The sequence below is a fragment of the Enterococcus sp. DIV0086 genome, assembly GCF_050498705.1.
GTDB lineage: Bacteria > Bacillota > Bacilli > Lactobacillales > Enterococcaceae > Enterococcus > Enterococcus faecalis.
In genome coordinates, this window is the sequence record NZ_JBNIDN010000001.1 from 749,727 (window position 1) to 1,211,099 (window position 461,373).

At 36.3% G+C, this 461,373-nt stretch carries 447 protein-coding genes, 4 tRNA genes, 2 other RNA genes, 7 pseudogenes, 2 riboswitches and 4 other annotated features (2 of these 466 running past the window's edge); of the genes and pseudogenes, 101 read left to right on the forward strand and 359 right to left on the reverse strand.

Annotated features, from left to right (window positions below; translation table 11 throughout):
* A protein-coding gene (locus IGI63_RS03560; protein WP_002357183.1) for a PTS galactitol transporter subunit IIC crosses the window boundary here: on the forward strand, nt 1-581 show its 3' end. 823 nt of this gene lie to the left of the window's left edge; only the last 581 of its 1,404 coding nucleotides appear in the window; its start codon lies off the left edge, out of view; the stop codon is at nt 579-581.
* Nucleotides 582-621: 40 nt separating this feature from the next.
* On the opposite strand, the gene IGI63_RS03565 is transcribed toward IGI63_RS03560, so the two are convergent.
* The 3 genes from IGI63_RS03565 to yqeK all read right to left on the reverse strand — a co-directional run bounded on the left by IGI63_RS03565 (nt 622) and on the right by yqeK (nt 3,380).
* Nucleotides 622-1,374 (reverse strand): DeoR/GlpR family DNA-binding transcription regulator, encoded by a 753-nt coding sequence (locus IGI63_RS03565; protein WP_429975330.1) that lies wholly within the window; start codon nt 1,372-1,374, stop codon nt 622-624.
* Between the two features lie 335 nt (nt 1,375-1,709).
* Complete coding sequence (locus IGI63_RS03570) at nt 1,710-2,711, reverse strand: DUF4767 domain-containing protein (protein ID WP_429975331.1); 1,002 nt, start codon at nt 2,709-2,711, stop codon at nt 1,710-1,712.
* Nucleotides 2,712-2,801: 90 nt separating this feature from the next.
* Entirely contained in the window at nt 2,802-3,380 is a 579-nt protein-coding gene (gene yqeK / locus IGI63_RS03575) for a bis(5'-nucleosyl)-tetraphosphatase (symmetrical) YqeK (RefSeq protein ID WP_010777729.1), read from the reverse strand.
* A 230-nt stretch (nt 3,381-3,610) separates the two neighbouring features.
* Here yqeK and IGI63_RS03580 point away from each other — a divergent pair, with 230 nt between their 5' ends.
* Nucleotides 3,611-4,516 (forward strand): polysaccharide deacetylase family protein, encoded by a 906-nt coding sequence (locus tag IGI63_RS03580; RefSeq protein ID WP_425136452.1) that lies wholly within the window; start codon nt 3,611-3,613, stop codon nt 4,514-4,516.
* Nucleotides 4,517-4,689: 173 nt separating this feature from the next.
* Here the strand turns inward: IGI63_RS03580 and IGI63_RS03585 are convergent, their stop codons facing one another.
* From IGI63_RS03585 to IGI63_RS03605, 5 genes are all read right to left on the reverse strand, one after another.
* A complete protein-coding gene (locus IGI63_RS03585; RefSeq protein WP_010821690.1) occupies nt 4,690-5,106 on the reverse strand; it encodes a hypothetical protein in 417 nt (138 codons plus the stop codon).
* A 1,011-nt stretch (nt 5,107-6,117) separates the two neighbouring features.
* Entirely contained in the window at nt 6,118-6,465 is a 348-nt protein-coding gene (rplS, locus tag IGI63_RS03590; RefSeq protein ID WP_002357176.1) for a 50S ribosomal protein L19, read from the reverse strand.
* A 143-nt stretch (nt 6,466-6,608) separates the two neighbouring features.
* Nucleotides 6,609-7,349 carry a tRNA (guanosine(37)-N1)-methyltransferase TrmD gene (gene trmD / locus IGI63_RS03595; protein WP_002381776.1) on the reverse strand — a complete coding sequence of 247 codons (741 nt, stop codon included), beginning with the start codon at nt 7,347-7,349 and terminating at the stop codon, nt 6,609-6,611.
* A complete protein-coding gene (gene rimM / locus IGI63_RS03600) occupies nt 7,339-7,863 on the reverse strand; it encodes a ribosome maturation factor RimM (RefSeq protein WP_002360070.1) in 525 nt (174 codons plus the stop codon). The genes trmD and rimM overlap by 11 nt, the downstream gene beginning before the upstream one ends.
* Nucleotides 7,864-7,970: 107 nt before the next feature.
* Nucleotides 7,971-9,332, reverse strand: a complete 1,362-nt coding sequence (locus IGI63_RS03605) for an Nramp family divalent metal transporter (protein ID WP_002360069.1) — start codon at nt 9,330-9,332, stop codon at nt 7,971-7,973.
* A gap of 196 nt (nt 9,333-9,528) precedes the next feature.
* Between IGI63_RS03605 and IGI63_RS03610 the strand changes: the two genes are divergently transcribed.
* The 3 genes from IGI63_RS03610 (at nt 9,529) to IGI63_RS03620 (ending at nt 12,636) form a co-directional block, all read left to right on the forward strand.
* The gene (locus tag IGI63_RS03610) at nt 9,529-9,903 is read left to right on the forward strand and encodes a VOC family protein (RefSeq protein WP_002381774.1); all 375 of its coding nucleotides are present in this window, start codon (nt 9,529-9,531) and stop codon (nt 9,901-9,903) included.
* Nucleotides 9,904-10,124: 221 nt separating this feature from the next.
* The gene (locus tag IGI63_RS03615; protein ID WP_002383106.1) at nt 10,125-10,733 is read left to right on the forward strand and encodes a TVP38/TMEM64 family protein; all 609 of its coding nucleotides are present in this window, start codon (nt 10,125-10,127) and stop codon (nt 10,731-10,733) included.
* Between the two features lie 100 nt (nt 10,734-10,833).
* A complete protein-coding gene (locus IGI63_RS03620) occupies nt 10,834-12,636 on the forward strand; it encodes a glycerophosphoryl diester phosphodiesterase membrane domain-containing protein (RefSeq protein ID WP_429975332.1) in 1,803 nt (600 codons plus the stop codon).
* Between the two features lie 298 nt (nt 12,637-12,934).
* Here the strand turns inward: IGI63_RS03620 and IGI63_RS03625 are convergent, their stop codons facing one another.
* From IGI63_RS03625 to IGI63_RS03650, 6 genes are all read right to left on the reverse strand, one after another.
* Nucleotides 12,935-14,155, reverse strand: coding sequence for an IS110 family transposase (locus IGI63_RS03625; RefSeq protein ID WP_033598982.1), 1,221 nt, complete (start codon nt 14,153-14,155; stop codon nt 12,935-12,937).
* Between the two features lie 257 nt (nt 14,156-14,412).
* Complete coding sequence (locus IGI63_RS03630) at nt 14,413-15,099, reverse strand: Bax inhibitor-1/YccA family protein (protein ID WP_002357165.1); 687 nt, start codon at nt 15,097-15,099, stop codon at nt 14,413-14,415.
* Nucleotides 15,092-15,577, reverse strand: a complete 486-nt coding sequence (locus tag IGI63_RS03635) for a MaoC/PaaZ C-terminal domain-containing protein (RefSeq protein WP_002357164.1) — start codon at nt 15,575-15,577, stop codon at nt 15,092-15,094. The genes IGI63_RS03630 and IGI63_RS03635 overlap by 8 nt, the downstream gene beginning before the upstream one ends.
* 197 nt (nt 15,578-15,774) lie before the next feature.
* Nucleotides 15,775-17,112 (reverse strand): UDP-N-acetylmuramate--L-alanine ligase, encoded by a 1,338-nt coding sequence (gene murC, locus IGI63_RS03640; RefSeq protein WP_002357163.1) that lies wholly within the window; start codon nt 17,110-17,112, stop codon nt 15,775-15,777.
* Between the two features lie 154 nt (nt 17,113-17,266).
* The gene (locus tag IGI63_RS03645; RefSeq protein WP_002378420.1) at nt 17,267-18,220 is read right to left on the reverse strand and encodes a hypothetical protein; all 954 of its coding nucleotides are present in this window, start codon (nt 18,218-18,220) and stop codon (nt 17,267-17,269) included.
* A 117-nt stretch (nt 18,221-18,337) separates the two neighbouring features.
* The gene (locus tag IGI63_RS03650; protein ID WP_002360063.1) at nt 18,338-19,297 is read right to left on the reverse strand and encodes an aromatic acid exporter family protein; all 960 of its coding nucleotides are present in this window, start codon (nt 19,295-19,297) and stop codon (nt 18,338-18,340) included.
* A gap of 102 nt (nt 19,298-19,399) precedes the next feature.
* Here IGI63_RS03650 and IGI63_RS03655 point away from each other — a divergent pair, with 102 nt between their 5' ends.
* The gene (locus IGI63_RS03655) at nt 19,400-20,011 is read left to right on the forward strand and encodes an FUSC family protein (RefSeq protein WP_002365791.1); all 612 of its coding nucleotides are present in this window, start codon (nt 19,400-19,402) and stop codon (nt 20,009-20,011) included.
* Nucleotides 20,012-20,051: 40 nt separating this feature from the next.
* On the opposite strand, the gene IGI63_RS03660 is transcribed toward IGI63_RS03655, so the two are convergent.
* Nucleotides 20,052-20,933 carry an ROK family protein gene (locus IGI63_RS03660; protein ID WP_002360061.1) on the reverse strand — a complete coding sequence of 294 codons (882 nt, stop codon included), beginning with the start codon at nt 20,931-20,933 and terminating at the stop codon, nt 20,052-20,054.
* Nucleotides 20,934-20,935: 2 nt separating this feature from the next.
* Nucleotides 20,936-21,238 (reverse strand): membrane protein insertion efficiency factor YidD, encoded by a 303-nt coding sequence (gene yidD, locus IGI63_RS03665; RefSeq protein WP_002357157.1) that lies wholly within the window; start codon nt 21,236-21,238, stop codon nt 20,936-20,938.
* 178 nt (nt 21,239-21,416) lie between these two features.
* Between yidD and IGI63_RS03670 the strand changes: the two genes are divergently transcribed.
* Nucleotides 21,417-21,569: an SPJ_0845 family protein gene (locus IGI63_RS03670; RefSeq protein WP_002357156.1), complete on the forward strand. Its 153-nt coding sequence runs from the start codon at nt 21,417-21,419 to the stop codon at nt 21,567-21,569.
* A gap of 16 nt (nt 21,570-21,585) precedes the next feature.
* Here the strand turns inward: IGI63_RS03670 and yihA are convergent, their stop codons facing one another.
* Nucleotides 21,586-22,167 carry a ribosome biogenesis GTP-binding protein YihA/YsxC gene (gene yihA / locus IGI63_RS03675; RefSeq protein ID WP_002357155.1) on the reverse strand — a complete coding sequence of 194 codons (582 nt, stop codon included), beginning with the start codon at nt 22,165-22,167 and terminating at the stop codon, nt 21,586-21,588.
* 97 nt (nt 22,168-22,264) lie between these two features.
* Nucleotides 22,265-23,518, reverse strand: a complete 1,254-nt coding sequence (clpX, locus tag IGI63_RS03680; RefSeq protein WP_002357154.1) for an ATP-dependent Clp protease ATP-binding subunit ClpX — start codon at nt 23,516-23,518, stop codon at nt 22,265-22,267.
* Nucleotides 23,519-23,709: 191 nt separating this feature from the next.
* On the opposite strand from clpX, the gene IGI63_RS03685 reads away from it, so the two are divergent.
* Complete coding sequence (locus IGI63_RS03685) at nt 23,710-24,738, forward strand: lactonase family protein (RefSeq protein ID WP_429975333.1); 1,029 nt, start codon at nt 23,710-23,712, stop codon at nt 24,736-24,738.
* 90 nt (nt 24,739-24,828) lie between these two features.
* On the opposite strand, the gene IGI63_RS03690 is transcribed toward IGI63_RS03685, so the two are convergent.
* From IGI63_RS03690 to rihC, 3 genes are read right to left on the reverse strand one after another with little or no spacing between them, the layout of a single operon-like run.
* On the reverse strand, nt 24,829-25,305 hold the full coding sequence (locus IGI63_RS03690; RefSeq protein ID WP_002360059.1) for a GNAT family N-acetyltransferase: 477 nt from the start codon (nt 25,303-25,305) through the stop codon (nt 24,829-24,831).
* Nucleotides 25,306-25,316: 11 nt separating this feature from the next.
* The gene (gene dcuC / locus IGI63_RS03695; RefSeq protein WP_002360057.1) at nt 25,317-26,690 is read right to left on the reverse strand and encodes a C4-dicarboxylate transporter DcuC; all 1,374 of its coding nucleotides are present in this window, start codon (nt 26,688-26,690) and stop codon (nt 25,317-25,319) included.
* Between the two features lie 16 nt (nt 26,691-26,706).
* On the reverse strand, nt 26,707-27,660 hold the full coding sequence (rihC, locus tag IGI63_RS03700; RefSeq protein ID WP_429975334.1) for a ribonucleoside hydrolase RihC: 954 nt from the start codon (nt 27,658-27,660) through the stop codon (nt 26,707-26,709).
* Between the two features lie 146 nt (nt 27,661-27,806).
* On the opposite strand from rihC, the gene IGI63_RS03705 reads away from it, so the two are divergent.
* Together IGI63_RS03705 and IGI63_RS03710 are read left to right on the forward strand one after the other, a co-directional pair.
* Nucleotides 27,807-29,720 (forward strand): PfkB family carbohydrate kinase, encoded by a 1,914-nt coding sequence (locus IGI63_RS03705; RefSeq protein ID WP_429975335.1) that lies wholly within the window; start codon nt 27,807-27,809, stop codon nt 29,718-29,720.
* A gap of 118 nt (nt 29,721-29,838) precedes the next feature.
* Nucleotides 29,839-31,347: a helix-turn-helix domain-containing protein gene (locus IGI63_RS03710; protein ID WP_002394554.1), complete on the forward strand. Its 1,509-nt coding sequence runs from the start codon at nt 29,839-29,841 to the stop codon at nt 31,345-31,347.
* A gap of 314 nt (nt 31,348-31,661) precedes the next feature.
* On the opposite strand, the gene IGI63_RS03715 is transcribed toward IGI63_RS03710, so the two are convergent.
* The 7 genes from IGI63_RS03715 to IGI63_RS03745 form a co-directional block, all read right to left on the reverse strand.
* Nucleotides 31,662-32,507: a hypothetical protein gene (locus IGI63_RS03715; RefSeq protein WP_429975336.1), complete on the reverse strand. Its 846-nt coding sequence runs from the start codon at nt 32,505-32,507 to the stop codon at nt 31,662-31,664.
* Nucleotides 32,500-33,027: a 5-bromo-4-chloroindolyl phosphate hydrolysis family protein gene (locus IGI63_RS03720; protein ID WP_048737323.1), complete on the reverse strand. Its 528-nt coding sequence runs from the start codon at nt 33,025-33,027 to the stop codon at nt 32,500-32,502. Before IGI63_RS03720 ends, IGI63_RS03715 begins: the two co-directional genes overlap by 8 nt.
* 283 nt (nt 33,028-33,310) lie before the next feature.
* Nucleotides 33,311-34,030, reverse strand: a complete 720-nt coding sequence (locus tag IGI63_RS03725; protein ID WP_002357140.1) for an MIP/aquaporin family protein — start codon at nt 34,028-34,030, stop codon at nt 33,311-33,313.
* A 7-nt stretch (nt 34,031-34,037) separates the two neighbouring features.
* Complete coding sequence (gene glpO / locus IGI63_RS03730; RefSeq protein WP_192190072.1) at nt 34,038-35,867, reverse strand: type 1 glycerol-3-phosphate oxidase; 1,830 nt, start codon at nt 35,865-35,867, stop codon at nt 34,038-34,040.
* 20 nt (nt 35,868-35,887) lie between these two features.
* Nucleotides 35,888-37,393, reverse strand: a complete 1,506-nt coding sequence (gene glpK / locus IGI63_RS03735; RefSeq protein WP_071646736.1) for a glycerol kinase GlpK — start codon at nt 37,391-37,393, stop codon at nt 35,888-35,890.
* Nucleotides 37,394-37,670: 277 nt separating this feature from the next.
* Nucleotides 37,671-39,137: a helix-turn-helix domain-containing protein gene (locus IGI63_RS03740; protein WP_429975337.1), complete on the reverse strand. Its 1,467-nt coding sequence runs from the start codon at nt 39,135-39,137 to the stop codon at nt 37,671-37,673.
* On the reverse strand, nt 39,127-40,461 hold the full coding sequence (locus IGI63_RS03745) for an FAD-dependent oxidoreductase (RefSeq protein WP_429975338.1): 1,335 nt from the start codon (nt 40,459-40,461) through the stop codon (nt 39,127-39,129). Before IGI63_RS03745 ends, IGI63_RS03740 begins: the two co-directional genes overlap by 11 nt.
* A gap of 179 nt (nt 40,462-40,640) precedes the next feature.
* Here IGI63_RS03745 and IGI63_RS03750 point away from each other — a divergent pair, with 179 nt between their 5' ends.
* Nucleotides 40,641-40,997 carry a hypothetical protein gene (locus IGI63_RS03750; protein WP_002365807.1) on the forward strand — a complete coding sequence of 119 codons (357 nt, stop codon included), beginning with the start codon at nt 40,641-40,643 and terminating at the stop codon, nt 40,995-40,997.
* 33 nt (nt 40,998-41,030) lie between these two features.
* A complete protein-coding gene (locus IGI63_RS03755) occupies nt 41,031-41,192 on the forward strand; it encodes a hypothetical protein (RefSeq protein ID WP_002357133.1) in 162 nt (53 codons plus the stop codon).
* A 240-nt stretch (nt 41,193-41,432) separates the two neighbouring features.
* On the opposite strand, the gene IGI63_RS03760 is transcribed toward IGI63_RS03755, so the two are convergent.
* The 4 genes from IGI63_RS03760 to IGI63_RS03775 form a co-directional block, all read right to left on the reverse strand.
* Nucleotides 41,433-41,882, reverse strand: a complete 450-nt coding sequence (locus IGI63_RS03760; protein ID WP_429975339.1) for a hypothetical protein — start codon at nt 41,880-41,882, stop codon at nt 41,433-41,435.
* A 69-nt stretch (nt 41,883-41,951) separates the two neighbouring features.
* A complete protein-coding gene (locus tag IGI63_RS03765) occupies nt 41,952-42,488 on the reverse strand; it encodes a GNAT family N-acetyltransferase (protein WP_002381760.1) in 537 nt (178 codons plus the stop codon).
* Nucleotides 42,489-42,557: 69 nt separating this feature from the next.
* A complete protein-coding gene (locus tag IGI63_RS03770) occupies nt 42,558-45,263 on the reverse strand; it encodes a cation-translocating P-type ATPase (RefSeq protein WP_429975340.1) in 2,706 nt (901 codons plus the stop codon).
* A 317-nt stretch (nt 45,264-45,580) separates the two neighbouring features.
* Nucleotides 45,581-46,231 (reverse strand): YczE/YyaS/YitT family protein, encoded by a 651-nt coding sequence (locus IGI63_RS03775; protein WP_429975341.1) that lies wholly within the window; start codon nt 46,229-46,231, stop codon nt 45,581-45,583.
* 88 nt (nt 46,232-46,319) lie between these two features.
* Between IGI63_RS03775 and IGI63_RS03780 the strand changes: the two are divergent.
* The 3 genes and pseudogenes from IGI63_RS03780 to IGI63_RS03790 all read left to right on the forward strand — a co-directional run bounded on the left by IGI63_RS03780 (nt 46,320) and on the right by IGI63_RS03790 (nt 48,738).
* Nucleotides 46,320-46,980: pseudogene (locus IGI63_RS03780) on the forward strand (cyclic nucleotide-binding domain-containing protein).
* Between the two features lie 71 nt (nt 46,981-47,051).
* Complete coding sequence (locus IGI63_RS03785; protein WP_002362038.1) at nt 47,052-47,447, forward strand: DUF3224 domain-containing protein; 396 nt, start codon at nt 47,052-47,054, stop codon at nt 47,445-47,447.
* 109 nt (nt 47,448-47,556) lie between these two features.
* Nucleotides 47,557-48,738 (forward strand): multidrug effflux MFS transporter, encoded by a 1,182-nt coding sequence (locus IGI63_RS03790; protein ID WP_429975343.1) that lies wholly within the window; start codon nt 47,557-47,559, stop codon nt 48,736-48,738.
* 36 nt (nt 48,739-48,774) lie between these two features.
* On the opposite strand, the gene IGI63_RS03795 is transcribed toward IGI63_RS03790, so the two are convergent.
* On the reverse strand, nt 48,775-50,610 hold the full coding sequence (locus IGI63_RS03795; protein ID WP_429975345.1) for an LTA synthase family protein: 1,836 nt from the start codon (nt 50,608-50,610) through the stop codon (nt 48,775-48,777).
* Between the two features lie 208 nt (nt 50,611-50,818).
* On the opposite strand from IGI63_RS03795, the gene IGI63_RS03800 reads away from it, so the two are divergent.
* Both IGI63_RS03800 and IGI63_RS03805 read left to right on the forward strand, forming a co-directional pair.
* The gene (locus IGI63_RS03800) at nt 50,819-50,968 is read left to right on the forward strand and encodes a hypothetical protein (protein ID WP_002357118.1); all 150 of its coding nucleotides are present in this window, start codon (nt 50,819-50,821) and stop codon (nt 50,966-50,968) included.
* A 150-nt stretch (nt 50,969-51,118) separates the two neighbouring features.
* On the forward strand, nt 51,119-51,478 hold the full coding sequence (locus IGI63_RS03805; protein WP_002364154.1) for an iron chaperone: 360 nt from the start codon (nt 51,119-51,121) through the stop codon (nt 51,476-51,478).
* 146 nt (nt 51,479-51,624) lie between these two features.
* On the opposite strand, the gene IGI63_RS03810 is transcribed toward IGI63_RS03805, so the two are convergent.
* The 29 genes from IGI63_RS03810 to IGI63_RS03950 all read right to left on the reverse strand — a co-directional run bounded on the left by IGI63_RS03810 (nt 51,625) and on the right by IGI63_RS03950 (nt 80,926).
* Nucleotides 51,625-51,975, reverse strand: coding sequence for a DUF2200 domain-containing protein (locus tag IGI63_RS03810; RefSeq protein ID WP_231432769.1), 351 nt, complete (start codon nt 51,973-51,975; stop codon nt 51,625-51,627).
* A gap of 73 nt (nt 51,976-52,048) precedes the next feature.
* Nucleotides 52,049-53,053, reverse strand: coding sequence for an SIS domain-containing protein (locus IGI63_RS03815; RefSeq protein ID WP_429975346.1), 1,005 nt, complete (start codon nt 53,051-53,053; stop codon nt 52,049-52,051).
* The gene (locus tag IGI63_RS03820) at nt 53,047-54,123 is read right to left on the reverse strand and encodes an SIS domain-containing protein (RefSeq protein WP_016618453.1); all 1,077 of its coding nucleotides are present in this window, start codon (nt 54,121-54,123) and stop codon (nt 53,047-53,049) included. The genes IGI63_RS03815 and IGI63_RS03820 overlap by 7 nt, the downstream gene beginning before the upstream one ends.
* A gap of 10 nt (nt 54,124-54,133) precedes the next feature.
* Nucleotides 54,134-54,967 (reverse strand): PTS system mannose/fructose/sorbose family transporter subunit IID, encoded by an 834-nt coding sequence (locus IGI63_RS03825; protein WP_016626583.1) that lies wholly within the window; start codon nt 54,965-54,967, stop codon nt 54,134-54,136.
* Nucleotides 54,948-55,739 carry a PTS mannose/fructose/sorbose/N-acetylgalactosamine transporter subunit IIC gene (locus IGI63_RS03830; protein WP_002357107.1) on the reverse strand — a complete coding sequence of 264 codons (792 nt, stop codon included), beginning with the start codon at nt 55,737-55,739 and terminating at the stop codon, nt 54,948-54,950. The genes IGI63_RS03825 and IGI63_RS03830 overlap by 20 nt, the downstream gene beginning before the upstream one ends.
* Before the next feature lie 15 nt (nt 55,740-55,754).
* On the reverse strand, nt 55,755-56,225 hold the full coding sequence (locus IGI63_RS03835) for a PTS sugar transporter subunit IIB (protein WP_429975347.1): 471 nt from the start codon (nt 56,223-56,225) through the stop codon (nt 55,755-55,757).
* Between the two features lie 11 nt (nt 56,226-56,236).
* Complete coding sequence (locus tag IGI63_RS03840; protein WP_002389037.1) at nt 56,237-56,656, reverse strand: PTS sugar transporter subunit IIA; 420 nt, start codon at nt 56,654-56,656, stop codon at nt 56,237-56,239.
* Between the two features lie 71 nt (nt 56,657-56,727).
* Nucleotides 56,728-59,499: a sigma 54-interacting transcriptional regulator gene (locus IGI63_RS03845; protein ID WP_429975348.1), complete on the reverse strand. Its 2,772-nt coding sequence runs from the start codon at nt 59,497-59,499 to the stop codon at nt 56,728-56,730.
* 143 nt (nt 59,500-59,642) lie between these two features.
* Nucleotides 59,643-59,858: a hypothetical protein gene (locus tag IGI63_RS03850; protein WP_002357102.1), complete on the reverse strand. Its 216-nt coding sequence runs from the start codon at nt 59,856-59,858 to the stop codon at nt 59,643-59,645.
* Nucleotides 59,859-60,069: 211 nt separating this feature from the next.
* Nucleotides 60,070-61,431, reverse strand: coding sequence for a deoxyguanosinetriphosphate triphosphohydrolase (locus IGI63_RS03855; protein WP_002371997.1), 1,362 nt, complete (start codon nt 61,429-61,431; stop codon nt 60,070-60,072).
* A 16-nt stretch (nt 61,432-61,447) separates the two neighbouring features.
* A complete protein-coding gene (locus tag IGI63_RS03860; RefSeq protein WP_429975350.1) occupies nt 61,448-62,272 on the reverse strand; it encodes a toll/interleukin-1 receptor domain-containing protein in 825 nt (274 codons plus the stop codon).
* A gap of 353 nt (nt 62,273-62,625) precedes the next feature.
* The gene (gene eno, locus IGI63_RS03865; protein ID WP_002357098.1) at nt 62,626-63,924 is read right to left on the reverse strand and encodes a phosphopyruvate hydratase; all 1,299 of its coding nucleotides are present in this window, start codon (nt 63,922-63,924) and stop codon (nt 62,626-62,628) included.
* 131 nt (nt 63,925-64,055) lie between these two features.
* Nucleotides 64,056-64,811, reverse strand: coding sequence for a triose-phosphate isomerase (gene tpiA / locus IGI63_RS03870; RefSeq protein WP_002362045.1), 756 nt, complete (start codon nt 64,809-64,811; stop codon nt 64,056-64,058).
* Between the two features lie 48 nt (nt 64,812-64,859).
* Nucleotides 64,860-66,053, reverse strand: coding sequence for a phosphoglycerate kinase (locus IGI63_RS03875; protein WP_429975351.1), 1,194 nt, complete (start codon nt 66,051-66,053; stop codon nt 64,860-64,862).
* A gap of 126 nt (nt 66,054-66,179) precedes the next feature.
* The gene (gene gap, locus IGI63_RS03880) at nt 66,180-67,181 is read right to left on the reverse strand and encodes a type I glyceraldehyde-3-phosphate dehydrogenase (RefSeq protein WP_002357093.1); all 1,002 of its coding nucleotides are present in this window, start codon (nt 67,179-67,181) and stop codon (nt 66,180-66,182) included.
* 39 nt (nt 67,182-67,220) lie between these two features.
* Nucleotides 67,221-68,258, reverse strand: a complete 1,038-nt coding sequence (locus tag IGI63_RS03885) for a sugar-binding transcriptional regulator (RefSeq protein WP_002357092.1) — start codon at nt 68,256-68,258, stop codon at nt 67,221-67,223.
* Nucleotides 68,259-68,678: 420 nt separating this feature from the next.
* Nucleotides 68,679-69,557: a YitT family protein gene (locus tag IGI63_RS03890; protein WP_002357090.1), complete on the reverse strand. Its 879-nt coding sequence runs from the start codon at nt 69,555-69,557 to the stop codon at nt 68,679-68,681.
* A 142-nt stretch (nt 69,558-69,699) separates the two neighbouring features.
* A complete protein-coding gene (locus IGI63_RS03895) occupies nt 69,700-70,269 on the reverse strand; it encodes a TIGR01440 family protein (protein WP_002365825.1) in 570 nt (189 codons plus the stop codon).
* Nucleotides 70,266-70,772: an ECF transporter S component gene (locus IGI63_RS03900; RefSeq protein ID WP_002357086.1), complete on the reverse strand. Its 507-nt coding sequence runs from the start codon at nt 70,770-70,772 to the stop codon at nt 70,266-70,268. The genes IGI63_RS03895 and IGI63_RS03900 overlap by 4 nt, the downstream gene beginning before the upstream one ends.
* Entirely contained in the window at nt 70,756-71,592 is an 837-nt protein-coding gene (locus IGI63_RS03905; protein ID WP_002426119.1) for a bifunctional hydroxymethylpyrimidine kinase/phosphomethylpyrimidine kinase, read from the reverse strand. Before IGI63_RS03905 ends, IGI63_RS03900 begins: the two co-directional genes overlap by 17 nt.
* 153 nt (nt 71,593-71,745) lie before the next feature.
* Entirely contained in the window at nt 71,746-73,515 is a 1,770-nt protein-coding gene (gene aspS, locus IGI63_RS03910; protein WP_002377079.1) for an aspartate--tRNA ligase, read from the reverse strand.
* 17 nt (nt 73,516-73,532) lie between these two features.
* Nucleotides 73,533-74,834, reverse strand: coding sequence for a histidine--tRNA ligase (hisS, locus tag IGI63_RS03915; RefSeq protein WP_002362049.1), 1,302 nt, complete (start codon nt 74,832-74,834; stop codon nt 73,533-73,535).
* Nucleotides 74,831-75,052 carry a hypothetical protein gene (locus IGI63_RS03920; protein ID WP_002383130.1) on the reverse strand — a complete coding sequence of 74 codons (222 nt, stop codon included), beginning with the start codon at nt 75,050-75,052 and terminating at the stop codon, nt 74,831-74,833. Before IGI63_RS03920 ends, hisS begins: the two co-directional genes overlap by 4 nt.
* A 139-nt stretch (nt 75,053-75,191) precedes the next feature.
* On the reverse strand, nt 75,192-75,638 hold the full coding sequence (dtd, locus tag IGI63_RS03925; protein WP_002357080.1) for a D-aminoacyl-tRNA deacylase: 447 nt from the start codon (nt 75,636-75,638) through the stop codon (nt 75,192-75,194).
* A gap of 23 nt (nt 75,639-75,661) precedes the next feature.
* Nucleotides 75,662-77,875, reverse strand: coding sequence for a RelA/SpoT family protein (locus IGI63_RS03930; protein WP_429975353.1), 2,214 nt, complete (start codon nt 77,873-77,875; stop codon nt 75,662-75,664).
* 214 nt (nt 77,876-78,089) lie between these two features.
* Nucleotides 78,090-78,842 (reverse strand): 16S rRNA (uracil(1498)-N(3))-methyltransferase, encoded by a 753-nt coding sequence (locus tag IGI63_RS03935; RefSeq protein ID WP_002357078.1) that lies wholly within the window; start codon nt 78,840-78,842, stop codon nt 78,090-78,092.
* Nucleotide 78,843: 1 nt separating this feature from the next.
* The gene (prmA, locus tag IGI63_RS03940) at nt 78,844-79,791 is read right to left on the reverse strand and encodes a 50S ribosomal protein L11 methyltransferase (protein WP_016622347.1); all 948 of its coding nucleotides are present in this window, start codon (nt 79,789-79,791) and stop codon (nt 78,844-78,846) included.
* A 15-nt stretch (nt 79,792-79,806) separates the two neighbouring features.
* Nucleotides 79,807-80,292 carry a DUF3013 family protein gene (locus IGI63_RS03945; protein WP_002388170.1) on the reverse strand — a complete coding sequence of 162 codons (486 nt, stop codon included), beginning with the start codon at nt 80,290-80,292 and terminating at the stop codon, nt 79,807-79,809.
* Complete coding sequence (locus IGI63_RS03950) at nt 80,249-80,926, reverse strand: DNA-3-methyladenine glycosylase (protein WP_429975354.1); 678 nt, start codon at nt 80,924-80,926, stop codon at nt 80,249-80,251. The genes IGI63_RS03945 and IGI63_RS03950 overlap by 44 nt, the downstream gene beginning before the upstream one ends.
* A 128-nt stretch (nt 80,927-81,054) precedes the next feature.
* On the opposite strand from IGI63_RS03950, the gene IGI63_RS03955 reads away from it, so the two are divergent.
* From IGI63_RS03955 to IGI63_RS03970, 4 genes are all read left to right on the forward strand, one after another.
* A complete protein-coding gene (locus IGI63_RS03955) occupies nt 81,055-82,332 on the forward strand; it encodes a replication-associated recombination protein A (RefSeq protein WP_142665384.1) in 1,278 nt (425 codons plus the stop codon).
* Between the two features lie 72 nt (nt 82,333-82,404).
* A non-coding RNA gene (ssrS, locus tag IGI63_RS03960) (6S RNA) lies at nt 82,405-82,598 on the forward strand.
* Nucleotides 82,599-82,605: 7 nt separating this feature from the next.
* Complete coding sequence (locus IGI63_RS03965) at nt 82,606-82,938, forward strand: hypothetical protein (protein WP_429975356.1); 333 nt, start codon at nt 82,606-82,608, stop codon at nt 82,936-82,938.
* 313 nt (nt 82,939-83,251) lie between these two features.
* Nucleotides 83,252-83,725 (forward strand): universal stress protein, encoded by a 474-nt coding sequence (locus tag IGI63_RS03970; RefSeq protein WP_002357065.1) that lies wholly within the window; start codon nt 83,252-83,254, stop codon nt 83,723-83,725.
* A 111-nt stretch (nt 83,726-83,836) separates the two neighbouring features.
* Here IGI63_RS03970 and IGI63_RS03975 read toward each other — a convergent pair whose 3' ends face one another.
* From IGI63_RS03975 to IGI63_RS04055, 17 genes are all read right to left on the reverse strand, one after another.
* On the reverse strand, nt 83,837-85,024 hold the full coding sequence (locus tag IGI63_RS03975) for an acetate/propionate family kinase (protein WP_002357064.1): 1,188 nt from the start codon (nt 85,022-85,024) through the stop codon (nt 83,837-83,839).
* Nucleotides 85,025-85,048: 24 nt separating this feature from the next.
* A complete protein-coding gene (locus IGI63_RS03980) occupies nt 85,049-86,056 on the reverse strand; it encodes a class I SAM-dependent methyltransferase (RefSeq protein ID WP_002357063.1) in 1,008 nt (335 codons plus the stop codon).
* 128 nt (nt 86,057-86,184) lie between these two features.
* Nucleotides 86,185-86,538: a competence type IV pilus minor pilin ComGG gene (comGG, locus tag IGI63_RS03985; RefSeq protein ID WP_429975358.1), complete on the reverse strand. Its 354-nt coding sequence runs from the start codon at nt 86,536-86,538 to the stop codon at nt 86,185-86,187.
* Nucleotides 86,538-86,972: a competence type IV pilus minor pilin ComGF gene (gene comGF / locus IGI63_RS03990; protein WP_002357060.1), complete on the reverse strand. Its 435-nt coding sequence runs from the start codon at nt 86,970-86,972 to the stop codon at nt 86,538-86,540. Before comGF ends, comGG begins: the two co-directional genes overlap by 1 nt.
* A complete protein-coding gene (locus IGI63_RS03995) occupies nt 86,962-87,288 on the reverse strand; it encodes a type II secretion system protein (RefSeq protein ID WP_429975359.1) in 327 nt (108 codons plus the stop codon). Before IGI63_RS03995 ends, comGF begins: the two co-directional genes overlap by 11 nt.
* On the reverse strand, nt 87,254-87,700 hold the full coding sequence (gene comGD, locus IGI63_RS04000) for a competence type IV pilus minor pilin ComGD (RefSeq protein ID WP_002366895.1): 447 nt from the start codon (nt 87,698-87,700) through the stop codon (nt 87,254-87,256). Before comGD ends, IGI63_RS03995 begins: the two co-directional genes overlap by 35 nt.
* Nucleotides 87,697-87,972 (reverse strand): competence type IV pilus major pilin ComGC, encoded by a 276-nt coding sequence (gene comGC, locus IGI63_RS04005; RefSeq protein WP_002356991.1) that lies wholly within the window; start codon nt 87,970-87,972, stop codon nt 87,697-87,699. The genes comGD and comGC overlap by 4 nt, the downstream gene beginning before the upstream one ends.
* A complete protein-coding gene (gene comGB, locus IGI63_RS04010; RefSeq protein ID WP_429975361.1) occupies nt 87,972-89,018 on the reverse strand; it encodes a competence type IV pilus assembly protein ComGB in 1,047 nt (348 codons plus the stop codon). The genes comGC and comGB overlap by 1 nt, the downstream gene beginning before the upstream one ends.
* A complete protein-coding gene (gene comGA, locus IGI63_RS04015; RefSeq protein WP_002364362.1) occupies nt 88,975-89,943 on the reverse strand; it encodes a competence type IV pilus ATPase ComGA in 969 nt (322 codons plus the stop codon). Before comGA ends, comGB begins: the two co-directional genes overlap by 44 nt.
* Nucleotides 89,944-90,183: 240 nt before the next feature.
* Complete coding sequence (locus tag IGI63_RS04020) at nt 90,184-91,512, reverse strand: APC family permease (protein ID WP_002362058.1); 1,329 nt, start codon at nt 91,510-91,512, stop codon at nt 90,184-90,186.
* Nucleotides 91,513-91,801: 289 nt separating this feature from the next.
* On the reverse strand, nt 91,802-92,875 hold the full coding sequence (gene rlmN, locus IGI63_RS04025) for a 23S rRNA (adenine(2503)-C(2))-methyltransferase RlmN (RefSeq protein WP_002356987.1): 1,074 nt from the start codon (nt 92,873-92,875) through the stop codon (nt 91,802-91,804).
* 124 nt (nt 92,876-92,999) lie between these two features.
* Entirely contained in the window at nt 93,000-94,829 is a 1,830-nt protein-coding gene (locus IGI63_RS04030) for an ABC transporter permease (protein WP_002398606.1), read from the reverse strand.
* Entirely contained in the window at nt 94,819-95,568 is a 750-nt protein-coding gene (locus IGI63_RS04035) for an ABC transporter ATP-binding protein (protein ID WP_002409789.1), read from the reverse strand. Before IGI63_RS04035 ends, IGI63_RS04030 begins: the two co-directional genes overlap by 11 nt.
* Before the next feature lie 117 nt (nt 95,569-95,685).
* The gene (locus IGI63_RS04040) at nt 95,686-96,387 is read right to left on the reverse strand and encodes a GntR family transcriptional regulator (protein ID WP_002356983.1); all 702 of its coding nucleotides are present in this window, start codon (nt 96,385-96,387) and stop codon (nt 95,686-95,688) included.
* A gap of 130 nt (nt 96,388-96,517) precedes the next feature.
* Nucleotides 96,518-98,941, reverse strand: a complete 2,424-nt coding sequence (locus tag IGI63_RS04045) for a DNA translocase FtsK (RefSeq protein WP_429975362.1) — start codon at nt 98,939-98,941, stop codon at nt 96,518-96,520.
* A 313-nt stretch (nt 98,942-99,254) separates the two neighbouring features.
* Nucleotides 99,255-100,466: an NAD(P)/FAD-dependent oxidoreductase gene (locus tag IGI63_RS04050; RefSeq protein WP_429975363.1), complete on the reverse strand. Its 1,212-nt coding sequence runs from the start codon at nt 100,464-100,466 to the stop codon at nt 99,255-99,257.
* Between the two features lie 28 nt (nt 100,467-100,494).
* Nucleotides 100,495-101,400, reverse strand: coding sequence for a prenyltransferase (locus IGI63_RS04055; RefSeq protein WP_002360016.1), 906 nt, complete (start codon nt 101,398-101,400; stop codon nt 100,495-100,497).
* 121 nt (nt 101,401-101,521) lie between these two features.
* On the opposite strand from IGI63_RS04055, the gene IGI63_RS04060 reads away from it, so the two are divergent.
* Nucleotides 101,522-102,502, forward strand: a complete 981-nt coding sequence (locus IGI63_RS04060) for a polyprenyl synthetase family protein (RefSeq protein WP_002360015.1) — start codon at nt 101,522-101,524, stop codon at nt 102,500-102,502.
* Nucleotides 102,503-102,582: 80 nt separating this feature from the next.
* Here IGI63_RS04060 and cydC read toward each other — a convergent pair whose 3' ends face one another.
* The 8 genes from cydC to IGI63_RS04100 form a co-directional block, all read right to left on the reverse strand.
* Entirely contained in the window at nt 102,583-104,349 is a 1,767-nt protein-coding gene (gene cydC / locus IGI63_RS04065; RefSeq protein WP_002364246.1) for a thiol reductant ABC exporter subunit CydC, read from the reverse strand.
* Nucleotides 104,346-106,079 carry a thiol reductant ABC exporter subunit CydD gene (cydD, locus tag IGI63_RS04070; protein ID WP_002364369.1) on the reverse strand — a complete coding sequence of 578 codons (1,734 nt, stop codon included), beginning with the start codon at nt 106,077-106,079 and terminating at the stop codon, nt 104,346-104,348. The genes cydC and cydD overlap by 4 nt, the downstream gene beginning before the upstream one ends.
* Nucleotides 106,080-106,083: 4 nt before the next feature.
* Complete coding sequence (gene cydB, locus IGI63_RS04075) at nt 106,084-107,097, reverse strand: cytochrome d ubiquinol oxidase subunit II (protein WP_429975364.1); 1,014 nt, start codon at nt 107,095-107,097, stop codon at nt 106,084-106,086.
* Nucleotides 107,094-108,512, reverse strand: coding sequence for a cytochrome ubiquinol oxidase subunit I (locus IGI63_RS04080; RefSeq protein ID WP_002356974.1), 1,419 nt, complete (start codon nt 108,510-108,512; stop codon nt 107,094-107,096). The genes cydB and IGI63_RS04080 overlap by 4 nt, the downstream gene beginning before the upstream one ends.
* 797 nt (nt 108,513-109,309) lie before the next feature.
* Nucleotides 109,310-110,173 carry an AraC family transcriptional regulator gene (locus tag IGI63_RS04085; protein ID WP_429975365.1) on the reverse strand — a complete coding sequence of 288 codons (864 nt, stop codon included), beginning with the start codon at nt 110,171-110,173 and terminating at the stop codon, nt 109,310-109,312.
* An 84-nt stretch (nt 110,174-110,257) separates the two neighbouring features.
* Nucleotides 110,258-112,339 (reverse strand): DNA topoisomerase III, encoded by a 2,082-nt coding sequence (locus IGI63_RS04090; RefSeq protein ID WP_010708822.1) that lies wholly within the window; start codon nt 112,337-112,339, stop codon nt 110,258-110,260.
* 130 nt (nt 112,340-112,469) lie between these two features.
* Nucleotides 112,470-112,835 (reverse strand): DUF1033 family protein, encoded by a 366-nt coding sequence (locus tag IGI63_RS04095; protein ID WP_002356966.1) that lies wholly within the window; start codon nt 112,833-112,835, stop codon nt 112,470-112,472.
* 97 nt (nt 112,836-112,932) lie between these two features.
* Nucleotides 112,933-113,502: a TetR/AcrR family transcriptional regulator gene (locus IGI63_RS04100; protein ID WP_002356965.1), complete on the reverse strand. Its 570-nt coding sequence runs from the start codon at nt 113,500-113,502 to the stop codon at nt 112,933-112,935.
* Between the two features lie 132 nt (nt 113,503-113,634).
* Here IGI63_RS04100 and IGI63_RS04105 point away from each other — a divergent pair, with 132 nt between their 5' ends.
* Both IGI63_RS04105 and IGI63_RS04110 read left to right on the forward strand, forming a co-directional pair.
* Nucleotides 113,635-114,150, forward strand: coding sequence for a YbhB/YbcL family Raf kinase inhibitor-like protein (locus IGI63_RS04105; protein WP_429975366.1), 516 nt, complete (start codon nt 113,635-113,637; stop codon nt 114,148-114,150).
* Between the two features lie 16 nt (nt 114,151-114,166).
* Nucleotides 114,167-115,405 (forward strand): multidrug efflux MFS transporter, encoded by a 1,239-nt coding sequence (locus IGI63_RS04110; protein WP_002362074.1) that lies wholly within the window; start codon nt 114,167-114,169, stop codon nt 115,403-115,405.
* Between the two features lie 179 nt (nt 115,406-115,584).
* Here the strand turns inward: IGI63_RS04110 and mnmA are convergent, their stop codons facing one another.
* The 4 genes from mnmA to IGI63_RS04130 form a co-directional block, all read right to left on the reverse strand.
* On the reverse strand, nt 115,585-116,709 hold the full coding sequence (mnmA, locus tag IGI63_RS04115) for a tRNA 2-thiouridine(34) synthase MnmA (RefSeq protein ID WP_429975367.1): 1,125 nt from the start codon (nt 116,707-116,709) through the stop codon (nt 115,585-115,587).
* A 225-nt stretch (nt 116,710-116,934) separates the two neighbouring features.
* Nucleotides 116,935-117,279, reverse strand: coding sequence for a DUF1831 domain-containing protein (locus tag IGI63_RS04120; protein ID WP_429975369.1), 345 nt, complete (start codon nt 117,277-117,279; stop codon nt 116,935-116,937).
* 67 nt (nt 117,280-117,346) lie between these two features.
* Nucleotides 117,347-118,492 (reverse strand): cysteine desulfurase family protein, encoded by a 1,146-nt coding sequence (locus IGI63_RS04125; protein WP_429975370.1) that lies wholly within the window; start codon nt 118,490-118,492, stop codon nt 117,347-117,349.
* A gap of 156 nt (nt 118,493-118,648) precedes the next feature.
* Nucleotides 118,649-119,623 (reverse strand): ribose-phosphate diphosphokinase, encoded by a 975-nt coding sequence (locus IGI63_RS04130; RefSeq protein WP_002362076.1) that lies wholly within the window; start codon nt 119,621-119,623, stop codon nt 118,649-118,651.
* Between the two features lie 212 nt (nt 119,624-119,835).
* Here IGI63_RS04130 and IGI63_RS04135 point away from each other — a divergent pair, with 212 nt between their 5' ends.
* From IGI63_RS04135 to IGI63_RS04145, 3 genes are read left to right on the forward strand one after another with little or no spacing between them, the layout of a single operon-like run.
* Entirely contained in the window at nt 119,836-120,585 is a 750-nt protein-coding gene (locus IGI63_RS04135; RefSeq protein ID WP_002356956.1) for a metal ABC transporter ATP-binding protein, read from the forward strand.
* Nucleotides 120,582-121,451 carry a metal ABC transporter permease gene (locus IGI63_RS04140; RefSeq protein ID WP_002369145.1) on the forward strand — a complete coding sequence of 290 codons (870 nt, stop codon included), beginning with the start codon at nt 120,582-120,584 and terminating at the stop codon, nt 121,449-121,451. Before IGI63_RS04135 ends, IGI63_RS04140 begins: the two co-directional genes overlap by 4 nt.
* Entirely contained in the window at nt 121,438-122,364 is a 927-nt protein-coding gene (locus tag IGI63_RS04145; protein ID WP_002356954.1) for a metal ABC transporter substrate-binding protein, read from the forward strand. The genes IGI63_RS04140 and IGI63_RS04145 overlap by 14 nt, the downstream gene beginning before the upstream one ends.
* A gap of 54 nt (nt 122,365-122,418) precedes the next feature.
* Here IGI63_RS04145 and IGI63_RS04150 read toward each other — a convergent pair whose 3' ends face one another.
* From IGI63_RS04150 to IGI63_RS04170, 5 genes are all read right to left on the reverse strand, one after another.
* A complete protein-coding gene (locus IGI63_RS04150) occupies nt 122,419-123,957 on the reverse strand; it encodes an ABC-F family ATP-binding cassette domain-containing protein (RefSeq protein ID WP_002401305.1) in 1,539 nt (512 codons plus the stop codon).
* Nucleotides 123,958-124,326: 369 nt separating this feature from the next.
* Nucleotides 124,327-125,520, reverse strand: coding sequence for an amidohydrolase (locus IGI63_RS04155; protein WP_429975371.1), 1,194 nt, complete (start codon nt 125,518-125,520; stop codon nt 124,327-124,329).
* Between the two features lie 14 nt (nt 125,521-125,534).
* Nucleotides 125,535-126,368, reverse strand: coding sequence for a MetQ/NlpA family ABC transporter substrate-binding protein (locus IGI63_RS04160; protein WP_002366917.1), 834 nt, complete (start codon nt 126,366-126,368; stop codon nt 125,535-125,537).
* Between the two features lie 20 nt (nt 126,369-126,388).
* The gene (locus IGI63_RS04165) at nt 126,389-127,069 is read right to left on the reverse strand and encodes a methionine ABC transporter permease (protein WP_002359998.1); all 681 of its coding nucleotides are present in this window, start codon (nt 127,067-127,069) and stop codon (nt 126,389-126,391) included.
* An 18-nt stretch (nt 127,070-127,087) separates the two neighbouring features.
* The gene (locus IGI63_RS04170) at nt 127,088-128,158 is read right to left on the reverse strand and encodes a methionine ABC transporter ATP-binding protein (protein ID WP_002374501.1); all 1,071 of its coding nucleotides are present in this window, start codon (nt 128,156-128,158) and stop codon (nt 127,088-127,090) included.
* An 85-nt stretch (nt 128,159-128,243) separates the two neighbouring features.
* Nucleotides 128,244-128,494, reverse strand: a binding site (T-box leader).
* A gap of 281 nt (nt 128,495-128,775) precedes the next feature.
* Nucleotides 128,776-129,021: a binding site (T-box leader), on the reverse strand.
* A gap of 263 nt (nt 129,022-129,284) precedes the next feature.
* On the opposite strand from IGI63_RS04170, the gene IGI63_RS04175 reads away from it, so the two are divergent.
* The 3 genes from IGI63_RS04175 (at nt 129,285) to IGI63_RS04185 (ending at nt 131,398) form a co-directional block, all read left to right on the forward strand.
* Nucleotides 129,285-129,357 (forward strand) — tRNA-Thr (locus IGI63_RS04175).
* A gap of 157 nt (nt 129,358-129,514) precedes the next feature.
* The gene (locus IGI63_RS04180; RefSeq protein WP_429975373.1) at nt 129,515-131,005 is read left to right on the forward strand and encodes a glucosyltransferase domain-containing protein; all 1,491 of its coding nucleotides are present in this window, start codon (nt 129,515-129,517) and stop codon (nt 131,003-131,005) included.
* A gap of 213 nt (nt 131,006-131,218) precedes the next feature.
* Complete coding sequence (locus tag IGI63_RS04185; RefSeq protein WP_002383739.1) at nt 131,219-131,398, forward strand: hypothetical protein; 180 nt, start codon at nt 131,219-131,221, stop codon at nt 131,396-131,398.
* Between the two features lie 87 nt (nt 131,399-131,485).
* On the opposite strand, the gene IGI63_RS04190 is transcribed toward IGI63_RS04185, so the two are convergent.
* The 16 genes from IGI63_RS04190 to IGI63_RS04265 form a co-directional block, all read right to left on the reverse strand.
* Nucleotides 131,486-132,451: a hypothetical protein gene (locus tag IGI63_RS04190; protein WP_174090055.1), complete on the reverse strand. Its 966-nt coding sequence runs from the start codon at nt 132,449-132,451 to the stop codon at nt 131,486-131,488.
* 175 nt (nt 132,452-132,626) lie between these two features.
* Complete coding sequence (locus IGI63_RS04195) at nt 132,627-132,917, reverse strand: hypothetical protein (RefSeq protein WP_002356942.1); 291 nt, start codon at nt 132,915-132,917, stop codon at nt 132,627-132,629.
* A 48-nt stretch (nt 132,918-132,965) separates the two neighbouring features.
* The gene (locus tag IGI63_RS04200; protein ID WP_002359935.1) at nt 132,966-134,204 is read right to left on the reverse strand and encodes an aminoacyltransferase; all 1,239 of its coding nucleotides are present in this window, start codon (nt 134,202-134,204) and stop codon (nt 132,966-132,968) included.
* 309 nt (nt 134,205-134,513) lie between these two features.
* The gene (gene glmS / locus IGI63_RS04205; protein ID WP_429975375.1) at nt 134,514-136,322 is read right to left on the reverse strand and encodes a glutamine--fructose-6-phosphate transaminase (isomerizing); all 1,809 of its coding nucleotides are present in this window, start codon (nt 136,320-136,322) and stop codon (nt 134,514-134,516) included.
* Nucleotides 136,323-136,763: 441 nt separating this feature from the next.
* Nucleotides 136,764-137,597 (reverse strand): energy-coupling factor transporter transmembrane component T family protein, encoded by an 834-nt coding sequence (locus tag IGI63_RS04210; protein WP_002359933.1) that lies wholly within the window; start codon nt 137,595-137,597, stop codon nt 136,764-136,766.
* Nucleotides 137,594-139,300, reverse strand: coding sequence for an ABC transporter ATP-binding protein (locus tag IGI63_RS04215; RefSeq protein WP_429975377.1), 1,707 nt, complete (start codon nt 139,298-139,300; stop codon nt 137,594-137,596). Before IGI63_RS04215 ends, IGI63_RS04210 begins: the two co-directional genes overlap by 4 nt.
* Before the next feature lie 100 nt (nt 139,301-139,400).
* A complete protein-coding gene (locus IGI63_RS04220; RefSeq protein WP_002356937.1) occupies nt 139,401-139,952 on the reverse strand; it encodes an ECF-type riboflavin transporter substrate-binding protein in 552 nt (183 codons plus the stop codon).
* Between the two features lie 229 nt (nt 139,953-140,181).
* Nucleotides 140,182-141,537, reverse strand: a complete 1,356-nt coding sequence (glmM, locus tag IGI63_RS04225) for a phosphoglucosamine mutase (RefSeq protein WP_002356936.1) — start codon at nt 141,535-141,537, stop codon at nt 140,182-140,184.
* Entirely contained in the window at nt 141,530-142,693 is a 1,164-nt protein-coding gene (locus IGI63_RS04230; RefSeq protein WP_002356934.1) for a CdaR family protein, read from the reverse strand. Before IGI63_RS04230 ends, glmM begins: the two co-directional genes overlap by 8 nt.
* Nucleotides 142,690-143,574, reverse strand: coding sequence for a diadenylate cyclase CdaA (gene cdaA, locus IGI63_RS04235; protein ID WP_010708823.1), 885 nt, complete (start codon nt 143,572-143,574; stop codon nt 142,690-142,692). Before cdaA ends, IGI63_RS04230 begins: the two co-directional genes overlap by 4 nt.
* Nucleotides 143,575-143,770: 196 nt before the next feature.
* Entirely contained in the window at nt 143,771-147,502 is a 3,732-nt protein-coding gene (nifJ, locus tag IGI63_RS04240; RefSeq protein ID WP_429975379.1) for a pyruvate:ferredoxin (flavodoxin) oxidoreductase, read from the reverse strand.
* Between the two features lie 257 nt (nt 147,503-147,759).
* The gene (gene glnA / locus IGI63_RS04245) at nt 147,760-149,100 is read right to left on the reverse strand and encodes a type I glutamate--ammonia ligase (RefSeq protein ID WP_002356929.1); all 1,341 of its coding nucleotides are present in this window, start codon (nt 149,098-149,100) and stop codon (nt 147,760-147,762) included.
* A 42-nt stretch (nt 149,101-149,142) separates the two neighbouring features.
* Nucleotides 149,143-149,526, reverse strand: coding sequence for a MerR family transcriptional regulator (locus tag IGI63_RS04250; RefSeq protein WP_002388239.1), 384 nt, complete (start codon nt 149,524-149,526; stop codon nt 149,143-149,145).
* Between the two features lie 202 nt (nt 149,527-149,728).
* A complete protein-coding gene (gene hflX / locus IGI63_RS04255; RefSeq protein ID WP_002396594.1) occupies nt 149,729-150,970 on the reverse strand; it encodes a GTPase HflX in 1,242 nt (413 codons plus the stop codon).
* Between the two features lie 3 nt (nt 150,971-150,973).
* Nucleotides 150,974-151,903 carry a tRNA (adenosine(37)-N6)-dimethylallyltransferase MiaA gene (gene miaA / locus IGI63_RS04260; protein WP_010820137.1) on the reverse strand — a complete coding sequence of 310 codons (930 nt, stop codon included), beginning with the start codon at nt 151,901-151,903 and terminating at the stop codon, nt 150,974-150,976.
* On the reverse strand, nt 151,904-152,650 hold the full coding sequence (locus tag IGI63_RS04265) for a glycerophosphodiester phosphodiesterase (RefSeq protein WP_002364267.1): 747 nt from the start codon (nt 152,648-152,650) through the stop codon (nt 151,904-151,906).
* A gap of 84 nt (nt 152,651-152,734) precedes the next feature.
* Between IGI63_RS04265 and IGI63_RS04270 the strand changes: the two genes are divergently transcribed.
* Together IGI63_RS04270 and IGI63_RS04275 are read left to right on the forward strand one after the other, a co-directional pair.
* Nucleotides 152,735-152,854 carry a transposase gene (locus IGI63_RS04270; protein WP_225582386.1) on the forward strand — a complete coding sequence of 40 codons (120 nt, stop codon included), beginning with the start codon at nt 152,735-152,737 and terminating at the stop codon, nt 152,852-152,854.
* A 380-nt stretch (nt 152,855-153,234) separates the two neighbouring features.
* On the forward strand, nt 153,235-153,330 hold the full coding sequence (locus IGI63_RS04275) for a transposase (protein WP_350028761.1): 96 nt from the start codon (nt 153,235-153,237) through the stop codon (nt 153,328-153,330).
* Nucleotides 153,331-153,481: 151 nt separating this feature from the next.
* Here the strand turns inward: IGI63_RS04275 and IGI63_RS04280 are convergent, their stop codons facing one another.
* From IGI63_RS04280 to IGI63_RS04390, 23 genes are all read right to left on the reverse strand, one after another.
* Nucleotides 153,482-154,786, reverse strand: a complete 1,305-nt coding sequence (locus tag IGI63_RS04280) for a DUF3329 domain-containing protein (protein WP_141441677.1) — start codon at nt 154,784-154,786, stop codon at nt 153,482-153,484.
* 58 nt (nt 154,787-154,844) lie between these two features.
* A complete protein-coding gene (locus tag IGI63_RS04285) occupies nt 154,845-155,810 on the reverse strand; it encodes a glycosyltransferase family 2 protein (RefSeq protein WP_002364269.1) in 966 nt (321 codons plus the stop codon).
* A 132-nt stretch (nt 155,811-155,942) separates the two neighbouring features.
* The gene (locus tag IGI63_RS04290; protein ID WP_002364270.1) at nt 155,943-156,893 is read right to left on the reverse strand and encodes a GDP-mannose 4,6-dehydratase; all 951 of its coding nucleotides are present in this window, start codon (nt 156,891-156,893) and stop codon (nt 155,943-155,945) included.
* Between the two features lie 617 nt (nt 156,894-157,510).
* Complete coding sequence (locus tag IGI63_RS04295; protein WP_429975382.1) at nt 157,511-158,620, reverse strand: O-antigen ligase family protein; 1,110 nt, start codon at nt 158,618-158,620, stop codon at nt 157,511-157,513.
* Nucleotides 158,621-158,958: 338 nt separating this feature from the next.
* Entirely contained in the window at nt 158,959-159,363 is a 405-nt protein-coding gene (gene tagD / locus IGI63_RS04300; RefSeq protein WP_002364272.1) for a glycerol-3-phosphate cytidylyltransferase, read from the reverse strand.
* Nucleotides 159,360-159,713: a beta-1,6-N-acetylglucosaminyltransferase gene (locus IGI63_RS04305; RefSeq protein WP_002403904.1), complete on the reverse strand. Its 354-nt coding sequence runs from the start codon at nt 159,711-159,713 to the stop codon at nt 159,360-159,362. The genes tagD and IGI63_RS04305 overlap by 4 nt, the downstream gene beginning before the upstream one ends.
* Nucleotides 159,714-159,784: 71 nt before the next feature.
* Nucleotides 159,785-160,051, reverse strand: coding sequence for a beta-1,6-N-acetylglucosaminyltransferase (locus IGI63_RS04310; protein WP_342835350.1), 267 nt, complete (start codon nt 160,049-160,051; stop codon nt 159,785-159,787).
* Nucleotides 160,052-160,277: 226 nt separating this feature from the next.
* A complete protein-coding gene (locus IGI63_RS04315) occupies nt 160,278-161,564 on the reverse strand; it encodes an oligosaccharide flippase family protein (protein ID WP_429975978.1) in 1,287 nt (428 codons plus the stop codon).
* The gene (locus IGI63_RS04320) at nt 161,474-161,674 is read right to left on the reverse strand and encodes an oligosaccharide flippase family protein (protein WP_429975383.1); all 201 of its coding nucleotides are present in this window, start codon (nt 161,672-161,674) and stop codon (nt 161,474-161,476) included. The genes IGI63_RS04315 and IGI63_RS04320 overlap by 91 nt, the downstream gene beginning before the upstream one ends.
* Before the next feature lie 9 nt (nt 161,675-161,683).
* Nucleotides 161,684-163,057, reverse strand: coding sequence for a CDP-glycerol glycerophosphotransferase family protein (locus IGI63_RS04325; protein WP_429975384.1), 1,374 nt, complete (start codon nt 163,055-163,057; stop codon nt 161,684-161,686).
* Between the two features lie 71 nt (nt 163,058-163,128).
* The gene (locus IGI63_RS04330; RefSeq protein WP_429975385.1) at nt 163,129-163,677 is read right to left on the reverse strand and encodes a glycosyltransferase family 2 protein; all 549 of its coding nucleotides are present in this window, start codon (nt 163,675-163,677) and stop codon (nt 163,129-163,131) included.
* Complete coding sequence (locus IGI63_RS04335; protein ID WP_429975386.1) at nt 163,640-163,816, reverse strand: glycosyltransferase family 2 protein; 177 nt, start codon at nt 163,814-163,816, stop codon at nt 163,640-163,642. The genes IGI63_RS04330 and IGI63_RS04335 overlap by 38 nt, the downstream gene beginning before the upstream one ends.
* 126 nt (nt 163,817-163,942) lie before the next feature.
* Complete coding sequence (locus IGI63_RS04340; RefSeq protein WP_429975387.1) at nt 163,943-164,284, reverse strand: SH3-like domain-containing protein; 342 nt, start codon at nt 164,282-164,284, stop codon at nt 163,943-163,945.
* Nucleotides 164,285-164,298: 14 nt separating this feature from the next.
* On the reverse strand, nt 164,299-164,994 hold the full coding sequence (locus IGI63_RS04345; protein ID WP_429975388.1) for a glycosyltransferase family 2 protein: 696 nt from the start codon (nt 164,992-164,994) through the stop codon (nt 164,299-164,301).
* 126 nt (nt 164,995-165,120) lie between these two features.
* A complete protein-coding gene (locus IGI63_RS04350; protein WP_429975389.1) occupies nt 165,121-166,944 on the reverse strand; it encodes a GH25 family lysozyme in 1,824 nt (607 codons plus the stop codon).
* A gap of 17 nt (nt 166,945-166,961) precedes the next feature.
* The gene (locus IGI63_RS04355; RefSeq protein WP_429975390.1) at nt 166,962-167,789 is read right to left on the reverse strand and encodes a glycosyltransferase; all 828 of its coding nucleotides are present in this window, start codon (nt 167,787-167,789) and stop codon (nt 166,962-166,964) included.
* A 10-nt stretch (nt 167,790-167,799) separates the two neighbouring features.
* Nucleotides 167,800-169,197 carry a sugar transferase gene (locus tag IGI63_RS04360; RefSeq protein WP_002362924.1) on the reverse strand — a complete coding sequence of 466 codons (1,398 nt, stop codon included), beginning with the start codon at nt 169,195-169,197 and terminating at the stop codon, nt 167,800-167,802.
* A 105-nt stretch (nt 169,198-169,302) separates the two neighbouring features.
* Nucleotides 169,303-170,604, reverse strand: a complete 1,302-nt coding sequence (locus tag IGI63_RS04365; protein ID WP_002362923.1) for an EpaQ family protein — start codon at nt 170,602-170,604, stop codon at nt 169,303-169,305.
* A 28-nt stretch (nt 170,605-170,632) separates the two neighbouring features.
* Nucleotides 170,633-172,636 carry a DUF7657 domain-containing protein gene (locus IGI63_RS04370; RefSeq protein WP_002383759.1) on the reverse strand — a complete coding sequence of 668 codons (2,004 nt, stop codon included), beginning with the start codon at nt 172,634-172,636 and terminating at the stop codon, nt 170,633-170,635.
* Entirely contained in the window at nt 172,637-174,778 is a 2,142-nt protein-coding gene (locus tag IGI63_RS04375; protein WP_002370373.1) for a glycosyltransferase family 2 protein, read from the reverse strand.
* Nucleotides 174,779-174,789: 11 nt separating this feature from the next.
* Nucleotides 174,790-177,933: a glycosyltransferase gene (locus tag IGI63_RS04380; RefSeq protein WP_429975391.1), complete on the reverse strand. Its 3,144-nt coding sequence runs from the start codon at nt 177,931-177,933 to the stop codon at nt 174,790-174,792.
* The gene (locus IGI63_RS04385) at nt 177,923-179,140 is read right to left on the reverse strand and encodes an ABC transporter ATP-binding protein (RefSeq protein WP_002356901.1); all 1,218 of its coding nucleotides are present in this window, start codon (nt 179,138-179,140) and stop codon (nt 177,923-177,925) included. The genes IGI63_RS04380 and IGI63_RS04385 overlap by 11 nt, the downstream gene beginning before the upstream one ends.
* Before the next feature lie 12 nt (nt 179,141-179,152).
* Nucleotides 179,153-179,947: an ABC transporter permease gene (locus IGI63_RS04390; protein WP_002356900.1), complete on the reverse strand. Its 795-nt coding sequence runs from the start codon at nt 179,945-179,947 to the stop codon at nt 179,153-179,155.
* A 247-nt stretch (nt 179,948-180,194) separates the two neighbouring features.
* Between IGI63_RS04390 and IGI63_RS04395 the strand changes: the two genes are divergently transcribed.
* Nucleotides 180,195-180,536, forward strand: coding sequence for an EamA family transporter (locus tag IGI63_RS04395; RefSeq protein WP_002356899.1), 342 nt, complete (start codon nt 180,195-180,197; stop codon nt 180,534-180,536).
* A 73-nt stretch (nt 180,537-180,609) separates the two neighbouring features.
* On the opposite strand, the gene IGI63_RS04400 is transcribed toward IGI63_RS04395, so the two are convergent.
* The 12 genes from IGI63_RS04400 to map all read right to left on the reverse strand — a co-directional run bounded on the left by IGI63_RS04400 (nt 180,610) and on the right by map (nt 190,695).
* Nucleotides 180,610-180,960, reverse strand: coding sequence for a DUF2304 domain-containing protein (locus IGI63_RS04400; protein WP_429975392.1), 351 nt, complete (start codon nt 180,958-180,960; stop codon nt 180,610-180,612).
* Entirely contained in the window at nt 180,960-181,685 is a 726-nt protein-coding gene (locus IGI63_RS04405) for a glycosyltransferase family 2 protein (RefSeq protein ID WP_002359897.1), read from the reverse strand. Before IGI63_RS04405 ends, IGI63_RS04400 begins: the two co-directional genes overlap by 1 nt.
* A gap of 58 nt (nt 181,686-181,743) precedes the next feature.
* Nucleotides 181,744-182,586 (reverse strand): dTDP-4-dehydrorhamnose reductase, encoded by an 843-nt coding sequence (rfbD, locus tag IGI63_RS04410; RefSeq protein ID WP_002356895.1) that lies wholly within the window; start codon nt 182,584-182,586, stop codon nt 181,744-181,746.
* A 93-nt stretch (nt 182,587-182,679) separates the two neighbouring features.
* Nucleotides 182,680-183,708: a dTDP-glucose 4,6-dehydratase gene (rfbB, locus tag IGI63_RS04415; protein WP_002359895.1), complete on the reverse strand. Its 1,029-nt coding sequence runs from the start codon at nt 183,706-183,708 to the stop codon at nt 182,680-182,682.
* Between the two features lie 24 nt (nt 183,709-183,732).
* Nucleotides 183,733-184,305, reverse strand: a complete 573-nt coding sequence (rfbC, locus tag IGI63_RS04420) for a dTDP-4-dehydrorhamnose 3,5-epimerase (protein WP_002356893.1) — start codon at nt 184,303-184,305, stop codon at nt 183,733-183,735.
* Nucleotides 184,306-184,317: 12 nt separating this feature from the next.
* Entirely contained in the window at nt 184,318-185,184 is an 867-nt protein-coding gene (gene rfbA / locus IGI63_RS04425; RefSeq protein WP_002364387.1) for a glucose-1-phosphate thymidylyltransferase RfbA, read from the reverse strand.
* Nucleotides 185,185-185,305: 121 nt separating this feature from the next.
* Complete coding sequence (locus IGI63_RS04430; protein ID WP_002362119.1) at nt 185,306-186,019, reverse strand: glycosyltransferase family 2 protein; 714 nt, start codon at nt 186,017-186,019, stop codon at nt 185,306-185,308.
* Between the two features lie 3 nt (nt 186,020-186,022).
* Nucleotides 186,023-186,850 (reverse strand): glycosyltransferase, encoded by an 828-nt coding sequence (locus IGI63_RS04435; RefSeq protein WP_002370382.1) that lies wholly within the window; start codon nt 186,848-186,850, stop codon nt 186,023-186,025.
* Nucleotides 186,850-187,638 carry a glycosyltransferase family 2 protein gene (locus IGI63_RS04440; RefSeq protein WP_104875327.1) on the reverse strand — a complete coding sequence of 263 codons (789 nt, stop codon included), beginning with the start codon at nt 187,636-187,638 and terminating at the stop codon, nt 186,850-186,852. The genes IGI63_RS04435 and IGI63_RS04440 overlap by 1 nt, the downstream gene beginning before the upstream one ends.
* A 121-nt stretch (nt 187,639-187,759) precedes the next feature.
* Entirely contained in the window at nt 187,760-188,896 is a 1,137-nt protein-coding gene (locus IGI63_RS04445) for an MraY family glycosyltransferase (protein ID WP_002366956.1), read from the reverse strand.
* Nucleotides 188,897-189,006: 110 nt separating this feature from the next.
* On the reverse strand, nt 189,007-189,915 hold the full coding sequence (locus tag IGI63_RS04450; RefSeq protein ID WP_002383768.1) for a YihY/virulence factor BrkB family protein: 909 nt from the start codon (nt 189,913-189,915) through the stop codon (nt 189,007-189,009).
* Nucleotides 189,916-189,930: 15 nt separating this feature from the next.
* Nucleotides 189,931-190,695: a type I methionyl aminopeptidase gene (gene map, locus IGI63_RS04455; RefSeq protein ID WP_429975393.1), complete on the reverse strand. Its 765-nt coding sequence runs from the start codon at nt 190,693-190,695 to the stop codon at nt 189,931-189,933.
* Nucleotides 190,696-190,869: 174 nt separating this feature from the next.
* Between map and IGI63_RS04460 the strand changes: the two genes are divergently transcribed.
* Complete coding sequence (locus IGI63_RS04460; RefSeq protein WP_002356885.1) at nt 190,870-191,313, forward strand: flavodoxin; 444 nt, start codon at nt 190,870-190,872, stop codon at nt 191,311-191,313.
* A gap of 73 nt (nt 191,314-191,386) precedes the next feature.
* Here IGI63_RS04460 and IGI63_RS04465 read toward each other — a convergent pair whose 3' ends face one another.
* Together IGI63_RS04465 and IGI63_RS04470 are read right to left on the reverse strand one after the other, a co-directional pair.
* The gene (locus IGI63_RS04465; RefSeq protein WP_002356884.1) at nt 191,387-191,860 is read right to left on the reverse strand and encodes a TspO/MBR family protein; all 474 of its coding nucleotides are present in this window, start codon (nt 191,858-191,860) and stop codon (nt 191,387-191,389) included.
* Between the two features lie 157 nt (nt 191,861-192,017).
* Nucleotides 192,018-192,590, reverse strand: a complete 573-nt coding sequence (locus IGI63_RS04470) for a TetR/AcrR family transcriptional regulator (protein WP_002356883.1) — start codon at nt 192,588-192,590, stop codon at nt 192,018-192,020.
* Nucleotides 192,591-192,840: 250 nt separating this feature from the next.
* Here IGI63_RS04470 and IGI63_RS04475 point away from each other — a divergent pair, with 250 nt between their 5' ends.
* Nucleotides 192,841-194,079, forward strand: coding sequence for an aminopeptidase (locus tag IGI63_RS04475; RefSeq protein ID WP_002362125.1), 1,239 nt, complete (start codon nt 192,841-192,843; stop codon nt 194,077-194,079).
* A gap of 259 nt (nt 194,080-194,338) precedes the next feature.
* The gene (locus IGI63_RS04480; RefSeq protein WP_002356881.1) at nt 194,339-194,719 is read left to right on the forward strand and encodes a PH domain-containing protein; all 381 of its coding nucleotides are present in this window, start codon (nt 194,339-194,341) and stop codon (nt 194,717-194,719) included.
* A 91-nt stretch (nt 194,720-194,810) separates the two neighbouring features.
* On the opposite strand, the gene ffs is transcribed toward IGI63_RS04480, so the two are convergent.
* Nucleotides 194,811-194,897: signal recognition particle sRNA small type (gene ffs / locus IGI63_RS04485), an RNA gene on the reverse strand.
* A gap of 39 nt (nt 194,898-194,936) precedes the next feature.
* Nucleotides 194,937-195,458, reverse strand: a complete 522-nt coding sequence (tadA, locus tag IGI63_RS04490; RefSeq protein ID WP_002362126.1) for a tRNA adenosine(34) deaminase TadA — start codon at nt 195,456-195,458, stop codon at nt 194,937-194,939.
* A gap of 77 nt (nt 195,459-195,535) precedes the next feature.
* Here tadA and IGI63_RS04495 point away from each other — a divergent pair, with 77 nt between their 5' ends.
* Complete coding sequence (locus IGI63_RS04495) at nt 195,536-196,387, forward strand: PucR family transcriptional regulator (RefSeq protein WP_002383772.1); 852 nt, start codon at nt 195,536-195,538, stop codon at nt 196,385-196,387.
* 56 nt (nt 196,388-196,443) lie between these two features.
* Nucleotides 196,444-197,289 (forward strand): PhzF family phenazine biosynthesis protein, encoded by an 846-nt coding sequence (locus IGI63_RS04500; RefSeq protein ID WP_429975394.1) that lies wholly within the window; start codon nt 196,444-196,446, stop codon nt 197,287-197,289.
* 26 nt (nt 197,290-197,315) lie between these two features.
* Here the strand turns inward: IGI63_RS04500 and IGI63_RS04505 are convergent, their stop codons facing one another.
* Both IGI63_RS04505 and IGI63_RS04510 read right to left on the reverse strand, forming a co-directional pair.
* Nucleotides 197,316-197,654 (reverse strand): hypothetical protein, encoded by a 339-nt coding sequence (locus IGI63_RS04505; RefSeq protein WP_002356871.1) that lies wholly within the window; start codon nt 197,652-197,654, stop codon nt 197,316-197,318.
* 83 nt (nt 197,655-197,737) lie between these two features.
* Nucleotides 197,738-198,442, reverse strand: coding sequence for a zinc metallopeptidase (locus IGI63_RS04510; RefSeq protein ID WP_002384290.1), 705 nt, complete (start codon nt 198,440-198,442; stop codon nt 197,738-197,740).
* A gap of 198 nt (nt 198,443-198,640) precedes the next feature.
* Here IGI63_RS04510 and IGI63_RS04515 point away from each other — a divergent pair, with 198 nt between their 5' ends.
* On the forward strand, nt 198,641-198,994 hold the full coding sequence (locus IGI63_RS04515) for a YxeA family protein (RefSeq protein ID WP_002387247.1): 354 nt from the start codon (nt 198,641-198,643) through the stop codon (nt 198,992-198,994).
* 37 nt (nt 198,995-199,031) lie between these two features.
* Here IGI63_RS04515 and IGI63_RS04520 read toward each other — a convergent pair whose 3' ends face one another.
* Together IGI63_RS04520 and treP are read right to left on the reverse strand one after the other, a co-directional pair.
* The gene (locus IGI63_RS04520) at nt 199,032-200,036 is read right to left on the reverse strand and encodes a nucleoid-associated protein (RefSeq protein WP_142666644.1); all 1,005 of its coding nucleotides are present in this window, start codon (nt 200,034-200,036) and stop codon (nt 199,032-199,034) included.
* A 127-nt stretch (nt 200,037-200,163) separates the two neighbouring features.
* Nucleotides 200,164-201,630 carry a PTS system trehalose-specific EIIBC component gene (gene treP, locus IGI63_RS04525; RefSeq protein ID WP_002383776.1) on the reverse strand — a complete coding sequence of 489 codons (1,467 nt, stop codon included), beginning with the start codon at nt 201,628-201,630 and terminating at the stop codon, nt 200,164-200,166.
* Nucleotides 201,631-201,841: 211 nt separating this feature from the next.
* On the opposite strand from treP, the gene gloA2 reads away from it, so the two are divergent.
* Complete coding sequence (gloA2, locus tag IGI63_RS04530) at nt 201,842-202,222, forward strand: SMU1112c/YaeR family gloxylase I-like metalloprotein (RefSeq protein ID WP_153853999.1); 381 nt, start codon at nt 201,842-201,844, stop codon at nt 202,220-202,222.
* Between the two features lie 21 nt (nt 202,223-202,243).
* Entirely contained in the window at nt 202,244-202,726 is a 483-nt protein-coding gene (locus IGI63_RS04535) for an SRPBCC family protein (RefSeq protein ID WP_002356863.1), read from the forward strand.
* 43 nt (nt 202,727-202,769) lie between these two features.
* On the opposite strand, the gene IGI63_RS04540 is transcribed toward IGI63_RS04535, so the two are convergent.
* The gene (locus IGI63_RS04540) at nt 202,770-203,864 is read right to left on the reverse strand and encodes an FUSC family protein (protein WP_002410815.1); all 1,095 of its coding nucleotides are present in this window, start codon (nt 203,862-203,864) and stop codon (nt 202,770-202,772) included.
* 172 nt (nt 203,865-204,036) lie between these two features.
* On the opposite strand from IGI63_RS04540, the gene IGI63_RS04545 reads away from it, so the two are divergent.
* Nucleotides 204,037-206,178: a GH92 family glycosyl hydrolase gene (locus tag IGI63_RS04545; RefSeq protein WP_002374433.1), complete on the forward strand. Its 2,142-nt coding sequence runs from the start codon at nt 204,037-204,039 to the stop codon at nt 206,176-206,178.
* A 40-nt stretch (nt 206,179-206,218) separates the two neighbouring features.
* Here IGI63_RS04545 and IGI63_RS04550 read toward each other — a convergent pair whose 3' ends face one another.
* The 8 genes from IGI63_RS04550 to IGI63_RS04585 form a co-directional block, all read right to left on the reverse strand.
* Nucleotides 206,219-207,700 (reverse strand): response regulator transcription factor, encoded by a 1,482-nt coding sequence (locus tag IGI63_RS04550; protein WP_429975395.1) that lies wholly within the window; start codon nt 207,698-207,700, stop codon nt 206,219-206,221.
* Between the two features lie 11 nt (nt 207,701-207,711).
* Nucleotides 207,712-209,442 carry a sensor histidine kinase gene (locus IGI63_RS04555; RefSeq protein ID WP_429975979.1) on the reverse strand — a complete coding sequence of 577 codons (1,731 nt, stop codon included), beginning with the start codon at nt 209,440-209,442 and terminating at the stop codon, nt 207,712-207,714.
* A complete protein-coding gene (locus tag IGI63_RS04560; RefSeq protein ID WP_002362905.1) occupies nt 209,396-210,031 on the reverse strand; it encodes a YesL family protein in 636 nt (211 codons plus the stop codon). Before IGI63_RS04560 ends, IGI63_RS04555 begins: the two co-directional genes overlap by 47 nt.
* A gap of 70 nt (nt 210,032-210,101) precedes the next feature.
* The gene (locus IGI63_RS04565) at nt 210,102-211,568 is read right to left on the reverse strand and encodes an ABC transporter substrate-binding protein (RefSeq protein ID WP_002362904.1); all 1,467 of its coding nucleotides are present in this window, start codon (nt 211,566-211,568) and stop codon (nt 210,102-210,104) included.
* Nucleotides 211,569-211,591: 23 nt separating this feature from the next.
* Complete coding sequence (locus tag IGI63_RS04570; RefSeq protein WP_002359877.1) at nt 211,592-212,515, reverse strand: carbohydrate ABC transporter permease; 924 nt, start codon at nt 212,513-212,515, stop codon at nt 211,592-211,594.
* Between the two features lie 11 nt (nt 212,516-212,526).
* Nucleotides 212,527-213,483: an ABC transporter permease gene (locus tag IGI63_RS04575; protein ID WP_002356852.1), complete on the reverse strand. Its 957-nt coding sequence runs from the start codon at nt 213,481-213,483 to the stop codon at nt 212,527-212,529.
* Between the two features lie 538 nt (nt 213,484-214,021).
* Nucleotides 214,022-217,753, reverse strand: coding sequence for an isopeptide-forming domain-containing fimbrial protein (locus IGI63_RS04580; protein WP_429975396.1), 3,732 nt, complete (start codon nt 217,751-217,753; stop codon nt 214,022-214,024).
* 473 nt (nt 217,754-218,226) lie between these two features.
* Entirely contained in the window at nt 218,227-219,042 is an 816-nt protein-coding gene (locus tag IGI63_RS04585) for a MerR family transcriptional regulator (RefSeq protein ID WP_002383586.1), read from the reverse strand.
* Nucleotides 219,043-219,108: 66 nt separating this feature from the next.
* On the opposite strand from IGI63_RS04585, the gene IGI63_RS04590 reads away from it, so the two are divergent.
* The gene (locus tag IGI63_RS04590) at nt 219,109-220,836 is read left to right on the forward strand and encodes an ABC transporter ATP-binding protein (RefSeq protein WP_002362898.1); all 1,728 of its coding nucleotides are present in this window, start codon (nt 219,109-219,111) and stop codon (nt 220,834-220,836) included.
* A 52-nt stretch (nt 220,837-220,888) separates the two neighbouring features.
* Nucleotides 220,889-222,667, forward strand: a pseudogene (locus IGI63_RS04595) (ABC transporter ATP-binding protein).
* 53 nt (nt 222,668-222,720) lie between these two features.
* Here IGI63_RS04595 and trpS read toward each other — a convergent pair.
* The 10 genes from trpS to IGI63_RS04645 form a co-directional block, all read right to left on the reverse strand.
* Nucleotides 222,721-223,725: a tryptophan--tRNA ligase gene (gene trpS / locus IGI63_RS04600; protein WP_002362895.1), complete on the reverse strand. Its 1,005-nt coding sequence runs from the start codon at nt 223,723-223,725 to the stop codon at nt 222,721-222,723.
* A gap of 161 nt (nt 223,726-223,886) precedes the next feature.
* On the reverse strand, nt 223,887-227,666 hold the full coding sequence (locus tag IGI63_RS04605; RefSeq protein ID WP_429975397.1) for an Ig-like domain-containing protein: 3,780 nt from the start codon (nt 227,664-227,666) through the stop codon (nt 223,887-223,889).
* Nucleotides 227,667-227,676: 10 nt separating this feature from the next.
* The gene (locus tag IGI63_RS04610) at nt 227,677-228,645 is read right to left on the reverse strand and encodes a hypothetical protein (protein WP_429975398.1); all 969 of its coding nucleotides are present in this window, start codon (nt 228,643-228,645) and stop codon (nt 227,677-227,679) included.
* Between the two features lie 100 nt (nt 228,646-228,745).
* The gene (locus tag IGI63_RS04615) at nt 228,746-229,417 is read right to left on the reverse strand and encodes a hypothetical protein (protein WP_010818443.1); all 672 of its coding nucleotides are present in this window, start codon (nt 229,415-229,417) and stop codon (nt 228,746-228,748) included.
* Nucleotides 229,418-229,429: 12 nt separating this feature from the next.
* Nucleotides 229,430-230,347, reverse strand: a complete 918-nt coding sequence (locus IGI63_RS04620; protein ID WP_002383582.1) for a carbohydrate ABC transporter permease — start codon at nt 230,345-230,347, stop codon at nt 229,430-229,432.
* Complete coding sequence (locus IGI63_RS04625) at nt 230,320-231,222, reverse strand: carbohydrate ABC transporter permease (RefSeq protein WP_429975399.1); 903 nt, start codon at nt 231,220-231,222, stop codon at nt 230,320-230,322. The genes IGI63_RS04620 and IGI63_RS04625 overlap by 28 nt, the downstream gene beginning before the upstream one ends.
* Before the next feature lie 150 nt (nt 231,223-231,372).
* Nucleotides 231,373-232,650 carry an ABC transporter substrate-binding protein gene (locus IGI63_RS04630; RefSeq protein ID WP_429975400.1) on the reverse strand — a complete coding sequence of 426 codons (1,278 nt, stop codon included), beginning with the start codon at nt 232,648-232,650 and terminating at the stop codon, nt 231,373-231,375.
* A gap of 49 nt (nt 232,651-232,699) precedes the next feature.
* A complete protein-coding gene (locus IGI63_RS04635; RefSeq protein ID WP_429975401.1) occupies nt 232,700-233,842 on the reverse strand; it encodes a glycoside hydrolase family 88 protein in 1,143 nt (380 codons plus the stop codon).
* 15 nt (nt 233,843-233,857) lie between these two features.
* Complete coding sequence (locus tag IGI63_RS04640) at nt 233,858-235,657, reverse strand: DUF2264 domain-containing protein (protein ID WP_002398050.1); 1,800 nt, start codon at nt 235,655-235,657, stop codon at nt 233,858-233,860.
* On the reverse strand, nt 235,638-236,024 hold the full coding sequence (locus tag IGI63_RS04645) for a hypothetical protein (RefSeq protein ID WP_002356835.1): 387 nt from the start codon (nt 236,022-236,024) through the stop codon (nt 235,638-235,640). The genes IGI63_RS04640 and IGI63_RS04645 overlap by 20 nt, the downstream gene beginning before the upstream one ends.
* A 173-nt stretch (nt 236,025-236,197) precedes the next feature.
* Here IGI63_RS04645 and IGI63_RS04650 point away from each other — a divergent pair, with 173 nt between their 5' ends.
* Nucleotides 236,198-237,259, forward strand: a complete 1,062-nt coding sequence (locus IGI63_RS04650; protein ID WP_010817492.1) for a LacI family DNA-binding transcriptional regulator — start codon at nt 236,198-236,200, stop codon at nt 237,257-237,259.
* A 40-nt stretch (nt 237,260-237,299) separates the two neighbouring features.
* Here IGI63_RS04650 and IGI63_RS04655 read toward each other — a convergent pair whose 3' ends face one another.
* Nucleotides 237,300-238,133: a hypothetical protein gene (locus IGI63_RS04655; RefSeq protein WP_002369000.1), complete on the reverse strand. Its 834-nt coding sequence runs from the start codon at nt 238,131-238,133 to the stop codon at nt 237,300-237,302.
* Nucleotides 238,134-238,412: 279 nt separating this feature from the next.
* Nucleotides 238,413-240,251 carry a translation elongation factor 4 gene (lepA, locus tag IGI63_RS04660; RefSeq protein WP_002362887.1) on the reverse strand — a complete coding sequence of 613 codons (1,839 nt, stop codon included), beginning with the start codon at nt 240,249-240,251 and terminating at the stop codon, nt 238,413-238,415.
* 246 nt (nt 240,252-240,497) lie between these two features.
* On the opposite strand from lepA, the gene IGI63_RS04665 reads away from it, so the two are divergent.
* Nucleotides 240,498-241,718 (forward strand): GNAT family N-acetyltransferase, encoded by a 1,221-nt coding sequence (locus IGI63_RS04665; protein WP_429975402.1) that lies wholly within the window; start codon nt 240,498-240,500, stop codon nt 241,716-241,718.
* Between the two features lie 23 nt (nt 241,719-241,741).
* Nucleotides 241,742-242,221 (forward strand): nucleoside 2-deoxyribosyltransferase, encoded by a 480-nt coding sequence (locus IGI63_RS04670; protein ID WP_002362157.1) that lies wholly within the window; start codon nt 241,742-241,744, stop codon nt 242,219-242,221.
* A gap of 35 nt (nt 242,222-242,256) precedes the next feature.
* Here the strand turns inward: IGI63_RS04670 and clpB are convergent, their stop codons facing one another.
* The 11 genes from clpB to IGI63_RS04725 all read right to left on the reverse strand — a co-directional run bounded on the left by clpB (nt 242,257) and on the right by IGI63_RS04725 (nt 254,528).
* The gene (gene clpB, locus IGI63_RS04675) at nt 242,257-244,863 is read right to left on the reverse strand and encodes an ATP-dependent chaperone ClpB (protein ID WP_002362158.1); all 2,607 of its coding nucleotides are present in this window, start codon (nt 244,861-244,863) and stop codon (nt 242,257-242,259) included.
* A 270-nt stretch (nt 244,864-245,133) separates the two neighbouring features.
* A complete protein-coding gene (locus IGI63_RS04680) occupies nt 245,134-245,505 on the reverse strand; it encodes a DoxX family protein (protein ID WP_002359784.1) in 372 nt (123 codons plus the stop codon).
* A gap of 113 nt (nt 245,506-245,618) precedes the next feature.
* Nucleotides 245,619-247,046: an IS1182 family transposase gene (locus IGI63_RS04685; protein ID WP_429975403.1), complete on the reverse strand. Its 1,428-nt coding sequence runs from the start codon at nt 247,044-247,046 to the stop codon at nt 245,619-245,621.
* Nucleotides 247,047-247,233: 187 nt separating this feature from the next.
* Entirely contained in the window at nt 247,234-248,529 is a 1,296-nt protein-coding gene (gene purB / locus IGI63_RS04690) for an adenylosuccinate lyase (RefSeq protein WP_002356808.1), read from the reverse strand.
* Nucleotides 248,530-248,571: 42 nt separating this feature from the next.
* On the reverse strand, nt 248,572-249,687 hold the full coding sequence (purK, locus tag IGI63_RS04695) for a 5-(carboxyamino)imidazole ribonucleotide synthase (RefSeq protein ID WP_002382795.1): 1,116 nt from the start codon (nt 249,685-249,687) through the stop codon (nt 248,572-248,574).
* A gap of 328 nt (nt 249,688-250,015) precedes the next feature.
* A complete protein-coding gene (locus IGI63_RS04700; protein ID WP_002382793.1) occupies nt 250,016-251,335 on the reverse strand; it encodes a nucleobase:cation symporter-2 family protein in 1,320 nt (439 codons plus the stop codon).
* A 2-nt stretch (nt 251,336-251,337) separates the two neighbouring features.
* The gene (locus IGI63_RS04705) at nt 251,338-251,919 is read right to left on the reverse strand and encodes a xanthine phosphoribosyltransferase (protein WP_002356804.1); all 582 of its coding nucleotides are present in this window, start codon (nt 251,917-251,919) and stop codon (nt 251,338-251,340) included.
* 154 nt (nt 251,920-252,073) lie between these two features.
* Nucleotides 252,074-252,171, reverse strand: a riboswitch (purine riboswitch).
* A 146-nt stretch (nt 252,172-252,317) separates the two neighbouring features.
* Nucleotides 252,318-253,004 carry a hydrolase gene (locus IGI63_RS04710; protein ID WP_429975404.1) on the reverse strand — a complete coding sequence of 229 codons (687 nt, stop codon included), beginning with the start codon at nt 253,002-253,004 and terminating at the stop codon, nt 252,318-252,320.
* A gap of 19 nt (nt 253,005-253,023) precedes the next feature.
* Nucleotides 253,024-253,665 carry a glycoside hydrolase family 73 protein gene (locus tag IGI63_RS04715; RefSeq protein WP_002366997.1) on the reverse strand — a complete coding sequence of 214 codons (642 nt, stop codon included), beginning with the start codon at nt 253,663-253,665 and terminating at the stop codon, nt 253,024-253,026.
* Between the two features lie 99 nt (nt 253,666-253,764).
* A complete protein-coding gene (locus tag IGI63_RS04720; RefSeq protein WP_002384259.1) occupies nt 253,765-253,944 on the reverse strand; it encodes a hypothetical protein in 180 nt (59 codons plus the stop codon).
* Nucleotides 253,945-254,003: 59 nt separating this feature from the next.
* Nucleotides 254,004-254,528, reverse strand: a complete 525-nt coding sequence (locus tag IGI63_RS04725; RefSeq protein ID WP_002382789.1) for a hypothetical protein — start codon at nt 254,526-254,528, stop codon at nt 254,004-254,006.
* Nucleotides 254,529-254,694: 166 nt separating this feature from the next.
* Between IGI63_RS04725 and IGI63_RS04730 the strand changes: the two genes are divergently transcribed.
* Complete coding sequence (locus tag IGI63_RS04730) at nt 254,695-255,654, forward strand: Gfo/Idh/MocA family protein (protein WP_002382786.1); 960 nt, start codon at nt 254,695-254,697, stop codon at nt 255,652-255,654.
* Nucleotides 255,655-255,700: 46 nt separating this feature from the next.
* Here the strand turns inward: IGI63_RS04730 and asnS are convergent, their stop codons facing one another.
* The 9 genes and pseudogenes from asnS to rseP all read right to left on the reverse strand — a co-directional run bounded on the left by asnS (nt 255,701) and on the right by rseP (nt 272,799).
* Complete coding sequence (gene asnS, locus IGI63_RS04735; protein WP_002385776.1) at nt 255,701-257,053, reverse strand: asparagine--tRNA ligase; 1,353 nt, start codon at nt 257,051-257,053, stop codon at nt 255,701-255,703.
* 16 nt (nt 257,054-257,069) lie between these two features.
* Entirely contained in the window at nt 257,070-258,269 is a 1,200-nt protein-coding gene (locus IGI63_RS04740; RefSeq protein ID WP_002359774.1) for a pyridoxal phosphate-dependent aminotransferase, read from the reverse strand.
* A gap of 38 nt (nt 258,270-258,307) precedes the next feature.
* A complete protein-coding gene (locus tag IGI63_RS04745; RefSeq protein WP_002382785.1) occupies nt 258,308-258,826 on the reverse strand; it encodes a DUF5590 domain-containing protein in 519 nt (172 codons plus the stop codon).
* Between the two features lie 75 nt (nt 258,827-258,901).
* Nucleotides 258,902-261,691 carry an ATP-dependent DNA helicase DinG gene (locus tag IGI63_RS04750; protein WP_429975405.1) on the reverse strand — a complete coding sequence of 930 codons (2,790 nt, stop codon included), beginning with the start codon at nt 261,689-261,691 and terminating at the stop codon, nt 258,902-258,904.
* Nucleotides 261,692-261,871: 180 nt separating this feature from the next.
* Nucleotides 261,872-263,247: pseudogene (locus IGI63_RS04755) on the reverse strand (hypothetical protein).
* 218 nt (nt 263,248-263,465) lie between these two features.
* A complete protein-coding gene (locus IGI63_RS04760; protein ID WP_429975406.1) occupies nt 263,466-264,923 on the reverse strand; it encodes an amino acid permease in 1,458 nt (485 codons plus the stop codon).
* A gap of 211 nt (nt 264,924-265,134) precedes the next feature.
* Nucleotides 265,135-269,490, reverse strand: a complete 4,356-nt coding sequence (locus IGI63_RS04765) for a PolC-type DNA polymerase III (RefSeq protein ID WP_002381593.1) — start codon at nt 269,488-269,490, stop codon at nt 265,135-265,137.
* Between the two features lie 250 nt (nt 269,491-269,740).
* Nucleotides 269,741-271,459 (reverse strand): proline--tRNA ligase, encoded by a 1,719-nt coding sequence (locus tag IGI63_RS04770; RefSeq protein WP_002359769.1) that lies wholly within the window; start codon nt 271,457-271,459, stop codon nt 269,741-269,743.
* Between the two features lie 71 nt (nt 271,460-271,530).
* Complete coding sequence (gene rseP / locus IGI63_RS04775; protein ID WP_002362168.1) at nt 271,531-272,799, reverse strand: RIP metalloprotease RseP; 1,269 nt, start codon at nt 272,797-272,799, stop codon at nt 271,531-271,533.
* A 415-nt stretch (nt 272,800-273,214) separates the two neighbouring features.
* On the opposite strand from rseP, the gene IGI63_RS04780 reads away from it, so the two are divergent.
* From IGI63_RS04780 to IGI63_RS04875, 20 genes and pseudogenes are all read left to right on the forward strand, one after another.
* Nucleotides 273,215-273,994, forward strand: a complete 780-nt coding sequence (locus tag IGI63_RS04780) for an SDR family oxidoreductase (protein WP_002359767.1) — start codon at nt 273,215-273,217, stop codon at nt 273,992-273,994.
* Nucleotides 273,995-274,079: 85 nt separating this feature from the next.
* Entirely contained in the window at nt 274,080-274,682 is a 603-nt protein-coding gene (locus IGI63_RS04785; protein ID WP_002382778.1) for a YczE/YyaS/YitT family protein, read from the forward strand.
* Nucleotides 274,683-275,216: 534 nt separating this feature from the next.
* A complete protein-coding gene (locus IGI63_RS04790) occupies nt 275,217-275,480 on the forward strand; it encodes an SMEK domain-containing protein (RefSeq protein WP_429975407.1) in 264 nt (87 codons plus the stop codon).
* Between the two features lie 427 nt (nt 275,481-275,907).
* Nucleotides 275,908-276,201: pseudogene (locus IGI63_RS04795) on the forward strand (ABC-three component system protein); the annotation flags it as partial.
* Nucleotides 276,188-276,417: pseudogene (locus IGI63_RS04800) on the forward strand (ABC-three component system middle component 6). The pseudogenes IGI63_RS04795 and IGI63_RS04800, both read left to right, overlap by 14 nt.
* Entirely contained in the window at nt 276,408-277,610 is a 1,203-nt protein-coding gene (locus tag IGI63_RS04805) for a hypothetical protein (RefSeq protein ID WP_429975408.1), read from the forward strand. Before IGI63_RS04800 ends, IGI63_RS04805 begins: the two are co-directional and overlap by 10 nt.
* A 179-nt stretch (nt 277,611-277,789) precedes the next feature.
* Nucleotides 277,790-278,134, forward strand: coding sequence for a DUF2326 domain-containing protein (locus IGI63_RS04810; protein WP_429975980.1), 345 nt, complete (start codon nt 277,790-277,792; stop codon nt 278,132-278,134).
* A 133-nt stretch (nt 278,135-278,267) separates the two neighbouring features.
* Complete coding sequence (locus IGI63_RS04815; RefSeq protein WP_429975409.1) at nt 278,268-280,961, forward strand: SpaA isopeptide-forming pilin-related protein; 2,694 nt, start codon at nt 278,268-278,270, stop codon at nt 280,959-280,961.
* A gap of 59 nt (nt 280,962-281,020) precedes the next feature.
* Nucleotides 281,021-281,341: a hypothetical protein gene (locus IGI63_RS04820; protein ID WP_429975410.1), complete on the forward strand. Its 321-nt coding sequence runs from the start codon at nt 281,021-281,023 to the stop codon at nt 281,339-281,341.
* 15 nt (nt 281,342-281,356) lie between these two features.
* Nucleotides 281,357-281,755 carry a DUF961 family protein gene (locus IGI63_RS04825; protein WP_429975981.1) on the forward strand — a complete coding sequence of 133 codons (399 nt, stop codon included), beginning with the start codon at nt 281,357-281,359 and terminating at the stop codon, nt 281,753-281,755.
* Between the two features lie 16 nt (nt 281,756-281,771).
* Entirely contained in the window at nt 281,772-283,202 is a 1,431-nt protein-coding gene (locus tag IGI63_RS04830) for an FtsK/SpoIIIE domain-containing protein (protein ID WP_429975411.1), read from the forward strand.
* Nucleotides 283,203-283,583: 381 nt separating this feature from the next.
* On the forward strand, nt 283,584-284,885 hold the full coding sequence (locus IGI63_RS04835; protein ID WP_429975412.1) for a replication initiation factor domain-containing protein: 1,302 nt from the start codon (nt 283,584-283,586) through the stop codon (nt 284,883-284,885).
* 13 nt (nt 284,886-284,898) lie between these two features.
* The gene (locus IGI63_RS04840; protein ID WP_429975413.1) at nt 284,899-285,384 is read left to right on the forward strand and encodes an antirestriction protein ArdA; all 486 of its coding nucleotides are present in this window, start codon (nt 284,899-284,901) and stop codon (nt 285,382-285,384) included.
* Entirely contained in the window at nt 285,381-285,755 is a 375-nt protein-coding gene (locus IGI63_RS04845; RefSeq protein WP_429975414.1) for a hypothetical protein, read from the forward strand. Before IGI63_RS04840 ends, IGI63_RS04845 begins: the two co-directional genes overlap by 4 nt.
* A gap of 4 nt (nt 285,756-285,759) precedes the next feature.
* Nucleotides 285,760-286,779, forward strand: coding sequence for a conjugal transfer protein (locus tag IGI63_RS04850; RefSeq protein WP_429975415.1), 1,020 nt, complete (start codon nt 285,760-285,762; stop codon nt 286,777-286,779).
* A complete protein-coding gene (locus tag IGI63_RS04855) occupies nt 286,780-287,118 on the forward strand; it encodes a TcpD family membrane protein (protein ID WP_142667489.1) in 339 nt (112 codons plus the stop codon).
* A 2-nt stretch (nt 287,119-287,120) separates the two neighbouring features.
* Nucleotides 287,121-287,810, forward strand: coding sequence for a TcpE family conjugal transfer membrane protein (locus IGI63_RS04860; protein ID WP_429975416.1), 690 nt, complete (start codon nt 287,121-287,123; stop codon nt 287,808-287,810).
* A 14-nt stretch (nt 287,811-287,824) separates the two neighbouring features.
* Nucleotides 287,825-290,347 carry an ATP-binding protein gene (locus IGI63_RS04865; protein ID WP_429975417.1) on the forward strand — a complete coding sequence of 841 codons (2,523 nt, stop codon included), beginning with the start codon at nt 287,825-287,827 and terminating at the stop codon, nt 290,345-290,347.
* Between the two features lie 12 nt (nt 290,348-290,359).
* Entirely contained in the window at nt 290,360-292,129 is a 1,770-nt protein-coding gene (locus tag IGI63_RS04870; RefSeq protein WP_429975418.1) for a CD3337/EF1877 family mobilome membrane protein, read from the forward strand.
* On the forward strand, nt 292,116-293,141 hold the full coding sequence (locus tag IGI63_RS04875; RefSeq protein WP_429975419.1) for a lysozyme family protein: 1,026 nt from the start codon (nt 292,116-292,118) through the stop codon (nt 293,139-293,141). Before IGI63_RS04870 ends, IGI63_RS04875 begins: the two co-directional genes overlap by 14 nt.
* A 58-nt stretch (nt 293,142-293,199) precedes the next feature.
* On the opposite strand, the gene IGI63_RS04880 is transcribed toward IGI63_RS04875, so the two are convergent.
* The 11 genes from IGI63_RS04880 to IGI63_RS04930 form a co-directional block, all read right to left on the reverse strand.
* Nucleotides 293,200-296,412, reverse strand: a complete 3,213-nt coding sequence (locus IGI63_RS04880) for a hypothetical protein (RefSeq protein ID WP_429975420.1) — start codon at nt 296,410-296,412, stop codon at nt 293,200-293,202.
* A 43-nt stretch (nt 296,413-296,455) separates the two neighbouring features.
* Complete coding sequence (locus tag IGI63_RS04885) at nt 296,456-296,860, reverse strand: hypothetical protein (protein ID WP_429975421.1); 405 nt, start codon at nt 296,858-296,860, stop codon at nt 296,456-296,458.
* Between the two features lie 60 nt (nt 296,861-296,920).
* Nucleotides 296,921-298,471: a hypothetical protein gene (locus IGI63_RS04890; protein ID WP_429975422.1), complete on the reverse strand. Its 1,551-nt coding sequence runs from the start codon at nt 298,469-298,471 to the stop codon at nt 296,921-296,923.
* Between the two features lie 420 nt (nt 298,472-298,891).
* Entirely contained in the window at nt 298,892-299,656 is a 765-nt protein-coding gene (locus IGI63_RS04895; protein ID WP_429975423.1) for an MBL fold metallo-hydrolase, read from the reverse strand.
* A gap of 76 nt (nt 299,657-299,732) precedes the next feature.
* The gene (locus tag IGI63_RS04900) at nt 299,733-300,317 is read right to left on the reverse strand and encodes a GNAT family N-acetyltransferase (protein ID WP_429975424.1); all 585 of its coding nucleotides are present in this window, start codon (nt 300,315-300,317) and stop codon (nt 299,733-299,735) included.
* A gap of 49 nt (nt 300,318-300,366) precedes the next feature.
* A complete protein-coding gene (locus IGI63_RS04905) occupies nt 300,367-301,242 on the reverse strand; it encodes an aminoglycoside 6-adenylyltransferase (RefSeq protein WP_429975425.1) in 876 nt (291 codons plus the stop codon).
* 6 nt (nt 301,243-301,248) lie between these two features.
* Nucleotides 301,249-301,725: a GNAT family N-acetyltransferase gene (locus IGI63_RS04910; protein WP_185327433.1), complete on the reverse strand. Its 477-nt coding sequence runs from the start codon at nt 301,723-301,725 to the stop codon at nt 301,249-301,251.
* A 68-nt stretch (nt 301,726-301,793) separates the two neighbouring features.
* A complete protein-coding gene (locus IGI63_RS04915) occupies nt 301,794-302,237 on the reverse strand; it encodes a GrpB family protein (RefSeq protein ID WP_429975426.1) in 444 nt (147 codons plus the stop codon).
* A gap of 25 nt (nt 302,238-302,262) precedes the next feature.
* Nucleotides 302,263-302,865: a pentapeptide repeat-containing protein gene (locus IGI63_RS04920; protein ID WP_429975427.1), complete on the reverse strand. Its 603-nt coding sequence runs from the start codon at nt 302,863-302,865 to the stop codon at nt 302,263-302,265.
* Between the two features lie 99 nt (nt 302,866-302,964).
* Complete coding sequence (locus IGI63_RS04925; RefSeq protein WP_429975428.1) at nt 302,965-304,524, reverse strand: PucR family transcriptional regulator ligand-binding domain-containing protein; 1,560 nt, start codon at nt 304,522-304,524, stop codon at nt 302,965-302,967.
* A gap of 5 nt (nt 304,525-304,529) precedes the next feature.
* The gene (locus tag IGI63_RS04930) at nt 304,530-305,579 is read right to left on the reverse strand and encodes a CdaR family transcriptional regulator (protein WP_429975429.1); all 1,050 of its coding nucleotides are present in this window, start codon (nt 305,577-305,579) and stop codon (nt 304,530-304,532) included.
* A gap of 198 nt (nt 305,580-305,777) precedes the next feature.
* Between IGI63_RS04930 and IGI63_RS04935 the strand changes: the two genes are divergently transcribed.
* The 7 genes from IGI63_RS04935 (at nt 305,778) to IGI63_RS04965 (ending at nt 311,817) form a co-directional block, all read left to right on the forward strand.
* Complete coding sequence (locus IGI63_RS04935; RefSeq protein ID WP_429975430.1) at nt 305,778-306,884, forward strand: DUF917 domain-containing protein; 1,107 nt, start codon at nt 305,778-305,780, stop codon at nt 306,882-306,884.
* Between the two features lie 33 nt (nt 306,885-306,917).
* A complete protein-coding gene (locus tag IGI63_RS04940; RefSeq protein WP_429975431.1) occupies nt 306,918-308,138 on the forward strand; it encodes a hypothetical protein in 1,221 nt (406 codons plus the stop codon).
* A 22-nt stretch (nt 308,139-308,160) separates the two neighbouring features.
* Nucleotides 308,161-309,327: a M20 metallopeptidase family protein gene (locus IGI63_RS04945; protein ID WP_429975432.1), complete on the forward strand. Its 1,167-nt coding sequence runs from the start codon at nt 308,161-308,163 to the stop codon at nt 309,325-309,327.
* A 99-nt stretch (nt 309,328-309,426) separates the two neighbouring features.
* On the forward strand, nt 309,427-310,563 hold the full coding sequence (locus tag IGI63_RS04950) for a glycerate kinase (protein WP_429975433.1): 1,137 nt from the start codon (nt 309,427-309,429) through the stop codon (nt 310,561-310,563).
* Between the two features lie 113 nt (nt 310,564-310,676).
* Nucleotides 310,677-311,138 (forward strand): hypothetical protein, encoded by a 462-nt coding sequence (locus IGI63_RS04955; protein ID WP_429975434.1) that lies wholly within the window; start codon nt 310,677-310,679, stop codon nt 311,136-311,138.
* Nucleotides 311,139-311,153: 15 nt separating this feature from the next.
* Complete coding sequence (locus IGI63_RS04960; RefSeq protein ID WP_194331138.1) at nt 311,154-311,555, forward strand: hypothetical protein; 402 nt, start codon at nt 311,154-311,156, stop codon at nt 311,553-311,555.
* A gap of 70 nt (nt 311,556-311,625) precedes the next feature.
* A complete protein-coding gene (locus IGI63_RS04965) occupies nt 311,626-311,817 on the forward strand; it encodes a helix-turn-helix domain-containing protein (RefSeq protein ID WP_429975435.1) in 192 nt (63 codons plus the stop codon).
* 181 nt (nt 311,818-311,998) lie between these two features.
* On the opposite strand, the gene IGI63_RS04970 is transcribed toward IGI63_RS04965, so the two are convergent.
* Nucleotides 311,999-312,427: a YjdF family protein gene (locus IGI63_RS04970; RefSeq protein WP_429975436.1), complete on the reverse strand. Its 429-nt coding sequence runs from the start codon at nt 312,425-312,427 to the stop codon at nt 311,999-312,001.
* A gap of 709 nt (nt 312,428-313,136) precedes the next feature.
* On the opposite strand from IGI63_RS04970, the gene IGI63_RS04975 reads away from it, so the two are divergent.
* Both IGI63_RS04975 and IGI63_RS04980 read left to right on the forward strand, forming a co-directional pair.
* Nucleotides 313,137-313,343 (forward strand): hypothetical protein, encoded by a 207-nt coding sequence (locus tag IGI63_RS04975; RefSeq protein ID WP_429975437.1) that lies wholly within the window; start codon nt 313,137-313,139, stop codon nt 313,341-313,343.
* A 75-nt stretch (nt 313,344-313,418) separates the two neighbouring features.
* A complete protein-coding gene (locus IGI63_RS04980; RefSeq protein ID WP_429975438.1) occupies nt 313,419-314,609 on the forward strand; it encodes a tyrosine-type recombinase/integrase in 1,191 nt (396 codons plus the stop codon).
* A gap of 97 nt (nt 314,610-314,706) precedes the next feature.
* Here IGI63_RS04980 and sufB read toward each other — a convergent pair whose 3' ends face one another.
* The 11 genes from sufB to IGI63_RS05035 all read right to left on the reverse strand — a co-directional run bounded on the left by sufB (nt 314,707) and on the right by IGI63_RS05035 (nt 324,980).
* Nucleotides 314,707-316,101 (reverse strand): Fe-S cluster assembly protein SufB, encoded by a 1,395-nt coding sequence (sufB, locus tag IGI63_RS04985; protein WP_002356769.1) that lies wholly within the window; start codon nt 316,099-316,101, stop codon nt 314,707-314,709.
* An 18-nt stretch (nt 316,102-316,119) separates the two neighbouring features.
* Nucleotides 316,120-316,587 (reverse strand): Fe-S cluster assembly sulfur transfer protein SufU, encoded by a 468-nt coding sequence (gene sufU, locus IGI63_RS04990; RefSeq protein ID WP_002364431.1) that lies wholly within the window; start codon nt 316,585-316,587, stop codon nt 316,120-316,122.
* Entirely contained in the window at nt 316,574-317,809 is a 1,236-nt protein-coding gene (locus tag IGI63_RS04995) for a cysteine desulfurase (RefSeq protein WP_002372178.1), read from the reverse strand. Before IGI63_RS04995 ends, sufU begins: the two co-directional genes overlap by 14 nt.
* Entirely contained in the window at nt 317,806-319,092 is a 1,287-nt protein-coding gene (sufD, locus tag IGI63_RS05000) for a Fe-S cluster assembly protein SufD (RefSeq protein WP_429975439.1), read from the reverse strand. Before sufD ends, IGI63_RS04995 begins: the two co-directional genes overlap by 4 nt.
* A gap of 14 nt (nt 319,093-319,106) precedes the next feature.
* On the reverse strand, nt 319,107-319,877 hold the full coding sequence (sufC, locus tag IGI63_RS05005) for a Fe-S cluster assembly ATPase SufC (protein ID WP_002356763.1): 771 nt from the start codon (nt 319,875-319,877) through the stop codon (nt 319,107-319,109).
* Nucleotides 319,878-320,246: 369 nt separating this feature from the next.
* Nucleotides 320,247-320,804 (reverse strand): ribosome recycling factor, encoded by a 558-nt coding sequence (frr, locus tag IGI63_RS05010; RefSeq protein WP_002356762.1) that lies wholly within the window; start codon nt 320,802-320,804, stop codon nt 320,247-320,249.
* A gap of 3 nt (nt 320,805-320,807) precedes the next feature.
* Entirely contained in the window at nt 320,808-321,530 is a 723-nt protein-coding gene (pyrH, locus tag IGI63_RS05015) for a UMP kinase (protein WP_002356761.1), read from the reverse strand.
* A gap of 260 nt (nt 321,531-321,790) precedes the next feature.
* Nucleotides 321,791-322,672 (reverse strand): translation elongation factor Ts, encoded by an 882-nt coding sequence (gene tsf, locus IGI63_RS05020; RefSeq protein ID WP_002356760.1) that lies wholly within the window; start codon nt 322,670-322,672, stop codon nt 321,791-321,793.
* Nucleotides 322,673-322,777: 105 nt separating this feature from the next.
* Nucleotides 322,778-323,563 (reverse strand): 30S ribosomal protein S2, encoded by a 786-nt coding sequence (rpsB, locus tag IGI63_RS05025; RefSeq protein ID WP_002356759.1) that lies wholly within the window; start codon nt 323,561-323,563, stop codon nt 322,778-322,780.
* A gap of 183 nt (nt 323,564-323,746) precedes the next feature.
* Complete coding sequence (locus tag IGI63_RS05030; RefSeq protein ID WP_002367049.1) at nt 323,747-324,184, reverse strand: GNAT family N-acetyltransferase; 438 nt, start codon at nt 324,182-324,184, stop codon at nt 323,747-323,749.
* Between the two features lie 19 nt (nt 324,185-324,203).
* Nucleotides 324,204-324,980 (reverse strand): TrmH family RNA methyltransferase, encoded by a 777-nt coding sequence (locus IGI63_RS05035; protein ID WP_429975440.1) that lies wholly within the window; start codon nt 324,978-324,980, stop codon nt 324,204-324,206.
* A gap of 106 nt (nt 324,981-325,086) precedes the next feature.
* On the opposite strand from IGI63_RS05035, the gene IGI63_RS05040 reads away from it, so the two are divergent.
* Both IGI63_RS05040 and yidC read left to right on the forward strand, forming a co-directional pair.
* Nucleotides 325,087-325,362 (forward strand): acylphosphatase, encoded by a 276-nt coding sequence (locus IGI63_RS05040; protein WP_010706543.1) that lies wholly within the window; start codon nt 325,087-325,089, stop codon nt 325,360-325,362.
* Between the two features lie 166 nt (nt 325,363-325,528).
* Entirely contained in the window at nt 325,529-326,461 is a 933-nt protein-coding gene (gene yidC, locus IGI63_RS05045; RefSeq protein WP_002356755.1) for a membrane protein insertase YidC, read from the forward strand.
* Nucleotides 326,462-326,495: 34 nt separating this feature from the next.
* On the opposite strand, the gene IGI63_RS05050 is transcribed toward yidC, so the two are convergent.
* The 13 genes from IGI63_RS05050 to IGI63_RS05110 all read right to left on the reverse strand — a co-directional run bounded on the left by IGI63_RS05050 (nt 326,496) and on the right by IGI63_RS05110 (nt 338,697).
* Nucleotides 326,496-326,687, reverse strand: coding sequence for a DNA-directed RNA polymerase subunit alpha C-terminal domain-containing protein (locus IGI63_RS05050; protein ID WP_002356753.1), 192 nt, complete (start codon nt 326,685-326,687; stop codon nt 326,496-326,498).
* Between the two features lie 39 nt (nt 326,688-326,726).
* Entirely contained in the window at nt 326,727-328,811 is a 2,085-nt protein-coding gene (gene glyS / locus IGI63_RS05055) for a glycine--tRNA ligase subunit beta (RefSeq protein ID WP_429975441.1), read from the reverse strand.
* 1 nt (nt 328,812) lies between these two features.
* A complete protein-coding gene (glyQ, locus tag IGI63_RS05060) occupies nt 328,813-329,721 on the reverse strand; it encodes a glycine--tRNA ligase subunit alpha (protein ID WP_010706545.1) in 909 nt (302 codons plus the stop codon).
* Nucleotides 329,722-330,280: 559 nt separating this feature from the next.
* Nucleotides 330,281-331,366 carry a DUF6688 domain-containing protein gene (locus IGI63_RS05065; protein ID WP_002362694.1) on the reverse strand — a complete coding sequence of 362 codons (1,086 nt, stop codon included), beginning with the start codon at nt 331,364-331,366 and terminating at the stop codon, nt 330,281-330,283.
* Nucleotides 331,367-331,407: 41 nt separating this feature from the next.
* Nucleotides 331,408-332,193, reverse strand: coding sequence for a DNA repair protein RecO (gene recO, locus IGI63_RS05070; protein ID WP_002362690.1), 786 nt, complete (start codon nt 332,191-332,193; stop codon nt 331,408-331,410).
* Between the two features lie 82 nt (nt 332,194-332,275).
* Nucleotides 332,276-333,178, reverse strand: coding sequence for a GTPase Era (era, locus tag IGI63_RS05075; protein ID WP_002359745.1), 903 nt, complete (start codon nt 333,176-333,178; stop codon nt 332,276-332,278).
* A 13-nt stretch (nt 333,179-333,191) separates the two neighbouring features.
* Complete coding sequence (locus tag IGI63_RS05080) at nt 333,192-333,593, reverse strand: diacylglycerol kinase family protein (protein ID WP_429975982.1); 402 nt, start codon at nt 333,591-333,593, stop codon at nt 333,192-333,194.
* On the reverse strand, nt 333,577-334,056 hold the full coding sequence (ybeY, locus tag IGI63_RS05085; RefSeq protein WP_002387079.1) for an rRNA maturation RNase YbeY: 480 nt from the start codon (nt 334,054-334,056) through the stop codon (nt 333,577-333,579). Before ybeY ends, IGI63_RS05080 begins: the two co-directional genes overlap by 17 nt.
* The gene (locus IGI63_RS05090; RefSeq protein ID WP_002356744.1) at nt 334,056-336,254 is read right to left on the reverse strand and encodes an HD family phosphohydrolase; all 2,199 of its coding nucleotides are present in this window, start codon (nt 336,252-336,254) and stop codon (nt 334,056-334,058) included. Before IGI63_RS05090 ends, ybeY begins: the two co-directional genes overlap by 1 nt.
* A 28-nt stretch (nt 336,255-336,282) precedes the next feature.
* The gene (locus tag IGI63_RS05095) at nt 336,283-337,197 is read right to left on the reverse strand and encodes a PhoH family protein (protein ID WP_369810298.1); all 915 of its coding nucleotides are present in this window, start codon (nt 337,195-337,197) and stop codon (nt 336,283-336,285) included.
* Between the two features lie 242 nt (nt 337,198-337,439).
* Complete coding sequence (locus IGI63_RS05100) at nt 337,440-337,889, reverse strand: GatB/YqeY domain-containing protein (protein WP_002356741.1); 450 nt, start codon at nt 337,887-337,889, stop codon at nt 337,440-337,442.
* A 25-nt stretch (nt 337,890-337,914) separates the two neighbouring features.
* The gene (rpsU, locus tag IGI63_RS05105) at nt 337,915-338,091 is read right to left on the reverse strand and encodes a 30S ribosomal protein S21 (protein WP_002356740.1); all 177 of its coding nucleotides are present in this window, start codon (nt 338,089-338,091) and stop codon (nt 337,915-337,917) included.
* A gap of 165 nt (nt 338,092-338,256) precedes the next feature.
* Nucleotides 338,257-338,697 (reverse strand): Fur family transcriptional regulator, encoded by a 441-nt coding sequence (locus tag IGI63_RS05110; protein ID WP_002387080.1) that lies wholly within the window; start codon nt 338,695-338,697, stop codon nt 338,257-338,259.
* A 98-nt stretch (nt 338,698-338,795) separates the two neighbouring features.
* Between IGI63_RS05110 and IGI63_RS05115 the strand changes: the two genes are divergently transcribed.
* Nucleotides 338,796-339,653 (forward strand): pyruvate, water dikinase regulatory protein, encoded by an 858-nt coding sequence (locus IGI63_RS05115; protein ID WP_429975442.1) that lies wholly within the window; start codon nt 338,796-338,798, stop codon nt 339,651-339,653.
* A 42-nt stretch (nt 339,654-339,695) separates the two neighbouring features.
* On the opposite strand, the gene thrB is transcribed toward IGI63_RS05115, so the two are convergent.
* From thrB to guaD, 12 genes are all read right to left on the reverse strand, one after another.
* Nucleotides 339,696-340,559, reverse strand: a complete 864-nt coding sequence (gene thrB / locus IGI63_RS05120) for a homoserine kinase (protein ID WP_002359743.1) — start codon at nt 340,557-340,559, stop codon at nt 339,696-339,698.
* Nucleotides 340,556-341,611, reverse strand: coding sequence for a threonine synthase (gene thrC, locus IGI63_RS05125; protein WP_002356733.1), 1,056 nt, complete (start codon nt 341,609-341,611; stop codon nt 340,556-340,558). The genes thrB and thrC overlap by 4 nt, the downstream gene beginning before the upstream one ends.
* A 2-nt stretch (nt 341,612-341,613) precedes the next feature.
* Nucleotides 341,614-342,906: a homoserine dehydrogenase gene (locus IGI63_RS05130; protein WP_002356731.1), complete on the reverse strand. Its 1,293-nt coding sequence runs from the start codon at nt 342,904-342,906 to the stop codon at nt 341,614-341,616.
* Nucleotides 342,907-342,957: 51 nt separating this feature from the next.
* Nucleotides 342,958-343,266 (reverse strand): ArsR/SmtB family transcription factor, encoded by a 309-nt coding sequence (locus tag IGI63_RS05135; protein WP_002356730.1) that lies wholly within the window; start codon nt 343,264-343,266, stop codon nt 342,958-342,960.
* A 116-nt stretch (nt 343,267-343,382) separates the two neighbouring features.
* Entirely contained in the window at nt 343,383-344,165 is a 783-nt protein-coding gene (gene proC / locus IGI63_RS05140) for a pyrroline-5-carboxylate reductase (RefSeq protein WP_429975443.1), read from the reverse strand.
* 106 nt (nt 344,166-344,271) lie between these two features.
* The gene (locus IGI63_RS05145; RefSeq protein ID WP_002356727.1) at nt 344,272-345,996 is read right to left on the reverse strand and encodes a phospho-sugar mutase; all 1,725 of its coding nucleotides are present in this window, start codon (nt 345,994-345,996) and stop codon (nt 344,272-344,274) included.
* Nucleotides 345,997-346,116: 120 nt separating this feature from the next.
* Nucleotides 346,117-347,568, reverse strand: coding sequence for a PLP-dependent aminotransferase family protein (locus tag IGI63_RS05150; RefSeq protein WP_129194654.1), 1,452 nt, complete (start codon nt 347,566-347,568; stop codon nt 346,117-346,119).
* 134 nt (nt 347,569-347,702) lie between these two features.
* Complete coding sequence (locus tag IGI63_RS05155) at nt 347,703-348,731, reverse strand: permease prefix domain 1-containing protein (RefSeq protein ID WP_429975444.1); 1,029 nt, start codon at nt 348,729-348,731, stop codon at nt 347,703-347,705.
* Nucleotides 348,728-349,060, reverse strand: coding sequence for a PadR family transcriptional regulator (locus IGI63_RS05160; RefSeq protein ID WP_002362678.1), 333 nt, complete (start codon nt 349,058-349,060; stop codon nt 348,728-348,730). Before IGI63_RS05160 ends, IGI63_RS05155 begins: the two co-directional genes overlap by 4 nt.
* Before the next feature lie 160 nt (nt 349,061-349,220).
* Nucleotides 349,221-350,198, reverse strand: coding sequence for a GMP reductase (gene guaC, locus IGI63_RS05165; protein WP_002356720.1), 978 nt, complete (start codon nt 350,196-350,198; stop codon nt 349,221-349,223).
* Between the two features lie 141 nt (nt 350,199-350,339).
* A complete protein-coding gene (locus IGI63_RS05170) occupies nt 350,340-351,671 on the reverse strand; it encodes a nucleobase:cation symporter-2 family protein (protein ID WP_002359736.1) in 1,332 nt (443 codons plus the stop codon).
* Between the two features lie 3 nt (nt 351,672-351,674).
* A complete protein-coding gene (guaD, locus tag IGI63_RS05175; protein ID WP_002388316.1) occupies nt 351,675-353,060 on the reverse strand; it encodes a guanine deaminase in 1,386 nt (461 codons plus the stop codon).
* Between the two features lie 219 nt (nt 353,061-353,279).
* On the opposite strand from guaD, the gene IGI63_RS05180 reads away from it, so the two are divergent.
* The gene (locus IGI63_RS05180) at nt 353,280-353,906 is read left to right on the forward strand and encodes an MBL fold metallo-hydrolase (RefSeq protein WP_002356716.1); all 627 of its coding nucleotides are present in this window, start codon (nt 353,280-353,282) and stop codon (nt 353,904-353,906) included.
* A 40-nt stretch (nt 353,907-353,946) separates the two neighbouring features.
* Nucleotides 353,947-354,657, forward strand: coding sequence for a histidine phosphatase family protein (locus IGI63_RS05185; protein WP_002359733.1), 711 nt, complete (start codon nt 353,947-353,949; stop codon nt 354,655-354,657).
* Nucleotides 354,658-354,707: 50 nt separating this feature from the next.
* Here the strand turns inward: IGI63_RS05185 and IGI63_RS05190 are convergent, their stop codons facing one another.
* The 47 genes and pseudogenes from IGI63_RS05190 to IGI63_RS05420 form a co-directional block, all read right to left on the reverse strand.
* Nucleotides 354,708-355,556, reverse strand: a complete 849-nt coding sequence (locus tag IGI63_RS05190) for a MurR/RpiR family transcriptional regulator (protein ID WP_002385762.1) — start codon at nt 355,554-355,556, stop codon at nt 354,708-354,710.
* A gap of 87 nt (nt 355,557-355,643) precedes the next feature.
* The gene (locus IGI63_RS05195; protein ID WP_429975445.1) at nt 355,644-357,098 is read right to left on the reverse strand and encodes a PTS transporter subunit EIIC; all 1,455 of its coding nucleotides are present in this window, start codon (nt 357,096-357,098) and stop codon (nt 355,644-355,646) included.
* A gap of 22 nt (nt 357,099-357,120) precedes the next feature.
* Complete coding sequence (gene murQ / locus IGI63_RS05200) at nt 357,121-358,011, reverse strand: N-acetylmuramic acid 6-phosphate etherase (protein ID WP_002362196.1); 891 nt, start codon at nt 358,009-358,011, stop codon at nt 357,121-357,123.
* A complete protein-coding gene (locus tag IGI63_RS05205) occupies nt 357,986-359,095 on the reverse strand; it encodes a DUF871 domain-containing protein (RefSeq protein ID WP_002364446.1) in 1,110 nt (369 codons plus the stop codon). The genes murQ and IGI63_RS05205 overlap by 26 nt, the downstream gene beginning before the upstream one ends.
* Before the next feature lie 149 nt (nt 359,096-359,244).
* Nucleotides 359,245-359,805: a PTS sugar transporter subunit IIA gene (locus IGI63_RS05210; protein ID WP_025189410.1), complete on the reverse strand. Its 561-nt coding sequence runs from the start codon at nt 359,803-359,805 to the stop codon at nt 359,245-359,247.
* A 792-nt stretch (nt 359,806-360,597) separates the two neighbouring features.
* A tRNA-Met gene (locus tag IGI63_RS05215) sits at nt 360,598-360,704 on the reverse strand.
* A gap of 55 nt (nt 360,705-360,759) precedes the next feature.
* Nucleotides 360,760-361,548 carry a DUF3825 domain-containing protein gene (locus tag IGI63_RS05220; RefSeq protein WP_429975446.1) on the reverse strand — a complete coding sequence of 263 codons (789 nt, stop codon included), beginning with the start codon at nt 361,546-361,548 and terminating at the stop codon, nt 360,760-360,762.
* Nucleotides 361,549-362,133: 585 nt separating this feature from the next.
* Nucleotides 362,134-362,961 carry a peptidoglycan recognition protein family protein gene (locus IGI63_RS05225; RefSeq protein ID WP_429975447.1) on the reverse strand — a complete coding sequence of 276 codons (828 nt, stop codon included), beginning with the start codon at nt 362,959-362,961 and terminating at the stop codon, nt 362,134-362,136.
* Nucleotides 362,945-363,175 (reverse strand): phage holin, encoded by a 231-nt coding sequence (locus tag IGI63_RS05230; RefSeq protein WP_429975448.1) that lies wholly within the window; start codon nt 363,173-363,175, stop codon nt 362,945-362,947. Before IGI63_RS05230 ends, IGI63_RS05225 begins: the two co-directional genes overlap by 17 nt.
* A 13-nt stretch (nt 363,176-363,188) precedes the next feature.
* Nucleotides 363,189-363,395: a BhlA/UviB family holin-like peptide gene (locus IGI63_RS05235; RefSeq protein WP_429975449.1), complete on the reverse strand. Its 207-nt coding sequence runs from the start codon at nt 363,393-363,395 to the stop codon at nt 363,189-363,191.
* A gap of 24 nt (nt 363,396-363,419) precedes the next feature.
* On the reverse strand, nt 363,420-363,569 hold the full coding sequence (locus IGI63_RS05240) for an XkdX family protein (RefSeq protein WP_429975450.1): 150 nt from the start codon (nt 363,567-363,569) through the stop codon (nt 363,420-363,422).
* Complete coding sequence (locus IGI63_RS05245; protein ID WP_429975451.1) at nt 363,562-363,876, reverse strand: hypothetical protein; 315 nt, start codon at nt 363,874-363,876, stop codon at nt 363,562-363,564. Before IGI63_RS05245 ends, IGI63_RS05240 begins: the two co-directional genes overlap by 8 nt.
* A gap of 25 nt (nt 363,877-363,901) precedes the next feature.
* Entirely contained in the window at nt 363,902-364,357 is a 456-nt protein-coding gene (locus IGI63_RS05250; protein ID WP_429975452.1) for a hypothetical protein, read from the reverse strand.
* 17 nt (nt 364,358-364,374) lie between these two features.
* Nucleotides 364,375-365,406 (reverse strand): BppU family phage baseplate upper protein, encoded by a 1,032-nt coding sequence (locus IGI63_RS05255; RefSeq protein ID WP_429975453.1) that lies wholly within the window; start codon nt 365,404-365,406, stop codon nt 364,375-364,377.
* An 18-nt stretch (nt 365,407-365,424) separates the two neighbouring features.
* Nucleotides 365,425-368,224, reverse strand: a pseudogene (locus IGI63_RS05260) (phage tail spike protein).
* Entirely contained in the window at nt 368,206-368,940 is a 735-nt protein-coding gene (locus IGI63_RS05265) for a phage tail protein (RefSeq protein WP_429975454.1), read from the reverse strand. The pseudogene IGI63_RS05260 and the gene IGI63_RS05265 overlap by 19 nt, the downstream one beginning before the upstream one ends.
* Nucleotides 368,930-371,827, reverse strand: a complete 2,898-nt coding sequence (locus tag IGI63_RS05270) for a tape measure protein (protein ID WP_429975983.1) — start codon at nt 371,825-371,827, stop codon at nt 368,930-368,932. The genes IGI63_RS05265 and IGI63_RS05270 overlap by 11 nt, the downstream gene beginning before the upstream one ends.
* Before the next feature lie 248 nt (nt 371,828-372,075).
* Complete coding sequence (gene gpG / locus IGI63_RS05275) at nt 372,076-372,429, reverse strand: phage tail assembly chaperone G (protein ID WP_002364485.1); 354 nt, start codon at nt 372,427-372,429, stop codon at nt 372,076-372,078.
* Nucleotides 372,430-372,481: 52 nt separating this feature from the next.
* Complete coding sequence (locus IGI63_RS05280) at nt 372,482-373,324, reverse strand: major tail protein (protein WP_429975455.1); 843 nt, start codon at nt 373,322-373,324, stop codon at nt 372,482-372,484.
* Nucleotides 373,325-373,699: a phage tail terminator family protein gene (locus IGI63_RS05285; RefSeq protein ID WP_429975456.1), complete on the reverse strand. Its 375-nt coding sequence runs from the start codon at nt 373,697-373,699 to the stop codon at nt 373,325-373,327.
* Between the two features lie 3 nt (nt 373,700-373,702).
* Nucleotides 373,703-374,101 carry an HK97 gp10 family phage protein gene (locus tag IGI63_RS05290; protein WP_429975457.1) on the reverse strand — a complete coding sequence of 133 codons (399 nt, stop codon included), beginning with the start codon at nt 374,099-374,101 and terminating at the stop codon, nt 373,703-373,705.
* Nucleotides 374,094-374,471 (reverse strand): hypothetical protein, encoded by a 378-nt coding sequence (locus IGI63_RS05295; RefSeq protein WP_429975458.1) that lies wholly within the window; start codon nt 374,469-374,471, stop codon nt 374,094-374,096. Before IGI63_RS05295 ends, IGI63_RS05290 begins: the two co-directional genes overlap by 8 nt.
* A complete protein-coding gene (locus IGI63_RS05300; protein WP_429975459.1) occupies nt 374,468-374,812 on the reverse strand; it encodes a hypothetical protein in 345 nt (114 codons plus the stop codon). The genes IGI63_RS05295 and IGI63_RS05300 overlap by 4 nt, the downstream gene beginning before the upstream one ends.
* An 8-nt stretch (nt 374,813-374,820) precedes the next feature.
* Nucleotides 374,821-375,057, reverse strand: a complete 237-nt coding sequence (locus IGI63_RS05305; protein WP_429975460.1) for a hypothetical protein — start codon at nt 375,055-375,057, stop codon at nt 374,821-374,823.
* Nucleotides 375,058-375,080: 23 nt separating this feature from the next.
* The gene (locus IGI63_RS05310) at nt 375,081-375,983 is read right to left on the reverse strand and encodes an SU10 major capsid protein (RefSeq protein WP_429975461.1); all 903 of its coding nucleotides are present in this window, start codon (nt 375,981-375,983) and stop codon (nt 375,081-375,083) included.
* 13 nt (nt 375,984-375,996) lie between these two features.
* Complete coding sequence (locus tag IGI63_RS05315; protein WP_429975462.1) at nt 375,997-376,626, reverse strand: capsid assembly scaffolding protein Gp46 family protein; 630 nt, start codon at nt 376,624-376,626, stop codon at nt 375,997-375,999.
* Between the two features lie 139 nt (nt 376,627-376,765).
* Complete coding sequence (locus IGI63_RS05320; RefSeq protein ID WP_048947168.1) at nt 376,766-376,996, reverse strand: hypothetical protein; 231 nt, start codon at nt 376,994-376,996, stop codon at nt 376,766-376,768.
* A gap of 66 nt (nt 376,997-377,062) precedes the next feature.
* The gene (locus tag IGI63_RS05325; RefSeq protein WP_002395890.1) at nt 377,063-377,287 is read right to left on the reverse strand and encodes a hypothetical protein; all 225 of its coding nucleotides are present in this window, start codon (nt 377,285-377,287) and stop codon (nt 377,063-377,065) included.
* Nucleotides 377,288-377,291: 4 nt separating this feature from the next.
* Entirely contained in the window at nt 377,292-377,612 is a 321-nt protein-coding gene (locus tag IGI63_RS05330) for a hypothetical protein (protein WP_429975463.1), read from the reverse strand.
* 2 nt (nt 377,613-377,614) lie between these two features.
* Complete coding sequence (locus IGI63_RS05335; protein WP_429975464.1) at nt 377,615-378,661, reverse strand: phage head morphogenesis protein; 1,047 nt, start codon at nt 378,659-378,661, stop codon at nt 377,615-377,617.
* Nucleotides 378,636-380,111, reverse strand: coding sequence for a phage portal protein (locus tag IGI63_RS05340; protein ID WP_429975465.1), 1,476 nt, complete (start codon nt 380,109-380,111; stop codon nt 378,636-378,638). Before IGI63_RS05340 ends, IGI63_RS05335 begins: the two co-directional genes overlap by 26 nt.
* Before the next feature lie 12 nt (nt 380,112-380,123).
* Nucleotides 380,124-381,512: a phage terminase large subunit gene (terL, locus tag IGI63_RS05345; RefSeq protein WP_429975466.1), complete on the reverse strand. Its 1,389-nt coding sequence runs from the start codon at nt 381,510-381,512 to the stop codon at nt 380,124-380,126.
* A complete protein-coding gene (locus tag IGI63_RS05350; protein WP_429975467.1) occupies nt 381,505-382,071 on the reverse strand; it encodes a helix-turn-helix domain-containing protein in 567 nt (188 codons plus the stop codon). Before IGI63_RS05350 ends, terL begins: the two co-directional genes overlap by 8 nt.
* A gap of 17 nt (nt 382,072-382,088) precedes the next feature.
* Nucleotides 382,089-382,316: a hypothetical protein gene (locus IGI63_RS05355; protein ID WP_429975468.1), complete on the reverse strand. Its 228-nt coding sequence runs from the start codon at nt 382,314-382,316 to the stop codon at nt 382,089-382,091.
* Between the two features lie 253 nt (nt 382,317-382,569).
* Nucleotides 382,570-382,640: transfer RNA gene (locus IGI63_RS05360), tRNA-OTHER, on the reverse strand.
* Nucleotides 382,641-382,927: 287 nt separating this feature from the next.
* Entirely contained in the window at nt 382,928-383,353 is a 426-nt protein-coding gene (locus IGI63_RS05365) for an ArpU family phage packaging/lysis transcriptional regulator (RefSeq protein ID WP_429975469.1), read from the reverse strand.
* Between the two features lie 374 nt (nt 383,354-383,727).
* Nucleotides 383,728-383,943, reverse strand: a complete 216-nt coding sequence (locus IGI63_RS05370; RefSeq protein ID WP_429975470.1) for a hypothetical protein — start codon at nt 383,941-383,943, stop codon at nt 383,728-383,730.
* Between the two features lie 3 nt (nt 383,944-383,946).
* A complete protein-coding gene (locus IGI63_RS05375; RefSeq protein WP_429975471.1) occupies nt 383,947-384,147 on the reverse strand; it encodes a hypothetical protein in 201 nt (66 codons plus the stop codon).
* Entirely contained in the window at nt 384,148-384,327 is a 180-nt protein-coding gene (locus tag IGI63_RS05380; protein WP_010828489.1) for a hypothetical protein, read from the reverse strand.
* Nucleotides 384,328-384,549 carry a DUF1642 domain-containing protein gene (locus IGI63_RS05385; protein ID WP_429975472.1) on the reverse strand — a complete coding sequence of 74 codons (222 nt, stop codon included), beginning with the start codon at nt 384,547-384,549 and terminating at the stop codon, nt 384,328-384,330. It abuts the gene before it with no gap.
* A complete protein-coding gene (locus tag IGI63_RS05390; RefSeq protein WP_429975473.1) occupies nt 384,550-385,059 on the reverse strand; it encodes a DUF1642 domain-containing protein in 510 nt (169 codons plus the stop codon).
* Nucleotides 385,060-385,070: 11 nt separating this feature from the next.
* Nucleotides 385,071-385,277 carry a hypothetical protein gene (locus IGI63_RS05395; RefSeq protein WP_429975474.1) on the reverse strand — a complete coding sequence of 69 codons (207 nt, stop codon included), beginning with the start codon at nt 385,275-385,277 and terminating at the stop codon, nt 385,071-385,073.
* Between the two features lie 130 nt (nt 385,278-385,407).
* On the reverse strand, nt 385,408-385,728 hold the full coding sequence (locus tag IGI63_RS05400; protein ID WP_033628305.1) for a hypothetical protein: 321 nt from the start codon (nt 385,726-385,728) through the stop codon (nt 385,408-385,410).
* A gap of 22 nt (nt 385,729-385,750) precedes the next feature.
* Nucleotides 385,751-385,975 carry a hypothetical protein gene (locus tag IGI63_RS05405; protein ID WP_105208524.1) on the reverse strand — a complete coding sequence of 75 codons (225 nt, stop codon included), beginning with the start codon at nt 385,973-385,975 and terminating at the stop codon, nt 385,751-385,753.
* Complete coding sequence (locus IGI63_RS05410; RefSeq protein ID WP_429975475.1) at nt 385,975-386,325, reverse strand: hypothetical protein; 351 nt, start codon at nt 386,323-386,325, stop codon at nt 385,975-385,977. The genes IGI63_RS05405 and IGI63_RS05410 overlap by 1 nt, the downstream gene beginning before the upstream one ends.
* Entirely contained in the window at nt 386,322-386,630 is a 309-nt protein-coding gene (locus IGI63_RS05415) for a hypothetical protein (RefSeq protein ID WP_429975476.1), read from the reverse strand. Before IGI63_RS05415 ends, IGI63_RS05410 begins: the two co-directional genes overlap by 4 nt.
* Nucleotides 386,631-387,044 carry a YopX family protein gene (locus IGI63_RS05420; protein ID WP_429975477.1) on the reverse strand — a complete coding sequence of 138 codons (414 nt, stop codon included), beginning with the start codon at nt 387,042-387,044 and terminating at the stop codon, nt 386,631-386,633.
* Nucleotides 387,045-387,165: 121 nt separating this feature from the next.
* Here IGI63_RS05420 and IGI63_RS05425 point away from each other — a divergent pair, with 121 nt between their 5' ends.
* On the forward strand, nt 387,166-387,552 hold the full coding sequence (locus IGI63_RS05425; protein WP_429975478.1) for a YxeA family protein: 387 nt from the start codon (nt 387,166-387,168) through the stop codon (nt 387,550-387,552).
* 218 nt (nt 387,553-387,770) lie between these two features.
* Nucleotides 387,771-387,926, forward strand: coding sequence for a hypothetical protein (locus tag IGI63_RS05430; protein ID WP_429975479.1), 156 nt, complete (start codon nt 387,771-387,773; stop codon nt 387,924-387,926).
* Between the two features lie 225 nt (nt 387,927-388,151).
* Here IGI63_RS05430 and IGI63_RS05435 read toward each other — a convergent pair whose 3' ends face one another.
* From IGI63_RS05435 to IGI63_RS05475, 9 genes are all read right to left on the reverse strand, one after another.
* The gene (locus IGI63_RS05435; RefSeq protein ID WP_429975480.1) at nt 388,152-388,355 is read right to left on the reverse strand and encodes a hypothetical protein; all 204 of its coding nucleotides are present in this window, start codon (nt 388,353-388,355) and stop codon (nt 388,152-388,154) included.
* Nucleotides 388,356-388,374: 19 nt separating this feature from the next.
* On the reverse strand, nt 388,375-389,301 hold the full coding sequence (locus IGI63_RS05440) for a DnaD domain protein (protein WP_429975481.1): 927 nt from the start codon (nt 389,299-389,301) through the stop codon (nt 388,375-388,377).
* A 15-nt stretch (nt 389,302-389,316) separates the two neighbouring features.
* Nucleotides 389,317-390,120 carry a PD-(D/E)XK nuclease-like domain-containing protein gene (locus IGI63_RS05445; RefSeq protein ID WP_429975482.1) on the reverse strand — a complete coding sequence of 268 codons (804 nt, stop codon included), beginning with the start codon at nt 390,118-390,120 and terminating at the stop codon, nt 389,317-389,319.
* Nucleotides 390,083-390,997, reverse strand: coding sequence for a hypothetical protein (locus tag IGI63_RS05450; protein WP_429975483.1), 915 nt, complete (start codon nt 390,995-390,997; stop codon nt 390,083-390,085). The genes IGI63_RS05445 and IGI63_RS05450 overlap by 38 nt, the downstream gene beginning before the upstream one ends.
* The gene (locus tag IGI63_RS05455) at nt 390,987-391,313 is read right to left on the reverse strand and encodes a hypothetical protein (RefSeq protein WP_429975484.1); all 327 of its coding nucleotides are present in this window, start codon (nt 391,311-391,313) and stop codon (nt 390,987-390,989) included. Before IGI63_RS05455 ends, IGI63_RS05450 begins: the two co-directional genes overlap by 11 nt.
* A gap of 1 nt (nt 391,314) precedes the next feature.
* On the reverse strand, nt 391,315-391,542 hold the full coding sequence (locus IGI63_RS05460) for a hypothetical protein (protein ID WP_429975485.1): 228 nt from the start codon (nt 391,540-391,542) through the stop codon (nt 391,315-391,317).
* Nucleotides 391,539-391,829, reverse strand: a complete 291-nt coding sequence (locus IGI63_RS05465; RefSeq protein WP_429975486.1) for a hypothetical protein — start codon at nt 391,827-391,829, stop codon at nt 391,539-391,541. The genes IGI63_RS05460 and IGI63_RS05465 overlap by 4 nt, the downstream gene beginning before the upstream one ends.
* 71 nt (nt 391,830-391,900) lie before the next feature.
* Entirely contained in the window at nt 391,901-392,647 is a 747-nt protein-coding gene (locus IGI63_RS05470) for a hypothetical protein (RefSeq protein WP_429975487.1), read from the reverse strand.
* 12 nt (nt 392,648-392,659) lie between these two features.
* Entirely contained in the window at nt 392,660-393,067 is a 408-nt protein-coding gene (locus tag IGI63_RS05475; RefSeq protein ID WP_429975488.1) for a hypothetical protein, read from the reverse strand.
* Between the two features lie 199 nt (nt 393,068-393,266).
* Between IGI63_RS05475 and IGI63_RS05480 the strand changes: the two genes are divergently transcribed.
* Nucleotides 393,267-393,431 (forward strand): hypothetical protein, encoded by a 165-nt coding sequence (locus IGI63_RS05480; RefSeq protein WP_429975489.1) that lies wholly within the window; start codon nt 393,267-393,269, stop codon nt 393,429-393,431.
* Nucleotides 393,432-393,451: 20 nt separating this feature from the next.
* The gene (locus IGI63_RS05485) at nt 393,452-393,712 is read left to right on the forward strand and encodes a hypothetical protein (RefSeq protein ID WP_429975490.1); all 261 of its coding nucleotides are present in this window, start codon (nt 393,452-393,454) and stop codon (nt 393,710-393,712) included.
* Here IGI63_RS05485 and IGI63_RS05490 read toward each other — a convergent pair.
* From IGI63_RS05490 to IGI63_RS05500, 3 genes are read right to left on the reverse strand one after another with little or no spacing between them, the layout of a single operon-like run.
* On the reverse strand, nt 393,693-393,896 hold the full coding sequence (locus IGI63_RS05490) for a hypothetical protein (protein ID WP_142427688.1): 204 nt from the start codon (nt 393,894-393,896) through the stop codon (nt 393,693-393,695). The two genes, IGI63_RS05485 and IGI63_RS05490, sit on opposite strands and share 20 nt — an antisense overlap.
* Complete coding sequence (locus IGI63_RS05495) at nt 393,889-394,080, reverse strand: hypothetical protein (RefSeq protein ID WP_429975491.1); 192 nt, start codon at nt 394,078-394,080, stop codon at nt 393,889-393,891. Before IGI63_RS05495 ends, IGI63_RS05490 begins: the two co-directional genes overlap by 8 nt.
* A gap of 13 nt (nt 394,081-394,093) precedes the next feature.
* Nucleotides 394,094-394,804 carry a Rha family transcriptional regulator gene (locus IGI63_RS05500; protein WP_429975492.1) on the reverse strand — a complete coding sequence of 237 codons (711 nt, stop codon included), beginning with the start codon at nt 394,802-394,804 and terminating at the stop codon, nt 394,094-394,096.
* A gap of 50 nt (nt 394,805-394,854) precedes the next feature.
* On the opposite strand from IGI63_RS05500, the gene IGI63_RS05505 reads away from it, so the two are divergent.
* On the forward strand, nt 394,855-395,250 hold the full coding sequence (locus IGI63_RS05505; RefSeq protein ID WP_429975493.1) for a hypothetical protein: 396 nt from the start codon (nt 394,855-394,857) through the stop codon (nt 395,248-395,250).
* A gap of 164 nt (nt 395,251-395,414) precedes the next feature.
* On the opposite strand, the gene IGI63_RS05510 is transcribed toward IGI63_RS05505, so the two are convergent.
* Together IGI63_RS05510 and IGI63_RS05515 are read right to left on the reverse strand one after the other, a co-directional pair.
* Nucleotides 395,415-395,768 carry a hypothetical protein gene (locus IGI63_RS05510; protein ID WP_429975494.1) on the reverse strand — a complete coding sequence of 118 codons (354 nt, stop codon included), beginning with the start codon at nt 395,766-395,768 and terminating at the stop codon, nt 395,415-395,417.
* A gap of 26 nt (nt 395,769-395,794) precedes the next feature.
* A complete protein-coding gene (locus IGI63_RS05515; protein ID WP_429975495.1) occupies nt 395,795-395,950 on the reverse strand; it encodes a hypothetical protein in 156 nt (51 codons plus the stop codon).
* A gap of 57 nt (nt 395,951-396,007) precedes the next feature.
* Between IGI63_RS05515 and IGI63_RS05520 the strand changes: the two genes are divergently transcribed.
* Complete coding sequence (locus tag IGI63_RS05520; RefSeq protein ID WP_429975496.1) at nt 396,008-396,169, forward strand: hypothetical protein; 162 nt, start codon at nt 396,008-396,010, stop codon at nt 396,167-396,169.
* Here IGI63_RS05520 and IGI63_RS05525 read toward each other — a convergent pair.
* On the reverse strand, nt 396,166-396,363 hold the full coding sequence (locus IGI63_RS05525) for a hypothetical protein (RefSeq protein ID WP_429975497.1): 198 nt from the start codon (nt 396,361-396,363) through the stop codon (nt 396,166-396,168). The genes IGI63_RS05520 and IGI63_RS05525 overlap by 4 nt on opposite strands.
* Before the next feature lie 12 nt (nt 396,364-396,375).
* Nucleotides 396,376-396,606 (reverse strand): helix-turn-helix transcriptional regulator, encoded by a 231-nt coding sequence (locus tag IGI63_RS05530; protein WP_429975498.1) that lies wholly within the window; start codon nt 396,604-396,606, stop codon nt 396,376-396,378.
* A gap of 194 nt (nt 396,607-396,800) precedes the next feature.
* Here IGI63_RS05530 and IGI63_RS05535 point away from each other — a divergent pair, with 194 nt between their 5' ends.
* From IGI63_RS05535 to IGI63_RS05545, 3 genes are all read left to right on the forward strand, one after another.
* Complete coding sequence (locus IGI63_RS05535) at nt 396,801-397,289, forward strand: helix-turn-helix domain-containing protein (RefSeq protein WP_429975499.1); 489 nt, start codon at nt 396,801-396,803, stop codon at nt 397,287-397,289.
* 163 nt (nt 397,290-397,452) lie between these two features.
* Nucleotides 397,453-398,589 (forward strand): tyrosine-type recombinase/integrase, encoded by a 1,137-nt coding sequence (locus IGI63_RS05540; RefSeq protein ID WP_429975500.1) that lies wholly within the window; start codon nt 397,453-397,455, stop codon nt 398,587-398,589.
* Nucleotides 398,590-398,685: 96 nt separating this feature from the next.
* A complete protein-coding gene (locus IGI63_RS05545) occupies nt 398,686-399,516 on the forward strand; it encodes an undecaprenyl-diphosphate phosphatase (protein ID WP_002356708.1) in 831 nt (276 codons plus the stop codon).
* A 38-nt stretch (nt 399,517-399,554) separates the two neighbouring features.
* Here the strand turns inward: IGI63_RS05545 and IGI63_RS05550 are convergent, their stop codons facing one another.
* Genes IGI63_RS05550 through IGI63_RS05560 form a run of 3 tightly spaced genes read right to left on the reverse strand, consistent with a single transcriptional unit; the run spans nt 399,555 to nt 402,029 of the window.
* The gene (locus tag IGI63_RS05550; protein ID WP_010820181.1) at nt 399,555-400,340 is read right to left on the reverse strand and encodes a ChbG/HpnK family deacetylase; all 786 of its coding nucleotides are present in this window, start codon (nt 400,338-400,340) and stop codon (nt 399,555-399,557) included.
* Nucleotides 400,341-400,358: 18 nt separating this feature from the next.
* A complete protein-coding gene (locus IGI63_RS05555) occupies nt 400,359-400,982 on the reverse strand; it encodes a DUF47 domain-containing protein (protein ID WP_002400859.1) in 624 nt (207 codons plus the stop codon).
* A 12-nt stretch (nt 400,983-400,994) separates the two neighbouring features.
* Nucleotides 400,995-402,029, reverse strand: a complete 1,035-nt coding sequence (locus IGI63_RS05560; protein ID WP_429975501.1) for an inorganic phosphate transporter — start codon at nt 402,027-402,029, stop codon at nt 400,995-400,997.
* Between the two features lie 210 nt (nt 402,030-402,239).
* Here IGI63_RS05560 and rpsT point away from each other — a divergent pair, with 210 nt between their 5' ends.
* Nucleotides 402,240-402,491, forward strand: a complete 252-nt coding sequence (gene rpsT, locus IGI63_RS05565; protein WP_002356703.1) for a 30S ribosomal protein S20 — start codon at nt 402,240-402,242, stop codon at nt 402,489-402,491.
* An 86-nt stretch (nt 402,492-402,577) separates the two neighbouring features.
* On the opposite strand, the gene IGI63_RS05570 is transcribed toward rpsT, so the two are convergent.
* Nucleotides 402,578-403,135: an acyl-CoA thioesterase gene (locus IGI63_RS05570; RefSeq protein ID WP_002382741.1), complete on the reverse strand. Its 558-nt coding sequence runs from the start codon at nt 403,133-403,135 to the stop codon at nt 402,578-402,580.
* 168 nt (nt 403,136-403,303) lie between these two features.
* Here IGI63_RS05570 and IGI63_RS05575 point away from each other — a divergent pair, with 168 nt between their 5' ends.
* Nucleotides 403,304-404,245, forward strand: coding sequence for a ketopantoate reductase family protein (locus IGI63_RS05575; RefSeq protein ID WP_002397139.1), 942 nt, complete (start codon nt 403,304-403,306; stop codon nt 404,243-404,245).
* A gap of 51 nt (nt 404,246-404,296) precedes the next feature.
* Here the strand turns inward: IGI63_RS05575 and holA are convergent, their stop codons facing one another.
* From holA to IGI63_RS05670, 19 genes and pseudogenes are all read right to left on the reverse strand, one after another.
* Nucleotides 404,297-405,325 (reverse strand): DNA polymerase III subunit delta, encoded by a 1,029-nt coding sequence (gene holA / locus IGI63_RS05580; RefSeq protein WP_002362655.1) that lies wholly within the window; start codon nt 405,323-405,325, stop codon nt 404,297-404,299.
* Nucleotides 405,326-405,382: 57 nt separating this feature from the next.
* Complete coding sequence (locus IGI63_RS05585; protein WP_429975984.1) at nt 405,383-407,647, reverse strand: DNA internalization-related competence protein ComEC/Rec2; 2,265 nt, start codon at nt 407,645-407,647, stop codon at nt 405,383-405,385.
* Between the two features lie 34 nt (nt 407,648-407,681).
* On the reverse strand, nt 407,682-408,185 hold the full coding sequence (locus IGI63_RS05590) for a ComE operon protein 2 (protein WP_002356697.1): 504 nt from the start codon (nt 408,183-408,185) through the stop codon (nt 407,682-407,684).
* Nucleotides 408,186-408,307: 122 nt separating this feature from the next.
* Nucleotides 408,308-408,985, reverse strand: a complete 678-nt coding sequence (locus IGI63_RS05595; protein WP_031324145.1) for a helix-hairpin-helix domain-containing protein — start codon at nt 408,983-408,985, stop codon at nt 408,308-408,310.
* A 62-nt stretch (nt 408,986-409,047) separates the two neighbouring features.
* Nucleotides 409,048-410,118 (reverse strand): SepM family pheromone-processing serine protease, encoded by a 1,071-nt coding sequence (locus IGI63_RS05600; RefSeq protein ID WP_002382735.1) that lies wholly within the window; start codon nt 410,116-410,118, stop codon nt 409,048-409,050.
* Nucleotides 410,105-410,596 carry a pantetheine-phosphate adenylyltransferase gene (gene coaD, locus IGI63_RS05605; protein WP_002356693.1) on the reverse strand — a complete coding sequence of 164 codons (492 nt, stop codon included), beginning with the start codon at nt 410,594-410,596 and terminating at the stop codon, nt 410,105-410,107. Before coaD ends, IGI63_RS05600 begins: the two co-directional genes overlap by 14 nt.
* 1 nt (nt 410,597) lies before the next feature.
* Nucleotides 410,598-411,191: a 16S rRNA (guanine(966)-N(2))-methyltransferase RsmD gene (gene rsmD, locus IGI63_RS05610; RefSeq protein WP_073339922.1), complete on the reverse strand. Its 594-nt coding sequence runs from the start codon at nt 411,189-411,191 to the stop codon at nt 410,598-410,600.
* Nucleotides 411,192-411,250: 59 nt separating this feature from the next.
* A complete protein-coding gene (locus IGI63_RS05615; RefSeq protein WP_002359714.1) occupies nt 411,251-411,601 on the reverse strand; it encodes a YlbG family protein in 351 nt (116 codons plus the stop codon).
* Nucleotides 411,591-412,025, reverse strand: coding sequence for a YlbF family regulator (locus IGI63_RS05620; RefSeq protein WP_002356689.1), 435 nt, complete (start codon nt 412,023-412,025; stop codon nt 411,591-411,593). The genes IGI63_RS05615 and IGI63_RS05620 overlap by 11 nt, the downstream gene beginning before the upstream one ends.
* Entirely contained in the window at nt 412,022-413,146 is a 1,125-nt protein-coding gene (locus IGI63_RS05625; RefSeq protein WP_002379682.1) for a CAP-associated domain-containing protein, read from the reverse strand. Before IGI63_RS05625 ends, IGI63_RS05620 begins: the two co-directional genes overlap by 4 nt.
* A 16-nt stretch (nt 413,147-413,162) precedes the next feature.
* Nucleotides 413,163-416,591, reverse strand: coding sequence for a pyruvate carboxylase (locus IGI63_RS05630; RefSeq protein WP_002372200.1), 3,429 nt, complete (start codon nt 416,589-416,591; stop codon nt 413,163-413,165).
* A 32-nt stretch (nt 416,592-416,623) separates the two neighbouring features.
* Nucleotides 416,624-417,832, reverse strand: a complete 1,209-nt coding sequence (locus IGI63_RS05635; RefSeq protein WP_002356686.1) for an FtsW/RodA/SpoVE family cell cycle protein — start codon at nt 417,830-417,832, stop codon at nt 416,624-416,626.
* Nucleotides 417,833-417,835: 3 nt separating this feature from the next.
* The gene (locus IGI63_RS05640) at nt 417,836-418,141 is read right to left on the reverse strand and encodes a YlaN family protein (RefSeq protein WP_429975502.1); all 306 of its coding nucleotides are present in this window, start codon (nt 418,139-418,141) and stop codon (nt 417,836-417,838) included.
* Nucleotides 418,142-418,367: 226 nt separating this feature from the next.
* A complete protein-coding gene (gene recQ / locus IGI63_RS05645; protein ID WP_002381558.1) occupies nt 418,368-420,137 on the reverse strand; it encodes a DNA helicase RecQ in 1,770 nt (589 codons plus the stop codon).
* Nucleotides 420,138-420,454: 317 nt separating this feature from the next.
* Nucleotides 420,455-422,290 (reverse strand): translational GTPase TypA, encoded by a 1,836-nt coding sequence (gene typA, locus IGI63_RS05650; protein WP_033626119.1) that lies wholly within the window; start codon nt 422,288-422,290, stop codon nt 420,455-420,457.
* Nucleotides 422,291-422,510: 220 nt separating this feature from the next.
* Entirely contained in the window at nt 422,511-423,293 is a 783-nt protein-coding gene (locus tag IGI63_RS05655; protein ID WP_002372201.1) for an inositol monophosphatase family protein, read from the reverse strand.
* Nucleotides 423,294-423,572 (reverse strand): UPF0223 family protein, encoded by a 279-nt coding sequence (locus IGI63_RS05660; RefSeq protein WP_002356679.1) that lies wholly within the window; start codon nt 423,570-423,572, stop codon nt 423,294-423,296. It lies immediately after the preceding gene.
* A 49-nt stretch (nt 423,573-423,621) separates the two neighbouring features.
* Nucleotides 423,622-424,887 (reverse strand): voltage-gated chloride channel family protein, encoded by a 1,266-nt coding sequence (locus tag IGI63_RS05665; protein ID WP_002362212.1) that lies wholly within the window; start codon nt 424,885-424,887, stop codon nt 423,622-423,624.
* Between the two features lie 76 nt (nt 424,888-424,963).
* A riboswitch (Fluoride riboswitch) is annotated at nt 424,964-425,033 on the reverse strand.
* 64 nt (nt 425,034-425,097) lie between these two features.
* A pseudogene (locus IGI63_RS05670) lies at nt 425,098-425,422 on the reverse strand (hypothetical protein).
* A 93-nt stretch (nt 425,423-425,515) separates the two neighbouring features.
* On the opposite strand from IGI63_RS05670, the gene IGI63_RS05675 reads away from it, so the two are divergent.
* On the forward strand, nt 425,516-425,848 hold the full coding sequence (locus tag IGI63_RS05675; protein WP_002408770.1) for a helix-turn-helix domain-containing protein: 333 nt from the start codon (nt 425,516-425,518) through the stop codon (nt 425,846-425,848).
* An 80-nt stretch (nt 425,849-425,928) separates the two neighbouring features.
* Here IGI63_RS05675 and IGI63_RS05680 read toward each other — a convergent pair whose 3' ends face one another.
* The 7 genes from IGI63_RS05680 to IGI63_RS05710 form a co-directional block, all read right to left on the reverse strand.
* Complete coding sequence (locus IGI63_RS05680) at nt 425,929-426,429, reverse strand: HD domain-containing protein (protein WP_002356666.1); 501 nt, start codon at nt 426,427-426,429, stop codon at nt 425,929-425,931.
* Nucleotides 426,430-426,584: 155 nt separating this feature from the next.
* Entirely contained in the window at nt 426,585-428,276 is a 1,692-nt protein-coding gene (argS, locus tag IGI63_RS05685; protein WP_002372206.1) for an arginine--tRNA ligase, read from the reverse strand.
* A gap of 72 nt (nt 428,277-428,348) precedes the next feature.
* Nucleotides 428,349-428,552 (reverse strand) — a binding site (T-box leader).
* Nucleotides 428,553-428,594: 42 nt separating this feature from the next.
* The gene (gene tsaD / locus IGI63_RS05690; protein WP_002370457.1) at nt 428,595-429,641 is read right to left on the reverse strand and encodes a tRNA (adenosine(37)-N6)-threonylcarbamoyltransferase complex transferase subunit TsaD; all 1,047 of its coding nucleotides are present in this window, start codon (nt 429,639-429,641) and stop codon (nt 428,595-428,597) included.
* Nucleotides 429,638-430,102, reverse strand: a complete 465-nt coding sequence (rimI, locus tag IGI63_RS05695) for a ribosomal protein S18-alanine N-acetyltransferase (protein ID WP_002359702.1) — start codon at nt 430,100-430,102, stop codon at nt 429,638-429,640. The genes tsaD and rimI (IGI63_RS05695) overlap by 4 nt, the downstream gene beginning before the upstream one ends.
* 7 nt (nt 430,103-430,109) lie before the next feature.
* Nucleotides 430,110-430,664, reverse strand: coding sequence for a ribosomal protein S18-alanine N-acetyltransferase (gene rimI, locus IGI63_RS05700; RefSeq protein ID WP_429975503.1), 555 nt, complete (start codon nt 430,662-430,664; stop codon nt 430,110-430,112).
* Nucleotides 430,636-431,355 carry a tRNA (adenosine(37)-N6)-threonylcarbamoyltransferase complex dimerization subunit type 1 TsaB gene (gene tsaB, locus IGI63_RS05705; RefSeq protein WP_002388335.1) on the reverse strand — a complete coding sequence of 240 codons (720 nt, stop codon included), beginning with the start codon at nt 431,353-431,355 and terminating at the stop codon, nt 430,636-430,638. The genes rimI (IGI63_RS05700) and tsaB overlap by 29 nt, the downstream gene beginning before the upstream one ends.
* 115 nt (nt 431,356-431,470) lie before the next feature.
* On the reverse strand, nt 431,471-433,513 hold the full coding sequence (locus IGI63_RS05710) for a penicillin-binding transpeptidase domain-containing protein (protein ID WP_429975504.1): 2,043 nt from the start codon (nt 433,511-433,513) through the stop codon (nt 431,471-431,473).
* A 207-nt stretch (nt 433,514-433,720) separates the two neighbouring features.
* On the opposite strand from IGI63_RS05710, the gene IGI63_RS05715 reads away from it, so the two are divergent.
* The 4 genes from IGI63_RS05715 to IGI63_RS05730 all read left to right on the forward strand — a co-directional run bounded on the left by IGI63_RS05715 (nt 433,721) and on the right by IGI63_RS05730 (nt 437,213).
* Complete coding sequence (locus IGI63_RS05715) at nt 433,721-434,953, forward strand: SPFH domain-containing protein (RefSeq protein WP_002356656.1); 1,233 nt, start codon at nt 433,721-433,723, stop codon at nt 434,951-434,953.
* 103 nt (nt 434,954-435,056) lie between these two features.
* Complete coding sequence (locus IGI63_RS05720) at nt 435,057-436,202, forward strand: hypothetical protein (RefSeq protein WP_002359695.1); 1,146 nt, start codon at nt 435,057-435,059, stop codon at nt 436,200-436,202.
* Nucleotides 436,199-437,008, forward strand: coding sequence for a TPM domain-containing protein (locus IGI63_RS05725; RefSeq protein WP_429975505.1), 810 nt, complete (start codon nt 436,199-436,201; stop codon nt 437,006-437,008). The genes IGI63_RS05720 and IGI63_RS05725 overlap by 4 nt, the downstream gene beginning before the upstream one ends.
* Nucleotides 436,986-437,213, forward strand: coding sequence for an SHOCT domain-containing protein (locus tag IGI63_RS05730; protein WP_202565010.1), 228 nt, complete (start codon nt 436,986-436,988; stop codon nt 437,211-437,213). Before IGI63_RS05725 ends, IGI63_RS05730 begins: the two co-directional genes overlap by 23 nt.
* 23 nt (nt 437,214-437,236) lie before the next feature.
* On the opposite strand, the gene IGI63_RS05735 is transcribed toward IGI63_RS05730, so the two are convergent.
* The 16 genes from IGI63_RS05735 to IGI63_RS05810 form a co-directional block, all read right to left on the reverse strand.
* The gene (locus tag IGI63_RS05735; RefSeq protein WP_429975506.1) at nt 437,237-437,968 is read right to left on the reverse strand and encodes an HAD family hydrolase; all 732 of its coding nucleotides are present in this window, start codon (nt 437,966-437,968) and stop codon (nt 437,237-437,239) included.
* Between the two features lie 147 nt (nt 437,969-438,115).
* Nucleotides 438,116-438,343 carry a hypothetical protein gene (locus IGI63_RS05740; protein ID WP_002356649.1) on the reverse strand — a complete coding sequence of 76 codons (228 nt, stop codon included), beginning with the start codon at nt 438,341-438,343 and terminating at the stop codon, nt 438,116-438,118.
* Between the two features lie 87 nt (nt 438,344-438,430).
* Nucleotides 438,431-439,081, reverse strand: coding sequence for a diphthine--ammonia ligase (locus tag IGI63_RS05745; protein ID WP_002372215.1), 651 nt, complete (start codon nt 439,079-439,081; stop codon nt 438,431-438,433).
* Between the two features lie 763 nt (nt 439,082-439,844).
* Complete coding sequence (locus IGI63_RS05750) at nt 439,845-440,645, reverse strand: phosphatidate cytidylyltransferase (protein ID WP_002359680.1); 801 nt, start codon at nt 440,643-440,645, stop codon at nt 439,845-439,847.
* Nucleotides 440,642-441,457 (reverse strand): isoprenyl transferase, encoded by an 816-nt coding sequence (locus IGI63_RS05755; protein ID WP_002356646.1) that lies wholly within the window; start codon nt 441,455-441,457, stop codon nt 440,642-440,644. The genes IGI63_RS05750 and IGI63_RS05755 overlap by 4 nt, the downstream gene beginning before the upstream one ends.
* Before the next feature lie 347 nt (nt 441,458-441,804).
* Nucleotides 441,805-442,623, reverse strand: a complete 819-nt coding sequence (locus tag IGI63_RS05760; RefSeq protein WP_002364463.1) for a MetQ/NlpA family ABC transporter substrate-binding protein — start codon at nt 442,621-442,623, stop codon at nt 441,805-441,807.
* 14 nt (nt 442,624-442,637) lie between these two features.
* Complete coding sequence (locus IGI63_RS05765; RefSeq protein WP_002356640.1) at nt 442,638-443,324, reverse strand: methionine ABC transporter permease; 687 nt, start codon at nt 443,322-443,324, stop codon at nt 442,638-442,640.
* Nucleotides 443,317-444,354 carry a methionine ABC transporter ATP-binding protein gene (locus IGI63_RS05770; protein WP_002356639.1) on the reverse strand — a complete coding sequence of 346 codons (1,038 nt, stop codon included), beginning with the start codon at nt 444,352-444,354 and terminating at the stop codon, nt 443,317-443,319. Before IGI63_RS05770 ends, IGI63_RS05765 begins: the two co-directional genes overlap by 8 nt.
* Before the next feature lie 113 nt (nt 444,355-444,467).
* Nucleotides 444,468-444,715, reverse strand: a binding site (T-box leader).
* Nucleotides 444,716-444,768: 53 nt separating this feature from the next.
* Nucleotides 444,769-445,083: a glycine cleavage system protein H gene (locus tag IGI63_RS05775; RefSeq protein ID WP_429975985.1), complete on the reverse strand. Its 315-nt coding sequence runs from the start codon at nt 445,081-445,083 to the stop codon at nt 444,769-444,771.
* Between the two features lie 5 nt (nt 445,084-445,088).
* Nucleotides 445,089-445,448, reverse strand: a complete 360-nt coding sequence (locus tag IGI63_RS05780) for an arsenate reductase family protein (protein WP_429975507.1) — start codon at nt 445,446-445,448, stop codon at nt 445,089-445,091.
* 24 nt (nt 445,449-445,472) lie between these two features.
* Nucleotides 445,473-446,660: an FtsW/RodA/SpoVE family cell cycle protein gene (locus tag IGI63_RS05785; RefSeq protein WP_002356636.1), complete on the reverse strand. Its 1,188-nt coding sequence runs from the start codon at nt 446,658-446,660 to the stop codon at nt 445,473-445,475.
* A 243-nt stretch (nt 446,661-446,903) separates the two neighbouring features.
* Nucleotides 446,904-448,340, reverse strand: a complete 1,437-nt coding sequence (locus tag IGI63_RS05790) for a helix-turn-helix domain-containing protein (RefSeq protein WP_002356635.1) — start codon at nt 448,338-448,340, stop codon at nt 446,904-446,906.
* Nucleotides 448,341-449,042 carry a bacterial Ig-like domain-containing protein gene (locus IGI63_RS05795; protein ID WP_002356634.1) on the reverse strand — a complete coding sequence of 234 codons (702 nt, stop codon included), beginning with the start codon at nt 449,040-449,042 and terminating at the stop codon, nt 448,341-448,343. It lies immediately after the preceding gene.
* Nucleotides 449,043-449,240: 198 nt separating this feature from the next.
* Nucleotides 449,241-453,545: a bacterial Ig-like domain-containing protein gene (locus tag IGI63_RS05800; protein WP_429975508.1), complete on the reverse strand. Its 4,305-nt coding sequence runs from the start codon at nt 453,543-453,545 to the stop codon at nt 449,241-449,243.
* A 179-nt stretch (nt 453,546-453,724) separates the two neighbouring features.
* On the reverse strand, nt 453,725-455,056 hold the full coding sequence (locus IGI63_RS05805) for a hypothetical protein (RefSeq protein WP_002384185.1): 1,332 nt from the start codon (nt 455,054-455,056) through the stop codon (nt 453,725-453,727).
* Between the two features lie 112 nt (nt 455,057-455,168).
* Nucleotides 455,169-455,720, reverse strand: a complete 552-nt coding sequence (locus tag IGI63_RS05810; RefSeq protein ID WP_002362234.1) for a helix-turn-helix domain-containing protein — start codon at nt 455,718-455,720, stop codon at nt 455,169-455,171.
* Nucleotides 455,721-455,933: 213 nt separating this feature from the next.
* On the opposite strand from IGI63_RS05810, the gene IGI63_RS05815 reads away from it, so the two are divergent.
* Both IGI63_RS05815 and IGI63_RS05820 read left to right on the forward strand, forming a co-directional pair.
* Nucleotides 455,934-456,641, forward strand: coding sequence for an AzlC family ABC transporter permease (locus tag IGI63_RS05815; protein WP_002381529.1), 708 nt, complete (start codon nt 455,934-455,936; stop codon nt 456,639-456,641).
* A complete protein-coding gene (locus IGI63_RS05820; protein ID WP_002356627.1) occupies nt 456,628-456,954 on the forward strand; it encodes an AzlD domain-containing protein in 327 nt (108 codons plus the stop codon). The genes IGI63_RS05815 and IGI63_RS05820 overlap by 14 nt, the downstream gene beginning before the upstream one ends.
* 49 nt (nt 456,955-457,003) lie before the next feature.
* Here the strand turns inward: IGI63_RS05820 and IGI63_RS05825 are convergent.
* Nucleotides 457,004-457,076 (reverse strand) — tRNA-Thr (locus IGI63_RS05825).
* A 158-nt stretch (nt 457,077-457,234) separates the two neighbouring features.
* On the opposite strand from IGI63_RS05825, the gene IGI63_RS05830 reads away from it, so the two are divergent.
* Nucleotides 457,235-457,471, forward strand: coding sequence for a hypothetical protein (locus IGI63_RS05830; protein ID WP_002381528.1), 237 nt, complete (start codon nt 457,235-457,237; stop codon nt 457,469-457,471).
* A gap of 73 nt (nt 457,472-457,544) precedes the next feature.
* Here the strand turns inward: IGI63_RS05830 and IGI63_RS05835 are convergent, their stop codons facing one another.
* The 5 genes from IGI63_RS05835 to prmC all read right to left on the reverse strand — a co-directional run.
* Nucleotides 457,545-457,817 (reverse strand): membrane protein, encoded by a 273-nt coding sequence (locus IGI63_RS05835; RefSeq protein ID WP_002356625.1) that lies wholly within the window; start codon nt 457,815-457,817, stop codon nt 457,545-457,547.
* A gap of 105 nt (nt 457,818-457,922) precedes the next feature.
* Nucleotides 457,923-458,552: a uracil phosphoribosyltransferase gene (gene upp / locus IGI63_RS05840; RefSeq protein ID WP_002356624.1), complete on the reverse strand. Its 630-nt coding sequence runs from the start codon at nt 458,550-458,552 to the stop codon at nt 457,923-457,925.
* Between the two features lie 131 nt (nt 458,553-458,683).
* Complete coding sequence (gene glyA, locus IGI63_RS05845) at nt 458,684-459,922, reverse strand: serine hydroxymethyltransferase (protein ID WP_002356623.1); 1,239 nt, start codon at nt 459,920-459,922, stop codon at nt 458,684-458,686.
* A 75-nt stretch (nt 459,923-459,997) separates the two neighbouring features.
* Nucleotides 459,998-461,020: an L-threonylcarbamoyladenylate synthase gene (locus IGI63_RS05850; RefSeq protein WP_002362608.1), complete on the reverse strand. Its 1,023-nt coding sequence runs from the start codon at nt 461,018-461,020 to the stop codon at nt 459,998-460,000.
* A gap of 43 nt (nt 461,021-461,063) precedes the next feature.
* On the reverse strand, nt 461,064-461,373 hold the 3' end of the coding sequence (gene prmC, locus IGI63_RS05855) for a peptide chain release factor N(5)-glutamine methyltransferase (RefSeq protein ID WP_429975509.1). The gene runs 524 nt beyond the window's last position; 310 of the gene's 834 nt are visible here — the last part of the coding sequence; the start codon falls outside the window, past its right edge; the stop codon is at nt 461,064-461,066.

Here is a 461,373-nt window from a genome sequence, read left to right on the forward strand (position 1 = left end):
GGTTTATCGCTGCAGTTGAGCCTTTATCACAAGGTATCACTGATTTTGCTTCGAATAAATTAAAAGGGCGTACACTTAATATTGGTTTAGATTGGCCTTTCTTAGCTGGTCGTGCTGAAATCTGGGCAGCAGCTAACGTATTGGCTCCAATTATGCTATTAGAAGCCATTGTCCTACCTGGCAATAAACTTTTACCACTTGGCGGAATTATTGCAATGGGTGTAACCCCTGCTCTACTAGTAGTTACAAGAGGTAAACTCATCCGAATGATTATAATTGGAGCAATCGAATTACCTTTGTTCTTATGGTCTGGTACCCTAATTGCACCGTTCGTTACCGAAACCGCAAAAAAAGTTGGCGCTTTCCCAGCGGGTCTAAATAATAATACTTTAATTTCACATACTACCATGGAAGGACCAATGGAAAAATTCTTAGGATACTTAGTCGGCAATGCATCACAAGGTCAACTCGAATTTATTTTATACGCATGTCTGGCGCTAGTCGCCTATCTACTGATTTTCATTTGGTATGCAAAACAAATGAAGAAGCGAAATATTATTTATGCTCAAAAAGCTCAATAAGGGGAACTAAAAAGAAGAGGTGCATCTGCACCTCTTCTTTTTAGTAGATCACCCTGACAACTTTTTCCAATACTTTAGATATGTCAAATTTATCTTTATTTGTAACTACCGCTGTCACTTCTTCTAATTGATAAAAAGAATAAAAATCCTGTTTCTCTACTTTAGAAGTATCCATTAATAAATATTTTTCTATTGAGTTATCTAATGCAATTGCTTGTGTTTGTCCTTCTTCAATAGTCGCTGTCATAATTTTATTATCTTTTAACGCATTACAACTAAAAAATGCTTTATGAAAATGCATTTCTTCTAATGCTTTATTAGCTATTTCACCAAAAAAAGATTTAGTTAAAAGTCGCATTTCTCCACCAACCAAATAAATGGTCAACGCATTCTTTTTTTTACTTAACGTTTCAAACACAGGCAAACAGTTTGTTACTACTCTTAAATGTTTAAATTCCATTGCCTCGGCCAAAAGTTCAATAGTTGTTCCTGGTCCTAGGAAGATAGTTTCTTCTTCGTGAATTAAACTTAATGCTTTTTGGACAATTTCTTTTTTTTCAACACTATTAATAATTTGTTTATCAGCATGAGACAATTCATGTGGACGATATGTATTTAAACTGCTAGCTCCTCCATGTACTCGTTTTAAACGCCCCGCTGCTTCTAATTCTGTCAAATCTCTACGAACAGTCATATCCGAAACATTTAATCGTTCCATAATTTCAGTAACTTTGATTGCCCCTTTTTGATCTACTAGAGAGACTATCGCATTTAATCTTTCTTCTTTTAGCATTTTCATCGCTCCATTGTTAGTATATCTTTTATTCTACGATAAAATACTTACTATGAATACTAAAACATTTCTCCATTTATTTTAACATGAACGACGATTCGTAAAAAAATGACAATTTAGCCTATCTTTATATAAACAGATATCACTTCAACGATTGATTCAGATCTATTTGAGCCTAGTCAAATAGAGATCTAGCATAAAAACTTCCCAGAAAAACATCCCCTACTCTGAGCACCTCTATCCAAAAAAATAGCACATAGGCAAAGACAGGTTACTTATAAAAAGGTAAGCAACCCGCCTTTGCCTATGTTTAAGTAAACGATGTATTTCCCCTATTACTGATTCAAAGTCCTTAAAACTTTATAATCACTGTTTTGCACGAGTAAAACGCTACTTGGGTTATCGGGATAAGAAGCATTGCCATCAAACGATACAACAACAGTATTCGTACCAACTTTCGTGAATTGTGTATATGAGCCCCCAGCACCGCCCACGTTGGCAAAATGTAATGTCAAAGTGTCGCCTTTTGTTTCTACCTCGCGCCAATTTGCCCGCTGATAGTTATGCCAGTCAATTTGAGTTGAAATTTCGTTTGCCGTGTTTTTATACATTCCTTCATAAAAATCAATCGCTTCCTCTTTTGAAGACCACGGATTGACTGAAATATTTGGGATTTGTTCTTTAGTAATTGACGGGGCACCTACAATTTTTTCAAACCCAGCCCTCAACTCTGCATTATCTGTTGCTCCAAAATACAGATAGCCATAAGGATCTCCTTGATTTTGCATCGTCACTAAAACTAAGGGCTGATTGTTAACGATGGTGAATAAATACAAATGCTTTTGCATTTCTGGTTGCGTTTCTGCATCAGAGTAAACAGCAACTAACGCATATCCATCCTTCACTTGTCCATTTTCAGACCATTCTAAATAAATGGGATGCTGACCAATCGCTGGTTGCATAGTAACATTTCCTACTAGACCATCAGGCGCTTGGACGCCATTAAAATTGATTGAATTTCCTGGTGTATATTCTTTATACGTTTGGTTCATCCGTTGCCCCCAATCAGCCATAAATTGTTGTAGTTGTGCCTTTTTTTGCGCAGACCACAACTGATTTTCAGCTTTACTAGAAGCAGAAGAATTACTTTGAGTCGTACTAGATTTTGACTCCGTGCTCATTTGACTCGCTTGGCTACTGTTAACGGTAGCAGGTGCTTTCATTTCTGATGTTGCTGTCGGCTTGCTTGATTTGCTTGCAGTGCTATCACCACTTTTGTTGGAAGAACATCCTGATAAAATACTCAATAAAAGACCTATCAAGATTATTTTTTTCATTGGGAATCCCTTCTTTCTGACAAGAATACTGTACAACTTTTCCCCTTTTCTCACCAGCAAAACTCGACTAAAAACGGCTATATTTATTTGTTATTTAATTGTCAAATTAAGTTGATTGTAAGCATCCCATAACCAAGGATGCACAACTTTAATATCGTGTTTCAAAATATAATCGATATAGAAATATGCGGCATTTTCTAAAGAACAATTTAAAGCTTGTAATAAACCATCTAAGTATGGTGGCTTCCCTTCTTGATCCCACTTTATTTTATCAGCGACAAACAAAACTAAATCTATGTCCGAATAGTTTTTCTTCAATGTTGTATGGCATTCAATAGCTGATAAAATTTCATTGTCTTCAATACCAAAATCCATTTTCGCAATAGACTTAGAAATTTTTTGATGAATTATCATTGGAAAGGCCATTTCTGCTTCGTTTAATTCAATCCCATATTTTTGTGCGACACTAATTCTCTGATTATTTGGATAAATCGCAGAGATATCGTGTAAATATCCTGCAATACTTACTTTTTCTGGACTAGTTAAATATTTTTCACCAAGTTGATAGGCATACTCTCCAACTTCCATACAATGATAATACGTCTTCTCACAGTTTTTACTCACTAAATATTGTTTAATTTCATTTTTCAACACCTGTTGATGATCCATTTCCACAGCCCTTTCTCATTTCTCATTACGATTACTCTTCTAGATAAATAAAGTATACTCCTTTCATCCTCTAGCAACCTTTTATTTTTTATTAAATAAACAACTAACTAAATTGAAAAAATTGAAACTTTTTGGTCCTCAAATTCGTCTATAACTAATAGGACGTTCAATTTTGTATAACGTGGAGGTGTATTTTTTAACTTTTTCATTAACCAAAGAGGAGTGAAAGTATGCGACATAAGAAAAGAAAATTCAAAATAAACGGGTATGTATTATTTAGTGCGTTAATCCTTATTGTTCTTGTTTTCATTCAAACGTTCCTATTAACTCAACCCAAGATAACAAGTAAAAATGATGATACTACGCAGACATCGACTAAAAATTCAACTGCAAAAAAAGATTCCCCAACCAAGTTAGAAAAGGAATCAACACACATGACTATTTCATCAAAAAAATATGCTTACTCAGCAGACAAAATCAGAAAATATATAACTGGAGAAGAACCTTACAAAGGTGAAAAATTAGTATTCTTAACCTTTGATGATGGCGTTAATAATCAAATAACCCCACAAGTCCTAGATGCATTAAAAAAGTATAACGTCCACGCAACTTTTTTTCTTGTAGGAAATACCCTAACTTCCGAAAATCAAAAGATAGTGAAACGCGAAGTTGCAGAAGGACATTCAATAGGCTTTCATAGTTCAACTCATGATTATGCAACGTTATATCCAAACGGGATTGTCAACACTGAAGAAATACAAGTGGAAATAGCAACCATGGAGAACTCTCTAAAAAAAATACTGGGCGAAACATTTCAAACAACTCTCTGGCGATACCCAGGAGGTCATATGTCATGGGGAGGTACAGAAAAATCTGATGAATTATTCAAACAACTTGGCATCCATTGGATTGACTGGAATGCGATGGTTGGAGATGCGGAACCGTTAGACAGACAGCCTACTACAGTCGCAGAAATGCTCGCTTTCCATCAACATTCACTTGAGGTTTATCCGGATTATAATATTAGAGTAGTCTTAATGCATGATTCAGTAGATAAGGAATTAACAAAACAAGCATTGCCACAATTAATAGAGTTTTATCAAGCAAATGGTTATCAATTTGGTGTCTTATATTAGAGCAACTCGGAGCACTAAAGGAAGTATTTCTGGTCTTAGTCAATGTTGATTTTTTGTTTAATTACACAAAAACGTCTCTATACTTTCTGATGTTGGTAAAAAAACTAACATCAGAAAGTATAGAGACGAAAAAAATAAAAATTTTTAGCCTTCTTTTTTATGACTTAACTATCCTATTTACCACCAAAATCACCATACACATTACCTTCTGCATCAGATATACGTTTACCTTCATCAACTTTTTTAAACTCTATTTTTTTCGTTTTTTTGTCCAATTGACCTGTAATTTCATAGCTCTCTTTATTTTCTTGTATTTTAATATTTTTATATACCTTTTTTTCTGTTCTACTTGTTTTTTTTGTGTCTTCATTATTGGGATTAACTAAATATTCTTTTTCAAGCGTCATGCTTTTATCCTTGTTGAAAAAAATTGAACCTTTCGTTAGGTCTTCTTCCTTTTCAATAATCGTGGTGAGTATTAAAGGAAACGAACTGGCATTCAAAAGATTGCCGTTTTCTTTTTTGTTATTACTACAACCTACCAAAAACATGAAAAAAATAATACAACTAAAATACCCGATTTTTTTCATGATTACTCCCTCCTATTACATAAAGTTAGAATAGCTATTGTTCATTAATATCGACAATTCTTTGCGCCGGGCTTGAACCATTGGTAACGTAGCCTCCATAAGTACAGATATATCCTCTTATGTTTGGATCTTCTCCGTAGTCTTGCCAACGTTGAAGTTTTAGATTTCCTCTAAATTGACCATCATCATACCAATAGTAATTAGGTATACTTGCACCTTTTCTTATTGTAATGGTTTGGTAAATAAACTTAGTCGTTGTATTACTTAAAGAATAATTTGTATCAGAAATGAATTATCTCTTGGATCATAAGGTGGCACTTTTTCAAACTCAGGAAGTTTTCTCTGTATTTGTACTTCAGGAGTATTCGCAAAGTAATCTACTATCTTGACAGTTATTAAAAGAATCACTACCCTCAAAACTATAGCAAACATAAAAATTATTCTATTCTAATTCTTCCATAATTATCATGTCCTTTTACAATTAATATACTTATTTTATCGTATATATTTTAAAAGGAAAAGAACACTATTTAAATAGCAAACGATTCTTAATTAAGTTTACTACTATTTTCTTGTATTCTTATAGCACCAACAGTCCTGCTATTTATTGGTTACTTGCTAAAATACTTATCTGTGTTCTTTGTATTTATTTCTTTTTGATTGAATATAAAAAACAAAAATCCTGTAACGATGACCTTAAATAATTAATTTGCCAATACTATCACCCCATTCTGCTTCTTCTCCAATTTCAACTGATATTGACAAACTAACGTAGTTTTTGTTTCTTGATCCAAGCACTTAACTGAAATTTCGGTTTTCAGTACTCCCTCTTTTTATCTTTCTAAATTTCCTCACACCTTCAATTTTCAAAAGATTTCTGAATCATTGTCCAAAAACCTAATTTTCACACTTATGTGACTTCAAAAAAAGTCAAAGTGATTTTCCACTTAATTACACACAAAAACACCCTCTTGCTGAGCAAGAGGGTGTTCGTTTGTCGAATAGTAAAGATTAACGACGGATTTCTTTGATACGAGCTGCTTTTCCGTGTAATGCGCGTAAGTAGTAAAGTTTTGCACGACGTACTTTACCGTAGCGAACCACTTCAATTTGAGCAACACGTGGTGTGTGTAATGGGAATGTACGTTCCACACCAACACCATTTGAAACTTTACGTACTGTGTAAGTTTCGCTGATTCCAGCACCACGGCGTTTAATTACAACACCTTCGAATAACTGGATACGTTCACGAGTACCTTCGACTACTTTCGCATGAACGCGAACAGTGTCACCAGGGCGGAACGCAGGAATATCCGTACGTAATTGTTCTTGTGTTAATTCTTGAATTAATGGATTCATTTTATCCTTCTCCTTATTCCCAAATATTCTTATGGTCACTTCTGCCACAGCGGAATATTGTAATAGTTAGAGCGCATTGCACTCACCAAATTAGTTTACCACAGACAAAATAAGCTGTAAAGAGAATTTTCTTGAAAGTTCCCTTATTTTTGTTCTTCTTGTTTAATTTCTTCTAATAACTTCAACATTTCAGGCGTCATTTCTACTGATTCCAACATGTCAGGTCGACGCAAAAAGGTCCGTCGTAATGATTCTTTTAGTTGCCATTCTGCAATTAATTTATGGTTACCATTCGTTAGCACGGCAGGGACTTCCATATCGTTGAAAATAGCAGGTCTGGTATATTGTGGGTGCTCTAATAGGCCAGTGGAATGTGAATCCGTTTGTGCAGAAAGATTGTTACCTAAGACATCAGGTAATAAACGGACTGTCGCATCAATCATGACCATTGCGCCTAATTCGCCCCCTGTTAAAACGTAATCCCCCAATGAAACTTCATCTGTAACCATCGTGCGAATTCGCTCATCATAGCCTTCATAATGTCCACAAATAAAAACTAAATGTTCTTCTTGTGAAAATTCCTCGGCCATTTTTTGATTAAACGGTTTTCCTGCTGGATCTAATAAGATGACCCGTTTTGGTTGCTGGTTTGTCTCTTCTTCAATTGCCTTTAGGTTATCATAGATCGGTTGTACTTTTAAAAGCATCCCTGCGCCACCGCCATACGGATAATCATCGACCGTTTGGTGTTTGTTATCTGAAAAATCGCGAAAATTAGAGACATTCAATTCTAATAACTGCTTTTCCCGAGCTTTCCCAATAATTGATTCCCCCATTGGTCCTTCAAACATTCTAGGAAAAAGAGTTAATACATCAATTCTCATCGTCAATCAATCCTTCTGGAATGTCCACATCAATCCGTTGATTTTCGACATCGACTTTTGTAACAACGCCTTCAATATACGGTAAAAGTAAATCTTTTTTCTTTGGTCGTTGGACGACCCACACATCATTCGCACCAGGAGATAAAATTTCTTTAATTTTTCCCAGTTCACTACCAGTTTCATCATAAACAGTGGCACCAATGATTTGGTGATAATAAAATTCGTCCTCTGCCAATTCAGCGAGATTGTCTTTTGCAACTTTTAAAATACCGTCACGATATTTTTCAACATCATTGATATTTGGATGTCCTTCAAAGCTTAAAATGTCAAAATTCTTATGCTTGCGGTGGGACTTCACGACCAATTCAATTGGTGCTTTTTTCTCTTGAAATAGCAGTAACGTTGCCCCTTTTTGATAACGTTCTTCTGGAAAATCCGTTTTCGAAATGACCCGAACTTCTCCTTTGATTCCTTGTGTGTTCACAATTTTTCCTACATTTAAATAATCTGTCACGTGAAAGCCTCTCTTCCTTGTATTTCATCTTTCCTATTCTACCATTTCTTACGCGCAAATTCTATGAAAAAACAAAGGCCAACTTTTCCAGTTAGCCTTTGTTTTTATTAATTCGTTAAACCAGTTAATGTGCCATAAATTAAAAATAAATTCAATAACGTCAAGGCAATAGCAATAATCCAAGCTAAAAATTTCACCCACGCTGGATTCGCAAATTGGCCCATTAATTTTTTATCACTTGTATACATCGTTAAAGGAATAATCGACACTGGCAAAGCAATACTTAGGAAAACTTGCGTATAAAGTAACAAGTCTTCAACAGCCGTTTCGCTACCGCCATAAATAATGACACAGATAATGACTGGCACAATTGCTAACAAACGAGTTAACACTCGTCGTGCCCACAACGGCATTTTTAAATGGATAAAGCCTTCCATTACAATTTGTCCTGACAGCGTACCTGTAATCGTTGAATTTTGACCCGAAGCCAGTAAAGCAATTGCAAAAAGAATACTTAACACTGGGCTAGCAATATTACCAACAATATCTGGATTTTTCAGAGCATCAAATAAATCAACAAATTTACCTAATTCACTGTTGGTTCCATAAAATAATGCTCCCCCTAGGATTAGCAGCAAACAATTTACGACGAAAGCGACAGTTAATTGAATATTTGAATCCCAAGTAGTGAAACGAATTGCTTTGGCTTTCTCAGCATCATCGTTACGATCAAATTTCCGAGCTTGCGCAATGGAAGAATGCAAATATAAGTTATGAGGCATGACTGTCGCTCCAACGATTCCCAAGGCTAAAAATAACATGGATTTATCTGTCGCTATTTTTGTGTCTGGAATAAAACCTCGTAATACTTCACCAACATTTGGATCTGCTAATGCCACTTCATAAGCAAAAACAAAAAAGATGACTGCAATTAAACAAGAAACAATTGCTTCGATTTTGCGAAAGCCTAACTTTGTCAGTAGCAAAAGTAATAAAACATCAAACGTTGTTATCAACACACCAATTAATAATGGAAAACCAAATAATAATTGCAAAGCAACGGCACCACCAATTACCTCAGCGATATCTGTTGCCATTATGGCTAACTCCGTCACCACCCACAAGGCAACGCCCGTTCGTTTACTTGTATGCTCTCTAGTCGCTTGGGCTAAATCCATTCCTGTCACGATTCCTAAGCGCGCAGCCATACTTTGTAGTAACATGGCAACTAAACTAGAAAGCAAAATCACACTAAGTAACGTGTACTTATATTCCGCTCCGCCAGCAATTGACGTAATCCAATTTCCTGGATCCATATAACCAACAGCCACTAAAGCGCCAGGTCCGCTATAGGCTAACAAAGTTCGCCAAAAGCTTGCGTTTTTAGGTACCTCGACGGTATTATTTATCTCTTCTAAACTAGGTCCATTTGCATAATTAAGCATTTTTTCCGTTTTCTTTTCTTTCATCCAACATCCCTCAATCTATCTTGTTCAAACACTTCACTTTTAGGTACACCTAAAACTAGTTAACATAATTATAGTCTTCTTATTCTTCGTTGTAAACTGTTACATTTTAATTTTTTAAGCACTTTCGCTATAAATCGTTTGGTTTTTACCAAAAAATCCCTTACACTTATTTTATCATAGATCGGAGGTTATGAGGATGAAGTTAGATATGGTCGGTATTATCGTCAACGATATGACACAAGCACTCTCTTTTTACCAAACGCTAGGTTTTAACGTGCTGGGAGAAGCTTCGCCCGATTACACAGAATTACAAAACAATGGCGTCAGGATTTCTTTAAATTCACTACAAATGATTACTGGTGTCTATGGGTTTGCGCCTAGTCAGCAAGGCGATAAAATCGAACTTGCTTTTCTTTGTGAAACGGCCGCAGAAGTTGATAACACCGTGAAAAAAATGAGCCAAGCTGGTTACATTGTTTTTAAAGAACCTTGGAATGCACCTTGGGGCCAACGATACGCAATCATTAAAGACGTGGATGCAAATTTAATTTCACTCTTTGCCCCTCTATAATATTACTAAAAGATGCGCCACTTTCGTTTCTTTTACTCTCTTTCGAAAGATCAGTGCAGAATGGGTCTTAAGTAGGATGTCTTTTCTGTCTCTTTTTTTGTATAATAAACTTATCAAATGATGCGTATCTTACAACTTTGTTCGTTTGCAGAAAGAACAAACGATGTTTTTTATTGATGAAAAGTTATATACTAAAAGTACGATGAGTATAACTAAAGGAGATGAGAAATGTGAGTGTTACCCTATCTAGAAAAATTGTTAATATTATTTCCATTTTGGGCATTGTTGCAACCATAATTGCAACCATCTATTTTATCCGATTAGGTGTCTTCAAGGACATCAATGCACTAAGAGGACTAGTAGGGCAATCTGTCATTCTCGGTCCGATTATTTTCATGTTAATTCAGATTATTCAAGTGGTTATTCCGATTATTCCTGGTGGTGTTAGCTGTGCTGCAGGGGTCTTGATTTTCGGGCCAACAATGGGCTTCGTCTATAATTACGTTGGTATTGCACTTGGCTCTATTATCATTTTCTTATTAGGTCGTAATTATGGGAAACCATTCATTATGAGCCTTGTCAGTGATAAAACATATAACAAGTATATCGGTTGGTTAGACAATGAAAAACGTTTTGAACGATTGTTTGCTTTAGCAATTTTCTTCCCGATTGCACCGGATGATGCGCTTTGTTTAATGGCCGGTTTAACAAAAATGTCTGTGAAAAAATTTACTCTGATTATTCTATTAGCAAAACCTGCTTCTATCTATTTATATAGTCTTGCGTTAATTTATGGCGGTACATTTTTAACTAGCTTACTGGGAATGTAAAATAAATAAAAAAGCGAACGGACTAAATCAAAACTCTGCCTGTGTCAGTTTGATTTAGTCCTTTTATTATGGAATTTTGGTAGAAACTGGGGGACTTTTGATGTTTAGTTATTTTAAAAATAGTATTGTGAATACGCTAGATTTTCTTAAAGGGACAACGGCGTATTTTCGCGATGTGCTCTTGATGCACGGATTTATGTTATTCGTTCTATTGCCTTTATTGACAAGTTTGTCCAAATTGGTACTCAAAGAAGGTGGGATTGATTATATTTCCTACGATAACTTAGGGGCAATTGCTACGCAACATCCCTATGTCCTTTTGACTTTTCTACTAATTGGGCTGTTAATTTTACTGGCGCTCTTTTTTGAATTTACCTTTTTATTGCTTAGTGTCTATTTTATTAAGAAAAAGCAACCAATTACTCTAACGCAATTATTGCACGGCACCTTGCTTCAGATCAAAAAAGTTCGAGGAATTACCTTTCTGTTTTTCCTGGCATATTTCTTTTTGATTTTACCATTAAGTGGGTTAACCTTCCGCTCTTATTTATTAACAAGAGTTAAGATTCCAGCCTTTATCTTAGATTTTATTTTTGCAAATCGCGTCATTATTATTATTGGTTTCGTACTGTTAGAGCTGATTATCTTATATTTAGCGATTCGACTTGCTTTTGCCCTCCCAGAGTTGATTTTACGTGATGTTGGTTTTCGTGAGTCTTTAAAACGTAGTTGGCAAATTACAAAGCGGCGCTTTTTCCAGATTTTAGGGCAATTTATTATCATTGGAGGAACTGTTTTAGGGATTTTTACGGCTGGCTATTTCTTGATATTTTTAGATCAAACCGCAGTCGAAACGTTTAAACCTGAGTGGTCTTTACCTAGCGCTGTCATCGCTATGACACTCCTTCAGGTTATGATGCTCTTAAACTTGGTGTTGTCTAGTGTTGCTATTTTTTACATTATTGTTGATGATATGGAAGATGAAGGGATTTTGCCTGACACGCCAGAATGGTTCACCCCGAAATCAGAGGTTCGGGTAGAATGGACCACCTTCAGAGTCGTTCTTTTTTGTTTGATTGCAATCATCTTCGGAATTGGTGTAGGCACCTATAATACGAATTACTTAAGTCATACACCTGACCGAAAACCGGTTACCATCTCCCATCGTGGTGTTAATGGTAACAATGGCGTTCAAAACACCTTAGACTCTTTAATCGAGACCAATAAGGCAAAACCTGATTATGTTGAAATGGATATTCAAGAAACCAAAGACCATCAATTTATTGTCATGCACGATTTTAATTTACGGGCGTTAACGGGTGTTAATAAACGACCAAATCAATTAACACTTAAAGAATTAACGAACATGAATGTCACAGAAAATGGTCAAACTGCTAAAATGGTTTCTTTCGATGATTATTTAGCCAAAGCCAATCAATTAAAACAACGTTTATTAATTGAAATCAAAACCACGCCTCAAGATAGCCCTGATTTAGTACAGCGCTTTGTCAAACAATACCGTGAAAATATTTTAGAAAACGGCCATATCCTTCATACCTTAACCTATGATACGGCGATGGCCTTAAAGAAAGAAGAACCACGCTTTTATGTAGGCTACGTTATTCCTTTCAACATTGTGGGACCGCCTAAAATGCCAGTTGACTTTTTTACTATGGAATACAGTACAATGAATCGTAACTTTGTAAATGCCGCTCATCATGATGGGAAAAAGGTTTATGCTTGGACAGCAAATGATGAAGATGTTATGACACGAATGATTTTTTATGGCGTCGATGGCATCATTACCGATCAGCTCAGTCTACTGAACGAAACAATGAAAACCGATTTAGAAAACCCAACATACTCCGATAAACTGTTGAATTTCGCTATTGGAATGGGTTAAAAAAAGAGCGTGGGACAAAAATCACTTTGGATTTTTGCTCCACGCTCAAAAACTGATAAACGGCGGGAACAGAAGCAACTCCTTCGGAAATAAGCCGGAATTATCCAAAAATTAAAGAACAATTTTCGGAAATTCCTTCTTATTTCTCGGAGTTAAACGCTTCTGTCCCGACCTCTTTCCTACGTTTAGTCAAGTACTTTTTTCTATATATTTATCAGGAAAAAAGTATACGAAATAAACCTAATAAATGAGAAAATTTTTTATTAGGTATGCTATAATTTTGGTAAGGATATATTCCTTATTGGTCGTTAGAGGCCGTGTATGAGTAATCATACGTACTTGAATGTCGTACCATTGAGTGGAGACATTTCAAGAGCTTGTTGATGCAAGCGACTAGCGCAACCTTATGCTTTTTGGGCGAAGGTTGCGTTTTTAATTTGTAATAATAATCGACAATGTGATTGGGTGCAGCTGCTTGCTGCCGAATCATGTTCATCATAATAAAATACAAATTCTTTCGTGCCTTTGGATTCCCATGTTTATTCATATGTTCTTGGGCAATATATTTTCCAGATTGATACCTTCTGGTATCGACACCGACAAAAGCGTTCAATTGTTTGTGAGAAGAAAACCGGCGAATGTCTCCTAATTCACCAATAATGAGTCCTGCAGAAAGTTCACCAATTCCTGGAATGCTTTGATACAAATCAAATTCTTCTGTTTGTTTGGCTGCTTCAATTAACTGTGCAGCTAATTGTTCTTTCGTTGTCAGTAATTGTTTCAATTGTTGGGCATAGTACACCACTTTTTGAACAGAAATACTTTGTCCAGATTCTGCTGGATAGGAATTTTGTGCCAAGTAAAGTAAGGTTTGTGCTTTTGCCAAGGCTTTTTGATCGGAGATTTTTTTATCGGTATTTTTCTTCAAAAGATTTTTTACTTTTGTTTGACTCAATCCTACTAAATAAGCTGGATGCGGAAATAGCTCGACAAGATTTAAAGCGAGTTTTGATAAGCGGTTGGTAAAAATGGTTTCTAGTTCTGGGAAAGTTAGTTGTAAAGCGGTATGGAGGTGCATTCTCATGTGTTTAATGTCACTTTCAATTTGTTGATAAAAGCGAGCTAAGTCCCGTGTTTGTTCATAAATTTCTGACGATTGTTGTTTTTGTTTTCGTAAAAATTGACTGTGTGTTTGAGCCAGACGATGGGCATCCCGTTTATCTGTTTTGACTGAACGTAAGTCACTATTCAGTTGTCTTTTGGCTTCTAAAGGGTTTAATAAACAATAGGCGAAATGATTCTTTTGGCAAAACGTTTCAATGACTCTTGAATAAACTCCCGTTGCTTCAAAAACGATTTGTGGTCGTTCTGGAAGAGCATAAATTTCTTGAAGAAGCTGGCAAAAATACGGTTTATCATGAAGAATTTCTTGTTCAAAAAGACAAGTAGTTTCATGATAAATAACGGCGTAACTTTTTCCCATTGAGACATCTAAAGCAAGTACATACATGATTTTCATCTCCTAAAAAGTGTTGAAAGGTTCTTCACTGCTTCATTTCGTTCCTAATTTCCTACACACGGGCTCGAAGCCCCAACATACTTAAACCAGATTTTAAAATGACAGTGAAGGAGACCATTTTTTGTTTGGGACTCGAAGTCCAAGAGATCATGGTCGGTCTTCCTTTCACTTACGACTATACGCTTAAAAGAGCAATAGAGGGTAAATTCATCCGTCGATGAATTTACCCTCTAATCTTAGTATGTTTTACGTTCATGTTAGTTGTTTTTACCAAAAATTCTTAAGAAAGCTAAGAATAAGTTGATGAAGTCAAGGTATAATTGTAATGCGAAGAAAACGGCCATCCCAGTACCTGCTTGATCACCTGTTTGCGCATAGACTTGGCGTATACGTTGGTTATCATAAGCAGTAATCCCTGAGAAAATTAGGACCATTAAAATGGAAATAAAGAATTCTACAGCATTACTGTGTAAAAGGAACATATTTAGCAACATCGCAATGATAATTCCGATTAAGGCACTATAAGCGGCATGACCAACTGCTGATAGGTCTTTCTTCGTAAAGACACCTACTAATGACATCGCGCCAAAGGTAGCTGCTGCACTTAAAAATGCGCCGGCCACTGTTCCACCAGTATACATTAATAACGTCACGGATAAAGTGACACCATTTAATAATGCATACGCAACAAATCCTGCAATCGCAATGGTTGGATTCTTCTGTGCTTTTGCGCCTAGATATAAAACTAAGCCAATTTCAACAAGCCAAATCATCCAAAAAGCTAAGCTTGATTGGAATAAAGTAGCTAGAACAGGTAAAAAGACAGTTGTCATTGCATAAGCCATGATTGCGCTAATACCAATTCCTAACGCTAAAAATCCGTAAATTTTGGCATAAAATTTATTCAAACCTGTGCCAGTTTGGATATACTCTTGATTATTCATAAGTTAAAGTCCCTTCTTTCTCTGTTAGTTCATCAATCGTCACTTGGGGTGGTTGAACCATCACCACTGCATCTAACACGCGATTTTCTTGCTCATTAACAGCCTCAACTGAAATGGTAATCACATCTTTCATTTTGTCGACTTTGATTACTTCTAATTGGAAAGTCAATGTTTCGTAATGAAAAACGGGTTCCACAAAGTTCACAGAGAAATTCACAACATGTGAACCTGGTCCTGGTAAATGTTTTGAAATCGCACTAGTGATAATTCCCATCAGCATAATTGATGGTACGATTGGTTTTTCATATTCTGTTTTTTGGGCATAATCATGTTGGATATATAAAGGATTCGCATCATTGGTCAAGCCCAAGTAAAGTAATAAGTCCTTGTCTTCAATTGACTCTGTCAAGGACAACGAATCTCCCTCTTCGATATCTTCGATGGTTTTGCCTAATTTTCTCGGTTTTCCGATATTCAAATTAGTACACCTCCGTTATTGATAAGATAATTGTACCAAAATGTACTTAAAAGGCAAGCTAAAAAGTAGTCCTTAAAGGATGTTTAAACAAAACCAACTTATCTGCCATGCTAGATTTTAAAAACAAACAACGGAACAGGAGCAGCTTCTTATTTTTTGAAGCCAGATACCCCTGTCCCGATTTTGTTTATGTTCTCTTATAAAACGTTTCTAGTTGTGTTACTTAGTAATGTTTCGTAGGCTTGTTCAAATTTCTGAACGTCGCCAGCACCCATAAAGACCACCACTGCATTTTCAAAATCTAGTAAAGGCGACACATTATCTTCGGTAATTACTTGTCCACCTTTTTGAATTTTTTCGCCTAAATCTTCAATGCGTACCTCGCCTTGTGTTTCACGCGCAGAGCCAAAAATATTACATAAGAATACTTCATCTGCCAAATCCAGTGCTTCAGCAAATTCATCCATTAAGGCAATTGTTCGTGTAAATGTATGTGGCTGGAAGACAGCAATAATTTCTTTGTCAGGATATTTTTGGCGGGCGCCATCAATCGTTGCTTTAATTTCAGCTGGATGGTGCGCATAATCATCAACAATAATCATGTCACTGACTTTTTTCTCGCTAAAACGACGTTTTACACCTTTAAAACTTAGCATTTCTTCTGCGACTTTTTGCATATCAAGTTTTTCAAAATAAGCCACAGCAATCACACCTAGCGCATTCATGATATTGTGATGGCCAAATGCTGGTAAGACAAAATGACCTACAAAATCATCCTTGTGATAAACATCAAAAGATGAGCCTTCCGTTGTTCGTTGAATATTTCGTGCTTGGATATCATCCTCTTCACTGACGCCATAATAATAAACTGGCACTTCTGATTCTAACTGGCGAAGATACTTATCATCACCATAAGCAAAAATTCCTTTTTTGACTTGATGAGCCATTGTTTGGAACGCTGAAAAAACGTCCTCAATGCTCTTGTAGTAATCTGGATGATCAAAATCGATATTCGTCATAATCGCATAATCTGGTGAATAGGCCAAGAAATGACGGCGATATTCACACGCTTCAAATGCAAAGAAATCAGCATCTGGTTCGCCGTGGCCAGTGCCATCCCCTATTAAATAACTAGTTGGATTGATACCACTTAATACATGTGCTAGCAAACCAGTCGTACTTGTTTTCCCATGTGACCCTGTTACAGCAATGCTTGTGTACGGTTCGATAAAACGAGCAATGAAATCGTGGTAACGAATTACTTCTGCGCCTAATTCGATGGCGCGGGCGATTTCCTCATGGGTATCTGGAAAAGCATTTCCAGCAATAACAATCATGTCTTTATCAATATTATCTGCATTAAATGGTAAAATAGGGACACCTGATTTTTCAAGATCCCGTTGTGTAAAGAAATACTCTTCTACATCTGATCCTTGAACGTTGTAGCCTTTTTGGTGTAAGACCAACGCTAATGAGCTCATGCCAGAACCTTTAATTCCGACAAAATGGTATAATTTGTTCTCTTGATTTCCCATTATAATCCTCTTCTCTGTCACTATATAAAACATACCTTTTTTAAAAAATTTTCAATCATACGAGATTCATTATCGTATAAAACAAAAAAATAATCAACTATTAAAACAGAATAAAAAACTTACATGTTTCAAATCCACATGCAAGTTTCATCTCTTAACTAAAATATTTACTGTTTTCTAATACAGAACTTGAATCTTCTAGCATCCCACTTAATGGTTTATCCAAGATGCCCTTTTTCTTCTCTTCTGTCACAGGTGCTTCAGGCTCCACTTGAGCATTCGCTTTAGCTAATTTTTTCCCATAAGCAGTTTGACTTTTAGCATTTTTCTTTGCGGCATTCAAACGGGAACGCGAACGTAAATCCAACGCATCTTCGCCAAAACGTTCTAAGTCTGGTTTGATTTGTTGATATTGTCGTCTAGTTAAAGGAATCTCAGGTTCTGAGGTTGGAATATTAAACTTCCGCACCGTTGGATCTTCTTCCGTATCTTTCACTTGAAAAGCCGTTGGTTCATCATCAAGAATGACATATGAACGCCGATCTTTTTTCATTGCTTTTAGCAACTCTTCTTCAGTAAAACTAGGTTCCTGTTCCTCAGGAATCACAGAAGCCGGGATATATTTAGGAACAAAATAAGAAGGTGTCGTTTTCTGCACTAATGGTGATGCGGCAGGTCTACTTGGTTTCGCTACGACTTCTTTTTTTTTATACGTTTGTGTCCAGCCATTTCCTTTTGGCGTCCCAAAAAGGCTATTATTTTTTTTCGTTGCTTGTTTATTTTTCGTTGCTTTACTAGCATGTTTTGTGTAGTCTGGCAAATTAGAACGATGACGTGCTAATTGCTCTTGTTGTGCTGCCGTTAATTGTTGTGTTTGTTTATTTGTAGTTGATTGATTCGTTGTTGGTTGTTGGACGGATGGTGTGCTTTGTCTAGTATCTTCGGCAGATGTTGCAGTTCTTCTGCTACCAGACATTGTTTTACCAATCAGATCATCTTGAAATAAGTTACGTTCATTATCTGTTGGTAATTTTACGCCCTGTTCATCATCATACGCTGGAAAACGGAAATGTTTTCTCTTCACTTGAGCATTATCCATTGCGGTCATTCCTTTTATTTTTCTTTCTCATTAGTTTAACACATTCTCAATGAATACTAAAGAACTTGACTGAATTTTTAAGAGAACAAAAAAAGAAACCTCCGTTTAAAAAGGTTTCTTTTTTGTTTATTTATCTAGTTGTAATTTGGCAAAGTCCGCTTTGACTTGAATGAATGACTGAAACAATTGTAAAAACTGAAAGAGTCGCGCCCGATTTTCAAATTCACTTCTTGTTTGCGGCAATGGTTTTGTGCGATAGGTTTCATAAACGGTCTTAATTCGATTCATAATTTCTTGTCCATCATTATTCTCTGCAAATGTTTCTGCCGTATATTCCAATAATTGTTGAATATAGCGAACTTGTTGCGCATCAACAGTAATATCTTCTAATAATTCCAACATGTTTTTTAGAATATTACTTTGCATTTTTCTCATCGCAAAGTACTCTAAATAGTACGTATTGGTAGACAGCAATTGATTCTCGGCATGATTTTTGGCCCACGTCTCGCCTGTGCGAATAAAGGTTTTTAAATCTGCACAATGCATGACCAAATTTCGCTCTCCTGCAGCGTTGTTTAAATGTAGCGCCATTTCCCTTAAAATTTTACGAAACATTGTTTCAATGACTTCTTGGTCTTCTCTTAAACGTTTTTCTGTATCAGGCATATAAGAATTAGCTAATAACGCTAGTCCCACACCAATACTCATTAATAAAAATTCATTTCCAATAATCGCCCAAGAAAGATTTTTTTCGACTAAATAATGAGTTACCAAAACGGAACTCACAACAATCCCATCAGATAATTGAAAATACACAGCTGCTGGAATAAATAATAACAAAAAAATACCAAAAGCAATCGCTGTAAAACCTAAAAAAGTAAAACAAATATACGCTAAAATAGTTGCCAAAGCTAAGGATAACAAACGATAAATTCCTGTCATGACAGATGTTTTTTTCGTGCTAGTAACACTTAAAACCGAAATAATCCCTGCCGAAGGGGCATAAAGTAATCCCAGTTTTTCCGCAATAATCATTGCTAATGCAGCGCTAATGGCTGTCTTGACTGTTCGTAAACCAATTTTCATGCATACTCCCCTTAAAAAATAATAATTCTTCACTTTTCTCTAGTAATTTTACCTCTATTTCGGTTATCATTAAAGAGAAAAGTTATTTAGGAGCGAATATTTATGATAGTGGGTCGATTTCGTTTAGGCATGCGAACGTTAAAAACAGCAATTGCTGTCATGCTGTGTATTCTTTTATTTCAATTTTTCCATCGTGGCTCACCTATGATTGCCTGTTTAGCAGCTGTTTTTTCGCTAAGACAAGATTTAAATACCAGTTTGTCTTTTGGAAAATCGCGCATTATTGGAAACACATTGGGTGGCTTTTTAGCTTTGCTTTATGTATTAGCACAAGATTATTTTCCTAATCAACACTTAGTAGAATTACTGCTACTACCACTTTTAGTCATTATCGTCATCGTTGTTTCTGATGGGATTAATAACAATGCTGGAATCATTTCTGCAACTGCGACACTTTTAATGATTTCTTTAAGTATTCCGCAAAGCGATTCCTTTCAATATGCAATGGAACGTGTGTTGGATACATTCATTGGGACCTTTATAGCGATTGGTTTAAACGTCTTTTTACAACCTAAGCCAGCAGAAGAAGCCCATGAAATTTCTGAAGATTTAGCTGAATTAGAAAAGAAAGAAAAAGAACTAGAAGCTTTACGCCAACAAGTTCAAGCGCGGATTGCTGCAGAAGAAAACACTGACGACAAGGCAAATAAATAAAGAAACAGCCGATTGAAGAGAATAACAATCGGCTGTTTCTTTATAGTTCCCAATTCGTTTTTGCTTGAAAGTTGGCGGCTGCGCCAATCAAGTTGGCATCATTTTGATAATGGCAGGTCACGATTTCTGGAACAAAATCTTTTAATTCAAAGGTTTGTAAATGCGTTAGCATCCGGCGATTAATCTCTGCTAATAAGCCTTCTTTAGCAGAAACACCGCCTCCGAGTACAATCATTTCAGGATCATAAGAAAACTGTAAGCCGAATAATCCTTGTGTTAAATAATCATAAAAATTATTGACTTCTTCGCGAGCAATCTCATCCCCTCGTTGTGCCAGTTCAAAAACTTCTTCTCCTGTCACCGCCTGTTTTTCGACTCCAATTCGTTCACAATAGCGCTGAGCCATTTTGACAGCTGTGCCAATTTCACTGAATGTTTGGCCATTACTTAAAAAGTTCAGTCCAAACTCGCCTCCATATAAATGAGCGCCTTTGTACAATTCACCATTGCGAAAAATCGCTCCGCCAATTCCTGTCCCAATAACGACAAAAAGCACTTCTTTTTTCCCTTTCGCCGCGCCTTCATATATCTCAGCTAAACCAGCACAATTCGCATCATTTTCGATAGTCACTGGTAAGCCAAACAACGCTTCTAATTCTTCATAAATGTTAAAATGATGAATATATGGAATGGCGGAAATCCCTAAAATCTGTTGACTTTTTTCGTCAACTACTCCAGGTGAACTAAAAGCAACACCACTAATCGACTCATTTCTTTTGTCTGCATAAACCGAATATAAATGCGCTTTCATTTCTTCCCAAGAGCCAGGTGTTGGAAAGCTCCCTTGATTTGTTAATTCTTTGCCTGTCCAAACGCCGTATTTCACGGAAGAACCGCCAAGATCAAATGCTAAAATTGCCATATTTATCCATCCTTTTCTACTTCTGTTTTCTTATTTCTTCGATACGTATACGGTCCATGATAGGTCTCATCAGGATTTTTCGTCAAGCGAAATTTCAACGGAACATAGTCAATGCCGCCTTTAACAAAAGGATGACATCGTAAAATCCGTGCTACCCCCATCGTTGTTCCTTTGACACTTCCATGTGTATGAATTGCATCAATCATATATTGTGAACACGTTGGGTAATAGCGACAACGTGCAGGCAATCCTGGAGAAATAAATCGTTGATAAAAACGAACACCGCCGATTAACGGATTTTTCATAAAGTGCCTTCTTTCTAACTAATTCTTACTAAAGAATAGCTTGTTTTTTCATGTTTGGCAAGTCTTAGTTACGAGAAATTACACCAGGTGCACCTATGACGAATTCTTACATTTCTGTTGCTATCCAAATGAAAAAAAACGTGCTACACTATAAAAAAAAGGAATGGAGGCTTAGTAAATGGGATTAAAATTTGAACGTTCCAATGACTTAGATAAACTCTTCGATTCTTTCGCCGTTGATCCATTAAAGAAAGAAGTACCTCTTGAAGAACTGGCAAAACAACGACAAGAAGTAAAAAAAGAAGAAGCAAAAAAACAAGCAAAAGAGTAATTTTGCTTGTTTTTTTCTATAGAAATTTTTCAATTGCTGTCCAAGCTGCTTCTTTTCCTTCTTTTGTTTCAGAAGAGAAAATAATAAAGTCATCTTGTTTATCAAAATTCAAGGCTTTTTTGATGACACTCTCGTGTTTGTTCCATTTGCCCCGCGGAATTTTGTCTGCCTTAGTTGCCACAATAATAACTGGCAAATCATAGTATTTCAAAAATTCATACATTTGGATATCATCTTGGGTCGGCGGATGACGTAAATCAATTAAAGAAACGACTGCACGTAATTGCTCACGTTGCGTGATATACGTTTCAATCATTTTTCCCCACTTCGCACGTTCTGTTTTAGAAACTTTGGCATAACCATAGCCAGGAACATCCACAAAGTGTAAGGCATCCTCAATTAAATAAAAGTTTAGCGTTTGCGTTTTACCAGGTTTACCTGAAGTTCTTGCTAAATTTTTACGATTAATCAAGGTATTAATAAAAGATGATTTCCCAACGTTCGAACGTCCAGCTAAAGCAATCTCCGGCAACTGAGATTCAGGATATTGTTTAGGGGATACCGCACTAATCACGATTTCTGCATTATGTACGTTCATTGTTTTCCTCCGTTCTTCTGTTCAGTCTTTCATTCAAAAGCTTAACAAAAACAGCTCTTTCGGAGATCCGCCGAAAGAGCTGTTTTCAGCTTCAATCTTATACAGCTTCTTTATCTTTTTTGTTATAAATAATTGTTGGTTTACCGGTACCTTCAGCGGCCATTTTAGTAATGATAACTTTTTCAATGCTTTCATCTGAAGGAACATCAAACATTACGTCCATCATAATTTCTTCAATGATTGAACGAAGTCCCCGTGCGCCAGTATTACGTTCAATGGCTTTGGCTGCGATGGCTTTTAATGCTTCTGGTTCAAATTCTAATTTAGTGTCATCAAGAGACAATAATTTTTGATATTGTTTCACCAAGGCATTCTTCGGTTCTGTTAAAATTCGAACCAAATCATCATTCGTTAATTTATCAAGCGCAGCCATTACAGGTAAGCGTCCAATAAATTCTGGAATTAAACCAAATTTCAATAAATCTTCTGGAATAATATGTTGCATGATGCTTTCTTCTTCATTTAAAGCAGAATTAGTTTTACCAAAACCAATAGTTTTTTCGCCTAAGCGGTTTTTAACAATGGTTTCAATTCCATCAAATGCTCCACCAACGATGAAGAGAACATTCGTTGTGTCAATTTGGATAAATTCTTGATGTGGATGTTTGCGGCCCCCTTGTGGTGGTACACTTGCAACTGTTCCTTCAAGAATTTTTAGTAAGGCTTGTTGAACACCCTCACCTGAAACATCTCGAGTAATCGAAACATTTTCACTCTTACGGGCAATTTTATCAATCTCATCAATATAGATAATGCCCTTTTCCGCACGTTCAACATTATAGTCAGCAGATTGTAGTAATTTTAAAAGGATGTTTTCAACATCTTCCCCTACATAACCTGCTTCTGTTAAACTGGTCGCATCAGCGATTGCAAAAGGTACATTTAATGTTTTTGCTAACGTTTGAGCCAAGAAAGTTTTACCTGAACCTGTTGGTCCAATTAAACAAATGTTACTTTTTTGCAATTCAACGTCATCTTGAGTTGCAGCTGTTTCTGATTGATTTACACGTTTATAGTGATTGTAAACAGCAACAGAAAGTGTGCGTTTTGCACGTTCTTGTCCAATAACATATTCATTTAAAACATTTAAAATTTCTTGGGGTTTTGGCACATCCGTTAATTCTCGGACTGCTTCATCATAAAATTCTTCATCAATAATCTCTTTACATAGATCAATACATTCATTACAAATATAGACACCCGGACCAGCAACAATTTTTTTTACTTCTTCTTGTGTTTTCCCACAAAATGAACAACGAACGGTCCCGTTATTATCCGTATTGTCGTACATGTTCGTCACCCCTCTAAAAATCAAAAAATGACTGTCATCACAGTCTCTCATCATAATAGCACAAACCACTTTAAAATGCGAACATCTCAGATAGAAAGTTTTATTGTTCTTAGACTTCTTATGGTATACTACATTATATAAAAGCACTTTCATAAAAAGTGATTGTGTTGAAACAAATTGGAGGAATTGTGATGTTAGAACAAATTTTACTAGGTACCTATACTCGAAGAGCCAGCCAAGGCATTTATAAAATTGCATTAGATACGACACAAGGTCGTTTAACAGAAGCGACACTTTTGTTAGAAGAAACGAGTCCTACCTATCTTGCTCTGAGTCAAAGGGGCGAACTTTTTAGCGTCACTAGTGTTGACGGTGAAGGTGGCACTGCCGCTTATCAACCAGAAATGGACCATTTTAACTTATTGAATAAAGTAACTGAGGAAGGTGCGCCGCCATGTTATGTAGCTGTTGACGAAAACCGACAACTTGTCTATGCAGCAAATTATCACCAAGGTATCGTTCACGTGTATCGTATCTTAGAAGATGGTTCTTTGGAAGATGCTGACAAAGTGATTCATACAGAGCCAACTGGTCCTCATGAAAACCAAAACAATGCCCATGTTCATTACACAGATTTGACGCCTGATCAACGCTTAGTCGTCTGTGATCTAGGAACCGATCGTGTGTATACGTATAATGTTAGCTTAGATGGAAAGCTTTCTGAGATTGCTCAATTCGTGACTGAGCCAGGGACTGGTCCACGTCATTTAGTGTTCCACCCAACAAAATCATTGGCTTATTTATTTGGTGAATTAGATAGCACTGTTTCAGTTCTTTCATATGATGAAACAGATGGTTCTTTCACTGAATTACAAAAAGTTTCTACTTTACCTGCTGATTATGATGCGTTTAATGGTGGTGCTGCAATTCGTATTTCTTCTGATGGCCGTTTCCTTTATGCTTCAAACCGTGGCCATAACTCAATTGCTGTCTATGCTGTTTCAGAAAATGGCGAAGCGATTGAACGAATTCAATTAATTTCAACAGAAGGCGATATTCCGAGAGATTTTGATTTAGATCCTTCTGAAGATTTCATCGTTGTCGCTAATCAAGACTCTGATAACTTAACACTTTATCGTCGGAACCAAGAAACAGGCTTATTAGAAATGATTCAAAAAGATGTTGCTGTTCCCGAATGTGTTTGTGTTTTATTTGTATAATTAAGTTGACTATTTCCTTGGAAAATAACAGGAGTCAGATGCTAATTAATGTTTGCATCTGACTCCTGTTTTCTTATTTTAAACGATGGATTAGTTCTCCAATTCTTTAACGTATAAATAAAAAGAGCCAAAGTCTAAGCGATTCATTTGTAAAGATTCATGAATTTTTGTGAACCCTTTACTTTCGAAAAATCGAATCATTCTATGGTTTGTATGATTAGTTTGAGCATACATTTTACGTCTTCCTTCCCAGACTGCTCGTTTCTCCAATTCATGGAACAACAAACTGCCATAACCCTTGGCAATATAATTAGGCGAAGTTGCAAAGCGCTTTAACCAAACAAAGTCTTGTTCCTGCTCCATACATAACGTTGCCATTGAAAAAATCATTTCTTCGTGCACTAGCAAATATAATCGTTTTTTTGTAATGTCTTCTTGGATATCTCCTTGAGAAGGATAGTCCTTTGTCCACTGTGTAATGCCCACAACATCCATATATGCCTTTACTTCTGTTAAAAATTGAAGAATCATCGGTAACTCTTTCTCATCAGCCACTCTAATTTTCATTGTTTATTCTCTTAATAAGGTAACAATAGAATCGACAAGACAATCACACTAATAATGCCAATGATGGTCGGTACACTCGTCCGTTTTAAAATTCTGATGGGACTAACTCCTACTGTTGATGCGACAATCATGACAACTGCTGCTACAGGAGAAATCGTTCTAGTTAAATTCGCGATCATCTGCATTGGCAAGGAAATTAAGATGCCATCAATCCCAGCTTTTTCGGCAATTCCAGGGATTAGTTCGATAACCGCATAAAACATTGCCAGTCCACCACCGCTTAAAATTCCAAAAAGGGTCGTTGCACCGCTGAAAATTAAGGTCGTGACAATTCCTGCTGAACTTGATGCTTCGACAGATGCCATAATACTATCAATAATTCCTAACGTTTGAATCGCAGACGTGAACAATGAACCGCCTACGACAAGCATCACAACTTGACTAAACCCTTGCCCCATTCCTTTAAACATCTCGACAGCCGTATCTTGAACCTTTTTAAAAGATTTCAAGCGAAGCGTCTCAACCAATACAGCAATGAAGAAAGAAATAAATGTAAGAACAAAAATATCCATCGTTATTCCTTTAATAAACATTCCTGCGATTCCTACTCCAACAATTAATAATAGCGGTAATATTGGCAATATTGCATAAAATTTAGGAACATCAAATTCTTTTTGTTTGCTTAAGCCTTCTTCATTTAATGAGACATAGGCAGCCTCACCTTCTTTTTTATCGCAGTATTTTTGCCAGAAGTACTGTGCAACCGCAATGATTAATAACGATGGCAGCGAAATTTTGGCATTCCATACAACATAATTTAACACATCATAACCAAGGGTATTTGCGGCGATTACGTTATCCGCGCCTAAAGGTGTTGGCATGATAGTTGCCGTCATTGCAATCACACCTGCAGCAGTTAATGACGAAATCCCCATGCTGGCTAGCATCGGATATAATATAGACATTAAAATAATCGCTAAGCTTGATGCACTAGGAACTACTAGTGACATTAAATTTCCAATTAAAAAGACCACAGGGACAAATAACGATTTACGTTTAATCTTCATTAATGGTTTCACCAAAAAGTTGACAGCCATCTGATTGGCCCCGATTGCATTCATATAGCCTGAATAACCAAAAAGAATCATAATTACAATTCCTGCTGAACTCACTTGTGCAATAATTGTATCTTTAAACTTCAAGAAAATATCAAATAATCCAAAACCGGTTCCTTCCCCTGCAGGATAAATGGGATGTCCTAACATCCATGCACATGCAAGTAGAACAAGCGCACCAATAATTAAGCTGAGTGCGGGATGATAATTTTTTACAATCAAATAGGCTACAACAACTAAAACGACCAATACCAATAAACTTTCAATCATACTTATCCTCCTTCAGTTAATTAACCGCTTTCATTTTTTCGACAACCCATTTTTGAAAAGCTTCAACATTTACATCTATACAGGCAACGGCATTCGTGTTTTTATGATACTTCATTTTTAAATCCGCAACAGTAGCTCCCGCAGCTGGACCTTCCAAAGCAACTTCAATGAACGTTTCAGTTGTCTCAAATAATTCTGGTGAAGTTAAATAGGCAATCGCACAGACATCATGCATTTTCAAACCTGTAGTTAGACTGCCGCCTCTATAATGACGGAAAAGACCATAAAACATTTCCCCAACTCTACCAAGCGCTCTGATGGCTGTTACTTCATGATTCGTTAACACAGCTTGACTTGTAACATCTAATCCTACCATTGTTAGCGGGACACCTGATTGGAAAACAATTTGTGCAGCGTGTGGATCGACATACGTATTAAATTCAGCACTTGTATTTGTATTTCCCCTTGCTAATGAGCCACCCATCATGACGATTTCTTCAATATTTTCTTTGACTTCTGGATAGAGGGTCAGTAACAAAGCAATATTCGTTAATGCAGCAATTGGAACAATGGTCAAAGGAACATCACTAGACAGAATTTCTTTTCGCATAGCTTCCACTGCATGAATATCTAAACACGTAGAGATAGGTTGCGGAAACTCAAAGCCATCCATGCCAGTCTCCCCATGAATCTCAGCAGAATCTTCCAATTGAATAAGTAACGGACAATTACACCCCTTGGCTACAGGAACCTTTTTCCCAAAAAAATCGACAAGTTTCAAGGCATTATTTGTTGTTTTTTCTACATCTACATTCCCTGCAACCGTCGTTATTAAGCGAACTTCTAGGTTAGGATGATTCAGTGCAATCGCTAAAGCTACAGCATCATCAATTCCTGGGTCCGTATCAATAATGATCGGTCTTTTCTTTGTATCCATTTTTCTTCCTCCATTCACATTTAGGAAAAACATTTCCGGAAACGTTTTCTTAATTTGAGATTAACAGCGCTTTCATTAAAAGTCAAGCAGAATTTCTAAATAATAAATAATTAGGCTTTTTCTTGACTTTCTGCTTTTAGAATGCTTACTATAAAAAAGAGTTCAGTGAAAGGACGAAAATGATGAATATTAAAGATATTGCAAAATTAGCTGGCGTTTCCGCTTCAACTGTATCCAAAATTATAAATAATAAAGATCAAACTATTAGTAAAGAAACCCGTGAGCGTGTCTTAAAAATCGTTCGAGATTACAACTACACACCTTACTCAGCAAATCTAGTCACAAATAGTACTACAAAAACCTTCGTGTTATTATTAAATAGCCATGAAACTTTTGAGGCTTGGGTTACGAGCTTTATTGATAAAGCTCAAGAAAATGGCTATAGCTGCTTGATTTTAAATAGTCACGGTAGTTTAGAACAAGAACTGAAAAATATTACCTCGCCAACTTTAAAACAAGCCAGTGGCATTATTTGGGACCCAATCAATGAAAACAGTAAACAATACGCGAAATTTATAGAAGAATTAACGATTCCTTACTATTTCGTCAATCACTCAACTAACGAATTGCCTTCTCTAGCGAGGCTTTATGAAGAAGCTAGTTATGTTTTAACCCGAGAATTATTACAGAATAACCATAAAAAAATTAGTTATTTCGTCACTAACCAAAAATATAAAGAAGCAATTATTGCAGGCTATAAAAAAGCCTTATTTGATGTCAATTTACCCTTCAGTAAAGAAAATATTTTAACTACTATCCCTGCTGATTTCAGTAATCAGCTTATCACAGATGGGATTACGGGTATCCTTACTGATGACTATACCCAGGCTGTTTTTTTGGAACAGCTTTTAAAGCAGAGCGGTTTGCGAACCCCCGATAATTACTCTTTACTCGCAATTAAGCGAAAAATTGATCGTTCATTTTTACCTGATCATATTTCTTCCGTCTTATTAGATACAGAGACGTTTGGTAGCCAGTTAGCCTTATTATTGCTTAACAAACGCAAAGAAAAAACAGCCTTGATTAATGAGGCTGAAAAATTGGTGCTAGATCACAAAAATACATTAGGCATGTCTAGTGTTAATCCACATAGCAAAATGATTGTAGTGGGTAGTTTAAACGTTGATAATTATCTGTATTCAACAAATTTACCACATAACGGCAAAACAAATTTTTTGTCTAGCTATGCTAAATTCCCCGGCGGAAAAGGATTAAATCAAGCTGTTGGCTTAACCAAACTGGGCCATCAGGCCACCTTAATTGGTTGTTTAGGCTCAGACACAGATGCGAATTACTTATATAAAGAATTAGAAAAATACCACGTTACGACAGATGGTATCACACGTATTCAAGATACTGAGACTGGTCAAGCTTATATTTATGTTGAGACAAGCGGCGACTCCATGATTTCAATCTTACCTGGTGCAAACACAGCGCTTACACCTAAAAAAATCGCACAGCAAAAACACCTATTTATGGATGCCAGTTTTTGTCTCATTCAAACAGAAATTCCTTTGTCTGCTGTAGAGAAAGCTTGTGAAATTGCCCAACATTCAGGCGTACCGATTATTTTAAAACCAGCTGCTATTCATCATATTCCAGTGAATATACTAGAAAAGGTTGATTTTTTCATTCCCAATGAAGATGAATTATTGGAACTTCAACCAGATACTGGTACATTAGAAGATAAAGCGGCGTACTTCTTAGAAATGGGCGTAAAAAATGTCATTGTTACTTTAGGAAAAAAAGGCGTGTTATTAAAAACACCCCAAGTGTGCCACTATTTCCCTGCAACAGAAAATATAGCTGTGGATAGTACTGGTGCCAGTGACAGCTTTATCAGCGCGCTTGCCTCCTATCTTTCGAAAGGTTATCCGACTGAAGCAGCCATTCAAATAGCAATTCAGGCTGCAGGATTTTCAGTTTCTAAAGAAGGGGTGATTGATTCTTTAGTTGATCACGTCACTTTGGAAAATTATTTGATAAAAAAAGAACCCGCTCTTTTTGCTCATCGTAACACCTGTGTCGACTGACACAGGTGTTTTCCTGCTGAATATCTTGTTATTTTCTCATAAACCAATGAGAATTGTTCTTTTTTATTACAATTTATTAGGCGAACTATTATAATAAAAGAGAAGTTATTACTAAGGAGTGAGTCTCATCAAAACACAAGATGCCATAAAAACATTTTTACTTTCAAAGAAAACACAAAAAAAATTGGCTGTCTTTTTATACTTAGCAAAACAAACAAACCTTGATTTATCTAGTGTTGCCCGAAAATTCGATCTTTCTACTAAAAATTTATCAATTTATCTTCGTGAAATTCAAGAAGACTTAGCAACCCTTCCTGAAAATACCTTAGAGATTCAGATCCATCACGGAAAAATTTCATTACATACGACTTCCAATGATTTTCTTTCCCACTATTTTTTATTATTTAATTATTACTGTGTCCATTCTACTGACTTCATTCTTTTTCAAGCAATTATCAAAAAAGAAAACAATTCTGTCTGGAAAGTGAGTCAAGAAACTAATTTTAGCTCATCTTACATTTACAAACGGTTAAATAACATTAATAAACTATTTGGTTTGTATGGAATTTCCGTCCATTTTTCCCCCTCCGCGAGTAAAGTGATTACAGGTTCTGAATTTCAAGTCCTATATGCTTTTCTTGATGTCTACTGGACCATCTTTTTAAATACCTTAGCCTTACCACGTTATACCTCTACTTATTTTGAAGATATACTGACGCAACATATTAAACCAGAAATTCTTGAACGCTTGGAACACGCTTCTCTACTAAAATTAAATTTACTTTTACACATCGCAAAATATCGCTTTCCATATACTTGTGAAGATGATCTCCAAAAAGAATTTGAAGAACATCCTTATTTAAGGCTTTTCTCAGACTCAAAACAAACTATTTTTTGTTCCCAATCAAATTTTTCAGAAGATCAACAGCGGGTTGTAGATATCATTGCACCCATTGCCATTGATAATTTTGATTCAGCAAAACGAGCCAAAGATTTACTGACTGCTCTAAATGAAATTTCTTGCCCAGAATATTTCTACGTTGATTCTTTATTAACCAATTTTTGCGAAGTTTTTCAAATTCCAAAAATGCGTGAATTTGATCGTCATTACTTCTTACTTATTTTATTTAAAAATATTATCTATAACCAATTATTTATTTCACAGCAACCAAATACCGCGATTCTAGATTTTTTAGTCAATAAAAATAGTACTTATCAAAAAGATTTACAGAAAAAAATTTATGCTTTTTATCAAAACTTTTCAGCGCATTCCCCTTATCAGTTAAGATTTAAGGATCAGGAGAACCCAATTTGGACATGTGAATTGTTGTTACGAATTTATAAGCACTATAGTCCCCGCAAAAAAATTAAAATTGGTGTTGCATATTCTCGCGATTTTTACATTGCTAGCTTTATTATGATGAAAATCAAGCAAGCATTTAGTGAGGATATTATTTTTGAACGAACCGATTTTTCTAGTTGTGATATTGTGATTACTGACTATCCCTTATTTGATTTACCAAAAGAAATAGACCGAATTTACATTTTAGAAGAAGAATTAACCCGAGAAGATTGGGAACTAATTTTCAGTAAAATAAGTATCGCCATTTTTGATTTGCAATATTAAAACAAACATCAAGCGCCAACCTGTCTCACCAGCCATAATGAAAACAAGCAACCTACAAACCACTTCTGCCAGTTTTAGTCTGACAGAAAATAGTTTGTAGGTCGCTTGTATATTGCTGTTCTTTTCTACGTTACCTTCAAAGACAATCTAGTAAGTGGGTACACGTCGTACTTCAGTCCTTAAAGTGCTACGCTTCCACCGCTGATCAGTTTTTAAGCCTGAGACAAAAATCCAAAGTGTTTTTTGTCTCAGGCTCTTACATTTTTTCAACAAAGGTATTGCTAGGCGCTACTTGAAGATGAAAACTATTTTCTCTATCGAGATTCCTCATCAGTAGACTCAAATTTAAAACTTTTTTCTATAAAAGCGACTTCTTTTGCGTATGTTTTTACAAAAGAAGAATAGTCTTTGGGATCTTTGACCTTTTCCAATTGGTCAACAGAGACTTCTAATTCAAATCCTGTCCCATCTTTAAAGAGATAATATTTTGAGATGTCTGTATATCCTTGATTCCGTTTTAAAATATAGCCGGTTTGTACATCAGCAATTTTATCAATTGGATATGCTTTGATAAACTCTTTACTTGTATCTAAATAATCAGAAAGACTGTTGATAAGATTGCCAGAAAGGTACATACCTGCCGATGTATAATAGTCTCTTTTTTCATAAAAACTGATATTGCCTAGATATTTTGTATCTGGATACTCCTCTGTAGAAGGTAAAATTAAAAAGTTCTTTCCGCCACTGGTTTCAATATCGGCATCGCCGATAATTTCTATTTGGTAGCCTTGATTAAATAAAAGTTTATTTTGTTCTATTGTGACTTTTAGTGGTTTTTCTAAATCAACAGGTCCAGTTGTGGTAAGTCCAGCTTCTTTTAAAGGATAAACATCTTCTGATGAAGCGGAGTAATCCCAATAATCATCTTTCTCCGCAAGATCAATATATACTATAAAGCCAATTGCTACAGCAATGCCTATCCAAATAATTTTTTTGTTCTTTTTTTGTTTTTTCTTTTTTTTCGTCTGTGGTTTTACCACTTTTTTATTGGGGTTAGGAAGTTGCTTTACTGTGTCTGTTCTTGTGACAGGAAAAAACGACCATTTTGGCTTTTGAAAAAGCGCATCATATGTATCATAAAAATTCTTTTGTTTAGCCATTTTTTCTCTCCACTAATTTTTTTGATAAGGCAATTTCCTCAGATGCTTCGGAGACTAATCTTTCATAATCATCTGTGATACTTTCCGACAACACTCGTATGGTACTTAAGATACCATTGGTTGCAAGTGTTATTTCTTCTGTTGACAATTTATCTTCTTTAATGCTTAAAAACCGTTCTGATGCTCGTAAAATCTCTGGTACCTTATGATATAAAAAATCACTAAAATGAGTAATTGCTTCTGGATACTTCACTAAGTGTTTAAAGATGCCCTTAGCGGAAGCAACACCCAGTTCTACTTGTTCAATTTTTTTTAAATTTCGTGACTTATTCGTTAGTTCGTTTAAATAAATAATTTGTTTTTTTAATTCGTCCATAATTCTTTGGTACATCTCTAGGTCACTGTCCGTTAGATGGTGCGTCGTTTGATATTTTTTTAGATTTTTTTTATAACGGAAATACGTACGACCATTTCTATAAATAACCCAACCGATGTACCCAGCGCCCACTAACAAAACCATTATCCCATTCAAATCATGTACTCCTTTTTAAATTAGTATATATTACTGAACACATTGTCCAGATTAAAATTGACAAATAAGTATGAAATGTTACTCCCCCACTTACTTGTGCACTTTTATTGTATCATATAGGAAAATTGTTCTGTTCCGCATTTAGACAAATTGTCTAAATGTCTAAGGAAATCTTTTTTTGTTTAATATGTAGCAAAAAACACTTGCAAGAATTGATTACTTCTCACAAGCGTTTTTTATTGTCTAAAACAACTATTTACATTTCATTTTATTAAATAGTGAATAAATAAATTACTGCAGCTAATGAAGCCCCTAAGATAGGTCCCACAATTGGCACCCAAGAATAAGCCCAATCAGAATCACCTTTTGTTTTCACAGGAATAATTTGGTGCGCTAAACGAGGTCCTAAATCACGTGCAGGGTTAATTGCATAACCTGTAGGTCCGCCTAATGATAGACCTAGTCCTAAGACCAAAATCCCAACAAGCATTGGGTTAATGCCAGCCGCTAAGTCGTTTTGAGAAAAGGCTAGTAAGCCAAAAACCAAGACAAATGTGCCGATAATTTCTGTTAAAACATTGGCTGGATAGTTACGGACAGCTGGACCAGTGGCGAAGGTTCCTAAAATAGCACCTTTGTCTTCTGTAATGTTCCAATGGGGTAAATAAGCTAACCAGACAACTAAACCACCAATAAAACCGCCTAGGACTTGAGCTACGATATAAGGTAAAACCATGCCCCATTCAAAGTTTCCAGTAATTGCCATCGCAACTGTTACAGCAGGATTTAAATGCGCTGGACTCATATACCCAGACATGTAAACAGCTAATGTAACAGCAGCGCCCCAACCTAAAGCAATAACGACCCAACCAGAAGCAAAGGCTTTGCTTTTCTTCAAGTTAACTGCGGCACAGACGCCATCCCCTAGTAAAACTAAAATCATCGTTCCGAAAAATTCACCGAATAATTGTGTCATCATCGAAGTTCCCATTTTTTCTTCACCCTACTTTCAAATTTTTTAAATCTGATTCTTCAATTACTTTTTCTAATGTTTCAATGTGTCGTGCTCTTTCTTCCGCTGTCCACTGATAATGCTGTGCCATTTCTTCAATGACTCCCGCTTTCACTTGGTCCAAACGATCACGCATAAATAATAAGTGGTTGGTCCGTCGCAATAAAAAGTCGACGGGTGTTAAAGCCATTTCTTCTTCCATCGCATAGTTTAAAGAGACAGTTTCTGTTAAGGTTAAACCAGGAATTACTTTGGCATCATCAATCATTTCAAAAACAGTTGGTACGTTGGAGCCATATAAATGAGCTAAGTATAGTGCATCCTTTTCACTTAACCCTTTAGACACGCCATGTTTTGCCAACGCTTCCAATTCTTCGTCTACCGTTGCAGGGTTCAATTTTCCGCCTGAAACTGGATAGTTTTTAGAATCAATTAAGGTGAATTCTTTCTGGTATTCTTCTGCTAAGATGGTTTGAATCATTTTCATCGCACCTTCTGCCATTTTACGATAATCTGTTAATTTCCCACCAGCCAAAGTGAGCAAGCCATCCGCTGATCTTTCCAATGAGCTGCCTCGAGAGACAGCTGAAGGATTGACTTTATTTTCCACCAAACTGTCTTCCAGATGGTTTAGGACTTCTTCAATTTCTCGTTTATCTGTTTGGTTTTTTTGGTATCTGTCAACGACATCAATGACTTCATCAATACTTTTATCTGAAAGTTTTCCATTGTTTCCCCCATTATAATCTGAGCCACCGTTAGCAGAAATTAAAGGTCGTAAGCCAGCCCAGCTGGCTTCGATATCATCAATTGTTAATTGCACCTCTGGATAACGATTATTGACTACTTCCAATAGGTAATCCACATCACTTTGTTCTACTGTTGGATTTTGAAAGTCTCCATGGTAATCTGTATCCGTCGTCCCAAAATATGTTTTTTCTTCTCTTGGAACAACGAAGACCATGCGGCCATCTTGTTTACCTGTATCAAAATACGTTGGTTGAGGAACATTTAAACGGCTTTTGTCGACAACTAAATGAACCCCTTTGGTTGGACGCATTTGTGGTGTAAATGAATCATTTTTGTCTAAGCCTCTTAATTTATCTGACCAAGGACCAGTAGTATTAATCACAACATCTGCGTGAATCTCAAACTGTTCGTCAGTTAGTAGGTCCTTTGCTTGAATGCCAGTAATTTTCCCTTCATCATTGTATAAAAAGCCCACCGCTTGAACCCGACTCACAGCATGCGCCCCGTCAGCTACTGCTTGTTTAATATTTTCAATAACTAAACGAGCATCATTATTTCGATAATCTAAATAAACACCGCCACCTTGTAGACCTTCACTTTTTAGTTGTGGCTCACGTGCCAAAACCTCTTCTTTTGTTAACAAATAGTTGGCGTACTTGGTACCTGTTACATCAGCTAACTGATCATATAAATCCATTGCTATTTTGACAGAAAATAGATTAAATGTTGCATTTGGCTCATCATAAATTGGCAATAACATGGGATCCGCTTTAGGGATGTGTGGCGCAATGGATTGAACGACGGCTCGTTCTTTCACTGTATCTGCTACCACCTCCACGTCAAACGTTTTCAAATAGCGGATACCACCATGAACTAATTTGGTTGATCGTGAAGAGGTGCCCTCTGCGAAATCCTGCATTTCAATTAACCCTGTCTTCATTTTAGCGGCACTGGCTTGCAGGGCAACGCCTGCGCCAGTAATACCACCACCAATAATTAAGACATCTAAGTGTTGTGTTTTTAAAGCGTCGATTGATTGTCGGCGTGTTTCTATTGAGAAAGTCATAGAAAATTCCCCTTTTCCATTTACTTATTTTTACGTTTGAATTGTTGGGTAGCTGCTACTGCTTGTTGCCAACCTTCATATAAATCTTCTCGTTCTTCTTCCGCCATAATTGGTTCAAATTGTTGTCCTTCTTCTTGGAATGCTTTGATTTCTTCTAAGTCTTTCCAGAAGCCAACCGCTAAGCCCGCCAAGAAAGCTGCGCCTAAGGCCGTTGTTTCTAAGTTATGGGCTCTTTGAACAGCAGTGTTTAAAATATCTGCTTGGAATTGCATCAAGAAATCATTGTTTGCTGCTCCACCGTCTACTTTTAAGACAGGAATGTCTATGCCTGTATCTTCTTTCATCGTGTCAATAATGTCACGAACTTGATACGCAACTGCTTGAAGTGTCGCTTTGACAAAATCCTCTCTCGTGGTACCGCGTGTTAATCCAAAGACAGCCCCACGCGCTTGTGAATCCCAATATGGTGCGCCCAAACCAGTGAATGCCGGAACCACATAAACTTCATTGTGCCCTGTTGACGCTTTGGCTACTGCTTCAGATTCAGCAGCCGTTTGCAACATTTTTAAGCCATCTCGTAACCATTGAATCGCTGAACCAGCCACGAAGATACTTCCTTCCAAGGCATAATATACTTTGCCGTTAATGCCATAGCCAATAGTGGTAAGCAGATTATTTTTAGAAAGTTGAGGTTTTTCGCCAGTGTTCATGACAATAAATGAGCCTGTTCCATAGGTATTTTTAACCATCCCAGGTTCAAAGGCCATTTGACCAAATAAAGCGGCTTGTTGGTCACCAGCCATCCCAGCGATAGGTACTTCACTTCCGTAAAAATGGTAATTTTTTGTTAATCCATACACTTCAGAGTTCGAAACGACTTTCGGTAACATCACTCGTGGGATATTTAAAAGATCCAAAATTTCTTGATCCCAATCTAAATCATGGATATTAAACAACATCGTCCGACTTGCATTTGAATAATCAGTGACATGAGTATCTCCCGTTAATTTCCAAACGAGCCAAGTGTCAATTGTTCCAAACATCAATTCTCCATTTTCTGCACGTTCTTGCGCACCTTCTACGTGATCTAAGATCCAACGAACCTTCGTTGCTGAGAAATAAGCATCAATGATTAACCCAGTTTTTTCATGAATCATTTCGCTGTAGCCATCTTCTTTTAGTTGATCAGCAATAGGTGTCGTTTGGCGTGATTGCCAAACAATTGCGTTATAAATTGGTAACCCAGTTGCTTTGTCCCAAACAACGGTTGTTTCCCGTTGGTTTGTTATCCCAATTCCGGCAATATCTGTAGGTTTCACTCCTGACTCAATTAAAGAACCTGCAATAACGGATTGAACAGAATTCCAAATTTCATTGGCATTATGTTCCACCCAACCTGCATTAGGGAAATATTGAGTAAATTCCTTTTGTGAACTACCAATTTTGTTTCCTTTTTTATCAAAAATAATTGCACGAGAACTAGTCGTTCCTTGATCAATCGCCATAATGTATTTTTCTTCTGCCATGATAATTCCTCCTAAACGTTTTTGAAATCGTTTTTCTTTATGTCCCTATCTTACAAACAAAAGAATAACTAAACATGTCAAAAACTTTTTTTATTTTAAAAAAATTGAAAGGATTTCTACTAAAACCAACAAAGATAACGCTTTCAATAATACTTTTATTATCTCTAATTTTTCAATAAAAAGAAACATTTTTGTTTAAAAAAGCCTAATTTTCGACTTTTAATTGTAAAAAGGCTGGTGCGAGGATCAGATAATTTCCGTCACACCAACCTTTTGTTTATTTCTCCCGCAAGGTACGTATTTTCTTTTTTAATTGTTGCACATCATAGGTCGAACTTAATTCTGACAAAACATAGACTTCCGGTGTTCCTTGATAGCTCGTTTGCTGATAATTGGTCACAATTAAATCATATGTTTGTTCAGGCTGATACCTCTCCACCAGCGTGCCATTCATATTTTTAAGACTAAGCATTAATACTTGTGTTAACGCCGCTTGATAAAGAGCATCCATTGCTAAATGAATTCCAATTTTTATTTCGCCAATCATTTTAAATTCAATTAATGCCAACACGCTTAAATATTTGACCAGAGAAAGTTCATGCAAACTATCTCCTGGTTGATACGTTTCATCAAAACAAGCTAAAGCTTTTTCTAATAACGTTGTTGAAAAAGAAGCTAATTCCCGACTAGATAATTGCTGTTCTTTTTCCCAGATATGGGCCCGATCAAAAACTTCCAATTCTCCTTTAAAAAAATACAGTTTTCCATGAATTTGTGAAAAATAGTAAGCCATGGTTTTCTCAAGAGTAGGTTCAAATTTATGGGGCCGATAATACAAGACCACATTTTCCAAGATAAACGTATCAGCTAAAGAAACAGCGGAACGACGTCCCCGAATTAAGGAATATTCATCAAAAGCTGATTCTGGTAAGACCGACATTGTGATTAGAAAAACAAAATGAATCATGCTTTCTCCTTCGTCTAATTCTAATGAATAGCGACTAGAAAAACGGAAAAACAATTGTCGAACTTGCTTAAATAACGGATCTTCTTTAAAATCAATCATTTTCTTTCTCAATTGTTGATATTTTTTTGAAGTGACCGCTAGGCGCTTTTTCGTAATACTCAACCAAAGGCTAACTTTTAACGCATTATATTCATTAAAAGTAAAACCTAAGCCAGTCTCAATCCCTTCAATTATCCGTTTATTTAACGGCGACATCATTTTTTTCTGGTGTATTTCATAGGGAGTAATATACCAATACAACTGAAAGTAAAAGTAACGAATCTGCAATTCTTCTCCCTGTAGTTGTCCATTTTTTATTTGCAAATCAAAGGCGGCTAACAATTGATTGAGTTCTTTAATCTTTCGAAATAAAGAAGACTCACTAATCATAAATTTAGTCGTTAATTGAACAATAGAAAACTCTTTATTACGATATAAATAATCTAAAAGTTGAAATTTAAGAGACTCTTTTACAAATGCTTCAATTAAATGATTCAACGAAAAAAAATCCGATAAGGTGATTGATAGCTGTTGGCCATCATAAGTAAGCTGACAATCCTGTCCAAAAGGTTTCAAAAAATAATGTAAATCCTCTAAGTCTTTTTCAAAGGAGGCTTTTGTGACCGCTAAAAATGCTGTTAAATCAGAGACTGAGCAGGTGCCGCCTGCTAAGATGGTTTGTTGCACCGTTAATAATTGTCGCATCGCTTTCTTTTCCAATAACGTCTCAACTTTCATCGTTCTCTCTCCAATAAGCCGAAGCACCCATCAAATTTGTAATATCATAAATATTGGTTAAGGAAGGTTGATAAAAATAATCTTTTTGTAATAGGTCTGTCAGTGTCTGACCTGTTTGGATACTTAATGCTAACGTATTTATTTTTTCTAAACAATTGTTTTTTGAACAAAGCTGTGCACCAAGGACCCGTTGCGTCACTTTATCATAGATTAATTTGCCTAAAATTTCTGTCCCATGTTGTAGAGGCGGCGCTGGCTGTCTAACAATTACGGAAGCAAGTGTTTGCGGAAAAAATAAACCTTCCGTTTCGGTTAGACCTGTACTAGCAAGATAATAGTCCCCCACTTTTGTTCCCATTGTTCGCAAAGAGCCAATGAATCGGTGTGTTTTTTCTTCTAAATTGTTGGCGACTACTAAGCCAGTTCGTACCGCATTGTTCACTAACGGAGCATAAAAAGTTTCCGCGACTGGTTCATTCATAACTGAAATGCAATCTCCGATGGCAAAAACATTCGGCACTGAAGTTTGTAAATAAGAATCCACCGCGATTGTCTGATCCAGATTCCGTTGAATTTTTTTATCTAAATAGGCTAATTGAGGATGTAAGTTTAAAGCAAAAATCCCACTGTCACAAGAAATTTTCTGTTCGCTTGTTTCAAGAACAATACCATTTGCCGTTTCTTCAATTCCTAGGACCGTTTCTTCAAAATGGAAAATTACTGCTTGTTTTTCCAAAGATTTTTGAACATCTGCAACCATTTCTTTATCAAAATATTTAGGCAATAGATTTTCTAAACTTTCAAAGACATGGACAGTTTTCTTCATTTTCACAAGAAAATCAATAGCTTCCATTCCAATGGGTCCTGCACCAATGACGGCTACTGTCTGGCTCTTTTCCAGTAATGGAACAGCCGCTAAAGCACCTGATAAAAATTTATATTTGAGTAGTTTTTCTGTTTGACTACCACGAATTTGCGTGGAAAACTGGCTCGCGCCTGTCGCTAAAATCAATTTATCATAAGAATACCACTGTTGCTCTTCCTTTCGTGTCCAAGCAATCAATTGGTTCTCAACATCCATTGCCACAACTTCTCTATTTAAAAGCAACTGAATCTTTTGACGACGTAATTCCTCTTCCGTTATGTAACGTGCTTCGTGTAATTCATTGATGGTATGATTAAAATACGCACTTAAGCCACCAGATAAATACCCCACTGTTGCTTGTTTATCAATTAAAGAAATTTCTGCTTGGGGATATTTTTTCCTTGAAGCAATTGCTGCGGAAATACCTGCGAATGATGCACCAATAATCACAATTTTCATTTGTTTCCTCCTCTGTCAGGACCTACTATACTTCTCTCAGTTTATCATGATTAAAAAGAATGCTAAAGCAACAACTATAGTTTTCCTTTAAAATAATTATTTTTGCTGAGCGCATTGCTTTTCAAGCACTTTCATTTTCATTTATAATAAATGTTACTACTGTTTGAGGAGGAGTTTTCATGTCTGCAACAAAAGAGCAATTGGAACTATTTTTATTTTATTTATCTGAAACCCATACAAAAAGTTTATCTTTACATGACTTAGTTACAAGTCGACCACGCCCAGAAGAAGCGCGTATTTTATTAAATATTAACGAGGTTTTCACTTACTACCATAGCGCTCGTGTTCTCTACACAAGTGTTCCTGCTCTTGAAAACAACAAGTCTGAGCCTTTTTTCCAAGCCTTCGAAAATTTTTATTTTGAATTAAAACAACATTTTTTCAATGAAGAAGATGAAACCCATCAATTGAATGAACGTCTAGAGGAAATGAAAATTGCCTTTGAACAATTGACGGATGACTACAATGTTCTATAATAGAAGAGAACAATTCGTTGAGAAGGGGTCCTTATGAAGCAAGAAGAAGTGATTGAACGTTTAAAAGAAGAACTAAATTTGCCATTTTTTAATGGTACGCTAGAAGAAAAGAACTATTCTGAAGCAGATTATCAACAAATCAAGAAAGAGTTAATTCAATACTTTGATGATTATGTGCGAAATGTTGAAAATTAACAAGCTAAAACAACCTTTGATTTTAATAAAAATCAAAGGTTGTTTTATTATTAAATAAAAAAAAAAAAATAACAAAAAAACCACCGGCAGTTTTGCCGATGGAAAAGGAGTATTTACTCAATAAGAGTAAAATGAAAATAAAAAGGTTGTTGTTGGTATGAATTAATAATACAATACACTTTCTCTTTTGTCCATAAAAAAGACATGAAAAAAAAATATTAAATTCGTTAGTTATTTTTATTAGTTTTTTATTTTTTTCAAAAGAATGTTGCTCATCCGCGTAATGGCAAAGGTTAATTCATCCGTTGCTTGATCCTGCTTTTCCTCTGAAGCATTAAATAAATCTGCATCAATACCTGTTTCTGGATCTGTTGCTAAAATCATTTCATTGCATCCTGCTACATATTCTGTATAAGCATGTTGAAATTTTTTGTGAATGCCAAGTACTTGTGGCGTCGGTTTTAATGTTCCGACTTTTTTGAGCATTAATTCATATTTTTCAGTACCTTCTTTAAATTTTGCTTGAATTTCTGCAATTCGTTCGGCTGTTAAATCATTCACTTTATTCTTATCGATCGCTTGACGAACTTCTTCGTAATATGGATTCATGACTTCGCCAATGTCTTCTGTTGTTTTAACGATATCATTAATTGTTTGAACGTAAAATCCTAAATTTGGTCTCATAACCATCCCTCTTTTCCCTTTTCTCTTTCACTCCATTTTACACTTTTTCTATTCCATCTGACAAGTGGCACTTTTTCAGTCTTCATTCTTTTGATTTTTAACAGAGAAAACATAGTGAGGCATCGTTTTGCCACGGTATGTTTTAATGTATCGATCCCTAACAAGCATCTGGTTTCGAATAGCGACATTCATAGAGGCTAAGTTCGTATCACGAATCGTTGAAATAACTTCTGGAAAATTTAATACATCGAATGCGTATTGCTTTGTCGCTGCGGCAGCTTCAATCGCATACCCTTTGTGCCATTCTTTCACACATAAATGATAACCAATTTCTGGATAGCTCTTACCTTTTACTAATTGATTGGTGAGACCACACTCGCCGATGACTTCGCCTGTTCGTTTCTTCTCTAACGCCCATAAGCCGTAGCCGTATTCTTGATAGGACTGTAAGTTCCACTTTAGCCAGTTTGCAACCTCTTCATCAGAAAAAGCGTGTTCATAGGCATACATCACATTTTCATCTTGCAAAAATTTTTTCAATTCCGCTTCATCTTCCGACTGCCATTCTCTGACAATAAGTCGTTGTGTTTCGAAAATAATTTTCCGTTTCAAGCCCTTTCACTCCTTACATAAAGAAAAATTGACTGGTTTAAGTACCAGCCAATTTTCTTTTCTTATTTATTAAGCACCTTTACCTGCTTTACGTTGGAAGAACTTCACAATTTCCACAATTGGGATGATAGCAAAAGAAGTACCTGCTACAATTGCCCATTGATATGCATCTAAATGTGTAACGCTGAATAAATCATTAAATCCTGGAATAACAATCGTTGCAGCTAATAGCAAGAACGAAACAAGAATCCCATAGTTAAATGATTTGTTGCGGAATAAGCCAACTTTGAAAATTGATTGATAAATCGACTTCACATTAAAGGCATGGAACAATTGAATTAATCCCAAAGTAGCAAAGGCCATGGTTAAAGCATCGCCGTGTTGTAAATCATACAACGCTTGCGCCGATAAGTTTGTGTTAGCTGCGGTATGTGCTGGGAACATAATTGACATTTTATACACAATCAAAGTCAATGCCCCTTGCGTAATCCCTTGATAAACAACACTGCTTAAAACGCCGCCAGAGAAGAAGTTCGATTTTTTACCACGAGGTTCATGGCTCATCACATCACGTTCTGCTGGTTCCACACCTAACGCAATCGCTGGGAAAGTATCCGTTACTAAGTTAATCCACAATAAGTGAACAGGTAACAAGGTATCCCAATTGAGCATTGTTGCAATAAACAAGGTTAATACTTCCCCTAAGTTAGCTGAAAGTAAATATTGAATCGTTTTTTGGATATTTGAGAAGACTTTACGTCCTTCTTCTACCGCTACAATAATTGTTGAAAAGTTATCATCGGCAAGTACCATATCTGAAGCACCTTTTGATACTTCTGTTCCGGTAATTCCCATACCAATCCCGATGTCAGCAGCTTTTAAGGCTGGGGCATCATTTACGCCATCACCAGTCATAGCAACCACTTTTCCTTCTTGTTGCCACGCTTTAACAATCCGAACCTTGTGTTCTGGTGAAACACGAGCATAGACAGAGTAGTGTCCCACGACTTGTGCGAATTTTTCATCTGACAATTCATTTAATTCAGCGCCTGTGATGACTGCATCGTCGTCGCCTTCTTTGATGATGCCTAAACGTGCCGCAATTGCTTCTGCTGTATCACGGTGGTCACCCGTAATCATAATTGGACGAATACCCGCTTCTTTCGCGACTTTTACAGCATCTGCAGCTTCTTTTCTTTCTGGGTCAATCATACCGACTAAACCAGCAAATGTTAAATCTTTTTCCACAAGTTCAGAACTCATTTCGGCTGGAATCGTCTCAACATATTTATAAGCCATTCCTAAAACACGTAAGGCTTGTTTCGCTAATGAGGTGTTTGTTTTCAAAATTTCTTGACGTTTTGTTTCATCTAATGGACTTGTTTCTCCATTTGATAAGATTTCCGTACAACGTTTCAATAATTCATCTGGTGCACCTTTGACAGAAACTAGGAAGCCACCTGTTTTTAATTCATGAACTGTAGTCATTAATTTACGATCAGAGTCAAAAGGAATCTCTGCCACACGAGGTTCAGCTGCTACTTTTTCGGTTACGTTAAACGCATGATCTAAACCAAATTGTACTAAGGCAGTTTCTGTTGGGTCACCAATTAATGAACCACCTTGAGCGATTTTTGTATCATTCGTAAAGTTCATGATTTTTAAAGCCATATTATCAGCAGGGATTTCTGTGGAAGCAGATAAAACTTGACCATCTGTATACAACGCTTCAACGGTCATTTGATTTAAGGTTAACGTACCTGTTTTATCTGAACAGATAATGTCTGTACTTCCTAATGTTTCAACGGCTGGTAACTTACGGACAATCGCATTTTTCTTGGCCATTTTTTGGGTACCTAAAGCCAAAATAATTGTGACAATCGCTGGTAATCCTTCTGGAATTGCCGCTACAGCTAACGAAATTGACGTTAATAACATGTCAATCCATGAACGACCATTCATCATTCCTACCACAAACATCACCGCTGCAATGACTAAAATGGCAATTGTTAACATTTTACCCAATTGGTTTAAGTTTTGTTTTAAAGGCGTTTCCGTTTCTTGTTCGCTTGCTAGCATGCCAGCAATTTTACCGACTTCTGTATTCATTCCTGTGCCAACCACAACGCCAAGACCACGTCCATACGTCACATTACTATTGGAATAAGCCATATTGATTCGGTCACCGATACCAATATCGGTTCCCTCTAAGATGGTTACTTCTTTTTCAACTGGAACAGATTCACCGGTTAACGCTGCTTCTTCAATTTTTAAGCTATTCGCTTCCAATAAACGTAAATCGGCTGGAACGACATCCCCTGCTTCTAATAAAACAATGTCACCTGGCACTAATTCATCGCTTTTAACAGTAATGACGTGTCCATCACGGCGAACATTAGCATTTGGTGAAGACATTTCTTTTAATGCTTCAATGGCTTGTTCCGCTTTGGCTTCTTGGATGACCCCAAAGATGGCATTCAAGATAACAACCACTAAGATGATAATCGAGTCTACCACATCATGGGAAAAGACGGCTGAAATGACCGCTGCCGCTAATAAAACAATAATCATAAAATCTTTGAATTGCTCAAAGAATTTCACGGCAAGTGATTTTTTCTTCCCTTCATCTAGCACATTTTCCCCGTACGTTTCTAAACGCTTTTGAGCCTCCTGTGCACTTAATCCATCAGTTGTTGTGTTCATTTTCTCCAAAACAACTGTGTCGTCTTGTGCGTAAAACGCTTCAGACAATTGTGTTTTCTTTTCTTCTGACATGTTCTTCCTCCTCTATTTTTTGCAGCATCCTTCAAGTACTATTTTACATTTCATCAAAAATAAATGAAAAAAAATAGACTTGTGTATGCTACTTCGTCGAACATACATAAGTCTCACCGTTTAAGACAACACCAGAAATTGCTTTCGGAGTTGGTGATGTTGTCACAGCATAAATACTGTCAGTTACTCCCTCATGAAAAAACTATTTAACATTGATTGGAGAACCAATGTTATGAATAATTACTTAATTAGTATACCGTTTTCCACTCTTTTTTTCAAATAAAAGTTCTGCTCATTTGAAAAAAACTGAAATCCTTTCATTCGGATTTCAGTTTCTTGATTTGTATTCGTAAAATACGTTGTTGCCCCCGCTTTCGCGACCAACTAATAACCCAAGAAAGTAAGAAAAGACTAATCACGGTTCCCTCACGAACAAAAATCGGCAAATGATAACTAATGGACAATCCTAGTGCTAAACTGACACAAAAAATATCAACTAAATAACGATAAAACTGAAAACTATAGCGCGTTCTTTCAGAAATAAGTGTACAAAATTTTTCAATGGGAAATTGCAAAACACCTAGCGCAACTACCTGTCCTGTCCCCATTCCTGCTATGATTGTCCCTAAAATAAATAGAACAATTTTAACCAAATAATTTTGAAAAACAAGCGAACCAAATAATTGATATAAGAAAAAATTAATGACAAAACCAAAGCCAATTAACGCCACCAAAATAATCAAATAGTCCTGAATTTTACGCTGCTGATCTAACAACCAACACGTGCCTAAAAAAGCGAAATTGATAGCTGTGGTAACAGTTCCGACTTTTAAATGAGTAAGTGTTGCAAAGGTCACATTAAATGCATTAAAACTACTAACTCCAATGCCTGCTTGAATTGTCAAACTGATGCCCAATGCACTAATTAAATAAAAAAGAAACGATAGCACAATTTTTTTCTTCCACATTATAAAAACTCCTCTACTCTTGATACGTCTATTATGTGCTACAATAGAAGAAACAAATAGGAGATATCTCCTATTATAAGGAGAAAAAATGCTTAAAACAGCCTACCAACGATCACCGAAACAAGAATTAGCTAAAAATACGCCTTTTTTTAATGAAACTGATTTAAAACACAGTTTTATTATCGATTTTGAAAATCAAGAATTCATTCATCACCAAGCAGAGCCATTAAATTATCTTTTTTATTTAATCAAAGGAAAAGCGAAAATTTTAAAAACAGAACGCAATGGCCGCCAATCCATTGTTCAGTTTTTAACGACAGGTGATTTAATTGGCGATTTAACATTAGTTCAAGCGGAAACGATAGCCAAGGATCGCCTTAGGTGAAACCTGTTGTTTGGCTGTACCTTTAGCTTACGCAGAAACTGTTTTAAAAAACAAGGTACTTTTTATGCAGCAACTCAGCCATTATCTAGGGAAAAAAATGCTCCAACGGGTGGACCACTTTACAACGAATCAGACCTATGAACTAAGTTATCGGCTAGCGGAATTGCTATTGGTTGCCGCTAATCACGAAGATGTTTATAAAGAAAAACATACTGAGATTGCCGAATACTTAGGGGTTAGTTATCGCCATCTTATTTATACCTTCAAACAATTTCGAGAGCGCGGCTTTATTCAAAAACAAGGAACTGCTTATCACATCAACCGCTTAGCGTTACATTCTTTTGTGCAAAAAATGAAGAGTTAAAGTGGTGGATTGTTGACAAATAGTGCGCTTCCCGCTACCCTATTCTTATTAATAAGAAAGAAGGGACAGCAATGGAGCAAGCATCATTTACTGTATCTAGTTGGCAAGAACAACCGATTGACAATCTTAATGAAAATTTCCCAGTGAATCAAGCGAGCGCTACTTATCAACTGTCAGGCGCCTTATCTGGGACAGCTTCTGTGGAATACTTAATGACTTATCAAGGCTCTTCAATGGCTGATGGGCTTGAAGCTGTGGCTCAAGTGGTCGGTTTCCTACATTTCGAAGGAACTTATTTAGGAAAAAAAGGCACCTTTACTGCTTGCGAAAAAGGGACGTTTACACAGGGTCTTTTAGACTGCCCAGGTGAACTATTTCAAGCATCAGGTGAGCTTGCCGGTTTATCTGGTCGCTACACTTATGAATTTAGTCAAGAAGAAGCGCTTCTTCATTTAGACTTTGTATAATAAAAAATTTCAAGGAAAGTTGGTGACATTATTTTACTTATTTTAAATTTGGCGGTTGTAAAAGACAATGGGTGTTTTTGATTAGATTAAACTTTTAAGGAGAAAAATCATGAAAAACACCCGAAACACCGTCCCATCATTACTAATTATTATTTTGCTTGTGGGATTTCCACAAATCAGCGAGTCGATTTTCACACCTATTTTGCCCGCGCTGAGTTCTGCTTTTAACATTCACGATAGCGTGGCACAATTAACCATGAGTATTTATTTTGTTGCCTTTGCCGTTGGCGTTTTATTCTGGGGAATTTTATCCGATACGATTGGACGTCGCCCAACTATGTTATTAGGAATTTTATGCTATTTAATTGGAAATATTGGCCTTTTTTTGAGTCCGACATTTCCTTGGCTGTTATTCTTCCGTTTAATTCAAGCATTTGGTGCAAGCGTTGGTTCTGTCATTACCCAATCGATGATGCGGGAAAGCTTTAACGATCTTCAAAGAGGGAAAATTTTTGCTCAAACAAGCGCTGCCCTATCGCTATCTCCTGCCATCGGACCCTTAGTCGGCGGACTTGTTCAAACCTATTTTGGCTATCAGCATGTCTTTAGCACCTTAATTGTCATGGCTGTTCTATTACTTTTCTATAGTTTTTATCGTTTACCAGAAACCTTTCACTTAGGAAATGCCTTAACGAAAGCGCCTTTTTGGTCCGTGGCGAAACGCCTTTCCTTCGACTCGAAAGTTTGGTGCTACGGCTTATTGATTGGGGGCATTAATGGTTTATTGTTTAGCTACTATGCAGAAGCTCCGTTTATTTTCATCAATCACTTTGGCTTTAGCAGTGTCCAATATGGCTTTCTTGGTTTAGTTTTAGCTGTGTCTAGTATTCTTGCTGCGGTTCTTATCAATTGGTTGCTAGGATATTGGTCAGCGGAAAAAATTGCCTTTGCTGGTTTGCTGCTAAGTATCTTTGCGGCTTGCTGTTTATTAATAATGACACAATTTGAAACAATCATTGGTCTTATTTTGTTTATTTTTCTCTTTTTCTTAGGGATTAATATTACTTTGCCCAATGCCTTAAGTATGGCCTTAAAAGGCTATGAATCTGTAATTGGTACTGCCAGTGGAATTTTTAGTTTTGTCTATTACTTGTTTGTTAGTTTCTTTACCTATTTGATTAGTTACTTTCACAATGGTACCATTTGGGTCTTGCCGCTTTACTTTTTAAGTTTTGCTTGTCTGTTAGCTTTCAGCTATTATGTCATTGTTTATCGTAAAACTTTAAAATAAAAATCAAAAAACACACGAATATTTCGTGTGTTTTTTTTAGCTAAAAAATTGATTTTCTAAACTATATTGCTTCCCTGAAACAATGTCATATTGAATCAGTCGGTATTCCTCATATAGTTGTTCTTGCTTTTTATTCATTTCTACTGTTTTTTTCCATTCCCCACCGAGATAGTAATTCCCCTTTTCAAAAGCAGGCAATTGTTCTTGTACCTCATTTAGCATAGCGTAAAATCCCGATTGCGGTAAGCCGCTTTGTTGGAAAAGTGAGGGAGCAAAATAAAATGGACTAATAGTTGCTTGATGCTGATTTTTTTCTGTTAACTGGTTCGCCGTATCATACATTAGAAATTCTGTCTGGTGAAGGGCTGCCCCTTCATTCAACGCTTGAATGTTTTCATCATAAATACTTGGTAAGTGATCTCCCCAAAAAACGACTAATGTGCGTTTGGGCATTTTTTCGATTTCTTGTAGGAAATTTTTCAAAGCTTCGCTACTGTAGGCAATATCTTGCAAGTAATTATTGAGCGCGACTTGATTGCCGTTTCCTTGAGAAAAATAATTGGACGTTGTGTATTTATTTTCATAGGGCATATGTGTTTGCATAGTAACTAAATGAATGAATTGCGGTTGCTCTTTTTCTTTAAGCAGTGTCGTCACTTCCTGATACGCTGCTTGATCTGAAATGTAAGGATTATTTTCTAGTTTATCCGTATAGTTCATTGTTTTTTCATTGATAAATTGATCAAAACCTAAAATTTTATACACATCTTTTCGTTTATACATAGATGTATTGTACGGATGAATAGCCGTTGTTTGGTACTTTTGTTCCTTAAGTAATGAAACAATGGAAGGCAATTCCGTCATCTTAGGAATCATTATTGTATAAGGTGTAGTCATTTGGGCATTCATTAATTCCATCGAAAAACTTGTTAGGGCTTCAAATTCAATATTCGCAGTTCCGCCCCCGTAGTTTTGTGAAAGCATCTGGCCACTGTAAGTTTTATCAGCGATTTGCTGATAATCAGCTAAAGGGTTACCAATAATGGACAAACCTTTCAGATGATCTGGATTTGAAAAACTTTCACTCATGACAAACACAATATTTGGTTGCTCATTGTTCGGCACTGGTTTCGCCTCGGCCAACTTTTGATATTTCTGAGTAATTTCTGAAATAGCTTCTTTTGAATAACCCTTTGGTTGGTCCATAGCCTCTACTTTTAAATTATATAGAAAACCACCAATAAATCCTGTATTGTAGTAATTCATTTTTTGGCTGTAAGGAATCCATAACGCGGTTTTATTATAGGCTTTACGTAACAAATTTTGCGGATTGTTAAAATCACCAATATATGAAAATAGACCAATCGAAAGAACAAGACTTAACACACGAATCGTTTGTTTTTTCTTCGATAAAAAGAAACTTTTATAAAAGGCTTTTCCTAAGAAAAAAAGTGCTACACAACCTAACGCTACCACAAAAATAAACGGCCATAAACCAACCATTTCTTTTAATAAACTAACTTCTGTGATCATTTTTAAGTCGTCTGGATAAATAGGTTCGACACGATAAAACATCTTTTGATAGTCAGCAAATCCTAAAACACCTATTATGACACTATATAAAAGAGCGCCAACTCCTAATGAACCTGCCAAACTACATAAAAAAAGTAAAAAAACGCTTAGCACAAAACAACCTAAGAAAAACTTTTCCGTATGCCACGAAAAAGCAAACTTGAAGGCTAAATCAACAGACAAGTTATTCTGACACCATTGCAAATATAAATTACTAAAAATAATTAATAAGATGAACCCGATTCCATACAAAAGGTAGCGGTAGGGCCATCGTCTAAATTTCTCAACTCTCTTTTTCACATCGATCTCCTATTCAAAAACTAGTAATGTATTTATTTTATGCTTCTTGAAAAAGAATGTAAAGAAGTAGCTAGCAAAGAAGTCTAAGGAATGGTAAAGAAAAAATGTTATTTGTTGCAAAAATAATTTTCCAGTGGTATAGTAACAATGGAATTTCGTTATCAGTTATCGTCGCCTTTTTAGAGTACTTTATGAAAGGAGAATAACTATGACTTACAAAGTAAAAAACATTCAATACCGTATTCAATTAGACACAGACAAAAATATTTTCATTGTTTTTGATGCAAAAAATGAAAGTAAAACAGCAACTGGTCACACAATTGAAGAAGCAATTGCACACTTAAAACAATTAAACTAAGGAGTGACAAACATTTCCATGCAAGACCCTTTAGGTAGTTATTTAAGCTAAAAGCCGTTTAGTAAAGAAAAAATACTAGACGGTTTTTTTGTATCTTCTTCGCCTTTTATTTTTTACATAGTATACTGAAACAAACGGAGGTGTCTTTATATGACCATCATTGCAAACTATATTCGCCAGCAACCCCAACATCAAACACAGTTAACAGAAATCTACCAAGCAATTTTAGCGGTTGTTCCTCAGGAGACTACTGAAAAAATCGCTTATGGAATGCCGACCTTTTACTTAAATGGCAATTTAGTGCATTTTGCGGCGGCCAAGCAACATTTAGGTTTCTATCCTACGCCATCAGCCATCCAACGTTTCAGCAAAGAATTACGCCCTTTTAAAACCTCGAAAGGTGCCATTCAATTTCCCTACACGCAAGAGTTACCTCTTTCATTAATACAGGAAATAGTTAAATTCCGTGTACAAGAAAACATGAAGAGCGTGGGACAAAAATCACTTTGAATTTTTGTCCCACGCTCAAAAACTGATAAACGGCGGGAACAGAAGCAACTCCTTCGGAAATAAGCCGAAATTCTCCAAAAATTAAAGAACAATTTTCGGAAATTCCTTCTTATTTCTCGGAGTTAAACACTTCTGTCCCGACCTCTTCATGTTCTTAAAATTTTTTCCATCGCTTTTCCCTTGGCCAATTCGTCGATTAATTTATCTAGGTAACGGATTTTTTGCATTAAAGGATCTTCAATTTCTTCCACGCGATAGCCACAAATTACGCCTTTGATCAATTGGGCGTTTTCATTAAAATTGGGTGCTTCTTCAAAAAATGTTTCCATCGTTACTTTTTGAGCCAATTGTTGTTGCAAGCCTTTTTCATCATAACCAGTTAACCAATAAATAATTTCGTCAACCTCCACTTGCGTTCGATTTTTACGTTCTGCTTTTTGGATGTATAGCGGGTAAACACTGGCAAAGGTCATTGTATAGATTTTCGGTTTTGTCATTGGTTTTCCTACTTTCTGAAGTATTCTCTCTTCAGTCTACCACAGGCTTGCTGGAAAAAGAGGCTATTTTGTCTTAGTAATCAAATTGACGATAATAACGACGAATCTCTAATGGGTGACAATTTAATTTTTCTACATGCGCATCAATGCGTTGTGTTACCGCATGCATTAGGAGAAATGAAACAACTCGGCCACGATATTTTTCACTAATTCCTGGAAGTTCATACGCTTTCGAATCAATAATTGTATAATTGGCACAGATTTTCGGCAATAATTTTGCTACTCGTTCTGCCAACGGTCGCTGCTCGTCTTCTCCAATAAACAACGTTACTGGCGTAATTTCATCTACAATTTCTAGCGTTCCATGTAAGAACTCTGCTGCATGAATTGATTTTGAACGAAGCCAACTTTGCTCTTCCCAATAGCACATTGCATAAGAATAGACCGCTCCCCATTGGTTCCCTGCGCCAATAAAATAGTGAATGCTATCATGACGATGTTTTTCCGCAAAAGCTAAGCCAAACGCATCGGCACTTTTTTCGGCTTCAGCTAAACCTGTAGGCAAATATTCTTCCAATTCTTGGTAATAATTTTCGTAATCTGTAAATTCGTTGTTTTTTTGCATTAAACGATCAGCTACCATAAAGAACTTGATTTGCTCAGTTCCTGGAGCTGGATAAGTCACCACATAATCACATAAATCTGCTAAAAGACTGTCTTTTGCATCGATAAAACCAAATAACGTTGCGCCGACCTTTTTGATTTCTTGAACGGCTTGCACCACTTCTTGTGTTGTCCCAGTAACGGAAGACAAGATGACGAATGATTTTTCTGTTAAACGTTTATTGCCTGTTGTGTAATACTCAGCAGCATGTTGAACATAGATTGGTAAATTACTTTTTCCATTCGCATAAGTAACTGCTTGCATGGCTGAAGCATAAGTACCGCCGATTCCTAAATAATAGACCGCATCAAATCCTTTCGTCCAAACTTGATCAACAACTTTTTCAACATCTGAACGCAAGGCTAAGGCACCTCGTATGTCTTTGATTTGTTGTTCTTCATTAAATTTTAACATGGCTGATTTCCCTCTTTCTTGGCTATTTTACTTTTTAGGACACAATCAAAATCATCAAAAATCCGTTGAGATAAATCAATTCCTTTACTTGTAGCTACTTGATACGCCAAATATTGAAATGGAATAACTAACAATAAAGGACTAATTTTTTCTTCGACATCACTTGCTAAACCTAACGTATTTGATGCTCTCGTTGAACCCGTTGTAATTGTGTAACATTGGCCAACATAACTGGCTAGATAATTTTTCAAGGCTTGGCTACGTGCTTGAATAGGACTTTGATTCTCAATAAAAAACAAAAGATGTGTAGTATCCGCTTCAAGATAAGGCCCATGCATATAGGCTTCGACTTCAAATCCTTGGGAAGGTAAGCGAACTGTTTCTGTAAACTTCGTCTCAAACTCTTTCGCCGTACCAATATTGGGCCCATAACCAATTGCGATAAATCGTGTCCCCTCTGTTAATTCTTTTTTCGTTTTTTGCCAAAATTGTTCGGTTTTATAAATCACCGAATCGATTTCCTGAATTGCTTTGGCAAGTTTTGCTAATTCTTCTTCAACCTCTACTTTTGTTAATTGATGCTTTTGATAGCCCAGTTTCAAACCAAATAGAAATAAATTTAAAAGTGTTGCCGTATAGCCTTTTGTGACAAAACCAACTGTTTCAAGCCCCATTTTTAAATCCAGGACTTCATCCACAACCTCCGTAATCGGGCTGGTGACATCACTTGTCAAGGCCACTGTTTTTACAGACGTTTGGTTTTTAATTTTTGCAATGGCATCAATTGTTGAAGCACTTTTACCACTTTGCGAAACCGCTACGACCAGATCAAACCGATCATCCACTTTGCCATAATGAGCAAAATTGAACGGCTCTTGGATTTCTACATAAATAGGCGCCACTTCTTCAAGGTAAACTTTAGCCGCCTGACAAGCGTTATGTGACGAGCCAGTTGCTAAAATTAGACAGTGCGTGACCTTTGAAACGTCTGTATCAGTTAATTGAAATTGGTTAAGAATCTGAGTTAGGGCTGCTTGCTCCTCATTTATATAATCCAGCATCGTTTTCATATTTTGCCTCCTAAAATAGACCAATTAATGAGCCAAGAATTCCGACAATTGCCATGCCACCTAAAATCGCTAAAGGTTTTACTTCTTTTTTCAATAAATAAAAAACAAAACCAAAAGATACAAGCGGTAATAATTTAGGCATGATATCGTCAAAGATACTTTGAACCGTGACTGCATTTTTGCCACTTCCGCTGATTGTAATCGGGATAGTTAAATCAATCATGGAGGCGGTCATAGCACCTACCACCATCAAGCCAATTATTGAAGCGCCTAATGTGAGACTTTCCATCATGCCATTTGCTTGAATTTTTTTGAGAAAACCAGTTCCTAATTTGTAGCCCCAACGATTCAGTAAATAACGAACAATCACATGAGGAACGTTAAAAATGAGTAAAAATAGAATTGGCCCTAACACATTCCCTTGTAAAGCTAACGAAGTTCCAACACCTGTTGCAATCAAGCGTAAGGTTCCCCAGAAAAAGGAATCACCTAAACCAGCTAAAGGTCCCATTAACGAGGTTTTAATACTATCGATTGTTCCAACTTCAAAATTTTCGTCCAGAACATTTTCTTCTTCCATTGCAGCATTAATTCCTAAAATAAACGTCACGATATGCGGCGTGGTATTAAAGAAAGCAAGATGCCGTTTTAAAGCTGCCGCCATCTCTTCTTTTTGAGGATATAATTTCTTTAAAATAGGGATCATGGCATAGACATAAGCCATATTCATCTGACGTTCATAATTCCATGAAAATTCCATTTGAAATGAACGCCAAAAGACTTGATTAAGTTCTTTTTTTGTAATTAAGTTTTCTGTCTTAGTTTTAGAAGTCTTCGTCATCATCAATTACCTCCCCACTTGTTGTTTGTATTGTTTCATTCTTTCCTTTGGCATAATTCATGATATTCACAACAATTACTGCTGTAATGGCACCCAAAATTGCTACTCCTGTTACAGGTAACTTAAAGTAGGCCATTAAGACGAAGCCTAAAAAGAAATATGGCGCCACTTGTTTGTTAATCAGTAAGCGTGCAAGCATCGCAAATCCTAGCGCTGGAATAATCCCCGTTGCAACAGACAACCCATGTTGAATAAATTCAGGGATCAGATCAAGTAAGCCTTTAATGGTGTTGCTGCCCACGGCAAATGAAATAGTTACAATGAGCGCTAGCATGAACGATAAGCCAAAGCCTGCAAGTAAATGCATGCGCTCCACCCCTTTATATGCTCCTTCTTCAGCATACTGATCAGCTTTTTGACTCATGATTGGGATGAGCAAACCCAAATAAATATTTTTAAGAATCAACGTTAACGTTGCGATTGGCAAGCCTAAGACTAAGGCTGTTTCTGTTCCTGCGCCAGCAGTAATAGCAAACGCTGTACCAAGAATCCCACCAGTCACTACATCAGGTGGGATTGATGCGCCCACTGAAAAAGAACCGATGAAAGCTAACTCTAAGGTCGCGCCCATGATTACGCCCGTTTTGACATCACCTAATACAATTCCGACAAATAAACCGGTTACAATTGGTCTTGAAAGCAACGAGGTACCTAAAGCATATTCCGACTGCGCAATAAAAGCGATGCAACCTAAAAGAATCGCTTGTCCTATCATTTGTATTTCTCCTTTCTACAAGACATTTAATGCTGCTACTTTTTTGTCATTTGGGACTTGTCGAATTTCAACTTCACAACCATTTGCGACCAATTCTTTAACCATTTTTTCTTCATCCGGTGTGATATTAATTGCTTTAGAAATGTTTCGAGTATTTTCCCTTACTTTCATCCCTCCTAAGTTAATTTCTTTTATTTCTGGACAAGCAGTAGCCAATCGATAAGCATCCTCCACACTCTCAACTACAATAAAAAGTTTGTATTTTTCTGTAACACCACTTTTTAGTGCGGCAATCGCATCTTCAATCGTTTTAATGACCAGTTTTACTCCTGATGGTTTAGCTAGCTTAATGGTTGTTTTTCGAATATCATTTTTAGGTACGTCATCATTTGCGATTAAAATACAATCGGCGCCTAAGCCTTGGGTCCATGAAAAAGCCACTTGACCATGTAACAAGCGATGATCGACTCTTAACAATTTAATCATTTCATTTCCTCCTAAAATTCTTCTTCTAAAATTTCTTTACTAGATAACTCATTACAATAACAAAGACTTTCTTGTCCGTTTTCAACGGCACGTTTTACTAAATCAACTAATGAATCAACAGTATTTATTTGGGTATATATTTCAATTAACGTTGCTAAATTTAATCCTGAAATTAAATGCATTGCTTGTTTCCCCACATAATTAAAGAATTCGTTATTCACGCTTCCGCCAAATAGGTCTGTAATCACAATTAATTCATTTTGTTGATTGTTCTTTAAAATGTCTTTGACCGTCTTGGCTAAATCATAAGGTTGTTCCATATAAGCGCAAAGACATTCCACATTCTTTGTTTCACCACAAATTAAAGCTAATGATGTCTGAATCCCTGCAGCGAAATTACCATGTGTTGCCAGAATAATTTTACGTTCCATTTTCTTCACCTCACTTACTTCTTTATATAGCAAAAAGAGTGCCAAAAAAGTGGCACTCCCTCCTTTTTATTTTAAAAATCGCTTTCTGCGTTGTTAAACTCCGTTTTTCCAAACAACACATCATAGACATAAAAAAGCTCCGATTCAGGTATATTGACACTATAAACTTTTTCAATGACACTAAACGCCTCTTTTAACTCTTGCAAGACCGTTCTTTGACACTGCTTTAATTGTTCGGCGCCATTATAATTTTCAATAGGTTCATTCCGGATTAATCGTTCAATTAAACAACTGACATGGACATATACCGCCAATTTACGATCATTTTGAATCGTTTGTTGCCACCGCTCTTCTAATTGAATTAAAAAGACTTCTACTTGTCGAATAATTTTTTCTGTATCTAAAATCGTCACTGATTGAATGACCCGATCTAATGAAAAGTTACGAATCAACTCATGATTTACATAGGACAGCATATCTTTAGTTAATTCTCTCTTTGTCCATTCTAAAAGGCTCGTAATTCCTTTTCCTGCAATCAACTCTTCTAAAGAGATATACGGGAGGTCATTTGAAGACGGGTTGTTTGTACCGATGATGCCGACAATCTCATATTCTGGGAAACTTTCTTTGATCGACTCTGCATTACGTAATTGATTATATTCACAAGGAATAATCTTTAATTGTGCTTCCGCAGGTAAACTTTTTTCAAGTAAATCTCTAATTTTAACGGCTGTGCCAATTCCGGTACTACACGTTGTTAAAATGACACGTTCCGTTTTATTTTCAGGTAATATGATTTCCCATTCATTTGGATGAACCGTTAACGCTTTTTGGGGCAATTCTTCAAAAGAAACTTCGTCTTTAATGGCTTCTCCTATAGACAGAGCCAAGCTTGTTGTCACATTATTCATTAATAAAAAAGGACCTTCTTCTTCTGCCGGAAAATACTGATAAATTTCTTTCAATGAACCCATATCAAAAAGAATTACTAAACCATTCCTCGTTTCTTGACGTTCCATATAGTGAATTAAGTGTTCGGAAATTTTTTTGGGAGTAACATCTAACGGCATGTCAAACGATTGAAAAATTGGCACATTTAACAGCCGATTTGCAACATTCGCAATACTACTTGCTGTGGCATATCCGTGGGCAACAATCACTGCTTTCGGATAGTGACTTTCCTTTACTGAACCCGAATAGTGAAGATAAATGGTGACAATAATTCGATCCATCTGGGATAGTTCAATATCTAATGAACGTTTCACTAAAGTTAACAGTTGTTCAGCGTAGCCATAACTAGTTGCTAATTTAGTTTGAACTTCTGTTAAAAGTTCGTCAATGACTGTTGTAGGTTCTTTTTCTGGAAACCAATCAATACATCTTCGTTGAAACAGATAGGTGCTTAATGCATAGACTAAACTGCCATTAAACCGAATTTGATAAGACGATTCAATCGTTTCCAATAATTGACGGATATTTTGCGTAATAAACAATAACATTTCGTGATTTTTCTCTCGCTTCTTTTCAAATAATAAATCATCGAATAAGCGTTCAATTTCTTTCGAGATGTCGTTATTGGCAGTGGAAAGATGATGATGGTGAGAGACATAAAGACGAAGGATTCGTTCATAACTCTGGATAATTCTTCTTTGCGCAAGCTCTGTTTCCTCTAACAAACTAACCAGATTTGTTTGCCCATCTAAACGAATAGGCAATTCATTTTCATCAGGAGCTAGTCTGATCGATTGATCCAGAAATTCTTTCGGTAGATCGTGCAAAGTGATTGGAATAACATGTTTGTCAAGATTGACGGCAAAGCTGCGTGCAGTAATAATTTTTATATTATTTCTTAATTCACCTACATTGCCTACATAATGGTGGTTTTCTAAAAGTTGGATAACTTGTGGCGTGATAGTAACTGCTTTTTGAATAGCTTGCTGTTCCTCATAAAATGCTCGCATAATTAATTGTTTTCTTTCCGCTTGAGTGCGTTCAGCAAGACTTGGGATTTTAATTTGAATAGGAATTCGTCTTAAAAATGTCGTTAAAAAGGTGCTAGAAATTTCTTCAGTTGTGGCAAAGCACAACCGACACGTAACAGGAATGGGCCGATTGGTTTCACCCATCCGATAAATAATACCCTGATCTAAAAATGTAAACAACTTTTCCTGCCCTTCAGGACTCAAACGATGAACTTCATCTAAAAATAAAACGCCCCCTTCTGCACTTTGAAAGGCTCCAATTTTATCGGAATCTGCTCCCGTAAAAGCGCCTTTAAGATGCCCAAATAATTGACTAGTTAAAAGCTCTGGATTGTTGGCATATTGCGCACAATTAACTGTCACAAAAGGTGCTGAATCGTCAAGTAGTTCTTTTGAAAGACAAAACTGATAATATAAGGATGCTAAAAAACTTTTACCCGTACCACTTTCACCTGTAATTAAGACAGGCAAGCCACCGCCAGGATAAAGCGCTGCCATTTTTAATTGTTCGATGGTCTGGGCTAAACTACCGCGATAACCAATGACCGACTGAAAAAAATCACTTTTGCGATCAAAAACAGGCTGTTCATCGATCATTTCTTGGAAACTTTGATAAACAGTTCTTTTTAAAAGATAGTTTTGTTGTTGAAACGCTTCTTTATGAAAAAAGTAAACTGGTCGTGTATTGATCTTAACTAGAATCCCTTCTTCGTTTAACTGATTTAAATAGTGACTAGCTGTATTTCGTTTGATAGAAAATGTCGTTGCAATATTGCTTGCTGTGAAAATTTCACTGACTAAAGATGGTTCAAAAAAAGCTGTTTGATTGCGTAAATAATCAACAATTTGCATTTTTAACATAAAATCACCTCTCATTTATCATAACGTACCTAAAAAAAACGTCAATATTCAAAATTTCTTTTGTTATTTTTCTTTATATAAGGAGCCCATTTTTTATGTTATTTAATCACAGGAACCTGATTCTATCATTGCAGAATAGGCTTTCATTCAGTATACTGTAAATAGAGGAACAAGAAACGAATTGGATAATTAGGCACTGAAAGAACGCACCACCGTTCTGAATGTTTCGAAACACACAACAGGTTATCGAAATGGCCATTGGAGAAAAATTCCTTTTTCTCCGAGGTTAGCGATTGTGACATGTTGCAATCGTTTTTTGTCCTTAAAATGTTGAGAAAAAGAAAAAAGGCACTTTGCATGTCAGCACCACCTGACAAACAAAGCCCTTCATAGACAGCACAACCTATCTATTCCAGTTGCCTTTTTTGCTAGTTACACTAGCTAATTTTAGTGTACCCGATTTTCAGTGAAATTACTAGCATCTTTAAAATTTTTACTGAAACGATCAGCCTGTGCAATGAACTAGTTTTCTTCAGCGGCGGCAACCGCTGAGAAGCTTTTTCTCAAATTTTAAGTGAATAATGTATCATAAACTTTTTTGGCATATCCATCCGTCATATTACATACAAAGTCCACCGCCATTTTCAAACGATAATAGTCTTTTTCTGCTTCTGTAGCGTTCTTTGCTTCTCTTCTATACAACGCTTTCGCGCTTTCCGAAATATTATTAAAGATTCGCTCCTCATACTTATTCATGGAAACTTTTTCGTATTTTAGTACGACTGGAACAAATTCATCTAGTAAACGATTGATGATATTGAAGCCCAATACCTCTTGATCCAAAATTGTTTTTGTTTGAAAAACATAGGCTCTAGAAAAGTTTTTTAATGCCTGAAAGCATTTCACTTCATCACAATCTTCAATGATAATTTCATTATGATAGATACCTCTCATAATTAAGTCATAATGATTAGCAAAATTTTTCGCTACGCTTTGACAAACAGCTCTTTGTGTCTTTCTCAAAAATTCTTGTAAGGTAGCTTCTTCTGTTTTATCTTTTTCTAACATTAAAAATTTTTTTGTTCCTGTTTGCCCATCAACAAACTGCTTTAAATCTTGATAGCTGTATAAACCATAATTATAGGCATCTTCGATATCTGAAAAAGTATAGGCGATATCATCTGAGGCTTCTAGCAAAAAGACTAATGGGTGTCGCTTATTTTGTGTTCCTGTCGCAAATTTAATGGCGTTAAAGACTTGTTTTTCCGAGTAAAAATAGCCAACTTTTTTAGACAAAAGCTGTTGCTTATTTAATTGATCTGAAGATGCCGTATATTTGATAACTGTATCTAATGTCGTGGCGGTTAGTTTCATTCCTGCTTTAGAAGTCCCATTATCATGATGCAGTTTTGTTAAAAGTCGGATGGTTTGAGCGTTTCCTTCAAAGTTAAGAAAATCATTTTGTTGTTGCTCCGAAAAATCAGACCAACAAGCATACAAAGGACCATTTTTTTCAAACCAAATACGAATGGCTTCTTCCCCAAAATGTCCAAAAGGGGGATTGCCGATATCATGGATTAATGCAGCTGTTTCTAACAACCGATAGCATTCTGATAATTCCATAACCTCAATGTTTCGTTCGTTCAACTGTGAAATAACTAATCTAAGTATATCCCTGCTATGCATTGCCACTTCTAAGCTATGTGTTAAACGTGTTCTTACAAAATCATTACGTTCTAAAGGAAAAACTTGTGTTTTATCTTGTAAGCGTCTAAATGCATCACTTTTAATTACTCTACGATAGTCACTATCAAAAGATTTACGAAGTTCTGTGGCTAAATCAACTTGCTTATTTAACCAGTCATTTTGATATTGTTTGCCATTATCAGAAATGCGATATGTACCAACCAACTGACGCCAATTCATTTTCATTTATTACCTCCTCCAATTACTCTACCTTCTCTAAATAAGAGACGTAAATATTTTTACATTTACCAATATCACTGAATTCCCGATTGTTATACGCCTTATCCTTTTTCAATTTAAACCGCACTTTTTCGCCTTCTTGAAAAGTTCCCCACGTAAGAAAAAAGAATAGCCAATGGCTTTCATCCTCTGATAGCGTGTCTAACCCTAAGCTTTTAGGCTCAATTAAGCTAGGTAATTTGAAACAGTCATACACCCCTTTTGCTGTGCCATACACAGGACGATGAGTGCTAAGAGTCGTTTCAAAATATCCCTTTTCATCAGGTTTTAAATAACTTGCTTGCTGAATCAGTTGTGTCAGTTTATTTTGGAATGGCTGAATATTTTTCTCAACGTTTAGTTCAAAATCTGGCTCAGCTTGTACATCTGTGTCATGAGATAACTTTTTTAATAAGCAGTTGATTTCATTAGTACTTGTCTTGTCATTAAACGCAATCGCCAAACGCTCACTACTGATAACACCTTTCATATCTTTCATAGAAAAATTATTTAATGCAATTGGATAGTGTTTATCTGATAGCATCCAAGAAGCACCCATTTCGTTTAAACATGGAATACTCTTATAATAATGATCAGATAAAAAATACAGCATGACAGGTTGATTGGTTAGCTCCCTTTTAATCGTGTCAAAAATTAATTCTCCTGGCTGTACACCTGTTTCAATAGTGGAACTATAAAAAATATCCTGTGTTCGAAACCCAAACTTTTTCAATAATTGGATAAACGCATCCACATATTCTTGATCCTTTGAACTATGACTAATAAAAATCTTTTTCCCGTTGCTCAATACTCAACATCCTCCAAGTTAAATTTGTGTTTTCATTTTTTTGTGAAATTCTATACTATTTCTTTAAGCGTACAGCGTTATCTGAAATCAGTCAATACTAAAATTATAAAATAACAATTATTTTGTTTTATTAAATTTTTATATAATGTTGTTTTGTTAATGTTTTGTTATTTTTAAACAAGTGATTATAGAGCGATGTACGACTGAAGTTATTTCTAATCTATTTTTTTCAATATTTTTATAAATATAAAAAAACACGCCTTTCTTTGCAGAAAGGCGTGTTTTTACGTCCGAGTATAAGGAGAATTGGTTCATTAACCAATTGTCCCTTTAAGCGTTATTCATTAAATGAATTATTTGTTTTTTAAGTTGTAGAAAGATTTTAAGCCTTTGTATTCAGCTACATCGCCTAATTGATCTTCAATACGTAATAATTGGTTGTATTTAGCAATACGGTCAGTACGGCTTAATGAACCAGTTTTGATTTGGCCAGCGTTTGTTGCAACAGCGATATCAGAGATTGTTGAATCTTCTGTTTCACCAGAACGGTGAGATACAACTGCAGTGTAGCCAGCTTCTTTAGCCATTTCGATTGCTTCAAATGTTTCAGTTAAAGTACCGATTTGGTTAACTTTGATTAGGATTGAGTTAGCGATACCTTTTTCGATACCTTCAGCTAATTTAGTTGTGTTTGTTACGAATAAATCGTCACCAACTAATTGAACTTTGTCGCCTAATACTTCAGTTAATTTTTTGAATCCGTCCCAGTCGTTTTCGTCTAAGCCGTCTTCGATTGAAATGATTGGGTATTTAGAAACTAATTCTTCGTAGAACGCGATCATTTCTTCAGTTGTTTTTTCGCCTTCGCCTGAGTCAGCTAAAACGTAAACGCCTTTTTCTTTGTCGTAGAATTCTGAAGAAGCAGCATCCATAGCAAGAACAACGTCTTTACCAGGAACATAGCCAGCTTTTTCGATAGCTTCGATGATTACTTCGAAACCTTCTTCGTTTGAACCTAAGTTAGGAGCGAAACCACCTTCGTCACCTACTGAAGTAGCTAAGCCGCGGCCTTTTAAGATTGAAGCTAATGCGTGGAATACTTCTGCACCCATACGTAAAGCTTCTTTGAATGTAGGCGCACCTACAGGCATAATCATGAATTCTTGGAAGTCAATACTGTTGTCAGCATGTGATCCACCATTGATGATGTTCATCATTGGAGTTGGTAATACTTTTGTATTGAATCCGCCTAAGTAATGATATAAAGGCACTTCTAGGTAATCAGCAGCAGCACGAGCTACGGCGATAGACACACCAAGAATAGCGTTAGCACCTAATTTACCTTTGTTAGGAGTTCCATCTAAATCGATCATTGCTTTATCGATAGCCATTTGATCGCGTACATCGTAACCGATGATTGCTTCAGCAATGATGTTGTTTACGTTATCTACAGCTTTAGTAACACCTTTACCTAAGTAACGAGCTTTGTCGCCATCACGTAATTCAACTGCTTCGTATTCACCAGTTGAAGCTCCTGAAGGAACCATTCCACGGCCGAAAGCTCCGCTTTCAGTGTAAACTTCTACTTCGATTGTTGGGTTACCGCGTGAGTCTAAGACTTCGCGTGCGTAAATATCAGTAATAATTGACATGTTTTGTCTCTCCTTTGAGTTTGTATTTATACTAAGGGGATTCCCTCATGTATGATTGTAGTTAATTCTCGCAAACTATGCAAACATTTTTTTGCAAAAGTCATTGAGAAAACGTTACCGTTAGTGATTTCTTATTTTACAGCATCTAATAAAGCTAGGAATGAGTCTGCTTCTAAGCTTGCGCCGCCGACTAAAGCACCGTCAACGTTTTCTTTTGCCATATATTCAGCGATGTTTTCTGGTTTAACAGAACCACCGTATTGAATACGAACAGCTTCAGAAACTTCTTTGCCGTATAATTTTTCAACTGTTGAACGAACAACACCACAGATTTCATCTGCAATATTAGCATCTGCAGATTTACCAGTTCCGATTGCCCAGATTGGTTCGTAAGCGATAACCATTGAAGCAACTTGTTCGTTTGATAAACCAACTAAGCCGTTAGTGATTTGACCTTCGATCCATTCCGCTGTTTTACCAGCTTCATACGTTTCTAAAGTTTCACCACAACAGAAGATTGGTGTCATACCATTTGCAAAGATTGCTTTGGCTTTTTTATTGATATCTTCATCTGTTTCGTGGAAATATTCGCGACGTTCAGAGTGTCCGATAATCACATAGTTTACACCTAAATCTGCAATTGCAGCTGGTGAGTTTTCACCAGTGAAGGCACCAGCGTTTTCCCAGTAGCAGTTTTGTGCAGCTAATTTCACTTCAGAATCTTTTAGGTTCCAAGCTAAAGGAGCTAAGAATAATGCTGGAGATCCAATCACAGCGTCAACAACGTCGTTTGATGGAACAGCATTTTTTACTGCTTCTGCAAAGCTTTGTGCTTCGCTTAAAGTTTTGTTCATTTTCCAGTTACCAGCGATAATTGGTTTGCGCATGAAAAGCACATCCTTTTCTTTTTTTAAAAATATTGTCTTTTAAACTGATTATTTATCGTTAATAGAAGCTAAACCTGGTAAAGTTTTGCCTTCTAATAATTCTAAACTTGCTCCGCCACCTGTTGAGATGTGAGAGAATTTGTTTTCGTAGCCTAATTGAATTGCTGCAGCAGCAGAGTCCCCGCCACCGATAATTGTTGTTGCGTCTTCTAAATTAGCAATCGCTTCACAAACACCAATTGTTCCTTTGGCAAAGTTACTCATTTCAAATACGCCCATTGGTCCATTCCAAACAACTGTTTTCGCACCTTGTAATTCGTTAGCAAATAATTCAATTGTTTTTTCACCAATATCCAAGCCTTCTTCATCATCTGGGATTTCAGTTGAAGGAACCGTGTGGAAAGGAGCGTCATTGCTGAACTCTTTAGAGACAACTGTATCAACCGGTAAAACTAATTTGTCGCCAGCTTTTTCCATTAAGCTTTTCGCTAAGTCCACTTTATCTTCTTCAAGTAAAGATAAACCAACACTATAGCCTTGTGCTTTCATGAATGTGTAAGCCATACCGCCACCGATTAAAATTTTGTCGGCTTTTTCAATTAGGTTTTCAATGACAGCGATTTTGTCAGAAACTTTTGCGCCACCCAAGATTGCTACGAATGGACGTTTTGGATTTTCAACAGCTTCGCCGATGAATTTAATTTCTTTTTCCATTAAGAAACCAGCAACTGTTGGGATACCAGTTGAAGCAATTCCAACGTTTGAGGCATGTGCACGGTGTGCAGTACCAAAAGCATCATTGACAAATACATCGCCTAAAGAAGCCCAGTATTTACCCAATTCAGCGTCATTGCCGCTTTCTTTTTTGCCGTCAACATCTTCAAAACGAGTGTTTTCAAATACTAAAACGTCGCCATCTTTCATATTGTTAACAGCGTCTTCTAATTCTTTACCACGTGTTTCTGGAACAAAAGTAACTGTTTGACCTAGTAATTCGCTTAAACGTTCAGCCACTGGTTTTAATGATTTGCCAGCTTTGTCTTCTTCTTTTTTTACACGACCTAAATGAGAGAAAAGAATTGCTTTTCCGCCATTTTCAATCACGTATTTGATTGTTGGTAAAGCCGCTACGATACGATTATCGTTTGTGATCACGCCATCTTTTAACGGAACGTTAAAGTCAACACGGACAAGGACTTTTTTGTCTTTTAAATCTACATCTTTAATTGTCTTTTTAGCCATGAGTAGACCTCCTGTATTGTCAATTTTAGGATTTTTCTTTTTTAAAAAAAGAAAGCGGAGAAGCGCGTTGCTTCCCCGCTTATTATTTCACAATTGTTCAAATTTCACTAATGATAAGAATGAATCTTATAAGTTAGCGAAGTATTCTAAAGTACGAACTAATTGAGCAGTGTATGACATTTCGTTGTCATACCAAGCAACAGTTTTAACTAATTGTTTGTCGCCAACTGTCATAACTTTTGTTTGAGTTGCATCGAATAATGAACCGTAAGTCATACCTACGATATCAGAAGAAACGATTTCGTCTGTGTTATAACCATAAGATTCGTTAGCAGCTTTTTCCATTACTGCATTCACTTCATCAACAGTAACTTCTTTGTCTAATACAGTAACTAATTCAGTTAATGAACCAGTAGCTACAGGAACACGTTGAGCAGCGCCATCTAATTTACCGTTCAATTCTGGGATTACTAAGCCGATTGCTTTAGCAGCACCAGTTGAGTTAGGTACGATGTTTGCAGCAGCAGCGCGCGCACGACGGAAGTCGCCTTTAGGATGTGGTCCGTCTAATGTCATTTGGTCACCTGTGTAAGCGTGGATAGTTGTCATTAAACCTTCAACAACACCAAAGTTGTCATGTAAAGCTTTAGCCATTGGAGCTAAGCAGTTTGTAGTACAAGAAGCGCCTGAAATTACAGTTTCTTCTCCAGTTAATGTTTCATGGTTTGTGTTGTAAACGATTGTTGGTACATCGTTACCACCAGGAGCTGAAATAACTACACGTTTTGCACCAGCAGTTAAATGTTTTTCAGCAGCTTCTTTAGAAGTAAAGAAACCAGTACATTCTAAAACGATGTCTACGCCTAATTCGCCCCATGGTAATTCTTCAGGGTTACGGTTAGCTAAAACTTTGATTTCTTTGCCGTTAACGTTGAATGAACCTTCGTGAACTTCAACTGTACCGTTGAAACGGCCTTGAGTTGTGTCATATTTTAACAAGTGTGCTAACATTTTAGCATCTGTTAAGTCGTTGATTGCAACTACTTCGATTCCTTCTACATCTTGGATACGACGGAAAGCTAAGCGTCCGATACGTCCAAATCCATTAATACCTACTTTAACTGTCATTAAAGATTTCCTCCTTATGAAAATCAAAAATTTTTTATTTTAAAGGGTTACCCCTTTTAAAATCTCGTTTGCGGCAGCTTCATCTGTGATGAGCCACGTTTGTTTTGGTGCATTTTTCATATATGCGCGAATGGCTTTGGCTTTCGTTTTGCCGCCCGCAATTGCGACGACATAGGGAATTTCTTGTAAGTTTTTTAATTGAAGGCCAATTCGTGGAATTTTATAGACCACTTTTCCTTCTTCATCAAAGAAATAACCAAACGATTCTGCCACGGCATTTTTTTGTTTGAGCATAACCATTTCGTCGTCAGACATTTTTCGGCGTGCCGCCATGTGCAACGCTCGACCAATACTGTGCACCACACAGTTGGCATGACTAATTAACGTAAGAACTTCTTGAATCGAGGGTTCTTGTAATAAACTATTATACGTTTCACGACTCAATTGTTCTGGGACATATAACGCCCGGTAGTTACCACCCGTTTTGTTGGCCATTACAGCACTAATTGAATTGGCTTGGACAGAAACTGCTTCACCAATCCCTCCTCTGGCTGGAACAAACAAATTATGACGTTTTTCAGTTTCTAGTGATCCCATATTTTCGGCCACCATGGCCATTGTTGTCCCACCCATAACCGCAATTGTATTCTCACCATTTGGTAAGAGTAAATTCAGCGTATTGGTTAAGACATCTCCAAAGTCCGAAAGAACTTTCTTTTGGATATCACTATCTCCTGCAACAACGATACAACGTTGAATGCCAAAGTACTGTGTCATTTCTTTTTCGATTTGGTGCATACCAAGCAATTGATTCATGACTAATTCTAAGCCTTGGTAGACTTCCAAACCGCGTTCTGTTAATGTCATCCCGCTTTTTGAAGGTTCAATCAGGTTGAGTTGCTTTAAAACATCTGTTTCTGTACGCAAGACTCGCTCTGTAATTCCCATCGTTTCTGATAAACTTCTACGTCCAATAGGTTGCATCCAATAAATATTGCGAAGAATTTGGAATCTTTCTTGTAATACATCGAGCATATCTGGAGCAACTGCTTCAATCATTTTAAATTCTTTTAACATGATGCGCTCCTTTTGTGGGTCGAAATATGTCCAAGTAAGACTGAAAACGACCTATGAACTTTAAAAAAATAGAATTGATGTTCGTTTTTCCTACTATTTATTCATAACAGTATTAAAAGTACTTATCAATTACACACTTAGTGTACCAGTTTTTTTAGGTCTTTTCAATAAAAATGATTCTTTTTTCATCGTTTTCTTTCAAATCCAAACAAAGCATTCGTTTGTGAGAAACAATAGCGACTTATTTCCGAATAATCAGATCTAATTAAACCAAAAGCAAAGGAATTCACGAACGTCTTTCAATTAACTTCTTGTTTAAATGGGAATTTCAGGTCCTCACACAAAGCATTTTTTTACTTATTTTTCAAAAAAAGCAACGAAAGAATAGACACAGCCATTCTCTCGTTGCTTCATATCCTTTTATTTGTAATCTTCTTCGTAAAAACGTCCTAAAATTTTAACATTATCTGAGATGCTGACAAAGGCATTCGGATCACTTTCTTTCATGGCTGCTTCTAAACTTGGCAACTCAAAGCGTGTCACAATAGTTAGCAAAACAGTTTGGCGGTCGTGGCGATATGCCCCTTCCGCTTCATGAATAATTGTAATACCGCGGCGCATTTTCTTTTGAATCTCATCCACGACTCGATCTGGGTTTTTGGTGACAATCATAACTTGCATTTTCTTTTGCTTAGTATAAACGGCATCTGTGACCTTCCCACTTACAAAAATTGATAACGCACTGTAGAACATGTACTGCCAGCCAAATAAATAACCTGCAACGAAGACAATTAGTGCGTTAAAATAAATTGAAATCGAGCCAACGGAACGCCCCGTTTTTTTCCGAATGGTAATGCTTAGAATATCTAAGCCCCCAGAAGAAACCCCGTTTTTTAAGACAAAACCAATTCCTGATCCAGAAATCGCCCCACCAAAAATAGCACAGATAATTGGATCTTGGGTCATCACCGTTTGCGGAACAATATGCATAAATAATGAAGTTAAAGTCACGGTAATGAAAGTAAAAATTGTAAACTTCTTACCTATTTTTTTCCACGCAATAAAGAATAACGGCACATTTAAAAGATACAATGTAATGGAGACAGGCACATTAAAACCCACAATTTTTGTTGAGAGGGTTGTTAAAATTTGTGCCAAGCCTGTTAAGCCACTGGAATAAATATTTCCTGGTTGATAGAAAAAGTTCATGGCAATTGATGCAAGAATAGCATAGACAATCGACACGGAAAATTTTGTTGTATAGTCATGAACTGGCAGTCCGTCATAAATTTTTTTCATAAATAATAGCCTCGTTTCAGGTTTTCAATAAATTACATTTCTTTTCATATTATACGTGGTTTACCGAGAGAAAAAAAGAGATTCCTATAATAATTACGGAAGATTCATCAAATGTTTATAGAAATGAAAAAAGAACGAAATCTTAACGATTTCGTTCTTGGGTTGTTTCATAATGGGCTCTTGGTCCACCAATATATTTAGGACGAGAATATAATGCTGTAACATGGGCCGCACCTAACGTTCGAATGCTCAAGCGAAGAGGAACTTGCACATGTTTTACATGCATACCGATAGATGTATCGCCAATGTCAATCCCTGCTTGAGCAACAATATGTTCAACTTCCACAGGTTCATCAAATTTTTCAAAGGCAGCCACTGAACAAGAACCGCCAGCATGTAATTGTGGTACTACCGAGACAATTTCAAAGCCTTTTTCTTCAGCCACACGACGTTCCATCGCTAAAGCACGATTAATATGTTCGCATCCTTGGACAGCCAAAGAGATGCCTTTTTTATCTAATTGTTCAATTAAGGTTGAGACAATCCATTGTCCTACTTCGGCACTGGAATTTTTACCAATGACGCCACCTACTACCTCGCTGGTGGTACAACCTAAAACAAATAGGTCCCCTTTTTGTAAATTTCCTGCTGTAATGACTTCTTCTGTAATTGTCACTAACTGTTCTTTTAACATTTTTTCATCGATAGTCATTTGTTCATCCTTCTTTCTTCTAAACGACCATTTTTTGGTAACACACGTTTTAATGTTTGACTAAGAGGTAATGCTACAATCACCCCAAATAAGGATTGAATGATATTCCCTGGTAATGAGGCAATCCCCGCACCCACGCCGTAAAGCCAGCTAGTCGCTAAAGCATACCCGCTAATCATGAGGAGACTGGCTAAAAGTAATCCTAGCGTTTGCATCTTTTTATTTTTATTAAAGAAGTGCCCTGCTAACCAACCTTGTCCGCCATGAATCAATAACGAAAAAACGAACCATTGTGGATAGCCTGACAATAAATCAATTAAGCCACCGCTTAAAGCTCCGACTGTCAAGCCACCGATCGGACCAAAAAGTAAACTAGCAATGTAAATCCCTGCATCCGCCAATGTAACAAAGCCATTTGTTGCTGGGACGGGGATAATAAAGACCATTGACACAGCCACTGTTAAAGCGGTAATTACTGCATATAGACTAATTTTTCTTGTCATTATCCGCCACACCTCCTGCTAGTAATCCTTCATGCCACACACTTCCAAAAGCTGCATTTAGCTGGACCCCAGAAACAATGGCTTCATGAACGTATGTTTTTGCTAAATCAACTGCTTCAATTAACGGATATCCTTTAACTAAATTCGCACCAATTGCAGAGGCAAAGGAACAACCAGCGCCATCAATGGTGTGGGCCATTACTTTTTCTTTGACCAATTGAATATGTTGTTGTCCATCATAAAAAAAGTCACGTGCTTCTTGGCCAAGCCAACGATTACCACCTTTAATCACCACCGTTGCCGCTCCTAAAGAGTTTAACTCTTCCGCCGCTTGTTGGACTTCTTCGACGGTTGTTAATTTTCTGCCAATGAGTAATTCTGCTTCTTTTAAATTAGGCGTTATAATCGTTGCGAATGGAAAAAGTTTTTCAATCAATAACTGCATGTATCTTTTTTCATAAACTGAAGTCGTTTCTTTAAAAGCCAAGACAGGATCCAACACCACCGGCAGACCTGCGTGCTTTTTCAAAAAGGTTGCAATTTGTAACATACTTTCTTCACTGTGAATCAAGCCAATCTTGATGCCGTCTAAACTCCCGACAGGTATGGAAGCGAGTTGCTCTTTCACCAAAGAAGTCTCCAGGTCATGAATCTGAAAATGATTCTTGGGGGCTGTAGCAAGGCAAGTTAAAGTTGATAAGCCAAAGACTTGATGATTTTCAAACGTTTTTAAATCTGTTTGAATCCCGCCACCTGAAAAAGGATCGGAACCGCCAATTGTTAAAATTATTTTTGTCATTTGTTTCGCTCCTTTATACACTCAGTTATCATACAAAGTTTTCTAAAAAGAAAAAACAGCCAATTGGCAGATTTTTAGCTCAGCCACTTTTTAAATCTTTCGTTATCTTTTTCCTTCCCAAAGAAAGAGTGACCTCATCTGTCAATGAAGTCACTCTTTCTTTGGATTTAACACTTATTCGTCAATGGCTGTTACATCAATGTTTAATTCAAACAATTGTAATGGAGAAACTAAACTTGGTGCGTTGTTCATTGGGTCAATTGCTTTCCCGTTTTTAGGAAAGGCAATCACTTCACGAATATTTTCTTCCCCAGCCAATAGCATTGCTAAGCGGTCTAGCCCTAAAGCAATCCCTCCATGTGGCGGGAAGCCGTAATCTAATGCGTCTAGCAAGAAACCAAATTGGTCTTGTGCTTCTTCTTTTGTAAAACCTAACGTTTCAAACATTTTTTCTTGTAATTCTCGTGTATGGATCCGTAATGAGCCGCCGCCTAATTCGTAGCCGTTTAAGACAACATCGTAAGCTTCAGCATACACAGAGGCTGGGTCTGTTGCTAAGCGGTCCACATCCTCTGCTTTTGGTTGTGTAAATGGATGATGAGCAGAAACATAGCGGCCAGCTTCTTCATCATATTCAAACAACGGCCAATCCACAATCCACAAGAAATTGAATTTCGATTCATCAATTAAACCTAATTCTTTACCTAAACGTGTACGTACCGCACCTAAAGCAGCGGCTACGATTTCAGGTTTATCGGCACCAAACATTAAAATATCACCGACTTCTGCATTGGTAGCAGCAATTAATTCATCACTAACTTCTGTTAAGAATTTAGCAATCGGTCCTTTTAAGCCATCTTCTTCAACTTTTAACCAAGCTAAGCCTTTTGCACCAAATTGACTCACATACTTACCTAAGTTATCCATATCTTTACGAGAATACTTATCTGCGGCGCCTTTTGCATTCAAAGCCTTCACATGTCCACCATTTTCCAACGCTGCTTGGAAAACTTTGAAGTCTACGTCTTTCACTACATCTGCAACATCAATTAATTCCATAGCAAAACGAGTGTCGGGTTTATCGCTACCATAGCGTGCCATTGCTTCGTCATAGCTCATTCGTGGAAACGGAACAGAAATCTCAATTCCTTTTGTCTCTTTCATCACTTCAGCCAACATATTTTCTGTATATGTTTGAATTTCTTCTGGTGTTAAAAAGGTCGTTTCGATATCGATTTGTGTAAATTCTGGCTGACGGTCGCCTCGTAAATCTTCATCACGGAAACAACGAACGATTTGGTAATAGCGATCGAAGCCTGCCCCCATTAATAATTGTTTAAAGAGTTGTGGTGATTGTGGTAAAGCATAAAAATGACCGGCATGGACACGAGAAGGAACCAAATAATCGCGAGCGCCTTCTGGTGTTGATTTGCCTAAATAAGGAGTTTCAATGTCTAAAAAGTCATGATTATCTAAATAGTGACGGATTGTTTTCGTTACTTGGTGACGTAATTTAATGTTGTTTGTCATTGATGGACGACGCAAATCTAAATAACGATATTTCATGCGCAATTCGTCATTAACGTTATTGTCATCTTCAATGGTAAATGGCGTTGTTTTCGCAGTATTTAAAATCGTAATGTCAGTCGCCATCACTTCAAACTCGCCAGTTTTCATTTTGGGATTAATCGCTTCTTTATCACGATAAACGACTTGACCTTTAACTTCGATGACGTATTCACTACGACATTTATCAGCAATTTCCCATGCTTCTTTTGACTTTTCTGGGTTAAAGACCACTTGGACGATTCCTTCACGGTCACGTAAATCAATAAAGATAACGCCTCCTAAGTCACGACGTTTTTGAACCCATCCTTTTAATACAACTTCTTTTTCAATAAATTCGGCAGATACATTGCCGCAATAGGTTGTGCGTTTTGCCATTTCTCAATCTCTCCTTTTTATTCTTCAATCATTTTTGTCATCATTTCGTCATACACTTCATCAAATGAATCATGAATAGCACTTAACGGGAAGGCTTTTTCTTCGCGTGTTGCCATTGATTTTACGTTGACAATGCCTTCATTCAATTCATTTTCACCGATTGTTAAAACTAATTTTGCTTGTAATTTATCGGCCGTTTTAAATTGCGCCTTTGGTTTGCGATTCATGTAATCACGATCAGCTGAGAAACCAAAGTTACGAATGCTTTGAACAAGTTGCAAAGCTGCGACGTTGGTTTCTGAACCAATCCCAACCACATATGCGTCTAATTCAGATAACGCTGGAATCACAACTTCTTCAGCTTCCATTGTTAACAACACTCGTTCAATGCCCATACCAAAACCAAAACCTGGTGTGTCTGGGCCGCCTAATTCTTCAACTAAACCATTGTATCGGCCCCCTGCACAAATTGTTGATTGCGCACCCATTTTAGGCGCTTCACTCATAATTTCAAAAATTGTGTGTGTATAATAATCCAGGCCACGAACCATATTACTATCAATTTCATAAGGAATTTCTAGTAAATCTAACATATCAGTTACTGCTTCAAAATGTGCTTTAGATGGTTCATTTAAATAATCTAAAATGGAGGGCGCTTCTGCGACAATCACCTTGTCTTTTTTATCTTTGCTGTCTAACACCCGCAATGGGTTTTCGTGTAAGCGACGTTGTGAATCCTCGCTTAATTCTGCCATATGGGGCTCTAAATAATCGATTAATGCTTGACGGTACGTAGCACGTGTTTCTTTATCCCCCAAGGAATTAATAACTAATTTGATTTGTTGGATGCCTAATTGTTTGAAGAAGTCCAAAGCCATAGCCATGATTTCAACATCCAATGCTGGGTTTTCACTACCAAATGCTTCCACACCAATTTGATGGAATTGACGCAAACGACCAGCTTGTGGGCGTTCATAGCGGAACATCGGCCCCATGTAATAGGTTTTATATGGTTTCGTATATTCCGGACCATATAATTTATTTTCAACGAAGGCCCGAACAATTGGCGCTGTCCCCTCAGGACGTAGCGTCACGTGACGGTCTCCTTTATCATAAAAATCATACATTTCTTTTGAAACAATATCTGTAGTATCGCCAACACTGCGAGATATTACTTCATAATGTTCAAAAATCGGGGTTCTGATTTCTTGGTATTGATAATCTTTAAAAATCAAACGAGCTGTTTCTTCCACAAATTGCCATTTTTCAGAAGTTCCTGGCAAAATATCGTTTGTTCCTTTTGGTTTTTGATAACTCATTGTCTTTCTCTCCTTCTATCATTCCACAAAAATGTGTGCGCCATTTTCTTTTTTCTAAAAATGAAAAAAGCCCTTGTATGTTGAACATACAAGGGCGTAAAAGTCTCTTTTACACGGTACCACCTAGTTTTGAAAGATTTTACTCTTTCCTCAACGATTAACGCTCGTAACGGGACGGCTTTTCTTCCGTCCATCTCCAGAATGTCTTTCACTTTCACTGTTGAAGTTGCTCTCAGCCACGGCAACTCTCTCTTCGCAGACAGATGAAACTTACTCGTTCCTTCGTAGATTTTTAATATTATCTATAAACTACTAAAGTTCTCTTAGAAAGTCAAGGGGTTCCGACAGGAAAATCAATTATTTTTCTCGTGTATCAATCACAATGGTCACTGGACCATCATTGGTCAACGACACTTGCATATCCGCGCCAAATTCTCCTGTGGCTACCGCTATTCCTTCTGCTTCTAATTGTTGATTAAATAATTCATACAAAGGAATCGCCACATCTGGACGAGCCGCTTCAATAAAACTGGGACGATTGCCTTTTTTAGTTTTTGCATAGAGGGTAAATTGAGAGATACTCAAAATTGATCCTTCAATCTCTTGAATACTGCGATTCATTTTTCCTTCGTCATCTTCAAAAACACGTAATTTACTGATTTTGCCAACAACATAAGCCACATCTTCTGGCGTGTCTTCTTGATGGATGCCCACCAGCACCATGAAGCCTTGTTTGATTTGTCCCACTATCTGCTCTTCTATCGCAACTTGTGCTTGACTGACTCTTTGAATAACTACTTTCATCTTTTTTGCCTCACTTTTAACACTTACCCATTGGTTCGACGAACACTATAAACATCTGGTACACTTTTAATTTTGTCAACGATGGTTTTTAAATGAGAAAGGTTTTGAATTTTCACAGTAACATGAATCTGGGCCATCTTATCTTTGGATGGACGAGCTTCAACGCCGACTAAATTTTTTGTCATCGAACTAATGACTTGTAAAACATCACTTAGTAAGCCACTACGATCATAGCCGTAAATCTCCAAATCGGCAGCGTATTCTTTGCGACTGTGCTCGGTATCTTCCCATTCAACTTCAATTAGACGTTGTGCTAATTCTTCTTGATGCTGTACGTTAGGACAGTCCGCACGATGAATTGAAACGCCCCGTCCTTTGGTAATGTAACCAACGATTTCATCACCAGGCACTGGATTACAACAGCGGCTTAAACGAATCAATAGGTTGTCCACCCCTTGAATCACGATGCCGCCTTCATGACGAACTTTCATTTTTTCTGATTCTTTTTTAGCTGGCTGATTTAGCAACTCTTCTGCTTCTTGACGTTGGCGTTCCAACTCTTGTTCGCGGCGTTCTTTTTCTGTTAAACGATTGCACACTACTTGCGCACTTACTTCGCCATAACCTACTGCCGCAAATAAATCATCTTCCGTTTGAAATTTAAATTTATCTAGCACTTCCGCCATTTTATTCTTCGTTAAAAATTCTTTCGGTGTAAAGCCGATTTCTGCCATGTATTTAATGACAGCATCATGCCCTTTAATAATGTTATCTTCACGGTCTTGTTCTTTAAAGAAACGTTTGATTTTATTTTTGGCTTTACTTGTTTTAACCATTTTCAGCCAGTCGCGACTAGGCCCGAAAGAATTCGGTGATGTTAAGACTTCAATAATATCCCCATTTTTTAGGACATAGTCTAACTGTACCATTTTGCCGTTGACCTTCGCACCGGTTGTTTTATTCCCAATTTCAGTATGGATACTGTAAGCAAAATCTAGTGGTCCGGAGCCTTTTGGCAGTTCGGTTACATCTCCACTTGGCGTAAAGACATAGACTTTGTCACTAAAAATGTCTTCTTTCACACCTTGCATAAATTCAGAAGCATCATAGCTTTCATCTTGTAATTCAATAATTTCATGGAACCAATCGACTTGCTTCGTCAGTTCATCTGTTTCAATTTTTTCCGCTTTGCCTTCTTTATAGGCCCAGTGAGCCGCCACCCCAAATTCGGCGATTTGGTGCATCTCATGGGTCCGAATTTGGATCTCTACTGGATTCCCTTTTGGTCCAATAACTGTCGTATGGATAGATTGATACATATTCGCTTTTGGCATAGCAATATAATCTTTAAAGCGACCTGGCATTGGTGTCCAACGTGTATGAATCGCCCCTAACACGGCATAGCAATCTTTAATGGAATCGACAATAACACGAATGGCTAATAAGTCATAGATTTCATTAAACTGTTTCTTTTGGTCCTTCATTTTACGATAGATTGAATAAATATGTTTTGGTCGACCATATATTTCTGCGTAAATTTCTAAATCTTCCGTAGCTAAACGAATATCTTCGACTGCTTCTGCCACATAAGCTTCACGTTCATCGCGTTTGCTTTGCATCAAATTAACAATTCGATAGTATTGGTTGGGGTTAATATAACGTAAGGCAGTATCTTCTAATTCCCATTTAATTCGACTAATCCCTAAGCGATGTGCTAAAGGCGCATAAATTTCTAAAGTTTCTTGTGCAATCCGTCGTTGCTTATCTTCACGTAAATGTTTTAATGTGCGCATATTGTGCAAACGATCGGCTAGTTTCACCATAATGACCCGTAAATCTTGCGCCATTGCCAATAACATTTTCCGATGGTTTTCGGCTAATTGTTCTTCATGAGATTTATATTTAATTTTTCCTAGTTTCGTCACGCCATCGACTAACATTGCGATGTCTTCGCCAAATTCTTCTTTTAAATCGTCCAGTGTTACGTCCGTATCTTCGACAACATCATGTAAAAATCCTGTTGCTACAGTATGGGGATCCATATGTAATTCAGCCAGAATGCCTGCCACTTGAATCGGATGGATGATGTAAGGTTCACCTGATTGTCGGACTTGACCTTCGTGTGCTTTTTCAGCATAAGTTAATGCTTTTTGAACCAACTCAACATGTTCTGGTCCCATATAGGTACTTACAATTTTGATGACCGCTGGGCCTGTCAGTATTTCTTCTTTTGGCATGGTATTCACTCCTCTATGAAGGTGACCTTTGGATAAAGAACACTTCGTTCACGTTTTATCTATTTTAATAAAAAAGAAAAGTACCACTTGAAACAGTAGCACTTTCAACAACTCTATTATACTAAATTTCCCTTAAATTTCAATCACTGTCGCTTTTTTACTCTCTGTTTATTCAAAGAGAATGCCTACAAGAATTTTACAGGCGGGCTTTCGTTTAATTTAAAAGTTCCATTTGGTAGCTAACCGCACTTAAAAGATATAACGGTGCTGTTTCTGCTCGTAAAATTCTCGGACCCAACCCGCAAAGTTTCGCCCCAGCCTGCAGAAATTGTTCAATTTCTTGCGGTGCAAAGCCACCTTCAGGTCCAAAGAGCACACACAAACGTGCGCCTGGCTGGCAAGTGGATAATACTTGTGCTAATTGACTTTTTTCTCCTTGTTTTGCTGATTCTTCATACGCAACCAAGACTGTGTCATATGAGTCAAATTGCGCAATGATTTCTTGTGTTTTTTCCACCAAAGAAACACTTGGTGTCTGCTGCCGATGCGATTGTTCCGCCGCTTCTGTGGCAATTTTTTGTAATCTTTTTTCTTTGGCTGCTCTTTTTTTGTGGTCCCATTTGACAACGGAAGTTTTCGCAGGAAAGCCGATAAACTGATTGCCACCTAGCTCCGTGCCTTTTTGAACAATCCATTCTAACTTGTCCCCTTTTGGTAACCCACACGCAATCGTCACTTCAATTGGCAATTCTTTGTCCATTTCTTCTTTACTAATTTCTTTAAAGTAAACAGATGTTGAATCAATTTCCACAATCTCAGCTAAAATGGCAGTTTTATTTTGAAATACTAAATAACAACGATCATTCGGCGTCATTCGCATAACTCGCACAATATGATGATAGTTTTCATCTGCGACTTTATACAAATCTTTTTCTTGATAATCTTCTTTCATGAAATACCGTTGCATTTTACTCTTCCTCTGGTTTCTTCAAGATAATCGCATACCAATCGCCTTGATTAAAGAGTTGGTCCACCACAAACCCAACTTTCGTTAGTGCTTCTAAAACCATTGCTTTTTTATCTTCAATAATTCCAGAAATAATGAAGGTACCGTCTTGTTTTAGCAAACGCCAAGCATCTTCAATCATTAACACAATAATATCTGCCAAAATATTTGCGACGATTACATCAGCAGAATGGTCAATCCCTTTTAGTAAATCATTGGCTGACACATGAACATCGGCCGCAATGGGATTTAAATCCATATTTTCTTTTGCCGCTGCAACTGCTACTTCATCTAAATCATATGCGTAGACGTCTTTAGCCCCTAAATAGCGACTTGCAATACTCAAAACACCAGAACCCGTTCCTACATCTAGAACTGTTTCGCCACCACGTAAAACAGTTTCTAAAGCTTGCAAGGTTAAACGAGTCGTTGGATGCGTGCCTGTACCGAAAGCCATGCCCGGATCCAATGTGATAATTTTTTCTGCTTCATCTTGTGCATGATAAGCTTCCCAACTTGGCACAATCGTTAAGAATCGTGTGACACGGACAGGATGATAATATTTTTTCCAAGCAGTTGCCCAGTCGCTTTCTGCTACTTCACTAATTGTCATTTCGTTTTTACCAATGGATAAGCCGTACTCAGGCAAGCGTAAAATATTTTCTTTCATAAATGGTAAAATTTCTGGTAAGAAGGTTGTTTCAGGAAAATAAGCCATCACAATCGCCCCTTCTTTAATGTGGGTGAATTGCTCTTTATCTAAAATTTCCCCATACAGATCACCTTCAAAATTTTCAATGTCCAACGCATCTTCAATGGCCACACCACTTGCGCCAGCTTCCATCATAATGTTTGAAATTGCTTCAACTGCTTCGCTAGCCGTTTCGACTTTTACTTCTGTCCACTTCATGTTCTCACCTCTAAATTAATAACTTGGATACGCAATCCATTGTTCTTTTTCTGTTTCTGCCACTTTTTTAATCATCGCTTCAAAATCTGCTGGCTCCCAATGCAATTCAAAAACTTCCGCTGTTTCATCTGATAAAAAGTCTAACAAATCACTTTGCCCTTCATCTAAAACCACTTTTAAATAGTGAATGAATCCGTCTAAAACTGCTTTGCGTAGCCCTTTTTTTCCTTCATAAGGAATTGTGACTAAATACTCTTCGTCATCAACGACAGACTTTTGCGGATTGTAAAATAACAAACCATCTTCAAATTCAATGAATTCTTCTTCTGAAAGCGTACCATCAACATCATCAATCGCCACTTGCTCATTGTTTTCTGCATATAAACGAACAATGACTTCGATGGTATGGTTTTTGCGATCCCAATCAAGGCCTACTTCGTAATCTCCTAAGTGTTTTTCAAGTTGTTCCTCTAAGTATGTGAGCATTGTTGCTTTTTTCATTTTCTTCATCCTTCCAGCCAAAATCTATTTGGTCTACTGCTGTTCTTTTTTGTTTAGAAATATATGGATTGCCAGCCACGACGTATCTTAAAGGCAACTCTGTCCAACGACCTTTATTGGGAATCCCAATTCGTGGTAGTGCCTCAATTTTTTTCGGAAATTTTCGTTTTTCTGGCACGAGCCGTAACGAACTAGAAAAAATCGACTGCCCATATAATTGCTTATCAATTCCTAAGGCTGCAACTAATTTACCTGGTCCATTGGTCAATTCCACGCCTTGATGTCCTTGGCGATTTTCAATCATTTTGTCGACACCTTCAACAGGTTCAATCGCGCGGATCATCACCCCTTGTGGTTTGCCTTGTTCTTGTGTCACCATATTTAAAATTAAATGCGTGTGCATAGTATATAAATAAATCGTGCCTGGTTTGTCATACATGGCTTGTAAGCGTGGCGTTTTTCTCAAGCCAAAGCTATGGGCCGCCTCATCATCAGGACCTAAATAAGCTTCTGCATCCACAATGTACCCACCTAAAACGCCTGTTGCTGTTTCGTGCTCTAAATACATCCCTAACAAGTATTGTGCCACTTCTTCAGTTGTTTTTGTGTTAAAGATATTTATCGTTTCTTTCATTTCTTTCACCACTCCCTATCATACACGAAACCTTCCGCTATATCCATCTAAAACCCAAAAAACCACCAAAAAGCGAATGTACGTTCTTTATGTTATAATAAGATGATTATGAAAAAGGAGGTCCTTTTATGCAACAACCTTTAGCCTATCGAATGCGACCTCGTCACTTAGACGAAGTAGTTGGTCAACAACATTTAGTCGGCCCTGGTAAAATTATTCGTCGGATGGTCGAAGCCAAAATGCTTTCATCGATGATTCTTTATGGGCCGCCTGGCACTGGAAAAACCAGTATTGCCAGCGCAATCGCTGGTTCAACAAATTATGCCTTTCGCATGTTGAACGCGGCCACAGACACCAAAAAAGATTTACAAATCGTTGCTGAAGAAGCCAAAATGAGTGGCACAGTGATTTTACTGCTTGATGAAATTCACCGATTAGATAAAACAAAACAAGATTTTTTGCTCCCTCATTTAGAAAACGGACGAATTATTATGATTGGAGCAACTACCGAAAATCCATATATTACAATTAACCCTGCGATTCGTAGTCGCACGCAAATTTTTGAAGTAAAGCCCTTAACAGAAACAGACATTCAGCAAGCGATTCAAGAAGCCTTAACCGATAGCACACGTGGCTTAGGCGATTATCCCGTCCACTTAGAAGAAAAAGCATTACAACATTTGACACGCGCAACGAACGGTGACTTACGTAGTGCGCTAAATGGACTAGAATTAGCTGTTAAATCAACACCCAAAAATGAACAAGGCGAAATTAAGATCACCTTACCGATTATTGAAGAGTGCGTGCAACGAAAATCCTTAACCCATGATAAAGATGGCGATGCCCATTATGATGTAATTTCCGCTTTCCAAAAGTCGATTCGAGGAAGCGATGTAGATGCTGCACTTCATTATTTGGGTCGCTTAGTTGAAGCAGGTGATTTACCGATTATTTGTCGTCGTTTAATGGTCATTGCTTACGAGGATATCGGTCTTGGGAATCCTGCGGCCGCCGCTCGGACAGTCACCGCTGTTCAAGCCGCCGAAAAGCTAGGGTTTCCAGAAGCTAGAATTCCTCTAGCCAGTGTCGTCATTGATTTATGTTTATCGCCAAAATCAAATTCTGCAGTCACAGCGATTGATGCTGCTTTGGCAGATATTCGACAAGGCTCTGTGGGAGATGTTCCTGATCATTTACGTGATGCCCACTATGCTGGAGCCAAAGAATTAAACCGTGGCATTGGTTATCAATACCCACATAATTTTGAAAACGGTTGGGTCAATCAGCAATACTTACCTGACAAATTAAAAGAGGCACGTTATTACGAACCGATTGATATTGGTAAATATGAACAAGCCTTACATCAGCAACTCAAGCGTATCCAAGAATGGAAACAGAAAAAATAACAAAATAATACGCTTTCAAAAAAAGAAACAATCTCGTTGCCGATTTTGAGAGAGTATGCTATTATAAAGATGGTAAATCTGTGATGTACGCGTTGTCCTTTCACTGTGTTGACCGAACATTTTTATTGATATCTAGGGATCCTGCTTGTATCAAAGTTGGTAACATGCCTTTTCTTTTGGTAGTTCAATACTGCGATCGAGGAACCCACCTGCTTATCTTGCGGGTTCAATACTCTAGGACGATTACCGGCATCGACGGATTTTACCATTTTTATGAAGATTTCTAAACAATTTGCTCTGGCAAGTTGTTTTTTTTTGGAGGACAAGATGATTCGTATACTCGTACTATTACTCGCCGTTGTCACAGGCGCAGCCAGTTATTATTTGATGAAGAAAAGTGCAGCTTTTTTACCACTCTTAAAAAAAGAAACTGCAACAGAAAGTCAACAGTTTATCGAACGTTTTGGGCGTTATTACTTGATTATCGCCATTCTAGGTGTTCTAGCGGCTATTTTTAATCGCCCGTTATTGTCAATTGGTTTTATCTTTTTTGTTTTATTACTTTCAACGTTGTTTAGTTTAACTTTTGCAAAAAAAATGTCATAAAAGACGATGAATTTAAAGAGGTCGGGACAGAAGTGTTTAACTCCGAGAAATAAGAAGGAATTTCCGAAAATTGTTCTTTAATTTTTGGAGAATTTCGGCTTATTTCCGAAGGAGTTGCTTCTGTTTCCGCCGTTTATCAATTTTTAAGCCTGGGACAAAAATCCAAAGTGATTTTTGTCCCAGGTTCTTTTTTACAAAAAAATGCCAATATTCAGAAAAAAGAAGCGGTTTCAGTTTCTTTTTTTCTTTGTTTGTTTTACAATTATTATAGAAACAATTAATGATTTTTTTTACGCTGAAAGGAGCGGTTATTATGTTACAACAATATCAAAAAATTATGATAGCAATCGATGGTTCTGACGAAGCAGACTTAGCCTTTAAAAAAGCGGTCAACGTCGCTAAACGAAACGATGCTGAATTACTATTAGCACATGTTGTTGATACGCGCTCTTTCCAATCAGTGTCCTCTTTTGATGGTGCGCTAGCAGAAGAAGCAATGTCAATGGCAAAAGAAACCTTAGACACCTACCAACAACAAGCGGTGGATATGGGACAAACAAAAGTCTCTAGCGTTCTAGCCTATGGTTCTCCTAAGAACATTATTGCCAAAGAATTACCAAAAGAATACAACATTGATTTAATTATGTTAGGAGCAACTGGATTAAATGCCGTTGAGCGTTTATTTATTGGCTCTGTCTCTGAATCAGTTATCCGTAACGCTAGTTGCGATGTTCTCGTTGTACGGACGGATTTAGACAACAAATTACCAAAAAATGAAGAAAAATAAAAAATAAAAAGAAACTGAGCCAACTATCACTTTTGATAGTTGGCTCAGTTTTTTCTTATTTACCTATTAAGCACACCTTGTGAGAGCATCTCACAAGGTGTGTTCGTTTAATTATTTTAGACGTTCTACGTCACGGGCAATCATTAACTCTTCATCAGTTGGTACTAATAGAAGCTTGATTTTTGAATCATCAGTTGAGATAACTGCTTCTTCACCGTGTACATTATTTTTGTCATCATCGATTTCACAACCAAACCAAGTCATGCCATCAATAATATCTTTACGAACGCCAACTGCATTTTCACCGATTCCAGCAGTAAAGACAATCGCATCAACGCCATTCATAACAGTGACATAGCTACCAATGTATTTACGAATACGATCGATAAAAATGTTGTATGCTGTTTGAACTTCAGGTTTATCTAAGTTTGATTGAATATCGCGCATGTCGCTTGATAAACCATTTGTTAAACCTAATAAACCAGATTTTTTGTTTAAAATATCAACCATGTCTTGTACATCAGTCAAGCCAAGTTTTGTCATTAAATAAGGTAATAGTGACGCATCAACATCCCCTGAACGAGTCCCCATTGTAACGCCAGCAAGAGGAGTGAAGCCCATTGATGTATCGACTGATTTACCACCATCAACTGCAGTGATTGAAGCACCATTTCCTAAGTGACAAGTGATAATTTTCAAGTCTTCAATTGGACGACCTAACATTTCTGCAGCACGTTGAGAGACATAACGATGACTTGTTCCATGTGCCCCATATTTACGTGCAGCAAATTTTTCATAGTATTCACGCGGTACACTATATAAATAGTTGTGTTCTGGCATTGTTGTGTGGAACGACGTATCAAAGACTGCCACGCTAATGATTTCTGGTAAGATATGTTTAAATGCTTTAATCCCCATCGCATTCGCTGGGTTGTGTAAAGGTGCTAATTCAGATAAAGCTTCAATTTTTTCTAATACTTCGTCTGTAATAACAACAGAATCTTTAAATTCTTCTCCACCAGCAACTACACGGTGACCAACACCAGTAATTTCATCATAAGAACCTAAAATGTTTAAATCGATTAATTGGTCTAATAACATTTTTACTGCCACTTCATGGTTATCAATATCAACAATTACTTCATATTTTTGTCCTTCACCATATTTAATTGTGAAGATAGAATCTTTTAAGCCAATACGTTCAACGATTCCTTTAGCGATCACTTCTTCATTTGGCATTTGGTATAATTGCCATTTTAAACTTGAACTACCTGCATTAATTGCAATTGTTTTAGACATAATTTTCTCCTCTTCGTTACTATTTTATTTTAAATTTGAAGCTTTCCAAGCTTCAAATTGTTTAAAGAACTCCGTTACTTTATTGATATCTTTCAAAGAGGCAAGTTTTGCTAACAAAACTTCCTTCACTTGCTCAGCATCTGCACCCTTGTTTTGAACAAGCAAGATACTTTTACGTGATTGTTCTGACTTAAACAATTCATCAGGTAACTGTATCATTCCTTGTAAATAGACATTTTTTGTCAACCAATTTTTAAAGAATTCACTTTGCTCAGTCTCTAAAATATTGGTCGGGATTAAGAATAAGCCAAACCCTGCTGGCTTCACGTATTTCATGGCTTGTTCCATTAATAAATGATGCGCATAACTATGGCCTTCCTCCGCAGCAGCAGCAAATCCCTTTGCTCGCTCATCATTTGGATAATAGCCAATCGGCAAGTCACTTAATGCTAAATCAACTGGATCCAATAACAAATCTTGCAATCCGTCTTGATGGAACAACTGAATATTGGCTTGTGACCAAGCATTGTTCACAGAAGATACTGCCAAAAGTGTTTCATCGATATCCACACCATAACCAGAAACTTTGTAACCAGCTGTTTCAAGGTTCAGCAGAACCGTTAACAGTAAATTTCCCATTCCTGAAGCAGGATCTAAAATTTTTAATGGCTCTGATTTATTTGTTAATTGTTCTACTAAATAAACAAACAAAAAGCCAATACCGTCTGGCGTCAATTGATGATTTGCTTGAAGCTGCTCTTTTCTCGTTCCTTTTAACAAAAGTAATTGGGACAAGCGTCGCACATCTTCAGGAGCTAAATCAATTTTTTTAATCGTATGATACAGCGTTTCTAATTGTTTCACTGTCTCTGGATTAGGTACTCCGTCAAGTACTCGTACTTGAAAATCATCTAAAATATTTTCACCATTTTCAATATACGCATCTAAAAAAGAAGTATCCAATGACTGTTGCAATAACTGGATTGCTTGTTCCATTGGCTCGAAAGCCTCTTCAATTTTTTCTGGGAACAAATTAGCACCTCTATTCTATTCAAAATGTAACAACTTCCATACCTGTTTTATTTTAACGAAAAAAGAAAGAATAATCAATGCCTTTACTGTCTTTCTTCTAAAATCTAATAATTTGTAGAAAAACAACGCTATTCCAGTATTGTTTCCGCTTTTTTTTGATGAGAAACTCTCTCTTGATATTGGTATTTCCGACCAGATTTGTTTAATAAAACAGTTATTCTTAATTGTTCATTTTTGTATGTATAATCGAGGGTTACTTGCTCGTACATGAGCTTTTCTTCTGTTTTTAACTTTCGTCTATTTTGTTTAACATCTGCAAGAAATAAATGAAGGATACTTTTCCCTGCATAGTATTCCTGGGTAGCTTGCGTAAATTTTTGTGTTAACTGACGTTCTTCTAGTAACTGAAGGGTGAGAAAACTCATCAAATAAACAAAGGCCATGGCCGTGAACAATAAGTTTCCTGAATATTTTTGCCTCATTAAAATTCTCCCTTTATCGGAAAAAAACTATCAAATGTTTTTCCAGAAGTAAAAGTAACTTCCAAAGTAAACGATTGTCCTTCATTTTTAAACTGTCCATTTTTGATACCAATTAACAGCGGTTGATAGCCTTTACCATTGACTCGCTTAATAATTTTATCTTCTTTGATTTGAATTGAAATAGTCTTGTTTGTTTCTGAGTCGAGGAAAGAAATCTCTTGAGCAGAGCCTGTTTGGAAAACGAGCTTTTGACATTCTTTTTCTAATTGAATTAAAAAAATATGCCAGGATTTCGAATCATTGTTTTTCAAATATTGATTTCCGATAAAACTTTGTTGAATCATCAACTGAAACAATTGACACATACAACTTAAAACGACTAGTGCTACTAAACACTCTAACATCGTAAAACCCGCATATTTTTTATTGACCAATCAAAATCGCTCCTCTTGAATCTGTGACTTTTAGTATCCTTCTTCCATCGTTCTCCATCAAAGAAAATCGGTAAGTTTCTCCTTGATATATCCGCTCTTTGAAACGTAAATCACCCGTCTGCTCTAAAAATAAAATTGCTTCGTATCCTAGACGAGTGCACGTTAATTCTTGCTCCCGTTGATAATTTTGCTGAATTAATTGTGTAATAGTCAGGGAGAATATCCCTGCTATCACACATACCATACTAAAACTAACGAGACTCTCTAATAAAATAAAACCGCTATAAATAGTTAATTTTCTTCGTATATTTGCCACTCCCCATCTGAAATTGTAAAATAAGTTGCTGTTTCTTTTCAGTCCAAGTAAAAATATATTTCACTAAACGGCCATTGTTCCCTGACGAATGAAGAAAACTGAGTTTGCTTGGGCCACTCACTGTCATTTTTTCAGGTACAGCTAGCGAAGTCCTTCGAGCTGATTGGTTCAATTTATCAGGAAATGAAAAGCTTTGTTGTTCTTCAAAAAACCAAACTTCTTGTGTTTCCTCTAAAACAATTGCTTGCTGTTGCGCAAAACGAAGTTGTTTTTCTACCGTAGCAAGAAACTGTTCAATTTTTAATGTTTCTTGCCAGCGGTGAATAGCGAGTGTTGGGAGCATAGTCATAAAGCAAACAATCGTCAAACTAGCAAGTGTTTCCATTAATGTGAATCCTGCTGACTTGTTCATTGCTTTTCTGCTGTATATTTATCTAACTGCTCTTTAGTAATGTAGCCTTCATTGACTAATTCATTTAAAGAAGGCGTCTTATTTTTTTCTAGTGTGTAGAGCTCGATTTGTGATTCTACAATTTTTACGATTGCTTCATTGCCTTTTTTATCAACTGTTTCTTTATGTTTCGCTAAGTTAGGAACAAAAAGTAAAATCAATACGGAAATAATCAATAAGACAATCAACATTTCTAATAATGTAAACCCTGCGTATTTTTGTTTCTTTTTCATTATAAAACTCCTTCCATATTGCCATAAATAGGCAGCAACATTGCCCCATAGACACCGATAATTAAACAAGCAATTATGATAAAAATAAATGGTTGAACAAGGGTAATGACTCGTTCAATTTTTTTGAAAAAACCTTGGAAACAGACATTACTATAAACCATCAACTCCTTGCCTAATTTTCCTTTTACTTCCCCTTGTTGAATCATTAAACCCAATGCTTTCGTAAAAAAAGGATAAGCAGCTAATTGTCTATGTAAGGTTTCACCAACTAGCAGTCCTTCACTAATTGCTCCAGCTAATTCTTTCATTAAGGGGTAATTGGTTGTATGGCGCATCAAATCGATGACCTCTTTCATTTCTAATCCTTGCGCAAGCAACTTCCCCCATTCTAGTGCAAAAAAAGCACTGACGTATTCCCGATAAAGGCCACGGATAATTGGCAGTTTCAGATATACGAAGGCCCGCTGAATAGCAGACTGATGCTTCAAATAACGGTTTAAAATGAAGAAACTAAATGAGAGGAGAAAAACTAAGGTAACCAGAATGTATGGACTGTAAACAATCAGAAGAATCCCAATATTTTTAGAATAACTATTGGCATCATTTTCCATTAATTGGGGCAATAAAAATTGCCGGATACCAACAATGACGAGAATCAAAAAAACAATCAGGAGCAGCGGGTAACTAATTATTTTATAGAACTGTTGCCGATATTTTTCCGTTTGAAAAAAATGTTCGGAAATCGCTTGTAGTGTCCCTACCAAATCCCCGTGTGCAGTAGCAAACGACAATTGTGCCGAGACCATTGTTGAAAACCCTAATTCTTCGACTAAAGCTTGTAAGGCAATGCCTGAGGAAAAGCCTTCAACTAAAAAAGTTATACTGTGCTGAGGTAAGGCGTTTGATTTTTTCATGAAGGAAAAACTTTCTTGTATATTAAAACCATTTGCAAGCAAATCCGCTAATAGTTTCAGAAAAAGCTGCTGTTGTTTTTTCGTTAATTTATTCGATGGCTTGAAAATACGTTTTTTCTGTAATAAACCCATACGCCCACGCCTTTCTTAGATTCTTTTGCCAACTACTCTTTATAACAGCTTCCTTAAAGAAGAAATAATCATAAAGAATTCCCGCTACTTGTTCCTTATTAATCGTGGTTGTCAAAATCTGTTGATAAATGATACCTTGCAAGCATTCAGCCAATTCATGCTCTGGGCCACCTAATTCTATCAAACGCCGTTGCACCCCCAATAAGTTACGGGCGTGAATTGTCGCAAAAATAGTATGACCCGTTAAGGCGGCTCGAATAACTGCTTGAGCCGTCTCGCCATCACGAATTTCACCAATAATCAAAATATCAGGATGATGGCGCAAGCAAACTTTTATCAAGGCTTCGTACGTTAACTGAATTTTTTCATTTGTTTGCAACTGTAAAAACTGCTTTTCCTCAATTTCAACAGGATCCTCAATCGCTATCACTTGTTGTTCGCCACTTCTTTGTTTAGCCACACGATACATGGTTGTTGTTTTCCCAGAACCAACTGGCCCACTGAATAAATAAAGTCCTCGTTTCTGACAAGATGCTTCAATTTCATTCAGCTGGTGGGGAAAGAAAAAATGTTCAGCTTGTTCACCAAATCGGTGCAAAAAACGAATTACCAAGCTCTCTCGATTCTGAAAATCTCCCACAGATGATAAACGCAAGCGTTGCTTCGTCTCGCCAATTAGATAAGTTGTCGCACCTAATTGTGCTTTTCGTCTTTCTCCGACATCCATGCCGCCTATAAATTTAAAGTGGAAAATTAACTTTTCGCCTATTTCTGCGGAAACTTGTGTGTAAAGTGTCCGTTGCATCCCTGTCCGAAAAGAGATGGCTATTTCGGTATCATTGGGTAAAAAATAAACGTCTTGCGCCCCATGAAGGACGCCCCATTCAATTAATTGATGAGCCAATTTTTTTACATTTTCAGTCATTCATTTCCTCCTCTCACTAATAAACTACGCATTTATTTTATGATTTCAGCAAAAAAAAGAACCTTCACTAGTAAGATGAAGGTTCTTTTTTTGAAGTTTGCGCTGTCCATCTATCTTCCCCAAAATAGTGGAACTCCTAGACACTTAGTATTATACTAAAAAAATCTTGCGTTTAGTTTTCAAAAATTTCTCTGAATCACAAAATTTTTGAGAAAAACTATGATAATCCGATTGGATCGTTTACGTTTTTGGCTTCGTTTTTTGTTTATTAACTAAATAAACTGGAATTCCTAGAAGCGTAATCCCTATACCAATCAATGCTAGAATAGGCTGTGTAATACTCGTTGTAACCAAGATGAAGATACCACCTAGACTTGCGATAATTGGAATAATTGGATAGCCAGGAACTTTATACGGTCGTTTTAATTCAGGTTCTCGTTTTCTTAAAATAAAAACGGCTAAGAAAATTAATAGATTAAACAGCCACATAACAAAAACTAACATATCCGTCAATAAATCGAAGGTCCCGAAAAACATCATGATAATGGCTACAGCTAACTGGAAAATTCCAGCAACGTAAGGAACAACAAAGCGTTTAGACAACTTTTGAAACTGACGACTAAAAGGCATCAGATTATCTAAGGCTAAGGCATAAGGAATCCGAATCCCTGTCATTGTGTAGCCGTTTAACGCACCATATACAGAGATTAAAATCCCAATAGTTACGATTTTGCCGCCAATTGGTCCAAAAATAGCCACAGAAGCATCCGAAGCTGCATTCAAATTCCCAGCGATTTGCTCAATTGGTAATGTTTTTAGAAATACAAAATTAATTAAAGCATAAATTAAAGTAATCAATAACAAACCAAAAATAATGGCTTTAGGCAAGTCTCTTTCTGGTCGCTTCATTTCACCAGCCACGTTACCCACACCTAGCCAGCCATCATAAGCAAACATGGTGGCGACTAAGGCGCCACTAAAAGCAACTAAAAAGCCAGTATTCGCTGTTGTTTCAACAGGAAAAAGTGAAACAGCTACCTGTCCGGGAGTAAATAATCCTACTAAAGAAATCAAGGCAATTGGAATCAGTTTTACCACCAATGTCGTTGATTGGACCAAAGAAGCAATTTTTGTTCCTAATAAATTAATTATCGTGATACTGGTTCCCGCAAGAATGGCAATTGGAATCAATAAATTTGCCGATAAATGAAACAAATTGATTAGTTGTGTACTAAAAATAATGGATAACGCCGAAATGTTGGCAGGATAATAAATGATACTTTGTGCCCACCCTAAAAGAAAACCAGCTAATTTACCATATGTATATTCAATATACTTCACTGCGCCACCTGTTTCAGGGATTGCTGTAGCAAGTTCGGCGCTGGTTAATCCTGCACAAATTGTTAAGGCACCACCTAACACCCAAGCAAAGATAGCTAAACTAGCTGACTGTGCGTGTCCAACGACACTCGCAGCTTTAAAGAAAACACCAGCGCCAATCACCGTACCCATTACCGTGGATAACGCACCAAACGTTGTTATCTCTCTTTTTAATTGCTTTTTCTCCATAGACTCCCTCATTTCATTTAAACTAAAAAAGCGTAACAAAATTTCACTTTCTTGAAAAGATAACGAAAATAATAGCTGTTTTCATGAAAAATTCTGTGACGATCTCTTTTCAGTATAGCTATTTCTTTTAGAATTTCAAGTTTGAAAACCACAAAAAGAAAATTTGTCATAAAAGTTTTAGAGCATTCATCTTTTGTTTATAAACAAGAATTGAAAAACCGACGATTTTTTATTAAATAAACGAAAAATCGAATCAAAAAGAAACCTTTCTGATCCGATTTTAACTACGTTATTGGTTTTTGACTTTTTCTTTTTTCATTTGTTTGCTGCGTAATTGTCCGCAAGCCGCATCAATATCTGTTCCGTGCTCTTTACGAATAACACAATTGATGCCATTCTTTTTGAGTACATCATAAAATTTTAATACCGCTTCTTTAGAGCTTCGGCTATATTGATCGTGTTCACTCACTGGGTTATACGGAATCAGATTAACATAAGAAAGTTTTTTCTTATTCCGTAGTAAATCTGCTAATTGTTGAGCATGTTCTGGTCGGTCGTTCACTTGACTCAACATAATATATTCAAATGTAACACGTCGGTTGGTTTTTTCAATGTATTCATCAATTGCTGCCATTAATTTTTCAATTGGAAAACTACGATTAATCCGCATAATTGATGTACGAACTTCGTTGTTAGGAGCATGTAATGAGATTGCTAAGTTTACTTGTAGTCCACTGTCTGCAAATTCACGAATTTTTGGCACTAAACCACTTGTTGAAACTGTAATATGACGGGCACCAATAGCCAAGCCTTTATCATCATTAATCGTTCGTAAAAAGTTCATGACATTGGCATAATTATCAAATGGTTCACCAATTCCCATCACAACGACATGGCTAACACGTTCATCCAACCCACGTTCATCGAAATAATGTTGCACCCACATAATTTGGGCAACAATCTCGCCAGCAGTTAAATCTCTTTGTTTTTTTAATAGCCCACTAGCACAAAATGTACACCCAATATTGCAGCCAACTTGAGTGGTCACACAAACAGATAATCCATATTCTTGACGCATCAAGACTGTTTCAATCATATTTTTATCTGGTAATTCAAATAAATATTTCACGGTACCATCTTGCGCTTCTTGCACAATGACTTGTTTTAATGGATTTAATGAAAAATTTTCTTCTAATAAAGTCATCAACGATTTAGAAATGTTCGACATTTCACTAAATGAAGCAACACGTTTTGTATACAACCATTCCCACACTTGTGTTGCGCGAAATTTCTTCTCGCCATGGGCTAAAAACCAGTCCACAAGCTGTTCTCTCGTCAGTCCATAAATGGATTCTTTCTGCATTTCTTTTCCTCATTTCTGCTATTACATTCGCTTCATAACTATAACGTATTCTCACTTTGAATGCAATATCACGAAGAACATCAAAAAAAATCGTTAAGCGTGCATGCTTAACGATTTTTTATAATTAATCTTTCACTAAGTGATAAACTTTTTTGAAGTAGAACGTTCTAGCAATTAAATAGTAAACGACCTGAATCAATAAGAAAACGCCTAAAACTTGCCAGCCAGCTAATTGCATTGGCTGATCTAACACGGCATACATTGCTTTCAAAGCAACAGCTCCATGAATAAATGAAACAACAATCGGTGTAAAGAATAAAATACCTACTTGTTGGTAAATCATTTTCTTCAATTCTTTTTTCGTCAAGCCAAGTTTGTAAATCATCTTGAATTTTTCAACGTCCGTATTCATATCACTATATAAACGGAAGTATAAGAAACTACCCGCCGAAACAAAGAACACGATACCGATAAATAGTCCGACAAAAAGAACTGGCGTATAAAATTGCGTAATGCCTGCAACTGTAGCCGCGGTTCCTAGTAACATTGGGTATTTTTCACCAATAATATTTTCAGCATCAATTAAGGTTTCTTTATCTGTGCCTTCTTTTGGTTGCCAAATTGTTTCTGTTTCCTCTTTGATTCCATCTGTTGAGGTACTATCTGGGATAACAACCACACCGCCAAAAGTCGGTAATACATTGGTTTCTTCTGTTTTATCAATGTTTAAAACTTGATCATTTCCCAATTGAACAGATTTGACATCTACTGATGCAGCAGAAGGAGCATCTTTTTGTGATAAATTAACTACTTTCTCACCTGTTAAAGTTGGTTCATCTATAAATTTTGCGAGTTTATTATATTCAGATGTTTTGATCAATTGGATACCAGCACTTGTTTTGTACATTGTGTAATCAACCTGATCAAACTGAATATTTTTTTCTTGGAATGTTTTTGTCGCAAATTGTTTCATTTCTTGATTTTCTGGGTTGGTCGAATCAGACAATGTCAGTTCGTACGGTACAGAACTTATTCCTTTAAAAATCATCTCGTTCACGCCGTATAACGTCCCAATGGCAGCAAAAGCGACCGTTGAAATCACCGAAACCAAGAAGAACGAACGTGCATTATCTTTCATGCGGAATGCTAAATCTGATAAAACGACCATATTGGTTTTTTTCCAAAAGATTTTTGGTTTCCGTTTTAAACGTTCAATGACAGAAACACTCAATTGGTCAAATAAGAATTTTGTCCCTAAAATAACTAAGAAAATTACTGGGAACATCACCATTAAAACTAACTGTCCCTTAGCAACTAAAGCAATTCCGTAACCGACAACTAAAAGCAACACGGCTAAGAAAGATTTAACTTTAGAGCTTTTGATTTCACCTTTACCCATTTCCCCTGCTTTTAATAGCTCTTGAAGTGTCGCTTTTGGCAAGCGAAATTGAATAAAGAAAGAAATTACTAAGAACAAGACCGCAAATGAAATGACAGTAATGATAAACGGCATCACTGGCAAATAAAAACCTAAACCTAGATGCATCAATAAATTGCTAATCCATAAAATAAACTGTGAAAATCCAACACCTAAAATGCTACCAAAAATTGTAGCAAAGAAACCAATCACTAAGTTTTCAATAAAAATCATTTTCTTTAACTGTTTTGGACTCATCCCTTGAATCATCAAGGTTCCAAATTCTTTTTTCCGAGATTGGATAAAGACATCCATCGAGTATAAAACGAATAAAAAAGAGAAACCATAGATTATAATTGCCGCAGCCGTCATTCCCATTTGTGCTTTAGGATTTAAACCATTAGCTAAGGCTGGGTGAAAGACAAAACCAGTGAACGTAAAAAAGATCATCACAGAAAACATTGTACTTAGGAAATAAGCCAAGTATAAATGCTTATTTCGAATCGTGTTTCTTATAACAAACTGATTAAAATTCATTATCGACACCTTCAATCTCAGCCAGTTTCACCATGATTAAATCGTAGAACTCTTTTTGATTGCCATTTTGGACAATTTCATCAATTAATTCACCATCTTTAATAAAGACGATGCGCTTGCAATAACTTGCGGCTAGCGGATCATGGGTTACCATTAAAATAGTCGCCTCTTCTTCTTCGTTTAATTGTTGTAACAAGCCCATCACATCCTTAGATGATTTCGTATCTAAGTTTCCTGTTGGTTCATCAGCCAATAATAATTGTGGATGATGAATCATTGCCCGAGCAACGGCGACCCGTTGTGCTTGTCCACCAGAAATTTCTGCAATTCGTTTTTTCAACAGATGATTGATACCTAAACGCTCACTTAATTCTGCTAATTGTCGTTTCATTACAGAGACTTTTTCTCCATCAAGTGTCAATGGCAAAATAATATTTTCTTCAACAGTTAATGTTGGCATTAAATTAAAGCTTTGAAAAACAAATCCTAATTCTGTACGACGGAATTTAGCAATTTGTTCTTGATTCAAATTGTTTGGATTTTTTCCATTTAAAAGTATTTCACCGTCTGTTGGACTATCGATTGTTGCCAATAAATTTAAAAGTGTACTTTTCCCACTTCCAGAAGGTCCCATAATACCAATAAATTCACCATCTTGGACAGTTAAATTAATCCCTTTTAAAGCTTCATATTTAATTTCGTTTCCGTAAACTTTTTTCAAATTTTGTACTTCTAACATATTTTCCACTCCTATTCTTCTCACTCATTTAGTGTATCGAAAACGAAAAAAAACGACAATAGAAAAGAATAACAATGAACTTACATTACTGTAAGTGCACTGTTATTCTTTTAAAAGTTATGCTTCATATTCAATCACATAAGGATGAATCTTCGTATTATAAATAGCTTCTGAATATTCTACGCAACGACCTGTTGGGCTTAACGAACGCCGAATTCTTTTTAAGCCCGTTGTTTCAGTTGTTTGCAACATCTTTTGCTCTGCTTCTGTCAAAGTTGCAACTTCAAAACGGTCTTCAAATTTATAAATTTCAATGGCATGTCGATCCATCAAACGATACAAGGATTCTTCTTTGTATTCAGTCAATGATACGTCTTTCATGGCAGCTGGCAAATAGTAATTAAAATAAATATAGGGTTGTTCATCGATTAGATATAACCGTGAAAGGTGAACCACTTCTTCTCCTAAAAATTGATAAGCCGGCATCTCTTTTGACAACGTCAAGTTTTCAACTTGTAAAACTTTTTTAGTTACTTTCTGACCTGATTCATTCAAAAATTCAGTGAATGTCCCTGCTTTTGATAGTTTATTATAGGGACGATTGCTTAACACAGTTGTGCCTCGGCCACTTTTTTTCTCAACAAATTCTTCCGTTGCTAACATTTCGATTGCCCGCCGAATCGTAATTTTACTAACGTTAAACATCTCTTCCAATTCTGTTTCTGTTGGTAAAAACGTTCCTACTGGATACTTGCCACTCAAAATATCTTCTTTAATCTGATCTGCTACTTCTAAATAAAGCACGCTCTTTCTTCTCATGATACGCTCCCTCCCAACCGCACTATTCCTTTCTATTTTACCAGAAAATGATGATTATAACATGATGCTTTGCTGAAATTATAAAAAAAGAACAAAAATAGATAAATTTATCTATTTTTGTTCTTTTTGTTTATTGTTCTGGCGTCTCAGGTGATGCCTCTTCTGATTCCGCTTGTAGAAAGACTTTTCTTGGTTTGCTACCTTCTGATGGTCCAATAACTCCGTGTGCTTCCAATTCATCTACTAAGCGAGCCGCACGATTATAGCCAATTCTAAAACGTCTTTGTAGCAATGAAATACTAGCTGTTTGCATTTCAACCACCAAGTTTTTCGCTTCTTCAAACAACTCATCTTGAGGAGCTTCGCCACCGCCTGAAGTGGTCGGTTCATCTGTTGGCATCATGCTTTCTTGATATTCAGCTTCTTGTTGGTCCGTTACAAACGCAACCACTCGTTCGACTTCTTGATCAGAGATAAAGGCCCCTTGGATACGAATTGGTTTATTTTCTCCCATTGGTAAGAAGAGCATATCGCCTCGACCTAATAGTTTCTCCGCCCCGTTGGTATCAATAATGGTACGCGAGTCTGTCCCACTTGAGACTGCAAAAGCCATTCGAGAAGGGACATTTGCTTTGATGATTCCTGTAATGACATCCACACTTGGCCGTTGTGTCGCTAAAATCATATGAATGCCCGCTGCCCGTGCCATTTGGGCTAAGCGGATAATCGCATCTTCTACTTCGTTACTTGCCACCATCATTAAATCAGCTAACTCATCAACAATGACAACAATAAATGGCAGAATCGGACGATTTTCGCCATCTTCCGCATTTTTCTGTTGAATTAGTTGATTGTAACCAGTGATATTTCGGACGCCTGTTGCTGCAAATTTTTCATAACGAAATTCCATTTCTTGAACTACTTTTTGCAGGGCTTGTGCCGCTTTTCTCGGATTAGTAACCACTGGCGTTAATAAATGAGGAATCCCGTTATACACATTCAATTCCACCATTTTCGGGTCAATCATCATTAATTTTACTTCATGGGGTTTCGCTTGCATCAAAATACCTGTGATAATGCCATTGATAGCAACCGATTTCCCACTCCCTGTCGATCCTGCAATTAATAAATGCGGCATTTTTGATAGATCCGCAGTTTGAACCATCCCTGAAATATCTCGACCTAAAGGTACTTCTAGTAGTTTATCTGGATGACTTGGTTGTGCCTCAACAATATCTCTAAAGGATACTGTACTAATTGCACTATTAGGAACTTCAATCCCGATTAGTGATTTCCCAGGAATCGGGGCCTCCATACGAACATCTTTGGCCGCAAGCGCTAAAGCAATGTCATCCGTCAAGTTAACAATTTTGCTAACTTTTACCCCCACAGCGGGTTGAACTTCAAATTTTGTGACAGATGGTCCTAAACTAGCTTTGACTACTTTAGCATCAACACCAAAACTCTTGAAGGTTTGTTCTAAGACGCCAATATTTTTTTCGATTTTTTCATATTCACCACTTTGATCCGTTGCTTGAATTGTATCTAACAAATCAGTTGGTGGTAGTTGATAATCACGATCTTCCGCTTCTTCAGAAATTTCAAATTCGAGAACACCAGCTTCATCTGCCGCCTCTTCTTCCTGCTCTCGTTGCGGTTTTGTTGCTGCAATTGGTGGTACAGGCATCGCCTGATTTTGCTGTTGAAATGAATCAATTTGAACAGGCGTTGGTGCGGCCGGTTCTTCCACCATTGGTTGGTGGGTTTCAACTGGTGTTTTTGTTAAGCGCTCGGCTGCCGCTTGTTCCATGCGTTCCCGCTCTTGTAATTTTTGTTGGGCAGCGGCTTCAATTTTTGCTTGGCGTTCTGCAGCTTTGGCTTCTTTCTTCGCTGCTCGCTTCGCCTCTTTTTCTTCTTGTCGCGCCTGTGATTTTGCCGAAACATGACTTAGGCGATCTTGAATACTTTGGAAATGATCAACGATTTGCTGAAAATCCCACATACTCATCAAGAAAATACCCGCTAACAGTAGCAATGTGGCAATTAAATAGCTGCCAAATTGTGCCACCAAAAAGTACGTTCCTTGATAAAGCAGCGCGCCAATCATACCGCCCCCTACGTTTTGCGTCACTTGGTTGGCTTTTAAATCGCTTTGCAAAAATTCCCAAGTGTTACCTAAAATATCTGGTTGACTGCCACTAACATTTCGAAACATAAAGGCATGGAAAAATAACAAAACACTAATATAAATCAGAACAGCCCCAAAAATAGGGCGCCCTCTTTTTAACGGAAAATCTTTCCCATAAATCATGACTAATAAGCCATACAGGATTAGTAAAATCGCTGCAAATGGAAAGGTATTACCTACAACTAAGCGTAAACAATTTGCTAATAACGTGCCTAAAAACCCTAAGCGAAAGAGTCCAAAGACACCGAATAAAATAAAAATCAGGCCAAGAAACATATAATTTAAACGTTCTTGTTGTTGCTGTTGTTTTTTGGTCTTTTTCTTTGTCGTACTTTTTTTCTTATTTGTTGCTCTTTTTTGTGCCATTTAACTTCCCTCTTTCCATCACTTCTCATTATACATAAAAATGGAATCGAACAAAAGTGCCCACCTCATTTTACTTGAAAAATCATGGAAATTTTTTTAAAACTTTCATTTAAGAAAAATGAGCGTTGGACAAAAATCACTTTGGATTTTTGCTCCACGCTCAAAAACTGATAAACGGCGGGAACAGAACCAACTCCTTCGGAAATAAGCCGAAATTCTCCAAAAATTAAAGAGCAATTTTCGGAAATTTCTTCTTATTTCTCGGAGCTAAACGGTTCTGTACCGACCTCATTATTTCTTATTTTGCTGATTCTTAATGGTATAAGTCGAAACGACCTTTAGCCATCATTTCTTTGGTACCACCTGTTTCAAAGAGCGCTTTGTTCATGATAATTTTTTTCATGAATGAAGCTGGGTATCCTTTAATGTCTGTTTTACCAACAATTCCTAAAGCACGTGTATTTCCGACAGAACAAACAGAACCTTGTGATTTAAAGCTGAAAGGTTTAGTTGCTTCCCCTTTCAATTGTGCTTGAATATTTTTAGCAGCATGAGCGCCCATCTTCAAGGCGATTTGTGCTGTTGTTGGGTAAGGTCTATTGGTTTCTGTATCCATAACTGCTGAGCAGTCACCAATAATATAGACGTTGCTATGGTTCGCATCTGTTAAATCTGGTTGAACCATGACACGACCACGACGAGCTTCAAAGCCAGAATCGCCTACAACGTGGCTTCCACTAACACCCGTTGTCCAAATAATTGTTTTAGCAGAAAGTTCTGCCAAGTCGCCTGCTTCGTTATCTTGATAAACAACTGCGCCTGGTTTGATTTCTTTAATCGGTTTACCTAATAATAAATGAATAGCTGAATCTTTTAATAATTGCACACCATAGTTCGCAAGTTTTTCGTTAAACATCGGCAATAGACGAGTAACTGCTTCGACACAATAAATTTGGATTTGATCTGCTGAGACACCTGCGATTTCAGCAAATTTTGGTTTGTTTTCAACAAGAGAACCTAATAATTCAATCCCTGTAAAGCCTGCTCCGCAGACAACAATTTTTAAGAATTCTTCGTTTTGAGTTGCTTTGTATTGACGCATTTGTTCTTGGATATGTTCATACACGTTTAAAGCCGTTTTCACATCTACCATTTGTAGAGCATGTTCTTGCACACCAGGGATACCAAATGATTCTGATTCAAACCCAAGAGAAACAACTAAGTAATCATAATTGATTGTTTGGCCATCTTCTAAAGCAACTGTTTGTGTTGCAGCATCAATTGTTTTAACTGTTCCTTGGATAAAGGTTGTCATTTTTTCATCGACAACATCCATAATATTGTATGTGATTTTTTCAGCTGGTTGTGTTCCAGCAGCAACTTCATGCAAGTCCGTTGCTTCGTAGTGATAGTTGTTACGATCCACTAAAGTAATTTCGACGTCTTTGGCGCCTTTTTGTAATTTGCGTAATGTTTTTAGGCCTGCATAACCAGCACCTAAAATAACAACATGTTTCTTATTCATTTTGATTCCCTTCCACTCTATAAAAAATTTACAGCCACCACAAACCTATGGCAAAAAATAGCACTTGTGCAGTTGCTCCCACAGCTAAGATCTTCACAGCACAAACAAATGTTTTACTCTTCACTTGTTCCTTCAGTAAGGCTTGGGTTTGTTTCCGTACAAAAGGTAAAGTTAAAAGCATGAGTAACATTGTTGGCGGGGTTAATCCTAAACCGACAGCTAACAAAATGGCTAACATTGCTATTGTATTTAATCCGACGAATAATTTCAAAGAACTTGCTTTGCCAAGGTAATGAACTAATGTATATCTCTTGTTATTTTCATCTTCCTCTAAGTCACAGATATTATTTGCTAACATTAAGTTAGCAATGTAACAAGTATTAGGTAAAGCGACTAAGAAAATCCCCCATAAATTAGCTGCTGACCAATTGAAAACTTCAAACGTATTAATGTAGACACAAATAAGGGTAATCATGAACCCCATTGTAAATCCTGAGAAAACTTCCCCTAATGGTAGACTGGACAAAGGTTTCGGTCCTGATGAATAAAAAATACCAATTAAGTAACAATAAAGACCCATAATTAATAACGGCCAGCCAACAATAAATGACAACCCAATCCCCATTAAAGCAGAAACGAGAATCATCCAAAAAATCATTTTGCGTATTAATGGCAAAGATAAATTTTCTCGACCGATAATATTCGTTTTTTCCTTATAATCATGAACTTCTGTGGCATGATGGTAATCATTATAATTATCTAAAATATCGACCGCCATATTAAAAATAAACATCGCAATGAAAAAAATTAAAACATAACCAACATGGAGCCGCCCATATTGGTACCAACTAAAACAAATTCCTAACAAAAATGGCAAAACACTAGCTGTTTTTGCTTTTAATTCTACTAATTCAAAAAATATTTCTCGATTCAAACTATCCCTCCGCTACTTTTTTACAAACTTTGTTACTTTTAAAACTTAATTACTGTATTTCTGTCGCCAATTCGTATACAATCAAATAGTATTGAACCACTGAAAGGATCGTAGTATATTTATGAACACATTTTGGAAGTCGTTTCCTGACGTTGAACGTTCTTTAACGGAAACATGTGAATTAATTGAACAAACGTTGCATACACGCAACGAAGACATTGAAGAAGCCTTAGTAACTTTGGCTCGTTCTGGCGGCAAATTATTACGCCCCGCTTTTTTCTTTCTTTTTGCTCAACTGGGTGATGAAGAAAAACAAGAGAAACAACAACTATTAAAAATAGCTGCATCTTTGGAAATCCTACATATGGCTACGTTGATTCACGATGACATTATTGACGATTCTCCATTGCGCCGAGGCGCTGTGACTATTCAATCACAATATGGTAAGGACGTGGCTGTTTACACAGGTGATTTACTATTCACTGAATTCTTTACTTTGATTGCAGATGCCATGAATGGCTCTGAATTTATGAAAATCAATGCACAAGGAATGAAACGGTTATTACTTGGTGAACTCGATCAAATGAGTCATCGATTTGACCGCCGCATGTCGATTCCTGCTTATTTAAGAAGTGTCAACGGTAAAACAGCCGAACTTTTTTCACTAAGCTGTCTTGAAGGGGCCTATTTCGGTCATAGTTCAAAAGAAGTCCAACGTTTGGCTAAACGAATTGGCCGTCATATTGGCATTGCTTTTCAAGTCTATGACGATATTTTAGATTATACTGCTGACACGGAAACCTTGAAAAAGCCCGCTTTAGAAGACTTGTCACAAGGTGTTTATACGTTACCCCTTCTCTTCGCTTATCAAGCAGCACCTGACGTATTCAGCCCTTATTTGGATAAAGGACGCGCCATTACCTTAGAAGAGGCAGCTGAAGTTGCGGCGCTAGTCAATGACTATCATGGCGTTACAGAAGCACAAGCTTTTGCTAAAAAAGTAACCAACAAAGCAATCACTGATATTCAACAATTGCCTGATGGCACAGCAAAAGAAACCTTACTTTCCTTAACTGAGCTCTTATTACATCGTTCATTTTAAACGTTTTATGGAAGAATTGCCATTAATTGAAATAGAAAAACGACTGATTGTTTGCTTTAATCAACAACCAGTCGTTTTTTTTATTCCTCGAAAGAACTAATGCCACGATCAATTCGGTAAAGTTTCTGATAATGCGCATTGGTTGCAAGTAATTCTTCTGGCGTACCACTCATCTCTAATTGGCCATCTTCAATAAAGATCACTTGATCCATCAAAGTTACGCCTTGCAAATGGTGGGTAATCCAGATGACGGTTTTATCTTTTAATGCCTCAAAAAAGGTTTCCAGCAATTGCTGTTCTGTAATTGGATCTAAACCAGTAGTTGGTTCGTCTAATAACACAATCGGTGTATCTTGCAAAAGAATCCGTGCTAGCGCCAAGCGATGTCGTTCGCCACCAGAAAAACGCAAACCTGCTTCATCCACCATTGTTTGTAAACCTTCTGGTAATTGGGCAACCATTTCTTTTAAGCCAACTTTTTCTAAAACCGCCCAAACTTCTGCTTCGCTTGCTTCTTCTCTACCAATCCGAATATTATTTAAAATGGTTGTTCGAAATAGGTACGGTGCTTGATGCATAACCCCAATATATTCAGTCATCGTCTCACCAAATGCCTCAGTTGGGATATTTCCTAAAAGGATTTCTCCCGAAGTAGGCCGTAAATCACCACGAATGAGCGAAGCCAACGTACTCTTTCCGGAACCACTGCGCCCTAAAATCGCTAATTTTTGTTTTTCAGGAATTGTTAACGATAAGTCATTTAATACCTTTTTCTCTTGATTTTCATATGCAAAAGACAAATGTTCTATCGATAAACTGGTGCCATTTGGCTGAACAGGCGCTTCTGTTGAGTCATCTTCCCCTTCAGGAAGCTCATTAAAACGACGAATGGAATCCTTATAAATCGTTGTTTCCTGTGCTGCAGCAGGTAGCGGAGCAAAAGCATCAATTAACGGAAAAACGGTTAAAACAAAGGCACCAATCCAATTGGCTGCGCCCCCATGATTACCTGGAAACCGCACACTAGTCCAAGCTAAGACAGCAATCGCAATCACACCAAACAGAAGTTGTAAAACAAAGTCTCGGCCACGGTTAAATTGCTTCATTTTTTCATCTAATGCACGAACGTTTGCTTCATCTGTTTCATAACGAGCAACGAATTCAGAGCCTCGTTGACTAAATACCCAATCAGACACACCTAGAATATTGTCGGTTAGTGTTTGATATAACTCATTTTTGGCATATTTATGTTTTTCTTGACGCGCACCATTCACTAGAACTGAAACAAGTGGTAATAGAAAAACAACCACTCCTAACATCAGTAACATGCATAAAGCAAACCACCAAGAAAAGAAACCTAATGCAATCACTAAAAAGATATACAAAATCCAAGCAATAACGGTTGGGAAAATCGTTCGTAAATACAAGTTTTGGATATGATTAATATCCTCTGAAAGCAAACCTAAGATATCCCCAGTGCGATATTTTGTCTTAAAGAAAATCGCATCTTTTTCTAGCACATTATAAAGTTTCAAGCGCAGATCAGAGGTCATTTTTAACACCCAGTTATGACTCGTTAGACGCTCCACATAACGAAAAACAGGACGGCCAATCCCGAATGCTCTTGTTAAAACAATGGGAATATAAATTAATAAAATATTCTCTGGTAAGGAAGCCGCACGACTGATTAAGTAACCAGACGTAAACATTAATGCCCCTGCGCTAAAGAACGTCAAGAAGCCTAAAAGTAAGGCAAAATACAAGGTTTTTTTATAGCGTTTTAAGAAAGGACGAACCCATTGATCGTTTTTCCAAACGTCTTTCGTTGTCGGCTGTTTTTCCATCATTGGCGTCCTCCTCTCATTTGCTTCATTAATTGAACATAGTAGCCATCTTTTTCAATCAACTCTGCTAGCGTTCCTTGTTCCACTAATTGACCTTTTTCCATCACTAAAATGTAATCCATTTCTTCCATCCAATGCAGACGATGTGTCGCAAAGAAGACAAGATGATTGTTCATTAATGGCAACATGCGCTCTTTCATTTCAACTTCTGTTTCAATATCCAAATGCGCTGTCGGCTCATCAAACAGCAAGACGTGGCGTTTTTGATCGACAAAGGCGCGGGCCAACGCTACTCGTTGCGCTTGTCCCCCACTTAACATTCGACCACTTTCCCCAATCAAGGTATGAATTCCTTCGGGAAGATCTTTAACCAGCTCGTCTAAGCCAACTAACTGAATCGCTTGCTGAATCGCCTCATCTGTTGCTTCAGGTGTATAAAAGCGAATATTGTTTGCCAAAGTATCTTGGAAAATATATGGCGCTTGCGGAATATAAAGGATTTGCTTTTGCCAGTCTTTTTGTAAAAAATGTGGAATCGTCTGACCATTTATCGCCAATTGACTCGTTTCTTCTGTTGGCAATAAAAAGCCACTTAATAAATTAATTAACGTTGACTTACCAGAACCACTCGCCCCGATAATTCCAATCTTTTTGCGACCATCAACAGAGAATTGCAACGATTGAATCGCTTCTTGCGTTGCATCTTCATAGGAAAAATTTAACGCTGTGACTGACAACTGACTTTCTTGATGCCAATCATCTAACGTGAGCACATCGGTCTGTTCTGCTTCTGGCAATGCTAATACCGCTTGGATCGCTTGAAAAGAGTTTTTTCCATCTAAGGTTGCGTGATAATCACTTGAAAAATCACGAATCGGTAAAAAGAACTCAGGTGCTAAAATTAAAGTAACCAAGGCAGGAAATAATAAAATCGTGCCGTTTAATAAACTTAATCCAAGGAAAACTGCCACAACAGCTACCGATAATGTCGTAAAAAAGTCTAACGCAAAGGTTGATAAAATAGCAATTTTCAGCGTACTCATGGTCGCTTTTCTGAATCGTTCACTTGTATGATAAATACTCCCAGCATATTTTTTGCTCAACCCAAACAGTTTCAGTGTGTCAATTCCTCGCAAGGAATCAATAAAATGATTGGAAAGCATTTGAAACGCCGCATATTGCTTGTCCGCTTTACTTTGTGCTGCATAACCTAACACAATCATAAAAATAATAATAATCGGAAAAACAATCAGCAATGTTACGCCTGAACGAATATCTTGTGTAAAAACAAAGGCCAAAATAATCCAAGGAATAATCATCATATTCATCATTTTCGTCAAAATCAATTGTAAATAATTTTCGGTTTGACTGATGCCTTCTAAAGCCATGGTAACCATATTTCCAGTTCCATTTTTTTGAACAACATTTGGCCCCAAACGGAAAATTTTGGTTAATAATTGTTCGCGTAATTCTTTCGAGCGTTCATAACTAAATGTATCGAGCATTCTCTCACGAAAATACGTAATAACATGTCGACCAAGATAAAAAATAAAAAAGAGTAAAATACTCTGTAGTTGTTGGTTAAGATGCCCGCCACTCCAAAGGCCGACAATGGCTTTTGAAAGAAAAAAAGCTTGCCCAATTATAAAGACTGCTTGCAGGAAAGAAAAACCTGCAAGCAAGACAAGAATTTTTTTGATTTTAGGCATCTGTAAGATGTCTTTATCAATCATAGATTTAATACCCCTCTGGTCCGGCTGTCTGTGAAATACGTTTTCTGAAAATATAATAGGACCAAGCAGTATAAGCTAACACGAATGGTAAAATGCTTAAAGAAATCCACGTCATAATTTTTAGTGTATATGGTGTGCTTGTTGCATCTTTAATCAACAAATCAAAACCTTCACTACCAATCATAACACGTGGGAACAAGCCACTGAACAAGAGAGCAACTAGTACAACTAATGTTAAACCACTCGCTAGAAAAGCTAACATCTCTTTGCGTTTAAACACCCCAACATTAGCAATGACCGTTAAGACCACAATTGCTAACGTTAAAATTAAAGTGACCGCAAAGTTCTTTTCATAAAAGTCCGTTTTGAAGTACATCAACACTGCAAAAACAACTAAACCGACATATAAAACGCCGTATAAGATTTCTGCATAATTTCGAGCACGTTCGCGAATTGGGCCTTCTGTTTTTAAAGCAATATAGTTCATACCGTGTAAGTAGCAAAGTAATGTTAAGGCTACTCCACCAACAATTGAAAACAGATTAAAATAATCCGTAAATTGCGCATGCATATTGCCGTTTGCATCTAAAGGCATCCCTTGGACTAAGCTGATAAACAAAATACCAAAGAAGAACGGTACAAGGAAACTACCAATTGATAGTGTCCAGTTCCACATCCGACGACGTTTACCTTCCGGCATGTTATGGCGGAATTCAAAGGAAACTCCGCGAATAATTAAGCCAAATAAAATCGTAAATAGAATTAAATAGTAGCCACTAAATAATGAAGCATACCAATATGGGAAAGAGGCAAACATTGCGCCGCCCGCTGTTAATAGCCAAACTTCGTTTCCGTCCCAAACAGGTCCAATTGTTGCAACGACTTGATCTTTTTCGTCGTCATTGTGTGCCAACGTTTGAACGGCCATTCCAACACCAAAGTCAAATCCTTCTAAGAAGAAGAAACCTGAGAACAAGACGCCGATAAGGACAAACCATAATAATTGTAGTGTACTCATTCGCCAAATACCCCCTTATCAAATGGATCCAACGCTGGTTCATTTTCTTTCGCTAATTTTTTCGCTTCATAGTCTGGTCCTTTACGTAATTCTAAAATAACCAAGTAAACCATGACACTACCTAAACCAGCAAATAATAAGAAATAAATGACATTTGACGTAATTAATGAAGCAACCGATACATTTGGTGAAACACTTTGTTCAATCGTAAATAATCCATAGACAGTCCACGGATAACGACCTAATTCAGTGACTAACCAACCTGTTGTATTGGCAAGGAATGGTGCGAATGTACATAAAGCAACAATCCACAGCATCCATTTCTTCTCGTACAGCGATGGTTTTTTCTTCCTTGTAAAGAATAGTCCTAAGGCAGCAACCAATAACATTAAGGCACCAAAACCAGCCATGATACGGAAGCTCCAGAATAAAGTGTTAACTGGTGGATAATAATTTTTATCATCCCCATATTTTTCTACCAAGCGCTTGTTGACTGTATCCATCCCATCAACCGAACCTGATAATTTGTTATACGATAAAATACTTAGCATATACGGAATATCGATACCAAAAACTTGTTTATGTTCCCGTTCATCTGCCCAAGCAATCAATGTCCAAGCAGCAGGATCATCAGAGTCTTCATAGGCCCCCTCCATCGCCGCAAATTTCATTGGTTGTCCTTCAATTAGAGCTTTCATTTGCAAGTCACCAGCTAATAAAACGCCGATTGAACCGAACAAAGTAACCCATAAGCCAATGCGCATAGATGCTTTGTGGAATGAAATATCCCGTTTTTTCAACAATTGGAAAGCAGCCATACCAGCTACTGCCATGCCGCCCAATGTAAAGGCGCCCATGATAACGTGTGAAAATTCATACCAAACTTTTGGATTGCTGATGACAGCTACAAAATCCACCATTTCAGCACGGCCATTATTGATGACATAACCTACTGGATGTTGCATAAAACTATTCGCAACTAAAATCCAGAAAGCAGACATCATTGAACCGAATACGACTAACCAGATAAAGGTTACGTGAACTTTCGGATTCATTTTATCCCAAGTAAAGATCCATAAACCTAAGAATGTTGACTCTAAGAAGAAAGCTAAGAGCGCTTCTACCGCCAACGGTGCCCCAAAAATATCTCCGACGAATCGAGAATAATCAGACCAGTTCATCCCAAACTGAAATTCTTGAATAATCCCGGTTACAACCCCAACAGCGAAGCTTAATAGGAATATATTTCCCCAAAACTTGGCCATTTTACGATAACGTTCCTCTTTTTTCACAACGTACATTGTTTCCATAATTGCTACAACAAGTGCTAATCCTATTGAAAACGGTACGAAGAAAAAGTGGAAAACTGTTGTCATCGCAAATTGGATTCTCGCCAATGTTACAATATCAAACATATTATTTCCTCCCTGATTTGCCTCCACACAAAGAAACAAGCTTACCTGAATTGTTCATTTCCATTAGCGATGACTCCTTTTATCTACGAAACTAAAAGAAAATTCAAGTGAACTTTTCCAAAAAGTGTGAAAATGCATGTAATATAGAATAATTCCAATCTAAGTATACAACTTTCTGAGGCAGAAACCAAACAATACAGAAGCATTTCTCACAATTTTTTTAGGTGCTCCCAAGATTTCTTCCCTTTCTTCTATCAATAAAAAAAGCCCTTCCTAAAAAAAGGAAGAACTAATCTCAATCTATCAACATTTTGACTTATCACTTGATTAGTTTCCAAAAATTGAAGCAGCTCGTCTTTGATGATAAAAATTCTAATCTTGTGATGAAAATTACGGATTGCTTGAGGTGATAGTTTGTTTTTTAACAACATGACTCTAAAACTTCTCATATATCCTAATTGTTCCCAATATGGTTTTGGTACCATTCTAAACAACATGACTCTAAAACTCGGCAGACGCTGCTTCAAACGCTTCTCGCGTTTTGGTACCATTCCAAACAACATGACTCTAAAACAGCTTCTTGACTTAAATCAATACAAAGCTGGTTTTGGTACCATTCTAAACAACATGACTCTAAAACCTCGGAGAATTATTTTTTCTCCATGATTCCGTATTCGCATCACTTATCCATAGCTAGATTTCAGTTTAGAAGGTCTGAATTTTTTCTTCACGTTTATTATACCAAACTTTCTCCTTCTTGGCCGAAAAACCCACCATTTTTCAATGGTGGGTTTTCTTTATTTAGTAGCTGTAACAGCGAGCCAGATTTCACTATACTTAGCTTCTGCTGGTCCTTGATATTGCGTAAACGAAATTTCTGGTGCTGCAACGACTTGGTAACCAGATGAAGGCAACCATTCAGAGAATATCCTTGCCCAGGTTTCTTGTAAAGTTTGAGGGAAAGGACCTTCATTTGGAAAAACCGCCCATGTATGAGCAGGTACGCTTAGTTGCTCCAAATCTTCATAGGTATTTTCTTGCGAAGTGGCAAAGCCAATCATGTGTGTCATTTCTCCACCTTCTGTTGTTCGTCCCTCTTGAAAGTCAAAAGAAGCATTTACTACTTGATGAGGATATACATCATCAAATGTATGCATTTCCGCTCGTTGTTGTGGTGTAATGCGCTGTGCTAATTCCATGATTGCTTGATTTTCCCCTTGATACTGCAAGGGAACCTTCTGACTAATTCCGACTATTTGAAACGCTGGTTTTTCAATCAATTTAACATCCATTGATTGTCCTCCTTTAATATCAATATAGAAAGAGAATTTAGGGAACGTTTTTTGGATTTGTGTTTTCATTACTTCAGAAGGGGCTTGTCCTGACCAATCGCGAAAGGCTCTTGAGAATCCTTCAATACTTTGATAACCATATTTAAAAGCTACATCTGTCACTTTTTCACCAGCAAGTAATGCTAAATTTGCTTCCGCCAAACGTCTCTTTTTAATATACTCAGCCAGACTCATCCCCGCAATAAACGAAAAAGTTCGTTTAAAATGGTAAACAGAAATCCCTGTCTTTTTCGCCAATTCATCGAAGGATACTTCTTCCGTTAAATGTTCTTCAATATAATCCATTGCTTGATTCAAATTTGCGAGCATCCGTGTCCCTCTCTTTCTATTTGAAAGTTTACTAAAGACCAACAAGGATGACTTGATTATTTAGAGCCAACATTCGTCAAGTCGCTACTCTTGATTCATAGCGGCTTTTAAGGCCTGTGCTAAAGCACTTTCTTCTGGTTCGTCTGGTTGTGAATATTTTTTCATCAAACGACGTTCTTCATGTTTAGTCATTTTTTGTTTTCGTTCTTTTTTATCGGGAATTTTTTCAGTAATCGAACAGAATTTACATTTGAAAGAACGACCATTTTTTCCTTCTATGATGACCATTTTTTTATGGCATTGTGGGCAACGGTGATTGGATACTTTAGGATCTTTTCGCCGACGATAAGAACATTCTTGGTTTGTACAAACGTAAATCTTCCCATCTTTCGTATTTTTTTCCCGTAAGTTTGAGCCACAATCTGGACATTTTTTTTGCGTAATGGAAAAATCTTGATATTTTTTCTCGCTTTGTTTAATTTCACGGACTAATTTTTTCGTATCCTCTTCAATATCCTTTAAGAAAAGTTGACTCTTTTGTTGACCCGAAGCGATTGCTTCGAGCGACTTTTCCCATTTTTCCGTTAGTTCAGGTGTCACAAGTGATGGATTCACCAAGTCTAATAGTTGCTTTCCTTTGGCAGAGATGCTTAAACCGCTATTGGTTCGTTCCATCAATTCTGATTTAATCAGTTTTTCAATGATTTCAGCTCGCGTTGCCGGTGTGCCTAAACTGTGTTTCTCCATTTTTCCTAACAACGTTCCTTCGGTTAATGGTTTTGGCGGCGACGTTAATTCTTTGTTAATGGTAAAGTTTGGCGCAACGGTCATGCCTTTTTGCCATTGGACAGTGGATAGCGGCTGTTCGGCTGTTGTTTTCCAGCCAGCAACAACTACTTTATTTTGATGAAAGACAAATGTTTCTTTTCCAAAAGCGACTGTAACTTTTGTTTGTTTGGTTTGGTTTGGCTCAGCAAACAAACCTAAGAATCGTTGAACAATCATTTGATAGATTTTTTGTTCATCATTGCTTAGCTTTTCATAACGAGGACGTTGTTCAGTTGGAATCAACCCATGGTGATCCGTGACTTTTGCATTTTGGAAAACTTTTTGTTGTTTAACAACAGCCCCATTTTTAAGGTAGCCTTTCACTTCAGGTGAAAAATCAGCAATGGCTTGAAGTCGTTCTTTCATCGTTCCTTTCATATCCGTTGTTAGATATTTGCTGTCAGTTCGAGGATAGGAAACAATTTTATGGGTTTCGTATAAACTTTGTACAAGAGACAACGTTTTCTTTGCAGAAAATTGGAATCGCTGGTTGGCTTCACGCTGGATTTCGGTTAAATCATATGGTAACGGCGCATTTTCTGTTTTAACTTTTTCTTGGATATCGGTAACTAAGCCCTTTTGTTTTGAGAGTTCTTTGACTAATTGTTCTGCTTCCTGCCGTTCTTTTAAAGCGTATGGATTTTTTTGGGTCATCTTTGCTTTTTCTGATTCAACAGATAACGAGATAGTAAAATAAGTTTGAGGCTTAAATTGTTCAATCGTTTTTTCTTGTTGGCGTACCATTGCTAAAGTGGGTGTTTGAACACGACCTGCGGATAAGTTATCTTGATATTTCACTGTCAAGGCCCGTGTGACGTTTAGCCCAACTAACCAGTCAGCTTTTGCGCGCGCCAAGGCAGAGTAATACAAATTATCGTAGTCTTTCGCTGGGCGAATTTTCTTAAACCCGTCTTTAATGGCTTTGTCTGTTTGAGATGAAATCCATAAGCGTTTGACTGGTTTGTTAAAACGGACATATTCTAAAATCCAGCGGGCTACTAATTCACCTTCACGACCAGCATCGGTGGCAATCACGGCTTCAGAAACATCTTTACGATTGGCTAATTGTTTAATCGCTTTTAATTGATGTCCCGTTTTCGGTAACGGTTTAATCCCTAAATTCTTAGGAATCATCGGTAAAGTTTCCATTTGCCACGTTTGCCATTCTTTGTTTAAATCTTCTGGCATTTTTAGTCCTAAGAGATGGCCTAAAGCCCAGGTGACAATCACGTTGGGTCCTTCATAATAATTCTTATTTTTTTGATTTGCTCCTAAAACGCGGCTTAAATCTTTTGCTACGCTAGGTTTTTCAGCAATAATTAATTGTTTTGCAACCACTAGTTTCGCTCCTTTTTGAGTGCTATCTTTTCGTATTATACCAAATATTAGCTCGATTTTCTCTAAATTCCGAGAATAGAAAAAGAGTTTAAAGAAAATTCCCTGAGGTTTTTCTTTAAACTCATGCGTTTCAAATAACTTTCCGTTTGCAGAATTTTGTTTTGCCAAAATGATTGGATATTGTGGTAAACTCAGCTTTATTTTCAAAAGTAACCGCATGATGATTTTCTAGTAATGCTAAACCGAAGTATTGTTGTAAATCTTCATCGCATTCTTCACACCAGCGTTCTTCCCCATCATTCCAGAAAGCCGTTAAATAGTTAGGCTTTGTGTTGACGTATGTATAATTCTGAGAAAGTTTTTGCCAAACTTCCACATAATATGTCTCTGCATCGGTCAAGTTATCGAAGGTTTTTTCTTGAACAATGTCCTCTTGCCAATCATCAAAAAACCACCAAGGTTCATTGTCGCCATACATTGTAATTACTTGATACATTGAACCGCTCCTTTTTTTGCTACTGTAGGTATCATAGTCACTTTCTGAAAAAGTTGCAAGGATTTGGTTTCGGACTGAGAAATTTTTGAAATTTATTTTATCCTGCCACTTCTAAAGAAGCAATAAAATCTTCAATCATGCGACGATAACTTTCTTCCGGCGTGGCTTCTTCGCGTTGAAAATAACCTAAAAAACGTAAGGTAATATAACCATGGATTAAGCTACGTAATTCTCGGCTTTTGTGCAGTCGTTCTTCATTATTAAATGGATAAAAAGCTAAAAGTTGTAAGATAATTTGATTGGTTTCATGGATGCCTTCAATTAATTGTTGGTTTTGCGTTTTCGGCACACTGATAAGTAATTCATAGACTGCAGAATTTTCAAAAGCAAATTGTTGGTACGTTTCAGCATATATCCGAATTGCTTCTGCGCCACTCTTACCCACTAAGGCTCTTCGCAATGCATCATTTAATTCTTGAATTAACAAGTCCACTAGAGCATTTTTTACTTCAGCAATATTTTTAAAGTGATTATAGAGTGAAGGATACTTGATGCCTAAATCAACGGCTAAATTTTGAAAGGTTAATTGTTGAACGCCCAATTCTTCCGCTAGGTTGCGGGCACTTTCAAGGATTTTGGCTTTCGTTAAATTCCGTTTTTTTGCCATCTTTCTGACGCCTCCAATTCTTAAATTTTGGACAAGTATTAGTTTATCATATCTATTGACTCTTTTTAAACTATAAATTATAGTTTATAATAATAATTTGTAAACATCATTTTTGAAAGAAGGCTGTTTGGCATGCATATTACCAACCGTTCTCATTTGGCCGATCGTTATGGCAAACGAACCAGTGCAGAATTTTTATTACACGAACGTCCTATTTTATCTTTTCCTATTTCTTTAGCGGCCATTCCTAAAGAAGCCCGTTATTTATCCTGGGAATTAATTGATTATGACACGATTCCTCTAATCGGTTTCCCTTTTATTCATTGGTTAGCTGCCAATGTTCCTGTAACCAATGAGATTCCTGAAGACTTTAGTCGAACAGCACTCAAGCCTACCATTCAAGGAAAAAATAGTCTTGCTTTTCCTTTGGGGAAACAGATGATTCCTGCGCTTGCCACTGAAACGTTACCTGAGTTAACCGAACGTTATCTGGGGTTAAGCCCTCGCTCTGGTGTGCACACCTATACGTTATATGTGTATGCTACAAAAAATCCACTAAATTTAAAAGAAGGCTTTTTTGCGAATGAATTGCATCAAGCATTGAATGATCAACTACTCGCCAAAGCCAAATTTGAATTTCTTTACTAGAAAGTGAGGAAATAGAATGTATGAATTAATTAAAAGTAAAATTTTCCGTCCAAGACAACCTTGGGAAAAAAATCTGCTTGTTTTATGGTTTGGCACATTTATGGCTGGTATTGGCTTTAGCTTAGTGATGCCATTCATGCCTCTTTATATCAACACATTAGGTACTTTTACCCACCAACAATTGAATTTTTGGAGCGGAATCACGTTCTCCTCCACTTTTTTAGTCACGACCATTGTTTCTCCTTGGTGGGGCCGTTTAGCCGACCGAAAAGGACGCAAGTTAATGTTATTACGTGCTTCATTAGGGATGGCTATCGTCATTAGTTTAATGGGCGCAGTCACAAGTGTTTATCAATTGATTGGCTTGCGCTTATTACAAGGTGTTTTTTCTGGTTATATCAGTAATGCGACTGCGTTAGTTGCTACAGGCACACCTAAGGAAAAAAGCGGTCAAGTGCTTGGTACTTTAGCCACTGGTTCTGTTACCGGCACGTTGCTTGGTCCTCTTTTGGGCGGTGTCACTGCGTCTATTTTCGGTTATCGGCCAACCTTTTTCATTACTGGTACGATTTTATTACTCGTTTTTGTTTTGAGTCTCGTCTTTGTCCATGAAGAGTTTGTGCCAATTGAAAAAAATCAAGCCGCATCTGGGAAACAAATTTTAAAAAAACTAGAACATCCCCACGTGATTCTTGGAATGTTTATTACGACATTAATCATTCAAGCTTCCAATAATTCAATTAGTCCCATCATCAGTTTATATATTCAACAATTGTTGGGTGGTCACGGAAATGTCACCTTAATTAGCGGAGTCATTGCTTCTATTCCAGGGATTGCAACGTTAATAGCCGCCCCTCGTTTCGGCCGGTTAGGCGATCGTATTGGCAGTGAACGCATCTTGACAATTGGCTTAATTTTAGCCATTTTCGTTTACCTACCAATGGCCTTTGTTCAAAATGTCTGGCAGCTTGCCATGCTTCGTTTCTTAGTTGGGATTTCCGATGCCTGTTTACTACCAGCTGTTCAAACGTTGATCACTCGTTATTCCCCAAGTGACGCTGCAGGTCGTATTTTCAGTTACAATCAATCTTTCCAAGCGACAGGAAATGTGATTGGTCCTATGATTGGTTCAAGCGTATCTGCCGCTTTCGGTTATCGTGGGGTCTTTATTTCCACTTCTTGTCTGGTTCTCCTTAACCTTCTATGGGTTCGTCGAAGCACCGCCGAATTAAAAAAAGAGAAAAATGATGACTAAGTTATACACAGAAAAGTTATCCACAATTTGAATTTTTAATTTTTCTCTTTTTCTTATTTTAAAAAAAATAGGCATATAAAACAAAAAAGAAAAGCGGATATTTACTGGTTTTATGACCAGCATATCCGCTTTTCTTTTGGTTAACTATACGCTTTTTGTTTCACAACTCGTGAAACTTTTTAGACGTATTGTAGTTCTTTTTCATCTTGGTAGGCGCGATCAATTAAGCCGCCCCCTAAGCATTCCATTCCATCATAAAAAACAACAGCTTGGCCTGGAGTGACTGCGCGCGCTGGTTCCTTAAACGTAACGGTTGCTTTTGTGCCATCTTCAGATAAGGAAACATGCACTGGAATATCTGCTTGACGATAACGGAATTTAGCCGTACAGTCAAACTCTTTTGGCATTGGTGTATCAACAGTAAAATGAACCTCACTAGCTTCTAAATGTGTTGCATATAGTTTTTCATGGTGAAATCCTTGTCCCACATATAATGTATTGGTAGTTAAATCTTTCCCAATCACAAACCATGGTTCTTGTGTTTTACCGCCGCCACCAATTCCTAAGCCTTGGCGTTGACCGATAGTATAATACATCAGACCATCATGTTGTCCTTTGATTTCGCCATCTTCTGTCACCATGTTGCCTTTTTTAGCTGGTAAATAATTACTCAAAAATTCTTTGAAATTCTTTTCACCAATAAAACAAACGCCCGTTGAGTCTTTTTTCTTGGCTGTGGCTAATCCAGCACGGGCAGCAATTGCACGAACTTCTGATTTTTCCATGCCACCCAATGGAAACATTGTTTTTGCCAATTGGGCTTGTGATAATTGGCTTAAAAAATAGGTTTGGTCTTTATTATTGTCAATTCCACGTAACATATGCACTACGCCATTTTCATCCGTTTCTACTTGCGCATAGTGGCCAGTTGCAACATAGTCAGCGCCTAGTTGCATAGCATAATCTAGGAATGCTTTAAATTTAATTTCTTTATTACACATGACATCTGGATTTGGTGTCCGTCCTAACCGATATTCTGCTAAAAAATATTCAAACACACGGTCCCAATATTCTTTTTCAAAATTGACCGAATAATACGGAATCCCAATTTGATCCGCTACTTTTGCGACATCTTTATAATCCTCAGTTGCGGTACAGACACCATTTTCGTCTGTATCGTCCCAATTTTTCATAAAGATCCCAATTACATCATAGCCTTGCTCTTTTAAAAGCAACGCTGTGACAGATGAATCGACACCGCCACTCATGCCTACCACGACACGCGTTTTGCTGTTATCTGCCATTTTATCACCATCATTTCAATTAGATTCTGAAATCATCCACGATTTGAAGGTCGTAACTTTTCAGTGCTTTTCATTATACTATTTTTTTGAAATAAGTAAAGCAAGCCGGGCGTATAATGAGAAAATACTTGGAACAAAGACACATCCAACAAGCTGTTGCTTTCAAATAAACAGAAAACCTGAAGGAACAAGCTACTTTCACTTGTTTCTTCAGGTTTCTCTAAATTATTCTACTTTCTCTAATACACCACGGCTAATTAAGCCATCCATTAAGAAAAAGTATTTTTCTTTACTCATTTCATGTTGTTCATTCTTGAAAATATTCATTGGTTTTAAACCATTTGCCGTTGTAATGGACATTTTCAACTCTTTTAGATTAGCAGTGATCGTAATTTTTAATTTGAAGCCTTCATTTCTCTGAGGCGTTGGATCTAAGGAACGAATCAATTGAAAGTTCCCTGATTTTGTTTCAGTAAAGCCGTTATCTTTTAATGTATAGCGTTTTGCACTAGGATGTACTTTGTAAAAAACTGTTGAGCCTTCAACAGCAGCCGTTGTTGTAAATGCCATGGGTTCCACCTCGTTATTTTCATTGTTATCTTCATTATAGCGAAAACCTGTAGCTGCCGCAATCAGATTATTTTTTCAATTGTTGAATCACTGCAACTAGTACTTCAGAAAAAGTCGCAATTTCTTCTGGTGTGTTCCCGTAGCCAAAACTAATCCGGATTGATTCTTTAATAGCTAAGGAATTTTCTCCATACATCGCTGTCAACACGTGCGAAGGATCCACAGTTCCCGCTGTACAAGCCGAGCCTGTTGAAATCGCAATACCTCTTAAGTCCAAATGCATTAAGAGCAAATCACTGGGAATTCCTTTTAAATGAAGATTTAAGACATGCGCTAAACGATTCGTTGGTTCACCATTAATTGAAAAATCAATATTGGCTTCTTCTAACGCTTTTAAAATAATCGTTTGAAAACTTTGATAGGCTGTTTTTCTTGCTTGCTTTTCTGCAGAAGTTAGTAATGAAACGGCAGTACCCATGCCAATAATTCCAGCTAAGTTTTCCGTGCCCGCACGTCGTTTTTCTTCTTGTTCCCCACCATGTAAAAGAGGTGGTAATTGGATTGCATCGCTTTTAAATAAAAAACCTACGCCTTTTGGACCATTGATTTTATGAGCAGAAATACTTAATAAGTCGATCCCTAATTCATGAGGTAAAATGACTTCACTTCCATAAGCTTGGACGGCATCTGTATGAAAAATCGCCGAATGATTTTTAAGAATTGCACCAACTTCAGCAATCGGTAATCGATTTCCAATTTCATTATTGCCATACATCATTGAAACCAAGATCGTTTCTTCGCGTAAAGACTTTTTGAATTGATCCATTGAAATCTGACCATTTTCATTCACAGGCAAGTAAGTCACTTCAAAGCCTAACGTTTCTAAGTATTCCATCGCTCGTAACACAGCGGGATGTTCAATTGCCGTAGTAATAATATGTTTTCCTTCCTTTTGACGAGAAAAAGCAACTGCCAAGATGGCTGTGTTATCCCCTTCTGTGCCACCACTATTAAAAATAATCTCGTGGGGTTTGGCTTGTAAGCTCTCGGCAATCGTTTGACGCACTTCTTCCAGAAGACCGTGTGCCTTTCGTCCAAACTGATGAATACTTGATGGATTGCCAAAAGTCGTTTGCATATTTTCAGTCATCGCTTGAATGACCGTTGGATGAAGCGGCGTTGTTGCCGCATGATCTAAATAAATGGGTTCCAAATGACTCGTCCCTTTCCTTATGTTCTGGCGTTATTCTAGCATAAAAAGCTTAAAACACAAAATCAGAATACTTTCTCTTCTATTTATAAAAGAGATAAGAAAAATAGGCCCAACACTATTAAAGTTGTTAGACCTATTTTTAGTTTAAGGAACCACTTATTCTCCTTTTGGTTCTAAACGGAATAATGGACTCATTGGTTTATTTTCATGAATACGAAGTAACGCTTCCCCCATTAACTCAGCGCAAGAAATTATATTCAAGGTTGCTGGTTGGCGGTCTGCTGTCGTATAAACAGAGTCGGTAATACTAATTTCCTTAATTGGCGCATTTTCTAAGGTTGCTTTTGCGCCTTCTGATAACAAACCATGCGAGGCGCAAGCATACACTTCTTGCGCACCGTTTTTCATTAAAACTTCCGCCGCTGTGGCTAACGTTTGACCAGTATTCAAAATGTCATCAACAAGAATACATTTTTTCCCAGCGACATTCCCAATAACGTAACCTTCTTGACGCACCCCATCAATCTCTTCATGGTCGACAATTGCTAAGGTCGCATCTAAGTACTCCGATAAACTACGTGCGCGTTGAACGCCACTGTTTTTAGGCGAAACAATCACAATTTCTTCCCCTACTAATGCTTGTTGACGATAATAATGAGCAAACAAAGGCATTGTAAATAAATTATCTACTGGGATATCAAAAAATCCTTGGACTTGAACAGTATGCAAGTCTAATGTTAACAAACGTGTTGCGCCTGCCTCTACCAACATATTAGCAACTAATTTCGCAGTAATGGGCTCTCTTGGTTTCGCTGTGCGATCTTGGCGAGCATAACCATAGTAAGGCAAAATAACATTAATTGTTTTTGCGCTAGCACGTTTTAATGCATCAATTAAAATAAGCAATTCCATCAAATGATCATTTACAGGAGCATTCGTTGCTTGGATGATGTAGACATGATCGCCACGAATACTTTCTTCAATATTAATTTGAATTTCGCCATCACTAAATTGGCGCACGGTGCTTTTTCCTAATTCTGTTCCTACTGATGCTGCGATTTTTTCAGCAAGTGGTCGATTTGCATTTAAACTGAAGATGCGTAAGGTGTCATCTTGATAGTTTTCGGTCATGATATCCTCCGTCAATATAAAATAATAGTCGTTTTCATTCATATTCTACCATTTTTTGTCATAAAAATCATGGAATCCTCCTTAATTTATTGAAAGAAACGGTTTTCTTTGTGAAAAAAGCGCTTGTATTTAGGCGTGCCTAAAAATTATTTGCATTTTCTTAAACTATCCCTTATACTGATTTTAAGGCAAACCTAAAAAGGAGGAATTTCATGAGAAAAAGCTTTAACTTAGCTGTTCAAGCGTTAACCGTTCAATATCAAGGACGGACCGCTTTAAATAATATCCACGTTACTATTCCCTCCGGTAAAATTACTGGAATTATCGGACCAAATGGTGCTGGAAAGTCAACATTTATTAAAGGGTTATTAGGCTTGATTAAAACAAAGGAACGTAATGTTTTGTTAAATAATCAAGCGATTGACCAACAAAAAACAACCATTGCCTATGTAGAACAACGTAGCGCCTTGGATCTTAGTTTCCCAATTAGCGTTTTTGAAACGGTCTTGCTAGGAACCTATCCAAACTTGGGACTATTAAAACGCCCAGGAAAGAAAGAAAAGCAAGCAGCCATGGCTGCATTAAAAATGGTGCAATTAGAAGACTATGCGCAACGCCAGATTGGCGAACTTTCTGGTGGCCAATTACAACGTGTGTTTATTGCCCGTGTTTTGGCCCAAGGTGCTGAGGTGATTTTTTTAGATGAACCTTTCGTCGGCATTGATATGTCTAGTGAAAAAGTGATTATGGATATTCTTAAATCATTAAAAAATCAAGGTAAAATGATTATCATTGTTCACCATGATTTGCACAAAGTGTCCCACTATTTTGATGAATTAATCGTTTTGAAAAACCGGCTAATTGCTGCGGGTCCTGTTGAACAAACGTTTACTGCAGAAACGCTCCAAGAAGCATACGGTGATTTGTTAGGTGATTTATTAATACAGGGGGTTGCAAAATGATTGCTGCATTTATTGATGGTTTATTCCGTTATCAATTTTTACAAAATGCCCTTTTGACGTCTGTAATTGTCGGACTCATTTCAGGGGTAATTGGTTCATTCATTATTTTACGTGGGATGTCTTTGATGGGTGATGCGATTTCACATGCTGTTTTACCAGGGGTCGCTGTTTCTTATATGTTTGGTTTCAATTATATTTTTGGCGCTTCTATTTTTGGCTTACTAGCTGCATTATCGATCGGCTTTATTACCCAAAAAAGTCCACTAAAAAATGATACTGCCATTGGTGTTGTCTTTAGTTCTTTTTTTGCTTTAGGGATTATTTTTATCTCTTTTGCAAAAAGTTCCACCGATTTATATCATATTCTGTTTGGAAATGTATTAGCGGTCGCAGATACCGATATTTTAATTACTTGTGTCGTCGGCGTGATTGTTTTGATTTTTGTGGCATTGTTTTATAAAGAGTTGCAACTCACTTCTTTTGATCCCACAATGGCTCAGGCTTATGGTTTAAATATTCAATTTTTCCACTATGCATTGATGTTTTTACTAACATTAGTCGCTGTTTCTTCTTTGCAAACCGTCGGAACTATTTTAGTCATTGCCATGCTGATTACACCAGCGGCAACAGCTTATCTATTAACAAATCACTTACCAACAATGATTGGCTTAGCCTCTACTTTTGGGATTTTAAGTTCAGTGATTGGCCTATTCTTCAGTTATTCTTATAACTTAGCTTCTGGTGCGACGATTGTTTTAACCGCCGCCTTATTCTTTTTATTGGCTTTCTTTTTCTCACCAAAGAAAGGCCTAGTATTTGTAAACCGTGAGAAAGAAATGGAGGAATCAACGAATGAAAAAATTTAGTTTATTTTTTTTAACACTTTTAGCAGGGTTAACGTTAGCTGCTTGCGGGAATCAAGCCGCTGAAAAGAAAGAAAAATTAGCAATTGTGACAACGAACTCGATCTTATCCGATTTAGTGAAAAATGTTGGGCAAGACAAAATTGAGCTGCATAGTATTGTGCCAATTGGGACAGACCCTCACGAATATGAACCGTTACCAGAAGACATTGCGAAAGCTTCTGAAGCGGACATTTTATTCTTTAACGGCTTGAACTTAGAAACAGGCGGAAATGGCTGGTTTAACAAATTAATGAAAACGGCCAAAAAAGTTGAGAATAAAGATTACTTTTCTACAAGCAAAAATGTTACGCCACAATATTTAACAAGTGCCGGTCAAGAACAAACAGAAGATCCGCATGCTTGGTTAGACATTGAAAATGGCATTAAATATGTAGAAAACATTCGTGACGTGTTAGTAGAAAAAGATCCAAAAAATAAAGATTTCTATACAGAAAACGCGAAAAATTATACCGAAAAACTTAGCAAACTACATGAGGAAGCCAAAGCTAAATTTGCTGATATTCCTGATGATAAAAAATTATTAGTTACAAGTGAAGGTGCCTTTAAATATTTCTCCAAAGCTTATGATTTAAATGCCGCTTATATTTGGGAAATTAACACAGAAAGTCAAGGAACACCTGAACAAATGACCACGATTATTGATACCATTAAGAAATCAAAAGCACCTGTGTTATTTGTTGAAACCAGTGTCGATAAACGTAGTATGGAACGGGTCTCAAAAGAAGTGAAACGACCAATTTACGATACACTTTTCACAGACTCTCTTGCCAAAGAAGGAACAGAAGGCGATACGTACTACAGCATGATGAACTGGAATTTAACAAAAATCCATGATGGCTTAATGAGTAAATAAATAATAAAGAAGAAAGAACCAAGTTGACTCCCCCTCAACTTGGTTCTTTCTTCTTTATTTAACTAATTCCTCAATATCTATTACTCGATCCACAATTTCTTCATAAAAATCTGCTTCATGGGAAACCAGAAAAACCGTTCCTGGGTAAACGTGAATTGCTTCTTGTAAACTTTTTTTGGCCGCTTCATCAATATGATTGGTTGGCTCATCTAAAAATAACAAATTACTTGTTTGCATCATTAGTTCCGCTAGTTTTACTTTTGTTTGCTCACCACCACTTAACAGGGCTAACGACTGCATTGCTAACTTATCTGGTAAACCTGCCCTAGCCAAATGACTTCTTCGCTCTTTAATCGTTGTATCTGGAAAACGATCTGATAAATAATCTAGCGGCGTTAACTGCTCATTAGGCCACGCTAAGTCTTGGGTAAAATAAGCAATTTTTGTATTCAGCGGATAATGAAATTCTCCATCTAATGAAGGAATCACTTTCGTCAACGTTTTAATTAATGTTGATTTGCCAATCCCATTAAAGCCTTTCAATGCGACTTTTTCACCGACATGAACCATTAAATCTAACGGTTCTAACAAAGGTTCCCGATAGCCGACAACTAACTTCTGGGTCGTTAGTGCTTGCGTTGCAACTAACCCTTGATAAGGAAATTCAATCGCTGGCTTAGTCAAGGAACCTGGCGGAGTCAATCGTTCCAACCGGTCCAATTGTTTTTGTCGACTTTTAGCCATCGTTGCTCGATTTCCAGCTTTGTATTTACGAATATAGGCTTCCATTTTTTCAATTTTTTCTTGTTGGGCCTGATACTGTTTCAAATAGGTTTGTTTATTCTGCTCTTTTTGTGCAAAAGATTTTTCTACATTTCCAGTATATTTGGTTAACTTGCCAAACTCAATGTCTGCGATGCAATTCGTCACTTCATTTAAAAATTGATAATCATGGGAGACTAATAGAAAGCTTCCTTCAAAATTATTCAGATAGCGAACAAGCCATTGAATATGTGTATCATCTAAATAGTTGGTGGGTTCATCTAAAAGTAACACATCAGGGGCCTCTAACAATAATTTTGCTAAAATCACTTTTGAACGTTGACCACCGCTTAGCTCCCCTAACTTTTTATCCAAACCAATTGCTTGTAGTCCTAACCCATTGGCTAAATCCTGAATAATCGTGTCGATTTGGTAAAAATTACTTTCATCTAAATCTGTTTGTAACTTGCCTGCTTGTTCTAAAAGTTTTTCCGAAGCCGTTTGACTGTATTCTTCATAAAGTTTTGTCAGTTTCGCTTCTTTATCAAAAAGTTCTTGAAAGGCTTGTTTCAAAAAATCAACCATCGTTAGTGATTGTTCTACAGAAACGTGCTGATCCAAGTACCCAATCTTACAATTTTTTTGCCACTGAATCGTTCCTTCGTCTGGCAATACTTCCCCCGTTAAAATTTTAATTAAGGTGGATTTGCCGACACCATTTTGGCCAGTTAAGCCTAAATGATCTCCTTTATTCACTTGCAATGAAGTCTCTTCATACAAGACCTTTTCGCCAAATCGATGCGTTAAATGTTCAATAGTTAAAATACTCATTTTCGTCACTTCTTTCTTGTTAACTGATTATTTTGGGACAACAAAAAAAGAACCACGTCTGCACGTCGTCCATCCTGACAGAAATCCCGACAACCGCTTGTACGTACACTCAAATAAGACTAGCTTTTCTAGTCAAAAAATGTCCTATCAAGCGATGAAGAAATTAATTGCTCGGCTCCACAACAGTGCTTCATCTGTTCTTAAACTATCGGGAGCTACTTTTCTTGTTAATTTATCAGTTAAAACAAAAAACATGTGAATCACCTTTCTTATGCTTGTATTCTACCATAGAATGACAAGAAAGCAAGCCACGTTGGTTTATAACGAAAGGAGCCCACAAACAATCATTTTGTCGGCTCCCTATCCCTATTATTCTGACAAATAGTCTAATGCATAGCCTACGTGGTACTCTGCTGCTAAAAGTAAGGCACGTTCATCAATATCAAATTGTTCATGATGGTGTCCAAAATGAGTAGCAGGATTTTCAGGGTTTCGTGAACCGACCCGTCCATAGATACCAGGAATTACCGCTAAGTAATCAGCAAAATCATCCGCCCCTAAACTTTTAGGATGATCGGTCACAACATTTTCAAAACCAACAATTTCACTGGCTACCTGCTGTGCACGGTTGGTTGCTTGTTCTTCATTAATTAATGGATTCGCTGCCGCATAAACAGAAAAATCAGCAATTTCTGTGCGATGAGACTGGGCAATTTCATGGGCAATTTCTTCGACTCGTTGTAAAACAAATTGGCGCGTTTCCTGACTAAATGTTCGAACAGTGCCTTCAATGGTTGCCTGGTTTGCTACAATATTATAGCGTGTTCCTGCTTGTAAAACGCCAATTCCTACTACGACAGAATCTAAAGGATCAATCTCGCGAGCTACAATTTTTTGTAATTCCACAACGATACTGGCTGCTGCTAAAACAGCATCTCGGCCATTCTGTGGTTGAGCGACGTGACTACTTTGACCACTGACTTCAATTTTAAAAATATCACAAGAGGCGTTGGTGGCGCCTTTGGTAGCGACTAATTTCCCGACCGGCACACTAGAATCTAAATGAATCCCAAACACTTGGTCGATTGCTTCTAAATAATTTCCTTCCACAAATTGTCGAGCGCCTGCACCAATTTCTTCAGCTGGCTGGAAGGCCAGTTTAACCGTTCCTGAAAAGGTATCCTGATGTTTTTTGAGCACTTTAGCTGCACCTAGCAATGCTGCAGCATGACCATCGTGTCCACAAGCATGATTGAGTCCTGGATTTTTAGAAGCATAGGCAGCGCCTGTTGCATCTGGCAATTCCAACGCATCAATATCTGCACGTAACAAAATCGTTTTGCCAGCGCCAAGACCTCCTTCAATGGTTGCTAAAACACCCGTTTCCCCTACTTCTACAAAAGGAATAGCTAAGGCTAGTAGTTCTTCTTTAATTCGCTTAATCGTTTCATATTCTTTTAAACTTGCTTCAGGATATTGATGAAAATGACGTCTTAAATGGATTATCCATTCCTTTTCTGTAGCAATAGCTTCTTGGATTGTTTGAATCGTTGTTGTACTCATTATAAATGCCTCCTTTATTTTTTACCAAATGTTTCCCAGGCTGGAACATTGGCGCCTTTTGATGTTTCTGCAATGACCTTTTTCGTTTCTTCTTGTTGATATTCTTCTACAACTTTTTGATAAAGTTTATTCTCTTGATCTTCTTCTCGGGCCACGACAATGTTCACATAAGGTTTCGCTTTTTCGTTTACAGGTTCTAAGAAAATAGCATCTTTATCTGGTGTATACCCAGCATCGACAGCCATGCCGCTATTAATCACTGAAGCATCGACATCTTGTAAAGCGCGCGCTGTTTGCGTAGCATCTAATTCAGTTATTTTCAATTGGCGTTTATTTTCAGTAATATCACTGACAGTCGGTAGTTGCTGTTTCGCAGGATCTACTTTTATCAGTCCTGCAGTTTGTAATAAAATTAACGCCCGCCCGCCATTCGTTGGGTCATTAGGAATAGCAATTTCTCCGCCGTCTTTAATTTTCGTGATATCTTTCAATTTATTAGCGTAAATCCCCAATGGTGCATTGACTGTATTGCCAATTGATACTAATTTCGTCCCATGTTCTTTATTGTAATTGTCTAAAAAGATTTGATGCTGAAAGGCATTTAAATCAATTTCTTTTTCTGCTAATGCTGCATTTGGTTGCGTATAGTCTGTAAATTCTACCAATTGTAGATCAATATTTTTCTTTTTCAAACGGTCTTTGACCGATTCCCATTCATCATTTTTTGTTCCTACAACCCCTAGTTTAACGGTTTCTGTCTTAGTATCCTTCGCAGACCCCGATGCACAACCTGCAATCGTAAAAGCTAATACCCCAATAAGTCCAATTAATTTACTAAATTTTTTCATTTGTCATTTCTCCTTTTTTTCTAATGTGATGTTTTTTTGATTAATTGATTACTAATGGCTTGACTGATAAATACCATAATTAAAATAATTAACGTGGCCATAAATGTCACATCGGTTTGAAACCGATTGTATCCTCGAGTAATCGCTAAGTTGCCCAGACCACCGGCTCCAATCGCTCCTGCCATGGCTGTTAATCCAATCAAATTAATAATTGTCACCGCTGAAACACGAATAATACTTGGTAACCCTTCAATTAGATAAACCCGAAAAATAATCCCTAAGGGACTCGTCCCCATGGCTTCTGCCGCTTCAATAACGCCAGGATCCACTTCTAATAACGCATTTTCAATTTGGCGCGCGAAGAACGGAATTACGCCAATAACTAATGGGACTAACGCTGCGGTTGTACCAATTGTCGTTCCTGCCAAAATTCGTGTTAATGGTTGAATCAGTGCAAGCATAATAATGAAAGGAATAGAGCGGCAAACATTAATAATTTTTTCTAAGACACTATACAGGGGCGGATTTTTCAAAACACCACTGGGGCCAGTACTGACAAGCACGACACCCAACAAGACTCCTAACACACCAGCAATCAATGCTGTCCAAAAAACCATGTATAATGTTTCCCATGTACTTTGAAGAAACTCTTGTTTTAATTGGACAACATTCGGAAAATATTTCTCAAATAATTGATACATTCTCAGTTCACTCCTTTTTTAAATCACCTGTAAATTCTGCTTTCTCTTCGTTTGCTGATAGGTTTTCAAAACATTGGTTCGCACGCCTTGTTTCGCTAAATAAGCAAGGGCTTGTTGACGCTGGGCCTCATCACCAGAAAGCACCACAATTAAATGGCCAATAGGAACATTTTGAACAATTTCGACATTGCCATAAAGGATATTCGTATACACCTGATATTGGCTATACAATTGTGCAATTAATGGCTCGTTCGTTTGATCTCCCACATAAGAAAACTCAATTAATTCTTGATTTTTATCTAAATCAGCTAATTTAGGATGTTCAAGAATCGTGGTTAATGCTTGATCAATATGAGTTGCTGTCCGAATAAAATCTTTGGTTAAAGGTTGTTGGGGTTGACTAAAAATCGAAACAATATCGTTTGATTCGACAACGCAGCCATTTTCCATCACCGCGACTTTATTACAAATTTCTTTAACCACTTGCATTTCATGGGTGATTAAGACAATCGTCAAGTTCAGTTCTTGATTTAACTTTTTTAACAAGGCTAAAATCTGTCCCGTTGTTTTTGGATCTAACGCACTCGTCGCTTCATCACAAAGTAAAATTTCAGGATCATTTGCTAAAGCGCGGGCAATCGCAACCCGCTGTTTTTGCCCTCCTGATAGTTGACTGGGGTAAGCGTCCCGTTTTTCACTTAGTCCAACTAGCTCTAATAAATGGCTGATTTTTTGACGCCGTTCACTTTTACTTAGCCCAGAATATTTTAATGAAAAATCGATATTACTAAATATGGTCCGCTCTTTCATCAAATTAAAATGTTGAAAAATCATTCCAATCTTTTTTCGTTGTTGTCGTAATTCCTTTTTAGAAAAAGTTAAAATATTTTCTTTGTTAATAATAACGGTGCCCGCTGTTGGTCGTTGCAATAAATTAATTACCCGTACTAGCGTACTTTTTCCAGCACCGGAATAACCAACAATTCCGTAGATATCCCCTTTATCAATTGTCAAAGAAACATCTTGGACAGCCTGAATTTCTTGTTTTTTTTGTTGAAATGTCACACTGATATTTTTTAGTTCAATCATTCTTTATCCCCCTTCATTCTTACCAACCTGCATTTTTTCATAAAAAAGAAAAAAGCGTCCTCAACGACACAACTCAAGTTGTATCGTTGAGGACGCTTTTTTGCGTGTTACCACCTCATGTTCAGAATTTGCTCACACAAATTCCCTTTTCAAGTACGGAACAACATGTTCGATACCCTAGCTCGATAACGGGAGCCCCCGTCGCCGCCTTGTGTTTAACACTCGGAGCGCTTGCTCAATAGCCATTTTCCAAAACGTCTTTGTCACCTATTCTCAGCTACCTAGGCTCTCTGTTAGACAAATCAAGTCTTGTACTTACTATATCACTGCTTTTTTATTTCTATTCATTTTAAACTGATTTTCGTTTATTTTCAAAATCAAACAGACTAGAGTTAATGTTCTCTTCGAACAGCTTGTACTGTTCATCACTTACAAAGGCCATCCTGCGTCGAGTAACCGCAGACAGCATCTACTCTGTCGCTTCGCGCCAGTCGTAGTGATTCGTGCAAATGACACAACTTGCCCTTCGGTCATCTTGTACTGTTCATCATCTACTCTGTCGCTTCGCGCCAGTCGTAGTGATTCACAGCAAAAAGCCCTTCACTAGCGTTTTGCTAGTAAAGGGCGAATGATTCGCGGTACCACCTTTTTTCGAAATATAACTGATTCTTTATATCTCATCTCTTATCCAAGTCTTTATTAACTTGGTGCACATGGTAACGGGTGCTTAGCCGAAATTGCTTACTTATCAGCAATTTATTCTCAGAGGCCATCTTCAACTTTTCTGAACCTTGTCCCTTTTCACCAATCAGGACTCTCTTTTGAAGGTCATCAAAATTTACTCTTCTCTTCAACGAATGAATAGTTATCTGTGATGTTGATTTACACTTTACTAGAGAAAAAAGAGATTGTCAACAGTTTTTCTTAGAAAAAAATCATTTTTCTTTTTTTACGAAAGAGCAATTGACAAACTTTCGTCTATACGTTATTCTATTTCTTGTGCACGAGATTTGTACGATTTTTCAAAAGGAACTTTGACGATTACTCGTCGCAGTGTAGCCTTTGAAAATGAACTCTATGGGTTTCACTTCGTTGCAATCCTCGAGTTAGTTTAGCCTTTGAAAGTGCCGCCTTAGCTCAGTTGGTAGAGCACCACCATGGTAAGGTGGGGGTCGCCGGTTCAAGCCCGGCAGGTGGCTTTTTGGTAAAATCCCAACTCTTTAATAAAGAGTTGGGATTTTTTTGTTTTGCCTACCCTTAGTGTTCTGTCAAGATGAGAAAATAACAAAAGTAATTTCTTCATTCCACTCGTTATGGTATATTTTAATTGTTAAATAATTATTGGAGTGGAGTACAATGATGAAACAATTACCTACAGAATCAAAAAAATTTGATTTAAAGAATTGGTGTATTGAAAATAAAGCCTATCTTCTATTGATCATTTTAATTTATCAAGTGGCAGTTTTATCCATCGGCATTATCAATTTCCCTTACTTAGATGATAATGCTCGCCAAGTCGCTGGAATGACAGATTTTGGTACGACTTACGCACGTTGGGGCAGTGAATTTCTCTCATGGTTTGTTCAAGGAAGTCGTCATTTGACAGATCTGGGCTTGACCACACCGATTCTAACAGGTCTTATCTTATCTCTCACAAGCATACTGGCTATTTATATCATCAATGACCAAAAAATTAGCTGGGGTTCCTCTTTAGTAGCTACTTTAATTGGCCTCAATCCTTGGTTCCTTCAATGTCTTAGTTTCAGGTTTGATAGTCCCTATATGGCATTGAGTATTTTTTGTTCGTTTCTTCCTTTTTATTGGTGGCAGCGTAATTCTTTTACGTTTTTCTTGGTTTCTGTTTTTTCACTGTTTGTTATGTTTAATACTTACCAAGCCTCGTCAGGAATTTATATAGTTATCGTCTTATTCCTTACTTTCAAGCAGTTACTTGCTGGAGAAAATTTCATTGCTCTTTGTAAAAAAGTCGCACTTGCTGCTATCGCTTATCTACTTTCTATAGTCAGCTACCTTATCGAGTTAAAATTTGTACCTTCCGCAACAAACAACATTGGGGGCAGTCAGGCCTTACCAAGTTTGCACGATATTCCCAGTGTGGCTTATCAAAATAGTTACCATTATTTTTCAGAGCTATTGAACCAGAGTAATCGTTTATGGCTTTTATTACTGCTCCTACTGCTTGTTTTATTTTTTATTAGTCATCTATCAAATAGCAAAATCAACTTATGCTTAAGTTTCCTTTATTGTATCTTGTATTTAGGACTTGCTTCTCTCTTAAGTTTTGGTATTTTTATTGTCTATTCAAGGAATATCGCAGGTGATGCGCCTCGCTATATTTACGGATTTGCTGTTTTCGTTACAATCAGCATGTTAAGTTTATTTAACAATCGACAAGTGAAAGCAATTTATCTAACTTCGTTACTTGTGGCCAGCTTGTTATCTTATTATATTTTATCGTTTGTTTTGGTGTATTCTTCCACATTAAACTATCAAAAAGAAGCATTCAATCGCCAAGCAGCTGTTTTAACAGATGATTTAAAAAATGTTGTAACAAACGAACGAAAAAAAGTTTATTTAAATACGTTTTTCAAAAATTCAACTGTTTATACTAATACAAGTCGAAACTACCCAATTCTTTCAAAAATTGTGCCACCAAATGACGGTCTATACTTCCCTAATTACGTTTGGTTCAATACTTCATCGAATTTAGGAGTAGAGATGGCACCACTGACCGATACGGATATGTCTAAAAATCAAAAAGTAGTAAGTAATCACTTTTATGACATTTATACAAACAACAAAGAAATATTTGTGTTTATGAAATAATTTGTTCCATCCAAAAACACTTCTTTTGCAATAAACGTGACTGTATGGTTTGATTAAGATGGATTAAGTATTCTTTTCGGGTACATTTATTACTTCCTGAAACTTGTTTCTTTCCCATTTTTCTTATGAAGTAACAAAATTTTTGAGAAAAAACAGCTCGTTTTCTATGTTATGATAGAGAAGTGAAAATCACCAGAAAGGTTGTTGCGGACTATGAGAACTCGTCAGAAAAAATTATTTTTATTTTCAATGATTTTATGGTTAGTTGAATTTTTAATTACACGGATTTCTGATTCTTTTCCAGGAGCAACGCCATTGTTCGTTGTGATTTGCTTGATTCAAGGAATTCTTTTTACTTATTTCTGTCTTGCTTTTTTCTATTATCCGCAATAATCAGTCAAGAAAAGCAATTAGAGCAGATTCAGCAAATTTCTGAAACCGAAAAAATGGCACGTCCTCGCTTTTAGGACGTGCCATTTTTTAAAGCATTATTTGTGTAAATGCCGTTCGTATCGCCTGTTGAACATTTTGAACAGCATCGATTTGATGACCTTTTGCTTCAGTCAATTCTTTTTCAATATATTTAGGATAGTAGGTTGCCAAATAACCCAAGACCCAGATAGTTGGATCTGAAATAACCGTCTCTGCTAATGGATACAAATAGGCAAGATGCAACCGAATTTCTTCTTCCAAATGCTGCAGCATAATTGGATCATCATTTTCTAAACGATTCCTAAGTTCAGTACAAATTTCGGAATAGATCGGCGTATTTAACGGTCCAGTTTTTCCTTCTAGTAAGACTGTCTGAGGCTGATTGTTATACCAAAGAAAAGTCAGTGGTTCTGAAAATTTCAACAGTGCTAATTCTTCAATAAACCATTCCCGAGCAAAATAACTAAGTGCTTGGTTCATAACTAAATCTTTTGCGACTTCCACAAATACTGGTTTAGGCAAATATAAACTGGTTTTAATGTTCGCTAATTGTTGATAAACGGGCAATTGATCGCTTACTAACAAGTTCCTTTTAATTGCTTGAATTTGCTGCGTTTCTAATTGTTGATACGCCTCTTCCACTTGCATTAATTGCTGTTCTAACGTTTTTTGTTGTGCTAGCGTTATTTTTTTAGTTTGAAGTAATTGCTTCAATAAAATATACCCTTCAATAAAGCGACGACTTTGACTATAAATTTGCATATAAATTGCCGCTGTTTCAAGGTTCTCAAAATAAGTCTCTTGGAACGCTTCTGCCAATGCTAGTGCTTCGTCAGCTTCACCCATTTCCAACAATAATTGGACAATTTTTTGGTTTACTGGCGGCGTTTGTTGTAGCTGATAGGCTTGTTGAAAATTTTCTAAAGCGGCGATCTGATTATGTTCTACAAGTGCTTCTTCTCCTTGTGCAATAAAACGTTCATAGTTTTTTGGAAATTCATGAATGGTACTCATATCTAACCTCCTTTATTTCTTATTTAAAGCAGATGAGCCTGGGACAAAAATCACTTTGGATTTTTGCTCCAGGCTCAAAACCTGATAACCGGCGGGAACAGAACCAACACTACGCGTTGCTCGGAGCTAAACGGTTCTGTCCCGACCTCGATTTTAACTATTCAAACGGACTTTTTTAGTAAAGATTACGAATAATAATTGCCGTTTCTAGGTCGCCCTCAGCGTTCATCTTCTCCGCCTTTTCCTCTAAACTATACCCAGCAAAACTTTCGTTTGTTAAAACATCTGCTACTGTGAATTTAGCAACTTTTTCAATACTGACTGCATCTGGTGCTACTTCTTGCACGCTATCCCAGCCTGTATCAATAAAGACTTTTGTATCTTCTGTAATCGCTTCGTTTGCTTCTAACACCTGCATAATTTCTTTTAACTGTGCATACGTCATAACCTCGACTTGATTTTCCATTTAAACGCCTCACTTTTTCCATTCCTTTTTAAGGATTAGGTTTTAATTTTAGACTTTTTCTTTAATTGTTTTTAATGCGTGGTATAAGGCATATTTCATTGGTTTGGCTTTCCATTGGAAATTGCCCATTAATTCTTCGACATGACCGCCAAAGGATTGTTTGAATTTAAGAACCCCATCACTTCCATCAAAGACACCGTCAACGCCATAAAAATTATATTTGGGAATGTTATTTTCTACTGTGTAAGTTAACATTTTATGTTGAATTAAATACGGTGCATAGTATTGTTTATATTTTTCATACGTACCACTAAACAAGTAAACCACTTCTTGTGGATGAACAATGAATAAGGCGCCTGCTAAAATTTCAGGTTCATCTGATGTTTTCATTTCTTTAGCCTCGTCAATCCGTTTGCGCACGGTACGAACTTCATCTTCAAATTCACGTTTCTGGTTATTTTTTTTACGGCTTTTAGGATTGGCAATTAACGCTTCATTGACTTCGTTGAGCGTCTCTTGTAATTTGCGTAATTTCTCATGAAGATTTTCTAAATAAGTAGCAAAGTTTAGTTCCGCCACCATAAATTTTGCTCGTTCGCCAAACTCTTCATAAACAGCTTGGTAATAAGCTAAATCCTTATCTTCAAAATTACGTCGTGCACTTGTTTCTTCCGTTAATTTCTTAAAGAGAGGTAACTCTTCGTAACGAAGTTCTCGGGTTGTTACTCCATATTCCCATGTTTTCTTGATGTCATATTTAGCATCTTTTCCATAAGATTTCCAAAGATCTTCTTCTGTTAATCCAGCCATATCTTTGACAAACAGCCAACGTGGCGCGCCATCAAAATTGTGCACATCAAACCCTTGGTGTTCAAAACCAATTGATGTGAAATAGTCAAATGTTTCTTGATTGACCTTTTCAACTTCACCGCCATTAAAATCACGTAAACAAATTTGTTTATTGGGAGTAAAGGTTAAATAAAGGCCATCATTTTTTTTCACATATTTTTTTAAGCCTGTGAAAAAGGCTTCTACACATTTTTTATCTGTATAATCCATCAAAATTCCGCCGTCAATGTCGAAAGCATAACCAATTTTGACTTTTTTCTTGCTTAGGATACACGCAGCAATTAGTTGGCCTTCTCGTTTGACGCCAACGTATTCACAATGCCAGCCACGTCGTTCCAATAAATGTTTCATTTCGGGTGTTTCTAAAAAGTTACCTGCAGGATGTGTCATTGCAAAGGTAGTAAATTCTTGTTCAGTTAATGTACTAAACTGATCCATATCAAACAACTCACAATCTTTTTTTGTTAAATAAATTAGCACTTTTCAGCTTAACCTACTTTTTGCTTTCTTTCAAACAAAGTTACCTCACTGGCTAATTCTTATTTTTCGGTTCTTATTAATTATATCTAATTTTGCTAAAATGCAAACAGTTTTCAACGGAAAAAAGAATTTCTTTGGAATCTTTCATTTTTGACTGAATATCTTTCTTTTATAAAAAATATCTGAGACAAAAATCTAAAGTGATTTTTGTCTCAGATATTAAAACTCATGAAAACCCGTTGAACATCTTTCTCTCAGGTTCTTGATTTACTCAACAGTTACACTTTTGGCTAAGTTCCTTGGTTTATCAACATCGTAGCCTCTTTGTAAGGTTGCATAGTACGCTAATAATTGGCCTGGAACAATGCTAACTAAGGCAGAAAGTAACGGATGAACATCTGGAATAATCAGTTGGTCCTGTGGTTTTGCCAAGGATTCCAAAGCAATCACAATATTTCTTGCTCCACGACTTTCGACTTCCTTCAAATTGCCTCTTGTATGGGCTGCGACTTTGGCATCTGTCACAATCCCAATCACAGGTGTTCCTTCTTCAATTAAGGCAATCGTTCCATGCTTCAATTCACCTGCCGCAAAGCCTTCTGCTTGAATGTAGGAAATTTCTTTCAACTTCAAGGCCGCTTCCATCGACACATAATAGTCGACTCCTCGCCCGATATAGAAGGCATTTCGAGTATACGTCAGATAATCTTCCACCAAGGCTTTCATTTGTTGTTTTTCATCAATCAAGGTTTCCATGACAGATGCTACCACGCTCAATTCGTGAGCCACATCAAATGAGACGGCTGCTAATGTTTGGCGTTCTTCACCAATTGCTTTTGCTAAAATAGCTAAGACAGCGATTTGAGCAGTATAAGCTTTGGTGGAAGCGACAGCAATTTCTGGTCCTGCGTGTAATAACAAGGTATCGTCCGCTTCACGTGATAATGTTGAGCCAGCAACATTTGTTAATGTAAGTGATGGATGCCCTAATTCATTAACCTGTACCAGTACTTGGCGGCTATCTGCCGTTTCACCACTTTGACTTAAGAAAATGAAGAACGGTTTTTCAGATAAAATAGGCATGTTGTAGCCAAATTCGCTTGATAAATGAACTTCCACAGGAATACTGGCAATCGTTTCAATTAAAGATTTTCCGACCCAACCTGCATTATAACTTGTCCCACAAGCAATAATGTAAATTCGGTCACATTGATTAATTTTTTCAAGTAACGCCTCATCTAAAGTCACTTTTTCACCTTGAGTATACGCTTGAACAATTTTGCGCATCACTGCAGGTTGTTCATCAATTTCTTTGAGCATATAAAACGGATATGTTCCTTTTTCAATGTCATTTAAATCTAATTGCGCTTCAAAAGGTTCTCGGTTGATTACTTGTCCTTCTGGCGTTTCGATTACTACTTTGTCCGCTGTAACAGTTACAATTTCACCATCAACAATCTCAACAAATTGATTGGTTTCTTTAATCATCGCCATCGCATCACTACAAATAACATTAAAGCCTTCACCTAGACCGATAAGTAACGGGCTTTTATTTTTCGCTACGTAGATAGTATTGGGGTCCATTTTATCCATTAATGCAAAAGCGTATGAACCTTTAATTTCGGCTAAAGCCGCTTTAAAAGCATCTTTTGTTGAAAAACCATTTTCAGCAAAATGAGCAATTAATTGAACGACGATTTCAGTATCTGTATCACCAATTAAGTGAGCACCACTTAAAAATTGTTCTTTTAATTCTTCAAAGTTTTCAATGACACCATTATGCACTAATGCAAAGCGTTGATCGCTTGAAACATGGGGATGTGCATTGGCGACAGTTGGTTCGCCATGAGTGGCCCAACGAGTATGACCAATACCAACTGTTCCATCGATTTCTGGCGTTAATTTTGCTGCTAAATCGGCAATGCCCCCAACTGCCTTAACTACATGGGGCTGTTGGCTTTGATCATTCACACAAATCCCAGCAGAATCATAACCTCTATATTCCAATTTTGTTAATCCTTGAATCAAACTTTCCGTGACATTTTCTTTTCCAATCATTCCGACAATTCCACACATAATGCTAATTCCTACTTTCCAATTGAAATTCTGTATTTACTAGGTCCTGTTTAACTAGCAAATACCATTATATGTTTCTACCTGCGTGATAACCGCTTTGTTCTAACTTCACAATTAGTTTTTCTTTGTTATCTGTAGAGTGCAGTCCCTAGAGCCACCCGCCGAATCTTCGATAAGCTCTCTCCTCGTCACCTGAACGTTCAGGTCTGGCGCTATCCGATATTGGTCTATATACCTCCTTTGTAAATATATTCCGTAGAAACATAACAATCATACAATTAAAAGTAGGTACTTGTCAACAAAAATCTAAAAACCGAAAATTGGTCTAGTTCTTTAAAGTTGCAAAAAAAGAATCTAGTACACTCATAGTAAGAGAAAGTACTAGATTCTTAATAATAAAAAAATATCCGTTCTATTTATAGAACCTTATCAATTTGTTATTTATTGGAATGGATTATAAAACCGGCCACCATTCACATGGAACAACCAGAAACTGATTCCTAATAAGCATAAGGCAAGTAACATTACCGAAAAATCACGCAGATGAAAAGGTTGTTGCGCATACCACGTTCGATTTTTCTTTTGACCAAAACGCCTTAATTCCATAGCGGTACTCACAGTTTCAATTCGATCTAAACTAGATAGGATTAAGGGTAAAACGATTTGTGCTACGCCTTTGATTCGTTGGCCTAACCGTCCCTTTTTAGACATCTCATAACCTCGCGCTTGTTGTGCTAAAGAAATATTAAAAAAATCTTCTTGGATATCGGGAATATAACGAATAGCCAGCGCTACTGCATAACTAATCCGATAACTCACACCAATTCGATTCAAGCTGGAGGCAAATTCACTAGGATTTGTTGTTAATAAAAAGATTAATGCCAACGGAATCGTACAGAAATATTTTAAAACTAAATTAAATTCATAAAATAATTCTTCTTGTGTCAAAGTAAACCGTCCGATTCCTTCCCAAATAACGGTACGTGATTGATATAAATCAACCCCATATTCAGGTGCAAAAAGGTAAACCGTTAAGATATTTAACAAAGAAAAAATAGCAATAAATTTAATAACAAAAGATATTTGATGCCATTTAATATTTGATAATTTTAACAAAACAAGCGAAACCACAGACATTCCTAACAGATAACGAGTATCATACGTGGTCATACAAGCCACAGAGACAACGATTAAAAAGACTAATTTGCTTGTGCCATTTAAGCGATGAATCCAGGTTGAATCAGGATGATAGCCTAACATTTGTCGTTCACTCATCCAAAACGCACCTCACGATCGTAAGCAACAAATTTTTCCGTAAATAGCAAGGGATTTTCCAAGCCTAACGCTTTAGCAAAGGTAAACAAGCTTGTTTCTTTTAAAGAAGCTGCTTGAATTAATTTTTCATCTGTTAAAACAGCAACTGGAGTCGCATCTGCTAGTAAACGTCCATCACAAACTACTAACGCACGTGTTGTATATTCCAACATTAAGTGCATATCGTGAGTGATCATTAAAATAGTCACACCTAAGCGGTTCAATTCTTCTAAAAATGTCATCATTTCTGTATAATGTTTAAAATCTTGTCCAGCTGTTGGTTCATCTAAAATTAATAATTCAGGTTCTAAAACTAAGATTGATGCAATAGTTACCCGTTTTTTCTGCCCAAAACTCAACGCAGAAATCGGCCAGTTCCGGAAGGGATACAGCCCACAAATATGTAAAATATTCGTCACACGTTCCTCAATTTCTGCTTGTGGCACATCTCGTAAAACTAATCCTAAAGCTACTTCTTCAAAAATCATTTTTTTAGAAATCATTTGATTGGGATTTTGCATCACATAACCAATTTTATCTGCACGTTCTTTGATTGAATAATTGGAAAAATCCTGTCCTTCCCATAAAATCTTGCCCGATTGAGGCGTGATGAACCCGCAAATTATTTTAGAAAGCGTAGACTTCCCGGCACCATTTTTTCCTACAATGCTGATCATTTCTCCATGATGAATAGTTACTGAGAAGTCATCTAACACTTTTTCACCGTGACGATCATATTGATAGGACACTTGTTCCAAACGTAATAGTTCAGCTCCTTTGACTGCACTAACTGAACTAGGTTGGACAGACCACTGTGTCATTTTAGGCAAAACCGTTTCGCCTGATACTTCGGCTAATTTGTCTAAATGACTAACTTGTGTTAAATCAATCCCAGCATATTTCATGGCTGTAACGTACAGAGGTTCACGAATCCCTTGTTGGGTCAACGTATCTTGACGTAACAATTCATCTGGCGTTGTATCAGAAATAATTGCGCCCTCATTCATGACAATAATTCGATCAACTGATTCGCAAAGAACGTCCTCTAAGCGATGTTCTATTATTAAAACAGTCGCTTTTGTTTCTTGTTGAATGGTGTCAATCAAAGTCATTGTTTCTTGTCCCGCTCGTGGGTCAAGATTAGCCAAAGGTTCATCAAAAAGTAAAATTTTTGATTGGTTAATTAGAACGCCCGCCATAGATACACGTTGTTTTTGACCACCTGACAAATCTTGTGGACGGTGTTGCAATAACTGATTCAGCTCAACAATCTCGGACCATTTGTGGACCGCTTTTTTCATTTCTGCTTGTTCAACTGCATCGTTTTCTAAAGCAAAAGCAATATCCTCAGCAACCGTTAAACCGATAAACTGCCCATCGGTATCTTGCAAAACAGTTCCTACATCAAAAGACAAATCAAATAGACTTGTTTCTTGGATATTTTTACCAGCAACCGTAGCTGTTCCTTGAATCTCACCTTCATAAATATTGGGAATTAACCCGTTGATACATTGCGCCAATGTTGATTTACCACTACCACTAGGCCCAACGATTAAAACCTTTTCTCCTTCATAGATGGTTAATTGAATCCCCTTTAATGTCGATTCAGATTGGCTATGATATTGAAAGGAAAAATTATTAAAAGTAATGATTGGTTTTTTCATTCGGCCTCACCTCAGTTTCTCCATAAAAGAAAGGGTCTGAGCATTAGCAAAGTAATTACTAGGGCAGACCCTTAACCATTTAAATTATTTCGACAGTTTCTTAATCTTTCGATAAACTGCCTTTCTTTGTTCTTGTTGATGCATAAGCTTTCATCAACAATGTTCCAATAATCCCCACAGCGACAATATTTGAAACAGTCGCGAATACGCCTTGTGTAAATACTTTACTTGCGGGTTCACTATAAATCAAAATATCCAAGCTAGGCGCGATTAAGCCCCAAACGACGATATTACCAAACGCTTGGAAAATATTGAAACGCACCATGTCATTTGTTGTAAATTCACCATGTTGAAGATCCATTTTACGACCAGCGAAGCCAAAAATAATACCAATAATTCCTGAACAAATAATCCAGCTCCACCAAGCGCTACCATACGTGGTAAAATCTTTTAACGTGTGACCGATCAAACCAATTAGCCCTCCAGCTACTGGTCCAAAAACAACTGACATTAAAGCAAGAAATGGATACGACGTTTCTAAGTTCGTATTAGGAATCCCAGTTGGAATTACAACGAATCGACCTAAAATAACAAAAACTGCAGAGCCAATTCCAATTGCTACAATTGTCTTGACGGACATTTTTTCTTTCATTTCGCTCCTCCATTCTATAACTCCATTGATTTACAGCCGCTCCCTTCTTGATTTTATCAAATAAAAAAAGAAGATACGCGGTGCATCTTACTTCTAAAATAGTACCCTTTTAACCGCTCTATGTCAATGATAGACGGAGCTTATTAGCTATTTTCTTTTTTTGATTTCCAACAAAGAAACCAGACACTTAACGCAAGCTAGCATTAAGTGTCTGGTTTCTAATTTGTTCTTATTCAACGCCGATTTCTGCACGTACTACTTCAGCAATTTTATCAACGTAATAATCAACTTTTTCTTGTGTTGGCGCTTCGGCCATCACACGTAACAATGGTTCTGTTCCAGAAGGACGAACTAAAATACGACCTTCGCCATTCATTTCTGCTTCTGCTTGTTCGACAACTGCTTTGATTGCCGGAACTTCCATTGCACCATTTTTATCTGTGACACGAATATTGACTAATTTTTGTGGATAAATCGTCACTTCATCCGCTAATTCAGATAATTTTTTGCCCGTTTGCTTCATAACATTCAACAATTGAATCCCTGAAAGCATGCCATCACCTGTTGTGTTGTAATCTAAAAAGATCATGTGACCAGATTGTTCGCCACCAAAATTGTAATCATTTTTACGCATTTCTTCTACAACATAACGATCACCCACTTGCGTTACCACATCTTTTAAGCCAATTTCTTCTACAGCTTTATGGAAACCTAGATTACTCATCACCGTTGTAACGATTGTATCTTTTTTCAAACGTTTTTTCTCAGCTAAATATTTGGCACAAATATACATGATTTTATCACCATCGATAATTCGTCCTAATTCATCGACTGCAATAATTCTATCACCGTCGCCATCGAAAGCCAAACCAGCATCTGCGCCTTTTTCAACAACCATTTCTGCCAAAGCTTCAGGATGAGTGGAACCCACACCATCATTGATATTCAATCCATTAGGACTTGTTCCCATTGTATAGAAATCTGTCTCTAAATCCGCGAAGACACGATTGACTGCTGTTGCAGTTGCTCCGTTGGCAGCATCTAAACAAACAGTCATATCTGCTAAATCGCCAGGAATACTTTGAACTAAAAATTGCGAATATTTTAGTAAGCCTTCTGGAAATTCATCTAATGAGCCTAAGCCTTCTGCAGAAGGTCTTGGTAAGGTGTCTTCTTCTGCGTCTAACAATGCTTCAATTTCTGCTTCTTGATCGTCTACTAATTTGAAGCCATCTGCCCCAAAAAACTTAATCCCATTGTCTTCCGCAGGATTATGTGAAGCTGAAATCATTACGCCAGCGGATGCTTTTTGTAAACGAGTAAGATATGCTACACCAGGTGTTGAAATCACCCCTAATTGGAAAACTTCAATTCCGACTGATAATAATCCAGCAATCAATGCTTGTTCCAACATCTCACCTGAAATACGTGTATCGCGGCCTACGAGAACACGAGGTTTTCTTGAACTATCTTCATGTTGACTCAACACATAACCACCGTAACGCCCTAATTTAAAAGCTAATTCAGGTGTTAACTCCTTATTTGCAATTCCTCTTACACCATCTGTTCCAAAATATTTACCCATTTTGATTCTCCTTAGTCACTTGATTCTCTGTATTTTCAGTTGAACCAGCAGTTGTACTTTCTACTGTTGATCCCTCACTTGTTGTTTCAGAAGTATTTGATTCTACTTGACTGGATGTACTTGGTTGTACTGCTTGGCTACCTGAGCCAACCGTTGTTGAACTTGCAGGTTCCTCTGAAGTTTCATTTGTATTTGATGACTGTTGTTGATTGTACACGGGGCTCAAAGAAACGTCAACCTCATCTGGTGTAACTACGTATTCTCCATTAACGGGAATAGTCACTGATTGTTTTGTTTCTTTGCGAATATCAGAAATATCTACCGGTACCTCAATTGATTCTAGCGTATCTAAAATTGATTGCGGGCCACTGACCCTAACTTGGTACGTTGATAAACTATAATTGTAATGAGCGATCCCAGCAGGTGGCGTACCTGTCATACTAACATTCAGTGGTACATCTTTCGTTGGCGCGGTTAAGCCTACTGTTACTTTGACTTGTGGTGCTGGATTTTCGATACTTAGGACTTGACCTTTGGCATCTAGCGCTTGGACATTTACCGTTTGTTTAATCGTATCAATTGTTTGTTTGGCACTTGAGACTGGCGCAATCACTTTGTCAATTGCTTTCGCTGTTTCTTCTCCAGTTGTTACTTCTACAGTTTTTGGATCTACAGAAATATTTTTTACTTTGTAGCCTTCTTTTTCAATGTTATCAGAAAGTTGTGCTTCTACATCGAATTTTTTTGTTACTCTCTTTTCAATCGTTACAGTCACTGTTTTCGGTTCAATTTCAGCTGTAACAGCTGAACTTAGTCCCCGAACTGTCAAGGGTACTTCCGAAGTCCCTAATGGCAATTTGGTTAAGTCTGCGACCACTTGGAAATTTCGTGTGTCAGCATTTGATTCCATGTTTAATTGAATGCGGTTCGCACTACGTAAATGAACATTTACACTCTCTTCAAATCCAGAGACATAATATTTGTCTTTATCGTATTGGACTTGGACAGGAATATTATTCAGTGTCTCACTATACGTTTGGCTTGAACCTGAATTGGAGGGATTATTGCCTGTTGCATTGGCATTAAAAAATAACAACAATGCAAACAGCAATGAAAGCAAACCATTAAACCAGCTTTTTTGGGAGGCTTTTCTCATTTGCGTTTACCCCCCTTTGTTACATCATCGATAAAATGCTGCAAAGCACTTTTTTTATCTTCCGATGATTCCGAAATTAACTCCTTACGCAAAATTGTTAAATACTCTTCTTGCGTTAGTCCAGGAATTAATTCATTGTTCAACGTCAAACTAACGTCACCAGTTTCTTCAGAAACAACAATCGTAATGGCGTCACTGACTTCACTGATACCGACTGCGGCTCTATGGCGCGTTCCAAATTCTTTTGGAATTAAATTGCTCTCTGATAGCGGTAAATACGCACTAGCAACAGCAATTTTTTCATTTTTGATAATCACTGCACCATCATGTAGTGGTGTATTTGGAATGAAAATATTAATCAGTAATTCACCAGTAATATCGGCATCCAAATCAATACCTGTCTCAATGTATTCATCTAAACCGGTATTGCGTTCAATGGTTATCAAAGCACCAATTTTCCGTTTTGACATGTACTGAATGGCTTTGTCAAAGGCCTGAATAATACGCTCATCTTCTTGTTGCGCACCTTTATTCGGGCGGAAAAACGAACTTCTCCCTAGATGTTCCAGCCCTCTTCGCACTTCTGGTTGAAAAATAACAACCGCGGCGATTACACCATACATGATGACTTGATTCATTAACCAAGATAATGTATGTAGACCAATTATCTCACTTAGAATGCGGATAATGATAAAAACAGCGACACCTTTTAATAGTTGGACTGCTTTTGTTCCACGAACAAGCATGATTAATTTGTAAACGAGGTACCATACGACTAGGATATCTATGATATTGATAACAAAATCCTTAGATAAGAAATCCGTTGAGATGACTTGCTGCCAATAATTCAAATCTAATAGTTGATTCAATTGAAACGACATCATACCCCTCACTTCTCTCTCAAGATTTCCTAACAAGTATACCACATTATTTTCTTTCATCACAGAACGCAAGCGGAAACATCAAAAAAATTTAGGAACTTTTTCAAATAACTTGAAATTTTTCATCAAAAAATCGCATTTCTAACTAAAAAACGTGTCCAAGCAAAAAGCTCAGACACGTTTTTTTGATTTCTATTTAATCTTGCTCACGTTGTTTTCTCTTGGCTGCTCGTTCTGCGCGGCGGGCAGCCCTTCTTGCTTCCACTTCCGGATCAACTACGCGTTCTTTTTTCACTCGTGGCTTCTCGTTCTCTGGCGCAGTTATTTCTGGTTCACTTTGTTTTTCAAGTTTTGCTCGAATTTTTTCTTCTTGACCAGCTAAACGAGCATAATTATAGAACCGTCTCTTAGCATCATTAATTGTTTTATTAAATAACAATTCCGCTGTATCTGGTTGACTAGATTCTAAGGACGCAAAGCGAACTTGTTGGCGCATAAACTCTTTCATTAATGAAAAATCTGGTTTTTTGAAATCCAGTGTCATTGGTTCTTTGCCTTTTTCTCGCAATAATGGATTATAGCGATATAAAGACCAGTAACCTGAATGAACTGCGTCTTTCGCTTCTTTCAACGTTTGACTCATCCCACCTGCTAAACCATGTGTAATACATGGTGTATAAGCAATAATAATCGATGGTCCAGGGAATTTTTCTGCTTCTTCAAAAGCTTTAATCGTCTGCATTTGGTTTGCACCTGAGGCAATTTGAGCGACATAGACATTTTCATAAGTCATTGCCATCATCCCTAAATCCTTTTTAGAGGCATATTTCCCACTGGCAGCAAATTTCGCAATCGCTGATGCCGGAGTTGCTTTGGAAGTTTGGCCACCTGTATTGGAATAGACTTCATTATCTAGAACTAACATATTCACATCAGCGCCACTAGCTAACACGTGGTCAATACCGCCGTAGCCAATATCGTAAGCCCAGCCGTCTCCACCAATCATCCACTGACTTGGTTTAACAAAAAGATCTTGATCGTCATAAATTGCTTCCAATAAAGGTTGATTCGTTTTTTCTTCAAGCAAAGCTGCACGTAATTTAGCTGCACGTTGTTGCGTACCTTCACTTTCGGACAGATGTGCTATCCAATCTTCCATCAATAAACGTAAAGAATCACTGGCTACAGAAAAAGCTTTGGTCATTTTACTAGCTAAACGTTCGCGACGCGCTTGCGTTGCTAACAACATGCCGTAACCAAACTCGGCATTATCCTCTAAAAGAGAATTTGACCAAGCTGGACCTTGTCCTTGTTCATTAGTAGTGTAAGGTGTCACACCCGCTGCAGCACCCCAAATCGATGAGCAACCTGTTGCATTAGCAATCAGCATTCGGTCACCAAACATTTGCGTCAATAATTTAACATAAGGCGTTTCGCCGCAACCAGAACAAGCACCAGAAAACTCTAATAAAGGTTTATTAAATTGCGAACCTAAAACAGTATTCGGTTTTGCTGGGTTTTCCTTTTGACGTAATGTCATAGCAAACGCCCAGTTCATAGCCTGCTCTTTTTCTTCTTCATAAGGTCTCATTACTAAAGCTTTGCCTTTAGCTGGACAGGCTTCAACACAAAGTCCACAGCCAGTACAATCTTTGACTGAGACTTGGATACGATATTTCAAGCCGTCGGCACCACGTAGATCACGCACAATGAATCCTTCTGGCGCTTCAGTCATTTCTTCTTCATCGGCTAAGAATGGTCGTATCGCCGCATGAGGACATACAAAGGCACACTCATTACACATAGTACATCGATCGCTAATCCACTCAGGTACTTCTAATGCAACTCCACGTTTTTCAACTGCCGCAGTTCCCAAAGGCATTCGCCCATCTGTCATCCCATTTTTCGCTAGTGTCGCAACAGATAACGCATTCCCTTCTTGACGATTAATCGGTTCAACAATTTCATGAACAAAATCACTAACATTTTCTGAACGTTTTCGCGGTTGAACTTCAAGCGTTCTCCACTCTGCTGGAACAGTTACCTGATGCAACAATTCAACGGTCTTATCGATTGCTTGAATATTTTTTTCGACAACTTTCATAGACTTATGACCATAACTTTTCAGTGCTTCTTCTTTTAAAATTGGCAACACTTGCTCAAAAGGCATAATTTGCGCTAATTTGAAGAAAGCTGTTTCCATCGCGGTATTAATTCGCCCGCCTAGTCCGACTTCACTAGCTAATTTCACTGCATTGATTGTATAAAACTGAATCTCATTTTCAGCTAGATACCGTTTTAATTGATTGGGTAAAAATCGTGCTAGTTGTTCATCATTCCAAATGGTATTTAAGAGGAAAGTACCGCCTTTTTTTAACCCTTTTACTAAATCATAGGTATGCAAATAAGCAGCTGTATGACAGGCCACAAAATCAGAATGTTCAATGAGGTACGTTGAACGAATGGGTGTCTCGCCAAAACGTAAATGAGAAACGGTCAACCCGCCTGATTTTTTTGAATCATAATAGAAAAAGCCTTGTGCATACTTGTCTGTATGATCACCGATAATCTTAATTGCTGACTTGTTCGCCCCTACTGTCCCATCAGAACCAAAGCCCCAAAATTTAGCTTGATAGGTTTTCGGATTCGTCAAATCAAGTGGTTTGCCAACTTCTAATGAAGTATAAGTTAAATCATCATCAATCCCAATTGTAAAACGCTTCTTCATGGCAGAACGTTCTTTCATTAATTCATCAAAAACCGCAACAATTTGATTTGGCAGCACATCTTTAGAACCTAAACCATAGCGTCCACCAATAATTGTTGGGCGAATGTCCGCTTCATACATCGCACTTTGGACATCCAATAATAACGGTTCGCCACCAGCACCGGGCTCTTTCGTCCGATCCAAGACAGCAATTGCTTTAACTGATTGTGGTATTTTTTCAAGAAATGTTTCAACTGGAAATGGTCGATAAAGATGGACATTAAGGAAGCCAACTTTTCTTCCTTGTTCTTGTAAATAATCAACCGTCTGTTCAATTGTTTGCGCAACTGAACCCATTGTGACAATCACTTCTTCCGCATCTTCTGCGCCATAATACGTCACCAAATCATAATTGGTGCCCCGTAATCGATTAATTTCTTTCATATATTTTTGAACAATACCAGGTAATTTTTCATAATAAGGATTTATTGTTTCTCGTTGTTGAAAGTGAATATCTGGATTTTGGTTCATTCCACTAACGGAAGGGTGATTCGGGTTCATGCTCCGACGACGAAATTCGGCTAATTTCTCTTGATTTACTAAGGGTGCTAATTCTTCATAGTCAAGAACTGCCACTTTTTGAATTTCATGACTTGTTCTAAAGCCATCAAAAAAGTTCATAAATGGAACACTCGCTTCAATCGAAGCCAAGTGAGCCACTGGTGCCAAATCCATTACTTCTTGCACACTGCTTTCTGACAACATAGCAAAGCCTGTTTGGCGCGCGGCCATTACGTCTCCTTGATCACCAAAAATATTTAAAGCATTTGTGGTTAAAGCTCGGCTCGCCACATGAAAAACAGATGGTAATAGTTCTCCAGCTATTTTGTACATATTAGGAATCATTAAAAGTAACCCTTGTGAAGCCGTATAGGTCGTGGTAAGCGCGCCTGTTTTTAAAGAGCCATGGACCACGCCGGCAGCACCAGCTTCCGATTGCATTTCGACTACTTTCACAGGTTGACCAAAGATATTTTTCTTACCTTCGGCCGACCACTGATCAACAAGTTCAGCCATCGTTGAACTTGGTGTTATTGGATAAATGGCTACTAATTCTGTAAAAGCATAGGAAATATAAGCTGCTGCAGCATTCCCGTCCATTGTTTTCATTTTTCGCATGTTTTTCTCATCCTTTATATCTAAAAAATAGAATAGTTGCACGCATATTCTTGTTTATTATAGCGGAATTTCACAAATTATGAAAGATTTTGTCAATTTTTTTGCTTAAAAATAAAAGAGAAATTGAGAAAAGCCCCCTTTTTCCCCTATAAACAAACTATTTCACTGAATTAAAATTACTTTATTTTGTGAAATAGAAATTATCTATTCATTCACAAACTAAAGAACGAAAGAGGAAGATAAGCGTTTCGACTTATCTTCCTCTTTCTAAACATTAAGATTATTAAAAGTAACGGCTTTTAGTACAACTCCAAATATTGTTCTCTTTCCCATTCAGAAACGGTTTGACGGAAGGCTGCCCATTCCATTCGTTTCGCTTCTACAAAATTGGCAAAAATATGACGACCTAATGCATCAATCATTACTTGATCTTTACGTAATTCTTTGATGGCATTGTGTAAGGTTGATGGCAAATCTTCAATTTGTGCATGTTGACGTTCTTCCTCATTCATCACATAAATATTACGATCAACTGCTGGCGGTGGCGTAAGTTCATTACGAATACCATCCAAACCAGCTTGTAATAAGACTGCCATTGTTAAATACGGATTCGCTGAAGGATCGACAGAACGTAATTCTAAACGAGTCGATAAACCACGAGATTCAGGAACTCGAATGAGTGGTGAACGATTTCTGCCGCTCCAAGCTACATAAACAGGTGCTTCATAACCTGGTACCAAGCGTTTATAAGAGTTCACTGTTGGGTTACATACCGCAGTATAGGCACGGGCATGTTTTAATAAACCACCTAAGAAATGATAAGCAGTTTGGCTTAAGCCCATCTCTCCTGACTCGTCATAAAAAACATTACCTTCTTCATTAAATAATGACATATTGCAGTGCATACCAGAACCATTAATTCCAAACAAAGGTTTTGGCATAAATGTTGCATGCAAACCATGTTTGCGTGCAATAGTTTTCACAACTAACTTAAACGTTTGAATATTGTCACAAGCATCAACTACATCAGCATATTTAAAGTCAATTTCATGTTGACCAGGTGCTACTTCATGATGCGAAGCTTCCACTTCAAAGCCTAAACTTTCTAACTCTAAAACAATATCACGGCGACAATTTTCACCTAAATCGGTTGGCGCAAAATCAAAATAGCCACCTTTATCATTCAAATCAGTGGTAATTTCACCATTCTCATCTAATTTAAATAGGAAAAATTCTGGTTCTGGTCCTAAGTTAAAAGAAGTAAAGCCTAATTCTTTCATATCTGCTAAGGCACGTTTTAAATTACCGCGGGGATCTCCGGCAAAAGGGGTACCATCAGGATTGTAAATATCACAAATTAAGCGCGCAACTTTTCCATGGTCGCTTTCCCACGGAAAAATCATCCATGTAGATAGATCAGGGTATAAATACATGTCACTTTCTTCGATACGAACGAATCCTTCAATGGATGACCCATCAAACATCATTTTATTATCTAATACTTTATCTAGCTGACTCACAGGAACTTCAACATTTTTAATTGTTCCCATAATGTCGGTAAACATTAGTCGTAAAAAACGTACGTTTTCTTCTTCTGCAATATGTTTAATCTCTTCTGCCGTTTTGGCTTTTCTTGTCATCGGTCTGATCCCCATCCTTCATTTTTATTGGCTGCTGAAACGTTAAAGCCTTGGTACATTCGATTGGAACGGATTTTGCTGAGTAAGTCCTCCTTGCGAAAGGATTTCGTCGTATAAAATCTGACGAACATCTGCATCGGTTAATGGACGAGTTGCCTCGGCGGTGTTTTTTTGTTCTTCTAATTTCATTTCATACACACGCTTAATCCCTGCCATGTTCAATCCATCAGATAAATAATCTTTAATTTCTAACAAAACATCAATATCATTTAAAGAATACATGCGTCGGTTGCCCTCACTACGTTCTGGATGAATCAATCCCTGTTCTTCATAGTAGCGAATTTGTCGAGCGGTCAAATCCGTTAGTTTCATAACTGTACCAATTGGAAAAACCGACATGGAACGGCGTAACTCTTTTTCTCTCATCTCCATCCTCCTCTCTTAGTTATTTCTTAGAATAACAATAGAATGACAAATTGTCAAGAACTTATGTTAGATTTTCTAACATAAAACAAAAAACCTGATAAATATGGACTTTTCCATCTTTTCACGGCTGATTTTCTCCTGCTAACCAAAAAAATAGAAATGATTTGTTTTTACAAATCATTTCTAATCAACTTACCATTTTTTATTCTTTTTCGGATTCAGCCAACCATTTAGACTCTTTTTTCGCAAAGCCTTTCACGATATACCGATTTTCATTTTCAGCATATTCTTCTGAAATCATTAGTGTCATCCGGCGAAGTTCACTTAATAGTTGTCCATCAGTTGGGCTAATTTCTAATTGATAAGGCTCGAGTAATTCCATCATTTGGGCACGGATAGCTTGAACCAGTCGTTCTTTATCTTCAGAAATTTTAGTTGAGATCAATACATTGGGAAATAAGGTTGGGACAAATTCTTTGCTGTCCACTTGATCTCTTTTATTATAAACCGTCAAGCACGGAATATTTTCCAACGCTAATTCTTTAATCAATGTTTGAACTGTGCGTTCATGTTGTAACCGATCTGGCGCACTTGCATCCACCACATGGAGCAGTAAATCCATCGTCCGGCTTTCTTCCAATGTCGACTGAAAGGCTTCAATCAGTTGTGTTGGTAAATCTTGAATGAAGCCAACCGTATCGGTCAGAGTAACTTCCATGCCTTGAGGCAATTGCCATTTTTTGGTTAAAGGATCTAACGTTGCAAACAATTGATCCTCTGAATAAGTTCCTGCTGTTGTCAATATGTTGAGAATGGTTGATTTGCCAGCATTGGTATAACCAATCAAGCCAATTTGAAATAGTTCTGAATTTTGTCTTTTCTGGCGGCTTCGTTCACGATGAGCAGTGACTTCTTTTAACTCACGACGGATGCCTAAGATTTTATTCCGAATGTGTCGGCGGTCCGACTCTAATTTCGTTTCACCAGGCCCGCGTGTCCCAATACCTCCTCCAAGTCGGGACAACTGTTTTCCTTGCCCAGCCAAGCGAGGCAATAAATAATCCAATTGTGCTAATTCAACTTGTAACTTTCCTTCTTTGGAGCGCGCACGCAAAGCAAAGATATCCAAAATTAATTGTACACGATCAATTACTCGCACAGCTAACGCTTCAGATAACAGTTGATTTTGACGCGGTGTGAGCTCGTGATTAAAAATCACAAGATCCGCTTCATAGGCATCTGTTAATTGAATTAATTCTTCCAATTTCCCCTTACCGATTACGGTTTGTCGATCAACTTGTGGTCGTTTTTGCGTTAAAACAAACACCACTTCTCCATTAGCGGTTTCCGTTAAATTCGCCAGTTCTTCCATTGATGCAGAAAATGTCTGATAATTTTTTTCCGTCTCAACTCCTACTAGAATCACTTTTTCATGAGTGGTCATCGCCTACTCACTCTCCTTCTGTTGTAGCCATTCCGCTACTTCTTTTTCCAACTTGGGCAAATCTGTTGGCTGCTGAACCAAATCCCACCAATGCGCAGCCATTCGATTTCTAAACCAAGTCAATTGACGTTTGGCATATCGCCGCGATTGCTGTTTGACTGTTTCAACCGCCATCTCTAATGATTGTTCACCGGAAAAATACGGGAAAAATTCTTTATAGCCAATACCTTGAGCTGCTTGTGCATGTGGTTGCTGAAACATCTGTTTTGCTTCTTCCAACAGTCCTTCTGTCATCATTTGATCCACCCGCTGATTAATACGCTCATACAATAAAGCGCGATCTGTTTCCAAACCTAATAAATAATAATCATAGAGACGAGCTGGTTTTTCCTTCGGGGTCAAAATACTATAACCGGTTTTATCAAAGACCTCTAACGCACGAATGACTTTTTTGCGATTATTAAAATGGATGCTGTTAGCCGCTAGAGGATCCTTTTGTTTTAATAACTGCCATAAGGCTTGATTCCCTTTTTCTTCCGCAAATAAATTGTACGTTTCTCTAATTTCAGGCGAGTCATCTATCTCACGACTTCCTAGTTGAAAATCATAAAGAAGTGATTGAATATACAACCCTGTTCCTCCAACGATAATTGGCAGTTTCCCTTTTTCAGTAATTTCTTTGATTTTTTGACGACCCTCTTTCTGAAAATCAGCGGCAGAATATGTTTCGCTGACTTCACGGCAATCAATTAAATAGTGAGGAATTCCTTCTTTTTCTGTTTCTGTGACTTTAGCGGTGCCAATGTCTAACGAGCGATAAACTTGCATGGAGTCACCGCTAATAATTTCACCATTAAATTTTTTTGCTAAAGCAATACTTAATGCTGTTTTCCCCACCGCGGTGGGTCCTACAATAACTAATACTTTCTCCAATTATGTTTCTCCTTCTTCTTGCCAATTTTGACGAGCAAATTTTGCTTCCTCAAGAAAATCTGTATGAACGCCTGCCAATTTTAGCTGAAAACAATTTTCCATTTCTTCCATCCGATTAACAGTCCACGGCCGCAGCGGTTTGCCAATTGCGATAAGTTCTTTTTCATGAGCCAACACCCAAGACATTTTTGGATGTAAACTATCGACAAGCGCGAATGCCGGTCCCGCTTGACTTAAATCCTCTGCAGATTCATAAATAAAGGCAATTTCTGTCTTAGGATCAGCTTTTTTTAATTTAACTAAACTCGGAAAATAAAAACTAGAATATAAATAACGAAACGGCCAGTTTTTTTGCTTCATTTGTTGGACGACTTTTTTCTCAATTCCTTCATAATGGATAATATCCGTTTTAAGTTCAATATTCAAAAAACCATTGAATTGTTCTTCTACAAGACAATTTAAAACATCTTCCAATGTTGGAACACATTGAACAGAAGGATTTTTCTGAAACCAGCTTCCAGCATCTAGTTGTTTTAATTCGTTTAATGTTAACTGTTGGATTTCACCATGACCATCTGTCGTACGATCAACCGTTTCATCGTGCATAACGATTAAATAACCATCTTTAGATAAGTGAACGTCTAATTCAATTCCTTCAGCACCAACACGAACAGCCTCTCTGAAAGCAATACACGTATTTTCAGGATGGGTGCCTTTACTTCCTCGATGTGCAATAATATCTGTCATGCTCTCACTCCAATCTTGTTTATTGTACCATTGGAGTGAGGTGGGTTCAAATATAGGAAAAACGTCCAATTTATTGTCATTGATATGTACGCACCTTTTGTTTCTCTAGTGAATAAATACTTTCCTAACGCGAAGCTCATCATTGTTTGCTTCTATATCGTTCAACACATCAGCTGGACCTTTCGAAACCATAGAATCACTTAGGCAAACCGCCTATTAAAAAGTTCAAGTTTGGCTGAAAAACGCCAAGGAAAACAACTCAAAAAACACTGGAAGTTATTAAAAAAAATCAAGAAAAGTTGGATAGTTTAAACCACTGTTGGCACCCTTCGTTTAAAACTTATTTGGCTGAAATAGAGCTTGTGGACAGCCTGCTTTTTCTATAGCGTTGAATTAGCATAAGGCTACACGTTGTACCAAGATTTCTTGTATGCTGTTCATAAACGAAATCAAACGTATTTTGATGCTTGCTTACGCAAAGTGTTTTTCACTTGCCAAGTACTTTATCAAACCACTTTACGAACCTTTAAAAAAATCAAAAACAGTTTCATCATGCCTTGAGTTATTATTATTCAAATAGACAATTGGAATGTCTAAATAATCATATCAAAGTGTTAAAGCGGAATGCCTATGGTTTTCGTAACTTTTATAATTTCAAATTGCGGATTTTCGTCCAATAAGAACAAGCCGTACAGACCAAATAAAAAAATCCAGAGGATTTTCTCCTCCGGACGTGTGGACGTGATGCAATTCTATAGTTTCTCTTTACCAACATTATTTGATAAAGGGGCTAGATTCCCTCTTTATTTTTAATATATTTTTAGAAACCACTTACCATCTACCATATTTTTCTTCCCATTCTTTCATGGGAATAGCTTTTACTGTATTTACATCAAAATAATCTGCCGTATAAATATTATATTTATAATTAATATCTTCATTGATATGCGATAATTTATTTGAATAAGCTGGATAACCAGTATTCGGCTGAAAATTAAAATCTGGGACAACTGGATTCAAATTACCGTTTTGTTTTTCTTTCTCAATAACTTTATAACGTTTAGTTACCTCACTGTAGGAATAATAAGTATCATATAATGCGTTTGTACTTGTAAAAAAAGCAGAAAATATTAACATTATATAAAGTGTTGTAAATATAGGGTTAATTATATGTCCAATTTTATGAACTTCGAATGTTGGAAAGCACATCATTATTGCTATAATAATAAACATTACTCCGCCAAAAAATGAACGACCCCAAGTATAACCAGAAGGCGATAATGCCAAAGAATAGCATACAGCCCCACCTACAAATAAATAAATTATTCCAAATAAATAATTATATTTTGTTTTGTATAAAAATATACAAAATATTATTGATATAACAGCTATAAAAATCATTACATATGCATGTTCAGACATAGTATTTGATACATCTCTTAAGCCATATAAAAGTTTCTTAGGCAATGACCATGAACTTCTTTCAAACCATGAACTTCTAATTTTATTACCAGGGGAACTCATCATAATAATAAAACCTATAGTTAATCCTAAAACTCCTGTTTTCATCCACTTTTCTATTTTCGCTCTGTTTACAAATTTATATACCAACATATAACCACTAGCTATGAGAATGATTCCCGCTGAGGTATTTTCGTTACACCATCCTGCAACAATTCCTAAAAAAAACATATATATTATTTGCCAGCTACTCTTCATTTTATCATTATTTATCACAGCAAAATGGAATTTAGATACAAACAATAACATAATTCCAAAAGTCCATAGATAATTAAAAGAACCAGTCTCCCAAAGAATTGTCTCGCCAAATTGAGGAATAAACAAAAATATCAATATTATAATCAACAAGAATCTAACGGTGTTCCATTTTTGGTTAGAAAAGTTAGTCATTATATATATAAGATATGAAATAATTAAAAATACCAGTGGATTCAAAAAGTTAAAGATAAATTTCGGAAGTAGTAAAAAAAATCTTACTAGAATATGGGCTACTGAACGACCATTTTGTGTGATATATTGTAAATACTCATCATGAAATATGGTATGAAATCCCTCTGTTTTATAAATATATGCAAAATCATCTGCAATCAACGGTGTTAAAAAATTTAAAACCAATAGTACTACATATATTAAAAAAAATACACTAAAAAAAACTTCTTTGAGTTAATAACCTTCATTTACTTTTTTCTCCTTTAATTTTACTTTTAGGCTTATATTTATTACCAATAAAGTATAATGGACGGTCTTTTGTTTCCAAAAAAATACGTCCTACATACTCTCCTAAAATACCTACAGAAATCAATTGACATCCACCCAAAAACAACATCATAATCATCAGCGATGGGAAGCCTGAAGTATCCGCTCCAAATATCAATGTTTTAATTAATACATATATCATGTAAATAAACGCAACAAAAGAAACTAAAAAGCCAAAATACATTGAAATCTTTAAAGGAGCCGTTGTATAAGAAGTAATTCCTTCAATTGCCAATTTCAATAATGCGCCAAAACTCCATTTTGTTTCACCATGTAATCTTTCATCCGCATCAAATTCAATCGCAACCTTTTTGAAGCCTACCCAATTATATAACCCCTTCGTATAACGTTGAGATTCTCTCATTTGCTTCAGCGCCTCTACTACCTTACGATCAAGTAACCGGTAATCTCCTGCATCTGGTAAAACAGGCGTATTGGCTAGTTTTCCTAATACTTTATAAAACCATTTAGAGGATGTTTTTTTGAACCATGACTCCCCTTTGCGTTGATTTCTTTTAGCATAGACATCTTCATAGCCTTGCTGCCAAAGATCAATCATATCAATAATTGTAGCTGGTGGATGTTGTAAATCAGCATCCATTGTAATAACAGCATCATGTGTAGAATAATCAAATCCCGCACTCATTGCTATCTCTTTTCCATAATTTCTGGACAAATCAATTAAAGAAACATTATCCGTTTGTTCAATTAATGATAAAACTTCGCTTACTGTGTTATCTTTGCTTCCATCATTAATGAATAGTATTTCAAAATCAACTTCATCTCTTTTTTCTTCTAAAGTTTCATTTAATTTTTTATATAGAGGACGTATATTATTTGCTTCATTATACGCGGGTATTGAAATTAAAATTTTCTTTTTCACAGGTTAAATCCCCCAAATTTAATACTTACATACAAGTTTTAGCATACCATATTAAACTTTTTTTATCTATGACGACTTCGTATAAATTACCTGAAAACTTCTTGAGAACTATCAGCTCTCAAGAAGTTTTATTTATTCTTTTAATTCATACTTAACATATTTATCCAAACCGGATTGAATACTATATTTCGGTTCATAACCAATGGCACGTAATTTAGATATATCCGCTAAGGAATCTTTGATGTCACCTGCTCGCGCTTCTTTGTATTCAACTGGCAAAGTGACTTGCATAATATCATTTAAAGAAGAAATTAACTTATTTAAATCGGTTGCTTTCCCAGTCCCAACATTATACACTTCCCCAAGTGATTGGTCAGAATGAGCCACAAGATTCAATGCTTGAACCACGTCCTCAACAAAGACAAAATCACGAGATTGTTTTCCATCACCAAAGATATTGAATGTCACTTCTTGATTGGCTAATAAGCGTTTGTAAGAGTCCATCACAATCGAAATAACGCCAGAATAAGGCGAATTAGGATTTTGGTTTGGCCCATAAACGTTAAAGAAGCGAACAGCACTTGTTGGAACATCATATAAATGACAATAGTTTAACACATATTTTTCAGAAGCAAATTTATCCACTGCATAAGGCGTTAATGGACGAATTACTGATTCTTCCTGTTTTGGTAAAGTTGGCTCATCGCCATAAACAGCTGCAGAAGAAGCAAATACCAAACGTTTTAAATCTTTCTGGTATTTCCGAATTAATTCCAGTAATTGTAACACACTCTCAAAATTCACTTGGTGTGTTTCCACTGGACGCGCTACTGAATCTGCTACACTAGCAATCGCTGCTAAGTGAAAAATGTAATCGAACTGATACTCTTGTAGTACTTTTTCCATTAATTGTTGATCAATCACGCTACCTTCAATGAACGTGATATTTTCAGATGTGTTTAAATTTTCAGTTTGGCCCATTGATAAATCATCAATGACCACAACTTGATTGTCTTTACTATAATAATTTGCTAAGGTTGAGCCGATAAAGCCGGCGCCGCCTGTGATTAGAAATGATTTCATTTATTTAACCCCTTAAATAGTTATTAACTCTATATTAACATAACAAATGATAACCTAAACACTTATTGTTTGCAATACAAGATTATCATGAAATATCAAGTTTTAAAACTTGATATATTTCCATTAATAAATAGAAGATTTATATTAATAAGTTAAAATTTAATATCCTGGTACTTTCTAGTAATTATTGTTCGCAAAGGAAATTCATAAATAACTGGGCATATCTACTTTTTAATAGTTTTGTTGAAAAATTAGTATAACTAAATGTTTATTTTTTACTTGTAAACTAAATGCACCATTTATATAGGAAAATCAACATACTCCACTTACTTTAACATTGCACAAATCATTTAATTATCATTCGCTATGGGATTACAAACACTCGATTGTTTCTTAATGAAGTCACAAAATTCAAAACATATCTGCAATTGAGGAATCAACAGTTTAAATGAAATTCCTATGTTTTGTAACTTTTATAATTTCAAATTGCCAATTGTCGTCTATCAAGTATACACACGCAATACGAACCAAATGAAAAAAGCCCAGAAAAATTTCTCCTCTGGGCTTGACTCTATTCTATAATTTCTCTTTGTCAACATTATTTTGACAAAGAATCTTTATTTTTTATTTTCTAAAGATGTAATTTTACCTAAAAAGAGCCAAATCACAACAGCACCAATTGTACTCACTAACACTAGCTCGGTAATAAACAATGCTGATATTGTAATAGCTAAAACACTAAGTATTACGTAAAAATTCATATCTTGAATCAAACTACTGTTACCAAATAAATATTTTAAAGAAATGTATATTCTATTTATAAAGAATATAAAGAAAACTAATAATCCAGAAGCTCCTGTAGAAGCCATGATTAAGAACACAAAATTATGTGTTGTTAATGTATTTTGCCCTATAAATGAATCAGGTAAAACATCATGTGCGTATGGGATATAGTTAGCAGCTGAAGCTCCTACTAACCAACTTGATTTAAATATCTCAACAGCACTACTCCAAAGAGAAAATCGTAAATTAGATATATCACCGCCATTAGAAACATCTGGTCTGTCTAAGTTTACTTTATTCAAATTATTCTTAGTATCAATCGTAGGAAGCGAAGCTTCTTTCATTTGCAAAAGGCTTGGAATATATGATAAACCTGTTTTAAGAGCATCAATTATCAAGTACAAGACCGCAATAGTGAGGAGCGAACTAATTATAGATAGAATCCAACGTAAAAATAATTTCTGAGAATCTATCTTTTTGCTATGATAGCTAACAAAAAACATACCTACAGCAGTTACTGTTAATAACACAATTAATGCAGTTCTAGACCCTGATAGCGATATAAACATTAACTGTAACAAAATATTAAGGCTATTAAATAAAGTAAACGTTCTATTAGAATTTGTTTTAATATAATAAACAGAAAGTAAAATTACAACAACGGATATAGTAGCTCCAAAATTTGGGTCTGGAAACACTCCGAAAAGTCTATTTCCTAGAAATCCCATACGTAATGGATAATAACGGTTATCCATAGGAATTTTAACGCCAAATTGCGTAAAAAACATCCATAAAGAAATAATAGCAGAAAAGAACCAGAAGATTATTAATATAACAAAAAAATAATCAAAAATCTTATCTTTTTTACCATAATCTTTGCCATATTGAAATATTACAAAAAAGTATATAGCTTGCCACATAATTAATTTTAAATTACCAGCCAATCCATACTTTATATTGACTAAACTAGATATCAACATAATAGCAATAAATAATATGAGCCATATGTCAAATTTTTTTGATTACTCTTTTTAATAGAATCAATTGCATCAATAAAAATAATTGTTAATCCTATAAGACCAGATGATACAAAGAATAGTTTATCCAACAAGTTGGGCATTAATATTAATGGACCGATTGTACGAAAAATTAATATCAGCTCAAAATATAAGATATATATTCCTTTTATATTCTTTAGTGTGCTATTTGGTTTTAGCATCTAGTTATCCACTTCCTCATACAAATTTACGCTTTAAATACAAATATTATGATACCTAAAAACTTAAAATGTTTTATTTTCTAAATCTTTTTTTATCTGAGTTGTTGATATTTCAGGTGTTCTTGGTAAATAAATAACCTCCGCATTAGTTTCATTAGCGATAAAGTCAAATTTCCCTGACCAATCATCACCTATCACAAATTCAGCGACATGAAATTCTTTAATATCTTGAATCTTTTGTTGCCAGCTATTTTCCGGAATAACTAAATCTACATATCTGATAGCTTCTAATAATTTTTTCCTCTTATCAAAAGAAAAATAGGTTTTCTTTCCTTTTTCATCCCAATTGAATTCATCTGTAGATAGTCCAACGATTAAATAGTCTCCTCTTTCTTTCGCTCTTCTTAAAAGATTAATATGTCCATAATGTAACAAATCGAAGGTACCATATGTTATTATCTTTCTCATTTATATCTCCTCTCTTTCGCATTTTTTAATTTATTTACTAACTGACCAGAATATGATACATTAAATTTTCTAGCAAATAATTCTTCTCTGTTAATCAGCATATCATAATCGCTGTCACAAAAATATTTTGGTGTATCATTTTCCCATACTACATAACGCATATTTGAATGACAAGAATTATCAAAATTGGGTGTATTTACTTTTTCTAAAAATTTAGAGTTATAAACAATCGTTTGTAGAAATAATTCATCTCCGTTAATCGTATCTTTAAAATAATCATTAATAAACTTTTCCTGCTCTAACACATATTTTGCCAAATCGTTAGTTATGCTAAACCAATTTGCCCCCATTTGAAATGTATATTTATCTGATTTTATTCTATTACTATTTAAAAATTTTTGAATAATTTTATACAGTTTACCTAAAAACCATAAAAAATTTTTTTCTTACCAACTTTTTCTTGAAATGGGTAGTAATACATAACACGCTCTAAATTTCTTTGTTTAATTTTTGGCTGCTGAAATTGTATATATTCTTTTCCATCATTTTTATCAAAAAATTCATGAATATAATCTTGACTTTTAAGAGGAAAATCAAGCCCAGAAATCAAATGATAATAATTATAATTTCTTTTCACAGCAGCTTTAAGTAATGCCAGTTCACATTCAATTTGTGAATAAGCCCCCATGTTACAGAAATACTTTCAATAAAAGAAACTTCCGAATACTGACAATGTGTTTTTAAATCAGCTATATTAACATTACTAGATTTTTTATCAATATGAATTACAATATCATTTCTAATATCATCTAACTCTTTTAACAATAAGCTTAACATATCGAAATTGTCATGCGCCATGATTAAGTAAACATGTTTTTTCATTAATTTTTAGTTCCTTTTAGTATTTTTTACATCTAACACAACTTCACTTTTAGTCGTAAATAATATGATACCAAACAATAATAACATGACCATTGATTTATATGCAATGTTAAAAAAGAATTAGCAAAAATTGAAGGTAATAGAAGCCCAGTAATTGTAATTGCTATTGTTAAGCCCAATTCAATAAGTATCTGTTTGGTAATTAAAAATTGTAAATTAATAAAATCTTTAATCAATACTATTCTTAATATGCAAACGATGAGTTCTACAAAAACTAGTACAATAGTCGCACCTAATGCATTATAAATTGGAACAAGAATATAATTGCCAAGTAAACTAACAATTGAACCAATTATTAATGGGATTCCATATTCTTTGTCTTTTTCCATAGCCAAAGCAAACTGATTAGAGAAAATCCCTCCAATCGGATTTAATATAATAATAAATGAGACAATCATCATATTTGCGGTCATAGGAACAAATTTAGGTCCAAAAAACCATACAACAAACTCTTTCGTATTAGCAAAAATAATAGAAAACAAAATTAATGAAAAAGTCAACGTATAATTAAATGCCTTTTTAGTATACATATATACCTTATCATTATCCCCATTTTTGATAGCTCCAGTCATTTTAGGTAACATAACAATAGTTAAAGATGAGAGTAATGTTAGTAGAATTCTTGCAATTTTTTGAGACTGATCATAGTAAGAAAGCTCTGTATTGGTAGTTAAAGATCCCACTACCGTTTTATCCAAAGTCGTATAAACTTGCATAAACACTTGTGGCAAAAGGATAATCAAACTAGGTTTCCATAAAGATTTAAAAATAGGCATAGAAAAGTTAGGTTTAGAAATTTTATTTTTTAGACTCAGCCAAAAAATTAAACTTCCAACTACAGTAGATGCAGATGTAATTAAAACATACAAAGGTAAATCTTTATCGTTTTTCACTAACAAGATAATCAACAATACTGATAACAATTTTATGATCACATTTCTAATAACTACCTGAGCAAATTGTTCAATACCTTGAAAAAACCAAGCAATATCAAAGGTTGTACCTATTAAAAAAATTAATTGTATATAATATAATTCTTTATACTCAATTTTAAATAAAAAAATTGCGAAAAAATATATAGTTGTGATCACTAATCCAATTAATGCTTGCATGATAAAAAGATTCCAAAATTCTTTATTTAATTCATCTTTATTAAATTTATTTTGTGCTATTCTTCTAATTCTAAGGGATTCATCCCAACTGATATCAAGATCATTAAAAACTGAGCGATAGAGAATACATAACTGTATATCCCTAATCCTTCTGTTCCCAGCCGACGACTAAGTATAGGCATTGTTATAATTGGCAGTATAATTAATAATACTTGGTAAGTTGCATTAAACAAAACATCACTAATGAATTTTTTCATATTTCTCTATCATCTCTCAATATTTTCTAATATTTTTTCAGTGACAAAATTTGTTGCTTTTCCGGTTTCAAAATTACCTATTTTTTTCAGTAACATTTTAGGACCTTCTATCAACGTTTCTCTATCATGTTCGAAAATAGCCAAAATTTCTTGGTAACTTTTTGCTTTCGGCAAAGGTAAATAATCTAAATCAATATAAAATCCTCTTTCCTTCTTATACTCATCTTCATCATAGTTTAAAAGAATAATCGGCTTATTTAATAATGCAAAATCAAAGAAAATAGACGAGTAGTCGGTAATCAGTAAATCCATATCAAGAAACGTATCTTCTGAACTTACATTATTATCGATTAAGTGAACTGAATATTTTTTTATCAAATCTCGTATTTCTACCTGCTTAATTAGGCTTTGATTTACATTAGGATGAAATTTCAAATAAATTTCTACTTTTTTATTGAGTGATTCAAAATATTTAACTAGGTACGGAATACCTAAAATATCTAGTTGCTTTTGACCATTATCAGCTTTATTATTTCTAAAAGTTGGTGCAAATAGCAACTTAAAAGTTTCTTTTTCAAACAACGAAACTTCTTTATCAATTTTTAGGCATAATTGATCATTTCTCGGCGTTCCAACATTAGCAATTTTATTTTCATCTATTCTAAAAGCAGAAGCATAGATATCACTACTATACTTATTACCAGAAAGTAGATAGTCTAAGCTTTCTGAATCTTTTAGAGCATAGTTTAAATAACTATTTGGGAGTTTATCCACGGCATCAAACTCTATTTTTTTCAAGGGAGTTCCATGCCATGTTTGAAAGTAAATCTGATTTTTACGTTTTTTAAAAAAAATTGTTTTTCTTGAGTCATCAATCCAAACTTTACTTGTATATAGATGAAAAGTAGCCAAAAGCGAATTATTGTCAACACGTTTTATATATGGTGGCAGGTTTTTAACAGAAACATCTTTATTAATGCACCATATATACTTTAGTTTAGGATTCAATTTATAAAGCTCTTCAGATATTCTTCGCGGATTACCTGAATAGTTTCTCCCACCAAAACTAGAAAAAAATATTTTTTTATTTTGAATAGGCAACAGTAAAAAAACACAGGATAAATATAGCGTGAAAGAAATTTTTTTATCTTTATTATCATCGGTTAATCCCTTCCATTTTTTAAATATTTTAGCGATTAATTTATTCTTAGAGATGCGACTTGGTAAACTAGGAAACTTAACTAATAGTTTTGTGATTAATTTAAGCTTAACAGATATCTTATTATCATTTAGTACTTCACTTTGATATTTTTCTACAATATCCATACATTTAGTATAATCTAATTTTGAGGTATAATTACTTTCAATCATTCTCATCATCATTCTAATTGCTTCATAGACATATCTAGACTTTACTTTAGGACTTATACTCGGATAATGTTCATCCATAAAATTTAAAATTTCTTCATGGATAATAAAAGAATCAAAATTTTTTGATTAAAATCTGTTCTTAAAATACTATTATCTCGTAAATAGTAGTGATACTTAGTAGAACCATTAACAGCAACTTTGGTTGAACTATCAATTAAACGATACGTAGTTCCTTTATCTTCCATTAACATCCCTTCTGGGTATCTTATGCTTTTAAACAAACTAATTCTATATAACTTATTATTTGCCGAATAACCAATTAAATTACTCGAGAATAGTTCTCTCATTGCAGTTTCTCGTTCGAATATGTCCCACTTAGTTTGGCTTTCACTTTGAAAGGCAATTTTATTAAAATCCTTTACTTTAATCATCTGAATAACCGATATATCCACATTCGTATTTTCCATTCCGTTCAATAACACTTCAATATAATCCAGCTCGATCCAGTCATCACTATCGATAAAACAGATAAATTCACCTTGTGCACATTCAATCCCAGCATTTCTAGCAGAAGAGAGTCCTCCATTCTCCTTGTTAATTAATTTTATTCTGGAATCTGATAGGACAAACACTTAAAGAATTATCGGTGGATCCATCATTAACAATGATAATTTCTAAATTTTGATAGGTTTGATTAATAACTGAGTCTAAACATTTTTCTACATATTTTTCTACATTATATACGGGTATGACTACACTGACTAATTTCATCTTATCTCCTAACTCATTTCTTTTAAACTAATTCATTCTATGATACACTTTTCTATGCTGGAAAGTCAAAAAAATTACGATTTTACTTAAAAAGGTGTACATAAACTTTTACGTACACCTTTTTTACTATTGTTTCAACTCAAAGTTACGGATATCCCCATAATACTTCTGTTCATTCAGCTCAAATTCATAGTACGTATTGTTCCCTGAGGTTGTCACTTCTTTAGTTATTTCTACTGTTTTTCCGATAGAATTTTTCAATACGCCTAATGATTGGTACCCTCTTGTTCCCCACGGAACACTTCCATACTCTGAATACTCAAAATATTGAATGGTGCCATCTGCATCTAGTGGTTTTTCTGAAACGATTTGATCGTATTGTTTCAACTTAAAGTTCCGGACATCCCCATAATACTTCTGTTCATTCAGCTCAAATTCATAGTACGTATTGTTCCCTGAGGTTGTCACTTCTTTAGTTATTTCTACTGTTTTTCCATAATAAAAGAATCAAAATTTTTTTGATTAAAATCTGTTCTTAAAATACTATTATCTCGTAAATAGTAGTGATACTTAGTAGAACCATTAACAGCAACTTTGGTTGAACTATCAATTAAACGATACGTAGTTCCTTTATCTTCCATTAACATCCCTTCTGGGTATCTTATGCTTTTAAACAAACTAATTCTATATAACTTATTATTTGCCGAATAACCAATTAAATTACTCGAGAATAGTTCTCTCATTGCAGTTTCTCGTTCGAATATGTCCCACTTAGTTTGGCTTTCACTTTGAAAGGCAATTTTATTAAAATCCTTTACTTTAATCATCTGAATAACCGATATATCCACATTCGTATTTTCCATTCCGTTCAATAACACTTCAATATAATCCAGCTCGATCCAGTCATCACTATCGATAAAACAGATAAATTCACCTTGTGCACATTCAATCCCAGCATTTCTAGCAGAAGAGAGTCCTCCATTCTCCTTGTTAATTAATTTTATTCTGGAATCTGATAGTTTCTTTTTTTGACAAACACTTAAAGAATTATCGGTGGATCCATCATTAACAATGATAATTTCTAAATTTTGATAGGTTTGATTAATAACTGAGTCTAAACATTTTTCTACATATTTTTCTACATTATATACGGGTATGACTACACTGACTAATTTCATCTTATCTCCTAACTCATTTCTTTTAAACTAATTCATTCTATGATACACTTTTCTATGCTGGAAAGTCAAAAAAATTACGATTTTACTTAAAAAGGTGTACATAAACTTTTACGTACACCTTTTTTACTATTGTTTTAACTTAAAGTTCCGGACATCCCCATAATACTTCTGTCCATTCAGCTCAAATTCATAGTACATATTGTTCCCTGAGGTTGTCACTTCTTTAGTTATTTCTACTGTTTTTCCAATAGAATTTTTCAATACGCCTAATGATTGATACCCTCTTGTTCCCCACGGAACACTTCCATACTCTGAATACTCAAAATATTGAATGGTACCATCTGCGTCTAGCGGTTTTTCTGAAACGATTTGATCGTATTGTTTTAACTTAAAGTTCCGGACATCCCCATAATACTTCTGTCCATTCAGCTCAAATTCATAGTACGTATTGTTCCCTGAGGTTGTCACTTCTTTAGTTATTTCTACTGTTTTTCCGATAGAATTCTTCAATACGCCTAATGATTGGTACCCTCTTGTTCCCCATGGAACACTTCCATACTCTGAATACTCAAAATATTGAATGGTGCCATCTACGTCTAGTGGTTTTTCTGAAACGATTTGATCGTATTGTTTCAACTTAAAGTTCCGGACATCTCCATAATACTTCTGTCCATTCAGCTCAAATTCATAGTACGTATTGTTCCCTGAGGTTGTCACTTCTTTAGTTATTTCTACTGTTTTTCCAATAGAATTCTTCAATACGCCTAATGATTGGTACCCTCTTGTTCCCCACGGAACACTTCCATACTCTGAATACTCAAAATATTGGATAGTCCCATCTGCATCTATTGGCTTTTCTGAAACGATTTGGTCAAATAGTTTGATATTTCTGTAGTCAGTCCAATAATTATTTCCATCAGATTCAAACTGATAATACTTATTGTTAGATGTCGTTACCGCTTCTTTTTTAACTTTTATGTCTTTGTTTAAAAACTGAGTTACAGATCCTAATTTTTGATAACCTTCTGTCCCCCATGGTCTATTACCATATTCATCAAAAGGAGTAGATAAAATATTTCCGTCCTTAATTAATGATTTCTCTTCTGTAATGATATCATAACCGCTAAGCGATTTCACAAAATAGTCAGTAAAGCTCATAGAAATATCAAAAGGATGAGCAATACCTGGAAAATAAAACTGCGAGCTCCATTGCCAAGCCCCATATTCTTGATTCCAAATTGAATCTGCAGCGGGATAGAAGGGATACTGAGCAACCCAAATATTTTTATATCCAAATTGGTTAGGATCAATATAACCACTATTTAACCAATTTTTCCCTGTATATAAAAGTGAATAATTGTATCCATGTGCTTTAACTTGATTTATAAAAGATTTACTATTTTCAGTTACATCCCCCTGCAATAATTCCGTTGCTTCAGCATCGTTAACTGCAATAGTACTTGAGTTCAGTTTCAATTTTTTCATATAATTTACGAAATAATTTGCTTCTTGAATTGCTTCCTCAGAAGTCGTATATCTACTAAAATGATACACAGAAACTACTAGGCCTGCACTTTGGGCATTTCTAATTTGACTTTCTGCGTATGGATTTATATAGGATGTACCATCCGTTAATTTTACTACCACACCTTTAATTCCATATTTATTTTTCATTAATGAATATTGTTCAATAGATATATACTCATTCCATGAAGAAACATCAATAAAATCTTGTCTAGGGGTATTCTTATCACCAGCATTAACATTTACTGGTGATAAATTTTGTAAAGATCTCATTGCAACTAGATTAATTGTTTCTTCTGATGCTTTAATGTAATCCCCCATTTTATTGTTTTCTGTAAAATATGATTCCTGAAGCTTATCTGAAGCAAAAACCGTTTGGCTCCAAAAACAAATAGGAAGTAACAACAGTAATAAAATTTTTTTCATTATTCTCTCCTTGAATATTATTTATTTCTCAACCTTTTTTGATAAATCACTCCACGTATACCATTAGGAAGTAAACTAATAATTGAATGTACTGCAGAAACAAATATAAAATCAGAAAAAGATCCTAAACCTTCCCGATATATTACTTTACGCGCTTTTAATCCTGGTACTAGGTATTTAATCCCGCCACGCCTAGAATACATATCTTTTCCGCCTCTAGCATAAACCAAAATCTTATTTATATTTGCCGCTTTTTTATCTTGTTTCAACAGCCTTATCCAAAGATAATAATCTTCAAACCCCTTCAAAGGTTTATAGTTACCAACCTGAATAATATCCTCTTTTTTATACATAACTGTCATATGATTAAATGGATTTCTTCTTTTCGAAAAGCGGCGAATTTCCTCGTTACTTTCTGGTACTATACGTCTTCCCAAAATATTGGTAACATTCTCCTCAAATTCTATAATATTACCACCAACAATCGCTAAACTTGAGTTTTCTTTAAATAATTTATACTGAACTTCCAATCTGTCCTCTACCATAATATCGTCTGTGTCCATTCTTGCAATTAACTCATTTCGGCAATTTAAAACTCCCTCTGCCAACGCTATACCTAATCCTTTATTTTCTGATAACGAGTAAAGACTTAGTTGATTGCCTAATTTTCGTTTATATTCATCAATAACTTCATCTAGTTCTAACGTTAAAGGGCCATCTTTTACTAAAAAAATTTCTTCAGGTTGAATAGTTTGTCTTAAAATACTCTCCATTGTGTCAATTAAATACTCTGGTTTTTCATTTTTGTAAATTGACATTAGAATACTTATAGGCACAGTCTCCACAATAAAATCCTCATTTCAATAACTTTATATTTCGTTCTTTTAAATAAGAACAAGTAATCGTTTCACGTTCTTCAGACTCATCCAATCCTCTTGATGATACTTTATCAAAGAGAATTTTGATGGTTTGAAGCAGGATTTTCATATCCAATAGCAATGAATAATTCTTGATGTACAGTAAATCAAAGTTCAATTTACTATTGTAGTCAGAAGCATACTTCCCATAAACTTGGGCATAGCCAGTAATCCCCGCACGTACATTGTGACGTAAATAGTAATTCGGGTTTTCCTGATTAAATTGATCAACAAAGAATGGTCGTTCAGGACGTGGTCCGACAATGGACATATCCCCGCGAATAACATTGATTAGTTGTGGCAACTCATCAATACGTAAAGCGCGCAAGTATTTACCAACTGTAGTGACGCGACTGTCGTTACTTGTAGATAAGACTGGACCTGATTTTGCTTCCGCTGTTGCCGACATCGTTCTAAATTTTAAAATCGAGAACTCGCGTTGATCTAATGTAATCCGAGTTTGTTTGTAAATCACTGGTCCCGGTGAGGTTGCTTTGACTAAAATCGCTGCAATAAGCATTAAGGGTGAGGTAATCACAAATAGGCAAACAGAGACTAAAATATCGAATAAACGTTTAATAAAATTCTCTTCTGGTTGGATTTCAAAATTTGAGACTTCGATAATACTTTCATCTTCAAAGTTCATCATGTTTGGTTTTAACATAATTAGATTTTCAAAACTTGTATCTAAAAAGATTTTTTTCTTGTGTTTGACAATTAATTGATACAATTTTACTTTTTCGTTCTCATCAACATTACTTGAAATATAAACAATATCGATCTCATCGATAATTTTTTTTAAGTTTTCATAGTAATTGCTGACAACAACGCTCGTTACTTTATGCTTGTTATTTTTATCAGACATAAAGTTTTGAATTGACCGCATAACTTGATTTTCTTTACCTAGTAAAACAACTTTTCGCTCATTGCTGACCTTTAAGTAAAGATAATAAACAAGAATTCGCCAAAGACTTAGAACAATAATTCCGATTATAAAGGAATATCCTAAAACAGAACGCGGGAACGTAAACCAACGTCCGGCAAATGTCACAATCATAATCGTTAAAGTCATTAAAATTTGACCAATCACCGTGACAAAAATGATGTCACTAATTTTGCGATTATAAAAAATATACGCACCTAACAACAAATTCAAAAAGATAAAAAAGATTGAAATGTAAATTGCAGATTTTTCATAAGCCACAAAGTTAAATGAAGGAATTTCTCGGCCAAATTTCACCATAAACCCTAAGATGATTGATAAATTATAGAGCAAAACGTCTGCTAAAATAATTACAATTCGTCTTGCATTACTCCATTCACTTTTTGATGTCATTAAAAACTTCCTCTCTTCACTTCCAGTAATTACATTATTTGTAATAACATGCAACCCCTATATTACCATAATGTCAGCGGACAAGAAAGTTCTATAGGATGAAAATTATCTGCGATGTCTTTGGACACGACTTAATTCTTCAGGTTGGTCCCAGCCCTCTTCGTCAACAGGTGCTATCGGGCGCTCTTCATTGCTAACAGGACTTGTTTGTTTCACTCGTTTTCTTCTTTTAGGTGTCGTTGGTCTTTCATGTCTTCCTCGTTTTTTCTCTGGCCGGAAGTAGAAGGCTAGCCCAAGGAAACTATAAACAATTGGCATCCAATGAGGCGCTAATAAAATATCTTCCATAAATGAATGAATCCAGATTAAAAGGAAGCCTAAAAGTAAACTAACTTGCAAACGATCCAATGTTTTTTTGCGGAAACCAATCAATAAAATCAAACTGACTAAAAAAACAAATAAAATCAGATAGCCAATGACACCAAAATTACTTAACGTAAATAGAAAAGCATTATGTGTCCCCAGCGGTTTCCATGAGGCCACAAAAGGCTCCATACCGACTTTAATATGTTGAGGATCAGATAACCATTTAGCAAAAAACTCATGCCAAATTCGTTCTCTTCCTGTAAATAAATCAACAGTATCTGTTTCCGCACATAAGTAAAATAACAATGGTCCCAATGCAGCTACTCCGACAAAACCAAACAGCCAAACTTTCGAACGTTGCAAGAAACGTTTTGGTAAAAGATTATCCACCAGAATAAAACCAACTAAAATGGCAAAAGAGGTTTTGGATTGACTGACCCATGTACCTAAAACACCACCAATGTATACAGGTAAAAGCAGCAGGTTAAAAACCTTATTTCTATATGCTTTGATCAAACTACTGGCCATCATTGTTGAAAACATCAACGTTGCACCAATCGTATTGGTATTAATCCAAATACTTTCTAGTTTATTTGATTCTTTAAAAATTTCGTCTGTTGGAATCAACTGAGGCAACTCCACGGACATCCGATACAAAGTCGCACTCAAAGCAACTAAAGAGACAATTAATAAAAATGTTTGATCCAAACGATCAAAGACACAAACTTTAAAACAAAGGACCAACAAAATAATTAAAGGAATCATTGTATCTGTTTGCATCGTGCTATGACGGATTGATTCCGTAAAGTGAAACAAGAGCCAGGTGGCTAGCGCCAACGCTACGGTCAGCCAGTCAATAAATTTTAATTTCGTACAATTTAATAGCAGTACAAGTATTACTGCTATTAATAATAAAATTGAACTATTGGCATACATATATTTTGTGACTGGCGCATCAATTCCTACGACCCACATCGTATACGAGCCGATCATTGTAACTAATAAAATAAGTCGACCGATTCTATTCAATACTTTTCCCATATTCAAACCTCATTCCATGAATGAATCACTAGTCGTTTATTCGATAAATATATGCCCCGTTCTGATCAGGTCCATATAATTTTTCAAAATGAATCGTTGGTGTGTCTAACGGTTCTAATGGTTTATAAACGACCGCATATTTAATCCCATATTCTTTTAATTTTTCTGGAGATAAACGAGCAATAATCGCATCTTTTTGCATCAACTCTAAAACAGGGGTCTGATTTCCTACTTCAACATTGATGTGCGCATAGCGATTATAAATAAATGTGTCTTTTCCTTTTGGATCTAATGGTTTCCAAGCCTCTAAGTCAGGTGTAAAAGCAACACCGTTAAATGTATGCACACCTAACATTGGCAAATAGCCATACATCAAGCGTTCGCCCACCCACAATTGGTTGGGGTCTTTTTTGTTAATTTCTTCCACTTCTACCGCTAATTTTTTACCATAGACAGCAGAAACGCCTCGAGAAATTGGATTAACAAAGGCACCAGAAACCATAATGATTCCTAATAAGACAAGGACAAATAACGTGCGCCAACGTTTAAATAAAGCAACAATTAAAACGGTAGCGACAACCAAGACACCAATGATATCCATTCGTGTAACGTATAACCGTAAATTGCCCGTATATAAAACAAAGAAATACAGAACAACATTTAATCCTAGCGCCCCTAACCAGGCCATCATTGGAATTTTTGCTTGGCGATTCCATAAATAATCGATGAACCATAAACTTAACAACACAGCGGCAAACCCGAAGGATAACATCGCCCGTTGTTCTGGCACATAAGACCACAATGTCAACTTAGCAAAAATTGTTGGAAATTGAACGCTCATCCAAACTAAGTTAAATAAACAATACACGAATAAGACAAAACCGTAAATGTTTTCTTTGATTTTTTTATAAAAAATAAATGGTGAGAGCGGCAAAATAACAAAAAATAATTGATAAAAACTACTGATTTCCGAATTATTTGAATATGGAACATCTTGAAACGGCATTTTCCAATTTGTTAAAAATAACAAAATATCGCGTTTAGGCATATCGCCACCTAAACTTACCCGTTTTCCTGGATAAGCGGTATCCATTACTGCTTTTAAGGAATCCAATGAGCCATATAACGATCCGCCAACAATAATCGCCGTCATCAAGAGTGCCCCACCTATCAGGACCCCATCCCACTTATCCAACTTAATTTTTTTACGAAATTCTAAAAAGAATAAAATTAAAAATAATAAAATCAAATAACCAAGTGGTACTTGTAACGCAGGATAAATAACTAAAACAAATCCTGAGGCCATAATAACAGCCGTTATCGCACAAATGACACGACGTCGAACACTACTATGATAATAGAAATAATTATAAATTCCCACTAAAAAACCTAAGCCAAAAAATACTAAATCTCCAACTGGCGAGACAAACCACCATTGAAGGGCCGAAGAAAATGGAATCCAAACACTTGCTAACAAAGCTAAATATTTATTCCGCCGTGTGACGATCAAGCCAATTTCAAAAGAAAATAAAATTAAGCCAATTAATTTAAGATTCCAATACCACGATAAGCCATATTCTTTGCCTAATAGTACATAGCCCCACGTAAAAGGTTTCGCTAACGTGGCCAAATTCCACGCTGGTGAATTATAGCCTACCACCATGTCTTGCCCATTTAACGTAATCACATCATTATGTGTTTTCAAACCTGTTTGTGTTTGTGAGAGGCTAAAGGGGGTTTGAACGAGCCATTCATCCGAGCGAACACCTCTTGGTTCACCAGCAATTAATGAACTTTTTTGACCATCCGCATATTCAGAAACATACGCATCCCACATGTTTAATGAACTACCATGGACTTTAAAGGCGACCAGTAAAATAAAAATGACTGCCGCTAGCAGATAGCGCCAGCGTAACAAATGATCAACCAAGCGAGCGCTCTGCTCAGCTTGGTTGCGTAATGGTTGTTTTTCTTTTCTTGTAGTTAGTTGTTGTTCCATCTTTTCGCTCCATTTCGTCATCCGCAATTGCATCTAGTCAATTCGTAATGAAAAGTTGGGAATATCCCTTGTCAGATTAGGATTATAAAATGGATCATTTTCAATTAAAGGTCCCCATTTTTCTTCCATCATCACTTTTTCTTGTTCAAAACGTTTTTTCTTTTTGCCTTTATCATCATATCCACGAGTTTGAGATTCAAAATGATAAAGCTCTGCTTCATGAAGCCAGACGTTGTCACGTCCTAAAGCTTGGACTTTCAGGCATAAATCAACATCATTGAAAGCTACAGTAAACGCTTCTTCAAAACCACCAACTGCATCAAAATCTGCTTTTTTCATAAGTAAGCATGCGGCAGTTACTGCTGAATAATTAACATTAATAGCTAACCGACCAAAATAGCCTAAGTCACCATGGGGATAACCATAATGACCATGTCCAGCAACACCACCTAATCCTAAAATAACGCCTGCGTGTTGGACCGTATTATTTGGATACAATAATTTCGCACCTACACAGCCAATCCGTTCTTGCTGAGCAAATGAAACCATCAAAGTTAACCAATTCTCTGTAATCACTTCGGTATCATTATTTAAAAATAATAAATACTCTCCGTGCGCTTTTTTCGCTGCACGATTGTTAATAGTTGAGAAATTGAATGGAATATCGATTGATTCAACGAAAAAGCGGCCAGGTAATTGTTGTTCAAATTCTGCATACAATTCGTGCATTTTTGGATCTGTACTTCCATTATCAGCCATAATAATCTCGTAATTTTGGTAGGTTGTTTTTTCAATAATCGATGAAACACAACGTTGTACGTCTTTATAGCCATTTTTAGTTGGAATAATAATTGAGACTAACTTTTCAGATTCAATGTCATAATAAACATCGTATAAGCCATTCGCCGCCCCATGCGTTGCATGACCATTAATTCCTCGACGAACGAGCGCATCTTGCACGGCTCTTAGCCCCGCTTCAAAAGCATAACCTTTGGAGCCTTGATCCACTGCTGTTGAGGTTGGCAGCATCCGCCAATAGTAAAGAACTTTTGGAATATGTTTGATGCGTTCTTTTGTCGTTTTTTCAGTAAATCTTAAGACTAAATCGTAGTCTTGAGAACCTTCGTAACCTTTTCGAAAGCCGCCAATTTCTTCTAGAATACTCCGACGATACACGCCTAAATGCGAAATGTAATTCGTTCCTAAAAGTAAATCAGGTGACCAATCTGGTTTAAAGGCTGGATCAGAACGATTTCCATCCATGTCAATCTTATCTTCATCACTATAAATTAAATCCAGTTCTGGGTTTTCATTCAGCACTTTAACCACTTCATAAAAAGCATTGATTGCTAATTCATCATCGTTGTCTAGTAAGGCGACAAATTCTCCGGTAGCAATCGCTAAAGCAGAGTTGGTCGCTTCGGAAATATGACCATTTTGTTCACGAAAGACGACCCGAATTCGCTCATCCAATTGTTGGTACTCTGTTAAAATCTTTTTGACATTGGGATCTGTTGAGGCGTCATCGGCCATACATAATTCCCAATTAGTATAGACTTGATTCAAAATAGAATCAATGCACAACCGAAGCCATTTTTCTTCAACATTATACACTGGCATCGCAATGGAAATTTTAGGTTGGTAATGAAATGTTGCGATTTCTTGTGTCATCGCTTCTATGTCTAGTACTTCATTTCTAGCTAACCAGTTAGGATACGAAGCTTGCTTTCTTAGTTTCTCAATTTTCGCTCGTTGAATGGTATGAGAAATACCATTTTTAGCCATATACTTAAATCCTTTTTTGGCTTTTATCCAAAGACGAGTTACTTTATCTTCTGTCCCTGGAATCACTGGATATTTTTTATTCAAGGGAAAATCCACCGTTACAACATGTGCTGATGATTGAAAATGAAAAGGGAGTACTTTTTTTTGTTTAATTCCTTCAAGTGTAACAACAAAGCCAGCTTCAATCGCAGGCTCTGTTTGATAAATTTGATTAACATCTTCACGTAAAACGCGCTGAATGTTATAAGCGGACACTTGGTTTTCATTATTAATTGTGAAAGTTGGGCTTTCTTTAGTGATTGTATCTAACGCCCAACCTGTAATGGTTAAATTATTTGTTGTTTTGTCGCGATAGATACTATCAAAGATCACCTTAATGTCTTCATTCATGTGCATTCTCCTTATAGATGTTTCGGATTTCGGTAGGGATCAACTAAAGCTTCCGCGGTCCATTTTTCCGCAAGTTCTTTATAAGATCCTTTTTTATCATGGTTTTGCATTTTTTCGTCTGCTTTCAAAATTGCATAGGACACATATACATTTCGTTTACCAGCGCTAGCAAATTGTAACGATAAATCGACACCCATCCATTCTTTTCCTAAGCTTTCGTTAATTCCTTCTAAATTTAGGTAAAGTTGTTTGTTGAATAGTAAGCAGTCTTCAGTTGCTGCTTGAATATTTCTTGGTAAAGAAATTCTGTAATAGTAACCTAAGCTTTTACCAGGGGTGCCTTTTTCAGGATAAAGTAATCGACCTTTGTCTGTATCAACTGATACTCCCACTGTTTCCACGCGATAGCGTGCGTCAACTACGCGGCCAGTCACTAAACCAGAGGTCTCTTGTTGACCAATGTTCATTAACTCTTTTAACCAATCATTTTTCGTTGGTACCAATCCAGCATTTAATAAAGCCACATATTCTCCCTTAGCAGCTTGAATCATGCCATGACGAGTTTCTGTTGAAACATAACGAAGACGGTCATTTTGGATATTTATTTGATTCTCGAAGCGTGCAGGCAATAGAATTTCATAATTTGTATAGGCAGTTTTTTCTAATAATTGACGTAAGTAGCTACTCATATTCTCTGTATCATTCGTAATAATCAATGATACCATCGGCACATGATCATAAAGATAGTTAATTTTATAGGAACCATAAAATTCGGCAATCTCTACTTGTGCTTTTAAGCCACGGCGTTCCGTCGCCGCTTGAACCGCTTTTTGACCAGCCACATAGGCGTAACCTTTGCTTTCAGGGTTTAGAGCAGTCGATGATTCAATGGCACGCCAATGATACATCATACCAGGAATGTGCTTGATTTTCGTTGCTTGTTCCGTTGCTCGCAATACGAAATCATAGTCTTGAGCGCCGTTATATGCTGAGTTCAATCCGCCTACTTTTTCTAATAAATCACGTTTCACAACAACAAAGTGTGTAATGTAATTATGATTTAAAATCAGTTCTGGATTCCAGTCCGATTTGTAAAACGCGTTGAAGCGACGACCATTTTCTGTAATTTTATCTTCATCAGTATAAAGAAAATCAATCGTTGGGTCTGTATTTAAAGCTTTGACCACTTCATATAATGCTTGTGGCGCTAATTCATCATCGTTATCCATGAAACCAATAAAATCGCCAGTAGCAATCGACAAAGCTGAGTTAGTTGCTTCTGAAATATGTCCGTTTTCTTCGCGATAAATAACTTTGATTCGTTGATCTAGTTCTTTATATTTTTCTAGCATGGGCTTAATATGTTCGCTTGGCGATGCATCATCTGCTAAACATAACTCCCAATTTTCATAGTACTGATTTTGTAAAGAAGAAACGCACGCTGCAAGCCATTTTTCTTCGACATTATAAACAGGCACAGCGACAGAAATTTTAGGCTGAAATTGGAACGTTTTAATTTCCGCTAAAACTGCCTCCACGTCAACAGGGGCTTCTGCTTTTTCTTGTCGTTTAAAGTACCACTTCACTGAGCCCATCAAACCACGTGTCTGAATCGAACGCCATGCTCGATCAAATTTCGTACCTGGTTGAACCATGTTTGGACGCTCCACCACGTATTGAACCTTCTGGCCTGATTTGGTGTCAATGTTTAGCGTGTAGGCTGGTAAATCTTCTGGGTCTTTAATCGTAATGACAAAACCATAATCTTGATCGCCTTCTAATTCAAACATATCAATAACATCCCGACGATATTCTGTTTCCACCGTATAAGTGACTGATTCACTAGCTTCTGCAATGCTGAATCTTAGCGGATAATTTGTTTGTTTGTCATACGCCCACCCTCTGATAACAGAAACGTTATTTTCTACATCGCGAGCAATATCGTCGATGGTTAAATTAATCATTTTATCAAATTTAGTTAACGTGATTCGTTTATATTTTCCAGTAGGCATAGGGGCAGTCTCCGTCTGTTTATTCATTTCTTCTAAAAATTGATTTCTTTCATCTAACAGTGCATGAATAAAGGTATTTTCACGTTCTGAATAGTTGCCTTCAAAGAAATAATCAATGTCTACTGTCAGGTCTTTGCCTGCCATTTGTGCATCGGTTACTTCGATTACAGGTACTTGCGTATCTAAGAAATAATAGATATTCTCTTGTACCAGAAAAGCATTCGTGGCTGCGACTGGGACTGTCTCGCCGTCTATCGTCATGGATAATTTAATAATTGCCCCCGTTAAACTTGGGAATAATTTTATCAGTTGGACGTCTTCCGGTATCTTCAGTTGGAACTGTTTTGTTTCAGGTTTTTGTAAATCAACTGGTTGATCCAACTCAGTCTCTTTTTCTTCGCCGCAATTAATTAAAATATGAACGTTTTTTTCATTGTATGAATTTACTGGTGTCACTCGCTCTGGCTGTTCTACTGGTTCAGCAGTCAAGGCAAAAAAGTACTGATACACTTCGCCAAAGGGACGCGCTTTAAAAGCTGCTTGTACTTCTACAGGTAACGCTTCATACGTCGTAGGAATTTCGTTGTAGCCAACTTGATTAAATGTAAAATCTTCTTTGGCAATGTATAAACCAACTTCTGCAAAAACTTTTTCAAATCCTTCTTGTAAATAGAATGATTTATGCGTAGCATCCAACAGCCCAGTTTCATTCCATGTTAAACGATTATTAAATAAATCAATTAAGACAGAATTATGCGCCAAATTAGGGAACGTGATTAAAATTTGACCGCCTGGTTTTAAAAATGGTTTGACTTTTGCTAAGGCGCTTTGAGGATTCATTAAATGTTCCAACACATCTGCAAAAACGATATAATCAAACGTCTTACCAGCAAAGTATTCGACCCAATCATTTTCATCAATATTGCCATAAAAGGCATCTGTTGAAAATTGACTGACATGATCATAAAGTTCTTTGTCTAATTCAACAATTGAGACCTGGCACTTTTTTTCTTCCATCAAATAGCTAGTCATTCGCCCATTACCTGGACCAAATTCCAAGACATCACTATTTTCTTTGATTTGTGCTACGATTTTCCCAACACTGGTACTCTCGTCTGTTTCCATTTCAAAATCATACTTCATCTTTTGTCGTATCCTTCCATTTATGATCTAAGATGACAATTCCTTCTCCGGCATAACGACCGGTAATAAACATCGTCACGTATTTTGTTTTGTAGACTAATGGGACTGTTGCATGTTCCTCAAAGAAAGCAATATCAAAATAATATTCACCTGTTAATAATGACATTTTTTCATATTCTAAATAAAAAACATTCCGTCCTTTTTTCCAAGGAATTTGCACGCCATCTAACAACGTATTTAAGCCACAGACATAATGATTGTCCACTGTTCGAATAGCGACCCCACAAACAGGCTTCTTAATTTGGTCATTTTTGACAGTATATTCAATTTTTACAATCACTTTTTCATCTTGCGTTACCATTTCTAATGGTTCATAATCCGCATTTAAAAGTTCCGCATGATCCACTTCAATAATATCTGGTGTTGGGGTTTCATCTTTCATGGTCGCTTCGCGGTCAACCGTTTTAATTGATTTCTTTTTCAAAAAGTTTTCGTAGTTGGTCGTCACGTCCATCGTATCTCCATATTCAACGACTTTCCCGTGTTGCAACCAAAAAGTTCTGTCACAAAAACGACGAATGGAGTTTACATCGTGAGAAACAAATAAAATTGTTTTACCAGAATTTTTAATTTCCGTAAATTTTTCCATACATTTTAATTGAAACTCTAAATCCCCGACAGCCAACGCTTCATCGACAATTAAAATATCGGGATCCACGTTAATGGCTACCGCAAAAGCCAAGCGGACAAACATACCACTAGAGTACGTTTTAACTGGTTGATACAAATGATCGCCGATGTCAGCAAAATCAATGACATCTTGGACACGCTCTTCCATCTCTTCTCGGGAAAAACCCAAGACCATTCCATTTAAGAAAATATTTTCATATCCTGAATATTCAGGGTTAAAACCTGAACCTAATTCAAGCAACGCTGAAATTTTCCCATTAATCACCATGGACCCGGAGGTTGGCGTTAATACTCCTGTAATAATTTTTAACATAGTTGATTTTCCAGAACCATTTTCGCCGACAAAGCCAATCATCTCGCCTTTTTTAATTTGCATCGTGACATCGTCTAACGCATAAAACAAATCGTGGTAGGATTTTTTGGTTGGACTAAGCGCTTCTTTAAACCGATCGGACGGCTTTTTATACATGTTGTATGTTTTGGTAATATGTTGGATATCGATTGCATATTCTGACATGTCGTTCTCTCCTTATAATACATCTGAAAAATGTGGTTTTAAGCGTCTAAACACGGTTGAGCCAATTAATAGTAAAACAATAGTAACTCCCCAGAAATATAAGCTATATTGCCAATGTTCCCAGAACCATGCACCGCCTAAATAAGATTCGCGGTATCCTTGAACAATATAATATAATGGATTGATTTTTAAGATTGTCGCAATCATTCCAGTTGGTTGCCATAAAATTGGTAATGTCCACATAACTGTTTGCATAATGATATTGATAAATTGCATAATATCAGGTAAAAATGGTTGTGTTGAAGCAGTAATCCACGTAATTGCTGTTAAAAAGACTAATAAACAAGCTAAGTAGTAAATTAATTGCAAACTGTACAGACTTGGGTAATAACCGTTAGCTGTAGTAATTACAAAACCAATTAGAATGAAAAACAAGTGGGTGTACAAGTTCGATAAAATTTTAGATGTTGGTAAAATTTGTACATTAAACACGACTTTTTTAACTAAATAACTATATTCACGAAACACATTCGTGGCTGATAATAACGAATCTGAAAAGAAGAACCAAGGTACCATCCCTGTTACTAAATAGACAATGAATGGCATATTGTCGCCAGCTCTAGAACGAAGGCCTACAGAAAAGACAAACCAATACGTCAAAACAGTTACTAATGGCGTTAAAAACGCCCAGACAATTCCTAGTGCTGAACCAGCATACTTGGCCTTAAAATCATTAAATGAAAATTGTAATAACAATTTTTTGTTCTGAAAAATATTCTTGAAAATTGAAAATGTTTCTTTAAACATATACTTATTCCTTCCGTAATAAACTATTTTTATCTAAAATTTTTGGATACAAAAATGCCATTTTAAACAACATTTCTATTTTATCGATAAACGCCTAGCTTTTCAATAGTAGACCCCTTTTTATAAAGAAAAATTTAACTGATTTCGCTATATTAAAAAATCTTGTCCAATTTTTAGGAGATTATGCTACAATAATGGAGGTCTTGCATTTTTTTGCACGGAAACTATTTTTGAGAGAAGGGAAATTATGGTTCTTTTTATTATTTACGTATTTCTGTCTTCTGCTGGTCTGGTCTTATTTAAACTAGGTTCTAGCAGTTTGAACATCCAACTCCAACAAACAATCTTTTCAATGAATATCTCACTTATATCTTTATTAGGTTTATTTTGTTATTTAATTAGTTTTATTTTATGGATGTTAATTATTAGTCGTTCCGATGTTTCTTACATTGTTCCTTTAGGCGTTGCCTGTACAAACATCGCTATTTTAATTGCTTCAAATCTTATTCTAAAAGAGACAATCACAACGAATGCCCTTATTGGTGCTGTGGTTATTATTGTCGGCATTGTGATTATGAATCTTAAATAAAAAAGATCGCTATTCATTGAGCTGACCCTTAAATATTAGACTTTCAGGTCCAACTTTTAAGGGTCACTACACATTAGCGATCTTTTTTATTTTCTTCAGATTTCATGATAGATAATTCTTGCAATAATGTTTTAATGCGATTTTCGTGTTTTGAAATCAACACAGAATTTTTAATTTCCATGATTAAAAGGACAATCACCGCAGCTGATAATAAGAAGTTTGATGTTGTTTCAAACCCAAAGGCCATTGCTAACCATTCTGCCACATGCGGGAAAATAGCAAAAATAATTAAGACAATTGAGATTAATAACCAAATCAAAGCATTTTTTAGGAGAAAAATATTTTTATTAATCCCTCGAATAATGTATAAGAAAAAGCCAATTGCAAATAAAAATAAAGCTAGCCATAACACGATTGGTAGCATTAATCTCCCTCCTTCATAAAGGCAGCAATCAGAATTGCTGAGCCGACTTCTAGCATATACTTCACAGAAGCCAAGGCACGAATCGAAGAAACACCACCAAGCCGTTCCATCATATTGACAGGTCTTTCAACAATCACAAAACGTTTTTTAATTAAGTGAACAATCGATTCTGGCTCAGGATAATTTGTCGGATAACGCTTTGCAAAAAAAGCAATCACTTTCCGATTTCCCGCTCGATAACCAGAAGTCACATCATAAATTGTTTTACCAGAAGCCATTCGAATGCAAAAAGATAACAAACGAATACCAAAACGGCGCATTTTCGTACTTTGAAAAGCCGCTTCGTTTCCAGGAATGAAACGAGAGCCAATCGAAAAATCACATTTACCCTCTGCTAATGGTTCCAGTAAAATAGGTAAACTATTGATATCATGTTGACCATCACCATCAAACTGAACCGCCACATCATACTCATTTTCTAAGGCATATTTATAGCCGGTCTGTACCGCCCCGCCAATACCTAAATTCAACACTAAATGAATGGCATTAATTTGGTTGACTTCTAAAATTTGTTTGGTTCCATCTGTCGAGCCATCATTAATTACCACATAATCCAATTCATGTTGAAAATGCGTAACTTCCTGTTTAAATGTTTCAATGGAAGCAATCGTCCGCAAAATGTTTTCTTCCTCATTGTAAGCAGGAATGATTAAAAGTACCTTCATAAAGAGAAACACCTTTCCACTTTTTCTCTAACAAAACCCCTCACTTACACAAAACAATTTATTGTTGAACATTTTCTAACATTTGTGCTAAGGCTTCTTGCCAAGTAGGAATTTTAAAGCCTAACGCTTCTGTTTTACTTAAATCCATGACAGAATATTGTGGTCTTTGCGCCTTTTGTGGAAATTGAGTTGAATCCACTGGCAGTACTTCCACTTCAGTATCTTTTAAAATTTCTTTAGCAAACTGATACCAGCTACAGCTGTTTTCATTAGACAAATGATAAACACCAAATGGCGCTTTTTCTGCAATAACAAATGCCATAAATTCGGCTAACGTTCTTGTCCAAGTTGGGCGGCCAAACTGATCGTCCACTACCGTTAGTTGGTCTCTTGTTTCCGCTAATTTTTGCATGGTAAAGACAAAGTTATGACCGTATTGACCAAATACCCATGATGTTCGAATAATATAATAGTCGTCCAGGATTTCTTGTACCGCTTGTTCACCTAATAACTTCGTCCGACCATACTCATTTAAAGGATTCGGTTGATCATCAATCGCATAGACGCCTTCTTTTTTAGTTCCATCAAAAATATAATCTGTACTTACGTAAACAAGTGTCGCCCCCACTGCTTTAGCAGCTTCTGCAACATGACGTGTGCCATCTACATTCACTTTTTCATCTAATTCCTTGCCTTCGTCTTCTGCTTTATCAACAGCTGTATAAGCAGCACAATGATAAATGACGCTTGGTTGAATTTCTTTCACTTTTGCCAACGTACTATCCGCATCAGTAATATCTAATTCTGTGGAATCCGTTGAAACATACTCAATTCCTTGTTCGTCTAATAGGTGACGTAATTCTGTGCCCAATTGGCCATTTCCACCAGTAATTAAAATCATTTTTTTTCGCTCCTTCTTGAAAAAAAGGCAGGGCAAAGTAGCTTTTGTACTTTGCCATCGCCTTTCGACTGTTATCTCACATGTCAGAAAAAATTACTGACCATTTTGTGCATATTTTGCTTCAACAGCTTCTTTATCTGCACGCCACCAGTCTTCATTTTCTGTATACCACTTGATTGTTTCTGCCAAGCCTTCACGGAAATTCGTGAATTCTGGTTCCCAACCTAATTCTTCGCGTAATCTGGTTGAATCAATCGCATAACGTAAGTCATGTCCTGCACGATCGTTGACATGCTCATAGGCATCAACAGGTTGTCCCATTAATTCTAAAATTAATTCCATCACTGTTTTATTGTCTTCTTCACCATCGGCTCCGATTAAATATGTTTCGCCAATTTGCCCTTTTGTTAAAATTGCCCAAACAGCCGAAGAATGGTCGTTTGTATGAATCCAGTCACGAACATTTTTACCAGCACCATAAAGTTTTGGTGTAATACCGCTTAAGACATTGGTAATTTGACGAGGAATAAATTTTTCAATATGTTGATATGGACCATAGTTATTTGAACAGTTTGAAATTGTTGCTTGTAAGTTGAAAGAACGAACCCACGCTTTGACTAACAAGTCAGATCCTGCTTTTGTTGAAGAATAAGGACTTGAAGGATTGTAAGGCGTTTCGGCAGTGAATTTTTCCCCTTCGCCTTCTCCATGTCCTGGTAAATCTTCTCTTAAAGGTAAATCGCCATAAACTTCATCAGTCGATACATGGTGGTAACGAACATTGTTTTTACGGCAAGCTTCGATCAATGTGTACGTCCCAATCAGATTGGTTTGTACAAATGGGAATGGGTCGTTTAATGAGTTGTCGTTATGCGATTCAGCAGCATAGTGAACGACCGCATCTGTTTCAGCGACTAAACGATTAACTAATTCAGCATCAGCGATATCTCCTACGACTAATTCCACACGATCACTTGGTAGACCTTCAAGATTTTTTTCATTTCCTGCATACGTTAATTTATCTAATACAGTTACATGAACTTCTGGATGATTCTTTACAACATAATGAACAAAATTTGAGCCGATAAAACCAGCTCCACCTGTTACGATGATTTTTTTCATAATTGAAACTCTCCTACTTTTTTCTTAAATTTCGCCATAGATAAACGGATTTTCCGCTTCAAATTCTTTTAAGGTTGGATGTTTTTGATCCTTTTCTGACGTAATCGCTTTTTCTGGCGCAATTGGCCAATCAATAGCTAACGCTGGATCGTTAAAAGCAATACCGCCGTCTGCTGCCGCATTGTAGTAATTGTCACATTTGTACATAAAGTTCACGTTCGGTGTCAAAGTGACAAAACCATGGGCAAAACCTTTTGGTACTAAAAGCTGACGGTGATTATGTTCTGATAAAATGTAGCCTTCCCATTGACCATAGGTTGGACTCCCTTTACGAATATCAACAATCACATCTAATACCGCACCTGTTACAACGCGAATTAGTTTTGTTTGCGCAGCTTCGCCTTTTTGAAAATGCAATCCACGCAAGACACCTGCTTCTGTTGATAATGAATGATTATCTTGGACAAAATCAAAGTCTAATCCATGTTCTGCAAATTTAGCTTTGGAATAACTTTCTGTAAAAAAGCCACGATGATCACCGAAAACATCCATTTCGATAATTTTGACATCTTGTAATTTTGTATCAATAACTTTCACGTTTCTTCGCTCCTATTCTGCTGCTAAACGTAGCAAGTATTGGCCGTAGCCATTTTTCTTCAATGGTTGTGCCAATTCTACCAATTGTTCTTTTGTAATATAGCCCATTCGATAAGCAATTTCTTCCAAACAAGCGACTTTTAAATTTTGACGTTTTTCAATTGTTTCAATAAATGTTGACGCTTCTAATAAGGATTCGTGTGTGCCTGTATCTAACCAAGCAAAGCCACGGCCCATTACCTCAACAGAAAGTTTATTTTTTTCAAGGTAGACTTTATTAACGTCTGTTATTTCTAATTCCCCACGTTCTGACGGTTTGATTCCTTTCGCAATTTCAACCACTTCATTGTCGTAAAAATACAAACCTGTCACTGCATAATTTGACTTCGGTTGTGCCGGTTTTTCTTCAATAGAAAGCGCCCGCATCTCTTCATCAAATTCTACCACGCCGAAACGTTCTGGATCATTTACATGGTAGCCAAAGACTGTTGCCCCTGACTCTTTAGAAGCCGCTCGTTGCAACATTTTTGATAAGCCGCCACCATAATAAATATTGTCCCCTAAAACTAAGCAGACACTATCATCACCAATAAATTCTTCACCAATAATAAATGCTTGCGCCAAACCATCTGGGCTTTCTTGTACCGCGTATTCGATATGAATGCCTAAATCATGGCCATCGCCGAATAAGCTTTCAAAACGTGGTGTATCTTCTGGTGTAGAGATAATCAAAATTTCATTAATTCCCGCCAACATTAACGTTGACATTGGGTAATAAATCATTGGTTTGTCGTAAATTGGCATTAATTGTTTTGATGTTGCTTTTGTTAGCGGATATAAGCGTGTCCCGCTTCCGCCTGCTAAAATAATTCCTTTCATGAACAATCTCCTTAAATACTTCTATTTTTAGTTTCTATAAAACCAAATATCCTTCCCTATTATCGCATTAAGCATAGGGTTTGTCATGTTTTTTACGTAAATTTTACAAATCTGTAAAAGTTTAGCGTTGTTCCTTTAAACGCTGATGTAAAGCTTTTAATAAATTCACACGCCAATTTAATTTTTGTTGGAAACTTGTTTTGGTAATAATAGGGCTGACATTCGCTCCATGTCTTCGGTAAAGCACTAATGGTTCTTTAATGAGACCCGTTTGCTTTTTCCGTGCAGCTAATAAGCCAATCCACATATCATGCATAGGAACTTCTGGCGGAATGGGTAAAATGACGTTTTTCATCTCTTGACGAAAGGCCATACCTGCCCCAATATAGCCACTTTTTATCGCATTTCGCCAAAACCCTGGTTTGACTTTTCGAAACTTAAAATAAGAGGGATTGGTAACTTGTAAATCCGCATCAACAATTTTCAAGTCACTAATAACCACTTGGATGTCAGGGTGCGTTTCAAAATATTCTGTCACTGTCGTTACTTTATTTGGCAACCAAACATCATCTTGATCTGCTAAAAATATTACTTCGCCTTTCGTATGCGTAAGCGCAAATGCAAAATTAGCAATCACTCCTTGCCCTGGACCTTGTAACAATTGAATTTGGGGATAATTCGCTGCATACGTTCTCAAAATTTCCAACGTATGATCAGTAGAACCATCATCTGAAATAATTAGTTCATCTTCTTCACTGACTTGTAAAAGAATACTATCTAATTGTTCCGCGAGATATTTTTCTCCATTATATGTCGCAATACAAACTGAGATCATAGATTATCCTTTCATTAACTTGAGAAATTCTGCCAATGTTTGCCGCCAAATTTGGCGATTTTTGACAGTTAAAAATTGCTTACTACTGCGTAAAAATAAATGGCGTCGATGATGGGAAAACTTTTCTTGATCATATCGACGATAAAATAACGTTTCTGCTTCAATAATAGAGCGATAACGTTGAGGACTCATTGTACGATAATCTAAAACAGACAATTCTTGTTTTAGGTGGATTGGTAAGACTTCAATCTTTTTATTGGCTTGATTCAATTGATAAAAGAACCAATGATCTAAATAGTCCAAAGGAAATTCTTCCGAAAATCCTTCCAACCAGCGCAGTGTTTCTGCCGTAATGACTGTACCAGAATTGATAGCCATCAACGGTTGGTTGGCTATCCCTGCTGTTGGCTTTGCTCCTTTAAGTCCAACATATTGATCACTATAAACTGGCGAAATTTGTTGTCCATTTGCTTCTACAATTGGAACATAGACTGCCACAGTCGGATCTAACGGCATGATGATCAACGTATCAAAATAAGAAGCTGGCACTTCTGTGTCTTGGTCAAGGAGCAACAATAATTCACATTGATTCGTTTGACTAAAAGCAATCGCTTCATTATAAGCGGTCGCTAGTCCTGGATTATCAGGATTATGTCGATAAGTAACATTTTGTTGTAAAAATAATGCATCTTCTTGAGGAAGTGGGCTGTTGTCATAAATAAATAAGTGCAATTCGGGGTGATCTACCACTTCTTTTAATAACAAATAATTCGGCGTATCAGCCATTTTCATTTGATATAAGACGATGACTACCGCTAATCTTTGACTCATTAAAAGAACCTCCAGCCCCATTTGTTAAAAAATTTTCCCATTGATTGCATAAAGATTTTAAACAATTTTCGACTTTTATGGGCGCCCTTTTCATACATGTGAACAACCGTTTCAAAAGGCGTATAGAGAATCCGATAGCCTGCTTTGCCAAAGCGTAAACATAAATCGTTGTCTTCAAAGTACATGAAAAAACGTTCATCGAACCCACCAATTTCAACGAATTTTTCACGATCAATCAACATAAAACAGCCTGAGCCCATTTTAATATCCGTTGTTTCTGTATCCGACAAATCGCGACATTCATAAATACTCAAACGTTTATCAAAAATTTTCTTTACAAATTGAAAGGGAATAAAACGTAACATATAATCGAAAACATCTAATTTTTGACGAACTAAATATTGCGTCGTGCCATCTTCATTTAGCACTTTAGGGCTAACGACTGCAATGTTCTTATCTATTTTGATACGGTCTAATAGACGATCAAGCACGTCTTTAGTAACCAACACATCGGGATTAAAAATAATTGCATACTTTGTCGAAGCATTGAATAACACTTGATTATGACCATGACCAAACCCTTGATTTTCTTCAGCGCGATGGATAGTAATAAATGGTTCATATGTTGTTAATTTTTCAAGATACGCTGTTTCAGAATGATTGTCATAGATATGAAGATCATAGATACTATCAGTACCCAGTTCGGCTTTTAATTGGTCTAGTACATTAAAAATGTAACGACTATTATAAGTGACAATCGAGATTGTTACCATTTCTTGCATGCTCATTTCTCCTTACTACTGAAACATCGTCTTAAAAAAAAAGCATATGTTTCACACATATACTTTTTTAAGTTTAATGGAATTATATCATAGGTTTACGCTCTCGCAAAGCAACCTAAAGATTTCTTTACTTTCTCTTAGAATGCTTGCCAAGTCGCTTTTTCATTTGCTCCTGACGATATTCACGATTCCCTAAAATCCGTAACAAATACATCAACGGTTGATGTCCTTCGCCAACTAGACCGATTAGTTCAATGAATAGTTCTAAGCCAATTAAACAAAAGACAATTAATAAAATTGATGCTACTGTACTTGAATAGCTGAACAATAAAGAGACAAAGGAAAAAACTAACGCTAATGCATAAATAGTCATGACCGCCCCTTTATGGGTAAAACCTAAAGATAACAAGCGGTGATGCAAATGCATTTTATCTGCTGAGGAAATGGGCTTCTTGTTCAATAGCCGTCGAATAATTGCATAAACCGTATCCGTAATTGGCACACCTAAAATCACCATTGGCGTAATTACCGTGATAAACGTAGCATTTTTTAAGCCCTGTAACGACATTACTGCAATCATAAACCCGAGGAATAACGCCCCGGTATCTCCTAGAAATATTTTAGCTGGATAAAAATTGTATGGGAAAAATCCCGCAATGCTCGCAACTAAAATAAAAATAACAATTGGGATATAGACCGTTTTAGCATGTAGGAAAAAATACCCTGTAATACCAATCGTGGTTAATCCAATAATGGATACGCCTGATGCTAAACCATCCAAACCATCAATTAAATTTACTGCATTCGTAATCGCTAAAATCCACAATAAAGTTAGTGGTAAACTAAACCAGCGCAAATCAATCATTCCAACAACTGGCAACGTCACAAAATCTATCCGAATTCCAGCAACAAAATAAATAACTAATGCTGCTAACAAAATACCGATTGTTTTTTTCATTGGAGTAATCTCTTTAATATCATCAATGAGGCCTGTCAAAACAACCATTCCACCAGCCAAAATAATCGGCCAAATATAATCTTGTGGGATAATCGAACGAAAAATCAATAAACATGAACTAGCAAAAGCAATATAGATTGCAAGTCCTCCTGCTGTAGGCATATTTTTGGTATTGATTCGTCGCTCTCCTGGTGCATCATAGGCGCCAATCCGAAACGCTAGAAGCTTAACAAGTGGTGTTAATAGCAAAGATAAGATAAATGTCATAAATAAACGTATCAAAACTTCATAAATAAATAGTGACATAGTCGAACCCACTTTCTTCTCGTTCAGGGTATATTATACCGTAAACTGAAGCATTTACAAGCTGAAACATGTGTTCTGGCAACGGTTTAGACTTTTTTAAAGAAATCCATTTATTTTTTCTTTTTAAACCATCTAAACAAGCGTTGTTCAAAACTTGGTTGTTTTTTTTCTTTATCTCCAGATAAGTATTCATCGACGACAGCGTTGACAATTGCTCCTAAAATAATAATCGTGGCAGCAAAATTCAGCCATAACATCAAGATGATAAAACTCCCGATGATTTGATAACTTGCGATTCTAGAACTAAAATATTTTACGTACAAACCAAAAATTTGTGATAATAGCATCCAACCGACTGTCGAAAAAATAGCCCCTGGCAAAATAGAACGTAACGATAATTTCCGATTAGGAACGACCGCATAAATCAAACACATAATCACTAATAAAACAACGGTCGTTAACGGCCATTTTAACGCTTGGAAAGTATCGATCACAGACGTTGAGTAATGGAAAATTGGTTGTAGTAATTCAATAATGTACTGACCCAGACCTAAAATTACTACTACACCAACAATCGCTACCATAAATAACAAAATAACTAAAAATGAGACCACTCTTACGAGAATAAAATTTTTCCTTTGTTCGACACCAAAAGCTTTATTCATCGCGTTTTGTAGTGCATTAATACTTTGACTGGCACTCCAAAATGCTGCTAAAGCGGAAACAGAAAGCAACCCGCCTGAACGTTGAGTCAATAGTGAACGAATCGCTGGTTCTAAGTTCTTATAAACATCTTTCGGAATCGCCTCTGCAATATAAGGCAACACAGAATTAGGGTCGATTCTTAAATAAGGTAAGACATTACCTACCGCAATCAGTAATGGAAACAGCGAGAGTAATAAATAATAGGCAACAACCACTGAGCTGTTGCCTATTTCGGCTGTGACCATGTGACTTTGCGTTGTCTCAATAAAACGCATCAAAGATTGATTCTTTTTGATGTTGTCGAGAAACTTCATCACACACTCTCCTTATTAATAAGTCAATTCTTCGCCTTGTGACGTTAAGATTCTTGGACCTTCTTTCGTAATCGCTAATGAATGTTCATATTGACAACTTAGACCGCCATCTTCAGTATAAGCAGTCCAACCATTTGGGTCCATTTTCATGCGCCAAGTTCCTGTGTTAACCATTGGCTCAATGGTAATAACCATTCCCTCTTTTAAACGTAGTCCTTTACCTGCTTCACCATAGTGAGGAATCATTGGACTTTCATGGATAGTTGGGCCAATGCCGTGACCTACAAAGTCGCGAACTACCCCGTAGCCTTCTCCTTCTACATACGTTTGAATTGCATGACCAATGTCGCCAATTCTATTTCCTACTTGTGCTTGTTCAATCCCAAGATATAGCGCTTTTTTGGTTACTTCCATCAAGCGATCAATTTCAGGTGTTGATTCACCCACGACATAAGACCAGCATGAATCAGAGATTGCGCCCTTTAAGTCGACACACATATCTACTTTGATTAGGTCGCCATCTTTTAATACTTTTTTACGAGGAAATCCGTGACAAATTTCGGCGTTGATACTACAACAAGTAGCATATTTGTAACCTTCATAGCCAATTTGAGCCGCCACGCCACCATGACTTTCAATAAAGTCTCTCACAAATACTTCAATATCCCAGCTTGTAATGCCAGGTTTAATAAACGTCCGTAAATGACGGTGAACATCCGCTAATAATTCCCCTGATTCATCCATCATTTCAATTTCTCGTGGTGATTTTAATGTAATCATACTATCTCTCCTAAACTTGTTTCATTCAAATTATTTTATCACATTTTTTGCAAAAAAGATTGTTCAAACACCAATTTTCAAAAAGTCCCTTAATAAAAGCACTCGCTAGTCTTTTATAAGAAATGCGCATCTGCTATAATAAGTGACAGAATTGTATGAGGGGGAAGAAAGTTTATGACGTTAGCTAAAATTGTGTATGCAAGCATGACTGGGAATACAGAAGAAATTGCCGACATTGTTGCAGAAGCATTTGAAGATTTAGAATTAGAGGTCGAAATTGATGAGTGTACGCAAGTCGATGCCGCTGATTTTGAAGAGGCCGATATCTGTGTAGTAGCTACATATACGTATGGCGATGGCGATTTACCTGATGAAATTGTCGACTTTTATGAAGACTTACAAGAGATTGATTTATCAGGAAAAATCTTCGGCGTTTGTGGTTCAGGAGACACGTTTTATGATGATTTTTGTAAATCGGTGGACGACTTCGAAGCAGTCTTTACTCAAATTGGGGCAAAAAAAGGCGCCGACAGCGTTAAAGTTGATTTAGCCGCTGAAGAAGACGACATCCAACGTTTAGAAGAATTTGCGAAAAAATTAGCAACTGCCGCAGAATAACTACGTTGAAATAAATAAAAAAACACCAGAGAAAAATGGGAACTAGCCATTTTTCTCTGGTGTTTTGATATTCCTAATTTAAAAATAAAATACTGTAATTTAAAGCTGCCGCAAAAGTAACCCAAAGAATATAAGGAATCATCAACCAGCCACGCGTTATTAATTTATAACGCAAGTAGTCCCACTGTTGAACTATTAATAATAGCCATAACAATGAGATATCAATCACAGATAATAAATTATTTTGTAAAGAAAAAAAGAAAAATGTCCAGAAAAAGTTCGCAATAAATTGTAAAATAAATAGCGTAATCATCCGTTTTTTCTGTTGTTTATTTGGATGAACTAAGATGAAATAAAAAGTAATGCCCATAAAAATATACAACACCAACCACACTGGTCCAAATAACCAGCCTGGCGGAGCAAAACTTGGTAATCTCAACGCTTGATAATATTCTCTCGCATTTACTGAAAATAAGCCCGACAAGAGCCCTAGTCCGGTAATTCCTACAATACTTAGCCATAAACGCTTATCTTTCACTCGGTTCATGTTTTTTGCCCCTTTCTATTTCTCTTCTTTACTGTAGCATGGTTGCGAATAATCTACCATTAATACACTTAACAAAAAAAGACCGTTCTTTTAAGAAACAGTCTTTTGCTGTAACCTCACAGAAGTTATCAGCATGAGGTTACACTTTTTTTAATTTTTATAGGTCAATATCAATTGGTTCATCTCGTTCAAGAATTGCTTCAATACTATCTTTCATTAAATGAATGATTTGTTCTTCTGAAGGATGGATAATTCCAGAAGTCATCAATGCAGCCACACCAGTAGCGACCACCCATGTTCCCATGTGTAAAGAGTCAATTTGAACATCGTTTAAATTAGCATACTCAGGATCAGCTTTTACCGCTTCAGTAAAATAGTGATAAGAGAATTCTTGCATTTTTTTGCCGCCACCATATTCTTCTAAATAAAGCGCACGGTATAACTTACTTTCACTTGTCGCAAAATGAATATAGTTTAAAGCCAAATCAACAATTGTATTCCCGGTATGTTTTACTGGAAAGACTTCTTTCGCTAAGTATTTATGAATTTTTTGGAATAAAGCATCACGTAAATCATCCATGTTTTTAAATTCCAAATAAATCGGTTGGGTGGAACATTTCATTTTATTAGCAATATTACGTGCAGTGAACTTCGAAAATCCTTCAGTGGCGACTACTTCATAGGCAGCTGTTAAAATCTGCTCTTTCGTAATGGTTTTTTTTCTTGCCATAATTCCCTATCCCCTTTATTCATTCATATACAACGCTTCCAAATAAATGCTTATGGTTATTGTAACACGATTTTTCTATTATGCAAAATTAGAACAACTCTTTGTACAAAAGTTCACTGAGCGGGAGCACGACAACTTTTACCCCAACTTAAAATAACAGTTGATAAAGGCTTTATTTCGTTGAGTTCCCTGCTCTTCCGTGTTATGATATGAGCAGTCATTACCCATGAAAATGAAGGAGGAATCACGAATGACCTTAGAGAATTTTAATGAAAATCTAAAGAAATATGCACGTTTAATTGCTGAAACGGGTGTCAATGTTCAGGACAATCACACGGTTGTTTTACAAATCAGTGTTGATCAAGCGCCCCTTGCCCGCTTAATTACGGAAGAAGCTTATCGCTTAGGTGCGGCCGAAGTAATTGTTCAATGGAGTGACGAAACCATTCAACGTGAATTTTTAGCTCATGCTGCAACTGATCGTATTGAAAATGTTCCTCAATATAAAATTGATCAAACCGATGATTGGATTGCCAAAGGCGCAAGCCGAATTAGCGTGGTTTCTTCTAATCCTGATGCATTAGCTGGCGTGGATGCACAACGTGTAGCAGCTTTCCAAGCGGCTAATGGGAAAGCATTGGTCAATCTACGAAAAGCAACTCAAGCCAACAAAGTAAGTTGGACTGTTGTAGCTGCTGCTAGTGAAGGCTGGGCAGCTAAAGTCTTTCCAGAATTAGCAACAAGTGAAGAACAAGTTGATGCACTTTGGAATGAAATTTTCAAAACAACACGAATTTATGAAGAAAACCCAGTCATTGCTTGGGATATCCATGATAAAAAATTACAAGAAAAAGCGGCTGAATTAAACGAACAACAATTTACTGCTTTACACTACACAGCTCCTGGGACAGATTTAACGATTGGTTTGCCTAAAAACCATTTATGGGAAGGCGCTGGTAGTTATAACGCGCGTGGAGAAGAATTCATGGCTAATATGCCAACAGAAGAAGTTTTCACCGCTCCAGATAGTCGCCGCGTTGATGGTTATGTCTCTAGTACAAAACCACTAAGTTATGCTGGCACAATCATTTCGGGAATGAAATTTACATTTAAAGATGGAAAAGTTGTTGACTTCTCAGCTGAACAAGGCGAAGAAGCATTGAAAAATCTCTTAGCTATTGATGAAGGTGCCAAACACCTAGGGGAAGTTGCTTTAGTACCTGACCCTTCACCAATTTCACAATCCGGTTTGATTTTTTATAATACATTGTTTGATGAAAATGCCTCTAATCATTTAGCCTTTGGTTCGGCCTATGCCTTCAACTTACAAGGTGGCACGGAGATGAGCGAAGAAGAATTAGCTGAAGCTGGTTTAAATCGTAGCCAAACACATGTGGACTTTATGGTAGGATCTGACAAAATGAATATTGACGGCATTAAGGAAGACGGGACGATTGTTCCAGTTTTTAGAAATGGCGATTGGGCATAGTCCTACCAAATGTTGAAACCAAAGTTTTTAGCTCCAAGAAATAAGAAGAAACTGCTTTTATTCAGTAGGTTCTTTTAAAATTTAGAAAGTGAGGCCTAAGTTGCAGCGATTTAGGCCTCACTTTCTTATGCTAAAAAATCAATTGCATTCGAAGGACCTTTAACGTTATAATCAAATTGAAAGCGGATTCTTTTACACGATATAAGTTTACTTTTAAATAAAAGAATTTTTTTCAAAAAAGTAGAATTGGAGAATTAACATGGGATTATTTGATGGATTATTAGGGAATGCAACACAAAATAACAATGAAACAGCTGAAAAAGAATTACGGGATGTTTTAATCCCTAACGAAAAAGTAGATATGGCCTTCACTTTAGTAAGAGATTTAATTGTCTTTACAGATAAACGCTTAATTTTAGTCGATAAACAAGGAATCACAGGTAAAAAAGTTGATTATAAATCGATTCCCTACAAATCTATTTCACGCTTTTCTGTTGAAACTAGTGGACATTTCGACCTAGATGCGGAACTAAAAATATGGATTTCAAGTGCTGAATTACCTTCAGTAAGTCTTCAATTTAGAAAAGATAAAGATATTGTTGCTATTCAACAAGCTTTAGCAGCTGCTGTATTATCTTGAATCCACAAAAAAAGACAGGAAAGCGACCAACTTTCCTGTCTTTTTAATTTTAGATAAAATAAAAAAGGCTTCTCAGCCTTGATGCGTTCCTTATTCAATCAGACACATGGCGGCACTTGCTTAGTGCTGCTTCCTTCCGGATCTGACACAATTCACTAGCCCGCCATTGTCCTAGCCTTTCGGCAAAACCTAGTATAACGTATTTTTATTCTTTTGACTAGTCTTTCTTTTGATTTTTTAAAAGTTTCTCTTCTTTTTTCTTTGCCCGTAACTTTTTAAAGAACTGAACTAGCAATAAGCGACACTCTTCTTCTAAAACGCCTGCTTCGACATAGGCCACATGATTGAAGCGTTCATCTTCTAATAAATTCATCAATGTGCCAGCAGTGCCTGCTTTAGGATCGGTTGCGCCATAATAAACTTCTGGAATTCGTGCTAAAAGCATCGCCCCACTACACATTGGACAAGGCTCTAAAGTTACAAATAATTGGGTTTCTTCTAGACGCCAATTTTCTATCCCGCGACACGCTTCTTGGATTGCATACATTTCTGCATGCGCCGTTGCTTCTTGCCGTGCTTCTCTCAGATTATGCCCGCGGCCAATAATTTCCCCTTGCCGAACAATTACAGCTCCAATAGGCACCTCAGCCAAACCTTCTGCTTTTTTCGCTTCTGCAATGGCTTCTCGCATAAAAAATTCTTTTTCTTCTTGTGTTAACGTTGTTTCTTTTTTTCCCAATTAATTTCCACCTTTCGGCTTTTTCCCACTAAACTTCTGTCTTGCTTCATGGTACAATAAATCAGTGAGGTGTGTCTATGATTATTGAAAATTTATCTCAGCTTTATCCCAAAGGCTATTTATCAAAAACAATTGGTTCCGAAGCCACCTATTCAATTCCTGTTGACGACCAATTTTTCATTGTGAATAAAGCTTTCTTAAGTATTAAAGAACAGCATTTGTTGGAAGCGCTTTTCCCAATTTCTGAAAACCCAACAATTACTGGTAACCATCCTTGGTTCAGTTACTTATTTCAACAGGCAAAATTACCTGCCGAAGGGACCTTTCGTATGTTGCAAATTCAAACGAATGTCACAAAAGAATTACAAGCTGAATGGCAATTTAATTTAACAAAGATGTTTCCAGATACAGTTGATTGTTTCAGTCCAAGTAATAATATGTATATTTTAGTTGAAGAACAGTCAAAAAATACCTTTCAACAAGAAGAAATTCAAGGGATCTTTTTAACATTAGATACAGACTTTGATTGCACTAGTGCTGTATTTGTTGGCAATTTTTATTCCTCTGAAGACATTCTCCGGCGTTGTTTCCATGAAGAACAACGTATTTTTTCAGAAGAACTTAATTCCTCTAGTCGGACGACTGTTTTTAGTTTAACTGATGTTGCCCTCCACTATTTTACCAAGGAAGCCATGAGCCAAAATGTACTTGTTGAGTATTATCGTCGTTTATTAAATAAAGACACCGATATTCAGCCAATCATCAGCGCTTTATGGAAAAATCAAGGCAATATCAGCTCCACTGCAAAAGATTTATTTATGCATCGAAATACTTTACACTATCGGTTGGAAAAGTTTTTTGAACAAACTGGCTTATCTTTAAAAAAAATGGATGATTTAATCTTTTGTTATTTGTTATTAAGAAAGTAGTACGTCCATTTTTTACTCGTATGTTTTTTATTCCCAATTAGAAAGTAGGCGTTCCAATGAAAATTACCGCATATGTCGCTAGTGCATTTAGTAAAAACCACGAAGGTGGCAACAAAGCAGGCGTTGTTTTTATGACACAGCTCTTAACGAGAACCCAAAAAATGGCCATCGCCAAAGAACTAGGATTTGCAGAAACTGCTTTTATTTCAGACTCAAAGATTGCTGATTTCCGCCTTGAATATTTTACACCAAAAGAAGAAGTCGACTTATGTGGTCACGCGACAATTGGCGCTTTCACCATCATGAAGCACTTAAATAAATTATTGCAAACAGAATATACAATCGAAACGAACAGCGGTTTGCTCGCAATCACGGCGAACGGTGAACAACTATTTATGGAACAAACTGTCCCAACTTTTTATGATACGCTCACTTTAGAAGAATTGAGCGGCTGCTTTGATTTAAACGCAGTGGCAACTGCTTTTCCTATCCAGATTGTGTCAACGGGCCTAAAAGATATTTTGGTTCCCATTAAAAATGCGCAATTATTACAGGATTTACAACCAAACTTTGAAAAAATTAAGTTACTTAGTCAAAAGTATGGAGTTATCGGGATGCATCTTTTTGCTTTGTCTGAAGAAAATATCATTTGTAGGAATTTTGCACCCCTTTATGACATCGATGAAGAAGCCGCTACTGGTACATCAAACGGTGCGTTAGCTTGTTATCTGCACCATCACCAAATTTTACAAAAAACCAATTACACTTTCGTCCAAGGTTATACCTTAAACGCTCCTTCAGAAGTCTTAGTGTGTTTGAACACTACACCTCAAAAGACAATTGATCAAGTTCTAGTTGGTGGCAGAGGCTATTATGTTGAAACAAAAGAATTATTTTTATAAAAAAAAGATGGCCTAGGCCATCTTTTTTACTTCATTGCATCTTCAATAAATGTGAAAAAGCGTTCTTTTAAAGAATCTGTATTGTCTTTAACTTTTTCGCCATATTCAGCTAATTTTGAACCGCCATCTTTCACACGATCAACAACATTTAAAACAGAATCTAATTCATCATCGGATAAATCATCGACAATCGATAATAATTTTTGGTTTCCATCAAATTTATCGTCTACAAACTTTTTAACTTTATAACGATTGGAAACATGAGATACCTTCTTAATAATTTTTTCAGAAGCGATGACTGCAACAGAGACACTTGCAACTGCAGCAATGCTTAAACCGATACCAATTTTTGTTGATGCTTTCATTTCCTTCAGCTCCTCTGTTATTTTCTACTTTAATCATAACATATTATTACTTTTATGCGTAATAGAAAGACCTTTACTAGCACTTAGTCCCGTCGGTTATTGCCACCAAATAAAATAACCAAACGTAAAAGTTGTAAAAAGGTCGAAAGCGCCGCTGCTACGTAGGTAAGTGCAGCTGCAAAAAGAACTTTTCTGGCCATTGGGACTTCTTCTTCTGTTAATAACCCACCTTCAGAAAGAATACTTAATGCACGTCTAGACGCATTAAACTCCACCGGTAAAGTCACCAATTGAAAAATCAAGGCTAATGAAAAAGCCAAAATTCCAATGTTGATTAATGTTTGATTCCAACTAAATAAAACACCAATCAAAATTAGTGGAAAGGAAATGGTTGAACCGATGTTGGCAACTGGAACAATAGCTGCACGAAGACGTAAAGGCACATAGTTCGTATGATCTTGTACCGCATGTCCGCATTCATGAGCCGCCACGCCAATAGCCGCAACCGATGTCGATTGAGCAGTGGCTTCGGATAAGCTCAACATTTTGTTTCCAGAATTATAATTGTCAGTTAAATCACCAGCAATTTGCTGAACTCCAACATCATTAATTTGTTCTTTTTGTAAAATATATTGTGCTGCCTGCGTGCCTGTAACATGTTTACTGCTTCGTACTTGATCATACTTACGAAAGGTACTGTTAACATATGCGGAGGCCGCACCAGAAATCGCAATTCCGATAATTACCAATATATAGGTTGGATCGATTCCAAAATAAAAGGGCATCATTGTCCTCTACCTCCATCTTTTTTTCTTTATTGTAGCATGATAGTGAAAAAAAGGGAGCGACAAACGTTGTCTTTTGTTTAAAAAAATGATGAATTTTTCAAGAAAGTGCCGAAACTAACAAAATTGTCACTCAATTAACGGAAAAAAATATGGCAAATTTCCTAAAAAAAAGGCATACTATTCCTTGAGGTGAGGAAAATGAAAACATTACTAAAAATATTAATTCCCATAGTCATTTTAGCCGGTGGTAGCTGGGGCGTTTATAATTACTATTACGGTGGAGAAGCCTATTATACACAAATCACAACATCTGGTGAAAAGAAAGATGAAAAAACAAATTCTGGTGAAGCAATGACCATTTATTACTATCAACAACCTGCGTTTAATAAAAACGGTGAAGAAAAAACCGTGGAATTAAACGAATCCCGTGATCAACCTTTGCGTATGAAAGCCTATCTAAAATTGAAAGTTAATCCCCGTAAAGGCGTGATCAGCTGGAATGAAGTGACAGAAAAAGAAGTCCCTGAAAAAGCTTTAGAAAAATTAAAATAAAGAAAAAACCGTTGGCAAGCGACCAACGGTTTTTTCTTTATAATTGATTACTAATTTTTTCGATATTTTTTAGCATAATGGACACTGTGCCATCTGGATTATTAACAAATTCAATTAAATCGCCATTGCGGTAAACATCTAACGGAACAATTAATTCAATACCGTTATCCATTTTTAACTTCTGTTTGCCAAATTTCTTTTCAGAAATTTCGCGAGATTCTCTGACTGGCGGTGTTTTGTCGACAAACTTCGACTCATTCACTTCTTCTTGGTAAGCTAATTTAGCTGATACATTTTCTTTAAACACTTGCTCAGCAATTTGCTCATTGTCAATCGTTCCCGTTTCCTCAATACTATCATATACCGCTTCTTTTACCGAAGCCATTAGTTCAAACTCATCTTCGTTAAATTTCTTTCCAATGCGTTTGACTGCCTTTTTAATTTCTTTGATATTTTCTTCCATGGAAGGTGCCGCTTGCGTCTCAATCACTTTTTCAGAGAAATACCAGATTTTTTCTCCTGAAAATTCATATCTTTTCTCTAGTAATTCAAACGCTAATGTATCTAAGTCAACTGTAATTCCTTCATCTGGTTTTTGTGATTTTGAAGACAAAATTGCTCGATTGATAATCAGTTTGTTATAAACGGATTCTTCTTCATAGTCGACGTAATGCGTGTAACTTTCTTTATAGTTTAATTTAATCATTGCGACATGTAACACCGTATCTAATTCATATAAAATGAACAAAATATCAGCACTAGGCGCATCTTCGCTTCCTGAATAAACATCATACCAAAGTTGGGTAACTTCTTGGCTTTTCTTCACAAAATCACTAGGAATCCCACGTAACGTGTCAACAAAGGAACTATTTTCCGCCAATGTTCCAGTCTTTGTTTGTGCAGTCGAAAGTTTTGAAATTTTTGCAGTTAAATACGTTCGAATATACTCAGTGGTTAAATCTAGTTCCTTTTCAGAAAAAACCGGCGTCCCAGTTTCTCGATCAATAATGTGTAAAATTGCTTTTTTTAAATAAATATCCATTTTTACGCTCTCCTTTTCTCAACCTTTTTAGTCTAACTGAAAGAGAGAAAAAAGCCAATAGTTTCTATAAAAAGAAGAAGAATTCGTAGACAAATGTCTACGAATTCTTCTTTACTTCAAAAAGCGATTACCCTTCTTCGCTGTATAACATCCCTGTTGCTTCATCAACTGGATCGACTTTATTAAAAATGCCTTTCTTTCTGAAAATATAAGTTAAGCCCATTGGTACGATAATGGCAATCACCATTGCGCCTAAAAACGGCAAGTAATATTGTGGCACAATAGATAAAATTCCTGGCAAGCCACCGACGCCGATACTGGTCGCACGAACGCCCATTAAAGTGGCAAACATTCCTGCCATTGCTGAACCAATCATGCCCGCAACAAATGGATAAACATATTTTAAGTTGATCCCAAACATCGCTGGTTCAGTCACACCTAGGTAACAAGAAATCATTGCTGGAATCGAAACTTGTTCTTCTTTTTTGTTTCCACGATGCATAAAGATAACTGCTAAAACCGCTGAACCTTGTGCAATGTTTGATAGAGCAATCATTGGCCATAAGTTGGTTGACTGAAAGTCAGCAATCAACTGTAAATCAATCGCATTACTCATATGATGCAACCCAGTGATGACTAATGGTGCGTACATAAAGCCAAAGACGGCGCCAAATAACCAATTAAATGTTGACGTTAATCCTGCATTTACGATATCAGAAACCCAACTACCAATCGTCCAACCGATTGGTCCTAAAATGACATGTGCAGCCAATACTGTTGGTACTAAAGCAAACAATGGGACAAAAATCATTGAAATTGCTTGAGGAATCACTTTTCTAAAGAAAATTTCAAGATAGGCAAGCAAGAAGCCGGCTAACATAGCTGGGATAACTTGCGCTTGATAACCAATCATGTTAACTTGTGCAAACCCAAAATCCCAGAAAGGAATTTCTGCTGCTTTAGTCGTCGCAACTGAATAAGCATTCAGAAGTTGTGGTGAGACTAATGTAATCCCTAGGACAATCCCCAAGATTTGTGTGGTTCCCATTTTCTTCGTAATACTCCACGTAATCCCAACTGGCAAGAAGTGGAAAATTGCTTCGCCGATTAACCATAAGAATGAATTGACTCCATTCCAAAATTGAGAAACTTCCACGATTGTTTGACCATCAAGAAAGCCAAATGGAACCCCTTCCAAAATATTGCGAAACCCTAAAATCAATCCCCCGATAACAAGTGCAGGAATCAATGGTGTAAAAATCTCAGCTAAAACAGAAACAACTCGTTGAACAGGACTCAAATTACTTTTGGCAGCTGCTTTCCCTTCTTCTTTTGAAACCCCTTCTAAACCGGAAATTGCAGAAAAATCATTATAAAATTGTGGAACTTCATTCCCAATAATTACTTGAAACTGTCCAGCATTGGTAAAGGTTCCTTTTACAGAAGGAATATCTTCAATCACAGGTACATCCGCTTTTTTTGGATCTTTTAATACAAAACGCATTCGAGTTGCACAATGAGAAACAGCTGAAATATTTTCTTTGCCTCCTACTGCTTTCAACAACTGTTGTGCATCGCTTTGAAACTTACCCATTTTACATTCTCCTCTCAAACTTGTATATACAATCAAGTTGTATATACATCATACTCGATTATTCTTTTTTTGGCAAGCGCTTTCTTTCGAAAAAATAATTTTATTTTTTTACAAATCCCTTGTCTTTTCTTAAAGAGTCAAACAGAACGCTTTTTTAGCTGCTTCTTTATTGCTATACTACAGAGGGAAAAAACGAAAAGGAGTATGAAAAATGTTTTTTAAAGAAATTCATCATGTGGCAATCAATGCCTCAAATTATCAAGCAACTAAAAATTTTTATGTCGAAAAGTTGGGCTTTGAAGTTCTTCGCGAAAATCATCGTCCCGAAAAAAACGATATTAAATTAGATTTAAAATTAGGCAGCCAAGAATTGGAAATTTTCATTTCTGATCAATTTCCAGCTCGCCCCTCTTATCCTGAAGCTTTAGGATTACGTCATTTAGCTTTTAAAGTTGAACGTATTGAAGAAGTGATTGCTTTTTTAAATGAGCAAGGAATTGAAACAGAACCGCTACGAGTAGATGATTTTACGGGTGAAAAAATGACCTTCTTTTTTGATCCAGATGGACTACCTTTAGAACTTCATGAATAATAAATAAAGGAGAGAAACAAAATGAAAGATACCTTTCGCTTAGAAAACCAGACGATTTATTTTGGTACAGAACGGGCAATTTCAGCCAGCCCTCAAACGATTTGGCGCTACCTCACTGAGACAGACAAGCTAAAACAATGGTTTCCAGAATTAGAGATTGGTGAATTAGGTGTTAACGGGTTTTGGCGGTTTATTCTGCCCGATTTTGAAGAAACAATGCCTTTCACTGATTATGCAGAGGAAAAATATCTGGGTGTGACTTGGGATACTGGTATCATCTATTTTGACTTAAAAGAACAAGCACCTCACCAGACCCTGTTAGTCTTTTCAGAATCTCTCCCAGAAAATTTTACAACACCTCGCCATAAAGATATCGCTGGTTGGTCAATTGTTCTCAATCGCTTGAAGCAAGTAGTTGAAACTCCTGATGCAGCACCAGAAAAAATAGATTTTCCGCAAATAGAAAATCATTACTTGGAAAAATTAACGAATTTAGAAAATTAAAAAGTGTGGCACAACGGGTAAATCACCCTCTGTGCCACACTTTTTAAAAACGTAAAATACGCTGATAAACAAATAAACCTAAATCAATTAAGCAAACAACAAAAATTGCCAATAATACAAAAGAGACCCGCAACTCTGCGGCGTACATCCCTCGTAAACTAATTGTTGCCAAACATAACCCAAAAATCGTTGCCATTGTCACTTGTAACACGGTTCCTGGTTTTAGGGCATAAACAAAAATGCCAATCAAACTAGAAACAATGAGGTGTGTCAGTGGCAATTGAAGCCAATTGACAACAAACAGACTAAGGAAACATCCTAAAAGAGTCCCCCAAAAACGTGTCTTAATACGCGTGTTCATTTCTGCTTTCACTGGATGCAAGAGTAGAAAAACATTCATCGGAATCCAAATTATTTTAATGCCTCCTACACTCCACATTAAAATAAAACTCAGCGTGATGGTGAAACTCATACGAATAGCTAAACGAAATCGTTGCACCCTTTCGTCAGGACTTTCTAAAAATTGTTTGAAACTTGTAATCCCAAAAAAAGTCTGTTGTAAGTCGTGCCAGAAATTAATAACTGCCAATAATTGAATGCTTTTAAAAAAACGAACATGGCCCCTACTCTTTAAGCTAGTTAGCTGACGTAATCCTGTTTGCCACCAAGCGTTTAATGTTAAAGCCAATAAAAAAAGACCAATTAAAAAGGCCACAACTTGAGATTGCATCAAAAATGTATTTCCTTTAACCTGGATTAACTGACAAAACGTAAACATCATCAAATAACTATGATACCGCATCGGTGTCGCAGATGAATAAAATAAATAAACAATTAAAAATGTCACACTACTATTTAAAATAATAGACCAGCTAAAGGAACTACTGGCTATAAATGCTAAAAAACTGATCACAAATTGCCTGATACTCATTTTGAGCAGCGCTACAAACGAATAATCTTTTTTATAGTTAATTTTAAACATAATAGTAAATACAGGCACCATAATTAAATAGCTTGGGGAAAATAAAAAATCCAATGTATAAAAACTAACCAAAAAAAAGGCGATGACTGGGAAAATGGCCCAAACATACGCAAAAAATTGCTGACTTTTTGTACTAAAAAAATAAATAACAATCACTCCAATATCGATTCCTTATCCATTGTAACATGCTTGTCAATTCCCTCCTCAAATTGAATATACCAATTCGTTAAAAATAAATAAAAAAGCAAATAAATACGCTTTCATTTCTTGTTTTTTGTGCTATAATCAGCCTATATGATATATCATTTAAAACAAAGGAGCTACTTTCATGAATATTCAAGCGATTGATACGCGACACGGAACTGCCAACCAACATAGTTTTTCAAATGGAAATTGTCTACCCTATACTGGCGTGCCATTTGGGATGAACTTTTACGCCCCGCAAACAACTGACCAAAAAGGCAGCTGGTGGTTTCATCCAGAAGATCGAACATTTCAAGGCTATCGAGTAACGCATCAACCAAGTCCTTGGATGGGTGATTTTAGCCATTTATTAATGACCCCTGTCAGTGGTTCATTGTCGGAACTTTCTTTATTCCATGCCCAAAGTTCTTATCGTCCAGAAGAAAGCCTTTTTTCTCCTGTCGAAATTAACTTAACTCAATTACGCTATCAAATAACTTCTCAATTAATCCCAAGCATGTATGGTGGTATCTTAACCATTGATTATCAACAAAAAGATAATCACTTACTACTAACTCTGCCTGGACGTTATCAAGTAAAACAATTAGATGACCATCAAGTGGCTGTAAAAGTCATCAACTATTCTGGTTGTGAAGATCCAGATTTTAGTTTTTATTTTGTTCTTCATTTTGAACAGCCTTTAACCAAATGGTTTGCCCCTTCTTCAGGTGAAGATGGCAAAATCCTTCTTTCTTTTGGAAATATTGCTCAACAAGTTGTTCATTTTAGTAGTTCATTTATTTCTGAAAAACAAGCGCAGTTAAATTTAGCGCGAGAAATCTCTTTGCGTTCTACTGAGATGCTGCAACAAGGAATCGCAGATTGGCATAATTATTTCGATCGCCTTAAAGTAACGCATGAAAACCCTGAACATACTAAAACGTTTTATCATACACTGTATCGAACATTCCTATTTCCGCAAACCTTTTATGAATTGGACGAAAATCAGCAGCCGATTCATTATGATACGTTCTCGCAAACGGTTCGTCCTGGTGTACTATATACCAATAATGGCTTTTGGGATACTTATAAAACGGTCTACCCATTGTTCTCACTAATTGCTCAAGAAAAATACGAAGAGATGCTAGAAGGCTTTTTAAATAGTTACAACGAAACAGGTTTCTTGCCAAAATGGTTATCTCCAGATGAGCGTGGTTTAATGCCCGGCACCTTGATTGACGCTGTCATTGCTGATGCCGCCGTGAAAAAGATTCGTCCTGACTTGATGCCTCAGTTCCTAGAAGCGATGAAAAAAGGTGCCACACAACAAAGCGAACGAGAAAATTATGGACGTCAAGGAACTCTGGATTATCTAAAATATGGCTATGTTCCTTCAACCTATCATGAATCTGTCAATCATACCTTAGACTATGCGTACAGCGATTTCTGTATTTCGCAAGTTGCAAAAACACTGAATGATTCAGAGACCGCAACATTTTATCGTCAACAAGCCTTGAATTATCAACAACTTTTTAATCCTGAAACTGGCTTTATGCAAGCCAAGGATACTGAAGGCAATTTCCGTCCTGACTTTTTAGATATTCGTTGGGGCAAAGATTACGCCGAAGGAAGTGCTTGGCAATCAAGTTTTGCGGTTTATCAAGATTTTGCAGGTTTGATTAAGCTATATGGTAGCGAGTTAGCTTTCGAAAAAAAATTAATTCAGCTATGCAATCAAGCGCCTAACTTTAACGTTGAAGGCTATGGTTTTGAAATTCATGAAATGAGTGAAATGGCGGCAATTGATTTTGGTCAATTAGCCATCTCAAATCAACCAAGTTTCCATTATCCGTTTCTATTCAGCTACATCGGCAAACCAGAGATGGCTCAACCACTTTTAAAACAACTAATGCAAACATTTGATGCTTCACCAACTGGCTATCCAGGTGATGAAGACAATGGCAGCATGTCTGCTTGGTATATTTTTAATAGCTTAGGCTTTTATCCCGTCACACCAGGAACTGGTGAATATGTAATCGGGATGCCTTTAGTCCAGACGGCGGAAGTAAAACTGTCAAATGGTAAACAATTAACCATTCAGACATCACCAAACAAAGTCCAACAACAATTTATTCATGAAATTCAGTTAAACCAAGAAAAACATACTGCGCCTTACTTTACTCATCAAGAACTATTAAACGGTGGGACTTTAGATTATCAATTAGGGATCGTCCCGAATCCACAAAACACAGCAGAACGACCGTTTTCATTAAGTACGGAAAAATAATAAAAAGAAAGATGTTCATAAAAATTGAACATCTTTCTTTTTATTCTTCGACGCCTGCGTAATTTGATTGGTATTGCTCTCGAAATTCTTTTGGGGTAATTCCATTTAATTTTTTAAACATTTTTGAAAAATAGTTGGTATTGTTAAATCCTACTTTTTCTGAAATTTCGTTGATTGTATCATCCGTGTACAATAATAATTTCTGGGCATGTTTGGTACGCACTTGATTCAAATATTGAGAAAAACTCCGCTTGGTTTCTTTTTTGAAAATTTGGCCTAAATAACTAGGATTCAAATGAAGCTCATCCGCCACCGTTTTTAAGTTTAATTCTTCTAAATAGCCTTGTTCAATTCTTTCTACAGCTTGGCTAACACTTTCTGAATATTTTTTTATTTTAGGTTTATTTTTCACTTCTGCCAAGACTTGCTGCATTAACGCATACAGTGTATTAAGATTGTTGCTAGCTCGAATTTCTTCCACGATTTTTTCATAGTTTTCTTCTAACACAGTTGGATACTGACGGGAGATATCTGAAAAAAGTAAGAAGACTACATAGCGTACATATTCTGGCGTAGCATGTTGTTGACTTAACTGATTGAAAATAGCATCTAATTCCCGTTGAATGGTCTGCATATCCCCAATCATCAAGGCTTGGTTAAACGCTAGAAAAGTAAAATCTTCTGCCGAACGATTCATTTGTTCTTTTTGATTATTTGGCAGAAATTCTTGATAAAACGTTTCAATTGCTTGCAACTGTTTTACTTTCTCATAACTTTCATAAACCGTTTCCCATTCATTGACAGATTCCCCTACAAAAATCTGACCTTGACCAGCTAGAATCGCTTCAATTTCACGAATAAATAAGAACGCTTCTTGTCTGGCCCCTTTATAGATAAGTAACAATTGGTGGTACGTACTCATCCAACTTTCAATGAATAACAGTTGGCCTTTTTTCATAAATAGTTCCTTGATTGTTTCTAAAAATGGCATCTCAGCTTCAACCAATAAAACGGTAAAATCACCTGGTTTTATAGTCGCAAATTGCTGCATTAACTCTTCGTATTCCCCTTCGCTGATTTCATCATTAAGCCAACGCATCAAGCCATTTTCTAGATATAGACGCACGCGGGCATGGGATTTTTTTTGTTGGTCCAATTCTGTTTTAATTCTCTGGATATTGTCTAATAGTTCTTGCTTATTGACTGGTTTCAAAAGATAATCTTGGACCTGCAAAGCCATGCCTTTTTTGACGTAATCAAACTCTTGATAACCTGATAAAATTAAACTAATAAATTGATGTCCTTTTTTCTTTGCTTGCTCAATTAATTCGATCCCACTCATTTCCGGCATCGTAATATCTGTTAATAAAACATCAATGGATTCTGTTTCTAAAAAAGCCAATGCTTCTTGCGCACTACGCGCTGTTTTAACAATTTCAAATCCTAACTCTTGCCAAGGAATAATCCATTTTAAGCCTTCTAAAATCATATATTCATCATCAACAAACATCACTCGATACATCTTTTCACCCCTTATGCTACAAACGAAAGACGAATTGTCGTCCCTTCTCCTTCTTTCCCTTCAATGGTTAAACCATAACTCTCCCCAAAAAAGCGTTGTAAACGTTCATGAACATTTCTTAATCCAATGGATTGTTCCGTTTCTATTTCTGTTTGATTTAAACGTGCGCGAATTTCCTCTAACCGATTGGCGGTGATTCCTTTTCCATTATCCACAACAGCCACAATAATTTTTTCGCCTTCTCGGTAGGCGTGGACCTTAATAGCATTGTCTTGTCGTTGATAGTCAATACCATGCACAAAATAATTTTCGACAAGCGGCTGAATAATGAACTTAGGAATTTCAACATCAGCAATTGCTTCTTCTATTTCGAACTTATAGGCAAATTGGTCGGGATAACGCATTTGATACAAATACACATATTTTTCGCAAAATGAGATTTCCTCTGCCAAGGTCGTGGTTTTTTCTTGGTTAATATTATTCCTAAGTAACGTTGAAAAAGCATAGACAACATCAGCTAGTTCTTCTTGTTGCCGACTCAAGGCATACATGCGAATATATTCCAACGTATTATAAAGAAAATGAGGATTAATTTGCGACTGTAATGCTCTCATGTGGGCATCGCGTTGCTTAATTTCTAAAGTATAAATATCGTGAATGTATTGATCTAAACTGTCTACCATAAAATTAATCGCAGAAGCAATATCATTCAATTCTTCCTGAACTTGATTCGTGTCAATTCGTTCTTTTAAATTGCCATCGCCAATGGCTCGTGTCGCTTCTAAAATTAATTGGACTTGTTGAGAATAGCGTTTAAACAGGCGGTTTAAGCCCACTAATAAAATAACAATCAAAAGTAATCCAATCCCTAAAATGGCCGCATAATTCATAAACAATTGTCGAAATAAGACTCGGCGGCTTGTTAATAAGAGAATGGTACTCCGGCCACTGCTTTCTATTTCCGTAATATCGTAGCGATTATGAAAAACCTGTTGAATGTCACTATCGGTGTGCATTCTTTTATCTAGTTGCCGCTCTTCTTCTTTGGTAAATTGTGCTTTTTCAGAAAAAATTTGATTTCCAGCACTATCATAGATAAACGCATTAATACCTGATTTTTTCAATAAGTCTGCTTGGTTGCCTAGCAACTCTTGACTTGAAAACACAGTGTACAACTCTCCCAGCGGTTGTCCTGTATAAGGATCGGAGATAATTCGCATTAGTTGAAAGCCATGTTTTTTAATTGATGACATATCCATTTTTTTCCCATTTGTAGCTGTGCGATTGGCGAACAAAACCTGATCAAATTCATCTAAGCGAATAATCACTTCTTCTAAGTCAGGAAAGGTGCTAAATAATGTACTTAAATTATTTCCAAAGTGGGTACTGACCCGATCTTCCGACCATTGGCTGTAAGTATAGTCAAAATACTCAGGAGGAGAAAGTTCCATATATTTTCGCATGTTTTCAATTTTACTTGCAGAGCCAGCTAATTCATTAATCATATTCGTCGCCGCATTATTTTTATTCGTTACATAGCTGTCAATTTGGGAAACGGCGTTATTTTTTTGTGAATCAATTGATAAGTTAATTGTATAAGTAACATAAACGCACAAAGCAGCCACCGTTAACAAAATAATACTTGTTAACAGTAGACTGTATTTTTGTACTAATCGATTTAATAAATATTTTTTTTTAAACAGTTTTTTGAAGATTCGCTTCATTTTGTTCCAACTTTCCATCAATAAACTGGCGATTTTTACGCGTGACATAGGCACACCACATCATAATTAAGGCAAACGAAGCAAATAGTAGCAGTCCTTTCATTTTCCAAGTTAAAGCAACGATACTAATTACACCGAATAAGACTTTAAAAAATACACCGAGGTTTAAAAAGATACTGATAAATGAAAGCTTCATTAAATCAATAGTTGAGATAAAATAGCTTCCTTCATATAGTAGCATATAAATGTAAAAAATAACGAGTATTAGGGAAACAAAAAATAAAATAAATGTAATAATTAACCACATTATTCCGGTAAATTGAACGGCTAAATAAATATTATAAAAAACAAATCCTAAAGTGAAGAGAAAAAGTAAAAAATAACAGTTACTTCTTTTAAAATGTGCTTTCCATGATTCAAATGCTCGTTTAACGGTAATTGCTTGATAATTCATACCCTCTTCCAAAATGAAATCAGTCATCATTTGGAGTGCTGGACCAACACCAAAAATAATCCCTCCAGCTAAACTAAATAAAACAAACAGTAAATTTAGTTTGATTACTGTCCAGGAAAGGTAAAACAACCGTTGAATCCCTGTACTTTCCATCTTCCTCTTCCTTTCTATTATGTAAAAGGCTGAGCCAAAAGCGCTCAGCTAATGCCTCAGCCTCCTGTGATTATTTTTGAGATTGGATATATTCGTCTAATTGTGTTTGCATTTCTTTTTGAACTTTATCCCAGCCAGCTGTTTTTAGGTCATCCATTAATTTTGGAAGTGTTTCTTCTGGATCAACAGTTCCTGTATTTAAGCTTGCTGCGTAACGGTTCATAACTGTAGCAACGTTAGTGATTTCAGTTTTCACTTTATCATTTACAAAAGTAAAACCAAGAATTGGTGAATCTTTTGCTTCTTCGATGCTCTTATCACGTTCTTTAACCATTTCTTCAGTGACAGATTCTTCTGGCCAAATGATTAAGTTGTTTCCTGTGTTCCAAGCACTCAAATGAGTTGTTGGTGTGTAATCTTTCAATAATTTCACGCGATCATCACCAACTTTTTCATATTGTTTGCCTTCTTCACCATAAACAAGTCCGTTTAACAATTCTGGATTGCTGTTTAATAAACCTAACAATTCAACAGATTTTTCTTTGTTTTTAGACGTGTTTGCAACAACATAGTTAGCCATTTGCGCTTGTGATGTTGTTTTTAATGGTTCTGTTAGTGGACGAGAAACAAGTGGTTTGCCAGCAGCTTGTGTTAAGATTGTATCACCATAATCCATAGGTCCTTGTGTTTCTTGACGCATAAACCAAGTATTGGTATTTAAGTCATATGGTGTTGTACTTGTAGCAGCATCTGTTGGAATCAAGCCATCTTTATACCATTGATGTAAGACTTTTAAGTTATTAATCATGTCTTTGTCGGCATATTGGTTAATAATTTTTGGTGAGCCAGTATCAGTTGTTTTTACTGCAAATGGATATTGGTTACCAATAGGGAAGTCATAATTACCTGTTGCAAAGAATGTTTGGCCGATAGCAAAAGCAGCAATATTTGGTTCTTTTTTATGGAATTCTTTTAGAACTTCCGTTGCACTTTCATAACTACCATCAACTTTACTAATATCTAAATTGTATTTATCGACATATTCTTTATTAAAAGTTAAAACTTGTTGACCGTAAGAGTTACCTAAAATTGGGAACGCATACAGTTTTCCATTGATCGTATTTCCTTTAATATAGTTATCTGGTAATTGATCATAGGCTTCTTTGGCATATTTAGGTGCTAAATCAGTTAAATCAGCATAGGCGCCTTTTTGTGCATTCGTTGCATAATTTTGTGCTAATGAAATATCATAGCTTTCACCAGAAGCAACGATTGTTGACATTTTTTGGTCCCAATCACCCCAACCAACAAATTCCATTTTTAATTTTGCCCCAATTTTTTTCTCGATAATTTTATTCGCATTATCGATTAATTGGTCATAATTATCTGGTTTGTCCCCAACACGATACATTAATAACGTTGGTGTACTATCATCACCTTTTGACGCTGCATCTTTTGAAGATTTACCGCACGCGCTTAATCCTACAGCTAAAGCTGCTGCGCCAGCTACGGCTAATCCTTTTTGCCATTTTTTCATTCCTTATTTCCTCCTGTACAATTTTATTCTTTCACGCCGCCGATTGTTAAACCACCCACGAAATATTTTTGGAAGAATGGGTAAGTTAACGCAATTGGTAACGTAGATAAGACAACAATCGCCATTCGAGCCGATTCACTTGGTAGAACGCCTAACCCTTCTTGTGCTGCTGCACCCATATCCGTACTTCTTGATAAGAACTCTAAGTTGTTTTGAATTTTCATCAATAAATACTGTAATGGTACCAAGGTATCTTTTTGAATGTAAAGTAACGCATTGAACCAATCGTTCCAATAACCCAAAGCCGCAAACAAACTAATTGTGGCAATCCCTGGAACGGCTAGTGGTAACACAATGCTGACAAAAATGCGCATTTCACTTGCGCCATCAATACGTGCCGATTCAATAATACTGTCAGGCACGGTTTTCTTGAAAAACGTTCGCATCACTAAAATATTAAATGGTCCTAAAGCTAAAGGCAAAATTAACGCCCAAATTGTATCTTTCAATTGCAATAAGTTTGTCATTACTAAATAGTTCGCAACCATCCCTGGTGAAAATAACATTGTAATTAACGCAAACAATGTAAAGAATTTTTTAAATGGAAAGTTGGAACGAGAAATGACATAGGCATATAATGACGTCATTGTTGCATTGACAATCGTCCCTGTCACCGTAATGAAGACCGTTACCCCTAAGGCATGAATAATGCGTTGACTCATTGCCCCTTGGAAAATGTAACGATAGGCCTCCAATGAAAATTCTTTTGGCCAAAACCGGTAGCCGTTTGCTGCTAATGATCCTTCACTTGTCAATGAAATCATAATAACAAAGAAAAACGGAACCACACAGGAAATAGCAAAAATCGCAATGACAATATTGAAAATCAAATTCGCTGTCGGGTTGAAGGATCGAACGTTAACGCTAGTGACTTTTTTCTTTTTCATAATCCTTCCTCCTAAAATAGTGCTGAATCTGGTTCAATTCGACGAACAACTAAATTCGCAATTAATAACAAACATGCCCCAACGACAGATTGATATAACGCTGCAGCTGCCGTCATGCCTACATCACCAGTAGCCGTTAAGCCATTGTAAATATAGGTATCTAACACACTTGTCACGTTGTAAAGCGCACCTGAGTTTCTTGGTACGATGTAGAACAAACCAAAGTCTGCTCTGAAGATACCGCCGATGTTTAAAATTAATAAAACAGACATCATTGGTAAAATTTGTGGAATCGTAACATTTTTTATTTGTTGCCATTTGTTGGCACCATCCACCATCGCTGCTTCATAGTATGTCGGATCAATCCCCATCACAGAAGCATAGTAGATAATACTGTTGTAGCCTAGACTCTTCCAAACATTTAGGAAGACAAAAATTACTGGCCACCAACGTGGATCTGCATACCAGTTAATCATTGTGCCGCCATTACCAGTAATCCATTGATTCAAAATCCCTTTATCTGGACTTAAAAAGGCATAAACAAAATAGTTAATAACCATCCAAGATAAGAAATATGGTAGCAATGACATCGTGTGATAAACTTTAACCAAGCGACGATTTCTTAATTCACTCATAATAATAGCAAAAGCAATCGCGAAGAATAAGTTAAAGGCTAAAAAGACGACATTGTACAAAATGGTGTTTCTAGTAATTAACCAAGCATCTTTTGACGCAAATAAAAATTTAAAGTTTTCAAAACCAACCCAAGGACTTTCTCTTAGACTAGCTAAGAAACCATCTGGTGAAATATGAAAATCTTTAAATGCGACCACATTGGCTAAGACTGGTATATAGAAGAAAAATATAAACCAGATAAATCCTGGTAACGCCATAAGGATTAAGGCCTTATAACGCCATACATTTTGAAAAAACCCGTTTTTCTTCTTCATTCGTTTCGCTCCTTTCATAAATATAATAGCGTTTTCATAATATCTTTTTAAGGAACAAATTATAGGATTTGAGAAACAAATTATAGATTTTGTGTCATTTTAAGGTAAAAATTTACCGAATTGACTGTTCTTTGTGAAAACGTTTATCTGATATTTTTTTTACAACTGTTTAAGAACCTTAAAAACAATTGGCTAAACCTCACTCATAAAGCGATTTTGCTAGCGTGTATTTGTTTTATAAAATCTGAGAACTTGATAGTTTCACAAAGGATATCCTCTAATTATTTTTGAGGAGGACTATTTTTGAATTTTATCCGTAAAAAACACTAGAGCAATTCGTTTAATTGTAGTTTATTTTTTTGCAGTTTTAATGCAAGCTGGTTCTTTATTATTACTAGCTATTTCACTACTATTTTTCTATTTGCCTTTATGCACACACAATATGTTGGATTTCTTGTTATAAATCAAAAAGAGTTGACGACATAGGTCATTTTGACTTATGTCGTCAACTCTTAAATTTTCAGCTAATTAGTCGTTCTAAAACAATCGATTTTGTTTACTCCTCTTTTTCTTTGTTTCTCTTTATAACATAGAGAATTAATACAATTAAGATCAGTCCTACACCCAGATACGCAAATATTTTTTGGACTTTTTCTCCTGTTTTTGGTAAATAGGATGATTTAGACGTTTCTTTCTTGTTTATGGCAATTTCATTTTTACTATTTTTTGTAGGTTTGTTCTGGTCTGTAACAACTTTGTTTGTTTCCTTTTTATTTTTCGCTGGTTCTTCAGGCGTAATGGGCACTTCTGGTTCTTCTGGTGGATTGATGCCATCACCTACTTTGGCTTTGTTGAGAATTGTTTCGCCCGCTTTCGCTTCATCGTTAACGATCACTTTGAAACGAATACTCCGCTCTTTTGTATCGGTGATACTTGGGTATTCCGCTGTGATTGTGCCGTTGGCTTCTTTCAAGCTGGTAGGTTTTGGTTCATCACCGACACTTGTTAGGCTATCTTTGACATACGTCAGTCCTTTTGGTAGTTGGTCTGTGATAACTACTTTGTTTAAGACGCTGTTTTCGATGGTATTGCGGAAACTGATTGTGTATTCGATCGCTTCCCCTAGTTTTGGTTTAGCGTTATTAACAGTTTTTGTTGCTGTTAATTTGCCTTCTTTTACTTGAGGTGTGATTGGTTCTTCGGGTGTAATGGGTACCTCTGGTTCTTCGGGCGGATTAACTGTGTCATCTACTTTGGCTTTGTTGAGAATTGTTTCGCCCGCTTTCGCTTCTTCATTAACGATCACTTTGAAGCGAATACTCCGCTCTTTCGTATCGGTGATACTTGGGTATTCCGCTGTGATTGTGCCGTTGGCTTCTTTCAAGCTGGTTGGTTTTGGTTCATCACCGACACTTGTTAGGCTATCTTTGACATACGTCAGTCCTTTGGGTAGTTGGTCTGTGATAACTACTTTGTTTAGGACACCATTTTCGATGGTGTTGCGGAAGCTAATTGTGTACTCGATAGTTTCGCCTAGTTTTGGTTTGGCGTTATTAACGGTTTTTGTTGCTGTTAATTTGCCTTCTTTCGCTTCTGGTACCACCGGCACCTCTGGTTCTTCGGGCGGATTAACTGTGTCATCTACTTTGGCTTTGTTGAGAATTGTTTCGCCCGCTTTCGCTTCTTCGTTAACGATCACTTTGAAACGAATACTCCGTTCTTTCGTATCAGTGATACTTGGGTATTCCGCTGTGATTGTGCCGTTGATTTCTTTCAAGCTGGTTGGTTTTGGTTCATCACCGACACTTGTTAGGCTATCTTTGACATACGTCAGTCCTTTTGGTAGTTGGTCTGTGATAACCACTTTGTTTAGGACGCCGTTTTCGATGGTATTGCGGAAGCTAATTGTGTACTCGATAGTTTCGCCTAGTTTTGGTTTAGCGTTATTAACGGTTTTTGTTGCGGTTAATTTGCCAGTTACTTGTTCGTCCGCAATTTTTGCTTCTACTATATTAGAAGTTTCGTTGACTTTTGCAGATGTTAAAATATCTACTGCCTCAACGGCTGCGCTATTAGGCACTAATTCATTTGCTTTTGCTCGTTCATTTATCCGCGCTTTAAATTCGTAAATTGTTTCAGCTGTATCAGCTTTGTAGCTACCTCCTTGTGTAGCAGTTGCACCATTGCCGACACGGACTATAATTTGTTTATTGGTTTCATCATATTCAGCTTGATCATCGCCTGAAGCATCCGTTTTTTCACCAGAATTTGGTCCACTAATAATTTTTAAAGAGCCTGGCAAATAATTTAAGCGACCATCTAGTGCATCCTTCGAGACTGAATTTATCGCTTCAGAATCAGCTTTTGTATTTTTTAGTGAGACACGATACGTGATTGTTTCACCAACTTTGTAAGTTTCTTTTGGTTCCACAATTTCTTTCTTAATTTCAAATTCAGGCGTTTCTGCGTTTACAGCAAAACCAATCGCATTCGTAGAATAATCGTCACCACTACTTGTTGTTCTAAAATTAATTTGGTTTTGTCCAGCATTTAAAACACCTTCGGGAATTGCCATACGATCGATATCAATATCTAAAAAATTAGGATGATCCGGCGCAAATTTCCCTGGATACTTGTCTACCATATGTTCATCGTTATCTGTCACAGTTGCGTTCATAGCATTGTTAACTGGATTGAGCGTGTTCGAAATATTTACCCAAGTTCCTGCGCTATTTTTAATTTGTGCGTTGTCTCCAGTCCAGTATTTATCTCCTTGAACAGTAAACCAGGTCACAATTGGATCAAGATTTCCTTGTTTTGCTGTTAAAAAGTTGCTCATAGTAAATTCATTATTGGTTCCAGCAGCATTACCACGTGCTCCATAGTAAATACTAAAAGCTCTTGACTTACTTGCCTGATCCTTTGTAACAACAAACAAACTCCAACCACTAAAGTTATAATATTGATATTGACCATTTAAACTACTTGTCATAGGAATATCTGCCAACGTATAACTCCCTGTCGCACTTTTATCCCCTTGTAAAATTGAAGTTACATCTGCATAATTAGAAAATCCAGTGTTATTGTACCCGAAACGTTGTCCTGGGTTTGTTGCATCTTGATCGATACGATGGTACCTTTGGGGCGAAACACGCTGTACGGTTCCATTTGGTGTAGTAAATTGAACTGGTGCACTAATTTCTTCATCAGAAAGATTTGTTCCGTAAGCAGGGCCTTTATATCTAGATGCACTCCAAAATAAGCCCGCCCAAGCAATCTCTTTTGCACCATTTAAATCAATATAAGCCCGACTAGAGTTATACGTATTTGGATCATTGTCAACATCTGCAAATTCTAAAGGAAAATTGTTAATTGCATAACCACTACTTGCTCCTCGTGTGTTTAAAAATGTTTGTGCAGCCGCCGTATTTTCATTCGCAATTTTTAAGTTGGTATTTCCCGTTGAAAAAAGTTCTCCTTTATGAACGCTTTGATAAATCGGTGTATTAAACCCCCGACCAGGTGTTGGTGGCACTAACGGACCAGTAGGTTGCGCCTTTAATGGAGGTTGCTCAGGACTTTCGGTAGCCTGCGTTAGTGCAGTCTCTTGAATACTTTCTGTCGCCTTTCCTGCTTCAGGCTTTGTTTCGTTACTAGTAGTTGCGGTCATTTCATTTGTAGAAGAGACTGTTTCGTTTGCCTGATTTTCTACTTTTGTTTCTGAAGTTTCCTGTTTTTCCTTCGAAACCGACTCTTTATCTGCTAGCATATCTTTACTAGGTAAATCAATTACTAGTGTTCCTTTTTCATTATCTTCTATTAGTACGCTGACCAATAACTTGCTCGACGCTTTTGTAGTTATTTGCCCATTTATGGTAATCTTTCTTGTCGAATTTGGTTGAAGGTTAAGCAGTTTAATATCGGTTGTTTGATCTTTCTCATTTGTTTCAACCTTTGCTTGTTCTTCTAAAGACGTAGGTCCTCGCTCTTCGCTTAAAGTATCTAATACAAATTTGATTGGACTATCATTGTTATTTTTTTGTTTTAAAATGAGATTTTTGATTGGTACATCTCGTGTATTTGTTATTTCGTAAGTGACCGTTTTAATATCTTCTTGAGACGATGTATCTTCTATTTTCCCTATTACTTTGAGCCCGTCTTTTTCAACAGTATTCTCAGCATCACTTGTTACTTCTTGAGCAAACGCGTTCATCATTGGTAACAAATTTAAAATAAACAACATGGTAATCATAAGGTAACTCACAAAATTTTTAACTGCTCTATTCATTTACATTCTCCTTCGTTCTTTTCATTTACTTAAACAAATCATCTTCAAACAACTTTTACAATTACTCATTGTTTCTCAATATCCACCTCCATAAAATACTTTTCAACCTTCAATTCTTTCTTTATTTAGCTACAACAACTTTTTTTAACGTACGATTTTCCGTTTCTCCTTATAATCAAAAAGTAACACATTATATTAGCTAAAAAAAGAAAAAAACCTGATATTTCAACAAAAAATAGCGAATTAAATAACACGTTTTATATGAAGCAAATATATTGACTTTCCCTAAAAAAATACAAATATAGGTAAGTTCTAGCTTTAAGAGTAATTTTTTTATTGTTTTCCCTTTAATAACATTCGTTCTAAATTGTTTTAAAAACTAAAACTTTTTTCATGTAATTTTCATTACATTTACCAAAAAAAGAAACTAGCTTAGCTACATTTGCTATTGCTAGTTCCTTTTTTTAATTATTTTACTTTTCCCCTAAAATTTCAATCCAACCATAATAATATTCAATATATTGGTTTTCCTCTTCTAGTTGTGTCAAGATATGCTCTCCGACAACGATGCCTGTTTCAAATCCTTGTTTTGCTAAACGCTTTTTTACTTCTTCGATATTATTCAAACGGGTATCTTGTGTATTGACTTTTAAAATAAAGCCTTTGTATTGGCTACTTGATTCTTTGAGCCAAATCACTTTATCTAAACTTTTTTTATTCACATGATTTGCCAAACAAATCCCATACGTCAGTTCATTGGATTCACTTAAATCCCCGTAAATACCTAAAGTTGAAATGTGTTCCATGTAAACTTTCATCTCTTCTGGATCCTCAATATCAACAACAACAATTTTATCAAAAGGAATTGGTTCATCTGAAAAAACCAATGTTTCTAAATCAATTAACGCATGTAAATGTAATTTTCTTTTCTTGATTTCTTTGTATTTATGTTGAAGCCTTTTTATTTCTTGCCCCAGTTGTTCTTCTGTTGCTTCCATGGTGGCATAGAGATCGGTAGGTGTCTTTTTATATAAATTCAACATATCTTTGATAGGAATCCCCATTTTTCGATAAAAATCAATATCATATATTTTGAACAAATCTTCTAAATCAAAGGTTCGATATCCGTTTTCTTCATTGCGTGTTGTACTAATCAACCCTTGCTCGTCCCAATAACGAATCGTGGACTTAGGGATATTTAACAACTCAGAAACATCTTTTATTGTGTAATTTTTTTCCATACTGTTCCCTCCATCAAAAAGTTTAGCATTTCTACTGTTGACATTCAAGTTACTTGAACGTGTACAATGACTCTTTGTAACAGCTAAAACGGTATTGTTTAAGGAGGAAATTTCATGAAATTAATGAAAGAGTTTATTAAAGAAAATAAATGGATTGTTCTTGCGACAACTTTAACCATCTGTTTGCAAATCGCAGGAACCCTTGGCGTCCCTAAATTAGTTGGCAAGTTGATTGATGTGGGCATCGTTAGCGGTGACCAACAAGTAATTAAAACGATTGGCATACAAATGTTTCTTGTGGCATTCATTGGAACAATTGCCGCAATTATTTCTAGCTATTTGTCTGCTTTAGTAGCTGCTAAATTTGGTTTTCAAGTTAGAGGATTGTTCTTTAAAAAATTTCAACAATTCTCGATGAAAAATGTTGATAAATTTGGTTCAAATTCTTTGCTAACTAGAATGACCAACGATGTAGATAATGTTCAAACAATGATTGTGCTATTTTGCCAATTAATCTTTCCAGCGCCTATTATTAGTTTATTTGCCTTAGTGATGACATTTTCTTATTCAGTTTCACTCGCTTGGGTAACATTGGCTTCCATCGTATTTTACTTAGTCGTTGTTTATTTTTTAATGAAAAAAGGTACCCCTTTATCTTTAAAAATTCAACCAAAAATGGATCGAATTACTACGACTTTACGAGAGTTCTTTACTGGAATTAATATGATTCGTGCGTTCAATAATCAAGATTTTGAAGAGCAGCGAACCAATCAAACATTTAAAAATTATGCTGAACGCATGAGTAAAGTGAATCAAATCTTTGCTTGGATTACTCCCGTTGCCTTTTTATTAATGGGCGTTGTGTACGCCTCTATTTTGTGGTTTGGCGGTAATTTAGTTGCAGTAGGCACCCTACAAATTGGCACCGTTACAGCTGTGATTGAATATACGCTTCTAACTTTGGCCTACTTAATGATCGCGGCTATGGTATTAGTTGTCATTCCACGGTCCGTTGCTTCCTTGAATCGCTTGCAAGAAGTTTTGTCAGAAGAAATTGAAATTAGCGATCCTCACACTGAAGCAACCATTGCTTATCATCCTGAGAAAGCCTTGATTTGCTTCGATCACGTCACGTTTCAATACACAGAAACAGCTGATCCTGTTTTAGAAAATGTTAGTTTTGTCATCCCTAAAGGAAAAACAACGGCGATTGTTGGGGCAACTGGCGCTGGTAAAAGTACTTTAGTTAAGTTACTTTTACGAATAAATGATGTCACAGCCGGCACGATTAGCTATTCTGGCACAGATATCCGCTCATTATCTCAGCAAACGATTCGCCAAGTCATCAGTTATGTGCCACAAAAAGCCTTTCTTTTCAGTGGGACAATCTTATCAAACTTATTAATGGGAAATGCCAAAGCAACTACAGAAGAAATAAGAACGGCACTAGAAATTTCACAATCTTCTGAATTTATCGATTCCTTACCACAAGGGATTGAAAGTTTCGTAGCACAAGGCGGGTCCAACTATTCTGGTGGTCAAAAACAAAGAATGTGTATTGCACGAGCCTTAATCAAACCGGCAGACGTTTATATTTTCGATGATAGCTTTTCCGCATTAGATTACAAAACTGATGCCGCTCTACGTGCCGCTTTACATGCACAAATGTCGGACAAAACTTTACTCATTGTTGCTCAACGGTTAAGTACAATCATGAACGCTGACAATATTATCGTCCTAGATGAAGGAAGGATTGTTGGTCAAGGCACCCACGCTGATTTACTTACCACTAATAGCTATTACCAAGACTTTGCTAAATCGCAAGGTATCTTACCCAAGTAATTAAAGAAAGGATGTGACTGCTTGAAAGAAAGTTTTCTTTTCAAGCCATACAATGAAAAAAACAATGAATCTTCAAAGCTTTAAACGTTTCTGGAAAATGATTAAACCTGAGCATCCAATCTTTTATGGTCTAATGATCTGCAGTTTAATTGGAAACTTATTAATTGTTGCCATGACCTATATTATGGCAATCGGGATTGATAACCTCTTAGAAGCTATCAAGCGTGTCGGGCTCAAAGGTATGACACTTCCTTTAGTTGAAGAAGCGCTCTTAGGTCCCGTCTTACTTTTAATTCTCTTTTCAATCATTAGTAGTATCACTTCTTTTATTCAGGAACGAGCAATGGCTTCTTTAAGCGAACGGGTTACTTTAAGAATTAGAAAAGAAGTGACAAAAAAGTTTAAAACTTTACCAATGGCCTTCTTTGACAATCACCAAGTGGGCGATATCATTAGTCGTTCAACAACTGGCTTAAACCAATTGTCACAAGTTCTTTTAACAGGCATCAACCAATTTTTCACTTCCGTCGTGACTATCCTTTTTGCAGGAATCATGTTGTTCTATATTGATGCAAAATTAACCATTTTAGTGTTGCTCCTAATTGGCGGCAGTACTTTCATGACGACAAAAATCGCGAATAAAAACAAGGTGTTTGCTGATCAAAGTCAAGCTGAATTAGGTCAATTAAATAATAAGATGGAAGAATATTTAGCATGAAATTTGGTCACAAAAACCTTTAATCAACAGCAAAATGCTGAAAAAACAATTGCTGCTGTTAATCAACAACATTATCGTGCCTTTAAAAAAGCACAGTTTCTAAATTTTGCGATTTATCCAGCTATTCGTTTTATTAATCAGTTGGCTTTTATTATTAGTGCTATCTTAGGCGCAATGCTCGTTTTATCTGGTGGTATTACGATTGGTTTCTTGCAAGCGTATTTGCAATATATCAACCAAATTTCTGAGCCGATTTCTACCGCTTCTTATGTCATTAACTCAATTCAAGCAGCGATGGCTTCCATTGATCGGATTTTTGTTATCTTAGATGAAGCTGATGAACAGCCAGAAGCAACTCATTTAGAAACTATTTCTTCTCCTAAAGGAGCCATTGAATTTAAAAATGTTCAATTTGGCTACACACCAGAAAAAATTTTAATGAAAAATGTTGATTTTTCTGTTCAACCGAAAAAAACAGTGGCCATTGTAGGACCCACCGGCGCTGGTAAAACAACATTAGTCAACTTATTAATGCGTTTCTATGAAATAAATCAAGGTGCCATTACTTTTGATGGGATTGATATTACGAAACTTTCTCGACAAAATCTAAGAAATTTATTTGGCATGGTTTTACAAAACACTTGGCTATTTGAAGGAACCGTAGCAGATAATATTGCCTATGGAAAAAAAGATGCTTCTCGTGAAGAAATAATTGAAGCAGCTAAAATTGCTCAATGTGATCATTTTATTCGGACCCTTCCTCAAGGATATGACACAATTATTTCTAGCGAAAATGGTGCATTATCACAAGGGCAACAACAGTTATTAACCATCGCCCGAATCATTTTAGCAAATCCGCCCGTTGTTATTCTCGATGAAGCAACTTCGAGTGTGGACACACGAACAGAAGCCCATATTCAAAAAGCGATGGAAACTGTCACAGAAAATCGAACAAGCTTCGTTATCGCTCATCGATTATCCACGATTGAAAATGCTGATTTAATTTTAGTGATGAAAAATGGCGATATTATTGAAAAAGGAACGCATCAGGAACTATTACAAGCTCCGACTCTTTACGCCAGCTTATATAATAGTCAATTTCAAACCACTTAAAAAGAACTGGAACAAGTCATTCTTCTTTTGACTTGTTCCAGTTCTTTTATTGCTTAGAAATATTGAATTCCCATCGCTTTTTTGACTTCTGTTAAGGTTTGTGCTGCCACTTTTTCAGCAGCAAGACTTCCTTTATGCAACATTTCCATAATCGCTTCTGGATTTTTAGCCAGCTCTTCACGACGTCGACGAATCGGTGCGAGTTCTTCTTCTAGGACATCAATTAAGTAACGTTTAATTTTCACATCTCCTAAACCACCATGGCGATAGTGCTCTTTTAATTCTTCAATATATTCTTTATTTTTCCCAAAAACATCCAAGTAAGTAAAGACCATATTTCCTTCAACTTGTCCTGGGTCCTCTATACGAATATGATTTGGATCGGTATACATACTCATTACTTTTTTCTGTACTACTTCAGCTGGATCTGAAAGATAAATACCATTACCTAACGACTTACTCATTTTTCCGTTGCCATCAATTCCTGGCAAGCGTCCCATGCCTTTTGGTGGTAACACAGCTTCCGGTCTAACTAAAACTTCACCGTACGTCTGATTAAAACTATGCACAATTTCTTGCGCTTGTTCCAACATTGGTTTTTGGTCTTCCCCAACTGGGACTAAGTTCGCTTGAAAGGCAGTAATATCAGCAGCTTGTGAAACGGGATAAATAAAGAATCCTGTCGGAACACCTTCTCCAAATTTTTTTTGCTCAATTTCTGCTTTGACCGTTGGATTCCGACGAACACGTGACGTGGTCACTAAATTTAGATAGTACATTGTTAATTCAGCTAACTGTGGAATTTGCGATTGGATAAAAATTGTTGTTTTCGTAGGGTCTAAACCAACTGCTAAATAGTCCAAAGCCACTTCTAAAACATTGGCTGAAACTTTTTCGGGATTTTTTGCATTATCTGTCAATGCTTGTAAATCTGCAATCATGACAAATAATTGATTTGTAGGGTCTGCTTGCATTTCTACTCGTTTTTTTAAGGAACCTACGTAATGTCCTAGGTGCAATTTACCAGTTGGACGATCACCTGTTAAGATAGTATTCATTGTCTACACACCTTTATCGTTTACTTTCATTTATTATTTTACCTTGTTTTAAAAAGAATGAATAGTAGGCAATAGAATATTTATTGATTCTAGATAATCGAAGAGACTAGAAAGATTGCAAGCTACAGCAATTCTTGTTCCAGTCTCTTCAAACAGTTTATTTATTTTGTGACTTTAATTGAAAATTGTGCAGTCACTATCGGCAAAACTTTGCTTGTTACTTTGATTTGATAATTTCCTGCAGCAGTCGTTGCTTCTGTCCTAATCAGACCGTTTTCATCTACACTTACTGTATTGCCAGCATCTGGTGTAACCAACTCATACGTTACTTGCGAGCTCCAAGCATCCGTTTCTGTGTGCGGCGCTTGACCAATCACTTTAGATTGAATTTGATAATTTTCGCCTGATTTTATAGTGGCTGTTTCTGTAGCAAATTGAATTCTTTCAGGAATCGCATGAGTTTGCACGACTTGGAAGATTTTTCGTTCATCGGGATTCGCAATTCCTATTTTTTCTTCTACTGCAGCAGGGAACTGGTAAGTACCTGGCGGGCTACTTGGCGAATAATTACTAACATCGTCATCCCAAGAAATAACCTTCAATTTCGTTTCGCTACCATCATCTAATTTTGCAATTACTTCAGTTGGCAAATTCAGTTCGCCTCGCGAGGTGCCTGTTAGTCGATCCAGCGTAGGCAATTCCTTGAATCCAACAATATGTTTAGCGGTGACTTTTACATTGGCAATAATTGGCATTGAGACACCTGCTGCTCGTCCTACAACAGTGAATGTTCCTTCTTTTTGATAAGAAGATGCTGGAACTTCTGACCAATTGACAGTCACTTCTCGTTGTGAACCATCCGAATAAAAAATAGTTGTTTTTTCTGGTAGATTAGGGGCTTGACCCGCTTCTGTCGCAACCTCAATCGACTCATGTTTGACTTCGAAAACATTCGATAAAACAATTTTAGGAGCTAAACTATCCTCTGTTAGCTGTTGACCAGTTGGCAAGGTCAATTTGCCTGCTAAAAAGTCTTGATAGGCCTTTTGTGCGCCTTCTTTTGAAAAAGCATCAAACCCAGCATTATCAGAATCATAACCAGGCAAACGACTGTCTGTAATCGCTAATAAGAAACTTAACTTGGCTGGAATTTTCTCACCACTTTGAATTAGCTTCCGTAGATAGTTACTAATATCAATAGAGATTGTATTTTGATTATTCATAATTGAGCTATTTGTAAAAGATTGTCGAGCAATAAATTCTTCATTTGGTACATTTAAATTATTTGGACCATTGTTCCAAGTAATGGTGTTACTCATCCAATTAGTATCTGTTCCATAAACATCTACTTGGAACTGCGTATTTTTCAAACGTTGATCATTTGTATTTCCAGCACCATTCCACGCATCATAACGCATCACATTTAGTTCTAAATTGGCACTTTTTAGTGATTGATAGTTCTTCAATTCTTGTGTATCAATTTCAACGTAAATCCGGCGATTATACCCCGCAGAACTAGCATTTTTTAATTTTAATGCGCAATTGCCCGTATAGTTTACTCCATAAGGATATTTATAGGCGTGTCCTGAACTAATGGCAGCGGTACCGCCTGCTATAGCAGAGTATGCTCGGTTACCATCACTCTTTTGAACATAGGCAGTTTGAGCTGTTTTTAGTTTAACGGTGTCTTTTCCTTCACCAAGTTCACCCTCAAAAGAGACCTTGGCTGTTACTTTGACAGCATCTATCGGTAAGCCGATAACTGTTGCTGCAACTTCAACTGTGCCTGCTGTATTAATTTTTTCTTGAGGGATTGCTTCCCATTGTAACTTAAATTCTTTTTTGCCTGTCGCAACCACTTCTTCATTAACGACTTCTTCGTACGTTAATTCAACTTGCTCTGGCAAATTAGGATACACACCTGTTGCCGAACTAATTTCTAACACTTGATTTTGATAACGAATACTTTTTTCAATTGTGGATGCTTGTTGCGCACCAATATCTAAAACTTTATTTTTCAAGCTATTTCCAAAGAAGTCTTCGGCCGCACTGTTCACTTCCGACAAGCCTTTACCAATCGCTGGAGAGGTTTCTTTTAACTGGAACATTTGTGCTCGCTGACGTAAGCGTTCTTTAGAAGTAAATTCAACCACATTATCTTTTGTTGGTTTCAATGTCGTAAATTCTTGCTCTGCCAACTCTTTCACTTTTTCAGGGTTATCTGTGATTTCTAATTGTGGTTTTTCAAAAATGTTTCCACTTGATACTAATTTTTCAACAGTTGCACCACTTTTTTCTGTAGCAATTTCTTTTGGCCAAATAACATTATTTTTGAAATATTTTTCTGGATTATCGACCATTTTACGTTCAATTGGTTGTGTCCCATTTGTTGGATAATTAGATAAGAATTTTAATTGTCCGGTACCTTCTTTGTATAAAATATTATTGTAAAAATTGGCTACTGTACCACTGTTGTCAGAACTATTTCCTTCACCAAATAATGATGTTGAAATGCCGTCGCCAACATAAATCGTATTATTGTGGATAGTTGGCATTGCCGCTCCATCATTTTTCACCCAATAATGGAAAATGCTTTGTTCTTTATAATTGTAGCCACCAGCTCCGCCTGGATTGTCTTTACCTGTTCCTCGGTTACCACCGCCGTCATTAGCTGAGATATTGTACCGAATAACCGAATTTTTTTGATCAGACATAAGCAATAAAAAGCCGCCAGTATTATGATGTGAATAGTTATATTGATAAATAACATTGTTTGACTGCATGTCCACATCATAAGCTTCAGCATCGTTAAATCCATATTTGATTCCGTATACTTCGTTATATTGGAACAGTCCGTCATCTACAGACATTGCCCAAACGCCCGCGTAATTTTGTGTACCATAATCAGCATTGCACATTCGGACAGCAACATTTCCTTCGACGACTCCGCCACTTTTGGCTTCTGACAAGACAATCCCGTCGCCAGCAATATCTTCTAAATAGTTATTACGAATCGTAATATTAGAAAACGTTTTGTAGAAAGTGTTGCCTCTTGAGGTATCTGAATCAGCTTTTGTTCGAATTCCTTCAAGTCCCACTCGTTGAATCACATTATTTTCAATCAAAATATCATTAAATCCAGTCGTTGTTCGATGATCATTGGCTGCCGTTACTACATTGCCATTCTCATCAAACCAACTTCCTAAAACAATAATTCCACCTACCGCTTTTAATCGTTTGGTTGCAGTATTCCCACTTAGATTCAAATAATATTCTGTTTGAACATCATGAACATAGTTATTCCTTATCGTGACACTATTGAACGTTCGATTTTGTTCATATCCTAGTACTAATATCCCCGCTCTTTGAGCATCTCCTGGTTTCTTATAGCCTTCGAGATTATCTAGCTCTGGTGTATTTGTCACTTCTAAATTTGAAATATCCCAATATTCTTGGTTCACTAACTGCACGGCCCCTGAGATTGCACGTTTGAAAGTCCCTGTGCTGTAGGTGCCACCACCGTTAATAATCGGACGCCGTGTTGTTTCAAAAATGGTTTCTCCTTTGTCATTCGTATCATAAAAATCAATGACAATCTTTTGTGCCGCTGTCCCATTCCCTTTTGGATGCAACAATTGGTTATTCCAGGTACTTTGCGCATTCAGCAGAAGATGGTCGCCTGGCTGAAACTCCGTCTGATTCACTTTTTCAAAATCACGCCAAGCACTGGCTGGAGACTGCCCATCATTGGCATTATTTCCTCCTTCCCCATCCACATAGTAGGTCGTCCCACTTTGAGCGACACCTACTGAACGAAAAAGTAACGGTTGATCACTCACTGTTTCCCCATAAGCAGGAAGACTAAATAATTGAAGCTGGGAAAAAACAAGCAAAATAGAAAGGAAGATGGTTACACTTTTAAAATACGCTTTTTTTCTCATTTTCTGCTCCTTAACTGTTTTTATTTTGATAATTTTGAAAAAACTTTTCTCTGTCTTTCTCCAACAAGTCTACTTTGGTTGCTCGTTGATACGTAGCTAATTTCTCTTTGTAGCGTGTGTTGATATAGGCATTTTTGCCAAATTGTGGTGCTTCTTCAAACTGTAAAAGTTGCCCTCCTTCCTTATTAAAAATATAAAAGTATTGGTTTTCGTGGTATCCTTTCACCACGGTACCAACAGCTTTTTCACTAAGAATCTCCCCAACAGACAACGAATAAATATCCTCTTTTTGGATTTCTGCACTCTTCAATTGATACGATTCAATAACAAGATTAGGTAATTTATTTTGCCACTCCAATAACGTCTCCTCATAAGATAGATTCGGAGAGATTGCTTCGGCTATTTTTTCTAATTCTGCTTGCTTACCTGAAAAAGTTGGAATTTCAATTGCTTCAACAAAGTAATCGGTCTTTTTATATTTATCATCCAATTGCTCAAAGGCCTGCCGCAATTCTTTTTGCGTTGGCTTTTCTTTCTCCATTAATTTCTCTTTTATTTGGTCCTGTAATTGTTGATCTTTTGCATCTAAAAATTGCCAGAGCGTTAAACTGCTCTTTTGGTCTTGCCATTCTTTTTTTTCTTGCCCAAATGTTTGTGAGTGGGCTATTTCTAACTCCGTTGCCAGCTGTTTAATCATTTTATGTTGTACTAAATCCTCCGTTGCAACCTTCAGTAGTTCCTGAGTGGGTGATTTTCCGTTATACGTTTTGCGCCAGAAATTTTTCCCAAACGAAGTTAAATTATTCTGATCAGAGAATTGCTTCGCTACACGATTCATATTTTTATCGCCATAAACAATTAATTCTTCGACTTGGATTGCTTCGTTATTAATCATACTTTGCTGGCTGGTAGTAAAAATAACGAGCACAAAAATAGCACCTATCAAAAAGCTACTTAAAATAATTATTTTTTTCTTCATTCGTTCGCTCCCTCCACTTTAATAAACAAGGCAAGAACAAAATAAGCAACCCCACCTTCATTCATTTTCCTGAAAATCGAGATTACTTATTATGTAAAAATTATTTATTCTTTTTTTGCTTTTTATGCAATTTCCCAGTATTTAAATAAATAATCCCTAGGAAAAGGACAGGGGTTACAACAAACCCAAACTGTGGCTTCAAAAACATCATTGCAAACATTGAGAATAGTAAAAAAACATTTAGACAGCTGACATACCATTTCCGCAGTCCATAGTAAACAGAAATCCGAAACACATCTTTAAAAGAAGCTTGCGGGTTTCGTACTTGAAAATACCAAGCATTCAGCATAATAGCTAACCCAAAAATTAGCAGAAGGACCATCAATGGAATAAACCATTTACCAATCGTTGTTTTGGCAAAAAAGAATATATCTGTCACACTGATGATGCTACTTCCTAAGCCTAGCAAGCTGATAAGAAAGCCTCTTAACCCAAACTGACGAAACTTTTGGAAAAAAGTTTTAAATGGATCCAGCTCCTTTTCTTCTTTAAAAGTATCGATTAAGCCTAAAAGTGCAATCATCCCTGCCCCCATCGGCAACAACGTTACTACAAAAAGTGGGAGGTTTCGTGGATCAATGTCTAAGCTAATCACCGCTATGAAAAAAGGAATGTTCACTAAGAGAAGCCCTAGATTACCGATAAATAAAATGTAAAGCCAGCGAAAAATTTTCATATAGATATTATTATCAAAGGTTTGCTTAGTAAACATTCAAACTTCCTCCTAATTCTTCATTCCAGATGTAGCAATACCTTCAACAAAGTATTTTTGCATTGCTAAAAAGACAATCCCTACTGGTAAAATAGAAACCACTGATGCGGCCATGATTAAGGCATATTCAGCATCAAATAAACCGACGAACATTTTCAAACCTAACTGAATTGTTTTATTCTCAGTAGAAGATAAATAAATGAAAGGTCCCATATAGTCATTCCATGTATTCACAAAAGTAATAATCGTGAGACTGGCTAAAGCTGGTTTGGTTAATGGTAAAATAATTTTCCAATAAATTCCCCACTCACTTAACCCATCAATCCGCGCACTTTCACATAGTGAATCTGGAATACTACTGTAATATTGTTTCAGTAAAAAGACCCCAAATGCATTAAATGCTTGTAATAAAACAAGTGACCATAACGTGTCAGTCAAACCTAATTGACGCATCATAATAAATTGTGGAATCATATACGATTGCCAAGGAATAGCAATTGTTGCGATGTACGTAATAAAAAGTGTATCTCTTCCTCTAAAATTCATTTTTGAAAAGCCATATGCTGCAAAACTTGAAGTAAATAGTTGAATAATCGTAATCACAATACTTAAAAATAACGTATTTTTAAAGAAAGTTAACAACGGAATGCGTTCCCAAATAACGGAATAGTTTTCTGGATGCCAACTTTTAGGAATCCATTGAATTGGAATGGTGAAAACTTCATTGTTTGTTTTAAATGATGCTGAAACCATCCAAATGAAAGGCACCAAAGTAATTAACGCAAGTAAAGTTAAGAGAATGATTACAAGGATCCCACCAGGTGTGACTTTTTCTGCTTTTTTCGTTTTTGCTTTTCGAGTATTTTCTTTTTTTGAAAAAGTTGCTTCCATCTTTTCTCCTCCTAAACTTTCTCTTGATGTTGATTCCATTTAAATTGGGCCACAGTAATCGCTAGAACGATGATGAATAAGACCATCGCAATGGCTGATGCATAACCAAAATTAAATTTGACAAAGGCTTCATTGTAAATTTCATAAACTAACACATTCGTTGCACGTCCTGGTCCACCACCAGTCATAACTTGAACTAAGTCAAACACTTTGAAACAGTTAATTACAAGCATGATAGTCACGAAAAAGGTCGTTGGTCGTAGTGAAGGTAAGGTAACATTTAAAAATTGATTCCATTTACCCGCGCCATCCATTGACGCTGCTTCATATAATTCTCTTGGCACACTTTGTAAACCAGCTAAATACAAAATCATATAATACCCCATAAAGCGCCACACACTAACGATGATAATTGCTGGTAAAGCCCAAGTAGAACTAGATGTCCAGCCAGGAGGATTTTCAATAAATATTTTCAAAAATTGATTAATTGGTCCCATTGTTGGATGAAATAGCATATTCCAAACGACCGCAATCGCAACTAATGACGTTACATAAGGAAAGAAAAAAGCCGTTCTAAAAAATTTCATCCCTCTAATTTTACGATTCAACAAAATCGCTAGTCCTAATGAGCAAATCAATGTTAACGGAACAACACCAATCGTATAGATAAACGTTTGTTTTAACGAAATCCAAAACGTATCATCATGAATCATTTTGGTGAAATTTTTCATTCCGACAAATTCAGGAGTTGAAAAAGAATCCCAACTCATAAAAGCTAAAATCAGTGAACAGATAACCGGGATTAAAGTGAAGAGAAAAAAGCCAATAAAGTTTGGTGCGATAAAAGATAACGCAGTCCACGTATTTTTTCGTCTCAATTTATTTGCTGTTTTTGTTTTTGAAGTAATTTCCATAATTGTATTCTGTTAAGTGAACTTAACAGGCCCTCCTTCCAAACTCAAGCTACATTCTTTATTTAAAAAAATAAGCTGAAATTCATTGTAGGTTACTCATTTCAGCTTATTTTTTTCATCAATCTTTTGTGTTTTTGCAGGAAATAATAGTTAGTCTATCTCTGCTTTGACACGTTTTTCCATGTTAGCAATACCATCTTTTGGCTTTTCGTCGCCGACCATAATTAAATCATGTTCTTCTTGTAATACTTTATCAATTGCGGCACCGTTTTTATCAGATGGGAATTCTAAATTAATTGTATCTGGGTTAAAGGCTTTTTGTGAGACTTCATCTGAAGGCATTCCTTTTCTTGCAAAGTAGATTTTATCAATTTCATCTGTTTTATAAGAAGGAACCACCCCTACTTCTGCTAAAAGTTTTGCACCTTCTTTACCTGAAGCAAAGTCTAAGAATTTTTGAGCAGCTTTTTGTTTTTTACTGTTTTTATTAATTGCAAAACTTGTCGGTGAGCCAAAGGTAGTTGCTTTGCCTTTTTCTTGTTGTGGTATTTCGGCAATCCCCCATTCGACATTTGTTTTGCCATCATCAATGTTTGTTAATAAAGTCCCCATGTACCAGCTACCCATGTACATCATCGCCGCTTTTGAATTTTCAAATTGTGATTGATACGTTACTTTTGTTGATTTTGCTGTTCCAAAATCCATTTGTGATTGATCTTTTTGCATTCTCAATGCGCGATCATAATAAGTTTCCATATAATTGTATTTTGGTTCAATCAAATTGGCATTGTTTTGAGCAGCAGCAATCGCTTGAACGGTTGAGCGCCAAGTATGTTGATAGGCACCATATACTTGTTCTCCTGGTTTAGATAATTTTTTCGCTAACGCTTCATATTCATCCCAAGTTAAGTTATCGGGATAGGCAATTCCGGCTTCATCAAACATTTTTTTATTGTAATACAATACCCAGAAATCTGTACGGTAAGGCTGAGCATAGGTTTTACCATCGATTTCATACATCTCGTAACTTGCTTTGGCAGGTTCGATATCTAAATCTTTAACGTGATCGGTTAAATCCACCAATTGATTGCGTAGCGCGTAATTAGAATATGAAAGTAAGTTTTTCATGGTTAAAATATCCGTCGTATCTCCTGATGAAAGCATCGTTGTTACTTTTGTGTCATAATCATCTGAAGCAATGTCCACCGGTTCAATAGTGATATCAGGATTTTCCGCTTCAAAAGCTCTGAATAATTTCTCAAATTCTGGGGTCGTGTCATAATTCCAAGTAGTTACTGTTAATTTTGTTTTGCCATCTTCACTCTTTTCAGTTGCTTTCTTTTCACTTGAACCACCACATGCTGTTAAAGTTACTGCCGCCACTGCTAACAACGCTGCCGCTGTTAAGCCTTTTTTCCAAAATTTCATTTGTACTACCTCCGCTATTTATTATTTTTTAGGAGTTTTCCTCCATGAATTACCAAAAAGAATACCAGCTTTTCGCTAAACGAGTTAACGCTTCCAAATAAAAGTAGTCGCCCCAAATCATGCATTCATCGACCCCTGTATTTGTTTTTTTATCATAGACACCATGAAGCAATAGACCGTTCGACTCTGGTCGTAAAACCGTTGTATACTTTTCCGCTAATGCTTGTAATAGTTCTAGCTCAACCTTTTCATAATAGCCATGTTTTTCATCATTTAATGGAAGCTGACGAGATAATTCTAGTAAGCCACATGCAGCAATTGCAGCAGATGAGCTATCACGTTCTTCTTCACTCCCTTCATTGAAAATTAAATCCCAGTAACAGATTTTGTCTTCTGGTAATTCTTGAATAAAGTAATCAGCAACATTTTTTGCTGTTTCCAGAAAACTACTATCTCCTGTATATAAATAACTTAACGTAAAGCCGTAAATTCCCCAGGCTTGGCCGCGAGCCCAACAAGAATCGTCTGAATATCCTTGTTGCGTCTTACCGTATAAAGCTTCGCCTGTTTCCGTATCAAAATAATACGTATGGAACGTAGTGTGATTTTCTCGCACAATATATTTTTGTGTTTGTTTCGCATGATTGTAGGCAGCTTCATAATACTCTTGCTTGCCAGTCATTTTTGCTGCAAAGTATAATAATGGTAAGTTCATTAAACAATCAATAATCATTCTACCTCGTTGCTCTGGATCGTCTAAATTCCCCCAAGCTTGAATAATCTTGGCTTTTGGTGAATAACGTTTCATTAATAAGTCCGCAGCTTGCAAGGCCATTTCTTTTGAGGCCTCATGACCATTGACTTGATAATCAGCAATGGCTGTTAAAATATACAAAAAGCCTATATCATGTGTTTCCAGCTCAATTTGTTCATCCAAGCGATGTTGAAAAGAAGCCATCTGTGTGGTAATCACTTCATCGAACTCTGTTGAATTTGTTAATTCCTTTGCTAAAAATAACATTCCTGGCCAAAAGCTGGCCGTCCAGTCAATATTTTCTTCAGGATAATAAATTTGATTTAAACTTGCCGCGGGTGGAACTAATTCTTTAAATGTCTCTAAATTTCCTCGAACTTTGTTTAAAGCAAAACTGATTTGCTTCGGCAACCACTCAATCTGTCCATTTTCTGTCATTGTGTATTTCTCCCCCTAATTCCCCAAAATTACAACTTTTTCTTCAACTAAAAGCTGATTTTCTTTTAACCTAACTTTAACTGGCTCAATTTGTTCATTCGGTAGTACGCCTGTCACCAATGAAATTAAAAGATGTTTCCCTTTCGACAAGTTTGCTTTCAAATATGGCAACTCCGTTAACGGATAAAGTAAATTTGTATTCGGTTCTGTTCGAATAATCGCAGCTTCAGAAAAGCCGTTGATATTTTCTACTTTTGACACACCTTTTGCATTTTTTACCTCAGCCATTTGATCAGAAACACAAGTGACCTTTTCATCGAAGAGCGGGATTGAGAAGCCACCTTCATAAGCCACTAATGCACGTTGTGTCTCAATTTCGTGGATCCGTAAATGCTGGCCTTCTAATGGTACAATTGTCGTTTTGATTGCTACATCGGACCAAGGATGCCATTGATGAATGATACGATCATCAAGAATTTCGCACTGATCATCTAATCCTTTCGTGCGGAAATAATGGTCGTCTTCAGCTAAAGCCAAGCAATTATCATAAGCACCTTCGTAATACCAATAATCACTCTTTATAGTACTGAAACCAAAATGGGAAGAATAAACAAATTTACTATATTTATCATGCGCATGAGCTTGATAATTAATAAATTGTCCCGCTGGAAACATTAAACCATGTGTCCCTGCATCATTTACTTGATAGTAGTTCCGACTTTCTGGTGAAGGTAAGTGTTTTTCTGGAAAGCTAATAGGCTGTGTTTCTGCTTGCCAATAAGGATGATCTTTTGGAACCGCTAACAAAATGAATGTTTTAAAGGCCCAATAAGGTGAACCAGGACCATTATAGCCTTCGGCAAAGACCATATTTTGATAATCATAACCTACCGACAATAATCCATCTGTTGTAAAAATATCTTTGTTCATCCATTGATGAAGATGTCGGCTGATTAGACCTTTGATCTCACCCCACGGCAATGCTTCAACATCTGCAAAAACTAAAGCACTAAAAAATGACACTTGAGCAAAACGATACGTTAAGCTACGTCCAAAGGGAATCGCTTCTCCTGGCTGAGTAAACCAATATTTAAACTCTTGCGCGAACAAAGTTGCTCGTTCCTTCATAATAGCCACTCTTGCGGTATCTTCCGGGGCAAAACGACAATACAATAAACTATAATAATGAATAGCGAAAGAAACATAATAATCAACTTGTGTCTCGACTCCGTCATAATACCAACCATTACCGACATAAAAACGATCAATTACAGCCAAATCAACAGCGATCTGTTCTTTTGAATACGGCATTTCACAATGTTTCATCGCTAAATTCAGCAACACTCTAAAGAAATGCCAATTATTTGGCGGAATAATGTTTTCATTGGCTTGTATCAGCCAACTGTGTAAATTGTTTTGCTGTTCTTTTGTTAATTGGTCCCACGTTTTTTCTTTGTTTAACAAAAGAAATGTACTTAATGCTGCCATCTCAACAATCAATTGATCATAATCTTTTGTTTTTCCCCAATAAGATGAACTCTCAGGATCGGTTCCTTCGATAATTCCCGTTAGAAAGTCATTCAAATACTCACTTTCATTTTGCGTTACATAAGGACCTAGTCCCCATAATGGTCGTAAAAATGCCTCCGCATCACGTGTCCCTTTAGAATAAACCGTTCCGTGTGTCCCTAAATCCAGATGACCTTGATACTCTCGATCAAAAAACAATTCCAGTGGCGCTAATAAATCTTCAAATCCTTCTGCAACTTCTTCGTATGTTTCAAAAGGATTCTGTCTAATTCGTGGCTGAATCATGATTCTCCTCACTTTCAATTAATGTCCCTTTCAAAAAGCCGTAATATTCTCCGTAAACTGTCACTTCGTCACCAATTTTCAATTTTTTCTTTTGCTCATTAAAAACTTGATATTTACTAGAACCACTTTTCAAAATAAAACGATCACCTTTTTTTATTAAACTGGAACGACTGTCGCTCTCAACAATCTCCCCTTTCAAAGAAATATATTCATTTAAACGAACGTCACCATTTTGTAATTCTGTTTCTGAATAAGACTGTGCCGTTTCCTTTAGATTTTGAAGAGATTCTTCATCAAATTCTTTTTCACCGGATTTACAACCTGTTAAAGCAAGTAAAATTAGTAAAAAAAGTGAAAATCTTTTCACTAAACCACCTTCTCCATCAAATTAAAGCGCTTTCTTTGACTTTATAGTATATTTTTTTAGTCAAAAAATCAATAGTTTTTGCTAAAAAAAAGTAAAAAAAGCTTTTTCTTGCTTTTTTACTAAAAAGAAATATACTATATGCTATAATAGTACTTGAGAAGGAGGCATTTAGAATGGCAACTATCACAGATATCGCAAAAGTCGCGAATGTTTCAATTTCAACTGTATCGCGAGTTCTGAACTATGATCCAAACTTATCCGTTACAGAGGAAACCAAGCGAAAAATTTTTGAAGCAGCAGAAACCCTGAATTATACGAAATATAAAACTAAAAATAAAAACAAACAGCAGGAGCAACTGACACCTAACCTTTCCGTACAAACAGCTCCGCAAGAGCCTTCGATTGCCGTCGTTCAGTGGCGTTCAGATGACGAAGAACTAACGGATATTTACTATATGTCGATTCGTTTAGGCGCTGAAAAACGGGCCGAAGAGTTAGGTTACAATATTCTAAAAGTTTCCCAATTGGAACAACATAACCTTCAAGGGATTGATGGCATTTTGGCAATTGGCAAATTCACTCAAAAGACGTTACAAGAGTTGCAGCAACTGCATCCCAATCTTTGTGTAATTGGCAGTAATTTCCCATTGGAAGAATTTGATTCTGTAAATACTGATTTTTATCAAGCAACCGAGATTGCCTTAACCCATCTTTTGGAATTGGGCCACGAAAAAATTGCCTTTATTGGTGCCGAAGAAAGCGAAAATATGTATGGTTTCCGTCGCTATAAAACACCGACAACCAACGCTTATCTTGACATTATGCAACATTATCACTTGTTTAACGAAGATTATTTTATCTTAAAAGAAAATGGCATGTTGGATGTCAAAACAGGGGAACAATTGACAGAAGAAGCGTTAGAGAAATGGGGAAATGATTTACCTACTGCGATTCTTGCTTATAATGACGCCTTTGCAATCGGTGTGATACATACGTTAGCCGCACACGGTATAAAGGTTCCTGAAAAAATTAGTGTCATGGGGATCAATGATATCTCTATTTCTCAATATGTCTCACCGCCGCTATCCTCTGTCCATGCCTTTACTGAAGAAATGGGCGAGACAGGCATTAATTTATTGCACAAACGAATTCAAATGCCTAGCATTCCTCGTAGAGTCCTGTTAAACACAGAATTGGTTGTCCGCCAATCGACAACTAGCCCACGCCAGAAATAAAAAATAAGGACCGCTCCTATAAAGGAACCGTCCTTATTTTTTATTTGTTTTGACCAAATAATTCAATTTGTGTTAATGCTGGAAATGGTGATGGTTCATCTGCTTGAATTAACTCTGTTAGTATCACCCACTCCGCTGCCCGTTTCGCAAAGGTAAAGCTCTGGCGTTGCTCAGTCTTAACAGTTTTAAAAACTTCATGTGTACCGTCGGAAAATTTTAAAGTCACTTGTTGCCAATAATTATCATGAGGAAAGTCCGCTCGTAATGTTAAGATCACTTTATCCAACAAGACTTCACGCCCAAATTCAATTTTTAATGCGGCATCTAACTGCTGATTAATCCCCCATGATTGATAAGGATACGGCCCATGATAAAGATTAGCGAAGGTACCATCAATCGCATTACAAGCAAAAAAAGTGGCATCATTTCGCGTTTCCACGTTGGCAGATGCATGAGGATACGCACCAGTAAAATGTTGTAAATCATGTGGATTTAACGCCCAATTACGATAACTCTTAATTTCTTCTTTAGTGGCAATACGCACACTTATATAAGGTTTCTTGGTTTCAAAACGATACGCTGCTCGCGCTTCGATAGCGTTTTCATTTTTTATGATTGGAAACGTCCATTTTTGTTCTGGAACATAAATCAAACTGCTATCAAGCGTAGCATCTAACTTCACCATTAAATAAGTATTGGGCGTATCTAAACAAACTTGAATCACATCGCCGTCTTGTAATTGACAATCCCGAGCAGCTAAACAAACAAAATCTTTTCCTGTAATAGTTAACTCTTTCAAAGAATCTGAATCATCTATCTTAGCTTTTCTAACTTCTTGTTCTTGATTTAAAATCGATAATGAAATACACGTCATATGCTTCCCTCCTAGTTTTACCTTTATTATATATTATTTTAGTAAATTAATCTATTTTTTACTAAAATAACGACTAATTAAAGCATAAATGTTTAGATCAAAAAAAATAAAAAGGATTTTCTTAAAAGTCTTCTTTTGTTCAAACTGATTATCTTTAAGATTTAAAAGTGGGACATAAGTTGAGCCGACCCCCAAAAGTTAGATTTCTAGGTCTAACTTTTTGGAGTCGGCTCAAGTCGAAATGACTAATGTCCCACTTTCAATAAAAAAAGAATAAATTTATGATTTTTTCTGATCATCTTCATCCATTTTCAGAACCGCCATAAAGGCTTCTTGAGGAACTTCCACGGATCCAATTTGTTTCATCCGTTTCTTCCCTTCTTTTTGTTTCTCTAACAATTTACGTTTACGAGAAACATCGCCACCATAGCATTTAGCCAGTACGTTTTTGCGTAAGGCTTTAATATCTGAACGAGCCACAATTTTTTGACCAATCGCCGCTTGAACTGGGACTTCAAACTGTTGACGTGGAATTAGTTTTTTCAGTTTCTCAACAATCGCTTTACCACGCTCAAATGCGAAATCTCGGTGAACAATAAAGCTTAAAGCATCCACTTTTTCAGCATTTAATAGAATATCCATTTTCACTAGGCGGCTGGTACGATAGCCAGCCATTTCGTAATCTAAGGATGCATAGCCTTTTGTACTTGATTTCAATTTATCGAAAAAGTCAAACACGATTTCAGATAACGGAATTTCATAAACTACGTTTACACGATAATCGTCTAAGTAATCCATTGTAATGAATTCGCCACGTTTACGTTGTGATAATTCCATTACTGCTCCTACATAATCGTTTGGCACCATGATTTGCGCTTTAACATAAGGTTCTTCCACAGATTCAATCGTTACTGGTTCTGGAAATTCAGCTGGGTTGTCAACAACAACGGTTGTTCCGTCAGTTTTATTAACGTGATAGATTACAGACGGTGCTGTTGTAATTAACTCTAAATTAAATTCTCGTTCCAAACGTTCCTGAACAACATCCATGTGCAGCAAACCTAAGAAACCACAACGGAAACCAAACCCTAAAGCTTGCGATGTTTCCGGTTCAAATTGTAACGCCGCATCATTTAATTGTAATTTTTCTAATGCTTCCCGTAAATCGTTGTAGCGCGACGTATCAATTGGATATAAACCACAATAAACCATTGGATTCATTTTGCGGTAGCCTGGTAGTGCTTCTGCTGCTGGATTGTCGGCCAAAGTCACTGTATCCCCGACCCGTGTATCTTGAACCGTTTTAATGCTAGCGGTGATATAGCCCACATCACCAACCATTAAATAATCACGAGCAATTGGTTTCGGTGAAAAAACGCCGACTTCTGTTACATCAAACGTTTTACCGTTACTCATCATTTGGATTTTATCCCCAGGACGAACGACACCGTCAATTACACGGATGTTTAAAACGACCCCCCGATAACTATCGTAAATAGAGTCAAAAATCAAAGCCTTTAAAGGAGCCTCAATATCGCCTGATGGAGCTGGTACATACTCCACCACTTGTTCTAAAATATCTTCAATCCCAATCCCTGCTTTTGCACTTGCTAAAACAGCTTCCGATGCATCAATTCCAATTACGTCTTCAATCTCTGTCCGAACACGCTCTGGATCAGCGGCGGGTAAATCAATTTTATTAATAACAGGTAAAATTTCTAAGTCATTATCCAATGCCAAATAGACATTTGCTAGCGTTTGCGCTTCAATTCCTTGCGCCGCATCAACAACTAGAACAGCCCCTTCACAAGCTGCCAAGCTACGAGAAACTTCGTAGGTAAAATCGACGTGCCCTGGTGTGTCAATCAAATGGAAAGTATAGGTTTCACCATCTTTGGCTGTATAGTTTAATTCAATTGCGTTTAATTTGATGGTAATGCCGCGTTCTCTCTCTAAATCCATTGAATCAAGTAATTGATCTTGCATTTCTCGACTGCTAACTGTATTTGTTTTTTCCAAAATCCGGTCGGCTAAAGTTGACTTCCCATGGTCAATGTGGGCAATGATCGAGAAATTACGAATTTTCTCTTGTCTTGCTTTCATTTCTTTATTGTTCATTTTTTGCCTCATTTCTTTTAAGAAAAGCTAGCTCCCTGCTAGCTTCATCAATCAATTGTTATATTTTAGTTGCCTTTTTTATCAAATTATCATGTTTAAAGGTCTAGGATAATCAGCACTTTTCATTATACCAATTTTTGAAGAAGATTTAAAGCACTTCCCTTTTATTCTTTTGGTTTCGAAAGGCTAACAGAGTTTCGAAAAATTTGGTATACTAAAAACAGTAAATTTATTGGAGATGGAAAAATGGATGAACAAGAATTTCGAAAGCAACTGACCTTAAAGCCTGTTGAGGAAGAACACATTGATCAATTTAATGAACTTCTTTCCTATGTTTTTCAAGTGACTGAAGCAGATATTGAAGAAAGTGGTTTTGAAAACAAACGCGCATTTATCAAATCAAAACAACCGATTTTAGAACTTTCAAAAGTATTTGGCTGGTTTCACGAAAATCAATTAATTTCACAAATTGCTATCTATCCATGCGAAGTCAATATCCATGGTGCTTTATATAAAATGGGCGGCGTTACTGGTGTCGGCACCTATCCTGAATATGCCAACCACGGTTTAATGAAAGACTTGATTCAAACGGCATTAGAAGAAATGCGCCAAGATAAACAGTGGATTTCTTATCTTTTCCCTTACAACATTCCTTATTACCGACGTAAAGGTTGGGAAATCATGTCCGACAAGTTATCTTTTAAAATTCGGGATACGCAATTACCAAAAACCGTTCCTGTTCCGGGAATGATTGAACGGTTAGCTGTCGATCACCCAGATGTCTTTGATGTCTATGCGCGATTCGCTCGTCAAAATCACGGCGCGCTCATTCGTAGTGCCTTCAACTGGGAAGAATATTGGCGTTTCGAAAACGAGGAAGAACGGACTGCTGCTGTCTATTATGGTGCCAATCAAGAACCTTTAGGAGTACTTTTCTATTGGGTGGCCGATGAGGTATTTCATATTAAGGAAATATTTTACTTGAACCAAGAAGCCCGAAATGGCTTGTGGAATTTTATTACTGCGCATTTTTCGATGGTTTATTGGGTCAAGGGCGATATCTATAAAAACGAACCATTAGCCTTTCTTTTAGAAGACAGCCAAATTAAAGAAAGCATTGAACCCTATTATATGGCGCGAATTGTCGATGTCAAAGCCTTTTTAGAAAACTTCCCTTTTGAAAGTACAGCTAAGCCCTTCCATTTTGTCGTTAAAGATCCTGTGGCTGAGTGGAATAATGGTATTTTTGGCTTAATTTGGGATGAAAATGATCAAGTAACCATTACGGATGAACCTCTAGGCACCGCCGTTCACTTAGATATTCAAACACTAACTTGTTTAGTCATGAATTACCGACGCCCTTCGTACTTACATCGAATTGAGCGCATTGATACAGATAAAGAAACTTTAAATTCTTTGGAACGGATTTTTCCTGACCAAGAAGCTTATTTCAGTGATTATTTCTAAACCCTTGGATTGGAGACAGACAAATGACAAAAATTTATTTTGCAGGACCTTTATTTTCGCAAGCTGACTTACGTTATAATGCCTATTTAGTCGAACAAATTCGACAATTGGATAAAACAATCGATCTTTATTTACCACAAGAAAATGCGGCGATTAACGACAAATCGGCTTATGCCGATAGTAAAATGATTGCCTTAGCAGATACAGAAAACGTCCTTGCTAGCGACTTATTGGTTGCTTTATTAGACGGACCAACCATTGATGCGGGCGTAGCTTCCGAAATTGGTGTTGCTTATGCCAAAGGAATTCCGGTGGTTGCCCTTTACACAGACAGCCGCCAACAAGGTGCTGATAATCACCAAAAGCTTGATGCTTTGAACGAAGTCGCTGAAAATCAATTCCATTATTTAAACCTTTATACAGTTGGTTTGATTAAATTGAATGGTCGGGTTGTTTCTTCAGAAGAGGATTTGTTGGAAGAAATTAAGCAACGATTGTCATAATAAAAAAAGAACGAGCGAATTCGCTCGTTCTTTTTTTATACTTCTTCTATCGGTTCATTTTCAAAAACTAATTGATTGTCTAATAGACTAATCGTGACTTTTGTTTTTGGCATTACTCGACCAGAAACAATTTCTTTTGCTAATGGTGTTTCGACTTCGCGAGTAATGAAACGTTTTAACGGACGAGCTCCATAAGCTGGCTCATACCCATTTTCAGCAATCCATGTTTTAGCTTCATCAGTGATTTCCAACACAATTTCTTGTTGCTCTAAACGATGAGCAAGTTGTGCGGTCATTTTACCAATGATTCCTTTCACATTATCCAAGCTTAATGGTGTAAATAAAATGGTATCATCAATTCTGTTTAAGAACTCTGGTTTAAAGTGTCCTTTTAGAATATTCATGACTTGATTTTCAACTTCTTCTGGAATTGTTCCTTCAGGTGTCACACCTTCCAATAAAAGCTGAGAGCCGATGTTACTTGTCATAATTAAAACCGTATTTTTAAAATCAACGACCCGACCTTTAGAATCTGTCAAACGACCATCATCTAAAACTTGTAATAAGATATTAAAGACATCTGGGTGCGCTTTTTCAATTTCGTCTAATAAGACAATTGTATAAGGGTTTCGACGAACAGCTTCTGTTAACTGGCCACCTTCTTCATAACCAATATAGCCTGGAGGGGCACCAACCAAACGAGACACGGCATGTTTTTCCATGTATTCACTCATGTCAATCCGTACCATATGATCTTCAGAATCAAACAAATCTTCAGCTAAAGCTTTAGCAAGTTCTGTTTTACCAACACCAGTTGGTCCTAGGAAAAGGAACGAACCGAGTGGGCGATTTGGATCTTGTAAGCCTGCTCTTGAACGAATCACCGCATCACTAACAGCATCGACGGCTTCATCTTGACCAATCACACGTTTGTGTAATGTTTCATTCAGTTTCATTAATTTTTCTCGTTCGCCTTCAACTAATTTTGTCACAGGAATGCCAGTTAAACGACCGACCACTTGCGCAATTTCGTTTTCAGTAACCGATTCTTGTACCATTTTGACGTTATCTTTAGCGTTCTTTTCTTCCAATTCTTTCAATTCATGTTCTAATTGCGGAATTGTTCCATGACGCAAAACAGCAGCTCGTTCTAAATCATAATTATTTTCAGCATCTTCTAATTCGTGTTTTGCTTTATCAATCTCTGCACGTTTGTTGGAAACCGCATTAACTTCTTCTTTTTCCGTTTCCCATTGCATTTTCATTGAGTTGGCTTCTTCACGCAAATCTGCTAATTCTTCTTGCAAGTTGGCTAACCGTTTTTTACTTGCATCATCTGATTCTTTTTTCAAGGCCGCTTCTTCAATTTCTAGTTGCATTAACCGACGTGTTACTTGATCGAGCTCTGTTGGCATCGAATTCATTTCCACTCGAATCGTTGCGCTTGCTTCATCGACTAAGTCAATCGCTTTATCTGGTAAGAAACGATCAGTAATATAGCGATCGGATAAAGTAGCGGCAGCAACTAAAGCATTGTCATGAATATTCACGCCGTGGTGAATTTCAAATCGTTCTTTTAAGCCACGCAAAATAGAAATTGTATCTTCTACTGTTGGTTCTTTGACTAATACTTTTTGGAAACGACGTTCTAAGGCTTTATCTTTTTCCATATATTGGCGATATTCATCAAGCGTTGTAGCACCGATTAAATGCAATTCACCACGTGCTAGCATCGGTTTTAATAAATTCCCGGCGTCCATACTGCCTTCAGTTTTACCAGCTCCGACGATATTATGAATTTCATCAATGAATAAAATGATTTTGCCATCACTTTTTTTCACTTCTTTTAAAACAGCTTTTAACCGTTCTTCAAATTCGCCACGGAATTTTGCTCCCGCAATTAAGGCACCCATATCTAAAGAAAAAATGGTTTTATCTTTTAAGTTTTCGGGAACATCTTTACGAACGATTCGTTGTGCTAATCCTTCAACAATCGCTGTTTTACCAACACCTGGTTCACCAATTAAGACTGGATTATTTTTAGTTTTTCTTGATAAAATCCGAATAACGTCACGAATTTCTTCGTCACGACCAATGATTGGATCTTGTTTTCCTGCTTTTACTTGTTGTACTAAGTCAACACCGTATTTTTCTAATGCTTTATATTGTTCTTCCTGGTTTTGAGAAGTCACACGATCTCCTCCTCTCATCTCTTCAATATTTTTTCTTAACTCTTTTTCCGTAATGCCTTGTTGCATTAAATATTTTGTTAAACGATAATTTTTCAATTTCATTAAAGCTAAAAGTACAATTTCGGTTGATAAAAATTCATCTTGGAATTCTTCTCGAAGTGAATCAGCTTCTTGCAATAAATGGAACAAATTTTGACTTAAATTTTGACCATATTGCACATTACCGCCTGCCACACTTGGATATTCATCTAACGCGTTATCTACTTCTCGTTCAAATGCGTCAACATCTAAACCAGCATCTGTGTAAAAATTACGTCCAAAATGGTTTGGTTGAAGAAAAATTTTCCATAAATGTGCGATATCAATTTCTTGATGTTGCCGTGTCACCGCAACTTTTTGAGCTTCAGCAATCGCCTCTTGAAGCGTGGTTGTCATTTTTTCAATATTCATAAACGATCCCTCCCGTTTATTATTTTGTCTTTTTTATTTTAACATTCTTTACAATTATTATTATCCGACTTTTGATGGATTTCTTCAAAAGTTAAGGTATCTGTAAACCTTATAAATTTATTATACTCCATTGGTCAGTAAAGGTCAATAAATAAATTGACCTTTTTTGACCTTTTTGATAAAAAAAACCTAAAACAACTAAATATCACTGTTTTAGGGCTTTTTTCGCAATAACACCTGGTTTGACCAACTCTTTATTGCTTTGATTTATTAAAAATAAAGTTTTAACGTAAGATACTTTTTATCGGCATAGCTAACCAAAATAGCCAAACTGGTTATCGCTAAAAATAATTCGTACTCATAACCACTAAAACCACTTGCCAAACCAAAAGAAAAAATAGCTCCGACTAAAACTGCTATGAATCCTACTGATACCAAAGGAATTAAAAAGCCAATAATCATAAATAATCCACCAATTAATTCAATTGCTGCTACACCATAAACAAAAAGACTTGGTAAACCAATACTAGCAAAAAACGCTAAAGTATCTTCCAATGACGTTACTTTCATCACTCCATGAATTAGCATCGTCACCCCTAGCCAAATTCTAATCACTTGAATGCCTCGCTGTTGTTTATCCATACTTCTCCTCCTTTGTTTGCATTAAATAGTTAATGTAACTATTTAAGTTACATTATAAAGGATAAATCGAAAAAAGTATAGAAAAAAACAAACGTATTTAACAATACGTTTGTTCAGACTGTAGACAAAAAGGAGTGGCTTAATTGCCAACTCCTTTTTGTTAGTTTTTGTATAAATTTGAAATAAAAAGCCATAGGCTTTTTTATTTTCCATAGCCATGTGGCTAGTTTTTTTAAATTCATAGCAGCAAACGTAAGCATCGTGTGCGCAGCGACTTTTTCAAGACCTCGATATTTCGTCCAGCGCATACCATGCTTTTCTTTTGCATCTGCAAATATTCGTTCAATGGTTTGTTTTCTCTTTTTGTAAATTTCTTTATTTAACGCCGTATGGCGTTGGTGTTCAAGTTCATCCATAAGATCAGCCCAAATATGCCGAGTTACAATTTTTTGATAGTTTGCACTCGAAGTACAGGTTTCAAGTAATGGACAACTCCTACAAAATTTTGGATTTGATTTATAGGTTCGATAGCCATCACGAGTGATAGTTGAAAATAACAACGGTTGATTATTAGGGCATAAATAACAGTCAAAATAGGCATCATAAACAAAGTCTTTTTTACGAAACATTCCTTTTACTCCATGAGGTGCAGTATATGGAAGAATCGGGTAGAGTTTCAAGTGTGACAGAAAATGAACAAATTTAGGCGTCTTATATCCTGCATCAGCGACAACACGCTTTATATTTGGAAAAGCTCTTTTCGACTGTTTAACCAGATCGATTGCGACTTGGCTGTCATGCACATTTCCTGGTGTGATTAGTGTAGATAAGATAAAACCGTTATCTTCGCAGGAAGTATGCGCAGAATAAGCAAATTGTTTTTCTCGTTCTCCTTTAACATAGTAGCCACTTTCTGGATCTGAATGACTAATTTTTTGAAGACTCAACTCACTTTCTGTGTCCCATGTAAAAGGACGTTTTCCTACAGCAATACGTTCTTTATTTATTTCATCTTCTAATTCATCTTGATAAGCTTTAGCTTGACCGTAGGTCATTTCTTTTGTGAACTTATGTTTATTGGCATTTGCTTTGATATGAGTAGAATCAATATAAAGGTTGTCTTCCGTAACGAAGCCAGCTTTGACAGCTTGTTCTAAAATATGAGAGAAAATATCCTCAAATAAAGTTGTTTCTCTAAATCTTCGAACATAGTTTTTACCAAAAGTAGAGAAATGTGGGATAGGATCCTCGAATGAATATCCTAAAAACCAACGATAAGCAACATTTGTTTCAACATCTTTAATTGTCTGTCTCATCGAACGGATACCAAATAAATATTGGATAAATACTAATTTAATTAAGATCACTGGATCAATACTGGGACGACCATAGGTCGAATACGTGGATTCTACAATGGGATAAATAAAATCAAACTGAATCGCAGCATCAATCTTTCGTACCAAATGATCTTTTGGTACAAGATCATCAATTGTTAACATAGCAAATTGATTTCTACCTTCAATCGATTGTTTTCTCATCATTAGAATCACTCCCAAAATAGTTTATACAATCAGTATAAAACAAAAAAACTGCAAACAACACTCAAAATTTGGAAGTTTGTCTACAGTCTGAACAAACGTATTTAACAATACGTTTGTTTTTTAATCCTTCAGTTTATAACATTATAAGAGAAAAGCGAGAAGAATCATCCTTCTTCTCGCTTTCTTGTTATCCTAAACCAACACGTTCAAAAATCGTGTCAACATTTTTTAAATGATAATGGTAATCAAAGGCATCATCTAGCTCTTCTTTTGATAAGACAGAAGTAATTTTTTCATCCGCATCTAGCAACGGACGGAACGCCGTTTGATGATCCCATGCGTAAGCTGTTTTTGGTTGGACCAGATCATACGCTTCTTCACGTGTCATGCCATGGTCAATCAATTTTAACAAGACACGTTGGCTGTAAATTAGTCCATAGGTCGCATCCATGTTACGTTTCATATTTTCTGGGAAGACCGTTAAGTTTTTGACAATATTACCAAAACGATTCAACATGTAATTTAGCAAAATCGTTGTATCGGGAATAATAATCCGTTCAGCAGACGAGTGAGAAATATCTCGTTCATGCCATAAACTCACATTTTCAAAGGCAGTAATGACATGACCACGAATCACACGTGCCAAACCAGTCATATTTTCAGAACCAATTGGATTTCGTTTATGCGGCATTGCCGAAGATCCTTTTTGTCCTTTTGCAAAAAATTCTTCTACTTCACGCGTTTCTGATTTTTGTAGACCACGAATTTCTGTTGCAAATTTTTCAATACTTGTCGCAATTAATGCCATGGCAGAAACATATTCTGCATGTAAATCACGTGGTAAAACTTGTGTCGAAATCTCTTGAGCACGGATCCCCAAATGTTCGCAAACATATTCTTCAACAAATGGTGAAATATTGGCAAAGGTACCTACGGCTCCACTGATTTTACCTGCTTCGACACCTTTGGCTGCATGTTCAAAACGTTCAATGTTGCGTTTCATTTCAGAATACCATAACGCTAATTTCAAACCAAATGTAGTCGGTTCTGCATGAACACCATGCGTTCTTCCCATCATGACCGTATGTTTATACTCTTTGGCTTTGGCTCCGACAATCTCCGTAAATGTTTGTAAATCTTTCCGTAAAATATCATTCGCCTGTTTCAATAGATAACCATAGGCAGTATCCACAACATCTGTGCTGGTTAACCCATAGTGCACCCATTTTCGCTCTTCACCAAGCGTTTCTGAAACGGCACGAGTAAAAGCGACAACATCATGACGTGTTTCTGCTTCAATTTCTAAAATACGTGCAACATCAAATGATGCATTTTCTCGGATTTTTTGTACATCTTCTTTAGGAATTTCGCCAAGTTCTGCCCAAGCTTCATCCGCCAAAATTTCAACTTCTAGCCATGCCTTGTAACGGTTCTCATCTGTCCAAATTGCGCCCATTTCGGGTCTTGTATAACGATCAATCATTGTGCCTTATCCCCTCTTTACTCCTCAATTTTTGAAAAATAATTACGACCAAATCTTTGTTTCTTTAATTTCTTCCAGTGTTTCATCAATTTCTTTGGTTAATATAGTAATATGCCCCATCGCTCGTTGCGCTTTTGCTTCACTGTGGCCATAATAGTGGAAATGCCAATCTGGATGTTCATTAATAATGTCCATCGTTTCATAGGCTTCATTCCCAAGCACATTGACCGTAACCGCTTCTGACAACAGTTGAATCGTTGGCATTGGCCAATTACATAAACCACGAATATGCGTATCATACTGGCTAAAAGAACAAGCATCTATTGAAAAATTCCCAGCATCTTCTGGACGAGGTAAAATTTTATTTACATAAATCCCGCCTGTTTCTGTATAAAACATTTCAATTGAAAGGGTGCCGACTAAACCAACTGCTTTAGCAATCACCTTAGCAATTCGTTGCAACTCGCCACTGACTTCGTCATCAATTCGGGCTGGTGCAATCGTTTCATGTAGCTTACGCTCTTTTTTAATTGTTTCCACAACTGGAAATGTCGCAAATTCGCCGCGACCATTACCAGAAATCAGAACAGATAATTCTTTTTCGTAAGGAATCCAAGCTTCCAAGACACAGGTTCCTTCTCTCAGAAGATTCATGGATGGCGCTAAGTCTGAAGTACTATGTAGTACATAACGACCTTCCCCTCGCGTGTTCTTCAAGATACACGGGTAGCCAATGCCATCAATTGCTTCCTGAATATCAGTCGGACTAACAATCGTTGCATAAGGTGCAATCACAATATTATTATCTTCCAAGAAACTTTTTTCCATTAAGCGATCTTGCGTAATCGCTAAAATGTCTGTTCCTTGCGGTATATTCGCCAAATGTTGAATCGCTGTTAACGCATCAACATCTGCATGTTCAAATTCATACGTAATCACTTGGGCACGTTTTGCCAATTTCTCTAACGCTTCAGGATCATTATATGCTCCTAATAATTGCCAATCGGCAACTTGTGCAGCAGGACAATCAATTTGTGGATCTAGCACACCCACTCGAAACCCCATTTCTCTTGCACTAAGGGCCATCATTTTTGCTAAATGTCCGCCACCAATGATACCAATCACTTGACCAGGTAATAGTGGTTTATCCAAGTTCATCACAACTTTCCATCACAGTTTTATCCTTAAAATCCTTCTGCGGTTTCTCGTCGCAGTCTGGCCTTTAAGAGTGCTCTTTTTACATGATACAAGGAAAAAGGCTCAACTTCAAGTGCCAGCAGTGTTTCCCTTAGCTTTTCTCATCAGAATTTATTAACATACTTTAGGATAAAACAGCGGTAACTTACTACTCGTCTCTTTGTAACCAAGCTTTTTTCTCTTTTTCTCTTCAGATTGATGAAAACATTAAATTTTTCTAAACGATGATGAGGTCAAAAAAGTATGAAAGAAAAGCCACCTGACCTTATCTATCATACTTTTTTTGAAACTATTCGTTACTTTCTGAGGTTTCTTTTAAACCATTGAATAAAAGATTTAAAATAATTGCGGTAATGCTGCTCATGACAATTCCATTACCAGTAAACATGCTAACAGTTTCTGGTACTTTATTAAAGAGCGTCGGCATAATATTAAAGCCTAAACCAAAGCCAATTGAGATGGCAATAATTAATAAATTTTTGTCATTTGAGTAGTCAACTTTTGACAACATGCGCATTCCTTGGACAGCCACCATTCCAAACATAACCAGCATTCCGCCGCCTAAAACCGGCTCTGGGATAATTTGAGCCATCGCACCAATTTTTGGTAATAAGCCTAAAATAATTAAGAAAAAAGCAGAAAAATAAATTGGTCGACGTGTTTTGATCCCAGATAATTGAACTAACCCGACATTTTGAGAGAAACCTGTATAAGGAAACGTATTAAAAATCCCCCCTAAAATGACGGCTAAACCTTCTGCATGATACCCACGACGTAAATCATCTTCGCCAATTTTTTTCCCTGTAATGTCTCCTAAGGCAAAATAAACACCTGTTGATTCAACCATACTAACAATTGAAATAATAATCATCAACACAATAGAAGAAAGATCAAACGTTGGTTTGCCAAAATAAAATGGCTGTGGAAAATGAAACCACGTAGCTTGACCAACAGGAGACAAATCCACTAATCCCAGAAACGCAGCTAAAATTGTGCCGCCGACTAGGCCGATTAACACGGCAATTGACTTGATAAAGCCACGTCCCCAAACTTGCACAACAATGATTAAGGCAATTGTTACAAATGCGAGGAGCAAGTTTTTAGGATCACCAAAACTTTTGTCCGTTGCTAAGCCGCCACCCATTTTTTCAACAGCAACAGGAATTAAGGTCAAACCAATAACTGTAATGACTGTGCCGGTGACTAAAGGCGGAAATAGACGTTTAATTTTTGAGAAAAATCCTGCAATAAGAACGACAAAAATGCCCGAAGCAATAATTGAACCGTAAATTGCACCAACCCCTTTGTTCGTACCAATCATGATTAAAGGTGCAACTGCTTGAATGGCACAACCTAAAACGACTGGCAAGCCAATCCCAAAAAACTTATTCACCGTTAATTGTAAAAGTGTCGCAACGCCGCACATAAAAATATCGATTGAAATCAAATACGTCATTTGTTGCGAATCAAAATTCAAGCCGGTTCCGATTAATAAAGGTACGGCAACTGCTCCAGCATACATCGCTAATAAATGTTGCAATCCTAAAACGGCGGCTTTCCCATTTGGTGTTTCCGTCTGTTGTGGTGTATTCAATTGTTTTGTTTCCAAGATTATGCATCCTCCTCTAAAAACGTCACCGTTCCTTCACTTAATGAAGCAATACGTGCTAAAGAGACTACATTTAAGCCCATGTCTTCTAATAACTGACGACCATCTTGGAATGATTTTTCAATTACGATACCAATTCCTTCAACCTTTGCACCAGCCTGTTGGCATAATTCTACCAATCCTTTGGCAGCTTGTCCGTTAGCTAAAAAGTCATCAATAATCAACACTTTATCAGCATCAGATAAAAATTTTCTTGAAATGGAAATTTGACTTGTCACTTGTTTTGTAAATGAATAAACTGAAGCCGTTAAGAGCTCTTCATCCATGGTTAAACTTTTTGCCTTACGAGCGAAGATCATTGGCACACCTAATTTTTGCGCTGCGTATAAGGCAGGAGCGATTCCTGATGCTTCAATTGTAATTACTTTGGTAATGCCTGCTTCTGCGAAAACCTCAGCAAAACGATTACCCATAGCCTCCATTAATTCTGGATCCACTTGGTGCGTAATAAAACTATCTACTTTTAAAACACCTTCACCTAATACACGGCCATCATTTTTAATACGTTCGACTAATTCCTTCACAATATGAACTCCTTTACTTATTTTTCGATAGATGCTTTGTTCTCATCCTGAGGAAAGGACGGTTCGTTAAAAACGAACGAAATAAAACAAAGTGCTATTTATATTCGTGTTCTAACAAAAGAAAAAAGCCCATTTTGCCAAAGCAAAAAAGGGCTATCCGCTCTTCTTCACTTATAGACCAGCATTTACGGTGCTGGGTAGAGACGGTCAACCGTATTTTGACCTTATACAAGCTTCTATGTTTCTCTAGGATAGTACAAAAATCTCTAACTTTCAATGGTTTAACAACTTTTTTTCATTAGAATTTTCAAATAATTGGTTCATTCTTCCATTGTTCCGTAAAAGCGAACATTAAATAGCCAAAAACGCTTTGGCAGGATCGGCTGCCAAAGCGTTTTTTATTCTTCATCGGTTGCTTTTTCTTGTTCACGATATTTTTTCATTTTTTTGCTGAATAATTCACCGTTACTAGGGGGCGTATATGTAATAGCATTCGCTCCGGCGATAATGGTTTCATGGATACTCGATTCAGTTGGTCCTCCTGTTGCAATAATCGGTAATTCTGGATACTTGCCACGGAAATAGCGTACGGTGGCTGCAGTGTCTTTTCCTGCACTGATATTAATCATATCCACGCCAGCCGCAAGTTTTTCATCAATTGGCGTATGAATAGAAGTTACTGTGCTGATAATAGGAATATCGATTGCTTCATCCACCATTTTAATTGTTTCAATTGGTGTAGGACCATTCAAAACGACACCCATTGAGCCTTGTGCTTCTGCAAATAAACTCATATAAGTAGAACGCATGCCTTGCGTTAAACCGCCGCCGACTCCTGAAAAGACAGGAATATCCGCTGCTTCAATAATGCCTTTTGTAATCGCTGGATGCGGTGTAAAAGGATATACAGCAATCACTGCCTGTGCATCCGTATTGCGGATAATCGCAATATCTGTCGTAAAAATAATTGATTTTATTTTACGGCCAAAAATTTTAATGCCACTGGCTTGCCGAATAATCTCTGGCATTTTTACAATATCTTGTTTCAGCGGCGTCATAATTTCTGGAATCCACTTTTCGCTCATTGTCATCGTTCCTCCATGCTTAACGGTCGTATTTATTTAAATTGTATTCTTCAATTACATGAATGATCTTATCAGCGTATGTAGGATCCGTTGCGTATCCAGCATCTTGAAGCGCTTGTGCAGCCTCTTTATAATTTTTGGCTAACAAGACTTTTTCATATAAATTTGGATCCCAATCGACCCCATCAACAAATAACTTGGTATGATCTCGCATGGATTCTTCCCAATTGTCATAAACTCGAAAATCACCCTGAATCGTAATCCAGACCTCATTGACATACTCTTTTGTTTCTAAATTGACTTTTGGTTGATTGCCATATGCTTTAATCCCAAAAAGATTGTTATATTTCGATGCTAATTGACTTTGTCCAAAATTTGATTCTAAAACTGCTTGCCCCATAATAATACTTGGTAATACCCCGTAAGATTCTTGTAATTCACGTGCATACGGTGTGATTTCAGCAACAAATTCTTCTTTTGAGATGTTTTCATTTTGGCGATTGACTGACTCGCTTTGTCCCTTATCTGAATCAGAAAGGACAGATAACGAAAAGACAAAGGCCAAACCGACGACAACTACGCCTAAGAATAACTTTGGCAAATTCAGCTGCTTTTTTCTTTTTTTCTGATAGTTGCTCACTTCATTAATTCCCCACTTCATCTTTTATTTTCCGATAAAATGTTTCACTATCTTTCACTTTCGTGATTGATTTCATTTGTTACTATAACCGAATAATTGTATCATTTTCACAGAAAATTATCAACTTTCATCACTGCTTACGCTCGTGATTTCAGTACTTGATTCAGTGGTAGCAGTTGAAGAAACTGTACTACTTTCAGAAATTTTAGTGGATGATTTCACTGTTGTTTCAGTTGATGTGTGAACAGATTCTTCAACTGGCTTTTTGCCAAAAAAGACAAAAATTACCGCACCAAACATAATAATCACAGATAAAATCCCAGCAATTGTGTATTTCAAAAGACCATCCTTCCTATTCGTTATTCACCTACGTAAGTATCCATCAGATTTTCATTGACCCAATCTAATAATTCAACTTTTGAACCTTCCAATTGTCGTTGAATCGTAGCTGGTAACCGGAATGTAATAATATCATCAAAACCCCATTCGCCATAGGCCAGCGTCACTTTCAAATCAATATAACCAGCAGCAATTTCTTGTTCCTGTTTATTGTTAGGAATCAATTCTACAACGCCCAAATCAGATTGTAACCATTTTTTGGCAATTGTTGTTTTTAACCGTTTATATTCCGAAACAGCTAGGTTACGTTTTTCCGGAAATAAGATGGTTTGGCGGAGTATTTTTTGAGTCAGCATCCACTCATAATCCGTAAATAAATTCTTAATTTTTTGCATGACTTCATTGTCCAAACCAAATTGGCCTTCTTTCCAAGCTTGCCAATCGGCTGCTTGAATTTGATAAGCGGAGTAAAAATTTTCTTCTGTTTGGTACTGTTCAATAATTGCGTCAACAATAATATCTACATAAACTTGATGCATAATCATTCGCCTCCATTTTCTATTTTACTGAAATTCTCTAAAAAAAGCATCTTTTTATCTCTGGATTTTATCATATTTACAAAATTGTCCTTGTTTTCTAATTTCTCTTGTTTACAGTATAATAAATAATGAAGAAGATTTGAAGAAATTGCATAGATTAGGAGGACTTCTTTTGACAAAAAAATTATATCAATGGGGCATCGTAGGATTAGGTGGGATTGCCCACGAATTTGCTTCAACGTTTAAACAAGAAACTAGCCAACTTGCAGCTGTTGCTTCACGGACATTGTCTAAAGCAGAACAATTTGCCGCTGATTATTCAATCCCTAAAGCCTATGGTTCTTATGAAGAATTGCTAGCAGATGAAACAATCGATGTTGTCTATATAGCAGTGCCAAATAAACAACATGCTGAACACATTTTAAAAGCGCTCCAGGCCGGAAAACATGTGTTGTGTGAAAAAGCTATTACGATGAACGCGGCAGAATTAAAACAAGCCTTGGCAGTTGCAGAAAAAAATGACCTTATTTTAGCAGAAGCCATGACTATTTTTAACATGCCACTATACGACGAATTACGTCGCTTGATGGATGCTGGCAAATTTGGTCAGTTAAAAATGATTCAAGCACCATTTGGAAGTTACAAAGAACCCGATCCTAAAAATCGCTTTTTTAATCCTGACTTAGCAGGCGGCGCATTGTTAGATATTGGTACTTATGCGGTTTCGTTTGCTCGTTGGTTTCTCAGCTCACAGCCAGACGTTTTAGCTTCTAGCATGGTTCCCTTCTCTACTGGCGTTGATGAACAATCGGTGACATTGCTTCGGAATAAAGAAAATGAGTTGGCTACTATTTCATTAACATTCCAAGCAAAAATGCCAAAGCAAGGAATTGTTGCTTTTGAAGATGCCTATATTACCATTACAGATTATCCACGTGCAGATGAAGCAATCGTTCACTACAATGACGGTACAGTTGAGACCATCGTTTCTGGGTACTCAGCTGAAGCCATGAATTATGAAATCTACAATATGGTTGAAGCAATCAAAGGTACTCAACCCAACCGCTCCTTATTTTTCACGACAGAAGTCATTGATATTTTGGACCAGATGCAAAAATTATGGCAGAATTAAAAAAAGAACTTCGGCTTTTGCTGAAGTTCTCTTTTTTATTTGTTCTCTATGGATAAATACGGTTTAACATACGTGGGAACGGAATCGCTTCACGAATGTGTTCATTACCAGTAATGAACGTAACAGCACGTTCTAAACCTAATCCGAAGCCAGAATGTGGTACAGAACCGTATTTACGTAAATCTAAATACCAGCTATATTCTTCTTCAGATAAGCCAAACTCAGCAACTTTTTCTTTCAAATAATCATAATCAGTTGCACGCTCGGAACCACCGATAATTTCACCATAACCTTCTGGTGCAATTAAATCGGCACAAATTACAACATCTTCACGTGTTGGATGTGGTTTCATATAGAAGGCTTTAATTGCTTTTGGATAATTTAAAATGAATGTTGGAACGCCATAGTAATTTGAAATAAAGGTTTCATGTGGGCTACCAAAGTCTTCGCCCCATTCAATGTGATCATAATCATTGTTTGCTTCTTCTTTTTGTAATAACTCAATCGCATCATCGTAAGTAATACGTTTGAATGGTTCCGAAACATATTTCTCTAGTAACGCTGTATCACGTTCTAAAACATCCAATGGATATTGTTGATTTTTCAATACCGATTTAATTAAATGTTTTACATAGGCTTCTTGAATATCTAGTGATTCTTCATGAGTTGTGTATGCCATTTCTGGTTCAATCATCCAGAATTCCGTTAAGTGACGACGAGTTTTGGATTTTTCCGCACGGAAGGTTGGTCCAAAAGTAAAGACTTTTCCAAATGCCATCGCACCAGCTTCTGCATATAATTGACCTGTTTGTGATAAGAATGCTGGTTGTCCGAAGTAATCTGTTTCAAATAATTCTGTTGTGCCTTCTGGTGCTGAGCCTGTTAAAATTGGGCTATCAATTTTAATGAATCCTTGTTCGTTAAAGAACTCGTAAGTAGCACGAATAATTTCGTTACGAACTAACATGATCGCATGCTGTTTGCTTGAACGTAACCATAAATGACGATGATCCATTAAGAAATCTGTGCCGTGTTCTTTCGGCGTAATTGGGTAATCTTCTGAAGCGCCAACGACTTCTAAATCAGTGATATCCATTTCATAGCCGAACTTAGAACGGCTATCTTCTTTGATAACACCAGTAACCATGACTGCTGTTTCTTGTGATAAGTGTTTAATTTGTTGGAATTTTTCTGTACCAGCTTCTTCACCAAAGGCTTCAATGAAGTTTGGTTTGAACACGACACCTTGGAAAAAGGCTGTCCCGTCACGTAATTGTAAAAAGGCAATTTTTCCGCTTGAGCGTTTGTTAGCAATCCAAGCGCCAATTTTTACTGTTTCTCCAACATGTTTGTTTGAATCAATAATTTGAATTTGTTCCACGTTTGTCTCTCCGTTCATTTCTTAGTTTATTCTTTTAGGCGTTGTGCTGAATTCGTTTCTTTTCTATAAAGTCATTCATTCGCTCAATCGCTTTTTCTAACGTCATTAAATCTGTCGCATAGCTCATCCGCACATGTTCTGGTGCACCAAAGCCCTCTCCCGTTACCAGAGCAACATGCGCTTCTTGTAATAAATCTTCCACCCAGTTAGTCACGTTATCATACCCACAAATTTCTAACGTTTTTTTGACATTCGGGAATAGATAAAAGGCGCCTTCAGGTTTTATTAGCGAAACACCTGGCAAAGCTGCTACTTTTGGATAGATATGATTCAGGCGTTTTTCAAAGGCCTGACGCATGTCTTCAACTGTCGACTGTTCACCTGTTAAAGCCTCAATTGCCGCATATTGGCTAACTGCGACTGGATTACTGGTGGATTGTGAAGCGAGTTGTGTCATTGCTTGAATAATTTTTTCATCACCGACTGCAAAACCAATGCGCCAGCCTGTCATTGCATATGTTTTGGAAACACCATTAATAATGATTGTCTGTTGACGAATTGCTTCTGAGATGGTTGCAATTGGTGTGAACCGATGTCCATTGTACACCAAACGACCATAAATATCATCTGCAATAATGAGGATATTATGAGCAACTGCCCATTCACCAATTTGGCGTAATTCTTCTTCCGTATAAATAACACCAGTTGGGTTAGATGGTGAATTTAAAATGATTGCTTTTGTTTTGTCCGTTCGTACAGCTTCTAATTGTGCGACTGACACTTTAAATGATTGCTCTTGCGTGCTTGATACAAATACTGGCTTGCCTTCTGCTAATTTGACTTGTTCACCATAACTTACCCAATAAGGGACAGGGATAATCACTTCGTCCCCAACGTTCAAAATGGCTTGAAATAATAGATACAGCGCATATTTGGCACCATCTGTCACAATAACTTGCTTGGGTTGATAACGAAGTTGATATTCTCGTTCCACATAAGAAACAATCGCTTGCTTTAATTCAGGAATGCCGCCAGAAGGTGTGTAATAACTTGCTCTTCCATCCTCAATTGAAGCAATTGCTGCTTTTTGAATATTTTTCGGGGTTACAAAATCTGGTTCCCCAACCGTTAAGCTTAAAACATCTACACCTTTTGCTTTTAATGCTTTCGCTTTGGCGGCAGCTGCTAATGTAACAGAAGGAGTCAATTGCTGTGCTCGATTTGATACGTTCATACACCTTTCACTCCCACTTTCATCAAAACCTATCTAAATTAAATATCTTTGACAACGTTGATCTCTTCGCCTTTATCAAAGCTCATCAGATAATACGTCAGTACTCCTTGATCATTTTCGGTGACCACTTCCCATGCAGGGCGCTTATCATAAAGCCCTAACGTAGCTTTCATCACCGATTCATCGGGATGGGCTTTAGCAACAATGTCTGTTATTTGTTGTTCAGTTTGACCATCTTTTTGATTTAAGACCGTGACTTTTTCTCCCGATTTAGGGACAATCACGACAATCTCTGTGCCTTTATCATTTTTGCCGGTTAAAGTAAAATACGTATTTTTGCGTGTAAACCAGTAAAATTTATCAACTGTTTCTAAATTAGCAGAAGTTTTGGCAATTGCGGTTGCTTCTTTTTTGGCTTGAGCCATTGGTTGATTGGTTCGTACAAAAAAGATAATTATTGTTACAAGAATTGCTAAAAGGATTGCCAATAGGGTTAAAAGGACAGTAATCCGTTTCTTCTCTTTCTTTTCTTCTAATTCCTCCAAAAATCCTTCCATCCTCTCTAAACTTACTGGGTCTTATTATAGCAGAAAAATAGCGGCCTTTCACAAATATGACCTAAAAATAATCAATTATTTGTTTAAAAATTCCTTTAAATCTTCTAAAATTTCAGGCATGGGCGCTTCTTTTACTGAGAGTCCCTTGGGAAACGCTTTGATTAATCGTTTGCCATATTTTGCAGTGACTAAACGACGATCCAGAATCAGCAATGCCCCTCTGTCTTCTTCAGAACGGATTAAACGGCCCAGTGCTTGTCGCAAACGTAAGGCTGCTTTCGGTACCGCTTCTTGAGCAAATGGTTGTATCCCTTCTGCTTCTAAATACGCATATTTTGCTTGCACAAGTGGTCGTTTCGGGTTTTCAAAAGGTAAACGCGTGACTATCAATAACTGTAAAGCTGTTCCTGGTAAGTCCACACCTTCCCAAAAGCTATCGGCTCCTAGCAAGACATTCGGTTTTCCATTAGAGAACCGTTTAAGAATTTTTTCACGACTGCCGCTAATCCCTTGGGCGAGGACCTCTTGTCCTTTTTCCAATAATCTCGGCTGGACTTGATGATACACGGTGGACAATAATTCATGCGAAGTAAAAAGAACCAACATCGAACGTTCCTCTTGCGCCATCAATTTTTCAATGGTATCTGAAATGTATTGACCCATTTCATAGGAAGAGGCATTTTGAATGGCTACTGCTTCTTCCGGTACATAGACTCGCGCATTTTCTGCATAGTTATATGGCGTTGGCAAGGTTTTGAACGTCACCTCTGTTAAACCTAAGCGTTGCGGTAAATACTTTTTATTGTTGCCAAACTTCAATGTGCCGCTTGTATAAATAATTCGTTCATACCGCGGATACCACTTTGTTTCAGGAAGTAAACTAGCTTCTAAGTCATGAATTTCAATCAAGCCATGGTCTTCATTTTGTGGTAAATATTCTTTTACCCAACGTGGACGCCAATCATCAAGATAAATGGTAAAACAGTGATGAATACGTTCAATTTCATCAAAAAATTGAAACAAGCGAACAAAAACAATGCGATCAGCCAAACTAAAGGTTTCCAACTGACTCATAATTGTTTGCTGTAACTTACTTTGAATAGTTAACAGCTCCTGCAGTAAAAGCTGGAGCGTTTGACTATGTTTTTCTCCCGCAGCAGATAAATAATCAATACGTTCTTTGGTTAAAAGCAACTCCTGATGGTCTATTCGCTTCTGTGTTTTACTAAATAAACGATGCAATTCAAAAAGAAAATCTTGCCATTCATCCACAAAATCCAGTAAACCTTGCTGATAAATTTTTACAAACCGCTGCTCTTCAGAAAACTGTTGAAAAATTTGCTGTAAAGCAACAAAAAGTTGTTCTTTTTCAATAAAATGCGTGACTTGTTTTTTTAGTATCACGCTGTTCACTCGTTCGCTCGCCATCCGACTAGCGATGTCTGGTAAATGATGTGCTTCATCAATAATTAGCCACGGACTTTCAGGTAATAACGGTTGTTTTCTTAGCGACTCTTGCGCCAAAAATGCATGATTAACAATCAACACGTTACTTTGAGCGACTTTTTTATACAGATGTCTTAAAAAGTCAACTTCATAAAGTTCATCTTTTTTTGAAAGAAAATCCAATCCGCGATGTGTAACTTCTTTCCAGAATAAATGATTTAAATTCGTCAATTGTAGTTCATCTAAATCGCCCGTTTCTGTTTCTAGCAACCAGACGAGAACGCCCATTTGATAAAGAGCGTATTGTTTTTGCGGAGTTGGCTGATTCAACGTTGCCTTAAAGCGTTGTAAATCAAGATAGTGTCGATGGCTTTTAATAACAATGCCTCGTAATTTCCCTTGGCAGATTTGATTGGCTAATGGTAAATCTTTTTCCACTAATTGATTTTGTAAAACAATCGAAACTGTTGAAATGATGACTGGTTTTTCTGGCGTTGCTAAATAGCTCATCGGCAACAGATAGCCTAATGTTTTTCCCGTTCCAGTCGCCGCTTCAATAAATAAATCTTTTGTCGTTCCTTCTGTAAAATGATCATAGACTAAATTCATCATCCGACTCTGTTCCGCACGATAAGCGAAACGTTCGCCAAACAGTTTTTCTTTGGCTTTTTTAGTTTTGGGATACGTGCTAGTCTGATAGAACGTTTCTTCAAAAAGAGGAACTTCTTTTTTGCGTAAAGCAATGCCACTGACCACTTGATAAGCTGGATTTAATGGTGTGACTTGTTTTTTCATTTGTTCATACGTTTGTTGAATAAAGGCACTGGTTTCCCGCGCTGTCTGTTGACTTAATTCCGCAATTTTTTCCATAGTGACTAATGGTAAAGATTTCATTTTTTCTTGAATTAATAACAAAAGTTCGGCTGTAACCTGCGCATCACTATCTGCTTGATGGGGATTCTCATGAGACAAACCTAAGCTTTCCGACAAATCACTTAAACGGAAACTTTTTTCTGTCGGTAAAAAAATCTGTGCCAATTCCACTGTATCAATGGCTGGAATAGTAAGTGGCGGCGTGCCACACCGTACCAGTTCACGAGCTAAAAAATTATAATCAAAGTGGACGTTATGCGCCACAAAAATAGTATCTTCCAGATAATGATAAATTGTATGTGCTACATCTTCAAAATAAGGCGCTTTTTGAACTTGCGTATTACTAATCCCCGTTAAACTTTGAATTTGTTTTGGTACTACTTGATTGGGATTCACATCTGTCGCAAAGTTCGCAATAATCTTTCCATCTTGAACGAGAACGCATCCAAACTGAATGATCCGATCACTTGTAGGATCTGTTCCAGTCGTTTCAAGGTCAACTACTGCATACACTTGTTTGTCTTTCAATGACTTCACGCCTTTCATTCATCTTTGAAAATTATACTACAATTTATAGGATTTTCACTAGTATTTCAAAAATTCTCTTGAAATCTTTTCCAGAAATAATAAGAAAGAGCCTGAAACAAAAATCCAAAGTGATTTTTGTTTCAGGCATAAAAGCTGATAAACTGAACGGTTTTGTCTTACCTTCTCCTAAATAAACGATTAATAACAGTCAAGGATTTTCTGCATATACTGGTTTAATTGCCCATAGCCTTCCAATTCTCTGATTACTGGTAGCGGACAACGAACCTTTTTATTAAATAGTGTCCGCTTTTCAACATATTCTGTAACTTCGTCTAAAAATTTATCTAATCCTTTTTCTAATTTCATACAACTTAACTGATTGCAAATTCGCACGTCTCCTGCCTTTTTCTTTTGAACTTGTTTAAATGATTGTGAGAATGCTTTTGCTTCAAACATTTGTGCTTCTAACTGTCTTTTTTCAATCGTTATTTTCGGTACTGCTTGATTTCCATCAGTATCCTCTAACTGGCGACTCATAAAGCGACGATAAATTTCCTCTTCTAATTCGTCCAATTGTCGTTGAAAGTCCGCAGGAATTGTCCGACTTGATGAATTTTCTTTCTCACTTTCCATAGAGACAGCTTCTTTTTCTGGCTTCTGCTCCTCTTCTTTTTCGGCAGACTTATTTACTGAATTTAGCGAGCTTTTTTCTGTTTCTTGTGGAAAAGTAAATAAAGGTTTTGCCGCGGTACTCTGCTGGTTTTCTTGTTTTTTTTCTGGCAGCGCTTCTTTAATTGGCGCTGGTTCAGATAACACTGGTTCTTTCGCTGGTTCTTCAAGCACTAGTTTGTTAACGGGAAGCACTGCTTCACTTGTTGCTACAGTTGTTTCACCTTCTTGATTTTCCAGATTATCAGGCGATAGATTGACGTCTGGTTGTTCCAGATTAGTATCCTCTGATACTTTTAGCGATGCCTGTTCTGCGGCTATCACAGGAGAAGCTCTTTTCAAATGGATCGTTTTTATTTGTCTAGAAATGACGGGATTTCTCGTTTGATTAACGGCTTCATTTAAGGAGGCTAAATTTTCTTTTAAAAGTGTCAGCATTTCACGTAAGACAGCAATTTCACCAGCTAATTCCGTTAATTGATTTTCTTGCGGCACTACTTGCACATTGGTTTCATTCATACGGACTGTTTTTTATTTTTAGTTGTCGGTATTTCATACATCCATTGTTTCAATGCGAATCGTAAGTCACGAGTGGTCGGCTCAAAGCTTCCAAAATAAACAGTGTAGTACATTAACTCCGTTTCAACATAGACATAAATCTTTTTAACAATTAACTCTTCAAACTGTTCTGATTCATCCCAACTTTCACATAAAGCATCAAAAAATTGTTCCCCTTCTGCTAAATTTTGGTACTCTTTCGCTAAATAAAGCTTGCGAATTAAGTAAAAATTATACGGTGTTTCAACATTATCCGCATAAATTTCTCGTCCTAAAAAATCTGGATTCGTTTCTTTACAAAGAAAGACCGTTTTCTCTTCTGGTTGTGTTTCAAGTGTTTTAGTCATGAGGTTCACTTCCTTTTTCTCCGTTAATAACCATTTTTTAATGATAGATACTTTTAGTATACAGGAGAAATTCTTCTGATTTTCTCATATTTTTAAGAGACAATAGAAATTTTAGAGAAAAATCGACAGAAAAAAAACGTGAGACAAACAGTCCTATTGACCATTTATCTCACGTAAAATACTTAAACTGACTATTTTATCCTTGGACATGTAACCAATTATTCTGCTGAATCAATTGGCAAAATCGTGTCTTTTTTCTCGCGACGTGCAATTGCTGGTAAAATCATTCCTAATAGAATTAAGACGATTGGTGTCACAATGTTAGAAGCTAATTGGAACAACCAGCCTTGAGGGTCTGAGGCATACTCAAATTTAGGCACCATTCCTAGGATACAAGCAAAGGCTGTAAATAGGAAACACCAAAGACCAAACACAAAACCAATTTTAGGATTTTTAACAAATTTATATTCTGAATTAAATTGTTTGTATGCTTTGTTTAGAAGCATATAGGCAAAGAAGACCCACAAGTAACGCATTGGCATAACTACAGAATTTAAGTTAGTTAGCCATTTAACCACTTCGTTCATGTCCTTCAACCCAAACATTGGTAAAGCGATAATAATACTTACTAAAATACCTGTTAATAAGTAACCATTAATTAACGTACCTTTTTTCGTACGTTTACGTAACCAACTTGGAACAAATTCTGGATCTGCTTCAGCTAAAAGAATTTTCAGTGGAGCATCAATTGAAAAGGCTAGCGCAGCCACTTGACCCACTGTATTCGTCAAAGCATAAACAATCATTAAGAGATTACCGACACCATAATATGCGCCTAATTTTTGGAAGGCACTGTAGGCACCATTTGCCATTAAATCTTTAGGAATATTGTCACTTGAGAATAACATGCCCATTGCAAATGAACCTAAAACAGCCGATAAACCAACCATTGCCGCTAGGAAAATCATTCCTTTAGGGAACTCTTTGGCTGGATTTTTAGTTGCATTTACGTAAGGAGAAATTTTTTCAGCGCCACCTACCGCAAAAACTAACATCGATACGGTTGTAAAATAACTAAAGTCAAATTTAGGAATGTAGGTGCTGACTTGTGACATGTTGGACGTCGCAAATTCAACCGTTGAATTAATAAATGGTGCGCCTACCGCTAATAAAATGAATAAAATAGACATCACAAACATGGCGGTTCCAGCTAAACCACCAATAACTTTTAAGGTGGTTAACCCTTTTGTTGATAATAACAAGAAAACCAAGAAAATTATTAATGAAATAAATGATACCGTTACGATTGGCATCGTATTGACTAGGTTTCCATTCCCTTGAACTGCCCAACCTAAGGCAATTAAAATTGCTTGTGGTTTTTGTGCCAAGTAAGGAATGTGCACTACCCAATAAGTCCATGCTGCATAATAGGCTAGACGTTTAGTACTGGTATTTTGCACCCACGAACTAACCCCACCATTGCTGTCTTTAAATGTTGAACCTAACTGTCCTACGATTAACGCATAGGGAATAAAATATAAAACTAAAATCAAAAGCCATGAAGTGACCACTGAAATCCCTTGTTGTGCATAATTATTCACAACATTTCCAAGACCCCAGACCATGTTAAAGGCAATTAACCCGACGGTGAACCATCGTAATTGCTTTTTGTCCATATAACCAATTCCTTTCTTATTAAAAAAAATAAAGCTCTTCATTTATCATAAGCATTTTACTTTTTATGCACAAGCTCAACATAATTAAATAAAGATGGCTTTTTAATAAGTAATTAAAACGCTTCTAGCAATGATTTTCTAATTTATTTGATGACTAAAAAAGGCCGGTGAATAAGTTGCTTCACCGGCCTTTTTCTAAGAGATTTTTCTTTTATAACATATCAAATAATGATAATTGGTTTTCATCTGGCAAGTCTTTTAAGACACCATTTTCATTCATGTATTCAATCAACGTTTTAGAAACTTTGCCTCGTGTTGCCAAATCTTCTTTCGACAAGAACGGTTGCTCTTCTCGCGCAGCGACAATGGCTTTCGCTACGTTGAGGCCTAAACTTGGCACTGCTCGGAAAGGTGCAATCAAGGTATCCCCTTCAATCACAAAATTTTCAGCATCTGATTTGTACAAATCAATCATGCCAAATTTATAGCCCCGTTCCAACATTTCATTACATAATTCTAAAACCGTTAATAAGTTTTTCTCTTTAGTGGAGGCGTCCATCCCTTTGTCCGTAATTTCTTTCATTCGTGCTTTCACAGCTTCTTTCCCTTGTGACATTGCCACTAAGTCAAAGTCATCCGCCCGAACGGAGAAAAATGCACAGTAATATAAGATTGGGAAATAAACTTTAAAGTAAGCGACCCGCAATGCCATTAATACGTATGCTGCCGCATGGGCTTTCGGGAACATATATTTAATTTTAGAACAAGAATCAATATACCAGTCAGGGACGTTGTTTTCCTTCATCGCATTTAAATACGTATCCCGTAGTTCATCAGGAATCTTATTCCATTGTCCTTTACGTACCGTTTCCATAATCTTAAAGGCCATCCCACTGTCCAAACCAGCATGAATTAAGTATACCATGATATCATCCCGACAACCAATTACTTCAGCAAGATTGGCTTCGCCACGGCGAATCAACTCTTCTGCATTTCCTAGCCACACATCGGTTCCGTGAGACAGTCCAGAAATTTGAAGTAATTCTGCAAAAGTTGATGGATGGGTCTGTTCTAACATACCTCGAACGAAACGTGTCCCAAATTCAGGAATTCCTAAAGTTCCTGTTTTAGAATAAATTTGCTCTGCATCCACACCTAGAACATCAGGTCCTTCAAAAATACGCATCACTTCTGGATCGTCTGTTGGGATGGTTTTTGGCTCAATCCCAGATAAATCTTGTAACATCCGAATCACGGTTGGATCATCATGTCCCAGAATATCAAGTTTTAAAATATTATCGTGAATGGAATGGAAATCAAAGTGCGTCGTTTTCCATTCTGCCTCTTGATCATCTGCAGGGTATTGGATTGGCGTAAAGTCATAAACATCCATGTAATCAGGAATTACAATAATACCGCCGGGATGCTGCCCAGTCGTCCGTTTAACCCCTGTTGAACCTTTGGCTAAGCGATCAATTTCAGCACCACGCAAATGTAAATTATGATCTCTTTCATATCCTTTAACAAAGCCATACGCTGTTTTGTCGGCTACTGTACCAATGGTTCCTGCCCGGTAGACATATTCTTCACCAAAAAGAACTTTCGTGTAGTTATGGGCTTCGGCTTGATAATCGCCAGAAAAGTTCAAATCGATATCGGGAACTTTGTCGCCATGGAACCCTAAGAACGTTTCAAAAGGAATATCGTGACCATCTTTAAACAATCGAGCGCCACATTTTGGACAGGCTTTTTCAGGCATATCAAACCCTGAACCATAGGAACCATCTTCATAGAACTCAGAATATTGACACTCAGGACAATAATAATGTGGCGCTAAAGGATTTACTTCAGTAATCCCTGTCATTGTCGCAACAAAACTCGAACCGACAGAGCCCCGTGAACCGACTAAATAGCCGTCTTCATTACTTTTATGCACCAGTTTTTGAGAAATTAAATAAATGACCGAGAAACCATTCCCGTTAATCGAATTCAGTTCCTTTTCTAACCGTTTTTCGACAATTTCTGGTAAAGGATCGCCATACAATTCGCGCGCACGATTGTAGCTTAAATCAGTGATCTCTTGTTCAGACCCAGGAATTTTTGGCGTATATAAATCGTCTTTTACTGGAATAACTTCTTCACATAAATCAGCGACTTTGTTGGGATTTTCTACTACAATTCGCTTAGCGACATCTTGTCCTAAAAATTGAAATTCCGTTAACATTTCATCGGTGGTTCTGAAATGAACCTTTGGTAAACTATGGCGATTTAACGGATTAGCGCCACCCATAGACCCGACTAAAATTTTCCGATAGATGGCATCTTCTTCATTTAAATAATGAACATTTCCAGTGGCGACAACCAGCTTGCCAAGTTCGTCACCTATTTTCACTAGATTACTAATAATTTCTTCCAAATCTGCTTCATTTTTCACCAATTCTTGTTCAATTAATGGCGCGTAAACTGGTTTGGGCATAACTTCAATATAATCGTAGAATTTGGCACGATTTTTTGCTTCTTCGACACCTTTTTGCATCATTGCTTCAAAAATTTCGCCGTTTGAACATGCAGAACCGATTAAAAGCCCTTCTCTTAACTTCGATAATTGCGAACGAGGAATCCGTGGTACTCGGAAAAAATAATCTACATTGGACATGGAAATCAATTTAAAAAGATTTTTTAATCCTGCTTGAGTTGTTGCTAAAATCGTTGCATGGAAAGGTCGAGCTCGTTTGTATGAGTCTCCTTCGCCAATATGACGATTCAAATCATCATGGAAATGCATATCATGATTCTCTTTCGCTTCTTTTAAGAAAATCCAGCACAAATGACCTGTTGATTCCGAGTCATAGATGGCGCGGTGATGTTGTTCTAAGTTGACGCCAAATTTTTTCGATAAGGTATTTAGACGATGGCTTTTGAAATGTGGATACAAGAATCTGGATAATTCTAATGTATCGATGACGGGATTAGCCGCTTCAGGTATTCCATGTTTGCCATAACTTGTATTTAAGAACCCCATATCAAAAGAAGCGTTGTGGGCCACTAAAATAGTTCCTTCTGAAAACTCTTTAAACATGCGTAAAACTTCTTCTTCGGATTTTGAACCGCGCACCATTTCATCTGTAATCCCAGTTAAATTGATCGTTGTTTGAGATAATGGATGGCCAGGATCAATAAATTGCTCAAAAGTCTCAATGACATTTCCTTTGTGCATTTTGACAGCGGCCAATTCAATAATTGTATCATAAACAGCGGAAAGCCCCGTTGTTTCCACGTCAAAGACCACATAGGTAGCATCTGTTAATTCAATATGTTCTTCGTTGTAAGCAATGGGTACACCATCATCAACAATATTGGCTTCCACGCCGTATAAAATTTTAACGCCTGCTTTTTTACCTGCAGCATGGGCATCAGGAAACGCTTGGGCGCCGCCATGATCCGTAATTGCGATGGCCTTGTGCCCCCATTTCCCCGCTTGCGCCACCAAGTCACCGACTTTATTGGTCGCATCCATTGTACTCATGTTACTATGCATGTGTAATTCTACACGTTTTTCACCTTCTGGCGCGTAGTCTTTTCTTGGCGCATGGGCGACTTCCATCAAATCTTGAGCATTCATGACTAAATCACGCATGAAGGTATCTTCTTGTACACTACCACGAACACGAATCCAACTTTGCGGTTGAATCGCATCAAAAACTTGTTCATCTTTTTCCCCATTCGAAAATTTCTTCACCACGAAAGAGGAAGTATAATCAGTAATTTTCAAAATTAAAATTTTTCGTTTAGAACGCAATTCACGCACTTCTTTATCAAAAATAAAGCCTTCAATCGTTATCCGACGTTCTTCTTCCAGTATGTTTCCCATTGGCATAATGGGTTCATCATTGGGAATATTCCGCCCTAAACGAATTGGACCATCAAACGCAGGCGCTTGTTGTTGTTTTTCTTTTTTCATTTGTTCATGTTTAACAAGCGATTCAGCAGCTTGTTGTTGAAAGGCTGCGGCTTGTTCTAATTTTTGCTCTTCAAACTTTTTCAACACTTCTGCAGCTTGCTGTTGATCCATTTTTGGTTCAATATGAAATTTAGGAAACCCATAAGAGAAATAAAGTTCCTCAATAATTGGTAAATATTGTTGCTTCAAATAAGGAATAACTGCTTCATTATCAACAGGTAAGATAATTTTCCGATCTTCAAATTGTGGTGTCTGTGTTTTTAAGACTTTCTGAACTAACGGTGTATTGCATTGACTATTTAACAAGGCCAATTGCCAATAATCCGTTAATTGTTCCTCAGTAAATGTTGTCTGATTTGTGGTTATTTGAACGGAAACCTGCGCAATTTGTTGAAAAGCTAGTTCCAATTGTTGCATAAATGTTTGATATAGCATCACTGGCATCAATTCATCAAAACTTAAATGAAATTCCCATAAGCGACTTTGTTGGTGAACAATGACCTTGTCAATCCGGCCATTTTGAATTAAGGGATGTTCTTTCGCTGTGTCATCTAACTGAATTTGCGTCATCAGTTTATCAAATAAATCGCGTGCTTTTTCTGTCACAAAATGAACCTCCTTCTATCATTGAAAAAAGGCCCTCAGACAAATCTGTCAAGTGCCTTTTTTCGGTTTCTCTGCATTCGCTTCTCTATTAAGTATACTCGTTTTTTGTAAAAAAACAATCTTGTTTCTTTTCTAAAAAGAGCTAAGAAGAGCTTGAAGCAAAAATCACTTTAGATTTTTGCTTCAAGCTTAAACGCTGATAAGTGGCGGAAACAGTTTATCCTAATCATTCTGTCCGCCCTTTTCATTATTATTCCACTTCTGATGTTGTGTTCATCAAAATAGAAAGTGTACTTTCTAATTCTTCTTTGCGTACTTCCAACATTTCACCAGTACGTTTGATTTTGACTTCTACCACACCATCGACTGCTTTTTTACCGACTGTGATACGGATTGGACAACCAATTAAATCAGCATCAGCAAATTTTACGCCTGCGCGCTCGTTGCGGTCATCAACTAATACTTCGTAGCCCGCTTCGGTCATCATTGCTTCAACTTCTTGTGATAGTTTTGTTTGGTACTCATCTTTCACATTCATTTGGACCACGTGTAAATCAAATGGCGCAATTCCTGTTGGCCAATTAATACCACGCTCGTCTGCATTTTGTTCAACGATTGCTGAAAGTAAACGACTAACACCGATACCATAGCAACCCATGATCACTGATTTTTCACGACCGTTTTCATCTAAAACTGTTGCGCCCATAGCATCACTGTAACGCGTTCCTAGTTTAAAGATATGACCAATTTCGATTCCTTTGGTAAAGGCTAAGACACCATTGCCATCAGGAGAAGGATCGCCTTCTTGAACAAAGCGTAAATCTTCGTAACTAATTGGTTGGAAATCACGATCTGGATTTACATTTGTCAAATGATAGCCGTCTTCGTTAGCTCCAACAATGGCGTTGGCTAAATCTTGAACAGCTAAATCTGCATAAATTTTAACATCTTCGGAAACATTGACTGGACCAATTGAACCAAAGCCAGCTCCTAAGACACGGCGAGCATCTTCTTCTGTTGCTTCATCTAGGAAATCAGCGCCTAAGAAGTTTTTCAATTTGACATCATTGACATCATGATCGCCACGAACCAAGACCATTACTGGCTCTTCATCGGCAATAAATAGTACTGATTTAATAATTCGTTGTGGCTCAACTTCAAAGAAGTTTGCCACTTCGGCAATTGTACCCACTTCTGGTGTTGCAATTTTTTCTAAATCTAATTGTGTTTCATGTGATTTTTTCGGCGTATAAAGACTTGTTGCCATTTCTAAATTGGCAGCATAATCACTTTCTGTTGAATAACAAATAGTATCTTCCCCAATTTCAGAAATCGCCATAAATTCTTTAGAATCTTTACCACCCATGGCACCACCGTCCCCAATAATGGCACGGAATTCTAGTCCACAGCGTTCAAAAATGCGTGAGTAAGCTTTTTCGTAATCACGGTATGATTGATCTAAACTAGCTTCATCGGCATGGAAAGAATAGCCATCTTTCATGATAAATTCACGGCCTCTTAATAAGCCAGAACGAGGGCGTTTTTCATCACGATATTTTGTTTGAATTTGGTATAAATTCAAAGGTAATCGTTTGTAAGAATTGATTTCATCACGAATTAATTCTGTGAAGGTTTCTTCATGCGTTGGGCCTAAGATATAGTCACGGTCATTGCGATCTTTTAAGCGATACAAGTTAGGTCCATAAGTTTCATAACGGCCTGATTCTTTCCAAAGTTCTGCTGGTAATAACGCAGGCATTAACATTTCAACTGCATCAATTTTCTCAAATTCTTCTCGCATAATCGTTTTTAATTTTTCTAAAACACGATTGGCTAAAGGTAAATAAGAATAGATCCCTGCAGCGACTTGACGAATATAGCCTGCGCGCAACAGAATTTGATGACTTAAGACCTCTGCATCATTTGGTACTTCTCTTAACGTTGGAATTAACATTTTTGACTGTTTCATTAAAACTCTCCTCTATTTTAAAATCAATTATTTTTGATTTCTTTACACACTTTTTTACTTAAGCTTTCTCCTTAAAAGAAAAAGCGTTGAATATCGTTCCAAGTAACTAACACCATTAACACCATGACAAACCCAAAGCCAATTAACGTAATGATGCCTTCTTTTTCAGGACTAATTGGTTTTCCACGTACACCTTCAATAATGTTTAAGACAATTTTCCCGCCATCTAAAGCTGGGATCGGCAACAAATTAATAATCCCTAAGTTCATTGACAACATGGCCATTAAGAATACAACTGTACTTACTCCAGCATTGGATGCTTCTTCCGATAATTTAAACATCATGACTGGCCCACCTAGTTTGTTTAAGCTAAAGCCTGTGAATAGTGAGCCGAGTGCTTTAAAAATCTGTGTCGTACTATTCAAAGTATCCTGAATACCGCCCATCAATTTTGACGGTAAATCGGTTTTCATATAAGGATAAACGCCGACTTTACCAATCGTTTGTTTTTCCACTTTTTGTTTTTCTGGTGTCACTGTTAGTTGCTCTTCTTTGCCGTTACGCTCAACTACGAACGTTAACGGCTTTTCGGGGTTCTTCTGCACAATGGTTGTAAAATCTTCGTATTTTTTGATTTTTTGATTATTAATCGATAAGACTTTATCGTTTTCTTTCAACCCAGCTTCTGCGGCTGGGCCATTAGGAATCACTTGTCCAATTTGGTTCGTGTTTAAATCAGTGACGCCTCCTTGTAGAAAGACCGCTAACGTAAACAGAATAAACCCTAAGATAAAGTTATTCATGGGTCCCGCAAAGTTCGTCAAAATGCGTTGCGATAATTTCGCTGATTGAAATTGAACGTCAAGTGGCGCAATCCGCACCTCGGTTCCATCACTTTCAATAATCGTTGCATCATGGTCAACTTTATAAACAGTTTCTTCTTCCTCGTTTCCATTGACATAGCCCTTGATGAATAATTCTTTTTCAAGATCAAAATCAACGACTTCCATCGGAATACTATGAGGTAATTGTACTTTTTTACTTGTATTAATTTTAACCACATTACCCACGGCATTTAACTCAACAGATAGAGGCATACCTGGTGTGATTTCTGTCATGTCTTCGCCCATCCCAGCCATTCGCACATAGCCACCAATCGGCAATAAGCGAATCGTATAAGTGGTGCCATCTTTTCCACGATGCGCAAAAATCTTTGGTCCCATTCCGATTGCAAACTCACGAACTAAAATACCCGCTCGTTTTGCAAAATAAAAGTGGCCAAATTCATGTACGAGGACAAGAATACCGAAGACAATAATGAATGTGATAATTGTTTTCATAGATGTCCTTCTTCCTTCATTCACTGACGTTCAGTGCTTTTTATTATTACATGGGAAAGTCTCGTAAAACTTGCTCTGTTCCCTTCCCGATAAACCAGTGCAACTGTTTACTGAGAACAGTCGCCACTGTTAGTGAACAAATCTTTCCTTATGTAAGACAAGTTTTATTTTAGCATATTCACTCATAAATAACCATTGGACTTGACCACTTCGCCTAGATATTTTGTGTTTTTTTAGAAAACTCTATAAATGAGAGGAATTGATTACTACGCCCAGTATTTTTTTTAAGACCTTCAACAATAGTAGCTAACTTTAGAGCCTAAACTTTTCCGACAGTTTGTCGTATTTTATCAACACGCTGATTGACATGTGCTACCATGAAAGTATTAATAGTAATTTTAGGGGGAATGAATCAATGTATGGAGAATTACATGGTAAAGTGGCCGTTGTCACTGGTGCAGCTACGGGTTTAGGATTATTTATTACTCTGCGTTATATCTTAGAGGGCATGAATGTTGTTGCTGACTATGTCGGTGAGCTGCCTAAAGAATTTGAAGATGTCCAAGCCAAGCACGCAGATCGCGTAAAATTCGTGAAGGCTGATGTCTCTAATGAAGAAGATATTAAAGCGTTAGCTGAAACCGCTTTAAAAGAGTTTGGTCATGTTGACATTTGGGTAAATAACGCCGGTGTGGAGGCTTCTTTTCCGACAATTGATATGCCATTAAAAGAATGGCAACGTGTCATTGATGTCAATTTAAACGGTGTCTTTTTGGGTTCTAGAGAAGCACTCCGAATATTTAGAGATCAAAAAATCAAAGGGTCAATCATTAATATGTCCTCCGTTCACCAAAGAATTCCTTGGCCAACGTTCGCCCACTATGCGGCAAGTAAAGGCGCAACCGAAATGTTCACGAAAACAATCGCTTTGGAATATGCGGAATATGGTATTCGTGCCAACTGTATTGCACCTGGAGCGATTAACACACCTATTAATGCTGAAAAATTTTCCGATCCCGAACAGTTAAAACAAACAACGAGCATGGTTCCTATGGGCATTATTGGTAAACCAAATCAAGTAGCTGCTGCGGCCGCTTGGTTAGCTTCTGATGAATCCTCATACGTAACCGGAACAACACTCTTTGTAGATGGTGGGATGTCTCTATACCCTTCGTTCCAACACGGAGCTGGTTAAAAAGTAGTCTGCAACAAAAATTCTCTATGAATTTTTGTTGCAGACTTTGTACTATCACACACAAAATCTATTCAGGAGGCTTATCATGAAACTAGTCAAAAATGTTCTTTTAATTTTAATTGGTTTAGTTATTATCGGGATTGGCGCATCCACTTTAAGAGTGGCAGGTTTAGGAGTTGATCCTTTCACTGCTATGAATATCGGACTTTCTTCAATGTTTGGTATGCAATTAGGCATTTTTCAAATTATTGTCAATGCGTTTATTCTATTCTATGTCTATTTAAAAAACAAAAAAGCCATTGGTCTAGGAACTATTTTAAATATGCTTTTAGTAGGGATTTTGATTCAACAGATTTCTACTTGGCTTCAACCTTACGCCAATAGTTTAGGAGGCTCAACAATTGGCAAACTACTTTCTTTATTCGTCGGTGTCCTGATTTTTACATTTGGCTGCGCCTTATACATGGCTACAGATCAAGGTGAATCCCCCTATGATGCGATTGCGCCAACCATCTGTCAACAAACCAACAAACCTTACGCTTCTGTTCGAAAAGCACAAGATTTGTTGGTCCTATTAATTGGCTTTATTGCTGGTGGTCCAATTGGGATTGGTACAATTATTTGTGCATTTGGTGCTGGCCCACTTATTAGTTTTTGGAACAAGTTACTTCAACCTTTAGTAAAATAATTTTTTAACTAAAATATAAGAAAAAGCGATGACTCCATAGAGATTTTCTTCTCGAGTCATCGCTTTTTTATTTGTACTTTCTTTGAAGAAGCATGATTAGTATGTTTCTTGTTTGGCTTTCCGTTGTTATTTTGGTTGATTATTTTGTTGGTAGAGTAAAAAACTAGCCGACAGAGCCTTCCAGCAAAAGGTTAGCTTTTCTAAGAGCTTCTGATAAGCTCTTATCGTTGGTATAACAGCATTCTACTTTTTCAGTGAATACTGCAAAATTCTAGTAATTTTTTCCAATTGTAGTTAGTTTTGATTTAGTTTTAAACTGTTTTAACTAGAAAAATATGGATATTTTGGATAAGCTTAGTAAGAAAATTGCGAGTTAGAACGAATACTAATTACCCCTAGTCTCTTATATTTAAATATATCATGCTGTTTAGCATATAAAAATGTTAAAGAATCTAATATACCAAAGTATTCCTTGTTCCACACTCTGTTCATGCTGTATAATGGAAAGAAAATAAACGTAAAGAAAGTTGGGGAATGATGAATCGACAATTCTATTATAATTATATCTCAGAAAAAATTGAAATTCTTGCCCAACGGATTAAAACCAATGGTAAATTGAATTTATTAGACTTAAATGTACATTCTGAAGTTTTTTTCTGTGGAGTACTAAATAATTTGTATGGTTATACTCTAAAAACTGCTAATAATCAAACAGCAAACGCAGAAGCAATAGACTTAATTGATGACAATTCAAAAATTGTAATACAGGTTACTTCAAACAAAAAGAAAAAAAGGTAGAGCAAACATTAGATAAAGACACTACAAAAGATTATGCTAAAAAATTATACTCTCTTAAATTTCTTTTTATAGCAGATGATGCTAAAAATTTACGTACTCAGACATTCAATAACATACACCAAATCACATTTATTCCAGAATTTGATATTTTAGACAAAATCACAATACTAAGAGATGTCTATTCTTGTAATATTGACATACTCGTGAGTTTACATGACTTTGTAAAAAAAGAACTCGGAGAAACTCCTAGTAATAATAAAACTAATTCTAACTTAGCAAGTGTTTTGAATATTCTAGCAGAAAAAGACTTAAATAAACCAGACTTAAGCACAAAATTAAATGAGTACAATATTGACCAAAAAATCACCTTCAATGATTTAGGCGCCATAAAAACTTCTACAATAAATGACAAAAAAAGTACTATGGCACTTTGGATCGTATATATAAAGAATTTGATATTCAAGGAAAAAATAAGACTCTTTCTGTGTTTAACAAACTAACCTCATTTTATGAACAAGAAATATTAAATACAAACATTTCAAATGTTGAAAAATTTTTTAACATTATTTCGAGCACAGTTAACTATATCGAACAAAGTAAAAATTATATCTCTATACCAAAAGATGAGTTAGAACTTTGTGCTCGTATTATTGTCGTGGATGCTTTTATTAGATGCAAAATTTTTGAGAATCCTGGGGGGTACGCTCATGTTACTACCTAAAGATATTAACCCAGAAAATAGCATCTACTACTATGGAAGTTTGGTTTTAAAGCGTCTCATGTCTATTCCTCATGGAGAGGAAGATATTATTAATCTTTATCACTTTGTAAAGACTAATAATATATCCATTACTTCTTTTCCCTAACTCTTGATTGGTTATATCTAGTCGGTGCAGTAAAAATAAATGATGAAGGTAAGGTGATATTATGTTCCTAAAAAAAATGATTATTTCGTCATCATCTGGTGAGATACGTAATATTCCCTTCCATTTAGGTACCAATTTAATTGTTGATGAGACCATTAAATTAGCAGATACAGATACAGGCAATAATGTAGGAAAAACCACTGTACTAAAGCTAATAGATTTTTGCTTAGGCGGTAAACCTGAATTAATTTATAAAGATACAGAATCTAAAAAAATTTTTGAAAATGTAAAATCTTTTTTGGAGAACGAAAAGGTTATCATTACTCTTATTCTAATTAAAGATTTCACTAACCCTGATTCTCAAACTATTACTATTCGGAGAAATTTTTTAAGTAGAAATAAAAAACTTATGGAGATTAATGGTACAAATCTTATTGGTTCTAGCGGGAAGGAATTTGAAGAACAACTTGATTTGCTTTTAATTGGCAAACGAGAAGATTCCAAACCAACAATGAGACAAATTTTAGCACATAATATTCGTCACACTGACGTCCGAATCAATAATACTTTAAGAATGGTAAACAACTATACTTCATTACCAGAATATGAAACATTATTTCTATTTATGTTTGGAATTCAAATTCCAAATAGAGCTGTTTATCTAAAAAAATTAAAAATAGAAAATGACTTCAAAAATAGATTAGTTAAAAATCAAGGAAAAAATGAAATAGAATTACAATTGTCCTTAGTGAATGATAAATTAAACTTATTAAACAACCAAAAATCAAAACTAAATATTAATGAAAACTATGAAAACGATTTGTATCAACTTAATGTTATCAAATACCAGATTAGTAGAATTAGCTCTGAGATTAGTGAATTAACTTTACGTAAAGATTTAATTTTAGAAACACAAAGCGAGTTAGAATCAGATATTTCGTCAATTGATCTCAATGCACTAAAAGAAGTATACTCACAAGCTACTAATTTAATTGGTGAAATTCAAAAATCATTTGAAGATCTTGTTGAATATCATAACAAGATGATTATAGAAAAAATCAGATTTATCATTCAGGATATTCCAGAAATTGAGGAAGAGTTAATAAAACTCAAATCTGAACTTAACTCTTTGCTAGCCAAAGAAAAAGAATTGACTTTAAAAATATCTAGTAGCGACACTTTTAAAGATTTAGAAAAAATAATTGAAGATTTAAATTCAAATTCCCAAAAAAGGGGGAATTTGAAAAACTTCTATCTCAAATAGTTGAAGTTGAAAAAAATATTGCTCAATTAGATGAAGACATCGAAAGTATTGATAAAGACATTTTTTCTGAAGATTTTAAGCAAAAAATCCATAATCAATTAGTTAAATTTAATAGATTTTTTTCTGCGGTCTCAACTGAACTATATGGAGAAGAGTATGGGATTACATTTGATAAGGTTATAGATAAAAAATCAAAAAAACCTATATATTCTTTTAACTCATTTAACGATAATGATAGTTCTGGAAAAAAACAAGGAGAAATAATTTGCTTTGATTTAGCTTATATTCTTTTTGCTCGTGAGGAAAACATACCTGCTGTTGATTTCATTTTAAACGATAAAAAAGAGCTAATGCATGATAATCAACTTATTAAAGTAGCCGAATATGCAAAAAAAGAAAATATTCAATTAGTCTTTTCTATTTTGAAAGATAAACTTCCAAAAGAATTAAACACAGATGATAATATAATACTCCGACTATCCCAAGAAGAAAAATTATTTAAAATAGAAGAATTTAATAAATAGTATCACTTTAAGACATTTCAAAAAAAGAAATGTCTTTTTTTTTAAGGAGTTGAACCAATACCCTTGTCTCCCTCAATCAGAAGTCCCTCTCTTAAACTAAAAAACAAAAATAATTCAAGGAGGAAAAGAAATAATGACAATTAAATATAAAAAGCACAAACTAGCCAGCTATCTCGCATTGATAGTAATCATGGCTAGTTTTTTTGTAACTCCTATCACTGCTCTTGCTGCTACCGTCAACTACACAAGAATTGCTGATTACGTTTCTACTTGGTATTTAGCGAATCCTGCTGGTCTTCATTGGACCGACAACGGCGTTCACATGATTAAAGCAGAGGGCGAACCTGCCTTTTGTATTGAACATGGTACCATTTTGAACGGCGGTTCTGGTTTTGATCCATCTGAACTCACTATTGCTGAAAAAGACCGTTTGTCTCTGATCGCTTATTATGGTTATAAAATGAATCCTACAAGTGAAAACTATGGTATTACTCAAAATCTAATTTGGGAATCATTCGGCGATCAGCTACTATCTACCACTCTTCCCAACTATCAAAATCGGAAAAATGAAATTCTAGCAAAAGTGAATGCACACAATACAAAACCTTCATTCAACAATCAGACCATTACATTAAATGTTGGCGATACAATCACACTTAATGATACAAACGGTGTTTTAAGTAAGTACGGCAATCTAGCTAGCAATTCTGCTAATCTACAACTAAATAAATCCGGAAACCAATTGAAGTTAACCGCAACCAATTCATCAAAAGAAACAGGAAAATTACAGTACAATATCGCAAATGCGAATGATGTAGGTACAAGTTTTGTTTTCAACAAACTCAATGAACAAAAAGTAGCAACTTTCAAATTATCTAATGCTGGCTCCTTTCAATTAAACATCAAAGTAAATTTAAACGGTAATGTCAAATTGAAAAAAATAGATGAGGATACTGGACAACCTGTCCCCAATACAAAAATGAAATTTGAGTTTAACGGACAATCCAAAGAAATTGTCACTGATACGAATGGGTTAGCTCAAATGAATGACTTAAAAGCTGGCACCAAAATAAAAATCACAGAAGTAACTGCCAACAATGGCTTTGTAAATAAAGGCGAATCGAAAGAAATGACGATTGAACCTAATAAAACAATTGAAGTAGTATTTGGAAATAAAGCCCAACAAGGATTGCTGCACCTGAAGAAAACAGGACAAAAAGCTTCTAGTATTACAGTAAAAGATTCAGACTACGGAAAGCTTCATGAAATCACTTTCGATTATGTTCCTCTGGCAGATGTAACTTTCACCATCAAAGCTCGTGAAGATATTAAAGTAGGCAATTATGTTCATGCAAAAAAAGGAAGTGCCGTTGCCACTGTTCAAACAGATAAAAATGGTGAACTGATGAATATGCCAAAACTATATCTCGGAAAATATGAAGCCATTGAAACAGCTGCGCCTGCTGGCTATTTGATGAATACCACCCCGCTTCCTTTTGAATTCACGTATGAAGGACAAAATGTTGAACTTGTATCTCAATCTATTGAAGCAAAAAACGATTTCCAACAACTAAAGATCACTCTTCATAAAAACGAAGAACAGATTCAGGAGTGGAAAGAAAATAAACCAATTATAGAAGAGATCAAAGCCAACGACAAAATATTCGGTCTGTTTACTAATCAAGAATTTACAATGACAGATAAAACCGTGCTGCCTGCTGATTCTCTACTAGGATTTGGCACAGTAAAAGATGGTAGGCTTACGTTCCCTACGCAACAATTAATGGAAGGAAATTATTACGTTCAAGAATTAGATGCGGGTGAAAATCATAATATTGATACTAGACGTCATGATTTTGAGTTTACAGCAGCTGACCACGAATCCGAGAAAGTAATCGACATTTATGCTGCTAAAGAAAACTCAGAGGATGAACCTTTACCACTTCTAAATAAGCTTCACTTCAATCAATTTTCACTAAAAAAAGTAAATGAAGAAGCCACTTTAAAAGAAAAAAATAGCTATGATTTTGCTTTTACAGGAAATGGAAAAGGCACTATTTTCACTTTAGAAAATGAGGAGAAAGAAGTGATTCAAACCGTCACTGTAGATGAACAATCTCTTGCTACCTTTACCAATATCCCTGTGGGAACATTCTATTTGAAAGAAAAACAACCAGCTTCTGAACAGTATGTCCTATCTCCTGAGACCTATCAAATCGTCTCTACTCTAAAAGGAATTCAAGCCTATGACAGTAAAGGAACTCTACTTAGTGAAATTCTTAATGAGGAGAAGAAAGAAGAAAATCCAAACAAGCAATTAACGAATGAAACTACCCCAACTGAGGAACCACAAACCGATCAAGAGCTACTTCTACTGCTGGAGATTAAAAATCATTTAGTCAAAGGGATTGCTGAACTAACAAAAACGGACGTGTCCAATGGAAAAGAACTGCCAGATACAGGCGTTCGTATTCTTGATAAAGATAAAAAAATCATCATTGAAGGAAAGACGGATCATCAAGGTCGTTTTAGTTTTGAAAACTTACCACGAGGCGTTTATTATTTCCAAGAATATGAAGCCCCTACTGGCTATCAAATAGACGAAACGCCGATTAAGTTTGAAATTCAAGAGGATGGTGAAATTGTCAAATGTTCCATGACAAATGAAATGATTCCAAGTAAAAAAGAAACTTCTGTAACAGGAAACTTACCACAAACTGGTGAAGTTGCTTCTTTTGCAGGAATTATTTTAGGTAGCTTATTGTTAGCTGGAGTTGCTGGTTATTCCCTCTACAATAAAAAGAAAAAGCATCACAACGATAATTAGAAAAAACGGAGGCAGTTCTATGTCTCTTTTTTATTATAAAAAAGAAAGAAGGAAAAAAGATGTCCAATCGTGTCACAAGCATTGTCTTAAAGGACAAGCAATTAGGAAATAAAATCAAAGCAACCGTTAAAGAAGAACGAGAAATTTATGTTGAGGGGAAACGAATCCCTTGTCGCATTTTTACAGCCTCCTCTGCGCTTCATCCTGACTTTGAAATAATCGTTCCAAATTTACGAAACTCCCTACGTTTTGAAGGTCGTAAAGAAGTAGAGCTGCGTGAAGTTACACTTGTCCCTGGTGCCAAACGAAATAATATTGGAACAGCCAGTCGTTCACTTGAATTACAAATTTTTGCTAAACAGCTACTAACATTAAACTAGAAAAGGGGAAAAATGATGAGTTTAAAATTTGAAGACAATATTGTAAAAGATTTTGATACACGAAGAACATTTGGAAAATTATTCTATTTGAATAGCCAAAAAATTTATGAAACAGATACAGAAGGCAACCGAACAGATTTTGTTCGTGAACAACGCATTACTGTCTATTCCGAAGCTAAAAATGACCAAATTGATATTACTGTTCCTGAAACTGTTGATACTACAGCATTCTCTTATGATGATGAAGTAGAGCTTACAGGAGAAGTCACTGCACTTGCTTGGCTTTCTTCTTATACTGGTTATAATGATTCCATTCAGTCAGAACAAGCCTTCAAAATCCGAGCAGAATCCCTAAAAAAGGTAGAATTAGCCAATGTAAAGCAACCTAAAGGAGAACAAAATCCTAAAAACTAATTGAATGGAGGCAACTATGAACACATTCTTTCATTATCGTGGGCGTAGAATTCGTCCTCTGCATCTATCTATTTATCGTACCTACCTTCTACTAGCTTGGTTCCCTTTTCTATTATTTGCTGGTTACTATAGCTACCTTTTTATCTATCCGTTTATACAGATAATGCAACAAAGACAAATATTTGATTGGTTTGCCCTCTTAGTTCCCATTGGAGGGCTTTTTTTAATACTCTTCTTGCCGTTGTTACTTTTGTCCATGATTCGTAGATTTTCCTTTTTAAAGGGTGGTTTCTTCTATCGAGTTTACCAACGACAAATGTTAGCTCGTCTCTTAAAAAGTAATGGATTGTATGAAAAGAAGGAACGGAAATCAAAAGAACAGCCAACTGAAAAAATGATTTTTCCAAAAGTCTATTACCGCAATACCAAGGAAATTCTTTATTTAACGGTTCCCACAGATGGAATGAAATGGCATGATCGCTTTCAAAAAATTGCAAAGACCTTTGAAGAAATGTACATTGCTGACTTTATCGAAGAACAAAAGGAAATGGGCTTCACCACCTATTTATTAATGATTGATGTGATCAGTAAGCGGATTGGAATTGAAGATTGTATCGTAACAAATGGACAAGTCAAACTCATGGATGGCGTTATATGGGACTATGCCGAAGTGCCTCACATGTTAGTAACTGGCGGCACTGGCGGCGGAAAGTCTTACTTTCTCCTCACCTTAATTCATACGCTCATTCAAGTTGGAACAGTTGATGTATGTGATCCAAAAGAAGCAGATTTAAAAGATTTAGAAAGTCTACATCTATTTAAAAACCACGTATTTTACGGAACAAAGTGGATTACGAAATGCTTAAAGAATGCTGTAGAAGAAATGAATCGACGTTATGTTTATATGAAGGCTCTTCCTAGCTATACAACAGGGAAAAACTTTTCATACTATGGTATTCCTCCCTATTTCATTATTGTTGATGAATGGGCGGCTTTTTTTGGTACCTTATCTTATAAAGAACAGGATGAAATTCTGCGATATGTAAAGGAACTTGTTCTAAAAGCACGACAAGCAGGTGTTTTTCTCATTTTAGCAACCCAACGTCCTGATGCAGATAACTTTGGTGGCGGTGTACGTGATAATCTTTTATTTCGAGTTAGCTTAGGAAAGCTATCAGAGCAAGGATATTACATGACGTTTGGATCGGATCAAAAAGGAAAAGCGTTCATCAATAAACGAATGAAAGGCAGAGGCTACTGTGATAGTGGTTCTGGTGTTCCTAGAGAATTTTACGCTCCACTCGTTCCGAAAAAATATGATTTTTTAGCAGAACTTAAACAGATAGGCACTATGCAAACATTAAATATAAAAGAACTATTGCAGGACATGACTACTGAGGAAATTAATGAAGCACATTCAGCTTTTGGTCTTTCACAAAAAAATTAGAGTGAGATAAACCCCACTATATCAATGAAAAAAGGGAAAGGAAAAGTTTTATCTTTCGTTGTCCTTTTTGCGTTGCCTCAGCGGATGGAAGAAGCTGATATGAATCGCTTCGTTTTATGAACAAGGTTTCCTTGTGAAAGCCGCACACTTTGGTGTGTGGCGGTAGAACGAAAAGGAATAGGCAGGTTTCCTGACTATGACTGTGCGTGGTTAGGGCGAGCAGCGCTCGCTCTAACCTGTTACCCCCGCTTAATAACATGGGGGTAACTTTTTACAAGAAAGACAAATTGGTTATCAAAATTCCTTATTAATAAAGCTTTTCTTTAAGAACAAAGCTGTAAACAATTTTCATTTATTTTGTGAACACAAGGCAGGTGACCCATGAATAATCAAGAAATAAAAATTTTACGAAAGCGGCTTCAATTAACACAACAGCAATTTGCCGAAAAGCTTGATTGGAGTAAATCATACCTCTCTATGATTGAAACTGGTAAACGAACGATCACAAAAAAATCCATAGAAAAAATACGCAAAACATTCCATTTGGACGGTGGCTTTCTACCCATGGAAGCAAAAATTGATTTTCTTCGTGTTCGATTCAAAATCCACTCCCCTTCTCAAGTAATTGAGAAGATATTACAAATGAATCCAGATGTCTTCATCTACAAAAATTATGGCTTTAATCATTATACCGAAAGCTATTGTTTCAGTGACATCTTTGTTTTCTCAAATCCAGAAAACCTAGATATGGGAGTGATGATTGAACTGCGTGGACAAGGCTGTCGAGAATATGAATTGGTACTAGAAGAACAAGAAGAAACTTGGACGACATTCTTTTGGCGGCTTTATCAATCGAATATTTTTGGTGAAGGTCTAATAATTGACACCAAAATTACACGAATTGATTTGGCTCTGGATGAACATCTATCTCTTCTTTATCCCAATTATGACTTATTTGAATTGAAAGAAAAAGTTGAACAAGGATTAGTCGATACCACTTTTCGCAATTTTGATTTTACAGGAGGAATTGTTGTGAAGAATGGACAACAGCTCAACAAAGGACTCTCTCTTTACTTTGGTTCCAGACAGTCCCCATTTTATTTAAACTTTTACCAAAAAGATTATGAACTAGCAAAAAAAGAAGAAATCTCTGTTGAAATGGCTCGTCAAAAATATGGCATTAAAAATCGTTATGAAATCCGTTTAGCTGACGAAAAAGCTTATCTCTTTGTTGAGTATTTACTTTCTACAGGAGAAACAATTGAATGGATCGTTAAAGAATTAATCGATACTGCCATTAAAGTATATGATTGTGACTCAAATGGACTGCGCACTCATTACAGCCAAAATTGGCGCATGGTCATTGAAAGCATGCAAGAATTACGGTTGACCATGAAGGGTGAAAAACCAAATTATGATAAAGCGTTACGCTGGCTCTCAAACTATCTTGCTCCTACGCTAAAGAAAATTTGGATTATGGATCAAACATTTGGCAAAAACGAGTTAATGTCTAGAATTCAGCAAGCAGAGCTAAAAGAAAAAGATCAAGAAGAGCTGGCAATGCTTACAACAACAATAAAAGAATTATTGATACAAGAAGAAACTCAAACAACTACTTCATCTTCTGTAACTGTTACACAAGAAGAAGTAGAACAACTATTAGCACAATTTTTATTTAATTGAGAGGTGAAAAAACATGATTGAATTATATATCGAAAATCTTCATACCCATAAAGGGAGATGGTTTGAACTACCTATTGATTGGGAAGAAATCAAAGAAAAAATTGAATTGGACGATGGGCAGGAACATTTAATAACAGACTACATGGCACCATTTACCCTTTCTCACTATGAAAATTTTAATGAAATGAATGAAGTTGCAGAACAACTGGATGAACACAGTGGAAATCCAGCAATTCACTATTTAGGGGAACTTGTTGAATACGGATTTTTCAACGATATTTTAGATGCATTTGAACAAATTGATGAAATTCAAGTCTACTCTGACTGTTACTCCTATAAAGATTATGCAGAACAATTAGTGGATGATCTTGGCTATTTATCTGGTGTTCCTGATTTAATCAAGTGGAATGTTGACTATGAGGGGATTGGTGAAGATTTACGCCAAGATGGACGCCTCTATCAAGCAAACGACAATACTATTATTGAGGTATTGTCATGAATCAGGAATATCTCAAAGACGAACTCAAAAAATATGGCTTTTTCTATTTAGGAGGACAAATTCCTGAAAGACAAGCTCGGCAATTTCTCACTGTAAAAAAACTAACTCAACGAGAAAATCTGGTTTTTATTCCTAAAAAAGAAGTCTGTTTTGAACGAATTCTTTCTAACCACACCAGTCTTTATATTGAAGGACTAGAGCATTATAGCGATTCCGGCGTTTATCTTGGTTATTCGTATGATTTTTACAAAGCTACCTATCTATTTAGTTCTCAGCCTAGTCGTTTAAAAATTTATGGTACTCAGCTTTCTGCAAAGGAACTCCTTTATTTATTAAAGGGGTTCCCTTTTTTAATAATCTCAAAGGAGTAATTCAATGAAATTTATCAAAGAGAAAAAGAATCATCCCCCAGCTTTACCAAAAGAAGAAAAAGCCGCTAGTATCCGAACGACTCGTACCTTCTTTTTAATCCTAATGCTTTTTTTAATCAGTAGTGGTCCCTTTGCCTTTGTTAAATCTACCCAAATGCAAAGTCTTATTCGCAAAGAACAAATCTCATTAACCGAAACGATTCAGAAAGAATTAGCAAAAAATACAAACACACCCGTTGCATCAGAATTGTATAAACAGTTTCTACAACCTTTCATCACAGCTTACATTACTATTCCTACCGAGCAGCAAGCATTTGAAAAACGTTTTAATTCACTCCAAGAGACCTATTTCATGATAACTCTAGAAGAAGAAAAAAATACAGGGACTGAACGAAAACTACTCTCTTCTGATTTTTATAATCTAATCAGTGAAAATGGACAATTAGTGGCTCAATACCGTATTGCTTATGAAATCAATGCTCCAGTTACAAAAGAACGTGATGTAAAGAAAAAGGAAGGTGATAAAGAAGTAGTTATCAAAGAAAAATATATTGATTACGAAAAAATTGAAAATCGTGTGTTGTTAAATATCCCTTTTGTGCAATTAAAAAATCAATCGTTTAAAGTGACTGCCTATCCATATTTTACTCTTGAACCTTCACTAACTTCAAAAAATGGGCAATCAAAAATGCCTGATATTTCTCAGTACCAACAAGTCAATAACAAAGAAGAAAAAACGGTGATCAGTTTCATCCAGTCATTCCTTGATAAATATGTATCTGCTTCATTGGAAGATATGGCATTTATGATGAAAGAACCAGAAATTCTAACAGGTAATTATCAGATAAGCAATAGCCAAATTAAACCCTTCTTCAAAGACAAACAACTCTTTGCTTTTGTTACATTTGATGTTATTGATGGTGAAACAAAAATAGGACACAAGGAAACCATGACTTTATTGTTGAAGCAACGAGAAAACACTTATTTTATTGAAACCATTCATCATTATTTAGGAGGAATTTAAATGAAACAAAAGAAAATTGTCCGATCTCCTCAGCAAAGACAACTACTAACTGTCAAACTCACAACACTATTCAGCAGCCTTTTATTCTTTTTCGCTCTATCTCCTGTCGCTTATGCTGATGCAAATGCTAAAGAAGCCAGTAACTATATCTTGAATGACTGGATTGCACCAATTTTTGGGGTAGTTGTTGTTTATTTAGTCATCAAAGAATTTCTAAATTCAAAATGGATTCAAGGTTTTGCAATCCTCTTTTTTGGCGGTATCATTTACGCTGTTATTAAAGACCCTACAGGCGTTCTTAATTCACTTTCTAATCTAAAAAGCTACTTTGGGTTATAGTCATGAATATAGAAAAACAGATATTAGACTATAGAGAGCCCTTCAATGCGCCCTATATGATCAGAGAAATTGCCAAAAATGTCCACTTACCTTTTGTCGTTTATGCACAGGACTTCACTGTTGCAACAGTCAGTTTTACGATTGTGTTTAGCGCTCTCTTGATATTTTTTGGAATGAATCAATTAGTCGTCATGATTTCTCTGGCGATTCCTTATGGGTTAGTACAACTATTTAACCGAGTTGAGCCAGATGGAAAGAGAGCGGATATTTTTTTGAAAGATTATATTCTCTATCTTCTGACCTTTGCATTTTGGCATAGATCGCTTTATCATGAACAACTTCACTCATTTAAACAAGAAAAAGTAATTTATAATCGTTGTACTGTTGAACAGCTTTCCACAAAAAAAGAAGGAGAAGCAAAAATGAATACATTAGATGTTGACCAATTGAAACAAGAAATAAAAGATAGTGTTGTTCCAGAACTAATCCATGAATTTGAATCCTTAAAGGCAAGAGAAGAAGGTATCTATGAATTGTTTGAAACAGATGATGAAGTATTGCTAATGAAGAAAACACTCTTTCGACAATTTACAGACGGAGTTATCCCGATGTCAGAAATTCCTAAATTAAAGGAACACTATCAGTCATTAATCAAGCAATCCGTTCGTAAACGAATCACTAGATTATTATAGAAAGGTGGAAAAAAATGAAGTTTAAACAGCCATTTCATAAGGTTTATCATAATTTATTGCTTACTACAGAAAATGAAGTTTGGGCATATTTTACTTGTCCTAGCGACTATGTTATTGGTCAAAATAAAGAAATTCAAGAAAAGCATAAACAAAAATGGAATCAATTTTTACAAAGCTTACGCCGTTTTGAGGACTTTGAACTATTTCTAAATCCGCATTCTTACAATCTTAGTGAGCGACTAGCAGCTTTCTCCGAAAATTTTGATAAACAAGCAAAATTAATGGGTGATAGTTTAGTTGATCGAACACTTTCCGAATTAGAAACTCAACTTCGAGTTCTCACAACAGAAAAATTTTATATTGGGGTTAAACTTTCTAGTTTATCTTCTGCAACAACCGTAAAAGGAAAAGCGATGGAAGTCGTTGACTATTACGCAGGAAAGTTATTATCCCTGAACCACTATCACCTAACTGTTGATGAAGATTTTTTAAAACGATACCGTTCAATAGAATCAGAAATTTTTCAACTTGTTGGAACGGTTAATGGGCGTAGACTTACTGAACAAGAAGTGCTACAAGCCTGTCGTTATTCCTATGTACGTGGAATGAAGACTTCCTTTGATCTTGATTTTGTAGAAAACAGCAGCTATTCATTAACAGATACTATTCTTGATCCTACAGAAGAACAAGGCTTATTAAAGCTAAGAAGCTCAGAAGGAACTAGCTACATTGCTCTGCTTCCTATTCATAAATTCGCCCCCAACTTGGCATTCAATCATATAGCAGAAGTGGTGCAAAGTCTCCCCTTTCCAGTAGAATTCCGACTCAAAGGGCATTTTGAACCCTTAAAAGGTGGTAGAGGATTAAAAGGAAAGTCTTCTCGTGCTGCCAAGCGATTAAAAAATAGTGCAAAAGAAACGGTTTCTATGGGCGATTCCGAAATGAAATCCAGCCGCTTTAACCGTTATGCTTTGACTGACCTAAACAATAAAATAGATTTAAGAGTCCCTGTCATTAAATGGCTGGGACTTTTTGGTGTCTTTGGACAAACACCAGAAGAATGTCGCAGTCGGATTCGTACCATCATTTCTTTATGCCAATCTCGAAATGTTGAAATAGTCAAAGGCTTAGCCGATCAAGTGTTTCTCTTCCATCAATTTTTAGCTGGTAACAAACTAGGTCCTGAAAAAAATTGGCTTCACTATACAACAGTCGAAGGCATCAGTGAAATGTTATTGAGTGTTGAAAATCGGATTGGTGATAACGTAGGAATTCCTATTGGTATGGTCTCGGAATTGAAAAACACTCGAAACTTAACACCAAAAGAAGTGGCAAAAACAAGCCGAAAACCCATTTTCTTTAATCCATCTATCGGGAACCAAAATGATATCGCCGATAAAAAAGCCAATAGTCCACACATTGCCATCACTGGACCCACTGGAAACGGAAAATCCTACTTAGCAAAGTTTATTTTCTTCCTTTCAGTTTTAATGAATGGAAAAGGATTATACGTTGACCCTAAATCTGAGTTCTTTGATTGGATTATGGAGGTTATCAATCATCCGCTTTATCAAGAAAAGTATCCCGACACTTGTGCTTTCATTCAACAGCACTTCCACCAAGTGAGACTTGATCCAAATAAAACCAGTAACAAAGGCGTTCTTGACCCCTTCTGTTTTATTCCTAATCGAGTAGCTGCAAAAGACATGGCGCAAGACTTATTTGAAGAGCTTTATGATTTTACTAGTGCTAGAGAGAAAAAATCAAGATTGGCAATGCTAGAAGGAATCGAAACTGTATTAACAAGAAGAGATCAAGGCGAACGAATAGGCTTACTTCATGTAGTTGACTTCATGCTGGAAAGTCCACATGAGGAGGTACGAGATACAGCCAGTTTAATCAAGAAATCAGTACAAGGTTCTATTTTAGAATTAGCTTTTAGTTATGGCGAAAATGAAGGACTAAATCTTACGAACAAGGTGACTATCTTAGAAGTTTTGGGGTTAGAAATGCCTCGTGCAGAAACACTGAGCAGTGATTACAGTGCTACACAAAGAAAATCGGTCATGTTGATGATGTCTATTGGAAAATTCTGTGAACTTTTCGGCTTACGTGACCGAGAAGAAAGCACCGTTGTTCTATTTGATGAAAGTTGGATTTTTAATTCTTCTAAAAACGGTCGTGCGATTATCAAATCCATGCGCAGAGTTGGTCGAAGTTTTAACAATACCCTGATTATTGTCACTCAATCGGTTAAAGATACAGCCGAAGAAGATGATACAGGCAACTTTGGACGAATTTTTGCATACGATGACAAAGATGAACGAGAAGATATTCTTCGTCATTTAGGATTAGAAATCACTAATGAGAATATTGAGTGGTTAAAAAACCTACCAAAATATCATTGCCTTTATTTAGATTTACGAGGACGTGTTGGCAAAATGCTTGTCTACTGTCCTTATGAAGAAATCCATCAAATGCTGCAAACGGTCAAAAAAAATACAAGTGCAGATGTGGAAACGACCTTTAGCGCTTAGAAAGGAGCTGCTATGTTACTAAAAGATTTATTTGATATTGACAGTTTCCAATCCTTTTTTGAAAAAGGCGGCTGGTTTAGCATCAATGAAAATTTACAAAGTGTGCTAAATGCGTTGCTCAATATTGCCTTTGGCTTAATCAAATACCTTGTTCTGGCATTAGATTATGTGATAGACAAACTCTTTAGTTTAAATTTATTAGAAGGAGTATTACCAGATTTATTCTCCACTACTGGTGCTATTTACAACAAATTATTCAGTGTTGTAGGGATTCTCCTTTTTACATTTGTGATTGTCATTTCAGTGAAGGATTTTTTTGAAAAAGGAATCAGCAAGGCATTAATCCGTTTTGGTATTTTCACCTTAATCTATGTGGGCAGTATGACATTTTTTGCTGATGGTGCCAACAAAGTTCAAGAAGTGAATACCCTCTCTCAAAATGTTCAAGGACAGTTAGTTGATTTAACAAGTGGCAGTCTCACGAAAAACACTGGCAATATCTCAGAAAATTTACTTGGATCAAATCAACAACTAGACGGAACAAGTAATATCCGAAATCTCATTTTTGATGAATTTGTTATTAAACCTTATGCTTTACTAAACTTTGGAAAAACAGACGTAACAAAAGAGCAATTTGAATCTTATCTTGTTAAAAGTGGTGAAACATTTGACCAAAAAAAGACAGATGAAATTGCTGATAAAATAAAAAAAGACTCCGAAAAAAATTCTTATCTCACCTCAGATCGTATGACCGAAAAAGTTGCTGTTTTATTAAATACATTTATTATGCTAATCGTGATTGGAACGGCTGTACTAATTATCGGAGTTGCAAACATTTTAATCCAGCTATTAATTTACGGCATCCTCTTTCTCTTTCCTTCACTACTCTTTTTAGCTTTGATTCCAAATATGCACCATCTGTTAAAAAATGGCTTCATGTTACTAGGGACACTGTTTGCTTCAAAAATAGGGATTGGATTCGGTTTTGGTCTCTTGTTCTCTATTTTAAATTTGTTAGATTCCTTTTTTGTTGTCACAAACATTGTTACTATGATTGTGGGACTGTTTGTCAAAGTTTTGTTGGGACTATTCATCTGGAAGAATAAAGGTCAGATTGTTCGTTCATTGACGAAAGGTAAAGCAGCGTTAAAAGACTTTTCTTTCAATCCCAAACAAGCTATTCAAGAAAGGCAACAACAACGAGCACAAAAAGAAGATCAGCAAAATCGCTATGCTGAACAAGACTATAAAACACAAACCGCAGAAAATGATTACCTTCGATCAGGTATAGAGCTAGATCACGCTTATCGTCAAAATGAACTACAGGATAATTTATTAGTGCAAGCTGGGGAGGAAGAAACTTCTCTTCATCAAACGACAATGCCTTTTGATAAACAATCAATGGAGTCCAAAGAAGAACCACTCCCTACAGATACTTTTGATGTAAACGACTCAAAAGAATCATTTAACTATCCTGTTGAGAACACTCCTGGTTCTGTCTCAAATACAGAGCCATTACTCACTGAAACCGCATTACCTACAGAAGAGGTTGATGATAATTTGCTTAACCCAAATGCGTTGACAGAAGAAACAGAAATACCTGTTGAATCAATCATTGAAACAAGCAATGTAAAGGACGACTCATCAGAAACAGAGCCTCACCTCCCTTCTCCAGTTACAGAACAAGAAGCTCAGCAACTGGAAAAAGAAATCAGTCATCTAAGGCAAGAAACCTATACTACGCCAGAATTTAGTGAGGAACAAGCCTATGAAAATGCGTAAGTTATTTCCATTGCTTATTGTGGGCTTCTTTTTCATTTTTTTTATGCTCGTTGCTGGCAGTAGTTCTTCTACTACAAACACAGCCTCCGAAGAAGGACAAAACCTTCCAGAAGCAGTGCTTCGTTGGAAAGATAAAATCACAAAGGAAGCAATTAAAAATGAAATTTCCGAAGCTATTCCTTATTTATTAGGAATCATTATGGCAGAATCAGGTGGAAATTCAGAAAAATATCCCGATATCATGCAATGTTCCGAAAGCCAAGGAAAGCCACCAAATTCAATTCAAGATCCAAACGAATCTATTGAGGTTGGCGTAAAATATTTTGCAGATATGTGGAAAGAGCATCGTGATTACGATGTTTTAAATATTGTGCAAGCTTATAACTTTGGAGGTGGCTTCTTAAGTCACTCAGGTAAAAGTTATTCTCTGGATAATGCGATTCAATTCTCAAAAACTCAAGCAGGTGGAAAAACAGTCACTTACACTAATCCTATAGCTATCAGCTTAGGCTATGATTATCGTTATGCGTATGGCAATATGTTTTATGCTCAAATAGTTAAGCAATACATCACTTCTACTTCCAACAACAATAGCCAAGGGAATTCAGCTATTGTAAAAGCAGCACTTAAAGAATTGGATGAAGGAACACATGAGGGTGGAACGAAATATTGGCAATGGTATGGCTTTAATGGACGTGTTGAATGGTGTGCTATTTTTGTTTGTTATAATGCTGAAAAAGCTGGTGTCAAAATGGAACGTTTCGCTTATTGCCCAACAGGTATTGAAAATTTTAAAGCTAAAAACCAATGGCTTGGGAAAGGAAGTTTGCCTAAAAGTGGCAATATCGTCTTTTTTGATTGGGATGGTGATTCTGTCAGCGACCATGTAGGAATCGTGGAGAAAGTAGAAAATGAAGTTGTTCACACAATTGAGGGGAATTCAGGAGACAAAATTGCTAAACTAAGTTATGAAAAAAATAGCCCTTATATTGTGGGATATGGGACACCTTAAAATGTTTACTCAAAGAAATTCTGCCAAAAATTTTTTGGCAGAATTTTAAAATTATACTTTATTGCACTTTATACTTGATTATAACTTTATCGGAGTTAATTTCATATTCGATAAGTTTTTTTTCATTTAGTAATTTTACTATAGCCAAAAAGTCCACTGAAATGGTTCTTTGTCCCTTATGATTAGAAATTAGAGATACAATTTTTTCGGCTTCTTTCTTATTGAATCTCAACTCATTCAACATCCTGCTAACTTCATTTTCAAATTCACTGACTGAGATTTGAATATCTAAAGCTTTCAAGTAATTAACTATTAAATCTATTGAATAATCTTTTCCTGCTCTACTATCATTTAATAATAATGAGATACCTTCTCTCCGTTTCTCAACATCATCAATCTTTCTTAGTATTTTAACGACTTCATCAGTATTCCAACCTAGCATCTCAGAATAAATTTCATTTTTCTTTTCTTCAAGTAGATATAAAAGCACTTCCGAATCGCATAATAAAATATTGTTGAAAGAGTACTCAACTTTATCATGTTTAAACAAGATAATGAGTTTTTCTTTTGAGGTAATATGCCCAATGCTTTCTAACCGATCATCATACAATGCTATATATTTTTCAAATATTTCGATTTGAATCGCATCATTTTGGAGAATTCCAATATAAATTTTTGATTCAATTTCTTCATTTTGGTTAAATAAGTTTTGATCTTTATAAAATACTTCAAAATCAAACTCTTCATTTCCGAAGATACTATCAATCAGCTCAAATTGTGTCTCACCTTCTTCGATAAGCGATTCATAAACAAAAAGAATATTTTTATATGAATGTTCATATAATTTAACATGCTTGGACATTCTCTTGACTTTATCAAAACTTAATTCCAAATCTTCTAATGACGGGAAAATAACTGGATTAAATAAAATAATAAATTGAATAACATTTTCAAATTCACTCTCATCACAGCTTCTAAGCCATTTAAACAAAAAGGCCTCATCCCATTTGTTTGATAAATTTAGGTATAATTCACCATTTTCTTTGATAAATTCTCTTAGTTTAGTACTATTTTGTATGAGGTATTCTATATATACTTCATATTTATTTATAGATTGGGACTCAAATTTTCGACGAAGAAATGTAATATTTTCATATGAAAATTCATAATAGTTATGTTCGTAAATAAACATTAAGAAATCTGAATCACTAATAGTTGAAAGTTTTTCCACTTTAATATCATCAATCAATTGATAAGATCGTTTTACTATATCAGTACTTTCATCATCAAAAATTGGAATGAAGCTACTAATATCATTATTGAGAGTGGTCAACCATTCACGATTATCAAAATTTTCGTTCCTAAAAATTAACCCTTCATATTTCTTTAGAATAGGATTGAGCAAACTTTTATATCCCATTTTAACTTTATTTAATATATAGCTAAGCGTTGATGATGTCGACAAATTAGCTAAGCTTTGTTCTATCAATATCAGGTAAAGGAATTCTTTGAATTCAGTGCCCACAAGAGGAACAGTATTTGTTATCGAAATTTGTTTTAATATATCTTCAATAGTATCATTTTCAATACTTTCAAAATTATGGTTCAGCCATTTTATTAATTTTTCTAAGGCTTTTTTATTCTTTAATTCATTAATATTTTTTAGAATAAAATCGAGTTTATCCATTCCATTTTCAAAATTAAAATCCAAAAAAGTTTGTAAAAAGCTCGGATGATTAACTGCATTTATTTTTAACTGAGTAGTTTTATCAGAAAGTAAGTCTTTATTATACATCCATTCAAGCATAAACACGTTCAAACCATTAGACTCAACAATTTTTTCTAACTTCATCTTTGAGAGTATCGTATCAAAATCATACAGTGCTAATGTAAAAAAATTCGTTTGAGCATCGTATAGGTTGAAACTTTTAATAAACATTGCATCGTTAACCTCAAGGTAATTACTTGAGATATACATATTATAGTCATTTACATCTAAGATACCTTCACGTATCCCCAGTTGAATATAATCAATATCCAAGAATTCTTTAATTGAGAAGTTTGGTTTATTAGGATCCGATACTCTAACATTTTCAACGTCTTTGATAATTCTTAAAATGAGATTATTATTCTCCTGATAGTATGAAGAAATAATTTCTGAAACACTTTTGTAGGTTGATGGGGATTTACTTCCTCTTTGTTTTCTATATTCCTCCGCAGAGAAAAGATATTCCATTTGAAGATCAGAAAAATGTTCTAGAACCTCTTTTAAATATACTTCAGTAAGACCATACCTACTGCTACATACCTGCAAAGTTGAGTGTAGTTCAATTATAGTAGAAAAATTAGCTTCATCTTTTATACGTTCCCATACGTTTGAAAGCATCTGGATGTTTATTTCATAATTTTCACTTTTTCTCTTCACAAATAGTACGGTACGCGAGAGAAATTCATCTTTTCGATTGTTTTCAAGTAGTTCATACTCTTCATTTCTATCATATAGCCTCGCTATAGACTCGAAATCTGCAAATATCTCATGAATCAAATCATAAAAATTGTAGAATCTACTTTTAAGAATGGCATAGTAAAACAGTTTTAAATCTTGAAAACCTTCTTTTTCATGGTGCATATCTTTCATAATCTGATAGTCATTAACAACATCAATTAAGATGCGAGGTGAGTTTATATACTGAGAAATCATAAATAAATCTTCATCTACCATGTTGTTGCTATCAAGAATATGTGGGAAATGTTTTTTTATAAATTCGTAACTATTTTGATTGTCCATTACTGGAGTAACGTTTACTACAAAATCGAAAAATTTAGTTACTCGACTTTTAAAATCCGATTGGTATATTTTTCTAATGTTTACCTCATCGTTCCTAGAGTACTCAGAGAATAAACTGTTTCCTACTGCATAGATAAACTTATATGAATTTTCTTCATCATTTCCATTGAGTAAATTATTTACTTCACGAAGTTGTTGAAATATTTTTAAATTCTCATATCTATCAATATCTTCAATAATCAATAATAAATTCTTTTTCTCTCTTTTTAACAAATATATCAAATACTCTAAATAATCAAACTCTTCACTTGCAATGATTTCTGTAGATTTAGCTAGTTCTGCATCTATTGCCGAAGTAATATTGAATTTATTTATTTTAAAACCTGATAATAGCTTTGGGTATAAGTACATTACAAAAAGAATGAAAATTACAATCAAGCTAAAATATTTTAGTAGCCTAAAAAGTTCAATTGGAATGCCCAATAAAAGTATGTTCTTTAAAAATGGTATTTGAGAGATCAAACCTCTATTTGTAAAAAACAACTAGAATGGAAAAAAGAAATCCTAAAATAGCTCCGAATGTCTTCAAATTCAAATGTAACCCTTTAAACTTCAGGATATTATATTCTAAGTCTTTTTTGGGGTTTTGGACAATCTGTTTAATTATGTTTTTCAAAAGAACTAAACTATCTGTTACATCATCCTCTAGAGTAAGTAATGATACATTGATAATGTCATACTCATTTTTTTTAATTTCATTATCTACATATGTTCCAATTATTGTACTCTTTCCGGTACCATAGTCTCCGATAACACCAATATTATTTATTCCATTCTCAACATTAAAACAAAAATCTAATGCTTCTTTGTACGTGTCATAATTTTTTATATCAGCCTTTTTCTCTTTAGGTTTCAATGAAAAAAATTGCATTTTCTCACTCCTTTTTAGTTTTTATCCTCTATGATAAGCATATTTTCTGTTTAGCTTTACTTATAAATTTTTACTTATTAAATCATGTAAATAGTTGTCTAGCTTCTTCATCTCTTTGTTATTAGAATAATCATCATACAAATCAAAAACCTTTGAAAACCCACTCCTGAGACTTATACTTATTCCAATATCATTTGGGGGATAAAATCCAAAATTAGGACTTACAAAATAGCCATATTGTTCCAATTCATCAGAATTTAGTGATGAAATTGTCTCAATTAAAGATGTTCTATACTGAATATATTCTATAAATTGTTCCTTTTGGGATATCCAAAGTATTCTCTTTAGATTAAAAATATTCACTATCCACGTGTCTTTATATTCTATATCTAAAAATTCATGAGGTGACTCTGATAAGTTTAAATAATCATCTAGAGTTACTACCACCTTGAGAACTCTAATTTTGGAAGTATCAGATATATCTATTTTTTTCTTCCTTGATTTCTTATCTTTTGAATCATAATAAATAACTGATTTATTGTTAACAATATTCTTCTTTACTCGGTCACATTGCTTACAAGCATGTTTTATTATTTTGTTAAAGTGTCTATTTAACCTATTAACAGCCTGATCTTTATTTCTATATACTTCCTTGAAATCTTGTGCTTTACATTCAACAGCTAAAACTATGTCTCCACATCTAACAAAAATATCTTGTTCGTTTCCTTGCTCATCAAAATATTTTTTGAAGACGGACTCTTCTCCGAAAAAATCTACAAAAATCTCTTCTACGTAATCTTCCAAAATATCTCCCTTAACATTATTTGACTCTTCATTTTCTATTAAATGTCTCAATATATTTTCAAAAATGAATTGGCTTTGAGGTATAAAATAACCGTTTTCAAATGCTATTCCAATTTTTCCTTTAAAAATCTTAGGAATATCTGTTGGATAAACTTCATCTGGATTTATTTCTGAGCTATCCATGAATAAACCTGAAAGAATTTCAGTAGGCGGTTTGCCACTAAAAATTTTATTCATCTGTTCTCTATCTATCCAATCGTTAGTTAAACCTACTATTTCACCATTAAAATTCTGCCTAGTGTCCGAAGTGAAAAATAATAATAGTTTACTGATATCGTAGATTGAAAAACCATATATTTTTTTTGCTAATTCTTCAAAAATCGAGAACATTTCTAGGTAATCACCAGCCGAGATAGATGGATAATGAAAATGAAAATTTAAAAACGTAGAAAAAAATTCACCTTCAGAATCTAACATCTGTTGTGTTTGTTGGTTAGTGTATAATTCATGAAACTTCATAACAAACATTCTAAACACCAATATTTCCTCACTAATCTCCTTATTATGCCAAAAATACATAAAATACTTTTTTTTGAAAGGGTATGACATAAATAGTAAAGCTAGATTAGTTGTTAATTTTAATGAAAGATACCCATCTTCTAAGTTCATCTTTCTTTGAAAAATAAGTTGATTGAAAATTACTGATCTTTTGTCTATCGGAATGTTCAAATAATAGATTTTAGATACTTGTAAAAGATTTTCAATAGTTTCGCACTCTGTTATACGCTCTTTAATAGACTTTCTCATTCGAAAAATACTTCCCTTATCTTTATATTAACACTCTAAGCTTAACAAAAATTACTAAATATTCAAGATAATAGTTATTCGTCAAAATTATGAAAGAGCATCTCAATTTAATTATTTTTAGTCGTTACAATTATTTTTCATAAAAATGTTCTTAATATCATAGAGATTAGCTACCTTAATATTAAAACTAAAGAAGATGAGACTCTATAAAGTTCTTAGAATCTCATCTTCCATGGGTGACTCAAAAATATAGCTCGATCCATTCAAGTCTACTTAAAAATTTTCTCAAAAGATAGTCTACATTCTGATCTATTTTTTCTGAAAGTGACTTTCTTCAAACTGTTCTGATGGAGTTATTATCATTTCTAAATTTAATTGTTGAGCCGATATATATACTTACCTATTTCTTTTCCTCCAAAGTTAGATTTCAATCTGAAAGTTCTCGAAAGTAAATAGCCCTCCACCGTGATGGAGTTTACCTTTTTCTTCAATTTCTGAAAAACCTTCCCAAACATCTGCAATTAAAGAAGTTGGTATTTCTAACTTGTGATGTGAAGAGAGTATCTTCTTTACGTCAAGCTTTCTAATTTTATCAATGGATTGTTTGTAGGCCACTGGATCGCTGGTAGGGAAAAATGCAGTTAATTTATCCATGTATATCAAATCTCCCGTATACAGCCATTCACGATCTGCTTCATATAAGCAAATATGACCAGGGGAATGTCCTGGTGTGTGAATGACTTTAAGTTGACGATTCCCTAAATCAATCTCATCCCCATCTTTTAAAATCATCGTTGGCATTCCTTGGAAAATTGTATAATTTTCTAAATTGAAACTTTTCGGTTGTTCAAAAGGGATTTCAATTACTAAGCTTTTGATATAATCTAACGATAAAGGAAACTCCCCATTTAACCAAGGTACTTCAGTTTCATAAAGATAAAATTCATCAAATTCTTTTAATCCTCCGATATGATCCCAATGTGTATGTGTAGGAATCGCAACAATAGGCTTATCAGTCAACCTATCTGTTATTTCTTTAATATTAGAAATTCCCATACCTGTATCAATCAGTACACACTTTTGCTCTCCTATAATTAAGTAACAATGCGTTTCTTCCCAATGCTTATATTCACTGATTGCAAATGTATCCTCTGAAATTTTTTCTACTGTAAACCAATTTTCCATTTTTTATTCACTCCTATATAACTATTTATTTAGGACTCTACTTTTTAAAATATTTTTTCAGCAAACCATTAATTCATTAGTCTAAGCTTGTTTCAATAAAATGTTCAGGATACTTATTCCAATACTCCATATAAACTCTATCCTGTTTATTGTCAAAATTTAATTGATACATACGAAAAGTGACAACTATATTTTTAGGCTGCCATAATTCTTGATAGGAATACTGATATTTCAAGCCAATTTTCTCCATGACTTTTCCACTGCCAATATTATGAATATCATGTGTAGCAGTAATAAAGTTCATATCCGTAGATTTCAAAAAATCAAGAACGGCTTCACTTGCTTCAGTGACAATCCCTTGCCCCCAAAACGCTTGCATTAACCCATAACCAAAATCATGGCTATCCTCTCCACTTACTGCCACATAACCAATTGGTGTATTATTTTCTTTCAGACAAATAGCAAAATAATAGCCTTTTTCTTCTTCATATTTAGGCAAAATATGCTTGTGATAAAATTCAATTGCTTGGTTTTTCGTTTCTAATGGGTACCAAGGCAAATACTTATTTACTTTTTCATCCGAAAAAATAGAAAATAACGCCTGTATATCTGTCTCATTAACCTCAAAATGTCGAAGTATTAACCTTTTTGTTTCAATCATAACGTTTAGTTCTCCCTTTCAGAAAATAAATTCTTCACTAGTTACCTATCTAAAAGTAACTCGCTAATTCTTCCTCATCCTTACTAATCAAATAGTTTCTTGGTATGTAAGAATAGTCTGTATAGTCAAATGACATTCTATCAGACAGTATTTTTTCAACCTTTACTTCTAGCATTTTCATAATTTTTAAAGAGCTAATCATACTTTCAAAATCTGTAGTATTAAACGTTTGTTGCAGAAGATTCAAATTTTTTGGTGATAGAAAGTTGGTAATATTTGTAAATTCTTTTCCATAATTTTTATCAAACCCATTATCTAATGCTACTTGCCATGTCAGCATTTGAATCAACTGTTCTCTAGTATAGTTAAGATATTTTTGGGCTAGTAAATAATTGTTTCTAGCTACACTTTTTAAGGTATTTAAAAACTGCCACCAAAACTCTTTGATACACTCTTTAATCACTTCGCTAGATGGATATCTTAATAAGTAGTCCGCATCTGAGGGAACCATTTCTTCTTTTATTCTATTTGTCTTGTCACAAATTAGTTTAGTTAAGCTATCTGATTTTAAATACTCTTCTAGATAATCAAGCTCATAAAAACTCATATCAATTCTATTCCCATCAACAAACTGAATCAGATAACTATACCTTTTACCATCTGATTCATCTTTGAAAAGTTCTAAATTGAATGGATTAAATGGTTCAGTCATCAATAGTATTTCTCCAAAATTTTTTTTTATAAACTCTGAATTTCCTTTATATTTAGCGCTATTATTTGTAAAAAAAGCAACATCAAAATCCTTAAACTTATCATCTGGAATATTAACATTGATTTTAGAACCATTCATCAGAAAAACAAGTAAATCGTCACTCTGATAAAAAAAGGTTTCTAATAAATCCATTATGTCTTTTTCACTTCTCAATCCGTTTCACCTCATAACTAATTTCTTTACCATGCGATAATTGACTAGATTTTCACCATTTCGTTGATTGTCTTGTTTTCTGATCACTTCTAAACCCATTTTTGTGAAAAATGGAACTGCCGTTATTGAAGCATCTGTATAAATAGACTCTGCCTTTTCTAGCACTGCATACTTCTCTAGTTCATTGTAAATTAAGCGACCTACACCCTGATGGATCATAGCATGAGAAACATAGAATAAATCGAGATCCCCCTCGCTTGTTATATTACCAAATCCCACTAAAGTTTCTTCTTTAATAGCCAATAAACAATAGCTACTTGTTAGCGTTCCATGCCACAAATCAAAATCAGGATTACTTTGAATCCACTCATTTAATTCAGCTTGACTATAGTCTTTTCTGTTTACTCTTTGAATCGTACTATTAAACAATGTTACAATAGCTGGCAAATACTTGCGATTATATCTAACCAAACAAATAGTCATTTTATTCACCCCTTATTTCAGCAACCCACAACGTTGATAGATTTCGGAAATTACGACACCCTTCATATCTAAATATCCTTCAATATCAGTGGAAACTTTTTCGCTGCTGCTCGTTTTATCTCACCATACTTCTGGCAATCAGGTTGATTATTTCTAAGATGATCTCTAAAAGTAACATGACGGTTTAATTCTACAGAATTCTTTGGACATACATAAATATGGTGCTCCATAAATTGATTTTTTTGATCAATTTCATAAGAAAAAGCTTCCCGCTCCGTAATACCTAAATCCCCTTCATACTCATACCCTAAAGATGTCAATCCAGATTTTACAGCCTCAAATTTACTGTAATCCTCAATCACAATATCAATGTCAATAATTGGTTTGGCACACAAGCCTTCAACTGAAGTACTTCCGACATGTTCAATTCGAATAATATCTGTTTTGATTTTTTCAAATTCCTTTGCCCAAACCTCACTATAATTAGCGACGACAACATTCTCTACTCGCATTATCCTACTCCCCACCTTATAAAGATTAAACGACATTCACTCCAAGTTCCTCAAAAAATGTCATTGCTTGTTCTTTAGTAATTGTCATTCCACTTATAAGATCCATAGAAAACAATAAATCACTCAATTTCAAATTACTAAAATTCAAGCCATCAAGTTTAGTGTATAAAAAATTATTTTTGGACAATAGACACTTTGTTAACGATAACTCCTTATGTTTTATCCTAATAAACTCAACTTCTATTAATTGACAATCTTCGTACTTAGTAAAAATGAAGTTAGACTTGTTAAACAGTGCTCGCTTAAAATTTGAAGATATAAATTGAATACCATCAAATTCTGATTGTGTAAAATCGACTTCATCTAGATCACAATCAACTATTGAAATATTATTAAAAGATGAATTCGAAAAGTTCACATGTCTAAATGTGCAGTTAATAAAAGTGATATTGGTAAAATTGGAATGTGTCATTTTCACATTTGTAAGTTCAACATTTTCAAATTTCACTTCATTCAACTCTATTTTAGAAAAAGAAATATCTGAAACATTGCAACCACTTAAACAAGAGTTTATTACACAGTTCTCCTCTAAACTTATCCTAAACTGTTCCAAATTTACCACTTTCATATCAGCCACTCCTTCATGAGACAACTAGATCATTCATTATCTCAATCAATCAAAAAAAAGTAACTAACTTTAAGGTTAAATATCTGCTTCTATTTTTGTTTATTTAGTAAAATGGATAACTCTATATAGTCCTACCGCTAAATAAATTGGAAATATATTTGATGTGTGACGTATATCATACCCTAATAAATTATTCAATGATTTAAGTCGATATTTTACTGTTCCTTTATGCACATCTAGCAGATTTGCTGCCTTATTCACTATTAAGTCTGTATCTAATAATAATGTTTGTAAAGTCAATAACAACTCATCTCTTCGCTCTTCTTTTTCATCTAACAATAGAGCGATTGGATATAAGAAATCATCTAGATTTTGCTTTTCTCCTTCAATGATTTCACTACATTTTTCTATAAAATCTAAGTCTATTGAGGTGTACATTTGTTTGTGCGGAAAAATAATTTCAAAATAATTTCTATGCTCACTATAGGCTTGTTTTTGTCTTCTTGATTCATCGAAGTTAAATTTTTCTAATTGCCTATAAAATTTATAGTTCCCATACTCCATCAATTCATCATTAACAATTCCAAGCAATTCAAGGTAATCAAATTTAATCTTCTCATCCCCTAAAAAGAAATAGGTATGTTCACCTTCAGATGAGACGATCACAATCTTATAGTATTGCTTTAAAAGCAAAGAAATTTTTTCAACTTGTGGAATAGGTTGATCCAACTTCGTAATGATCCAAAATTTTTCTATTGCACTAAGGTCTATATTAAAATATTTTGCTAATCGTTGTCTTTTAACAATGTGATCATTCAATAAACTACTTCCAAGCTCATCTATAGTTGGTCGTTTAAATTTAAAATACATTGAAAAAATTTGAAGTATTTCTGTTATTTCTAAAACAATCTGTTCGTCAATATTCCCATACTCATTTTTAATATACATATATCTGATCTCAGATTCTTCAAATAATATTTGCTTATAATAACTATTTATCCCTTGAAAATCAGTATTAATAGGGGATTCATGATTATTTATCTGTTGTAACTCTATCTCTGAACTTAATGGCCACGAAGCAGAGAATGCAACTTCATCACTTAAAGTAATTAGAGCAATAGAATAATGATATTTATTACTAATTAATCTCAAAAGATAGTCTCCATTCTGGTCAGATTTCTCAGAAAGTGCCATTCTTTTTATTATCTCTTTAGAAAATAACCCGATTTTTTTACTATCTCTGTGCAACAAACCTTGCACATCACTAATCACTTCACCATAAAGAATAATCTTGTTTTTCTGCATAACTAACAATGGAAACCCCAATTGATTCGCTAAATCAATTAGTTGTGAATCAATTTCTTTCATAACAAGACCTTCATAAAAAATAATAAGTCCACTTGCTCCTGCTTTTGAAAGCCCTCTAATACACTCACACTGTTCATTAATTTTTTCTGGATTGTTAATAAATCCTGTGATAAGAATCTCATCCACTCTAAAAGATGCGTGATTAAAATACATATTCTTGAGGACTTTAGGATCTGTTGATTCTAAAACTGAGATTGAGGAAACCACTTTAGTTTTTCCCTCGTCTCCCCCAATTAATCTGGTATGTTTCATAGAAGGCAACGCCAAAAGGTCTTTCACCCTAACTGTCATAATACTTACTCTCCTTCACTATATGATTTTCTTTCATACTGAAAAAAATAATAAGAAATAATCAAAAAAATGAGATCAAAATATTTTTTAGGATCTAAACCATAACATTCATGAATCTGTTCCAATCGATATTTCAACGTATTCCTATGAATAAACAATTCCGAAGAAGTTATATTCATATTTCCATTATTTCTAATATAGGTCTTTAAAGTCTTTATCAACATTCTTCCTCGTTCTGTAGCATACTCTTCTTTAAACTTCTCTGTATATTCTTCCATATCTAGATTACTTTTAAGTAATTGATCAATATTTCGAATCTCTCCGTACCTAGAATATTGCCATCCAAAGATCTTATTCAATTTCGCAGTTACTAAGGCTTGATTAACAGACTTACTTAGCACTTCATTTTGTTCACCAATACCTAATAACGTTAATTTTTTTTCAGTAAAGTGTTTTGTTAATTTTTGCTCAGTCCTTTTTTTATTACTAATTAACAGTACATGTTCAACCGATATTTTGACCAAAAATTCATCCTTTTCCAGCAAAAAATTGATTTCTTTTTCACTTTTAATGATAAATGCTTTGTAAGAATCATCTATATGAATACCCATACGTTCACTTTCTAAAATGAAGCTAGTGTCATATTGAGTGGTTCTCGCCCATTGTTGTAAGAAAGACTCCAGACGTAGTGTTTGCTTTTGTTCTTGATTAATCTGGTTTTTTTGAATTAATAATAATTCCGCAATACTTTTTACAAGTGGTGCCAAAGATGTTACAAACATCGGATTACCAGTAATTCCGATAACTCCTACGATTTCTCCATTAAAATAAAATGGTGTATTTACGCCACTTAATTCGGATTGACTGTTGGAGTAAACAATTTGTTCTTTTTTTATATTTACCGCTTTTAACGCACCATCATGCTCTTCGTTAATGCCTTTATCATCACCACTAGCAATAATAATTCCATCTTTATTCATAATATTTATATTATAGGGGATCTCAAGCATGACCTTATCTACAATCATTTGAGCTAGAGACTTACTTAATTCCATAAATACATCTCCTTTGTGCATATGTACAAAAACCTTGCATTTTATTTTACTTTTAACGCATAGATATCATAGACAATAGTAACATATAATTGATTCATATTAAATATAAAGCGCATTCAAATAAATAGAAGGATTTGACATATGCACAAATCGCTAGTGTGTATCATAATCAATTATTCTTCTTAAGGAGGTGAAAAAATGTATAAGATAGAAAATTTAGACGAGTTGTTTGATTTTGTATATGGATGTTCTCTGTTTGGTTGTGGAGGTGGCGGCTCCCCTTCTATCGGAACTGAACTTTTAACAGCTTCTTTTAAAAAGCAATCAACATTAACCTATTATGATATTGATTATTTTGATGATGAAGATTGGATATGTACAGCTTTTTATATGGGATCAATTGCACCACAATCTGAAATAGAAAAAGAAAAAATGATAGGTAGAGGACAAACACAGAGAAAGAACGAGTTTTTCTTAGAAGAATCAATTCTTGAACTCGAAAAGGAATTAGGAGTGACCTTTTCAGCCATTATTGCTGAAGAACTTGGTGGTATAAATGCCGTAGCACCTTTCGCTGCCGCAACTAATCTTAATAAAAAATTTATTGATGGAGACTTTGCTGGAAGAGCTGTTCCTGAAGCAGCGGCCATCTATCCTAGAATATTAGATTTAAAGATGTGTCCAGTTGCTTGTTGTGATGTTTGGGGAAATAAAACCATCATTCGAGAAAGTCATAGCTACGAATTAGTAGAAGTAATTGGAAAAATGCTGAGTGTCCCAGCTGGAGAGCCAATTGGCTTAGCTGGGTTTGCAATGCAAATTAAGGATGCTAAAAGAGCATTATCAAGAAACACATTATCAAAAGCACAAAATATTGGAAAATTACTCAGAGAGACCGATTTAAACAAACATAGCTTTCCAGAACTTTTTAGTCGTATTGTCAATGGAAAATGGATTTTTTCAGGGACCGTAAATAAAATGAAATGGAAAAATGAAGATGGTTATATGATTGGGAGTTACTATTTACAAGGTAGCAATCAATTTTCAAACCATCAGTTAAAAATGTGGTTTAAAAATGAAAATCATATTGCTTGGATTGATGACGAAGTTCAAGTAACAAGCCCAGACTTACTTCAAATACTTGATTCAAAATCTGGACTACCTGTAACAAACGATGATTTGGTTGACGGACAAACTCTCGATGTAGTTGCTATTCCAAATGAAAAATATAGGACTACATCAGGTATCAATTTACTTGGTCCGAAACACTTTGGCTTTCCAGAAATAACTTATAAACCTTTCTAAAACACGGAAAAGATAAACACTAAGGAGAATAAAATGGAACTTTTACAACAACCAATTTTTTGTCTATTAATTATTATTGCCATTTATGCACTAGGAGATTTCATCAGTACAACTACTAAGGCTTGGATTCCCTCTGTAGTAGTTGTTGCAACACTGTTTCTTATTGGTTTTTGGACAATCCTTCCAAAAGATATTATTGATCGTGCTGGTATTGGTGCCCCGCTTGGAGGAATTGTTGTCATCATGCTTGCCATCGCTCATTTAGGAACGACAATCAGCTTTCAAGAACTCAAGTTACAATGGAAGTCAGTTATAGTAAGCTTAGCTGGTCTTCTTGGTATGGTTATCGTTGTCTGGGGAATTGGTGGATTATTTTTAGATAAGAACTACTTAATAGTTGGTATTCCATCTATCACTGGTGGCGTTGTTTCAGCAACGTTAATGCAAGAAGCTGCCTCATCATTAGGTTTAACCAAACCAGCTTTACTTGCAATTTGTATTTATGTCATGCAAGGATTTGCTGGCTATCCTCTATCAACCATATTTTTAAAAAGAGAAGCTCGTAGAATTCTTAAAGAGACTTCTAATCTATCAAAAAGCACAACACAAAAAGAAGAAGTACTTCAAAAAAATAGAGAACCGCTAACAAAAAAAATATTTCCAAGTATTCCTGATAAATATTACACTACCGCTTTATCTTTAACTAAAATGTGCGTCATATGTATACTAGCCTACACTATTCAAACGCTCACTACATCTTGGGGCGCCTTTAAGCTAAATCAAGCAGTAGTCGTATTAATTCTTTCAATTTTCGCAACTAAAATTGGCTTTTTAGAAGAAAATATTTTAAAGAAAAATGGTACCTATCACTTTATCATGTTAGTTTTATTAATTTCTGTATTTGCAGGTTTAAATGTCGCTACCCCTCAAATGTTACTTGAATTAGCATTCCCTTTAATTGTCATAATCGTATTGGGAGTTATTGGGGGCATTCTAGGTGCTGGTATTGCTAGAAAAATCATCGGTGTTAGTTTTGATATGTCAAGTTCCATTATACTTGTTGCAATTTATGGAGGATTTCCTCAAAACTATATTCTAACGGAAGAAGCTTCAAAAGCTGTCAGCAATTCAAAAGAGGAACAAGAATATCTAATGGATACAATGGTGCCACAAATGTTAGTTGGAGGATTTGCTTCTGTAACAATCACTTCAGTTATTATTTCGGGTATTTTCACATCATTTTTAATTGGATAAAACAAACAAAGGAGAATAACAAATGAATGTAATGAATTTAGCTAAAGAAAACAAAAATTATACAATTGGGTTAAGACGTCATTTTCACCAATACCCTGAAACAGGTTGGGAAGAATTTGAAACACAAAAAAGAATAAAGCAAGAACTTGATACTCTTAATATTCCTTATGTAGAAGTTCTTGGAACTGGATTAGTCGCAACTTTACGTGGCAAAAAAGACCATCCAATAATTGGTTTAAGAACAGATATTGATGCATTACCAGTCATAGAAGATACTGGATTACCTTTTGCTTCAAAATATGAGGGAAAAAGTCATGCTTGCGGACATGATGGGCACATGGCAATGTTATTAACAACAGCTAAAATTTTATCCGAAAATAAGGACAAGCTAAACTGCACAGTCAAATTTATCTTTCAACCAGCTGAAGAACTCGCAGCTGGAGCAAAAGAATTTGCTAAACAACCAGAAGTGCAAGATATTGATAACTTCATGGCAATTCACATTTGGTCTCCTATTCCAGTTGGTAAAATTTCTGTACAAGCTGGACCAAGAATGTCCTCATGCGATATGTTTTATCTCACTATTAAGGGAGAAAGTGGCCATGGAGCATTTCCAGACACCGCAATCGATCCAATTCCATGTGCAGCAGCATTAGTCAGCAATTTACAAACAATTGTCAGTAGAGAAATTGCTCCGACTGAGCCTGCTGTGGTTAGTGTCTGTTCCTTGAATGCAGGTAACAAATTTAATGTCATTCCTGGTGAGGCAAAGCTTTCTGGAACAACAAGAAGTTTTTCGCCTGAAGTTCACGCTATGATCCCAGAGGCAATGGAAAGAATCATTAGCAATACCTGTAACGCATTCCGAACAACTTATGATTTTGAGTATGTTAGAGGAACACTACCTGTAATAAACGAAGTAAATAGCAGTCGACGTGCTGAAGCTGCGGTGAGAAATACCCTTGGAGAGGATGCTCTTATTGACTATCCAAAATTCACAGGAGCAGAGGATTTTTCGTATTTTATGCAAAATAAACCTGGATACCTTGCTTTTGTTGGTGGTGGTAAAATTGATGGTCCTGTCTATCCCCATCACCATGAAAAATTCGATATCGATGAACAAGGATTAGTTAACGGAGTGGCCTTATTCGTACAATACGTATTGGAAACACAAGATGACTTAAAATAAGTAAAATCTAGTTTCTCACTATCCATGAATTGCAATCAAAATTCATGGATATTTGGGAAATTATAGGATAAATTATTCATTATAGAAAGGTAGATTCTCTTGAAAAAAATAATATTAATGCCTGATTCCTTTAAGGGAACCATGTCTTCTATTGAAGTATCTAAAATTATGGAAAATGAAATCAAAAAGGTATATCATGATGCCTCTATCCTAGCTTATCCTATTGCAGATGGTGGCGAAGGAACGATTGATTGTTTTCTAAAAGCCAAAAAAGGTCATCTAAAAAAAATGTGGGTTAGTGATCCATACGGAGAATCTATTGAAGCCGAATTAGGTCTTTTAGAGAACGGAGATGTCATTATAGAGGTTGCTTCATGCATAGGATTACCACTTACTGAAGATAAACCTATTCCAGGTATTGCAACTTCTTTTGGTGTAGGTGAACAAATAAAAGCAGCTTTGAATAGTCCCACTACGAAAAGAATCATTATTGGATTGGGTGGAAGCTCCACCACTGACGGAGGTTGTGGAATTGCTGCCGCTTTAGGAGTGAAATTTACTGACAGTGAAGGAAAGGAATTTATTCCTGTTGGAGAAACCTTAATAAACATAAAAAATATTGATATTTCTGGACTAAATCCTCAAGTTGCAAAAAAACAAATTATTGCAATGTGTGATGTAGAAAATTCATTATACGGTTCTAAAGGAGCAGCCTTTATTTTTGGACCGCAAAAAGGTGCTGACTTAGATTTAATAAAAAAAATTGATGCTGGATTAAGAAATCTTTCTAGTGTAGTGTTAAACGATCTTGAAATTGATATTTCTCAATTAACCGGTGGCGGTGCTGCTGGTGGTATCGGAGCTGGCTTATACGCATTTCTTGGCGCTAAATTACAACCAGGTATCGACACAATCTTAGAAACACTTCAAGTCGAGAAAGAACTCTCCAATACAGATTTAATCATCACTGGAGAAGGCAAAATTGATTCTCAAAGTATTGAAGGAAAAGTCATTTCTGGTATTGCAAGAATGGCAAAAAAAAATCAAGTACCTGCCATTGCTGTCGTTGGTGATATTGGTGAAAATATAGAATCGCTTTATGATACTGGTATCAGTGGTATTTTTAGTATTAATAGAGTGGCAAAAGATTTTCAAATTACTAAGAAAAACAGTAAAGCCGATTTAAGTCTAACAATCTATAATTTATTTCATTTTATTAAAACTATCTCTTCATAAAATACTACCGTATTAAAAAAGACTCTCGCAAAAAACTATCAAAAATTAATTGATAGTTTTTTTGTTGTTATTTGACAACTTTAAAACCTCTTATTAGTAAAGAGGTGATTATTTTGAATCTGTTAGAGGAAAAAAGAACTTTGATGAAGCTGATTGTTGAATTAATCCATGAAAGAAAAGCAATCACTAGTCTTTATGAAGCCATCGAAAACCGATTAAACCGGATAGAAGAAATAGAAAACACTATTTCTGAAGGACAATCATATACTAAAACAACTATCATTCCAAAAAAAGAAATTGATCGCGCAAAATTTAACGATCAAAAAATAAAACCTTCTTCTATCCCCTACGACATTATTTCTAAAGATATTTGCTACATCCTGAAAACTTCTGGCATACCGATGAATGGCTCACAAATACATTCTGCTATCACTAAAAATCTACATTTCAATTTAGATTACAAAAATCTAGTAAATAACATTTTACCAAAAATGGTGAAAGACAATAGCTTGCCTATTGAAAAAGTTCATAGAGGTTTTTGGCAGTATAGGCGAGCAGAAAAGACACAAAGGTAAAGGGGATAGTTAAACATGGCAAATACTCCAAGTGACAACAAACTGAAGAAATATATTCACATTGGCATACACTATCATGCAAACAATTATTATAGAAAAAAGAGTAACTATTCTACTAGATCAATCCTTACTGATTTCCAAGATATCACCCCTGATTCTTTTTACACTGACAACTATTTTAATCTTAGTAATATGTCAGTAATTGATTTGAAAAATCTTGAAGAATATTTTGAAGATGAAATGCTTATAACAGCAATTAAACGACTTAATCTAAAAGAAAAAAAGTTCTTACTAGAAAAATATGTTGTAAAAAAAAGCGACACTGAACTTGCTAAAGAAAAGAAATTATCTCAACAGGCGATTTCAATTTACAAAAAAAGATTATTAAAAAAATTAAAGGGGTTAATGAAAAGCTAACCTCCTATTAATATATATACGACCTCCTCCCTTGAAAATTAATCAAAAATTTTTAAGGGAGGAATAAAATATGGAAACTCTCACTACTTTAGCACTTAGAGCCCAGCAAGGAGATAATAAAGCGATGGTTTATTTGTACGAACAGTTTCAACCTTTATTACTAAAAGAATCTACCCGCTATGGTGAACTTGATTTAGATTGCTACCAAGAATTATCAGAGCGTTTTATCAGGTTGATACTTGATTTCGAAGTGTATTACTAATAATAGACAAACTTAAACTTTTCAAATAAACATAAAACTCGTATGAAACTGCTACCTAAGAAAGGAGCCTCATACGAGTTTTATTTGGTCTTCTTATAAATTTTTCTATGATATTGCTTTTAAATCAAACAATTTATATCATATTTTTTAGAACATTAAAAAGTATCAATTAATATAAAGCTTAATGACCTCTTTTTTTCTGAAGTTTCTTTTCTTGCTTTAACAGAAATTGCTCTCTTTTCATCTGCTCTTTTCGTTCTTTAGAATTCTTCCTTTTAATCAGCTTAAATTGTTCTTGAGCTTCTTTCATAGACTGCTGCGCTTTAGTACATAAAATTGGTTTCTTTTTTTGTCTATTAATTTCGCGCTGCATTTTCTTAGGATTCTTTTTTTTCTCTTTTTTGACGCTAATCTTATTAGAAGATTTTTTCAACTTTTGATCGTTTAGATAGATTACATGATCCATTTGATTTACGATGAACTCTTCAACTTCTGAAACTTTAGGTTCTGCACCAAATAGGTATTTACAAGCTCTGTAATCTCCTTCTACACCTTCATATTCAATAAGACCACACCAATAACTACCATCGAAATAAATTGTTAACTTCATGACGATGCCCTCCTTTTAGTTAATACAGGAAAAGGACAACCCGGAGGGGCAGGATACTAATATGAATGTCTTCATACTTATGGACTACCGACCATAATGTGATTTTATTCCTGATTTCATTTTACACGACATTTTAATTTTAGTAAACATTTGCAGAATACATCTAGTTAACATGAATTTAAAATGTTGTTATTTCTTGCCCTGCAAACCTCTTATTAGTATATGGCTAAAACTGGTTCTTTGAAAATTGAATAACTTATTCAAATACATTTTTGATTACAATAAGCTAGGCAAACAAATTCGCAATGACTTTGAAAAAACGAGCGATTACTTTTTGATTTGTCCTCTTCATTTAGGAAATTGAAGAAGCCAAGATTTGTATTCAATATAATGATACTCCTACCTTGAACGCTTCACGGCATTGGGTAGCTTCTCCAAGTTTGAGTTGAGGTGAGATTCCTGTGGACTTTCCTAAGTCGTTTGAATAGGTAAGAACAATATTTCTAAACAATTCTCTTTTCCAAAATTAGTATAGGAAAAAAATGCTGCAAGTATTATAATCAAGATATGGTATTTGATTCTAGCTCGCAGCATTTTGAGGCAAATACTATATATAAAAGAAAGGATGGCTGCTAAATTTATATTTTTTTATGATGATGTATAAATAAGTATAGTAACTAGACTATTGTCTAAAGAAAGGTAAGATCGTATGAATATGCCTGATAAAACATCGCTAATTCTTGGAAGATATGTTAACCAGCAGACTCTAATGAGAGAATTGCATATTGGCTATGACACATTAAAAACACTTCGTTTAAATGGATTAGAAGTAATTATTATTGGTAGGCAACATTTGTATGATCTTGAAGATATAAAAAATATTTTCAATCAATTAAAAAATGATTCACCTGATTAAAGCCTCAACTATTAAAATCTTACTAAAAATAAAAATATCCTAATCCAAATTATGAATTAGGAAGGAAGATTTTATATGTCTGTTTCTTTTAAACAATATACTAAATATAATCAGAAACTTTGGAAACTCCAATGCTATCTTGGAAAAACTGAATTTGGAGAAGAAGTTCGTACTACCAGAAGTGGCTTCAAAACAAAGAAAGAAGCACAACAATTTTACCGACAGTTACAACTTGATTTTGATAAAAATACGTTAAAAATGGGCGGTAATATTACTTTTAAAGAACTTTATGAGGAATTCATTGAACAATATCGATTGAAAGTCAAGCCATCTACTATCATGATTACAAGAAGAGCTATTGAAGATCATGCACTTGAATACTTCGGAAATAAAATGCTTAAAGACATTTCAGTACGCTTTTGTACTCAAGTCAATCGTCGCTGGATAAGAGATGGTTATAAACAAGCCTATTACTTCCGTCGAGCAGTTGCACAAATTCTACAGTACGGTGTACAACAAGAACTCATCAATGAGAACCCTATGCGAAAAACTGAGCCTATCAAGCGTCAAGAAATTGATGAACATTTAGTTGCTACAGAAACAATGACAGTTTATACGCCAAAAGAATTAGCCATTTTCTTAGATTTCTGTAAAAAACATGGCAATATGAAAATCGAAACTTATTTTCGTGTTTTATCTTATACTGGTGCTAGAAAATCGGAAATACTCGCTCTCGAATGGAATAATATTAACTTTGAAAACAATAAATTAACTATCAGCAAAACACTGGCAGAAGTTGAATATGATCCAACATCTAAAAAAACAAAAGTGGCTAGCCAAAGTGCTAAAACAAATGCTGGTAAAAGAACCATTTCAATTGATTTAGAAACAATGACAATGTTACAAGAATGGAGAAAGAGACAACAATTTGAATTCAGTGTCTTAGGAATTAAATCAACAAATAAACATCAACTAGTCTTTCCGAACAAAGAGAACCATTTTTGTCGTCCTGGACAGCCTAATGATTGGTATGATGTTATTGCAACTAAGTATAAGTTAAAGCGTATTACACTTCATGAATTTAGAAAGACACATGTCTCACTTTGCGCGATGGCTGATATGAACTTAGAGGATATTATGTACCGAGTTGGACATAAAGATTCGAAGATGACTCGTCAGGTCTATAACTACTTCTATCCAGAAAGAGAGGAACGTAGTGCGGATCAATTTGCTAAATTTATTGAAAAAGAGAAATATCTCTTTTAATCTCCGTTGTAGTTAGTTTTGTAGTTAGTTTGCTTTTTCGAAAAAAAGAAGCACCAGAAACATTGATAAATCAACGTTTCTAGCGCTAAAAAACGGGTTACCCTACACTGCCTTCCATCTCATAACTAATCAACCGATTCAACTCAACCGCATATTCCATCGGTAATTCTTTCGTAAATGGTTCAACAAAGCCCATAACAATCATTTCTGTCGCTTCGGCTTCAGATAAGCCGCGACTCATTAGATAATATAATTGTTCTTCAGAAATTTTTGAAACTTTGGCTTCGTGTTCTAAGGACACTTGGCTGTTATGGATTTCGTTAAACGGAATCGTATCTGATTTTGATTTTTCGTCCATGATAATCGTGTCGCATTCGATGTGGGAAATCGAGCCTGCGCTGTCTTTTCCAAAAGTCACTTGGCCACGGTAGTTAACTTCGCCGCCGTCTTTAGCAATTGATTTTGAAACAATTGAGCTAGAGGTATTCGGCGCATTGTGAATCATTTTGGCCCCAGTATCTTGGATTTGGTTAGCGCCAGCAAAGGCAATCGATAACATCGTGCCACGGGCACCTTTGCCATCTAAGTAAACGCTTGGGTATTTCATGGTTGTTTTAGCTCCTAGGTTCCCATCAATCCATTCGACAGTGGCACCTTCGTAAGCTTTAGCACGTTTGGTTACTAAGTTGTAGACGTTATCTGACCAGTTTTGAATAGTGGTATAACGACAATAGGCATCTTTTCTAGTGAAAATTTCTACGATGGCCGCATGCAAGCTGTTACTTGAATACGTGGGTGCCGTACAGCCTTCAACATAGTGAACGCTGGCCCCTTCATCGACAATAATCAAGGTCCGTTCAAATTGGCCGGTATTTTCAGCGTTGATTCGGAAATATGTTTGTAATGGTACATCAACTCGAACACCTTTTGGTACATAAATAAAGGTTCCACCTGACCAAACAGCTGAGTTTAAAGCGGCCAGTTTATTATCTGTTGGCGGCACAAGTTTTGAAAAATACTCTTTGAATAAGTCAGGATATTCTTTTAAAGCAGAGTCAGTATCTGTAAAAATGATGCCTAATTTTTCAAATTCTTCTTTCATGTTGTGGTAAACAACTTCTGATTCATATTGAGCAGAAGCCCCAGCTAGATAAGCACGCTCAGCTTCGGGAATCCCAATTTTTTCAAAGGTTTCTTTGATTTTATCAGGTACATCATCCCAATCGCGTGCGGGTTTGTCACTCGGTTTTTGGTAATATTTAATTTTACTAAAGTCAATATCTGACAGGTCTGGACCCCATTCTTGCATGGGCATTTTATTGAATTGTTCTAACGATTTTAAACGGAAGTCAAGCATCCATTCTGGTTCGCCTTTCACGCGAGAAATTTCGCGAACGACGTCTTCGGTTAGGCCGTCTCCGGTACTAAAGACTGGTTCCACATCGTCGTGAAAGCCAAATTTATATTCTTCTAATTCAGGTACTGTACTCAATTCGTCGTCACCCTTTCTTTATTTTTCACAATGTAAATGACCGGCTTCGCCTTGGCCGTTATTAGCAACAGCCTGCTCTAAGGCTTTCCAAGCCAGGGTTGCACATTTAATCCGAGCTGGAAATTTAGCTACGCCGCTTAACATTGCTGCATCGCCTAATTTTTCATCTTCGGCCACTTCATTTCCTTGAACAAGTTGAGAGAAATCCTCTGCTAAGGCCGTTGCTTCGGCGATTGTTTTTCCTAAGACCGCATCAGTCATCATACTAGCACTGGCTGTACTGATGGAACAGCCACTTCCTTGAAAGGCGATATCTTTAATCACACCGTCTTCAATGGCCACATCCAGTTCAATCACATCTCCACAAGTAGGATTATTCAGTTCAATTGTTTGGCTAGACACATCTAGCGTTCCGTGGTGATGTGGGTGGCTAGAATGGTCCAAAATGACTTGGCGATATAAGTTATCTAATTTAGAAAGTGCCATGCTGGAAAAACTCCTTTGTCGCTTTAATCGCTTCAACTAAGCGATCTGCGTCTTCTTTGGTATTGTATAAATAAAAACTTGCCCGTGCAGTTGCTGGCACGCTCAGATAGTTTAATAGCGGTTGCGCGCAATGGTGACCCGCTCTGACAGCGACCCCTTCCATATCTAACGCCGTAGCCACATCATGTGGATGTAAACCTTCAATATTAAAAGCAATCACACCTGTGTGGTCTTTTGGATTCTGTGGACCATAAATCGTCAAGCCCTCGATAGCTTGCAACTTCGGCAAAACATAGTGAACAAGGGCTGCTTCATGTTGATGAATGGCCTCTAAACCAATTTCAGTTAAATAATCAATGGCGGCACCTAAGGCAATTGCCCCAGCAATATTAGGTGTGCCAGCTTCAAATTTCCAAGGAAGCTCTTTCCAAGTACTTTCTTGAAGATGAACAAAGTCAATCATTTCGCCACCAAATTCCACAGGTTCCATTTGTTCCAATAAATGACGTTTGCCATAAAGGACACCAATTCCAGTTGGTCCACACATTTTGTGACCACTAAATGCATAAAAATCAGCATCGATGGCTTGAACGTCCACAGGCATATGAGGAACTGCTTGCGCGCCGTCTACCACCATCACAGCGCCATTTTGATGAGCTAATTGTGTTAATTCTTCGATTGGATTAATGACCCCTAACACATTTGAAACATGAGCAATCGAAACAATTTTCGTTTTTTCTGTAATTTGTTGACGTGCACTTGCCATGTCTAAAAAGCCGTCTTCAGTGACGTCTATATACTTCAAAATGGCCCCTGTACGTTGGGCTAATTGTTGCCAGGGAATAATGTTTGAATGATGTTCCATGTAAGATATGACGATTTCATCCCCGGCTGTAACTGCCAAGTCACCATAACTTTTGGCAATCCAATTCAAACTGGTTGTTGTTCCTCGTGTAAATAAAACTTCCGCTGTTTCTTTGGCATGGATAAATTGGCGAACCTTTTCGCGGGAGGCCTCATAGTCCTTCGTTGCTCGTTCGGCTAACGTGTGCACCCCACGGTGAACATTGGCATTATCGGTTTCATAATAATGTCGTAAAACATCTAACACTGCCGTTGGTTTTTGGGTTGTTGCAGCATTGTCTAAATAAACTAGCGGTTCATCATTAACTTCTTGAAATAAAATAGGAAACGATTGACGAATGGTTGCTGCATCCATCATGCGTTTAACTTCCCTTCGATTACTTCTACAAATTCATTTTGTACTTCTTTAACTGGAATTGCTGTAATGACAGAACCTAGGAAGCCACGAATCACCAAACGTTCCGCTTCTTCTTTACGCAAGCCGCGGCTCATTAAATAATACATTTCTTCTGGATCTACTCGACCAACGCTGGCTGCGTGTCCGGCAGTCACTTCATTTTCATCAATTAAAAGAATTGGATTGGCATCACCACGAGCTTTATCAGACAGCATTAAAACACGACTTTCTTGCTGTGCGTCGGCTCCTTTTGCTCCTTTTAAAATGTGGCCAATTCCGTTAAACGTTAAAGTACCACGTTCACGAATAACTCCATGTTGTAAAATATGACCAATTGAATGTGGCGCTTTATTTGTCACTCGTGTGTCGATGCCTTGTGTTTGTTTACCTGCACTAATTGCAACAACTTTAACTTCTGAATGAGCGCCTTCGCCAACTAAATCAGAATCAAAATCAGCAACAACATCGCCATCATTCATGACGCCTAGAGCCCAATCAACAGAGGCATCCCGCATAATATAGCCACGACGATTCATATAAGTCGTTACAGTTTGCCCTAATTGATCCACGGCTGAGTATTTAACTTTTGCGCCATCTTTCGCAATCACTTCCACAACGATATTTCCAGAAGCTTTCTCTGCGTGATGACCAGTTGATTGAAAACGTTCTAAATAACTGAATTCACTATGATTATCTGCAACGATTAAAACATGTTTAAAGAAAGGTTGGTTGCTATCTGAATCCTGAATAAACAAAGATTCAATGGGCTCTTCAATCACTACGTTTTTAGGAACGTATAAGAAAACGCCACTATTCATGAAAGCTGCATGAGCTGCTGTCAGCTTATCTTCTTCTGGTAATACGGCTTTAGTCATATAGTATTCTTTAATTAATTCTGGGTGCTCTTGTAAAGCAGTAAAAATGTCTGTAAAAATTACCCCTTGTTCCGCTAATGAGGCTGGCAATTGCTCAAAAGCATGAAAAGATCCTTGTTGAACAATTAAAGGATTGTCTTTCATTTGATCAAAACTTGCGACATTTCCTTCAGAAGGCACATAACTTTCCATGTGAACATTTAATAAAGGCCAACGATGAAATTTCACACGATCAATATGTGGTAACTCACTTTCGTCAGCGTTTTTTAAAGCCGTTGTTCGCAATTCAGTCATCCAAGCTGGTTCTTCATGTTCTAGTGAAAAAGCGGTGACTTCGTCAAGATAATCCATTAGATTTACTTTTTTCATTTATCTTGTCCTCCTTACGCTTCTTCTTTGTAATCAATACCTAATTCTTGGCTGATACCAGCATAGCCTTCTGTTTCTAAACGTTTTGCCAAATCAGCCCCACCGGTTTTCACAACGCGGCCTTCCATCATGATATGAACAACATCTGGCGTGATATAGTTCAATAAGCGTTGATAATGGGTAATAATTAACGCACCAAAGTTCTCGCCGCGCATTTCATTAACCCCTTTAGAAACAACTTTTAACGCATCGATATCTAAGCCTGAATCAATTTCATCTAAAATGGCAAACGTAGGCTCTAACATCAATAATTGTAAAATTTCATTTCGTTTTTTCTCGCCGCCAGAAAAACCTTCGTTTAAGTAACGCTCAGCCATTTCTTCAGGCATATTTAATAATTCCATTTTGCTATCTAATTTTTTTAAGAACTGCATGACTGACATCTTGTTGTCTTCGTCACGTTTTGCATTGATTGCTGCACGCATGAATTCAGCATTGGTAATCCCTGGAATTTCACTTGGGTATTGCATTGCTAAGAATAAGCCTAGGCGAGCGCGTTCGTCTACTTCTAAATCTAAAACGTTGACGCCGTCAAATAGAATTTCTCCTTCTGTGACTTCATAGTTGGGATTTCCCATAATTGCTGCTGATAAAGTAGATTTACCAGTCCCATTAGGTCCCATAATTGCATGGATTTCTCCAGTATTAATTGTTAAATCGACCCCTTTTAGAATCTTTTTATCTTCAATTGATACGTGTAAATTTTTGATTTCTAACACAGACATGTACAATTCCCTCCAACTTGTTTTAATCGTTTTTCCGTTCTCACTCATTTTAGCCTAATTGAGAATGAATCGCAAATTACAATTGCTAAAAATAACAACTCTTATCATCAAATTTTAGGATTCAATTTGTGAAGAAAAATTTTAAAAGGCTGATATTTCAAAGTTTCTCTATATTTTTAAGTGATCCTCCCTACACAAAGAAAAAAATTCTGGTAGAATAAAAAAAATTATCCAAGAAAGCGTTTTCTTAAATAATTACTTTAGAATGACTTTCGCAAAGAGAGCGTTGAGATACGCCTTCCTCATCTATACAAAAAAATCCAGAGCATTTGCTTCTCTGGATTCAATAATTTTTATTAGTGATTGGTTTTATACTTCTAAAAGTTCTTGTTCTTTTTCAGCAGTAATCGCATCGATATTTTTGATGCTATCATCTGTTAATTTTTGAACATCTTTTTCAAATGAACGTAATTCATCTTCAGTGATGTCGCCATTTTTTTGAGCTTTTTTCAACTCATCCATTGCATCACGACGAACGTTACGGACAGCAACTTTTGAGTTTTCCGCTTCTTTTTTCACGTCTTTGGCTAATTCTTTCCGACGTTCTTCCGTTAATTGTGGAATCACTAAACGGATGACATTTCCATCATTGGTTGGGCTAATGCCGATATCACTCATTTGAATAGCTTTTTCAATGTCAGCGATAGAATTTTTGTCAAACGGTGTAATCATTAATACACGTGCTTCTGGGATATTGATACTTGCTAATTGGTTAACTGGTGTTGGTGCACCATAATATTCTACTTGAATACGGTCTAATAGACTTGCGTTCGCACGACCAGCACGAATTTGACCTAATTCACGGCGTAAGCTTTCTTCCGCTTTTGTCATTTTTTCTTTGGCTGTTGCTAAAACTTCTTTAGACATTCTTTATTTCCCCCTTACAGTTGTTCCGATATTTTCACCAAGGATGGCACGACGGATATTTCCTGCTTCATTTAGGTTAAAGACAACTAAAGGAATATCGTTATCCATACTTAATGAGCTAGCTGTTGAATCCATTACTTGCAGCCCTTTAGAAATAACATCTAAATGTGTTAGTTCTTCAAATTTTGTCGCTGTTTCATCCACACGTGGATCCGCAGAATAAACACCATCAACATTGTTCTTCGCCATTAAGATGACGTCCGCATCTACTTCTGCAGCTCGTAACGCAGCCGTTGTATCTGTCGAGAAGTAAGGATTTCCTGTTCCTCCGGCAAAAATAACAACGCGGCCTTTTTCTAAATGACGTTCTGCACGACGACGAATGTATGGTTCTGCAATTTGACGCATTTCAATTGATGTTTGAACACGTGTAGGCACACCAAGATTTTCTAATGTATCTTGCAATGCTAAGGCATTCATCACAGTAGCTAACATGCCCATATAATCAGCTTGTGCACGTTCCATGCCCATTTGAGCACCAATTTGTCCACGCCAGATGTTTCCGCCGCCAACCACGATGGCCATTTCGATACCTAATTCATGGACCTCTTTAATTTCTTGGACGATTTCTTTAATGACTGGTGGTTTAATGCCAAAACCGTCTTCTCCGGCTAGCGCTTCTCCACTTAACTTTAATACGACACGTTGATACTTAGGTTTAACCATCATAATTCCCTCCAAGATTCTCTAAAAATCATTCAATTCCTCATTTAGATGACTTTTCACCAAAATGATTTTTTAGACCAAGCAGTGCGATCCACTGGTTTTGCCTAAAAAAAGGGAGCGCATATCAAAGTTATGCGTTCCCAAATGGCTGAAAGACTGCCTTGAATCAAGCAGTAATCAATTTATGCAGCTTCCTTTGGGGATCGCTGTCTGTTTAGATACTTATGATTCACGGCTTTTCAACCGAGCGTTTGATGCTCTTAGTTTTTCATTTGGCTCATTACTTCATCCGCAAAGTTATCTTCACGTTTTTCGATACCTTCGCCAACTTCAAAACGTACGAATGATTTCACTTCGCCGCCTTTAGAAGCAACAAATTTTTCGACAGTCATATCTGGATCTTTAACAAATGGTTGGTCAACCAAAGCGATTTCTGCTTTGAATTTTTGTAGACGACCAACAACCATTTTTTCAACGATATTTGCTGGTTTACCTTCGTTTAATGCTTGTTCAGTTAACACAGCTTTTTCGTGTTCTAATTCTTCTTGAGGAATTTGAGATTCGTTGACATAGCGAGGGTTGATTGCCGCGATGTGCATAGCAACATCTTTCGCTACTTCTTCGTCAGTTGTGCCATCGATAACTGTTAATACAGCAATACGGCCACCCATGTGTAAGTAAGCGCCAAATGCAGCATTGTCAGCTTTTTCGACAACTTCAAAACGACGGAAGCTGATTTTTTCACCGATAACAGTTGTTGCTTCGATTAAATCAGATTCGATTGTGCCTTTTTCAGTTTTAATAGCCATTGCTTCTTCCATCGTAGCTGGTTTGTTTTCAGCAACTTTAGTCGCAATATCTTTAACTAAATCTTGGAACATTTCGTTTTTAGAAACGAAGTCAGTTTCTGAGTTTACTTCAACGATTGCTGCAACGTTACCTACAGTTGCTACGTTTGCTAAACCTTCAGCCGCAATGCGGTCATTTTTCTTCGCTGCTTTAGCCATACCATTTTCACGTAAAAAGTCTACGGCTTTTTCCATGTCGCCTTCTACTTTTACTAATGCTTTTTTAGCGTCCATCATTCCAACGCCAGTCATATCGCGTAATTCTTTTACCATTTTAGCTGTAACGTCTGCCATTATTTGTGTCCTCCTCGGATATTATCAATTCTTTTTAAAAAAGCTATCTCAAAGGAGAATCAGGCTTTTTGTCGCCTAGCCTTTGAGACAGCTCCGTAATCATTATTATTCAGCTGATTCGTTGTTTCCTTCAACAACATCAACGATTTCTTCGATTGAAGTTGCTTCTGGTGTTTCTTCAACGAATAACTCTTCAGTTGCTTGGTCTTCCCCTTGGTTACCTTCGATGAAAGCGTCAGCCATTTTAGCAGTGATTAATTTCACAGCGCGGATTGCATCATCATTTGAAGGGATTACAACATCGATCTCATCAGGATCACAGTTTGTATCAACCATTGCAACGATAGGAATGTTTAATTTGTGTGCTTCTTGAACAGCAATGCGTTCTTTACGTGGGTCAACGATGTACATTACATCTGGAATTCTTGGCATATCAGCGATACCACCTAAGAATTTTTCTAAACGTTCACGTTCTTTGTTTAAGCCAGCAACTTCTTTCTTAGGTAAAACTTCGAAAGTGCCGTCTTCTTCCATTGCATTGATTTTTTTCAAGCGAGCAATACGTTTTTGGATTGTATCCCAGTTAGTTAACGTACCACCTAACCAACGATGGTTTACATAGTATTGACCAGCGCGGATTGCTTCATCTTTGATTGCTTCTTGTGCTTGTTTTTTAGTTCCTACGAATAAAGCAACGCCGCCTTCTTCTGCAACGTTTTTCATGTAATCGTAAGCTGCATCTACTAATTTCACTGTTTTTTGTAAGTCAATGATGTAGATACCGTTTCTTTCTGTGAAGATATATTTCTTCATTTTTGGGTTCCAGCGACGAGTTTGGTGACCAAAGTGTACGCCGGCTTCTAGTAATTGTTTCATAGAAATTACTGCCATGTTGTGTTTCCTCCAGTTTGGTTTTTATTTTCCTCTTCTTTTCGTCAACTCCTTGAAGAACTACCGTAGTAGCACCACTTCGCAGATGGAAAAGAATGTGAATTTCGTGTGTGAAAATCACACCTTTAACAGTATAAGATATTTTCAGAAAAATAGCAAGCCTTAAAACTAGAAATGTCGCTCCTACTGCGCTTGCCAAACAAGATGACATTCTTCGTTTCCCGTTTCATCGATGGTTCGCTTTTGTTGGACAAAGCCTTGTTTTTGATAAAAGGCATAAGCTGCTTGATTTTTCCTGTAAACAGCCAAAGATAAGAGGTCCTGTTCTTCTTTTGCTACTTGCAGTAATTTCTGACCGATGCCCTTCCCTTGAAACGCTTTTTTTATAAAAATTCCTGCGATATAGTTATCCATTAAGCCTAAAAACCCAATTATCTGACCCTCTTCTTCTGCTAAGATCAGTGTTGCTTTTGGTAACGCAGCGCGGACAAATGCCTTATTTTCTTGCCAATAAGTTGGTGCGACAAATGGATGAGCTTCTAGATTCGTTTGCAGCCAAATAGCCATAATGGTTTCTAATTCTTTTTCTGTTAACTGGGTTGTCTTTTTGATAGTCAGCATTTTTTGACACTCGTTTCTGTTATTGATTATTTTCAAAATAAAACATTAACACGCCCGCTGCGATAGCGACATTCAATGATTCTGCTTGACCTTTCATTGGAATATAAAGATTTTTCGTGGTTTCTACTAACAATTCTGGCGAAACTCCACTACCTTCATTGCCTAAAATCAACGCATAATTTTCCACTGCCTCTTGTTCATAATAAGCAATCGCAGCTTCATTTAATTCTGTACCGAAAACTGGTAGTCCTTGCTTCTTGAATGCCTGAACCACTTCAGTCAACTCTCGTTGGAGAACTGGTAAATGATAGTGACTTCCCTGCATTGAGCGCAACACTTTTGTATTGTAAATATCTGCTGTGCCCTTACCTAAAATCACGCCTGCTAAACCCGCTGCATCAGCTGTGCGAATCATCGTACCAACATTACCAGGGTCTTGGATATTATCTAAAAGTAACCAACCACCTTTAAAAGAAAGCGACTGCTCTTGTTGCGTTTCCAAGGTGACAATTGCCAAAATTCCTTGTGAAGTTGGCAGCTCCGACAAGCTATTTAAAACCTCATCACTAACAAAAATTAATTTTTCTGTTTCTTGTTCAGCTAACCAAGTTCCCCATTCTTGTTGACCTCTTTGGTTAAACAAAATCCACTGGACATCGGCATTGGCCTTCACAGCTTCTTCAACTAAATGAAATCCTTCTATTATATATTGGTTCAGTTCTTCTCGGTACTTCTTTTTGTGTAATTTTTTCCATTCTTTTAATTGGTTATTTTTCGTTGATGTAATTTCTTTCATAAGTCACCTCGCCTTTGTATTATAGCATGCTTCTAGCTTGCTTGGATACTTGCTAGAACCAAGAAAAATCGCTATCATAAAGAAAAAAGCAAAGGAAGTGTCTCTCATGGAAAAACTAAGAATGAATGTACAAGGGCGTGTCCAAGGTGTTGGCTTCCGCTACATGACCAAAATGGTGGCAGATCAATTAGGTGTCACTGGTTCAGTGAGGAACGAAGACGACGGGTCCGTTTCAATCACAGCAATTGCACCTGAAGACATAATGGAAACATTTATCAAAAAAATCAAAGATTCCCCCAGTCCAGCGGGACGTGTAACGTATGTTGATATTCAAGAAGACCCTTTGTTAGAAGAAACGGAACAATTTAAAGTAATCCAATAAACTTACTTTCTAACGATTGATTTCTTTGGGAAGAAGCCTTGAACAGCAAGTAGTTCCTGCTTTTTATCAATTTTTGTAAGAGCTTCTTTTCGATTTTGATTGAAAAAGAGCGCTGTTTCAAGTATAGTTAACCATGTAAAAATTTTTTAGAAAAGGACCGAATTACATGCGTAAATTAAACCGATGGCTTTACGGCTCTGGCTTACTATTTTTAGTAATGTTTTTATCAGGCTGTGTGAAAACAGGAGCAGATGGACAACCAACTGGTGAAGGTTTTGTCTATAACTTCCTTGTTTTACCGATGAGTAATGCAATTACTTATCTTGTCGATAACTTTAATTGGAACTATGGTTGGGCGATTATTTTTATCACCATTATTGTACGGATCATTATTTTACCGTTAGGCTTACATCAATCGAAAAAAAGCTTTATCCAAACGGAAAAAATGCAAGCAATCAAACCCCAAGTGGATGTTGCACAAGCAAAAATGAAACAAGCAAGTACGCGTGAAGAACAAATGGCCGCACAAGCAGAACTACAAAAGATTTATAAAGAAAACAATGTGAGTATGGTTGGCGGAATTGGTTGTTTGCCTTTATTAATTCAAATGCCTATTTTCTCATCTCTGTTCTTTGCTGCTCGTTATACAAAAGGTATTGCCACGGCAAGCTTCTTAGGAATGAATTTAGGGCAACCAAATATGATTTTAGTGGCATTAGCTGGTTTAGCCTATTTAGCTCAAGGTTATATTTCAATGATTGGTATTCCTGAAGAACAAAAGAAAACAATGAAATCAATGCTGATTGTTTCACCATTAATGATTGTTTTCATGTCCTTTAGCTCACCTGCAGGCGTAGCGCTTTACTGGGTAGTTGGTGGTATTTTCACATGTATTCAATCTGCCATCACAAATATCCTCTTACGTCCAAGAATTAAAAAACAAGTACAAGAAGAATTGAAAAATAACCCACCAAAACAAGTGGTTACTCCTATTAAGGATGTGACACCAAAAGAAACAAACAAAGTAACGCAAAAAACGAACCAACCAAAAGCAAACGGCAATAAAGGTCGCAATGCTGGAAAACAAAAACGTAAATAAAAAAAGGATCGCCTCTAAACGGCGATCCTTTTTTTTACTTCAATTCTTTCCCAGTCATCTCTTCAATAGTTCTAATAGACTTTGGACCAAAGCCATGCAACGAAAGTAACGCTTTTCGGCCTCGTGCGTAGAGTTCATCCACACTGTCGATTTTTTCATTCGTTAGCGCACGAACAGCTGGCTTTGATAATTGTGTTAAAATTTGTTCAAATGTTGTTTCTAGCATGCTGTCGGTTCCTCCTTAGCGGTCGAAAAGCAGCGCTTTTTATTTTACAATTAATAAATCTAGGCTAGCAATTGATAACGCCATTTTAGCAATTTGCATTAATTGTTTTAATCGGTTTTGTTTGACTTTTTCATCCTCAACCATAACCATCGTTTCATTGAAGTACGCATCAATTAACGGACGTAGATTTACTAGTGCTTCATAGTTTTCTGCAATCGTGCGTGTCGCAAAAGCTTCAGATAAATCGTTAACCGCTTGATACAGTTCTTTTTCTGCCTTATTTTCAAACAGACTTGGATCAATCCCTTCTTCAGTATCACCTAAAAGTTCTTGACCTTTTTTCGCTAAATTAATAACACGCGTTAAGGCTTCCATTGATGGTTTAAAATCTTGATCTTCAAAACGGCTTTTTAAAATATTCGCTGAAGCAAATAATTTCGATAAATCGGCTTGCTCAGCAGACACCACTGCATCGATAATGTCATGGCGAACATTTTTCGTCATTAATAATTGACGTAAGCGAGCTTTCACAAATTCAACGACTTCTGCTTGTCCTTCGTTTAGTAAAACGCCATATTTCTCAACATCTTGATTCACTGCTTCATCAACTTCTGTTTGTAATTGGACTAATGGGAAGCTCCAGCCTTTATCTTCAATAATTCGGATAACGCCATAGGTTTGACGACGAAGTGCATAAGGATCGTTAGAACCTGTTGGAATCATACCAACTGAGAAGAATGAAAAGACGCTGTCAAGCTTATCGGCTAAGGCTAAAACAGCCCCGATTGCTGTTTCTGGCAATTCACCTTCACTGGAAGTTGGTAGATAATGTTCTCGAATCGCCGTTGCTACGGCTGGTTTTTCGCCTTGCAATAAGGCATATTTTTCTCCCATAATTCCTTGTAATTCTGGGAATTCACCAACCATATTTGTTACTAAGTCAAATTTATAAATTTCAGAGGCACGTTTTAAATCTTCCAATTCCTCCTCAGATAAACCAACTTTTCTACCAATGATTTGTGCAATTAAAGCAACCCGTTGCATTTTTTCATAAATTGAACCAATCTTTTCATGGAAAGTCACATTTTTTAGTTTTTCAACACATGCTTCAATCGTTAATTTTTTATCTTCATTGTAAAAGAATTCTGCATCTTCTAAACGAGCAATTAACACTTTTTCATTTCCTTTAATCACGTTTTCAAGGTGAACATTATCCCCATTGCGAACAGCGATAAAATGCGGCATTAATAAGCCTTGGTCGTTACGAACTTCAAAGTAACGTTGGTGTTCTTTCATAGAAGTCACTAATACTTCATCTGGAACAGATAAATATTTTTCATCAAAACTGCCTACAAATGCAGTTGGATATTCCACTAAATTCGTAACTTCTTCCAATAACTCTTCATCTAAAGCTAACTGCCAATTTTTTTCTGCAGCGAGAGCGTTCGCTTGATCAACAATCATTTGTTTCCGTTCATTCGGTTGAACCACTACAAATTGTTCTTTTAATTTTGCTTCATATTCATTAGCATGTTGGAACGTCACATCGTCTCCCAAGAAACGGTGGCCACGAGAAGTTTGCCCTGTTGTCACGTCTAACACTTTGAAAGGAATTACTTCATCATCAAGTAGTGCCACAATCCAGTGAATTGGACGAATATATTCGAAATCATAGTTTGCCCAGTGCATTGTTACCGGGAAAGTTAGACTTGTAATCACGTCATTTAATTTTGTTAATACTTCTTTGGCACTTTGGCCTTTGGTAAACTTCGTCACATAGACATATTCGACACCATTTAATTCTTTGAAAACAATGTCCTCAGTTGTAACTCCTTGGCCGCGTACAAAACCTTGTGCAGCTTTTGACCAATTTCCTTCAGCATCTAAAGCAATTTTTTTCGCTGGACCTTTTACTTCTTCTTCAACATCCGCTTGTTTTTCAGGAATCGCAGTTACTTTCACGGCTAAACGACGAGGTGTGGCAAAGGATTGCACTGTTTCATAGTCTAAATGATGTTCATCTAAAAATTTGATTACTTTTTCTTCAAGTTGGATACGGCTTGGTGTGACAACATGTGCGGGCATTTCTTCTAAGCCAATTTCTAATAATAAATCTTTTGCCATGTTATTCTGCCTCCTTGGATACGTGTTGGTCTTTATTTAATAATGGGAACCCTAATTTTTCACGTTCAGCCACAAAAATTTTCGCTACGGAACGAGCCATATTCCGAATGCGGGCTAAATATCCTGCACGTTCCGTTACAGAGACAGCGCCGCGAGCATCTAATAAATTGAATGTATGGCTACATTTTAAAATATAATCATAGGCTGGATGAACTAAACTTTCTTCAATACAGCGTTTAGCTTCTTTTTCAAATTTGTCAAAGTTTTCTAAAAGCATTTCTTGGTTACTAATTTCAAAGGAATATTTTGAATGTTCATATTCAGGTTGAACAAAAATTTCACCATATTTAACGCCTTGTGTCCATTCTAAATCATAGACACTTTCGACTTCTTGGATATATGATGCCAAGCGTTCTAACCCGTAAGTAATTTCAGAAGTGACAGGATGACATTGTAAGCCCCCGACTTGTTGGAAATACGTAAATTGGGTAATTTCCATGCCATCTAACCAAACTTCCCAACCTAAACCAGCACAACCCATTGAGGGATTTTCCCAGTTATCTTCTACAAAACGAATGTCATGTTCTAATGGATCAATTCCTAATAATTTCAAACTTTCTAGATAAAGTTCTTGGATATTTTCAGGAGAAGGCTTCATTACAACTTGGAATTGATGATGTTGGTATAGACGGTTTGGATTTTCACCATAGCGTCCATCAGCTGGACGACGAGAAGGTTCTACGTAGGCAGCATTCCATGGTTCAGGTCCAATGGCACGTAAAAACGTGTAAGGACTCATGGTGCCGGCTCCCTTTTCTGTATCATAGGCTTGCATTAACATACAGCCATTAGATGACCAAAATTTTTGCAAGGTTAAAATCATTTCTTGTACGGTTAACTTGTTTTTCATTGTTTTCCTCCTTGGAATATTTTTTATAGACATAGGGATTGGCTTTGCTTCGGGAATGTAAATTTAAAAAGGGCTACAGAAAAACAATTTTGTAGAATGGGATAATTTTTATGCTGTTCATCATCTACTCTGTCGCCTTTGCGCCAATTGAGCTTTTTTGAATAAACGTTACTATTTTTTCTTTTGGTGTTAACTGTTTGCTTTTTTTATTCGGTTACAACGTTCCCTTTGGTCACCTTGTGCTGTTCCACATCTGCTCTGACACTTTGTGTCAGTCGCAGTGAGGAACATGCAAAAAGTCCCCATGCCTATTAATAGACATAGGGACGAATAATTATCGCGGTTCCACCCTACTTCCGATGTGTTCATCGGCAGCTTCGTTTGTCGTACTCCAAAGTGCCTTTCAAAAGTTCCGTGTTTCTGGCTCCCACTCTCCCAGATTCGCTTAACAGAGGGTTCTTTTTACTTCTCTTTTTCTTCGTACGTATTTAACTTCTCTATCATAATACGGTGTCTGAGGGAAGTTGTCAAATTTTTTTTAGAAAAACGTTGAACTGTTTCAGAAATTTTTGGGCTTTGTGATATATTGCAAAGCAATTCTGTTTTCTGGTTTGATATCCACCAAATAAAGCACTAGTAAAAAGAAATATTCTGCTGGTTTCATCATCAGATAAACCAAATCTGCCACATAGGGAGAATGGATTTTTTTAGCTATCGGAAAACCGTAAGTGTCATAATTTTTACGGATAAACCGATGAGTTTTCGGGACTTTTTCCTCTAAAATTTGTTCAAAAGCATTTGCAACACAAAGTTGTCGGTTCACAACCACTTGATGATTATGACGAATGCCCATTCGCTGTGGTTTCACAAAGTTTCGGTGTCCACAGGCAGCAACCGTACATAAATAATGTTCATCCACTTGAACATTTGGCGGTGAGATTTTTTGAGATAATGCCCAATCACTAGTTTCTGTCCAAGCTCGAACCATTGCATCTGGTCGTTGTCCGAATAAAATAAGTACTGCTAAAAAAATCCCTAGAATAGGTAACATGAAAATAAACGCCAGCCACCACCAATTTAAACTGTTCATTAATACTTTTGCTAAGATACCTGTTTTTTCGACACGGGTATGATCTCCTTGCCAAGCAACGATTTGTTCTTTGATTGTTCTCAACGCCAATAAAATAAAATTAAAAGCAGGTAAACCAAGAAAAATAACGACTAGGATATGGTTCGATAGTTGCACAATCCAAATGGCTGCAACAAAAATACCAATGTACGTTCCTGCAATTGCAAAAACCATCACTAATGGCGGCAACCTTTTTTCCTTACTAAATTTCAACAAAAAATAACCAGTCAATCCAATCACAATGAGCCATAAAATAACGGGTTGTTCTTCACTAGCAATTGGATTATGGGTAGCACCATTAATTAGCACTTCTTGCCAATCTCCTTTGAACATGTACATAAAACGAACAAAAACTAACGAAAGAATGATTCCTAAACTCCACGTCCAACGTTCAATCGCTGGTTCAAATCTGGACTCGTGACTTCTCTTAAATAAGAAATAAACATTATAAAGAGTCAAAGTAATCGGAGCAACAAAACATACCAACACAATTAAAACATACAAAATACTAACCATACAAACTAGTCAACTCATTTAAAAACAGCTTACTCAAAACATCATTCTTCCTTCTTTCGTGGCGGAATTTTTAACGTATTTTCCCACGTTTTCATTTGATCAATAAATTTTTTACTTTTTAAGTGCAAACCAACATATTCATCGTATAACATATCAATCGTTTCTCGAATACTCTTCTTAGTTTCTTCTTTTACTTGAATGTTTTGGACTTTTTCATAGGAGACTTGCGAAAATAAGCGAATAAAATGAATTGCTCTAGGATCTGCATGGTAGCGCTGTTCATCTAAATGCCAATGTTTTTCACAAAGCACACCGCTATATTTTGAGGAATAATCAAATTTCCCTTGTGTTTCGCCACAAGCCACACAATGATGCCATTCTGGTCGTACACCAAACCGTTCTAACAATTGAATTTCAAAAATATTTGTAATGATTTCCGGATCTTTTTGCTCATTTAAAGCGGATAATGCCATGTGGGTAAATTGAAATAAATTAGGGTCATAGTGCTGATCTTCAATTGCTGCATCGACTAAGTTTAAAATATATGTTCCATATGCGTTAATAAATATGTCTTGTTGAATGTTTCGAAAAGGTTGAACTTCTTTGCTGCTATTGAGAAAAGATAAGCCTTCTTCTCTAAAATTTCCGATGTAGACGGCTTCTGTAAATGGCAGAATCGCTGGCAAAAGAGGATTATTTTTTCGATGCGCACCTTTCACAAAAAACATCAATTTCCCATAGGATTCTGTAAAAATTTTGACGAGTTTATCCTTCTCTTTAAAATCCTTCGTAAATAAAATAATGCCTTTGGTCTCCCCTAATGCCATTCAATTCACTTCCATTTCTTATGTAAATTAGTGTAGTGTTTGGAAAGTTCGTTTATACACTCGCTTCCCAAACACTACTTTCTTAATATTCTTCTTTGCGATAACCAAAATCTTGTAAATAGATTTTTTTGTCACGCCAGTCTTTTTGGACTTTTACCCACAGCTCCAAATACACTTTGTCATCTAATAAATATTCAATATCTTGACGCGCCTTGGTACCAATTTGTTTCAGCATTTTTCCGCCTTTGCCAATAATGATACCTTTTTGACTGTCCCGTTCCACAATAATGGTTGCTTGGACATGGACTTTATCGTTTTCATCTCGTTTCATTGAGTCCACAACGACAGCGACAGAATGAGGAATCTCATCTCTTGTTAAAAGTAACACTTTTTCACGAATTAATTCGGAAACGATAAAATATTCTGGATGATCCGTAATTTGGTCATCAGGGAAATATTGTGGTCCTTCTGGCATTTGCTCAACGAGAACATCCATCAAATGCTCAAAATTATTTCCTTCAGTGGCAGAAATGGGAATAATTTCTTTAAAGTCCATTTGTTTCGAATAGTCTTCAATAATACTCAATAAATCATCTGGATGGACTTTGTCAATTTTATTAATAATCAAGTAGACTGGACTATTATTATTTTTCAATCGTTCAATAATAAAGTCGTCACCTTTCCCGCGTTTTTGATCAGCACTTACCATAAATAAAGTAGCATCTACTTCACGCATCGCATTGTAGGCACTTTCCACCATGAAATCGCCTAAGCGGTGTTTAGGTTTGTGAATCCCTGGAGTATCGATAAAAACAATTTGTGCTTCAGGAATTGTATAAATTCCTTGAATCTTATTACGAGTTGTTTGTGCTTTGTCACTCATAATTGCAATTTTTTGGCCGACAATTCGATTTAACAATGTTGATTTCCCAACATTTGGTCTGCCGACAATGGCTACGAAACCAGATTTATGTTCAGTTGTCATTGTATTTCTCCTCTTATTTCCACATTTGAATGATTTGTAAAATTTTTGGTACAAATAGAATTAGTCCTACTAGCACTGCGAAACCGGCTGTTAATAAAACAGCTCCTGCGGCCATGTCTTTAACCTTTTTTCCGATTGGATGAAAGTGAAAATCCGTAAACATATCTACGACATTTTCAAAAATTGTGTTGATAATTTCTGCCAACCAGACAAGAAAAACGGCCAATAACAACCACAGCCATTCAGCAAGTGTTAAGGAAAACAAGAAACCAAACACAATGGCCGCGACGCCAAACGCCACATGTTTGCGCATATTACGTTCTTCTCGAAAAACTGTTTTGATTCCTTGCCAGGCAAATTCTAATGAATTAATAAAATGTTTATTTTTTCCTGTTTGCTCATCTTTTAAGGCCATACGCATCTAAAATCTCTTTCTGTAAACCAAACATTTCTTTTTCATCTTCAGGTTCCATATGATCGTACCCATTCAAATGTAAAAAGCCATGTACTGCCAAAAAGCCCATTTCTCGCTCCAATGTGTGCCCATATTCAACTGCTTGTTCTGCTGCTCGCTCTGTTGAAATAATTAAATCACCTAGATTCCGTGGTAGCTCTGCCAACTCTTCATCATCAAAAATAATTGGCAATTCGTCTTCCCCTTCATCCTCTAAAGCAAAACTGATGACATCTGTAGGCATATCTTTGCCCCGATAGTCACGATTAATCATTTGGATACCTGCGTTATCTGTAAAAGTCACCGACATCTCCGTATCTTCGGCAATTTCTAGAAAACCCGCTGCAAATTGCAGCAAGTTTTCGATTTCTTTGATTTCTTCTGTTGGTACTTTCTCGGTTTCATCAATGAAAGTAATATCCATTAGTCATCTCTCTTTTCTTGTTCATCTTTCATTTCTTCTGCTTCAGCTTTCATTTTTGGATACTTAATCCGTGAATGGAAGGTACTGCATAATCCATTAATTAATGATTTTTCAATGATGCGAATCTCTTTCATCGTTAACCCACATTCATCTAATTGGCCATCTGAAATTCTGTCTTGAATCACATTATGCACAAAGGCTTGAATTTTTTCGTTGGTGGGATGATCCATCGCCCGCACAGCAGCCTCACAAGTATCAGCAATACTCACAATCCCTGCTTCTCGTGTTTGTGGACGTGGTCCAGGATAACGGAAGTCGGATTCTTTAATTTCAGGATTGCGTTCTTTTGCTTTCACATAGAAAAATTTCATCAATGTTGTGCCATGATGTTGACGACAAATGTCAATCACCATTTGCGGCATATTGTACTCTTCTAAAATTTTGGCGCCATCAATTACGTGGCCAAAAATAATTTGTTTACTATCTTCTGGTAATAAAAAGTTATGTGGATTTTCTGCACCAGCAGGTAAGTTTTCCACAAAGAAATTGGCGTGTTTAATTTTGCCAATGTCATGGTAATAACAAGCAACTCGTGTTAATAGCGACCGCCCGCCAATCTCAGCAACAGCGTTAGCGCTCAAACTAGCCACCATCATGCTATGATGATAGGTACCTGGCGCTTCTTCTAACAGTTGTTTTAACAACGGATGGTTCGGATTACTTAATTCATTCAAGACAATCATACTATCATCGGTCACTAATAATTCGATATATGGATGCAAGCCCATTGTTGCTAAAAATGAAAGTACCGTTCCTGCACTTGCACAAATTAAAGCTGTCCACGTTTTACCATCTGTTAAACTCATCCCTTGATAAATCATTAAGACAACCGCCATGAAAACAGGAAAGACCACTACCCACATTAAAGCTGGGAAAACTTGCTCACTCATCCGTTTCCGTTTAACAACTGTTGCTAGAAATCCTGAGAATAAGTACATAATCAGAATAACCGTCAACGAGTTTGTGCCAATAGAATTATAAAAGATAAATAACGCAAAAACGACTTGGAAAATGGCAGCGATTATCCCTGAACGACGATTCACAAAATGATTTAGAATCAGCGGCGCAAAGGCTGCTGGATAGAACAAGGGAATATACATCAACTGCTCTGTTTGGAAAATCTGGAAGAATTTCATTAAAATAACACTGATTAGCATAGCACCCGTGTAAAAGATAATAAACGAGCGTTGTCGCGAAGGCTCAGTCACTTGTTTTGTAAAGAAAATCAACACTTCAACTTGAAGTAAAATAGCTAATGCTAATGCCACCATCGGAAAAATAGACGTATTTTGACTAGTCATTCCTAGTAACTCAAGTTTTTCGACCGCTTTTGCATCAATTTGAGTACCTTCACGAACAATAATTTCGCCTTGATAAATCATTGCGGGTTGAACAGCATTCATCGCTTTTTGGCGTAGCTCTTCTGTTCGTTTTTCATTGGCAATATCGTTTACCACAATCCCTTGGTTAACAATGTAACGAATGACTTGTTGCATGGTACTCGTAATATCTAAGTATTGAATTTTACCGTTAGCTTCTTGGCGAATTTTATCCAAATCAGATTCTCGAACGTGATTTTGCATCGCGTCATCCACCAACATCAAACTTTCTGAACGAACCTTATCCAATTGCTCAGAGGTTAATGTAAAGATTGTTTGATAAAAAACATTAGGAAAACTTTGATAAAACGTAACTTCATCTTGCGGTAAAGATTCAAACAATGATTTTAAGCTAGCCACTCGTTCTTCCACGGTCGGCGCAGGAATCGTTTCTTCCTTTTTGGCCTTCGCTTGCTTGTTGCTGTACTCTTTGTCTACTTTTTCATTCGCAGAATCAATCAATTTAAATAATTTATCAATACGATTATGTTGGACAGATGCCGTATCTTCTTGATAAATATATTCGGGTGTGACAGCTTCTGCTGCCAATTTTTTTCTTTGTTCTGTTTCGTAGGTATTCTCGATATTTTTATTTGCACGAATGGTTTTCTCGGCCAGTTGACCTTCTTTAATTTCTACTCTTTTCTGATGGACACTGCCAAACATAATCATAAATAAAAGAAGAGAAAAAACGGCTAATAAAATAGGTAAATAGGCTTTACCTAAACGATCCCCTAACTTTGTAAGTACTTTTTTCAAAAGGTACTTTCACTCCTTCCCTAACTGCTTAGGAATGCTTTTGTTGTTCTTTTTCATAGGCTTGAATAATTTGTGCTACAACAGGATGACGCACAACGTCACTGGCTTCAAAATTTACAAAGGCAATTTTTTCAATGTCTTTTAACGTACGCTCGGCGTTAACTAAACCACTTGTTACACCACGTGGCAAGTCAATCTGACTAGTATCTCCATTAACAATCATTTTTGAACTAAACCCTAAACGAGTTAAAAACATTTTCATTTGGGCAACCGTAGTATTTTGTGCTTCATCTAAAATGACAAAAGCATCATCCAATGTACGACCACGCATATAAGCAAGCGGGGCAATTTCAATAACGCCGCGTTCCATTAAACGATTTGTATGATCCATACCAAAAATTTGATACAAGGCATCGTAAACTGGACGTAAATAAGGATCGACTTTTTCTTTTAAGTCACCTGGTAAAAAGCCCAAGCTTTCGCCAGCTTCCACCGCTGGACGAGTTAAAATAATTTTTTGTACTTCGCCTTTTTTTAAGGCTGCTACTGCCATCACCACGGCTAAAAAGGTTTTTCCTGTCCCCGCAGGTCCCACCCCGAAAATGACGTCATGAGTTTTAACTGCATCGATATATTTTTTTTGACCAACATTCTTAATTCGGATGGCCCGACCATGATGGTCCTTCATAATTTCTTCTTCATACATGGCAATAAACGCCTCTAAATTTCCAGCTTTGGCCATTTTTAAAGCAGAAACGACATCTGGCGTATGCACTTTGATGCCTCGTTGAATTAATGTTTGTAGCGCTCTTAACACGGAAGCGACTAACTCTACCTCTGATGATTCGCCAATTAACTGAATAACTTCGCCACGACTATTAATCGTTACGTGGGTATTCTCTTCTAAAAATTTGATATGTTTATCATGTGTTCCTAAAAGCATGTGTGCATCATCAGAATCAGTAAGTATTAATTCCAAAGATTTTGACTGATTATCTGTCAAAAAACGTCCATCTCCTTTATTATATAGTCCTTTACAATGATACCACATTCTTATCTGTTTAAAAAGAAGTCGTACCTGATTTGACTTTGAAAGTCAAAAAAGAGAAAACCGTAAAAAGCTACCGGTTTTCTCTTTGCATAAAAAAACTAGGACAGGATACTGTCCTAGTTTCGATAACGCTCTTAGTTTTCTTGTAATAATTCTTTCACAATTGCGTTAACTTGGTTGCCATCGGCTTTGCCTTTGACTTTCGGCATCATAGCGCCCATCACTTTACCAAAATCTTTTGGTGAAGTGGCGCCAGTTTGCGTCATTACCTCTTGAACTAGTTGACGAATTTCTTCCTCCGTTAGTTGTTGAGGCATATATTTTTCAACAATTGCTATTTCAACTTTTACTTTTTCAACAAGATCGTCGCGTCCCGCCTTTTCAAACTCTGATAAAGAATCTTTTCTCTGTTTCATCTCACGAGACAATACAGTGAGTTCTTCTTCTCCGTTCAATTCACGGCCCGCTTTAATCTGATCATTTTGAATGGCAGTCTTTAACATACGAAGTACGGCTAAAGTTTCTTTGTCTTTAGCTTTCATCGCTGTTTTAATGTCGTCATTCAATGTGGTTAGCAATGACATACCACCAACTCCAATTCATTCAAAACTAGAATTTTTTACGTTTTCTAGCTGCTTCAGATTTTTTCTTACGCTTTACACTTGGTTTTTCGTAGAATTCACGTTTACGTGATTCTTGTAAAGTACCCGCTTTTGAAACGGAACGTTTGAAGCGACGAAGAGCATCATCAAGAGATTCGTTTTTACGAACGACTGTTTTTGACATGTTATTCCCTCCCTCCGAGCTTAAAAAGTAACCGTTTTTCTTATTTGTGGGAAAAACCCACAAATTAAAATACTGTCCTTGTTATATTATAGCTAAAGCATAAATAACCGTCAACCACTCTACTGATAAAATACGAAATTTTTGTTTGATTTTTCGTCTTATTCGCTATTTTTCGCAACAATCGGCACAACGACCAAGTATTTCAAAGCGATGTCCTTCAATTGAACAACCTTTTAACTGTTCTTCAAAAAAATTCATCGGACACATGTGAATTTCTTCCGTTTTGCCACAAACCGTACAAATAAAGTGATGATGATGTTCCACCTCTTGGCAACAACGGAAGCGAAACTTTTGCTCGCCATTTAATTCTGTTTTTTCCAGCAATTCTAAGCGCTCAAAGTCATGCAAGTTACGATAAACCGTATCATAACTGACTCCTTTAAAGGTTTCATTCATAAATTCATACACTTCACGTGCAGAAACATACCGATTTCGCTTAATCAAATAGCTCATCAGTAATTCTCGTTTTTTAGTATATTTTAATCCACTGGCTTTCATGGTTTCTAAGGCTTGTTCAATATTGGTTTTTACTGGTGCCATCGCCATTTCCTCCCTCACCAACCTAAATCAGAATCATTACGAAATAGATTCTGGACTTATGGTATAATAAAATTATTAAAAATGCAAGAAAGGACTTACCCTCTATGACTATTTCTGAAGAAAAAAAATGTGTGACGATTTTTGTCATCTCAGATTCTGCTGGCGAGACCGCTTCAAAATTGGCGGCTGCTTCAATGGCCCAATACCCCACTGTTGATTTTACTTTGATTAGACGAACATTCGTTAAAGACGAAGATAAACTGGTGCAAGCGTTAGAAGATGCAAAAAAAGCAGAGGCCATGGTACTGCATACTATCATTAATGATCATCTCGTGGCGATTGCTAATCAATTTTTCAATGAGCATCAATTGTTCCATTTTGACATTTTGACACCACCAGTTGCGGAAATCGAACGATTAACAGGTGTCGCGCCCATGCGGGAACCAGGTGCCTTACATCATCTGAATGAAAATTATTTTAAACGAATTGAAGCAATGGAATTTGCTGTCAAATATGACGATGGCAAGGACCCACGAGGCTTTTTAGAAGCGGATGTGTTACTTCTTGGCGTTTCCCGAACTTCTAAAACACCGCTAAGTCTCTTTTTAGCCAACAAGAACTTAAAAGCTGCTAATTTGCCACTAATTCCTGAAGCACATTTACCGAAACAATTATTCGAAATGGACCCTAAAAAAATTGTTGGCTTAACCAATGATCCCAATGTTTTAAACGGGATTCGTAAAGAACGAATGCGCGCATATGGATTGCCTGAAAATACTTCTTATTCAGATATTGAAAAAATTCGGCGAGAACTGGCTTTTGCTAATGATCTTTATCAAAAATTAGGTTGTATCGTTATTGATGTCGCTTCTCTTTCAATTGAAGAAACTGCCTCAATGATTCTTAATGCTTTGAACTTAGAAGATCATAGTTATTATTCCACGGAAACAGCCGAGGATTAAAAAAAACGAGAAAAAATCACTAGTGATTTTTTCTCGTTTTTTTTAAAAGACTTGAACGCCTTCTTGATCAATATTGAAAATTTGGATGCTCGCTTTGGTAGATAATTTCTCCAAACTTTGAACAATTTCGTTGGTTCGTTCTTCTGGCGACAAGATTAGCACAGTTGGACCAGCACCGCTTAAGAAAGAGCCATAAGCACCTTTTTGCTGAGTTAAACGACGAATTTCTTTTAAGTGAGGAACCAATGAACGACGATACGTTTCATGCCATTTATCTTGTTCCATCATTTTGCCTGCTAAAGGTAAATCCCCGTTTAAAATTGCGGCAATCATAACATTGGCAATTGAGCTGGCCGCGACCGCTTCTTTATAAGTCAATTTTTCGGGCAAAACAGCGCGACTTTTTTCGGTAAATAACGGTTCCTCTGGAATAAATGCAATGACATCACACATTGGAAAGTGATGTTTGACATGGTAGACTTGGTTTTCTACATGGCTAGCCACCACGAAATCTCCTAAAATAGCTGGGGCAACATTATCCGGATGTCCTTCCATCTCTGTCGCCAAACGGACTTTTTCTTTAGGGGACAAATTTAAATGTGCTAGTCGGTTAGCTAATTCAATGCCTGCTACAATCACACTTGAGCTACTGCCTAGTCCTCTTGCAAGTGGAATGTCAGAAACCATCCGAATAACTTTTGGTGTTAATTCTGGTGCAATTTTCAATGCCGTTTGAATTAATAAATTCTCTTCATTAGTAGGAATCTCTTCTCCCAAAGTATGTTGAATTTCCCAAAATTCACTTTCACCTAAAACGTTGATTGTTAAATAAGCGGATAATGCAATGCCACATGAATCAAAGCCAGGTCCTAAGTTGGCACTAGTGGCAGGTACTCTTATTTTCATAGTGTTGCGACTCCTTTTCGTAAGTGCAGACGCATTTCTTCCACGTCACTCATTTTTGAAATAGCTACTTCTGTCTCCATTGCTGTATCAGGATCTTTCAATCCGTTACCAGTAAAGACTGCCACGACGGTTTCACCTGCTTTGATTTTACCGCTTTTAACATGTTGAATAACTCCAGCTAATGAAGCAGCCGAACCAGGTTCAATGAAAACCCCATCTTGAGCAGCAATTTTTCGGTAAGCCGTTAAAATTTCTTGATCTGTCACGGCATCAATGAAACCACCGGATTCATCCCGTGCCTGTTCTGCTAGTTGCCAACTAGCAGGATTTCCAATCCGGATCGCTGTTGCCACGGTTTCAGGTTGCTCAATCACTTGGCCTTTCACGATCGCTGCGGCACCTTCTGCTTCAAAACCATGCATTCTTGGTAAAGTTGTTCCTTGTTTTTCATGCCATTCTTTAAAGCCTTTCCAGTAAGCGGAAATATTGCCGGCATTTCCAACTGGAATCGCTAAGACATCGGGCGCTTGACCTAATTGTTCACAAACTTCAAAAGCTGCTGTCTTTTGCCCTTCTAAGCGATAAGGATTCACTGAATTAACTAGCGCAACTGCCTCAGTTTTCGCAATCTCTCGCACCGCTTTTAATGCTTCATCAAAGTTACCTGGAATCGAAATAATGTCTGCCCCATACATAATAGCTTGCGCCAATTTTCCCAGTGCGATTTTTCCTTCTGGAATCACTACATACGCTTTAATGCCTGCTCTTGTGGCATACGCAGCAGCGGCGGCACTAGTATTTCCTGTAGAAGCACAAACAATCGCTTTGGCACCTTCTTCTACCGCTTTTGCTACAGCCATCACCATCCCGCGATCTTTGAATGAGCCGGTGGGATTTAATCCTTCGTATTTTCCATATAATTGAATACCTAATTCTTTGGATAAATTAGGTAAAGGAATCAGTGGCGTATTTCCTTCGGCTAAAGAAATCATTGGTGTTTTTTCTGTTACGGGCAAATACGCTTGATACTGTTTTAACAAACCTTCATACATGTTTACTCATCTCCTATAACCTTCATTACATTCAATAACTGAAAGGCTTCCGTATTTTGAATAGCTGTCACAACTTGTTGCATTTGTGCTTTTGATATCTGGTGTGTAATGGCAACAATTCTTGCTCGCTGTCCATCTGATTTCTGTTGAACTAATTGATCAAAGCTGACTTCTGCTTTAGTCATTAATTGCGTCAACTGCAAAAATTGTCCTGGTGTATCTGGAACATCTAATGAAAAATAGTACTGCCCAAATACATTTTCGGAACTCGTCAATTGGGTTTTATGTTGATACGAATTGAACATATGGCCAGTCGTTGCCAAGCGAATGTTTTTAGCAATCGTAATTAAATCACTGACCACACTGGTTGCTGTCGGTTTAGCGCCAGCTCCTGGACCGTAATACATTGATTCGCCCACACCTGCACTTTTAATAAATACTGCATTGTACTCATTCCGAACAGATGCAATAGGATGCTTTTGATTGACTAGCATAGGCGCCACTTCCACCGAGATACTATTCTCATTTTGTTCAGCAGAGCCAATCAATTTGATTTCATACCCCAGTTGTTTAGCCATGGCGACATCATCTAAAGACAATCCGCGAATTCCACGAATATCAACTTGTGGTAATGAAACATTCATCCCAAAAGCAAATTGACTTAAAATAACCATTTTATAGGCTGCGTCAATTCCATCGACATCATTTGTCGGATCCGCTTCAGCAAACCCCAACGCTTGCGCTTCTGCTAAAGCTTCTTCATAACTTTTATCAGCAGAAACCATTTGCGTAAGCATATAATTCGTCGTACCGTTCACAATCCCTAAAACTTGTTGAATATTGTCTGCCGCTAAGCTATTAGCAATTGTTCTTAAAATTGGAATCCCGCCAGCAACACTTGCTTCGTAATATAAATCACAATGATGTTTTTGGGCTAACGCTACTAATTCACTCCCATGTTGCGCCAGTAAATCTTTATTGGCAGTCACAATATGTTTGCCCTTTTCTAAAGCTTTCATGATATACGTTTTGGCTGGTTCAATGGTTCCCATTAATTCCACAACGATTTGAATCTCTTTATCTTCTAAAATATCATCAATTGAAGTTGTTAAAGACAGACCGTATTCTTCCGCTTGCGCTTGTTTCGTTTCAAGATTTCGGACAAATGCTTTTTCAATGACTACATTCATTCCTGTCACTTGTGAAATTTTCTCTTGATGTTCTTTCAAGAGAGTTAAAACGCCAGTGCCTACAGTCCCTAATCCTAGTAACCCGATCTTTAAGGTATCCTTCATTTTTACCTCCATCAACAGCGCTATTCTAGTTACGCTATTTTTTCCTACTTTTTATCGATGTTCAATATGCTCAAAGGTCTGATTTAAAATATCTATTACATGATGATCATCCAATGTATAAAAAATCGTTTTTCCTTCGCGACGTGCCTTGACAACCCGGCTATCTCTTAATAATTTTAGTTGATGAGAAACGGCGGACTGTTCCATTCCCAATTGTTCACTAATCGCCGTTACGTTATGCTCGCCTTCTTTTAAAAGTAGCAAAATTCTTAAACGTGTTGGATCACTTAATACTTTATATAATTGACTTACTTGTTTGATTTCTTCCATTTGTTTCATTATAGTCGCCTCACTTTGCACTCATTATAACACAGAGTTTTTTAAAATAAGAACTGCGATTGTTCTTTCCTACGAAAAATATGGCACAAAGAAAGTTGGAAAAATGACAAACTTGTCGATTTTCCAACTTTCTTCATCTATTCGTGGTTGGCTTGCTGAACTGCATCCATCACGGCATAACGGAAGCCATTTTTTTCTAGAGCTACAACACCGCGAATCGTACTTCCTCCTGGAGAAGTCACTTCATCTTTCAATGCTCCTGGGTGTTTTTTCGTGTCTAAGGCTAAGGTCGCCGTTCCTTTTATCATTTGAGCGACAATTTCATAAGATAAGTCTCTTGGTAACCCTTCTAAGACTGCTGCATCTCCCAATGCTTCCATAAAGATATCAACAAAAGCTGGACTGCAACCAGCCACAGTACCAAAAGTTTCCAGTTGCGCTTCACGAATTTCTTTGACTAACCCTAAAGTAGCAAGAAGTTCCATTACCAGTTCCTTCGTTTGGCCTTCAATTGTTGGTGCCAAGGCTACGCCAATCACGCCTTGATTCACGCTAACTGGTGTATTAGGAATGGCATGAACAACTTTGGCTTCTTTATTTCCAAGGGCCATTTGTGCTTCTTCTATGGTATGACCTGTTGCAACAGAAATCAATAGACTTTCGTTGGAAAAATGAGGGGCTAATTCCTGAAGGACAGGTAACACAACCTTTGCTCCTGTCGCAATAAAAATAACCTTACATTCTTGGAAAAGTGCATAATCTGTGACAAGTTGAAAGCCCCACTCTTTTTGAAGTGCTTCTGCGGTTCCACTTGAGCCGCCTTTCACATATAAATGTTCCTTCTTGACTGCCTTAGCTTTCAGTAACCCTTTAATCATGGCACCGCCCATACTGCCAGCACCGATAAAGCCAATTTTCATAGCATTCCCTCCTTAGTTAAATAAAGTGTTTGTGTCAAAAGTCAATTAGCTTTTGACACAAACACTAACATTCGTACTTTTTTCCGTACAGCCTGTTTCGTTTATTTTATTTTGTTAATTCATTAACGACTGCTTCAAACGCAGCAATTTTTTCAGAAGCTTCTGAACTACTTGTTGCTTTTGTCGCTAGATAGAATTTAATTTTTGGTTCTGTTCCTGATGGTCGGATAGCAATCCAACTACCATCTTCTAAATGATATTTCAACACATCAGAAGGAGGCGTTTGTAATTGTTCTGTTTGACCATCTGCAAAAGTGCGTGTTAATTCTTTAAAATCTTCCGTTTGAGCAACTTGAATCCCGGCAAACTCAGTTGGCGCTTGTTCACGACATTTTGCCATTAAAGCTTTGATTTTACCGCTGCCTTCAATTCCGCTCATTGTTACGGAAATAGTTTTTTCTTCAAAGTAACCAAATTCTTCAAAGATATCTTGTAAGCCATCGTATAATGTTTTTCCTTGTTTTTTATAGAAAGCCGCTACTTCTGCTAATAAAACTAACGCTTGAATTGCATCTTTATCACGAACAAAAGGTTTCACTAAGTAACCATAACTTTCTTCAAAACCAAACATAAACGTTTGACTGTGGTCTTCTTCGTATTGTTGAATTTTTTCAGCAATAAATTTGAAACCTGTTAAAACATTAAACATCTTCGTATTATATTTCTCAGCAATCGCTGTAGCAAGTTCACTAGAAACGATTGATTTTAGAACCGCAGCATTTTGAGGTAACGTGCCTGCTTGTTGATGGGCTTCTAAAATATAATGAATCATAATTGAACCTAATTGATTTCCTGTTAATACTTGGTAGTCTCCGTTTGGCATCCGCACAGCAGCACCTAAACGATCAGCATCTGGATCTGTTGCAATCAATAAATCAGCGCCTTCTTTTTCCCCTAAACGAATCGCGTATTCAAAAGCTGAATGTTCTTCAGGGTTTGGTGACTTAACTGTAGTAAAGTCAGGATCAGCAACGGCTTGCTCAGGTACTAAAACAAATTTTTCAAAACCGGCTTGTTTTAATGCCTTTTCTCCTAACATTTTCCCAGTTCCATGTAAGGGAGTGTAAACTAATTTTAATTCTTTACCCATTTCGTTAATTAATTCTTGATTAATCGTAACTGTTTTAATTTCTTTCAAATACGCGTTATCGACTTCTTCACCAACAATGTTAATTAAACCGCTGTGGGCAACTTCTTCATCTGATAAGACATCAATTTTCAAAGGATTTTCGATACTACGAACATATTTAGTTAATGCATCTGCATCAGCTGGCGGCATTTGACCACCGTCTTCACCGTAGACTTTGTAACCATTATAGGCAGCTGGATTGTGAGAAGCCGTAATCATGATTCCCGCAAAAGCTTTAAAGTAACGGACCGCAAAAGATAATTCAGGTGTTGGTCGTAAGCTTTCAAACACAAAAGAAGGAATATCATGTTTAGCTAATGTTTTAGCTGCTTCCATTGCAAATTCTGGAGACATATGACGTGAATCATAGGCAATGGCTACACCGCGACGTTTTGTTTCAGGATCTTGCGTATCCATAAAACGTGCAAGCCCTTCTGTCGCTTGACGAACCGTAAAGATATTCATTCGATTAATACCGGCGCCTAAAATCCCGCGCATCCCGGCAGTCCCAAATTCTAATGGTGCGTAAAATGCATCTTCACATTTTTCAGGGTCTGTATTTAAGTCCTTTAATTCATTTTTTAAATTTTCTGGAATATTTTCTTCATTTAACCATTGTTGGTAAACTTGTTCCCAAGACATGGAAAACACCTCATTTGTTTTTTTGTTTTTACTTTTTAAGTATAGCATTGGATATTCGTTTAGAAAAGGGAAGTTGTAGCGTTTTCTCTCAGCAAATGATTTTTATAAGAAAAATCTTACTTAGTGTTCTATTTTTGTTTGTCTATTTTCAGAAAGCTGTCGTGTAATCCGTACCATTCGCTCACAAAAAAGAGGCATTTCTTCTGGTGAAATTCGGGAACAGTTCAAGCGAATACTTCCACGTTTTTCACTAAAAGCTACACTTGGTGCTACCAAAACACCTTCTCGTAAAAACACTTGCCAATCTTCTGGCTTAAGTGCCCCTTGACGCCAATGTGCCCATAAATAAAAGCCGCCTTTTACTGGCGAAACTTCCCATTCTGACAACGATTTAAATACTTGATATACAGCTGTTGCTCGTTGTTCCACTTGTTTATTTAATAACGTAATTTTTTCAGAAAAAGAAGGATCTTCAATCGCCATTTTAGCGAGCATCTGCGGAAAAATACTCAACGAAACATCCATCATTTTTCTGGCTTCTGCAATTTGTTTCGTCACGGAGGCGGGCGCACTTAACCAACCAATTTTCGTGGTCGAACCTAAAATTTTTGACAACGAACCGATATACAAGACATTATCTGGATCTAATTTTTTTAAAGGAGGAATTTCTGTTTTCGGGATAAAACTTAGCTGCCCAAAAACATCATCTTCTAAAATAGGAACTTGATACGTTTGACAGACTTTCACGAGCTGTTCTCTTTTTCTTAAAGGCATCACTGTCCCAGTCGGATTTTGAAAGGAAGGATTAACCATAACCATTTTGATGCGATGTTGTCGGATTGTTTGTTCTAGCGCTTCAAGATCAATCCCTTCCTCTGTCATGGGCACACCAAATAAGCGCACACCAGCAGCTTGGAAAATTGGTAAGGCATAGAAGAAAGATGGATCTTCTACGGCAACACTATCTCCTTGTCTCAATAAAACTTGTAAAACTAAAAAAAGTGCTTGTTGCGCACCTGAAGTAAGCAATAAACTTTCACTTGGTAAATGAAGCTGATATTCCGTTGCTGTAATGGCTTGGATTTCTTTTCTTAACGGCAAATAACCTAATTCATCTTGTGCTTCCTCTTTTAAAAATTGTTTCCAATTTAATGCTGGAAAATCGAAACTGGGAATTAAATCTAACGGCAACTCGCCTGTATACATATCTAAGTCAGTCGGCAAATTTTGTTTAGCTCGTAACTCAATCTCTGCCACCAAGGGATGAACTTGTTTGAACACATTTTGTTCTAAATAACGATGCCAATCCGTTCGTGGCGTCATCATTACCCCCCATTTTCCTTCGTTGACAATCGTTCCGCTCCCTCTTTTTCGCACAATCCAGCCTAAGTCCACCAGTTCGTCTAATGCATGAACAACGGTTGAACGATTGACAGACAAGTACTCTGCCAGTTTACGTTCTGAAGGGATTTTTTCGCCTGGTAATAATTCGCCTGTTTGAATCTTTTGAACAATCATTTCCATAATACTGCGATAAATGGGAACATTTTGTTCTTTTTTAAGTTGCCACATAGCAATCACCTCAACAATTGGATGAGTTAAAAGTAATCCAGTTCAATGCTTTTGTCAATCAAAAATACAAGAAAAGTGGGACAGCCGTTTTGACGAATGTCCCACTTTTCTGTTTTACTATTAACAGGTTTGTCTCAATGTTTGTGTAAAAATGCTTGGATGGTGTTATAAAAGATTCCTGCGAACATAAAGATTAACCAACTAAACCGCCAATCCCCTAAAACAAAACTAATAAATAGATAGAGTGCAACAACTAAGGGCCAATAAACGGATGCAATAATTGCACCGACAGGATTTCCCACAGGTCCTTCCTCTGTTTTTGTTTGTTGAGGGGCAAAATCAGGATGACCAACATGTTCTGAATAAAAATAAGTTTCATTCAACAATTTATTAAAACTTCCTTTAATTACTCCACCAAATATAAACAAGAAGACGCCAACCGATACTAAAAAGAAGAGCCAACTAATCCCCATCGTTCCATTATAATATTGTCCGCCCATCATTTGATGCATGGAACGGCGCATCATCAGATGAAGGCCACTACTAAAGACAACAACTGGGATTAAACCCAAAATACAAAAAACGACGCCCGCTGCCATACAAAAAATAAATGATCGTTGAAAACTTTGTTCTCTTTGTGCAACTTCTTTTTTTAACTTAATCGGAATCAATCGTTGCCCCAGTTGTTTGTCCATTGCAACAAACCGATTACCAGCAACAATAAATAATGGAACGCCGATTGCCACACCTATGAAAAGACAAACTAAACCAAGACCGTTAGAAAGAACACCACGCATACCAACCAGCAAGCCAACACCCACCATGATTGCAACAACACCAAGACCAATTTGAATAGCACCTTTACGTTGGACAGTTAAATAGTCAAGTCCTTCCTCCACTGAAATTTCTGGCAAACCGTTCATTGAATCGTTTGTTTCATCCACTTGTTTATTTTCTAAATTCAATTCTTCCATTAATTCATCAATAGTACCAAATTCAGAAATAATTGTACCAATTGCTTCATTTTCCGATTTTCCTTGGCTGAGCAAATCTTCATAACGATCCTCAGCATTTGCTAATAAGTCCGCCTTTAATTGTTTTGTTTCAGATGTTTCAACAACGCCTGAAAATAAGCTATCAATAAATTCTTCTATAATTTTCATTTTCCCATCTCCTTTACAAATGCTTCGACGACGTCTTTTGTTACTTCCCATTCTAGTAACTTTTCCTCTAAATAACGCTCTCCTGCATGGGTTATTTGATAATAGGTCCGCTTTTTGCCATGCGTTACTTCTCCTGGAAATGATTCAATGTAGCCATTTTTCTCTAAACGTGTAAAAGCAGAATAAAGTGTCGTTTCTTTAATCGAATATTGTTCATTAGAAATTTCACGAATGCGTTTAGAAATCGCATAACCATATGAAGCGCCGGATTGTAAGATTGAGAGAATAAAGGTATCGTTGTATCCTCGAATTGCATCACTACCAATCACATAAATTCCTCCCTCAAGTACTTCAACTATCGTACTACGTCTGTCGTTGTAATTATCTTAACACGATTACTACGATAGGTAAAGTAAAAAAGCACGTAATGCAGAAATCATTTTAATTTCTGCACTACGTGCTGTCTTCTTTTCAGTCTATAGTTGAATGTTAAATGGTATCACCATTAAAAATAGAATTTTTTACAATCACATAATCAACTTTACGAATCGCTTCTAAATCGCGACCTCCCGCGTATGAAATGGAAGATTGTAAATCTTGTTGCATTTCGACTAAAGTATCTGCCAACTTCCCTTTATGGCGTAACCAGATTTTTTTGCCTTCAACGTTTTTCTTTTCGCCTTTTTGGAATTCAGAGGCGCTACCAAAGTATTCTTTGTAAACAACGCCATCTTCCACTTTTGTTTCACCTGGTGATTCTTCATGTCCAGCAAATAATGAACCAATCATGACCATAGTTGCCCCAAAACGCACAGATTTTGCAATGTCTCCATGGGTCCGAATTCCACCATCTGCAATAATTGGTTTCCGAGCAGCTTTGGCACACCAACGTAAAGCCGCTAACTGCCAGCCACCTGTCCCAAAGCCAGTCTTAATTTTAGTAATACATACTTTTCCTGGTCCAATCCCCACTTTGGTGGCATCGGCTCCAGCGTTTTCTAATTCGCGAACGGCTTCTGGCGTTCCAACATTGCCCGCAATAACGAACGTTTCTGGTAAAGATTTTTTCAAGTGTTGAATCATATTAATCACCGCATTTGAATGACCATGGGCGATATCAATTGTCACGTAGTCAGGAACTAAACCTTCTCGGGCTAACGTTTCAACAAAAGCGTATTCCCCTTCTTTCACACCCACACTAATTGACGTGATTAAGCCCTTTTGTTGCATTTTTTTAATAAATGGCACTCGCGCCTCTTCATCAAACCGATGCATGATATAAAAATAACCATTTTCAGCAAGGGTTTCCGCAATCGTTTCATCAATAATTGTTTGCATGTTCGCTGGAACGACAGGCATTTTAAACGAATGTTTTCCTAAAGTTACTGTAGTATCACATTCAGAACGACTATTCACGATACATTTATTGGGAATTAATTGGACATCTTCATAATCAAAAACTTTCATACTTACTGCCTCCTAGTTATTTACAAAAATAACGTAAAAACCGAACATTCGGTCATTTAACGTTCGTGTTTACAAACACCATTGTTAATTTACACTATTTACCGCCACTTGTCAAAGGCGTTTTAACGAAAATTAATCTTTTTACCCTTCTTGAACGTTTGGTAAAATGGCCTGCAATAAAATAGCAACAATTGAGGCAGTTGCCACGGGTGAACTAAATAAATATTGTAAAAATTGTGGTAGAGTTTCCAAAAACTCTTTTGGTAACAATGTCAACGCTAATGTCATAATAATCGGAACGGCAATTACATACATCTCTTTTTCATGAATTGTTACATCGCTCATGACTTTCATTCCACTTACAGAAATGATGCCACAAACAACCACAAAAACACCGCCGATAACTGGTGCCGGAATGGCCGAAATCAAGGTGGAAAGTTTTCCAGATAAGCCAAATAAGACAAACCACGCACCTGCAGCCACAAAAACCTTGCGACTAGCAACTCCAGTGATTGAAATAATCCCAGCATTTGTAGAGTAACTAGTTACTGGCGTGCCGCCAATGAATGAAGAAACTAAGCAACCTAAGCCTTCACCAATTACGCCGCGATTAATTTTTTCTTCGGTCAAAGGTTCAGCGACAACATGACTCACAGCAAACCAAGTGCCTGTTGTTTCCGCCATTAAAACCAGATAAATAACTAACATCGTGGCAATAGCTGACCAATCAAATTGGAAAGAAAAGTTAACTAATGGTAACTGAGGCAAACTAAACCAAGCCGCTTCACTAACGGCCGATAAATCAAGTACCCCTAATAATTGTGCCGCGATGCTCCCAAATAATAATGCCAAAATAACAGAAGAAACGCGGAAAATCCGCCCTTTTTTCAAAGCAGAACCTAAGAGTGCAAAGAAAATCAACGTCCCCGCTGCTATAAATGCTAATAAAATATTTTGTCCTAATTCCCCTTTTGCATGGTAAATATTATCCGATAAAGCGACTGGCATTAACGAAAGCCCCACCACAAAAATAATTGTTCCTCCCACAATTGGTGGAACAAATTTAGTGATTAAACGATTAAAGATACCAGTAAATCCTAATATAATAACAACAATTGCCCCCACTAAACTAGCACCTAAAACTGCGCCCCAGCCATTTCCTTGTTGGTTATTGGCAAAATAAATTCCTGCAATTGCCCCGATTGGAATAAATGAAGGGCCTTGCGCAACTGGTAATCTCATACAAAAATGAGATTGAATAATCGTGGCAAGTCCTGCTGCTATGAATGTCGCTTGGATTAAAGAAGACGTTTGTGCTGTGCTAATCCCAATAATTGAAGCAATGATCACAGGTACGACGTACACGTCCATTGCTAAGACATGCTGAATCCCTAACATAGTGGCCTGCCCAAAAGATACTGAATCTTCTGGCCCCACTGTTAAATGAAGATTATTTTGTTTCTTTTCACTCATTTTTTATACTCCTTTAGTTGCTGACATTAAATTTTTATCATGTACTTTTTCACCTTGTACCCAGACTTCTCGAATATTTTCTGGTCGTGCTAAATATAAGATTTTTTGGAAAATATCAAGCAATGATTCCCCTGGATTTTTAGGGATTCGTGCTTGTGACAAGCTTGTATTAATAATTTGAACATCCCAAGCATACCCTTTTTCTAATTTTCCAATTGGTAAACTTAGCGCTTGGCCACCGCCAGCAGTAGCTAAATAAAACGCTTCATTTACGGTAATCCTTGCTGTTTTGACACCTCGTACTTCTGGTTTTTTTGTAGCATCGACGCCATCTTCTAACATTCTAGAAGAAATAACTGCTTGCTTTAAATTATCAAAAAGACTTGGTGAAAAACCACCTGAAAGATCACTACCTAAACCAACTTCTACTTGATGTTGATGTACTAATTTTGCAATCGGTGTTACTGCATTACCAAAATAAGCATTAGAGATTGGGCAGTGCGCCACAGCCGTCCCTGTTTCATGGAATAAATTCATATCTGCTTCTTCTAAAAAGCCTGCATGTGCCATCACTGCTTTTTCTGTCAATAAACCAAAATCATTCAATGCTTGAGCATCATTTTTTCCAAAACGTTCTTGAACAAATTGATGTTCCCAATCACTCTCACTACAATGACTTTGAACATGGACTTGATATTTCGCTGCTAATTCTCCTAATCCTTTAAGTGCTTCCTCTGTACAACTTGGAATGAAACGCGGAGTTACAACGGGATACACGCCTTGTTTTGTTTGCTGCGCTAATGTTTGAATTTCTTGAATAAACCGTTCCGTTTCTTCTAATGCTTGTTGCGTTGTTTGATCACGATAGTATTCTGGATTCTCATTAAGATCATCCATTACAACTTTACCAATTAAGCCACGCTGCCCTTTTTCCGCACAAATCTCTGCCAAACGACGGCTAGCTTCATAATGAATGGTTGCAAAATAAAGGGCTGTTGTTGTCCCATTAGCTAACAATTGGGTTACCAATTCATCATAGACTTGTTGGGCAAATGCTAAATCTGCAAACTTGGACTCCAAAGGAAACGTGTACGTATTCAGCCATTCATACAATGGAATATCCAAGGCGGTCCCTGATTGTGCCCACTGAGGTGCATGGACATGTAAATCAACAAAGCCGGGTAAAAGATAAGAATCTTGGGGCAATTCTTGAAAACGTTGTGCCTCTTTTTGTTCTGCTAGCACAGTTTCATACGCTTCAGCATCTGGTTCAATTATTTCCTGAATTACTCCGGCCTCATCTATACAAAAAAGTGTCTCTTCATAAACTTTAATCTCTTGCAAATTTTTACTAGAAAAACCTGTTCCTTTTATTACAAAATGAAACATTTAATACTCCTCCTTACTATCACATGAAGATTATACATAAACTTTCGCTTAATAACTATAAAAATGTGATTTTTTTAAAAAAAATCCGTGTTAAAACAAGTAAAAACCGAACATTCTAAGAATGATTTATTTTTTCTTTGGATAAACAAGAAAACTTTCTATTCTTAAGATTCTTCGGTATACTTGAAGAGAATCGTTAGAACTTTAGGAGGTCCTGAGATGATACAGATCGAACAAATTAGAACAGGTGTTATTCAAGAAAACTGTTATCTTGTTTATAATGAAGAAGCGTTATTAATTATTGATCCAGGTGCAGAAGGAGCAAAACTAATTCAAGAAATTACCCGTTTAGGGAAGAAACCAGCCGCTATTTTATTAACACATACTCACTATGATCATATTGGTGCGGTAGAAGAATTGCGCCATCATTATCAAATCCCTGTTTATGTTAGTCCATTAGAACAAGCGTGGCTTTCCAATCCTATTTTGAATCTTTCAGGATTAGGCAGACATGATGATATAGCAAATATTATTGTTCAACCCGCCGAACATGAATTTAAACTAACCGATTATGAAATTGGCGGCATGAAATTTTCCGTAGTCCCAACACCTGGTCATTCAATTGGTAGCGTCAGCTTTGTCTTTGATGATTTTGTTGTTGTTGGGGATGCATTGTTTAAAGGTAGTATTGGTCGTACCGATTTACACACTGGTGATATGCAACAATTATTACACAGCATTACGACCTATCTATTCACTTTACCAGAAGAATTTCCTGTTTATCCAGGCCATGGTGATGCCACGACCATTCAACATGAAAAAGCCACAAACCCATTTTTTAATTAGAGATTTATTCACTATTTAAAGAAACTTAGGAGGAGTAGCAATGACTGAAGCAACGACACTTTATATTATTCGTCACGGAAAAACGATGTTTAATACGATTGGCCGTACCCAAGGCTGGTCAGATACCCCCTTAACCAAACAAGGAGAAGAAGGCATTTATCATTTAGGCTTAGGTCTTAGGGACATAGACTTTAAGGAAGCCTATAGTAGTGATAGTGGTCGTGCCATGCAAACCGCTCAGATTATTTTACAAGAACATCAAAACCACCAAAAGATTCCTTACCTAACCGATAAACGGATTCGTGAGTGGTGTTTTGGTTCTTTAGATGGTGGCTATGATGGTGAACTTTGGGGTGTGGTGCCACGCATTTTAGCTTTTAAAAGTTATGAGGACATGATGACCACGAAAATTACCTATCGTGAGCTAGCAAATGCTATTATTGAAGCCGATACGGCTGACTGGGCGGAGCCTTATGAAGTTATCCGTGATCGTGTTTGGTCTGGTTTCGAAGATATCGCTCATCATCGAGAAAAAAATGGTGGCGGCAAAGTCATGGTGGTTTCCCATGGACTAACAATTTCCTTTTTACTTTCCTTAATTGATGCAAGTTTGCCTATGCAGATGGCGCTGGAGAATGGTAGCGTGACGACCTTAACTTACGAAAAAGGAACATTTACCATTCAAGGAATTAATGATATTTCTTATATTGAAAAGGGAAAAAAGATCGCTGAAAAGCGCCGTTTATTGTAAAAAAAAGAGAAGGTTATCTGTCAAAATGACAGATAGCCTTCTCTTTTTATTTATTCTTTTAAACGTTCTACATTTTTTCTTGAGATTTGAATTTTTTCTAAGGTTTCCTTATAGTTTTTTGCTGCATAAGCAAAAAATAAAACATCAACTACATACAATTGTGCCACCAAGGAAACAGTAGCCGCACTTCTCAATGGCACGTCTTCCCCACTAGAGGTTTGAAGGACGATATCACTTTTTTCACCAATCACTGATTTTTCATCTTGTGTGATACTAACAATAGGAATCCCTTGCTGCTTCGCTAAATCAGCTAAAGTACTTGCTTCTTTATTCGTTCCAGAATTAGAAATAACAATAAAAACACTAGGCTTTTCTGTTGAGCCTAACATGGAAGCAAATAAATGATGATCCAATGTTGTAAATACCGTTCGGCCTAATCGCGTAAACTTTTGATAAATATCTTGAGCAACCAACGAAGAGGCACCTAATCCATAGACAAAAATTACTTCTGTTTTTTCCAACAAATCAACGGCTTCATTCACTGCGACATCCTCTAATGTCTGACCGCTTCGCTCAACCACATGAACAAAGCGCGCCTGTAACTTTTGTTTAATATCAGCTGTTGATTCCCCTTTAGTAACTTCAGTGTACATTTGCTGCTTCATTTGGCCAAGATTTGCAGATAATAAAAGTTTCAACTCTGTGAAGCCATTCACATCCATAGAATGACAAAAACGAATAATTGCCGCTGGACTTGATCCTGCTTGTTTCGCTAGCTCTTGCGCATTCATTGAAATAACTGTTTCTGTATTTTTTAAAATATATTCTGCGATTTTTCGTTCTGATTTTGGTAATTGTTGTAGACGATCTTGGATAGATAAGACAATATTTTGTTGCATAAACAACCCCTCCTGATACACCATTTCCTACGCAATTAAATTTTAACAAAGAAAAAGGGAGAAGCCAAGTTCTCCTTTTTCTATTTATTATTTAGTTGTTTGCATATCTTTAGGAATCCCAAAGAATAACGTTGCTACAAAACCACCTGCGTAAGCAGCCAATAAACCTAATACATATGCAAGCCATTGGTTGTTGGCAATTAATGGAATTAAAGCCACCCCACTTGGTCCAATAGCAATCGCACCAACATTACTGAAGGCACCAATCACCGCACCACCAATACCACCGCCGATACAAGCAGTAATGAATGGACGTCCTAATGGTAAAGTAACTCCGTAGATTAATGGTTCACCAATACCTAAAATCCCAACTGGCAAGGCACCTTTAATCATTTCAACTAATTTTTTATCTGATTTACAACGAATCCATAATGCTAAAGCTGCACCGACTTGTCCCGCACCAGCCATGGCCAGAATTGGTAATAACAAAGTCATCCCTGTTTGATTAATCATTTCAATGTGGATTGGCGTCAAAATTTGATGTAAACCAAACATTACCATTGGCAAGAAGGTTAAACCAAGAGTAAAGCCAGCAACCATGCCACCTTTTTCTAAGACAACATTGATAATACCAACTAAGCCATTAGAAATAGCTCCGGCTACAGGCATGATTAAGAAAATAGTTGCTAAGCCAATCACTAAAAGTGAAATGGTTGGCGTTACGATAATATCAATTGATTCTGGGACAATTTTATGCAATTGTTTTTCTAACAATGATAATAACCATACGGCAAAAATAACACCGATAATTCCGCCTTGTCCTGCAGATAATGTTCCCCCAGTGAAAATATTACTGATTGGAGCATCTGGATTCATTCCTGTCAACATTGTGACTGCCCCAATAACACCACCCAACGCTGGCGTTGCACCAAAAACGCTGGCACTGTTAATCCCAGTGTAAAGAGCTAAATAAGCAAAAATCCCATTTTTAATGATATTTAAGACATCAATATATTGTTGCCATGAAGCTGAAATATCACCAGCAACAACTAAGTTAGACATAACAGCTGCAATCCCGCCAATAATACCAGCCCCAACAAAGGCAGGAATCATCGGAACAAAGATACTAGAAATGGCTTTTAACACTTTTTTAAATGGTGAAGTGTTATTTTGTTTCGCTTTTTGTTGTGCTTTCATTTGAGCGGCTTTTTCTTCTACTAAATCTTTTCCAGATTTTCCTGCTGAAGCATCAGTTGCGGTGTCATGATTAAATGGTTCTCCCAATTTGACACCTGCTTGATCTACCATTTCTTGTGCAACCTTGTTAACAGTCCCTGGACCAACAACTACTTGCAACGTATCATCTTCTACGACGCCCATAACGCCATCAATTTTTTTCAATCCTTCAATATCCACTTTGTCATAATCGCGGATATCCATACGAACACGAGTCATACAATGAATGACTTTGTCCACGTTTTCTTGACCACCAACTTCTTTATAAATCCCATCAGCAATGCGTTTAATTCTTTCTTCTGCCATGTTAAAACACCCTCCTAATTCCTTAATTTAATGTATTCTTGATAAATTGATTCCCGTCAATTAATTTTTGTGTTGCTTCTTCTTTAGTACTATCAGTTAAAATCATTACAATTGCTAACTTCACATTTTCTTCTGCTTCTACAAATTTTAGTTCGGCAACTTCATAACTACAACCCGTTGCTTCCATAATAATCCGTTTGGAACGCTCCACTAATTTTTCATTGGTTGGTTTTACATCAACCATTAAGTTATTGTAGACTTTCCCAATACCAATCATGGAAATAGTTGATAACATATTTAAAATTAATTTTTGAGCTGTCCCAGATTTCAAGCGAGTCGAACCTGTTAAAAATTCAGGTCCTGCATCTACTTCAATAGGCATTTGTGCATACTTACTAATTTCGGCATCTTTATTACATGCCACAGTTGCGGTAGCTGCTCCCACCGTTGTAGCATATTCTAAACCGCCAATTACATAAGGCGTCCGACCACTGGCTGCAATCCCAACAACAATGTCATTTGCTGATAATTTTAGATCAACTAAATCTTGACGACCTAGTTCTTTTGAATCTTCGGCACCCTCTACTGCGACAGTCATTGCTTTTTGACCACCAGCGATGAGGCCTTGAACCATCTCTGGCTCGACGCCAAAAGTTGGTACGCATTCGGCTGCATCTAAGACACCTAACCGACCACTCGTACCAGCACCCATGTAGATCAAGCGGCCGCCTTGATTGAAGCTTTTGATGATGGCTTCTACCACTGGTTCAATGGCTGCTAATTCTTGACCCACTGCCATTGCAACTTTTTGGTCTTCTTGATTCATTTTTTGTAAAGCTTCTTTGACACTCATCTCATCTAAACCCATTGTATTTTCATTTCTACGTTCAGTTGTTAAGTTTTCTAAATTCATTCTCTATCGTTCCTTCCGTGACTAGCGTAAATTGATTTCCTGCCTTGATTAACGGCAATATCGTTTGATCTTTTTCAATAATTCGTGTAATCGTATTGACTTTTTCATCTTTCGGCAAGTCCACAAGTGTGACTTGAATTTCTCCCATATAGCGACCATATTTTTCATTATCAATCGTTACGGTTCCCACTGGACGTGCTTCAGTCTGCTCTGACTCAATCGTTGCAATTTCATCTTTTCTGAACATTTCACTCGTTCTTGATAATTCACTTCGCAAAACATCTCTTGCAGCATCTAAACGATTGGTATGAGTCCCAAGTATTCGCTTCAAATAGCGGCTCTCGCTAGGTGCTACTTCTAAAAGAAATTGATTGGTTTGGTGATAATAACCAAATTGAGCCATGGTTCGCTCACTAATTGTGGGATCACCAATATAAACAGCATCGACATAAGGATCAGCCATCAAACCAACGGCAGCGGCGAAAGGATTTTGGCCCCGATGTTTTTCTAATGTTGGTAAACCAGCAAAAATTGGGCCTCTTGTTTGCCCATCTCCTGGCACAAAAGTAAAAACTTGTAAGCCTAATTCTTTAAGCCAGCGGTTCTTTTCATTAAAAAATGTTGTTCCAATGCCGGTTTCAGGTCTTGGATAATAATTATGCCAAGCTTCTAAGCGAGAAAAGTCCGCTTGGTGAGCCTTTAACTCAGCCACTTCTTCCAGTGTAATGGTACTAGCATTCAATCCTATATCAATCTTATGTGAAGCATGAGCCATTTGTTCTATCGTAATGCCGTAGTCCATCCGGAGGCCAGTTACGCCCAACTCGATTAAAGGCTCTAATTCATCGAAAGAAAAACCCGCTCTTTTTAACGCTTCACCTGAAATATCTACCATAATTTTCATTTTTTCTGCCTTAGCAATTGCCCCTAAATCAGTCAAGCGTTGGCGGTAAAGGGAAGTATCATCTTCTGGAATGTGTAAAGAAGTGAAAATACCATCAAATCCAAGCGCTTTCATCTTTTTGATATAAATAATTGTATCGTTTGTAATCTCTTCACCAAGAAAAACTGAAATACCATACATCTTTTTAGCTCCTCTCTAATACGCTTTCATTATAACTTGTTTGAAATAAAATTTCAACTATTTTTCTAAATATTTTTTAATTCCAAAATAAAATTTTATTTCTGTTCAAAAAAACAGATATTCCTTTATAGAAATATCTGTCTAATGCATTAATTGGCTGTGGCAGAGCCAACTGGTGTACCAGCTGTAACCATGCCAGTTTTCTCTAACGAAAATTGTGCTACTTTATCCATGTTGGTAATAATGACAACCATTTCAGTTCCTTTACCAGCTGCTTTAATTGCTTCTAAATCAGCAATTGCGACCACCGTATCTGCAGTCACTTGGTCGCCTTCTTTCACTTTAATAGTGAACGGTGCCCCGTTTAACTCTACCGTATCGATACCCATGTGTAATAAAATTTCGAGACCGTTTGTCATTTTTAAACCAATGGCATGTTTTGTTTGGAAAACGCTTAAAACTTCTCCTTCAATAGGTGCATAAATTTCACCATTTTCTGGAACTACTGCATAGCCATCTCCCATCATTTTTTGTGAAAAAACAGGATCATTCACTTCACTAATTGGGATAACGGTTCCATTGGCAACGGCATACATTGTATTATTTTCGACAACTTCATTCTTTTTCTTCAAAAATCCAAACATTTCTCTTCCCCCATTTTTTAAAGTATCACTAGTATAGAAAAAAGTTTCATGAATTACAAGTGGCACCTTTGTATAATTCTAAAATTTATTTTAAAATAAGAATTTGCATTGGCATTTACTTTGTCAGCGGGTATACTTATACTTGATGTATTTTGCATTTATTTCAGAAATAACAGCCAATGTTCTAACGTGTTCTTTACTAATCTAAACCCATGTATATTAAGGTTTCAAAATTATTTCCATTCTTTGCTAACTTATTTTTATTCTAAATATGGTATTCAAATGGTAGTCACACCCACCGCCTCTGGTGGGTTTTTGTTTCGTGATATTTTATGGTTGTGGTATAGTTTTTTTGAAAAGGAAGTGGTTCAGTCAATGTTTATTTCGCGTTTGTTACTTCTAATTTTTTCTGTATTAATTTTCTTTGTTGCTGTTTTTGTAACAATCATTTTTATTCATGATAACTTTAATAAAAATAAAAGACCTTAGTGTTGGCTAGGGTCTTTTATCGTAATCCTATATAGTGTGTCGTTCTGTAATATTTATTATTTCTAAGCGTATAGGATTGTCCGCAGGTTGGACATAAATAAATATTTTTATTGTACTGCTTTCTTGCTATAGCTCCACAATTACAATCGATATAATAAGTTCTATCCTTGTTGTATCTATTGTTCTTTGGATAAATTGGATTTTTAAAAAAATCATATCCCATTTTATCGCCTCTTCTCTAAATTTATTTAGAAAAAAAGCTCCCAGCTAAACTGAGAGCTTTACTCTGTATGAAAGAATTCCTACACTTAGGAGGTAGGTTTTATTTTCGGATATGTCGTAGACCGTATCCTTATCTGTAATTATAGTATATTTTAGGCGCACCTAAAAGTCAATAGTTTTTTACAATTATTTTATTCGAACCATCAACCGAACGGTTATGAGCCGTTTGCTCTAACCAACTGAGCTAAGTATTTTGTAAAAAAAATAAATGTAATAAAACTAGTAAGTCTATCTTAGCCCTATTTAATATCAATGATTATTTAACCAGTTGCTCTCTGGCTTCATTATTAATCTTGCATTACAATATGCCATTCCTGGCGTAAGTATCGTATTAATTCTATATGAATGTTGATGTTTTTCAATTGCTAAAGGAAGCGTTTCATTACCAAATTTCAAAGGAGCTAAGTACATTATTTTTTTATTGTAATATTGAGGAACAACAAGTCTATTATTTCTTAGTATTCTTTGTTTCATTTGTTCAGTTGAAGCATTTAGTATAGTGACTATCAATGAATGATCTAATTGTTGAAGACTTACTGGTAATCTATCATAATTATCTCTTACTATGTGATCCATATTATATAAAATTGTTAATTTAGTATCAAAATACATATCCTCTGGGTTGTCTTCAAAGTAGTCAATGTGAGATGGTAAATCTCCTCTCATGCTCTCTGGTATTTTATGGTCTGAACTTCTATAAAAACTTTCAAAAAACCACGGTTGTTCACCAGTCCTTTTGTTCTTTGTAAACAACATGAAAATTTCTTCACCATTAACAGTCAATAAGCCTGTATTCATAACACATTCATTTTCTTTAATCAACAACCTATCTTCATCAAAAGATTTTGAAAAAGTATGATGAATGTATTGAAACAAAACCCCATATTTTTTCTGTTTATCTTTAGAATTTGGATTTTCATAATACCAATCTTCTTTTTCTGCTAGTTGCTCGGCTAAAAAGATTAATTTGTTGTCAAAATTACCCAACGCTGCAAAAGCTTTTAGAGGTGGGATATCTGCCATTTTATTATAGCCCATAATAATCACATCCTTATTTTAAAATATTTTTAAAATTATTTTATCACTTTTTACTAGACAATTTCAAATTTCTCATGTAGTATATTGTTAAAGATGAGGGTTACAAACTAAATTTATACGGAACGTATACTCAATACTCAATCCTCAATATTACGTATCAACCTTACAAACTAAAATAAAAAAAAAGTAGTCAATTTATTTTGACTACTTTTTTATTTTCAAAAAACGACCAACTTATCTAGAAAAAGCGGTCTACGTGAAAAAATAAGAGTTTAAATATGTATTAATATTTTACAATATCTGTTTTTTGAGTTCAATATTTTTTATAAAAAGAGCCGCCTTGGGGAAGGCGCCTCAAGAGATATATAACAAAACCACCTACAATCAACTCCTAATTGTAGGTGGTTACGCATTGGATTGAGGTTTCCAAATGAAATATGAATGTACATGTCTGAGAAAAATATACCATACCAGTGTTTCTATGTAAAACAAAAACCGCCCTAGTCTGGTAGAGGGCGGTTCATGAAAAATTATATCTTAGACAAGTTCATTGTACTGCTGCTTTTCTTTTTAGGCAAGAACTTTTTACACTACAGGAAAAACTGATTCTAATCGTTTATACCATGGCGCATTTTTAGGCCACTTATTCCGATCATAACTTGGTATTTCCTTGCCATTGTTTAAGCGATACAATTCTTTGATAATATGGATTTCATCTGGATGATACATCCGTTTACAAGTTACGCCATTACAAAAGAATGTTGCCCAGTGATCCCCATTATCTTCTAATTTTCCTGTTTTACTATTAATTGGTCGTTCGTAAGTACAAAACATCGTGACCACTCCTTTTATATTATTTTGTTTGTCATTACTTGAATTGCTATTGCTCTCATTTGGATTGCCCATATTTTTTTTAATTTGGTTAATAAAATAGTCTTTTACTGCATTTACATCACGTCCATGTAATTCCCATGAACGGTGTGGGCATGCTGTTGGTGAAAATTCTTTGTGCAATCTTACAGTATCTCTATTAGGTTGTATTCCCCAGAATTTCATATCCTCAGCTACTTGTTTAAATGTTATTTGTTCATTTGCTAAGAAGTCTACATCACTAGCGCCCATTGATTGACATACTTCATAGCCAACATAATTCAAATTCCCATCTGGATTCGCTGTGTGCCATGCTGCATTGAATGTATCTTCTACACGTGCAATTGTATTTCGATCAATATAATAATGAGCAAAACCATTCGCTAGTTGTGTAGGAGACATTACAGCCAAAGCGTTGACATATTGTGCAGCGGTCGCATAAATACTTCCGGCATCATTATGAATGACAACGCCCTTTGGCGTTGCATTGGGACGTCTACCGGCAATCCCTCCGCAAACAGATTGATTAATCACTTGCACCATCTTTAGGTTCACCTCTTTTTTGTTCTTTTTGATATTGAATGCTAGATACGCCTAAAATTGCCCCTAAAAGAGCTGTCCCAGCGTTTAATACGGTGACGACATCATCTGGATTAGAAATACCTATTTTTGTTCCTACCGTCATAATAAATACTGAAATAGCAGGTAGTACAGTAAGCACAATCCATTTTGCGGTATTGTAAAATTTATTACTCATTTTCTAAGTCACCTCACTTTATTTTTTCATGAATTTTATCCACAGTACTTTTAATTGCTTCGACATCCCCCAGTGCATCCGTTAATTTATCAATCGTATTTTGATAGCGCTCTTCACGGATATTATTCTGCTTCATTACCCAAATCAAAAGGCCTACAAATAATAAAGCAAAGGTAATCTGTTCTGGGTTATTTAGCATCCCTTCAATAATTTTTTCCATAACAGCCTCCAATCGAAAAACCGCCTAGCTTTCGCTAAACGGTTCTCCTGTTATTTTTGTGTACTCTTCTTTTGTGATTGATCCTAATTCAACGTAGCGATGGATTTCTTCGTTAGTATAACAGCCCCAATTGTAGAATGTTTTTACATCATCAAAACTTGGAAATTTATTCATTTGAACCCCCTGCTTTCTTTTCTAATTCATTAATTTTTAGCATTGTTTGTGCAGTTATTTTGTTTGATTTAGCTAGTTTTTCATCCGCCTCTGCTACTTGAAGTGTTAGAATGGCATTTTGTTTTTTTAATAAGTCTAAATCTGTTTTTTCAGGATCATAATGCAAAGTCGAACCGTCGAAAACATAATCTTGTATAACTGCTGGATATTGTTCTACAGTCACCTCGATATAGCCAGCAGTTTCGGAAAGTTCATATTTTTCTACTCTTCCTTGTTTGTTGGGAATCCAAATTTTTATATCGTTCATTTTTCTTTCTTCCTTTCTTTCCATATTATGGTGTAGGCATACCCTTGCTACTCCAACTACTTTGAATATAATAGTCTTCTGTTTCGGAAAGATAAAAAAGTATTCTTTCATTATCCCAAGAGTATGTCACATAATCAGAAATTGGTGTTTTCCCGATTTTTTTAACATTGATTATGGTTTGAGTATTCCCACTTACGCGATACGTTCTAAACCCGTATGGCACTTGAAAAAGAACGAAAGCACTACTTCCAAATCCTTTCTTCACAATAATATGCCCGCTTAAAGTTGTAACATCACCTTGTCTATCAAACTGTAACGCAGCTGATCTGATATACTCTTTCCCCTGTTCACTAACGATATCTTTTTCTGTTAGTGTTGCAGAATAAGTCTTGCTTTGTGTAGTCATCGTTTTCACTAGTTCTTCAAAGTTCTCTTGAATTGCTTCTGCCCCGTTCTTCATACGCTTATAAATTTTTTTCATAGCGAAACGCACTTCCTTTATTGAATTTTTATATTTTGTATCTTTGCTCCAAAAACTTCGAAATGAAGTGTCCGATTTTTCTCTCCAACGATTGCTGTTCGACTATCTGAAACAAAAGCTTCTTCTTTTAATACATAATATGCTGGCACTTCGATACTTACGTTATAAGTGTCATAACTTGTTTGTATTGGTACGCTATAAATCGTCCCTTCCCCTAATTCATCGAGTGCATCGAACCCATCCTCTTCTGAACCAATAGCATTTACGTAATAGCGCGCTTTAATCTCAGGTTCATACAAAGAATCATGCTCAATAATGTATTTTTGAACAGTGGGAATTTTCTTCTCAAACACCTTATCCAATTCTAGTTTTATTTTTTTATAAATCGCTTCTAAATCTGAAATCATTCGCTTATTCAGATTTGAATGTCTGAACCCTTGCATATCTATTCGTGCATCCATTAATTCGGCTAACATTGTGCCACCTGGATCAACAGTTTTTAAAATATCTTTAATTGATTCAAACCATGAAGTGAAATCTTTTTTTTGCGCATCTTGCCATGCTTCAAACTCTTCTTTTCTAGCATTCATCCATGCTGTGAAATCGCCTTTGTTATCATTGATAAAAGCGGTCATGTCTGCGATTAAATCTTCTATTGATTGCCAGTATGACCCCATTTCACCTTCTGTTTTAGAAGCAGCATTCACAACAAAGTAAGAGAAATTCTGCGTTGTGCCGATTAAATCGTCGCCTTTATAAATACTGAAATACGCTTCCTGTCTGTGTAACGACTGCATAGAATATTCATCAAAGGTATAGTGAATCAGCCCTTTTTTGGCATCTATAATTTTTGTCGGTCGTTGAATCGGAAATTTATTATCAATATGCGATTCAAAAAAAACTTTACCGTCCGTTAAATCTAACAGCAAAGAATTTTCTGTAATATCTACTTCAAATACTTCTGTATTCTTGTTCCCTTGACGTACATTGATAATACCGACATAGTTATAAGGATCAGTTGTACTTAATGTTGCTTTCCATTTAACCATTGAAAAATCCTCCTTTCGTTATTTTGGTGGAATAACAATCGATTGAATCGAATTAGCAAAATATAATCGGTCATATTTTGCGACGATTTGTCCTTGCTCGGCATTCTGTTCTATGGTTTGAATACGTCCGTTATCTAAGCCATAAATCACACCCGTGTGACCATTTGCGGGGTCTACTGTCCAACCTGTTCCCCATTGTCCACTACGCCGTACATTAACAATGGCACCTACAACTAAATCCTTATACGTTGGATTTTTGATTACTTTCCAACCAACCGCATTCCAATCGTAAGCTTCGCCAATATCTGCAGCAGATGACGTATCGCCAATGACGTGTGAAAATCCGTAAATTGTTCCTGCGCCTAAACCACAGCCCCCCATAAAACCAGAAAATTCCGCTGGTACGGCGTAACATTGCCCATTACCAACTCGTTGACCCATTAAGGTCTCCAAATGTTCTATGCCAGCTTTTCCTGTCGCAGTAGAAGCTTTTAAATCTTTAAATTTGTCATACCATGTTTGCGCGTAGGTTTGTCTTTCAGGATGTGCTGTAGCTGGACGTTCAAAGTTTAATTCAAACGTATAAGCCGCTGTTTTAGGCGAATTGATAACTTTAAATTCATCTACCGTTAACGGATTAACTTGTCCTAACCATTGCCCATTAAACATACACCAGTTGATCAATTGCGCTTGAGCAAATGAAGTTCTGTAGTCTTGTTTGATACCTGCAGCTGCGATTAAGCGTTGTACATATTCTCGACCGTTCCAAGTAGGTGTACCTACCAATGGATACGCTGATCCATCCCATTGAACCCAACCATAACCAGGCCCTCCATTTTGTTCTGTGTCTGGATTCATACTTGAACCAACTTCTCCTTGAACATTTCCAAGGATACCTGCAGCTGCGGCTTTGCTGTATCCGTTAGCTAATAGGTAACTCCATAAGTCCCAAGCAAACTTATCTGCATCGCTTGTAACTTCGGATGGATAGCCACCTGTTCCGCCACCGCCACCGCTTTGGTCTGGGATGACTTCTTTACCTCCCACAATCAATCGATCGACTGTCAGAATTGCTTTACTTCCATTTGGACCAAAAAAGTTAAAATTATTTCCAACAAAGAACTGTGTTAAACCAGTAATTAAATGACCAGCTCCTGATTGGTTAGACAAACCGATAATTTTTTGGGGATTATCTGCAACTAATAGCAATGAATTCCCATCAGAAACTATAGGATTTCCGTTTTTATCTACTAGCCCTGGAAAAGGATTCCCTTTTGTCCCTATTGAGCCAATGTGGCTATTGCCATTCCAAAACTCCGTACCTTTTTTTGTTAATTCCATTATTTTGGTTTTTCCATTCCATGCTTGTAAAACACCATTGACTAAACGTAATATATCTCCGTAAGAGTTAAATGACGTTTCAAAAATATCAGATCTAATTTTACCCGCTCGGATAAAGTCGGCATTTAAAATACCATCAATGGTCCAAGCGTTTCTAAATGGACCTTTCCATCCTGTAGTTGAAAATCCGATGCCTTGATTGTTAATAGCGATAACATTCTTCGCAGTATCTGTGGAATCTGTATCCATAAAATAAAGCGTATGCGGCCTATTTTTAGGATATTGAAGAATACTACCACCTTTTACACCATTAATTAAATCGGTAATGTAATCAATGAAATCACTCATATAATCTTTCTTAGTCAACGTTTTAATAAATTCTTGAAAATCTTGACTTTGCTGTTTATAAAAAGCAACTTGGATATCTCCCGCAGTGATTTTTATTGTTTTTTCTGCTAAAGCATCATAGACAATTCCAGTAACTTTTGTTTGAATGTCAATATCATAAAGCTTGTGATACACAATGAACGTATCGAATAAATTATAGTTTCGCATTTTCGCAAATTCTTTTGCTTCTTCTGAATCTGTGAGTTTCTCAATTTCTAATTCAATAGAAACTTTAGGCTTATCACTTCCTGGATATAACGTAGTGAAGTATTTACCTGCCACTTTATTTAAGCTGGATAAATCTTTTACTCCTTGATCTTCAGTAAACTGAACATATTGCGCATAAACATCAGGATACTTGGTAATATATTCGCTTTTAACCGCATTTCCATAAATCCGTTGAGAAGTTCCGTCTGCTTCACTTTGAAGCTCTGCAAATAACAATACTTTGGTGACAATTGATTGCCAATCAAATTTAATGGTTAATCCTTTTAAATCTTTACCATAACGAACAGTTTCAACTGTTATCTTATCCTCTACGTCTTATCAAAGATAATTTAAAAGGTTCTCGTTTGATTTCTCCGCCCCAGTATTGAAGCAAAGAACCTTGTTCACCAGCAATACAATTAAGTACATTTCTAGCTTCGAATATCATACTAGAAGCTGTGTTAATATCAGAATGAAGTTTGATATCGCATGGTTCGTCCATGTTCTGTTCAATTAATCTCATAGCTTCTGCACCATTACGATTATCAACTGTTACTAGCCTCACTTGTCTGTTTCCTAGTTTATAAGTACGAGATTGAGCATAAATGACAATACTATTGGTAAACGTATCTTTAAACGTTTGTTTGATCTCGAAAATGTGATATTCTTCTAAATCGTTTGGCTTTGCTTTAATTTGATAGCCATTTTCGAAATAATCACTAAATCTGCTAATCGCTGGGTAGTCCATTTCTAGTTCATATTTTCCGTTTGCTTCTTCAGTGATTTCGCAACGTGTCGCATCAACAAGACGTCCTAATCCATTTGTAGAAAAATCTTTTTCTCCAGGTTTAAAAATAACTGGAATCAAACCTTTCGCCTCCAATTCGGCTGAACCTTAAACTCTGTTACTTTTCCAGTCCAGCGAAAATTATTTTCTCCACTTTTAAAAATTGGGTAATCTTTGAAAAGTGTTTTATGATCCAAAATTTCAAACGCTCCACCTGATTTTCGATAAGCTTCTTGTTTTTCTGAATCGATAATGATATCTCCATCAATTGCTTTTAATGAATATGATTTATTATTGATAAAAAAAGAAATATCCCCAGACCCCAAAATCTGAATAATGGGTTCTGAAGGATATTTTTCTGTATTGATTAACTGATTAGGATTACTTATCCAATATTGGCCAATACGATTTTTCTTAAAAGGTCGGATACTTACAGTAAATTCAAAAGGAATTAAAACACCATTTTTTCTTGTTCCTGTAAATTTTGGTGGACTCGTTACAATCGCCTGATAAATATAATGCTCATCAAAATAGACAATAAAATCAGAATAGTTTCCCATATCGAGCCAAAAGGAAATTTCATCTTCTAAAAAAGAAACTTCTTGCAAAGTATTTGCTTTCGCATAACATGTAATAGTACGTTCTACATTTTTATAATATGCAAAATCAACGGCTATTGAATCATTACCCATTCGCTCCCTAAGCTCTACCACACGTCCTGCAGATAGTCGTTCAGGTCTTTCTCTCATGAATACATTGAATTCAGAACTATGTTTTCCATTAAGAAAAAACTGACCTCTTTTAAATTCCACCAAAAGCACCTCCTTTTGCATCACTATCTCTATTTTTAACAATTTGAATATACTTAACGAGGTCTTTAGCCATATCCATAAATTGTTTTTCATTTAATTTGCCCATAGCTTGTATATTGATATTGAAAGTATCACCGCCAATATTAGTCGTGTCATTGCCTTTATTTTTAGCTAAGCTTTCTGTTTGAGCTCCTTGTCGGTTGATATATCTGCCAGTAGTAGAAAAATTTGGTAACTCTGTTGGTAAATCAGTCATTTTTTTCACTGATTTGTCAAGCGTTCCTTTTTCTTGGTCAATACCAGCTACAACACCTAATACAATATTTTTACCAATCATATCTCGCATCCATCTTGAAGGTGAATGAATGCCTAAAGCACCTTTGATTTTTTCTTTAATATTTCCAGCAACTTCTTTAATTTTTTTACCGACAGCACCAATCATTGAACCAATACCGTTAACTAACCCTTGAATAATATTCTTACCGATTTCAAATAAATCGATATGACGCATATCATTAAAGGTTTGCTTCACATTTTCAACTGTATCACTAACACTTCTTTTAAGATTATCCCAAGCATTTTTAGCACCTTGTACCAAATTGTTGAAAATATTAACTGTTCCCTGTTTTAAGTTTTCCCAACCGTTAATGATGCCGTCTTTTATACCTGTCGCAAGATCAACAATCCACTGTTTAAAATTATTCCAGGTATCTTTTGACCATTGAACAGTTGCGTTAAATGTATTAACAGTACCTTGTTTTAAGTTATTCCAACCATCAATTACGCCATTCTTTATATTCTCAATAGTAGTAAAAAACCAAGTTTTCAACCCTTCCCAAGTATCCATTGTTGTTTGTTTTAGGTTTTCCCAAGCTTGCAATGAAGCTTGTTTGATATTCTCCCACGTTTGAATAAAGAAAGAGGTAATATTATTCCATATTTCGCTAGCTTTAAGTGATAAATCTGTCCATATAGTAATTACAGACGTTTTCAGTCCAATCCAAATGTTAAGTACTGCCATTTTCATATTGAGCAAATAATTACTGATAATTGAAGTGATTGAATTCCATATTTCAGAAGCGGCTTCTGTAATATTATTCCAAACAGCTAACATGTTTTCTTTTGCTTCTTCCCAACCACCGGTGATCATAGAAGTCACAAAAAGAATAGGCGCTAATATTACATTCTTCAATATAGTAAATAAATTTTCTCCAATATTTACAAGATTTTCCCACAAATTTTTCAAAAAGAAAGACATATGAAGAAAAGTATTTTTAACACCTGTAACTAAAGGCCCAATGTACTTCCACACAAAATTAAATGCGGTAGAAAATACTTCTGAAATAGATTCTCCAATTCCTTTAAACCAATTTTTGATATTATCAAATCCATTTTTAAAGTTTTCTCCAACACTTTTAGCACTATCAGCAGCACTTTGTTTAATATTTTCCCATGTATTTTTTGAGCCTTCTTTTGTTGAATTCCAAAGTCCACTGAAAAATCCCTTGGTACCGTTCCACTTATTTTTAACCCAGTCGGCTGCATTTCCAGGTGCTTCTTTCATCCATGTGCCAGCATTTGAAAAAGCTTCTTTTGTGCCATCCCACATATTGCTGAAGAATTCCATTGTCGAATCCCAAGCTTTTACAACTACATCAGCAGCGCTTGAAATAAACTCCTGGATGTTTTTCCAAATGTTTTTAACAGCATCTCTAAAACCTTCATTGGTTTTCCAAAGATAAATAAACGCTGTGACTAACCCTACTACAGCAGTCAAAATTGCGACAAAAGGATTTGATAGCATTGTCTTATTTAAAATTGCTTGAGCTATCGAAAGTGCTTCTGTACCTTCCCTCCAAGCTTTAAATGCTGCATTCACTTTATTCACAAGCATCAACGTTCCGATGCTACCAGCTAAACCTGCAAGTACAGGTGCAAAAGGTTCCAAGGTGTCGTATAACTCTTTGACTGTTTTTATCATTGGCGGAATCATCTCAGCAAACTTAGATAAAGCTGCTTCCATTTTGGCCCCTTTGTCAGCAATGATTTCACTTATACTTCCAAAACCCGCATCTTTTAGTCCTTCATTAATTTTAGTTATGACATTGCCAACACCACGAACAATCGCTGTTTTCATATTAGCTAAACTGGTTCTGATTCCTCCAGTTGCATCTTTCGCAATTTTTTCTAAAGATACTAAACCTCCACCACCGTTTTTATTCAAATCGATTAAAGCATTCTGAAATTTTTCAACTGAAATGTTTCCTTTTGATAAACCTTCTTGTAATTCACCCATAGTCAATCCCATTTCTTCTGCAATTGCATTCAAAACAGGTCCCATTTTGCCATCTAGCATTGAATTAAAAGCTTCACCTTGAATTTTCCCAGACGAAAAAGATTTAGATAGTTGCATAACTACATTATCTACATTTTCAGCAGAACCACCAAATCCAAGAATTCCATTATTTAAAGCAGCAAAAATTTGTTCTGATTTGCCTAAATCTCTTGTGGAAGAAGCCAACATTTGTACGTTGCTTACAGCTCCATCCAAAGGAGTAGGTAACCCTTTGATACTTTTCTGTAAATTATTCATCGTTTTTGCTGTTTCGCCAGCTGAAAAGCCCATATTTTCAAATACACGGTTTGCGTTGTTTAACGTATCTACGCGATTGATAGCTCCATCAATATTACTGGTAATCAGCCCAATTCCTTTTGAGATGATTTTAGTTGCTCCGCTAGCTAAAAAGTTACCAACAAACGACGTCCATATGGTCCCAAGAGAGCGGCCGCCTTTTTGTCCTGTTCTGTCAACCTCTCCATCAAAACCTTGTAACTTTTTTACTGCTGAATTTAATCCTTGTGAAAAACCAGATTCATCCAGTATCATTTTTAAGACTAAGTCTTCATTGTTCAATAAGTACCCCCTCCCTTCTTAGAACATTGTGTGTTCATCAAGGAATTTAAGTTCTTCAAATTCTTTAACAGCATCTCTGAACGCATAAAGTTTCATAAGTTCGTTCAAGTCTGTATTCTCAATTTCGTTTAGTGTCCACCCATTTTCAAGAAGCACAATTTTCAATTCTGCTTCTCGGTACTGTGGACTAAATTTAAAATGAGGATGATAAAGGAGATATGTTACTTTTTTTTCTGATCAGAATAAACTGCATCATAACCGCTAGAGACAGACCCTAATAGTTGACCCGTAATTTTTAAGATTTCACGTGCATCCATTCCGTCAAGAAATTCTTGGCCCGTAAATTGACCTTCAAAAATAACTTTTGCGATAAAGTCATAACATTTACGCAAAACAGGCCGAATTTCCTCCATGTCGTTTGTTTTGACGATTTCTTCTAGTTCTACTTGTAATTCTGTTGCATCTTCCATAACAGATCCTGGTAACATTTCAGCAGATTTAAATTGTTTAGTGGTGAAATTGCCTTCTTCATCTTTCAAATAAAGTTTAATTGTCGTTTGTAATTTGCTTGCCATTTTTTAATTCCTCCATTTAAATAGGACGACACTTGGCCGTCCTTGAATTTTTTTAAGCGTTAATTGTTACGCTGCATTCAGCTGTATGGTTGCCATCTTCAGTAGTGACAACAATATTTGTGGTTCCTGCTGATACTGCTGTAACTTTTCCTTGCACAGGTGTTACTGTTGCAATTGAAGTATCATTTGATTTGAATGAATAGATTTTGTTTGTTGCATTTTCAGGTGTAATTGTTGGCGTTAGGGTTGCGGTTTCACCAACCGTTAGAACTAATTCCGTTTTGTCTAAAGTGACACCACTGACAGGATTTGTAGACTCTTCACGTGGATTAGTAACCTTAGTAAACCAATTTTTGATCATATCTAAGTCAACACCTTCATCGTCTTCATCGACTGAATACATGTATCCGACACCAGGAACATCAACAAATGAACCTGTCCATTCTGGATGGGTATGTGAAACTTTACTACCTTCTAACGTCGATGTTTCGTCAGAAGTTAAGGCAAATTTTCCTTTGTAAAAAATAGTATAGCGGTACTTACCATTTGACTTTCTACGCCGATAAGCAAAAGCGCCATCAGGTGCAATATCCTCTGCTGAACGAAGAATCCCACCTTTTACTTTATTCCCACCAGTAATCTCTGCTAGTATTTCATTTTGATAGCCATTTGTTTCTAACTTAACCTCAGCGCCACCAAAAGCGACATATTGGTCTTGTACTACACTATCGCCGTAATCTGGGGTCGTTTCTGTCGTAACGTCTGGTTTAATACTAACTGCAGTACCCATTGTAGTAGGTGCTTCATACGTAGGAAAAACACCTGTATCATCTTTTAGTGGAAACCAAGTCGGTTTCTCAACGGAAATAACACTTACATTTTTTTTCACTGTCATCTATTCTTCACTCCATTCGATTAATTGAGGAAAAGCAACATTAAAATTGATATGTTGAATTCCATCTGTTTTAAATGTCTGATAATCTTCCGAAAACAATTCGTTTCCGTCCAAATTCAACACATTAAAAAAAGCCCCACAGCTTTCTGTTAGGCTTCTTACTAATTGTTTATTTTTCTTACTATCAACTAACGCGATGTCAACGTTATATGCTTTATTCTGAACGTTTTGACCAACGTTATCAGTCATGCTTTCTTCTACACTCAAAACAAAATAAAATGGTTCTGACGATTGCATCACATCATCAAGATAGATAGGTGCATTCGAGAACTGTTTTATAGTGCTAGTAAGCATTTTTAAAATTTTGTCGTACATATCCTATCCTTTCTTAGCAATGATAATCGCCATTTGTTTAAATCGTTTCGGAATATATGTTGCATTAGCTAATTTATTAGATTTTTGCAACATGAATCGCCCTTTTACAAATCCACCATTCTTCGTTCTGTGTCCGTCATTTACATATTTGAAATATTTTTCATTGTTAATTAAGGCGCCAACGATTCTACCACTTGATGTTTTTCTAGCTTTAATGATTCTGTATCCACGTCTTAAATCACCTGTTTTAATCGGCGTAATAGGTACAATTAACTGATAAATCTTCGCTAACGAATCATTGACCATCGCGATACCTTCTTTTTCAGCAATTGGTGTCATTTTCTTTAAATTAGCAATAACTTTGTCAGCATTCGAGGTCATTCTAAAATCACTTTTACTCATCGATTGCACTTCCTGTCAATGTCACTTCGATGTGACTTGGATAGTTAAAGGGTTTCTTTGCAAATAAAATATGCTTTTGACCTGTTCTTTGAATGACAGTGATTCTGTCGGCCTTTTTCACATCTACATCAGGCATTAAGAATAATTTTTGATCTTCGTAAGTGATATTAAAGTTCCCTTTGTTTTCAACAACTGGTAAGCTTCCAGCGCTACCCAGACCACTTTGAGACAGTGCGCATTTTAACTTCCCATCATGAATTGGTGAATAACCTTGTTCCGTAATACCTGTTTCAGGATTTTCGATATCACCCATTCTTTCAATAACACAAGTATCAAGATAGGTCATTGCCAAAATATCTGCTTCATTCAATAGTAAAACACCCCACTATCACAGCCAATTAAACGTTTAATAGTGTCGCTGTAATTACCAAGTAATGCTGTTATGCTCTGCTGCGTTGTTGCATAGCTAATAGATGTATCACCGCGCTTAATGCTAGTCACAGCTTGTTCTATTTCGCTTTTAAGCGATTGATACAAAATCTCTGTGATTAACGAATTAAATAACGCCCAATCAATTTCAATCTTGCACGTATTATATGAACTGATTTCTAAAAGAACAAGGTCTAAGACAGACGAAATACGTTCTTTTGCAACGTTTGGCAACATCGTTTGAATCAATTCAATTATTTTTTGTTTTTGTTCGTCTGTCATATAATCACCTAAATTTCTGTTAAATCTGCAGCTTCTTCTAAAATTGCAATTGCTTTTTTATCAGAAACGTTCACTTCGATTTTTCCGTCAACTGCTGCAATAAATTTGCGTGTTTCAGGATGAACAAAACCAACGAAATTTTTATTTTTTAAAACTTTGAATGTTTTTGTTGCAGGTTTCACTTCTTCAGTTACTTCTTTTGTCTCTTCGATTACTTCTTCTTTGACCTCTGACTTTTTAACCATAATTATTCTCCTTTACTTTTTAATTATTCACCTGGTGCTGCAGTTGCAAGGTTTAAGATTGCCCCTGAATTCGAAGCGTTGTATTCAACGGTATATTCACCTACTACGCCAATACGTTTAGAATCAGTTGTTTTAGCTAATTCTTCTGCACGCCATTCACGCAACGGACGTAATTTAACATAGTTAGTATCTAAAGCAATCATTGTACCAGCTGGTAATGATGGTTCAATCAATGCACTACCTGTGCCATAGTTAGATACAATACGGCCTAGTTGTAGCCCAAATGCTACTTGCTCACCAAAACTAAATACTTTCGTACCTGCTTTATCTAATTCATCAGTCATCAAGTCGACCATATCTGTAGAAACCAGACATAATTTTTCTCCACCGTATCCATTGTCAAACATTGCTTTAAACATCTTGTCGACGTCTTTACGTGTAACGGCATCTGCAGTAGCTGTTTTGATCAAGTTATTAGAATTAATTAAATTGATCACACCACTCATTTGACGACCTTTTGATCCTGTTTCATTTGCCTTAACACCAACTAATAATTTACGATTTAAATCTAACTTCATTTCTAATGCACGTTGCAGAACCTGGTTACTTAATTCATTACCAATTCCATCAACTTTAATAGCATCTAATGTCCCTGAAACTGAAGTTGCTTTACGGAAAATTTCCGTATAGTTGCTAAACCAGTTACGTCCTGTTTCTGCATCGTTGTATTCTCCACCTTCTACTTGAGCAGATGAATCTTCTCTGTTAAGTTCAGATTCACGCCATTTAATTTCTGTAGAAGCTGTTGGACTGGTTTTACCAGCTCCTAATAACCAACTTAAGAATGGTGTTGATGGAATTTGAAATGCGTTGATTTCTTGTGAAATGTCTAAATACTCTAGATTATTTACCGAACTTTTTTTCATTTGTTATTTCCTCCTAATTAATAAATGCTTGTAATTTTTGTCCTAATGATGATTCTGGATTTTCAATCATTTGCGTTGACTGATTACCATCAGTCGCATTAGTTTGTTGCTTATTACCGAATGCTTTTGTCATTTCCATGTTTTTAATTGCTTCAGCATGCTTTTCATTGATGGTGCTTAAAACACTTGTGAAAGCTTCTACTGCACTTTTGGTAAACTCTGTGTCTGAGCTGACTAGATTGTTTAGCATGAACTGAGAAACGGATTCGCTTAATTCATCTTCAAGTTTCAACCCAGCTATTTGTTCAGCTACAAAAGCTTTATTTTCACTAGTAACACGTAAATTTTTCTCAGCTTCAAATTCCGCTTGTAATTTTTCTAAAGCAATCTGCTCAGGTGTTTTATTTTTCTTGGATTCTTCATATTGCTGCACAGCTTCCTGTTTTAGCTTATCAAGGTTATTCTGTTTCCAAGCTTCTAACTGTTCGTCTGCAGCACTTTGTGATTGAGATTGAATGAATTTCTGTGCATCTTCATTCGATTCGACAAATGCTTTAAAATCAGCAATAGTGAACTCTGGTTCATTTCCCCCACCATCAGCAAACATCTGCAAATTCATTGGTAATAATTTTTTTGTTTTCATTTTGTTTCTCCTTTCGCCCCACGATTCGTTTGCACGCCCCGCATTGCTTTAGATTATTTATTGCGCCCCGCCATTCAATCAAGCCCAGCATTGCGCTAGTTTAGTGTCATTTCGGACAAAATAAAAAGCCTAACTTTTGTTAGACCTTTTCCTTCACTTTAATTTTAAAATATTTTTCTATATCCGTTTCTAACTCTTCTAAAACAAACTCTTGTAATTCCACAAATTTCTTGTAGTTAAACAAATTAAAAAAATATAATTGGGAAATTCTATACCAATAGTAAAGTTTTCGTTTTGTTGTTATTGTTAAAACACATTCTTTTTTTAGATGTTCCTCGTAATCTGCATCTAAATAATCATATGGATCCATTTTATCACCTCATAAGATTCCTAAATCTTCTAATTCCCACAACTCGTCTAATTCATCTTCATCCATTTAATCAATCGACCTCGCATATCCTGCTATATTCCCTAAATTAAATACTGCATGTCTTGCAGTCTGAGTAGATTGCCCTAAATAGTCAAAAATAACCATTGTTTTACCATAACTATCTTCTTCAACTTTAAAATTAGTTACTCTTTGAAATAACGCTGTCTTAGCATCATTAAAATAAATAACTATGGAAACATCATTTTCTGTTGTATTAAAACCGTTATTCATCTAATCACTCCCAATTCTTGTGAACCAATTCAGCACCTAGCATTTGATAATCAGTGACAGCATATTTTACATTTTGCAGAGTCCTAGACACAATCGAAATAGTTAATTTGCTTTTTTTACCTGGTAACGAATACAAAATATCAACGTGACAATAATTACCACCCCAAACTGATTCAAGTTCATCTTTAACGATATTACCGTTGCCGTCTCTTAAAGTGTGCTTGGTCAAATATCGTTCATTTTCTTGTTCAAAAGCTTTTTTATAGGCTTTTTCTGTACCATTGGTTACATCTAGCTTTAACAACGCTTCAAACAAACCTTTCATTGCTATCCTCCTCTCCTATTTAATTTTATTCCCCAATTATTATTAGCGAACTCATCCAATAAATCACCAAACATCTCTTCATACAATTTATCTACGTCATCGCTAATTTCAGGAATAATTGGTATTTCAGTACAACGGCAACGTCCATGATACGGAGGATGCCAATCATCTTTAATCTCTTTTCCGTGACGTCCACCACAAATAGAGCAAACACGCTCATCTTCTGCCGACCAGCTTTGTGTTTGCTTAACACCTACATCCTTTAGCGATTTTCTTACACCCTCTACAGCAAAATGTGAATATTCAGTTCTAACAAGATTTTCAATCGAACGATTAAACTTTCCTTGCTCTAACTTAAACATGCCACTAATAACACCATCATTTTTCATTGTTTTAAGAGCTTCTAAAACACCTTCGCCACTTGCTAAAGAATTAATAATAGAATTACTTAGACGTTGCTCTAGGGTTGATATATTGCCCCATAAACGAGATGAAAAAGTTTTTCCGCTCCATGGATAGTTCATGATGTTTTCTAGTTCATTCTTAGTTAATCCAGGTGCTGAACCGCCTAATAATTGCATTAATGCATTAGAATTAGAATTGCAGATTCGTTTTGTGATGTTTTCTAAGTCGTTATTAAATTTACCGTTAACATTATTGGCTATCGCTTCCCCTGCAAGGGCAGAAAAAATGTCTGCTCGTAATTGTAACAGACGATTGACCTTTGCATAATCGTAAGATGGAAAATACTCATCTATGAATTGCTTATAAGCTTCATCTGATTCCATCAACTTTTCATAGTTCTTTTCGATGTACTTGCGGTACTTCTCTTGGTCTCGTTTGCTAAAGTCTTCTAGCATTTTACTTTGAGTGATATCGTGTAAATCTGCTTGTGACAACAGCTGTCTTTGAATTTTAACTAAAGCACGTTCGAAAACAGATTCTAGCTCATTAAGAGTTTTCTTTTCCAGTTTCAAACGTGCTTTATCTTCTAATTCACGGCGTTTTTCCCAATAGAGCTCGTTAGCCCTTGTTTTCTTCTTCGTCATTATCCGCACCGCCTAGCTTGCCGTATTCCCCGCTTGGATAGTTTCGCCCTTGTTCTAAATTCATTAATTCCATTTCATAATCGGGGTCTTTAACAAATGGAATCTGATTAATAATTGTTCGTTTGGATACAAACGGTGAAAGTTTAGGTAACGCCTCAGCAAGATATCCAATATCAGTTGGTAAACTACGACTAAACGTAAACACAATTTTAGAAACATCTACTTCTAATTTATCGCTAAATTTTATAAAAGCCGCCATCGTCTCAGTTACTTCTTTTAAACCCTCTCTAAAATACTGTTCTTTCGTGTTTGTTTTGGCTTCTAGTGCAATAATTTGCCATTTACGAGCTTCACCAGAAGCGTTTGACTTAAACACCTCATCATTAAAGTCGATTGACTTAGTGACCGTGTAGTAAAGCTTTTTCAGTTGATTAAGATGATACTCGTTGAAATCTTTGTTAATGTCTTTCGTTACATAGCCAACCTTCGCCTGTGGATCTGGCAAGTTAATGATACCTAGCTGTTCCATCATCCTCTGTGCTTCTTTTTCACCTAAACGGGACCCACTAATCATCATATACGCTAATTTAAACTGTTCGACTTCATTTTGCTGGTCTGAAAGGCTTCTGTCGAAAGCATCAGAAAGTTCCTCTGCAACCTCAAAATCGCAATAACGATTCGTGTTGTTTTTAAATTCTGACAGGTAGAACGTTTCGAGAGGGTTATCAGTTTCTGCTGTCAATTTAAATGTTTCAGCCGCATTCATTAAATTCGTTTCCACGTATCTGTTATACGTTAAGATTTTTTTCTTAGTAACAACTTTCATTTCTTCGAAAAATTTCTTTTGGTGTGTGTCATATTTCTCTCGAATGAAAATATCTGCATTCTCATATTTTTCGGCTCTCCATGGTTCGATATTGCTCGCCCATAATTGCCAACCTTCCACGGTTTCAACAGGTTCTAACAAACGAAAAGCAACACCACAAGCTCCTTGATATCGTGCCGTGTCTGAATCCAACATTGCGAATCGCATTTCTTTAACTAATTCTGCTAGTCTATCGAATTCTTTAGGTGTTTTTATCTTCGCACTGACATTACCTAAAAATAAATCCTTTGTTTTTTGAATTAAGGACTTTCTTTGTTCTGTAACATCATAATCCCATTTAACTGGGATACCTGTGAAATGATCAGCTGCTTGATCAACAATGGTGTTGTATAAGCCGGCGTGAAGTTTATTATTCACTTTTATAATTTTTGTGTTTGGTTTAGGTCTGCTATCAATCTCATTTTCTTCACTTGTGTAAGCTTTGTATTTACGCTCTCTGTCATCAAAGAATGGCTTCATCTCTGTTATGAAGTCATTTGGATCAAAAAGCTCTTCATTTATTTGCGTAGAATATTTCGTTCGTAATCTTTTATATCGACTTAATGTTAAACTACTTTGGAACAATCATTCCACCTCCTAAAATTGAATAAATTGAACTTTATTATCATTTGCTAATGTTTCTACAATGCCTGTTACAGCATCTGGTGCATCATCGTGTTTGTTTTTACCTTCCCTTTGGTAAGTAGTCATAGCTTCATAAAATTCTGGCCATCTTATTTTCCAATCCGATGGGAAATACACATTATTTTCTACAAGTGCCGAATTAGAAAGAATACGTGATTGTTTATTTGCCGATTGATGAAATGGCTCGTAATAAGCACCACGATATCCTCGTTCTTTAACAATTCTTTCTGAGTTACGAGAAAAACCACGCCCACCAGAGTTAGACTCAATGCGGACATGGTTCACTTGGTTATTTTTAATTTGTTCAGCGTGTGCTGTTTCCGTTTGTTCCATTGGTTCTTTTGTAAATAGAACATCCAATACTTCTGCTTTATGATCTTCTGTCTCACCAAAAACAATTGAACAAAGATTATCAGCACCAGTGTCTGCTGTATCGGTATAATTCCATATTTTAATGTAATTAGAGCGTGTTTCATATGTTGAAAATTTTTGGTACAAACGCCCTTTTAAATCAATCGGTTCTTGTTGATAGTTAGCAGAAGCAATATCTGCACCCATCGTTTTCTTTTTACGGAAATATTCTTCTTTAGAAAGGACAGGCTCACAAAGCATGGTGTCTGTTTCTTCGTTATATGCTTTCATGCTAATGTGCTTTACTTTATAACCAGATTGAGGTAACTCTTTTAAAGTTTTTCCTGCTAAATCATTAGAATGCCACCTAGTCATGATGATTATAATTTTACCGCCTGTTTCTAAACGAGAAAGCATAGTATTGATAAACCAATCCCAGTGCTTCTCTAAAACCATAGCGTTATTTGCTTCTTCGGCATTTTTAATTAAATCATCAATGATAATGATGTCTGCGCCAAAACCTGTAGCTGTTCCTGTTGGAGATGTCGCTAGATAATTATTATAACCACCATTCAAACTCCACAAATTCATAGCGCCATCACCTGATTTTATTTCTACACCAGGGAATACATCTGAAAATACTATCCTGCCTTCATCAGCTTTTATTTCCTGAATAGCATTCCTCACACTTTTAGAAAATGTTGTAGATAATGTTTCGTTATATGAACCCGTCATTATCTTTTTTTGATTGTCATTTCCTAATAACCATTCTACGAATTTACCAGCAGTTCTCGATTTTCCATGTCTCGGCGGTTCGTTGATAACTAAAACGTTATCGTCGCTATCATAAATGAATTCTTGCAGGTCATCACATAACTCTTTTAAGTACTTTCTATCTTGTTTGTAAAAGTCAGATGTAGTTAATTTACAATAGTCCCAAAAATAACGACGGGATAATTCTAACTTCGCACCTAAAACGATTTTATCCATCGCCTTCAGCTAACTTTCTTAATTCTTCCTCAGACAAACCAGCAAAAGGATTATTAACAGACAGTTGAGTTTCTTTCTTATCCCTCCATACATTTGGCTTTCTATTTTTCAACCAGAAAATAGCTGCAGTTGGATTAGGGGATACTTGTTTATCAACCTCAAGTAAAATTATCCTTTCTGTTGTTGGAATTGCTTTTATAGCAGCATCTTTAATTTCTTGTAAATCCGCCTCTGGGTGGTCCATTTTGTAGCGTTGTTCATATTCTCTTCGCTCAGCATCAACAATATCCTTGTCACGATCGACGACTTTTGCTGTTCGTTCTGTGTATTCATAGCCTGTCGCACTTTTAAACAGCGCATTTTCAACTTGACGATCCACAACCTCTTTTCCTTTTTTAAGGGCGGAAGAAATGGAAGAAAATTTCTTTTTCCAGTCGGTAAATGTTCTTTCAGATACTCCAATATTTTGCGCGATTTGTTTATCGACGAGGCCATCTCGTGCCCACCCTTCGATTTTAATTAATCCTTCGTTAGTTAGCCACTCTGTGTACTTTGCCATGACCTCACCTCTTTTCTCTAACTATATTTACTCATATTCTCTTGTACATGCTTGTCACTCCAATACCCATGACCGCAATATACCAACTTGCAATAGTCAATTTCTTGTGGGGTTGCTTCCCGTGTCATTTCAATGATGGAATAGGACTTCTTAATCTGCACTGACATTACTACCCGTACTGCATCGACTGAGTGCTTCGGCTGTGGATATTTATGTGTTAACGATACATACCAATAGTTTTTCATATAGTTCTCTCCTAGTTATCTTTATGTACTTGATTCAACAGATCACTTCTTGTTATACTATTTATGGGTAGCAACTCCTTTTTGTAAATAAAAACCAACAATTTTTGCACGAATGCTACCCAGCCACTAGATTCCCATAGTCTAGTGGTTTTTTGTATGTAGAAAAGAGACACCCCGCAAGCGGATGCCTCTCGTGAAGGATAGAAACATCTATTGACGCTTCCTAATTTATTTAAGCAGCGTTTGCTACTTATTGGCGTGACAGGAATCGAACCTGCATCTTATCTCACACGAAGCCAGTTGCATCCCAGATGCTACACGCCATACCACAGTGACTGATCAATCAAATACCAGCAAAAACAATTGATAAAGTTTATCCTAAACATACCTAGCTACTACTACATGAGTTTAGGAATTGCTCTCGTGCGTAAGCAGCTGCCGCAGAGTTCTGGTTAATGTGTCCATTTCTTTGACTTTCGACACTACTATAATAACATCTAAATATTGATAAAAACCGCCAACTTTCCGCCAAAAAACCGCCAAAAATAGCGACTATCTCTATAAATCTTATATATACTATGTTCATAGTTTGCCTTTTTTGAAAAAAAACGTCAACACTTGCTTTTGTATGCAATTATTTTTCCATTTCGATACGCTTCAGCAAATTCAATCAAAGCTTCTGATTTCATTCGTTGAATACTTCTTTCAGAATAGCCGACTTCTCTGGCGATTTTGTAATTAGAATAATGGTCCTGCACACAAAAACTGTAGTGAAGTATTTGCCTACTAACAATAGAAAGGCTTGCTAAAGCTCTTAAAATAGCGTCTCTCTCCATTTCAGCATAAACTCTTTCGACAATGCCATCTTGTGTCTTATTAACAGAGACTCCTAATGTTCTAGGCATATCAGAAAGATGTGGAGAACGGATATCAATGAGTGACTTACCAGCGATGCGCTCCCATTTTCGGTATTGTGCTAGCACTTTTCTTGCATTCATTTTCGTTTTTTTAGTATCAATATCAGGAAATAATCGCAAATTCTCCGCCTCCATGGTATAATAAATTAGAATCTCTTTTACTTACACAAAGATCAGCTAGCGGAAACTAGTTGGTCTTTTTCTTATTGCAAAATGGAATCATTCTTTGTATAATGTATTTGCTTATTAGTACTTCATTTCGGGAAAGTGCTAATTCACACGAAAAGGATAATCGGCGGAAAACGGTTGTCCTTTTTCACTGTGCAAAGTTACCAATAGTCGGAGTAATCCGACTTTTTTATTTATACTTATTGAAATTCATTATTTTATTATGCTATAATATAGGTCACTCAATTCATCCAGAGTGACGTCATCTAGAAAACACAACTAGAAAAAACTAGTTGTGTTTTTCTAGTTAAGATAAAATATTCTTCTTAGTCAACCAGTGGTCGGTTGGCTTTTTTATTGTTTAATTCGACCGTTATCGGTCTGCCGTATTTTAAAATTTTCCATTCGCCATTATAATGTTTGTTATAAAAATCTGCATTACGTTTAGCAGCTGATAATGTGTAAAAGGTTCTTCTCAGGTATTCAACATAAACACCATCGACTTGCCTTCCTAAGATATAAACTTCTGGATAACTTAGCATTACTTATCCTCCCTTAAATAAGGTACCAAGCTGATACAGCCCTCTATTAGTTTGGCGATAGACTAATATCACTAATTTTCCATCAATACATTTCAAGTCAACATACTCAAAAACATCATCTGGATTTTTCTTGTTTAAATCTTTAAAAAATCCAGTAATGTGAACATCGTAAGGTTGAGTATTGAATTCTTTAAATTTGATCATTTATTCAGCCTCCATTTTCCCATTAATTAAGTTTTCAATTTTTCTCGAATCTGCTGGCTTAAAATACTGCTCATATAATTTTTCGATTTCATTGTCTAATAATCGGTGCTTATCCTCTACGATTGATTTGAATAATTCTTTTTGTTTTGGCGTTGTAAATTTCAATTCTTCTATTACCATCTATTCACCTTCTGCCTTTACAGCAAACAGCCAATATCGCTCGTCAACTGCTTTGATTTCTTGTTCTGTGAACATTTCTTGAACCAATCCAATTAAATTATCTGACCAGTCAACAATATTGTATTTACCGTTCTCATGATCCAGAATTAATCGTTTGTGCACATCCCCATCATTCATAAAATCGACATAGTAAAGCTGCTCTTTCTCATTAGTGTTCATCATTTAAAACTCCCTACTTAATATGAAATTTGAATTATTAACGTAGTCAAATTCTTCAATATCACAATATTCGCCGATTTTATTAGCAATATCCAATGCTTCTTGTTTATCGTTAAAAAGAATTACTTCATTTCCATATCTAAAATAATCAGTAAGCCCTTTAACTGCGTATAGCGGTTCTTCCTTGACTTCGTAACCGTTAATTACAGCTCGATAAAATTCATTACTATTTTTTCCATACCAATTAATCACTGCTGATAATTTAGAATCTTCACATGTTCTACCATCGCTACCGTAATGATCTGACCACGCGCATATTTCATAAATAGGGTCTTTATTTTCCCTGATAAATTTATCAATAATCGGCGGAACAACGACTTTTTTCGGTTCGTCTAGTCGTTTTGCTAAATTAATTGCTCTTTCGTTGGCATAGTCAGCACCTTTCAAATAATCAAGGCTGTCTGTAGAAACTTCTATGCATTCTAATTCTTCAATCAATTCTTGTTTATTCATCGCTGTTCCTCCTACGTCAAATTTATATCAATAACTCTCTTAATAATTTCCCACTCATTTTTAGGAATGGTAAAATCGTGTTGACTTTCATCTGCTGAATTCGTTGTACATATCGCTAACTCTCCATCTAAAACACTGAAAAAAATGCTTGATTCACCACCTGAGTGAACTTCAGAGAACTCAATTTCTCCGATTTTGAGACCACTTTTTTTCATCATCGTTCCCCCTCGATTATTTATTCTTGGCAATCCTCACAATATTCAGGATAACCATTCCCATATACGTCAAGGAATGCACCACAACATGCACATAAGACACCTTCCAACATCATTTCTGCAATTTCTTCCATTATCCTTCCTCCTTGCGTTTCGCTATATCATCGGACCAAGCAGCATAATAATCAAAGTCATAGCCATCTTCTCTTGGGTTTTCGTCTAAACGGTCTGGATCATGCATTAATATGGCCTGTTTCACTTCTTTGGATTCATCTTCTAGTTCATCTATCAAATCATCAGGTACCTCAATTGAGACTAATTTTACTGTTTCGTCTTCATCGGGCTCATCGGCCATTAAGTAGTCTTTTTCCTCTTCGAATTCTTTATTTGCCTGTCCTTTACTTTCTGTCCAATGTCCAGTATTTTTTGAACTTTCATATCGATATAGTTTCATTCCGCTTCCTCCAATCTAATAGCTAACGTCCTTCTTCATGACGCGCATAATATACTTTATTAAATACTTCTTTCGGAGTTTCTTTGTAGTAGGAGTTATAGTCCGTAGGATTATTATTCCAAGCTGGAGCATGCGTCCATTCGATAATTGATCCTACCCCCGGCATGTTAGATTTACAAATACACTTGATGTGGTTGGCATTTACAAACTCAACGTTCCCATCCATCGCTGTAAGTTCAATAAACATCACTCTTCCACCTGTTCCATAGTCCAATTTGCGAACGCTAGCAGCACTTGCGCTTCTTGTTTCATTGTTAAGTAACCGTAAGCCAAACCAACATCAGAAAATTCATCTCCAGTGTCTTCTTCAACAAATCTACACACTGATACCAGAGGGTAATTGTCATCTTCTTTATAAAAATGTTTTTTCAACCAATCAAGCACAGTCTGCTGATTTTCGTTGAGTTCTGTAATACATATTATCGTTTTTAGCTCTCTTAACTCGTCCTCTGCATCATAAGCCGATTTATCTGATTCCCAATAATTATGCCAAATACTTAATACTTCGTTTTTATCTACTAGTTCTTGTTTACTCATTCTGTTCCCTCCAATTCCCACGGAAAAGGCGTTCTAATGGACCAAACAGGTACAGACCTATGATCACAATCTCGCCATTCTAACCACCAGCAACTACGATTCTCATTGTTTTCGTCTACTCCGAAACGATATCTAACAAATGCATCTTCAACAATGTAAGGTGTGTTTTCGTCAAGCATTAGTTCTGACCGCCATTCCTCTATTGCTTGTTCTCTGGTATATTTTTGTTTATTGAAGCCCATCCAATTATCAAAATCCCCATTAAACACTTCAAAGTCAAACTTGCTTTTTCCTTTAATTGCCATTTATTTGACCTCCAATAGCTCTGGATTTTCGTATATATTTCCGATGACAGTTACATAAGGCTTTATTCTTGCTAACAAAAGATTTCCAGCGCACCAAGTTAGATCATATTCGTTCCAAGACACTTTATAATCACCATCTATTTCAATTCCAACACTGCTTTCTGTTTTCTGAAATGGATGGTTTCTTACTGAAACAATATCACCCTCAAAAATTTCAACGCCGTTCTTGTCTTTCAGGCCTGTAGATTGCATGAGAACATACTTATCAATCATTCCCCACATGCCATTTTCTAGATTGATAAGAGGAGCTATAAATCCTGTATCATCATCAATAGTCCAATCTACATTTTTATCTTCATCAGGATAATACATTATGTTTTCTTCTACTGAATATGCTCTAAATTTTGGAATCATCTTCTTCACTCGCTTTCTAGTCGGATAATAAATTTATTACAAAAATGTTAGTTATTTCGATTAACTTATTAGTTTGATTCATGTAAATTAAATATATTAAAAAACTTTAGGAGGTTTTCTCATGAAAAAAATCATAAGCTTAATTTTTGTTGCGTTACTTATATTTATTGGGTGGAAAGGTTGGGATTACTATCAATCTACTTACGTAGGAGAAGACTATTATGCTAAAATACAGGCTCCTCTACCTGAACAAACTGACATAAAAGATGACAGTGGTAGATTTTTAGGGAAAGGATATAAATATAAAGTAGTCGGATTTGACACTAAAGGAAACAGCCGTAATTTTAATTTTGATGTTATAACTTCTGGGGATTATGCTGATGGATCAAAATTAAAAGAAGGAACTATTCTACTTTTAAATGCCAGTGAAAAAAGAATTATAAAACGGCAAATCATCACTCGTGACAAAGTCCCTTCTGCCCTGAAATCTAAGTTTGATATTTCTTAAACCAGCTTTTGCTGGTTTTTCATTTAAAAAAACTGTATCTTTACCCCAAAAACAAATTAAAAATTCTTTGTGGTCGACCAAACCTCCACTCCTTTCGCTTACATTAAATGTTCAGCTTTATATTTCCATATTTTATTTTTTATGGTACAATTATTCTTGGAATTTCGTTATATACGTTATTGTTACCTTTCGCCAATCCAAAGAAAGGAGAATGCGTTATGACATTCACTAACAAAAACAAAAATTTCGATTATAAGGTGACGCTAAATACTACGTTAAATATTTTCGTGGTATTTTTGGCCACAGATCAAAATATTTGTGCAACTGGCCTTACAATTGAACAAGCTGTCAATGAATTAGAAAAAAAGGTTTAAGGAGTGAAATAATTGAACGATTATCATTCACAGTAAAAGCATCTACTGATTGATTCTATTGGTAGGTGCTTTTTTGTATTCTTTCGCAACTCATGCCTAACTTCATTCCCTTCACGATTACATACTGGGCATGGTTTAGCTTTCACATATCCGTATTTGTCCTTGGTCCAAATAATCCGCTCCCCTTTGCATTTTAGGCACGTCATAAATTTCCAACTCCTTTTGTTAATCGACAGATTCAAAAAGAATCGTGTAATCATCAATATCAAGCAATTCTGCTATTTCTTGAATACGTTTTAGTGTGACATTTTCTTTATGTTGCTTCGCTAAACGAATTCGATTATTAGAAGCTCTGTAAAGCGGAACATCTTGTGCTATACAATAATATTCAACATTTGACCAAAATATCTCATGAATAGATTTACTCATTGTGATAGTCCTCTCTTTTTCATCCTCCCGATAATTCTTGCATTTGTCGCTGTAACTCCGCTTGTTCTTCTGGTGGAAGTTTTTCGTCTTTTTGCATGCCGCTCCAGTCCGGCATTTTTTCTTCCCTTATCGGTTTCTGTTGATACCGACCAGCACCAAAGCTCTTTTTACTGGTCGCTTTAAAAGCTTCTTGCGCTTTTGCGGCTTCTTCAAGCGTACGAATATCTCGCTTTTTCCAATTTTTTAAAATGACTTCGACATAGTTCTTCAAACCTGACATCTCTACGCTATTCTCGTAAGACAGCTTGAATGCATACAAGACCATTTCTGGGCCCCATTCTTTAATCCATGGCCCCAGTGCGCCTTGTAATAAGCCCGTTGGTGGTTTGCCCCAGCTTTTTTGGATAAACTCATACACGCCGATGTCGTCATCATCTTGATATATATATTTATTGTCTTTGTCTAGTATAGTTACAGTACTAGTAAGATCTTTATGTTCAACTGTTTGTGCTACTGGTTGTACAACCGTTTGTGCTACTACTTGTGAACCAGCTGTTACACTAGTGGTGAACTGTTTGTCACACTTTGGCGTGTTTTCTCCATTTTCTTCGTTGTTTTTTGTTAAACTAGTTGTCACACTTTTAGACAACCGTTTGTTATACAGAGGGAGGATTTTATATTGTGGTTTCTCTGCATTTTTCTTTCCAGGTCGATATTTTATTAAATTCATTTGTATTAGACTGTTCCGTGCTTTAGCTACTCCTTGAGTAGAAAGCCCTGTAAGATCGGTAAGCGCCGAATTTTTCAAAGGAAACCAGTCATCTAATTTTTCTTCATCGTTCGCGTAGTCTAATAACTCGCGATACAGATTGTTTTGGCCAATTGAGATGTCTATTTCGTTTTGTTTCAATTTACGGTACTCTCGTCTTTGTCTAAAGTAATCCAACTGAGACCCTCCTCTCTATAAATTTAGTAAGTCTGCTATTTCTATAAATCCATTCAATTTTTTATTTTTTCTACAATATTCACATTTCCCGCACTGTGTGGGGGCTTCTTCCCCCATCTTTACTCTTAGAATGTGAGGTAACTTTTCTTCTATTTTGTAACGTTCAAACTCATATCTTGTATGGTGAATTTCAATTGCGGCTATATTCGGTGGTGTTTCTTTTGTAACTGCAAAAATATATGGGATCATTTCTTTATGAAATTTCTGCTCAAGTAATTGTTTATACACATACATTTGTGTAATATATCCATACTCTTCAGCAAAAGAGACATATCCGCCATACTGTTCTGACCAATAACGCTGTGAAAGGCTCCGGGTTGTTTTGAGATCAACAAAATATCCTTTATCGAAATTAAAACAATCAATTCTTGCTTTCCACTTAGTGCCGAATAATTCACCCGTCAAAATCACTTCTTTTTCTCCTTGATAAACAAAGTTGAAAAAATCGTCATATTCCAGTGCTTCAATCATATCTATAGCTTGAATAAATTCTGCTCGTTCGGAGCCATTCTTTTTATAGATAGAAGCATAATTTTCATTAATAAACTCTGTGTGTGCTTTACTCGATTCAAAGTAAGAATGAACATAGTTGCCAACTAATAAAGCGATTGGGTTTGAAGTTGGTGCCCACTCTTCTTTTAATTTTGCTAATGCTGCGGCTTCACATTTCATAAAGTCTTTGAATTGACTGACTGACATATACTGCCAGTCAGCTTCATTGCTATAATAGTTGTTCTTGTTGAGGTCCATCTTTTTCATCTGCTTTCGATTTTACTGATTTACTCCCGCTTACTTTTTCTGTATTTTTTTGTTCGCTATTATTCATAAACTCTTTTTCAATACTATTTTTTATTTTCTTTTCTGCCAAAGGTTTTTCAAAATATTCATGTACCTTTGTTAAACCATCCTTTAGGCTGTTGTAAATACCAATTAAATCTGAAAAGTTTTTCTCAGAAAAATTATTCGATGCATAACCAAAGTATTCTTCAATCATTTCTTGCGTCACATCAAAATCTTCTTTAAAAGCTGTAAAAGCTCTAGATAACCGATCTTTTAACGGCGAAGCATTTTCTCCTGCAAGGGTTTTGTTGCATTCCTCAATAGCTAATTCAACAATATCCCCAGGGATTACACCTAGAATACAAGCACGAAGTCTTCGTGAACCATTATTCGCAACCATTTCATAAATATCTCTTGGATCTTCGAGTTTCTTTGATCCATATTTTGTATGCCGTAAATGGGGAACGGTAAATATTTTCTCTTGCCGAGTATTTGTTTCAACATCCCATGCGTAAGCCATCGCTACGGATTCCCCTGGTCGTTGTTCTAGTTCTTTCACACCAAAAGAGATATTTCCCCAGTTTTGGGCGAGAACTTCTGCTAGTCGAATAGATGGGCCTTGAACATTCGTATTTCCTCTCGGGTAACTGTACATCGCTGTTGAGGCTAAGCTTTTTCTTTTACATGAATCAAGAATTCGTTTCTCTGCTTCAAATGGATTTCTTGGAAATTGTTTGGCCATAAAAATTTGCCCCTTCACTTCCTCCATTTCTCGGCTAACGCTCACATTGGTCATTGCGCCATGACTTGGATTTGATTGTTGGTTTGTAAATTCATTCGCTAGTTCATTCCCCATCGTAATTTCCTCCAGTTTTTAAATACTTTTCTCCTAATCCTACAAAGTTTATAGATATTATTTTTTCTTCACCTATTTCTAAAATAAAATCGACAATATCCTGCTGAGTGACAATTGCTTTTTTATTTTCACTAACTAGTCGTTTATTATGCAGTTCAAGCAAGGATATTACATAGTTAACTTGGAATACGCCATCCTCTTGGGCGATAGTTTCTCCCATACTATCCTTGTCGTAATCTGCTGTTTCGTCTATTTCTTCTCCGTAAAAATTTTCTGCCGGCTCCTGTCTAGCCCCTAATGAATCAAATTCAGGCATACTACCACTCCCATACTAGTTTGGCTTTTGTGTCGTCCTTGTGATCTAAAATGCCAATTCCCTCAAGTTCTAAGGAGGCTTTAAACTGATGAGTTAGACCTCTTTTACGGACCACTACACTCGTTTGTCCATAGCTTGAAGCTGTGTGGATGGCTTTAACGACTTCATTTTGTTCGTAAGCCAACATATTTTCATAGATTGAATCATTTAATCCGGTAATATCAATCATTTCAATTCACCTCGCAAGAAAGCGTTTAATAGCATATCAAGTTCAGGATTAGCTTGTTGCTCTTTTTTGTCTGTTTCTCGTTTTCGACAGTTTGGGCAATCACACTCTTCAGATTCCATAACAGATAAGATTTCCATTAACAAAATCGCTTGTATTCTTGATTCACCGCTAACAAGCAATACTTGTTCCTGACTTTCTTTTATATAAGCACCACATAAAATATCAATTTGTTCTTTTTCAGCTTCTTTTTTTAATTCAAAAAATAGATTTTTCATTTTCTCATTCATATGTTATAATCTCCTTGAATTTATATTTTGTATGCCTTGAATCTATCTCTAGATTCAAGGCCTTTCTTTTTTTATGCAATAATAGTTAGTACATTATTTTCAATTAATTCTTTTAATTCGTTCATAAGAAATATATGAATGTTTTCCATAGCGGTGTGTTTCCAAATACCCCCATCTGCTTCAAAAAGCGCACAATCTCCCTGTTTATTAATCCGAAAAACAAAGGGACTTGCTGGTTGCTCTACTTCTAAAAATGTACGATAAGGTCGCAAACTTGCCGGGCTTGGAACTTCTGCTTTTGTTAACGTAGCGGCACCTTCTTTTACGGTTGCTACTTGCGAAATTCCGTTATCAATTAAATCACCTCCGCCTTCAATGCGAATGCTACTAGCACAAGCTAATATTGCAGATGCATCAAGGTCACGTTGAACCAACGATTGAACATTAATAATAAAATCTTCAGAATCCATAAAACGACGATAAGGAAATATTTCAAGTAAAGCTGTTGCTTCAATAAGGCTTTCACGTTTCCGGTCCACATCTAGTGCTGAATAAACTGCAACTCTTGTTGGACTTTCAACATGTAGCAATAATTGCTCACTTTGTTTTTCATTTGAAGAAAATTGCGATTTTAAATACCCAACTAATCCAGATAATGAATGGATCGTTAATGTTTCTGCGCGTTTAATTGGCGTTAGTTCCACAAAGCGTGCCTTGTTTCTGTCATAAAAATTTTCCCCGTTTACCGAATAAATAACTTCTTGATCTTCGCTTAATTTCACTGCATACTCTAATGCATCTTTTAAATTTTCTGTCATGATTTTTCTCTCCTAATTCGTTTTAAATTTTTTTATTTTTTCTGTTTCTTCAATTTCTGAAATGGGCATCCCTTTATCATCTTTAAGCTCTGAATCTTCTGGATCGAAGTAAAGTTGCCCACGTTGTCCACTTTTTAGTTCATTTGCTACTGGGTTTCCTGTGTCTGTCTCACCGATAATAACCCGAGAAATTGCACCTGTTCTAGGAACTAATTTTGATTTAACGCTGAAATCAATCACTACATCTTCTCTGTACTCATCAGACAGAATCGTTAACTCAATTGTTATTTTTCTTTTTTTACTTGGATCAGTATTAAGGTCATTGATATTTTTGATTACTTGGCCTAATTCAAACTCAAATCGTTCTTGCAAAGCCCCTTCACTAAGTTCGCTTAATGCTACGTTAATATTTTTTTCCATTTACTGAGCACATCCTTTCATGGTATAATTTAGTGTAATTATATTTATCTCTGTGACTAACTTGGATGGCCGTCCTTGTTAGTCTTTTTTTCGTTTGCCCTAGTTTTTCTATTCTGGTCATTCTTTTTATTCCTTTCTCTGGTATAATTTCCTTATCAGCAAGTGGTCTGCTGAAATAATTGATAAGGTGGTGAATTTAATGGAAAATGTCACTGAAATTAAAGAATCAAAAAGCGTAGATGAGGTTAACGAACTTTTGAAAGACGGTTGGAAATTATTGTCCGTTAACACTTACTATCCAAACCATATTATTAGAATGAATGATATGGAAGCAGCTCCACTTATCTACGTACTAGGAAAATAATCTAATATGGGGTGAATAGAATGAATGAATTTTCTGAACTAAAACATGAGTACCATTTTGACAATCAAGATCACTTTATTGAAACACCTTTTGTAAAAAATGAATCAGATGCTAAAAAAACTATTATTGATGAAGGAAATGTTCAAAAAGTTTATATTGAGTACTCAAATGGAGTGAAAGTCCTAGTATTAACAGAAATTTCCAACGGAAAAGTTTCCTACTATACAAACTATCCTTTAAAAGAAATTAGTAATAATCGATTTAGTTTTGTAATTTCTTAAATCCAAACCCTTCTTTAGATAGGCTCCAGGTACCATTGAAAGTTGGTATTACAACTTTTTTATTAACTTTTGAATAATCAATATCTATTTTCATAACATTTTGCTCCATGCTACTCGCAATAGTTTGGAGCAATTCGTTTGTTTTTTTCTGTTCTCTCAATAGTTCATCCATTACTTTATCCATTCGACTTCACCTTTCTCCATCCACTTTCAATCACATGGTCGTAAACTAAGAACCAAACTATAGAAACGATAATAAACAACACTTGAAACTTTGGCGGGACATCCATTCCTACGATCAATCCCAATCCAAACATAATTAGTAACATGGCAATATGTCTTAAGTTAATTGCTTTTTTCTTCTTCATTTAAAAATTCCTCCTATGCTATATCGTTTAAGTCTAAGCTCATTTGTCTTACAACTGTTTTTGTGGCTGTGGACGGCTCCCAGTCATTGATATATTCAATTACGATTGGATAATGTTTCTCTCTTAATTGTGATCGGGTACCCACGCCTGTGATTTGCTTAATACCTGAATTAATATCTTTATATAACTTTCCACGCTGTTCCTTTGTGATTTTTCCAAATCCTCTTGCCACTTCTGCTACTCGCTGATGAACTCGTCGTGATAAGTAGCTATAATCATCTGCACCGATTTTTTGATTGTCTTTTAAGTCGGCTACTTCTTTTTCAATTACATCTACACGCTCATTTGTTTCTTCATTTGCTGATAAAGCAAGCATTGCTAGTTCTCTTTTGGAAGTTGGTAGTTTGGGCTGTTGAATTTCTTTTTCCATTTGATTAAATGCTTCAATATATTTCAGTTTGAACTGCAATGCTTTTTGACCAGTGAACCCCATTGCTAATAAAGTGAAGCCGTCGCGATTCATGATAACTTGGCGATAAGATTGTTTGTTTTGTGGATGAATGTAGGTATCTTCGTAAAATAGGTCGGCATAATTTTGTGCCACCCCCTCTTTTAATTCATCAATGGCTTTTAGAACAACTTTGTGTTCTTTGCCAAAAACTTCAGCAACTTGTAAACTACTTGTTACTGCTTCTTGGTTTTTCATAATTACTAAATTATTCATTTGGTTTATTTCCTTTCTGATATAATTATTTTGAAAGTGAGGTGAATAATATGTTGTATAAAGATAATGAATATACTGAACAGTTAGCCTATGTTATTTCTAATACTGTCAAAGATGCGGATAAAAGAAATAAAACTGGATTCCTAGTAAACGGTTCAGTCGTGTATGGTACTGTTCTGCCATTCGACGATGAGAGATTAGACTTTAATTCATATGAAAATGATAAAATAAACACCAGCTCTGTAGTATTTACAACAGCAGCTGCAATTGTTTCTGAAAGAAATAAAAAATTATCATCTTCATCGCACGAAGAATTAGAATCTGTCTATATTTATTTAGAAGATGTCACTGTTTTTTCTGGTAATGGTCGTCACAACATCCCTGATATGGCTTTACGTATTTCTTCTATCGATGCTATTTTTGCTGGTTCTGCACCAGAATTATAGTCAGTTTTTACAGTAATAATGTTTTGCTCCTTGCTACTCCCAATAGCTTGGAGCATTTTCCCTATCTCTTCTGGTGTTGTTTCAATCGTTATTTTCATGTTCTGCCTCCTTATTTATCCCGTTTGTATTTGTTACATTGCCCGCATTTTATGGTGTGGCTAGTGTTACCGTTTCGACTTCCACAACTTATACTCTTCTCTTGCTTGTATAAATTGTTCTAAATCATAAATCTTTGCATTGCCTCTTTTGTCAATTTCCTCTAAACACCCAATTTTTTTAATCATGTTAAACGTTTCGTCGCCCAACTTAAATTTCTTTTGTAGCTCCTTTTTGGTAAAATTGGTTTTTTTGTTCGCTACGTATATTTCCTCATTTAGCAAAATATATTCACGTTTTGCAACTAGACGTTGGTATTCTTCTTGAAGTGCCAATGCAGATTTCTGACAACCAATAATCTGTTCAGAAAGTTCTTTTATTTCGTTGTCTAGTTGCTCTGTTAGAAATTCGATCTCCTGCATCGGGTGTACCTCCTTATTTTTATTAGTTATGATTCGCTTTGTTTGATATAATTAGTTATCAGCACGGCAATGCTGAAATAATTAATGAGAGGATTAATTATTCCAGTATCTATATACTCTGCAGAAATTTCATTACGACTATCCTTCTTTTGATGGGTAGTCTTCTTATTTTCATTAGTCATTGTGGTCACCTCCTAGGTTTTTTGGTACACTCACTATAGAAAGTGAGGTGAAATAATATGATTATTGATGCTGAAAAATTTGCTCAATCTGTCGTTTCTTCTTCTGACTCAAAACTTGATCTACAGGAAAAATTAAACATGTATATCGAAGCTAAGAAACTTGCAGAGGAATTTAACCAGCGTGATGATGATAATTCGAGTACGTTTATACCTTACTAACTATTAAGAACCTTCATCGACTCGATAAGCCCTGAAACTGCTGCAACAGTTTTTGGGTTTTTCTTTTTCTTAGCGTAATCAATCACCTCTGCTAGATATTCGTTTAGAGCTACTACATTTTCTCTGTCAATTAACGAGTTAACCCGATTACCAGTGCTTAACAAGTTCAATTCTTTGTCATTTTCTTTTTCCACCCTTCTCACCTCCTAGGTTGGTTGTTTTAACTTTACGGTTAAACCGTAATTAAGTGGAGAAAAAATGATGTCGTTATACGTGACATCAAAAGTCTTCTCAATTGATTTAATAACCGGTACATCTGGATAAGTTTTTCCTTTTTCATAATTCGCCCATGTTTCTACTGAAACACCTATAGCCTCTGCTGCTTCTCTTTGTGTCCAATTTCTCATTGCACGCAGACCTTTTAGAGTTACTTTCATTCTCCATCACCTCCTTAGTACAAAACTATAATATTACGGTTAAACCGTAATGTCAAGTGAAAACTTTAATTTTTTTATTTTATTTTTTAATATATTATGTTATACAAACAATTTTTCCTTATTTATGTTGACTTTTTTACGGTTAAACCGTATTATATTGCGTGTAGAATCAAATTTAAAGGAGGTGTTTTATTATGAGTAATTTAGGTAATAAGGAAGTAATGGCCAAAAATATTCAGTATTACATGGATAGACAAGGTATAGATAGAAGAAAATTATCAGATGATTTATCAATAAGTTACACAACTTTAACAGACTGGCTAAAAGCTAAAACTTATCCTAGAATTGATAAAATTGAGATGTTGTCAAATTACTTTTCAATATCTAAGGCTGATTTAGTAGAGGAGAGACACCCCGCTACCATCTTAACCCAGATAACCGACACAACAGCTAAACTAGAAGAGCAGCGGCAAAAAGAAGTGCTCGCTTTTGCTAAAGAAAAATTGAGAGATCAGGAAATTGAAGAAGAATTAGAACACTTCAATAATTTAGACGAACGCACGTTACGAAACCTGCACCGTTATGCAGAAGAATTTGGTATTGATGCCCTTGATGATTTATTTGAAGAAATGTTGGCTGATGAAAAAACCGATGATGGTTCTGCTGACCATAATGCTGGATAAGTTCTACTTTGATTGTCAATTCATGACTTTGAAAAATACAAAAAAATGAAACTTAGAAGTAAAGTGAAAAAATTTGATTTTTTAAATAAAGCAAAAATGGATAAATTGAACAAGACAATTGAAAAAGAAATTCTCAAAAACAAAACAAAAAGGAGCTGATTAAATGGCTACAATAAAAAAATATACAAAAAAAGATGGATCAACCGCCTATATGTTTAACGCATATTTAGGCGTTGACCCAGTCACTGGTAAATCAAAACGGACTACGAGACGTGGATTTAAAACGCAGAAAGAAGCGAAATTAGCTCTTTCAAGATTAGAGCTTGAAGTAGATAGTAAAGGCTTTATGAAACAGAATTACAACACGTTTAAAGACGTTTTCGAACTTTGGTATGCCCAATATGTAAACACAGTTAAACCTATCACAGCAAGCCACACAGAGCGCATGTTTCGTCTTCATATATTGCCGGAATTTGGTAACATAAAAATAAACAAGGTAACGAAATTAATGTGCCAAAAAACAGTCAACAAATGGAGTACAGAATATTCGGCTTTTCATTTGTTAAAATCTATAACTCAAAAAATGTTAAACTACGCTGTTTCACAGGATATTATTGAAACAAATCCAATGCAATATATTGTAATGCCCAAGAGAAACCAAACCAATCAAACTGATAAGAAACAATTTTTAGAACTAAGTGAATTAAAGCAGTTTCTCGAAGAAGCTAAAAACAAATTAAGTTTTCAAGACTACTTAATGTTTCGCGTTCTAGCATTTACTGGATTACGAAAAGGCGAACTATACGCTTTAACTTGGGAAGATGTTAATATTTCACAGAAACAGTTGGTTGTGAATAAAACTGTAACTCATGTTAATAAAGAATATCTTTTATTTACCCCAAAAACAAGAGCGTCAATTCGCACAATTGGGATTGATGATACAACGCTGTCAGAATTACTCAAATGGAAAAAAGAACAAAAAATATTTTTATTAAAGAACGGGATCCGTGTAAAAAACAATAACAACCAGCTTATTTTCCATGATATAAATAATCAATATCTAAACAGAAACAGTTTAAACTACTTATTAAAAGAAAAGTTACATCGTGGAAGTATAAAACCTCATTCTTTTAGACATACTCATGCTTCTTTGTTGTTTGAATCAGGAGCTACTATAAAAGATGTTCAAAAAAGACTCGGTCATACAACCATAAATACTACTATGGATGTTTATACACATGTAACTAAGACCTCTGAAAGAACAGCCATTGAAAAATTAGCTAATTACGCTAACTTTTAATAAATAGTATTCAAATTGGTATTCAAATAATCAAAAACACTGTATAATTAACCTTTATAGGCCTACTATACATTTATTTCAGAAAGGAATGGTGACATGCTTTTTGCTAACCTATGGAAAGCAATTATTCTTGGTATTATCGAAGGAATTACCGAGTGGCTTCCAATTAGTAGTACCGGACATTTAATTTTAGTGGATGAGTTTATTAAACTCGATCTAAGTAAAGATTTTATGGAAATGTTCAACGTCGTTATCCAATTGGGAGCAATTATGGCGGTTGTTATTTTATACTTCCACAAATTGAATCCTTTCTCACCAAAGAAAAATGGCGAAGAGAAAAAAGATACTTGGATTCTTTGGTCTAAAGTCTTAGTCGCTTGTTTACCAGCGGCAGTTATTGGTCTAAAATTTGATGATTATTTAGATGCACATTTTTATAACTTTTTAACAGTATCGATTATGTTAATTGTTTATGGGATTGCTTTTATTATCATTGAAAAACGAAATAAAAATGTTGCACCGAAGTGTACTAATCTAAAAGACTTCACTTATAAAGCCGCTTTAATCGTTGGTGCTTTCCAAGTACTGGCATTAATTCCAGGAACTTCACGTTCAGGAGCGACCATTTTAGGGGCAATCTTAATTGGGGCCTCACGTTTTGTTGCAACAGAGTTTTCATTTTTCTTAGGAATTCCAGTAATGTTTGGAGCAAGTTTTTTAAAAATCTTTAAATTCTTGGCCAAAGGAAATACGTTTGGGTCAGAAGAAATCATTATTTTATTAACTGGCTCTATTGTTGCCTTCGTTGTTTCCATCATTGCGATTAAATTCTTATTGAATTACTTGAAGAAAAACGATTTTACAGTTTTCGGTTGGTATCGTGTAATTTTAGGTGCGATTTTAATTGGCTACTGGTTATTCTCATAAAAATAAAACCGTTGCTTTCACTGTTGAAAGCAACGGTTTTATTTTTTTAAATCGCCAAACGTTATTCGCTCAATCCCCTGTTCTTCAAACCACTGACGAACACGAGGATCACAAATCGTTGCTAATTCTTTGCAGCGTAAAGTGGTATAAGAAGAATTGTCTAACACAAATTGATCCAAATACCCAACATCAAAATGCATCTCAGCAATTGCCGATTCCGGCATCCGTAATAAACCAAAGTCATCTTTTAAAAAATTCTCCACTGATACGCCTTCGTGAATATAAGATAACGCCCCAGACTCTAACAAATGTGTCACCTGGAAATAACCTTGTTGCGGTGGATATTCTTTTTCCCCACTATATTTCAGGGTTGTATGAAGTCCGTACTCTTCTGCTAATTCTAAAAATACTTGATCAACCACTTCATCACCAATCGAATGGCAATCAAAATGTTCAGGATAATGTCCAGTTAGTTCCTTAAAGCGCGTCAATTGCGCAATCGTTTCAAGTCGTACTTCTTCATATACGAAGGTTACTTGTTTTTGTTGACGATAATAAGAAGAGCGATGAAAATTGCCTTGTTCATCTACCAGTGAAGGAATCATACATGGGTCCGCACAAGGTTTCCCTAATAAAAAATTCGTATGCTGACCTACAAATAATCCTGGATAATTTTTTGCTAACGCAACGGCGTGTTCTGCTGTTGGTAAATTGGGCATCAAAAGTGTCGACGTCGTTAAACCATCGACATAACTTTTGATAATGCCATGATTAATCGCTTCTGACATCCCAAAATCATCAGCATCAACAATTACTTTAACCAACAGCTCCCCCTCTTTTCTTTACGTATTTTTGATGACAATTCCGACAATAATATTAACAGCTGATTCACAATCATTAATCGTGCGCTCAAGCTGATCATAAACATCTTTCCACTTGATAACTTTCAATAAATCTTTTTCGTTAGTCATCAAATCTTTCATGGCGCTACTGTATAATTTATCGCCTTGAGATTCAATCGTATTCACTTCATCAATCAATGAAACTAACGTTTTAGAATTCTTAAATTTTGCAAATTCCTTCGTTGCTGATTTAACGCCTTCTGTCGCTTTAACAATATAAGCAGTTAATTCTAGCGCGGGCGCAATCATTTCTTCGACAACTAAATGATCAAGTAAATAAGACAAACTATTAATGCTATCAATAATGTTATCTAAGTGATCCGTAATATCGACAATATCTTCTCGATCAATCGGCGTAATAAAGGAAATATAGAGTTCATTTAAAATTTTGCGAACAATTTCATCATTCTCTTTTTCCAATTGATGAATCACTTCTGATTTTTTTACTAAGTTTTCTAATGAATAATTGTCTACAATTTCTTGCAAAACCTTTGCCGCTTCATAAGCATTTGTTGCTAACTGGTTTAATTCTCCAAAATAATCAAATTGTTTTTTACGTGCCATGTTTTTCTCTCCTTAAAAAATTGCAATAAATAATTTTGACATCACATAAGCGATCAGCCCACATCCTGGGAAAGTTAAAATCCATGCTATCAGCATTTCTTTCACGATACGCCAGTCAACACTTGATATTCGCTTAGAAGCACCTACTCCCATAATCGCTGTTGTTTTTGTATGAGTAGTTGAAACTGGAATCCCAAAAGCCGATGCTAAAAATAAACAAATAGCCGTGCTTAAATCTGCAGTGAAGCCTTGATAGCGTTCGAGTTTTACCATATCCATCCCGACTGATTTAATGATTCTCATGCCGCCCACAGAAGTTCCAATGCCCATTGTAATGGAACACAGAACCATAACCCATAACGGAATCACAAAACCGGCACCTGTTTTTTCGACTAAATTATTATAAAAAAGCACTAACATGAACACGCCCATAAATTTTTGCCCATCTTGCGCACCATGTAAAAAAGCATTAGCTCCTGCACCAAAGGCTTGTCCAACTGTAAAAAATTTGTTGGCTTTTCTTCTAGGCACAGCCGAGAAAGCTTTCACAACAAGTTTGGCAATCAAATAACCGCCGCCAAAACCCATAACGGTAGAAACAACTAGACCAACAAGCACTTTGATCCATTCCGAGCCATTGACTGCACCCAAACCACCTAATGCCATTGCCGAACCAGTCAAGCCGGCAATTAACGCATGGCTTTCACTTGTGGGAATACCAAAATACCACGCAGCAACTGCCCAAACCACAATTGAAAAAAGCGAAGCAGCCAAAGCCACCTGTGAAGCGTTTCCATTTGCGTCAAAACTAACAATGTTACTAATCGTTTCAGCTACTTGGGCATTAAAAAAGGTCATGACTAATGCACCTAAAAAGTTCATCACAACAGCCATCCAAATTGCGACATTCGGTTTTAACACCCGAGTCGAGACAGCGGTTGCAATTGCGTTCGGCGCATCCGTCCAACCGTTAACAAAAATTACACCCATTACCAAAGTAATCGTTACCAATAATGCAATACTCACAAAGACACCACCATTTTTCATTTATCTATTTTATCATAGCATGTTTTAAAAAAAATGTATGCTTTTTTCTTAAGGCTCTGGCAAATTTTCTTATTTTTTTCTTGAAATTGTCTGTTAAGGAAAAAAACTTGTCGTCTTTTATTGCAATGGAACAATGGATTAGGTATAATGATTACTGTTGAATTACATTGGCTGACCAGTGTAAAACCTAAATCATCGGAGGTGAAACAAATGCCAAATATCGAATCTGCAATCAAACGCGTACGTACAAGTGCTAACGCGAATGCGAAAAATTCATCTCAAACAAACGCAATGCGTACAGCAATCAAGAAATTTGAAGAAGCTGTAGCTGCTGGAGCTGATAACGTCGATGCTTTATACAACGAAGCTGTTAAAGCTGTTGATATGGCTGCAACTAAAGGTTTAATCCATAAAAACAAAGCTAACCGCGATAAAATTCGTTTAAGCAAATTAGCTAAATAATGTGAGATAGAAGTTAGCATTCATGTTAGCTTCTTTTTTCATCAAAAAATGTCCAAGTCTGTTTTCACAAAGACTCGGACATTTTTTTATAAAGGTGAATCAATCCACGGTAAATCCGTTGTGAGATGTTGACTAAATAATTTAGTCTCTTCTCGCAAAGCTAAACGTTGTTGTCGTCTCGTTTCATAATTGGAACAAATCAACTTTTCTTCTGCAGTTTCTGGGACGACTGCCGCTAATTGGAAGTCACTTTCGGGATTCATATGAGACGGAATGGCTACAAAAGTTGTAAAACAAGTCGCCGCTAAATAACGCTCGCCAGTTGTTAAATCTTCTCCTACAACTTTAACAAATACTTCCATCGATTTATGATGCACGCCAGAAACAAAAGTTTCAACACACACTGAGTGATTTTCTTTTAAAGGTTTTAAAAAATTCAAGTTATCTAAAGATGCTGTAACTGCCCCTCTCCGACAATGTCGTGAAACGGAAATGGATGCGGCGTCATCAATTAAAGACATTAATTTCCCACCAAATAGTGCACCAAAGGGATTTAAATCAAAGGGAAATACACGATGTGTTTGAATCACTCGTGATTCTCGACAAAATTTTTCTTTCGTCATTAACGATTCCTCTACTTTCATTTATAAACTTTTCCACGCTTTACTTTAGCTTACTTTACCATTTGATGCAATCCTTACTTTTTAGGAAACATTTAAAAAATAACAAATTTGCAAGTCCCATTTATTCATTTTTAGGAAAGTTGCTGTATAATAATAACGGTTAAAGAACTTTTAAGGAGATGGATACACATGAAAATTGCAATTGCTGGTGCCGGCGCTATGGGCAGCCGTTTAGGAATTATGTTGCATCAAGGCGGAAATGATGTAACTTTAATCGATCAATGGCCCGCACACATTGAAGCCATTCGTAAAAATGGTTTAATCGCTGATTTTAACGGAGAAGAAGTTGTCGCGAACCTACCAATCTTCTCACCAGAAGAAATTGACCATCAAAATGAACAAGTAGATTTAATTATCGCTTTAACCAAAGCACAACAATTAGATGCAATGTTTAAAGCGATTCAACCAATGATTACCGAAAAAACATATGTACTATGTTTATTAAATGGCTTAGGTCATGAAGATGTACTAGAAAAATATGTACCAAAAGAAAACATCTTGGTTGGCATTACCATGTGGACAGCTGGTTTAGAAGGACCGGGACGTGTTAAACTTTTAGGTGATGGCGAAATTGAATTAGAAAATATTGATCCTTCTGGTAAAGAATTTGCTTTAGAAGTCGTTGATGTCTTCCAAAAAGCTGGTTTAAATCCAAGCTATAGTAGCAATGTTCGCTACTCTATTTGGCGGAAAGCCTGTGTCAATGGCACGCTAAACGGTTTGTGTACAATCCTTGATTGTAATATTGCCGAATTTGGCGCACTACCTGTTAGTGAATCCCTTGTTAAAACATTAATCAGTGAATTTGCAGCAGTCGCAGAAAAAGAAGCCATTCATTTAGATCAAGCAGAAGTCTATACACATATTGCTCAAACTTATGATCCAAACGGTATTGGCTTGCACTATCCGTCTATGTATCAAGATTTAATTAAAAATCATCGTCTCACAGAAATTGATTACATTAATGGTGCTGTTTGGCGCAAAGGACAAAAATACAACGTAGCAACACCTTTCTGTGCCATGTTGACACAGCTTGTTCACGGAAAAGAAGAACTATTAGGAGCTAAATAATAAGAAAGTGCCAGAGACAATCGTTGTATGACGATTGTCTCTGGTACTTTCTTATTTTGCTTGCGCAGTCAATTTTAAAATAAATAATTGGAATAGTAATTCTTTATCCATTTGGCCCGTTTTCATGCGGTAATCATTTTCAACTAATTCATCATAAAGTCTTTCTAATCGAGACAATTCAAATCGTCGGACTTGTTGTAACGCTAACTTGACTCGATAAGGATGAACCTTTAATGTATCAGCAATATTCGCTTGTTGATAGCCCATCTTAGCCAAAATTTTTGTTTGTAGAAAAAGGCGAATCTGATTCAATAAGATTGCATTTAACTTAATGGTTTCTTCTCCTTGTAAAAGTAAATCTTCATACAATTGAACAGCTTTTTCACTGTTTCCAGAAAGTACTTCGTTGGTTAAGTCAAAAACATTATGTTCCAAAGACTTAGGGACTAATTCTTGAACCGCACCTCGTGTAATTGTCTTCGTTTCAAGGGCATATAAATACAGCTTCTGTAATTCTCCCATAATTTTTGATAAGTTCAAGTCTGTCAATTGAAGTAATAAATCAAAAGCATCGGAGCGAATAGTGTACCCTTCACTCTCAATCGTTTGAGAAATGTACTGACGAATAGCCTTTTCATCCATTGGATTGACATCAACTACTGTGGCATTTTTTTTCAATGCTTTGGTAATTTTTTTACGTTCATCTAATTTTTCATAAGAGGCCATAAAAACAAGAACAGTTGTTGGTGATGGACTTTCCAAATAATTCAATAAAAGATTGACATCATGTTCCACACCGTTTGTTTTTCTTTCGGCAGTTAAAAAGTAAGGATTTTCCACAAAGACAAGGCGATAATCACCAAAAAACGGAATTGTTTCCGCTTCAGCAATCGCTGCACTTAAAGGTGTTTCCTCCATATCAAATGAGAAAAAGTTAAATTGATCATCCTCTTCCGTCAACAATTCTTTCATCAATGTTGTTTTAAATAATTCAGTTAAATAAAGTTCTGTTCCTATTAATAAATAAACTGGAGCGATTTTTTGCTCTCGCACTTCTTTCAAAGCTTTTTGTAACTCCATTGGCTCGCTCCTTTTCTCGTTTCTCTTGTTTATCCTATCATGTTACTTCTGGAAATACTAGTCTTGTTCTTTAACAAATTTGGCTTTAGAAAGCCCTTGCCAGGGTAACCATTGATAATAAATCATTCCTTGAAGATCGGTCCGATAATAATTTATTTTTTGCTCCTCCAGCGTCGCTAATGTCTCCTGATGAGGATGTTTAAAACGATTATTCAGTCCAGCTGAAATCAATGCTTCTCGCGGATTAAGCTGTTTGATAAATCTTTTAGTAGACGACGTTTTACTACCATGATGACCGACTTTCAAGATGTCGATTTTCAACTGGGGATAGCGAGCCAACACTTGTTCTTCTCCTTCGGCTTCCAAGTCACCAGTAAATAAAAAATGCCGTCCGCCTAATTGTGTGGAAAACACTATCGAGTCATTATTGCCCCCAATACTGCTCTTATTTGGTGATAAAATTTGAAAAGAAACGGGCCCATTAATTCGCTTGGGCGCTAAAATTGGCCGACAGTCTGTCCCGCTTTTTTGGAGTTGTTTCAAGACTTGGCGAAACGAAAAATTGGCTTCAGCTGCTCCTTTAGGAAAATAAAGAACAGAAATTGGAACCTTCTGCGCAATGGCTAATAAATCGCCAAAATGGTCTTCATGTGCGTGTGTGATGATCACTTCATCTAAACGTTTGACCCCTTGACTTTTGAGAAAAGGAATCACTGAATATTCCGCTCCTGATCGACTATTTTTCCGTTGCCGCCAAGCTTCTTTGTCAAAAGACAACCGACCACCTGTATCGATTAGTGTATTTTTTCTGTGAAAAGGCGCTTGGATAAACAAACTATCCCCTTGGCCTACATCGATCATTGCAACAATGCCAATTGGCGAAAGGTATTTACTATTTATCAAAACAATTAGTAGTCCGATTGAGAAAAAAATTTTTTTAGACTTGTCTGCTAAATAAATCATTGAAAATCCGATTAGTAATAACAAACTAATTTGTATCCAAGAATTTAAATAGCCGATGGTCAGCTTCGGATTTAAGTGAACTAGCACCCACTCAAATAAGCCATTCATTGTTAAAAATAGTGGTTCGAGCAAGACTGCTAAATAGCGTGCTGGCATAATAATCACTAGAAAAAAGCTCAACGTCAAAAGCGGTAACAAGAACCGTTCAAAAATTGGTAATAAGAGAAATGTTAAGAAACTTCCTAACAAGGGCCATTCATAAAATGATTGGACTAAAATAGGTAAGGAAGCCACAGCCAATAGGAAAGAGCCTAAACAATTTTTAATGAAAGGCGAAGAATAACCAACCAATGTTTGCTCTAAAAACAGCAGAACAAAGGAAAGTAAATAACTAAATTGACCGCCGACTGAAAAAAAGAGGGTTGGCTGAACAATCAAGTGCACTAAGAGAGTTAAACTCCAACAATCGAGGGCCGGAACCTGCCAATTAAACCGTCGATTGAACGTATTGAGGTTTGTTTGTAAAAGCGCCCGCATGACACTAACTGAGAATCCTGTTAAACCAGCATATATCAGTGAAAAACTGCATTGCCACAAAAAATAACTTTCTTGCGTTCGGCGAGCAATTCTTAGCATCAGCAAGCGAAATAAACGAAGGAAAAAAGAAACATGCATCCCTGACAAACTAAAAAGATGCAAAATGCCTAATGCTGAAAATTTATCGCTTATTTCAGCAAATTCTTCATTACGAAAACCTAAAAGCAACGCATTCATGTACATTGCACTAGTATCAGCAAAATTTTTCTGAATATGTACCATCGCCCACTTCCGCCAGCCGCTAATGATTTCTTTAAACCGCCAAGAAAAAAAGGAACACGGTTGTCCTATCTCCTCAATGAATAAAATAGCTTCGATTCCTTGATTCTTTAAAAATAGTTGATAATTGAAGCCATTTTTGTTGGTTTGACCTTGGGGCGAGTCTAAAATACCTACAGCGGTTGCCTGAATGGTTGTGGTTAGTTGTTGCCATTGCTGTTTTTCTTTCACACTTTTTAATTGATAAAATGCCATCACTTTCTGCCTTTTGCCTTTTACGATCCAATTGGCAGGAAATTTTACTTGATCACCATCTACTTGTATTTCATCTGGTAATATCGTTAGCTGTCCTGACAAGCGGACTTCTTTAGGCAACAAAGAGACTGGCTTTAACCACTGGAAAATCAATATGCCCCCTACTATTAAAAAACTGCACAAAAAACCTCCCAATATAACAGGAAAACTTTTTGTACAGACAATACGGATAACAGTGATAGAAAAAAGAAGAGCTCCTAATAGACTAGGTGCGAAAAAACACCACAGCCCACAACTAGTCAGCAGAGCTATGAAGAACCAATTATTCCTCAGCTGAGGAAGGATTGTCCTCAAGTGTGGCAAATTCTTCTCCCCATTGTAATTCGGCAAAATATTTTGGTACTAAAGTCACTTTTTCAACCGTGGCTCCTACTTGTTCAATTAAATTTAGGGCGTACGCATCATTACGGTAATCCTTTAAATAATAAATCTTTTTAATCCCTGCTTGTAAAATCATCTTTGTACATTGCAGGCAAGGGAAATGTGTCACATAAATTTCTGCCCCTTCTGTAGGGACGCCAAACTTCGCACATTGTAAAATTGCATTCATTTCTGCGTGGATTGTTCGAACGCAATGATTATCAACAACATAGCATCCTTCATCAATACAATGCGTTCCGCCACTGACTGAACCATTGTAACCTCCTGCAATAATTCGTTTGTCGCGAACAATGGTTGCTCCGACAGTTAACCGTGTGCAAGTACTTCTTAATGATAATAAGACGCTTTGTCCCATAAAATATTGGTCCCATGGAATTCGTTCCATAATAAACCTCCTTTATTTTTAATGACTCCTGTGTTCGATTTGCCAAATCATTTAATCTTATTACAAATAGTATGTTATCCGCATCCCATAGTCAAGAATTCTCAGGAATTTTCTGTTAAAAGTTAGCCAGTCACTGTCAACATGTCTTTTAAACGTTCTACTGTTTTCTCTCCAATACCTGGAACATTTTTCAGTTCCTCGACGGTTTTAAACGGTCCTTGTTCGTCACGAAAGCGAATAATCTCTTGTGCTTTTTTCGCACCGATTCCTGAAATCGTTTGTAGCTCTGCTTCTGTTGCCGTATTAAGGTTGATTTTTTCCTCCTGATTTTGCTGAGCAGGTGCTGATTCCTGCAGCGTTTCTAATGATTGTGCCACTGGTTCTCCTTTTTTGGGCACGTAAATAATCATTTGATCTTTTACTTTTTGAGCGTAATTGACCTGGGCAGTATCAGCTTCCTCGCTCACGCCTCCAGCTAAAGCTAAAGCATCCCAAATCCGCTGCTGATTTTTTAGTTGATAGATTCCTGGTACTTTCACTGCGCCTTTAATATCAACATAGATCATTGTTTCTGCCCTTTCTTTTGTGGCATCTGTGGCGACCTCTGTCGTAGTGGTCAAACTTGTTTCTTCCCACATTGTGGTGTCTACTTGTGGCTCCTTATTAACCATCAAATAAATGCCCACTAATAGAGTTATCAAAATGACCATGAACACGCCACTACCTAGCAATAGCCACTTTTTGGGTAACTGTTTCAACCAATCCATCGTTTGCCCTCCCTTCAAAATATAATTACGCATTTTTTAACAAAAAAATGCGCCTGGACCAAAAATCACTAGTAATTTTTGGTCCAGGCGTACTTTTATTTTAATTTCTCTAGATAGTTCAAGGCATCTTGAACCGTTTTTACTGGGACAATTTTCATTTTTGTCCCAATTTTTTTCGCAGCTTCTTGTGCTTCTTGATAATTCGATTTGATTTTCGGTTCAACTTTTTTCATTTCTGAAGTTATTTCATCATCGGGTGCAAAGAAAATTTCTGCACCGTTCTCACTGGCAGTTACAACTTTTTTGTCAATGCCTCCGATTCTACCAACGATTCCTTGACTGTTCATCGTACCTGTTCCAGCAATTTCATGACCTTTACGTAAATCTTTATGACTTAATTGTTCATAGGTCTGCAAAGTAAACATTAACCCAGCCGATGGCCCACCAATATCACCCGCTTCAATAGATACTGGGATAGAAGAATCAATTTCAGTATGATCAGTCAAACCAATACCAATCCCTGCTTTTTTATCTGTTGGCAATTCAATTAATTTGCCGGTCGCTTCTTTTGCTTTGCCATCTTGAATAAATTGAACAGTGACTTTTTGATTCACTTTTTGTGCTTTAATGTAATTCATTAATTCTTCACTGCTTTTAAAAGATTTACCATCCACGCCTGTCACGGTATCGCCAACTTCAATTTTTCCTTTAAAACTTGAGTTGTCTTCCATCGCTAACACATAGACGCCTTTAAATTTCATCTCATATGGAACCTTCGCTAATTTTAAGGCTTGCTCAATTGCGGCGTTTTTTGAGGAATCCATATAGTATTGTTGAATTCGATTATATTCGCTATTACTACTATCTCCCATTAATTCTTTTTTGGACATGACTTCTTGAAAATCCGAAAAGTTTGCTTTTATGGCAGAAAAAATAGTGGCCGAACGAATGCCCACCGTTGTTAAATAAAAAGCACCTGACTGCGTATCTTTTTTTCCATCAACAGTTACAAACTCTTTTAAATTTTCTGTCGTTCCTGGTCCTTCAATATAATAAGGAATTGGGACGATAAACAAACCAATTAGCAGCAATGCCAATACCATTGGAATGAGTGATTTAAACGAAAATTTTTCTGTTTTTTTATTCATTATTTTAGCTCCAGTCATTCTTCTTTTGTTTTAACGCATGATAAATATTGGGAGGAAGATAGTCAGACACATCGCCTCCAAAACGTAAAACTTCTTTTAGTAAACTGGAGCTTACATGTGCATATGGTTCTTCTGCTAATAGAAAAACCGTTTCAATTTCTGGCGCCAGATGTTGATTCATTTTAGCAATGTCTTTCTCGTACTCGTAGTCTTTGACGTTTCTAATGCCACGAATCAAAAAATTAGCCCCTAATGATTTTGCACTTTCCACAGTTAACTGGGTTTCTTGCATGATAACACGCACATTTGGCATTTCTTTAGTTGCTTCTTCAATTAAATATTTTTTCTCTTCTGGCGTAAATAATGTTTGCTTACTTGTATTTATAAAAACGCCAATGATGACTTCGTCAAATAACTTCGCACTGCGTTCAATCAAATTTAAATGACCATTTGTCATCGGATCAAAACTTCCGGGAAATAGAGCAATTTTACGCATCTTACGCCTCCTGACGATAAATCGTTACTTGAGTGATTCCGTAAACGGTTTCTCTTGTTTTTTCTAGTGTACCAATCGTTTCCGGTAATTTGACAGTTTTATCTGTTTCACAAACGATAACGGCTTCGTTTGTTAATAACTGCCGTTCTAACATCTTTTCTAATTGTGAAACAATTTCTTGTTTGGCATAGGGCGGATCCAATAAGACCAAATCAAATTGTAGCTTCTCTTCATAAAACTGTTCTAAGGCACGATTAGCATCCATTTTTCTAACTTCAAATTTTTCTGGTTCTTTTGTAATCCCAATATTTTCTTTAATTACTTTTAGTGCAGCAAAATTCTTTTCAATACAAATACTTTTGTCCATTCCACGAGAAACGGCTTCAATCGCTAACCCGCCACTTCCTGAATATAAATCCAGCGCCATTCCACCTTCGAAATATGGACCAATCATATTAAAAATAGATTCTTTTACTTTATCTGTTGTGGGCCTAGTATTGTCGCCATCTAACGCTTTCAGGCGCCGGCCACCATATTCTCCAGAAATAACACGCATTGTTTCGACTCCTTTATCAATCATTCTTTTATAATTCATTATAACAAAAAGAGTGAAAAATGTTTGAAATTTCTCATAACATTTCTCACTCTTTTGCATTAGACATTCTCTGCTAAGCGAATCTCTGTAGATAATTCCTCTACTACATAGCCGTCGTCTTCTTGTTCTTGATAAGCCGCTTTGGTACCAATTTTTTCAGCAAAATTCATTTCGACATCTGGTCGATACGATTTATCGACACTACGAACAAAATGTAACTGATTAATTTTTTCCATGTTACTTTCAATATTTTCTTCATTCATGTAAATCACCACATATTTCATTTTTCGTGAAACATAGTGAATCAGTCCATATCGGCGTAACTGTTTTAACGGTTTTAATGTGTATACCCAAACAATTAGGCAACGACGCTCTTGAAGCGTAAATTCTTTTTCTTCTTTAGCTTGCATGGCAGCTTCCTCCACAACCTGAATGTTTCTTTCCTCGTTCAAAGAAAGGATTTCCAGCATCTACTTTAATATCTTCAGAAATTAGTTGCGCAATCTTTAAACCAATTGTATCTAGCAACGTTTGAACGTTTGTCTCAGCAAAACGATAATTTGCAACGATTTCATTTAAATCAAGCGCCCGCTTCGCTTTACGTAGGGCTCGCTGTTTCTCCCGAAAATCGGGTGCATGAATTCCATAAGCCTCTACTCGTTCAAAGGCTGACTTAGCTTCTAAAAATGCTTTTTGTAACTGAGCAACTTCCGCCGAAGCATACATAGCTTTTTTTGTTTCTTTATAGTTTTGAACAGCATCACTTTCTAAAAGTGCTGAAATTAAACATTCTGTTTGATCTTCAATTGCAAATAAATGTTCTGTCACAATCATAACTTTTCACTACTCTCCGTGATTTGCCTATTTTCTGGTCGTTTCTCTAATAAGACTAACACACCTTCATTGGAAAAGGCAACGCCCAATTCTGTCGTTTCTGACTCAGCAAAATAGCTATCATATTGCGGGTCCGAAAACCATGACAAAATAGTAAAGGTACTATCATAAACAGGTTCTTGGAAAATACCTGCTGGTTCTCTCAACGAAAGTTTGCTCGTTTTAACTAATAAAGAAAATTCGTCCTTAGTCAAATGAAAGGGATGAATGGCTGTATGTTCCTCTCTCGTTTGTAACAATTCTGCTTGTCGATTTGCCGACAAAATTGTTGGTGTATGGTTAGCCATCGTTTGATACAATGTTTGGGCATCTTTTTGGCTTTGTGTAGAAACTGAAAAAGCAGCTTGATTTTCTTGCTGTTTAACCAGATTCATGACATAAATCGCTTGGTTACTTTGAACAGGATCGAAGGTCATTGACTGCGTTATATCAACTGGCAAAGGAGAACCTTCATTTAATTGATACGGCATTTCCGTGAGCAACGTTTCTTTATTGACATAATTAACTGCCATTAAACCACCTGTACGCTGATTAAAAAATAACACCGCAAAACTGCCATTATCAAAAGCAACCAGTGGTCGATAGTTCATATCTTCTTCCATCAGCTCGACATCGTAAGCTTCATGATGAAAATTAAATGCAAAATTCGAATAAATCGTCATTAAATCAGACAAGTCAGCAAGCTTCATATCTATTTTAAACGGTTCTATCATTTTGTCATTGTTAAAGGCCTTAATTGCGATGACTTTATTTTCTCGAACGTTGACTTCTAAGTAATCATTCATCGTCAAACCGAACGTCCATAATTCATACGTACGACCTGTTTTAATTTTTTCTTTAGGATTGCCAAACTGGCGGATAAAGGTTTCCACATCTTTCCCTATGTATGCTGCGTAGCCAGAAGCTGGCAATTCTTCATGAGGAACAGCGGTGTGAGCGCTGGATAAGCGCCCACTTTGAGCTGTTTCGGTTGGTTTTTCAGCAGGGAAAAAAACTGGCTCTAAATATCCGATGAGTAAAACTGTTAAAAAAACAGCAGTAAAGGCCCAAAATCGCTTCATTTTTTCCCCTCTCATCTTATTTTTCTTTCACTTCTAATAACAAATCACCTGAGCTGATTGCTTCGCCTTCTTCAACATAAATGTGATCTACCGTGCCCGCAAAACGTGCTTCGATAGTCGTTTCCATTTTCATGGCTTCTGTAATCAGCAACGGCTGACCTTTTTCTACTTTATCGCCACGTTTGACCAATACTTGTAGAACAGAACCAGACATCGTTGCGCCGATTTGTTCTTTATTAGTTGGTTCCGCCTTTTGTTTTACTTGAACAGCAGACTTAATGGAGGCATCTTTAACTAAAACCTCACGACGTTGCCCATTCAAATTGAAGAACAAGACACGGTTTCCGTCAATATCAGGTTCGCCAATTTCATCTAAACGAATAATTAACGTTTTTCCTCGTTCAATTTGAACTTCCAATGTCTCTCCTTGACGAATACCATTAAAGAATGTTGGCGTATCTAATAAGGTTATATCTCCAAAGGTTTCGTATTTTTGACGATACTCTAAAAATACTTGTGGATACATTAAATAACTTAAAACTTCTTCCAATTTAGGTTGATACCCAATTTTTTCGGCTAATTCTTCTTGTACTTTCGCAAAATCAACAGGTGCTGCTAAGTCACCTGGCCGCTCTGTGAAGGCTGGTCGACCTTTTAGAATAATTCGTTGGAGCTCTTTCGGGAACCCACCAACTGGTTGACCTAAATCACCTTGGAAAAAAGTCACAACGGATTCAGGAAAACTTAGTTCTTCACCACGCGCATAAACATCTTGTTCTGTCAGATGATTTTGAACCATGAAGAGTGCCATGTCTCCCACGACTTTTGAAGATGGCGTCACTTTTACAATATCACCAAACATCAAATTCACTGTGTGATACATTTTTTTGATTTCATCCCAACGGTGCCCTAAGCCTACCGCTTTTGCTTGCTGCTGCAGATTAGAGTATTGACCACCAGGCATTTCATGCATATAGACTTCTGTTTGCGGGGCATTTAACCCATTTTCAAATGGTTGATAATACATGCGCACATCTTCCCAATAATGATTGATTTTCTGTGCATTATCAATGTTAATAGTTGGCGTCCGTTCACCATTGACTAAAGCATAATATAGACTGTTCATACTTGGCTGGCTAGTTGCGCCACTCATCGCACTCATTGCGACGTCAACAATATCAACGCCCGCTTTAGTAGCTGCTGAATAAGTGATGATCCCATTACCACTAGTATCGTGGGTGTGGAGATGAATTGGTAAATCCGTGGCTGCCTTTAATTCACTAATTAAACGATAAGCAGCTTGTGGTTTCAATAAGCCAGCCATATCTTTAATCGCAATGATTTGTGCACCTAAATTTTCCAATTCTTTAGCCATATCAAGGTAATATTGAACATTATATTTTGCTCGGGCTGGATCATTGATGTCCCCAGTATAACAAATTGCTGCTTCCGCAATTTTTCCGGTATCTCGAACGACTTGAATACTTTTTTCCATTTGAGGAATCCAGTTTAAGCTATCAAAAATTCGAAAAACATCGACTCCTTGGCGAGCGGATTCTTTAATAAATTCTTCAATAACATTATCAGGGTAATTTTGATAGCCTACCGCATTAGATCCTCTGAACAGCATTTGTAAAAGTGTATTTGGCATCAACTGACGAATTTTTCTTAAACGTTGCCATGGGTCTTCGGTTAAGAAGCGATAGGCAACATCGAACGTAGCGCCACCCCACATTTCACTAGAAAACAGCTCAGGCAGGGCTGCATCAGTTAGACCAGCAATTGCTTTAAAATCTTGTGTTCTCACACGAGTAGCTAATAAACTTTGGTGCGCATCACGGAACGTGGTATCTGTCATTAACACACTTTCTTGATTCTTAACCCAATCGATGACGGCGGTTGCTCCTTGAGCGTCTAGAATATTTTTAGCTGTGATCACTTTTTCTGGAACTTCAATATCTGTCGGCACGCGCGGGGCTTCAAAATATTTTTTCTCCGTTCGTTCAATGCCAGGGAACCCATTGACCGTTACTTCTCCAATGTATTTCATCGTTTTATTGCCACGATCGCGCATACGAGGAAATTCAAATAATTCAGGTGTATTATCAATAAAGGTTGTTTTGGCTTCGCCAGATTGAAACGCTGGATAGCTCACAACATTTTGTAAAAACGGAATATTTGTTTTCACGCCACGAATCCGAAATTCTTTTAAGCAGCGTTGCATTTTACTGATTGCCTGTTCAAAAGAGAAACCATGCGTACAGACTTTAACCAATAAAGAATCAAAGTAAGGCGTCACAGCGTAGCCAGAATAAGCATTTCCTACATCTAAACGCACACCAAAACCACCTGGTGAACGATACGTATCAATTTTCCCTGTATCTGGCATAAACTGGTTCAGGGGATCTTCAGTCGTAATCCGACATTGAATAGCCGCGCCTTTTAATGTCAATTCGTTTTGTTTTGGCAAATGCATATCTTTATGCAAATCAAGCCCTTGCGCAATTTGTAATTGAGAGATCACAATATCAATATCTGTAATCATTTCTGTGATAGTATGTTCTACCTGAACACGAGGATTCACTTCAATAAAATAAAACTGATCCCCTTCTACTAAAAACTCAACCGTTCCCGCATTCACGTAGCCGACATGCGCCATTAACTGCACAGCAGCCGAACAAATGGCTGCTCGTTGTTCTTCATTCATTGATACACATGGTGCGACTTCTACCACTTTTTGGTGGCGCCGTTGAACGGAACAATCACGTTCAAATAAATGCAAGACGTTCCCATGATGATCGCCTAAAATTTGTACTTCGATATGTTTAGGATTAGAAATATACTTTTCAACATAAACCTCGTCAGAACCAAAGGCTGCTTTCGCTTCACTTTTTGCTCTTTCGTAACCTTCTCGTGCTTCCTTGGCATCGTGGGCAACCCGCATCCCGCGACCGCCGCCACCTAAAGCAGCTTTAATCATGATAGGAAAGCCATGCGTTTCACCAAAAGCTACGACCTCTTCCACCGTTGCTACTGGCCCATCTGAGCCTGGAATCGAAGCAATCCCCGCAGCTACAGCTGCTTCTTTCGCTTTAATTTTATCGCCAAAAATATCTAAATGATGTGTTTTAGGTCCGACAAAAATGATTCCTTCTTCTTCACAACGTTCGGCGAAGCGTAAGTTCTCAGATAAAAAGCCATAACCAGGATGAATGGCATCTGCTCCCGATTTTTTGGCAATTTGGATAATATTTTCAATGTCTAAATAGGCTTCAATTGGTTTTTTCCCCTTACCAACTAAATACGCTTCATCTGCTTTGAAACGATGAACAGAATACTCATCTTCTGCAGCATAAATCGCTACTGTACGGATATCTAATTCTGTACAAGCTCTAAAAATTCGAATCGCAATTTCGCCACGATTGGCAACTAATACCTTTTTCATAACGTCACTCCTACCATCAATTTCCTTCAAATTTATTGGTTCTGTTCTAAAGATAAATAGTACTCATTTTCTAATTTCTGACGTGTTTCATCTGCACTGATATTCAGGACAAAAGCCACAGCAATCGAAATAATCAGCAAACTATTCCCACCTTGACTCAAGAACGGGAAAGTAATTCCTGTTAATGGAATAATCCCAGTAATCCCACCAACATTAATAAAGACTTGAATCAATAACATTGTACCAATTCCAATACACATTAGTGAATTAAAAGGTTTCTTCGAGCGTACACCGACTAAAATAATTCGCGCAATCATAAACATCAACAATCCTAAAATCGCTAGACCGCCGATAATGCCTAACTCTTCTAAAGTAATCGCAAAGATAAAGTCCGTATGTGCTTCTGGTAAAAAGCCTTTTTTCTGAACACTATTCCCTAGACCTTTGCCAAACCAGCCGCCATTACTGATTGCATAATAAGAATTAGCTAACTGATGGCCTAAGTTCCGTTCATCTAAAAATGGATTTTTAAAAACAGCAAAACGATTATAAATATATTGATAACGCGCTGGGAAAATTTTTCCTTTAGACATAATTAATAACTGAATAGCCGTGATACTACCTAAAATGCCCAAGCCACCGACCAAGTAGGTATACATATAATTAATCCCACTTGCTAAAACCATCACGATGGTAATTAATGTTAGAATGGCCGCATTCCCGAAGTCAGGCTGGATTGCAACTAGAGCAATTAATACAAAAACGAGCATCAACGGGCGCCCGGCAGCTTGTTTAAATTGATCCATGCCTCCATTAATTGTCTTTTGTCGCCGTGCTAAAATATAAGACAGATACCAGACAACCATAATTTTTAAATACTCAGCTGGTTGCATCGAAAATCCACCAATCTCAATCCAACCACGTGCGCCGTTAATTTCTTTCCCGATACCAGGAATCCGAACGGCTAAAACCATAACCGTAATTACTGCAATGGCAAACATGATAAAACTTCGATTCTGGAAAACGGATGTTTTCATCTTATAAATAAAAAACATTGCAACTAACCCTACTACCCAAAAGGCAACCTGGTTAATAACGAATGAGGTAGGTGAAAAACCTTTCATTACTTGTAATGCGGATGTGGAACTATATACCATAATCAATCCCACGATACTTAAAATTAAATATGGAATAAAAATACTATAGTCTAGCAAATGCCGTTTCTTTACTTTGTTTGGCAAAGCTTAACCCTCCTTGCCAATCTCGTTTTTTTCTTGTGTTTCTTCATAAACATCTGTATATAATTGATTCAATTCGCGTTCTAAATCACTTAGTAGGCGATGTCCTTCTTCATTAGTTAAAATCCCCAAACGGGTCGCATAGGTCACTTGTCTTGAAAAACCATACATTTGTGTATCCACCACTTCTTCAAATGCTTTACATTGAGAAATGCACAAACTGTTTTTTTGATTACGAATAAGCATTTTAATGCGTTCTGCATCGTCTTCTAATAATTGAATGGCAAATTTCTTTGAAATTCCTTCGTCCATTTGTACAGAACCTCCCTATCTTAATTAAATAATTATAACATAATTCTCAGTTAGATACATGATGATTTCAGAAAATTTCCTTTAAGAAATTTTCTAAAACCAAGCGATATATTAAGTAAGAAATCTCTTTATATAACAAGCTTATTTTATCAATACAACAACAAATACATTAAAAGACTTTTTTCTTATTTTCTGCTTTTAATTTTAAATAAAATAACAAACTATATCATTTTTTTGTCTCTTGATATTCTTTAATTACTTCTAAAAAGGCGGTGCCATATTTATCTAATTTATTTTGGCCGACCCCTTTTATTTGCAATAATTGAATCGTTGTTTGCGGTAATTTTTCACACATTTCTTTAAGTGTACTATCGGAAAAGACTACATATGGCGGCACGCCTGCCTCTTGAGCCATGTCCATACGTAATTCGCGTAATCGTTCAAACAAGGCATCATCCACTGCTACTTTTCGAACTTTTTGGTCTTCTTTTCGGAAGACTTTCCGTTCCCCTAAAAGCACCTGAACACCTTCTGTCGAGACTGATAACAACGGAAATTGCCCATCAGAAGGAATTAAATAACGTTCTGCTGTCAAATAATCAATCAGCTGTGTGACTTCTTTTTGGGTGCGACCTTTCATTAGTCCGTATGTTGGCAAACGATCAAAATGCCATTGATCAATTTTTTGATCTTTTGAGCCAGTCAAGACTTTACCAACTAAGCCCTTACCGAAACGTTCTCCCATACGTTTTACACAAGACAAGACTTTTTGGGCATCGACCGTAATATCGACTAATTCTCGATTATCCAGACAATTCGAGCAGCGACCGCAGTCCGTCCCTTCTTCACCAAAATAGCGTAAAATATATTTTTGTAAACACATTTGTGCATTCGCATATTGTGACATTTCCCGTAATTTCAAGTACTCTTTCTGCTTATAATCAATGGTCATTTCAGATTGTTCAATAAAGTATTGTTGAATTTGCAAGTCTTGTGGAGCAAACATTAACACAGCATCACTAGGCAGACCGTCACGACCAGCTCGGCCGGCTTCTTGGTAATAAGATTCAATATTCCCTGGTACTTGTGCGTGAATGACAAAACGAACATTACTCTTATTAATCCCCATACCAAAGGCATTTGTTGCTACCATCACTTGCACTTGATCATACAAGAATGCTTCTTGATTTTCACTACGTAACTGTTCACTCATGCCCCCATGATACATCCCAGCTGCAATTTTTTTACTTTCTAATAAATGATAAATTCGTTCAACTTCCTTCCGCGTGCTTGCATAAATAATACCTGATTGTCCAGTATTCATCTTTAAATATTCCAAAAGAAAAACGTCTCTATTTTGATCTTTCACGACTTGAAAAGATAAATTTTCTCGAGCGAATCCTGTTTTGATTTCATTTTCTGATGGAATTCTTAATTGCTTGACAATATCCTCCGCTACTTGTGGCGTTGCTGTTGCTGTTAGTGCAATCACAGTTGGTTGCTGTTGAAATTGATCGATAATCTCTGCTAAACGCAAATAGCTTGGACGAAAATCATGCCCCCATTGTGAAATACAGTGTGCCTCATCTACTGCCAATAAATCAATCGGTACATGTGTCAGCATCTGTTGAAAATCATAAGATTCTAATCGCTCTGGCGCAACATACAATAGCTTGACTTCTTTGTTAACCGCTAATTGAATACGTTGATTCATTTCTTGATAGGAAATGGTACTATTGATATATGTAGCTGGAATCCCCATTAAATTCAGGGCATCTACTTGATCTTTCATTAAAGAAATTAATGGTGAAATCACCAATGTTAAATTATCCAGAAGTAAGGCTGGCAACTGATAACAAATCGATTTGCCTCCACCTGTTGGCATAATGCCTAAGACATTTTCTTGTCGCAATACATGACGAATAATCGTTTCTTGTCCTGGCCGAAAATCATCATAGCCAAATGTATCTTTTAATAATTCTTGTAATGCACTCATTTATTGCGCTCCAATCTTTGTTCTACAAGTCATTTTAACACGCTAATCTAACAGGAACAAGGTGTGTTAAAACAAGACACAATCGTGAAACACCAGTTAACGTGAAACATCAAAAAGAATGAAAAATTGTGAAAGCTTGCTATCAAAAGCTTTCAAAAATAGCGGCATTTGCTTGTTGTGGATAACGAGTAGTTATCCACACATAAAAAAATAACCTTATCTTAAAATACGCATTAATTCGTTTTTGCCATCAAAAAAACCAACTATTTTCGTAGTAAAACGAGCATAGTTGGTTTAAATGTTTATTTGTCGAAAAATTATTCAGCTTTTTTCTTTTTCTTGCTTGCTTTTTCGCGTTCGTTTTTGTTAAGAATTTGTTTTCTTAAACGGATGCTTTCTGGTGTTACTTCACAGTATTCATCTTCATTCAAGAATTCTAATGATTCTTCTAACGTTAATTTTTTCGGTTTTTTAATGACTGATGTTTGGTCTTTCGTTGCCGAACGAACGTTAGTCATTTGTTTAGCTTTTGTGATGTTCACAGTTAAATCGTTGTCGCGGTTGTTTTCCCCAACAATCATTCCTTCGTAAACTTCTGTCGTTGGTTCAACGAAAACTGTACCACGTTCTTCAATACTCATGATTGAGTAAGTCGTTGCTTTACCAGTATCGATTGAAACTAGTGCACCTTGATGACGGCCACCAATCGTTCCTTGAATCATTGGTAAGTATTGATCGAAGGTGTGGTTCATAATACCATAACCACGAGTCATTGATAAGAATTCTGTTGAATAACCAATTAAGCCACGAGCTGGTGCTAAGAAGATTAAACGCATTTGTCCGTTACCGGCATTAATCATATCTTGCATTTCGCCTTTACGTAAACTTAGGGATTCAATCACGCTACCCATGTATTCTTCAGGTGTGTCAATTTGAACACGTTCAAATGGTTCACATTTAACCCCATCAATTTCACGTTCAATAACTTCTGGACGAGAAACTTGTAATTCATAGCCTTCACGACGCATATTTTCAATTAAAATTGATAAATGCAATTCGCCACGGCCTGATACAGTCCAAGAATCTGGGCCAATTGGATCAACACGTAAAGATACGTCTGTTTGTAATTCAGCCATTAAACGTTCTTCGATTTTACGAGCGGTGATGTATTTTCCTTCACGTCCCGCAAATGGAGAATTGTTAACTAAGAAAGTCATTTGTAAGGTTGGCTCATCAATGTGTAGAATTGGTAATGCTTCTTGATTGTGAATATCTACAACTGTTTCCCCAACGAAAATGTCTTCCATTCCAGAAACGGCAATTAAATCGCCCGCTTTTGCTTCATCAATTTCCACACGTTGTAAGCCAAAGAAACCTAAAATTTTCGTTACACGGAAATTTTTCACGCTGCCATCTAATTTCATCAACGCAACTTGGTCGCCGACTTTCATTGTGCCACGGAACACACGGCCAATCCCAATACGTCCAACATAATCGTTGTAGTCTAGTAATGAGACTTGGAATTGAAGTGGCTCGTCTGAATTATCAACTGGAGCTGGCACATGTTCAATAATTTTATCAAAAATTGGGGCCATTGTTGGCTCTTGATCTGCTGGATCATCTGATTCACTTGAAGTTCCGTTTAAAGCAGAAGCATAAACAACTGGGAAATCTAATTGATCGTCGTCTGCACCTAATTCGATGAATAACTCTAAAACTTCATCTACTACGTGTTCAGGACGAGCAGAAGGTTTGTCAATTTTGTTAACAACCACGATTGGTGTTACTTTTTGTTCTAATGCTTTTTTCAATACGAAACGTGTTTGAGGCATTGTTCCTTCATACGCATCGACAACTAAAACAACACCGTCTACCATTTTCATGATACGTTCTACTTCACCACCGAAGTCCGCGTGTCCTGGTGTATCTAGAATGTTGATACGTGTACCGTTATAATCTACGGCTGTATTTTTTGCTAAGATAGTAATTCCACGTTCACTTTCAAGTGCATTGGAATCCATTGCACGTTCCTGTAATTGTGTGTGTCCATCTAAAGTGTCAGATTGTTTTAAAAGTTCATCTACTAAGGTTGTTTTACCATGGTCAACGTGGGCGATAATTGCCACGTTACGAATATCATCTCTGTATTTCAATTTAATTGCTCCTTATCTATATACGCTTATGTTACTTAAGTCCATAAAAGCCGACTGCTTATTATAGCAAACTTTTTTCATTAAAAAAAGGCTTTCGCCTGCAAAAATAATGAAAGTTTTAGAAATTATTCGGCTTTTTCTGAAAACAAGGACATTTTTTTACAAATTTTTCTCTTTTAAAAGAGGAAGAGCCTTACCTTTCAGCAACGCTCTTCTTTGATTATTCCGATTCATTTAAATATCGGGTAAATACTTCATCATAGGTTTCAGGAGTTGCTGCAATAAAGTATTCACGGCCATCAAAAGTTAATGGTTTTCCTGTAATACCAGAGTATTTAAACCCAAATTCTTCCAAAAGTACTAAGCCTGCTGCATAATCCCAAGGACTTAGATTAGATAAATAGCCATGATGGTTGCCTTTTAACATGGCAATAATTTCCAAACCTGCACAACCGCTAATACGCACGCCCATACTTGCTTGTCCGATTTCCGTTGCGTGATGAATATTTTTTCCATGCATGTAAGCATTCATGCCCCATAATCCATCTGCCAAGGCTTTCATAGTAGGCGCTTTTAATAATTGATTATTCCGATAAACGCCAAGCCCTTTACCACCCCAATAAAGTTCTTCTCTCATCACATCATAGATAAAACCTAATTTACCAATGCCGTCTTCATAAACAGCTAACATAATACAAAAATTTTCTCTTTCCATCACGAAATTCATTGTGCCATCAATCGGATCGATGATCCACACGCGACCAGCAAAACTTTTTAAAGTATTGTAGCCTTTTTCTTCCCCTAAAATTTGATCTTCGGGAAAATTTGTTTGAATTTTATTCATTAAAAATTCTTGGGTTTGTTCATCCATATTTGTCACTAAATCGGTGCGGCCATTTTTCTGTTGAACGGTTAACTCTGATTCCAAGTTCATTCGAATCACATCGGCTGCTTCAAAAAGCCAACTTTGAATTGTTTGAATAAATTTTTGCGTTTCAGTCATCTAATCATCCCCCAGCTTTAATTTACCGCTTCCCTGTTTTTTAGCTTGTTGAAGCGTACGATATAACGAATATCCTGAAGCATTTTCAAATTCACGACCTAAGCGTTTTTCTTCGCCGATACTTTTAACGACCGTTTTAAATTGTTGATAAGTTGTTAAAAATTTGTCAACAGGCAAGCCTGTTTCGTTGGCTTGCTCAACTGCTGTCCACATATTAGTGACAATCACCATTTCCTCTGTCGTCCAATCTAAATCTAATGGATATTGATAGTCTTTCATGTCTTCACCTCATCTTCTCTAGTTTAGCATATTTTCATAAAAAAACATCTTATTTACGTCGATTTTTTAATGCGTTAAAGAGAGGATATTCTGCTGTTCCTTTGCGATACAAACTTTGTTGCGAAGCATAAATACCGCTATTTCCTGAACACATAAAACTGATTAAGCAGACCATGAAAAAATAGACTGCCGCTTCACTACCAAATAGTTCAATGCCCATAATGAAACAAGCAATCGGCGTATTCGTGGCGCCAGAAAAAACACCAATAAATCCTAAACCTGCTAAAAAAGGAATTGACAGATGTAACAAAGGGGCCAAAGAACTACCTAACGTAGCCCCAATTTCAAACAATGGCGTCACTTCTCCTCCTTGGAATCCGGCACCCAAGGATAACACCGTAAAGAATAATTTCCCAACAAAATCAAAAGGCTGCGCATTGCCTGCAAAAGCATCTTCTAGTAAAGGTAAACTCAAGCCTAAATAACGTTGGTTGTTTAAGACGAGCACAAACAGAACGACAATGGCAGCGCCAAGAAACGCACGAAGGTAGACATTAGCAAACCAATTTGCATAGGTCTTTTTTAAAAAGACAATGGAACGACTAAAAACCCAACCTGCCAAACCAAAACAAATCGATGCCAAAAATAATTTTACAAATAGTTCAACCGACCAAGTCGGAATTTTGCCCATCGGATAATGCGTATGTGTTACACCAAAACTTTCAGTCACAAAATTAGCAAATAAGCCTGCAAAAAAACTTGGGAAAAGTGCCTCTGCACGAACTTTTCCAATCGCCAAAACTTCTAATCCGAAAACCGTTCCCGCTAATGGTGTGCCAAAAACAGAACTAAAACCTGCACTAATTCCACTGATAATAATTACTTGTCGTTCCAAAGCGGACAGTTTAAAGACTTTTCCTACAGCATTTGCGATTGCGCCCCCCATTTGCACCGCCGTCCCTTCACGACCAACAGAACCACCAAATAAGTGCGTAGTAATCGTGCCAAACAATGTTAAAGGAATTAAGCGCAAGGGAATATCTTCTTCCCCGCCATTGCCTTGTTCAATCACTAAGTTATTTCCTCGGCTAGCATTTTTCCCAAAACGCGTATAGAAATACGTAAAAACGACACCGCTAATGGGGAGAATAAAGAGTAACCAAGGATTTGCTAAACGAACATCTGTTACATAGGTGAGACTCTTTAAGAAAAAGGCGGATAACGCCCCCATAAATAAACCAATAATTGCGGTAATGAGCAACCATTTTGCCATATAACCGCCGATTGATAGTAGTTGCTTTGTTTCTTTTTTCATTTTACATGCTCCTTTACAATTTTCTTATCGCCAATCCTAGCGTACAGAAAAAGCCTACCAAAGGGTACACTTCTCCCGTTTGGTAGGCGTCATTAATTTATTCGTCCAATAAATAGTTCGTGGTGAACACCATCACCATGTTGCTATTAAACTATTAAAAATAATACCACGCAACTCTGGAAAGTGCAATAGAAGAATAACTCATTACCTTTAACAACCTTCACGTGTCTTATTAGACACTAGTTCATTAAAAAAAATAACCATGATTTCTTCGCTTTCCAGATCTAACAACTTAGAAATCAATTTAATATCTGAAGCTTTAAATACAACCTCTCCTTTTAATTTCTTATAAATTGTTGAAGCTGAGATTGGTTGACCTGCAGCGGTCATTTCACTTGCTAACCATTCAACATTTTTCCCTTTTAATTTCAATTTTGAATGAATTAAATTTGATTCCATTTTACTCCCCCTTTTCACCCCTTTTTAGTGTCTTATTAGACACTGGAAGTATATCATTTTGTGAAAAAACCGTCAATATATGCCTATTCAATAGTTATTTATCACTCTATGTATAGAGTAAAACATGTTTCTTTTGCGACACTTTTTGTGCTAGAATGTTTTTACGGAGGTGGTTTTTTTGAAAGAAAATTTTTTGAAGCAAAAAAGGATGGAGAAAAATCTTACATTAGAACAAGTTGGAAATTTTGTTGGTGTTGGAAAAAGTACCGTCAGGAAATGGGAAACTGGAATGATTGAAAATATGGGGAGGGATAAAATTGTCGCCTTATCTAAAGTTTTAGATGTATCACCTCTTGAAATCTTAGGTATTCCTGAAACGGAAGAAACGCCATTTGTTGTCCCGACCAATATTATGAATGTTTACAAACAATTGACAACTGAAAATCAAGAAGCAGTCTATCGATATGCTCAAAAGAAATTAACAGAACAAAATTACTTTTAATATTTATTTTAAATAGATGAATGTTAGACTTTTTAGTCAACGTTAAACAAAAAAAGCTTATCCTTCCGGATAAGCTTTTTTTAGATTGACTGTTGGCCAAAATACTGACGCCATTTGGTTTTCATGGCTGTCGTCATCGGCAACGCCGCTTCTTTCACAGCACAATATTTGTCAACAAAGGTTACAATGTAACTTTCTTTGTATTTTGGTGGTGCAATAGTTGCGCCCCACATATGTTTAATAATAATGTCTCGTTCTAAATCAGACAACTCTGTAATTTTTTCAGCATTTTTGGCTGCAATTCGTGGATGAACATAGGCATGAGAGCCTTCGTCAAACTTTGTTGTGCGCCAATCATAGTAAAACAAATCATGTAATAAACCAGCACGAGCTGTTGCACGAGCATTGCCGTTCCAACGCTTTGCTAATTTATAGCTATGATAGGAAACACTAATTGAATGTTCTAAACGAGTTGAATGCATATGTTGTGTGTATTCTGCTAATTTTTGGACTTCTTCGGTTGCTAATAAATCTTCTACATAAGAAAGATATTCTTCGTCTTCACGCCATTTTTCTGTCATATAATTGGGTGCCACCTTTTCTAATCCTTTTATAACTTGACTCGAGTATAGCACCCCAGCTATTTAATTACTATGAATTTCTCAATCTGTAACTTAACTTTAATATTTGCTTAATAAGTTTAGCGTTCAACGCAGTAAAATTTTCACAAAAACTTCTACATTTCTTCTGGTGCATGTAACCCTAGTAAACGTAAATCTTCTTTTAGAACAGTAGCTACTGCATAAACTAACGCTAAGCGTGCCTCTTTTTGAGCATCTTCATCCAAAATCCGAACATGGGCATAATATTTATTGAACGCTTGTGCTAAATGAATGCTATGTTTCGCAATAACAGATGGTTCATATTTTTCAGCAGCTTGCATCACAGTTTCAGGGAATTTTTGTAACAACTTCACGACTTCCCAGCTATCCTTGTCATTTAGTGCATAACGTTGTGTAGCGTCTGGTGTAAAGTTTGCTTTACGTAAAATACTCATCGCACGAGCATGTGTATATTGAACATATGGCCCAGTTTCGCCTTCAAAACGAACAACTTCATCTAATACAAAATCGAAATTATTTAGACGATCATTTTTAAGGTCATGGAAAATAACTGCACCTACACCTACTTGTTTCGCCACTTCTTCACGATTTGCTAAGTCTGGGTTTTTCTCGTTAATTTGATTTCCTGCTAAAGTAACAGCTTCATTCAATACTTCTTCTAATAAAACGATTTTCCCTTTACGTGTGGATAATTTTTTACCGCCTTGAGTAATTAAACCAAACGGAATGTGTTCCATATCATCTGACCATTCAAATCCTAGTTCTTTCAAGACTGCTTTTAATTGTTTGAAGTGATTGCTTTGTTCGTTGCCGACTACATAAAGTGATTTGGCAAAATCATACGTCCGTTTACGGTAAAGCGCAGCAGCTAAATCCCGTGTGATATATAACGTCGCACCATCTGATTTACGAATAAGTGCTGGATTTAAATTATATTCTGTCAAATCAACAATTTCTGCACCTTGATTTTCTGTTAATAAATGTTTTTCTTCTAATAAAGTAACAATTTCATCCATTTTATCATTATAAAAGGCTTCGCCATTGTATGAATCAAATTCAACTTCTAACATGGAATAGATTTTATCAAATTCTTTTAGAGACTCGCTACGGAACCATTTCCATAATTCATTAGCTTCTTGGTCTCCTTCTTCTAATTTTTTAAACCAAGCACGTGCTTCGTCTTCTAATTCTGGTTTTTCTTCTGCTTCTTCATGAAATTGCACATATAAGCGCAATAATTCATTAATTGGTTGTTGGCGGACTGCTTCTTCAGAACCCCATTTTTTATAAGCTACAATTAACTTACCAAACTGTGTACCCCAGTCACCTAAGTGGTTAATCCGAATTGGCTGATACCCAATTTTTTCTAAAATAAAAGCAATTGAATTCCCGATTACCGTAGAACGTAAGTGCCCCATAGAAATTGGTTTAGCAATGTTTGGTGAAGACATATCAATAGGAACATTGCCATTATTACCAAAGGTACTGTTTCCGTAGTTGTTTTTTTCTTTGACTACTTCGCCAATAACAGCTTGACTGACTGCTTCTTTATTCATGAAGAAGTTTAAATAAGGTCCCACCACTTCAATTTTTTCAAAATTTGTGCCATCAATTTTTTCTGCTAATTCTGCTGCAATTTGTTGTGGTGCTTTACGATAAATTTTAGCTAATGAAAAGGCTGGAAAAGCAACATCTCCATGATCAACAGATTTAGGATTTTCCAATAATTGTTCGATTTGATCCATCGTTAATTCTTCATTTAAAACATCATGTAACGCTTTTGCTACGATTTCTTTGTTGTTCATAAGAACCCTCCTGATTAATTTGTAAGTATAAAAAAACAAAAACGTCTCTGACAAAACAAAATGATTTGTTTTGTCAGAGACGAGAATTTACCCGCGGTACCACTCTAATTGTCTATACTACTTGGATAGACCTGCTTCATCGATAACGGTGATTGCCGTCTGCTTTCAGCAGAATTCTAAAAGTGCGCTTCCTCATTCCGATCACTCTTGGCTCCCACCTTCCCAAGATCGCTAAGCTGACGTTGAAATAAGTACTCTCTTTATCATCGAATGTCATTGTTAAACTGGCTTCATTATAGCAAATTTTTGTCTAGCTGGCTAGCCTTCTTCACTAATTGTCATAAAACTAACGCCAGGTTCTGCATTTAAGTTATACGAAGCAAAGTGATTCTTTTCAGCTTCGATAAAAGCGGCAGCGCCAATCATCGCCGCGTTATCCCCACAAAGTTTTAATGGCGGAATAAGTAATGTTACTGCTGGTAATTGTTCACTGATTGCATGTCTCATTGCTTCTCGTAATCCTTGATTCGCAGCAACGCCCCCAGCAATTAGCAATTGTTTAACAGGATATTCTTGACAAGCACGAATGGTTTTAGTCACTAATACTTCTACCACACTCGCCTGAAAACTTGCGGCTAAATCCTTTGTAGACAGTGCTTCACCACGTTGCTCTGCATTATGAACCGTGTTAATAAACGCACTTTTTAAGCCACTAAAACTAAAGTCATAGTTATCCTCTTTTAGCATCGCCCGTGGAAATTGATAGGTATCTGTGCCTTCATGGGCCAAAGCATCAATCTCTTTGCCACTAGGATAAGGCAATCCTAACACACGTCCGACTTTATCATACGCTTCACCAGCTGCATCATCACGTGTTTCACCAACAATTTCGAAAGAGCCATCTTCTTTCATGTAGACCAATTCCGTATGTCCCCCACTAACGAGTAAGGCCATCAATGGAAATTCGAGCGGTGCTACAAAACGGGCAGCATAAATGTGCCCAGCCATATGATTGACTGGAATAAGTGGTAATTGGTGCGCCCAAGCAAATGCTTTTGCTGCAGAAAGTCCTATTAATAAAGCACCGACTAACCCAGGCCCATAGGTCACAGCAACGCCACTAAGCTCTTCTGGTGTGACTTTTGCTTCTGTTAATGCTTCTTCAATACAGATTGTCACTTGTTCAACATGATGACGACTCGCAACTTCTGGAACGACTCCACCAAAACGTTGATGGCTCTTAATTTGCGAAGCTACGATATTGGAAAGAATTTTGTCGCCATCTTCAATGACAGCCACACTTGTTTCATCACAGCTACTTTCCACAGCTAATAATAATTTACGTTCTTTTGTAAAAATTGTCATTGGGCTTCCTTCCTTAATTTCGCACACATTACAAAGGCATTTTCTTGAGGTTCTTTATAATAATTTTTTCGAACAGCTACTTTCCGAAAACCTGTTTTCTCATAAAGTTTTTGAGCTAGTGTATTCGATTCTCTGACCTCTAAGAAAATTTGTGTAATGTCACGACTTTTAACATATTCTTTAAAAGCTTTCATTAACTGACAACCAATTCCTTGGTGTTGTTTCTGACCATTCACAACAACGTGACTAATTTCTGCTTCATCTAAAATAAAATGATAGGCAATATAACCTAACCACTGGCCATTTTCAACTAAAAAAAGATATTCGCTATTTTCCTGAGCAAAATCTTCCGCAAATTGTGTTTCTGTCCAAGGGGAGCCAGTTGTATAAGAAGAATTACTAAAACGCCATAATTCTTCACCAATATTTGCTACAGATATTTCTTTTTTTGTTACTAACATTTTTTCTTCACTCTTCTTTTAAATCAATTATCATTTCTAGTGCGTCTTCATTATTTTCGTCATAATAGCCTTTTTTCACCGTTTGTGAGACAAAGCCAATTTTTCGATATAAACGTTGGGCTTTAACATTACTCATTCGTACTTCTAGCGATAAGGTTTCACAACGATTTTTCTTGGCAAAAATTCGCGTTTCTTCTATTAAAGAACGACCTAAACCTAAGCCTTGGTATGCTGTATGGACAGCGACATTCGTAATGTGTGCATCCGTTCCTTGAATCCGACAACCAATAAAGCCAGCTGTTTTTCCGTTAATTTCCGCTAACAAATAGAGATGCGGCGCTTTTGAGCCAAGTTCTGCCATGAAAGCAGACATCGTCCAAGGAAGTTCCCCAGCGTAAACTTCACGTTCAATTGCTAGTAAATCCTTAATATCTTGGTAGGTGATTTCACGCAATTGAAATTCTTGCTGGTTCATTGCAATGGTTTTAGTTATATACCGTTGCCGTCTTTTTGTAAAGTATTTTGTCACAAAATTAAAGTTTTTCCACATAGCTTTCTCCATTAGGCGTGTGTGTCTTCAACCAATTTTCTTCCGCTTCTACTTTTTTCAAATACGCAGGTAAGAACCCATGAACATTTTCAACAGGCTCAGCCACACTACCTAACGCAGCCAAAACTGCAGCATTAGGAATTTGCCATTGCGGGACATCACAAATTTCCCCATGAGGAATGATTTGAGCTATTTCTTCAGTGAATTTTTCAACATCTTCACCAACAAAAAAAAGATTTGGTTCATTTTTTAGTTGTTCTAATAACTCCCGCAGGGAAATATGTTGGTCCGGTAACTCATTTTGCCACACGCCATCGACAAACCGATAAGCACCAGCATAGACGTTTTTACGACGCGCATCAAAAAGAGGCACAATTAAACCGGTTTGTCCAACACAATTGGCAGCTAACGCTTGTAGACTGGAAATGCCTACTAGCTCTTTCTTTAAAGTATAGGCCAATGTTTTGGCAGTCGTCACGCCTAAACGTAAACCAGTGTATGATCCAGGTCCTTCTGCTACGACAAAACGATCAATTGCCGTTGGCGCCAAGTTCAATTGACTCATCAAATAGTCAATTGCCGGCATTAATGTTAAGCTATGATTTCTTTTAACCGTTGCTGTATAACTTCCCAGAATTTTTTGATTTTCACACACAGCAATACTCAATGTTTGGTTAGATGTATCTATTGCTAAAATTCGCACACGAATCCCTTTCCTTCTACAATTTAGTCGCTTCATTGTAGCACACTTTCCTTTTTCTAAAAAGGGAAAACGAGGTTTCTTTTTACAGAAACCTCGTTTCGCTCATTTTCTCTTTTTATTTAATGGTTGCTTCTAAGTAATCAATTAATGGTTTACTGATATCTGTTGCAGAACCATTTTCTCCTGAATTTTCAACCATAATCATTGTTAAGAATTTATTGTTACTACGATCTAACGTTAGAAGGAAACTGTTTTCTTTGCCATCTGTATCTTGTTTATCTTTTATTTCAGCTGTTCCTGTTTTAGCAGCCAATGAGAAGTTCGGATTGTACATATTATAAACATAACCTGAAGGATCTTCCACACTACCTAAAAGATCTGTGGCAATTGTATTCGCTGCGTTGGCGCTGATTACATTGTCTTTTTTCTTCGTTTCTTTGTCTAAAACTAATTTTGGATAGACCAATGTTCCATTATTTTGGAAAACACTATACATGGTAGCTTGCTGGATTGGCGAAATTAACAATTGGCCTTGACCGTAGCCCGTATCTGCTAAAAGAATTTCAGAATTAAATTTATCTTCATTTGAAATTTGAGCAGGCGTCATGGCAATTGGTAAATCTAGTTCCTCATCGAAAATGAATTTATTAAGACCCGCTCTAAATTTGTCTTCCCCCATACGTAATGTTTGTTGGGCAAAATAAATATTATCTGAATTAACTAAAGCGGTACGCAGATTGACTGGACTTGCTTCTTTTACACGTGTCGCAAAATAGCCGCCCCAAGATTTATCTTTTTGCCATTTCAAACCATTAATTTCTAGCTCTTCATCTGGCTTCAATGTCCCTGCATCTAAACCAATGGCACCGGTAATTGTTTTAAAGGTAGAGCCTGGTGCATAGCCTGTCGCAAAACGTGCTGTGAATGGTAAATCTTTGTTGTTATTGTAAGCATCATATTCTTTTTGAGAAATGCCATTGGCCATTTTATTAGGATCATACGAAGGTGAACTAACCGTTGCTAATAAATCGCCTTTTTGAGGATCGGTAATGACCGCACTACCAGGGCGTTTGTCAAATATAGCGAAGGCTTGTTGTTGTACGCCACTGTCAATCGTTAATTTAATCGTTTGACCATCTTTTTTCTCTTTGGTTTGTAAAGCTTTTTTGACATTCTCTTTGTCATCTAAAATAACTAGTGAGCCACCATCTTGCCCTCTTAATTCTTTATCAAACGCTCGTTCTAAGCCAGTTTTACCAATTACGCCCGTACTACTTAACTCTGGATTTTTTTCAATATCTTCTGCAGTAATGGTGCCCGTATACCCGATTAATTGCGCAGCTGCTTCCCCCAGCGGATAATAACGTGACTCTGTATCTTTTGTCGCAGCCCCTGTTGGTAATTCTGTCACTGGTTCAGAAGCGACTGTGATTGGTACAAAGGAGTCTGCTTGGACCCACCCTTGGCTTAACTTTTGATTGATTTCATCAACAGAAACGCCGAATTTATCACTAAAAGCTTTGATATTGGCTGTTTTTTCTGCGCCAGAACCGAGTTTGCCAGGCACTACGCCCACTTCGTCAAACACTTTGTTAATTGCTAGCCCACTACCATTACGATCGACAATTTCTCCACGTTTGGCATTATCTACTTGAATCGAAATTTTATCATTTCCTGACATATCTGGAAAAATTAAAGACGGCTTCCAAGCGATTTGGTAGGTATCGCCTTTTTTGGCGATACTTGATTGATAAGACAAATCTTTCATTTCGCCTAAAGGGGTACTCATCGATAATTTATAGGTAAATGTGTATTGATTGTCTTTCGCCTTTTTGACTTGAACATCACTAGCTTTGACTCCTTTTGCTTGAATCCCTGAATAAATTGCTTGGTATTTTTCAACAACAGATTTAGTATCATAGCCATTTTTCTTTAAGCTAGCTTCTTGAACAACGGACGGTAACTTATCAAATTCCTGTTTTGACAATACGTTTAAAAATGTAGTAGCTGTTTTCTTCGCTTCGGCTAATTCTTGTTTGGCTTGCCATTGACTATAAGCATAATACCCGCCACCGGCAGCAGCGATTAGAACCAAGGCAGAAACACCAAGAATAAGTGGTTTTTTTGAAGATTTTTTATTACGATTGCTTCGTTCCATTCAATAATCCCCTAACTATATAATATGTCTTTTCTTCTATTATACGTAACTTTTTTTAAAATGCTTGTGTTTCACCTATACTTTTTTTAATTTCTTAATAAAGTTTGATCAATTTTTTCCATTTCATCAGGCTTTCGTTGGATTTCTCTGCATTCATTGTGTGGTATACTAGCTGTAACAATTAGTTTTTTATTAGGAGGAATGAACATGGGACTTATTAAAGCAGCAACAAGTTCAGTTGGCGGTGGCTTGGCCGATCAATGGCTAGAGGTTATTGAACCTGATAATATGGGAGACACAACCGTCATGACAAAAGGTGTTTTTGTACGTAAAGATGATAAACGTGGTTCTAATCGTAAAGGAACGGACGATGTTTTAACAGATGGTTCTGTTGTACATGTCTATCCCAACATGATGATGCTTCTTGTCGATGGGGGCAAAATCATCGATTACACTGCTGAAGAAGGCTATTATACAGTCAAAAATGATTCTGCGCCTTCAATGTTTAACGGTTCTTTAAAAGATGCGATTGCAGAGACCTTCAGTCGTTTCAAATTTGGTGGCGTAACTCCACAAAAACAACAAGTTTTTTATATTAACTTGCAAGAAATTAAAGGCATTAAATTTGGAACACCTGCGCCATTAAACTATTTTGATAATTTTTATAATGCCGAACTTTTCTTACGTGCACACGGAAATTACTCAATTAAAATTACAGATCCTTTACTATTTTATACTAATGCGATTCCTAAAAATCAAACGCAAGTAGATATTAATGATATTAATGAACAATATTTGGCAGAGTTCATTACAGCATTGCAAGCAGCCATCAATCAAATGTCTGCTGATGGACAACGTATTTCTTATGTTCCCTCAAAAAGTGTTGAATTAAGTAAATATATGCAAACTGCGCTTGACGAGGATTGGCGCACCAATCGCGGCATGGAAATTGTTTCTGTAGCAGTTGCGAGCATTTCTTATACAGATGATTCAACAAAATTAATCAACATGCGAAATGAAGGTGCTATGCTCAGCGATCCAGGTGTTCGCGAAGGCTATGTTCAAGGTTCCTTGGCTCGTGGTATGGAGGCTGCTGGTAAAAATGAAGGTGGCGCAATGAGCGGCTTTATGGGCGTTGGTATGGGCATGAATGCGAATGGCAACTACTTTGCGCAAGCATCTCAAACAAACCAACAACAAATGCAAGAAAAACAAAACCAGCAAAATGCACAAGGGGCTACAGACACTTGGACTTGCCCACAATGTGGGACTGAAAACACTGGGAAGTTTTGTTCAAACTGTGGTACACCAAAACCAACAAACGAAAAACCAAAATTAGAAATGAAATGTAGTGAATGTAGCGAAATTGTTGACTTAAGTAATGGTATTCCTAAGTTCTGTCCACATTGTGGTAAACCATTCCAAGGGGTTCCTTTATAAGCAAGTAGTGAACAATTAAAGAAAAGGGTCAGGCACAAGTCTACCCTTTTTCTTTGAATCAGATTCCTGTTATTTACTCACTCTATTAGAAAGGACGGTTGCAATGGAAACAACATTTACCCATAAATGCCCCAACTGTGGCGGCCCGCTCTTATTTAATCCCAAAGATCAAAAATTTCATTGTGAATATTGTTTAAATATTTACACGGAAGAAGAAGTGACTCGTTATGAGCAACAGCAACATGAGGCGCATTTAGAGAATCCCTCAACAACGACTGCCGAGGAAAATTTGACTTTCACGGCGGAAGAAGAATCCTCCGCTACGCAACAAACAGAGACCACTGAGAATGAAACAACTGCCGATGCAGGCACAATGGAAATTTTTAATTGTCCAAGCTGTGGCGCTCAAATTGTCACCGATGCAACAACGGCAGCCACATACTGTTATTATTGCCATAATCCAGTTGTCTTGGCTGGTCGATTAAGTGGCGAATTTTTACCAGAAAACGTCTTACCCTTTACAATTGAAAAAGACGAAGCGATTGAAAAATTTCTCGCTTGGACCAAGAAAAAATGGTTCATTCCTCGAGATTTTTTCAGCAAAAATCAAATCGATAAATTAACTGGGGTTTACTTCCCCTATTGGGTCGTTGATGCAGAAGTCGACGGACAACTGCAAGCTACTGGCACAAGTATTCGCATTTGGCGCGTAGGTGATATTGAATACACCGAAACAAAACGTTTCAATGTGGGACGTTCAGGAAAATTATCGTTTAAAGAATTAGTTAAAAATGCCTTGTCAAAAAACGTCCAACAAAAAATGGTGGAAGGCGTTCAACCATTTTTAATTGATCAAGCAGTGCCTTTCAAAAGCCAATACCTAGCAGGTTTTCAAGCAGAAAAACGCGATATTGAATATGAAGCAATCAAAAAACACGTCCAACAAGAATTACAAGATTATTCGGAATCATTGTTACGGGACTCTGCTTCTGGTTATACTACGTTGACAAATGTTCGCACGGATATTTCTCTAAACCAAGAAAATAATCACTATATGCTTTTACCAATTTGGTTAGTCACCTATCGAAGTCAGGAACAATCAAAAAAAGTTTATTATTATGCCATGAATGGACAAACAGGTAAAGTAAGCGGTGTGCTTCCAATTAGTTACACTCGTTTAGGGCTAGCAACGTTAGGCATTTTCGCTGGACTCTTAGCACTCTTTTTATTAGGAGGTTATTTCCTATGAAAAAACGACTTTTACCTATTTTTTTCCTAATACTTCTTACCTTTGGCCTTGCCCTACCCGTTTCGGCGGCTGAAAATTCAATTGATGATGGCGCACAATTACTGACACCTGATCAAATCAACCAACTAAAACAAGAGATACAACCTTTAGAAGAAAAAACAAAAGCCTCTGTCTTTATTGTGACCACAAATAATAATACTTATGGTGATGAACAAGACTATGCAGATCATTATCTTTTAAATAAAGTTGGCAAGGACCAAAATGCGATTCTTTTTCTCATTGATATGGACTTACGGAAAATCTACATCTCTACTTCTGGAAACATGATTGATTATATGACAGATGCACGAATTGATGATACCTTAGATAAAATATGGGATAATATGAGTCAAGGAAATTATTTCGCGGCTGCTCAAACCTTTGTTCAGGAAACTCAAGCATTTGTTAATAAAGGGGTTCCTGGGGGGCACTATCGTGTGGACAGCGAAACAGGTAAAATCACTCGTTATAAAGTCATTACCCCGCTGGAAATGGTAATTGCTTTTGCTGCTGCGCTGATACTCAGTTTGGTCTTCTTAGGCATTAATATTTCTAAATATCAATTAAAATTTTCAAGTTATCAATATCCCTTTAGGGAAAAAACAACTTTAAACTTAACCTCCCGCACAGATCAGTTAACCAACTCTTTCATCACTACGCGTCGTATTCCTAAAAACAATGGCGGCAGTGGCGGAATGGGCGGTGGTGGTAGCACCACCCACTCAACTGGCGGCGGCACATTCGGTGGCGGCGGTCGAAGTTTTTAGATTTTTCGCAGAAATACCAACTCCTATAAAGAGTGATAAAAACCAACCGATTGAACCAAAGCTATTTGATTCACAAAAAAACTCACCTAGCGCTATTGAAGACGTAATGGCTGAGTTAAGAAATTTAAAACTGTTAGTTGATGAAGGAATTCTAACAGAAGAAGAATTTCAACAAAAGAAACGGCAATTGCTTCAATTAGATTAATAAAAAAATCCTGAAAAGACTCGTCATCTTTTCAGGATTTTTTTATTCTTGGTATTTTCCCATAATTCTTGATAAGGTATTTCATGGATATCACGAAAATAAGCTACTTCAAACTTTTTAAAATCAGTTGACTGGCAGTTGCCGGTTAAAACACCAATTCCTGCTTTGCCATGACACGTTCCCATGAAAACATCCACGAGCGAATCACCTACCATAATTACTTCTGTCGCCTTCAATTGACATGACTGACAAAAGGCTTGGAGCATGTCCGCATCTGGTTTCGGTAAGTAACGATCTCCTGTCGCAATAAAATCAAACATTTCTGTTAAACCAAGATATTCCATAATCAACATAGTCGCTGGCAAAGTATCTGAAGTTGCTAATCCAATTTTATAGTTCTTCCGTTTTAGCTCAAGAAATAACTGTTTTAAATCACCAATTGGTTCAATCTTTTTCAGATTTTTTCGTAAATAATCATAAAAAAATTGCTCCAGCCATCGACTGCTGATTCCCTGTTCGACTAATTCCTCAAATTGCGCCAATTCCTGATAAAGTTCCTGATAAAGGACTTCATCAAGTAAATGTTTTTGCAAAAAACGTTGCTCCTGAATAGCTAGTATCTTTTTTATTTCTGCTGAATGATGAGGGGCTAACATACTTAGTGTTTCAAAACAAGCTTGCAAACCTGCTTGCCAAAGAGTGTCAAAACGAATACACGTACCATCTTTATCAAATAAAATTCCTCGATTTTCCATGAAAGAACACCTCAAAACGTTTGCTTTGCTTCCTATTTGTTTCTTCAAGTATACTAATCATTTATTTGATTTTGATATTCTTTTTGTATCATTTGTGTAAAAAAATATAAAAAAGCAACGAATTTAGAAAAATTCGTTGCTTTTTTATTAATCAATCACTTTTTTCACTTTGAATTCTTTTGTTTCAGTAGACGGTTCTGTTTGATCAGCTAATTCAAATAAAATATGGGTACCATTTTCTTCATCTTCAACGATAATCAGTTTTCCTGGAATCTTTCGAGTATCTTTCGCAATTTGGGCTTCTTTAATTAATTCTTTTTGATCTCTTTTTGAAGCAAGGGCATTTCCTAAATTAAAAAAGACAGTTTCTTCCATAATTAACCACTCACTTTCTCTACTTTTCTTAAGTCAATTATAGCATATCCCTAGAAAAAGTGGCAGCTTGTGTCCTTTTACTTTCATTTAAGCATCAATAATCAAAGAATAAGCATAAGGACTTTCATAAATTCCTGAAGTATAATAATTGAGCCTCTTTTTAAATAGCGGGCCGTCAATTACCAACGTATGGTACTCCCCGTTTTCTCCGCAAATATCTAATTGATGCTCTTTAAGGTACGTGATAAATGTTTCATTTAACGGTTCTCCTAAAAATTTTATTGGAATGCCTGCCTCTTTGCTGACCGTTTTGATAATTGCTGTGTACCCTTTTGCCAAGAATTCTTTCACAAGTGCTTCGCGATTTTCCTGCCAAAGAGGTAATTGTGGTTCAAGTCCAGCACTTAACGCAACTTGGCGATCCCAAGCACCATTTTGTTCAATATCTATATCGCCAAAACAAACCGTTTCTGCACCTAATTTTTTGGTTTCCTGCAGTGCCTCAACCACTTTTTCTGTGTAATTTGTTTCATTGTTATGTGATATAACAAGTGGTAAATCTAACGCTTCGGCTGCTGCTTCTAAGACGGAGATTGGTATGCCGTGAAACCAAGAACGATTAATTTCATCACTTAATGTTGTCACTAACGCAACTGGCTGATTTCCTGCTTGTACCAATCGATCCATCGCCAATAAACAATCTTTACCAGAGCTATAACTTAAACAAAATTTTTTCATAAACGTTCCCTCTTTTCTCTATGACTATACCTCAAAACAATACATCCGTATACATATTTATTATTTAAGTATAACTAATACTGAATAGTTATTTGAATCAAAACATGGTATAAAATAGAGGTAAAGCAAGCTTTATTCACTTCTTTATATCTCTTTTCAACGGATGATCAGCTGGCGGAAACCAGCTGATCTTTTTTTCAAAAAACACAGCTATCTTTTGCAGTTTTCTTTTCCTCATGTTATAAAGAGATAGTAGGAAGCATTTATTCACTTCTTTACAAATCTATCTTAATCTTAGACAGTCGGCGGAAAACGGCTGTCTATTTATCTGGAAAAATTATGAACTCGTCAGCTAGTGGTCAGTTGACGAGTTTTATGTTATAATAATTAGAACACGAAAAATATTTTTAAACGAACCATTCAATTGTTTTGATGATTTTATTCAAAACTGGCGTGTCTAGAGAGATACAAGGATGTATTAGAGGTAGGGAATACATCGCTTAAATGAAAAATACTTGAATACTAGAAATAGTCTGATCCAACTTTAAAATAATAATATTGATTCGTTAGATAGCCTTCTCTTTAAAGAGAAGGCTATTGTCAATTAAAGAGTAAAACCACCGAATGTTTAAAATTAAACTTATCTCAAACATACCCTGTCAGTGTTTCACGCATTATCTCAATAAACAGTAAAAATCCAGAAGAGAGACTCTTCTGGATTTTTGCTTATTTGACGATACTTTTTTAAATTTTGTTAATCAATTTAAAATAATCCACATAAGTGCATAATTGGGAAAACAAATAATAAACTATCAAAACGATCTAAAATACCGCCATGTCCTGGCAAGATGTTACCAGAGTCTTTCACGCCATAATGACGTTTGATAGAAGATTCAACCAAATCACCGAATTGCCCTACTATAGAAAATAGAACCGTCAATACGAGCATCACCGGCATTGGATAAGGAAATAGCCCTTTATTAGCTGTGAAAACTAAAAACAACGCTGCTACAACCACGGCTGATAAAATACCACCAAGTGCACCTTCTATTGTCTTGTTGGGTGAAACATCTGGCATCAATTTATGACGACCAAATCGGCGTCCAAATAGATATGCACCAATATCCGTTGCCCAGACAATGAATAAAGCAAATAACAAGACTTCAAAACCTGCGGAACGGGCACTAATAAAGTTCTGGAACCCCATCCCTACATATAAACTGACAATAACTGGAAAGCCAGCTTCTTCAATCGTATATGTATTTTTAGAAATTACCGAAGCACCTAACAACAACATTACAGTGACATAAAATAAAATGAAATTTGTTTGCATTTCCGGCAAAAAGTTTAACCATTTAATTGTTGGGATAACTAAAAAAACGGCCCCTAATGCTGATAAAACACCTTCAAAACTTAATAACGTTAATCCTTTCATACGGAATAACTCGTACACGCCGACTACTGCCAAAGCAACAGCGGCAATCTCAATTGCAAAACCACCATACCAGATAATTGGAATAAAGATGATTAATGCGACGATAGCTGTGATGACACGTTGTCTCACTGCGGATCGCTCCCTTCTGTTTCTGTAGTTTCTTTTAGACCTCCAAAACGACGATTACGATTTTGGAAAGAAGCAATCGCGGTTTCTAAAGTGTCCCCTGAAAAATCAGGCCATAATGCTTTTGTAAAAAACAACTCGCTATAAGCAATTTGCCATAGCAAGAAATTACTAATTCTCTCTTCCCCACTTGTTCGAATCAACAATTCTGGATCACGAAGTTCCGTGGGTAAAAAGCCAGTCATTAAGTGATCTGCGATTGTTTCTTCTGTAATCTCATCTGCCGTATATGTTTTTTCTGAAACCTCTGCAGCAATCTGTTTCATGGCAGTTAGTAGCTCCGCACGCGCCCCATAATTTAAAGCAAAGTTCAAAACCATGCCCGTATTGTCCTTGGTTTGCTCAATGGCCCGCTTAACAGCATCTTGCGTATGGCTTGGTAGAAACTCTTGGTAGCCCATTACATTGACTTTAACATTTTCCTTAATTAATTCAGGCACGAATGTATCAAAAAAATCAACAGGCAATTGCATTAAGAAATTGACTTCATCTGTTGGTCTCTTCCAATTTTCCGTTGAAAATGCATAAAGTGTTAAAACTTTAACGCCTAAATGACTAGCATGCTTCGTTATTTTTTTGACCGTATCCATGCCTTCTTTATGTCCAGCAATTCTCGGCAGTCTTCGATTCTGTGCCCACCGGCCATTTCCGTCCATAATAATGGCAATGTGCTGCGGAATTTGGCCTTCTTTATCAAAGGCGTACTGGCTTGCTTCTTCTACATATTTATTTTTTTGCGGAAAAAAACGTAACATCTTTTTCCCTCCATTCCAAAAAATCTATCTTAATTATTATAACAATAACTAATGCAAATGCCTATGCATAGTCCCTGAATTTTCCTGATAATTAAGAAATTCCTTGTAACTTTATCATTTATAGTCCTTTTTTAAAAGAAAAAAACTTAGACTTGGCAAGTAAATCAACATGATGTATCTGCCTAGCTTTAAAATTTTAAATAAACAACGGGACAGGAGCAGCTTCTTCGGAAATAAGCTGAACGTCCTTGAGAGACAAAAAGCATCTTTCAGAACTTTCTTCTTATTTCTTGAAGCTTAACACGCCTGTCCCGACCTCAAGTTTTTATTCTATTGTCTTTTTCTTTTTATTCATTGACTGGAACAATGGCACCGTTCCATTTTTTCGTAATCCAATCTTGGACTTCTTTGCTACGTAACACTTTGACTAATTTTTTTACATTTTCGTTGTTTTCGTCTTCTTTACGAACCGCAATAATATTGGCATAAGGTGAACTTTCTTTTTCTAAGGCAATCGCATCTTTTTTCGGATTTAATCCTTGATCCACGGCAAAGTTTGAGTTAATTAAAACCGCAGCCCCTTCTTCATTGTCATAAAGAGTGGTCATGATTGCTGGATCACTTTCATGATTGAATTTCAACTTTTTAGTATTTTTATCAATATCATCGAAAGTAGCAGTTGTCCGGTCTACCCCTTCTTTCAGCGTGATTAAACCAGCATCTTCTAAAATCGTTAAAACACGTGGCCAATCTGAAACGGAAGAGCTAACGTAAATCGTTGAATCATCAGGAATTTCTTGTAACGATTTGTATTTTTTCGAGTAAAGCCCAACTGGTTCTAAATGAATCGCACCTGCATTCACAAAGTCATAATCATTTTCTTTAACCGCTTCATTAAAGAACGGCACATGTTGGAAATAGTTGGCATCGATATCGCCACTTTCCAACGCCTTGTTAGGTAGCACGTAATCTGTATAAGTCGTCACTTCTAATTTTACGCCTTCTTTTTCTAATAAAGGTTTTACATGTTCTAAAATCTCTGCATGTGGAACTGGTGAAGCTCCAACTTTCAAGACCGAGTCATCACTCTTTTTATTGCCGCAAGCCCCTAAAACTAAGACAGCTACTGCTACAGTAATTACTGACCATAATGTACGTTTTTTCATCTTATTCCCTCCATTTATCGTTTATCTATTTTTTTAGCGACTGTATCCCCAAGCCATTGAATCGCAAAGACAATAATTAAGATACAAATCGTTGCTACTAAGGTAACTGTATTTTGACCACGTTGGAAGCCATCTTGATACGCCAAACTTCCTAAACCACCCGCTCCAATAGCAGCTGCCATTGCAGTGTAGCCCACTAAAGAAATGGTTGTAACGGTTAAGCCAGAAACAAGCGCTGGCAGACTTTCTGGTAATAGAACTTTCCAAATTATTTGGAAACGATTGGCCCCCATTGCTTTGGCTGCTTCAATCACGCCTTTATCGACTTCACGAAAAGCAATTTCGACCATGCGAGCATAAAAAGGTGCTGCGGAAATAATCAATGCTGGTAAGGAGCCTTTGACACCAGACATACTCCCTAAAATAATTTTTGTAAAAGGAATTAACAGAACGATTAAGATAATAAACGGAATCGAACGGAAAATATTTACAAAAATGGCCACTAGCCAATACAGTAATCGGCTCAAAATCCCTTTTCTGCCTGACGTTTCAAAAAGTAATAGTCCTAAAATCAACCCTAAAATGGCGACCACTATGATTGAAATCCCTGTCATATAAAGTGTTTCAATCGTTTTTTCTTGTAGTTTACTTATATCAATTTGCGAAAAATCAAAGAAACTTGCTAAGCCACGATTATTCATTTCCAATCACCTCTGTTTCTACACGAAGTTTACGTAATCCTTCAATGGCTGCTAGAATATTTTGCTCTTCGCCTAATAATTGAATATAAAGAGAACCCACTGCACCCTGCTTTGTTTGCTGAATGTTCCCTTGAATAATACTGACTTCTACTTGATATTCTTGGACAATATGCGAGATAATTGGCAATTTCGCTTGTTCGCCGTGGAAAAGTAGGCGAACAATTTTTCCATTCGGATATTGTTCCAACATTTCTTCGACAACCAGTTCCGTTTCTTCAATGTTTTTATCCGCTTCTTGTTGGATAAAGCGTTTCGCAATTTCTGTTTGAGGCTTTTTGAAAATATCGATCACTTTACCTTCTTCAACAATTTCACCATATTCCATCACAGCTACGCGATTACAAATTTTACGAATCACGTGCATTTCGTGGGTAATTAATACAACTGTTAAATTTAATTCTTGGTTGATTTTTAGTAGTAATTCTAGCACTTCATCAGTTGTCTGCGGATCCAAAGCACTCGTTGCTTCATCACAAAGCAAAATATCAGGATTGTTAGCTAAGGCACGGGCAATCCCCACTCGTTGCTTTTGCCCACCAGAGAGTTGACTTGGGTAGGCGGTTTCCCGTCCTTCTAAACCAACCAACTTGATTAACTCTTCTGCGCGGCTTTTCCGATTTTGTTTTGGAACACCAGCAATTTCCAATGGGAGCATGATATTTTCTAGGACCGTCCGTGACCATAATAAATTAAAATGTTGAAAGATCATCCCAATTTTTTTACGGAAGTTTCGTAGTTCTTTATTTGGCAACAATGCAATATCTTGTCCTTGAATTTCTACTTCACCTTCTGTAGGTGTTTCAAGTCCATTCAATAAGCGAACCAACGTACTTTTTCCTGCACCTGAATAGCCAATAATGCCATAAATATCACCAGATTCAACCGTTAAATCAATATCTTTTAAAGCCGTGACTTTACCCGCTTTACCGGAAAACTCTTTTTTTACATGACGTAATTCAATTAATGCCATTTTGTTCTCCTCTTCTTTCTGTTCTACTTTCTTATTTTGAAGGTTTCGCACTTTTTATGAAACGAATTTGCTTAATAAAAACAAAAAAACTTCCATCCTTTTGCTATTACAGCAAAAAGGACGAAAGTTTGTCATTTCGTGATACCACCTTAATTCGCTATTATTTCTCAATAATAACCTCATACGGTACTTGATTCTTCGCATACCGTTGGCTGTAACGGGCGCCCCGTAGTAAGTTCACTGCTTCGCTCACTTACTCTGCTCAAAGACCATCTTCCATCTTAAATCTGTTACCCATTCTCAGCAAACAGGGCTCTCTTCAAACGTCCTTAACATGTACTCTTCTTTTCAAAGCTTTCTTTTGATTAGATTGAGAAAATTATAGCAATAATCATTGGCCTTGTCAACGTAAGACTAAAGATTTTCAAATTCTGTTGGTTCAACATCTGCTAAAACAGCAATCCAGGCATTTTCTTCATCTAACGCACTTGGCTCTTGATCAACCGCTTCATTAATCGCGACTACTTTACCAGATAATGGACTACTGAATTCACTGACTGCTTTTTCTGCTTCTAATTCAATTAAAGAATCACCTTTAGCTAATGTTTGTCCGACTTTTGGAAATGTCGCAAAAGTAATCTTCCCTAAATCCTCTTGGGTTTCGGCGGTTAAACCAATTTTATAACCTGCTTCTGTTGGTAAGATCCATAATTGATCGATTTGTTTCATTTCACTCATTTTCCAAGCACTCCTTCGTAATCTGCTTCTTTAAAACCATTCGTTAGAAATGCATTGTCTTTTAAGAGAATTGGACGCTTAATCAACATGCCATCCGCAGCTAAACGCTGACTTGCTTCTTCAATAGAAAAACTGTCAACAAGATCTTTTAAGCCTTGTTCTCTATATAAAACCCCACTTGTGTTAAAAAAACGACGAACAGGCAAGCCGGTCTCTTTCATCCATTTTGCTAATTGTTCACTACTAGGCGGTGTTGCTTTAATATCAATTGCTTGGTATTTAACGCCTTGTTGGTCTAACCACGCTTTCGCTTTTTTACAAGTTGAGCATTTAGGATATTCATAAAGTGTGTACATTTCTACCCCTTCTTTCTTCTTTCTTTAACGACCACTTCTGGTACGAACCGTTTCTTGTTGGTAACGCATGGACATAATTAAGCCCACCCCAATCATGTTACCTAAAATGGAAGAACCACCTTGACTAATAAACGGTAATGGAATCCCAGTTAATGGTAGTAAACCAATATTCGCTCCAATGTTTTCAAAAACATGGAACAAAATCATCATGATAATTCCTGTGGCAATGTAGGCATAGAATTCATTATTTGTATCAAAACAAACGCGAATCATGCGGTAGATTAAAATAAAATACAACAAAATAATGAAACAGCCACCAATAAAGCCAAAGTTTTCACCAACAACTGTAAAAATCATATCTGACTCACGAACAGGGACATACACATCACTCACGTTAAAGCCTTTTCCGAAAAGGCCTCCAGAACCAATTGCTGTTAATGCTAGCGCTGGTTGGAATGAGCGATCTGGATCTGTATGGAAAGGATTTAGCCATAAATCAATCCGATCAAATTTATAGGCTTCGACCCCTAACTTAGACAATAAATCTCTACCTGTTTCTGTTGTAATCAAGTAAATAGTTCCTGCCCCCACTAGAGCAGCTAAAATAAAAACTGGCACAATAATTTTCCAAGTAATGCCAGACATTAAGAAAACTCCCCCAAAAATGGCTAAGAAAACTAACATCGTCCCGAAGTCTTTTTGTAAAAGTACTAAAACAATTACCGGAATCGCGACTAATAGCATTTTAGCGATTAGCCAAAAGTCGCTTTTGAGTGTTCGGTCCACATATTTAACATTATGCATGGTCACTATATAGGCCAACATCAAAATAAACGCAATCTTCATCAATTCCGATGGTTGGAATGTGGTGCCACCAAAGCGAATCCAGTTTTTAGAACCTGTTTGCTCTGCTAGCACGGGGTCATAGAATTTCAGTAGTAATCCCATTAATACTAATCCAAGTGCATAAAAAACGGGCGTTAACCGCCAGAGTAATTTTGAGCTAAAATGCATAATAATGACAATACTTAATCCTCCGACTAAATACCACAGTCCTTGTTTCATTAACAAGCTACCAATTTTAGGTTTGCTTGGATCATTGTAAAGCGCTACGTAAAGCGATAGCATACCAATTAGTGATAAAAGAAAAACTGGTAATATCACGCCGTAATCAATTCGACTATCTAAATTTGTTTTCTCTTTTCTATTCATTCGTCATCCCTTTTCCTTTGTTCATACGTTTTTTATTATATCTTTCTCACAGAAGAAAAGAAAGGAATTCTACTATATTTGAGAAAAACTTTAGAGAATTGGTCCTTCACTAGCAATTTTTTCTTTTTCTTCAATACTATTTGGCTTTTATTTAAAATTTTTTACATCAGTGATAATGAGAAAGTTTACTATAAACATTCAGTAACAAAAAACAGTCGCAACTAAAACACGTTGCGACTGTTTTTATTCGCTTTTTCTTTGTTTCGTTTGTTGTAGCTCTTTATTAATTCGGACAATTTCGTTGCCAAAATTTTGCCAGTCACTGGCTCGCGGGGGCGCTAACCAAATTAAACATTTTACTGAAAATAACGTTTTTGGTAAATAATCCGAAACTACTAAATCAGTATCTGGTCGAATCGCTGAATGAAAGTGAATGCTGAAAGATTCGAATATTTTGATTTGTTCTTTGATAAACTGAGTATATTTTTCTCCTTGCGTAAAATTCACATAAAGATTGATCGTGCTTTTTTCATTCCTTTGGTCATAAAGACGGGATAACACTAATAGCAAATCAAAAAATAAAGAAAGCTTACTAAACTCAAACGCCGAGCAATCCAACGCAAATAAAAACTGACGACAGCTATTAAAAACAATTGGGTAGCGTTCCTGAAAAAATTCTAAATCCATAATTCGTAAGGTGATATCGATGAACGGCGTAATAAAACGATGTTGATAAATAATCGGAACAATTTCTTGATAAAATTCTTCGTCCGAAATTGTAAACGGCATATAAGAAAAGAATAATGTTTTCGTAGCCGTAATTGCCTCATTGTGAGAACTTAGCAAATGTTCCGAAATAAGTTCACTTTGATAGACCGATAAATTGCCGATAATTCCTTGAATTTCTGCGTTTTTCTCTGCATGAGTCGCCTTCATCACTTCGTTGATCCAACTTTGAATTTCTTGATAAATCGAACTTTCTTCATCAAAAGCGAATGGATTTTCTTCTTGGGATAAAAAATAATTAGCTTTTCTTTGCGTTCGTTCTAACGCCACCAATACATAATGTTTAAATAAATGAAAATTAGTGATATTTTCATAAGAGCCTTTCAATTGAGCCAATAATTGGTTCACTGCGCGAAGATCTGTTTGATTATATAATTCTTCAGAATCTTTGTAAATTCGGTAATAAAGCATAGTAAAATATTGTCTAATCGCCATTTCATTGCCGCTAAGTTGTAAATTTTTGGATAACTTAATACCGTATTGACCTAATTCTTTCCGGATATGGTCAACAATTTTGTATACAACCGTTCGACTCATCCCGTGCTTTTCACCGTATTTTTTGATTGAGGTAAACTGATGAAAGAAAATCGTTTTTAATAGATTAAATTCTAACGAGTCTTTTAAATAATATTCTTCAATAATACTTGAAGAAATACGAAGGCTTTGAGATAACAAAATTTCATTATTTTTTTCACTGATTTCCATCTCATTAATCAGACCAAAGCGTTGCAAATCTGCATTGATTTCTGTTATGTTCCGTTCTAGCAAATAAGGAGAAATAGCTAATTGCTTACATAAACGATCTTTTCGTTCAGAAAATGAATATTGTTGCTCTAACTTTCTAATAATCGCTAATTTTAAATTTTCCCGATCATCTAATAACAAGAATTCCATTTAAACTCTCCTTGTTCCATACAAAAGTGAGCCTGACAGGAAGCTTAAAGTGGTGCCAAATTGAGAGGACCCACTTGCCGCTCCTCCAGTAATTTCCACTGGGGCTATCGTATCTATTTTTTTCAACAACTCATCATTTAACAGCACCTTTTTATTTACTCGTTCCTGTTCAATTTTATTTTTCTTTTTCTCCTGTTTTGTTTGTTGCTCCTTGTCCTGTCTCGAGGCAATAATTGGTCTTTCTGGGCCAATCATTGCTTGACTATAAGGAAGCTCTGCAAGCATATTCCCCTCTGCAGCAAAATTAGTAGGGTTGACATACACCTTCGCAATAGAAAGGTATGACTCATAACGGAAGGTTACAAAATAAAGGCCTACTTTTTGAGTATTTACATTATTTTCTATAATTACATTTTCTAAATTTAAAGGGCGACCCTCTTTATCTTTTAGAAAAACGACATTGTCTAAGGGTGACCATGCTTGATTAACTCCTAAAAACGTGTCTTTTAATTTAAGTTCCGTTTGATTTTCTTTGACCGTAATGGTTGCTGTTTCAATTTTGCCATCCACTTCATAAGTCACGGTGTATTTGCCTGGTGTTGTCGCTTCGTTTGCATAGCTATTCACTGAAGCAATCAACATTCCTGAAGAAAGAAATAAGGCTGTGCCGATACTACCATAATAAATAGTTCGCTGGTTCATCTCGTTTATTATTCCTCCAAACTATTTCATAAAAATAACTATCTTAACAGAAAAACCTGCTAATAGGTGTTCTTAAAATAAAAGTCACTTGTAAAACTTCCTATTTTCCAAGGAAACAGCTACCCTCATTCATGCACTTATTCATCTTTTAAGCGTGGAACAAAAGTTACTTTAAACTTTTGCCCCACGCTCATTTAATTATTTTCGTTTCTTCTTGATGACTATACCACTAATAATCACAATAAGTAATACAACAAGTCCTAGCACACGATATAGGCCATTAGTTTGTTCTCCCGTTTTGGGATAACGGCCCTGCTTGTCAGGTTTCACAATGTGTGTGACATACTGACTACGTTTTATCGTGGTTTGATTCGTTGAGGAACTAGTCTGGTTGTTCTCATTTTTATCTGGTAGTGGTGTAGGATTACGATCAATCACATGAACAGTTGCTACTGTCGTCAATTGACGAGGTGTTTCGTTTGAAAACATTGCGAAAAGTCGTGACTGCACAGCTGGTTTGGTTTCATTAACTGGCTCAGTGGTATAGGAAATCTGGTACTCTCCTGTTTTCTTTGTATCAACTTCCCCTTTTACTTGAACCTTATCAAAGGACATAGCATGACCGTCACGATCTGTCGCTGAAACGAAATTATCTTCTGGTTTCCACGAATCACCAACATAAATCGTTGTATCTTTAACCTCTAACTTAGATTGGTCGGGTTTGACGGTCACATGGGCTGTTTCTTCTTTACCTTCGTAACTGTATACGATTGGATAAACGCCTGCTTTGCTAGTATCAACTTGACCTGAAACAGTTATTTTTTCGAAGGGAACGTCTTGACCTGTTTTATCTGTCGCTGAAACAAAGTTCTCTTCTGGTTCCCATGAATCGCCGACATAAATCGTTGAATCTTTGACCTGTATGCGACTGTCATCACGGACATGAACGATTGCTTTCGCTTCTTTTGTGCCATTTTTATAGACAATTTCATAATCGCCTATTTTATCAACATTCACTGTTCCCTGAACATCAATTTTTTCAAACGGAACGTCTTGGCCTGTTTTGTCTGTTGCTGAAACGAAATTATCTTCAGGTTTCCATTTATCGCCGACATAAATCGTTGTATCTTTGACCTCTAACTTAGACTGGTCGGCTTTGACGGTCACATTAGCTGTTTCTTCTTTACCTTCGTAACTGTATACGATTGGATAAACGCCTGCTTTGCTAGTATCAACTTGACCTGAAACAGTGATTTTTTCGAAGGGAACGTCTTGACCTGTTTTATCTGTCGCTGAAACAAAGTTCTCTTCTGGTTTCCATGAATCGCCGACATAAATCGTTGTATCTTTGACTTGTAAGCGACTGTGATCAATTGTTTTAGTTAATGGAATTTTTAGTTGATTGTCTCCTTTGACCAGCTTAATGGCTTTTCCTGTCAAATACTCTTCATCCACGGAATATTCCTGCGGTACATTCGTTACTCGCAAGGTATAATCACCTGTCATGATGTCATCAAAGGAGTATTGACCTTTTTCATCTGTTGTAAATTCGGTTGCTGTATGCGTGACATTATCAATTAGTTCAAAAGAAACCTTCGCAATTGCTTGGTTTTCATCCTCTATGTTATGCGTATAGAATGTGGCAGTTGCTAAATAAACAATACCTTCCGCATCACCTTCTGAGAATTTCAATGTGATTGGCGCAGTGGTAACTTTTTTCTTGCTAGCAGACATCTGGTTCAATGTTTCAGAGTCGATTGTTGTTTCTGTATAGATTTGGCCAGCGTTTGCAGAGACAGTATTGTATTCAATCGTAATGTTTTCTGTCAATGTATAGTCTTTAAAAATAATTTTCGCACCGTTTGTAGTCTTCTCTAATGAATAAGCATCTTCTGGCACGCCTTTCACGGTAATAGAATTCAAATCGATTTGAGCATTGGTTGTGCCTTTTGGTGTTAATTCAATCGTTGGATTTTTCACACGATGTGTTTTATTATCAATATTTTTTGTTGTTACTGTTGTTTTTGTTACATTTTTTAATGTTGGATTCGCCGCTTGTGTTGCACTCAAAATGTCTAACGCTTCATTTTGAACAGAAACCGAAGCAGACCCTTCATTATTATTCGATTGTGGTTCTTTAGCTGTCCCTGTTATATAAAGAGTTGGCACGTCGATCCAGCCATTGGCGTTTTTATACTCAATAATGTAACGTTTGTTGGTTTTTCCAAAATCAAACGTGTAACTATTGGTATTTTCGTCAAAAGTAATCGTTGGGTATCCAGGACTGTCTGGTGACATTGGTTTATCAAAATAATAGCCACGATCCCAGTATTGTGGATAAATTGAATCTACCTGATCGTTTGAAACATCATAAATGTCAAAAAGAACATCGGCGCCAGCTGGAATTTTTGTACGGACGCTTAGTGAGTCAAAAGAATCATTTCGTGCATTGACAAGGAATTGATTTTTACTACTTTGAAGTGTTCGTTCAGAACCACGCTTACTATTAGTAGTTACTGTCGTATCAACTGGAGTTAAACCTTCAGCACTCATTGTTATCGGTATCGTATCGACTGGGATACTTTTATCTTTTGGCAAACTATCGGGCACATAATTAAAACCAATTGGAATTTGGATTTCGTTGGTTATTGGCGTAGTGAACTTAATAACTGAACCATCTGACGTTGGCGTTACTGTATAATCCGTTCCTAACTTGTAATAAAAATAAATTTCTTTTGTAGCTCGCAATGAAAGATAATTAGGATGCTTTACTTTAATTTCTAAATTTTGAATCGGTGTCTCTTTGCTTCCCATAACTGAGACAGTTGTTCTTGATGAATAGGCACCATTTTGATCATAATTACCCCAAGCAGTTTCAGCATTCAAAGGATTAACAACACTAATTGGTTCAATATATTGATCGGATACTAATTGAATGGCTTTATTGGGACCAATTACAGGTGTACTTAATGATAGATTAATGTCCTTCTTGTCAAAATCCATTGTTAAATCAGAAATATTTATTCTTAAATAGCTATCTTTTGTGGCCGTTAAGATGAGCTTGCCACCTTCAGTTTTAATATCAAAATAGTCTTCCAATTTTACATTTTCATATAAAGGACCATACGCCGTAAATTTAGGATTCTTAATTTCTTGACCGTTTGTACTCTCTAATACGATTTGTTGACCCACTTTTGTTTCTGTTAACGTGCCATAAATTGTTACATAATATTTCCCTTTGCTTTGAAAACTGACATAGGACATACTACGCATTTCACGATCAGCAATTATTTTACTTGTTTGACTCGTCTTCGCAGTAAAATCGGTTGTTTGTTTAGTTCCTGTCGTACTTTTCAAAGAAATTGAACCAATTTTTGTGGTTGGATACTGCTGCGAATATAAGTAGTTATAGTCCGAAGCACTCTCTAAATAAATTGTCCGATTAATCGATAAGGAATAGGCTTTTTGTTGATTCATGTTTGGAACAGTTACAGCAATCCGCCCGAGTGAATTATCGCTTAATGTATAATCTTTGCCAGGTGTTAACAAGGTTTGCGTTTCTGGTAAAATTTGACCATTAATGTCGACATCGTAACTGAAAACTTGAGGTTCCAAGTTATCTTGTTTTCCAAAGACAGCGCCTGGCGTCTCTGTTGTTAATAATTCTAATGTTTGATTGCCAGTTAACGTCCGGTCTAAATTATAAAAAATTTCGCCATCTAACCCTGTCGTTCTGGTTCGTTCGTTATATTGAATTGGTTCTACTTGTTCATATAAATCAAACGAGTAGGTTTTTTTATTTTTTCCTGGGGTTTCAATTTTGATTAATGGTTCCGCCTCTGTTGTTAGATAACTTTTTAATTCTACTTTAAAGGAAGTATCTGAAACTCGTTGATTAAACGTAATACTTAATGTTTTGGTTGCCGCATCGACTGCCCAAGTTGCGCCAATGCCCGTCACATCTCCGCTAACAGTTGAATAACCTAAATGTTCTGGTAATTGAACTGTATAAACTGATCCAGGTGCATAACCTGTGTTTCCAACAGCAAATTGGAACGTAGCGGTTACCGGTGTTGTATTTAATTCGCGGTGAACCTCTGTTTGGCTGTATTCTGTTCCACCAATCGGCGCAAGACTCATACTGTCAAGTAGTTCATCTGTAATTGGCGCTTGAACATCTGGTAGGGCTTTTTCATTAAGTGAGGTGTCCTTGTCCTCCGTTGTTTGTTGTTCAGATGGTGTAGCAGCATCACTGGAAGCTGTTGTGCTCGCCTCTGTGGTTTGCGATTCAGTTGTTGCAGTTGGTTGATTCATTTCTGAAGTAGTCGTTGTTGCTAAAGGTAAAGATGGTGTTGAGTTCGATAACTCTGCCTCTTTTTTTGCTGTATCAGTGGTCTCTGTTTGTGCTTCTGTCGTTGTTACAGCATAGGCATTTACGGCAAACCCGAAATTTTGTGCGAGAAGTATACTCAACATCACAAAAGAAAAAGTTTTTTTCTTCATACTAACTAATCCCCTTTCAATAAAATTCATATAACCTAATAATAGCTTGTTAAAAATGAAACAATTGATTAATTTTTTTTGAATCTTCAAAAAAAAAACATCTTTTCATAAAAAAATACTTGGAAAATCAGCCACAATCACTGTTTTTCCAAGTATTTTTTTTTATGAATATTTGTAAATTATCGTTTCTTTTGACGAAAAACGACCACGAAATAAACTGCAATAAACAATAACACTAAGAGCGAGTTACTATTTTTAATAAAAGTTAAAAATTGACTTGTTTGCATTGAAATGCCTTTGCCGCCAGTCAATTCTAATAAAAATTGTGTCGTGCCACCTTTGCCTACTACAGTGACTAACATAAGCGCCATCAAAATAAATTGATGGAATAAACTCCCTTTTGTTTGTGTTGTGTATTTGATAAGGATGCGGCTATCTTTTGGCAAATCTGTCTCTTGATAATATCGCCTAGCTAAAAAGCTGTTCAATGTGCTTTTGAAAAAACTCAAGAGAAACAGGCCTAAAATAGTCCACGAAGTAAGAAGTAATATTCCCAAACTTCCCGCCAGACCAATCATTGGTATGTTGTTTGACCATTGTTTCGTTTTACTAGCTGCAATCATTGCAAAAATCATCCCTAAAACATAAGGTAAATAGAGATAGATGCCCATATGAGCTCTGCCGTAAACCCCTGCAACATAAATGGAACCAAATAAAAATAAATAGTTCCCCACAATCCCGTTAATCAAGGTCGCAAGATTCATTTCTAATGATACTTTATATGCGCCGCGTTTGCCATAATGACTAACGAAAAGGACAGCCACCACAAAGAAACAGCAGGCGCCAACAATCGCATAATCAAATTCCACCGCATTCGTTAATAAGCGACCACTTCTTAATAAAAGTAATAACACAAAAAAGATAACAAACAGAATTAATTCTTTTCGTGAAACTTCTGCTGATTCTTCTTCTAGCTCGTTTAATGAAACAGGATAGCTCTTGATTGCTACTAAAGCAACCAGAAAATAGAGCGCGTACACCAATAACGCCAGTCCAATCTCAGTCGCTTTAAAAAATAAAGCGCCAAATAAAACAGCGGTCAATAAGACTGTCGTTAAAAGATTGCTATGACTGATTTTTTGACCTTCTTCTTTTAAGAAAAAGCGAATTGATTGATTACTTGGTGGCAACAACGCCCCACTAAGTCCTAACAACATTCCTGAAATACTATAAAGCGGGAAAGAAAAAGCGCCGGCGATCCCAATTAAGGATCCTGCCAAGCCTAACAATAGAGAAATCTTTAGTAGACCTAGACTAGTCAAAGACAAATTAATTCCTCGAACCAGAAAAATGCCTGTCATACGCAATGTATAAAATAAGACAAATGGTAAAATTGTTAGAAGGTTGTGTCCATCACTCAATTGAATGTAAAGTAAATAAGGCACAACAATAATCGTATTACTTAGTAAACTTAATGCTGTATTACCAAGACTTTCAATTTTTTTATTCATTTTGACCTCTTCTTTTATCTTTCATTTTCTATTATTTTTAGGGTAGCATTGTTTACTTTTTTTGTCCATAAAATAACAGATGCAGCAATTTCCTAATGTTTATTTTCCAGTGTTACGTATAATAGTTAATGACGACTGCTTGGACTTTCTCTGTTCCGTCATTTATATACGTGTGTACTTGATTAGCATCAAAATACATAGCGGCGTCTTTTGGAAGAAGGTATCTCTGACCGCCCACTTCAAGAGCTAATGCTCCTTGAATAACCATGACATATTCTGTCGAACGTTTTGAATGCCCAACAGCTTGATACTTTTTCCCTGGATCTAATTCAAACTGAAAGAGTTCAAAGTTTCTTTCCTGGTTGTCTGAGTAGTAATTAAAGACTCGATAGGAGTGATCTTCAGAATGTTGTGTTACCGTCTCAGTTTTTTTTACCACGGGATTTTCTTTAACATAGTCATCTTCTAATAAATACGTATATGGAACATTGAGTCCATTACTTATTTTCCAAATTGTATTTATGGTAGGATTGGTGGTTCCTTTTTCAATCTGCGAAAGCATCCCTTTACTCACTCCGGTTATCCCAGCTAGTTCATCTAACGTAAGTTTTTTTTCTTGTCTAATTTTTTTTAAATTATTGCCAATAATTGTATTAATCTCCAAAATAGTTGCTCCTTCTGTTTCTTTTTATTATCCAAAAGTTCAATATATTGAACAAAAGTATTCTTTATTGTATTATACAATATATATCTTAGTTGTTCAAAAGGAGTGGTTAATAATGAAAACGCTCATTCGCTCGTTGTGTCTCATTATCGAAGGTCTAGATTTTCAGACACACGTGTTTAAATTTTATACAGAAAGAAGGAAAAAAAGAGAATGAACCACCAATTAGATGCACCCACTGGCATTCGTGAAGCCTTGCCAACGGTTTTTGGCTATATTGGTATTGGCATTGCTTTTGGTATCGTAGGACAAGCAGCAGGTTTTTCCCCTCTGATTGTTAGTGCGATGTCGTTTTTTATTTTTGCAGGATCTGCTCAGTTTGTAACAGTTAGTATGTTGACTGGCGGCAGCCCTATCTTATCTATTGTGTTAGCGACTTTCTTAGTAAATGCGCGTATGATTCTTATGGGAATGACCATTGCGCCTTACTTTAAAGCCGAATCTCTCGGTAAAAATCTCTGGTTGGGAACCTTACTGACGGATGAAAGTTTTGCACTAGGAATGAATAAATTAAACCACACCAAAGGACGTTTAAGTTTTGAATGGTTTAATGCTGCCAATTTGATTTCCTATGCGACTTGGGTTTTTTCGACGATCATCGGTGCCTATCTAGGGCGCTTTATTGCAAACCCTCAAGCATTAGGTCTTGAGTTTGCGGTCGTGGCTATGTTCATTGGTTTACTCTATCTGCAGATAATTAGTGATCGTTCCATGAAAATCGCTTTACAACTCATCATGGTCCTGATTACTTTTGGGTTGATGTCTATTGGTCTAATTTTTATTCCCAGTAATTTAATTGTCTTAGTTGTCACGTTAATCGGTTGTGGAATAGGAGTGATGATAAAACATGCCTTCTTCTGAGTATCTCTTTTTAACAATTTTAGGCTGTACCGTTGCAACCTGGCTTTCAAGAATACTGCCATTTTTACTTTTAAAAAAAATCAGTCTGCCACAGAAATTATTAGAATATCTAAGTTTTGTTCCCATTGTGATTATGTCCGCCTTATGGTTTAGTAGCTTATTTGAACAAAGAATAGGGCATTTACCAAGCCTCAATCTTCCTTATTTATTCGCTTCATTTCCTACCATTTTAGCCGCAATACTCTCTAAAAACTTATTACTTATTGTACTGGTAGGCATTGCTTCATTTGCACTAATCCAAAATTTCATCTAAAAAAACAGACAGGCACTACCAGATGGTAGTGCCTGTCTGTTTTTTTAGATGCCAGCTGCAGGGATCGAACCTGTGACCTACGCGTTACGAGTGCGTTGCTCTACCAACTGAGCTAAGCTGGCCTGAAACAAATCTATTATAGGACTTTCTACTTTATTTGTAAAGTCTGTTTGTTATTTATTTATGCAAAATCTCTTTAAAATAAGCCAAATAGCGACTTTACAAACTTTTTTCTGAAAATGTGGTATAATAGAGATATCAAGAAAGGATGGTTTTTTGTATGTCAAATTTTAATGGTATGGTTACTCCTGTTGTTCCATCGGATGCTGGTAAGGATTTCGCCGTTGACACCCATGTTACTTTTCTTGTTCACGGACAGCCACAAACAGGCGTTGTTACGAAACAATTAAAAAATGCCGCTGTCGTCGAAATTGACGAAACGCAAAAAAACAATCACTTAATGGTGCACAGCAATGGTGTGATTGTTATTAATTACAAACAATTGAAAAAGATTTAATTCTTCAAGCGTGGGAAATTTCCCCCGCTCTTTTTTATGTACAGAATTGGAATACTTTCCAATTCGTCGGAAACTATAATGCTGTAATAAAAGCAAAAAAACCAAAAATAATTCCGGGAACATTAGCAAAAATAATGGACTTATCTCGTGTTTCTCCATCGTCTCCATATAACCCATGAATCGTCCAAAAAATACAATTAATCATTGCCACTAATGGTTGCGTCGGATTGCCTTTTTCCCCATGTAAATTTCCATAAATTTGTGGAATATATGAAACATACATCAAAACTGACATCACACTAGCAATCACAGCGATAGCGTGTAAGACTTTTTTATTCTTTTTCATAGCTCCTCCTTTGTTTTTTTATTTTTTATTATACACCTAGAAAAGTTCTTTAAGCAAAAGAAAACCGTTAGTAACCATAATCGGTTATCTAACGGTTTTTTGTTATTATTTTGTTCCGAATAAACGGTCACCAGCATCCCCTAAACCAGGAACGATATAGCCGTCTTCGTTTAAGCGCTCATCTAAAGCTGCTGTATAAATATCTACATCTGGGTGCGCTTCTTGTAAAGCTTTCACACCTTCTGGAACGGCCACTAGACATACAAATTTAATGTTGCTAGCACCACGTTCTTTTAAGGAATCGATGGCCATAATTGCGGAACCACCTGTTGCTAGCATTGGGTCAACAACAAATAATTGACGACTTGCAATGTCTTCAGGTAATTTCACGAAGTATTCATGTGGTTGCAATGTTTCTTCATCACGGTAAAGTCCAACGTGTCCAACTTTCGCTGCTGGAATTAATTCTAAAATCCCATCAACCATGCCAATGCCGGCACGTAAAATAGGAATGATTGCTACTTTTTTCCCTGAAAGTGTTTTTTGTGTTGATTTACCCATCGGTGTTTCGATGACAACATCCTCTAAAGGCATATCCCGTGATACTTCATAAGCCATTAACATAGCAATTTCGTTGACAACTTCGCGGAAAACCTTTGTCCCACAGTTCTTTTCGCGAATCATTGTTAGTTTGTGTTGAATTAGCGGATGATCAATTACTTGAAATTTTCCCATATCTATTCTCCTTCATTATTTTATTCTTTCTTATTGTAAAACAAAAGAGCCTAGGACACAAGTTGAATTCCTTAAATCCTAAGCTCCGACTCTTATTTGTACAGAGAATCGCGCTTCAACTATCCCTGATGTTAGTTATATAATGGATATTTTTTAGTTAGCGCTGCTACAGCTGCTTTGACTTCATCATGAACTGCTGTATTTTCTGGATCTTTTAAAACTTGAACGATTAATTTAGCAACTTCTACCGCATCTTCTTCTTTAAAACCACGTGAAGTAATCGCAGGCGTTCCAATACGGATACCACTTGTTTTAAATGGACTTAATTGTTCAAACGGAATTGAATTTTTATTGACAGTAATATTTACACTATCTAAAATAGCTTCTGCTTCTTTTCCATTTAAACCAAAACCTGTCACTTCAATCAGTAATAAGTGGTTGTCTGTTGCCCCACTAATTAAACGAGCTTCTGGCGCTTGATTGAAAACTTTCGTCATCGCTTGCGCATTTGCAATCACTTGCTGACTATATTCAGCAAAACTTGGATCCAATGCTTCTTTAAAAGCTGCGGCTTTTCCGGCAATCACATGTTCCAATGGGCCACCTTGAATGCCTGGGAAAATACTACTATTTACTTTTTTCGCCAATTCTTCGCTATTTGTCAAAATTAAACCGCCACGAGGACCACGCAATGTTTTATGGGTCGTACTTGTTACGATATCAGCATACGGAACTGGATTTGGGTGCAACCCTGAAGCTACCAAGCCTGCAATATGTGCCATATCAACCATTAACTTGGCATCTACTTCATCAGCGATTTCACGGAAACGTTTGAAGTCAATCGTTCGTGAATACGCACTTGCGCCTGCAACGATTAGTTTTGGACGATGTTCTCTTGCTAAAATTCGCACGACATCGTAATCGATTACTTCTGTTGAAGGATCCACTCCATAACTGACAAAATTATAGGTTTTGCCACTAAAGTTAACGGGCGAACCATGTGTTAAGTGACCACCAGCTGATAAATCCATCCCCAAAATGGTATCACCTGGTTCAACCAATGAAAGGTATGCCGCTGTATTGGCTTGAGAACCTGAATGGGCTTGTACATTCGCGAATTTTGCACCAAATAATTCTTTGGCACGATCAATAGCTAAATTTTCTACGATATCGATAAATTCACAACCACCATAGTACCGTTTGCCAGGGTAACCTTCTGCGTATTTATTCGTTAAAATACTTCCTTGGGCAGCCATAACTGCTTTTGACACAACATTCTCAGATGCGATTAGTTCCAAGTTATTTTCTTGGCGCTCTTCTTCTCTTGCAATTGCATTCCATAAATCTGGGTCATACGTTTTGTAATCCATTCAAACAACACTCCATTTTGTTTTCTTTTGTCTGATTGTATCATACTTCTGTGTCAGCTTCGTTACAAATACCTCTTATTTTTCAAAAAATTTTTGATTGGCTGATTTTTTCAAGCGATTCATGTAAGCAGTGCCTAAACCAGTTTCTGCAAATCCTTGCGCAAAAATCGTGGTAGCTCCTTGCTCATCTAACGCTCTTAACCCTGCAAATAGTTCTTTTGTGGCATTTTCAACCGTTTCTGCACCATAAGAATAAACAAACGCATTTTCTGTATCTAGTTGTGCTGCCTGGTCATCACTTAAAAATAAGCCGATTTTTTCCTGTTGTTCTGTTGCTTGCTGAATCGCCGCTTGCCATTCTGCTGTTTGACCGCTTATAATCCAAACTTCCGCATCAGGAGAATAGTGTTTGTATTTCATCCCTGGCGCTTTGGGTGCTGCATTTTCGCTAATTAAATGTGTATCGATTTTCACTTGGGGAATAATGCTTTCCAACTGCTCTTTGGTAATTGCTCCTGGTCGTAAAATAACTGGCACACCATCTTCCGCCGTTAAATCTAAGACCGTTGACTCCACCCCAATCTGCGTTGGGCCATCATCTAATATGGCAGCAATTTTCCCCTGCAAATCATGATAAACATGCTCTGCAGATGTTGGACTAGGCTTGCCAGAAGTGTTCGCACTTGGTCCGACCAACGGAACATTGGCTTGTTCAATCAAAGCTAAGGTCGCTTGGTTATCTGGCATACGAAAAGCGACTGTCTCTAAACCACCTGTTACTGTTTTAGAAAATGTATCGCTAGGCACATTAAAAATTAAAGTTAATGGTCCCGGCCAAAAGGCAGACACCAATTTTGTAGCGACTTCTGGTAAGGTCGCCACGTATTTTTTGACCATCTCAACGTTGTTCACATGAACAATCAATGGATTATCACTGGGGCGGCCTTTTACTTGGTAAACTTTTTTTACTGCCGCTTCATTTAAGGCATCGGCACCTAAGCCATAAACAGTTTCTGTTGGAAAAGCCACTAACTCGCCTGCTTGAATGGCTGCTGCTGCTTGGGCTATTTCTTGTTTGGTTAATTTTTTTGTTTCCATTGCAAATCGCTCCTTCTAGAAAAGTGGCGACGAAGAACCTTAGTTACTCGGCTATCGCGAGGCGATCGTTGCCAGATAAATCTTTTTCAATTTTAATTGTTTTTTGTGGATAGGCGGCGCTCAATAATTTTTGGAGGGCCGCGCCTTGTTGAAACCCTATTTCAAAATAAATTTTACCGTCTGCTTTAAGCATCGTTTGACTTTCATGAATTAATTGTTGGTATAAAGCCAAACCGTTATTTTCAGCGAATAAAGCGGTTTTAGGTTCATACGTTCGGACACTTGCATCCATTAAATACCATTCTTGTTCACTAATATAGGGCGGATTAGAAATAAGCAGATCAATTTTTTCA

Coding starts and splice junctions, on each gene's coding strand:
- IGI63_RS03565 (WP_429975330.1), bottom strand. CDS start 1,374: ATGCTAAAAGAAGAAAGATTAAATGCGATAGTCTCTCTAGTAGATCAA.
- IGI63_RS03570 (WP_429975331.1), bottom strand. CDS start 2,711: ATGAAAAAAATAATCTTGATAGGTCTTTTATTGAGTATTTTATCAGGA.
- yqeK (WP_010777729.1), bottom strand. CDS start 3,380: ATGGATCATCAACAGGTGTTGAAAAATGAAATTAAACAATATTTAGTG.
- IGI63_RS03580 (WP_425136452.1), top strand. CDS start 3,611: ATGCGACATAAGAAAAGAAAATTCAAAATAAACGGGTATGTATTATTT.
- IGI63_RS03585 (WP_010821690.1), bottom strand. CDS start 5,106: ATGAAAAAAATCGGGTATTTTAGTTGTATTATTTTTTTCATGTTTTTG.
- rplS (WP_002357176.1), bottom strand. CDS start 6,465: ATGAATCCATTAATTCAAGAATTAACACAAGAACAATTACGTACGGAT.
- trmD (WP_002381776.1), bottom strand. CDS start 7,349: ATGAGAATTGATGTATTAACTCTTTTTCCTAGAATGTTTGAAGGACCA.
- IGI63_RS03605 (WP_002360069.1), bottom strand. CDS start 9,332: ATGAAAGAAAAGAAAACGGAAAAAATGCTTAATTATGCAAATGGACCT.
- IGI63_RS03610 (WP_002381774.1), top strand. CDS start 9,529: ATGAAGTTAGATATGGTCGGTATTATCGTCAACGATATGACACAAGCA.
- IGI63_RS03615 (WP_002383106.1), top strand. CDS start 10,125: ATGAGAAATGTGAGTGTTACCCTATCTAGAAAAATTGTTAATATTATT.
- IGI63_RS03620 (WP_429975332.1), top strand. CDS start 10,834: ATGTTTAGTTATTTTAAAAATAGTATTGTGAATACGCTAGATTTTCTT.
- IGI63_RS03625 (WP_033598982.1), bottom strand. CDS start 14,155: ATGAAAATCATGTATGTACTTGCTTTAGATGTCTCAATGGGAAAAAGT.
- IGI63_RS03630 (WP_002357165.1), bottom strand. CDS start 15,099: ATGAATAATCAAGAGTATATCCAAACTGGCACAGGTTTGAATAAATTT.
- murC (WP_002357163.1), bottom strand. CDS start 17,112: ATGGGAAATCAAGAGAACAAATTATACCATTTTGTCGGAATTAAAGGT.
- IGI63_RS03645 (WP_002378420.1), bottom strand. CDS start 18,220: ATGACCGCAATGGATAATGCTCAAGTGAAGAGAAAACATTTCCGTTTT.
- IGI63_RS03650 (WP_002360063.1), bottom strand. CDS start 19,297: ATGAAAATTGGTTTACGAACAGTCAAGACAGCCATTAGCGCTGCATTA.
- IGI63_RS03655 (WP_002365791.1), top strand. CDS start 19,400: ATGATAGTGGGTCGATTTCGTTTAGGCATGCGAACGTTAAAAACAGCA.
- IGI63_RS03660 (WP_002360061.1), bottom strand. CDS start 20,933: ATGGCAATTTTAGCATTTGATCTTGGCGGTTCTTCCGTGAAATACGGC.
- yidD (WP_002357157.1), bottom strand. CDS start 21,238: ATGAAAAATCCGTTAATCGGCGGTGTTCGTTTTTATCAACGATTTATT.
- IGI63_RS03670 (WP_002357156.1), top strand. CDS start 21,417: ATGGGATTAAAATTTGAACGTTCCAATGACTTAGATAAACTCTTCGAT.
- yihA (WP_002357155.1), bottom strand. CDS start 22,167: ATGAACGTACATAATGCAGAAATCGTGATTAGTGCGGTATCCCCTAAA.
- clpX (WP_002357154.1), bottom strand. CDS start 23,518: ATGTACGACAATACGGATAATAACGGGACCGTTCGTTGTTCATTTTGT.
- IGI63_RS03685 (WP_429975333.1), top strand. CDS start 23,710: ATGTTAGAACAAATTTTACTAGGTACCTATACTCGAAGAGCCAGCCAA.
- IGI63_RS03690 (WP_002360059.1), bottom strand. CDS start 25,305: ATGAAAATTAGAGTGGCTGATGAGAAAGAGTTACCGATGATTCTTCAA.
- dcuC (WP_002360057.1), bottom strand. CDS start 26,690: ATGATTGAAAGTTTATTGGTATTGGTCGTTTTAGTTGTTGTAGCCTAT.
- rihC (WP_429975334.1), bottom strand. CDS start 27,660: ATGTTTTTCCTAAATGTGAATGGAGGAAGAAAAATGGATACAAAGAAA.
- IGI63_RS03705 (WP_429975335.1), top strand. CDS start 27,807: ATGATGAATATTAAAGATATTGCAAAATTAGCTGGCGTTTCCGCTTCA.
- IGI63_RS03715 (WP_429975336.1), bottom strand. CDS start 32,507: ATGGCTAAACAAAAGAATTTTTATGATACATATGATGCGCTTTTTCAA.
- IGI63_RS03720 (WP_048737323.1), bottom strand. CDS start 33,027: ATGGTTTTGTTAGTGGGCGCTGGGTACATCGGTTGGGTTATTTATAGA.
- IGI63_RS03725 (WP_002357140.1), bottom strand. CDS start 34,030: ATGGGAACTTCGATGATGACACAATTATTCGGTGAATTTTTCGGAACG.
- glpO (WP_192190072.1), bottom strand. CDS start 35,867: ATGACTTTCTCAATAGAAACACGCCGACAATCAATCGACGCTTTAAAA.
- glpK (WP_071646736.1), bottom strand. CDS start 37,393: ATGGCAGAAGAAAAATACATTATGGCGATTGATCAAGGAACGACTAGT.
- IGI63_RS03740 (WP_429975337.1), bottom strand. CDS start 39,137: ATGAAAGTTGAGACGTTATTGGAAAAGAAAGCGATGCGACAATTATTA.
- IGI63_RS03745 (WP_429975338.1), bottom strand. CDS start 40,461: ATGAAAATTGTGATTATTGGTGCATCATTCGCAGGTATTTCCGCAGCA.
- IGI63_RS03750 (WP_002365807.1), top strand. CDS start 40,641: ATGTCTGCAACAAAAGAGCAATTGGAACTATTTTTATTTTATTTATCT.
- IGI63_RS03755 (WP_002357133.1), top strand. CDS start 41,031: ATGAAGCAAGAAGAAGTGATTGAACGTTTAAAAGAAGAACTAAATTTG.
- IGI63_RS03760 (WP_429975339.1), bottom strand. CDS start 41,882: ATGGTTATGAGACCAAATTTAGGATTTTACGTTCAAACAATTAATGAT.
- IGI63_RS03770 (WP_429975340.1), bottom strand. CDS start 45,263: ATGTCAGAAGAAAAGAAAACACAATTGTCTGAAGCGTTTTACGCACAA.
- IGI63_RS03775 (WP_429975341.1), bottom strand. CDS start 46,231: ATGTGGAAGAAAAAAATTGTGCTATCGTTTCTTTTTTATTTAATTAGT.
- IGI63_RS03785 (WP_002362038.1), top strand. CDS start 47,052: ATGGAGCAAGCATCATTTACTGTATCTAGTTGGCAAGAACAACCGATT.
- IGI63_RS03790 (WP_429975343.1), top strand. CDS start 47,557: ATGAAAAACACCCGAAACACCGTCCCATCATTACTAATTATTATTTTG.
- IGI63_RS03800 (WP_002357118.1), top strand. CDS start 50,819: ATGACTTACAAAGTAAAAAACATTCAATACCGTATTCAATTAGACACA.
- IGI63_RS03805 (WP_002364154.1), top strand. CDS start 51,119: ATGACCATCATTGCAAACTATATTCGCCAGCAACCCCAACATCAAACA.
- IGI63_RS03810 (WP_231432769.1), bottom strand. CDS start 51,975: ATGACAAAACCGAAAATCTATACAATGACCTTTGCCAGTGTTTACCCG.
- IGI63_RS03815 (WP_429975346.1), bottom strand. CDS start 53,053: ATGTTAAAATTTAATGAAGAACAACAAATCAAAGACATACGAGGTGCC.
- IGI63_RS03820 (WP_016618453.1), bottom strand. CDS start 54,123: ATGAAAACGATGCTGGATTATATAAATGAGGAGCAAGCAGCCCTAACT.
- IGI63_RS03825 (WP_016626583.1), bottom strand. CDS start 54,967: ATGATGACGAAGACTTCTAAAACTAAGACAGAAAACTTAATTACAAAA.
- IGI63_RS03830 (WP_002357107.1), bottom strand. CDS start 55,739: ATGATAGGACAAGCGATTCTTTTAGGTTGCATCGCTTTTATTGCGCAG.
- IGI63_RS03835 (WP_429975347.1), bottom strand. CDS start 56,225: ATGATTAAATTGTTAAGAGTCGATCATCGCTTGTTACATGGTCAAGTG.
- IGI63_RS03840 (WP_002389037.1), bottom strand. CDS start 56,656: ATGGAACGTAAAATTATTCTGGCAACACATGGTAATTTCGCTGCAGGG.
- IGI63_RS03845 (WP_429975348.1), bottom strand. CDS start 59,499: ATGTTAAAAATGCAAATTGTTGATTATTTACGCAATCAAACAGCTTTT.
- IGI63_RS03850 (WP_002357102.1), bottom strand. CDS start 59,858: ATGCAAAGTGCCTTTTTTCTTTTTCTCAACATTTTAAGGACAAAAAAC.
- IGI63_RS03855 (WP_002371997.1), bottom strand. CDS start 61,431: ATGAAAATGAATTGGCGTCAGTTGGTTGGTACATATCGCATTTCTGAT.
- eno (WP_002357098.1), bottom strand. CDS start 63,924: ATGTCAATTATTACTGATATTTACGCACGCGAAGTCTTAGACTCACGC.
- tpiA (WP_002362045.1), bottom strand. CDS start 64,811: ATGCGCAAACCAATTATCGCTGGTAACTGGAAAATGAACAAAACTTTA.
- IGI63_RS03875 (WP_429975351.1), bottom strand. CDS start 66,053: ATGGCTAAAAAGACAATTAAAGATGTAGATTTAAAAGACAAAAAAGTC.
- gap (WP_002357093.1), bottom strand. CDS start 67,181: ATGACAGTTAAAGTAGGTATTAATGGATTTGGACGTATCGGACGCTTA.
- IGI63_RS03885 (WP_002357092.1), bottom strand. CDS start 68,258: ATGTTAAAAGAATTTAAAATGATTGAAGCAGTTGCTCCAGATATGCTC.
- IGI63_RS03890 (WP_002357090.1), bottom strand. CDS start 69,557: ATGAAAAAAATTTATGACGGACTGCCAGTTCATGACTATACAACAAAA.
- IGI63_RS03895 (WP_002365825.1), bottom strand. CDS start 70,269: ATGACTATCGATGAAAAAATGTTAAAAGAACAGTTAGTGACAATTACA.
- IGI63_RS03900 (WP_002357086.1), bottom strand. CDS start 70,772: ATGACAAGAAAAATTAGTCTATATGCAGTAATTACCGCTTTAACAGTG.
- aspS (WP_002377079.1), bottom strand. CDS start 73,515: ATGGCAAAACGCACAACCTATTGCGGCAATGTATCTGCCGAATTTATT.
- hisS (WP_002362049.1), bottom strand. CDS start 74,834: ATGAGTTATCAAAAACCAAAAGGAACAAACGATATTTTGCCAGGAACT.
- dtd (WP_002357080.1), bottom strand. CDS start 75,638: ATGAAAGTAGTTATTCAAAGAGTCAGTCAAGCACAAGTTGCGATAGAA.
- IGI63_RS03930 (WP_429975353.1), bottom strand. CDS start 77,875: ATGCCAAAAGAAGAAATACTGACAGGCCCAGCGGTCATCAAAATTGTA.
- IGI63_RS03935 (WP_002357078.1), bottom strand. CDS start 78,842: ATGCAACGGTATTTCATGAAAGAAGATTATCAAGAAAAAGATTTGTAT.
- prmA (WP_016622347.1), bottom strand. CDS start 79,791: ATGAAGTGGACAGAAGTAAAAGTCGAAACGGCTAGCGAAGCAGTTGAA.
- IGI63_RS03945 (WP_002388170.1), bottom strand. CDS start 80,292: ATGAAAAAAGCAACAATGCTCACATACTTAGAGGAACAACTTGAAAAA.
- IGI63_RS03950 (WP_429975354.1), bottom strand. CDS start 80,926: ATGAAAGAAACGATAAATATCTTTAACACAAAAACAACTGAAGAAGTG.
- IGI63_RS03955 (WP_142665384.1), top strand. CDS start 81,055: ATGCAACAACCTTTAGCCTATCGAATGCGACCTCGTCACTTAGACGAA.
- IGI63_RS03965 (WP_429975356.1), top strand. CDS start 82,606: ATGAAGATTTCTAAACAATTTGCTCTGGCAAGTTGTTTTTTTTTGGAG.
- IGI63_RS03970 (WP_002357065.1), top strand. CDS start 83,252: ATGTTACAACAATATCAAAAAATTATGATAGCAATCGATGGTTCTGAC.
- IGI63_RS03975 (WP_002357064.1), bottom strand. CDS start 85,024: ATGTCTAAAACAATTGCAATTAATGCAGGTAGTTCAAGTTTAAAATGG.
- comGG (WP_429975358.1), bottom strand. CDS start 86,538: ATGAGGCAAAAATATTCAGGAAACTTATTGTTCACGGCCATGGCCTTT.
- comGD (WP_002366895.1), bottom strand. CDS start 87,700: ATGAACAAGTCAGCAGGATTCACATTAATGGAAACACTTGCTAGTTTG.
- comGC (WP_002356991.1), bottom strand. CDS start 87,972: ATGAAAAAGAAACAAAAATACGCAGGGTTTACATTATTAGAAATGTTG.
- comGB (WP_429975361.1), bottom strand. CDS start 89,018: ATGGGTTTATTACAGAAAAAACGTATTTTCAAGCCATCGAATAAATTA.
- comGA (WP_002364362.1), bottom strand. CDS start 89,943: ATGACTGAAAATGTAAAAAAATTGGCTCATCAATTAATTGAATGGGGC.
- IGI63_RS04020 (WP_002362058.1), bottom strand. CDS start 91,512: ATGGAGAAAAAGCAATTAAAAAGAGAGATAACAACGTTTGGTGCGTTA.
- rlmN (WP_002356987.1), bottom strand. CDS start 92,875: ATGCAGAAAGAATCCATTTATGGACTGACGAGAGAACAGCTTGTGGAC.
- IGI63_RS04030 (WP_002398606.1), bottom strand. CDS start 94,829: ATGAATTTTAATCAGTTTGTTATAAGAAACACGATTCGAAATAAGCAT.
- IGI63_RS04035 (WP_002409789.1), bottom strand. CDS start 95,568: ATGTTAGAAGTACAAAATTTGAAAAAAGTTTACGGAAACGAAATTAAA.
- IGI63_RS04040 (WP_002356983.1), bottom strand. CDS start 96,387: ATGAGAAGAAAGAGCGTGCTTTATTTAGAAGTAGCAGATCAGATTAAA.
- IGI63_RS04045 (WP_429975362.1), bottom strand. CDS start 98,941: ATGGCACAAAAAAGAGCAACAAATAAGAAAAAAAGTACGACAAAGAAA.
- IGI63_RS04050 (WP_429975363.1), bottom strand. CDS start 100,466: ATGAATAAGAAACATGTTGTTATTTTAGGTGCTGGTTATGCAGGCCTA.
- IGI63_RS04060 (WP_002360015.1), top strand. CDS start 101,522: ATGAACACATTTTGGAAGTCGTTTCCTGACGTTGAACGTTCTTTAACG.
- cydC (WP_002364246.1), bottom strand. CDS start 104,349: ATGATGGAAAAACAGCCGACAACGAAAGACGTTTGGAAAAACGATCAA.
- cydD (WP_002364369.1), bottom strand. CDS start 106,079: ATGATTGATAAAGACATCTTACAGATGCCTAAAATCAAAAAAATTCTT.
- cydB (WP_429975364.1), bottom strand. CDS start 107,097: ATGAGTACACTACAATTATTATGGTTTGTCCTTATCGGCGTCTTGTTC.
- IGI63_RS04080 (WP_002356974.1), bottom strand. CDS start 108,512: ATGTTTGATATTGTAACATTGGCGAGAATCCAATTTGCGATGACAACA.
- IGI63_RS04085 (WP_429975365.1), bottom strand. CDS start 110,173: ATGCTCGCAAATTTGAATCAAGCAATGGATTATATTGAAGAACATTTA.
- IGI63_RS04095 (WP_002356966.1), bottom strand. CDS start 112,835: ATGTATCAAGTAATTACAATGTATGGCGACAATGAACCTTGGTGGTTT.
- IGI63_RS04100 (WP_002356965.1), bottom strand. CDS start 113,502: ATGGCAAAAAAACGGAATTTAACGAAAGCCAAAATCCTTGAAAGTGCC.
- IGI63_RS04105 (WP_429975366.1), top strand. CDS start 113,635: ATGCATATTACCAACCGTTCTCATTTGGCCGATCGTTATGGCAAACGA.
- IGI63_RS04110 (WP_002362074.1), top strand. CDS start 114,167: ATGTATGAATTAATTAAAAGTAAAATTTTCCGTCCAAGACAACCTTGG.
- mnmA (WP_429975367.1), bottom strand. CDS start 116,709: ATGGCAGATAACAGCAAAACGCGTGTCGTGGTAGGCATGAGTGGCGGT.
- IGI63_RS04120 (WP_429975369.1), bottom strand. CDS start 117,279: ATGGCATTTACAACAACGGCTGCTGTTGAAGGCTCAACAGTTTTTTAC.
- IGI63_RS04130 (WP_002362076.1), bottom strand. CDS start 119,623: ATGACCGAAAACTATCAAGATGACACCTTACGCATCTTCAGTTTAAAT.
- IGI63_RS04135 (WP_002356956.1), top strand. CDS start 119,836: ATGAGAAAAAGCTTTAACTTAGCTGTTCAAGCGTTAACCGTTCAATAT.
- IGI63_RS04140 (WP_002369145.1), top strand. CDS start 120,582: ATGATTGCTGCATTTATTGATGGTTTATTCCGTTATCAATTTTTACAA.
- IGI63_RS04145 (WP_002356954.1), top strand. CDS start 121,438: ATGAAAAAATTTAGTTTATTTTTTTTAACACTTTTAGCAGGGTTAACG.
- IGI63_RS04150 (WP_002401305.1), bottom strand. CDS start 123,957: ATGAGTATTTTAACTATTGAACATTTAACGCATCGATTTGGCGAAAAG.
- IGI63_RS04155 (WP_429975371.1), bottom strand. CDS start 125,520: ATGAGTACAACAACGATTCAAACAATCCAAGAAGCTATTGCTACAGAA.
- IGI63_RS04160 (WP_002366917.1), bottom strand. CDS start 126,368: ATGAAAAAATTTAGTAAATTAATTGGACTTATTGGGGTATTAGCTTTT.
- IGI63_RS04165 (WP_002359998.1), bottom strand. CDS start 127,069: ATGTATCAATTATTTGAGAAATATTTTCCGAATGTTGTCCAATTAAAA.
- IGI63_RS04170 (WP_002374501.1), bottom strand. CDS start 128,158: ATGATTGAACTAAAAAATATCAGTGTGACATTTCAACAAAAAAAACAA.
- IGI63_RS04180 (WP_429975373.1), top strand. CDS start 129,515: ATGATGAAACAATTACCTACAGAATCAAAAAAATTTGATTTAAAGAAT.
- IGI63_RS04185 (WP_002383739.1), top strand. CDS start 131,219: ATGAGAACTCGTCAGAAAAAATTATTTTTATTTTCAATGATTTTATGG.
- IGI63_RS04190 (WP_174090055.1), bottom strand. CDS start 132,451: ATGAGTACCATTCATGAATTTCCAAAAAACTATGAACGTTTTATTGCA.
- IGI63_RS04195 (WP_002356942.1), bottom strand. CDS start 132,917: ATGGAAAATCAAGTCGAGGTTATGACGTATGCACAGTTAAAAGAAATT.
- IGI63_RS04200 (WP_002359935.1), bottom strand. CDS start 134,204: ATGGATCAGTTTAGTACATTAACTGAACAAGAATTTACTACCTTTGCA.
- glmS (WP_429975375.1), bottom strand. CDS start 136,322: ATGTGTGGAATTGTCGGAATGATTGGAAAAGAAAATGTCACGGAAAGT.
- IGI63_RS04210 (WP_002359933.1), bottom strand. CDS start 137,597: ATGAGTGAACGACAAATGTTAGGCTATCATCCTGATTCAACCTGGATT.
- IGI63_RS04215 (WP_429975377.1), bottom strand. CDS start 139,300: ATGAAAAAACCAATCATTACTTTTAATAATTTTTCCTTTCAATATCAT.
- IGI63_RS04220 (WP_002356937.1), bottom strand. CDS start 139,952: ATGAAAGAAAAAATGTCCGTCAAGACAATTGTAGCAATTGGAATTGGC.
- glmM (WP_002356936.1), bottom strand. CDS start 141,537: ATGGGTAAATATTTTGGAACAGATGGTGTAAGAGGAATTGCAAATAAG.
- IGI63_RS04230 (WP_002356934.1), bottom strand. CDS start 142,693: ATGAGAAAAGCCTCCCAAAAAAGCTGGTTTAATGGTTTGCTTTCATTG.
- cdaA (WP_010708823.1), bottom strand. CDS start 143,574: ATGTCGTTTCAATTGAATCAACTATTAGATTTGAATTATTGGCAGCAA.
- glnA (WP_002356929.1), bottom strand. CDS start 149,100: ATGACAAGAAAAGCCAAAACGGCAGAAGAGATTAAACATATTGCAGAA.
- IGI63_RS04250 (WP_002388239.1), bottom strand. CDS start 149,526: ATGAGAGAAAAAGAGTTACGCCGTTCCATGTCGGTTTTTCCAATTGGT.
- hflX (WP_002396594.1), bottom strand. CDS start 150,970: ATGACCACTCATGAAAAAGTGATTCTAGTAGGAGTTGAGACGGAAAAA.
- IGI63_RS04265 (WP_002364267.1), bottom strand. CDS start 152,650: ATGACAGATATTATTGCACATCGAGGAAGTAAAGGCACCCATCCTGAA.
- IGI63_RS04270 (WP_225582386.1), top strand. CDS start 152,735: ATGTACGCACCTTTTGTTTCTCTAGTGAATAAATACTTTCCTAACGCG.
- IGI63_RS04290 (WP_002364270.1), bottom strand. CDS start 156,893: ATGAAATCATTTCTAATCACAGGCGGCGCCGGCTTTATCGGCTCAACC.
- tagD (WP_002364272.1), bottom strand. CDS start 159,363: ATGAGAAAGATAATAACATATGGTACCTTCGATTTGTTACATTATGGA.
- IGI63_RS04305 (WP_002403904.1), bottom strand. CDS start 159,713: ATGGGGGCAAATTGGTTTAGCATAACTAACGATTTGGCAAAATATGTG.
- IGI63_RS04310 (WP_342835350.1), bottom strand. CDS start 160,051: ATGGGGGCTTATTCACAAATTGAATGTGAACTGGCATTACTTAAAGCT.
- IGI63_RS04320 (WP_429975383.1), bottom strand. CDS start 161,674: ATGAAAAAATTCATTAGTGATGTTTTGTTTAATGCAACTTACCAAGTA.
- IGI63_RS04325 (WP_429975384.1), bottom strand. CDS start 163,057: ATGATGATGAGAATGATTGAAAGTAATTATACCTCAAAATTAGATTAT.
- IGI63_RS04335 (WP_429975386.1), bottom strand. CDS start 163,816: ATGAAATTAGTCAGTGTAGTCATACCCGTATATAATGTAGAAAAATAT.
- IGI63_RS04345 (WP_429975388.1), bottom strand. CDS start 164,994: ATGAAATTAGTCAGTGTAGTCATACCCGTATATAATGTAGAAAAATAT.
- IGI63_RS04350 (WP_429975389.1), bottom strand. CDS start 166,944: ATGAAAAAAATTTTATTACTGTTGTTACTTCCTATTTGTTTTTGGAGC.
- IGI63_RS04360 (WP_002362924.1), bottom strand. CDS start 169,197: ATGACATCAAAAAGTGAATGGAGTAATGCAAGACGAATTGTAATTATT.
- IGI63_RS04365 (WP_002362923.1), bottom strand. CDS start 170,604: ATGGGAAAAGTATTGAATAGAATCGGTCGACTTATTTTATTAGTTACA.
- IGI63_RS04370 (WP_002383759.1), bottom strand. CDS start 172,636: ATGCAATTGCGGATGACGAAATGGAGCGAAAAGATGGAACAACAACTA.
- IGI63_RS04375 (WP_002370373.1), bottom strand. CDS start 174,778: ATGAATGAAGACATTAAGGTGATCTTTGATAGTATCTATCGCGACAAA.
- IGI63_RS04380 (WP_429975391.1), bottom strand. CDS start 177,933: ATGAAGTATGATTTTGAAATGGAAACAGACGAGAGTACCAGTGTTGGG.
- IGI63_RS04385 (WP_002356901.1), bottom strand. CDS start 179,140: ATGTCAGAATATGCAATCGATATCCAACATATTACCAAAACATACAAC.
- IGI63_RS04390 (WP_002356900.1), bottom strand. CDS start 179,947: ATGTTTAAAGAAACATTTTCAATTTTCAAGAATATTTTTCAGAACAAA.
- IGI63_RS04395 (WP_002356899.1), top strand. CDS start 180,195: ATGGTTCTTTTTATTATTTACGTATTTCTGTCTTCTGCTGGTCTGGTC.
- IGI63_RS04400 (WP_429975392.1), bottom strand. CDS start 180,960: ATGCTACCAATCGTGTTATGGCTAGCTTTATTTTTATTTGCAATTGGC.
- IGI63_RS04405 (WP_002359897.1), bottom strand. CDS start 181,685: ATGAAGGTACTTTTAATCATTCCTGCTTACAATGAGGAAGAAAACATT.
- rfbD (WP_002356895.1), bottom strand. CDS start 182,586: ATGATTTTAATTACTGGTGGAAATGGCCAATTGGGCACAGAATTACGT.
- rfbB (WP_002359895.1), bottom strand. CDS start 183,708: ATGAAAAAAATCATCGTAACAGGTGGAGCTGGTTTTATCGGCTCAAAT.
- rfbA (WP_002364387.1), bottom strand. CDS start 185,184: ATGAAAGGAATTATTTTAGCAGGCGGAAGCGGGACACGCTTATATCCG.
- IGI63_RS04430 (WP_002362119.1), bottom strand. CDS start 186,019: ATGATCTCAGTTTGTATTGCGACATATAATGGAGAAAAATATCTCGCG.
- IGI63_RS04435 (WP_002370382.1), bottom strand. CDS start 186,850: ATGAGTCAAAGATTAGCGGTAGTCATCGTCTTATATCAAATGAAAATG.
- IGI63_RS04440 (WP_104875327.1), bottom strand. CDS start 187,638: ATGAGCATGCAAGAAATGGTAACAATCTCGATTGTCACTTATAATAGT.
- IGI63_RS04445 (WP_002366956.1), bottom strand. CDS start 188,896: ATGTCACTATTTATTTATGAAGTTTTGATACGTTTATTTATGACATTT.
- IGI63_RS04450 (WP_002383768.1), bottom strand. CDS start 189,915: ATGAAGTTTCTCGACAACATCAAAAAGAATCAATCTTTGATGCGTTTT.
- map (WP_429975393.1), bottom strand. CDS start 190,695: ATGATTACATTAAAATCACCACGAGAAATTGAAATGATGGATGAATCA.
- IGI63_RS04460 (WP_002356885.1), top strand. CDS start 190,870: ATGACGTTAGCTAAAATTGTGTATGCAAGCATGACTGGGAATACAGAA.
- IGI63_RS04465 (WP_002356884.1), bottom strand. CDS start 191,860: ATGAACCGAGTGAAAGATAAGCGTTTATGGCTAAGTATTGTAGGAATT.
- IGI63_RS04470 (WP_002356883.1), bottom strand. CDS start 192,590: ATGGCAAGAAAAAAAACCATTACGAAAGAGCAGATTTTAACAGCTGCC.
- IGI63_RS04475 (WP_002362125.1), top strand. CDS start 192,841: ATGACCTTAGAGAATTTTAATGAAAATCTAAAGAAATATGCACGTTTA.
- IGI63_RS04480 (WP_002356881.1), top strand. CDS start 194,339: ATGGGATTATTTGATGGATTATTAGGGAATGCAACACAAAATAACAAT.
- IGI63_RS04495 (WP_002383772.1), top strand. CDS start 195,536: ATGATTATTGAAAATTTATCTCAGCTTTATCCCAAAGGCTATTTATCA.
- IGI63_RS04500 (WP_429975394.1), top strand. CDS start 196,444: ATGAAAATTACCGCATATGTCGCTAGTGCATTTAGTAAAAACCACGAA.
- IGI63_RS04505 (WP_002356871.1), bottom strand. CDS start 197,654: ATGAAAGCATCAACAAAAATTGGTATCGGTTTAAGCATTGCTGCAGTT.
- IGI63_RS04510 (WP_002384290.1), bottom strand. CDS start 198,442: ATGATGCCCTTTTATTTTGGAATCGATCCAACCTATATATTGGTAATT.
- IGI63_RS04515 (WP_002387247.1), top strand. CDS start 198,641: ATGAAAACATTACTAAAAATATTAATTCCCATAGTCATTTTAGCCGGT.
- IGI63_RS04520 (WP_142666644.1), bottom strand. CDS start 200,036: ATGGATATTTATTTAAAAAAAGCAATTTTACACATTATTGATCGAGAA.
- treP (WP_002383776.1), bottom strand. CDS start 201,630: ATGGGTAAGTTTCAAAGCGATGCACAACAGTTGTTGAAAGCAGTAGGA.
- gloA2 (WP_153853999.1), top strand. CDS start 201,842: ATGTTTTTTAAAGAAATTCATCATGTGGCAATCAATGCCTCAAATTAT.
- IGI63_RS04535 (WP_002356863.1), top strand. CDS start 202,244: ATGAAAGATACCTTTCGCTTAGAAAACCAGACGATTTATTTTGGTACA.
- IGI63_RS04545 (WP_002374433.1), top strand. CDS start 204,037: ATGAATATTCAAGCGATTGATACGCGACACGGAACTGCCAACCAACAT.
- IGI63_RS04550 (WP_429975395.1), bottom strand. CDS start 207,700: ATGTATCGAGTGATGTTTGTTGATGATGAATATATGATTTTAGAAGGC.
- IGI63_RS04555 (WP_429975979.1), bottom strand. CDS start 209,442: ATGGAAAGTTGGAACAAAATGAAGCGAATCTTCAAAAAACTGTTTAAA.
- IGI63_RS04560 (WP_002362905.1), bottom strand. CDS start 210,031: ATGGAAAGTACAGGGATTCAACGGTTGTTTTACCTTTCCTGGACAGTA.
- IGI63_RS04565 (WP_002362904.1), bottom strand. CDS start 211,568: ATGAAAAAATGGCAAAAAGGATTAGCCGTAGCTGGCGCAGCAGCTTTA.
- IGI63_RS04570 (WP_002359877.1), bottom strand. CDS start 212,515: ATGAAAAAGAAAAAAGTCACTAGCGTTAACGTTCGATCCTTCAACCCG.
- IGI63_RS04575 (WP_002356852.1), bottom strand. CDS start 213,483: ATGAAAGGAGCGAAACGAATGAAGAAGAAAAACGGGTTTTTTCAAAAT.
- IGI63_RS04580 (WP_429975396.1), bottom strand. CDS start 217,753: ATGAATAGAGCAGTTAAAAATTTTGTGAGTTACCTTATGATTACCATG.
- IGI63_RS04590 (WP_002362898.1), top strand. CDS start 219,109: ATGAAATTAATGAAAGAGTTTATTAAAGAAAATAAATGGATTGTTCTT.
- trpS (WP_002362895.1), bottom strand. CDS start 223,725: ATGAATACTATCTTAACAGGTGATCGTCCAACTGGTAAATTGCACCTA.
- IGI63_RS04605 (WP_429975397.1), bottom strand. CDS start 227,666: ATGAGAAAAAAAGCGTATTTTAAAAGTGTAACCATCTTCCTTTCTATT.
- IGI63_RS04610 (WP_429975398.1), bottom strand. CDS start 228,645: ATGAAGAAAAAAATAATTATTTTAAGTAGCTTTTTGATAGGTGCTATT.
- IGI63_RS04615 (WP_010818443.1), bottom strand. CDS start 229,417: ATGTTTACTAAGCAAACCTTTGATAATAATATCTATATGAAAATTTTT.
- IGI63_RS04620 (WP_002383582.1), bottom strand. CDS start 230,347: ATGGAATCAACATCAAGAGAAAGTTTAGGAGGAGAAAAGATGGAAGCA.
- IGI63_RS04625 (WP_429975399.1), bottom strand. CDS start 231,222: ATGGAAATTACTTCAAAAACAAAAACAGCAAATAAATTGAGACGAAAA.
- IGI63_RS04630 (WP_429975400.1), bottom strand. CDS start 232,650: ATGAAATTTTGGAAAAAAGGCTTAACAGCGGCAGCGTTGTTAGCAGTG.
- IGI63_RS04635 (WP_429975401.1), bottom strand. CDS start 233,842: ATGACAGAAAATGGACAGATTGAGTGGTTGCCGAAGCAAATCAGTTTT.
- IGI63_RS04640 (WP_002398050.1), bottom strand. CDS start 235,657: ATGATTCAGCCACGAATTAGACAGAATCCTTTTGAAACATACGAAGAA.
- IGI63_RS04650 (WP_010817492.1), top strand. CDS start 236,198: ATGGCAACTATCACAGATATCGCAAAAGTCGCGAATGTTTCAATTTCA.
- IGI63_RS04655 (WP_002369000.1), bottom strand. CDS start 238,133: ATGACGTGTATTTCATTATCGATTTTAAATCAAGAACAAGAAGTTAGA.
- lepA (WP_002362887.1), bottom strand. CDS start 240,251: ATGAACAATAAAGAAATGAAAGCAAGACAAGAGAAAATTCGTAATTTC.
- IGI63_RS04665 (WP_429975402.1), top strand. CDS start 240,498: ATGGATGAACAAGAATTTCGAAAGCAACTGACCTTAAAGCCTGTTGAG.
- IGI63_RS04670 (WP_002362157.1), top strand. CDS start 241,742: ATGACAAAAATTTATTTTGCAGGACCTTTATTTTCGCAAGCTGACTTA.
- clpB (WP_002362158.1), bottom strand. CDS start 244,863: ATGAATATTGAAAAAATGACAACCACGCTTCAAGAGGCGATTGCTGAA.
- IGI63_RS04680 (WP_002359784.1), bottom strand. CDS start 245,505: ATGGATAAACAACAGCGAGGCATTCAAGTGATTAGAATTTGGCTAGGG.
- IGI63_RS04685 (WP_429975403.1), bottom strand. CDS start 247,046: ATGATGAGAAAACAATCGATTGAAGGTAGAAATCAATTTGCTATGTTA.
- purB (WP_002356808.1), bottom strand. CDS start 248,529: ATGATTGATCGTTATACAAGACCCGAAATGGGCGCAATTTGGACAGAT.
- purK (WP_002382795.1), bottom strand. CDS start 249,687: ATGAACTTGGATAAACCACTATTACCTGGTCAAGTGATTGGTATCATT.
- IGI63_RS04710 (WP_429975404.1), bottom strand. CDS start 253,004: ATGAGCGAAAAGTGGATTCCAGAAATTATGACGCCGCTGAAACAAGAT.
- IGI63_RS04715 (WP_002366997.1), bottom strand. CDS start 253,665: ATGAAGTGGGGAATTAATGAAGTGAGCAACTATCAGAAAAAAAGAAAA.
- IGI63_RS04720 (WP_002384259.1), bottom strand. CDS start 253,944: ATGTTTGGTGCGGTAATTTTTGTCTTTTTTGGCAAAAAGCCAGTTGAA.
- IGI63_RS04725 (WP_002382789.1), bottom strand. CDS start 254,528: ATGATTATGCATCAAGTTTATGTAGATATTATTGTTGACGCAATTATT.
- asnS (WP_002385776.1), bottom strand. CDS start 257,053: ATGAACGGAGAGACAAACGTGGAACAAATTCAAATTATTGATTCAAAC.
- IGI63_RS04740 (WP_002359774.1), bottom strand. CDS start 258,269: ATGAACGTATCAAATCGAGCACAGCAATTGACTCCTTCTGTTACATTA.
- IGI63_RS04745 (WP_002382785.1), bottom strand. CDS start 258,826: ATGGAAGGATTTTTGGAGGAATTAGAAGAAAAGAAAGAGAAGAAACGG.
- IGI63_RS04750 (WP_429975405.1), bottom strand. CDS start 261,691: ATGAAAGGCGTGAAGTCATTGAAAGACAAACAAGTGTATGCAGTAGTT.
- IGI63_RS04760 (WP_429975406.1), bottom strand. CDS start 264,923: ATGGACAAAAAGCAATTACGATGGTTCACCGTCGGGTTAATTGCCTTT.
- IGI63_RS04770 (WP_002359769.1), bottom strand. CDS start 271,459: ATGAAACAGTCAAAAATGTTAATTCCAACGTTAAGAGAAGTACCAAAT.
- rseP (WP_002362168.1), bottom strand. CDS start 272,799: ATGAAAACAATTATCACATTCATTATTGTCTTCGGTATTCTTGTCCTC.
- IGI63_RS04780 (WP_002359767.1), top strand. CDS start 273,215: ATGTATGGAGAATTACATGGTAAAGTGGCCGTTGTCACTGGTGCAGCT.
- IGI63_RS04785 (WP_002382778.1), top strand. CDS start 274,080: ATGAAACTAGTCAAAAATGTTCTTTTAATTTTAATTGGTTTAGTTATT.
- IGI63_RS04790 (WP_429975407.1), top strand. CDS start 275,217: ATGATGAATCGACAATTCTATTATAATTATATCTCAGAAAAAATTGAA.
- IGI63_RS04805 (WP_429975408.1), top strand. CDS start 276,408: ATGTTCCTAAAAAAAATGATTATTTCGTCATCATCTGGTGAGATACGT.
- IGI63_RS04815 (WP_429975409.1), top strand. CDS start 278,268: ATGACAATTAAATATAAAAAGCACAAACTAGCCAGCTATCTCGCATTG.
- IGI63_RS04820 (WP_429975410.1), top strand. CDS start 281,021: ATGTCCAATCGTGTCACAAGCATTGTCTTAAAGGACAAGCAATTAGGA.
- IGI63_RS04825 (WP_429975981.1), top strand. CDS start 281,357: ATGAGTTTAAAATTTGAAGACAATATTGTAAAAGATTTTGATACACGA.
- IGI63_RS04830 (WP_429975411.1), top strand. CDS start 281,772: ATGAACACATTCTTTCATTATCGTGGGCGTAGAATTCGTCCTCTGCAT.
- IGI63_RS04835 (WP_429975412.1), top strand. CDS start 283,584: ATGAATAATCAAGAAATAAAAATTTTACGAAAGCGGCTTCAATTAACA.
- IGI63_RS04840 (WP_429975413.1), top strand. CDS start 284,899: ATGATTGAATTATATATCGAAAATCTTCATACCCATAAAGGGAGATGG.
- IGI63_RS04845 (WP_429975414.1), top strand. CDS start 285,381: ATGAATCAGGAATATCTCAAAGACGAACTCAAAAAATATGGCTTTTTC.
- IGI63_RS04850 (WP_429975415.1), top strand. CDS start 285,760: ATGAAATTTATCAAAGAGAAAAAGAATCATCCCCCAGCTTTACCAAAA.
- IGI63_RS04855 (WP_142667489.1), top strand. CDS start 286,780: ATGAAACAAAAGAAAATTGTCCGATCTCCTCAGCAAAGACAACTACTA.
- IGI63_RS04860 (WP_429975416.1), top strand. CDS start 287,121: ATGAATATAGAAAAACAGATATTAGACTATAGAGAGCCCTTCAATGCG.
- IGI63_RS04865 (WP_429975417.1), top strand. CDS start 287,825: ATGAAGTTTAAACAGCCATTTCATAAGGTTTATCATAATTTATTGCTT.
- IGI63_RS04870 (WP_429975418.1), top strand. CDS start 290,360: ATGTTACTAAAAGATTTATTTGATATTGACAGTTTCCAATCCTTTTTT.
- IGI63_RS04875 (WP_429975419.1), top strand. CDS start 292,116: ATGAAAATGCGTAAGTTATTTCCATTGCTTATTGTGGGCTTCTTTTTC.
- IGI63_RS04885 (WP_429975421.1), bottom strand. CDS start 296,860: ATGCAATTTTTTTCATTGAAACCTAAAGAGAAAAAGGCTGATATAAAA.
- IGI63_RS04890 (WP_429975422.1), bottom strand. CDS start 298,471: ATGAGAAAGTCTATTAAAGAGCGTATAACAGAGTGCGAAACTATTGAA.
- IGI63_RS04895 (WP_429975423.1), bottom strand. CDS start 299,656: ATGGAAAATTGGTTTACAGTAGAAAAAATTTCAGAGGATACATTTGCA.
- IGI63_RS04900 (WP_429975424.1), bottom strand. CDS start 300,317: ATGATTGAAACAAAAAGGTTAATACTTCGACATTTTGAGGTTAATGAG.
- IGI63_RS04910 (WP_185327433.1), bottom strand. CDS start 301,725: ATGACTATTTGTTTGGTTAGATATAATCGCAAGTATTTGCCAGCTATT.
- IGI63_RS04915 (WP_429975426.1), bottom strand. CDS start 302,237: ATGCGAGTAGAGAATGTTGTCGTCGCTAATTATAGTGAGGTTTGGGCA.
- IGI63_RS04920 (WP_429975427.1), bottom strand. CDS start 302,865: ATGAAAGTGGTAAATTTGGAACAGTTTAGGATAAGTTTAGAGGAGAAC.
- IGI63_RS04925 (WP_429975428.1), bottom strand. CDS start 304,524: ATGACAGTTAGGGTGAAAGACCTTTTGGCGTTGCCTTCTATGAAACAT.
- IGI63_RS04930 (WP_429975429.1), bottom strand. CDS start 305,579: ATGGAATTAAGTAAGTCTCTAGCTCAAATGATTGTAGATAAGGTCATG.
- IGI63_RS04935 (WP_429975430.1), top strand. CDS start 305,778: ATGTATAAGATAGAAAATTTAGACGAGTTGTTTGATTTTGTATATGGA.
- IGI63_RS04940 (WP_429975431.1), top strand. CDS start 306,918: ATGGAACTTTTACAACAACCAATTTTTTGTCTATTAATTATTATTGCC.
- IGI63_RS04945 (WP_429975432.1), top strand. CDS start 308,161: ATGAATGTAATGAATTTAGCTAAAGAAAACAAAAATTATACAATTGGG.
- IGI63_RS04960 (WP_194331138.1), top strand. CDS start 311,154: ATGGCAAATACTCCAAGTGACAACAAACTGAAGAAATATATTCACATT.
- IGI63_RS04965 (WP_429975435.1), top strand. CDS start 311,626: ATGGAAACTCTCACTACTTTAGCACTTAGAGCCCAGCAAGGAGATAAT.
- IGI63_RS04970 (WP_429975436.1), bottom strand. CDS start 312,427: ATGAAGTTAACAATTTATTTCGATGGTAGTTATTGGTGTGGTCTTATT.
- IGI63_RS04975 (WP_429975437.1), top strand. CDS start 313,137: ATGAATATGCCTGATAAAACATCGCTAATTCTTGGAAGATATGTTAAC.
- IGI63_RS04980 (WP_429975438.1), top strand. CDS start 313,419: ATGTCTGTTTCTTTTAAACAATATACTAAATATAATCAGAAACTTTGG.
- sufU (WP_002364431.1), bottom strand. CDS start 316,587: ATGGCACTTTCTAAATTAGATAACTTATATCGCCAAGTCATTTTGGAC.
- IGI63_RS04995 (WP_002372178.1), bottom strand. CDS start 317,809: ATGATGGATGCAGCAACCATTCGTCAATCGTTTCCTATTTTATTTCAA.
- sufD (WP_429975439.1), bottom strand. CDS start 319,092: ATGAAAAAAGTAAATCTAATGGATTATCTTGACGAAGTCACCGCTTTT.
- sufC (WP_002356763.1), bottom strand. CDS start 319,877: ATGTCTGTGTTAGAAATCAAAAATTTACACGTATCAATTGAAGATAAA.
- frr (WP_002356762.1), bottom strand. CDS start 320,804: ATGTCTAAAGAAGTTTTAGCAACAGCCAAAGAAAAAATGACAAAAGCG.
- pyrH (WP_002356761.1), bottom strand. CDS start 321,530: ATGGTTAAACCTAAGTATCAACGTGTCGTATTAAAGTTAAGTGGAGAA.
- tsf (WP_002356760.1), bottom strand. CDS start 322,672: ATGGCAGACGTTACAGCTAAAATGGTAAAAGAATTACGCGATATGACT.
- rpsB (WP_002356759.1), bottom strand. CDS start 323,563: ATGGCAGTAATTTCTATGAAACAATTACTAGAAGCCGGCGTACACTTT.
- IGI63_RS05030 (WP_002367049.1), bottom strand. CDS start 324,184: ATGCTGACTATCAAAAAGACAACCCAGTTAACAGAAAAAGAATTAGAA.
- IGI63_RS05035 (WP_429975440.1), bottom strand. CDS start 324,980: ATGAAAGAAATTACATCAACGAAAAATAACCAATTAAAAGAATGGAAA.
- IGI63_RS05040 (WP_010706543.1), top strand. CDS start 325,087: ATGGAAAAACTAAGAATGAATGTACAAGGGCGTGTCCAAGGTGTTGGC.
- yidC (WP_002356755.1), top strand. CDS start 325,529: ATGCGTAAATTAAACCGATGGCTTTACGGCTCTGGCTTACTATTTTTA.
- IGI63_RS05050 (WP_002356753.1), bottom strand. CDS start 326,687: ATGCTAGAAACAACATTTGAACAAATTTTAACACAATTATCAAAGCCA.
- glyS (WP_429975441.1), bottom strand. CDS start 328,811: ATGGCAAAAGATTTATTATTAGAAATTGGCTTAGAAGAAATGCCCGCA.
- glyQ (WP_010706545.1), bottom strand. CDS start 329,721: ATGAAAAACAAGTTAACCGTACAAGAAATGATTTTAACCTTGCAAAAA.
- IGI63_RS05065 (WP_002362694.1), bottom strand. CDS start 331,366: ATGGTTAGTATTTTGTATGTTTTAATTGTGTTGGTATGTTTTGTTGCT.
- recO (WP_002362690.1), bottom strand. CDS start 332,193: ATGGCATTAGGGGAGACCAAAGGCATTATTTTATTTACGAAGGATTTT.
- era (WP_002359745.1), bottom strand. CDS start 333,178: ATGACAACTGAACATAAATCTGGTTTCGTAGCCATTGTCGGCAGACCA.
- IGI63_RS05080 (WP_429975982.1), bottom strand. CDS start 333,593: ATGGCCTTAAAAGATGAGCAAACAGGAAAAAATAAACATTTTATTAAT.
- ybeY (WP_002387079.1), bottom strand. CDS start 334,056: ATGGATATTACTTTCATTGATGAAACCGAGAAAGTACCAACAGAAGAA.
- IGI63_RS05095 (WP_369810298.1), bottom strand. CDS start 337,197: ATGCTTTTAGGAACACATGATAAACATATCAAATTTTTAGAAGAGAAT.
- IGI63_RS05100 (WP_002356741.1), bottom strand. CDS start 337,889: ATGTCATTGCTAACCACATTGAATGACGACATTAAAACAGCGATGAAA.
- rpsU (WP_002356740.1), bottom strand. CDS start 338,091: ATGTCAAAAACAGTCGTTCGTAAAAACGAATCTCTTGATGATGCTCTT.
- IGI63_RS05110 (WP_002387080.1), bottom strand. CDS start 338,697: ATGGCGATGGCACCAGTAAAAACCAATATTGAACAAGCCTTAGAAACC.
- IGI63_RS05115 (WP_429975442.1), top strand. CDS start 338,796: ATGACTATTTCTGAAGAAAAAAAATGTGTGACGATTTTTGTCATCTCA.
- thrB (WP_002359743.1), bottom strand. CDS start 340,559: ATGAAAATAAGAGTACCTGCCACTAGTGCCAACTTAGGACCTGGCTTT.
- thrC (WP_002356733.1), bottom strand. CDS start 341,611: ATGTATGAAGGTTTGTTAAAACAGTATCAAGCGTATTTGCCCGTAACA.
- IGI63_RS05130 (WP_002356731.1), bottom strand. CDS start 342,906: ATGAAGGATACCTTAAAGATCGGGTTACTAGGATTAGGGACTGTAGGC.
- proC (WP_429975443.1), bottom strand. CDS start 344,165: ATGAAAATTGGCTTTATCGGTGCTGGCAGTATGGGCGGTGCCATGATT.
- IGI63_RS05145 (WP_002356727.1), bottom strand. CDS start 345,996: ATGTCTTGGGAACAAGTTTACCAACAATGGTTAAATGAAGAAAATATT.
- IGI63_RS05150 (WP_129194654.1), bottom strand. CDS start 347,568: ATGTGGCAACTTAAAAAAGAACAAAATGTTCCCATTTATCGCAGTATT.
- IGI63_RS05155 (WP_429975444.1), bottom strand. CDS start 348,731: ATGAAAATTATAGAAGAATTTATTGATAGCTTATTTTCAGGCGTTGTT.
- guaC (WP_002356720.1), bottom strand. CDS start 350,198: ATGAAAGTTTTTGATTATGAAGATGTCCAATTAATTCCCAATAAATGT.
- IGI63_RS05170 (WP_002359736.1), bottom strand. CDS start 351,671: ATGAGTGAAAAGAAACAAAATAATCTTCATTTAACAGTGGGGCCAGAA.
- guaD (WP_002388316.1), bottom strand. CDS start 353,060: ATGTTTCATTTTGTAATAAAAGGAACAGGTTTTTCTAGTAAAAATTTG.
- IGI63_RS05180 (WP_002356716.1), top strand. CDS start 353,280: ATGATACAGATCGAACAAATTAGAACAGGTGTTATTCAAGAAAACTGT.
- IGI63_RS05185 (WP_002359733.1), top strand. CDS start 353,947: ATGACTGAAGCAACGACACTTTATATTATTCGTCACGGAAAAACGATG.
- IGI63_RS05190 (WP_002385762.1), bottom strand. CDS start 355,556: ATGCAACAAAATATTGTCTTATCTATCCAAGATCGTCTACAACAATTA.
- IGI63_RS05195 (WP_429975445.1), bottom strand. CDS start 357,098: ATGGCAGAAGAAAGAATTAAACGCATTGCTGATGGGATTTATAAAGAA.
- murQ (WP_002362196.1), bottom strand. CDS start 358,011: ATGAATTTAGAAAACTTAACAACTGAACGTAGAAATGAAAATACAATG.
- IGI63_RS05205 (WP_002364446.1), bottom strand. CDS start 359,095: ATGTATGGTATTTCAGTTTTTCTTGGTGAAGAGATTACAAACGATACA.
- IGI63_RS05220 (WP_429975446.1), bottom strand. CDS start 361,548: ATGGGCTATAATAAAATGGCAGATATCCCACCTCTAAAAGCTTTTGCA.
- IGI63_RS05225 (WP_429975447.1), bottom strand. CDS start 362,961: ATGGTGCAAGTGATTAATCAATCTGTTTGCGGAGGGATTGCCGGTAGA.
- IGI63_RS05230 (WP_429975448.1), bottom strand. CDS start 363,175: ATGAGTAATAAATTTTACAATACCGCAAAATGGATTGTGCTTACTGTA.
- IGI63_RS05235 (WP_429975449.1), bottom strand. CDS start 363,395: ATGGAAAAAATTATTGAAGGGATGCTAAATAACCCAGAACAGATTACC.
- IGI63_RS05240 (WP_429975450.1), bottom strand. CDS start 363,569: ATGAATAAATTTCCAAGTTTTGATGATGTAAAAACATTCTACAATTGG.
- IGI63_RS05245 (WP_429975451.1), bottom strand. CDS start 363,876: ATGAACGATATAAAAATTTGGATTCCCAACAAACAAGGAAGAGTAGAA.
- IGI63_RS05250 (WP_429975452.1), bottom strand. CDS start 364,357: ATGAAAAAAATTTATAAGCGTATGAAGAACGGGGCAGAAGCAATTCAA.
- IGI63_RS05255 (WP_429975453.1), bottom strand. CDS start 365,406: ATGGTTAAATGGAAAGCAACATTAAGTACAACTGATCCTTATAACTAT.
- IGI63_RS05270 (WP_429975983.1), bottom strand. CDS start 371,827: ATGATACTGGATGAATCTGGTTTTTCACAAGGATTAAATTCAGCAGTA.
- gpG (WP_002364485.1), bottom strand. CDS start 372,429: ATGGCAAGCAAATTACAAACGACAATTAAACTTTATTTGAAAGATGAA.
- IGI63_RS05280 (WP_429975455.1), bottom strand. CDS start 373,324: ATGACAGTGAAAAAAAATGTAAGTGTTATTTCCGTTGAGAAACCGACT.
- IGI63_RS05285 (WP_429975456.1), bottom strand. CDS start 373,699: ATGTACGACAAAATTTTAAAAATGCTTACTAGCACTATAAAACAGTTC.
- IGI63_RS05290 (WP_429975457.1), bottom strand. CDS start 374,101: ATGAGTAAAAGTGATTTTAGAATGACCTCGAATGCTGACAAAGTTATT.
- IGI63_RS05300 (WP_429975459.1), bottom strand. CDS start 374,812: ATGACAGACGAACAAAAACAAAAAATAATTGAATTGATTCAAACGATG.
- IGI63_RS05305 (WP_429975460.1), bottom strand. CDS start 375,057: ATGGTTAAAAAGTCAGAGGTCAAAGAAGAAGTAATCGAAGAGACAAAA.
- IGI63_RS05310 (WP_429975461.1), bottom strand. CDS start 375,983: ATGAAAAAAAGTTCGGTAAATAATCTAGAGTATTTAGACATTTCACAA.
- IGI63_RS05315 (WP_429975462.1), bottom strand. CDS start 376,626: ATGAAAACAAAAAAATTATTACCAATGAATTTGCAGATGTTTGCTGAT.
- IGI63_RS05320 (WP_048947168.1), bottom strand. CDS start 376,996: ATGGATCCATATGATTATTTAGATGCAGATTACGAGGAACATCTAAAA.
- IGI63_RS05325 (WP_002395890.1), bottom strand. CDS start 377,287: ATGAATAACGGTTTTAATACAACAGAAAATGATGTTTCCATAGTTATT.
- IGI63_RS05330 (WP_429975463.1), bottom strand. CDS start 377,612: ATGAAAGGTTTGTTTGAAGCGTTGTTAAAGCTAGATGTAACCAATGGT.
- IGI63_RS05335 (WP_429975464.1), bottom strand. CDS start 378,661: ATGACGAAGAAGAAAACAAGGGCTAACGAGCTCTATTGGGAAAAACGC.
- terL (WP_429975466.1), bottom strand. CDS start 381,512: ATGGATAAAATCGTTTTAGGTGCGAAGTTAGAATTATCCCGTCGTTAT.
- IGI63_RS05350 (WP_429975467.1), bottom strand. CDS start 382,071: ATGGCAAAGTACACAGAGTGGCTAACTAACGAAGGATTAATTAAAATC.
- IGI63_RS05355 (WP_429975468.1), bottom strand. CDS start 382,316: ATGAAAAACTATTGGTATGTATCGTTAACACATAAATATCCACAGCCG.
- IGI63_RS05370 (WP_429975470.1), bottom strand. CDS start 383,943: ATGCTAAGTTATCCAGAAGTTTATATCTTAGGAAGGCAAGTCGATGGT.
- IGI63_RS05375 (WP_429975471.1), bottom strand. CDS start 384,147: ATGATCAAATTTAAAGAATTCAATACTCAACCTTACGATGTTCACATT.
- IGI63_RS05380 (WP_010828489.1), bottom strand. CDS start 384,327: ATGGTAATAGAAGAATTGAAATTTACAACGCCAAAACAAAAAGAATTA.
- IGI63_RS05385 (WP_429975472.1), bottom strand. CDS start 384,549: ATGATGAACACTAATGAGAAAGAGCAGCTTTACTATGTCGATTTTATG.
- IGI63_RS05390 (WP_429975473.1), bottom strand. CDS start 385,059: ATGAATAAACAAGAATTGATTGAAGAATTAGAATGCATAGAAGTTTCT.
- IGI63_RS05395 (WP_429975474.1), bottom strand. CDS start 385,277: ATGATGAAAAAAAGTGGTCTCAAAATCGGAGAAATTGAGTTCTCTGAA.
- IGI63_RS05400 (WP_033628305.1), bottom strand. CDS start 385,728: ATGAAACTATATCGATATGAAAGTTCAAAAAATACTGGACATTGGACA.
- IGI63_RS05405 (WP_105208524.1), bottom strand. CDS start 385,975: ATGTTTATTGAACTTACAGCGATGGATGGGAACGTTGAGTTTGTAAAT.
- IGI63_RS05410 (WP_429975475.1), bottom strand. CDS start 386,325: ATGAGTAAACAAGAACTAGTAGATAAAAACGAAGTATTAAGTATTTGG.
- IGI63_RS05415 (WP_429975476.1), bottom strand. CDS start 386,630: ATGGCAATTAAAGGAAAAAGCAAGTTTGACTTTGAAGTGTTTAATGGG.
- IGI63_RS05420 (WP_429975477.1), bottom strand. CDS start 387,044: ATGATTCCAAAATTTAGAGCATATTCAGTAGAAGAAAACATAATGTAT.
- IGI63_RS05425 (WP_429975478.1), top strand. CDS start 387,166: ATGAAAAAAATCATAAGCTTAATTTTTGTTGCGTTACTTATATTTATT.
- IGI63_RS05430 (WP_429975479.1), top strand. CDS start 387,771: ATGACATTCACTAACAAAAACAAAAATTTCGATTATAAGGTGACGCTA.
- IGI63_RS05435 (WP_429975480.1), bottom strand. CDS start 388,355: ATGAGTAAATCTATTCATGAGATATTTTGGTCAAATGTTGAATATTAT.
- IGI63_RS05445 (WP_429975482.1), bottom strand. CDS start 390,120: ATGAAAAAGATGGACCTCAACAAGAACAACTATTATAGCAATGAAGCT.
- IGI63_RS05450 (WP_429975483.1), bottom strand. CDS start 390,997: ATGGGGAATGAACTAGCGAATGAATTTACAAACCAACAATCAAATCCA.
- IGI63_RS05455 (WP_429975484.1), bottom strand. CDS start 391,313: ATGCCTGAATTTGATTCATTAGGGGCTAGACAGGAGCCGGCAGAAAAT.
- IGI63_RS05460 (WP_429975485.1), bottom strand. CDS start 391,542: ATGATTGATATTACCGGATTAAATGATTCAATCTATGAAAATATGTTG.
- IGI63_RS05465 (WP_429975486.1), bottom strand. CDS start 391,829: ATGAATGAGAAAATGAAAAATCTATTTTTTGAATTAAAAAAAGAAGCT.
- IGI63_RS05470 (WP_429975487.1), bottom strand. CDS start 392,647: ATGACAGAAAATTTAAAAGATGCATTAGAGTATGCAGTGAAATTAAGC.
- IGI63_RS05475 (WP_429975488.1), bottom strand. CDS start 393,067: ATGGAAAAAAATATTAACGTAGCATTAAGCGAACTTAGTGAAGGGGCT.
- IGI63_RS05480 (WP_429975489.1), top strand. CDS start 393,267: ATGGAAAATGTCACTGAAATTAAAGAATCAAAAAGCGTAGATGAGGTT.
- IGI63_RS05485 (WP_429975490.1), top strand. CDS start 393,452: ATGAATGAATTTTCTGAACTAAAACATGAGTACCATTTTGACAATCAA.
- IGI63_RS05490 (WP_142427688.1), bottom strand. CDS start 393,896: ATGGATAAAGTAATGGATGAACTATTGAGAGAACAGAAAAAAACAAAC.
- IGI63_RS05495 (WP_429975491.1), bottom strand. CDS start 394,080: ATGAAGAAGAAAAAAGCAATTAACTTAAGACATATTGCCATGTTACTA.
- IGI63_RS05500 (WP_429975492.1), bottom strand. CDS start 394,804: ATGAATAATTTAGTAATTATGAAAAACCAAGAAGCAGTAACAAGTAGT.
- IGI63_RS05505 (WP_429975493.1), top strand. CDS start 394,855: ATGTTGTATAAAGATAATGAATATACTGAACAGTTAGCCTATGTTATT.
- IGI63_RS05510 (WP_429975494.1), bottom strand. CDS start 395,768: ATGCAGGAGATCGAATTTCTAACAGAGCAACTAGACAACGAAATAAAA.
- IGI63_RS05515 (WP_429975495.1), bottom strand. CDS start 395,950: ATGACTAATGAAAATAAGAAGACTACCCATCAAAAGAAGGATAGTCGT.
- IGI63_RS05520 (WP_429975496.1), top strand. CDS start 396,008: ATGATTATTGATGCTGAAAAATTTGCTCAATCTGTCGTTTCTTCTTCT.
- IGI63_RS05530 (WP_429975498.1), bottom strand. CDS start 396,606: ATGAAAGTAACTCTAAAAGGTCTGCGTGCAATGAGAAATTGGACACAA.
- IGI63_RS05535 (WP_429975499.1), top strand. CDS start 396,801: ATGAGTAATTTAGGTAATAAGGAAGTAATGGCCAAAAATATTCAGTAT.
- IGI63_RS05540 (WP_429975500.1), top strand. CDS start 397,453: ATGGCTACAATAAAAAAATATACAAAAAAAGATGGATCAACCGCCTAT.
- IGI63_RS05545 (WP_002356708.1), top strand. CDS start 398,686: ATGCTTTTTGCTAACCTATGGAAAGCAATTATTCTTGGTATTATCGAA.
- IGI63_RS05555 (WP_002400859.1), bottom strand. CDS start 400,982: ATGGCACGTAAAAAACAATTTGATTATTTTGGAGAATTAAACCAGTTA.
- IGI63_RS05560 (WP_429975501.1), bottom strand. CDS start 402,029: ATGAAAAATGGTGGTGTCTTTGTGAGTATTGCATTATTGGTAACGATT.
- rpsT (WP_002356703.1), top strand. CDS start 402,240: ATGCCAAATATCGAATCTGCAATCAAACGCGTACGTACAAGTGCTAAC.
- IGI63_RS05570 (WP_002382741.1), bottom strand. CDS start 403,135: ATGAAAGTAGAGGAATCGTTAATGACGAAAGAAAAATTTTGTCGAGAA.
- IGI63_RS05575 (WP_002397139.1), top strand. CDS start 403,304: ATGAAAATTGCAATTGCTGGTGCCGGCGCTATGGGCAGCCGTTTAGGA.
- holA (WP_002362655.1), bottom strand. CDS start 405,325: ATGGAGTTACAAAAAGCTTTGAAAGAAGTGCGAGAGCAAAAAATCGCT.
- IGI63_RS05590 (WP_002356697.1), bottom strand. CDS start 408,185: ATGGAACGAATTCCATGGGACCAATATTTTATGGGACAAAGCGTCTTA.
- IGI63_RS05595 (WP_031324145.1), bottom strand. CDS start 408,985: ATGCGTAATTATATTTTGAAGGGAGGGCAAACGATGGATTGGTTGAAA.
- IGI63_RS05600 (WP_002382735.1), bottom strand. CDS start 410,118: ATGACTGGAGCTAAAATAATGAATAAAAAAACAGAAAAATTTTCGTTT.
- coaD (WP_002356693.1), bottom strand. CDS start 410,596: ATGCGTAAAATTGCTCTATTTCCCGGAAGTTTTGATCCGATGACAAAT.
- rsmD (WP_073339922.1), bottom strand. CDS start 411,191: ATGAATTATAAAAGAATGATTGATAAAGGAGTCGAAACAATGCGTGTT.
- IGI63_RS05615 (WP_002359714.1), bottom strand. CDS start 411,601: ATGCAAGCTAAAGAAGAAAAAGAATTTACGCTTCAAGAGCGTCGTTGC.
- IGI63_RS05620 (WP_002356689.1), bottom strand. CDS start 412,025: ATGATTGTGACAGAACATTTATTTGCAATTGAAGATCAAACAGAATGT.
- IGI63_RS05625 (WP_002379682.1), bottom strand. CDS start 413,146: ATGAAGCGATTTTGGGCCTTTACTGCTGTTTTTTTAACAGTTTTACTC.
- IGI63_RS05630 (WP_002372200.1), bottom strand. CDS start 416,591: ATGAAAAAGGTATTAGTTGCCAATCGTGGCGAAATTGCGATTCGAATT.
- IGI63_RS05640 (WP_429975502.1), bottom strand. CDS start 418,141: ATGGACGAAGGAATTTCAAAGAAATTTGCCATTCAATTATTAGAAGAC.
- recQ (WP_002381558.1), bottom strand. CDS start 420,137: ATGAGTGCATTACAAGAATTATTAAAAGATACATTTGGCTATGATGAT.
- IGI63_RS05655 (WP_002372201.1), bottom strand. CDS start 423,293: ATGACTGAAACGCAAAAATTTATTCAAACAATTCAAAGTTGGCTTTTT.
- IGI63_RS05660 (WP_002356679.1), bottom strand. CDS start 423,572: ATGAAAGACTATCAATATCCATTAGATTTAGATTGGACGACAGAGGAA.
- IGI63_RS05665 (WP_002362212.1), bottom strand. CDS start 424,887: ATGAAAAAAGAAACAAAGCAACTACTATCAATCGGCGGTTATATGGCA.
- IGI63_RS05680 (WP_002356666.1), bottom strand. CDS start 426,429: ATGACAGAAAAATGGCGTGAAGACGAAGAATATCTTTCTTATGTAGAA.
- argS (WP_002372206.1), bottom strand. CDS start 428,276: ATGAACAACAAAGAAATCGTAGCAAAAGCGTTACATGATGTTTTAAAT.
- tsaD (WP_002370457.1), bottom strand. CDS start 429,641: ATGACAATTTTTACAAAAGAACGTAAATTATTATTAGCTGTGGAAAGT.
- rimI (WP_002359702.1), bottom strand. CDS start 430,102: ATGTTAGTAACAAAAAAAGAAATATCTGTAGCAAATATTGGTGAAGAA.
- rimI (WP_429975503.1), bottom strand. CDS start 430,664: ATGGAGAAAGCTATGTGGAAAAACTTTAATTTTGTGACAAAATACTTT.
- IGI63_RS05710 (WP_429975504.1), bottom strand. CDS start 433,513: ATGGAACGAAGCAATCGTAATAAAAAATCTTCAAAAAAACCACTTATT.
- IGI63_RS05715 (WP_002356656.1), top strand. CDS start 433,721: ATGGGACTTATTAAAGCAGCAACAAGTTCAGTTGGCGGTGGCTTGGCC.
- IGI63_RS05720 (WP_002359695.1), top strand. CDS start 435,057: ATGGAAACAACATTTACCCATAAATGCCCCAACTGTGGCGGCCCGCTC.
- IGI63_RS05725 (WP_429975505.1), top strand. CDS start 436,199: ATGAAAAAACGACTTTTACCTATTTTTTTCCTAATACTTCTTACCTTT.
- IGI63_RS05735 (WP_429975506.1), bottom strand. CDS start 437,968: ATGGAAAATCGAGGAATTTTATTTGATAAAGATGGTACGTGTATTCGT.
- IGI63_RS05740 (WP_002356649.1), bottom strand. CDS start 438,343: ATGGAAGAAACTGTCTTTTTTAATTTAGGAAATGCCCTTGCTTCAAAA.
- IGI63_RS05745 (WP_002372215.1), bottom strand. CDS start 439,081: ATGAAAAAATTTTGTTTAAGTTATAGCTCTGGTAAAGATTGTTTATTG.
- IGI63_RS05755 (WP_002356646.1), bottom strand. CDS start 441,457: ATGTTACGTTTTTTTCCGCAAAAAAATAAATATGTAGAAGAAGCAAGC.
- IGI63_RS05760 (WP_002364463.1), bottom strand. CDS start 442,623: ATGAAAAAACGTACATTATGGTCAGTAATTACTGTAGCAGTAGCTGTC.
- IGI63_RS05765 (WP_002356640.1), bottom strand. CDS start 443,324: ATGAATAATCGTGGCTTAGCAAGTTTCTTTGATTTTTCGCAAATTGAT.
- IGI63_RS05770 (WP_002356639.1), bottom strand. CDS start 444,354: ATGGCATTAATTGAATTACGTCATGTAAAAAAAGAGTTTTCCGGTAAA.
- IGI63_RS05775 (WP_429975985.1), bottom strand. CDS start 445,083: ATGAAACAAATCGATCAATTATGGATCTTACCAACAGAAGCAGGTTAT.
- IGI63_RS05780 (WP_429975507.1), bottom strand. CDS start 445,448: ATGTACACACTTTATGAATATCCTAAATGCTCAACTTGTAAAAAAGCG.
- IGI63_RS05785 (WP_002356636.1), bottom strand. CDS start 446,660: ATGAATAGAAAAGAGAAAACAAATTTAGATAGTCGAATTGATTACGGC.
- IGI63_RS05790 (WP_002356635.1), bottom strand. CDS start 448,340: ATGGAATTCTTGTTATTAGATGATCGGGAAAATTTAAAATTAGCGATT.
- IGI63_RS05795 (WP_002356634.1), bottom strand. CDS start 449,042: ATGAACCAGCGAACTATTTATTATGGTAGTATCGGCACAGCCTTATTT.
- IGI63_RS05800 (WP_429975508.1), bottom strand. CDS start 453,545: ATGAAGAAAAAAACTTTTTCTTTTGTGATGTTGAGTATACTTCTCGCA.
- IGI63_RS05805 (WP_002384185.1), bottom strand. CDS start 455,056: ATGAATAAAAAAATTGAAAGTCTTGGTAATACAGCATTAAGTTTACTA.
- IGI63_RS05815 (WP_002381529.1), top strand. CDS start 455,934: ATGAACCACCAATTAGATGCACCCACTGGCATTCGTGAAGCCTTGCCA.
- IGI63_RS05820 (WP_002356627.1), top strand. CDS start 456,628: ATGCCTTCTTCTGAGTATCTCTTTTTAACAATTTTAGGCTGTACCGTT.
- IGI63_RS05830 (WP_002381528.1), top strand. CDS start 457,235: ATGTCAAATTTTAATGGTATGGTTACTCCTGTTGTTCCATCGGATGCT.
- IGI63_RS05835 (WP_002356625.1), bottom strand. CDS start 457,817: ATGAAAAAGAATAAAAAAGTCTTACACGCTATCGCTGTGATTGCTAGT.
- upp (WP_002356624.1), bottom strand. CDS start 458,552: ATGGGAAAATTTCAAGTAATTGATCATCCGCTAATTCAACACAAACTA.
- glyA (WP_002356623.1), bottom strand. CDS start 459,922: ATGGATTACAAAACGTATGACCCAGATTTATGGAATGCAATTGCAAGA.
- IGI63_RS05850 (WP_002362608.1), bottom strand. CDS start 461,020: ATGGAAACAAAAAAATTAACCAAACAAGAAATAGCCCAAGCAGCAGCA.